At 34.2% G+C, this 461373-nt stretch carries 367 protein-coding genes and 2 tRNA genes (1 of these 369 only partly in view); 162 read left to right on the top strand and 207 right to left on the bottom strand.

The genetic code is table 11. From position 1 onward, the window contains the following. Nucleotides 1–119: 119 nt before the first annotated feature. Both L0669_RS10475 and L0669_RS10480 read right to left on the bottom strand, forming a co-directional pair. The gene (locus tag L0669_RS10475; RefSeq protein WP_263763270.1) at nucleotides 120–1139 is read right to left on the bottom strand and encodes a proline-specific peptidase family protein; all 1020 of its coding nucleotides are present in this window, start codon (nucleotides 1137–1139) and stop codon (nucleotides 120–122) included. A gap of 17 nt (nucleotides 1140–1156) precedes the next feature. Continuing rightward, nucleotides 1157–1684, bottom strand: a complete 528-nt coding sequence (locus L0669_RS10480; RefSeq protein WP_263763272.1) for a GNAT family N-acetyltransferase — start codon at nucleotides 1682–1684, stop codon at nucleotides 1157–1159. A 137-nt stretch (nucleotides 1685–1821) separates the two neighbouring features. On the opposite strand from L0669_RS10480, the gene L0669_RS10485 reads away from it, so the two are divergent. The 16 genes from L0669_RS10485 to fsa all read left to right on the top strand — a co-directional run bounded on the left by L0669_RS10485 (nucleotide 1822) and on the right by fsa (nucleotide 22171). Next, nucleotides 1822–2259: a PepSY-like domain-containing protein gene (locus L0669_RS10485; RefSeq protein ID WP_263763274.1), complete on the top strand. Its 438-nt coding sequence runs from the start codon at nucleotides 1822–1824 to the stop codon at nucleotides 2257–2259. A 152-nt stretch (nucleotides 2260–2411) separates the two neighbouring features. Continuing rightward, nucleotides 2412–3470, top strand: coding sequence for a LacI family DNA-binding transcriptional regulator (locus L0669_RS10490; protein WP_263763276.1), 1059 nt, complete (start codon nucleotides 2412–2414; stop codon nucleotides 3468–3470). A gap of 1 nt (nucleotide 3471) precedes the next feature. Next, a complete protein-coding gene (locus L0669_RS10495) occupies nucleotides 3472–4308 on the top strand; it encodes a helix-turn-helix domain-containing protein (RefSeq protein WP_263763278.1) in 837 nt (278 codons plus the stop codon). An 87-nt stretch (nucleotides 4309–4395) separates the two neighbouring features. Continuing rightward, a complete protein-coding gene (locus L0669_RS10500) occupies nucleotides 4396–4941 on the top strand; it encodes a YbhB/YbcL family Raf kinase inhibitor-like protein (RefSeq protein WP_263763280.1) in 546 nt (181 codons plus the stop codon). 292 nt (nucleotides 4942–5233) lie between these two features. Then, nucleotides 5234–7384, top strand: a complete 2151-nt coding sequence (locus tag L0669_RS10505) for an alpha-glucuronidase family glycosyl hydrolase (protein WP_263763282.1) — start codon at nucleotides 5234–5236, stop codon at nucleotides 7382–7384. A 19-nt stretch (nucleotides 7385–7403) separates the two neighbouring features. Next, complete coding sequence (locus tag L0669_RS10510) at nucleotides 7404–8141, top strand: SDR family NAD(P)-dependent oxidoreductase (RefSeq protein ID WP_263763284.1); 738 nt, start codon at nucleotides 7404–7406, stop codon at nucleotides 8139–8141. 21 nt (nucleotides 8142–8162) lie between these two features. After that, nucleotides 8163–9326 (top strand): mannonate dehydratase, encoded by a 1164-nt coding sequence (uxuA, locus tag L0669_RS10515; RefSeq protein ID WP_263763934.1) that lies wholly within the window; start codon nucleotides 8163–8165, stop codon nucleotides 9324–9326. A 105-nt stretch (nucleotides 9327–9431) separates the two neighbouring features. Next, complete coding sequence (locus L0669_RS10520) at nucleotides 9432–12284, top strand: glycosyl hydrolase 115 family protein (protein WP_263763286.1); 2853 nt, start codon at nucleotides 9432–9434, stop codon at nucleotides 12282–12284. 24 nt (nucleotides 12285–12308) lie between these two features. Then, complete coding sequence (locus L0669_RS10525; protein ID WP_263763288.1) at nucleotides 12309–13424, top strand: endo-1,4-beta-xylanase; 1116 nt, start codon at nucleotides 12309–12311, stop codon at nucleotides 13422–13424. A gap of 267 nt (nucleotides 13425–13691) precedes the next feature. Continuing rightward, nucleotides 13692–15125, top strand: coding sequence for an MFS transporter (locus L0669_RS10530; RefSeq protein ID WP_263763290.1), 1434 nt, complete (start codon nucleotides 13692–13694; stop codon nucleotides 15123–15125). A 29-nt stretch (nucleotides 15126–15154) separates the two neighbouring features. After that, complete coding sequence (locus L0669_RS10535; RefSeq protein WP_263763292.1) at nucleotides 15155–16189, top strand: glycoside hydrolase family 43 protein; 1035 nt, start codon at nucleotides 15155–15157, stop codon at nucleotides 16187–16189. Nucleotides 16190–16235: 46 nt separating this feature from the next. Further along, nucleotides 16236–16949: an NUDIX hydrolase gene (locus L0669_RS10540; RefSeq protein WP_263763294.1), complete on the top strand. Its 714-nt coding sequence runs from the start codon at nucleotides 16236–16238 to the stop codon at nucleotides 16947–16949. Between the two features lie 131 nt (nucleotides 16950–17080). Beyond that, on the top strand, nucleotides 17081–18091 hold the full coding sequence (locus tag L0669_RS10545) for a GntR family transcriptional regulator (protein ID WP_263763296.1): 1011 nt from the start codon (nucleotides 17081–17083) through the stop codon (nucleotides 18089–18091). A 3-nt stretch (nucleotides 18092–18094) separates the two neighbouring features. Then, nucleotides 18095–19579 (top strand): xylulokinase, encoded by a 1485-nt coding sequence (locus L0669_RS10550; protein ID WP_263763298.1) that lies wholly within the window; start codon nucleotides 18095–18097, stop codon nucleotides 19577–19579. Nucleotides 19580–19584: 5 nt separating this feature from the next. Continuing rightward, a complete protein-coding gene (gene xylA / locus L0669_RS10555) occupies nucleotides 19585–20910 on the top strand; it encodes a xylose isomerase (RefSeq protein ID WP_263763300.1) in 1326 nt (441 codons plus the stop codon). Between the two features lie 604 nt (nucleotides 20911–21514). After that, entirely contained in the window at nucleotides 21515–22171 is a 657-nt protein-coding gene (fsa, locus tag L0669_RS10560) for a fructose-6-phosphate aldolase (RefSeq protein ID WP_263763302.1), read from the top strand. 235 nt (nucleotides 22172–22406) lie between these two features. Here the strand turns inward: fsa and L0669_RS10565 are convergent, their stop codons facing one another. The 6 genes from L0669_RS10565 to L0669_RS10590 all read right to left on the bottom strand — a co-directional run bounded on the left by L0669_RS10565 (nucleotide 22407) and on the right by L0669_RS10590 (nucleotide 46236). Continuing rightward, on the bottom strand, nucleotides 22407–23432 hold the full coding sequence (locus tag L0669_RS10565) for a hypothetical protein (RefSeq protein WP_263763304.1): 1026 nt from the start codon (nucleotides 23430–23432) through the stop codon (nucleotides 22407–22409). Beyond that, nucleotides 23433–29249: a fibronectin type III domain-containing protein gene (locus tag L0669_RS10570; RefSeq protein WP_263763306.1), complete on the bottom strand. Its 5817-nt coding sequence runs from the start codon at nucleotides 29247–29249 to the stop codon at nucleotides 23433–23435. A 33-nt stretch (nucleotides 29250–29282) separates the two neighbouring features. Next, nucleotides 29283–31733 carry a TonB-dependent receptor gene (locus tag L0669_RS10575; RefSeq protein WP_263763308.1) on the bottom strand — a complete coding sequence of 817 codons (2451 nt, stop codon included), beginning with the start codon at nucleotides 31731–31733 and terminating at the stop codon, nucleotides 29283–29285. 89 nt (nucleotides 31734–31822) lie between these two features. Continuing rightward, nucleotides 31823–39424 carry a T9SS type A sorting domain-containing protein gene (locus L0669_RS10580; RefSeq protein WP_263763310.1) on the bottom strand — a complete coding sequence of 2534 codons (7602 nt, stop codon included), beginning with the start codon at nucleotides 39422–39424 and terminating at the stop codon, nucleotides 31823–31825. Between the two features lie 28 nt (nucleotides 39425–39452). Then, the gene (locus L0669_RS10585) at nucleotides 39453–41531 is read right to left on the bottom strand and encodes a fibronectin type III domain-containing protein (RefSeq protein ID WP_263763312.1); all 2079 of its coding nucleotides are present in this window, start codon (nucleotides 41529–41531) and stop codon (nucleotides 39453–39455) included. 1 nt (nucleotide 41532) lies between these two features. Beyond that, nucleotides 41533–46236 (bottom strand): hypothetical protein, encoded by a 4704-nt coding sequence (locus L0669_RS10590; RefSeq protein ID WP_263763314.1) that lies wholly within the window; start codon nucleotides 46234–46236, stop codon nucleotides 41533–41535. Nucleotides 46237–47462: 1226 nt separating this feature from the next. Here L0669_RS10590 and L0669_RS10595 point away from each other — a divergent pair. The 11 genes from L0669_RS10595 to L0669_RS10645 all read left to right on the top strand — a co-directional run bounded on the left by L0669_RS10595 (nucleotide 47463) and on the right by L0669_RS10645 (nucleotide 73337). Further along, complete coding sequence (locus L0669_RS10595) at nucleotides 47463–50555, top strand: SusC/RagA family TonB-linked outer membrane protein (protein ID WP_263763315.1); 3093 nt, start codon at nucleotides 47463–47465, stop codon at nucleotides 50553–50555. An 11-nt stretch (nucleotides 50556–50566) separates the two neighbouring features. After that, a complete protein-coding gene (locus tag L0669_RS10600; RefSeq protein WP_263763318.1) occupies nucleotides 50567–52507 on the top strand; it encodes a RagB/SusD family nutrient uptake outer membrane protein in 1941 nt (646 codons plus the stop codon). Nucleotides 52508–52655: 148 nt separating this feature from the next. Further along, on the top strand, nucleotides 52656–54371 hold the full coding sequence (locus L0669_RS10605) for a glycoside hydrolase family 43 protein (RefSeq protein ID WP_263763321.1): 1716 nt from the start codon (nucleotides 52656–52658) through the stop codon (nucleotides 54369–54371). A gap of 344 nt (nucleotides 54372–54715) precedes the next feature. After that, nucleotides 54716–55960 carry an SGNH/GDSL hydrolase family protein gene (locus tag L0669_RS10610; RefSeq protein ID WP_263763323.1) on the top strand — a complete coding sequence of 415 codons (1245 nt, stop codon included), beginning with the start codon at nucleotides 54716–54718 and terminating at the stop codon, nucleotides 55958–55960. Nucleotides 55961–56058: 98 nt separating this feature from the next. Beyond that, complete coding sequence (locus L0669_RS10615) at nucleotides 56059–57681, top strand: sialate O-acetylesterase (protein WP_263763325.1); 1623 nt, start codon at nucleotides 56059–56061, stop codon at nucleotides 57679–57681. A gap of 13 nt (nucleotides 57682–57694) precedes the next feature. Continuing rightward, nucleotides 57695–59251, top strand: coding sequence for a glycoside hydrolase family 43 protein (locus L0669_RS10620; RefSeq protein ID WP_263763327.1), 1557 nt, complete (start codon nucleotides 57695–57697; stop codon nucleotides 59249–59251). 43 nt (nucleotides 59252–59294) lie between these two features. Beyond that, a complete protein-coding gene (gene xyl3A, locus L0669_RS10625) occupies nucleotides 59295–61889 on the top strand; it encodes a xylan 1,4-beta-xylosidase (RefSeq protein ID WP_263763329.1) in 2595 nt (864 codons plus the stop codon). Nucleotides 61890–61949: 60 nt separating this feature from the next. Then, the gene (locus tag L0669_RS10630; RefSeq protein WP_263763331.1) at nucleotides 61950–63893 is read left to right on the top strand and encodes a glycoside hydrolase family 97 protein; all 1944 of its coding nucleotides are present in this window, start codon (nucleotides 61950–61952) and stop codon (nucleotides 63891–63893) included. A gap of 241 nt (nucleotides 63894–64134) precedes the next feature. Further along, nucleotides 64135–68256 carry a two-component regulator propeller domain-containing protein gene (locus L0669_RS10635; protein WP_263763333.1) on the top strand — a complete coding sequence of 1374 codons (4122 nt, stop codon included), beginning with the start codon at nucleotides 64135–64137 and terminating at the stop codon, nucleotides 68254–68256. 565 nt (nucleotides 68257–68821) lie between these two features. Further along, on the top strand, nucleotides 68822–71830 hold the full coding sequence (locus L0669_RS10640) for a SusC/RagA family TonB-linked outer membrane protein (protein ID WP_263763335.1): 3009 nt from the start codon (nucleotides 68822–68824) through the stop codon (nucleotides 71828–71830). 13 nt (nucleotides 71831–71843) lie between these two features. Continuing rightward, nucleotides 71844–73337: a RagB/SusD family nutrient uptake outer membrane protein gene (locus L0669_RS10645; protein WP_263763337.1), complete on the top strand. Its 1494-nt coding sequence runs from the start codon at nucleotides 71844–71846 to the stop codon at nucleotides 73335–73337. A 327-nt stretch (nucleotides 73338–73664) separates the two neighbouring features. On the opposite strand, the gene L0669_RS10650 is transcribed toward L0669_RS10645, so the two are convergent. Then, on the bottom strand, nucleotides 73665–75134 hold the full coding sequence (locus L0669_RS10650) for an MFS transporter (protein ID WP_263763339.1): 1470 nt from the start codon (nucleotides 75132–75134) through the stop codon (nucleotides 73665–73667). 429 nt (nucleotides 75135–75563) lie between these two features. Here L0669_RS10650 and L0669_RS10655 point away from each other — a divergent pair, with 429 nt between their 5' ends. The 11 genes from L0669_RS10655 to L0669_RS10705 all read left to right on the top strand — a co-directional run bounded on the left by L0669_RS10655 (nucleotide 75564) and on the right by L0669_RS10705 (nucleotide 89154). After that, a complete protein-coding gene (locus L0669_RS10655; RefSeq protein ID WP_263763341.1) occupies nucleotides 75564–75782 on the top strand; it encodes a hypothetical protein in 219 nt (72 codons plus the stop codon). 68 nt (nucleotides 75783–75850) lie between these two features. Further along, a complete protein-coding gene (locus L0669_RS10660; protein WP_263763343.1) occupies nucleotides 75851–77146 on the top strand; it encodes a family 8 glycosyl hydrolase in 1296 nt (431 codons plus the stop codon). A gap of 143 nt (nucleotides 77147–77289) precedes the next feature. Further along, nucleotides 77290–78900 carry a sensor histidine kinase gene (locus L0669_RS10665; protein WP_263763345.1) on the top strand — a complete coding sequence of 537 codons (1611 nt, stop codon included), beginning with the start codon at nucleotides 77290–77292 and terminating at the stop codon, nucleotides 78898–78900. A gap of 15 nt (nucleotides 78901–78915) precedes the next feature. Next, nucleotides 78916–80865 (top strand): sigma 54-interacting response regulator, encoded by a 1950-nt coding sequence (locus tag L0669_RS10670; protein ID WP_263763347.1) that lies wholly within the window; start codon nucleotides 78916–78918, stop codon nucleotides 80863–80865. Between the two features lie 233 nt (nucleotides 80866–81098). Then, a complete protein-coding gene (locus L0669_RS10675) occupies nucleotides 81099–81887 on the top strand; it encodes an alpha/beta hydrolase (RefSeq protein ID WP_263763349.1) in 789 nt (262 codons plus the stop codon). 47 nt (nucleotides 81888–81934) lie between these two features. Next, nucleotides 81935–82954, top strand: coding sequence for an alpha/beta fold hydrolase (locus tag L0669_RS10680; protein WP_263763351.1), 1020 nt, complete (start codon nucleotides 81935–81937; stop codon nucleotides 82952–82954). An 8-nt stretch (nucleotides 82955–82962) separates the two neighbouring features. Further along, nucleotides 82963–84726 carry an amidohydrolase gene (locus tag L0669_RS10685; protein WP_263763353.1) on the top strand — a complete coding sequence of 588 codons (1764 nt, stop codon included), beginning with the start codon at nucleotides 82963–82965 and terminating at the stop codon, nucleotides 84724–84726. Between the two features lie 328 nt (nucleotides 84727–85054). Then, nucleotides 85055–86065 (top strand): MBL fold metallo-hydrolase, encoded by a 1011-nt coding sequence (locus tag L0669_RS10690; protein ID WP_263763355.1) that lies wholly within the window; start codon nucleotides 85055–85057, stop codon nucleotides 86063–86065. Between the two features lie 37 nt (nucleotides 86066–86102). Further along, the gene (locus L0669_RS10695; RefSeq protein ID WP_263763357.1) at nucleotides 86103–87476 is read left to right on the top strand and encodes an alginate export family protein; all 1374 of its coding nucleotides are present in this window, start codon (nucleotides 86103–86105) and stop codon (nucleotides 87474–87476) included. Nucleotides 87477–87510: 34 nt separating this feature from the next. Further along, complete coding sequence (locus L0669_RS10700) at nucleotides 87511–88011, top strand: nuclear transport factor 2 family protein (RefSeq protein ID WP_263763359.1); 501 nt, start codon at nucleotides 87511–87513, stop codon at nucleotides 88009–88011. 30 nt (nucleotides 88012–88041) lie between these two features. Further along, complete coding sequence (locus tag L0669_RS10705; protein WP_263763361.1) at nucleotides 88042–89154, top strand: alkene reductase; 1113 nt, start codon at nucleotides 88042–88044, stop codon at nucleotides 89152–89154. Nucleotides 89155–89295: 141 nt separating this feature from the next. Here L0669_RS10705 and L0669_RS10710 read toward each other — a convergent pair. The 17 genes from L0669_RS10710 to L0669_RS10790 form a co-directional block, all read right to left on the bottom strand. After that, nucleotides 89296–89380 (bottom strand) — tRNA-Ser (locus tag L0669_RS10710). A 146-nt stretch (nucleotides 89381–89526) separates the two neighbouring features. Next, nucleotides 89527–89611, bottom strand: a tRNA-Ser gene (locus tag L0669_RS10715). A gap of 138 nt (nucleotides 89612–89749) precedes the next feature. Then, complete coding sequence (locus L0669_RS10720) at nucleotides 89750–90148, bottom strand: acyl-CoA thioesterase (RefSeq protein WP_173970686.1); 399 nt, start codon at nucleotides 90146–90148, stop codon at nucleotides 89750–89752. Nucleotide 90149: 1 nt separating this feature from the next. Further along, nucleotides 90150–91283: a 3,4-dihydroxy-2-butanone-4-phosphate synthase gene (gene ribB, locus L0669_RS10725; protein ID WP_263763363.1), complete on the bottom strand. Its 1134-nt coding sequence runs from the start codon at nucleotides 91281–91283 to the stop codon at nucleotides 90150–90152. A gap of 2 nt (nucleotides 91284–91285) precedes the next feature. Beyond that, on the bottom strand, nucleotides 91286–92740 hold the full coding sequence (locus L0669_RS10730; RefSeq protein WP_263763365.1) for an LptF/LptG family permease: 1455 nt from the start codon (nucleotides 92738–92740) through the stop codon (nucleotides 91286–91288). Nucleotides 92741–92748: 8 nt separating this feature from the next. Next, nucleotides 92749–93375, bottom strand: a complete 627-nt coding sequence (gene lolA1 / locus L0669_RS10735; protein WP_482168794.1) for a LolA family protein — start codon at nucleotides 93373–93375, stop codon at nucleotides 92749–92751. Between the two features lie 71 nt (nucleotides 93376–93446). Further along, complete coding sequence (locus L0669_RS10740) at nucleotides 93447–95894, bottom strand: DNA translocase FtsK (protein WP_263763367.1); 2448 nt, start codon at nucleotides 95892–95894, stop codon at nucleotides 93447–93449. Nucleotides 95895–95911: 17 nt separating this feature from the next. Next, nucleotides 95912–96286, bottom strand: a complete 375-nt coding sequence (locus tag L0669_RS10745) for a diacylglycerol kinase (RefSeq protein ID WP_263763369.1) — start codon at nucleotides 96284–96286, stop codon at nucleotides 95912–95914. 9 nt (nucleotides 96287–96295) lie between these two features. Continuing rightward, nucleotides 96296–96793, bottom strand: a complete 498-nt coding sequence (tpx, locus tag L0669_RS10750) for a thiol peroxidase (RefSeq protein ID WP_263763371.1) — start codon at nucleotides 96791–96793, stop codon at nucleotides 96296–96298. Nucleotides 96794–97632: 839 nt separating this feature from the next. After that, nucleotides 97633–97890 carry a DUF6952 family protein gene (locus tag L0669_RS10755; protein ID WP_017495510.1) on the bottom strand — a complete coding sequence of 86 codons (258 nt, stop codon included), beginning with the start codon at nucleotides 97888–97890 and terminating at the stop codon, nucleotides 97633–97635. A 105-nt stretch (nucleotides 97891–97995) separates the two neighbouring features. Then, nucleotides 97996–98304: a thioredoxin family protein gene (locus L0669_RS10760; RefSeq protein WP_007805605.1), complete on the bottom strand. Its 309-nt coding sequence runs from the start codon at nucleotides 98302–98304 to the stop codon at nucleotides 97996–97998. A gap of 251 nt (nucleotides 98305–98555) precedes the next feature. After that, the gene (locus L0669_RS10765; RefSeq protein ID WP_263763373.1) at nucleotides 98556–99194 is read right to left on the bottom strand and encodes a peroxiredoxin; all 639 of its coding nucleotides are present in this window, start codon (nucleotides 99192–99194) and stop codon (nucleotides 98556–98558) included. Nucleotides 99195–99319: 125 nt separating this feature from the next. After that, complete coding sequence (locus tag L0669_RS10770) at nucleotides 99320–100933, bottom strand: glycoside hydrolase family 3 protein (RefSeq protein ID WP_263763375.1); 1614 nt, start codon at nucleotides 100931–100933, stop codon at nucleotides 99320–99322. A gap of 4 nt (nucleotides 100934–100937) precedes the next feature. After that, nucleotides 100938–101387: a GNAT family N-acetyltransferase gene (locus L0669_RS10775; protein ID WP_263763377.1), complete on the bottom strand. Its 450-nt coding sequence runs from the start codon at nucleotides 101385–101387 to the stop codon at nucleotides 100938–100940. A 192-nt stretch (nucleotides 101388–101579) separates the two neighbouring features. Beyond that, nucleotides 101580–101921: a hypothetical protein gene (locus L0669_RS10780; protein ID WP_263763379.1), complete on the bottom strand. Its 342-nt coding sequence runs from the start codon at nucleotides 101919–101921 to the stop codon at nucleotides 101580–101582. A gap of 21 nt (nucleotides 101922–101942) precedes the next feature. Continuing rightward, complete coding sequence (locus L0669_RS10785; protein WP_263763381.1) at nucleotides 101943–103211, bottom strand: MFS transporter; 1269 nt, start codon at nucleotides 103209–103211, stop codon at nucleotides 101943–101945. Then, nucleotides 103198–104769, bottom strand: coding sequence for a glycoside hydrolase family 10-like protein (locus L0669_RS10790; RefSeq protein WP_263763383.1), 1572 nt, complete (start codon nucleotides 104767–104769; stop codon nucleotides 103198–103200). The genes L0669_RS10785 and L0669_RS10790 overlap by 14 nt, the downstream gene beginning before the upstream one ends. 457 nt (nucleotides 104770–105226) lie before the next feature. Between L0669_RS10790 and L0669_RS10795 the strand changes: the two genes are divergently transcribed. Next, entirely contained in the window at nucleotides 105227–105550 is a 324-nt protein-coding gene (locus L0669_RS10795; protein ID WP_263763385.1) for a hypothetical protein, read from the top strand. Between the two features lie 133 nt (nucleotides 105551–105683). On the opposite strand, the gene L0669_RS10800 is transcribed toward L0669_RS10795, so the two are convergent. The 4 genes from L0669_RS10800 to L0669_RS10815 form a co-directional block, all read right to left on the bottom strand. Next, nucleotides 105684–107462 carry a DUF6119 family protein gene (locus L0669_RS10800; protein ID WP_263763387.1) on the bottom strand — a complete coding sequence of 593 codons (1779 nt, stop codon included), beginning with the start codon at nucleotides 107460–107462 and terminating at the stop codon, nucleotides 105684–105686. A gap of 236 nt (nucleotides 107463–107698) precedes the next feature. Beyond that, nucleotides 107699–108247, bottom strand: coding sequence for an REP-associated tyrosine transposase (locus L0669_RS10805; protein WP_263763389.1), 549 nt, complete (start codon nucleotides 108245–108247; stop codon nucleotides 107699–107701). A 134-nt stretch (nucleotides 108248–108381) separates the two neighbouring features. Beyond that, entirely contained in the window at nucleotides 108382–108615 is a 234-nt protein-coding gene (locus L0669_RS10810) for a hypothetical protein (protein WP_263763391.1), read from the bottom strand. A 681-nt stretch (nucleotides 108616–109296) separates the two neighbouring features. Further along, complete coding sequence (locus L0669_RS10815) at nucleotides 109297–109845, bottom strand: hypothetical protein (RefSeq protein ID WP_263763394.1); 549 nt, start codon at nucleotides 109843–109845, stop codon at nucleotides 109297–109299. Between the two features lie 140 nt (nucleotides 109846–109985). Between L0669_RS10815 and L0669_RS10820 the strand changes: the two genes are divergently transcribed. Further along, on the top strand, nucleotides 109986–112892 hold the full coding sequence (locus L0669_RS10820) for an FAD-binding and (Fe-S)-binding domain-containing protein (protein ID WP_263763396.1): 2907 nt from the start codon (nucleotides 109986–109988) through the stop codon (nucleotides 112890–112892). 458 nt (nucleotides 112893–113350) lie between these two features. Here the strand turns inward: L0669_RS10820 and pgl are convergent, their stop codons facing one another. From pgl to gndA, 3 genes are all read right to left on the bottom strand, one after another. Beyond that, entirely contained in the window at nucleotides 113351–114070 is a 720-nt protein-coding gene (gene pgl, locus L0669_RS10825; RefSeq protein WP_263763398.1) for a 6-phosphogluconolactonase, read from the bottom strand. A 78-nt stretch (nucleotides 114071–114148) separates the two neighbouring features. Then, on the bottom strand, nucleotides 114149–115660 hold the full coding sequence (gene zwf / locus L0669_RS10830) for a glucose-6-phosphate dehydrogenase (RefSeq protein ID WP_173970703.1): 1512 nt from the start codon (nucleotides 115658–115660) through the stop codon (nucleotides 114149–114151). Nucleotides 115661–115699: 39 nt separating this feature from the next. Next, entirely contained in the window at nucleotides 115700–117106 is a 1407-nt protein-coding gene (gene gndA, locus L0669_RS10835) for an NADP-dependent phosphogluconate dehydrogenase (protein WP_263763401.1), read from the bottom strand. Nucleotides 117107–117392: 286 nt separating this feature from the next. On the opposite strand from gndA, the gene L0669_RS10840 reads away from it, so the two are divergent. Next, a complete protein-coding gene (locus L0669_RS10840) occupies nucleotides 117393–119327 on the top strand; it encodes an amino acid permease (RefSeq protein ID WP_263763403.1) in 1935 nt (644 codons plus the stop codon). A 231-nt stretch (nucleotides 119328–119558) separates the two neighbouring features. Here L0669_RS10840 and L0669_RS10845 read toward each other — a convergent pair whose 3' ends face one another. Then, the gene (locus L0669_RS10845) at nucleotides 119559–120761 is read right to left on the bottom strand and encodes an aminotransferase class I/II-fold pyridoxal phosphate-dependent enzyme (protein WP_263763405.1); all 1203 of its coding nucleotides are present in this window, start codon (nucleotides 120759–120761) and stop codon (nucleotides 119559–119561) included. Nucleotides 120762–121102: 341 nt separating this feature from the next. On the opposite strand from L0669_RS10845, the gene L0669_RS10850 reads away from it, so the two are divergent. From L0669_RS10850 to L0669_RS10860, 3 genes are all read left to right on the top strand, one after another. Next, nucleotides 121103–121558 carry an Lrp/AsnC family transcriptional regulator gene (locus L0669_RS10850; RefSeq protein ID WP_042566586.1) on the top strand — a complete coding sequence of 152 codons (456 nt, stop codon included), beginning with the start codon at nucleotides 121103–121105 and terminating at the stop codon, nucleotides 121556–121558. Between the two features lie 568 nt (nucleotides 121559–122126). After that, complete coding sequence (gene lpdA, locus L0669_RS10855) at nucleotides 122127–123530, top strand: dihydrolipoyl dehydrogenase (protein ID WP_173970708.1); 1404 nt, start codon at nucleotides 122127–122129, stop codon at nucleotides 123528–123530. 784 nt (nucleotides 123531–124314) lie between these two features. Further along, nucleotides 124315–124857: a lipocalin family protein gene (locus tag L0669_RS10860; RefSeq protein WP_263763407.1), complete on the top strand. Its 543-nt coding sequence runs from the start codon at nucleotides 124315–124317 to the stop codon at nucleotides 124855–124857. An 87-nt stretch (nucleotides 124858–124944) separates the two neighbouring features. Here L0669_RS10860 and L0669_RS10865 read toward each other — a convergent pair whose 3' ends face one another. Both L0669_RS10865 and L0669_RS10870 read right to left on the bottom strand, forming a co-directional pair. Further along, nucleotides 124945–125319 carry a DoxX family membrane protein gene (locus L0669_RS10865; RefSeq protein ID WP_173970710.1) on the bottom strand — a complete coding sequence of 125 codons (375 nt, stop codon included), beginning with the start codon at nucleotides 125317–125319 and terminating at the stop codon, nucleotides 124945–124947. Nucleotides 125320–125528: 209 nt separating this feature from the next. Beyond that, nucleotides 125529–126428, bottom strand: a complete 900-nt coding sequence (locus L0669_RS10870) for a DUF4349 domain-containing protein (protein ID WP_263763409.1) — start codon at nucleotides 126426–126428, stop codon at nucleotides 125529–125531. A 186-nt stretch (nucleotides 126429–126614) separates the two neighbouring features. Here L0669_RS10870 and L0669_RS10875 point away from each other — a divergent pair, with 186 nt between their 5' ends. From L0669_RS10875 to L0669_RS10885, 3 genes are all read left to right on the top strand, one after another. Continuing rightward, the gene (locus L0669_RS10875; RefSeq protein WP_263763412.1) at nucleotides 126615–127901 is read left to right on the top strand and encodes an anthranilate synthase component I family protein; all 1287 of its coding nucleotides are present in this window, start codon (nucleotides 126615–126617) and stop codon (nucleotides 127899–127901) included. Nucleotides 127902–128238: 337 nt separating this feature from the next. Further along, nucleotides 128239–129558, top strand: coding sequence for a tRNA lysidine(34) synthetase TilS (gene tilS, locus L0669_RS10880; protein WP_263763414.1), 1320 nt, complete (start codon nucleotides 128239–128241; stop codon nucleotides 129556–129558). Next, nucleotides 129548–131641, top strand: a complete 2094-nt coding sequence (locus L0669_RS10885) for a protein-disulfide reductase DsbD family protein (RefSeq protein ID WP_263763416.1) — start codon at nucleotides 129548–129550, stop codon at nucleotides 131639–131641. Before tilS ends, L0669_RS10885 begins: the two co-directional genes overlap by 11 nt. Nucleotides 131642–132082: 441 nt before the next feature. Here the strand turns inward: L0669_RS10885 and L0669_RS10890 are convergent, their stop codons facing one another. The 3 genes from L0669_RS10890 to L0669_RS10900 all read right to left on the bottom strand — a co-directional run bounded on the left by L0669_RS10890 (nucleotide 132083) and on the right by L0669_RS10900 (nucleotide 138076). Continuing rightward, complete coding sequence (locus L0669_RS10890) at nucleotides 132083–133399, bottom strand: ammonium transporter (RefSeq protein WP_173970715.1); 1317 nt, start codon at nucleotides 133397–133399, stop codon at nucleotides 132083–132085. Nucleotides 133400–133738: 339 nt separating this feature from the next. After that, entirely contained in the window at nucleotides 133739–135046 is a 1308-nt protein-coding gene (locus L0669_RS10895; protein WP_263763418.1) for an amidohydrolase family protein, read from the bottom strand. Between the two features lie 39 nt (nucleotides 135047–135085). Further along, on the bottom strand, nucleotides 135086–138076 hold the full coding sequence (locus L0669_RS10900) for an amidohydrolase family protein (protein ID WP_263763420.1): 2991 nt from the start codon (nucleotides 138074–138076) through the stop codon (nucleotides 135086–135088). A gap of 127 nt (nucleotides 138077–138203) precedes the next feature. Here L0669_RS10900 and L0669_RS10905 point away from each other — a divergent pair, with 127 nt between their 5' ends. Next, the gene (locus tag L0669_RS10905; RefSeq protein WP_263763422.1) at nucleotides 138204–139181 is read left to right on the top strand and encodes a Gfo/Idh/MocA family protein; all 978 of its coding nucleotides are present in this window, start codon (nucleotides 138204–138206) and stop codon (nucleotides 139179–139181) included. A gap of 8 nt (nucleotides 139182–139189) precedes the next feature. Here L0669_RS10905 and L0669_RS10910 read toward each other — a convergent pair whose 3' ends face one another. Further along, complete coding sequence (locus tag L0669_RS10910; protein WP_263763424.1) at nucleotides 139190–139888, bottom strand: DUF1963 domain-containing protein; 699 nt, start codon at nucleotides 139886–139888, stop codon at nucleotides 139190–139192. A gap of 89 nt (nucleotides 139889–139977) precedes the next feature. Between L0669_RS10910 and L0669_RS10915 the strand changes: the two genes are divergently transcribed. Beyond that, nucleotides 139978–141513, top strand: coding sequence for a YifB family Mg chelatase-like AAA ATPase (locus L0669_RS10915; protein ID WP_263763426.1), 1536 nt, complete (start codon nucleotides 139978–139980; stop codon nucleotides 141511–141513). Between the two features lie 363 nt (nucleotides 141514–141876). Here the strand turns inward: L0669_RS10915 and L0669_RS10920 are convergent, their stop codons facing one another. Beyond that, complete coding sequence (locus L0669_RS10920; protein WP_263763428.1) at nucleotides 141877–142245, bottom strand: nuclear transport factor 2 family protein; 369 nt, start codon at nucleotides 142243–142245, stop codon at nucleotides 141877–141879. A 25-nt stretch (nucleotides 142246–142270) separates the two neighbouring features. Beyond that, the gene (locus L0669_RS10925) at nucleotides 142271–142636 is read right to left on the bottom strand and encodes a hypothetical protein (RefSeq protein ID WP_263763430.1); all 366 of its coding nucleotides are present in this window, start codon (nucleotides 142634–142636) and stop codon (nucleotides 142271–142273) included. A 237-nt stretch (nucleotides 142637–142873) separates the two neighbouring features. Between L0669_RS10925 and nrfH the strand changes: the two genes are divergently transcribed. The 4 genes from nrfH (at nucleotide 142874) to L0669_RS10945 (ending at nucleotide 147236) form a co-directional block, all read left to right on the top strand. Then, nucleotides 142874–143494, top strand: coding sequence for a cytochrome c nitrite reductase small subunit (gene nrfH, locus L0669_RS10930; protein WP_263763431.1), 621 nt, complete (start codon nucleotides 142874–142876; stop codon nucleotides 143492–143494). A gap of 59 nt (nucleotides 143495–143553) precedes the next feature. Next, nucleotides 143554–145020, top strand: a complete 1467-nt coding sequence (gene nrfA / locus L0669_RS10935; RefSeq protein ID WP_263763937.1) for an ammonia-forming cytochrome c nitrite reductase — start codon at nucleotides 143554–143556, stop codon at nucleotides 145018–145020. A gap of 110 nt (nucleotides 145021–145130) precedes the next feature. Continuing rightward, entirely contained in the window at nucleotides 145131–146378 is a 1248-nt protein-coding gene (locus tag L0669_RS10940) for a cytochrome c biogenesis ResB family protein (protein ID WP_263763433.1), read from the top strand. Between the two features lie 54 nt (nucleotides 146379–146432). After that, nucleotides 146433–147236 (top strand): cytochrome c biogenesis protein, encoded by an 804-nt coding sequence (locus L0669_RS10945; protein ID WP_263763435.1) that lies wholly within the window; start codon nucleotides 146433–146435, stop codon nucleotides 147234–147236. Between the two features lie 61 nt (nucleotides 147237–147297). On the opposite strand, the gene L0669_RS10950 is transcribed toward L0669_RS10945, so the two are convergent. From L0669_RS10950 to L0669_RS11045, 20 genes are all read right to left on the bottom strand, one after another. Next, complete coding sequence (locus tag L0669_RS10950) at nucleotides 147298–147984, bottom strand: GNAT family N-acetyltransferase (protein ID WP_263763437.1); 687 nt, start codon at nucleotides 147982–147984, stop codon at nucleotides 147298–147300. 17 nt (nucleotides 147985–148001) lie between these two features. Continuing rightward, entirely contained in the window at nucleotides 148002–148871 is an 870-nt protein-coding gene (locus tag L0669_RS10955; RefSeq protein WP_263763439.1) for an alpha/beta hydrolase, read from the bottom strand. Between the two features lie 187 nt (nucleotides 148872–149058). After that, the gene (locus L0669_RS10960; protein WP_263763441.1) at nucleotides 149059–150288 is read right to left on the bottom strand and encodes an outer membrane beta-barrel protein; all 1230 of its coding nucleotides are present in this window, start codon (nucleotides 150286–150288) and stop codon (nucleotides 149059–149061) included. Between the two features lie 171 nt (nucleotides 150289–150459). Next, nucleotides 150460–150957: an SRPBCC family protein gene (locus L0669_RS10965; RefSeq protein WP_263763444.1), complete on the bottom strand. Its 498-nt coding sequence runs from the start codon at nucleotides 150955–150957 to the stop codon at nucleotides 150460–150462. Nucleotides 150958–151009: 52 nt separating this feature from the next. Further along, complete coding sequence (locus L0669_RS10970; protein ID WP_263763446.1) at nucleotides 151010–151510, bottom strand: SRPBCC family protein; 501 nt, start codon at nucleotides 151508–151510, stop codon at nucleotides 151010–151012. Beyond that, a complete protein-coding gene (locus L0669_RS10975) occupies nucleotides 151500–151826 on the bottom strand; it encodes an ArsR/SmtB family transcription factor (protein WP_173971480.1) in 327 nt (108 codons plus the stop codon). The genes L0669_RS10970 and L0669_RS10975 overlap by 11 nt, the downstream gene beginning before the upstream one ends. Nucleotides 151827–151994: 168 nt before the next feature. Next, on the bottom strand, nucleotides 151995–152705 hold the full coding sequence (locus L0669_RS10980) for a M949_RS01915 family surface polysaccharide biosynthesis protein (RefSeq protein ID WP_263763448.1): 711 nt from the start codon (nucleotides 152703–152705) through the stop codon (nucleotides 151995–151997). A gap of 167 nt (nucleotides 152706–152872) precedes the next feature. Beyond that, nucleotides 152873–154060 (bottom strand): hypothetical protein, encoded by a 1188-nt coding sequence (locus L0669_RS10985; RefSeq protein ID WP_263763450.1) that lies wholly within the window; start codon nucleotides 154058–154060, stop codon nucleotides 152873–152875. Between the two features lie 256 nt (nucleotides 154061–154316). Further along, on the bottom strand, nucleotides 154317–154706 hold the full coding sequence (locus tag L0669_RS10990) for a VOC family protein (RefSeq protein WP_263763452.1): 390 nt from the start codon (nucleotides 154704–154706) through the stop codon (nucleotides 154317–154319). 90 nt (nucleotides 154707–154796) lie between these two features. Next, on the bottom strand, nucleotides 154797–155243 hold the full coding sequence (locus L0669_RS10995; protein ID WP_263763454.1) for a DUF3592 domain-containing protein: 447 nt from the start codon (nucleotides 155241–155243) through the stop codon (nucleotides 154797–154799). Between the two features lies 1 nt (nucleotide 155244). Next, nucleotides 155245–155640 carry a DUF5071 domain-containing protein gene (locus L0669_RS11000; protein WP_263763456.1) on the bottom strand — a complete coding sequence of 132 codons (396 nt, stop codon included), beginning with the start codon at nucleotides 155638–155640 and terminating at the stop codon, nucleotides 155245–155247. Between the two features lie 15 nt (nucleotides 155641–155655). Continuing rightward, nucleotides 155656–156375 carry a PA3715 family protein gene (locus tag L0669_RS11005; RefSeq protein WP_263763458.1) on the bottom strand — a complete coding sequence of 240 codons (720 nt, stop codon included), beginning with the start codon at nucleotides 156373–156375 and terminating at the stop codon, nucleotides 155656–155658. A gap of 18 nt (nucleotides 156376–156393) precedes the next feature. After that, on the bottom strand, nucleotides 156394–157479 hold the full coding sequence (locus L0669_RS11010) for a DUF6688 domain-containing protein (protein WP_263763460.1): 1086 nt from the start codon (nucleotides 157477–157479) through the stop codon (nucleotides 156394–156396). A gap of 56 nt (nucleotides 157480–157535) precedes the next feature. Continuing rightward, on the bottom strand, nucleotides 157536–158216 hold the full coding sequence (locus tag L0669_RS11015) for a hypothetical protein (protein WP_263763462.1): 681 nt from the start codon (nucleotides 158214–158216) through the stop codon (nucleotides 157536–157538). 313 nt (nucleotides 158217–158529) lie between these two features. Then, a complete protein-coding gene (locus L0669_RS11020; protein ID WP_263763464.1) occupies nucleotides 158530–158997 on the bottom strand; it encodes a DUF1572 domain-containing protein in 468 nt (155 codons plus the stop codon). Nucleotides 158998–159021: 24 nt separating this feature from the next. Then, a complete protein-coding gene (locus tag L0669_RS11025) occupies nucleotides 159022–160092 on the bottom strand; it encodes a hypothetical protein (protein WP_263763466.1) in 1071 nt (356 codons plus the stop codon). Nucleotides 160093–160167: 75 nt separating this feature from the next. Continuing rightward, the gene (locus tag L0669_RS11030) at nucleotides 160168–160530 is read right to left on the bottom strand and encodes a hypothetical protein (RefSeq protein WP_263763468.1); all 363 of its coding nucleotides are present in this window, start codon (nucleotides 160528–160530) and stop codon (nucleotides 160168–160170) included. A gap of 545 nt (nucleotides 160531–161075) precedes the next feature. Beyond that, complete coding sequence (locus L0669_RS11035) at nucleotides 161076–161273, bottom strand: hypothetical protein (RefSeq protein WP_263763470.1); 198 nt, start codon at nucleotides 161271–161273, stop codon at nucleotides 161076–161078. Between the two features lie 50 nt (nucleotides 161274–161323). Continuing rightward, complete coding sequence (locus L0669_RS11040; RefSeq protein ID WP_263763472.1) at nucleotides 161324–161515, bottom strand: hypothetical protein; 192 nt, start codon at nucleotides 161513–161515, stop codon at nucleotides 161324–161326. Nucleotides 161516–162083: 568 nt separating this feature from the next. Then, nucleotides 162084–162770 (bottom strand): S24 family peptidase, encoded by a 687-nt coding sequence (locus tag L0669_RS11045; RefSeq protein WP_263763474.1) that lies wholly within the window; start codon nucleotides 162768–162770, stop codon nucleotides 162084–162086. Nucleotides 162771–162831: 61 nt separating this feature from the next. Between L0669_RS11045 and L0669_RS11050 the strand changes: the two genes are divergently transcribed. The 3 genes from L0669_RS11050 to L0669_RS11060 all read left to right on the top strand — a co-directional run bounded on the left by L0669_RS11050 (nucleotide 162832) and on the right by L0669_RS11060 (nucleotide 168027). Further along, on the top strand, nucleotides 162832–163038 hold the full coding sequence (locus L0669_RS11050; protein WP_263763485.1) for a hypothetical protein: 207 nt from the start codon (nucleotides 162832–162834) through the stop codon (nucleotides 163036–163038). 306 nt (nucleotides 163039–163344) lie between these two features. Beyond that, nucleotides 163345–166509: a hypothetical protein gene (locus L0669_RS11055; RefSeq protein ID WP_263763487.1), complete on the top strand. Its 3165-nt coding sequence runs from the start codon at nucleotides 163345–163347 to the stop codon at nucleotides 166507–166509. A gap of 219 nt (nucleotides 166510–166728) precedes the next feature. Beyond that, nucleotides 166729–168027: a peroxiredoxin family protein gene (locus L0669_RS11060; RefSeq protein ID WP_263763489.1), complete on the top strand. Its 1299-nt coding sequence runs from the start codon at nucleotides 166729–166731 to the stop codon at nucleotides 168025–168027. 705 nt (nucleotides 168028–168732) lie between these two features. On the opposite strand, the gene lysA is transcribed toward L0669_RS11060, so the two are convergent. From lysA to gltB, 3 genes are all read right to left on the bottom strand, one after another. Further along, nucleotides 168733–169956: a diaminopimelate decarboxylase gene (gene lysA, locus L0669_RS11065; RefSeq protein ID WP_194616396.1), complete on the bottom strand. Its 1224-nt coding sequence runs from the start codon at nucleotides 169954–169956 to the stop codon at nucleotides 168733–168735. A gap of 651 nt (nucleotides 169957–170607) precedes the next feature. Then, nucleotides 170608–172062 (bottom strand): glutamate synthase subunit beta, encoded by a 1455-nt coding sequence (locus L0669_RS11070; protein ID WP_263763491.1) that lies wholly within the window; start codon nucleotides 172060–172062, stop codon nucleotides 170608–170610. Between the two features lie 96 nt (nucleotides 172063–172158). After that, nucleotides 172159–176676: a glutamate synthase large subunit gene (gene gltB / locus L0669_RS11075; protein WP_263763493.1), complete on the bottom strand. Its 4518-nt coding sequence runs from the start codon at nucleotides 176674–176676 to the stop codon at nucleotides 172159–172161. A 415-nt stretch (nucleotides 176677–177091) separates the two neighbouring features. On the opposite strand from gltB, the gene sucC reads away from it, so the two are divergent. Beyond that, nucleotides 177092–178285 carry an ADP-forming succinate--CoA ligase subunit beta gene (gene sucC / locus L0669_RS11080; protein WP_031453708.1) on the top strand — a complete coding sequence of 398 codons (1194 nt, stop codon included), beginning with the start codon at nucleotides 177092–177094 and terminating at the stop codon, nucleotides 178283–178285. Nucleotides 178286–178932: 647 nt separating this feature from the next. On the opposite strand, the gene L0669_RS11085 is transcribed toward sucC, so the two are convergent. Beyond that, nucleotides 178933–179736, bottom strand: a complete 804-nt coding sequence (locus L0669_RS11085) for a DUF5694 domain-containing protein (RefSeq protein ID WP_263763495.1) — start codon at nucleotides 179734–179736, stop codon at nucleotides 178933–178935. Between the two features lie 26 nt (nucleotides 179737–179762). Between L0669_RS11085 and L0669_RS23670 the strand changes: the two genes are divergently transcribed. From L0669_RS23670 to L0669_RS11095, 3 genes are all read left to right on the top strand, one after another. Then, nucleotides 179763–179888 (top strand): hypothetical protein, encoded by a 126-nt coding sequence (locus L0669_RS23670; RefSeq protein WP_302774464.1) that lies wholly within the window; start codon nucleotides 179763–179765, stop codon nucleotides 179886–179888. A 68-nt stretch (nucleotides 179889–179956) separates the two neighbouring features. Continuing rightward, nucleotides 179957–180997, top strand: coding sequence for a sensor histidine kinase (locus tag L0669_RS11090; protein ID WP_263763497.1), 1041 nt, complete (start codon nucleotides 179957–179959; stop codon nucleotides 180995–180997). A 4-nt stretch (nucleotides 180998–181001) separates the two neighbouring features. Further along, nucleotides 181002–181706: a LytR/AlgR family response regulator transcription factor gene (locus L0669_RS11095; RefSeq protein ID WP_263763499.1), complete on the top strand. Its 705-nt coding sequence runs from the start codon at nucleotides 181002–181004 to the stop codon at nucleotides 181704–181706. Nucleotides 181707–181929: 223 nt separating this feature from the next. Here L0669_RS11095 and L0669_RS11100 read toward each other — a convergent pair whose 3' ends face one another. The 4 genes from L0669_RS11100 to L0669_RS11115 form a co-directional block, all read right to left on the bottom strand. Beyond that, nucleotides 181930–182394 carry a DUF1456 family protein gene (locus L0669_RS11100; RefSeq protein WP_263763500.1) on the bottom strand — a complete coding sequence of 155 codons (465 nt, stop codon included), beginning with the start codon at nucleotides 182392–182394 and terminating at the stop codon, nucleotides 181930–181932. A 377-nt stretch (nucleotides 182395–182771) separates the two neighbouring features. Continuing rightward, complete coding sequence (locus L0669_RS11105; protein ID WP_263763502.1) at nucleotides 182772–183800, bottom strand: aminotransferase class I/II-fold pyridoxal phosphate-dependent enzyme; 1029 nt, start codon at nucleotides 183798–183800, stop codon at nucleotides 182772–182774. Between the two features lie 5 nt (nucleotides 183801–183805). Beyond that, nucleotides 183806–184816 carry a dipeptide epimerase gene (locus L0669_RS11110; RefSeq protein ID WP_263763504.1) on the bottom strand — a complete coding sequence of 337 codons (1011 nt, stop codon included), beginning with the start codon at nucleotides 184814–184816 and terminating at the stop codon, nucleotides 183806–183808. A gap of 22 nt (nucleotides 184817–184838) precedes the next feature. Continuing rightward, nucleotides 184839–185639 (bottom strand): alpha/beta hydrolase, encoded by an 801-nt coding sequence (locus L0669_RS11115; protein WP_263763505.1) that lies wholly within the window; start codon nucleotides 185637–185639, stop codon nucleotides 184839–184841. 55 nt (nucleotides 185640–185694) lie between these two features. On the opposite strand from L0669_RS11115, the gene L0669_RS11120 reads away from it, so the two are divergent. Further along, nucleotides 185695–186096, top strand: coding sequence for an excinuclease ABC subunit B (locus L0669_RS11120; RefSeq protein ID WP_173971505.1), 402 nt, complete (start codon nucleotides 185695–185697; stop codon nucleotides 186094–186096). Here L0669_RS11120 and uvrB read toward each other — a convergent pair. The 11 genes from uvrB to L0669_RS11175 form a co-directional block, all read right to left on the bottom strand. Continuing rightward, entirely contained in the window at nucleotides 186093–188084 is a 1992-nt protein-coding gene (uvrB, locus tag L0669_RS11125) for an excinuclease ABC subunit UvrB (RefSeq protein WP_173971506.1), read from the bottom strand. The genes L0669_RS11120 and uvrB overlap by 4 nt on opposite strands. A gap of 272 nt (nucleotides 188085–188356) precedes the next feature. Continuing rightward, entirely contained in the window at nucleotides 188357–189298 is a 942-nt protein-coding gene (locus tag L0669_RS11130; RefSeq protein WP_263763507.1) for an alpha/beta fold hydrolase, read from the bottom strand. Nucleotides 189299–189380: 82 nt separating this feature from the next. Next, entirely contained in the window at nucleotides 189381–189617 is a 237-nt protein-coding gene (locus tag L0669_RS11135) for a uroporphyrinogen decarboxylase (RefSeq protein WP_173971508.1), read from the bottom strand. 78 nt (nucleotides 189618–189695) lie between these two features. Next, nucleotides 189696–190643, bottom strand: coding sequence for a 23S rRNA (adenine(1618)-N(6))-methyltransferase RlmF (gene rlmF / locus L0669_RS11140; protein ID WP_263763509.1), 948 nt, complete (start codon nucleotides 190641–190643; stop codon nucleotides 189696–189698). Nucleotides 190644–190788: 145 nt separating this feature from the next. Continuing rightward, on the bottom strand, nucleotides 190789–191451 hold the full coding sequence (locus L0669_RS11145) for a thiamine diphosphokinase (protein ID WP_263763511.1): 663 nt from the start codon (nucleotides 191449–191451) through the stop codon (nucleotides 190789–190791). A 273-nt stretch (nucleotides 191452–191724) separates the two neighbouring features. Beyond that, complete coding sequence (locus tag L0669_RS11150; protein WP_263763513.1) at nucleotides 191725–192183, bottom strand: RidA family protein; 459 nt, start codon at nucleotides 192181–192183, stop codon at nucleotides 191725–191727. Between the two features lie 156 nt (nucleotides 192184–192339). Then, on the bottom strand, nucleotides 192340–192780 hold the full coding sequence (locus L0669_RS11155; protein ID WP_263763515.1) for a DinB family protein: 441 nt from the start codon (nucleotides 192778–192780) through the stop codon (nucleotides 192340–192342). Nucleotides 192781–192784: 4 nt separating this feature from the next. Beyond that, nucleotides 192785–193267, bottom strand: coding sequence for a GyrI-like domain-containing protein (locus L0669_RS11160; protein ID WP_263763517.1), 483 nt, complete (start codon nucleotides 193265–193267; stop codon nucleotides 192785–192787). 8 nt (nucleotides 193268–193275) lie between these two features. Beyond that, a complete protein-coding gene (locus tag L0669_RS11165) occupies nucleotides 193276–194097 on the bottom strand; it encodes a DUF4249 domain-containing protein (RefSeq protein WP_263763519.1) in 822 nt (273 codons plus the stop codon). A 35-nt stretch (nucleotides 194098–194132) separates the two neighbouring features. Beyond that, nucleotides 194133–196514: a TonB-dependent receptor gene (locus tag L0669_RS11170; protein ID WP_263763521.1), complete on the bottom strand. Its 2382-nt coding sequence runs from the start codon at nucleotides 196512–196514 to the stop codon at nucleotides 194133–194135. 109 nt (nucleotides 196515–196623) lie between these two features. Continuing rightward, nucleotides 196624–197844, bottom strand: a complete 1221-nt coding sequence (locus L0669_RS11175; protein ID WP_263763523.1) for a macrolide family glycosyltransferase — start codon at nucleotides 197842–197844, stop codon at nucleotides 196624–196626. A 102-nt stretch (nucleotides 197845–197946) separates the two neighbouring features. On the opposite strand from L0669_RS11175, the gene L0669_RS11180 reads away from it, so the two are divergent. Beyond that, nucleotides 197947–198903 carry a helix-turn-helix domain-containing protein gene (locus L0669_RS11180; RefSeq protein ID WP_263763525.1) on the top strand — a complete coding sequence of 319 codons (957 nt, stop codon included), beginning with the start codon at nucleotides 197947–197949 and terminating at the stop codon, nucleotides 198901–198903. A 136-nt stretch (nucleotides 198904–199039) separates the two neighbouring features. Here L0669_RS11180 and L0669_RS11185 read toward each other — a convergent pair whose 3' ends face one another. Then, nucleotides 199040–201262, bottom strand: coding sequence for an NADP-dependent isocitrate dehydrogenase (locus L0669_RS11185; RefSeq protein ID WP_263763527.1), 2223 nt, complete (start codon nucleotides 201260–201262; stop codon nucleotides 199040–199042). Between the two features lie 402 nt (nucleotides 201263–201664). Between L0669_RS11185 and L0669_RS11190 the strand changes: the two genes are divergently transcribed. Next, a complete protein-coding gene (locus L0669_RS11190; protein ID WP_263763529.1) occupies nucleotides 201665–202078 on the top strand; it encodes a helix-turn-helix domain-containing protein in 414 nt (137 codons plus the stop codon). Nucleotides 202079–202771: 693 nt separating this feature from the next. Here L0669_RS11190 and rplS read toward each other — a convergent pair. From rplS to trmD, 4 genes are all read right to left on the bottom strand, one after another. Continuing rightward, a complete protein-coding gene (gene rplS / locus L0669_RS11195) occupies nucleotides 202772–203122 on the bottom strand; it encodes a 50S ribosomal protein L19 (protein ID WP_173971519.1) in 351 nt (116 codons plus the stop codon). A gap of 241 nt (nucleotides 203123–203363) precedes the next feature. Continuing rightward, nucleotides 203364–204488: an agmatine deiminase family protein gene (locus tag L0669_RS11200; protein ID WP_263763531.1), complete on the bottom strand. Its 1125-nt coding sequence runs from the start codon at nucleotides 204486–204488 to the stop codon at nucleotides 203364–203366. A 105-nt stretch (nucleotides 204489–204593) separates the two neighbouring features. Continuing rightward, nucleotides 204594–205406, bottom strand: coding sequence for an AraC family transcriptional regulator (locus L0669_RS11205; protein WP_263763533.1), 813 nt, complete (start codon nucleotides 205404–205406; stop codon nucleotides 204594–204596). Between the two features lie 89 nt (nucleotides 205407–205495). Continuing rightward, nucleotides 205496–206176 (bottom strand): tRNA (guanosine(37)-N1)-methyltransferase TrmD, encoded by a 681-nt coding sequence (gene trmD, locus L0669_RS11210; protein ID WP_263763535.1) that lies wholly within the window; start codon nucleotides 206174–206176, stop codon nucleotides 205496–205498. A 258-nt stretch (nucleotides 206177–206434) separates the two neighbouring features. Between trmD and L0669_RS11215 the strand changes: the two genes are divergently transcribed. From L0669_RS11215 to L0669_RS11260, 10 genes are all read left to right on the top strand, one after another. Next, nucleotides 206435–206767 carry a hypothetical protein gene (locus tag L0669_RS11215; protein ID WP_263763538.1) on the top strand — a complete coding sequence of 111 codons (333 nt, stop codon included), beginning with the start codon at nucleotides 206435–206437 and terminating at the stop codon, nucleotides 206765–206767. Nucleotides 206768–206880: 113 nt separating this feature from the next. Further along, nucleotides 206881–207336 carry a nuclear transport factor 2 family protein gene (locus L0669_RS11220; RefSeq protein ID WP_263763540.1) on the top strand — a complete coding sequence of 152 codons (456 nt, stop codon included), beginning with the start codon at nucleotides 206881–206883 and terminating at the stop codon, nucleotides 207334–207336. A gap of 524 nt (nucleotides 207337–207860) precedes the next feature. Then, complete coding sequence (gene tnpA, locus L0669_RS11225) at nucleotides 207861–208322, top strand: IS200/IS605 family transposase (protein ID WP_263763542.1); 462 nt, start codon at nucleotides 207861–207863, stop codon at nucleotides 208320–208322. Between the two features lie 33 nt (nucleotides 208323–208355). Then, nucleotides 208356–209264: a Zn-dependent protease gene (locus L0669_RS11230; RefSeq protein WP_263763544.1), complete on the top strand. Its 909-nt coding sequence runs from the start codon at nucleotides 208356–208358 to the stop codon at nucleotides 209262–209264. Nucleotides 209265–209270: 6 nt separating this feature from the next. Then, entirely contained in the window at nucleotides 209271–209807 is a 537-nt protein-coding gene (locus L0669_RS11235) for an NADPH-dependent FMN reductase (protein WP_263763546.1), read from the top strand. Between the two features lie 19 nt (nucleotides 209808–209826). Beyond that, complete coding sequence (locus tag L0669_RS11240) at nucleotides 209827–210699, top strand: sugar phosphate isomerase/epimerase family protein (RefSeq protein WP_263763548.1); 873 nt, start codon at nucleotides 209827–209829, stop codon at nucleotides 210697–210699. A 49-nt stretch (nucleotides 210700–210748) separates the two neighbouring features. Then, nucleotides 210749–211099 (top strand): cupin domain-containing protein, encoded by a 351-nt coding sequence (locus L0669_RS11245; RefSeq protein ID WP_078008370.1) that lies wholly within the window; start codon nucleotides 210749–210751, stop codon nucleotides 211097–211099. A 142-nt stretch (nucleotides 211100–211241) separates the two neighbouring features. After that, complete coding sequence (locus L0669_RS11250) at nucleotides 211242–212378, top strand: MFS transporter (RefSeq protein WP_263763550.1); 1137 nt, start codon at nucleotides 211242–211244, stop codon at nucleotides 212376–212378. 60 nt (nucleotides 212379–212438) lie between these two features. Next, nucleotides 212439–213371 (top strand): peptidylprolyl isomerase, encoded by a 933-nt coding sequence (locus L0669_RS11255; protein WP_263763552.1) that lies wholly within the window; start codon nucleotides 212439–212441, stop codon nucleotides 213369–213371. A gap of 97 nt (nucleotides 213372–213468) precedes the next feature. Then, nucleotides 213469–213783, top strand: coding sequence for a cytochrome c (locus L0669_RS11260; protein ID WP_263763553.1), 315 nt, complete (start codon nucleotides 213469–213471; stop codon nucleotides 213781–213783). Between the two features lie 109 nt (nucleotides 213784–213892). On the opposite strand, the gene L0669_RS11265 is transcribed toward L0669_RS11260, so the two are convergent. From L0669_RS11265 to L0669_RS11275, 3 genes are all read right to left on the bottom strand, one after another. Continuing rightward, nucleotides 213893–214288 carry a GreA/GreB family elongation factor gene (locus tag L0669_RS11265; protein ID WP_263763555.1) on the bottom strand — a complete coding sequence of 132 codons (396 nt, stop codon included), beginning with the start codon at nucleotides 214286–214288 and terminating at the stop codon, nucleotides 213893–213895. 425 nt (nucleotides 214289–214713) lie between these two features. Beyond that, a complete protein-coding gene (locus L0669_RS11270; protein WP_173971530.1) occupies nucleotides 214714–215268 on the bottom strand; it encodes a thioredoxin family protein in 555 nt (184 codons plus the stop codon). A gap of 129 nt (nucleotides 215269–215397) precedes the next feature. Further along, nucleotides 215398–216291, bottom strand: a complete 894-nt coding sequence (locus L0669_RS11275) for an alpha/beta fold hydrolase (RefSeq protein WP_263763557.1) — start codon at nucleotides 216289–216291, stop codon at nucleotides 215398–215400. Between the two features lie 135 nt (nucleotides 216292–216426). Here L0669_RS11275 and L0669_RS11280 point away from each other — a divergent pair, with 135 nt between their 5' ends. Then, nucleotides 216427–216762: a tRNA-binding protein gene (locus tag L0669_RS11280; protein ID WP_263763939.1), complete on the top strand. Its 336-nt coding sequence runs from the start codon at nucleotides 216427–216429 to the stop codon at nucleotides 216760–216762. A 117-nt stretch (nucleotides 216763–216879) separates the two neighbouring features. Here L0669_RS11280 and L0669_RS11285 read toward each other — a convergent pair whose 3' ends face one another. From L0669_RS11285 to L0669_RS11300, 4 genes are all read right to left on the bottom strand, one after another. Further along, a complete protein-coding gene (locus L0669_RS11285; RefSeq protein WP_263763559.1) occupies nucleotides 216880–217425 on the bottom strand; it encodes an RBBP9/YdeN family alpha/beta hydrolase in 546 nt (181 codons plus the stop codon). A gap of 23 nt (nucleotides 217426–217448) precedes the next feature. Continuing rightward, nucleotides 217449–218273, bottom strand: a complete 825-nt coding sequence (locus L0669_RS11290; RefSeq protein WP_263763561.1) for an alpha/beta hydrolase — start codon at nucleotides 218271–218273, stop codon at nucleotides 217449–217451. A 329-nt stretch (nucleotides 218274–218602) separates the two neighbouring features. Next, entirely contained in the window at nucleotides 218603–218971 is a 369-nt protein-coding gene (locus L0669_RS11295; protein ID WP_055098480.1) for a PUR family DNA/RNA-binding protein, read from the bottom strand. Between the two features lie 68 nt (nucleotides 218972–219039). After that, on the bottom strand, nucleotides 219040–220818 hold the full coding sequence (locus L0669_RS11300) for an ABC transporter ATP-binding protein (protein WP_263763563.1): 1779 nt from the start codon (nucleotides 220816–220818) through the stop codon (nucleotides 219040–219042). Between the two features lie 203 nt (nucleotides 220819–221021). On the opposite strand from L0669_RS11300, the gene L0669_RS11305 reads away from it, so the two are divergent. The 3 genes from L0669_RS11305 (at nucleotide 221022) to yajC (ending at nucleotide 223720) form a co-directional block, all read left to right on the top strand. After that, the gene (locus L0669_RS11305; RefSeq protein WP_302774473.1) at nucleotides 221022–222131 is read left to right on the top strand and encodes a Glu/Leu/Phe/Val family dehydrogenase; all 1110 of its coding nucleotides are present in this window, start codon (nucleotides 221022–221024) and stop codon (nucleotides 222129–222131) included. Nucleotides 222132–222415: 284 nt separating this feature from the next. Then, nucleotides 222416–223327: a transcription antitermination factor NusB gene (nusB, locus tag L0669_RS11310; RefSeq protein ID WP_173971536.1), complete on the top strand. Its 912-nt coding sequence runs from the start codon at nucleotides 222416–222418 to the stop codon at nucleotides 223325–223327. Between the two features lie 117 nt (nucleotides 223328–223444). Beyond that, nucleotides 223445–223720: a preprotein translocase subunit YajC gene (gene yajC / locus L0669_RS11315; protein ID WP_173971537.1), complete on the top strand. Its 276-nt coding sequence runs from the start codon at nucleotides 223445–223447 to the stop codon at nucleotides 223718–223720. 616 nt (nucleotides 223721–224336) lie between these two features. Here yajC and pepT read toward each other — a convergent pair. The 4 genes from pepT to L0669_RS11335 form a co-directional block, all read right to left on the bottom strand. Beyond that, nucleotides 224337–225614, bottom strand: coding sequence for a peptidase T (gene pepT / locus L0669_RS11320; protein ID WP_263763565.1), 1278 nt, complete (start codon nucleotides 225612–225614; stop codon nucleotides 224337–224339). A 229-nt stretch (nucleotides 225615–225843) separates the two neighbouring features. Further along, on the bottom strand, nucleotides 225844–226977 hold the full coding sequence (locus L0669_RS11325; RefSeq protein WP_263763567.1) for a formylglycine-generating enzyme family protein: 1134 nt from the start codon (nucleotides 226975–226977) through the stop codon (nucleotides 225844–225846). Nucleotides 226978–227056: 79 nt separating this feature from the next. Beyond that, on the bottom strand, nucleotides 227057–228016 hold the full coding sequence (locus tag L0669_RS11330; protein WP_263763569.1) for a DUF6515 family protein: 960 nt from the start codon (nucleotides 228014–228016) through the stop codon (nucleotides 227057–227059). Between the two features lie 114 nt (nucleotides 228017–228130). After that, nucleotides 228131–228703: a hypothetical protein gene (locus L0669_RS11335; protein ID WP_263763571.1), complete on the bottom strand. Its 573-nt coding sequence runs from the start codon at nucleotides 228701–228703 to the stop codon at nucleotides 228131–228133. A 448-nt stretch (nucleotides 228704–229151) separates the two neighbouring features. On the opposite strand from L0669_RS11335, the gene L0669_RS11340 reads away from it, so the two are divergent. Then, nucleotides 229152–230186 carry a quinone-dependent dihydroorotate dehydrogenase gene (locus L0669_RS11340; protein WP_263763573.1) on the top strand — a complete coding sequence of 345 codons (1035 nt, stop codon included), beginning with the start codon at nucleotides 229152–229154 and terminating at the stop codon, nucleotides 230184–230186. On the opposite strand, the gene L0669_RS11345 is transcribed toward L0669_RS11340, so the two are convergent. Both L0669_RS11345 and L0669_RS11350 read right to left on the bottom strand, forming a co-directional pair. Next, nucleotides 230172–230888 carry a DUF3307 domain-containing protein gene (locus L0669_RS11345; RefSeq protein WP_263763575.1) on the bottom strand — a complete coding sequence of 239 codons (717 nt, stop codon included), beginning with the start codon at nucleotides 230886–230888 and terminating at the stop codon, nucleotides 230172–230174. The two genes, L0669_RS11340 and L0669_RS11345, sit on opposite strands and share 15 nt — an antisense overlap. After that, complete coding sequence (locus L0669_RS11350; RefSeq protein ID WP_263763577.1) at nucleotides 230885–231499, bottom strand: SatD family protein; 615 nt, start codon at nucleotides 231497–231499, stop codon at nucleotides 230885–230887. Before L0669_RS11350 ends, L0669_RS11345 begins: the two co-directional genes overlap by 4 nt. A gap of 296 nt (nucleotides 231500–231795) precedes the next feature. Here L0669_RS11350 and L0669_RS11355 point away from each other — a divergent pair, with 296 nt between their 5' ends. The 5 genes from L0669_RS11355 to L0669_RS11375 all read left to right on the top strand — a co-directional run bounded on the left by L0669_RS11355 (nucleotide 231796) and on the right by L0669_RS11375 (nucleotide 236819). Further along, nucleotides 231796–232662: a hydroxymethylglutaryl-CoA lyase gene (locus tag L0669_RS11355; RefSeq protein ID WP_173968987.1), complete on the top strand. Its 867-nt coding sequence runs from the start codon at nucleotides 231796–231798 to the stop codon at nucleotides 232660–232662. A gap of 81 nt (nucleotides 232663–232743) precedes the next feature. After that, nucleotides 232744–233295 (top strand): hypothetical protein, encoded by a 552-nt coding sequence (locus tag L0669_RS11360; protein ID WP_263763579.1) that lies wholly within the window; start codon nucleotides 232744–232746, stop codon nucleotides 233293–233295. Continuing rightward, on the top strand, nucleotides 233292–234692 hold the full coding sequence (locus L0669_RS11365) for a DUF5723 family protein (RefSeq protein ID WP_263763581.1): 1401 nt from the start codon (nucleotides 233292–233294) through the stop codon (nucleotides 234690–234692). Before L0669_RS11360 ends, L0669_RS11365 begins: the two co-directional genes overlap by 4 nt. 255 nt (nucleotides 234693–234947) lie before the next feature. Further along, nucleotides 234948–236420: an IMP dehydrogenase gene (gene guaB / locus L0669_RS11370; protein ID WP_173968993.1), complete on the top strand. Its 1473-nt coding sequence runs from the start codon at nucleotides 234948–234950 to the stop codon at nucleotides 236418–236420. Nucleotides 236421–236426: 6 nt separating this feature from the next. Continuing rightward, nucleotides 236427–236819, top strand: a complete 393-nt coding sequence (locus tag L0669_RS11375; RefSeq protein WP_191408394.1) for a hypothetical protein — start codon at nucleotides 236427–236429, stop codon at nucleotides 236817–236819. A gap of 405 nt (nucleotides 236820–237224) precedes the next feature. On the opposite strand, the gene L0669_RS11380 is transcribed toward L0669_RS11375, so the two are convergent. The 20 genes from L0669_RS11380 to L0669_RS11475 form a co-directional block, all read right to left on the bottom strand. Further along, nucleotides 237225–238370, bottom strand: coding sequence for an FAD-dependent oxidoreductase (locus tag L0669_RS11380; protein WP_263763583.1), 1146 nt, complete (start codon nucleotides 238368–238370; stop codon nucleotides 237225–237227). 102 nt (nucleotides 238371–238472) lie between these two features. Continuing rightward, nucleotides 238473–239063 (bottom strand): TetR/AcrR family transcriptional regulator, encoded by a 591-nt coding sequence (locus tag L0669_RS11385; RefSeq protein WP_263763585.1) that lies wholly within the window; start codon nucleotides 239061–239063, stop codon nucleotides 238473–238475. Nucleotides 239064–239519: 456 nt separating this feature from the next. Then, complete coding sequence (locus L0669_RS11390) at nucleotides 239520–240401, bottom strand: L,D-transpeptidase (protein WP_263763587.1); 882 nt, start codon at nucleotides 240399–240401, stop codon at nucleotides 239520–239522. An 84-nt stretch (nucleotides 240402–240485) separates the two neighbouring features. Beyond that, the gene (locus tag L0669_RS11395) at nucleotides 240486–241427 is read right to left on the bottom strand and encodes an alpha/beta hydrolase (protein WP_263763588.1); all 942 of its coding nucleotides are present in this window, start codon (nucleotides 241425–241427) and stop codon (nucleotides 240486–240488) included. 1 nt (nucleotide 241428) lies between these two features. Further along, nucleotides 241429–242922: a S41 family peptidase gene (locus L0669_RS11400; RefSeq protein ID WP_263763590.1), complete on the bottom strand. Its 1494-nt coding sequence runs from the start codon at nucleotides 242920–242922 to the stop codon at nucleotides 241429–241431. Between the two features lie 37 nt (nucleotides 242923–242959). Beyond that, nucleotides 242960–243541, bottom strand: a complete 582-nt coding sequence (locus L0669_RS11405; RefSeq protein ID WP_173970283.1) for an NUDIX domain-containing protein — start codon at nucleotides 243539–243541, stop codon at nucleotides 242960–242962. Between the two features lie 55 nt (nucleotides 243542–243596). Continuing rightward, nucleotides 243597–244868, bottom strand: a complete 1272-nt coding sequence (locus tag L0669_RS11410; protein ID WP_173970284.1) for an adenylosuccinate synthase — start codon at nucleotides 244866–244868, stop codon at nucleotides 243597–243599. 94 nt (nucleotides 244869–244962) lie between these two features. Beyond that, complete coding sequence (locus L0669_RS11415) at nucleotides 244963–245421, bottom strand: Fur family transcriptional regulator (protein WP_029268726.1); 459 nt, start codon at nucleotides 245419–245421, stop codon at nucleotides 244963–244965. 90 nt (nucleotides 245422–245511) lie between these two features. Then, a complete protein-coding gene (locus L0669_RS11420) occupies nucleotides 245512–247734 on the bottom strand; it encodes a RelA/SpoT family protein (protein ID WP_173970285.1) in 2223 nt (740 codons plus the stop codon). A gap of 773 nt (nucleotides 247735–248507) precedes the next feature. Continuing rightward, nucleotides 248508–250046, bottom strand: a complete 1539-nt coding sequence (locus L0669_RS11425; RefSeq protein WP_263763592.1) for a serine hydrolase — start codon at nucleotides 250044–250046, stop codon at nucleotides 248508–248510. Nucleotides 250047–250062: 16 nt separating this feature from the next. Continuing rightward, nucleotides 250063–250854, bottom strand: a complete 792-nt coding sequence (locus tag L0669_RS11430; protein WP_121318600.1) for a TrmH family RNA methyltransferase — start codon at nucleotides 250852–250854, stop codon at nucleotides 250063–250065. Between the two features lie 198 nt (nucleotides 250855–251052). Continuing rightward, nucleotides 251053–251553 (bottom strand): hypothetical protein, encoded by a 501-nt coding sequence (locus L0669_RS11435; protein ID WP_263763594.1) that lies wholly within the window; start codon nucleotides 251551–251553, stop codon nucleotides 251053–251055. 132 nt (nucleotides 251554–251685) lie between these two features. Further along, entirely contained in the window at nucleotides 251686–252771 is a 1086-nt protein-coding gene (locus tag L0669_RS11440; protein WP_263763596.1) for an alkaline phosphatase family protein, read from the bottom strand. A gap of 134 nt (nucleotides 252772–252905) precedes the next feature. Next, on the bottom strand, nucleotides 252906–254192 hold the full coding sequence (locus L0669_RS11445) for a DUF58 domain-containing protein (RefSeq protein ID WP_263763941.1): 1287 nt from the start codon (nucleotides 254190–254192) through the stop codon (nucleotides 252906–252908). A gap of 77 nt (nucleotides 254193–254269) precedes the next feature. Beyond that, the gene (locus L0669_RS11450; RefSeq protein WP_263763598.1) at nucleotides 254270–254884 is read right to left on the bottom strand and encodes a hypothetical protein; all 615 of its coding nucleotides are present in this window, start codon (nucleotides 254882–254884) and stop codon (nucleotides 254270–254272) included. 54 nt (nucleotides 254885–254938) lie between these two features. Continuing rightward, complete coding sequence (locus L0669_RS11455; protein ID WP_173972472.1) at nucleotides 254939–255952, bottom strand: AAA family ATPase; 1014 nt, start codon at nucleotides 255950–255952, stop codon at nucleotides 254939–254941. A gap of 95 nt (nucleotides 255953–256047) precedes the next feature. Beyond that, entirely contained in the window at nucleotides 256048–257250 is a 1203-nt protein-coding gene (locus L0669_RS11460) for a DUF4350 domain-containing protein (protein ID WP_263763600.1), read from the bottom strand. After that, nucleotides 257243–258016, bottom strand: coding sequence for a DUF4129 domain-containing protein (locus L0669_RS11465; protein ID WP_263763602.1), 774 nt, complete (start codon nucleotides 258014–258016; stop codon nucleotides 257243–257245). The genes L0669_RS11460 and L0669_RS11465 overlap by 8 nt, the downstream gene beginning before the upstream one ends. Continuing rightward, nucleotides 258009–258956, bottom strand: a complete 948-nt coding sequence (locus tag L0669_RS11470; RefSeq protein WP_263763604.1) for a hypothetical protein — start codon at nucleotides 258954–258956, stop codon at nucleotides 258009–258011. The genes L0669_RS11465 and L0669_RS11470 overlap by 8 nt, the downstream gene beginning before the upstream one ends. Further along, nucleotides 258956–259921 (bottom strand): stage II sporulation protein M, encoded by a 966-nt coding sequence (locus L0669_RS11475; protein ID WP_173972440.1) that lies wholly within the window; start codon nucleotides 259919–259921, stop codon nucleotides 258956–258958. Before L0669_RS11475 ends, L0669_RS11470 begins: the two co-directional genes overlap by 1 nt. A 20-nt stretch (nucleotides 259922–259941) precedes the next feature. On the opposite strand from L0669_RS11475, the gene L0669_RS11480 reads away from it, so the two are divergent. From L0669_RS11480 to L0669_RS11510, 7 genes are all read left to right on the top strand, one after another. Then, entirely contained in the window at nucleotides 259942–260685 is a 744-nt protein-coding gene (locus tag L0669_RS11480) for an RDD family protein (RefSeq protein ID WP_263763606.1), read from the top strand. Between the two features lie 329 nt (nucleotides 260686–261014). Then, nucleotides 261015–261863 carry a hypothetical protein gene (locus L0669_RS11485; protein ID WP_263763608.1) on the top strand — a complete coding sequence of 283 codons (849 nt, stop codon included), beginning with the start codon at nucleotides 261015–261017 and terminating at the stop codon, nucleotides 261861–261863. Between the two features lie 7 nt (nucleotides 261864–261870). Continuing rightward, the gene (locus L0669_RS11490; RefSeq protein ID WP_263763610.1) at nucleotides 261871–262299 is read left to right on the top strand and encodes a PH domain-containing protein; all 429 of its coding nucleotides are present in this window, start codon (nucleotides 261871–261873) and stop codon (nucleotides 262297–262299) included. Nucleotides 262300–262366: 67 nt separating this feature from the next. Further along, the gene (locus L0669_RS11495) at nucleotides 262367–262969 is read left to right on the top strand and encodes a trimeric intracellular cation channel family protein (protein WP_173972444.1); all 603 of its coding nucleotides are present in this window, start codon (nucleotides 262367–262369) and stop codon (nucleotides 262967–262969) included. A 140-nt stretch (nucleotides 262970–263109) separates the two neighbouring features. Beyond that, nucleotides 263110–264060 (top strand): GNAT family N-acetyltransferase, encoded by a 951-nt coding sequence (locus L0669_RS11500; RefSeq protein WP_263763612.1) that lies wholly within the window; start codon nucleotides 263110–263112, stop codon nucleotides 264058–264060. Next, complete coding sequence (locus tag L0669_RS11505) at nucleotides 264057–265211, top strand: DegT/DnrJ/EryC1/StrS family aminotransferase (protein ID WP_263763614.1); 1155 nt, start codon at nucleotides 264057–264059, stop codon at nucleotides 265209–265211. Before L0669_RS11500 ends, L0669_RS11505 begins: the two co-directional genes overlap by 4 nt. Nucleotide 265212: 1 nt before the next feature. After that, nucleotides 265213–266487 carry an O-antigen translocase gene (locus L0669_RS11510; protein ID WP_263763616.1) on the top strand — a complete coding sequence of 425 codons (1275 nt, stop codon included), beginning with the start codon at nucleotides 265213–265215 and terminating at the stop codon, nucleotides 266485–266487. 10 nt (nucleotides 266488–266497) lie between these two features. Here the strand turns inward: L0669_RS11510 and L0669_RS11515 are convergent, their stop codons facing one another. Further along, entirely contained in the window at nucleotides 266498–267382 is an 885-nt protein-coding gene (locus tag L0669_RS11515; RefSeq protein WP_263763617.1) for a glycosyltransferase family 2 protein, read from the bottom strand. A 133-nt stretch (nucleotides 267383–267515) separates the two neighbouring features. Here L0669_RS11515 and L0669_RS11520 point away from each other — a divergent pair, with 133 nt between their 5' ends. Both L0669_RS11520 and L0669_RS11525 read left to right on the top strand, forming a co-directional pair. After that, nucleotides 267516–268364, top strand: coding sequence for a glycosyltransferase family 2 protein (locus tag L0669_RS11520; protein ID WP_263763620.1), 849 nt, complete (start codon nucleotides 267516–267518; stop codon nucleotides 268362–268364). Further along, a complete protein-coding gene (locus L0669_RS11525; RefSeq protein ID WP_263763621.1) occupies nucleotides 268348–268770 on the top strand; it encodes a sugar 3,4-ketoisomerase in 423 nt (140 codons plus the stop codon). The genes L0669_RS11520 and L0669_RS11525 overlap by 17 nt, the downstream gene beginning before the upstream one ends. On the opposite strand, the gene L0669_RS11530 is transcribed toward L0669_RS11525, so the two are convergent. The 3 genes from L0669_RS11530 to L0669_RS11540 are packed head-to-tail and all read right to left on the bottom strand — an operon-like array spanning nucleotide 268748 to nucleotide 271260. Then, a complete protein-coding gene (locus L0669_RS11530; RefSeq protein WP_263763623.1) occupies nucleotides 268748–269683 on the bottom strand; it encodes a glycosyltransferase family 2 protein in 936 nt (311 codons plus the stop codon). The two genes, L0669_RS11525 and L0669_RS11530, sit on opposite strands and share 23 nt — an antisense overlap. A 6-nt stretch (nucleotides 269684–269689) precedes the next feature. Continuing rightward, nucleotides 269690–270577 carry a glycosyltransferase family 2 protein gene (locus L0669_RS11535; protein ID WP_263763625.1) on the bottom strand — a complete coding sequence of 296 codons (888 nt, stop codon included), beginning with the start codon at nucleotides 270575–270577 and terminating at the stop codon, nucleotides 269690–269692. Continuing rightward, nucleotides 270577–271260 (bottom strand): cell division ATP-binding protein FtsE, encoded by a 684-nt coding sequence (locus L0669_RS11540; RefSeq protein ID WP_173972452.1) that lies wholly within the window; start codon nucleotides 271258–271260, stop codon nucleotides 270577–270579. The genes L0669_RS11535 and L0669_RS11540 overlap by 1 nt, the downstream gene beginning before the upstream one ends. 363 nt (nucleotides 271261–271623) lie before the next feature. Here L0669_RS11540 and L0669_RS11545 point away from each other — a divergent pair, with 363 nt between their 5' ends. The 12 genes from L0669_RS11545 to L0669_RS11600 all read left to right on the top strand — a co-directional run bounded on the left by L0669_RS11545 (nucleotide 271624) and on the right by L0669_RS11600 (nucleotide 293628). Next, nucleotides 271624–274638 (top strand): tetratricopeptide repeat protein, encoded by a 3015-nt coding sequence (locus L0669_RS11545; protein WP_263763627.1) that lies wholly within the window; start codon nucleotides 271624–271626, stop codon nucleotides 274636–274638. An 89-nt stretch (nucleotides 274639–274727) separates the two neighbouring features. Beyond that, entirely contained in the window at nucleotides 274728–275591 is an 864-nt protein-coding gene (locus L0669_RS11550; RefSeq protein ID WP_263763630.1) for a PhzF family phenazine biosynthesis protein, read from the top strand. A gap of 140 nt (nucleotides 275592–275731) precedes the next feature. Beyond that, on the top strand, nucleotides 275732–277486 hold the full coding sequence (locus tag L0669_RS11555) for a TonB-dependent receptor (protein ID WP_263763632.1): 1755 nt from the start codon (nucleotides 275732–275734) through the stop codon (nucleotides 277484–277486). 719 nt (nucleotides 277487–278205) lie between these two features. Next, nucleotides 278206–278736, top strand: coding sequence for a GNAT family N-acetyltransferase (locus L0669_RS11560; RefSeq protein ID WP_263763634.1), 531 nt, complete (start codon nucleotides 278206–278208; stop codon nucleotides 278734–278736). A gap of 66 nt (nucleotides 278737–278802) precedes the next feature. Next, complete coding sequence (locus tag L0669_RS11565; RefSeq protein ID WP_263763636.1) at nucleotides 278803–279252, top strand: hypothetical protein; 450 nt, start codon at nucleotides 278803–278805, stop codon at nucleotides 279250–279252. Between the two features lie 531 nt (nucleotides 279253–279783). Then, nucleotides 279784–281460, top strand: a complete 1677-nt coding sequence (gene asnB, locus L0669_RS11570) for an asparagine synthase B (RefSeq protein WP_173972458.1) — start codon at nucleotides 279784–279786, stop codon at nucleotides 281458–281460. A 325-nt stretch (nucleotides 281461–281785) separates the two neighbouring features. Next, complete coding sequence (asnB, locus tag L0669_RS11575) at nucleotides 281786–283402, top strand: asparagine synthase B (protein WP_263763638.1); 1617 nt, start codon at nucleotides 281786–281788, stop codon at nucleotides 283400–283402. Between the two features lie 223 nt (nucleotides 283403–283625). After that, nucleotides 283626–286361, top strand: a complete 2736-nt coding sequence (locus L0669_RS11580; protein ID WP_263763640.1) for a M16 family metallopeptidase — start codon at nucleotides 283626–283628, stop codon at nucleotides 286359–286361. Nucleotides 286362–286727: 366 nt separating this feature from the next. Beyond that, entirely contained in the window at nucleotides 286728–288668 is a 1941-nt protein-coding gene (gyrB, locus tag L0669_RS11585) for a DNA topoisomerase (ATP-hydrolyzing) subunit B (RefSeq protein WP_173972461.1), read from the top strand. Nucleotides 288669–288777: 109 nt separating this feature from the next. Further along, nucleotides 288778–289713, top strand: coding sequence for a malate dehydrogenase (gene mdh / locus L0669_RS11590; RefSeq protein ID WP_173972462.1), 936 nt, complete (start codon nucleotides 288778–288780; stop codon nucleotides 289711–289713). Nucleotides 289714–289940: 227 nt separating this feature from the next. Further along, on the top strand, nucleotides 289941–292931 hold the full coding sequence (gene secDF / locus L0669_RS11595) for a protein translocase subunit SecDF (protein WP_263763641.1): 2991 nt from the start codon (nucleotides 289941–289943) through the stop codon (nucleotides 292929–292931). Between the two features lie 82 nt (nucleotides 292932–293013). Further along, a complete protein-coding gene (locus L0669_RS11600; protein ID WP_263763643.1) occupies nucleotides 293014–293628 on the top strand; it encodes an acyloxyacyl hydrolase in 615 nt (204 codons plus the stop codon). A 58-nt stretch (nucleotides 293629–293686) separates the two neighbouring features. On the opposite strand, the gene lgt is transcribed toward L0669_RS11600, so the two are convergent. The 5 genes from lgt to L0669_RS11625 all read right to left on the bottom strand — a co-directional run bounded on the left by lgt (nucleotide 293687) and on the right by L0669_RS11625 (nucleotide 298627). Then, the gene (gene lgt / locus L0669_RS11605) at nucleotides 293687–294619 is read right to left on the bottom strand and encodes a prolipoprotein diacylglyceryl transferase (protein ID WP_263763645.1); all 933 of its coding nucleotides are present in this window, start codon (nucleotides 294617–294619) and stop codon (nucleotides 293687–293689) included. A 65-nt stretch (nucleotides 294620–294684) separates the two neighbouring features. Continuing rightward, nucleotides 294685–294924: a membrane protein insertion efficiency factor YidD gene (gene yidD / locus L0669_RS11610; RefSeq protein WP_173972466.1), complete on the bottom strand. Its 240-nt coding sequence runs from the start codon at nucleotides 294922–294924 to the stop codon at nucleotides 294685–294687. 22 nt (nucleotides 294925–294946) lie between these two features. Beyond that, entirely contained in the window at nucleotides 294947–296425 is a 1479-nt protein-coding gene (gene cysS, locus L0669_RS11615; protein ID WP_263763647.1) for a cysteine--tRNA ligase, read from the bottom strand. Nucleotides 296426–296557: 132 nt separating this feature from the next. Continuing rightward, a complete protein-coding gene (gene folE / locus L0669_RS11620) occupies nucleotides 296558–297229 on the bottom strand; it encodes a GTP cyclohydrolase I FolE (RefSeq protein ID WP_173972468.1) in 672 nt (223 codons plus the stop codon). 201 nt (nucleotides 297230–297430) lie between these two features. Then, nucleotides 297431–298627 (bottom strand): pyridoxal phosphate-dependent aminotransferase, encoded by a 1197-nt coding sequence (locus L0669_RS11625; protein ID WP_263763649.1) that lies wholly within the window; start codon nucleotides 298625–298627, stop codon nucleotides 297431–297433. A gap of 122 nt (nucleotides 298628–298749) precedes the next feature. Between L0669_RS11625 and L0669_RS11630 the strand changes: the two genes are divergently transcribed. From L0669_RS11630 to L0669_RS11650, 5 genes are all read left to right on the top strand, one after another. Continuing rightward, nucleotides 298750–300075 (top strand): PDZ domain-containing protein, encoded by a 1326-nt coding sequence (locus L0669_RS11630; RefSeq protein ID WP_263763651.1) that lies wholly within the window; start codon nucleotides 298750–298752, stop codon nucleotides 300073–300075. Between the two features lie 159 nt (nucleotides 300076–300234). Further along, nucleotides 300235–302883, top strand: a complete 2649-nt coding sequence (locus tag L0669_RS11635; RefSeq protein WP_263763653.1) for a T9SS type B sorting domain-containing protein — start codon at nucleotides 300235–300237, stop codon at nucleotides 302881–302883. Between the two features lie 33 nt (nucleotides 302884–302916). Next, complete coding sequence (locus L0669_RS11640) at nucleotides 302917–303846, top strand: PorP/SprF family type IX secretion system membrane protein (protein ID WP_263763655.1); 930 nt, start codon at nucleotides 302917–302919, stop codon at nucleotides 303844–303846. A gap of 10 nt (nucleotides 303847–303856) precedes the next feature. Next, nucleotides 303857–306028 (top strand): OmpA family protein, encoded by a 2172-nt coding sequence (locus tag L0669_RS11645; protein ID WP_263763657.1) that lies wholly within the window; start codon nucleotides 303857–303859, stop codon nucleotides 306026–306028. A gap of 140 nt (nucleotides 306029–306168) precedes the next feature. Beyond that, nucleotides 306169–306654, top strand: a complete 486-nt coding sequence (locus L0669_RS11650; RefSeq protein ID WP_263763659.1) for a hypothetical protein — start codon at nucleotides 306169–306171, stop codon at nucleotides 306652–306654. A gap of 756 nt (nucleotides 306655–307410) precedes the next feature. Here the strand turns inward: L0669_RS11650 and L0669_RS11655 are convergent. Next, nucleotides 307411–307791: a DUF1573 domain-containing protein gene (locus L0669_RS11655; RefSeq protein WP_065448298.1), complete on the bottom strand. Its 381-nt coding sequence runs from the start codon at nucleotides 307789–307791 to the stop codon at nucleotides 307411–307413. A 242-nt stretch (nucleotides 307792–308033) separates the two neighbouring features. Between L0669_RS11655 and L0669_RS11660 the strand changes: the two genes are divergently transcribed. Continuing rightward, on the top strand, nucleotides 308034–310670 hold the full coding sequence (locus tag L0669_RS11660; protein ID WP_263763661.1) for a valine--tRNA ligase: 2637 nt from the start codon (nucleotides 308034–308036) through the stop codon (nucleotides 310668–310670). Between the two features lie 289 nt (nucleotides 310671–310959). On the opposite strand, the gene L0669_RS11665 is transcribed toward L0669_RS11660, so the two are convergent. The 5 genes from L0669_RS11665 to L0669_RS11685 all read right to left on the bottom strand — a co-directional run bounded on the left by L0669_RS11665 (nucleotide 310960) and on the right by L0669_RS11685 (nucleotide 321185). Continuing rightward, nucleotides 310960–312273: an APC family permease gene (locus tag L0669_RS11665; RefSeq protein WP_263763663.1), complete on the bottom strand. Its 1314-nt coding sequence runs from the start codon at nucleotides 312271–312273 to the stop codon at nucleotides 310960–310962. A gap of 206 nt (nucleotides 312274–312479) precedes the next feature. After that, the gene (locus tag L0669_RS11670) at nucleotides 312480–314786 is read right to left on the bottom strand and encodes a TonB-dependent siderophore receptor (RefSeq protein ID WP_263763665.1); all 2307 of its coding nucleotides are present in this window, start codon (nucleotides 314784–314786) and stop codon (nucleotides 312480–312482) included. A gap of 281 nt (nucleotides 314787–315067) precedes the next feature. After that, the gene (locus tag L0669_RS11675; protein ID WP_263763667.1) at nucleotides 315068–315793 is read right to left on the bottom strand and encodes a hypothetical protein; all 726 of its coding nucleotides are present in this window, start codon (nucleotides 315791–315793) and stop codon (nucleotides 315068–315070) included. A gap of 516 nt (nucleotides 315794–316309) precedes the next feature. Continuing rightward, complete coding sequence (locus L0669_RS11680) at nucleotides 316310–318766, bottom strand: TonB-dependent receptor (RefSeq protein WP_263763669.1); 2457 nt, start codon at nucleotides 318764–318766, stop codon at nucleotides 316310–316312. Nucleotides 318767–318863: 97 nt separating this feature from the next. Next, nucleotides 318864–321185: a TonB-dependent receptor gene (locus L0669_RS11685; RefSeq protein ID WP_263763671.1), complete on the bottom strand. Its 2322-nt coding sequence runs from the start codon at nucleotides 321183–321185 to the stop codon at nucleotides 318864–318866. A 259-nt stretch (nucleotides 321186–321444) separates the two neighbouring features. Here L0669_RS11685 and L0669_RS11690 point away from each other — a divergent pair, with 259 nt between their 5' ends. Next, nucleotides 321445–322605, top strand: a complete 1161-nt coding sequence (locus L0669_RS11690) for an MFS transporter (protein ID WP_263763673.1) — start codon at nucleotides 321445–321447, stop codon at nucleotides 322603–322605. A gap of 80 nt (nucleotides 322606–322685) precedes the next feature. Here the strand turns inward: L0669_RS11690 and L0669_RS11695 are convergent, their stop codons facing one another. The 7 genes from L0669_RS11695 to L0669_RS11725 all read right to left on the bottom strand — a co-directional run bounded on the left by L0669_RS11695 (nucleotide 322686) and on the right by L0669_RS11725 (nucleotide 329651). Beyond that, nucleotides 322686–323423, bottom strand: coding sequence for a protein phosphatase 2C domain-containing protein (locus L0669_RS11695; protein ID WP_263763675.1), 738 nt, complete (start codon nucleotides 323421–323423; stop codon nucleotides 322686–322688). 57 nt (nucleotides 323424–323480) lie between these two features. Next, a complete protein-coding gene (locus L0669_RS11700; protein ID WP_263763677.1) occupies nucleotides 323481–323957 on the bottom strand; it encodes a DUF6265 family protein in 477 nt (158 codons plus the stop codon). Between the two features lie 261 nt (nucleotides 323958–324218). Next, nucleotides 324219–326528, bottom strand: a complete 2310-nt coding sequence (locus L0669_RS11705) for a DNA topoisomerase 3 (protein ID WP_263763679.1) — start codon at nucleotides 326526–326528, stop codon at nucleotides 324219–324221. Between the two features lie 241 nt (nucleotides 326529–326769). Continuing rightward, entirely contained in the window at nucleotides 326770–327420 is a 651-nt protein-coding gene (locus L0669_RS11710) for a hypothetical protein (protein ID WP_263763681.1), read from the bottom strand. 40 nt (nucleotides 327421–327460) lie between these two features. After that, nucleotides 327461–328540: an acyltransferase family protein gene (locus L0669_RS11715; protein ID WP_263763683.1), complete on the bottom strand. Its 1080-nt coding sequence runs from the start codon at nucleotides 328538–328540 to the stop codon at nucleotides 327461–327463. A 54-nt stretch (nucleotides 328541–328594) separates the two neighbouring features. After that, the gene (locus L0669_RS11720; RefSeq protein WP_263763685.1) at nucleotides 328595–329077 is read right to left on the bottom strand and encodes a hypothetical protein; all 483 of its coding nucleotides are present in this window, start codon (nucleotides 329075–329077) and stop codon (nucleotides 328595–328597) included. Nucleotides 329078–329222: 145 nt separating this feature from the next. Continuing rightward, nucleotides 329223–329651: a copper resistance protein NlpE gene (locus L0669_RS11725; RefSeq protein ID WP_263763688.1), complete on the bottom strand. Its 429-nt coding sequence runs from the start codon at nucleotides 329649–329651 to the stop codon at nucleotides 329223–329225. Between the two features lie 406 nt (nucleotides 329652–330057). Between L0669_RS11725 and L0669_RS11730 the strand changes: the two genes are divergently transcribed. Next, nucleotides 330058–330396 carry a hypothetical protein gene (locus L0669_RS11730; protein WP_263763690.1) on the top strand — a complete coding sequence of 113 codons (339 nt, stop codon included), beginning with the start codon at nucleotides 330058–330060 and terminating at the stop codon, nucleotides 330394–330396. Between the two features lie 376 nt (nucleotides 330397–330772). On the opposite strand, the gene L0669_RS11735 is transcribed toward L0669_RS11730, so the two are convergent. The 6 genes from L0669_RS11735 to L0669_RS11760 all read right to left on the bottom strand — a co-directional run bounded on the left by L0669_RS11735 (nucleotide 330773) and on the right by L0669_RS11760 (nucleotide 335665). Continuing rightward, the gene (locus L0669_RS11735; protein WP_263763692.1) at nucleotides 330773–331177 is read right to left on the bottom strand and encodes a hypothetical protein; all 405 of its coding nucleotides are present in this window, start codon (nucleotides 331175–331177) and stop codon (nucleotides 330773–330775) included. 113 nt (nucleotides 331178–331290) lie between these two features. Then, complete coding sequence (locus tag L0669_RS11740; RefSeq protein ID WP_263763694.1) at nucleotides 331291–332070, bottom strand: hypothetical protein; 780 nt, start codon at nucleotides 332068–332070, stop codon at nucleotides 331291–331293. Between the two features lie 378 nt (nucleotides 332071–332448). Further along, nucleotides 332449–332916: a hypothetical protein gene (locus L0669_RS11745; protein ID WP_263763697.1), complete on the bottom strand. Its 468-nt coding sequence runs from the start codon at nucleotides 332914–332916 to the stop codon at nucleotides 332449–332451. Between the two features lie 94 nt (nucleotides 332917–333010). Then, nucleotides 333011–333904, bottom strand: coding sequence for a ComEC/Rec2 family competence protein (locus L0669_RS11750; protein WP_263763698.1), 894 nt, complete (start codon nucleotides 333902–333904; stop codon nucleotides 333011–333013). Next, entirely contained in the window at nucleotides 333904–334596 is a 693-nt protein-coding gene (locus L0669_RS11755; RefSeq protein ID WP_263763700.1) for a hypothetical protein, read from the bottom strand. Before L0669_RS11755 ends, L0669_RS11750 begins: the two co-directional genes overlap by 1 nt. A gap of 55 nt (nucleotides 334597–334651) precedes the next feature. After that, nucleotides 334652–335665: a ComEC/Rec2 family competence protein gene (locus tag L0669_RS11760; protein WP_263763702.1), complete on the bottom strand. Its 1014-nt coding sequence runs from the start codon at nucleotides 335663–335665 to the stop codon at nucleotides 334652–334654. A gap of 458 nt (nucleotides 335666–336123) precedes the next feature. Here L0669_RS11760 and prfA point away from each other — a divergent pair, with 458 nt between their 5' ends. Continuing rightward, the gene (gene prfA / locus L0669_RS11765; RefSeq protein WP_065449322.1) at nucleotides 336124–337200 is read left to right on the top strand and encodes a peptide chain release factor 1; all 1077 of its coding nucleotides are present in this window, start codon (nucleotides 336124–336126) and stop codon (nucleotides 337198–337200) included. A 788-nt stretch (nucleotides 337201–337988) separates the two neighbouring features. On the opposite strand, the gene L0669_RS11770 is transcribed toward prfA, so the two are convergent. The 11 genes from L0669_RS11770 to L0669_RS11820 form a co-directional block, all read right to left on the bottom strand. Continuing rightward, complete coding sequence (locus L0669_RS11770) at nucleotides 337989–338360, bottom strand: hypothetical protein (protein WP_263763703.1); 372 nt, start codon at nucleotides 338358–338360, stop codon at nucleotides 337989–337991. 22 nt (nucleotides 338361–338382) lie between these two features. Then, a complete protein-coding gene (locus L0669_RS11775) occupies nucleotides 338383–338763 on the bottom strand; it encodes a hypothetical protein (RefSeq protein WP_263763706.1) in 381 nt (126 codons plus the stop codon). A gap of 35 nt (nucleotides 338764–338798) precedes the next feature. Next, entirely contained in the window at nucleotides 338799–339083 is a 285-nt protein-coding gene (locus L0669_RS11780) for a YtxH domain-containing protein (protein ID WP_263763708.1), read from the bottom strand. Nucleotides 339084–339128: 45 nt separating this feature from the next. Continuing rightward, nucleotides 339129–339281 (bottom strand): lmo0937 family membrane protein, encoded by a 153-nt coding sequence (locus L0669_RS11785; protein WP_109746162.1) that lies wholly within the window; start codon nucleotides 339279–339281, stop codon nucleotides 339129–339131. A gap of 35 nt (nucleotides 339282–339316) precedes the next feature. After that, nucleotides 339317–339964 (bottom strand): porin family protein, encoded by a 648-nt coding sequence (locus tag L0669_RS11790; RefSeq protein WP_395364474.1) that lies wholly within the window; start codon nucleotides 339962–339964, stop codon nucleotides 339317–339319. Between the two features lie 39 nt (nucleotides 339965–340003). Further along, nucleotides 340004–340543: a DUF4142 domain-containing protein gene (locus L0669_RS11795; RefSeq protein ID WP_263763712.1), complete on the bottom strand. Its 540-nt coding sequence runs from the start codon at nucleotides 340541–340543 to the stop codon at nucleotides 340004–340006. A 453-nt stretch (nucleotides 340544–340996) separates the two neighbouring features. After that, complete coding sequence (locus tag L0669_RS11800; protein WP_173970930.1) at nucleotides 340997–342781, bottom strand: CHASE3 domain-containing protein; 1785 nt, start codon at nucleotides 342779–342781, stop codon at nucleotides 340997–340999. A gap of 9 nt (nucleotides 342782–342790) precedes the next feature. Further along, nucleotides 342791–343240 carry a response regulator gene (locus L0669_RS11805; RefSeq protein ID WP_055098384.1) on the bottom strand — a complete coding sequence of 150 codons (450 nt, stop codon included), beginning with the start codon at nucleotides 343238–343240 and terminating at the stop codon, nucleotides 342791–342793. A gap of 21 nt (nucleotides 343241–343261) precedes the next feature. Next, entirely contained in the window at nucleotides 343262–343813 is a 552-nt protein-coding gene (locus L0669_RS11810; RefSeq protein WP_173970931.1) for a helix-turn-helix domain-containing protein, read from the bottom strand. A gap of 157 nt (nucleotides 343814–343970) precedes the next feature. Continuing rightward, nucleotides 343971–344156, bottom strand: coding sequence for a CsbD family protein (locus L0669_RS11815; RefSeq protein WP_055098382.1), 186 nt, complete (start codon nucleotides 344154–344156; stop codon nucleotides 343971–343973). Between the two features lie 108 nt (nucleotides 344157–344264). Beyond that, nucleotides 344265–344738: a Dps family protein gene (locus L0669_RS11820; RefSeq protein WP_263763714.1), complete on the bottom strand. Its 474-nt coding sequence runs from the start codon at nucleotides 344736–344738 to the stop codon at nucleotides 344265–344267. Nucleotides 344739–344900: 162 nt separating this feature from the next. On the opposite strand from L0669_RS11820, the gene L0669_RS11825 reads away from it, so the two are divergent. The 4 genes from L0669_RS11825 (at nucleotide 344901) to L0669_RS11840 (ending at nucleotide 351315) form a co-directional block, all read left to right on the top strand. Continuing rightward, a complete protein-coding gene (locus L0669_RS11825; protein WP_263763716.1) occupies nucleotides 344901–347084 on the top strand; it encodes a DUF5723 family protein in 2184 nt (727 codons plus the stop codon). Between the two features lie 115 nt (nucleotides 347085–347199). Further along, nucleotides 347200–348021 carry an orotidine-5'-phosphate decarboxylase gene (pyrF, locus tag L0669_RS11830; protein WP_263763718.1) on the top strand — a complete coding sequence of 274 codons (822 nt, stop codon included), beginning with the start codon at nucleotides 347200–347202 and terminating at the stop codon, nucleotides 348019–348021. A gap of 262 nt (nucleotides 348022–348283) precedes the next feature. Continuing rightward, on the top strand, nucleotides 348284–349087 hold the full coding sequence (locus tag L0669_RS11835; RefSeq protein WP_263763720.1) for an ABC transporter substrate-binding protein: 804 nt from the start codon (nucleotides 348284–348286) through the stop codon (nucleotides 349085–349087). A gap of 734 nt (nucleotides 349088–349821) precedes the next feature. After that, nucleotides 349822–351315: a catalase gene (locus L0669_RS11840; protein WP_263763722.1), complete on the top strand. Its 1494-nt coding sequence runs from the start codon at nucleotides 349822–349824 to the stop codon at nucleotides 351313–351315. Between the two features lie 474 nt (nucleotides 351316–351789). On the opposite strand, the gene purU is transcribed toward L0669_RS11840, so the two are convergent. From purU to L0669_RS11875, 7 genes are all read right to left on the bottom strand, one after another. Further along, nucleotides 351790–352644, bottom strand: a complete 855-nt coding sequence (purU, locus tag L0669_RS11845) for a formyltetrahydrofolate deformylase (RefSeq protein WP_263763723.1) — start codon at nucleotides 352642–352644, stop codon at nucleotides 351790–351792. Between the two features lie 120 nt (nucleotides 352645–352764). Continuing rightward, a complete protein-coding gene (locus L0669_RS11850; protein ID WP_263763725.1) occupies nucleotides 352765–353487 on the bottom strand; it encodes a DUF4197 domain-containing protein in 723 nt (240 codons plus the stop codon). Between the two features lie 243 nt (nucleotides 353488–353730). Further along, entirely contained in the window at nucleotides 353731–354324 is a 594-nt protein-coding gene (locus L0669_RS11855; protein WP_263763727.1) for a hypothetical protein, read from the bottom strand. Then, the gene (locus L0669_RS11860) at nucleotides 354311–354931 is read right to left on the bottom strand and encodes a hypothetical protein (RefSeq protein ID WP_263763729.1); all 621 of its coding nucleotides are present in this window, start codon (nucleotides 354929–354931) and stop codon (nucleotides 354311–354313) included. Before L0669_RS11860 ends, L0669_RS11855 begins: the two co-directional genes overlap by 14 nt. A gap of 112 nt (nucleotides 354932–355043) precedes the next feature. Further along, entirely contained in the window at nucleotides 355044–355463 is a 420-nt protein-coding gene (locus tag L0669_RS11865; RefSeq protein ID WP_263763731.1) for a cytochrome c oxidase assembly factor 1 family protein, read from the bottom strand. Nucleotides 355464–355585: 122 nt separating this feature from the next. Beyond that, the gene (locus L0669_RS11870; protein WP_263763733.1) at nucleotides 355586–356236 is read right to left on the bottom strand and encodes a hypothetical protein; all 651 of its coding nucleotides are present in this window, start codon (nucleotides 356234–356236) and stop codon (nucleotides 355586–355588) included. Between the two features lie 195 nt (nucleotides 356237–356431). After that, a complete protein-coding gene (locus L0669_RS11875; protein ID WP_263763735.1) occupies nucleotides 356432–358000 on the bottom strand; it encodes a L,D-transpeptidase family protein in 1569 nt (522 codons plus the stop codon). A 306-nt stretch (nucleotides 358001–358306) separates the two neighbouring features. Between L0669_RS11875 and L0669_RS11880 the strand changes: the two genes are divergently transcribed. Then, on the top strand, nucleotides 358307–361747 hold the full coding sequence (locus tag L0669_RS11880; RefSeq protein ID WP_263763736.1) for a methylmalonyl-CoA mutase family protein: 3441 nt from the start codon (nucleotides 358307–358309) through the stop codon (nucleotides 361745–361747). 257 nt (nucleotides 361748–362004) lie between these two features. Here L0669_RS11880 and L0669_RS11885 read toward each other — a convergent pair whose 3' ends face one another. The 4 genes from L0669_RS11885 to L0669_RS11900 all read right to left on the bottom strand — a co-directional run bounded on the left by L0669_RS11885 (nucleotide 362005) and on the right by L0669_RS11900 (nucleotide 365839). Continuing rightward, the gene (locus L0669_RS11885; protein WP_263763738.1) at nucleotides 362005–362466 is read right to left on the bottom strand and encodes a hypothetical protein; all 462 of its coding nucleotides are present in this window, start codon (nucleotides 362464–362466) and stop codon (nucleotides 362005–362007) included. A 2-nt stretch (nucleotides 362467–362468) separates the two neighbouring features. Continuing rightward, complete coding sequence (locus L0669_RS11890) at nucleotides 362469–363701, bottom strand: hypothetical protein (RefSeq protein ID WP_263763740.1); 1233 nt, start codon at nucleotides 363699–363701, stop codon at nucleotides 362469–362471. Next, nucleotides 363701–364933, bottom strand: a complete 1233-nt coding sequence (locus tag L0669_RS11895) for a DNA cytosine methyltransferase (RefSeq protein WP_263763742.1) — start codon at nucleotides 364931–364933, stop codon at nucleotides 363701–363703. The genes L0669_RS11890 and L0669_RS11895 overlap by 1 nt, the downstream gene beginning before the upstream one ends. Nucleotides 364934–365521: 588 nt before the next feature. Further along, the gene (locus L0669_RS11900) at nucleotides 365522–365839 is read right to left on the bottom strand and encodes a hypothetical protein (RefSeq protein ID WP_263763744.1); all 318 of its coding nucleotides are present in this window, start codon (nucleotides 365837–365839) and stop codon (nucleotides 365522–365524) included. A gap of 206 nt (nucleotides 365840–366045) precedes the next feature. Between L0669_RS11900 and L0669_RS11905 the strand changes: the two genes are divergently transcribed. Beyond that, on the top strand, nucleotides 366046–366453 hold the full coding sequence (locus L0669_RS11905) for a helix-turn-helix domain-containing protein (RefSeq protein ID WP_263763745.1): 408 nt from the start codon (nucleotides 366046–366048) through the stop codon (nucleotides 366451–366453). 85 nt (nucleotides 366454–366538) lie between these two features. Here L0669_RS11905 and L0669_RS11910 read toward each other — a convergent pair whose 3' ends face one another. The 4 genes from L0669_RS11910 to L0669_RS11925 form a co-directional block, all read right to left on the bottom strand. Beyond that, nucleotides 366539–366925 carry a flagellar motor protein MotB gene (locus L0669_RS11910; RefSeq protein ID WP_263763747.1) on the bottom strand — a complete coding sequence of 129 codons (387 nt, stop codon included), beginning with the start codon at nucleotides 366923–366925 and terminating at the stop codon, nucleotides 366539–366541. A 234-nt stretch (nucleotides 366926–367159) separates the two neighbouring features. Continuing rightward, entirely contained in the window at nucleotides 367160–367546 is a 387-nt protein-coding gene (locus L0669_RS11915) for a secretion protein (protein WP_263763749.1), read from the bottom strand. A 374-nt stretch (nucleotides 367547–367920) separates the two neighbouring features. Continuing rightward, nucleotides 367921–368328 (bottom strand): T9SS type A sorting domain-containing protein, encoded by a 408-nt coding sequence (locus tag L0669_RS11920; RefSeq protein ID WP_263763751.1) that lies wholly within the window; start codon nucleotides 368326–368328, stop codon nucleotides 367921–367923. A gap of 889 nt (nucleotides 368329–369217) precedes the next feature. Beyond that, nucleotides 369218–369637 (bottom strand): secretion protein, encoded by a 420-nt coding sequence (locus L0669_RS11925; protein ID WP_173973203.1) that lies wholly within the window; start codon nucleotides 369635–369637, stop codon nucleotides 369218–369220. A gap of 449 nt (nucleotides 369638–370086) precedes the next feature. Here L0669_RS11925 and L0669_RS11930 point away from each other — a divergent pair, with 449 nt between their 5' ends. From L0669_RS11930 to L0669_RS11950, 5 genes are all read left to right on the top strand, one after another. Continuing rightward, a complete protein-coding gene (locus L0669_RS11930; RefSeq protein ID WP_263763752.1) occupies nucleotides 370087–370959 on the top strand; it encodes an AraC family transcriptional regulator in 873 nt (290 codons plus the stop codon). Nucleotides 370960–371270: 311 nt separating this feature from the next. Further along, nucleotides 371271–373307: a M13 family metallopeptidase gene (locus L0669_RS11935; protein ID WP_263763753.1), complete on the top strand. Its 2037-nt coding sequence runs from the start codon at nucleotides 371271–371273 to the stop codon at nucleotides 373305–373307. A gap of 411 nt (nucleotides 373308–373718) precedes the next feature. After that, nucleotides 373719–374588 (top strand): alpha/beta hydrolase, encoded by an 870-nt coding sequence (locus L0669_RS11940; RefSeq protein ID WP_263763754.1) that lies wholly within the window; start codon nucleotides 373719–373721, stop codon nucleotides 374586–374588. Between the two features lie 88 nt (nucleotides 374589–374676). Then, nucleotides 374677–375195 carry a hypothetical protein gene (locus tag L0669_RS11945; RefSeq protein WP_263763755.1) on the top strand — a complete coding sequence of 173 codons (519 nt, stop codon included), beginning with the start codon at nucleotides 374677–374679 and terminating at the stop codon, nucleotides 375193–375195. Nucleotides 375196–375510: 315 nt separating this feature from the next. Next, on the top strand, nucleotides 375511–376029 hold the full coding sequence (locus L0669_RS11950; RefSeq protein ID WP_263763757.1) for a hypothetical protein: 519 nt from the start codon (nucleotides 375511–375513) through the stop codon (nucleotides 376027–376029). 68 nt (nucleotides 376030–376097) lie between these two features. Here L0669_RS11950 and L0669_RS11955 read toward each other — a convergent pair whose 3' ends face one another. Both L0669_RS11955 and L0669_RS11960 read right to left on the bottom strand, forming a co-directional pair. After that, entirely contained in the window at nucleotides 376098–377072 is a 975-nt protein-coding gene (locus L0669_RS11955; RefSeq protein WP_263763759.1) for a TerC family protein, read from the bottom strand. A gap of 503 nt (nucleotides 377073–377575) precedes the next feature. After that, nucleotides 377576–378592, bottom strand: coding sequence for a glutamine synthetase beta-grasp domain-containing protein (locus tag L0669_RS11960; RefSeq protein ID WP_173970404.1), 1017 nt, complete (start codon nucleotides 378590–378592; stop codon nucleotides 377576–377578). 427 nt (nucleotides 378593–379019) lie between these two features. On the opposite strand from L0669_RS11960, the gene L0669_RS11965 reads away from it, so the two are divergent. From L0669_RS11965 to L0669_RS12015, 11 genes are all read left to right on the top strand, one after another. Next, nucleotides 379020–381209 (top strand): glutamine synthetase III family protein, encoded by a 2190-nt coding sequence (locus L0669_RS11965; RefSeq protein WP_263763762.1) that lies wholly within the window; start codon nucleotides 379020–379022, stop codon nucleotides 381207–381209. Nucleotides 381210–381615: 406 nt separating this feature from the next. Next, nucleotides 381616–382461, top strand: coding sequence for a hypothetical protein (locus L0669_RS11970; protein WP_173970448.1), 846 nt, complete (start codon nucleotides 381616–381618; stop codon nucleotides 382459–382461). A gap of 69 nt (nucleotides 382462–382530) precedes the next feature. After that, on the top strand, nucleotides 382531–383052 hold the full coding sequence (locus L0669_RS11975) for a hypothetical protein (RefSeq protein ID WP_263763764.1): 522 nt from the start codon (nucleotides 382531–382533) through the stop codon (nucleotides 383050–383052). An 8-nt stretch (nucleotides 383053–383060) separates the two neighbouring features. Beyond that, nucleotides 383061–383462 carry a curli-like amyloid fiber formation chaperone CsgH gene (gene csgH / locus L0669_RS11980; RefSeq protein ID WP_173970407.1) on the top strand — a complete coding sequence of 134 codons (402 nt, stop codon included), beginning with the start codon at nucleotides 383061–383063 and terminating at the stop codon, nucleotides 383460–383462. A 23-nt stretch (nucleotides 383463–383485) separates the two neighbouring features. Continuing rightward, a complete protein-coding gene (locus L0669_RS11985; RefSeq protein WP_173970408.1) occupies nucleotides 383486–383788 on the top strand; it encodes a CsgE family curli-type amyloid fiber assembly protein in 303 nt (100 codons plus the stop codon). Nucleotides 383789–383804: 16 nt separating this feature from the next. Continuing rightward, nucleotides 383805–384209, top strand: coding sequence for a curli production assembly/transport component CsgF (locus tag L0669_RS11990; protein WP_173970409.1), 405 nt, complete (start codon nucleotides 383805–383807; stop codon nucleotides 384207–384209). Between the two features lies 1 nt (nucleotide 384210). Next, nucleotides 384211–385572: a CsgG/HfaB family protein gene (locus L0669_RS11995; protein ID WP_263763766.1), complete on the top strand. Its 1362-nt coding sequence runs from the start codon at nucleotides 384211–384213 to the stop codon at nucleotides 385570–385572. Between the two features lie 63 nt (nucleotides 385573–385635). Next, nucleotides 385636–387120, top strand: a complete 1485-nt coding sequence (locus tag L0669_RS12000; RefSeq protein ID WP_263763768.1) for a carboxypeptidase regulatory-like domain-containing protein — start codon at nucleotides 385636–385638, stop codon at nucleotides 387118–387120. Nucleotides 387121–387286: 166 nt separating this feature from the next. Beyond that, on the top strand, nucleotides 387287–388465 hold the full coding sequence (locus L0669_RS12005; RefSeq protein WP_173970412.1) for an AIR synthase related protein: 1179 nt from the start codon (nucleotides 387287–387289) through the stop codon (nucleotides 388463–388465). Between the two features lie 192 nt (nucleotides 388466–388657). Next, entirely contained in the window at nucleotides 388658–389014 is a 357-nt protein-coding gene (locus L0669_RS12010) for a hypothetical protein (protein ID WP_173970413.1), read from the top strand. A gap of 317 nt (nucleotides 389015–389331) precedes the next feature. Continuing rightward, nucleotides 389332–389934 carry a GNAT family N-acetyltransferase gene (locus tag L0669_RS12015; protein ID WP_263763770.1) on the top strand — a complete coding sequence of 201 codons (603 nt, stop codon included), beginning with the start codon at nucleotides 389332–389334 and terminating at the stop codon, nucleotides 389932–389934. 119 nt (nucleotides 389935–390053) lie between these two features. Here L0669_RS12015 and L0669_RS12020 read toward each other — a convergent pair whose 3' ends face one another. Next, on the bottom strand, nucleotides 390054–390677 hold the full coding sequence (locus L0669_RS12020) for a M949_RS01915 family surface polysaccharide biosynthesis protein (protein ID WP_263763772.1): 624 nt from the start codon (nucleotides 390675–390677) through the stop codon (nucleotides 390054–390056). 181 nt (nucleotides 390678–390858) lie between these two features. Here L0669_RS12020 and L0669_RS12025 point away from each other — a divergent pair, with 181 nt between their 5' ends. Continuing rightward, nucleotides 390859–393192 (top strand): GH92 family glycosyl hydrolase, encoded by a 2334-nt coding sequence (locus L0669_RS12025; RefSeq protein ID WP_263763774.1) that lies wholly within the window; start codon nucleotides 390859–390861, stop codon nucleotides 393190–393192. Nucleotides 393193–393465: 273 nt separating this feature from the next. Further along, nucleotides 393466–393909 carry a hypothetical protein gene (locus L0669_RS12030; protein ID WP_263763776.1) on the top strand — a complete coding sequence of 148 codons (444 nt, stop codon included), beginning with the start codon at nucleotides 393466–393468 and terminating at the stop codon, nucleotides 393907–393909. Nucleotides 393910–394374: 465 nt separating this feature from the next. Here the strand turns inward: L0669_RS12030 and L0669_RS12035 are convergent, their stop codons facing one another. The 15 genes from L0669_RS12035 to L0669_RS12105 form a co-directional block, all read right to left on the bottom strand. Further along, the gene (locus L0669_RS12035; protein WP_173970420.1) at nucleotides 394375–396228 is read right to left on the bottom strand and encodes a M61 family metallopeptidase; all 1854 of its coding nucleotides are present in this window, start codon (nucleotides 396226–396228) and stop codon (nucleotides 394375–394377) included. Nucleotides 396229–396328: 100 nt separating this feature from the next. After that, nucleotides 396329–396607 carry a DUF2805 domain-containing protein gene (locus L0669_RS12040; RefSeq protein ID WP_055098339.1) on the bottom strand — a complete coding sequence of 93 codons (279 nt, stop codon included), beginning with the start codon at nucleotides 396605–396607 and terminating at the stop codon, nucleotides 396329–396331. A gap of 120 nt (nucleotides 396608–396727) precedes the next feature. Further along, nucleotides 396728–397555 (bottom strand): sterol desaturase family protein, encoded by an 828-nt coding sequence (locus L0669_RS12045; RefSeq protein WP_263763778.1) that lies wholly within the window; start codon nucleotides 397553–397555, stop codon nucleotides 396728–396730. 141 nt (nucleotides 397556–397696) lie between these two features. Beyond that, nucleotides 397697–397918 carry a GlsB/YeaQ/YmgE family stress response membrane protein gene (locus L0669_RS12050; RefSeq protein ID WP_263763780.1) on the bottom strand — a complete coding sequence of 74 codons (222 nt, stop codon included), beginning with the start codon at nucleotides 397916–397918 and terminating at the stop codon, nucleotides 397697–397699. Between the two features lie 52 nt (nucleotides 397919–397970). Beyond that, nucleotides 397971–398678, bottom strand: coding sequence for an aquaporin Z (gene aqpZ, locus L0669_RS12055; RefSeq protein WP_263763782.1), 708 nt, complete (start codon nucleotides 398676–398678; stop codon nucleotides 397971–397973). A gap of 30 nt (nucleotides 398679–398708) precedes the next feature. Then, nucleotides 398709–399065: a DoxX family protein gene (locus L0669_RS12060; protein WP_173970424.1), complete on the bottom strand. Its 357-nt coding sequence runs from the start codon at nucleotides 399063–399065 to the stop codon at nucleotides 398709–398711. Nucleotides 399066–399152: 87 nt separating this feature from the next. Beyond that, entirely contained in the window at nucleotides 399153–400049 is an 897-nt protein-coding gene (locus L0669_RS12065) for an EamA family transporter (protein WP_263763785.1), read from the bottom strand. A gap of 213 nt (nucleotides 400050–400262) precedes the next feature. Then, complete coding sequence (locus tag L0669_RS12070; protein WP_263763787.1) at nucleotides 400263–401405, bottom strand: peptidylprolyl isomerase; 1143 nt, start codon at nucleotides 401403–401405, stop codon at nucleotides 400263–400265. A 42-nt stretch (nucleotides 401406–401447) separates the two neighbouring features. Beyond that, nucleotides 401448–402527 carry a peptidylprolyl isomerase gene (locus L0669_RS12075; RefSeq protein WP_173970427.1) on the bottom strand — a complete coding sequence of 360 codons (1080 nt, stop codon included), beginning with the start codon at nucleotides 402525–402527 and terminating at the stop codon, nucleotides 401448–401450. A gap of 16 nt (nucleotides 402528–402543) precedes the next feature. Further along, nucleotides 402544–403200: a gliding motility-associated peptidyl-prolyl isomerase GldI gene (gldI, locus tag L0669_RS12080; protein WP_263763789.1), complete on the bottom strand. Its 657-nt coding sequence runs from the start codon at nucleotides 403198–403200 to the stop codon at nucleotides 402544–402546. A 6-nt stretch (nucleotides 403201–403206) separates the two neighbouring features. After that, a complete protein-coding gene (locus L0669_RS12085; RefSeq protein WP_263763791.1) occupies nucleotides 403207–404211 on the bottom strand; it encodes a DHH family phosphoesterase in 1005 nt (334 codons plus the stop codon). A gap of 131 nt (nucleotides 404212–404342) precedes the next feature. Then, nucleotides 404343–405575, bottom strand: a complete 1233-nt coding sequence (locus L0669_RS12090; protein WP_263763943.1) for a voltage-gated chloride channel family protein — start codon at nucleotides 405573–405575, stop codon at nucleotides 404343–404345. A 281-nt stretch (nucleotides 405576–405856) separates the two neighbouring features. Continuing rightward, nucleotides 405857–406240 (bottom strand): RidA family protein, encoded by a 384-nt coding sequence (locus L0669_RS12095; RefSeq protein WP_263763793.1) that lies wholly within the window; start codon nucleotides 406238–406240, stop codon nucleotides 405857–405859. 321 nt (nucleotides 406241–406561) lie between these two features. Beyond that, nucleotides 406562–406867, bottom strand: coding sequence for a chaperone modulator CbpM (locus L0669_RS12100; protein WP_173970432.1), 306 nt, complete (start codon nucleotides 406865–406867; stop codon nucleotides 406562–406564). Next, nucleotides 406860–407783: a J domain-containing protein gene (locus tag L0669_RS12105; protein WP_263763795.1), complete on the bottom strand. Its 924-nt coding sequence runs from the start codon at nucleotides 407781–407783 to the stop codon at nucleotides 406860–406862. The genes L0669_RS12100 and L0669_RS12105 overlap by 8 nt, the downstream gene beginning before the upstream one ends. A gap of 291 nt (nucleotides 407784–408074) precedes the next feature. On the opposite strand from L0669_RS12105, the gene L0669_RS12110 reads away from it, so the two are divergent. Then, a complete protein-coding gene (locus L0669_RS12110; RefSeq protein ID WP_263763797.1) occupies nucleotides 408075–408440 on the top strand; it encodes a hypothetical protein in 366 nt (121 codons plus the stop codon). Nucleotides 408441–408657: 217 nt separating this feature from the next. Continuing rightward, nucleotides 408658–409374 (top strand): hypothetical protein, encoded by a 717-nt coding sequence (locus tag L0669_RS12115; protein WP_263763799.1) that lies wholly within the window; start codon nucleotides 408658–408660, stop codon nucleotides 409372–409374. Nucleotides 409375–409438: 64 nt separating this feature from the next. Here the strand turns inward: L0669_RS12115 and L0669_RS12120 are convergent, their stop codons facing one another. The 3 genes from L0669_RS12120 to L0669_RS12130 all read right to left on the bottom strand — a co-directional run bounded on the left by L0669_RS12120 (nucleotide 409439) and on the right by L0669_RS12130 (nucleotide 413799). Continuing rightward, nucleotides 409439–410698, bottom strand: a complete 1260-nt coding sequence (locus L0669_RS12120; RefSeq protein WP_263763802.1) for an MFS transporter — start codon at nucleotides 410696–410698, stop codon at nucleotides 409439–409441. A gap of 153 nt (nucleotides 410699–410851) precedes the next feature. Beyond that, nucleotides 410852–412588 (bottom strand): thiamine pyrophosphate-dependent enzyme, encoded by a 1737-nt coding sequence (locus tag L0669_RS12125; RefSeq protein WP_263763804.1) that lies wholly within the window; start codon nucleotides 412586–412588, stop codon nucleotides 410852–410854. 683 nt (nucleotides 412589–413271) lie between these two features. Beyond that, complete coding sequence (locus L0669_RS12130) at nucleotides 413272–413799, bottom strand: hypothetical protein (RefSeq protein WP_173970438.1); 528 nt, start codon at nucleotides 413797–413799, stop codon at nucleotides 413272–413274. Between the two features lie 400 nt (nucleotides 413800–414199). Here L0669_RS12130 and guaA point away from each other — a divergent pair, with 400 nt between their 5' ends. From guaA to L0669_RS12150, 4 genes are all read left to right on the top strand, one after another. Further along, nucleotides 414200–415729, top strand: coding sequence for a glutamine-hydrolyzing GMP synthase (guaA, locus tag L0669_RS12135; RefSeq protein ID WP_173970439.1), 1530 nt, complete (start codon nucleotides 414200–414202; stop codon nucleotides 415727–415729). A 61-nt stretch (nucleotides 415730–415790) separates the two neighbouring features. After that, nucleotides 415791–417704 carry a muramidase family protein gene (locus tag L0669_RS12140; RefSeq protein WP_263763806.1) on the top strand — a complete coding sequence of 638 codons (1914 nt, stop codon included), beginning with the start codon at nucleotides 415791–415793 and terminating at the stop codon, nucleotides 417702–417704. Nucleotides 417705–417801: 97 nt separating this feature from the next. Beyond that, complete coding sequence (locus L0669_RS12145) at nucleotides 417802–419874, top strand: PBP1 and LysM peptidoglycan-binding domain-containing protein (protein WP_263763808.1); 2073 nt, start codon at nucleotides 417802–417804, stop codon at nucleotides 419872–419874. After that, nucleotides 419874–420275 carry an OsmC family protein gene (locus L0669_RS12150; protein ID WP_173970442.1) on the top strand — a complete coding sequence of 134 codons (402 nt, stop codon included), beginning with the start codon at nucleotides 419874–419876 and terminating at the stop codon, nucleotides 420273–420275. Before L0669_RS12145 ends, L0669_RS12150 begins: the two co-directional genes overlap by 1 nt. Before the next feature lie 359 nt (nucleotides 420276–420634). On the opposite strand, the gene L0669_RS12155 is transcribed toward L0669_RS12150, so the two are convergent. The 5 genes from L0669_RS12155 to L0669_RS12175 all read right to left on the bottom strand — a co-directional run bounded on the left by L0669_RS12155 (nucleotide 420635) and on the right by L0669_RS12175 (nucleotide 430251). After that, on the bottom strand, nucleotides 420635–422494 hold the full coding sequence (locus L0669_RS12155; RefSeq protein WP_263763810.1) for a glycoside hydrolase family 35 protein: 1860 nt from the start codon (nucleotides 422492–422494) through the stop codon (nucleotides 420635–420637). An 87-nt stretch (nucleotides 422495–422581) separates the two neighbouring features. Then, entirely contained in the window at nucleotides 422582–423937 is a 1356-nt protein-coding gene (locus L0669_RS12160; protein WP_263763945.1) for a Gfo/Idh/MocA family protein, read from the bottom strand. Between the two features lie 121 nt (nucleotides 423938–424058). After that, on the bottom strand, nucleotides 424059–425372 hold the full coding sequence (locus tag L0669_RS12165) for a DUF3472 domain-containing protein (RefSeq protein WP_263763812.1): 1314 nt from the start codon (nucleotides 425370–425372) through the stop codon (nucleotides 424059–424061). 88 nt (nucleotides 425373–425460) lie between these two features. Then, nucleotides 425461–427158 (bottom strand): RagB/SusD family nutrient uptake outer membrane protein, encoded by a 1698-nt coding sequence (locus L0669_RS12170; RefSeq protein WP_263763814.1) that lies wholly within the window; start codon nucleotides 427156–427158, stop codon nucleotides 425461–425463. Nucleotides 427159–427167: 9 nt separating this feature from the next. Further along, nucleotides 427168–430251, bottom strand: a complete 3084-nt coding sequence (locus tag L0669_RS12175; RefSeq protein WP_263763816.1) for a SusC/RagA family TonB-linked outer membrane protein — start codon at nucleotides 430249–430251, stop codon at nucleotides 427168–427170. 634 nt (nucleotides 430252–430885) lie between these two features. Between L0669_RS12175 and L0669_RS12180 the strand changes: the two genes are divergently transcribed. Then, the gene (locus tag L0669_RS12180) at nucleotides 430886–431533 is read left to right on the top strand and encodes a sugar-binding protein (RefSeq protein WP_263763818.1); all 648 of its coding nucleotides are present in this window, start codon (nucleotides 430886–430888) and stop codon (nucleotides 431531–431533) included. Between the two features lie 168 nt (nucleotides 431534–431701). Here the strand turns inward: L0669_RS12180 and L0669_RS12185 are convergent, their stop codons facing one another. Beyond that, nucleotides 431702–432739 (bottom strand): LacI family DNA-binding transcriptional regulator, encoded by a 1038-nt coding sequence (locus L0669_RS12185; protein WP_173970577.1) that lies wholly within the window; start codon nucleotides 432737–432739, stop codon nucleotides 431702–431704. Between the two features lie 233 nt (nucleotides 432740–432972). Between L0669_RS12185 and L0669_RS12190 the strand changes: the two genes are divergently transcribed. The 10 genes from L0669_RS12190 (at nucleotide 432973) to L0669_RS12235 (ending at nucleotide 445413) form a co-directional block, all read left to right on the top strand. Continuing rightward, the gene (locus tag L0669_RS12190; RefSeq protein ID WP_263763820.1) at nucleotides 432973–434064 is read left to right on the top strand and encodes a mevalonate kinase family protein; all 1092 of its coding nucleotides are present in this window, start codon (nucleotides 432973–432975) and stop codon (nucleotides 434062–434064) included. 9 nt (nucleotides 434065–434073) lie between these two features. After that, complete coding sequence (locus tag L0669_RS12195) at nucleotides 434074–434949, top strand: sugar phosphate nucleotidyltransferase (protein WP_263763822.1); 876 nt, start codon at nucleotides 434074–434076, stop codon at nucleotides 434947–434949. A 175-nt stretch (nucleotides 434950–435124) separates the two neighbouring features. After that, on the top strand, nucleotides 435125–436504 hold the full coding sequence (locus L0669_RS12200) for a sugar MFS transporter (RefSeq protein WP_263763824.1): 1380 nt from the start codon (nucleotides 435125–435127) through the stop codon (nucleotides 436502–436504). Between the two features lie 26 nt (nucleotides 436505–436530). Continuing rightward, a complete protein-coding gene (gene nagB / locus L0669_RS12205) occupies nucleotides 436531–438459 on the top strand; it encodes a glucosamine-6-phosphate deaminase (RefSeq protein ID WP_263763826.1) in 1929 nt (642 codons plus the stop codon). A gap of 179 nt (nucleotides 438460–438638) precedes the next feature. Further along, nucleotides 438639–438875: a DUF3820 family protein gene (locus L0669_RS12210; protein ID WP_039117105.1), complete on the top strand. Its 237-nt coding sequence runs from the start codon at nucleotides 438639–438641 to the stop codon at nucleotides 438873–438875. Between the two features lie 390 nt (nucleotides 438876–439265). Then, on the top strand, nucleotides 439266–439673 hold the full coding sequence (locus tag L0669_RS12215) for a hypothetical protein (RefSeq protein WP_173973382.1): 408 nt from the start codon (nucleotides 439266–439268) through the stop codon (nucleotides 439671–439673). A 594-nt stretch (nucleotides 439674–440267) separates the two neighbouring features. Then, a complete protein-coding gene (locus L0669_RS12220) occupies nucleotides 440268–441884 on the top strand; it encodes a CTP synthase (RefSeq protein ID WP_263763828.1) in 1617 nt (538 codons plus the stop codon). 80 nt (nucleotides 441885–441964) lie between these two features. Then, the gene (gene yidC / locus L0669_RS12225; RefSeq protein WP_263763830.1) at nucleotides 441965–443875 is read left to right on the top strand and encodes a membrane protein insertase YidC; all 1911 of its coding nucleotides are present in this window, start codon (nucleotides 441965–441967) and stop codon (nucleotides 443873–443875) included. A gap of 100 nt (nucleotides 443876–443975) precedes the next feature. Next, the gene (locus tag L0669_RS12230) at nucleotides 443976–444692 is read left to right on the top strand and encodes a toxin-antitoxin system YwqK family antitoxin (RefSeq protein ID WP_263763832.1); all 717 of its coding nucleotides are present in this window, start codon (nucleotides 443976–443978) and stop codon (nucleotides 444690–444692) included. A gap of 163 nt (nucleotides 444693–444855) precedes the next feature. Further along, nucleotides 444856–445413 (top strand): DUF4956 domain-containing protein, encoded by a 558-nt coding sequence (locus tag L0669_RS12235; RefSeq protein ID WP_263763834.1) that lies wholly within the window; start codon nucleotides 444856–444858, stop codon nucleotides 445411–445413. Nucleotides 445414–445701: 288 nt separating this feature from the next. On the opposite strand, the gene L0669_RS12240 is transcribed toward L0669_RS12235, so the two are convergent. Next, nucleotides 445702–447579 carry a PEP/pyruvate-binding domain-containing protein gene (locus L0669_RS12240; protein ID WP_263763836.1) on the bottom strand — a complete coding sequence of 626 codons (1878 nt, stop codon included), beginning with the start codon at nucleotides 447577–447579 and terminating at the stop codon, nucleotides 445702–445704. A 142-nt stretch (nucleotides 447580–447721) separates the two neighbouring features. Between L0669_RS12240 and mnmA the strand changes: the two genes are divergently transcribed. Genes mnmA through L0669_RS12265 form a run of 5 tightly spaced genes read left to right on the top strand, consistent with a single transcriptional unit; the run spans nucleotide 447722 to nucleotide 452793 of the window. After that, nucleotides 447722–448909 (top strand): tRNA 2-thiouridine(34) synthase MnmA, encoded by a 1188-nt coding sequence (mnmA, locus tag L0669_RS12245; protein ID WP_173972859.1) that lies wholly within the window; start codon nucleotides 447722–447724, stop codon nucleotides 448907–448909. Between the two features lie 45 nt (nucleotides 448910–448954). Beyond that, on the top strand, nucleotides 448955–450556 hold the full coding sequence (locus L0669_RS12250) for a S8 family serine peptidase (RefSeq protein ID WP_263763838.1): 1602 nt from the start codon (nucleotides 448955–448957) through the stop codon (nucleotides 450554–450556). Between the two features lie 12 nt (nucleotides 450557–450568). Beyond that, nucleotides 450569–451513, top strand: a complete 945-nt coding sequence (locus L0669_RS12255) for an NAD(P)H-dependent flavin oxidoreductase (RefSeq protein ID WP_263763840.1) — start codon at nucleotides 450569–450571, stop codon at nucleotides 451511–451513. A 20-nt stretch (nucleotides 451514–451533) separates the two neighbouring features. After that, on the top strand, nucleotides 451534–451944 hold the full coding sequence (locus L0669_RS12260) for a hypothetical protein (RefSeq protein WP_263763842.1): 411 nt from the start codon (nucleotides 451534–451536) through the stop codon (nucleotides 451942–451944). A gap of 42 nt (nucleotides 451945–451986) precedes the next feature. Beyond that, nucleotides 451987–452793: a hypothetical protein gene (locus tag L0669_RS12265; RefSeq protein ID WP_263763844.1), complete on the top strand. Its 807-nt coding sequence runs from the start codon at nucleotides 451987–451989 to the stop codon at nucleotides 452791–452793. Nucleotides 452794–452894: 101 nt separating this feature from the next. On the opposite strand, the gene L0669_RS12270 is transcribed toward L0669_RS12265, so the two are convergent. Further along, complete coding sequence (locus tag L0669_RS12270) at nucleotides 452895–453332, bottom strand: DUF4268 domain-containing protein (RefSeq protein ID WP_173972402.1); 438 nt, start codon at nucleotides 453330–453332, stop codon at nucleotides 452895–452897. 91 nt (nucleotides 453333–453423) lie between these two features. On the opposite strand from L0669_RS12270, the gene L0669_RS12275 reads away from it, so the two are divergent. Beyond that, nucleotides 453424–454080, top strand: coding sequence for an NUDIX hydrolase (locus L0669_RS12275; RefSeq protein ID WP_263763846.1), 657 nt, complete (start codon nucleotides 453424–453426; stop codon nucleotides 454078–454080). 118 nt (nucleotides 454081–454198) lie between these two features. Next, entirely contained in the window at nucleotides 454199–455029 is an 831-nt protein-coding gene (locus tag L0669_RS12280; RefSeq protein ID WP_263763848.1) for a lysophospholipid acyltransferase family protein, read from the top strand. A gap of 128 nt (nucleotides 455030–455157) precedes the next feature. Here L0669_RS12280 and L0669_RS12285 read toward each other — a convergent pair whose 3' ends face one another. The 3 genes from L0669_RS12285 to L0669_RS12295 form a co-directional block, all read right to left on the bottom strand. Further along, entirely contained in the window at nucleotides 455158–455790 is a 633-nt protein-coding gene (locus L0669_RS12285) for a hypothetical protein (RefSeq protein WP_173972399.1), read from the bottom strand. Between the two features lie 6 nt (nucleotides 455791–455796). Next, complete coding sequence (locus L0669_RS12290) at nucleotides 455797–456291, bottom strand: RNA polymerase sigma factor (RefSeq protein WP_173972398.1); 495 nt, start codon at nucleotides 456289–456291, stop codon at nucleotides 455797–455799. A 97-nt stretch (nucleotides 456292–456388) separates the two neighbouring features. Then, on the bottom strand, nucleotides 456389–457450 hold the full coding sequence (locus L0669_RS12295) for a DUF3810 domain-containing protein (RefSeq protein ID WP_263763850.1): 1062 nt from the start codon (nucleotides 457448–457450) through the stop codon (nucleotides 456389–456391). Between the two features lie 177 nt (nucleotides 457451–457627). Here L0669_RS12295 and L0669_RS12300 point away from each other — a divergent pair, with 177 nt between their 5' ends. Then, the gene (locus L0669_RS12300) at nucleotides 457628–459088 is read left to right on the top strand and encodes an aminoacyl-histidine dipeptidase (RefSeq protein ID WP_173972396.1); all 1461 of its coding nucleotides are present in this window, start codon (nucleotides 457628–457630) and stop codon (nucleotides 459086–459088) included. 314 nt (nucleotides 459089–459402) lie between these two features. Here the strand turns inward: L0669_RS12300 and L0669_RS12305 are convergent, their stop codons facing one another. Together L0669_RS12305 and L0669_RS12310 are read right to left on the bottom strand one after the other, a co-directional pair. Continuing rightward, a complete protein-coding gene (locus tag L0669_RS12305) occupies nucleotides 459403–460176 on the bottom strand; it encodes a carboxypeptidase-like regulatory domain-containing protein (RefSeq protein ID WP_173972395.1) in 774 nt (257 codons plus the stop codon). 248 nt (nucleotides 460177–460424) lie between these two features. Then, on the bottom strand, nucleotides 460425–461373 hold the end of the coding sequence (locus tag L0669_RS12310) for a DEAD/DEAH box helicase (RefSeq protein ID WP_263763853.1). Its footprint extends 959 nt past the window's final position; 949 of the gene's 1908 nt are visible here — the last part of the coding sequence; its start codon lies beyond the right edge, outside the window — the gene reads right to left on this strand; its stop codon occupies nucleotides 460425–460427.

Consider the following 461373-nt stretch of genomic DNA (forward strand, 5'->3'; position numbering starts at 1 on the left):
ACCCTAAAATCTCTCTCGCAAAAGATTTAGCGGACAGCCCGGCCCGTAGGGAAACGCCCAAATAATTTTTATTTGTTATTAATTTAAGTCTCTTATATAGGTTTTTTGTTATGTAAAAATTATATTTTTTCTAAATTAACATTATTTATGAATTGAATTACACCATTCATAAACACTTTTTGATCGTCCCACATAGCGAGGTGACTTCCGTTTGGGCAGTATAAATATCTTCCTTTTTTAACTAATTTACTTTGTTCTTCCATGGCTTTTGGATCCATGGTGTCGTATTTGGCTCCAATCATTAATGTTGGAATCGAAATTTCATGCAAGCGATTTTTAATATCCCATTTGGCTAGGCGGCCGCTGATACCGAATTCACTTGGACCTTGCATTATGGTATAAATTTCATTATTGATGTGTTTGCTGGCGCGATTTAATCCGTCTGGCCATTCTTTTAAGCGACATAAATGTTGTTGGTAATAGTTCGGAATGAGCAACTCCATATAACGCGGATTACTAAAGTCTTTTTTGGCTTCAAGTGCTCTGATTTCTGCTAAAACTTCAGGTTTCATTTGTTTGGCTAGTACTTCATCAGCATATTTTCCATAATCCGGGGCGCTGGCCATCATGTTTGCTACCAATAAACCTTTCATGTTTTGTTGGTATTTTAGTGCATATTCCATAGCGAGAATTCCGCCCCACGAATTTCCTAATACATAAAAATTGTTTTTATCAGCTCCAATGACTTTACGTACTTGTTCAACTTCTTCTACAAAACGTTCGGTTGTCCATAAACTGCTGTCTTGTGGCTGATCGCTATAATAAGATCCTAATTGATCGTATTCATAAAATTCAAATCCTTCGCGTTGAAAGAAGGTTTCAAAACATTCCATATATTCATGCGTCATGGCTGGGCCTCCGTGTAATAATAAGATCTTAATTTTAGGATTGTTGCCAAAACGTTTTGTCCATACTTTAAATTCTCCCAAAGGAGTTTGTATCGGAATCATTTTTACACCTGCTGATTCTACTTCGTTATTTTCCTGATAAGTGAAATAGCTGGAAAGTGTTGTAGATTTTGTTTCATTTTTGCAGGAAATAGCTATAAAAGCGACAATTACAAGGAATAGATAACGCATGTGTTTTTATTTAAGTTTTATAAATTATTATCTTCTTTAGGTTGAGATAAATAGGCATACACATCAAAATCGGCATTATTAAAATGAAAGCTACTTACTTTATGCATTCCCATTTTTTCATGCGCTTTTAGTGAGGCTATATTATCGCTTTTGATAAATAAAATTCCTTCGCGATTAGGTTCTAATTTTAAGAGTTTCTGAAACATAAGTTGTGCTAATCCTTTTCCGCGTTGGGTTTGGCTTACACAAATTGGTCCGTAAATATAGGAATCTGCAGAACCTTTGTAAGAAGCAGACATCGCATCGACAATAGGAACTTTACGATTATTATTTACAGTTTGTGAGGTAGTCAATAAAAAACCGACAATTTCGTTGTTTGCAATAGCGACAATTTGAGGCATATCCGTCATCATTTCCTGAATTTGATTTGCTGTTAAACCTCCTGATAATGTGCCGCCCTGAGAAGCTTGATTGGCCGTCTGGAGTTTTATTATTCCGTCTAAATCATTAATAGTAGCCACTTTTATTGCAATAGAATCTGTCATAACTTTTTTAAATGTAATGAGTTACAATATAAGAAAACTTATTTTTAAAATAATAAAGCTTTCTTAAATTGATTTGAATGTGTTTTTGGTTATTGTAAATTAGTGAAAGAAAATTACCAATTTTAAATATTAAAATCATGAAAAAGATATTTATAATGGCTGTCTTATTACTGGGATTTGTAATTTCGGCCAGTGCACAGAAGAAAATTGAATTAACTGAATTGCCAAAACAGGCACAGGATTTTTTGAAAAAACACTTTAGCAATAGCGCTATAGATGTAGTAAAAAAAGATGCTGAGCACGGTGAAAAAGGATATGAAGTAAAACTGAAAGACGGAACGGAAATAGAGTTTTGGAAAGACGGTTCGTATCGAGAAGTAGATGGCGGTAAAAATCCGATTCCAACGGCATTTATTCCAGCAGCTGTAAAAGATTATGTGGCAAAAAATCATCCAAACGAAAAAATTACTCATATCGATTATGGACACAAGGATCTTGATGTCGACTTAACAAACAATATCGATTTGGAGTTTACCAAAGACGGTAAGATCTTAAAAGATAAAAAGAATAAATAAAAAGTGGTATGTTTATCAAAATGCCTTTGTGTTATATTGCTATTTAGTAGTAAAGTAATGCAAGGGCATTTTTTTGTTTAAAAACTGCTTTTTTTGAGATGGATTATCTTGTCGTAAAATAGTTTATATTTACATTTCATATTATTGATTTCATGGAAGAAAATAAACATGTAACGATTTACGATATTGCTGAGCGATTAAATCTTGCTACATCAACTATTTCACGTGCTTTAAAGGATCATCACACTATAAGTGATAAAACGATAAAGAAAGTAAAAAAAACAGCTGAAGAAATGGGTTTTGTTCCCAATACTCTGGCTGCAGGTTTGCGTGGAAATAAAACAAAAACAATAGGCGTTTTAATTCCCACTGTTACGCAGCCCTTTTTGTCTTCTTTGATTAGCGGTATCGAAATTACCGCTCAAAAATCAGATTATACGGTCATTATTATGCAATCGCATGATTCTTATTATGAAGAAGTTAATATGGCTAAATCATTGTATAGTAATCGTGTAAGTGGTGTTATCTGTTCATTGGCGATGGAAACGAGAGATACTGCGCATTTTCAGCAATTTTCTAATAATAATATTCCTCTCGTATTTGTCGACAGGGTTCCTAAGGATTACAATACTTTTAGAGTTGTGATTGATAATTATACTGCGGGTTACAAGGCGACAAAACATCTTATCGAACAAGGTTGTATTCGTATTGCGCATTTAACTGCGGGATCAGAATTTGGAAATTTATATAACGAAAGAAAAAGAGGTTATATAGAAGCCTTAAAAGATCATAATTTGCCAATTGATGAAGAATTGATTATTAATTTGAAATCAGTTACTTATGAAGAAGGAGTAAAGGCCAGCAATCAGTTGTTTGACCTGGATCCAATTCCGGATGGACTTTTTGCTCCGGGAGATATTATTGCCGTGAGTGCGGTTCAAACCGCTAAAAAACGAGGAATAAAAGTTCCGGATGAAATCGCTATTATTGGTTTTAACAACGATCCGATTTCTCAGATTATCGATCCTAATATTTCGACAATTACCCATCCTGCTGAGAAAATGGGAAAAGCGGCCGCTGAAATTATCATCAAAAATTTGAAATCTCAAAAAAGTGACGATGCCAAAGAAATTACTTTTTTAAATACAGAGGTACTTGCCAGAGAATCTTCGGATAAAAAGAAATCTTTAGAGACGTTATCGAAACAATAATATGCACACCATTACAATTCCTGATGAATTGAATTTAGAAAACTCGCTCGCTGTTCAGGTTTTTGATTACAGCAGTTCGAGAGGAGTTTCTAAACAGCAAATCATTTTAAATCAAAACACATTTAGTTTTCTTATTGAAGGAACTAAAGAGGTTGTTTTTGATAATTCGGCTTTATCAATCGATGATTCTCAATTTCTGGTTATGAAATCCGGAAATTGTCTGATGACCGAAAAATTATCTGAAGTATCGAATTATCGAAGCGTGCTTTTGTTTTTTTCTAATGAAATGGTGTCAAAATTCATTCGAAAAATCGAATTGGAAAAAATCGAATCAAAAGGATATCAATCTGTTTTTGCTTTTAAGTATGATGAATTTCTAAAGCGCTTTGTGGACAGTTTGGTAGATCTTTCGAAACTTTCAAAAAATCTTCAGAATAAAATATTGGAAGTTAAACTGGAGGAAATAATGCTTTATCTGGTCGAAAAGCACGGAACTGATTTTCTTTATTCTTTATCTGTAAATGGTGATAATAATACGCAAAAGTTTATTCAGGTCATCGAAAATAGCCATCTTAATAAATTAACTTTAAAAGAATTGGCTTTTTTGTGCAATATGAGTGTGTCTACATTTAAAAGAGAATTTGAGAAACATTATTCAGAATCTCCTATAAAATGGTTTCAAAATAAAAGATTGGAATTTGCTCATTTCCTGTTGCAGCAAAAGCAAAAAAATCCTTCTGAAGTTTATTTTGAAGTTGGTTACGAAAATTTGTCGAGTTTTACTCAGGCGTATAAATCAAAGTATGGCGTAACGCCAAAACACCACCAGAAAAATTGAGCTTTTAGCAATACTTTTTGATCCTTTCTCTAAAGTTTCTTTTGCCTTACCGCATCTAAATTTGTTTAAAATTTTAAAACAAATACAATGAAAAAGGTAAATTTAATTTTAGTACTATCCTTATTATTCACAAGTGCAATCTTTGCACAAAAGACATTTACATTAACGAGTAAGGATCTTGGAGGTGAGGCTTCTAAAATTCAGGAATTTAACGGATTTGGCTGTTCGGGAGAAAATCAATCTCCTGAATTATCCTGGAAAAACGCGCCCGAAGGAACCAAAAGTTTTGCCATAACCATGTACGATCCTGATGCGCCAACCGGAAGCGGATTCTGGCATTGGATTGTTTTTGATATCCCGGCAAATGTTACTGAATTGGTGACCAATGCGGGAACTAAAAACAATTTAATCCCAAAAGGAGCCATTCAAAGTATTACAGATTACGGAATTAAAGGTTTTGGAGGCCCTTGCCCGCCTGTAGGACATGGATTTCATCAATATATCATAACGGTTTATGCTCTTAAAACAGATAAATTAGGTACCGATGCCAATACAAATCCTGCTGTTGTAGGTTTTAATCTTTGGAATCAAACATTGGCAAAAGCAAGTATTGTGGCTTATTATAAGCGATAAAATTGAAATAGAAAGGTTTGGAATTTCATCATCTGAATTCTGAATTCGACCCCGTTAAAGCAGGATAGTTTTTTTAATTATCCTGCTTTTATTTGTTAGAAAATTAATTTTTAAGAAAAAAAGAGAGCTAAAATTTTTTTCTTAAATAACAATCCTATATTTTTACGCAACCGATTGCAATAATTGTTTTATTTGTAATAATGTATTTTTTAGATTAAAATTTTATCAAATACTTTTATTATGGTGCAAAACATTGATTCTTTCTAATGAGAATTTTAAAAATAAAAAGTAAATGACTTCATTAAAAATTGTTTTCTGTTTTCTTTTAATTTCCTTTTCAGCTTTTGCTCAAAAGGATTATAAATTATGGCTTCAATATGATCAAATTTCAAACTCCCAAATGGCTCAGGAATATCATGCTGAGATAAAAGGAATTGTTTCTTTTGGAAGTTCAGAAACCTCAAAAATTGCATTAAAAGAATTAGAACTTGGTCTGAACAATATGTTGGGCAATAAAATTGAGGTAAAGTCAAAGTTTGAAGGAAGCAATAATGTCATTGTAGGTGCTAAATCCGCTTTAAATTCAGAACTTTTAAAAACGATTCAGGTTGATTTTAATGCAATCAACGAAGAAGGTTTTATTATTAAATCGATCTCATTAAAAAATAAAAAACAGATTGTTATTACAGGAAAAAATGACGTCGCGGTTTTATACGGTGTTTATCATTTTCTGCGATTACTTCAAACTAATAAATCAATCAAAAATTTAAGCATTGCTGATTCTCCAAAAACTAATATTAGAATTTTAAATCATTGGGATAATTTAGACCGAACCGTAGAACGTGGTTATGCCGGTTTTTCTTTATGGAACTGGCAAAAATTACCTGATTTTATTGATCAGCGCTATATTGATTATGCGAGAGCCAATGCTTCAATAGGCATTAACGGAACGGTTTTAACGAATGTCAATGCAAATGCTTTGATATTGACGCCTCAATATTTAGAGAAAGTGGAGGCTTTGGCGAACGTATTCAGACCTTATGGAATAAAAGTATATTTAACGGCTCGTTTTTCGGCGCCAATAGAAATTGGTGGATTAAAAACAGCTGATCCACAAGATATTGCTGTAGCGAATTGGTGGAAAGATAAAGCAAAAGAAATCTATAAAAGAATTCCTGATTTTGGAGGATTTCTGGTAAAAGCAAATTCAGAAGGACAACCGGGGCCACAAAATTATGGCAGGGATCATGTTGATGGAGCTAATATGCTGGCAGATGTCGTAGCGCCTTTTGGAGGTGTAATTATGTGGCGGGCTTTTGTATATTCAGAACATGATGCAAATGATCGCGCCAAGCAGGCTTACGCCGAATTTCAGCCGTACGATGGCAAATTTAAGGACAATGTAATTGTTCAGGTAAAAAATGGGGCAATCGATTTTCAGCCCAGAGAACCTTTTCATCCGCTTTTTGGTGCCATGAAAAAAACGCCAATAATGATGGAGTTTCAGATTACTCAGGAATATTTAGGTTTTAGTACGCATTTGGTTTATTTACCAAAATTATTTCAGGAAGTTTTAGAAGCAGATACTTATCAGGCAGGAAAAGGTTCGACGGTAGCAAAAGTCGTGGATGGATCTTTGTATAAAAACAAACTTAGCGGAATTGCGGGCGTTGCCAATATAGGAAATGATCTTAACTGGACAGGACATCCTTTTGCACAAGCCAATTGGTACGGCTTTGGAAGATTGGCGTGGGATCCGTATTTGGATACCGGAGTTATTGCTGATGAATGGTTGCGATCGACTTTTTCAAACAATGAAAATTTTATTAAACCCGTAAAAAAAATGATGTTGCAATCGCGAGAAACTGTAGTCGATTATATGACGCCGCTTGGTTTGCATCATATTATGGATACAGGACATCATTATGGCCCGGGACCGTGGGTAAGTAATTTATCCAGACCAGAATGGAATCCGACTTATTATCATAAAGCGGATAAAAACGGAATTGGTTTCGACCGTTCTAAAACAGGAACCAATGCTACTGCCCAATATGCACCACAAGTCGAAAAGATTTTTGATAATAGTGAAACTTGTCCCGAGCAAGATTTACTGTGGTTTCATCATGTTTCGTGGGATTATAAATTGAAAAACGGACAAACGCTCTGGAACGGAATGGCTTTAAAATATCAGGAAGGTGTAAATGAGGTTCATGAAATGCAAAATACCTGGAATAATGCTGAGAAATATTTGGATGAAGAACGTTTTAAAGAAGTTCAGATGCTATTGGGAATTCAATATAAAGAAGCAAAATGGTGGCGGGATGCGTGTTTGTTGTATTTTCAGCAATATTCGGGTAAAGAATTGCCAGCAGGAGTAGAAAAACCAACACAAACATTAGAGTATTTTAAATCATTAAAATTTCCCTTTGCACTAGGAAATTAATCATACAAAATAATAAAGCATGAGTACAAAAACGGCAATTGTAACCGGAGGAAATTCAGGTTTAGGTTTTGCAACAGCAAAGAAATTATGTGATAACGGCATTAAAACCTATATCATTGGCAGATCAAAAGAAAAAACGGAAGAGGCTTGTAGAGAAATTGGAGCAAATGCAATTCCGGTTTTATTTGATTTGAATGATATTGCAGGAATTCCGGCCATGATTGAAAGTATTACCCAAAATAATTCGATCGATATTTTGGTAAACAATGCGGGAATCAATCTAAAAAAAGAATTTCTAGAGGTAACTGATGAAGATTTTCTATCGATAATTCATACCAATCTTTTGAGTGTTTTTGCGGTGAGTAAAGCTGTTGTAAAAAACATGAAAGAAAATAACGGCGGAAATATCGTGAACATTAGTTCGATGGCATCACAATATGGAATTCCTAAAGTAATTGCATATTCGGCCAGCAAAGGTGCAATTGAATCTATGACTAGAGCGATGGCGGTAGAGTTGGCTCCGTTTGGCATTCGTGTCAATTGTGTGGCTCCCGGTTTTATCAAAACCAAAATGTCAGCAAAAGCCCTGGACAGTGATCCCGAGAGAAAAAATAAAGTATTGGGCAGGACTCCAATGGGAATTTTGGGAGAGCCATCTGATATTGCTGATGCAGTATTTTACTTTGCATCAAACGAATCTAAATTTACCACAGGAACTATTTTGCCTGTTGATGGCGGGAATAGTATCGGATTTTAAATTACAATTATTATGATCAAAATGCAACAAACGATGCGTTGGTTTGGACCAAACGACAATGTGAGTCTGATGGATATTAAACAAGCAGGAGCAACCGGAATTGTAACTGCTTTGCATCAAATTCCGGTGGGCGATGTTTGGGAAGTAGCTGATATTAAAGAAAGACAACAGCTAATTAATGAGGCAGGTTTAGAATGGACGGTCGTAGAAAGTTTGCCGGTTCATGAAGAGATAAAAAGAGCGAGCGGAAATTACGTTCAATACATTGAAAACTATAAAATCAGTATCAAGAATTTGTCAAATTGTGGTATTAAAATTATCACATATAATTTCATGCCTATTTTAGACTGGGTTCGAACAGATCATAATTTTATCAATCAGGACGGTAGTAAAGCCTTGTTGTACAATCAGGATGCATTTACTTATTTTGATGTTTTTCTTTTAAAAAGACCCAATGCTGAAAGCGATTATACGCCAACAGAGAAAGAAAATGCAGTGAAATTTGGTAACCAGCTTTCAGAAGATGAAAAAGCATTACTTTTTAAAAACGTACTGCTAGGATTGCCGGGAAGTAAAATCAATTTTACGGCAGAACAAATCCTTTCATTGCTTGATCATTACGCTGATATTGATAATAATAAACTTAGAGAAAATCTTATTCATTTTTTATCAGAAATAGCTCCAACAGCTTCAGAATATAGGGCAAAATTAGCGATTCATCCTGATGATCCGCCATTTTCGGTTTTGGGTTTACCCCGAATAGTTTCTACCGAAGAAGATCTGAAAGCAATTTTTGAGGCTATTCCGTTTAATCTAAATGGTTTATGCTATTGCACCGGTTCTTTAGGCGCAAATCCGGATAATAATCTCGAGAGAATTATAGATGATTATGGAGAACGAATTCACTTTTTGCATCTCCGAAATACTTTCCGCGAAAGCGAAACCATTTTTAGAGAATCGGAACATTTGAAAGGGGATACTAAAATGGAAGTTATAGTGGAGAAATTACTTCTGTTAATGAACAAAACAAATGTGAGTTTGCCAATGCGTCCCGATCATGGTTTTCTGCATTCAGTTGATGAAACAAAAGAAACATATCCCGGATATTCTTTGGTAGGAAGATTAAAAGGTCTTGCTGAATTACGAGGATTAGAAATGGGAATTGCCTATAAACTGAATTTGTAAAACTTGGCGAAGTTGTTCTAACATTCGAAAACTATTTCTATTGAAACAAATAAAACGTCTTTAGAGACAAAAAAAATCTACGATTCTATGAGTTTAAAATGTAAAATGTTCCATACAATTTTATTCTTTTTCCTTATCGGATTAAGCGCAAAATCGTACGCAATAAATCCGGAAAAATATGTTGTAAATCAGGCTTCCGCCGAAAATTTCCCTTTGGCTTCAAACGGAAAAGCAGCTTCAGTTTTAGTAAGTAAAAATGATTTTTCAGGAGTTTTGCGCGTTACAGAACATTTAAAAAAAGATATTTTTCAGGTTTCCAATTTGCATCCAAAACAAATTAATACAATTTCAGAAGCAGCAGATTATGTCATTATTATTGGAACTTTAGGCAAAAGTGACATCATCGACAAATTAGTTAAAGAAGGCAAAATCGACGCTAATCAACTTATAGGAAAATGGGAAAAATTCATTACTCAAATTGTGGATAATCCTGTAAAAGGCGTTAAAAAAGCATTGGTAATTGCGGGATCTGATAAACGCGGAACTATTTACGGAATCTATGATTTATCTTATCAAATAGGAGTTTCTCCGTGGTATTTTTGGGCAGATGTACCGATTCAGAAACAATCGGAATTGCATGTTTTGCCTGGCATTCATACTAAAGAGGAACCAAAAGTAAAATACCGTGGCATTTTTATCAACGACGAAGCTCCGGCATTATCGGGCTGGGCTTTTGAAAAATATGGAGGATTTAATGCTAAATTCTATGATAAGGTTTTTGAACTGATTTTAAGAATGAAAGGCAATTATTTGTGGCCATCGATGTGGGGAAGAATGTTTTATGTTAATGATCCTCAGAATGCTGTTTTAGCAGATGACTACGGAATTGTAATGGGAACTTCGCACCACGAACCTTTAACGAGAGCGCATGCAGAATGGTCGGCTTTAGGAAAAGGAAAATGGGATTTTAGTACCAATTCTGAGAATTTGATTTCGTTTTGGAAAGACGGAATGAAGAGAATGGGTAATAAGGAAAGTATTGTAACAGTTGGAATGCGTGGGGATGGCGATGAGCCAATGACGGAGGGAACGGCGATTGATTTATTAGAAAATATCGTAAAAACACAACGAAATATTATTACAGAAGTAACCAAAAAACCTATTGAAGAAACGCCGCAAATGTGGGCGCTTTACAAAGAGGTTCAGGATTATTACGACAAAGGAATGCGTGTTCCGGACGATATTACGCTTTTATTGTGCGATGACAATTGGGGAAATATCAGGAAATTAACAGAGCTTGATGCAAAGCCAAGAAAAGGCGGTTATGGCATTTATTACCATTACGATTATGTTGGAGGCCCAAGAAATTATAAATGGATTAATACGAATCAAATTGAACGTACGTGGGAACAAATGGATCTGGCTTATCAGCATGGCGTTGATAAAATATGGATTGTAAATGTTGGTGACATTAAACCAATGGAATTTCCGATTGAGTTTTTTCTGGATATGGCCTGGAATCCGGAAGCTTTTGATGCAAATAATTTAGATCAGTATTACACAGATTGGGCAAAGGAAAACTTTGGAAATCAAAACGCGGAGGATATTGCGCAAATTTTAAAATTGTACACCAAATACAATTCGCGAAGAAAGCCTGAATTGCTTAACGATAAAACGTATAGCATTGTAAATTATAACGAAGCCGAAAATGTTTTGCAGGATTATAAAAAACTGGTTGACAAAGCCAATCAAATTAATGATCAGTTGCAGCCGGAATATAAAGATGCCTTTTATCAGTTGGTTTTGTTTCCTGTTTTGGCAAGTTCTAATTTGAATGAATTGTATGTGGCGACGGCAAAAAATCAGTTGTATGCGAATCAGGGAAGAGCTTCGGCAAATGAATATGCGAAACAAGTAAAATCATTTTTTGAGAAAGACAGTTTGCTGACCCATTATTATCATACACAATTGGCCAATGGCAAATGGAATCATATGATGGCGCAAACACATATTGGTTATACTTCATGGCAGGAACCTAAAACAAATGTTATTCCGCAAACAAAAGTTATTGAGTTGCCCAATAAGTCTGAGGCAGGTGTTGCAATTGAAGGTTCTGAAAATTATTGGACAAATAACAAACAGGAAATTATTTTACCGACTTTAAATTCTTTTGGTTATACCACAACTTATATCGATTTGTTTAATCGCGGACTGAAACCTTTTGATTTTAAAATCGATTCTAAAAATGAATGGATTAAATTGTCCAAAGTAAGCGGAACAATTACTGAAGAAGAAAGAATTGTAATTACTATCGATTGGCAAAAAGCGCCTAAAGGAAATTTTAAAAGTAAAATTGTGGTTACTGCAAACAAGCAAAAGTTTGATATTATTTTAAATGGTAAGAACGTAGAATTGAATGACGTTAAGGGATTTGTTGAAAGTAATGGAATTATAAGTATTGATGCCCAAAATTATTCAAAGTCAATTCATGAAAATAAAGTACAATGGACGACGATTCCGAATATCGGGAAAACAGCATCCGGAGTTACTTTAAAACCTTCTGATTTTTCTGCTATTACAATTTCAGAACAATCGCCAAGATTAGAATATGAAGTTCATTTTTTTAGTAAAGGAAAGGTAAAAGTTAATGCTTATTTTTCGCCAACAATTAATTTTAGAATGGGTGACGGATTGAAATATGGAGTTTCTTTTGATGCTGAAAAACCTCAAATCATGAACCTGAATGGAGATGATTCTGAGAGAAATTGGAATAAGTTCGTTGCTGATAATATCAAAATAATAACTTCTTCGCATACAATTGAGAATGCCGGAAATCATGTATTGAAAATTTACGGAATAGATCCTGCTTTAGTGCTTCAGAAAATTGTAATTGAAACCGAAACGGGGCAATTATTAGAAAACTATTTAGGTTCGCCGGAAAGCTTTCAAAAAAAATAACTATTAACTATTAAACCAAAATATATGAAATTTATTAACCATTGTTTGCCCTTGATTACGCTGATGATTTTAGGCAGTTGTGATATAAAAAAGAATGAAGTATCTGTTTCTTTAAAAAACAGTTATAAAGATGATTTTTATATTGGAACAGCTTTAAGCGCCAGTCAAATTGAAGAAAAAGATGCTAAAGAAGATTCGCTGATTTGTAAACAATTCAATGCAATTACGGCCGAAAATATTATGAAATCGATGTTTATACATCCTGAAAAAAACAAATACGATTTTACTTTAACCGATAAATTTGTAGCATTTGGAGAAAAAAACAAAATGTTTATTCACGGACATACCTTGATTTGGCACAGTCAGCTTGCGCCATGGATGGAAAAAATTAAGGACAGTACTGAGATGAAAGCTTTTATGAAAGATCACATCACAACCATTGTTTCTAAATACAAAGGAAGAATCAATTCGTGGGATGTGGTTAATGAAGCTTTAAACGAAGATGGAACCTTAAGATTATCAGTTTTCCTGAATACGGCTGGCGAAAATTATTTAATCGATGCATTTAAATTAGCAGCAGCGGCAGATCCAAAAGTCGATTTGTATTATAACGATTATAATCTTGAAGAACCTGCAAAAAGAGAAGGCGTAATTAGACTGGTAAAAAAGATCAAAGCGGCCGGCGGTAAAATTGACGGAGTAGGAAGTCAGGGACATTGGAAATTGAATAGTCCGTCATTAGAAGAAATTGAGAAAAGTATTTTGGCTTACTCGGCACTTGGCGTTAAAGTGGCTTTTACAGAACTGGATATTACTGTTTTGCCGAATCCGTGGGATTTAAAAGGCGCTGATGTGAATCAGAATTTTGAAGGAAATCCAAAAATGAATCCTTATCCGAAAACACTTCCTGATTCCATTCAGACAAAATTAGCGCAGCGTTATGCAGATATTTTTAAGTTGTTCTTAAAACATAAAGACAAAATTAGCAGAGTAACTTTTTGGGGCGTTCACGATGGACAATCGTGGTTGAATGACTGGCCGATAAAAGGGAGAACAAATTATCCTTTATTGTTCGATACAAAGCTGCAGCCTAAAAAAGCATACGATAGCGTAATGGAATTAAAAGAGGTAAAACAATAATTTTTGAAGTGAAAAAGGAGTCCTTTTTGCAGAATATTTTACAATCGGTTGTTTTTAAAAATATTTATGAAATAAAGCAAACTAAATTTGCATAATATGTTTTTTTAGCTAAATTTACACAACCGATTGTTTAAATCTGATAACACTTATTTTTAAAGCATTAGAGAGATAAATTGAATCAAAAAATGATAAAATAAATTCTTATTATTATAAAGTCAAAAAAAACAATTTTGATTTTAAACTAACTAAAATAACCACAAACCAATAATGAATTACATTTCTCAAAAATTATCCATTAAGGAAAAAATCGGATACAGTTTAGGCGACTTGGCAGCCAATTTAGTGTTTCAGACCCTAATGACGTATCTGGCTTATTTTTATACGGATATCTACGGATTATCGCCTACAGATTCTTCGATTATTATGTTAGTTGTAGGGTTAATTGCAGCCTTTATTTTTAATCCGATTATTGGGGTTTTGGCAGACAGAACTAACACAAAATGGGGAAAATTCAGACCTTGGATTTTAATTACCGCAATACCATTAGGAGTTATTGCTTTACTGGCTTTTTCGACACCTAATTTTTCTTATCACGGAAAAGTAATTTATGCCGTTGTTACTTATACATTATTATTGCTTTTTTACGCCAGTAACAATTTGCCTTATTCGGCTTTAAGCGGAGTAATTACAGGCGATATGAGCGAAAGAAACAGTTTGTCATCATACCGTTTTGTAGCGGTAATGTTTGCGCAGTTTTTTGTTCAGGTTTTTATGCTCGGGATCATCAAAAGTGCCGGAAATGGCGATAAAGCAATTGGTATCGAGAAAGTAATGACCGCTTTGGCAATTATTGGTACTATAATGTTGCTTATTACTTTTCTCACAACAAAAGAACGTATTATTCCTAAACCGGAACAAAAATCAAGTATCAAAGAAGACTTAGGAGATTTAATAAAAAATAAGCCGTGGGTAATCATGTTGACACTAACAACATTGGTTTTTATAACGCTTGCCATGAAAGGTGGTGCTTATGTTTATTATTTTGAGAATTATGTCAACAAAGAACAATTGGCCCTTTTTATCCAGCCAATTTTAGATGTATTATCAAAGATAGGATTAAACCATTTTGGCAATGATCCCATCTCTGCAGGATTTGGATTGTTTAATGCAGGCGGAATCATCTTTATGATCGTAGGAATTACATTGTCTAAAAACCTTGCCGACAAATACGGAAAACGAAATATTTTCGGATTGTTTTTATTCATTTCGACCTTATTTATTATGGCATTTTATTTCTTTCCGCCTACATCTATTGGGTTGATCTTTTTCTCCCAAATCTTTCACGGATTCTTTTATGGCATCACAATTCCGCTTCTTTGGGCCATGATTGCTGATGTTGCAGATTATTCAGAATGGCTCAATAACCGTCGCGCCACAGCCATTATCTTTTCGGCGATGATGGTAGGTTTAAAAGCGGGTTTAAGTATTGGAGGATCTTTAACAACGTTGTTTTTAGGATACTTTCATTATGTCCCTAATTCGTTAACACAAACCCATACAGCGATAAACGGAATAAAATTATTGGTGAGTATTTTTCCTGCGATTCCATTTTTGGTTGGGGTTGCCTTATTGTTTTTCTATAAAATCAATAAAAAAATGGAAGTTCAGATAGAAGCCGATTTAAAACAAAGAAGAACTTAATTATTTAAAATAAAACTTAAAAAACGACTATGCCTGAAGATAGTATTGAACAAATTAATTTTGAACAAATTAATAAATTGGCCATTTCCAAGCCTTTAGTTTCGCATATGTACACGGCTGATCCGTCAGCACATGTATTCAACGGGAAAATTTATATTTATCCTTCGCATGATATCGATGCCGGGATTCCGTTTAATGATAATGGCGATCATTTTGGTATGGAAGATTACCATGTTTTTTCGATGGAAGATATTCAGTCAGAAGCTATCGACAATGGTGTTGCACTGCATGTAGATGAAGTGGCCTGGGCCGAAAAACAAATGTGGGCGCCGGATGCAGCCAGCAAAGACGGAAAGTATTATTTGTATTTCCCGGCAAAACGTGCCAACGGAATTTTTCAGATTGGTGTTGCCGTAAGCGATTCTCCGGTAGGGCCTTTTATGCCGGAAGCAGATGCTATTAAAGGAAGTTACAGCATTGATCCGGCCGTTTTTGAAGATGAAGATGGTAAACATTATATCTATTTTGGCGGAATTTGGGGAGGACAACTTCAAAAATACCGAAACAATAAATACGATCAGGATCATGAAGAACCGACAGGTAATGAACCCGCTTTAGGGCCAATTGTTGCCTTATTGAGAGATGATATGCTCGAATTTGCCGAAGAACCAAAAGAAATTAAAATTTTGGATCAAAACGGAGCGCTTTTGTTAGCAAACGACAACGATCGCCGTTTTTTCGAAGCTTCGTGGGTACACAAATACAACGATAAATATTATTTCTCGTATTCTACCGGAGATACACATTTTATTTGTTACGCGATCGGGGATAGTCCATATGGACCTTTTACTTATCAGGGACGAATTCTGAATCCTGTTGTAGGCTGGACTTCGCATCATTCTATTTGTAAAGTCGGCAATGAATGGTATTTGTTTTACCATGATTCGAGTTTGTCAAAAGGCGTAACGCATTTAAGAAGTATGAAAGTAACCAAAATTGATTATACCGAAGATGGTTCTATCGTAACAATCGATCCGTACGGGATAAGAAGATCAATAGATTAAATTTCTGTTTTTGAAAATGGTAGTAATAGTTTAAATTTTATTTTCGATGGAAAGAGGAGATGAAAGCGGAAAAAATAACATCAGTCAATCTACTGCAAACAAAATAGAAATTGATTGTGTGATATTTAATTTTGACGAAGAAAGTCTGAAAGTTTTGTTAGTGAAACAAAAAGACAATCAGGGAAATATAAATTTTGAATTGGCTAATGATTACATAAAAGAAGGCGAAACTATTTCAGGTACAGCTCAGAAGATTTTAAAAAAGTACATTGGAGTTGGTAATTTCTTTCTCGAACAATTGAAAGCTTTTGGATATCCATCTTCATCCTCTGCTCAGGAAGATATTTCGATAGGATATTATGCAATGGTAAAAAGAGATATTGAAGATATAGAAGATGAAATCTTTAATCCAAATGTAGCGTGGGTTAACATTAACGAAGTTTCAGGGTTAAACGATAAACATAAAGTAATTTTAGATTTTAGTTTAAAAGAATTACGAAAGAATATTTGCCAAAGCGCCATTGGATTCAACTTGCTGCCGGATAAATTTACTTTGCTGCAAGTCATGCATCTTTATGAAGAAATCCTGGGAATTGAAATCAACAAATCGAATTTTAGGAGAAAGATATTGCAAATGGATTTGATAAAGGATTTAAACGAAAAAGAAGAATCTGTTTCGCACAGAGCTGCTAAATTTTACAGCGTCAATTTACAACAGCACGAAATGTTAGCGCATAGGGAACTTAATTTTAATTTTTAAAAGAATTATTTTTAAGAGGTTTAAAATTTGTAATGCTTTAAAAATCAAATAAAAAAGTTAACATTTTTTGCCTCAGGAATGTTTTTTTAGTAAACACGAATGCTTATATTAGCATACCAGAACAGAACAGTATGATAAGCGAAAATATAGAGAAATTTGTTTTTACAATAAACCACGAAAGTGACATTCCGAAATACCAGCAACTGGTAAACGGAATAAATAATGCGATTGCAGAAAATATTTTGCAAAAGGGAGATTTGCTTCCCTCAGTAAATAGTATTTGCAAAACAAATCAGTTATCAAGAGATACGGTTTTTAAGGCTTATTCTATTTTAAAAGAACAAAAAAGCATTGATTCTGTGCCTAATAAAGGATATTATGTCTCAGGCGAAACCAGAAAAGTGCTTTTGGTATTAGATACTTTTAAGGCGTATAAGGAGGTTTTATACCATTCGTTTGTGAATAATCTGGCGGATAATGTGATTACAGATGTGCAGTTTCATCATTATAATATTGATGTTTTTAAAACGATCATCAATAATAGCATAGGGAAGTATTATAAATATGTGGTGATGAATTTTGACCATAAAGAAGTTTCGCCCACTTTGGCTGCCATTGCAAATGATAAATTGTTGCTGATAGACTGGAATATTCAGGCCAAAAAGGAACAGAATTATATTTTTCAGGATTTTGGGAAAGCATTTTATAATGCCTTAAAAGAGGGAGTTAACTTGTTTAAAAAGTATAAAAGTATTCAGTTTGTTTTTCCGGATTATACCAATCATCCAAAGGAAACACTGGAGTTTTTTAAAAAGTTCTGTGCTGATTTTCAGTTTGAATATGAAGTTGTTACAGATGCAAAAAAGTTTAGTATCGAAAAAGGAATTGCCTATATCAGTGTGAGTGATCGCATTTTGGGTCACTTTTTAGAACAATGCAAAGAGAAGAATTTAGAGCCCGGAACTGATGTTGGTTTTTTGTCTTATAATGAAACGCCAATGAAGAAATTTATATACAAAGGGATTTCGGTCGTCTCGACTGATTTCAAAGAATTAGGAACAAAAGCGGCAGCTTTTATCACGCACGATGAGGTTGTTCAGTGTTATGTACCCACGAGTTTAATAATAAGAGAATCATTATAAGTTATGTATTATATAGGATATGATATCGGAAGTTCTTCAGTCAAAGTTGCTTTGGTAGAAGCCGAAACAGGAAAAAAAATAATCGTTTTGCATGAACCCCAAAACGAAATGGAAATTGTGTCATTGCACCCCGATTGGGCAGAGCAGGATCCTGAAATTTGGTGGCAGCATATATGTGTAGCAACCAAAAGAGCAATTCGTGAAGCCAATATCGAAGCTTCTAAAATTCAGGGAATAGGGATATCCTATCAAATGCACGGACTCGTTATTGTGGATAAAACACGCAACCCATTGCGTAACGCAATTATCTGGTGTGACAGCCGTGCGGTTGAAATTGGCAATACCGCTTTCGCTGAAATCGGACAGGAAAAATGTATGGAACATTTATTGAATTCTCCCGGAAATTTTACCGCTTCGAAACTTAAATGGGTCAAAGAAAATGAACCTGATATTTATAGCAAGATTGATAAATATATGCTGCCTGGAGATTATATCGCCTATAAACTGACAGGAGCTGTTACCACCACAAAAAATGGTCTTTCTGAAGGAATGCTTTGGGATTATAAAGAAAATAAAGTGGCCAATTGGCTGCTCGATTATTACGGAATCGATCCATCCTTAACGCCGGATATTGTAGAGAATTTTACCAATCAGGACATTTTAAACGAAAAAGCCTCAAAAGAATCAGGACTTCCTGTTGGGATTCCGGTAGTTTACAGAGCAGGAGATCAGCCCAATAATGCGTTATCATTAAATGTATTAAATCCGGGAGAAGTTGCCGCAACAGGCGGAACCTCAGGTGTTTTTTATGCAGTTGGCGAAATGTCTACAGGAAAAAGTACAAGAGTAAACAATTTTGTACACGTAAATTATGAATTAGAAACCCCGCGAATTGGTAAATTATTAAACATCAATGGAGCCGGAATTCAGTACCGTTGGTTGCGAAATAATATGGGTGATGAAACCTATGAATCGATGAATAGAAAAGCATCCAAAATCACAATCGGTTCAGATGGAGTAGTCGTGATTCCGTTTGGGAATGGTGCCGAACGTATGTTTAACAACAAAAACATTGGAACTCACTTTTTGAATCTGAATCTAAATATTCACAATAGTGCCCATTTGTTCAGAGCTTCATTAGAAGGAATTGCCTTTTCATTTGTATACGGAATGGAATGTTTAAAAGATGATAATGCAACGATAAATGTGATCAGGGCAGGAAACGATAATTTATTCCGCTCAGAAATTTTCTCTAATACCGTGGCAACCCTTATCGGTCATGAAATCGAAATCTACAATACAACAGGAGCAGTTGGAGCAGCAAGAGCGGTAGGTTTAAAAGATGGTGATTACAACAAATTTGGTTCGAGTATTACGACAAACGATCACGTCATGACGTTTTTACCACTAAAAAACAAAGAGCCTTACGATAAGGCCTATCAAAAATGGAAACAAGAATTAGAATTTATATTAACACATAAAAAATAAAAGAAATGATAGTTTTAGGCAATAAAGAATACTACAAAGGTATTGGTCAAATTAAATTTGAAGGAGCAGCATCAGATAATCCGTTGGCATTCAAATATTACAATCCGGATCAGGTTGTGGCAGGAAAAACAATGCGTGAACACTTTAGATTTGCCATTGCATATTGGCATACCTTCTGTGGGCAAGGAAGCGATCCGTTTGGTCCCGGAACTCAAAACTTCGCGTGGGATCAGTCATCAGATCCAATTCAGGCAGCAAAAGATAAAGCCGATGCAGCGTTTGAATTCATTAGCAAAATGGGTTTTGATTATTTCTGTTTTCACGATTACGATTTAATTGCTGAAGGGCCAACTTTTGCCGAATCTGAAAGACGTTTGGCAACAATCACAGAATATTTAAAAGAGAAAAAAGCCGAATCTGGAATTAAGTTACTTTGGGGAACTTCAAACTGTTTCTCAAATCCAAGATTCATGAACGGGGCCGCTACAAATCCTGATTTTAATGTTGTGGCAAGAGCCGGAGGACAGGTAAAATTAGCTTTAGACGCAACAATTGCTCTGGACGGAGAAAATTATGTGTTCTGGGGCGGACGTGAAGGCTATATGTCGTTATTGAATACCGATATGGGAAGAGAATTAGACCATATGGCACAATTTCTAACCATGTCCAGAGATTATGCAAGAGCACAAGGTTTTAAAGGAACTTTCTTCATCGAACCAAAACCAATGGAGCCATCAAAACACCAATACGATTTTGACTCTGCAACTGCAATTGGATTCCTGAAAGAATACGGTTTAGACAAAGATTTTAAAATCAATATCGAAGTCAATCACGCAACATTGGCGCAACATACTTTTCAGCATGAACTTGAAGTAGCTGCAAAAGCCGGAATGTTAGGAAGCATTGATGCCAATAGAGGAGATTACCAAAATGGCTGGGATACAGACCAGTTTCCAAACAACATTCAGGAAACTACAGAAGCCATGTTGGTATTTCTGAAAGCAGGAGGATTACAAGGCGGAGGAGTAAACTTTGATGCAAAAATCAGAAGAAATTCAACAGATCTTGAAGATGTTTTCCTGGCGCATATTGGCGGAGCTGATACTTTTGCACGAGCATTATTAACTGCCGACAAGATTATTACTTCTTCTCCGTACGAAAAATTAAGAAAAGAAAGATACAGTTCATTCGATTCAGGAAAAGGAAAAGATTTTGCCAACGGAAAATTAAATCTTAAAGATTTATACGATATAGCGAATCAAAACGGAGAGTTAACGCTTCAAAGCGGAAAACAGGAATTATTCGAAAATATTATCAATCAATATATTTAATTGTTGAGGTTTTAAAAAAATCGGCAGTAACAGGTTTTTAAAACCTGTTACTGCTCAATAAAATTTTGGTGAGACAAACATCTAAAGCAAATAATCTATGTGATAGTTATAGAATGTTATTTTTTTTAAAAGATGAATAAAGAGAATGTGTATTACGATTATGACTGGTTTTTAGCGATTGAATTTAGAAAATAGGTTAAAGGTTTAGTTACTATTTTTTAATTCGAAAACTAAAAAAGAAAGTCCGTTTGATAAATAATTATAAGTGTTATTTTTTATTGAATGTTTTTTGAAGAATAAATCAAAATGCACATTTTCACTCACTAAAAGGCTTAAGAATTTTACTGAAAAACTTTGTCAAAGTTTTAAACTTGACAAAGTTAATTACAACACATTTTTTTAGTTCGATTGCTAATGATTAAAGCTTTTTTTAGGAGCTAATCCCGCTATGCGTTGCAATCTTTTGTGGCGAACACCGCCACAAAAGGATTTCCACTTCTATCGGGGCTAGGAGAATCATTTTCATCAGAATATTTTCGTCATTTTAACGAATGAGAAATGACAAATTATATCAACAATAAACCACTATTTAAACCAAAAAACTATGAAATTTTTTATTGATACCGCTAATTTAGAAGATATTAGAGAAGCACAATCTCTGGGAGTTCTGGATGGCGTTACTACCAATCCGTCTTTGATGGCCAAAGAAGGCATTACAGGAAAAGACAATATTTTGAAACACTACCTCAACATTTGCAATATTGTAGACGGAGATGTTTCGGCAGAAGTTATTTCGATCGATTTTGAAGGAATGGTCAAAGAAGGAGAGGAGCTTGCCGCTTTGCATCCGCAAATTGTGGTCAAGTTACCCATGATTGCAGACGGAGTAAAAGCCTGCAAATATTTTTCGTCTAAAGGAATCAGAACCAATGTTACTTTGGTATTCTCAGCAGGTCAGGCCTTGTTAGCCGCAAAAGCCGGTGCTACGTATGTGTCGCCCTTTCTGGGAAGACTCGACGATATCTCTACCGACGGAATGCATTTAATTGCCGAAATCAGAGAGATTTATGATAATTACGATTATCAGACACAAATACTTTCAGCTTCAATCAGACATACGATGCATATTGTAAATTGTGCAAAAGTAGGATCAGATGTAATGACAGGACCACTTTCTGCAATAAAAGGATTGCTAAAACATCCGCTAACAGACATTGGTTTGAACCAATTTATAGAAGATGCAAAAAAGATGCAGTTATAATAATAGCATAACTATAATGGCAATTTGTGTAGCAAATTATAAAATCCTTTCAATTTATTTTGGGAGGATTTAAAATAATCATTGATCTCAATTTTTTAAGCAGCTGTGATTTGCGATAAATAAAAAAACCGCGAAAATGTCTTTTAGACTTTTTCGCGGTTTTTATTAATAAGGGAAATTTAGTAAAGAGTGGTATCAATTTGTAGGGCTAAAATAATTTTTACAAATTAATACATTAGATCTCTAAAACAATCAATTCATCATTGTCAATTTTAGCATATAATCTATTTTCTTTAACGATAATTTGGTTTACCGAATAGCCTTCGGCTTCTTTTAATTCTTCGAAAAATGATATCTGTCTTGTTGTCAAATCAAAACTACCAATTTTTGGACACTTTCTTTTTTGCTCTTCGTAAGAATAAACATTATCAGCAAAATATAATTTGTTATCATTAATATATTGAACTGCAGTACCTACTGCAAACATTTCTTGATCAAAATCAAAAAAGTTTTTTTCAACAGTACCATTATTTACATCTACAATTTCATATTTCTTTATTATCTCATTATTTTGATTGCTTCCTTGTATGGATATAAAAAGTCCTTTTTGATAATCAAAGCAAGCTCCATAATGCTCTGTTAATATTTTATATATTGTCTTTCCTGTTTTAATGTCTAAAACATTTATCCAAAATTTAGAATCATATAACTCTTTTTCTATTTCTTTTGTGTAAAAAATTAAATTTTCTTTATAATTAATAATATCTCCTATTACCTCCTCACCGGGTTCACATTGATATTCAAAATAGGTATGGGTATTTAATAGATTGGATAATTTAAATAAATTCTTTTGTTTTCGAGTTCTGAATCTATAACTATAATTGGCATTTAAAAATTTTCCGAAAAAAAAATCTGAAGTCCCTTCTTCTTTGTTTTCCTTATACAAATGAAAATATTCATCTCCATCTTCGTTTTCAAACCAAATAGCATAATTGTTCTCATCAAAAACACTTAAACCAGTGGCATCATTTTGTTTTATTGTATTTAAAATATTGAAATCTCCATTTAATATAATTAATACATCTTTTTTTATAAGGTAAATGTAATTATTACTATAAAAACATCTGTTCACATCATTTTCATAGTTCAATACATTTTTGTTATCTAGATTAATTAATGTTTTGTTTTTGAGGATAATGATGTTGTTACCTATATTCCAAATATTATTTTTTACATTATCTATTTTATCTAACGTTTTCATTTATTTTAATTTAAATATTTCATCAAAATCTTCTTTTAAATATTTTTTAAGTTTAGCAGGTGTTGGATTTTCAACATCTTTTAATAATTTTTTTGCCATTTCATCAGTTACATCTAAATTATCTATTGCTTTTTTCAAGTTAGATGCAAAATCTGGCGGATTTTTACCTGCATCAAATAACCATTGTAATTGTTTTAAATCAACGATATCCGGATTGCTTAGATCACCTAAAAATTGCTTGGCAAAATCAGTTGGTGGTACTTTGCTATATGACTTAAATTCAAAATACTTTGCTAATTTATTACCAGTTTCTCCAACTATTGCGTCATATCTACGAGTGTTTGACAATGCAGATACTTCAAAATTAGTTTTCCTTGGTACAAAAACTTCAGTTCCTTCTTTACGTAAAACCGCAATTACCCAATTAGCTCCATCTGCTCCCGCGCCATTGAACCAATGCGCTTTTAAGCCAGATATGATCGATCCAACACCACCTTGATTTGCGTATAAAGCAAAATGGTCTAAATCATTTAGGAAATTTGTTAAATCAGTAGCTCTCTTACCTAAGCCTTTATTTACAGTAAGAATTGTTGTTAAATCGTCTACACTAACATGTCCTTTAGCTAAAATAGAACTAATTTTTTCAATATGTACAGATAGTTTTCTAAAACTAGGATATGCTTCCAAAATTAACCATTCTTTGCTGAAATCTTTACCCTGTCTTACAAAATCTTGTAGATCTGTACTTGCATTGATATCACTTAAAAAAGTTTTTAATTTAGAAATGTCATTTTTGAAAGGAGCTCTTTCTAATAGATCAATTAGTTTATTTCCGTTTGTCGTCGAGTAACCTATTTTATCTAATACATCTTTTAAATCGGCTTCTGCTAAACCTAATTTCTTTAAACGTACCAGGATGGCCTCACTAGCATTTTCAACAACTTCGCTTGTACTTTTCTTTAATTGTTCTTCACTTTCATTTAAAACAACTTTTATTTTTTCTCCATTATCTGAGATCTCGGCAATTATGTTTCCATTGACATCTTCTTTGCTTAATATTGTTAAATTATCTTCAAGTTGTTTTGGTGTTTTTTCTAGAAGTTCTTTTGCTTTACTTACAGCGTTATCTATGTTTTCTGACAAATCTACAGCTATAGGAACTATCATGCAGTACATTTTACCTGCCTTTGATAACTTCAATCCTGGTTTCATAAATGCTTTCGCAATCGCAAAACTAATTCTCGCTGCTTTACCAGTACCTTTTACAGTTATTTTAATTAGGTTTCCTGCAAGTTTCATGGTTTGACTCATTACATCCAGAGATTCTATAACTTGCGAAATTTGAGCAAGTTTACCCGCTTTAGCAAAGGATATAACAATTGTTACAACATTTGCAATGTCATAACCAACAGTTTCTGCAACTTGGCAAGTTTGGCCAGTATGTGATTTTTTGACTAATGTCCAGATGCACATACTATCCTCAGTACTTTCAGTACAGAAAACACTCATTTTTTTAATTCCTTGCCACATTTCAGATAATCTGTCACCACCATCAATAATATCGGTAACTATTGCTGCCATTTCTGCTAGCCCTGCAACTTGATCTATAATACCATTCCAAAATCCACATTTTATGGCGAAATAAATATGTCCTGTACCTACCAGTTTTGGGTTGGTAATATTTATATCGAATTGCGCCATTGTCTGATCACCAAATAATAAAGTCCAAGAAAAAGGATCAGCTAAACTTACATAATACAAAACGGGATTATAATCGTTACTAGTAATTTCAGGATTGTAGAAACGCTCAGGTATTTTTGCCTTTTTTACAACTGTTGCTACACCATCTAAAATTGCTGTTAATGGATTAAAGTAGGTATATTTACCGTCAAATTTTGGTATTATTTCACTCAGGAGAGATAAAAATTTGTTTACACTGCTATTTCCACTGCCAGTAACTCCATTTCCTAAAATCGTTTTTATTTTTGCTTTTCCATTTATGTCAAAATCAATCCATAGTGCTATTTGTGAACCAGATAAATTTGCCAGATAATCTGTCACTTCTTTTCTTTTAGCCGGAAGTGTTTGTGTATCAGTAAAAAATATTTTCGCTATTAAACCTGTTTCACTACTAATATTTTTTAATTGAGAAAGAATTTTTAATTTTTCTTTCTCTGATAAAATAACACCACAATAATCATAAGTGTGACTTTCCTGCGCGTCTACATTTGTTGGATCTTCTTTATAACCTTTGTTTGCAGAACTTCCTAAGGTTACTAAATAATTATTATAGTTTTCACTTGTTCCATTAGTATTGCTTTGTTCTGTATCAGAAGTACATTTTAAAATTCCCCAAACCTGATCTCTGGAATCTTTATCTCCTTCTTTTTTGGCTTTATCATCGAGAATCGCTTTTATATATTTTTGTAAACCAGCTTTATCTCTAGAATTTATATATGATTTTACATATTTATATTTAGTTCTAATATATTTTTTATCGACATTACATTCGCCTTTATTATTAGCAAACAACCAAATCCAAGAATTATCACTTACATCTTTAGTAACTGAATGTATTTCTTTTTTTTCTTTACCATTTACTATATGGGTATAAACGTATTTTTCTAAAGCAGGATCCCAAACATATTTTACAGTCTCTTTATTAAATAAATCGGTAAAACCAGATGTAAAACCATCTTCTGCAATATAACTTTCAGAATAAGTATTTGATAACTGAGTTTGTACAAGTTCCCATTTAGGTGAAAGCCCAAAACCACCTGCCAACGCTCCTGAAGAACTACTTTGGAACCCATAAAACTTCCAGCCTCCGCTATGAATAATATCCCAGTCGTTATGAGATAGTACAGTTCCGGTTCCGTAATCCATTAAAAGATCTGTTTTACCGGATTCTGCCTTAGTAGCGAATGGATGTTTAAGTCCAAAAATACCATGGCCTAATTCGTGGGCCGCTGTTTTTAAGTCACCGTCGCTAAATACAAAAGCATATTGACCTCCTAAAGGCATAAACCCTTTGTATCCATCTTGTCCTGGTTTTCCGGTGTAGATGATGTAGTAGGTTTCGCTATTATAGGTAAAATTAGGATTGGCTTCGATTTGATTTTTAATATCGATTTGGCCATTGCTGTAAAAATTGATAAGACCGCTGTCTCCGCATTGTATTGCAGCAGGTAATGCACCAATGGTTAAATCCTGAGCGGTTACATCAAATTTTATCCCGACTTTGTTATATACTTCATTAAGAAAATCTTTTGCGCTATCGGCACTTGGTGCATTTGCTCCGTTGACACTTAAAATCGTTACGTTAATAACGGGTTTTTGAGCAAGTTGCCATAGATTTACTTTACCGGCAATATCTGATTTGCCTTCAATAGTTTTGGCAGGATCCTGAGGATCTTTTTGCGTCGCACCTTTTACAATAGCAATAATGCTTTCTTTTGAGAAGTTTAATGTTTTCGTGACAGTTATTACTGCTTCAGTATTGCTGTCATTCCATTTAAAGTTCACATCTGCACCGGCATTTGTTTTGAAAACAACGTCTTTTATTGTTTTTCCGTTTTTAAATTCGGCTTCAGCAATAAAGGTTTCAGGTCCATTTAAGTCAGATACGGCCTTATAATTTACATTATAAATACCTCCACCTTCCATCGGAATGGTTTCATAAGTGTCTTTGAGTTTTTGTGAACCTGAATTTGGGAGGACATCAAAAGCATATTGACTTTTTTCTCCATTTTTAAACGTTATTTTCACATCCGGAGAAGTAATTTTCACCACATCGCCGCTGGCAGACATACCGTTTGTATTTGCCGCAGTGGCTTTACCTCCTGCAGCAGCATTGGCAATAACCGGCGCACCCGCACCATTTGCTGGAATTGTTACTACTTTTCCTGTACTGTCTGTGTAAACTCTTTCGTATGGCGATTTCGCAATGGTTGATATTTGTCCATCTTTACCTGTTACGGTCGTACTTCCGTCTGCATTTAATACAACCGAAACTACTTCGTAATCGAACTTACCTTCTATAGGTTTTCCGTTACTGCCAAATACTTCATCAAATGCATTATCTAAATTGACAATGTTTTTCCAGGTAGGATCATAACTGGCTATAATTTCTCCTGAAATTAATTTGAAATCAGTATTAACGCCAATATTATTAAATGTTATTCGAATGCGGGTATATTCGCCAATATTGGTAGAATATTTGCCTATATCTTCGGCAATTTCCCCCGCTTTATTATTTACTTTTTCACCAATACCAGCCACTTTATCTTTTACTTTTCCTGTAGAATCGGCTATTGAATCTCCTGTCGAATTGTCAAGACCATTCGAAACTTTGGTCGCGGTATTAGATGCTAAATTTGCAGTTGCATTTGCTGCGGCACCAACTTTTCCTGTAATCTCGGCTCCTTTGTTGGCAATCTCTTTTAAGTTATCGGCTGCATCAATTAGCTTTCTGAATTTTTCTATAAAAGGAAACGTTACATAACCTTCTCCGGTAAAAGTACCATTGCTTCCGGTTGCTTTAATTACGACAATAGGAAAATCTCCCGCCGTTACTACATCATTTTGGTAAAGATTAGGAAGCGGCGTTGTGTTGCTTAAATCGTTTGGGTCTGGTTTGATACCACAACTGGCAAAGACAATTTCGTCTCTTGCTACGGTAGTGAATTCTTTAATTGTACTGTGGGTATACTTACCCGGATCGCAGGAAGAACCTACGGTATATTCGTAAACTGTATTTGGTTTTAAATTGCTTAGTGTAATATTCTCTCTTGGTGTAACTTGTTTGTACCACTCTGAGTTGGCATTTTTTTCGCGATAATTTACCTGATAGTCATAATTATCGATATTGCCGCTCCATGCTATTTTTGCCTGATTCTCGCTAACGCCAGAAGTAGTTATAGCCAGTGGAGGAGTACAGGATACTTCATAATCAAAAGAAAAAATTTCACTGTAACCGTTATTTTTAAAAACACCTATTTCCTCGGCACCCAAAATAGCTTTTGCTTTAATACGCCAGGCATATTTTTTACCGGGAATAAGCTGAGGTTCGCTCATGCTGTATTGCAGTGTCGTTGCTCTGGTTGTGGTTGTGTATAAAGGAGGTGAGTAAGCAAATGCGTTTTGAATAGGCGTGTATTTATCCCAGATCTCTACCAGTGAAAATTCGTATTCTACATTGCTTACATTAATGCTTCGCGGAGTCCAGCTGAAAATAATATTTTGAATATTCTGCTGCATGATAGAAGCATTATTCAACGGAAGATTTAAAAAAGGAGGTTCGTTCTGAAAAATAATGGTGTTAGTTCTCGTTTTACTCGACAGTTTTTTTCCTGTTGCAAAATCGTATACTTCTACATAAATATTATAAATTCCTTCCGGTAATGCTTGCGCATACTGATTGGGATTAAGTCCTAACAAATTTTGAAATTCAAAATAAGGGGCAAGATCGACATTGGTTAATTGCAAAGGAAAACCACCTTCAAGATATAACGGACGTGCGCCTACAACAAAATCATTTGTAGTAAAAGAAATCCCATTGCCCTGAAAATAAATTTTAAGCTTTACCTGACGATTTGAGATTGTTAAATCGTTTAGTACAATCTGTATTTTTATAGGACTGTTTACTGTAGTAGCATCGGCATAATTACTTAAATAAATAGGCGAGGGCTGTGTAACCTGCGTCGTTATCGAAATAGGATATGTTTGTGCATAGCCTCCAAAACCAATAAGAGAGCTCAATAGCAACAAGTATAAGTGTAATTTTTTCAGCATTTTGGGTGATTGAGATTTATCCATTATTTTGTTCGTTTGGTATCTTTAGGGTATACTTTATTTTTGAATATATTTTAAATCAATTTCATCATTGATACTGTTTTTAACAGCCAGGTCATGATAAAAAGGAATTATTTTTACTTCGATAGCATCTACTATTTCTGTTTCGCTTTTTTTGTTTTTTATCAGTTTAAAAGCTTCTTCAATTTCTTGTGTGCTAAACTGGGCAGCATTTTCATTTTGTTGAATTTCTTTTGCAGAAGTTTTTGCAGCAGCACTTATTTCCTTAAGCATCCACCTGTGATTTCTTAATTGATTACGGCTGTTATCGCTTCTTTCAACCAATTTTAAATACGAATTATAACTAGCCTTATTGGTAATTTCAGCCTGATCAACTCCATGTAGTTTATGACTATTTACCCTGCCAATAGCAACTGAATACGCATTTTCAAGGTTTTCATCTTTATGGTTCATTTCCTTTTCGAGCTTTTGTAAAGCCTTAACAAAATAATCATTGTACTTTTCTATAGTGGCCGTTGCTACGGTATATGCGTCCAGATAATCAAGAATTTTTTCTTTTAATTCTTTGTCATCAGGTGTAAGAGAAGCTAGTGTAAGCAGATGTTCTAAATTATTCTTTTCTTCGACAGGCAAAGGATGTATCGAAAGTTGTAATTCTTGGAGTTGTGCCAAAATTTCATCTCTTGTTCCTTCAAAAATCTTATCGTTGAAATTTATTTTTAAAACCGGATCAGCGATTGGTTTTTCTTCTGTTAAAGGCTCTCTTTTCGGACGCATTTTAATTTTATCAAACGAATAGGCGTAGGTTAAGGTCGCAGTAAGATCATTGTTTTTTCGGCCAGTTGAATTACTAAACAAGGAAATTACGCCTACATTAAAATTATGTTTTTGGAGGTAAATATAAGAGCCATTAAGTCTGATATTGAAAATATCATTTTGTTTTTCGCCATCATTATAACTGGTATTGTAGCTTGTTGAAGCATTAGTAGTCAGTTTTTTATCAAAAAATAGTTTAGATACCCCTATGGTTGGTCCAATAATTAAATTTTTTCCGGAATCTGTTTTTCCGTAAGTATTATTTAAGGATCCGTTAAAGCTTAAATCTCTTTCAGGATAACCAATACTGTAGGCAATCGCAGAATTGTAATAAGTAGAAGCACCGCCTGCAATAGTTTTACCTTGTTGTTGGTTTACGGCATCCTGCACAGAAAAGTTGGCACTTATGGATTTTTTTAAGCGCTTATCATTTCTTAATAAATAATTGACGTTTATTGTTGCATTTTGATTGACCTGTCTAAAGTTTAAGGTATCTAAATAATCGTAATTAGAAACCTGATTAATATAATCAAACTGGTTACGGCTATTGGTATAGGATTGAAAATTAGAATAGTTTACACTCAGGTTTAATTTGTCATTAGGTCTGAAATCGACATTTAGGGACGACACCAAACGTTTCATCTGACTTTGTTTTTGCTTGTCAAGATTGTCTTTCTGAAGTCCTAAATTTAAGGCTAACGAAACTTTGTCTTTGAATATGTTTTGTGTGGCGTTGACGGTAAAGTTTTCTAAATCATTATTAAAATAATAACCTCCTAAAGTCCTGTAATTAGGATCGATTCGTTCGTAGCCTAATCCTAAAGTTCCTTTTCCGGCAGGATAAACAAGCTGTCCTTTAAAAGCATTATAACTTGTTGAGGTACTATTTTGATTTAAAAGAAGAGACGCAATTCCGTTTGCTTTGCCTTTGTCTGTATTTCGGGTATCTTCTGTAATGCTGCTGTTGGCATATTCAGTGAAAAACTGTAGTTTTTTTGCCAGGGTAAAACTCGTTTCAAAACTTACTGCAACATTCTCTTTTGGACTTACGCTCAACTCAAAAGGAACAGGATTGTGTATTGAACTAATTTCGTCTTTTGCTTTAAATAATGTAACACCTACTTTTACTTTTTCAAAATCATAGGATGTTTTAAAACCATAACCATATCTTTTGTACGTTGGTACAATTTCCGGATAATTAGAGTCGAATTCGCTGCTTTTTAATAATCGTCCAAACATGGCACTGACTTTAAAATTTCCTTGTGGAGTCAAATCAACTCCTAATCCTGTAAATTGATGCCCACTTAGCGTATAAGGTGAGAAAGTCATACTTACATCTCCAATATGGGCTGTAATCCATTTATATGATGGATGAATGCTGAGGCGATTCATAAGTACAGGCTTTCCGTAACCAAATTTTTGATTGGTATACGAAAAAGAAAAAGGCAAATTATACAACCCTGCAATGTTGATGTTGATGTTTCCGTTTAAAAAATAACTAAACGGATCTCTTTGTGCATTACCGGAATAGAAAATACTATTGGCCGATGCACCACCACTTACGTTTATCAATTTGGCTTTGCCTAACTCCTGTACATTAAAGTTTTGGGAAAAACCAAAAGCACTTATGAGCAGGAGTGTAGTATTAAAAAGTATTTTTTTTGCAATCATTCTTTATATGCTAGGGAAATCAGTTTGCGAAATTTATTCTTTACTGTTTTTCATTATTAATTGAAATTTTACTGAACTGATTATCTTCTTTATTGAATGATTATTTTTCTTAATTTGTTTCCTTGCTGTGATTCAAACAATACAAAATAGATCCCTGACGGAAGTCCGCTTAAGCTAAAATTGAAGAGATAATTATCTTTTCCATCTTGTGTTTTAGAATCTATCAGCAGGTTGTTATTTAAATTATATACTTTAACATGAGCAGGCATAACATTATCTAATAATACATCTACCGTAAAAAATCCGTTTGAAGGATTAGGATAAATCTTAACATCAAACTTTTTCTGGTTGTTAGTTTCATCAGGATTGTTTTCTTCATATTCTCCCTCAGTTACTAGTATTTGTTTGGTTTGAAAAGCGGTGCAATTGCCTTTTTTCGTATTCAGGGTAATTTCGTACTGCCCCGTTTCGCTAAAGCTTATTTCAGCAAAATCTTTATTTTTAGAAACAACAGTTGCATTAGCTGGCAAAATCCATTCGATCTCATCAGCAATAGGATTACTAATGTCTACAATAACTATTTTTTCATTTTTAAATACCTGACTAGACACCGCAAATTCAGCACTTATTGCCGTATTCTGGCTTGATATTTTAATAGTATCTGTCGCTTGGCATCCTAATTTATTGGTTACAATAACCGTATAATTTGCAGGTTCAGAAACGGTAATCATAGCTTTATTGCTAGTAAAACCTTTATCAGATTTCCAGAAGTAAGTAGCTTTATCGTCGTTTATTGTAGCATTAATAGTCAAGGTTTGATCAAAACATAATGTTACATCCTCTCCAAGATTTATAATGTCTTTTGGCGGGTTTTCGATTTTGTAATCATAATTTACAACACATCCCTTGCTGTCTTTTATTGCTACAGAATAATCTCCGGCAGCAGCTCCGCTTAGGATGTTCGATTTTTCGCCCGTATTCCATAAATAGGTATAAGGTCCTTTTCCGCCAAAAGAAGTAACTTCAATTGTGGCATCAGAACCAGCGTAGCAAGTTGGAATTACAGTTTTTTCGGTCGCAGCTAAATGTATTGGTGCTGTTATAGTAATGCTTTTTGTAATAGTACAACCATGGCTGTCTGTTACCAAAACCGAATAATTTGCTGGTGGAACGTTTGGTAAACTGGCTGTTTTGGCTCCCGTATTCCACATATAATAATAAGGTGCTGTTCCTCCTGATGGTGTTGCATCAATCGTCCAGTCGTTTGCATCACCACATAACGTATAATCAGAAGTTAATATGTTGTCGAGAATTGCAGGTTCTGTCACCAGCAAAGTGGTACTTTTTGCCTCATTACCATTCGAATCGGTAGCAATTACATAATAAGAACCTTTGCCAACATTATTTAAGATATTGGTTGTTGCCAGTATATTATTAGAACCCTCTGCATACCATTTATAAGTATAGTTTTCTCCTGGTTTTAAAAATCCGCCAATAGTGGTTGGTTTTAAACTTCCGTTTTTATCATCATGACATAAAATTACATTTTGAACGGCAATGCTGGTTTCTAAAAGTGGTGGCTCTGTTACTTCTAACAGCTCAGATGTTAGATTACATCCTTTAGCATCGGTAACAATTACATAATATTTTCCGGCAGCTAAGTTTACTGCAGTATTGGTACTTTGGTTAATATTAGTATTATCACTCTTAAACCATTGATAAGTATAATTACCATTTGCTCCTTGTGCAGTAATAGCAATCGAACCATTACTCAATCCTTTTCCGCTGGCAGGAAGAGATATTGTATTACTAATACTTAAAGCAGTTGGCGAGGTAACCTGAATAGTGCCACCCGTACTTAAACACTGTTGAGAATCTTGTACAAAAATGGTATACTCTCCGGCAGCCAAATCTGTAATTATAGTATTTGTTCCATTCGAAAAATTTTGCCAGTCTTTAACTAATGCTCCTTTATAAAAATAGCGATAACTAAAATTGCTATTTCCTCCTGAAGCACTTAAAGTAATTTTTCCGTTACTGTCGCCAATACATTTTACAGGTTCTTGCACCATAGAGAAAGTTACCAGATCCGGTTGGGTAATATTGATGGTATTACTGGTTACCTCAACTTTTTTAGAATCTTTTATAACAGCATAATAACTACCGGGTTTAGCATTATAAAGATTTAGATTTTCTGTAGTTAATATGGCAGTAGAAAGTAATGTATTATTAAAATACCATGAAATTGTTTTGATACCAAAGCCGCCATTTGCATTTACATGTACAGTACCATTATTAGCTTCGTAACAAGTAATTTGCTGTGTCTGACTAATGCTGATCGTTAACGGATTATCTCTAAAATCAAAATCGGCATATTTTATACATCCGGTATCATCCTTAGCAGAAATATAATAATGATCTTTTACCAATCCACTAAAGTCTACAGCTTTTACAGAACTGTTTGCAATAGTATTTATAATAGTTTCATTGCCTGATGCATCTTTAGTGTAAAATTTATATTCGTAGTTCGATTTACCTCCGGTGATTTCAAAATGCAGTTTACCATCATTTCCATTATTTGCAGACGGATTAGTGTAGGTAATCTTATCGATATCAAAACCAAAATCTGCGGGTTGTGTAATTACGATACCTTCTAAAATACCAATACAATAAGCCGCATTTCCGGAATTGTAATTGGCGTCGCGCACCTCAACAGCATAAGTGCCTTCAAATAAAGTATTTAATGATGTTGGAATAAAGTTTTCATAGGTATTAGTAGCAGGATTTTTCTTTTTCCACTGATAAGTATATTCCGGATTTCCGTTTACTAAAAGTGGCGTTCCTCCTGAAACTGATATGGCAATAGTTCCGTCCTGATCGCCAAAACAATTTACGTTCGATTTTGAAACTAGTTTTACTACAATTGGAGTAGGCTGGGTAAATGTTACATCAATAACATTCGAGTCGATTCCGCCTATATCAGTAGCAGTAAGGCTATAATTTCCATCTGCGATATTACTAAAATCGGCCACATTACCAGTTTTTGTAGTAGTAGCTCCGTTTGCCTTGTTTTTTAATTTGTACGTATAAATTCTATCCGGCTGATTTTGATTATAAGTAGCCCCGCCAGTTGCACTTGCATTTAATGAACCCAATAAACCATTACATTTTGATTGCAGATGAGTTTCTGAAAGTACAGGTTTTGTAGGCTGATAAATCTCGTAACTTTTTAAATCATAACAGCCATTTACGTCGGTTACTAAAACGCTGTAAATACCAGCAATAACATTAGAAAGAGTAGGGCTGTTAGTGCCTGCAACTGCTCCTGAGTTATTTTTCCATTCATAGGTGTAGGTGCCTGTTCCGCCGGTGGCAGTAATTGTTATTTTTCCTGTCGCCAATCCAAAGCCTGTGGTTGGTGTAATGTTTTGATTTATAATTTTTAATGCAATTTGAGGGTGGTTAATTGTAACTGTTTGTTCAGCAGTCTGGCAGCTATTGCCATCAATTACTCTTATAGTATAAGTTCCTTCACTCAATCCTGAAACCATACTATTTGTATTATCGATAGTTCCTCCATTACAAATAATAGTATATGCTTTAGTTCCGCCCGAAATATTTAGTTTTACGGTACCGTTATTTCCTCCATTACACGATACATCTCCTTTTGTAAAAGTAAAAGCTAATTTGTCCGGTTGGGCAATTAGTATGTTTTCTAAAATTCCGATACAGCTTGAAGGATTAGCCGGATCATAATTAGCATCGCGAACTTCTACTGAGTATTTTCCTGAAAAGAGACCAGATTGTGTTGGACTATCATTTCCTATTGGTTCGTAAATAAGATTTAATGGATTTAATTTTTTCCATACATAATGATAAGGAGCGCCCACAGTAAATGGAGTTCCTCCTGAAACAGACACTGATAATTTTCCATCCTGATCACCATAGCACGCTAATATTTTTTTTACAGCAGCTGTTTCTGTCACTAAAATTGGATCTGGCTGCTTAAGTTCTACATAACCAGTGGTAACGATGGTACCATTTTTATAACTGGTATTCGCCACGGTTGATACATTTGCTTTTGAATCTGTTGCAGTAATTTTATATTGGCCAATGGCTAATCCGGTAAAATTTGCAGTATTCCCAACCTTTTTTTCCTGAGAAATATTGTTTAGGAATAATTCATACGTGTATTGCCTGTCTGATTGTTGCTGACCTATTTCGGCACCTCCTGTTGCAATGGCAATGATAGAACCTTGCCCTCCATTACATTTTGTATTGGTAGCAGTAACATCAAGAGTTAGTACCGTAGGTTCTTTTATTTCAAATACAACTGATGTTATCGAACAGCCAAGATTATCTTTATTGTTATCGATAGCTACGGCAATATATTTTCCCGCTGGTCTGTCTTTAAGTAAATTAGCATTTTCGTTTGGTATTAATTTACTAACATCAACTGTTTCTCCTGTATACCATTTGTACGAGTAATTGCCCCATCCTCCGGTATTATTTAGTTTTATACTTCCGTTAAGAAGTCCATTTCCGGTAACATTTGTAATTACGGAAGGCCCAAATGCAAAAGCTGCGGCAGGTTCTTTTATTTCAATTTGTTGCGTAGCAATAACACAATTATTATTGTCAGAAACGGTTACATTCCATTTACCGGCACTTAAACCCGTAATTTTTTGATTTGGAATATCAATCACAGTACCTGAAGTACCAGAGTCACATGAAATTTTATAAATAGGTTTGTTGTTTCCATCATTACTAACGGTTCCGCCTGTAATATTCAATTGTATAGTTCCATTCGTAGCACTTTTACAGGTTACATCTGTAGTGGCATAGTTGAATTGTAATTTATCTGGAGAACTAATTACAATATTTTCTAACAAAGCAATACATTGATTGGGATTGTTAGAAACGTAATTATTATCACGAACTTCTACAGAGTAGATTCCGGCGCCAAGTAAAGTAGGATTAAGATTGTCGTTTACCGTGATAACAGCACCGCCTTTTCTCCACACAAAAGTATAAGGAGTTATTCCTCCGGATACAGTTATGGCCAGCGATCCGTTTTGATCACCAAAACATTTTAAATTTTTAAAGCCACCAGCAACTTCTTTTACTATAATAGGAGTAGCCGGTGCAACGCTAACAGTAAAGTATTGCAAACAAAAACCATTTGAAGCACTTACAGTATAATCTCCTTCTGCTAAACCTGATTTTGTTGATTGAGTCTGTGTCGAAGAAATATTATCTGTTAATTCAACAAGTGCTTGCGGATACGTTCCTTTATACCATTTAAATATGTAGGTAATATTTGCAACCGCATTTGTAACTTGTACGTTGGCCTTTCCGTCATTTCCATTAAAGCATTTTACAGGTGTTTGAGATGTTGTTGCCGTAATAATAGGATTGGCAGAATCCGGCACATTTATAGTAACCGAAGTTGTATTGTTATCTGCATCAGTTACCGTAATTTTATAATTGCCCGCTTTTACAGCATTTAAAGCTGAGTTTGTCTCATTTTCTAATTTGTCTTCTACAACAGGAGAATTTCCAGTAAGTTCAAACCATTGAAATTGTATTACACCATTACCTCCGGAAGCCTGAGCTGTAAGATTTGTTGTGCCTCCCTGACAGCTTATTGCAGTTGGAGTTAGTATATTTACATTTAATGCTTTTAGTACATAAGGTCCTTTTGTGATGGAACAATCAACTTCATTTGGGTCGACTATACTCTTATCCGTAACGGTTACATAATAAGTTCCGTCTCCTAAACCTCTTGGATTATTAGGACTTTGTGGAGGAGTAGGGCTAAAAACGGATCCATTTTTAGTCCAGACATAACTGTAATTTCCGTATCCTTTACTCGGATTTATTAATATACTACCATTATTAATTCCTGGTGCCGGTTGATATATCGTAGGCTCTGCTGTTACTGATAAAGCTGCTGAAGGACCTGAAATTGTTTTATTACTATTTTGTACAGTTAATTGAGCACTAATAATATCGGAAGAAGGTATCTCGCTGTCTTTTATAGTAAATTTAAAATTGCCCGGCGAAAGACCAACTGCGGTATACTTAAAAATACCATTACTAGTCGAAGTTGAGACATTTGGAACATACGCATTATTTGAAGGATCTTGCCACGTTATGGTATAATTTCCTGAACCTCCTTTTACATTCAATGTGATACTCCCGTCATTTGCGCCAAAACAGCTTAAATTAGTTGAAGTTACATCATAGGTTATTTCTTGTCTAACCAAAAAAGTTTTAGAAGCATTGGTACAGCTTAAACTATTATTACTACTTACTACGTATGTTCCCGGAGCAAGATTACCCAATTGATCTAGGGGTATGTTTTCGCTGCCCATTGTACAAGTAAGAGTATAAGCTGGACTTCCTGTTAAGGGTAGATCAAGTATTATCTTCCCGTTTTTTGCACCAGGAACAGTGACATTGTTTACTTGCCCGCTTATGGTAATAGGAGGCGGAGCTTGAGGTATCCCTATATCCTGTGGAGAAGACTGGCAATTATTTTCGTCCAGAACTATTACCCTATAGTTACCACTACTAAATCCTTTATTTGTTAAATCTGAGACTGGATATTTTTTGAGAACAGTTTTTCCGTTTACTACTTCTGTTTCACCATTCAGGTTGTAAAAATGCGAACCAGTACCTCCATTAGAAGTAATTTGAATTCCACCATTTCCTCCATAACATTTTGGAGGTATAGCCGTAGCGTTTGATGTTAGTTTTGTTGTTGGGTCTATTGTAAAACCAGGACCAACTACATCTTTTGTAGGGTTAGAAGCATTTGCCCCAATTACGGTTTGATATTTAAAATTATAAGCTCCTACAGCAATACCTTTTATTTTATATTTTAAAGGAGATACCATTTCTACTAGGGCGTTGTCAGAATACAGTGATACCGGAATATTGGCTCCTACAGTCGTGTAAGTAAAAAGAAATCGTTCGCCCAATGCTGTTTCTAATGGCCGGTCAAAAGAATAGATAACCTCTCCGTCCCCCATATTATTACAAGATTCTGCTCTTGAAACAGGCGGGTTAGCGGGATCTAATTTGGGAGGACAGCCGAAAACAACATAAGTAATTGGTTTTGATTGCATTGTTACTCTAGGATTTGTAGCTTTAGAAGTGATATTATATCTAAATCTCACATTTCCTCTAAAGTTTTGCCCAAGTAAGCTTGCCGGTGTAAAACTATATGGGCATGGTTGCCAGTTTGTTACGCCGTCTAAACTGTAATAAGGTTGAGTGCCTGCCTGAAAAGTAATAGTTTCACACACTCCTATTTCTGTTGTCGTACTTTGTAGGTGTGGTGACCTTAAATTAAAATATTCCGGAGCACAACCTCCAATAAAGGATTGCCCAGAAAGATAGTCATTGTAACTGTAAGTTCGAGTTATGGGTTGACATCCGGACCTTCCATAGCCTGGTCGCCACTCTATATTTAAGGGAAAACTGGCCGGGGTTACAGTAAGAATCTCTCCATAATTACTAATTGCGCCAAAGTGTTGATATAAAGTTGCATTTGAACGAGTTGTAATTAGTATGTATGCATTACCGGTATCAGGAAAAATAGTTTCAATATCCAGCATAAGTGGATCTTGCGCAAAAGAAGCCATGCTGGTAAAGAGCAAGAATAATAAGGTAATTTTTTTCATATTATTTGGGGTATAAAAAAAGTTATGATTAGAATTTTACCGTAAAAAATACCATTTTAGACATTCTTCCATCGATAAATAAAGCTCTTATAGCGTATTTGTAATTCGTGTTGATAGTAATAGTGGGATCAGATAATTTTCGGGTTTGCCCGGAAACCATTTGCATTAATTGTAAAGGTTCATTCGCTGTGGCTTTATAAATCTCAAAACTATCTACTTCCGGAACTTTATATTCCCATGATAAATCAATAGTATTGGCCGATACATTCGCTTGTGCGTAAAATCCTTTCACAGCTGGCATTACAGAAGCCTTTGGAACAAAAAAAGCAACTTGTGGACTTGGGTTAGAAACTAAATTGCTTTCATCTTTGGCATATATAGCATAGCGGTATTTACTTCCTTCGGCTATATTCTCATCTTTATAAGTTTCTTTTTTGTCTTTAATGTCGGCAATCAGCTGCCAGTCGCCTTGTTCATTTTCTTTGCGATAGAGCTGATGCGAAACGGCATCTTCACTCTGGCTATTGATCCAGTCAAGATATACAGCGCCATCTTTTATCTCATAATTCGTAAATATTGGCGAAGAAGGAGGAATGACATCCGGTTTTTTAATAATTAATACATCAGATGACACAGACATATTATAATGCGTATCTACTGCAATAATTTTATAATACACTTTACTGTTCAGGCTTTTAATTACTACAGTATCCTGATACTTATTGTCTTCAAGAGGATTTACCGTTATCTGGCTCATTTCCTCGTCTGGGTTGTTTCCTTTATAAATTCTGTATCCTAACAAATCGCTTTCTTTATTAAGATCCCAGGTTAGTTTTACTACTCCAAGAGAATCAATTACCCCTTTTAAATTTATTGGTTTTGCCGGAGGTATAGAATCTACAGGCTGTACTAACATGGGGAAAGATGTTCTGTTACTGCCTTGTTTGCCTATTGCAGTTATTGTAAAATAATTGGTCGAGGCTAATTTGTTGTAAACAACAGTTCTGCTTTTTGGAGCAATATTTTTTACTACAGGCAGGTATTTTCCATCGTCCGTATCAGAACGATTAAGTTCAAATCCCGTAATTTCAGAATTCCCTTCTTCGGCAAATTCCCAGGTTAATGTTACTGTTTTATCGTCTTTAAAATTCTTTACAGTAAGATGAGGTACAAACTGCAATATTGATTTTCCTTTACCCGAAATAATTTCAGAGTACGGACCTAATTCTCCAAAAGCCGAAATTCCCTGAATTCGATAACTATAAAGCTGATTATTGGCAATAGAATCAACATAAAAAATACGACTGTTATTTTCGTTTTGCTGATTCATACTCGTGTAAGGCTCCTTATTAATTCTTTCGAAATGCAGTTTATCCTGAGAACGTTCTATATAATAACTTCCGTAAGCGTGTGCCAATATTTTAAAATTCCAGCTTAACATTGTGCTTTTATCTGTAAAATGAGCTGTAAAGTCCATCGGTTTGGGTAAATCCTGATAATCGCTTAATCCCACAAACACACCTCCATATTTTATTTCAGATTCTTCTTTAGGTACATTCGAAGAAATTCGATAAATATATTTCTCATTTTTTTGAGCTGTTTTATCTTCAAAACCTAAAGCGGCTTTTTTAGCGATTTCAAAATCTTTATCAGCAGCAAACAATGCAAATGTAAAACGCTGTTCATTTTCCTCAGATAAATTAACAATCGATTCTAATTGGTTTACACCGGTTACATTAAAACTTTCACCATAAAGAGCCTGCGCAATAATAGCGGCATTATCATTTTGTTCGATAACTTTTTCCCAATTTTCAATGGGTTCCGGTTTTAAAGTTTGTGCTAATACTTTTTTTTCCGGACTTGCTAATGTCGTATTATTACGCGTTACAGTATAACGTTCTACCAGATATCCATATTTGTTCAGTTTTTTCCAGGCCAGGGCGTCGCCTGGTCCCCAACGCAGTAAAATTTTATCCTTTTGTACACGTACTATGACCTGTATGGCAGATTCTTTTTTTATTACCTCTTTCTCTTTTCCGTTGTTGGTTTGTGAATACGTAATATTTAACCCTAAAAAAAGAAATGCTATTATATAGTGAAGCTTCATGCTAATTTGATTTGTTGAATGTAAAAATTGAACCAGAACTTGCTCCCGGTTGTCCGCCAGGAAGAGTGTAGTTTAATTTAATATTATAGGTTCCGTCCGGAATCATAGGGAACTGCGAATTGATGATATAATTATATCTCTGAGCCATTGACGGATTATGAGAATCTACATACTTGCTGACGATTTTATATTGAATGTCAACAAAATCAGTTTTATAATAGTAAGGCAGATTGTATCGATAAGGTAATCTGTCTTTTAAATACGGACTGCTTGGATTGTTGATTAAAAAGTCCTGATACCAGGTCAGTAATTCAATACCTCGTACCGGAGGAAGACCTATTGTTGAGACATCTCTGCTCAATGTAAAGTCAGCTTCTAACGGATATCCCTGATAAACTAATGGATAGATTTTATTTTTATAATAAGTATCATCCAAAGCAGCTTCAACACTTATTAAAGGCTTGTATTGTGTCATTGCACCACCTACAATTTCAAGTTCATCAAACGGTTCTGATGAATTGTTTTCAGCATGAAGCGCATGAACATCGGTATAGATGATTTCGATATACGTGTTTTTAGGCCTTTTGGCAACCATCTTTTCCTGAAATGATTTGTATTGACTCGTGTTGAAATTGTATTGTAATAATTCAACCGCATCTCCGCCAGTAGCAATCCCTTTTAGTTCATTACTCTTTAATTCAATACTATTATCATTTTCCAAATTTTGCGTCTGATAGTTTTCGGTTAAGTTGCTATTGGCGTCTTTTTTGGTTTCTAAAGTCATTAATGATAAATTATAAGGCTTTGTGGTTTCTAAAACCGGCAAATCAATAATTACCTTTTTCAAATCGGTATTGTATCGAATAGAGCTGTTAACCGTTTTGTTTCCGGTTTTATAAAAAGCTTTCTGAGATTGTTCAGGTTTTAAGTCAAATAAGTACGCTTGTCCTTGTTTTAAGACAACGTATGCTTCTTTAGTTTCATTTTGGTAAACATATTTCTGATCAAAAACAGGATAGCAATAAGCAATATTTTTTACAGGAATATTGTTAGGAGCAGGTCCTGTACTAAAATTTCTTACTTCAGTTTCCATCGCAATTTGTCCCTGATCATAAATTGTTTTCCATGCACCATTTAGAAATTCCTGAAAACTCACCTTTACAGTCAGAGTTAGATCTGAATTTTGAGGCAGTACTTCGGTAGAATTAAAACTCAGTAAGTCAGCAGTTTTATTCCAGCTTGATGTGCCCACTACAGGAACATCGCCCTTTTTAATTGTATATTCTTCAAGTTTAAGTCGGTACGTTTTGGTGCCGTTATCATCTTCAAGAGTAAAGTTTTTATCTACAGGCATATTAAATCCAACCTGTGGAATGGCAAAAACATCTACATCTTTCGTTCCGTTTGAAGGCGTTATGTCTGCAATAGATCTTAATCCTGCCAAAGGATCAGCATTGATAAATTCACACTCTTTTCCAAACTGTAATTTAAATCTAAAGCTCCCTTTTATTGCACCGCCAAGAATGCTAAAATTACCCGCCATATAACCGCGAATCCATACCGGATTTGGTAATTTGGCCTGTAGTAAAACAGCGCCTCCTCCTTTTATAATGGATATTTTTTTGCGTACAAAAAGTAATTTTATATTAATACCAAGTTCACCCTGCATGTAGGCATAAGATTGGCCGTTAGCATACCATCCATTTATACCAATCTGGCCCGAACCTTTACATTGCGCTTCACCGTAATCCTTCACCATTATATCAAATCCAAAACCAGCCTGAAAATTAGCATAGAACATTAAAAAGTTTAAGTTTCCGGTTTTAATGCTAAAATCAGAGCCAAACGCAAATCCTTTTCCTCCAGCAATGGCATTTTCATTACGCATATAATCTAACTTCGAAGCATCTACACCTAATAATTGAGCTACGATCGAAGGCGGAGGGGGGCTTGCAGGAATGTCGTCTCCTAACATAAAATATCCACCCGCTTCTACTTCTATAGATCCTATCGCCATTTTTAGACCTAAACGATCCGTTGGCGTTCCCATACGAATGTACCATTTGTCAGGACCAAAATGCAAGACAGCCCATCCGGCTCTGTTGCCCGATGCACGACCTTTTATAAAACCTCCGGGAGTATCAATGTACAAGTCAAAAGAACCATGTAAAGTTTTAGCTCTAAAATCATATTCTATAGCCGCAAATGCATTAATTCCCATAGAACTTTTTACATCATTTGGATAGAGCTGTTCAGCAGCTTTTGATAAATCAGAAGTTTTTAATGCTTCAAGAGCCACTTTAGAAAGCAGGGATTCATTTTCAGCCACTGCTTTTAAAGCACCAGTTAGTTCTGCTGCGCCGGGAATTTCAAAAGACTGCATAACATGACCTTCACCATAAATACTAATTCTGTTAATTCCCGAGTTATTATTAAATGCTATTTCGAAACCGGCCCCTCCCCAAAAGGCATCAGCAGTAGCAGTTCCGGCAAATTTTATCATCGCTTTAACCCCAAGGGCAGTATCGGCATCCGGAACATAATTAGAACCCGAAGCCACAAACCTGTTGCTATAACCGTCTTTTTTCATTCGGTAATAAGCACCACCGCCAAAACCTTTAAAAGTAATTGCTCCGGCCGGTATATTTAGATTGTCGACCATGGCATCAACATACCAGTACCTAAAAGTCGTTGAGCCAAAAATAGCATTTGCCTCTACAGATATTCCTCCCGTAAAATCCGCCCCAAGCATTCCTTTAAATCCATTACCATAAACAGGATCATTATCCATTAAAGTAATGCTGCCTTTAAATTTTACTCCGCCTAAATCAGCGGCAATCTTAATTTCTTCAAATTTCAGATGATCAAATTTCCATTTCTGAATTCCCTGATCTTTTGCAAATTTTCCAACGATATTAAATTTAGTTCTTCCGTTAAATTGATCCTTCATCAAATTAACCGATATGTCTATTTTTAAAGAAGCCGAAACATCATCTGCAATGATCGCAATCTCATGAATTGTAATAGGGAAGTTAGAAACCTTAGAAGATTCGGGATCAGCTTCGGCGGTATTTTTATAACCAAAATAATCCGCTTTAAAATACGGTACGACCGTTTGCAACTGAAGATTTTGAAACGTTATCCCTTTAAAAGCAACAGCCTCTTTTTTGTCTGTTCCTTCCGGGGCATTTGGTTCAGATGCATCCGGAGTTGGCTTATTGCTTCCGCTTATGGCAAGGCTTCCGTAAAGTACCGCCTTAGGCAGAAAAATGCCATCTTTTACTTTTAGCTCTACGTATGAATTTTTTTCGATTTTGGCATTCGCCTTAAATACCTGAAAACAAATGTCATTCGTTACCTCTGCTTTTAAAAGATATTCATTATCCAGAGGGTTAATTATTGCTTTGTAACCCAGTTCGCTTCTTGTATTAGGCTTACATTGTTTTGATGGATCAGAGACCGGTAAAACAATACCTCCGTCAAATCTGGCGTAGGTAAGCGAATTTGCCCTGAATCCCATTTCGATATGATTTACAGAAAATTGCCAGCCCGAAGCGCTTCCTTTTCCTAAATCCAAAATATTGTCAGCTGCGAAATTACCCGAAACCCCCACACGGTCTATCAGCAAATTAGTCGCCTGAAATTTTATTCGGTTATTCGTTCCTTTTTCCTTAAACTGTTCAGGTAAAACAATTTTTAAAGAGTTTACATATAATCCTCTCCATAAATTTTCATTTCCCGGAACTAAATAATCTTTTTGATAATCCTTTGGCCAGACAATATCAGGAGAATTATGAAGATCACTAAAATCGATAACAGCTTTATTTAATTCAAAGCAGGTTCCTTCATAATCTGCCAGTTGAAAAGCAGGTAATGTTATCTCTGCTAAAATATCATTCCAGTTCGATACTTTTGTTTTAAAAGAAGCTTCAACTCTTTTAGGCGATTTAATTACTTCATATTTCTCATCAACAGGCTCTAACAGATTTCTTGAAAATACAACATCGGCCTGAATTCCAAGTTCTTTAAATCCGCTACAATCGATGGTAACATAGGTCTTGTCTGTAATTATGCCGGTTTGCATATTCAGTCCGCCTTTTAAAACCAGCAATAAATTTTCACCATTTATCTTTATAGGAACATCTCCTAACAATACCAGATTGGTATCTCCAACAAGACCGCCCTTATGAGATAGTTTGATATTTTTGGCGCCAAAAAACAATTCTTTCGCTTTTCCGGTAGAATCAAATTGCGGAAGCGTGATTTTTACAAATGCAGTTAGTTCTGTGTATTGCGGCGTAAATTTGGCACTGCTTATACCAAGGATGTATTGAATTCCTCCAATTGTTTTTGATACTCCCAAAGGCAGCATCGAAAGTTTTTTTGGCTCTAATAAATCAGTAAGATTATTATTTTTTTTGATTTCCTCAAAAGTAGCCATCGCAGTATTTAAGTCATCACTCGTTTCCTGACTTACCGGATAATTTTGGGTAAGAAAGAAGTTTGTGAACTCGCTTCGTGCATTTTTTTTGGCTGAAAAATGAGTTATATTTTCTGATTCTTTTTCAGGAAGAACCTTCAGTAGGGGAGTATTTCTTTTTAAACCAATAATAGTATCATTGTTATGAGCAAAACTAACGCTGCTAACAAAAAATAAAAGAAAAAACGATAAATAAGAAGAAAAATTTGGGGTAGTTTTTTTCAAATTTGGAACTGTTAAATTTAGTATTAGAACATATAATTGGTTTAACCTAAAAGATTAAAAATCGGTCAAATATAAGATAAATTTAACAGGAAAAAATAGTTGCTATAAGAGTTTTCGTTAAAAGTATAAATGTTTGTCTTTTTTGATTGTAATATTTTGGGTTTTAACGATTAAATTATGTTAAAAAATGTATTTTTGATATGAAAACGTTACATATTTTCATTGTCCGATTAAAATTATTAAGAAATCATTAAATATTTTTTTAGCCCTATAATCTATTACTGGGATATGTGTACGCCATTTTGATCTTTTATAAGTGTGAATAAAACGTTTTAAAAATGTAGTCGTGAGAATTGGCCTTAAAACCCTTGTGTTTTAAGGAAAGTGCTTTGTTTAAGTTTTTATTAACACTAAAAAAGACATGCTTTTTTGACTCCTAAATCAGCAAAGTTCACTGTTTAATTCTCATTTTTTTTTCTGATTTAAAAAGTATTCGTAATGGAACGTTTTTATAGCAAAACAGACTTTTTTTAGAAAGATTTAAAAAATTCATCTACTATTTTCTTGCGATTAAACTCATTTTTAATACAAGAACAGAATATCTTTTTTTCTTTTAAAGATTCCACTAAAACAATAAAATCAAAAGAAGCAATAGATAATTATTGATAGCTATAAAACGTTAGCATTATAATAAGGAGTATGGCAGCTAATATCTATATAATATTATATAAAGTTTTTAGATTAGATAAGACATCAAAAAACAAATACCATCTATTTTTCAAAAAGACTGATAATTTCTGTGTAAGTCATTTAAAAAATTAACAACCGATTGTTTAAAATCATTTTTTGCGCTTTTTTCGCTTAAAAATATTTCAATTTTCTGCTATTATTTATCGCTTTTGCATTCAAAAACCTAGTATTTAACATTATTTTTACTTCATTTTTTTTGAATTGTGCTAAATCTTTAATCTTTTATTCTTTTGTTAACTTTTGTAAAAAATCATTTTATAATTAATAACAATCAATCTCTTCTGAAATAGTTTTTTGATAAAAATTCAATTTTTTAATTATAAAACTAACTTTTACATTTTTTTTAAAGCTATTTTTTTTGTAATTATCAATAAAAATCAACACAACCGATTGTGTATTATTTGTTTTTCTATATATTTGTTTGAAATACACTTATTAACTAAACCAAAGTTCTAACTTAATTTAAATCAATTTTTATGACTAACTTTTTTGTTACAAGTAAGCAAAAGCGTTTCAAATGCTTTTGTTTTTTGATGTTAATGTTTGCGTTTTCCTATCATGTGAATGCGCAGACAATAGTTACAGGTATGGTCTCAGATGCAAATGGGCCAATTCCTGGGGCGAATGTAAATTTAAAAGGTACAAAAAATGGAGTAAGCACCAGTTTTGATGGTAATTATTCTATTAGTGTTCCTGCAAACGGTATTCTTGTTTTTAGTTTCATAGGTTTAAAAAGCAAAGAAGTTGCTGTAAACGGACAAAAGACGCTGAATGTTACACTTGAAGAAGATTTGAGTACATTAAAAGAAGTTGTTGTTATTGGTTATGGTACTCAAATGAAAGAGTCTGTAACGGGATCAGTAGCTTCTATAGGAGGTAAAGAATTAAATGAAGTTCCTGCTGCAAACGTAACACAGGCTTTGCAAGGCAGACTTCCTGGGGTAGAATTAACGCAAACATCATCAAAACCGGGTGCTGCTATGCAAATTCGTATAAGAGGAACCAGATCTCTTACAGGAAGTAATGATCCTTTGATTGTACTGGATGGAGTACCGTTTGCCGGTTCGATAGGAGATATTAATCCGGTGGATATAAAATCGGTTGATATCTTAAAAGATGCCTCTGCAACTGCTATTTATGGTTCGCGAGGAGCAAACGGGGTAATCATGATCACCACTAATAAAGGACGAAAAAATCAAACTGCTACTTTTAGCTATAATGGCTTCAGCGGTATCAAACAAGTTTTTGGCAGATACCCAATGATGAACGGGGCTAAGTTTGCAGCACTTCGTGATTATGCAGGATTATATGTAGACGGAGTAGATGAAAAAAGAACGACTAATATAGACTGGCAGGATTCGCTTTACGGAGCGGGTGAAATGATCAGTCATGATGTTAGTGTTGCGGGCGGAACTGAAAAAGCTTCCTACAATGCAGGATTGGGTTATTACAAAGAAGAGTCGGTTCTTCCGGGACAAAAGTATGAGCGTTTTAGTCTTAGAGGAGGTTTAGATCAGCAAATTGGACAAGCGTTTCGCATTGGTTTTACGACCAATAGTAATTATGCTGTTACAAACGGAGACAACATTGGTACAGGAACTATTCTGGGAACTTCACCATTAGCTAATCCGTATAATGCTGACGGATCTTTAAAGAGAATAGTAAGTATGGCGGCTGATGATCAGTGGGTGTACAATAGAAAATCGATTAACAGTTTAGGCGATGCTTACGTAAATCAAAATAGAGCTTTTAGTTCTTATAATAACGTTTTTGCCGAATTAAAAATTCCAGGAGTAAAAGGTTTAAAATACCGTCTTAACACCGGACTTAATTTACGTACCTCAAATAACGGATATTACGAAGGACAAGGAGTTTTTGATGTAAATCCGGCTACTTTATCGAATGCATCAATAAGTAATGCTTTGTCAACACAATGGCTTATCGAAAACCTGTTAACCTACGACAGAACATTTGCAGAAAAACATACCATAAACTTTGTCGGACTTTATTCAAACGAACAATATACAGGAAACAGCTCTCAGGTTTCAAGAAACGGAATTACTTCGGATGCATTTCAGTTTTATAATTTAGGACAAAGTGAAGAAGAAGCTGTTATTAATCCGGCAAATCAGGATTATACACAATGGGGACTTCGTTCTTATATGGCGAGATTGATGTATTCGTATGACAACAAATATTTCATTTCAGGAACCATAAGATCTGACGGATCTTCAAGATTATCCGACGGAAATAAATGGGTAACGTATCCAGCGGTTTCTGCAGGTTGGAACGTTTCAAACGAATCATTTATGAAAGGCATCAAAGAAACGGTTAATCTGGTAAAACTACGTGTAGGTTATGGAGAAACTTCTAATCAGGCAGTTGCACCTTATGCCACTTTGGGAGCTTTAAGCACAAGACCTTACAATTTTGGAAGCACCAATTCTACAGGGGTTTATGTAACAGAATTACCAAACCCGAATTTAGGATGGGAGTTTTCTACGACTTGGAATTATGCCTTAGATTTTGGTTTGTTTAATAACCGTTTAACAGGTACTGTAGAATATTACAATACACAAACAAAAGATCTTTTACAAAGAGTTGGTTTGCCTGCAACATCGGGAGTAAGCGGATATGTGGCCAACGTAGGAGCAACAGAAAACAAAGGATATGAAATATCTTTAAACGGAGTAATTCTTGACAATCCTGACGGATTAAGCTGGACTGTTGGATTTAACCTTTATGCTAATAAAAACAAATTGGTTTCTCTTGCTTCAGGAGCTGAAAGAGACGAATCAAACTCTTGGTTTGTAGGGCGTAATATTAATTCAATTTATGATTATGAAAAAGTTGGAATCTGGCAGGAAGGTGATCCTTATATGTCAATTTTAGAACCTGGACCAACAGGTATTAACCAACAAGGAACCGTTGTAGGATCAATTAAAGTAAAATATACAGGAGATTATAAAGCCGACGGAACACCAACAAGAGCGATAAATGCAAGCGACAGACAAATTATAGAAACAGATCCTGATTTTCAGGGAGGTTTCAACACAAACTTAACGTATAAAGGATTTGATTTTTCATTAGTTGGAGCTTTCAAAAGTGGAGGTGTTTTAATAAGCACACTTTATGGCGGTGCAAGTTATCTTAACTTAATGAACGGCCGAAGAAGTAATGTTGATGTAGATTACTGGACGCCGGATAACAGAGATGCTGAATTCCCAAACCCAAGAGGTATTAGAAGTGGAGACAATCCAAAATACATTTCGACAATGGGTTACTTTGATGCTTCTTACTTAAAAATCAGAGCACTTACACTTGGGTATTCAATAGATAAGCGTTTTGTTAAAGATTTAGGTATAGACAAACTAAGACTTTATGTTACGGCACAAAATCCATTTGTATTTTTCTCGCCTTATCATAAAGCATCTGGGATGGATCCGGAAACAAATTCATTTGGAGATGAAAATCAGGCAGTAGCCTCGTACCAAAGAAGATTTTTGGTTATTGGTACTAACACGCCCAGCACCCGAAACTTTTTATTTGGACTTAACTTAACATTTTAATCAAAGAAGCTATGAAACGATATATTTTTAGAAATTTAATAATAGGTTCAGCAGTTTTATTTTCCTTTTCCAGCTGTACGGATATCTTAGAAGAAAAACCGCATGATTTTTATGAACCGGGTTATTTTAAAACAGAACAAGGAGTAATACAAGGATTAACATCTCATTACGCCCACCTTCGTTATATTTACGGACAAGCCTACTTTTATAATGCCACTCAAACCGGTACAGATGAGGCGACTTACGCTCAAAGTGCAGATGGAAATTTTAAAGATCATGATTTATCAGGAGTTGGGGTAATTAACCCAAACTCAAGTCGTTCGGATGTTTTATGGAACAATTCATACAATGATATCAATACGGCCAGCGGTATAATTGAAAACGGAGCTGAGGTAGGCGTTTCAAGCAGTCTTATTGCCGAGTCTAAATTTTTCAGAGCTTTCGATTATTTCTTATTGGTACAAACATTTGGAGGTGTGCCTTTAGATTTAGGAGCCGGAGAATTAAAATTCAACAGCAAACCTTCAAGATCTTCTAAGCGTAATACCGTTCCTGAAGTGTATACAAAAGCTGTTTTTCCGGACTTAAAAGCAGCGGTGAGCGAATTGCCAACTGCACCACGATTAACAGGAACAGCAACCAAAACATTAGCCCGTTTAATATTAGCAAAAGCGTATTTAACCTATGCATGGTGGCTAGAAAACCCTAATAATATTGCAACTTATCCAGAAGCTCCACGAACAGATCCTGACGGACACAATGCACAATGGTATTTTCAGGAAGCCTATAATTTGGCAGTTGAAGGAATAAATAACCCGGGAGCTTATGGCTTATTAGATTCTTTTTATGATGTAAATGCAGGCGCAAGCGACAGAAACAAAGAAGTAATGCTTTACGCAGATCACACAGAATCAAGCGAATATTATAACGGAGGAAGTCTTACTTACGGAAGCGGTGGTGCACCGGATAATTTTGCCGGATGGATGGTAACCTGGAATTATACTGCTTTAAGAAGTAAAAATGGAGCAGCCGCAGTTTCTTCAGTACAACGTGAAGCCAATCAGTTTTTAGGACGTCCGTGGACAAGAATGGTGCCTCCAATCGAAGTATTCACCAAAACTTTTGCAGACAAAACAAATGATTCAAGATACGACGGAACTTTTGCAGCAGTTTATCGCGGTAACTGGAATTTGCAGGGAACCGGACTTACAACTGTAGCAACGCTTACCAACGCAAACGGACTAACCATTAAACCTGGTGATGCAGTATTAACATTTTTAAACGATGAACCAGCAACACCAATTACTTATCCTTCAGGACAAGGAGACAGCGGTGTAGGAGCAGGAGTGCTTCCGGGAAGAGCAGATTATGTAATTTCTCCTAACGGAATAAGCAGAATTGTATATCCGGGCTTTTGGAAGTTAGGTCCATATCGTACTGATAATGCAGGCGGATTAGGACAGCCAAATGCAGCAAGCACAAGACCATTTCCTGTAGCAAAATTCTCTGAATTGTATCTTGTAGCCGCAGAAGCCGCTGTAAAAGGTGCAACCGGATCTCTAAGCGCAAGAACACTTGTAAATGTAATAAGAGCCAGAGCAGGAAAATGGCGTTGGGATAATAATGGAAACGTAGCAAAAGCAGCAGATAACAGCGCAGCCATGACAACTGCTACTCCTGCAATAATTGATATTAATTACATCCTGGCAGAACGTTCACGTGAATTCTTCGGAGAAGGATATCGTTGGTATGATTTAGTGAGAACACAAAAATGGAATGAAATTGCCGGAAAATATTCAATAGGAGGATCTAATTACGGACAGCATACACCAGAGGTTGTAACCAGAATTATTGATGCGCATCATTACCTGCGACCAATTCCGCAAGGTCAGTTGGATGGTATGGAAATGAGTGCAAGTGAAAAAGCGGCCTATCAAAATCCGGGTTATTAATTTTTAACTTTTTTAGCAAATTAAGAACATACTTATAAGAGTTGATTTTACAGTTACTTTATAATGGTTTGAGTTTGTTAGCTAGAAGCCGGGGGGCATTTCTCTCGGCTTTTTAATATTTTTTTTGAATAAGTAAATAGTATAAAAAATGATGAAAAGAAATATAGTTTTTTTACTGGCAGTATCACTTTTGTGTTGTTACACAAGTACTGCTCAGAAAAAAAAGCAATCTAAAAACACAGCAGTTTTTTCAAATGTCATTTACAACGGAGATGATCAGATTTATAAAAACAATCCTTTAAAACCGGATGAGTTTTACACACCAATTTTACAAGGATGTTATCCTGATCCTGCCATTACAAAAAAAGGCGACGATTATTATATGGTGTGTTCGTCATTTGCAATGTTTCCTGGCGTGCCTATTTTTCACTCTAAAGATCTGGTGAACTGGACAGATTTAGGAGGAGTTTTAAATAATGTATCCGAATTTAATCCGCATGATACAGGCATTAGTGCCGGTGTATATGCACCCGGTATTACTTATAATCCGCATAATGATACCTTTTATATGATTGTTACGGCATTTTCAGGCGGTCTCGGAAACATTATCGTAAAAACAAAAGATCCTATGAAAGGATGGGGAAGTCCAATAAAATTAGATTTTGGCGGCATTGATCCTTCTATCTTTTTTGATGAAAATGGTAAAGGTTATATCGTTCATAATGACGCACCCGATAAAGGAAAAGAATTGTACGAAGGACACCGTGTAATAAAAATTTGGGAATACGATCTCAATACAGACAAAGTAATTCCCGGTACAGATAAAATCATTGTAGACGGAGGCGTAGATCTTTCTAAAAAACCGATTTGGATTGAAGCTCCGCATTTATATAAAAAAAACGGAAAATATTATTTAATGTGTGCCGAAGGTGGAACTGGAGGCAATCACAGCGAAGTTGTTTTTAGCAGTGATAATCCAAAAGGACCATTTAAACCATCATCCAATAATCCTATTCTTACCCAGCGTTATTTTCCAAAAGACAGAGCCAACAAAGTAGATTGGGCAGGTCACGCAGATCTAATTCAGGGACCTGATAATAAATATTATGGAGTCTTTTTAGGCATTCGTCCTAACGAAAAAGACCGAGTAAACATTGGTAGAGAAACTTTTATATTGCCTGTAGACTGGACTGGTGAATTCCCTGTTTTCGAAAACGGATTAGTCCCGATGCAGCCAAAATTAAAAATGCCCGCCGGAGTTACCAATAAAACAGGAAAAGAAGGTTTCTTCCCTAACGGAAATTTCACTTTTACCGAAAATTTCACCTCTAAAAAATTAGATTACAGATGGATTGGTCTGAGAGGACCTCGTGAAAACTTCAGTACATTAAGTAAAAAAGGCTTAGAAATCACACCATTTGAAGTAAACATAAAAGAAGTCAAGCCTACTTCAACACTTTTTTACAGACAGCAGCACAATACATTTTCTTTTACCGCAACAGTAGATTTCAAACCACAGTCAGAAAAAGATTTGGCAGGAATTGTATGTCTTCAGAATGAGCGTTTTAATTATGTATTTGGAATCACAAAAAAAGGAAATGAGACTTTTATTGTATTAGAAAGAACCGAAAAAGGACAGTCAAAAATTATAGCAAGTTCAAATGTTAAAATAACAAATTCATTACGTCTACAGGTAAAAGCCGCAGGAGATAATTATGAATTTAATTATGCTGCCAATGGTGTTGATTTTCAGATCTTAGGAGAAATTGTTTCAGGAGATATACTTTCTACAAATGCTGCCGGAGGTTTTACAGGAGCATTGGTAGGTTTGTATGCTACTGCTGCAAATGATGCTCGTCCTTAAATTAAGAATTAAGTTGGTTTTTAATTTGAATTAAATCTATGTGTTTTAAATCAAAGCCACAGATTTTAAGAAAGTGTTTTAGGACTTTAATGAAGAGTTGTTAGCTTAAAAAGAATCTACTTGAAAAACTTTGTGACTCTGTGTCTTTGCGAGATTAATCATAAAGTTTCGTTCTCTCAACAGCGAGAAATTTGCACGCAAAGACGCGAAGTCGCAAAGTTTTTTTAACTAACAGTTTAAGGATTAAAAAGATTATAAAATAAAATCTGCTTAATCTGCGAGAAAAATAACTGAGATAGATTTAATTAAAAAAAGACAAAAATATATTTATAATCTATAATAAAATGAATGTAAAAATAAAGTCTCTTAAATGGCTGGTACTTTTAAATCTGCTGCTTTTAATGACAGGATGCACTACTAATAAAGCATCCCTTAAAACAGCAGATAAAAAAGAGGTTCAAAATTTTACAGGCACCTGGGCAACCGCTCAAATGCTTGTAGAACCCCATAATATGGCTCCTGCACCCGGATTGGCGCAAAATACACTTCGTCAGATTATTAAAGTATCATTGGGCGGTAAACAAGTTAGACTTCGATTTTCTAATTTGTTTAGCGATCAGCCTACAGTTCTGAAATCAGTAAGTATTGCAAATGTTATTGAGGCTCCAACGGTCGATGCAAAAACGCAGAAAACACTAAGTTTTAAAGGAAACCCACAAATAATTTTGGCACCCAATGAAGAGGTTTTTTCAGATGTTCTTGATTTTGAATTAAAACCCGGACAGCTTTTGGCTATTACCATTCATTACGGAGAAGTTTCCTCAACAGTTTCAGGACATCCCGGTTCCCGTACAACGTCTTATATTTTAGAAGGAGATCAGATGCAAAACGAATCTTTTTCAGGAGCAGTAAAAACAGATCATTGGTATTCTATTATGGGAGTTGATATTATTGCCGGTAAAAAGGAGAGCAATGTAGTTTGTTTAGGGAATTCAATCATTGACGGGCGAGGATCAGGAACGAACAAACAAAATCGATGGACAGATATTTTAGCAGCACGATTAAACGCCAATAAAAATACAGCACATATAGGAGTTTTAAACTTAGGAATTGGAGGAAATTGTGTCGTAAAAGGAGGTTTAGGACCAACCGCTTTAAACCGTTTCGACACAGATGTACTTTCTCAAAAAGGAACCAAATGGCTTATTATTCTCGAAGGAATAAATGACATTGGAGGCATTCGAAAAGAAGAAGATGCCCTAATTACAGCAAAAGAAATTATTGAGGCTTATAAAATAATGATTGATAAAGCCCATGCAAAAGGAATAAAAGTGTTTGGAGCCACCATTTTACCATTCGAAAAATCTTTTTATGATGCTCCTTTTAAGCAACAGGCAAGAGATATTGTCAATCAATGGATTCGTACCAAAGGCAATTTTGATGCTGTAATCGATTTTGATAAAGAAATGGCTTCGGGCATTGGTTCTAAAACAATTTTGTCAGACATGCACGATGGCGATTTTTTACATCCAAATGAAAAAGGCTATCAAAGAATGGGAGAAGTTATTGATTTGGGTTTGTTTAAATAACTGTTTCCAGGATTATAATTTTTAAGTACAAATTTTAATTAAAGTATAAAATGAAATCAATAATCAGGTTTTCAATATTCACAATTCTTTTTTTAACAATGCAGAAAGGATATTCTCAGGATTCCGATTTTCATATTTATTTGAGTTTAGGACAATCCAATATGGAAGGTTATGCTAAAATAGAACCACAGGACAAAACTGATGTTAATCCGCGTTTTCAGGTTTTAGCAGCAATAAATTGCCTTGAATTGGGACGTGAAATGGGAAAATGGTATACCGCAATACCACCTTTGTGCAGATGTACCACCGGGCTCACACCAATGGATTATTTTGGAAGAACCATGATTGCAAATCTTCCCGAAAAAGTAAAAGTAGGGATTCTGAATGTGGCTGTTGGAGGTTGTAAAATCGAGCTTTTTGATAAAAATAAATTCGAAAGTTATGTAGTAGATTCTCCCGATTGGTTAAAAAACATCGTAAAACAATACGATGGAAATCCATATGGGAGATTGGTAGAAATGGCTAAAATTGCCCAGAAAAAAGGAGTGATAAAAGGCATTTTATTGCATCAGGGAGAATCGAATACAGGCGATACGCTTTGGCCTCAAAAAGTAAAAATAGTATATGATAATTTAATAAAAGACCTCGATCTCGATCCTAAAAAAGTACCGTTACTTTCCGGAGAAACCGTAAACGAAGATCAGAACGGTAAATGTGACAGCATGAATAAAATAATTGCAACATTGCCTCAGGTAATTCCCAATTCTTATGTTATTTCTTCAAAAGGATGTAAAGCTGAACCTGATTTTTTGCATTTCAACACTGATGGTTACAGAGAATTAGGCCGACGTTATGCTGAGAAAATGTTATCATTATCAGGTTACGCTTTATCTAATGGCAAAGAACCTTTTATTGTTCAGGCACCTCTTGGATTTGATGTACTTAACCCCGATACAAAAGCAGGAAAAATTGAAACCATAACTTACGAATCAAAGACGGTAGGTTCAGTTAGAAAAGCCACTGTTTATACCCCTCCTGGATTCAATAAAAAGAAAAAATATCCCGTTCTATATCTTTTACACGGAATTGGCGGCGACGAAAAAGAATGGTTAAACGGAGGAAATCCGCAGATTATCTTAGACAATCTTTACGCCGAAGGAAAAATAGAACCCATGATTGTTGTAATGCCGAATGGAAGGGCAATGAAAGATGACAGCGCTTCCAGAAATATAATGGCTCCGGATAAAGTACAGGCTTTCAGTATTTTTGAACAGGATCTTTTAAAAGATTTAATTCCGTTTATTCAAAAAAAATATCCCGTTATAAAAGACAGAGAACATCGCGCAATTGCCGGATTATCTATGGGAGGCGGACAATCCTTGAATTTCGGATTAGGGAATTTAGATCAATTTGCCTGGGTTGGAGCATTTTCGGCAGCGCCAAATACTAAAGCGCCAAATGAATTACTTCCAAATCCGGAAGAAGCAAAAAAGAAACTCAAACTACTTTGGATTTCATGCGGCGATAAAGACTGGCTTATAGAAAACAGCGCCCGAACACACGATTACTTATCCAAAAATAATGTGCCTCATATTTATTATATCGAACCTGGCGTGCATGATTTTAAAGTTTGGAAAAATGGTTTGTACATGTTCTCACAGTTTTTATTTAAACCAGTCGATCAGTCAAAATTTGCAGCGTATACTGTTTTAGGTAATTAAAGAAAATAACCCCATGAAAGCACTTTGTAACCTATTAGCGATTTTTCTAATCCTTACCGGAACTAATGCTCAGGATAAAAAAGCACAAAACCCTGTGATTTTTGCCGACGTTCCCGATTTGTCCATCATTAGAGTGGGGAGTGATTATTATATGAGCAGTACCACAATGCACATGAGTCCGGGAGTTCCAATCATGAAATCAAAAGATTTGATCAATTGGAAAATAATAAGCTATGCCTCTAATACTCTGGGAAATTCAGACGAACTGAACCTGGATAATGGCAAAAATAATTACGGTCGGGGTTCCTGGGCAAGTAATATTAGATATCATAACAATACTTTTTATGTAACCACTTTTGCCCAAACCACCGGAAAAACCTATGTATATACCACAAAAAATATAGAAAAAGGCCCGTGGAAAGAAATCAGTTTTAGTCCTGCCTATCATGATCACAGCATCTTGTTTGATGATGATGGCAAGGTTTATATGGTGTACGGAAACGGTAAACTTTTTATCAAAGAATTACAGCCTGATTTATCAGGAATAAAAGAAAACGGATTAGATCAGGTTTTAATCGAAAATGCCAATAGTCCGGTAGGAAATGCCATTATGCTTGGCGCAGAAGGCTCTCAGTTGTATAAAATAAAAGGCAAATATTACCTCTTTAATATTGTCTGGCCAAAAGACGGAATGCGCACTGTGCTTATTCACAGAGCCGATAAAATTACAGGTCCGTGGGAAGGAAAAATTGCTCTTCAGGATTTAGGAGTGGCACAAGGAGGTTTAATTGATACTCCTGACGGAAAATGGTTTTCGTACCTCTTTCGCGATTATGGTGGCATAGGGCGAATTCCGTATTTTGTTCCGGTAAAATGGGAAGACGGCTGGCCTGTTTTGGGCGAAAATAGCAAAGTACCTCAATATTTGGATTTACCTCAAAGTAAAGGATTAATGCCCGGAATTGTAAACTCTGATGATTTTGACAGAAAAAAAGCAGACTTGGATTTGCCCTTAGTCTGGCAATGGAATCACAATCCGGAGAATTCATTTTGGTCTGTTAAAGAAAGAAAAGGTTATTTAAGATTAAAGACCGCTTCGATCACAAACACTTTTACCCAGGCTAAAAATACACTTACCCAAAGAACCTTTGGTCCTGAAAGTTCAGCAACCACGCTGCTGGAAATTTCTAAAATGAAAGAAGGCGATTTTGCGGGACTTTCTTTACTTCAAAAAGATTTTGGTCTGATAGGCATAAAAGCCGAAAACGGATCTAAAAAAATTGTCATGATTGAAACGATAAATGGCAATTCAAAAGAAATTCAAAGTGTTCCCTTCACCGGAAATAAAATTTATTTTAAAGCAACATGCAATTTTAAAGACAAAGCCGATTTAGGCCAATTTTACTATAGTCTCAACGGAAAAGAATGGATTAGTATCGGAAACGAAATAAAACTGCCCTATACACTTCCTCATTTTATGGGCTATAGATTTGGTCTTTTTAATTATGCCGAAAAAGATTTAGGAGGTTATGTCGATTTTGATTATTTCCATCTTGACGATAAAAATTAAACAATTAACGAAGCGTAAAATCTTTCATTCAAAAGAAAAAAACATGAAAAATAATTATCTGTATCTTTTAAGTTTGCTGTTTTTTTTCAATTTAAACGCACAACAATATCCTTATAAAGATCCGTCGCTTAGTTCTAAAAAGCGCGCCGAAGATTTAATTTCCCGATTGACCCTCGAAGAAAAAGCGGCCTTAATGTGCGATCAAAGTGATGCAATACCCAGATTGGGAATCAAAAAGTTCAATTGGTGGAGCGAAGCTTTGCACGGTTATGCCAATAATGATAATGTTACTGTTTTTCCTGAACCCATAGGTATGGCAGCTTCTTTTGATGATCAGTTGGTTTTTCGTGTCTTTGATGCAGTTTCAGATGAAGGTCGAGCCAAATACAATCAATGGATCCAAAACGGCAATGAAAACAAACGTTTTTTAAGTCTTTCAGTCTGGACACCCAACGTAAATATTTTTAGAGATCCACGCTGGGGACGCGGACAGGAAACCTATGGCGAAGATCCTTATCTAACGTCAAGAATGGGAGTTTCCGTTGTAAAAGGACTTCAGGGACCTGCTGATGCAAAATACCGAAAGCTTTTGGCCTGTGCCAAACATTTTGCTGTGCACTCCGGTCCTGAATGGAGCAGGCACGAACTCAATTTAAATAATGTAAACCCTCGCGAATTATACGAAACCTATCTTCCCGCATTTAAAGCATTGGTGCAGGAAGCCGATGTACGTCAGGTAATGTGTGCCTATCAGCGTTTAGACGACGAGCCTTGTTGTAGCAATACCCGATTATTACAGCGAATTCTTCGTGATGAGTGGGGATTTCAATATCTGGTAGTGTCAGATTGCGGCGCCGTTACCGATTTTTATACCACACATAAAGTTTCATCAGATGAGGTACATGCAGCATCAAAAGCCGTATTGGCAGGAACGGATGTAGAATGTGTCTGGGACAAATATCCGTTTAAAAAATTACCCGAAGCCGTTGAGAAAGATTTAATAAAAGAAGAAGAAATCAATAAAAGTCTGCTTCGCGTTTTAATCGGTCGTTTTGATTTGGGCGAAATGGACGACGACTCTATTGTGCCCTGGGCTCAAATTCCGGCAACTGTGCTTAACAGTAAAGAACATCAGCAATTGGCATTAGAAATGGCACAAAAGTCAATGACGCTTTTGCAAAATAAAAACAATATACTTCCATTAAATAAAACCATAAATAAAGTAGCAGTTATAGGTCCCAACGCAGATAATGAACCAATGTTATGGGGAAATTATAACGGAACACCCAACAAAACCATTACCATTAAAAAAGGAATTGAAGCAAAACTTACTGAAAATAAAGTCCTCTATGATAAATCTTGTGATCTGGTCGAAGACAAAGTAACGGACACTTATTTTGATCAATTTTCATTTGAAGGAAAAAAAGGAATGAAAGCCACTTATTGGAACAATCCCGACAGAGAAGGGAAAAGTATTGTTTCGCAGCAAATTTCAAACCCTATAAAAATGACCACGGCAGGTCAGCATGAATTTGCTTCGGGAGTTAAACTCGAAGGATTTTCAGCCAAATACGAAACAGAATTTACAGCAAAAGAAAATGATACACTTGTATTTAAAACCGGAGCAACCGGCGCTTTCGAATTGTTAGTCGATGGTAAATCGATCGCAAAATATACCAACTGGCGTACCGTTCCGGGTAAAATCCCGTTTGCAGTTCAGGCAGGAAAAAAATATCAAATCGAAATTCTTTTTGCCCAGTCGAACAATTGGCAGGCAAATCTTGAATTTGATTTCGGAAAAGAATTTGATATTGATTTCAAAGCCTTAATTCAAAAATTAAAAGGCATTGACACCGTAATTTTTGCCGGCGGACTTTCGACTTTATTAGAAGGCGAAGAAATGCCTATTTCGTATCCTGGTTTCAAAGGCGGTGACAGAACCAATATTGAACTTCCTGCCGTGCAGAGAAAATGTTTAAAAGAACTTAAAGCAGCAGGAAAAAAAGTAATTTTTGTAAACTGTTCAGGATCTGCAATCGCGCTAACGCCTGAAACTCAAAGCTGCGATGCTATTTTGCAAGCCTGGTATCCGGGAGAATCAGGTGGTCAGGCTGTTGCCGATGTTCTTTTTGGAGATTATAATCCTGCCGGAAAACTGCCTATTTCATTTTATAAGAACTCAGATAAATTAGGCGATTTTGAAGATTATTCCCTTAAAGGACGCACATATCGTTATACCACAGATGTTTTGTTTCCGTTTGGATTTGGTTTAAGTTATTCTAAATTCGATATTTTAGCAGGAAATATCACTAAGAATAAGATCAAATCGAATGAAGATACCGAATTGAAATTTTCAATAAAAAACACCAGCAAACGCGACGGAACAGAAATTGTTCAGGTCTATGTTCGTAAATTAAATGATGCAGACGGACCGTTAAAAACATTAAAAGCGTTTAAACGAATAGCATTAAAAGCAGGCAAAAAGCAAAATGTAACGATCAATTTACCACCTTCTTCATTTGAATTTTATGATGCGAAAATCAGAGCAATGAATATCGCTTCGGGAGAATACGAAGTGTATTATGGCAACAGTTCTGATGCTAAAGATTTAAAAGTGGTTAAAGTGGTTGTTCAGTAAACAAAAGAATGTTTCCTAAATTTATTTACCAATAAAAAAGTAATTAATATACAGTGAATTATGAGTTTTAAATATGTTTTATGTTTATGTCTGTTTAGTCTTTTAAACCTGAACGCACAATCAATTGTAAAAAGCCCTGACGGAAAACTTAAGCTGTCTCTTTTTGTTACCAATGGGCAGCCTTTTTATAGCCTTTCCTATAACGAAAAAACGTTTTTAGAAAAATCTCCATTAGGTTTAAAAACCAATGTGGAGGATTTTACAACAGGATTGGTTTTAAAATCCGATCCCGTTCAAAATAAAATCGACGAAAAATACCAGCTTCCCAATATCAAAAACAGTAATGTACATTATGAAGCAAACGAAGCCATTTTTTCTTTCACTAAAGAAAATAAAGCAGCTATCGACATCATATTCAGGGTAAGCGATAACAATGTAGCTTTCAAATATAAAGTGTATCCGCAAAAAGAAAGCCGTTCCTGCGTGGTACAGGAAGAGGTTTCCGGTTTTCTTTTGCCGGAAGGCACCACTACATTTCTTTGTCCGCAAAGTAAACCAATGACAGGATTTGCCAGAACTGCGCCGAGTTATGAAACATCTTATACATTAGATGCACCTATGGAGAAAAACGGAATTGGCGAAGGCTATACATTTCCTTGTTTGTTTAAAATAAAGAACAATGGCTGGATTTTAATATCAGAAACAGGCGTAGACAGCGGTTATTGTGCCAGCAGATTAATCGGACACGAAAAAGGATTGTACAGTATTGGTTATCCTATGGCGGGAGAAAATAACGGAAACGGAACCACCGCTCCCGGCATACCGCTTATGGGAGAAACGCCCTGGAGAACTATTACGGTTGGCGAAACTTTGGCACCAATTGTAGAAACTACGATTCAGTTTGATTTGGTTAAACCAAAGTATGAAGCATCAAAACAATATCAATATACCAAAGGTTCGTGGAGCTGGATCATGAAAATGGATGACAATACGACCTTTCCGGTACAAAAACAATACATCGATTTTAGTGCTGCAATGGGATATGAAACCATTTTGGTTGATGCGCTTTGGGATACTCAGATCGGGAAAGATAAAATCGCCGAACTCGCTCGTTATGGCGCCGAAAAAGGTGTTGGTTTGTATTTGTGGTACAACTCAAACGGATATTGGAACGATGCACCACAAGGGCCAAGAGGCATGATGGACAATAGTATCATTCGCCGTAACGAAATGGCCTGGCTAAAAAGTATTGATGTAAAAGGGATTAAAGTAGATTTTTTTGGAGGAGACAAACAAATGACCATGAAGTTGTATGAAGACATCCTGAAAGACGCTAATGATTTTGGATTGATGGTTATTTTTCACGGCTGTACATTGCCAAGAGGCTGGGAGCGTATGTATCCAAATTTTGCTTCAAGCGAAGCAGTTCTGGCGAGCGAAAACCTGCATTTCGGACAAGCGAGCTGCGATAATGAAGCCACAAATGCTGCAACCCATACTTTTATTCGAAATACAGTAGGAAGCATGGATTTTGGCGGAAGTGCGCTAAACAAATTTTACAATAGCGAAAACACTACCAACAAAGGTTCAAAACGAATTACTTCGGATGTATTTGCTTTAGCTACGGCCGTACTTTTTCAAAGCGGCGTACAGCATTTTGCATTGGCACCAAACAATTTAACAGATGCTCCGGCCTGGGCTATAAATTTCATGAAAGAAGTTCCAACGACCTGGGATGAGGTTCGATTTTTAGAAGGATATCCGGGTAAATATGCCGTCTTGGCTCGTAGAAAGGGGACAAAATGGTATATCGCAGGCGTAAATGCTCAAAAAGAAACTTTGAGTCTTAAACTCAGACTCCCAATGCTGGTTTCCGGCGCATCATTAACCTGCTATTTTGATGATGAAAAATTAAACGGAAGAGTAAAAACGATCAAACATAAAAGCAATCAGGAAGTCGAAATAAAGATTCCTTCCAATGGAGGAATCTTACTGATCAATTAAACTCAATATGCGAATTGTAAACAGAAAACCTACAGGATAAAATCTGAGTTTTATGATTTGCGAAATTTTAAAAAAGAGCCTTCTGTAAAGAGGTATAATATAATTTGAAACTGGCTTTAATATATTTTTTAGAATGCTAAAAAATGTATTAGGCCTTTTAAGCTTAAAAAGAAACAGCCCCAGGAATGTGTTTTTTTGAGAAACAAAACACATTGAATTTTAATTTAACAATCATTTTATAATGTCCTCAAAGAAATGTTTTGCCATTTTGTTTTTTATCGTAAACAGCCTGTTTTCTCAAAATACATTTGAGAATTATAGATTCCGTTTGGTTGATAGTGAAACTTCAAAAAGTGGAATTTATACCATTGCGCAGGATCAATTTGGCGTAATGTGGATGGGAACAAACGGAGGAGGTTTGTATAAATATGACGGAATCAATTATGTGAGTTATGAGCAGGATTCTAAGCGCAGTAATTCGATCAACAGCAATTTAATTTATACTATTTATGTCGATAGCAAGAACCGTTTGTGGGTAGGAACTGATGAAGGATTGTGTCTTTACAATCGGAATTTAGATACTTTTGAAAACATTGATCTTCGGAAACAAAACCAAAAAGAAACGGTGATTTCCGTAAAAAGTATCATTGAAGACCGGAATGGAAACATTTTTTTAGGAACATTTAATAATGGTTTGCTCAAACTCAACGTAAAGTCCAAAGCAATTACCAGTATAAAACTCGATACGCCAAATACAGTAAATTATTTGATTAATTCCTTAGTAAAAGATAAAAAAGGAACCATTTATTTAGGAACCAATTCCGGTTTAAAAGTAATTGATCCGGTAAAGAATGAGGTTAAAAAAGTAATCATCGAGAAAGACAATGCATTACTTTCAGTCAATATTATATCGATGTTTTTTGACCATAAACAAAACTTATGGATTGGCAACGGATTTAAAGGATTGGTTAAAGCCAATTTGTATGCTAAAGAAAAACAAGCTGTTTCTTATCCTATTACCAAAAAAAGAATCATGTCGATTTTGGCCGCAGATGCCGAAACGATTCTTTGCGCAACAGAAAATGATGGTTTGATCGTTGTCGATAATCAGGGGAATGTTCAAAAAAAATATGTCAACAGCAAATACAATAATCGCAGTTTAGGATCTAACTCAGTCTGGTCTTTATTTTTAGACAAGGAAAACAGAATCTGGCTGGGCTATTATAATAAAGGTTTAGGTGTTTTTGACCGAATCAACAGTAAAGTACGGGGAATTGAAAGTTTGCCCGGAAATCCGCAATCGTTACAAACCAATTGTGTTACCGGGATTGCCAAAGATCATGAAGGACAATTGTGGATTTCTATGGAAGGCGGAGGCGTTGATGTTTACAATCCTGAAACCAAAAATTTCAAACACATTACCAAAACAGATGATCGATTTTATTCAGGCTTAACGAATGATAATATTACAAAAGTTCTGATAGATAAAAACCAAAATATCTGGCTGTCGAGTTGGAATGAGGGCATCTTTTTTTTGAAAAAAGGAAGCCGGAACTTTATTAATTACAACACAAAAAACACTCCTGATTTAGCCTCGGATAATATTATGAGCATTACCGAAGATTCGAGAGGCGTAATATGGATTGGAACTTTTTCAAAAGGGTTGCATTATTACACTCCGTCTGACGGACATTTTCATCATTGCAATCAGAAAATATTTTACACCAACGGACTGGTAAATTTAGACATTAGAAAAGTAATGGTCGATACAGATGATGCTGTTTGGATTGGCTCGACAACTGGTTTATATAAAGTAAGTACCAAGGATTTTGTTTCTTTTTCGGTGACTTCCCTGCGTGATAAAATGTCGAAAAAGCTCAAAAATCATAAAAGCATACATACCATTAATACTTTATATCAGAGTAAAAACAAAGAAATTTGGATTGGTACTGACGGTGCAGGATTATTCAGCTACAACAAAAAAACAGATGATTTAAAATGGTATATCAATTTTAACGGACTTCATGAAAAATCAATATCTTCTATCATAGAATCAAATGATGGGCACATTTGGTTAAGCGGAAAAAAAGGAATCAGCAGTCTGGATTTAAAAAACAAAACCACAGTAAATTATTCTACTTATGATGGTTTGCTGGGCAATGATTTTAATAATAATTCAGTGCTAAAAGATGAAAAGGGAATCTTGTATTTTGGCGGTTACGAAGGTTTAAATTATTTTAATCCTGCCAATTTGGTAAGGAGCAACAAACAGCTTCCCATTTATTTTACAGATCTCAAGCTTTTTAATAAATCAGTAGGGCCGCTTGAAAAAAACTCACCACTAATAAAAGTAATTTCACAAACCCAAAAAATAATACTTAGGCATGACCAGTCTGTATTTACAATTGATTTTATTGGCATAAATTATTCTTTTCCAGCGCGAAACGAATTTGCGTATTACTTAGAAGGTTTTGAAGATTCATGGAATTATGTGGGCAGTAAACGCTCTGCAACCTATACCAATTTAGCGCCGGGCAAATATGTTTTTAAGGTAAAAGCATCTGAAAAAAACGGAGTCTGGAGTCAAAAGCCATTAGAATTGAAAATTGAAATTTTACCGCCCTGGTGGAAAACATCCTTTGCTTATCTTTTCTATTCATTGTTATTACTGGCGGCAATTTATTTTGGAAATCAATATTATCAAAACAGATTCAAACAGCAACAATTAATACAATTTGAAAAGAAAAAAGCAGCTCAGATTGAAAAATTAAACGATAAAAAATTGCAGTTCTTTACTAATATTTCGCATGAGTTTAGAACCCCGCTTACTTTAATTTTAAATCCTTTAGCGGATATTATCAGGAACAATAGCACGGAACTTTCAACCGGTGTTTTGAATAAACTGCAAACCATTCAAAAAAGTTCTGATCGGCTTTCAAGATTAATCAATGAGCTGATGGATTTTAATCAGCTTCAGTTCAATAAAATGCCACTCAAAGTACAACAGCTCGAAGTAGTAGCTTTTACAAAAGAAATTGTAAGTTATTTTGAAGAAGAAGCCCTGAGTCGTGGGATTGAATTGCAATTTGAATCAGATAAAAAAACATTACGAGATTGGGTAGATCCTAAAATGTTCGAGAAAATTATTTTTAATGTTATTTCTAATGCTTTTAAAGTAACTCCGGATAACGGAAAAATAAAGGTAAAATTAGTCTATAACGAAGAGTTCATTAATTTCCCATTAATAAGACCCGATTACAGAAGCGCTTCTTTTTCTATTATTGTTGAAGATACCGGCGCGGGATTGGATAAAAAAGACATTAAGCGAATTTTTGACCGTTTCTATCAGGTAAATAATTTAAATAAAGCGTATTACGGAAGTACGGGAATAGGGCTTGAGGTGGTTCGCGGATTTGTACAATTGCACAAAGGCATTATCGAGGTAGAAAGTGTTTTAGGCGCAGGAACCAAGTTTAAATTGGTATTTCCGGTTGGGAAAGATTTTTTTAATGAAAATGAAATCTTGCAGGAGGAATTTAAGAAAGAGAAGAAGATAAGTTTTACGCCAACTATTGAAAAAGAAGATGTTCAATCACCAGAAGATCAGGAAAAACAAGATCGTGTGTATACCATTTTGATTGTTGAAGACAATGCCGAACTTAGAAATTATCTAAAAAATGAACTTAAAAAAGAATATAAAGTACTCACGGCAGAAAATGGTCAGATTGGTTTAGAAACAGCTTTGCAAAAACTGCCGGATTTGATTTTGACAGATGTAATTATGCCCGTTATGAATGGTTTAGAATTGTGTAAAAACATTAAAACAGATTTAAAAACCAGCCATATTCCGTTGATGATGCTTTCGGCAAAAGCATTAATAAAAGACAAGCTCGAAGGAATAGATTCAGGCGCCGATATGTACCTGAGCAAACCCTTTGATATGGATATTTTAAGATCGAGTTTAGTGCAATTGCTTAAAAGCAGGCAAATTATGTTTAATAAATTCTACAACGGTATTACTCCAAAGGCAAAAGAAAAAACCACCACACTGGATAATGAATTTATAAAAAATGTACTGAATTACATCAATGAAAATATCAACGAATATGACTTGAGTGTTGAGGTTCTGGCATCGAAAGTATTTTTAAGCAGAAGCCAGTTGTACCGAAAAATTAAAACACTAACGGGCGTTTCGGTAAATGAATTTATACGAAATGTTCGTTTAGAAAAAGCCAAAGAATTAATAGAACTGGGTAATGATAATATAACCGAAATTAGTATTAAAGTAGGTTTTAGTTCCCCTTCTTATTTTACAAAATGTTACAAAGAAAAGTACGGACATTTGCCTACATACAATAAATAATTTACTGATTTTTTTTACTATCCATAAGGCGGTTTATACCGTCTTTTTTTTGCTTTAATAAGAAGAACAATTAAAGGTTTTGTTTTACCATATCAAGCGCTTCTTTATTAAACATAAAAGAATTAACACTAAATGTCTTTTTTAAGTAATTATCAAATAATTGTAAATAATACGCTTTTTTATTTCATACTTAAAAAAAATTAAGGGCATTATTATTAAAATCTCATTTCTATTTTTTTAGTTAAATCACTTAAAAACCGTCAATTAAGCCATTTATGTAGTTTTCATGCTACAAAATTGATAGATTTTGCATCATTTTTAATAGATAAATTTTACACTAAGCTTATATTTTTGAATGGTAACAAAACTAAATAACTAAGAAAACAAGTATTAACAATTTTAAAAATTACAGTATGAAATGAAAACCAAATTATTTATTGAAACCTTTTCTTAAACAAAATTACAGGAAGAAAAAACGGCTTTAAAAATGATAAATAAGTCATTCAATAAATAAAAAAACTTTACAACCAAACAACTATTTAAACTAATCAAAAAACCAATTAAAATGATGTTAAAAATAAAATTTGCAATAATCGCATTGCTAATAATTAGCAGTCAGAATGTGATGGCACAATCAAAGACGATACAGGGGGTAATTACTGATCCTTCAGGATTTCCTTTGCCTGGTGCCAGTGTTAACGTAGAAGGTTCAAAAAACAGCGCATCAACAGATTTTGATGGTAAATACTCTTTACAAGGAGTGAACGCCACAGACAAAATAACCTTTTCTTATGTAGGTTTGATTTCGCAAACCATAACTGCCGGTACAAGAACAACAATTGATGTTGTATTAGCATTATCCACACAAAACTTAAACGAAGTTGTAGTAGCTTATGGTACTCAAAAAAGAGCTAAGGTTACCGGAGCAATCTCAACAGTAGGTTCAAAAGATATTGCCGCTGTCCCTATTACTAATGCTGAATCTGCTTTGCAAGGACGTGCAGCAGGTGTTACTGTTGTAAATGGTGCGCCGGGTTCAAGTCCTACTGTTAGTATTCGTGGTTTATCTACGATGGGAAACAGTGCTCCATTGTATGTAATTGATGGGGTTTTAACAGGTAACCTCTCCGGTTTAAGTCCTAATGATATTGAGAGTATGTCAGTTTTAAAGGATGCCTCTACTACTGCTTTATATGGTTCAAAAGCTTTTAATGGGGTAATTGTGGTTACCACTAAAAAAGGTAAAAAAGGTCCTGGACAACTAAGTTTTAGTACTTATGTGGGCGGACAGGCGGTTACAAAAAGATATGATGTATTAAATACACAGCAATATCTGCAATATGCCAAAGATTTAGGAAGTGATTTAACAGCAAGGGCTGCTGAATTCGGAAATATAAATACCAACTGGCAGGATCAAATTTTTCAAACTGGTTTGATGCAGGATTATAATCTAAGTTTTTCAAATGGTACAGAGACTTCAACAAGTCGTTATTCTGCCGAATATATGAAACAAGAAGGTGCTGTTATTAATACTGGTTTTGAACGTTATTCTTTTAGAGCTAATAATACACAGGATATTGGAAAACTTAAAGTAGGAAGCAATATCGGTGTATCTTTCAGTACCATTAACCCGGAGCGTAGTGCAGGAGGTAGAACTTTATTAGAGCACGCTATTAAAATGGCGCCTTATTTTCCTATCTACAATGCAAATAATTTAGGAGGATATCAAGGTCCCAGCGCAATTGATGGTAACGATGCAGAAAATCCTGTGCGTGTAGCTAATTTAGGATCTCAAAAAATCAATAATTTATCGATAATAGGAAACATCTACGCTGAATTAGAAATTTTCAAAGGCTTAAAATTCAGATCACAAGTTTCCTTAGATTATTATACAAGCAAGGATCATACTTTTGTTCCTAGTTTTCAGGATGGTTCTTATCATAAACAGGCATTTTCTACAACAAATGAAACAAATGGACAAGGCCAGACTATTGTTTTTGATAACAGCTTAACTTATAAAACTACAATTGCAGGAAAACATAATCTTGAAGTATTAGGAGTTATTACTAAAATTGATGGAAAATCGCAAACTTTAGCAGCAGGAAGCCGTTACAGTATTTCGGATGAAATTGATCAGTTAAGATATAATGAAGGAAGTTTAACTTCTGCCAATTATGTAGAAAAAAATATTGGTTATATCGCCCGTATCAATTATGATTATAATGATAAATACATACTTGCAATTTCAGGACGTAGAGACGCTTCATCTCGTTTTGGAGCCAATAACCGCTGGGGTAATTTCTACTCAGTTGCCGTAGGATGGAATATTGCTAAAGAAAGTTTTATGGAAAATTCTATTTTCAGCACATTGAAACTTAGAGCCAGTACTGGTACGACAGGAAATGACAGAATAGAGAATTATCAGTACGCCGCTACATTACTTACTACCTATAATTATCCAATTAATGGAGGAAATGCACAAGGCGTTTCTATGGGAGTTGCTTCTAATCCTAACTTGAAATGGGAGTCTAAAACAGATAGAAATATAGGTTTGGATTTTGGTTTGTTTGAAGATAAATTCACGGGATCTTTAGAATATTTCAACAATAAAAGTAGCGATATTCTTTTTGCAGTGCCCCTTCCTGCTTCTGTAGGATCTGCGGGTGGTGGAACTCAAATTCAAAATGTTGCCGATGTGAAAGTAAGCGGATTTGAAGTATCCTTAGGTTATAATGACAGAAAAGGAGATTTTACATGGTCTGCCGTAGCTAATTTAGGAACAAGTAAAAACGAAGTAACCGGCTTAGCGCCAGGAGTAACTAGTGTGTTAGGTGGTCCAACAGCCAGAGCTGGTCTTGAAAACTTTTCCAGACTAGAAGTAGGTCAGCCGTTATTCTATTTTTATGGATACCAAACAAACGGAATTTATCAAAATCAGGCAGAAGTAGATGCTGTTTTCGGACCAGGTCAGACCACGATCAAACCAGGAGATATTAAAATTGTTGACCGCGATGGTAATAAAATAATTAATTCAAATGACAAAACAAATATCGGGAATCCATATCCGGATTTTACTTACGGTTTAAACCTTACTGCAGCTTACAAAAATTTCGATTTTAACTGCTTTATATCCGGAGTTCAGGGGAATGATATTTTCAATGCAAATACTTTTGATCTAAAAGGAATGAATCGTTTGTTTAATGCAAGTACCGATGTATTAGACAGAGCAATTGTTGTAAATGGCGTTGTCACAAATCCATCTGCTACTTTACCAAGAGCTCAGGGTGCAGATATCAACTGGTCTTCTGCAAATCAGCGTTATGTTGAAGATGGATCCTATACAAGACTAAAAAATATAGCCGTAGGATACACATTTTCCGGAGATGCATTTAAGGCTTATTTTTCAAAAATAAGATTCTATGTAAGCGGGCAAAACTTAATTACAGTTACAAAATATAGCGGTTTAGACCCTGAGATCGCACGTGCGGACGCCAATGCAAATTCTGCAGGTATTGATTTAGGAAGATATCCACAGCCAAAATCTGTGATTTTTGGACTTGATGTTACATTTTAATATATAAAAGAAAATGAGAAAAATAAAATATATACTTATAGTTCTGACAGGAGTTTTAACTATAACTTCATGTGATTCTGGCGAATTAGAATTAACTAATCCCAACACTTTAGCACCAGAAACTTTCTTTATAAATGAAGCACAGGTGCAGTCATCTGTAAATGCATCTTATGCAAATTTGCAGACAAGAGGGCTTTATGGCAGAAATTTTTCTTTTGCTATGGATCTTATGGCTCAGGATGCTTTAGGAAATCCGCAGTTAGAAGGAAACAAAAAACCTTTTCAGGATTTTTCTTTTAATGCAGGAAATGATATTATTCAATATTATTGGGAATCCTGTTATAAAGGGATATCCAGAGCTAATTTTGTATTGGATAATGAAGCGAAAATAAATGCTCTTTCAAGTTCGGATTTTTCACAAGAGAAAAAGAACAAATATTTAGGAGAAGCTCACTTTTTAAGAGCCTATTATTATTTTCTGCTAGTGAAACGATTTGGAGATTTGCCAATTTACAAAACAGGTACTATTATTGGCAATGCCAGAAGTCCTAAGGCAGAAGTTTATGCCCTGATAGAAGAAGATCTTGTATTTGCGTCTAAAAATCTTTTACCAAGAGCAACAGAAGTACCGGGAAGAGCTTGTAAAGAAGCAGCTTATGCTTATCTGGGAAAAGTATTGTTGTACCAAAAAAAATACGATGAAGCGTTGGTTGCATTGAATAATGTTACAGGATTCAGTCTTGAGGATAAAGGCAGTTTTTACAACAACTTTATGGTAGAGACAGAACACGGCAAAGAATCAATTTTTGAGATTGAGTTTGACGAGAAAAATGGAACAGGTGATCAATGGGGTGCTGTTGGTGATAGCGAGGGAACTGGTTTTGAAGAGTCGACACTTAGAGGACAGGAATATGGAAACCTAAGCTGGTACAATGTGTATCCGTCAGACGATTTGTTAGATTCGTATGAAGCAGGAGATTTACGTTTTGGAGATACTTTTTATGTACCAGGCTCAACCTATTTGAAAGGAACCAAGGTAATGCTGGCAAGTAATTTTACTACCTCTGCAGGTATTAGAAGAGCGGGCTGGAAAAAATATCAAAACTATTACGAAAGAGAAGATGAAGCAACACGCTCAAGTATTAACTTCAAAGTAATGCGTTACGCAGATGTACTGCTTATGAAAGCCGAGTGCGAAAATCAAAGAGCAGGAGGCTCACAAACAGCGGCCATTGCTTATATTAAAGAAGTGAGAGATCGTGCAGGTTTAACCACCAATATTACCGCTACAAAAGACGCTGTTTTTGCTGCAATAGTTCATGAACGTAAAGTAGAATTTGCCGGAGAACAAAGCCGTTTTGATGATATTATGAGATGGGGTAACGCAAGTGTAGAATTAGCAGGAAGTGGTTTTCAGGCTGGTAAAAGCGAGTTATGGCCAATACCAAACAGAGAAACATCTTCTAATCCTAATATAAAACCAAGTAATAATAATCCTGGTTACTAAACGATTAAATTATGTTAGTTTGAATTAAGTTAAGTTAGTATTTTTGGTAAACAGCGCATTTTTAATGCGCTGTTTATTTTTGTATAAGTCCGAGTCAATTATAATTGAGAAAATTAATCCACGATCTAAAATCTAAAGTCTACAATCTAAGATCTACAATCTAAAATCCACAATCTAAAGTCTATAATCTAAAGTCTATAATATAAAGTTATAATCTAAAGTCTATAATCTAAAGTCTATAATCTAAAGTCTATAATCTAAAGTCTATAATCTAAAGTCTATAATCTATGTTCTATATTCTAAAATCTGCAATCTAAAATCTACAATCTAAAATCGACTTCTTCTCTCCTCCAAATCCGTTTCAATTTGAATTTCCATTTTTTTATCTATTACATAAAAGCATAATAAAACAGCACTGATAATAAAGATAAACCCCGGATAAATGCTTACCGAAAGTTTAATCCCTTCTACCGCCGCCGGCACCTGATTAACCTCTTTAGCCACATAACCATATTTAGATAAAAATGCTGCACCCAAAGCACTGCCAATACTTATTCCTATTTTTAATCCGAAAATCATGGCCGAAAAAACAGTAGCAGTTGCCCGGCGATTGTTTTTCCATTCGCTGTAATCCGCCACATCCGCAATCATAGCCCACAATAGCGGAATTGTTATGCCGTAAATAAATCCGTGTAATAATTGCGTCAGGAAAACCATGGCAACGGCAGACCGGCTATAGAAATTAAATGCCAGAAGACTAAGCGCAGATAAAAATATAAAAGTGATGTAAACATTTCTTTTGCCAAAAGAATCAGCAAGAGGTTTTGAAAACATAATCCCGAAGATCATAAAAAGAATTCCGCCCGCATTAAAAAGACTAAATGCAGAAGTAGGCGCATCCATTGGCCACTGAAAATCTACAAATCCCATTGTCATCAACGAATGATTCAGCCGTTCGATAAAGGATGTAAAACCAGTATCATTCAAAAAAACAATTTGTGCTTCCGGATCTAAATAATATTTAAAATAAAAAACATACATACCACCCTTTAGCGACAAAGTAATAAAAACCAGAATAGTAACCAATAACATCACCAGCCAGGGACCATTTTTAGATAAATCCATAAAATCCTGCTTTACCGAAGATTCCTGATTTTTTGCAGGTATAATTCTTTCTTTGGTGGTCAGAAACGTAATAAGTAAACAAACCACCCCAACAATGGCAAATAAGAGCATTGTATTTTTAAAACCAACAGCTTTATCACCATTTCCTAAAATCAAAACAAAAGGAAGCAAAAGGGACTGAATTATAAATTGAGCAATCATTACAGCAACAAAACGATAGGAGGAAAGGCTGTTTCGTTCTTTCATATCACCCGTCAAAACACCACTTAGGGCAACATACGGTAAATTATTGGCCGAATAAATAAGCACTAAAAAAAAGTAAGTAAGTAATGCATAGATTATCTTTCCCGACATTCCGAAATCAGGAGTTAAAAAAGAAAGCACAGCAGCAATTCCAAAAGGCAGACAAGTCCATAATATCCAAGGTCTGAATTTTCCCCAACGCGTTTTGGTACGGTCAGCGATAACGCCCATAATGATATTAAAAAAAGCACCAATAAAACCTCCGGTAAAAATAATTACACTTGCTGTTCCGGCAGGAATTTTATAAACATCAGTATAAAAGAAAGCCAAAAAAGTAAGTAGCGTCTGAAAAATCAAATTCGCTGCAAAATCACCTAAACCGTAACCTATTTTTTCTAGTACAGAAAGTTTTTTTGATGTATTATTCATAAATATAGTAGCTGCTTTTTTATGGGCTTTTATCGTCTCAGGTCAATTATTTTTAAAGTGTTTTGATCCAAAAAGCAACACTTCTTTTTTTATTCCGGGTATAAAGAATACTAATGTAAAAATAGCCTGAAAGTTGAAATAACTGTATCATTTTTGAAGCCTATAATAACATATTTGAAGCATCACTTGACTTCAGTAAATCTATTCAATATAAATACCCGTTTTAATTTCGAATACTAAAAATATCAATTCAAAAGAGATTTCTTGTTTTTTATTGAGGAGCATTTTTTTAACTCATTTTATTCAATGGTTTCAATCGTCAATTAAAAGATTTTAGGAAGTAATAAAGAAGAATATATTTTAAAATAAAACATCATACAACCGATTGCGTAATAACTGGTTTTGTTTATATTTGTAATAAGTACACTTATGTTTATGTGTATTCAGGATAGTGCTGCTATCGGAAATTTTGAATTAGCTTATTTTAGTTATTTAGTTTTTTATAATGCCGAAAAGTTACCAAAAGGCATCAGTTACAAACATTCAATCTTTGTAGATTATTCACATTATGATGAACGCGAAAGCATTCAGAAAATAATCTGCACAACACAAGGTAAAAGTAAGATCGGGCAAAATCTTCCTGATTAATTTTTCCAGTTAAAGAATTAATACTTCACATTTTTTTGAATTAACAGTAAAATAATAAAAAGACAAATATGATTCTACATAAAAAATTCACAATAGAATACGGGACTAAAATCCGAGTTTTAATACTAGTTTTTGTTTTCATTGTTCCGGTTTTTGCAATAGGTCAGAATAAAAAGAAAACAGATAAATCAGAACTTAAAAAAACTCAATACCGCAATCTTTTTAAAGAAGCAGGTTATAGCCAAACTGAGATCGACAAGAAATTAACCAAAGCCTATTATGATGTTTTTGAAGGACCGGACAAAGTTTATTTTGAAGAAGGCGATTCGCTAGCATACGTTTCGGATGTTAAAAATAAAGATGCCCGTACCGAAGGAATGTCATACGGAATGATGGTGTCCGTTCAGCTCGATAAAAAAGAAGTTTTTGATCGTCTCTGGCGATGGTCTGTAAAATATATGCAGCATCAGGAAGGACCAAGAGAAGGTTATTTTGCCTGGAGCGTAAATCCTCAGACCAAAAAACAAAACTCTCTCGGTTCTGCTTCAGACGGAGAATTGTACTATATAACAAGTCTGCTTTTTGCTTCTAATAAATGGGGCAATAATACCGGAATCGATTATTATAAAGAAGCCAGAAGAATATTAGATGCCATGTGGAAAAAAGATGGTACCGGCAATATCTATAATATTATAAATAGAGAACACAAACAGATTTCTTTTGTTCCGGAAGGAGGAGGTTACAACTGGACAGATCCGTCGTATCATGTTCCTGCCTTTTACGAGATATGGGCATTGTACGCCAAAGATGGTCATGAACAGTTTTATAAAGAATGTGCCGATGTTTCGCGTAATTTTTTGCACAAAGCCTGTCATCCGATAACGGGTCTGACTTCAGATTATACTGAGTTTAATGGCGAACCACATCCCACGCCCTGGCTGCCTCCCGGATTTCGTTATGACTCGTGGCGCGTTCCTATGAATGTGGCAATGGATTATACCTGGTACGGAAAAGATAAAGAATGGCAGGAAGATTATGCTAAGCGATTTCAAAATTTCCTTAGATTTAAAGGATTAAATACTTTTGAAGATCAGTTTAATCTGGATGGTTCTACACCTGAATTTATTCTTCAGGCAGGTCCGGTAAAAAAGCTGAGGCATTCTATCGGTTTAGTAGCAACAGCAGCTACGGCATCGTTAGTAAACAAAGACAAAGCAAGTATAGATTTTGTTCACGCGGTTTGGAATGTCAAATTAGAACCTTATGAAGACGGTTATTTTGATCCTTATTATGATGGCTTAATGTACCTTTTCAGTTTAATGCATCTTAGCGGAAACTACCAGATTATAGCCCCAAAAGGTTAATTAAACAGTACTTAGAAAAACATCTCGCAAATGCACTAAAATTGATTACCGACGATATTTCGTTGGTGATCAATTTTTTATTATTTTAAATTTAAATACATAATTATCAATACCTTCGTATAGCCAGTTTAATTCATATGAAGATGCTTTCTAACAACTACAGAATAGTTCTTTTTCTCCTTATATTATTTAAAAATGGAGATGCAAACGCAGTAGCTCCTGTTCTAAAACAAATTCAGGTTGAAACAGCAGAAACAACGCTGCCCACTTTAGAAAATAAATTGGACCAGAACCCGCCTTATACCGATCAGGAGGTAAAAAAAGCAGAAAAATTATTAAGCGGTTTAGAGGGAAATGTCGATAAAATTAAAATTTTACTCAAAGTAAGCGATTGGTATGAAGCTTCTTTTAATAATCCTGAAACATTAGAAAAAGCATTTGCGTATGCAGAGGAAGCCCTTCGTTTAAGCCGATACCTTCATTCTGATATTTATGCCGGAAAATGTTATCTGCAATTTTCAATGCTGCATCAGTTACGAAATAATAATGCGATGATAGAAGCCAGCGCCAAAAAAGCAATACAATTACTGGCAAATACAAATCAAACAGATGCATTAGGAGAATCCTGGGTCATGATCTGGTCGGCAAAAATGCGTACTCATGCACCAATAGAAGAACGACTGACTCCAATTTTTAAAGCAGCAGCTTTGTTCGAAAAATCCGGAAACAGTAAAAGAAGCGGTGACTGTTACAGAGAGATTAGTGAATTGTATTTTTCGATTTCAGATTTTAATAGCTCTTTAAATTTTCTAAAAAAAGCCATATCTTTTTATAAAGCAGCAAAGCTTAAAGATGATGATATATATCCCACTTCTTCCAGATTAAATATTATTTATGAGGCAGAAAAAAGGAACAGGGATATTATTAGGCTTAAAAACAAAACCCTTTTACAGCAAAGCAAACTTAAAAATGAGGTGTTTTTGCGTAATTCGATGGTGATTTTTGTGGTGCTTTTATTGATCATTCTTGGGCTGCTTTATAAAAGCTACAGATTTAAAAAGAAAACAAATAAAGTACTCGAAACCCAACAGGACGAAATCAATAAAAAAAATAATACGCTGCAAAATTTGGTAGTCGAAAAAGAATGGTTACTGCGGGAAATTCATCACAGGGTAAAAAATAACCTGCACATGGTAGTAGGTTTATTAGCAAGTCAGGTGGAGTTTTTAAAGAATGAAGAAGCCGTTCAGGCCATTAATAATAGTCAGAACAGGATTCAGGCCATGTCTTTAATTCATCAAAAATTATATCAGTCAGAAAGTTTATCGATTATAGATATGCCTTCGTATATTTTCGAATTGACAGAATATTTAAAAGATTCATTCGAAATTCGAAATACCATCAGAATTATTCTGGATATAGACAGTTTTAATCTGCCGTTGTCACATTCAATTCCCATTGGACTTATTTTCAACGAAGCCGTTACGAATGCCATCAAATATGCTTTTCCAAATCACGAAAATGCAATTATTACTATTTCGCTTAAAAAAATTGGCGATCAAAGTTACAGATTAATTATTCATGATAATGGTGTCGGGCTTCCAGCCGATTTTGACCCTTACAACAATCCTTCATTAGGTGTAAAATTAATGCATGGCCTGGCCGCTGATATTGAAGGAAAGTTTTTAATTACCAATCTAAACGGAACAAAAATAACTTTAGAGTTTACTTGTAACGAAAATAATCTCCATTAATATAATGCTATAATAATGTCGAAATCATTAAAAATTCTAATTGTTGAAGATCAGTTTGTCGAAGCAAATCATTTACGATTGATGCTGAAAAAAGCAGGGCATACTGTTACTGGCATGGCACGCTCTGTACCCGATGCCAAATATTATATTGCTCAGGAAAAACCGGAATTGGTTTTATTAGATATTTTTCTTTCGGGAAAAGAAACCGGTATTGACCTTGCCGAAATATTAAAAGAAGACAATATTCCGTTTATTTATCTTTCTGCAAATTCAAATGAACAAGTACTGAGTAAAGCAAAACTAACCCATCCGTACGGATTTTTGGTAAAACCTTTTAGAGAAAAAGATTTATTAGTAACAATCGAAATTGCCCAGTATCATCAGGAACATGGCATAGAATCCAGTATTAGAAAAGAGCTTTTGTTTCAGAAACAACTAAAAACAATAGTTACAAAAAGCGGCACCTGGGACGACAGGGTTCTTAATATCATTACTTCTTTGCAATCTCTTATTTCGTTTGATCTTGTAATGGCTGTTTTTTCGATGGATGATAAATTATCCAACAGAGTTTTAGGTTATGCCAGAACTGGTTTGCATGAATACCAAAAAATAGGCATTGAGGAATTGCAAAATATTACCGCCTTAAAAGAATCTGAAATAAATGAATTGCGCAATAAAAGTAAAGTAGAAACGGAAGCGACTTTCTATAACGATCAGGACTTTGTAAAAATATGCAACAAAACCCCAATCAAAAAAATGATTGCGAATTCGATGAATATGAAATCGAATCTAATGCTGCCGGTTCCTTTATCACTTCATCAAAACGGAGGACTTTATTTGTCTTTTTTTAGCCGACAACCTGATAATTACAACAAAAATCACCTTACATTATGTGACAGACTTAAGGAACCTTTAATTTATGCTATTGAAAATTTAGTAAATGCAGATAAAAAACTAGATCAGAAAATAAGTCCGGTTGAAAAATACAATACTTCAAAAAATGTAAAAATATCAGGTTTTGAATCTATTGTGGGTAAAAGTCCGATATTGCTAAAATTGTTCGATCATATTATGCAGGTCGCGCCAGCAGATACAACCGTTTTAATTACAGGCGAAAGCGGCACAGGAAAAGAAAGTATTGCTAATAGTATTAAGCAATTATCAGATCGAAAAAATCAGCCTTTTATAAAAATTAACTGTTCAGCGCTCCCTTCAAGTCTTATTGAATCGGAATTATTTGGCCATGAAAAAGGATCTTTTACAGGAGCGACAGAAAGACGAATTGGTAAATTTGAACAAGCTAATAACGGAACTTTATTTCTGGATGAAATAGGAGATATGCCTTTAGAAATGCAGGCTAAATTGCTTCGTGCTATTCAGGAAAAAGAAATTGAACGCGTTGGAGGAAATCTTCCTATAAAAGTAAATGTGCGAATCATTGCAGCGACCAATTGCAATCTGGAAAAAGAAGTTGCCGATGGCCGTTTTAGGCTTGATTTATATTACAGACTTAATGTTTTTCCAATTCAATTGCCGCCTTTACGAGAGCGAAAAGAAGATATTGGTCTTCTGGCGCGTCATTTTATTGCAGTCTATAGTGCTAAAACGGGGAAAAATGTAACCGAAATAGGCGAAGACGCTTTAAAAAGTCTGCTTTCTTACCAATGGCCCGGAAATATTCGGGAACTCGAAAATCTCATCGAAAGAAGTATTCTATTAGCAAAAACAGATACTATAGAACATATTCCGCTTCCGGCATTTGATGAAGTCAAAGTAAATAATAATTCTAACGAATGGTTCTTTAAAACGATTCAGGAAAATGAGCGGGAACATATTATTAATGTCTTAGAAAAATGCAACGGCAGAATCAGAGGCACAGGCGGAGCATCAGAAATATTGGGACTTCCACCAACTACATTGGCGTCGAGAATGCAAAAATTAGGCATAAAAAGAAGTCATTTTTAATGGTGAATTTTGAATGATAAATGGTGAATTTTTAGAGCATAATCTAACAATTCATAATTGACAATTGACAATCCACAATTAAAAAAACGATATTAAGTTGCTGTATTTTCGTTGTACGACGAAATATAGTTTGTTTAAAATCAATCAATTAAATATAATTCTTTGATTTTCAATTAGTTAATAGAAAGGTTCGGTTTTAGTTTACAGTTTGGCATAACATTAAAACATGAATTATGCTAACTGAAAACCCTACTACAATACTTTTTATTACCGGCGCCTTTGTCAGTAATAATTGTTGGGACGAATGGAAAGTCTTTTTTGAGAGCAAAGGATTTAAAACTCTGGCTCCGGCATGGCCATATAAAGACGCTCCGGCAACTGTTTTACGCGACCGTCATCCCGATGCGCAAATTGCCAGTTTGCGATTGGCTCATTTAATCGAATATTTTGAGGATATCGCCAAAAAACTTCCTCAAAAACCTATTATAATTGGCCATTCTATTGGCGGACTTACAGCGCAAATACTTTTACAGCGCAATTTGGCAGCAGTTGCCATTGCCATACATTCAGTTCCTCCTCAGGGAATTATGACCTTTAAATTTTCATTTTTAAAAGCCGGTTGGGGACCTCTTGGCTTTTTTACCTCCACAAAAAAAACATTCCTGATGAGTTTTAGTCAGTGGCAGTATGCATTTACAAACGGAATGCCGGAAGAATGGCAGGAAAAAGCCTATTGCGATGCTGTAATTCCGGAATCAAAATTAATTGTTCGCGATACCATAACATCTGTTGCAAAAGTAGATTTTCATGCGCCTCACAAACCATTACTGCTTATTGCCGGATCAACGGATCATACCATTCCGGAATCGCTCAATTATTCTAATTATAAAAAATACACCGATAAAAATTCGATCACAGACTTTAAGGTTTTTCCTGAAAGAAATCACTTTGTTTTAAATCAGCCTGGCTGGCAGGAGATTGCAGTTTATATACAAGAATGGTTGGCAAAATTGCCTGCTTGAAAATTTACATTAACCAAATTATTTAGTAACCAATTAAATTAAAAATTATGAAAACGAATGCATTAAAAACCGCTTTTTTAGACATTAAAAACAAAGCAATTCAGCTTTTAAGTTTTTGTCTTTTAGTACTGACTTTAATTTCCTGTAATAAAAAAACAGAAGAAACTCCTGTAACAGAAACAAAACCTGCGACATCAACTGAAACAGTTCAAACAGAACCTGCAAACCCACCTGAAAATTTTAAACATGCTATTGCAGAAGTAAACGGAATCAAAATTCATTACGTGATTGGCGGAAAAGGAGATCCGCTGGTGTTAGTACACGGATTTGGTCAAAACTGGTACATGTGGAATCGTTTATTGCCTGAATTATCCAAACATTTTACTGTAATCGCTCCTGATTTAAGAGGGGTGGGCGAATCGGATAAACCAGAAGGCGGTTACGACAAAAAGACAATGGCATCAGATATTCACGAACTGGTAAAAAAATTAGGCTATAATAATATCAATCTGGCAGGACACGATATCGGACTTATGGTGGCTTATGCCTATGCGGCACAATACGGAAGCGAAGTTAAAAAAATAGCCTTAATGGATGCCTTGCTTCCGGGCATAGAACCAGTTTGGTCTCAAGTTTCGGCTTCTGCATGGTGGTTTGGATTTTTTGCATGGCCAGCTTCAGGAGATATTGTGAGCGGGAAAGAAAAAGAGTTTTTAACGAGTTTTTGGCCAGTAGTAGGGCACGTGAAAGACCCTTTTACAGCTGAGGAAACGGCTGAATTTATCAGAGCCTATTCTGTTAAAGATGGTGCAAAATCAAGTTTTAAATGGTTTGGAGCTTTTCCACAAGACGGGAAAGACAATCTGGTTTTTGCAAAAACGAAACTTAAAATGCCATTATTGGCGATGGGAGGAGAATATTTTGCAGCAGCTTTCTTAAAAGACCATTCAAAATTAGTGGCAGAAAATGTGACCGAATCTAAAATTGCAGGATCAGGTCACTGGCTTGTTCAGGAAAATACAGCACAGGTACAAAAAGATTTACTTGCCTTTTTTCTGGCTAAATAACTAAAATCATGAAAAAACTACTGTTATCAGTATCACTTTTTGTTGGGCTTCTATCTCAGGCCCAGCAAAAAGCAGATCTGATTATCTACAACGGAAAAATTGCAACGATGCAGAAACAAGGAGAATTTGTTCAGGCAATTGCAATAAAAGACGGAATTATTCTGGATACCGGAACAGAGAAAAATATCGTTGCTGCATACAAATCTTCGGCAACAAAACTAATTGATGCCAAAGGAAAAACAGTAATTCCGGGACTTAATGACAGCCACATGCATGTTATTCGCGAAGGTTTAAATTATAATTCTGAATTGCGCTGGGATGGTGTGAAAACCTTAAAACGTGCCATGGAAATGCTGAAAGAACAAGCCGCAAGAACGCCGGATGGTGTTTGGATTAAAGTTATTGGAGGCTGGAACGAATTTCAGTTCGAAGAAAAAAGACAGCCTACAATTGATGAAATCAATGCAGCGGTTCCGGACAAACCTGTATTTATAACCTATTTGTACGGGAAAGCTTTCCTTAACAAAAAAGGAATTGAAGTTTTGGGTTATACGAAAGATACCAAATACGAAGGAAGTGTTTTAGAACAAGATGCCAGCGGCAATTTAACGGGTTTAATGTATGCCAAAGAAACGCCAAAAGCGATTTACATGACTTTGGGACTTACGACAAAACTAAATCCCGAAGAACGTCTGAACAGTTCTATACAGTTCAATCACGAACTCAATCGCTTCGGACTTACGAGTATCATTGATGCCGCAGGCGGAAGCCAAAACTTTCCGGCAGATTATGTTACGTCGCTCGAATTGGCCAAGCAAAATAAACTAAGCCTTAGAATTTCTTATTATCTATTTGCACAGCAAAAAGGAAGGGAATTACAAGATTACGAGAAATGGGTGGCAGAAACTCAAATCAATAAAAACGATAATCTGATGGTGGCCAATGGTTATATAGAAGAAGGCGCAGGAGAAAATATAGTAGCTTCTGCAGCCGATTTTGAAAATTTTCTGGAACCCAGAATTGTATTGTCTGATGAAATGGAAAAAGATCTGGAACCCATTATTCGATTATTGGCTAAAAACAAATGGCCTTTCAGACTTCATGCCACGTATGGCGAATCTATTGACAGAATGCTGAATGTTTTTGAAAAAGTAAATAAAGAAATTCCGTTCAACGGATTACGATGGTTTTTCGATCATGCGGAAACTATTACAACGCCAGAACTAGAACGCGTTAAAAAACTAGGCGGAGGTATTGCAGTGCAGTTTAGAATGTATTACCAAGGCGAATTGTACAACAAAATGTACGGCGCGCCAAAAACACAATTGCCTCCAATAAAAAAAATGCTTGAACTCGATATTCCGGTTGGAGCAGGAACAGACGCGACCAGAATTTCAACCTATAATCCCTGGATGTCGTTGCATTGGTTGCTAACAGGAAAAACAATTGGTGGCATGCAGTTCTGGCCTAAAGAACAGATTTTAGACAAATTTACTGCTTTGCAATTGTACACTTCCGGAAGTGCCTGGTTTTCTGGTGAAGAAAAAGACAAAGGAAAATTAGTAAAAGGAATGTATGCGGATCTCGCCATTTTATCCGACGATTATTTTTCGCTTAAAGCGGATGATGTTCGAAAAATCGAATCGGTTTTAACGGTTGTTAATGGTAGAATTGTTTACGCTTCCGCGGAATATAAAGCATTGAATCCGGAGATTCCTGCTGTAATTCCGGATTGGTCTCCGGTGAAACATTTTGGAGGTTATCAGAGGTAACAATTGCAAAAAACAATTTCAAAATTCAATGTCAATTTGAATAAATAACCAAATAGCAATTATCATATAAAAATTGAGATTGAGAATTAAAGGACTGTCATTGCTATTGTAATTGATTTTTGACATTGCCATTGTAATTGCCATTGATTTTTGATATTGAAAAAATGACAACTAAAAAAGCAATTTGTTTCTCTCTAGCCCTGATCGCAGTGATATCCTTTGCTTTTTTTCTTTAAAAAAGGAAAGATATAACGGAGAGCAGGAACTATGTTTCTAAAAATGCCCGATGCTTTTGCTTCTAAAAAAAATGACACTAAAAAAAACAACCATGAAAAAGATAAATCTTATTTTAATGATAGTACTTATGCTGCTTTTAGTACAACATACGTATGCACAAATGCCAATGCCGCCCGAAGTTCCTATTTGGGATGCGAATAAAGTAACGCTAAAACTGCATAAAATTTCCGACAATGTTTATGCCGTTTCGCCATCAACAACCGAAACAGAAACTACCAAAGGGATTCCGCAAGCAACTTCTGCGGGGTTTATTGTGGGCGACAAAGGAGTTTTGTTAATAGAAACGATGCTGAGTAAAAGATTATACGACCAACTGTACAAATTGATTCGGTCTGTAACTCCAAAACCTATTGTTTATGCAATAAATACGAGTGATCATGGCGATCATTGTTTTGGAAATTATTTGCTTCCAAAAGAAACGATTCTAATTCAAAACGAGTTCTGCAAAGAAAATCTGGCTAAGAATTACGACGGAATTAAACAATTTATGATCATGCTTTTTGGAAAAGACCGTGGGATTGAGCAAAGTGTATATCGTCCCGCGGATCTTACAATTGCCGTAAACCAAAGTCTTAAAATAGATTTGGGTGGCGGGAAAATTGTAGAAATCATTAATGTGGGTACGGCACAATCTCCGGCAGATTTGTTTGTCTTTCTTAGGGATTCAGGCAAAAATGTGTTGTGGGCAGGAAATCCTTTTATTGCAGAAAGTCCGGCGATTCCGTGGTTGTTTGATGGTTACTTTTTAGAGCCGGTTAATAACCTGAATAAAATTTATAACATGATAGGCGATAAGGATATTGTGGTTCCCGGACATGGCCGAATTACGAATAAAGCAGGTATAAAATATACGATAGATTATGTTGAGGCTTTAAAAACAAATGTCGAAAATGCTGTTAAAAAAGGACTGACTTTAGAGGAAACAAAAGCTTCGGTAACGATGAAAGAATATGATAAAGGATATGAACTTTTTAATTGGCTTCATTTTAATTTTAATGTTCCCAATGCGTATAAAGACATCAAACAAAATAGTGCTAAATAATAGTGCCGGAAGGCTAATAACAATTAAAATTAGCATTATGAAAAATTGGACTTTATTGCTGGTTTTACTGATTTCACTGGGCTGTTTTGGTCAGCGGTATCCTGATTTTAAATCATTGCGATACGATGAGAATTATAGTTTTTTGAAAAATGATACTGTAAAAAATGACTGGTACAAGACGATGAAATTTTTGCCGCTTTCTTCTTCTCAAAAATATTATATCAGTTTTGGAGGAAACATCCGTTACCAATATTTCTATGCTAAAAATGAAAATTGGGGAGACGGACCGCAAGATAATGACGGTTATATTTTATCGCGCTTTTTATTGCATGCCGATTTTCATGCCGGAAAATTTTTCCGTGCGTTTGTACAAACTCAAAGCAGTCTGGCAGATGGAAGAATCGATCCGAGTCCTGTAGATCAGGATCCGCTTGAAGTGCATCAGGCTTTCGCCGATTTTAATTTCGTAAATGAAAAAAGTAAAAAGTTTATTCTAAGAGCCGGAAGGCAAGAACTGACTTATGGATCACAGCGTTTGGTAGCCGTGAGAGATGGCCCAAATAACCGACAATCTTTTGACGGAGTTAAATTGATGACTGCAAAAGATAATATTTCGGGTGATTTTTTCTACAGCTATTTTGTAGTGGCACGCGACGGTATTTTTGATGATCATTCGAGTAAAGACAGGCAATTATGGGGAAGTTATTTTGTAATTAATAAAGTTCCGGTGATTAAAAATATCGACGTTTATTATTTAGGTTATAAAAGGACCAAAGCTTCGTTTAATGATGGCGCAGGAAAAGAAACACGACATTCTGTAGGTACAAGAATTTGGGAGAAATCAGAAAACTGGCGTTATGATGGCGAAGCAGTATATCAGTTTGGGGATTTTGCTTCAAAAAACATTAGTGCCTGGACGGCTTCAATTAATGCCGGATATCGTTTTAATGAAGTGAAATTTCATCCTGAATTAAGTTTTAAAGCCGAAGCAATAAGCGGAGACAAAGAAGTTGGAGATAACGGATTACAGACTTTTAATCCGCTTTTCCCTCGAGGCGCTTATTTTGGTTTGGCTTCAGTAATTGGTCCGGCGAACCTTATTGATTTTCATCCGTCGATAAGTTTACAATTAAGTAAAAGTGTTGATTGGGTTATTGATTATGATATGTTTTGGAGATACAGCAGCAACGATGGAATTTATGCTCCAAATACGATTTTGATTTATCCGGGCGATACCACAACGGCAAAGAAAATTGGAAATCAACTCGAATCAGAAATCACTTGGCAGCCTAATCCATATTTATATTTTCGTCTTGAAGGTACGTGGTTTAATGCGGGAGAATACATAAAAGCATCCGGAACGGGAAAAGATATCTTTTTCGCCGGAATTACAATGCAGCTTAATTTTTAAGTGCATTACATGAAATAATTTAAAACAGTTAATCATGGAAAAATTCCAAATACAATCAAAAAGAAAAACCGTGAGACTAACAGCATTATTGTTATTAATTACTTTTTCGATACAGGCACAAGTCTATTCAGAAGATGAACTTAAAACCAAACAAACGGCAGACAAATTCTTTGAATATATTGGAGCCAAAAATCCGGAAAAAATAGCCTCAATGGTTTCAGAAAATGTTGACTGGTATATTTTTGAATCTAAATATATGCCCTGGACGGGACATCGCTCTAAACGGGAAGAGGTTGCGGCACTTTTTAAAACTTTGTTCAGCTATTTTATTGACGGAAGAGAAAAACTCGAAGTGCAATCTTTTTTATTGCGTGGTAATGAAGTAGCCGTTTTTGGAACCATAGAAAGAACAGTTAAGAAAACAGGGAAACATTTTAAAATGCCGTTAGCGATCCATATAACAGTAGAAAATAATCTTATTAGCAAATTTTCATTGTATGAAGAAACCTTGATTCTTGAAAAGGCTTTTAAGTGATTATCAGTTAATTTTTAAATAGAAATCAAAATGAAGTATCAGCAATTATTTCAGGAATATAAATTAAACGGAACTCAGTTGAAGAACCGTTTTTTAATGGCGCCAATGACACGTTCAAGAGCTTCTCAGCCAGGCGACATCCCCAATACGTTAATGGCAGAATATTACGCTCAGCGAAGTACAGCCGGTATTATAATAACAGAAGCAACTCAGGTTTCCTTGCAGGGAAAAGGTTATGCAAATACTCCGGGAATTTACAGCAAAGAACAAATTGAAGGCTGGAAACTAATAACAGATGCAGTGCATAAAAACGGAAGTAAAATATTTTTGCAGCTGTGGCACGTGGGTAGAGTAAGCAGCTCAAAGGTCAACGGATTACAACCTATTGCGCCTTCTGCATTAATCGCCCAAAATACGAGTGTTTATATTTTTGATGGAGCTCTTAATGGAGACGCGACTTTTGTTCCGGTAGAAGAACCGAGAGAAATGAATGCAGCAGATATAAAAACGGTAATTGAAGAATTTGTACAAGGAGCGAGAAATGCCATTGAAGCCGGTTTTGACGGTGTCGAAATTCACGGTGCAAATGGTTATCTGATTGATCAGTTTTTAAGAAGCAATAGTAATAAAAGAAGTGATGAATATGGAGGAACAAAAGAAAATAGAATTCGTTTACTAATTGAAATTTCAAAAGCAGTAGCCGATGCCATCGGAAAAGGAAAAACAGGAATAAGATTATCGCCTTTTATCAGTTTTAAGGATATGAATGATCCTGAAATTTTAGAAACCATAATGCTCGCAGCAGCTGAATTAAATAAACTGGATGTTGCTTATATTCATCTTTGCGAGGCTGATTGGGATGATGCGCCTCAAATTCCAATTGATTTTAGAATTAAACTCAGAGATACATTTAAAAATGCCATCATCGCTACAGGTAATAAAACGCCCGACGAAGGTGAAAAATTACTACAGGATCATTTAGTTGATTTAATTGGCTTTGGAAGAAAGTTTTTAACTAACCCGGATTATCCGGCGAGAGTACAACAAAATTTGATTTTAAATGAAATTTCAGATAATCACACTTTATTTGGCGGAGGCAAAGCGAGGGGGTATACAGATTATCCTTTTTTTGAAGCAAATTGAAATTTGGGGTGATTTTTTTTAATCAACTTTAGATCTCTATTTGATGTAAAGAATTTACTTTTTTCAGTCTTATTAATTCAATTTGAGAATTGTATATAAAAAAGAAAAACCCTTAACAAAAGTTAAGGGTTTCGAGTTTCGCGGAGAAAGAGGGATTCGAACCCCCGGACCTGTTACAGTCAACAGTTTTCAAGACTGCCGCATTCGACCGCTCTGCCATTTCTCCAGTATGTGTTGCGATCATTTGCTGATTGCGAGTGCAAATATAAGACGCTTTTTCGGTTCTCAAAACTTTTTTTGAAACTATTTTACAAAGAAAATAATAATATAAAAAAAGAAACCCTTAACAAAAGTTAAGGGTTTCAAATTCAGCGGAGAAAGAGGGATTCGAACCCCCGGACCTGTTACAGTCAACAGTTTTCAAGACTGCCGCATTCGACCGCTCTGCCATTTCTCCAGTATGTCGCTATCATTTTGTGATTGCGAGTGCAAATATAGTGCGCTTTTTCGATTATAAAAACTTTTTTAGCGCTTTTTTTAACTTAATTTTTAAGTATCTAATTATCAGTATTCCCGAAAATCATTTTTTTTAAAATTAATCTAAATCGTCTAAAATTGGCGTCGGTTTTTTGTTTTCATCCACTGCAACAAACGAAAAAGTTCCTGAAACTACCGTTTCGCGAAGCTCGGAATACATCTGTTCCATGAAAATATCGACATGAATTTTACAGCTCGTTCTTCCAACGCTATCAACTTTTGCAACTAATTCGATTAAAGTTCCGGCTGGAATTGCTTTTTTAAAGTCAATTTGGCCAGTTGATATGGTAACCACTTTTTTACGGCTAAAACGCGTGGCACAAATAAAAGCCACTTCATCCATAAGATGAAGCGCAGTTCCGCCAAATAAAGTGTCATAATGGTTTGTTGTGCTCGGAAAAACGGCTTTGAATATATGCGTCTCTGATTTTTTAATTCTTTCTTCTAAAGTTCCCATATTAATAACTTACGTATTCTGTAATTTCAAGTCCGTATCCAATCATTCCGACACGCTTAGTTTGCTCTGTGTTTGATACCAGTCTAATTTTAGAAATATCGATATCATGCAAAATTTGAGCCCCAATTCCGTAATCCTTACTATCAATGATTACTTTTGGCGCTTTCATTGTTCCCTGAGCCTGTAGTGCTTTAAGTTCAGAGATACGGCTTAGCAAGTTTACCGCCTGCATGTCCTGATTGATGAAAATTACAGCACCTTTTCCGTTTTCATTGATAACTTTAAACATGCCGTCTAATTGTTGTTCAGCATTGTTGGTTAAAGTTCCCAATAAATCGTTATTTACCTGAGAAGAGTGGATTCTTGTTAAGATAGATTCTCCAAGATTCCAGGTTCCTTTTGTTAAAGCAATATGAATTTGTTTATTCGTAGTTTGTTCGTAAGCTCTTAGTCTAAAAGTTCCAAAACGGGTTTCGATATCAAAATCTTCTTTTTTAACGATAAGGCTATCGTGTTGCATTCTGTAAGCTACTAAATCTTCAATCGAAACTAATTTTAAATTAAATTTCTTAGCCACTTTTACCAATTCAGGCAAGCGTGACATTGTTCCGTCTTCATTTAGAATTTCGCAAATTACACCAGCCGATTTAAATCCGGCTAATCTGGCAAAATCAATTGCAGCTTCTGTATGACCAGTTCTTCTTAATACACCACCTTGTTTTGCTACCAAAGGAAAGATATGTCCCGGTCTTGCTAATTCGTGTGGTTTTACATTAGGATCTGTTAATGCTAATACTGTTTTAGATCTGTCAGCAGCAGAAATTCCGGTTGTTACTCCATGTCCTTTCAAATCTACCGAAACTGTAAAAGCAGTTTCCATATGATCTGTATTATTGGTAACCATTGGTCTTAAATCTAATTCTTTACAACGGCTTTCAGTTAGTGGAGCGCAAATTAATCCACGTCCGTGAGTAGCCATAAAATTGATCATTTCCGGTGTTACTTTTTCGGCTGCAGCCAAAAAATCACCTTCATTTTCACGATCTTCATCATCGACTACAATGATTACTTTACCTTGACGAATATCTTCTATAGCTTCTTCAATGGTATTCAGTTGTATTTTTGTTGTTGACATAATTATTTTTGATTTTGAGCAGGAAAGAACCGCTCGGAAATTTTTTGGAATAGTTGTGAAATTGGAGTAGTAATCGCATCAAAATTGATTAATCCGTTGTCGTTTGTAGCACGATACGTTAATAAAATAGCCAATGGCGATAATACAAAAGAAGACATCCATGAGCCCATAAACGGAGACATTCCGCCTTCTTGCGAAAGCCTTTTACCAAAAGTATTGATAAAGTGAAAAGTAATAAAAATTAAAACCGCGAAAACAATTGGTAAACCAAGTCCTCCTTTTCTAATAATAGCACCTAATGGAGCTCCAATAAAAAACATTAAAAAACACGCAAAAGCGATAACAAACTTTTCGTATAAAGCTGTTAAGTGTTTATTGATGTCGCGTTGTTTATCTTTTAGATCTTTTTGAGTAGTTTCAATCGAGTAGATGTTGCTGGTAACATTACTACTGGCCATCTTTAATATATCTGATTTTTGTTTCGTAGTATATAAAGATAAAGGATTGTTGGGTAATGGCTTTTTCTTTTTATCTGCTTTTACTGCAATTGGTGCTTTTCTAATTCCAACACGCTGATTGATGTTTTCTGAAAAAGAAACAATTTCATTGTCCAGATTTTTATTCAAAGAATCCAGAGTATAACGCAATTCGTTTACATTTAGCATTGCGTTGGTACTACCAACACTTTCTTTGTCTTCGTCGACTTTGTTTAATTCAGATAAATCAATATTAATGACCTGTTTTTTAAAAGCTGCTTTTACAAAAGGCAACTTCGCACGATCTTCATATTTTGTAGGCGTGACATCCTGATAATAATAACCATCGTTTAAAACCAGTTTTAAGATACTTGATTTTTCGCTACTGATTAATTTCCCATCTTTTGCCTTAATAACGGTTTTGTTTTCGCCAACATTATTAGGTTTTTCGTGAATGGTAACACCAGTTAAGATATTCCCGTTTTCTCCTGATTTCTTATTAACTTTTATGTTGTAAAAACCAACATCGCTAAATTGACCTTCGGCAATAGCCATTGCAGGCTTTGCCTGAGCGATGTTTTTTCTGAAATTCATGAATTTATATTCAGCATACGGAATCACGTTATTGGCAAACCAAAACGCGACGATGCTTAAAACAAAAATAAAGACAATTAAACCTCTCATCGCTCTTTGAAGCGATATCCCTGAAGATTTCATAGCCGCAAATTCGTAGTTTTCGGCTAAGTTTCCGAAAGTCATAATCGAAGCCAACAAAACCGATAGTGGTAAAACCAGCGGAATGATGCGGGGCATCGAGAATAAAAGGAATTTTACAACCAGAATTAAATCCAGATCTTTTCCTGCGAGCTCAGATATAAAGAGCCAGACAGTTTGAAGTATGAATATAAAAAAAAGGATTACAAATACCGTAGTAAATGTAATCAGGAATGTTTTTAGTAAGTATTTGTCTAAAATTTTCAACCTTGTAATTAATCTAATTTGTTGATGTAGTATTTTGGATATTTGCTCGCTACAAATGTAAATTGATTTTTTGATAAAGGCTGATTGGTTTTAAAAGAATTAACGGTTAAAGTGGTTTTTGTTCCATTTTTACCAGTTTCAATTAAATTATAGATGTGTTTTGTCTGAACATCAATACCTAAAAGGATTTCTTTTCTTTGATCTTTTGCGCTTGTAGGAGCTAATTTTATGTATTGAATTTTTCTTCCTTTTACGTTTTGTACAATATCCATGTTGTATTTGTATCCGGAATTAAAAAACGTAAGCATTTTTGAAGGCGTAATTGCAGCGTCATCTTTTTCGTTTACTTTAGAAACGGTAACTTCTTCGTCTTCAGGAACAATTGTATATGTTTTTTGACCATCAAAAATTTTAGTAACACCCATAAAATTCAATACATATTGATTGCCTTTCATGGTTACGTTTCCTTTACTGTCCTGATTGATGTTTTCTTTGGCGTTATTCAAAGAATATTTAAAATCAATAACAATATTGTCGTAACTCTTTATTTTAGCAGTTACTTCGTTCAATAAATCTTTGGCTTTTTTATCCTGAGCCTGAATAGAAGTGAAACTCAAAAGCAAAATAGCTGCCATTTGAAAGCACTTTTTCGTCATCTTAGTAATAGAATTGTTTTGGATTTCCTGAATTTTTGTTCTCATGGGGATTAATTTTGTTCATTATTAAAAAATTGATCAAGAGCACTTAAGTCAGATATGTTTACACTTCTTGCTTTACTGCCTTCAAATGGTCCAACAATTCCAGCTGCTTCCAGCTGATCGATCAAACGACCGGCCCTGTTGTAACCTAATTTTAATTTTCTTTGCAATAATGAAGCCGAACCTTGTTGTGCATTGACAATAATCTCAGCAGCTTCTCTAAATAAGGTGTCTCTTTCGGAAATATCCATATCAAGATTAATGCCAGTTTCTTCTCCAACAAACTCCGGAAGCAAATAAGCTGTGGCATATGCTTTTTGAGAACCAATAAAATCCGTAATTTTTTCTACCTCAGGTGTGTCGATAAATGCACATTGTACACGAACCACATCATTTCCGTTAGTATATAATAAATCCCCACGACCAATTAACTGATCGGCTCCCTGAGTGTCAAGAATCGTTCTCGAGTCAATTTTTGATGTTACTCTAAAAGCAATTCTGGCAGGGAAATTCGCCTTAATCAAACCTGTAATAACGTTTACAGACGGTCTTTGAGTGGCAATAATTAAATGAATACCAATAGCACGCGCCAATTGAGCTAGACGGGCAATAGGAATTTCGACTTCTTTTCCGGCAGTCATAATCAAATCGGCAAACTCATCGACAACCAATATGATATAAGGTAAGAATCTGTGTCCGGCCTCAGGATTTAATTTTCTTGCTCTGAATTTCTCGTTGTATTCCTTAATATTACGAACCATTGCATCTTTCAGTAATGAATAACGATTATCCATTTCAACACAAAGTGAGTTTAATGTATTCACCACTTTTGCATTGTCGGTAATAATAGCGTCGTCTGTATCTGGAAGTTTGGCTAGATAATGTCTTTCAATTTTATTGAATAATGTAAGTTCTACTTTTTTAGGATCAACCAAAACGAATTTTACTTCGGCTGGATGTTTTTTGTATAAAAGTGAAGTTAAAACAGCATTCAATCCAACAGATTTTCCTTGTCCTGTAGCTCCGGCCATCAATAAGTGAGGCATTTTGGCTAAGTCGACAACGAATGTTTCGTTCGAAATTGTTTTTCCTAAAGCAATTGGCAACTCCATTTCGGCTTCCTGGAACTTAGCAGAACCAATAACGCTTTTCATCGAAACCATTGTAGGGTTCTTGTTTGGAACCTCGATACCAATGGTTCCTTTTCCTGGAATTGGCGCGATAATACGAATTCCTAATGCCGAAAGAGACAAGGCAATATCATCCTCTAAACTCTTAATTTTAGAGATTCTAATACCTGCTTCCGGAACGATTTCGTATAAAGTTACAGATGGACCAACGGTTGCTTTAATCTGGGCAATTTCTATTTTGTAGTTACGAAGTGTATCTACAATTTTGTTTTTATTTTCTTCTAATTCTTCCTGATTGATCGTAATTCCTCCGGTCGAGTATTCTTTTAATAAATCGATGGTTGGGAATTTATAATTCGATAAATCCAAAGTAGGATCGAATAAACCAAAATCAGCCACAAGGCGAGAGGCCAGATTTTCTTCGATAATATCTTCTTCTTCAGCTTTTTCGATCACAAACTCTTCCGTGTGCACGACAGGGGCAACGGTTGCTGGTTTTATATCCATTTGAACTGGTTTTACAACCGGATTCAAATCAATTTCAGATGAATGATTGATGGTAGGCTTTAATGCTTCTTTGTTGATTTCGAATTGGGTATCATTAGATTTTAAGTGAATATTATCTAATTCAGGATCTTCCTCAATTGCAAATTCTTCAAGATTATAAGCGCTTTCTGCTTGTTGTGGTTTTAGAGAACCCAATTCTGATTTGAATTCTTTTTTAGTAGAATCAAAATAAGATTGAATTTTCTCCGGAGATAATTTAATTTTAAAAATCAGATAAATGATTAATCCAAAAAGCAGGGTTAGTAAAGTACCTGTTTTTCCGATGTAATCCTGAAGGAATAAATTAAGTTCATATCCAATTGTTCCGCCCAATTCAGGTGCTGAAGTGGCGAAAAATCCAAATAGGACCGAAACAATAATAATGGCAAATAAATCCCAGAACCAAATACCTTTTAGCTTTTTGGTCGAAAGTTCTAATGCTAAAAACATTCCTGTTAAGAAAAAAAGGCGCACTAATATAAAAGATGCAATTCCGAAACCTTTATATACGATGAGATCGGCAAGAAAGGCCCCGAATTTTCCGAGCCAGTTTTGTACTACTTCAGAGCGATCGCCAAGCTGGCTTACCGCACTTTGGTCTGTTTGCCATTGCCCATTTACATAAAAAGAAATAAATGCAACTAATAATGCGATAGAAAATAGTACCAAAAGGCAACCCAAAACAAAACGTTGTTGTTTGTTGGGTCTCCAGGACTTTAGAGTCTCAGTTTTTGGTGCGTTTTTTTTGTCTACAGTTTCCTTTTTCGTTGTTTTTGCCATTCTTGCGTTCCTGTTGCCTATGTAAATTTTGGGATATAAATGATCAAGCCTATTGCTATTGCTGTCATTGCGGCAAAAAATACCGCTCCTGCAGCAATATCTTTAATAAATCCGATTCGTTTGCTGTAATCCGGATGAATAAAATCAGCAATTTTTTCAACTGCTGTATTCAAGCCTTCAACACTTAAAACCAAACCAATTGCAAGTGTTTGACACAGCCACTCGGTTTGTGAAATATGAAAATAGAATCCAGCAATGGTCATTGCAATTCCCAATGAGAATTGCACCATTATACTGTGTTCTGTTTTAATCAATTTTACAGCTCCGTTAAATGCATAAGTCATGCTTTTTAAACGGCCAGTAACAAAAGTATTATCTTTTTGAAATTCCATTTATAGGTATTATAGTGCTGCTAAAGCTGCTTCGTAATTTGGCTCGTTTGCGATTTCAGCAACTTGTTCTGTATGAGTAATTTTTCCGTTTTCATCTACAACAATAATTGCTCTTGAATGTAAACCTGCTAAAGGTCCGTCAACGATTTCTAAACCGTTTGCTTTACCGAAAGCTCCAGCTTGAAAATCAGATAAGTTTACTACATTTTCTAATCCTTCGGCTCCACAAAAACGTTTTTGAGCGAATGGTAAATCTCTAGAGATACATAATACAGTTGTGTTTTCTAAACCGCTTGCACTTTCGTTGAATTTTCTAACAGAGGTTGCGCAAGTTCCTGTATCTACACTTGGAAAAATGTTTAAAACTAATTTTTTTCCTGCGAAGTTACTTAACGAAGCAACAGACAAATCGTTTTGTACTAATTTGAAATCAGCTAGTTGAGAACCAACTGTTGGTAATTCACCTGAAGTATGTACCGGATTTCCTCCTAATGTTATTGAAGCCATGATGTTTGTTTAAATTAATGAGGTTCAAAAGTAAGGATTAATATTTGAATCTAAAAGTATTTGTTGTGGGTTGTCGCTACAATTAAGCTAGTAATAAGATAACGAATAATTGGAGTATTTATGTTATCAACGTGATGTTTTGTCTTTGCGAGGAATGAAGCAATCTCGCTATAGTTTGCGTTTTTATTTTGTAAGGTTTGATTATTGTTAGTGTGTTTGCTTCGTTCCTTGCAATAACTTTGCTCGCGTTTACCTTTGTCAAAGTTTTAAACTTTGACAAAGGTTTTAGGTAAATAACCCTAATATGTGTCATCTCGACGAAGGAGAGATCAAACAAGTAGCCCGACAGTGATTATGGAATTACTGTATGGAGTTTCTGGTGCGATCCTTCGACTTCGCTCAGGAGGACAAGATTGGGTTGAAAACTGAGACTGAGACTGAAAACTGTTTTGCTCGCGAGAGGGATAGGAGCAGGCTACCGAAGTAGCGCGGATAGCCCGACAGCATTAGAGAAAGGGGCGAATAAAGATAAAGTATGTTAGCTCCTTTTTCTAATGCTGGCTCGCCCCAATGATTTTTAGATTTTAGATTTTAGATTTTAGATTTTTGGATTGATGCAGATTGTCAGGCTGAGCGTCCCGAAACTTCGGGAGAAGCCTATGTTGCCATTGATACGCCCTTCGACTTCGCTCAGGGTGACAAACGATAATAATGCATGTCTCAGAGTGACAAAGATTGGAGCATCTGAAAACCGCGACTGAAAACTGAAAACAAAAAAAAACGCCCTCTTGGAATGAAAGCGTTTCTTAAGTCATGTTTTTTTAATTTGTAGTGCTCGATTATTTATCGATAGAGCCCAAAACACGTTTCATGAACGCATTTAAAGCTTCTTTTTTGTCTGTGCCCTGAACTACCATTTTGTGTACTTCGAGTGCGCCATACATATTGGATATTAATTCGCCAATTACATCTAATTCTTCGTCTTTTAGAGACGGGATTTCTGTCATTGCTTCAAGAACTTCGATCGTTTCGATGATATAATCCTGATCGTTTTCTTCGATAAATTGGGTCAATTGCTTTATTACGGGTAATTTCATGTTGAGATTTCTTAGATTTTTAGACTTGCTTAGACTTCTTAGACTTTATTTAAATTTTTAATATCTAAGATATCTAAAAATCTAAGCAAGTCTAACGATCTAAAATTAAGCAATTGCGTTTACCAAATCGATTAAAACTTCTTGTTTGTTGGTTTGAGTTTCTCCAACTAATTGCCCGTTTACGAAAGTTGCAAATGTTGGCAAGTTGCTTACATTGGCTAATTTTCTTGATTCCGGAGAATTTTCAGCATCAACCAAAACAAAAGTGATAGCTTCATTTTCTGTGGCTAATTTTTTGAATTTTGGTTTCATAATACGGCAATTTCCACACCATGAAGCTGAATATTGTACTACTACTTTTTCGTTTTTAGCAACTAAATCTGCTAACGTATCTTCGTTTAAGTCGATTAACATAATTTTTAAATTTAAATTCCGGATTTTTTAAATTCCAAATTCCAGGTTTTAGGCATGGAGAGAAATTTTTAAATAGGAAGGTTATTTTTTTAATTAAATTCCAAGATTATAAATTTCAAATTCCAAATCTTACGATTGAACTTAAAAAAATAAATAGTGAAATATGATTGGATTGTTGTGAGAGAAAAACTCCAAATCCTCAAATTGGGATTTGGGATTTGGAATTTTAAAAAAATGTGGTATTCTATTTCTTAGTTTGCGCTTAAGTATTCAGCTGTACTGATTCTGTCTGCGCTCATTGCTTCTTTTCCAGCTTCCCAGTTTGCAGGACAAACTTCTCCTTTTTCCTGAATGTGAGTATAAGCATCAACCATACGTAAGTATTCGTTTACGTTACGACCTAATGGCATATCGTTTACACTTTCGTGGAAGATTTTTCCTGTTTCGTCGATAAGGTAAGTAGCTCTGTAAGTTACGTTTGAACCTTCGATAACTACTGAATCAGTTTCTTCGCTGTAGCTTGTAGATTCGATATCAAGGATACCTAAAATGTTTGCTAAGTTACGGTTTGTATCAGCTAAGATTGGGTAAGTTACACCTTCGATTCCACCATTGTTTTTTGGAGTGTTTAACCAGGCAAAGTGTACTTCGTTTGTGTCGCATGAAGCTCCTATTACGATAGTATTTCTTTTTTCAAATTCTGGTAATGAAGCTTGAAAGGCGTGTAATTCAGTTGGACATACAAAAGTGAAATCTTTTGGGTACCAAAACAATACTACTTTTTTGTTATTGTTTACTGCTTCTTCAAAGATGTTGATTTTTAAATTATCACCCATTTCTGAGATAGCATCTACTGCAATACTTGGGAATTTTTTTCCTACTAAAGACATATTTTTCGTTTTACGTTAAAAATTTATTTCTGATGCAAAAGTAGGGCATAAGTAAGGGTAGTTACAATAAGATGTGATTATTAATATTTATAAGTTGATAGTTTTTAGTTATTTTAATTTGTAAGTTATTGGATGTCAATATTTACCGGAAGAATTCCGTTGCAAGGAATATTTTCTAAAAATTGAATTCCTGCATTTTTTTGAAATTCATTAAAATCCTGATACACCTGAATGAGTCCTGAAGCCTTTGTTAAGTAAGGAATAATAGGCAATACATAAGGATTTCCGAAAACGTAAACGATACATTTTTTGGTTTGCAATAGTTTTGAAAGCAATTCTAAAACTTCGTCGTCGATTTCGAAATTGTTCATTGGTTTTGCTTTTGGAACAAATAATGAAATTATAATTGTTTCGAAATTTTGCAATTCGTTCTTTAGCGATTCAGTATTTGAATTTTCTAAATTTTCGAAAGCAAATTCAGGAGATGCAAATTTTGAATTCAGGGTTTGAAAGAAAGTATTGCTAACGCCTTTATATAAACTTAGTTTTGCTAACTGATTGTCTTTTTGCGCCTGAAAAGCCAATTCGGTATTCGAATTGTCGATGATCTTTGTGGTCGAATTTTGAGCAATTTCAAGATTTAATGCGGCCGTTTTCTCAAAATCTAATTCACCTGAAGTAAAAGTGTCGCCAGAAAGAATCCCAACTTTTTCTTTGGCTTTCATGATTCTGTTAAAGCTTTCTTCGATACGTTCCGGCGAAGCATTTTTCAGGATGGTTTCAATTCCTTCAGGAACATTTTCGGCGAAACATAAAACATCGTTTCCGGCGTTGAAGGCTTCCCATTCCAGTTGTCCTTTGGTTTCATACAATTTAGAAACGCTGTGCATGTTTAAGGCATCCGAAATTACCAATCCGTCGTACCCCAATTGTTTACGCAAAAGAGTTTCGATAATAGGTTTTGATAAGGTTGCCGATGTATTTTTTCCGTCATTTAAACTCGGAACGGCAAGATGTCCGATCATAATAGAATCGACATTATTTTCGATTCCTTTAATAAAAGGATATAATTCGTTTTCTAATAATTCTTCGAGTGTTTCGTTTAAAACGGGTAATCCTAAATGCGAATCGACATTGGTGTTTCCGTGTCCGGGAAAGTGTTTCAGACAGCCTAAAACGCCAACTTCAGACATTCCGTTTAAGTATTCGATGGAAAAATTAGCGACTTTTTCTTTGTTCTCACCAAAAGAACGATACCCAATAACCGGATTATTCGGGTTGTTGTTGATGTCTGCCAAAGGCGATAAGTTATAATGAATTCCGGCTGCTTTAAGGTCTAAACCAATTTGTTTACCGACTTCGTAAACCAAAGTCGATTTGTTTTCAGGCAAAGCGCCAAGTGTAATAGCGTACGGATATTGTGGTGTTTTTTCGATACGCATGGCCAAACCCCATTCGGCATCAATACTAATTAAAAGTGGCGTAGAAGCGGCTTTTTGGTAACGAACAATCAGGTCTTTTATTTTTTGATAACTGTCGTCATTAAAAACAATTTTTTTCTTGCTTTCGTAATTTGTTGCAGCACTGGCACGGCTGTGAAAAAAAGTCAATCCGCCAATGTTGTGTTCTTTTATTAATCGTTCTGTTTCCTGAATGTTTTCTTCGGTATCGTTGATAAAAACGGCAGGAAAAAAGAATTGTCCCACTTTTTGTTTTAATGCTTGAGCTGTCATTTTCATTTTGTTATAAAGTCTTTTTCATACAAACACTATTATCCATCTTTTCGTAAGGCGGATAATTTGGAATTATAGTATAATTTAATTTTTGATATAAGTTGATGGCTTCGGGCTGGTTTTTTCCGGTTTCAAGAATAGTATGCGTATAGCCGCTTTCTTTTGCCCAGATTTCTAATGCCGCTAAAAGAGCAGAAGCAATCCCTTTTTTTCTGTAATCGTGATGAACGAACATTCGTTTAATTTCGGTTATGCCGTTTTCTTTTTCTCTAAAGGCGCCACAACCAACAGGAATGTCATTTTCGTAATACACGAGAACATGTTTTATAGTATCGGTTTTATTAAACTGATTGTAAAATGCATGATCTTCTCCATCTCTGATTGCTAAATCTTTATCTAGTAAAACAACCAGATTTATAAAATCGATGTCGTCAGAGTTGGTGCGTTTTATGGTAATCATGATTTAGAATGCTTAGATTAGTATCGTTTAATTTTCTACCACATAGAAACAAGTATTTAATTCTTGGAAAAGGCATTTCATTCTATTTAAATACATCCCAAAGCTTCGGGGCTATGTGTTGAGAAATGAGTTTCTCTTTTTATTCTTTTCACACAAAAAAAATCAATGTTTCTATGTGTTTAAAAGAATGTGTTATTTCAGTTTTGCTTTTTTTTGCTTCGCCAATTGTTTTTTGGTTTCAATAGCTTTTTCGAGTCGGTTTTTAAAACGGAAAAGTTTTGGTAAACCTTCCAGACGATCTTCGAGTGTGATTTCTTCGTAAACGATAATGGCTTTTTCTAATACCCGAATCTCATTATCGAGATCGATTTGATTTTTGTAGATGGTTGCCAATCGGTCATAAGGATGATTTCCTTTAAAACCTTCGGTAACATTTTCTTCGTATAACGCAATTGCTTTCTCAATTTCTCCTGCTTTTTCAAATTCAATTGCTTTCAGGTTTCGGTCAACCTGGATGTTTTCATTGATTTCCATGGGCGTTCTATTGTATAGCTGTTATGCTGTTTTTTTACCAAAATCTTTTGGGAACTCTAAAAATCGGGAAAGTATTAAACCCGGTATTGTAGCAATAAGAACCCAAATAAAGAAGTTATCATAGCCTAAATATTTCTGAATATAACCACTTAACATTCCCGGAAGCATCATACCTAATGCCATAAAACCAGTTGCAATTGCGTAATGAGATGTTTTTGATTCTCCTTCGGCGACATGAATTAAATACATCATAAAAGCAGTAAAACCAAAACCGTAACCAAATTGTTCTAAAATTACTACGGCATAAATGTAATAAATGGATGTGGGATGAAAAAAGGCCAGTAAAATAAAACCAATAATAGGTAAATGCATTGCCAGAAACATCGGAAGCATCCATTTGGTAAGACCTTGTCTTGAAATCGCGATTCCGCCTAAAATTCCGCCCAGAGTCAAAGCTCCAACGCCAAAAGTTCCGTAGATTATTCCAACGGCTTCAGTGTCTAATCCCATTCCGCCTAATTCTTTTCCGTCCAGTAAAAACGGACTCAACATTTTAAGCAACTGAGATTCTCCTAATCTGAAAACAAGGATAAAAGCTAAAATTAATCCGATTCTTTTTTTCTTGAAGAAACTAATAAATACGGTAGCGAAGTTTTGATTCTGATGCGCTTCTTTATTATTTGCTACAGCATTAATTTCATTTTTTGGTGTAAAGATGAAATTATAAACTGTTATAAAAGTCATTAATAAACCTACCGCAATCATTGTGTAAGACCACGCTTTGGTATTATCGCCATATTTGTGTTCTAGGTAACCTGCAAAAAGTACAATCAATCCGTTTCCGGCAAGTAATGAAAGTCTGTAAAAAGTACTTCTAATGCCCAGGAAGAAAGATTGTTTGTCTTCAGGTAAAACCAATAAATAAAAACCATCGCTGGCAATATCATTAGAGGCCGAAGCAAAAGCTGCAACCCAGAAAATGGCTAAAGTCATGATAAAAAAGCCACTTGCGGGAATTGTAAATCCTACGAGTAAAAAGGCAATTGAAATCAATAATTGCATCGATAAAAACCATTTTCTCTTGGTTCCGTGTAATTCGATAAACGGACTCCATAATGGTTTTATCACCCATGGTAAGTATAATAAACTGGTGTAGACGCCAATATCTTCGTTAGTAATGCCCAGATTTTTGTACATAATGACAGAAACTGAGATGATTACAGCATACGGTAAACCAGATGCAAAATTAAGAAGCGGAATCCAAAACCAGGGTTTATTATCTATTTTCATTAGGCTGAGCAGGTGAATAAAGTTTAAATGTCTTTTTTAAGTCGATCGCAGTTGGGGTACTTTCGTTCGCAAAATAATCAATAAATGTTACAGCGCAAGCTTTATATTGATTCATTTTTTCGGCGGGGATAGAAAACTGAATTGTGCCTTCGTTTTCATAAACCAAAATTTTGTCGATTATTTTGCTAGGATCGTTAATGTCTATTTTCGAAGTACTTTCACCACCATAAATCACCATGTAACGTACTTTTGTATTCAGCGGCGCTTTAATATTAAAAGCATAATGTACACTGTCTTTTTGATATTCGTTTACTACCGGAATATCAATAACAATGTGTTTTAAGTTAGGAACTGCAGCAGGAAGCGCAGGATATTTATATTGATTTTCTTCTAAAATGCGAACAATATCAGCATTTTTGTTCATGAACCATTTAGAGCTGAAATAAGCGCTTCCGCCTACTTTTTTGAAACTTCTAGCAAAATCAATCTGGGTTGGAATTTCGTTTACAAAGTTCCAGCTTTTGTCGCTATCGCCTCTAATTTTATACGAAGCGTGACCAATATAAAGAGCGGTATTATTAGAGTTTTCTGACCACCATTTTACCAATTTTGAGTAAGAAGCTCTTGGGTTATTCATACTCCAATAGAGTTGAGGCAGGATATAATCGATCCATTTTTGATCCATCCATAAAACAGGATCGGCATATAAATCGTCATAATTAGATGTTGATTGCGTTTCAGAACCTTTTGGATCCATAGATTTATTACGCCAAACCCCAAACGGACTAATTCCGAATTGTACCCAAGGTTTGCTGGCTTTTATAGTAGTCGAAATGGTGTGTACAAAACTGCTCACATTCGCACGACGCCAATCTGCAAGTGTTAAGCCTGCGCCATATTTTCTGTACGAAGCGTTGTCGTTAAATACTTTTCCGGGAACGGTATACGGATAAAAATAATCATCAAAATGAATGGCGTCGATATCGTATTTGTCGACAACCTCTTTTACAACCTTGGTTAAATGTTCCTGAACTTCAGGTAATGCTGGGTCGTAATATATTTTTCCAGCATATTCGATCATCCATTCCGGATGTTTAAAAATGTCGTGATTAGGGCTTAAAAGATTTTTATTTAAATCGAAAGTAGCACGATACGGATTCAGCCAGGCATGAAATTCAAAGCCTCTTTTATGCGCTTCCCCAATCATCCACGCCAGTGTATCGTAATATGGGTTTGGCGCTACGCCTTCTTTACCGGTTAAAAAACGCGACCAGGGCGCAAATTCTGATGGATAGAAAGAGTCTCCAACACTTCTAATCTGAACGATTACGGCGTTGTAATTTAGTTTTTTGTACGCATCTAAAATTTCAAGATAATCAGCTTTTTCTTTTTCGACTCCGTCAATGGCTGTTTTGGGCCAGTCGATGTTAACAACCGTTGCGATCCATACACCTCTAAATTCGTTTTTAGGGTAAATTATTTTTTCTTGTGCATTAGAAATTAATCCAAAGAAAAATAAAAATAGGATAGAGAAAAGTACTTGCTGATTTTTATGCATTTCAATCTTTTTTAACAGAAACCAAAAATAGTTTTTTTAGCGGACTATAATAAATAATTAATAAATTATAATTTGAACGGTATTTATTTGGTTTTCATATAATAGCTTATGTTTTTTATCATAGATGCTGTACCGAAAAAATAGAGATTCAGTTTATAAACGAAAATTTAAGCGTGATTTTCTCTATTTGGGTTTCAGTATTTTATATTATATAAAGAAAAAATGCAAGCAAATGTGGTGCCGAAAAGTTTTGATTGTTCAGTTTATGTGGGATATTGTTTGTAAAGTAGATTTAGAATAGGAGGATTTTTTGGGGAAGTAATGAAGTCTTTCTAAAAATAATATTTAAAGCCGTTTGATAAATTTTGATTTGTTCGAGATTATTAGATGTTTTTTCTTTCTAAATTGATATTTTTGAAAAAAAGTATAGTTTCTCTTAACTTTTAAAAATCTAATTATGGCAAGTATTGTTTTTGAAATTCCAGATGCTTTTAAGCATGTCCAATATATTAATGCAACAATTTATTTGGCAAGAGAGTTTGAAAATAGGTTTGAAGAGCTAGCAATATTAAAGGTTGATCTCAAAATTTTTAAGGTTAATAGTGGAGAACAATATAGTTTTGTTTATGAAAGAGAAAGTCATGATATAGGCTACGTTATGATTCCATTTGTTCAGTATATTGTTGAAGATAAAATTACCGAACTTTCCAATGTTAATGATTTTACCATTTTTATTGAAACTATTTTATTAAAATTATCAAATGAATATACACTAGTATAGTTGTTCTTATTCTGTTACGTGCATCTCGCTCGCGAACAAGATAGATAGGTGATGAAGAATATTATTTTTCCTCAATTTGGTTTTGTCGAAGATGCAAAAGGAATTAAATTTAAGTTGTTTTTAGATTATGTTACTAAACAATTGATGCAAGATCAAAGATTTTTAATGGATACATATTTGTATTCATATCTCTAACGCATTGGATTACTGCGTATTTAGCGATGTTTGATCTTAGGGCACTTACATTGGTTCGTATGTCAGTAGTTATAGATAAAGTTGACTTAAATGCCATTACAAAAAATATTTCTTTATTTTGTATTGAATGAATGAAATTGTTTCTTACAATTAAATTTCCAGTATTAATAGTTTGAGAGTTGTAACTATTGATTATACCATCTAAAAATTCATATGTTCCTGAATTTTTATCATTAGAAAATCTTGTAGAAGACAGAACAATTTGATTTGAAAGATCTCTTAATTTTCCGTCGAAGCCATTTTTAACATGTATAAAATACATAGAATCTTGATCTTCATAAAGTAGATCACACAATTCAATATTTTGACTAATTACTTTGTCAAAAACTCTAAAACCATTAATGCCAAAATAATTCATATTGTAGTTGCCTTCAGTAATACCATTTTGCCAAGCAAGAGTCAAAATGTTATCTCTTAAATAATTTTTATTAATCATATCTTGACATCTAGTATTGATGGAGTTTATAAAATCGTTTTTAACTTTATAGTAATTACCATCAATTAAAAATATTGGTTGTGCATTCACACTTAACTCGCAAGTAATATGTTGAGTAAACATGGCATGTGTTTTTTGAGCAGTTCCTTTAAAACCGTATACTCTAATACCGGAAAGGATATAATTAAAAGTTAATGGATTAAAATCATTATAAAGAAATTTTAAACCTTCTATATAGAGTTTAGTTCTATCGTTTCCTGTATAAAATGGTAATTTTGTTCCTCTTGCAAATATCTCAAATCTATCGCACTCATAAAATTCTTGTAGTTTTGATGGATGAACAAAGTCTATGTCAAGTTTTGAAGATCTGGCAGAACTTGATGGAGTAAGACGATCAAACATATCGAGCCTAATACGGTAATATAATTCAAGTCTATAATCATAATCAATAATATTTCTATCTTTAACGAGAACAAATGAAGTTAATGAAGTAGTAATTCCAGTTAATAAGACTTCGGACATAATCTTAAAGATATTGTGTATTTCTTCGAAATTGACCCTAGCTTTGATACAGAAATAGGAGGAAATTTCAAGATAAATTTTATCAGATGTAAAAGGAATAAAATCAAATACAGAATTGATAAGATCTTCACGTAGAATTAAATTGATTTTGCTAGGAATATTTGTGAAATTTAGACTGTCTGCAAGCTTTTGCCCATCTCTAAAGGTTTCGCTTTGCTGGCTTAGTTTTCCTGAGATGCCTCTAGTTGTTATAAAGTTTATTACGTCTTCCTGTAGATCAGCTAGATATTCATAAAATTCTAAACCATATCGATAATTAAGATATCTTGAAATTACTTGAATACCACTTCCGCCAACAAAAGCAAATATTTGATTATCAACTTCTGCAAAAAGAGCTAAAGATAATTGTTGTACTGTGAAAGTCTCATTAGCTGTTATCCCAGTAGGTAAAAATGAAGCCCAGTGAGATTCTTTTTCATCTTCATTATAAACATAAGTATAATAAGTTACCGTATCGATTGATTTTATTGGAACCGGAATTCCTAATGATGCAATATCTCCTATTTTATTTCTGTGTGTATCAACGATGTGTTGAATTATTTCTATGGTTGATATAAAGGTGCGAAATTCATAAAATGTTTTATCAATTTGAAAAATTTTAATTTCATATTTGGCATTTGAATCGAAAAAAATATTCATTTTTTTATATTTTAAATAGGATTATCTTATTTTTTAACTTTTGAAATTGAACTTGTTAAGGTTAAAATAAAAACAAAAGTCAACATTCATAAATAATTATTTTTACGGTAAACCATAATTAATGATAATTTATTTCAAAACAAGTTTAACAATAAATATAAAAAGAGACAATGCGTATATGTACTGGTTTTTTCTCTTGCTAGCGCGAGCGTCCCGCTCGTGCCCGCCCAGATAAATCAATTAAGGTCAATTTCTAAAACAGTTTGATCATTGTTTCCGTAATTTCTGGCAGAACTGTATTTCCAATCTACCGGATTAGTAACAAAGCCTGTTTCAAGAGGGTTATTATGAATGTAATTTAATTTTTGCTCAAAAACTTTTAATGACCAAATCTCTATAGGTTGATTATTTTGCTGCCAAAACTGTCTGAATTTTACATTACTGTTTTTCTTTCCAGCTCTCTCAAACATCCATAACATCCATTCTTTTCTGCTTTCTTGCGGATTTTCTTCAATTGTTTTAAGCATTTTTTTTGACGTAAATCCTTTGAAATCCCTGATTAATCCTGAAGGATCTCCATTTTCAGATCTAAAAATTAAATGAATGTGGCTGGGCATTATGCAATATCCATAAATTTCCATTCCTTTATTTTTTCTGCAGTAATCTAAAGACTCAACAATGTTTCCAAAATAATCTTCTCTCGTAAATACATCTATCCAGTAAACTGTAGCAAAACTTATAAAATAAGCTCCAGTTTTTTCGCCAAATTTATATTTTCTACTCATTTACTTTTTTTGCTAATGCTTGATATACTTTGTGTTCACGAGCGGGACGCTCGCGCTAGCCGTATGCTATCATATGAAAATATAACACAGAAAACCGGGATTTTAGTTTTTCTGTGTTATACTATTTTAAAATTCTACTCCACATCCAAATAAGGATTCAGAATCTCGGCTAATTCGTTGAGCCAATAAAAGCTGTTTTCTAATTTGATGATTTCTTGTTGAAGGGTTTTGTCTTCGCGCATAATTCCTAAAGCGAGGATAAAATTTACCTGCCTTAGTGCTTTTGCCATTTGTTCTGGCTCAATGGTGTGGTTGAAAAAAGTCCTTAGCCGGATTTCGGCTTCTTTTGAAAGGGTGTTTGTACTCATAATATCGTAGTTTAAGAGTAAATAAAACCCTTGTATTTTAGCGGCTCTAACGCCTACGACAGCGCTTACAGGTCGTTTCCGATTCCCATCCACATGATACAAGGGCAAAGCTATTTAGTTCTTAAGGTCGTAGTTTAAGAATCGTAAATGTATCAAAAAAAACGACAAAAAGTAAGAAAATTAATATGTTTTTTTGTTCTTTATAAGCGAACTAGAAAGATACTAAATCATATCTACAAGTAAATATAAAACGTTATTTTGAGAAAAGATAAATTCAGTTAATTTTCAAGATAGTTTCTTCTGGTTAAGAATTACTTTGCGGAGTTTCGAGTGTGATCCTTCCTCTTTCAGGATGACAAGGTTATGGGAGTTTTGTTCTCTAAATTTTTATCAAATCTTCTCATGAAACCGATTACCCTAGCCCTGATAGAAGAGGAAATCCTTTTGTGGTGGGGTTCACCACAAAAGATTGGAACGGATTGCTTCGCCAGTTCGCACTTTCAGGCTCGGGTGCAGGAAATAGCTCCTAATTTAAATTAAATTTCCAAATTTGTGTTTTCGGTAATGTTTTGAGTTTTGTTTTTAAAGCCTTCGACTTCGCTCAGGATGACAATTATTAATTTTAATTTTTTAGTTTTATTCTGCAAAAAGGATAGGAGATTTTTTATGTGCTAACTCATTTTAAGTTTTCTTCAAAATATATTTTTTTGTTTTTGCATCGTTAAAACAAGTATCAATAAATGGACTTTTCCAGATATAAGTACTGTTTTTTAGAGTTAAAACACCAAAATCTTTAGTTTTTTCTAAAGCCCAACTATCAGTATTATTATAGCTTTTCTCAAAAGTTAATTTTAAAGTATTGTTATTTTCAATTGCAGAAAGCTTATAAGAGTGATACAATTGATACCCTTCAGCTGAATATAGTACAGAATCTTTATTAATTACTATAGATAGGTAATGTGCATCTCTCCAATCTTCACTGTCTTCATTTAGTGCGAATGAATAAGTTCCGTACCATTTGTTTGAAATAGTTTTTTTTGTAATACTGCTATCAGCATTTGTGTTAGTTATTTTTTCTCTTTCAGATTCTTTACAACTTATAAATAATAAAAGAAAAAATAGAATACTATTCTTCAAAATCTTTGAAATGGGTTTTAAAGAAATTTGATGCTTTTGAGAGTATCCATTTGGGTACGGATTTGCTAAAAAGTAAATTCTGTCCGGTTTCATAGATTTATGGGTTTATAACTCAAATATATATTTTAAATTCCAAATCTCAACTTTCGAAAAAGAAAAGCTTTGAACCTTTGTCACTATGCACCTTTGAACCTTAAAAAATAACTATTTTTGTAATTCAAAAGAAAGCAATAATGTCAATACTTAAGGATTTAGAGCAATTAGCCGGCACGCTCGAAGGCACACTTTTATATGATGATCTTCATAAAACGCTTTATTCTACAGATGCTTCGGTATATAGAATTAGACCCAAAGCAGTTGCCGTGCCTAAAACGATCGAAGATATTAGTAAGCTGATTAGGTTTGCGGCGCAGCATCATATTTCGATTACGCCAAGAACGGCGGGAACTTCGCTTGCCGGACAAACGGTTGGTGACGGAATTGTGGTGGATGTTTCGAAAAACTTTACTAAAATCCTGAATTTTGATCCGGTTAAAAAAACGGTTACGGTGCAGCCCGGCGTGATTCGCGATGAACTGAATTTGTTTTTAAAACCTCATGGTGTATTTTTTGGACCAAATACTTCGACAACAAATCGCTGTATGATTGGCGGAATGGTGGGGAACAATTCATCCGGAACAACCTCAATTCGGTATGGTGTTACGCGTGATAAAATTGTAGAAATAAAAGGACTTTTGAGCGATGGTTCGCAGGTAGTTTTTAATGAATTGACTTCGGCTGAATTTATCGAAAAAACCAAAGGAGATACTTTAGAAAATAAAATATATAAAAGTCTTTACGACGAACTTTCGGTTAAGGCAACTCAGGACGAGATTATAAAGGAGTTTCCAAAACCGGAAATTCACAGAAGAAATACGGGTTATGCGGTTGATATTTTATTAAAATCGGATTTGTTTGGTGGAACGGAACCTACAATAAATGTGGGGAAATTACTTTGCGGAAGCGAAGGAACTCTGGTTTTTACGACCGAAATTACCTTAAAAGTAGACGATTTACCGCCAGCGCATAATATTATGGTGGTGGCGCATTATCATAGTATTCAGGAATCGCTGGAATCTGTTGTAGTGGCGATGAAACATCATTTGTATACAGCAGAAATGATCGACGATACGATTTTGGATTGTACGAAAACAAGTCGCGAACACATCAAAAACAGATTCTTTTTGGTTGGCGAACCGAAAGCGATTATGATGTTTGAAGTGGCTTCGAATGATCCTGAAGATGCCGAAAATCAAGCAAATGCTTTGGTGGCTGATTTGGAGAAAAACAACTTTGGTTACGCGCTTGTAAAAATTTACGGAGCGGATATCGAGAAAGTAAATGAACTTAGAAAAGCGGGGCTTGGACTTTTGGGAAGTATTGTTGGTGATGATAAAGCAGCGGATTCTATAGAAGATACAGCGGTTGAATTGAGCGATTTACCAGCTTATATCGAAGAATTTTCAGCCATGATGTTACGTCACGGACAAGGCGCGATTTATTACGCACATGCCGGAGCGGGAGAACTGCATTTGCGTCCGGTTTTGAATTTGAAGAAAACATCTGACTTAAAATTATTTAGAACTATCGCGACGGATGTGGCGATTTTGGTAAAGAAATACAGAGGTTCGCTAAGTGGTGAACACGGCGACGGAATTGTGCGCGGAGAGTTTATTCCGTTTATGATTGGCGAAATGAATTATGAATTGCTGAAAAGAATCAAATTGGCGTTTGACCCGAATTCGGTTTTGAATATCGGTAAGATTGTAAACGCCTTGAAAATGGACGAAAACCATCGTGTCGTTTCGGGTAGAGTTGAACCGGATATTAAAACCTTTCAGGATTTCTCAGATAGTTTAGGAATTTTGCGCGCCGCCGAAAAATGCAACGGATCTGGCGATTGTAGAAAATTACCTTCGGCAGGAGGAGCGATGTGTCCGAGTTATCGTGCGACCAAAAATGAAAAAGAAACAACGCGTGCAAGAGCCAATGCGTTGCGTGAATATTTGACGTATTCTGAGAAAGAAAACAAATTTGATCAGAAAGAATTATACGAAGTTTTTGAGTTGTGTGTGAGCTGTAAAGCCTGCGCCAGCGAATGTCCGAGTAATGTGGATGTTGCAACTTTAAAAGCGGAGTTTTTATACCAATACCAAAAAGCAAACGGATTTTCGACCCGAAATAAGATTTTTGCACACAACGCAAAACTGAATAAAATGGGAAGTTTGTTTCCGTCGATTACGAATTTTATTTCGAATCAATCGCTGGTGAAGAAAAGCATGGGAATTGCTCCTGAAAGGCAAGTTCCGCTTTTGGCGAAAAGGACTTTCAAGAAATGGTACGAGAATAATAAATCACAACAAAGTGATTTCCCGAACGGAAAAGTATATTTATTTAATGACGAATTCACGAATTATTATGATGTGAATATCGGAATCGATGCTTTTGAACTATTAACCAAATTAGGTTATGAAGTTGTAATCGTAGATCACGAAGAAAGTGGAAGAACGTATTTGTCTAAAGGTTTTCTGGAAGAAGCCAAAAAGATTGCGAATATCAACGTAAATATTTTCAAGGATTTAATTTCTGCGAATGCGCCATTAATTGGTATCGAGCCATCGGCAATTTTGACGTTTAGAGACGAATATTTGCGTTTGGCAGATGATAAAGAAGCTGCTGAAAAAGTAGCGCAAAGTGCTTTTACGATCGAAGAATTCTTTAAAAAAGAAATCATCGACGGAAAAATAAAACCGGATTCATTTTCAGACGAAAAGAAGGAAATCAAAATTCACGGACATTGTCATCAGAAATCATTGAGTTCTGTTGAAGCGACTTTTGCGATGCTGAATTTACCTACCAATAATACGGTTACGATTTACAATTCGGGTTGTTGCGGAATGGCGGGATCTTTTGGTTACGAAAAAGAACATTATCAGGTAAGCATGCAAATGGGAGAAGATACTCTATTTCCAAAAGTACGTGCCACTGCCGAAAATGCAAAAATTGCCGCAGCAGGAACGAGTTGTCGTCATCAAATTTTTGACGGAACGAGTAGAGAAGCACAGCATCCGGTGAGTATTTTGAGAAGCTGTTTGCGATAAGATTTATTATTGTAGCGAATTGGCACGCGGATGACACGGATTCACTTCGTGAAAGTGCGGATTAGCGCGGATTTTTTTGTTTCACGCAGATTTTGGCAGATTTAATTTAAATTTTTAATCTGTGCTAATCATTTTAATCTGTGGCAAAAAAAAATTAGTGTTAATTTGTGAAATTCGTGGCGAAAAAAATGGCACGCGGATGACACGGATTCACTTCGTGAAAGTGCGGATGGGCACGGATTTTTTTTGTTTCACGCAGATTAGGCAGATTTAATTTTAGATTTTTAATCTGTGTTAATCATTTTAATCTGTGGCAAAAAAAATAATTAGTGCTAATTTGTGAAATTTGTGGCAAAAAACCCTTGTGTCTTAGAGTCTTCGTGGCGAAAAAAAAGAAACCCGCGTAAAACAGTTAAATCTGTAAAATCCGCGGGCAAAAATCTATTTAATATCTTGTCTTACAGCAATCTTGAAGCTCCCTCATCAACAAACCAAGTCAATTTTCCGTCAATAGGATTTATCAATTGAGAAGGGTAGTTATTAACGTCTTTTTGCTCGTCTTTAATTACATGTTTTAATGCTTCGGCTTTGTTTTCTCCAAAAACTAAAAAAGCCACATTTAATGCTTTATTGATTAACGGAGCTGTTAGACTAATACGATGTGTGTTTAATTTTTCTACAAATACTGATGCTACAGTAGCTTCAGTATTACCAACCAAAGTAGTGTGTGGGAAAATAGAAGCGGTGTGTGCGTCATCTCCCATACCTAAAAGAATCAAATCAAAAACAATATCATTATTGTTAAAATGTTTGTCAATTCTGTTTTTATAATCAGCGGCCGCAGCTTCTGGATCTAAAGTAGTGTTGACATAAAAAATATGATCTTCTGGCGTTTCTAAAATATCAAAAAAAGATTTTTTAGCCATCAAACCGTTATAGTTTTCGTCGTTTGCAGGAACATTACGTTCGTCGCCAAAAAAGAAAAACACCTTGTTCCAGTCGATTTTATTTCGGTATTCAGTAGCCAGGAAAGTATAAAGTGCTTTTGGTGAATTTCCTCCGGTAAGCACAAAATTAAAACGATCGTTTTTTTCTATTGCTTTTTGTGCAATTTCAATAATGTAATTAGCTAGATCCAGCGTTAATTCTTCGGTTGTTTTGTATATACGTAAGTTCATGTTTTTTATTCTAAATAAGTAATAACGAAGCACAAATATTTTTTTAATTCATTTGTACTTCGTTCAATTACGTTTGTATTATTCTTTTTCCTTTAATGGCAGATTAAACCAGTGAAAACCATCTCTTGCAATCAATGCTTCTGCTTTTTCAGGTCCCCAGCTGTCAGCATGATAATTAGGGAAGTTAATTGATTTTTTGCTTTCCCAGGAGTTCAGGATTGGCATCACCAATTCCCATGCAGCTTCTACCTGATCGCCACGCATAAATAATGTTTGATCACCCATTATAGCATCTAAGAGCAAGGTTTCGTAAGCTTCCGGACTGTCATTTTTATAAGTGCCTTTATAATCAAAAATCATGTCTACCGGATTTAGAACCATATTAAGACCAGGTCTTTTAGCCAATACTTGCATACGAATACTCATCTCAGGCTGAATGCTGATTATTAAGCGGTTTTGCTGCCAGTTTTCGGTTGCGCTTCCGGAAAAAATCTGATGAGGCACATCTTTAAATTGAATAGTGATTAAAGACGAAGTTTGATTTAATCGCTTTCCTGTTCTTAAATAGAAAGGAACGCCTTGCCATCTCCAGTTATCGATATGAAATTTAGCCGCTGCAAAAGTTTCTGTATTAGATTCCGGGTCAACATTTTTTTCCTGGCGATATCCAAGTACTTCCTGGCCCTCGACCCAGCCTTTGCTATATTGACCACGAACAGTGTTAAAACGTATATCCTCCTGAGAAAACGGACGAACAGCTTTTAAGACTTCTACTTTACGATTTCTAATTTCCGTCGCATCAAAACTTATAGGAGCTTCCATTCCAACTAAACAAAGCAGTTGTAAAAGGTGATTTTGAATCATGTCTCTCAGCGCTCCCGCTCCTTCATAATAGCCACCGCGATCTTGTACGCCCAATTGCTCTGTTACCGAAATTTGGATATGATCAATATATTGCCTGTTCCATAAAGGCTCAAACATAGCATTTGCAAAACGGAAAGCCATCATGTTCTGCACCGTTTCTTTTCCTAAATAGTGATCTATACGATAGATTTGCTTTTCTGTAAAAATGGTACTTAACAAAGAGTTTAAATCTTTTGCCGTTTCTAAATCGTAGCCAAAAGGCTTTTCGATTATAATTCGGCTATTGTCTTCGTTTTCAGTTAATTTGTATTTTTTTAAGCTTTCGGCAATTACAGGAAAAAAGCTAGGCGCTACGGCTAAGTAAAAAATTACCTGTGTACCTTCTCCATATTCCTTTTGGTATTTTTCGATACAGGATTTTAAATTTTCAAAAGTTTGAGGCTGATCAAAATCCGTAGCACAATAATGTAAAGTATTGCCAAAACGATCCCATTTTTCTTTGACTTTTCCGGTGCGTGAAAATGCGCAAACAGCATCTTCCAGCGCGTCTTTATAGCCTTGATCAGTATATTCTGTTCTCCCTGTGCCAATGATGGCAAATTGATCCGGCATATAGCCTTCGATAAACAAATTATAAAGTGCCGGAGCTAATTTTCTTTTATTTAAATCACCTGTTCCTCCAAAAATTACAAAAATAGTGGGGTTTAACTTGGCTTTAGTTTTCATATTTATATTGTCATTGGTGTATTAAAACATTGATGCTGGTTAGTTCCATTTGGCATGAAAAACACCTTCTTTATCAATGCGTTCAAAAGTATGAGCTCCAAAGAAATCTCTCTGTGCCTGAATTAAGTTCGAAGGCATTCGAGCGCTTGTAATAGTGTCAAAATAAGTAAGAGTCGAAGCAAAAGCAGGAATGCCAATGCCAGAACTCACACAAGCAGCAACAGTTTTGCGGGTACCTGCCAGAGTAGATTTGATGATTTCCTGAATGACTGCATCTCCAAACAAATGTTCTAATGAGTTATTTTTATCATAAGCCTGATAAATATCTTCTAAGAATTTGGCTCTAATGATACATCCTCCACGCCAAATTTTGGCAATTTCGTTTAATTTCAATTCGTACTTGTATTCTTTAGAAGCTTGTACAAGCAAATGCAAACCTTGTGCATAAGCAGAAATCATAGAAAAATAGAATGCATTTTCAAGATCATCAATTGAAATGTCAATTTTAGAATCTTTTTTACCAAAAGCCTCTTCCAGCGAAACTCTCAGCGCTTTGTATTTAGATAAATCACGATTGGTAACCGCTTCATTAATAGTAGGGACAGGCAATTGCAGTTCCATTGAAACCTCTGAAGTCCATTTTCCGGTACCTTTTGATCTTGCTTCATCTTTGATCATATCCAGAAGATCGTTTGGTGTTTCGGTATCTTTAACAGGGAAAATATCGGTCGTAATTTCTAATAAAAAAGATTGAAGTCTTCCTTCATTCCATTTCTTAAATACATTATGTATTTCCTGATTCGAATATCCCAAACCATTTTTAAGAATTCCATACGTTTCGGCAAGAAGCTGCATAATAGCATATTCAATTCCATTATGTACCATCTTTACAAAATGTCCGGATGCACCAGGACCAATATAAGTTACACACGGATCGTTGTTTACTTTTGCAGCAATGGCTTCAAAGATATCTTTCATGACATTGTAGGCGTTTTTGTCTCCACCAGGCATCATACTAGGTCCAAATCGTGCACCTTCTTCACCACCGGAAATACCCATCCCAAAGAAATGTAATCCATCATTTTCTAATTCTGCTACTCTTCGGTTGGTATCGCTAAAATGAGAGTTTCCACTATCAATAATGATATCGCCTTTGCTTAAAAGCGGTTTCAATTCAGCAATAACACTATCAACAATTGGTCCGGCAGGCACTAATAAAATTAGCGTGCGCGGTGTTTGCAAACTGTCAATGAAATTTTCGATATTATCAAAACCTTCCAGATTATGATTTTTACCTTCATCTTCAAGTTTCGCAATCATTTTTTGGTCTTTGTCATATCCTGTAACAGAAAAACCTTTGTCTGCCATATTCAATAAAAGGTTTCGGCCCATTGTGCCTAATCCAATCATTCCTAATTTATATTTTTTAGAATCGTTATTTGCCATTTTTTATACATTTAGAATATTCAAAAATAAGGTTTAAAATTTATATTATTGAGGATTAGTCCTGATTTCGAAGTAAGGAAATGATATTTTAACTTTGAGGCTATTGAGGTAAATTATGTTATAAAGAAAAATCTTTAATTATTATATTGTTTAGATTTAATTTTATGAGAATAACTAAAGAGAAAACAAAATGGTTTTATATATTTGAAATCAGGATAATTTTTGCATTATTTGCAAAATAAAACAGCAAACACCGATTTAAATTAATTTAAAAGCAAAACCATATATGGCATTATCAGGTTTATTCCGAAAAAAAACGGTACAAGATATTCTGAAACAAGTTGCAAAAAACGAAGCAGACGGTCATAATGCATTGGGAAAGCATTTAACTACTAAAGATTTAACTGCATTTGGAATTGCTGCAATTGTTGGTGCAGGAATTTTTAGTACTATCGGAAAAGCCAGTGCAGACGGTGGTCCAGCGGTGATTTTTTTGTTTTTGTTTACTGCTTTAGCCTGTAGTTTTGCCGCATTTGCTTACGCCGAATTTGCCTCAATGGTTCCGGTTTCAGGAAGTGCTTACACGTACTCCTATGTTGCTTTTGGAGAAATAATCGCCTGGATAATTGGTTGGGCTTTAATCATGGAATATGCCGTGGGTAATATAACTGTAGCCATATCATGGAGTGATTATTTTACGACGCTGCTCCAGAGTGGCGGAATTCATCTCCCGCAATGGATCCAGATGGATTACCTAACCGCTTCAAACGGATTTAAAGATGCTACAGCATTAATGCAAGGCGGAAAATCATACGATAATTTAGGTAGAGGTTTACAAGAAGCCTATACTGCCTGGACAACAGCGCCAACTATTGGCTCTTTTCACTTTGTAGCCGATTTACCTGCATTGTTTATCATTATTTTAATTACCGCTTTGGTTTACAGAGGTATGAAAGAATCGCGTAATGCGAGTAACTTAATGGTAATTGTAAAACTTTGTATCGTACTTTTAGTAATTGCAGTGGGTGTATTTTACGTAGATACAGCAAATTGGGATCCGTTTGCACCAAATGGAGTTAGCGGAGTCTTAAAAGGAGTTTCGGCCGTTTTCTTTGCTTACATTGGTTTCGACGCCATCTCAACAACTGCCGAAGAATGTAAAAATCCGCAACGTGATTTACCACGAGGTATGATGTGGGCGATTATTATTTGTACTATTTTATACATTGCCATTGCCTTGGTTTTAACCGGAATGGTACGTTATAACGAATTAAATGTTGGAGATCCTTTAGCATTTGTTTTCGATAAATTAAAATTAAAGTGGATGTCAGGTATTATAGCTGTAAGTGCTGTAGTAGCAATGGCAAGTGTTCTTTTGGTATTTCAAATGGGTCAGCCACGTATCTGGATGAGTATGAGCCGTGATGGTTTATTACCAAAGAAATTTTCGAGAGTACATCCAAAATTCAAAACACCATCTTTCGCTACGATTGTAACTGGTTTTGTGGTAGCGGTTCCGGCTTTGTTTCTAAACCTGACAATGGTAACAGATTTATGTAGTATCGGGACATTATTTGCCTTTGTATTGGTTTGTGCTGGAGTTTTAGTTTTACAAAACAAACCTGAAATTCCAAGAGGAAAATTCAAAACGCCTTATATCAATTCAAAATTTATTTTACCGGTTTTAATGATTGCGGGATTGTATTATGCTTTTGCTTTCAATAATAAAGCAACAATGGCTTTCATTAATAATGATGCACAAACGTATGATGCAACAACTATTATTACATCATTAAATAAAGACGAATCAGCAAAAGTTTTTAATTATTTAGAAAGTATCGATGTTCATAATAAAACTGCCGAAACTGCCGATTTAGAGCATTTACTAAGTCAATATCAGGACGACGACGCAAAATATGCCGAGGTTGTAAAAGGATTGCCTATCAGTGATTCATTAAAATACGAAACAGGTTTTAGTTTATTCAAACACAAAATCCCAATGTGGATATTCTTAGTGGTTTTGGTTGGTTTAGCTGTTTGGGCATTCAGAAAAAATCTTTCTTTAATTCCGCTTTTAGGACTTATTTGCTGTCTTTACATGATGGCAGAACTAAGCGTCTGGAACTGGATTTACTTCACCATCTGGTTATTAATCGGATTATTTATTTACTTTACATACAGTAGAAAAAACAGTAAACTAAACTTCGTTGAGAAGTTATAAGTTTTGAGTTATAAATTATAAATGAGAAAGCCGTTCTGATAAATTTCAGAACGGCTTTTTTTATTCTATTAAAGATTAATAAAAGAATTTAGTTTCACGCAGATCTTGCAGATTTCAGCAAATTTACTTTAGATCATAATAAATAAAATCTGTTTATATCGGCCTGCATCTTTCAAAATCTGCGTGAAACAATTTTATAAAATTCTCAGTGAATCTTTTCGAAAGTAATAGTTACAAAACCCCAAGCTCTATCATACAAGCTTTCATTATTTTATAAGTACGTTCGATATCATTATCCAGCCCAATCGAAAAACGAATCAAACCATCCGTCAATCCCATTTCGTGTTGCTCTTCTAACGGAATCTCGCTCGAAGTCGAAGTTCCAGGTGCGCTAAATAATGTTTTATAAAATCCAAGACTTACAGCCAAATAACCTAAGTTTCTGGCTTGCATCAACTCCATCAATTCATTGGCTTTAGCCAAAGTACCAACGTCGATTGTCAGCATTCCTCCAAAACCATATTCCAGATTAATCATCGTTTTGTACAGTTCATGACTCGGGTGACTTTTCAAGCCCGGATAAACCGTTTTAAGTCCGTCTTTTTCAAACTGATCCGCCAGAAAATGTGCATTATGACTGTGTTGCTTGATACGAATATGCAACGTACGCAGGTTTTTCATTACACTCGCAGATCGCAAACTATCCATCGTTGGTCCCAAAAGCATACTCGCTCCTGAGTTTACATTTTTCAGCGAATTAATAAATTCCTTCGATGCACAAGTCACGCCGCCAACCGTATCGCTGCTTCCGTTGATGTATTTTGTCAAACTATGAATCACAATATCAGCGCCTAATTTTGCAGGCGAAACCGACAAAGGCGAAAACGTATTATCAACCACCAATTTCAGATTATGCTTTTTAGCAAGTTGAGCCAAACCCGCAATATCCGCCACTTCCAATAACGGATTACTTACCGTTTCGCAATACAAAACCTTAGTTTTTGGTGTAATTGCCGCTTCTACAACATCAAGTTTTGTAATGTCTACAAAGCTCGTTTCAATCCCAAAACGTGGTGTGAAATTTTTCAAAAAAGCATAAGTTCCGCCATAAATTGTTCGGCTCGAAACAATATGATCGCCCGCACCGCAAAGTTGCAATAGAGTAGGTGTAATTGCTCCCATTCCCGAAGCCGATACATTTGCCGTTTCCGTTCCTTCCATCGCCGCCAAAGCCTGATCCAGATACAAATTACTAGGCGAAGAATGGCGCGAATACAAATAGCAACCCTCCATATTTCCTTCAAAAGTATCAAACATCGTTTTTGCCGATAAAAAAGTATAAGTCGAAGAATCAGAAATTGAAGGATTCACTCCTCCAAATTCACCAAAGTATTGCAAATCCTGAATCTTATCTGCTGGGTTAAAGTCTTTCATTTTTATGTCATTGCGAGGAACGAAGCAATCTCGTCCCTTAGTTAGTATTAGTTTTGCGTTTGTATTGGAATTTATTTTTTGAAGCTATTTCCTGCTATCCGTTTCAATCTTTTGTGCCGAACGCCGGCACAAAAGGATTTCCACTTCTATCAGGGCTATGAAACTCGTTTCCAAAATAAATTCTATTCAAAATAACGTTTATTAAGAAAATTAATCAACCATAAAGCTTATAATTAGATTTTAAAACTATAAATAGATATTTGTAAGGATTTTTAATCTAAATTTGATACAGAAAGTACAATTCAATAGATTTTCTTTCACTTTAACAATAAACCGGAACTATGACTTTAGACGCCACAGATAAAAAACTCCTCGTTTTACTACAAACAGACAGTAAAAAAACAACCAAAGAATTGTCTTTAAAACTCAACCTTTCGGTAACCGCAGTTTACGAACGCATCAAAAAGTTAGAGCGCGAAGGCATAATCAAAAACTATGTAGCATTAGTCGATAAAACCAAAATCGATAAAGGATTTGTCGTTTTCTGCCATTTAAAACTCATTCAGCACACCAAAGAATTTCTAACCAAATTCGAAAGCGAAGTCATCAAACTCAACGAAGTTTTAGAATGCCATCATGTAAGCGGTGATTACGATTATATTCTCAAAGTATTGGTAAAGGATATGGAAGCGTATCGTGAATTTTTGGTAACAAAACTGACCTCATTACAGCATATTGGAAGCACACAAAGTATGTTTATGATTAGTGAAGTAAAAAATTCGACGGTGATTTTTTAGGAAGGTGCAGAGGAACAGAGGGACAAAGCGACAAAGTTTTTTTTTTAAGGTGCTAAGATTCTGAGTTGCTAAGGTTCTAAGGTTTTTAGGCATAACGGTTTTTCTGTAGAGGCGCACAGCAGTGCGTCTAACGCATGATGAGTTTTTGAGATTTTAAAATAATCTCGCAAAGTCGCGAAGTCGCAAAGTTTTTTTCGTCATTTTTTTATTTTGAGGAAGGAAGGATTTCCGTAATAAAATCTATAAAGATTGGCGACATTCTGTGCGGAGCTTCTTGTGGAGATCCTTCGTTCCTCAGGAGGACAAGATTGTGTGTAAACTTTGCGAAAAACTTCTTTCATAATCTTCAAATCAAAAAACTTTGCGACTTCGCGTCTTTGCGAGATTAAAATAAACTTAGCAAACCTTAAAAAAAAATGCGACTTTCCGAGATTAAAAAAGCTTTGCGCCTTTGTGTCTTCGTGGCAAATCCCTTCACTAAACTTTCACACAAAAAACATTGAGATTTAAACTTTAAACAAAACTTTATTCCTTAATTTTGTATCGCTAAAAATAAAATTTACAAACTATGAGTTCATTTGACGTAGTCATTATAGGTTCAGGTCCTGGCGGATATGTATCAGCAATTCGTTGCGCACAATTAGGTTTCAAAACAGCAATTGTAGAAAAGTATAATTCTCTTGGCGGAACCTGCCTTAACGTAGGTTGTATTCCTTCAAAAGCATTATTATCTTCTTCTCATCATTATGCCGAAATTGCTCATTTTGCAGATCACGGAATCGAAGTTTCTGGAGATGTAAAAATCAATTTAGAAAAAATGATTGCTCGTAAGCAAGCAGTTGTAGATCAAACCGTAGGTGGAATCAACTACTTAATGGATAAAAATAAAATTACAGTTTTCAATGGTTTAGGTTCTTTCGTAGATGCAACTCACATTGCAGTTGCAAAAGCTGACGGAACATCAGAAACTATCGAAACTAAATATGCTGTAATTGCTACAGGTTCAAAACCATCTTCTTTGCCGTTCATCAAAATCGATAAAGAAAGAATCATTACTTCTACAGAAGCTTTGGCTTTAAAAGAAGTTCCAAAACACTTAGTAATTATTGGTGGTGGAGTTATCGGAATCGAGCTTGGACAAGTTTACCTACGTTTAGGAGCGCAAGTTTCTGTTGTAGAATTCATGGACAGAATCATTCCTGGAATGGATAGTTCATTGTCTAAAGAATTGACTAAAGTATTGAAAAAACAGGGAATGAAATTCTATGTTTCTCACAAAGTAAAATCAGTAGAAAGAAACGGCGATGCTGTTACAGTTCAGGCTGAAAATGCAAAAGGAGAAACTATTACTCTTGAAGGAGATTATTCATTAGTTTCTGTTGGTCGTCGTCCTTACACAGACGGATTAAACGCTGACAAAGCCGGAGTAAAAATTTCAGACAGAGGACAAGTTGAAGTAAACGATCATTTACAAACTAATGTTCCTAATATTTATGCAATTGGTGATGTTGTTCGTGGAGCAATGTTAGCGCACAAAGCAGAAGAAGAAGGAACTATGGTTGCTGAAATCTTAGCAGGTCAAAAACCACATATCGATTATAACTTAATTCCTGGTGTAGTATACACTTGGCCAGAAGTTGCTGCAGTTGGACAAACTGAAGAGCAGGTAAAAGCTTCAGGAACGGAATATAAAGTGGGAAGCTTCCCATTCAAAGCTTTAGGTCGTGCAAGAGCAAGTGGAGATCTTGACGGATTCGTAAAAATCATTGCTGATGCTAAAACTGATGAGGTTTTAGGAGTTCACATGATTGGAGCTCGTACAGCTGATTTAATTGCAGAAGCTGTTACAGCAATGGAATTTAAAGCGTCTGCTGAGGATATCTCAAGAATGAGTCATGCGCATCCAACTTTCGCGGAAGCGGTAAAAGAAGCAGCATTAGCCGCTACAGATAATAGAGCATTACACGTATAATTTACGTTAAATATATTTTTAAAAACCGCCAATCTTGAGATTTCAGGATTGGCGGTTTTTTTATTATGTAATGATTATTGGTAATAGCATTAAGTGAAGAAAAGCATCTCTAGTATTTGTATCGAATAAGTCTCGTCTCTAGAAATGACAAATTAGGCGAAAATATTCTAATGAAAATGAGTGCCCTAGCCCCGATAGAAGTGGAAATCCTTTTGTGGCGGTGTTCGCCACAAAAGATTGGAACGAATTGCTTCGCCAATTCGCACTTTCAGGCTCGGGTGCGGGATTAGCTCCTGAAAAAAAAAGATTTATTTTATCATTACCAATCGAAAAGACAATATTGGGTTTATCCTCATCGTTTTATATCTCGTAGAGATTATATGTTGGTAGAAAAAATAGCATTCACCATATTGTTTGTCTCGTAGAGACTACATATTTATAGTAGATAAAATATTTTATTCATTAGATAGATTATTAAAATCTAAAAAAGCTCCAGAGGAGCAAAATATTTATAGCAGAGCATTGCCGTAAAGATTCCAAGCTCCAGCGGAGCGACATATTTATAATCGATACATATGTCGCTCCGCTGGAGCTTTAGGTCGACGACATTAAATTATGTTATAGATATTTAGCTTCTCTGAAGCTTTTTATATCTAATACAATTTAGCTTAAAAATAATTCTAACAAAAGATTTCAATAGTTAGAAAATATAAAATCAAATAATAATTCTGTAAAATAGTTCTCCTGATCTCGTGCTATCTTTATAGATCTAAAAGATAATATTATGAAAAGTAGATATATAGCTCCGGTTTTGGTAGGAGCAGGAGTGGCCCTTGCGCTTTATTCCTGTGGAGCAACAATTCCCGAAAAAGCAAAAGCAGTCACTAATTTTGATAAAGCAAAATATTTAGGAAAATGGTATGAGATTGCGAGACTCGATTTTAAATATGAAAAAGGTCTTAACAATGTCACCGCCGAATATTCTCTAAACGATAACGGAACCATAAAAGTGGATAATAAGGGCTACAATGTCAAAAAAGACAAATGGGAAGAAAGCATAGGAAAAGCCAAATTTGTCAAAAAAGATAATATTGGTATGCTTAAAGTCTCATTTTTTGGTCCTTTTTATGCCGGATATAATGTAATTGCGATTGAAGACAATTATAAATATGCGCTTGTAGTTGGAGAAAACTTAAAATACATGTGGATACTTTCGAGAGAAACTACAATCCCGGAAAGTGTAAAAGCAGATTTTCTGATAAAAGCCCGAGAAATTGGATTTGAAATTTCAGATCTGGTTTGGGTAAAACACGATAAAGCAAATTGATAGGGATTTTAAGGTTGAAATTTTTATTAAAGAACAAACCCGATACTTTTTGAGTATCGGGTTTGTTTATTTTTAAGAGAAAATAGATTATCTGGTAAAAACACTTTTGTAATTATCCCAATATCTGTAAATCAAAAATAAGTTAGCTAAGAACAATAAAACCGCAATTGGTAAACCTTCAGGAGCTAAAAAATAATTGATAAACAAAATGTTTACCGTAATAGGTAAGATCAAAATATTAGCCAATGTTACGTAACGCCCGGTTACAAAAGCAATTCCGCAAAGTAATTCGATCGACTTTGCTAAAGGCATTATATACTTAGAAGCCATTAAACCAACATTAAAAGCCTTAAAATTCCCTGTTGTTTCCGGTTCAGGAGCTAAATGAAAAAAGTAACTGATAGAAGCAAAGAGTAATAAAAGACCAATTAAAACGCGGACAATAATAGTAGCAATTTTCATAACACTTAGGGTTTTAAAATAGGTTAAAAAAGTATAATTTATTTTGTGGAAAACGTTGTAATCTGAATCCTCTAATAAAATGAAAATCAATTTTTAAAGCTATTCTACTGAGAATTTTACAATCTTTATAATCCTATTTTGGGATTAATACAATGCTATATCAAATATAATGAATTTTTTGTTATGAAATTGCTATTTTATTAACAGTTTTATTGTTTCTTTCCGTATTTTTTGTAAAGGAAGAATCCACCAAAACCAAGTATGATAAAAGGCCAAAGATTAATTAAAAACACGAAAATTGATTCCAGAATATACCAGCCACTTTTAAGGGAATCCAGAATTTGTAAACCTAAATTTGGTTTGTAAGCATTGCTGTTTTTCTCGCCAGCCATTGTTTCGTGTCTGATGGTTTCGTTTTGATAAAGCTGCAAAGTTATAGTGCTAAAATTTACCTGATCCTGCAATGATAAATTATCAATTGCACGATTGTCAGAAGCTTCTTTTTGGTTGGCCAAAGTATTTTCGGCTTCCATAATATCATTTATTTTCTTGCCTTTGGTGTCTATTGCTTTTTCGACTCTTTTTTCGGTTGATGCGCTTCTTTTTTGCGAAAGCTGATTCGCTAATAATTTCAATGAAACATCATCGGCTTTAATTACTCTAAAATCGAGAAAATCAATTTGTTTGGCAATTGTTTTAATCACGGTATCCAATTGAGTATTAGGAACGCGGATCGTAATATTATTTTCTACCGTGTATTTAGTAGTTTCAAGTGTGCTGTCCTGACTGATTTTGGTTTTGATCTGTTCATGAATGTTGCTCTGCAAATTAGTATAAGTAACAAAACCTCCAAATTTTTGCGTAGCATTTTCAATTGCATAAGTTGACTTGACGACATTTTTTACCTTGAATTTAATATCAGCAGTTCTAATAAATTTCTGCTTACTGTTTTTATCGACTACCGCAGCCGAAGATGAAACAGCAGTACTATCTGCTGAAACTTTCATATCTGCCGATTCTCCATACGAAGAGTTATCAGCTTTTTTACAAGAAAATAGTAATGCGATGATTACTACAGAAGTCAGTCCTAATTTTGCAATTGTTTTCATAAAGGTTTTAAAATTTGATTAATAAATAAAGTTTTTGGTTTTATTAATAATGCTTTTATGTTAAAAAGCTATTTAAATAATAAGTCTTATTTCGGTATACTAAAAAGTGTGCCAATAATTTTTTGAGTATTATTTTATCGAAGGATTTTTTTTGTCGTAATTTTGAAATCTAAAAATTATACCTTTTTGAGAGTTTCTATTCATAAACATATTTCAAATCCAGAGCATTTTAAACAACAACTTTTAAGCTGGTCGCAACAATTTCGCGAGGTTGTTTTTTTGGATAGCAATTCGTATCCTCAAGAATATTCAAGCTTTGATTGTGTGCTGGCTGTGGATGCTTTTACATCTTTAAAAACTGATTTTCATAACGCTTTTGATGATCTTAAACAATATCAGCAAACGACTAAAGACTGGCTTTTTGGCTATCTTTCCTACGACTTAAAAAATGATGTTGAGGAATTAAAATCGTCTAATTTTGATGGTTTAGATTTTCCGGATTTGTTTTTCTTTCAGCCAAAAAAGATTTTTTTATTGAAAGAAAATGAACTTGAAATTCAATATTTATTGCTTTGTGATGATGAGGTTGAAGATGATTTTGAAGAAATTGTTCAGACTGAAAATAATTCTTTTGAAACCTTAAGTAAAATCGAAGTCGAACAGCGAATTTCGAAAGATTTATATGTAGAAAAAGTAACAAAAATGCTCGACCATATTCATAAAGGAGATATGTACGAGGCTAATTTTTGTATGGAATTTTATGCCGAAAATGCGATTATAAATCCATTAGAAAAATTTCAGAAACTAAATAAAATATCACAAGCACCGTTTTCGGTTTTCTTTAAAAATCATAAGCAATTTTTACTTTCGGCGTCACCAGAACGATATATTAAAAGAATAGGAGAAACTTTGATTTCGCAACCTATAAAAGGAACGTCAAAACGATTTTTAGATCCTGTTGAAGACGAAAAATCAAAACAGTTTTTAGAATCAGATACAAAAGAACGCGCTGAAAATATCATGATTACAGATTTGGTTCGGAATGATTTATCGCATACGGCACAAAAAGGTTCTGTAGAAGTGGCAGAGCTTTGTAAAATCTATTCGTTTTTGCAGGTTCACCAGATGATTTCTACGGTAACTTCAAAATTAGATCCGCAATATTCTCCAATCGATGTTTTAAAAACCACTTTCCCAATGGGAAGTATGACCGGGGCTCCAAAGATTTCGGTTATGAATATTATCGAAAATCTGGAAGAAACCAAACGCGGTTTATACAGCGGATCTATCGGTTATTTTACTCCGGAAGGCGATTTTGATTTTAATGTTGTAATTAGAAGTATTTTATACAATCAGGAAAATAAATATGTTTCGTTTTCTGTGGGAAGTGCTATTACGTCATTATCAATTCCTGAAAACGAATACGAAGAATGTTTGTTGAAAGCTAAGGCAATGCACGAAGTTTTGCAGTAAGTTTTTAAAAAGTTAGCCACGAATTTCACGAATTAGCACGAATTATTTTTTGATGTAGATTGCGTAGATTTATTCTTTTTTGCCACAGATTAAAGGATTAAAATGATTTTGTTTCACGCAGATTCTGCAGATCAAAGCAGATTTTGTTAAAATAATTCGCGGTAATTTGTGTAATTCGTGGCAAAAAAAATGATTTAAAAAATCTGTGTAAATCTTTTAATCAGTGGCAGAAAAATAGATCTGCTAAATCTGCGTGAAAAAATAATTCGTAGCAAAAAATATCACGCTTAACAATTCATTTAAAAATAGATCGAATTTAATTTTTTACTTTTATCGAATGTTTTCAAAATTTCAAAATCACATCACTTCAAGATTTCCATTTCTGGGAGATAAAAAACTATTTCTGGCAGTTAGCGGAGGTTTAGATAGCATGGTTTTATTGCATTTATTACAGCAATTGCCTTATCAAATAGCGGTTTTGCATTGCAATTTCCAACTTCGCGGATTAGAAAGTTTTGGAGATCAGAGTTTTATTCAGGACTATTGTGATCGAAATAACATTCCGATTTTTACCACTCAATTTGATACCGAAGCATTTGCTAAAGATTATAAATTATCGACGCAAGTTGCAGCGCGTGAATTGCGTTATAGTTGGTTTTACGAACTTTTAGAAGAAGAAAAATTCGATTATATTCTAACCGCACATCATGCCGATGATAATCTCGAAACCTTTATTATCAACTTAACCCGAGGAACGGGCTTAGAAGGATTAACCGGAATTCCGGAAGAAAACGATCGAATTATACGTCCGCTTTTGCCTTTTTCAAGAGAAGAAATCCTGAAATATGCACAGGAAAACAATATCGACTGGCGAGAAGACAGCAGCAATGCATCGAATAAATATCTTCGAAATAAAATTCGCCATGATTTAGTTCCGATGCTGAAAGAAATCAATCCTAATTTTTTGAATGCGTTCCGAAAAACACAATCGTATTTGCAGGAATCTCAGGAAATGGTCGAAGATGCGTCGATTATGATTTATCAGCAAGTGGCAAAAGAAGAAGGTGAGGATATACATTTCGATTTAAATCAACTTAAAAAGTTACCCAATTATAAATCTTATTTATACCAATGGCTGAATGAATTTGGCTTTTTGGCGTGGAATGATATTTATGATTTGGTTGATGGACAATCTGGAAAACAGGTACTTTCGGTTGAATTTAGATTGCTAAAAAACCGCGATACCTTAATTTTATCGCCAGTTTTAGAAATGTCAGAAAAGGAAGAATTCGAAATTACGGCAAACGATACAGACGTTAATTTTCCCTTAAAATTGAAGCTTTGTCAAGTAGACGACATTACAATAGATTCAAATAAGGCTATATTTGTGGACGCTGAAAAAATCCAGTTTCCCTTGGTTTTACGTAAATGGAATGAGGGGGATATTTTTCAACCTTTTGGGATGAACGGGAAATCAAAAAAAGTGAGTAAACTTTTTAAAGATGAAAAATTATCGCTGATCGAAAAAGAAAAAATCTGGATTTTATGTTCAGATAATCAAATTGTTTGGGTTGTTGGTGTCAGACAAGATGAACGTTTTAAAATTGAAAATACCACAAATAAAATACTTAAAATAGAATTACATAATGAACTTTAATCAATACCATCAAACGATAATGTCGAAAAGTGTTTGGAATAAAATCATCATATTTTTCCTGTTTTTTGCTTTCGCAAAAGGAAATGCACAAATCCTGGAGCCAGTAAAATGGACTTCAAAAATTGAAAAGAAATCAGGAAACAATGCTGTTTTAATTTTTGATGGAACAATTGAAAAAGACTGGCATATGTATTCGCAATTTACACCAGATGGCGGACCTCTTGCGCTTGAAATTACATTTAAAAATCAAAAAGGAAATTATACTTTAGTTGGAAAAGCCAAAGAAGGTAAAACCAGAACAGCGTTTAATGATGTTTTTGGTGTAAATGAAACTTTCTTTGAAGGAAAAGCACATATCGAGCAGGAAATCACAATCATTAATCCGAACTTAAAAACGGTTGATGTTGAATTTGATTTTCAGGTTTGTAAAGAAGTTTGTATCAATTCGAACAAGAAATTCTCTATTGCAATTCCATCAACATTCAAAATGGATGCGGTTGCAAGTGTAGCAGAAGTAAAGAAAGATGAAACTAAAGTAGTTGGTCTGGCAGTCGATACTGTAAAACCAACAATTGAACCTGCTAAGGTTGAAACTACAAAAGATGCTGTTGCTGAAACTCCATCAAAAGAAGATATGCCTGGTCCAGCTCCGGCAAGAAGTTTATGGTCGATCTTTTTTATTGCTTTTATCTCAGGATTTGCAGCGTTGCTAACTCCTTGCGTTTTCCCGATGATCCCAATGACGGTAAGTTTCTTTACCAAGCAAAGTAAAAGCAGGGCAAAAGGTATTCGTAATGCTATTTTTTACGGACTTTCGATTATCGCTATTTATGTTATTTTAGGATTAATTGTTACTAAAATATTTGGTGCAGATGCATTAAATGCCTTGTCTACAGATGTTTGGTTTAACTTAATCTTCTTTATTATATTGATCATTTTTGCTACTTCATTTTTGGGTGCATTCGAAATTATGCTGCCAAATTCATGGGGAAATAAAGTAGATCAGCAAGCAGACAGAGGCGGAATAATAGGAATATTGTTTATGGCTTTAGCCCTTGCAATTGTATCATTTTCTTGTACAGGACCAATTGTAGGAACTTTATTGGTAGAAGCGGCTTCAAACGGAGGAATTGCTCCGGTTGTCGGAATGTTAGGATTTTCTTTAGCATTAGCATTACCATTTATGTTATTTGCAATGTTTCCGGGCTGGTTAAATTCATTACCAAAATCTGGCGGATGGTTAAATACTGTAAAAGTAGTTTTAGGATTTTTAGAATTGGCTTTAGCATTTAAATTTTTATCAAATGCCGATTTAGTTTTACAATTGCATTTTCTTGAAAGAGAAGTTTTTATTGCCATCTGGATCGCCATTTTTGGGGCTCTGACTTTGTATTTGTTTGGTAAGATTTCATTGCCACACGATAGTCCGCTGCAACATATTTCAGTTGGAAGATTGTATTTAGGATTGCTTACATTAATGTTTACCGTATATTTAATTCCAGGACTTTGGGGAGCACCATTAAAATTAATTAGCGCTTTCCCGCCACCACCACAATATAGCGAAAGCCCGTTTGGAGTAGGAGGTTCTGCTAATTCACTAGGAAGTGCCGAATCTATAAAAGGATTGCCTGACGGAGCAGAATTAGGCCCACACGGTATCATGGTTTTTCATGATTACGAAGATGGTGTAGCGTATGCAAAATCAATCAATAAGCCAATTATGCTTGATTTTACGGGTTATGCTTGTGTGAATTGCAGAAAAATGGAAAACAACGTTTGGTCTGAGCCAACGATTTTACCAATCCTGAAAAACGATGTTGTGTTGATTTCTCTTTATGTAGATGATAAACGCGAGTTGCCAAAAGAGGAACAATTTGTAACCAAATCTGGCGATAAGATCATTACAGTTGGCGATAAATGGACCGATTTTATGATCTCAAAATACAAAACCAATACGCAGCCATTATACATTATAACAGATTTAGAAGGCAATAATTTAAACACTTCTAAACCTACTATTAGTTATGTAAACGCAGATGAATATTTGCATTGGCTGAAAGAAGGAATTGGAAATTTTAAATAATCCCTTTTTTAGAATATAGAATATAGACAATAGAATAAAGAAGTTAGGGAATCTAAAATCTGAATTCTAAAATCTAAAATCATATTAAGGTTGAAATTAATTCAAAATAAAAAGCACTCTAAGTCAGAAACTCAGAGTGCTTTTTTGGTTTTAGGAATAATGAAAATAGTTTTTTTCAGGAGCTAATCCCGCTATACGTTCCAATCTTTTGTGCCGAACCCCGGCACAAAAGGATTTCCACTTCTATCGGGGCTAGGGCAATCATTTTCATAATCATGTTTTCGTTTAGTTTGTCATTTTAGAATCTATATTCTATTCTCTATATTCTATCCTCTTTAATCTATCTTCTTTCCTCTAAAATAATTAAAACAAAAAAAGCACTCTAAGTCAGACTCAGAGCGCTTTTTTAATTTTGGCTAGGTTTTGGTTTTGGTTTGTTTTTTATAAAAATTCTCCGTGTTGAGAAATGTCTAATCCTAATTCTTCTTTTTCTTCAGTAACTCTTAGTGGTGTAATTTTATTTACAACAAAGAATAAAATATAAGAACCTACAAAAGCGAAGATTGAAACCACTACTAAAGCAGTTAATTGGTTGATGAATAAAGTTGGAGTTCCGAAAATCAAACCTTGATTATCTCCAACAGCCGGGTTGATAGCTTTAGAAGCAAAAACACCAGTTAACAACATTCCTACCATACCACCAACACCGTGACAGGCAAAAACATCTAAAGCATCATCAATTTTACCTTTAGGGAATTTACTTACTACAAGATTACTAACGATTGCAGAAAAAGCTCCGATGAAAATTGCGTGAGGAATGCTAACGAAGCCTGCGGCAGGTGTAATAGCAACAAGGCCTACCACAGCTCCGATACATGCACCAAGTGCTGATAATTTATGTCCGATTATTTTATCAAGGAAAACCCAAGCCATAGCAGCTGCTGCAGCGGCAACAGTTGTAGTTCCTAAAGCCTGAACAGCTAAACCGTTTGCTCCAAGTGCAGAACCTGCGTTGAAACCAAACCATCCGAACCACAGTAAACCTGTACCTAACAAAACATACGTAATTCTCGCAGGATTTACTTTTTGAACTTTTCTTTTTCCTAAGAAGATCGCTCCGGCCAATGCAGCCCAACCAGCGCTCATATGCACCACAGTTCCTCCGGCAAAATCTAATACTCCCATTTTAAAGAAAACTCCATCAGGATGCCACGTCATGTGTGCTAAAGGAGAATATATAAAGATGATAAATAAAACCATGAATAGTAAATAAGCCCAGAAACGTACACGCTCTGCAAAAGCACCCGTAATTAATGCAGGTGTAATGATGGCAAATTTTGCCTGAAACAATGCGAATAACATAAACGGAATAGTTGGGGCAAGACTCCATGCGGTATTAGTACCAACACCTTCAAAGAATAAATTAGTAGATGGATTTCCGATGATTCCTCCAATAGTAGGCCCAAAAGCCAATCCGAAAGCAACAACAACCCATAAAATAGTAACAATTACCATTGCCATGAAACTTTGAAGCATTGTACTGATAACGTTTTTCTTACCTACCATTCCTCCGTAGAAAAATCCTAGTCCTGGTGTCATAAGCAATACAAATGCAGTTGCTACGATCATCCAAGCTGTATCTCCTGTGTCAAACTTTACAGCTTCTGCCGGAATAGGGTTATCGCTCAGAATAAAGTTTGATATAAAGGTTAGTACCAAAATAGTGATTAGGATCACACTTAAAATAATTTTTCGCATAGTTATTTAGTTTTAAATTTTTTATAAAAGTATAAAATCAATCGACACCCCTATAAAAAATAGAGTGCAATGCTTAATTTTTGTTAATTTTAAAATTTAACCCCCTGTATTTTGCGTGTATTTGTTAAAATGAACTTAAAATTTGTAATTTATTAATGAGAAACACTAAGATTTGCTTGTAAAAAGATTTTGTTAACAGAAAAATGAAAGAATAATTGTAATTTTAAGAGTAGTTGTGCTTTAAAATTTAAAGATTTAATCGAAACTATGATAATTTTAAAATAAAAAGGCACCAAATGATTTTCTCAATTGGTGCCTTTTTTATAGAAAAGTGTTGGTTTATTTCTGGTTGTATTTCGCTTTAAATTTATCGTTTAATTTCGTTTGGAAAGTTTCTAAGTTAATCGATCTTCCCTGAATAAACGCAGTGGTTAATTTATTGGTTTTCATATCAAGAGCATCACCTTCAGAAATAAATAAAGTAGCATCTTTACCTGATTCTAAGGTGCCGCAAGTAGCATCAATACCTAATAATTTTGCTGTGTTTGATGTAATAAGTTGTAATGCTTTTTCTTTGTCTAAGCCAAAAGCTGCACAAGTTCCCGCCAGAAACGGAAGATTTCTAACACTCATACGTTCATGATCTCCGCTGTTTTCAAGCCCCACCACAATACCTTTATCCGTAAGTATTTTAGCCATTTTGTACGGAAGATTTACATCTTCGTCATCACTTGTTGGCATATCATGAACGCGTCTTAGTAAAACACCCACATTATATTTTTGCAAAACATCAGCTGATTTGTATGCTTCGAATCCGCCAACAATTACAATTTTTTTGATCTGGTTGTCAACGGCCAATTGTATTGCGTCTACAATTTGTTTCTCTTCATCAGCATGAATATAAAGTGTTTGAGTTCCGTCAAAAAGACCTTTTGTAGCTTCTAAAACTACGTTTCTTTCTTTTGCAGGAGCCTGATTGTATACTCTTGAGTTGATAAGAAATGCCGATACTTCTTCAACTTGTTTAGGATAATCTTTGTTGGCTTCGATTATTCCCGGTTCGAACCACGATCCGGATCTTTTAAAGTTCGATGGAAAATTAAGATGAATTCCGTCGTTTTCTTTTAAAATAGCATCTTGCCAGCTCCAGGCATCTAACTGTACAACTGAAGATGTTCCTGAAATTCGGCCTCCACGTGGCGTAATTTGTGCAATTAAAATACCGTTTGGACGTACTGTTTCTACTACTTTTGATTCTGAATTGTAAGCAATAATACTTCTCACATTCGGATTAAAACTACCAATTTCTTCCTGATCGTCTGATGATTTTACAGCATCAATTTCTACTAAACCTAATGTTGCGTTAGGAACGATAAATCCCGGGTAAACATGTTTTCCGCTGGCATCAATTGTAGTATCATAAGCATTGGCCGCAAGTCTTATTGTTGTTGCATCGGCTACTAACGTAATTTTTCCGTCTTTAAAACCAATTGCACTATTCTGGATAACAGTCCCATTGCCTAAATGCGCAGTGGCATTTAAGATTAAAACCGATTTAGTTTGTTTTGGTGCCGGTATTTGTTGTGCTTTTATTTGTACCGAAGCACAAACTGCGAGCAGCATTATATAGATGTTTTTATGTATCATATTGTCTTTTTTAATCTTTATGAATTTGTAACGCCCTAATTATTGTTCTAAAGTATCACAGTGATATTCTGTTTTTTCTTTTTTTGTAGGGGGTTGAGTGCTCAATCCTTTGTTTTTTTCTTGTAGCATTTGTCCAATCAACAAACTTCTTTCTTTAGTAATGGCCAATTGTTTTTCGGCATCTTTTTCAATATCAAAATAAACAACACCTTCAATAATTGTTTTTTCGGCTTTAGCATAAATAGATAAAGGATTGTCGCTCCATAAAACAACATCGGCATCTTTACCTACTTTAAGACTTCCTACTTTATCATCAATATGTAATAATTTAGCAGGGTTCAGGGTTACGAATTTCCAGGCATCTTCCTCAGAAATATTGCCATATTTCACCGCTTTAGCAGCTTCCTGATTCAATCTTCTTGACATTTCAGCATCATCAGAGTTATACGCTACCACCAATCCTTCATTGTGCATAATTGGCCCGTTGAAAGGGATTGCATCGTTTACTTCAAATTTATACGCCCACCAGTCAGAGAAAGTCGAAGCTCCAACTCCGTGTTGTTTCATTTTATCAGCTACTTTATAACCTTCAAGAATATGCGTAAAAGTGTTTACTTTAAAATTGAATTTCTCTGTAACATTCATCAACATCAAAATCTCAGATTCTACATAAGAGTGACATGTAATAAAACGCTCTTTATTAATGATTTCAGCAATAGTTTGTAATTCTAAATCAACTCTTGGCGCTTTTCCTTTTTTAGAACCAGCGTTGAATTTTTTCCAGCTTTCGTCATATTCTTTTGCACGCTGAAAATAATCAGTAAAAACCTGTTCAACACCCATTCTTGTTTGCGGAAAACGAGTAGGATTATCAATACCCCAATTCGCTTGTTTTACGTTTTCTCCCAAAGCAAATTTGATAAACTTAGGCTGGTTTTTGTATAACATTTCGTCTGGCGCAGCGCCCCATTTCCATTTTACAATAGCAGAACGTCCACCAATAGGGTTCGCAGATCCGTGTAATAATTGAGAGATCGTTACACCTCCGGCAAGATCTCTATAAATATTAATATCTTCAGAATTCACAACATCCTGAATCGTAACTTCGGCAGTAGAGTTGTGGCCCATTTCGTTTACACCTTTAGAAATAGCGATATGCGAGTGCTCATCGATAATTCCGCTTGTAATATGTTTGCCTTTTGCATCAATAACAGTTGCAGAAGCATCTGAAAGATTTTTACCAACAGCAGCAATTTTTCCGTTTTTAATTAAAATATCCGTTTCTGTCAGAATTCCTTCTTTTTCGTTCGTCCAAACCGTAGCATTTTTAAACAACAAAGTTTGAGCTGTTAGTTTTTTAGCATCGCCAAAAGCAACATTAGGATACGTTGTTGGGATAACAGGATTTGGTTTTTCTGCTTTTACAGTATCTTTTACTGCCACAAACGCACTGGTTCTTAAAGCTGTCCAAACCAGTTCATCTCCGTTTGCAAAGACCGCTTTTCCAGATAAACTTTCCGGTTTTTCTATAAAACCTGTTAAACGCGTAAAGTTAGCTTTGATAGTATCAGAAGGTTTAATTAAAAGGGAAATCCAGTTTTTAGAAACCGCAAAAGTGCTGTTTACTTTTTTATCGTCAGTGGTAGTTATTTCTGATTTTGGAGCATTAGCAGTTCCTTCAATTTTCCATTTATAGGTATCTTTTCCAACCGTTAGATTGTAGTTTCCGCGAATGTCTTTTGAATTAATATCATTTACAACATACTTCGTTCCCTGAACCCAGTTTTCGTATAAGATTGTTTTTTCATCGAAGATTTCTCCGGAAGTAATCACAAAATTGGCATAACTTCCAGTTTTTAAACTTCCTACTTCATTGCTTTTTCCAAGAATTGCAGCCGGAATTGTAGTCAGGGCTTCTAACGCTTTTGTTTTATCAAAACCGTATTTAATAGCCTTTAATAAGTTAGGTTTAAAGTCTTCTGTCTTTTTTAATTTGTCTGTAGTCAGCGCAAAAACAACACCATTATCAGATAATATTTTTAGGTTTGATGGAGCCTGGTTCCAGAAACGCATATCTGTTAATTCGATTTGATTTGATAAATACGGATTCGAAACATCATATGCTTCCGGAAAACTTACCGGAATAATAAATTTAGCATTCGTATTTTTGATTTCGTCGATTCTTTCAAACTCATTTCCATTACCTTTTAGAATATAGGTTAAACCAAATTCCTTAGCAATTTTAGCAGCTCTCAAACTGTTTAGTTTGTCTTCTGTAGTAAAAATCTGAACCAGTTTTTCATTGTTTGCCAAGGCTTCTAACGATAAATCTTTAGTTTCAGAATTTCCTTTTTTATACCAATCAAGATCCAAATACATTTGGCGTAACAAAGCCATCATACCCATTAATGAACTCGGATAAGCCTGATTTGTTAAAGCGCTTCTTGAAAAAGCAAGGTGATTCGTGATTTTATTGGCAATTATTTGTTTGCTGTTTTCAGTATTGTTTAATGCAACCAGGATTCCGGTTCCCTGAGCAATTCCGTCAGGAATGTGAGTTCCTACCACTCCAAAACCAGCTTTTAGTAATTCTTCTGCTTTTGGTTGGTCGTATTTAAAAGTCTCATAAGTATTTACTTCAGGACGAACGCTTTCGTTCCAGTAGTAACCCACTCTTTTTGTATCGTACAAAGGATCGCGGCTACGGCCTAAATTACTTTTTGGTTTTTCAACTCCAAAACTCGTGTAAATATCAATAAAAGAAGGATAAATTGTTTTTCCTTCAAGATCAATTGTGATACTGTTTTTAGGAATTGTAATGTTATTACCAACAGAAACAACTTTACCATCCTGAATGAGTAAAGTACCTTTTTCGATTTTTTGAGTTGGAGTAACATAGATTGTGGCATTTGTAAAAACAGTGTAATTTTTGTTTTTGTTCTGCACACTTTCATTAATAGGGAAATAATCCTGAGCGTATGTTTTTGTTAAAAAAACACTCAAAAAGAGTAGGAGTAGGGCTTTTTTCATAGTTAATTTGCAAATTTGTTGCTAAAAATATGAAATATATGTTATCTAAAATTTATTTTATAAATGTTTTTTCTTTATTTACATCATAATTAATTAAACCATTGATAAGTAGCACTTATAGAATAGTATGAAAAATGACAATACAATAAAGTGGGGAATTATTGGCTTAGGAAATATTGCAAATCAATTCGCAGCTGATTTAGTATTATTGCAAGATGCAACATTATTCGCGGTGGCTTCCCGCGATCATAATAAAGCAATTGAGTTTGCCCAAAAGTACAATTGCATAAAATCATACGATTCTTATGAGGCCCTTTTTAAAGATGATCAGGTAGATATCATTTACATTGCAACACCACACGATTCACATGCCGAATTATCCATAAAAGCATTAGAAAACGGAAAGCATGTTTTATGCGAAAAGCCAATGTCATTATCTTATAAAGATGCAGGGCGTATGATTGAAGCTTCAAGAAAACACAATAAATTTTTCATGGAAGCATTTTGGACACGTTTTATTCCATCGGTTAAAGAAGTTTTAGAGAAAATCAATAACGGAATAATCGGTGATATAAAGTATGTTAAAGCCGATTTCGCTTTTTATGCAGATGAAAAAGAAGGAGGCAGACTTTTTAATAAAAATCAGGGAGGAGGCGCGCTATTTGATATTGGCGTATATCCGTTATTTCTCTCCTATATAATGTTCGGAGTTCCTAAGGAAATAATAGCAAAATCGATCTATCATAAAAACGGAATTGATCTTCAAACTTCGATGATCCTGCAGTATGAAAATGCCCAGTCCGTTTTAAGTGCTTCGATTGTTTCAGAATCTGATATGAAGGCAACGATAGGCGGAACTCAGGGACATATCCAGCTCAATGCTCCGTGGTATATTGCTGATGGATATTCTGTTGCTAAAAATGATAAAGAAGAAACTTTTAGTTTACCCAATTTAGGCAAAGGATATATGCATGAAGCACTTGAATGTCATAATTGCATTAGAAACAATCAAATCGAAAGTAAGCTTTGGTCACATCAAAATAGTTTGGATTTGAGTAAAATTGTAGAGGAAATAAAGAATCAGATTGGTTTGAGTTTTGTTTAATTTATATTTTAATAAAAATCACAATAAAATACCCACTCTTCAGTCTTTGTATTTTTGGCTAAATAAATATTTCCGCTGTCTACAATATTTAAATTTGCTTTCCCGTCAGAAGCAATTTGGAAAACAAATTCGAAATCTTCTCCAAAATAAATTCCTGATTGATAATATGTTGCGTAACCGCCAATTTTGTGGCTATAATTGTTTTCGATAATATCGTAATAAGAATCAATAATTCCCGAGTCTTCAAGTTGATTGATTTTATCTGATATATCATCTGGTATTTCAGGATCTTCCCAAACCGGATAATCTTCTTCAATAAGTCTATTTGATAAAGGAAAAGGTTTTATAAATGAAGTATCATTTTTTAAATCCTTAACTACAATATTATCTACGCTTTTATATTCACGTAAAACCCAATTATTTCCATTAGCAGTCAAGTCCATTGGAAATTTTTTAGAAATGAAAACAGTAATAATCTTAGATTCTTTTAAAATCTCTGGTACAAAAGGTAAATCCTTAAAGCATAACTGAAATAAAGGAAGCATCAATTCTCCATCATTATCTAAAGGAATTTCTTCATTTTCGTGATACAAATAAACTCTCCCAATCCAGCTTTCTGTAATTGAATTTGTTGGTTTAAAACCACCAGATATAAATTCTGTTGCTTTTCTTGCAAGACTATTTTTTATTTTTTGAATTTCGCTCACTGTTAATCTTGAAAATTATTTAAATTATAAATATATTGTAATAAAATAGTTACAAATATATACTTTTACACTTTAATATAAAAGATTCTATGTTAGTAAAAGTTTACGGAAGTGCGGTTTTTGGAGTAGAAGCAACTACAATTACCATAGAGGTACATATGGATAAAGGAATTGGTTATCATCTGGTTGGATTGCCTGATAGTGCCATAAAAGAGAGCAGTTTTAGAATTGCGGCCGCCTTAAAAAACAACGGATTAAGTTTACCCGGAAAAAGAATAACCATAAATATGGCGCCTGCCGACCTTCGAAAAGAAGGTTCTGCCTACGATTTACCACTTGCAATGGGAATTTTAGTAGGTTCAGATCAGATAAAAGCACCCGCAATAGAAGAATATATTATCATGGGCGAACTCTCTCTCGACGGAAGTTTACAGCCCATTCGCGGAGCTTTACCCATTGCCATAAAAGCGAAAGAAGAAGGTTATAAAGGCTTTTTTCTTCCTATTCAGAACGTAAAAGAAGCAGCAATTGTAGCAGGATTAGATGTTTATGGTGTTTCAAATCTACAAGAAGTAATTGATTTCTTTGCTGGAAAAGACACTCTTAAGCCAACAGTAATTGACACGCGAGCTGAGTTTTATAAAACCTTAGATTTTCCTGAACACGATTTCTCAGACGTTCGCGGACAGGAAAGTATAAAACGCTGTATGGAAATCGCTGCAGCAGGAGGTCATAATATTATTTTAATAGGCCCGCCAGGAGCAGGAAAAACGATGCTTGCCAAACGAGTACCAAGTATTTTACCGCCAATGACCTTGCGTGAAGCTCTCGAAACTACTAAAATTCATAGTGTTGCCGGAAAATTAAAAGAAGTAGGTTTAATGAATCAGCGACCATTTCGCAGCCCGCATCACACCATTTCAAATGTGGCGTTGGTAGGCGGAGGAAGTTATCCGCAGCCCGGAGAAATTTCGATGGCGCATAATGGCGTTTTGTTTCTCGATGAATTACCGGAATTCAAACGTGATGTTTTAGAAGTCATGCGCCAGCCGCTCGAAGATCGCGAAGTCACCATTTCGCGTGCTAAATTTACCGTGACCTATCCTTCGTCGTTTATGCTGGTGGCCAGTATGAACCCAAGTCCAAGTGGGTTTTTCAACGATCCGAGTATGCCAAATACCTCATCGCCACACGAAATGCAGCGCTACCTCAGCAAGATTTCCGGGCCTTTGTTAGACAGAATCGACATTCATATCGAAGTTACTCCGGTTCCGTTCGAAAAGTTAGCCGATGATCGAAAAGCCGAGAGCAGCGTCGAAATTCGTAAAAGAGTAACAGCAGCGCGTGAAATTCAAACAAGGCGATTCGAAGCAATAGAAAATATACATTACAATGCACAAATGAGCAGTAAACTAATCCGGGAATATTGTGCACTCGATGAGCAATCCAAAGAGTTGCTAAAAACCGCCATGGAACGATTAAATCTCTCTGCAAGAGCCTACGACAGAATCTTAAAAGTCGCGCGTACCATAGCCGACTTAGATAACGCACCAACAGTTGTTTCGCAACACATCGCCGAAGCCATTCAATACCGAAGCCTCGATCGCGATGGATGGCTTGGATAGATTTCTGATTTTAGATTTCAGATTTTTGGAATTTGGAATTTTAACAATTTTGGAATTTATTTTTCAGGAGCAGAAAAATCATTTTTTATAATAACCTCCAGTCCCGCTGTACACTATATCTTTTTCTGTCTAAAGAAGCCAGAAAAAGGATACCGCTTCCATCGGGGCTAGGTGAGAGGTTTTGTTATTCATAAGAAAAACATAACATAAAATTGAGAAAGAATATAAATGACTAAATAAAAAAATCTGCGATAATCAGTTTAAATCTGTGCCAATCTGCGTGCCATTTTTCTCTCACAGCTTTGCATACGCTGCATTTTATCAATATAATCTAATATAAAAACTTTGTGTATGCGTTTAAGATTACTCAAATTTTAAACTAGCATTTCTGGACATCAAATACGAAGTTAATTTCTTTATTTTTCCTTTTTCCATTTCAAAAACATCACAAAAAACAGCGTCAAGAATATTGCCGTTTTTCATGTTTCCCTGCACAGCACCTTCTGCAATCACAATATTATTTTCCTCTATCAATTTTATAATCTGAATAGAAGGGCTTCCAACAAAATTATCATTCTCAATTTCTTTGTCAAACGCTTTTTTACCAATATGCTGGTAAATACCCGGCATTTCCCAAATCACATCTTCGGTGAGGCAGGCAAGTATTCTTTCATGATCGCTTACTCTAAAAGCAGCCATATATTCGGTTACAGTTTCTTTGTTTAGTGTCATGTCTATTTTTAATAAAAGTTAATAATTACTCAGTCACTTTTTTATATTCAAAAGTTCCCATTTGTGGCGTGGTAATAATGCGTTTGTTGGCATCAAAATAATCAACAGAGAATTTTACGGGCATCATAATCAGAATAATGGTAAGTTCAGCATTATCCTTTGATAGTTTCCACTTTGCTTTATGAGTCTCTTCTCCAACTAAACTTTCAAAATCTCCATTTTCTTTAAAAACCTGATACACCTGATCGGTTTTATAATACTCCTGAATGCTCTTTTCTTTTCCTTTTTTAGTCCATTTTACCAATTGCCATTTTCCTACAAGTTCTTTAGAGGTTTGAGCATTTACAGAGAGTCCTATTAAAAAAATTACGATTAAAAATATTTTTTTCATCATTGAAGAAATTATGTGTTGAAATATAAAATTAATAATTAATCTGTTTTGTATGTGTACATTAAGTAAATTTTATATTTAGAATTTTTATGTTAAATATTCAGATAAGAAAGCATTTTCTCAATAAAAAAAGCTTTGAATATGATTTTTATGGTGGTTTTCGCTTTTTCTGATAATTATCATTTATTTGTAGGAATTCACCATGTAATTTTGATCGTAAAATTAAGGGAAATTATTATGATCAAGATTTTAAATTATTTATTGCCTCCACGTAAATGGGTACCCTTTGTTATAGTGGCAGTTGGAGTAGGAACGGGATTATTTGCATACTTATTATATGTATCAAATGCAGTTTCTTATCTCTCAGATGATCCTAAAACATGTGTGAACTGCCATGTAATGACCCCTTTTTATGCCACCTGGCAACATAGCTCACATGGGCGCGTAACCACTTGTAATGATTGTCACGTACCTCATAATAACGTTTTTAATAAATATTTTTTTAAAGCAAAAGATGGTATTTATCATGCAACCGTATTTACATGGCGTGCAGAACCACAGGTAATTCATATTAAGGAAGCAGGAACAGATGTGGTTCAGAAAAACTGTCAGCGCTGTCACGGAGATCTTAATGCAAATGTTAAGACAACTGGAGTTACACTCGAAAGCAAAAGTCATGGCGAAGGGAAATTATGCTGGGATTGTCATCGCGAAGTTCCGCATGGCAAAGTAAACAGTTTGTCCTCTGTGCCAAATGCAAGAGTTCCGTTGTTAGAATCTCCAATTCCGGAATGGCTGCAAAAACAAACCGACAGTACGGCAATAGAAAAACAGAAAGAATCAAAACAAACTAAATAAAAAACAAACTAAAAAATTAATTAAATACAGATATAATTATGGCACCACTAAAAGAAACTATAAAACGCAAACCATGGATAGGATGGGTAATGTTTGGCGTTACAATGCTGGTTGTGTTTATGCTGGGATTACTGGTAAATAGTGTAATGGAACGTCGTACAGAAGCTTTATTTGTAAACAAAGTATTAGCTCCTGTTGGTCAGTTCGAATCTAAAAATGAAGTTTGGGGAGCCAATTATCCTCGTGAATTTCAAACCTATTACGAAACTGCCGATACTACTTTTGCAAGTAAATACGGTGGTGGAAAAATGAAAGATATGTTGCATGAAGATCCGCGTATGGTAGTACTTTGGGCTGGATATGCTTTCTCTAAAGATTACAATCAGGGTAGAGGACACTTTTATGCATTAGAAGATATTTATAATACATTAAGAACGGGAGCTCCAAAAGGACCTCAGGATGGACCTCAACCTGCTAGTTGCTGGGTATGTAAATCTCCGGATGTGCCACGTATGATGGATAAATTAGGTATCGATGAGTTTTACAAACAAACATGGGCTGCTTTAGGGCCAGAAATTGTAAACCCAATTGGATGTGCAGATTGTCACGATTCGAAAACCATGAACTTGAAAATTACACGTCCTGCTTTAATTGAAGCTTTTAAAGAACAAGGAAAAGATATTACCAAAGCAACTCATAACGAAATGCGTTCATTGGTTTGTGCACAATGTCACGTAGAATATTACTTTGATAAAAAATCTGTAGAAGGTGCTGCTAAAGTAAAATTCCCTTGGAAAAACGGTATGACAGTAGAGGATATGGAAAAATATTATGATGGTATTGAATTCTCAGACTTTACACATGCCTTGAGTAAAGCTCCGATCCTTAAAGCACAACACCCTGATTACGAAATTCACCAAATGGGTATTCACGGACAAAGAGGAGTTTCTTGTGCTGATTGTCATATGCCATACAAAAGTGAAGGCGGACAAAAATTTACAGATCATAAGATACAATCACCTCTTAATAACGTAGCCAATTCTTGTCAGGTTTGTCACCGTGAAGAAGAAAAAACATTGGTAGCAAACGTAACGGAACGTCAGGATAAAATTTATCAAATCCGTATTGAGCTTGAAGATCAATTAGTAAAAGCACATATTGAGGCAAAATTAGCCTGGGATAAGGGAGCAACAGAAGCTCAGATGAAAAATATTCTACAGTTAATTCGTCAATCTCAATGGCGTTGGGACTTTACTGCAGCATCACACGGAGGATCATTCCACGCTCCCTTAGAAACTGCCAGAGTGATTACCAATGGTCTGAACAAAGCAGCCGAGGCAAGAATAGCTTTGGGTAAAGTACTAGTTTCTTTAGGACAAACAGGACCAATACAATATCCTGATATTTCGACCAAAGCAAAAGCACAGCAGTTTATAGGTCTGGATATGGCAAAAGAAAGAGCTAATAAAGCTGAATTCAAAAAAACGCTTTTACCGCAATGGCTGGAACAAGCAAAGAAAAAATAATTGCTGTTTTAAGCAAATAAATATAAAATATATTTGAAGAGGGTTCATACAAGTTTCATTTAACTGTATGAACCCCTTTTCAAGTTAAATGTTTCAAATTCAAAATAAGAATGAGAATAGTTAATTTAGAAAATCAGAAAGTTTTTAAAAAGAAGCTTTGGCAGTTTCCCTGGGATTATAAAGAATCATTTATAATTGCTGCCGGATTACTGATAACCGGATACTTATTACAAATTACGACAAGAACAAGTATAAAAGCTGTAAGTGCGCCCGTAAATTATATTATTGGCGGTTTGTTTATAGCAATGTTGTTATTACTGCATTTTACCAGTAGAACACATCCTTGGGTAAAATGGTTAAGATCTGTTCCTGCATCCGTTAGTGCTATTGTTTTAGTTCTAATTCAGGCCATTATTATGGGAACACTTCCTCAGCAAAATTTTGTAGAAGGGGTAAAACCGGATTTGTTTGGTTTTTCTTTTGTTCTAACTAGCTGGCCATTTATAATCGCGCAATTGTATTTTCTTACTACTCTTGGTCTTGCAACTCTTAACAGAATGACGCCATGGCAATGGAAAAACTGGGGATTTATACTAAATCATTTAGGACTTTTTATTGCAATGACTGCAGGTATTCTTGGAAGCGGGGATCTGCAACGATATACAATGAAGCTTTATGAGAATCAATTAGTTTGGGGAGCCGAAAATGAAGAAGGTGTAATGGTGCCAATGCCTATTGCTTTTGAACTTACAAGTTTTGATATGGAAACCTTTACGCCAAAATTGGCATTAGCAGATATTACCAATAACAGTATCGAGACAAAAGGAGTCAATGCGCTGCGCATGATTACCAAAGGCGACAGTTATGATTATAAAGGGTACAAAATTAAAATTGTTAACTATATCGAAGACAGTAAGTTTACCGGAAATGGCTATTTTCCTGTTAACGAAGAAGGTGCAACTCCTGCAGCTTTAGTCGAAGTAAAATCAGCAACAATAGACACTACTGCCTGGATTAGCTGCGGAAGTTTTGCAACTGAATATTCTTATTTGCAATTGAATGATAAAGAAGCTATTGTAATGTTGCAACCAGAAGCAAAAAAATACAGTTCGCATGTAAATGTCTATGTTAAAGATGGTAAAAATGATAAAACTGTAATCGAAGTTAATAAGCCTTATAAAGTTGGAGGCTGGAAAGTATACCAATTAAGTTACGACGAAAAGTTTGGAAAATGGTCTAAATTAAGTGTTGTAGAACTGGTTCGTGATCCTTGGTTGCCTGTTGTATACTCTGGTATTTTTATGATGATTATTGGAGCGGCCTATTTGATTTTTAAAGGAAGAGGAACTGTGATTTAGCTCATTACGAGTATGAATTAACGTTTGAATTATATATAATTAAAGATTTTTTAAATGAATTACTGGATCTATTTTTCTCATTATGCATTTGTAGCTATTATTTGCTGGCTAATTTGTATGTTGTTTCAGGTTATAAAGTTAAAGCGTAATAAAATGTTACCTATTTTGCTTTTTGCAGCATTAGGAGGTTTGTCTATGATTGTGTTTACGTATAACTTATGGCAAAACTTAGGACGTCCGCCAATGCGTACTCTTGGTGAAACAAGGCTTTGGTATGCTGTGTTTTTGCCTGTTATTGGCATTATAACATATATAAGGTGGCAATATAAATGGCTGCTCAACTATAGTTTGGTAATGGCAACTGTATTTTTAACTATTAATTATTTTAATCCGGATACTTATAATAAGGCTTTAATGCCGGCCTTACAAAGTGTTTGGTTTGTACCACATGTTTTAGTATATATATTTTCGTATGCCTTACTCGCCGCTTCCTCAATTGTGGCGTGTTATGGACTGTTTGAATATTATCGAGGTAAGTATAAAAAAAACATACTTGAATTGGCCAATAATTTGGTTTATGTAGGTTTTGGTTTCCTTTCGTTAGGATTATTGTTTGGAGCCTTATGGGCAAAAGAAGCCTGGGGACATTATTGGACCTGGGATCCTAAAGAAACCTGGGCAATGCTTACCTGGTTAGGATATTTAATTTATATACATATTCATTATCGTTATCCGGAAAGTATTAAACCTGTTTTGATCACTTTGGCTCTGGCATTTGTAGTACTGCTGCTTTGCTGGTTTGGAGTAAATTATATGCCATCTTCAGCACAAAGTGTGCATACTTATACCAATGGATAAATTAAAATGAGCAGAAATTTATTTTATAAATTTCTGCTCATTTTTTTATTAATCAATATTATTACTGATTCTTGGATATATTCCAAAAGCTGATTTTTCTTCTTGTTACAAAACCTAGCTTTTCATATAATGCAATTGCGCCAATATTATTTTCGACGACATGCAAATAAGGAGTTTTATTTTCGTCAAAAATCGCATTCACACATTGAGCAATTAGCTGTTTTGCATAGCCTTTTCCGGTATGATCAGGATGAGTAATAATGGCACTGACTTCTGTAAAATGATCCATTTTCATTCGTTCTCCCGTAATTGCTATTAATTGATTTTCTTTAAAAATTCCGTAGTAATTACCTAATAAAGCGGTTTTATTTTTGAAATATCCTGGCTGAACCAAATTGACTAATTGTACTAATTCGTCATTATGTTCTTCAGTAAGTTTTACGATTTCATCAGTTATAGGTAGCTCTATTTTATCATAAACAATCATTTGAAGACAAACCAATTCTTTTTCAATTTTTAGCGTGTTACGTATTTCCGGTTTTTCACCCACAATGAAAAACTTCTCTGATAATGCCGAATATTGGTTGGCCGCGTTTGAAGTACTTTCAGATAGAGCAAAACCTCCAAAAGGACAATAATCAGGATTATAGAATTTAGTTCCGTTATAATCAATTGCAAATGCTGTGTGGATTTCTGATAATGAATTCCAAACCGGATTGTCTAGCTTATTTTCTTGTATACTTTTCATTATTGTAATTATTGCCGTTATTCTTTCTCTATTGGATAAAAGAATTTAAATGAATTCGCTGTTGCGGGATGCAAAATAGTACCATGATTTTCGAGAGGGAAATAATCAAAATAAACTTTTAAGTTTTTACTTTTTGTTGCTTTAATTTTTTCGGCAAGCAGGTTAGCATCTACTTCCATCACTCTTGGGATTTCTGTTGGGGTTAAACCTTCTTTCCCTACAGCAATATAAATATCCGTTTTTTGATTAAAGTTTTCCTGAAAAATGATGCTGTCCTGATTTAGTATAGAACCATTGTTCCACCAAATACTTGGACTAACAATGACATATTTATTAAAAAGAGTTGGTTTTTTTAATAAAATTTCAGTTTCTAATAATCCGCCTAACGATTGCCCGATAATGGTTTTAGAATCATTTGTTTTGTATTTTTTATCTATAAAAGGTTGCAACTCTTTTTCGATAAAAGCAATAAATTTATCTGAATGTCCAGAAGTTGCAAAACGTTTCTGATCTTTTTCTATGGTTGTCGGAAATGTAAAATCTCTTCTTCTGTCAACCGTTGCAATTCCAACAACAATAGATTTAGGAACCTGATTGATCCATTCAAAACTATTAAATTGTACCAAGCCTGCGATATGTATAAAGTCTTCATCAGCAGAACCGTCTAATAAATAAATTACGGGATATTTTGTAGCATCTTCTGATTTATAGCCTTCAGGAAGATAAATATTCAGGATTCTTTTTTCGCCCAGTTCTTTCGATTGTATCTCATCAATAACGCCTAATACAAAAGGTTTGCTGGAATCTGTTGATTTGGATTTACTGGTTTGACTAAATGATAATGTTGAGGTAAAAAATAATAATGTAAAGGCAATAATTTTATTCATTTTGTGGTGTTTAATTTGTTTCCGTTTTTAAACTTTTATGAAAGTATTTAAAGGCTGGATTACAAATTTAAGACATTCTGAAATTTTTATGAACATGAAAGTAAAATATAAAAACAAGCTATAAAATAAATCCCTGTCATTATTTAATGACAGGGATTTATGATATTTTTTAAAACATTAAAAAATACTAAAAAAAGGAATATCCTAATATTAATGATGCTGTCGCGTATGAAGAATCTATATAGATATTTTCTTTTCGAATATTTCGCCCAATTAAATATCTGAATTCGATGCTATATTTATCGTGAATTTTTCCACCGACACCTAAAGCAATAGTACTGCCAGATTTTATATCGAGAGAACTTAATTGAGAACCATCTTTTCTAACAAATTCAATTTTTGAGTTTAAAGCAAAATCAATTAGATAAGATGCATTTATAAATATTTTAGAATCGTTTTTAAGAAAAAAGTAATGTCTGAAACCTATTGGTAATTCAATCGATTTATAATCAGCTTTAGCTGTTGCTTCTCCGCCTTGTAAAGCAGTAGTTTCTTTTGTTTTTTCTGCTTTATAGTATTGGTAAGTTGGTTCTATGATTAATGACCATTTGTTTTTGTTAAATGGCAAAATAAACTCCGCTTCAAGACCAATGCCAAAGCTTGTTTTAGGATCAAACTTAAAATTATAAAAGTCTATAGTCGAACTGCTTATTGATAATGTACTGTTGTTTAATCGCGGCCTTACATTTAGGTTAAATAAATCCTTTTTTTCTTTTTTTTCAAATTCAGTAAAATTTGTGTCGCTGCATTTATTGTATTTTATAAATAATTTTAAAAGGCTTCGGCGATCATAGTTTAAATTTTCATATTCTCGTTGAAGTATATTTTCGCATTTCAGGTCGATAAAAAGTTGTTCTCTAAAATAATTGTTTTTAGCAATAGAAGAGTTGTCATTTACTAAGTAAGATTTATAGACCAACTGTTTTATTTCGTTATCATTAATTTTATAAAAAAAACGAGTTAAACTCCCTTCATCGTACATATAGAGAGATGCCTTTCCTTCGATAAGTACTTTTAGCAATAAAGTTTCATCTTTGTAGACCGGATCTTTTTCTGCACTCATTTCTGTTATGAATTTTGATGATCGGTCTATTTTTACTGTAGTTCGGATATATTTGCTTTCTCCTGTAATAGCAAATTCCTTTATGGCTTTAAGGTCTGCGGTAATGATTTCTTCACTGCCAGGTAACTTATATCTAAAATTAAGAGGGGTATTTTTCCAGTCTAAATTTTCAATTAGGCAATTCGTCTTTTTATTAGTAGGATCTATGAAATATCCGTCTTCGAAGACTATTTGCGAATAACAATTAAAAGTAAAAAGAAAGGTAAGAACAAGGACTAAAATTGGTTTTTTCATTAAAAATTTGGGGATTTGTTTTATAGTATTGAGGCCCAAATGTAATAGGTAAAAATTAGTTTTCATTACGGGAAACCGTAAAAACTACTTTAAAATTTTATCTCAAAAAAAAGATGCATAGAATATAGAATTTTACACATCTTTTTAGTTTTTGTTGAGAATGAATATACTTTATTTCAAAGCAAAAATTTTGTCTAAACCTTCCATCGCAATCGTGAAACCCTCTTTGAATCCCATTTCGATCATCTTCTCTAAATCGGATAGGTTTTCGTGTTTTATAGCAATGTCTACAAAAGTGGTATTGCCTTGTTCTGAAAAACTTACATCCCAGTTAGAACGCGGAAAAGCATTGTTTAGATTGCCTTCGCTATCGCAAAAAGCATCAAGATATTTAAAATTTGTCTTCGGGTTGATAGACGTAAAATCAGCCAAAGCCCAATGTTCTTCGCCTTGAGGCCCAATCATGGCATAAAGTCTTTGTCCGCCAGTTTTAAAGTCCATACGTTTTGTTTTAGATTTCCACGGAGCAGGAGCCCACCATTGATCTAAAATTTCAGGTTCTGTCCATGCTGACCAGACATTAGCAAGTGAAGCATCGAATTCTCTTTTTACATTTACTGTACTTGTTTCTTTGTCTACAGTAAAATTCATTAATAAATTAGATTTCATTTTTTAAGTTTTTTAAATTTATTACTATTTGACTTTTTTAATACTGTTGTTTTTACTTTTGTGCTTTAAGGATTTTATCCAAACTTTCCATAGTACTTGTAAATCCTTCTTTGAAACCCATTTCGATTATTTTTTCTAACTCAGATAAGCTATCGCGTTTTATTTCAATATCAACAATTACAGAATCTCCTTGTTCAGAGAAATTAATATCCCAATACGAACTTCCAAAAGTGGAATCCGGATTACCTTCAGAATCGCAAAAAGTAGCCGTATATTTAAAATTGGTTTTTGGAGAAATCGAAGTATAATCAATTCGGCCCCATCGTTCCTGATTTTCAGGTCCAACCATGGCGTACAATCTTTTTCCTCCTGCTACAAATTCCATACTTTTTGTTTTAGATGTAAAAGGTGAGGGTGCCCACCATTGGTCTAAAATTTCAGCTTCTGTCCATGCTGACCAAACATTGGCAAGCGGTGCATTGAACTCACGTTTTATATTTACCGTGATGGTTTCTTTGTTCACGGAAAAATTCATTAAAAGATCAGATTTCATTTTCTTTAGATTTTAAATTCATTAATACCTTATCGAGTTGGCTGAAACGGTTTTCCCAAATTTCTTTAAACTGTTCCATCCATTTGTCAACCTCTTTCATTTTATCAATCTTAAGTTGATAATATATTTCTCTGCCTATTTTTTTTTCAGCCAATAACTCACATTCATTAAGAATTTTAATGTGTTTAGAAACGGCTTGTCTTGTCGTATTAAATTGCTCTGCAATAGCATTAGGCGTGAGAGCATTTGTAGCAATTAATACTAAAATAGCCCTACGAGTTGGGTCAGCAATTGCCTGAAAAATATCTCGTTTCATCTTTAATTTTTATTTATATACGCAACCAATCAGTTGCAAATATACATAAAGTATTGATTCATAGGTTTTTTTTTAGTGATTTTTTTTGAACCAGATTTTTTTTAACAAAAAAAGACACACTATTGTGCGTCTTTTAAGAATACCAGTTTCGAATATTTCCGGATTATTTTAGTTATCCCATTTTTCCATTATATTCTCTTTCCATAAATTTTGAGCATATTCTTTGAATACTTTCGGACCATTTTTAAAGTTCGCATCCAGCTTAAATTCGCCGCCAATAAATGATGCTTTATCATTTTCATTGCTTCCAACCTGAACCTTATTTTCTCCGCGCATAGCATATTTATGATTTCCTTCGTACATGATTATTTTCATGTTAGACGGACTCACATCGCCGTGACAAACGGTTTTATACATTAACCATACTTCGGCAATTCCGTTTTTATCTAAGTCTGTAATTTTGAAAGTGTTTTTTACAAAAGAAGCCGTAATATCAACCGGACAATCGGCAATAAAATCCTTAACTCTCCAGGTTTGCCTGGCGTTATTATTTGATATTATAAAATGATAGGCATACAATTCAGCATCGCTGCTATCATCAAATTCGTGTTGTAGTTTGTCATTATGATATATTCCGGTTTCAGTAGTGAGTACAATGTTATCTCCTGATTTATCTTTCCAGCGAACGGCATTTTTTATAAAACCTTCATATTTTATAGAAGCAGGAAATTGAGTAGAGTCAATTTTGTTTACAACCAAAGAATATTCTTGAGACGCTGCTGATTCTGAATCTTCAGATTCTTGTAAAGACTCTTTTTTATCTGATTTACAACTGGAAAAAGCAATAAGTAACAGGCTTACAACGACAATATTCTTCATAAATGGGCTTTTATAATATTTGTTTATAATGGTTTGTTCCTGCTGAATCCACTAGTATTTTCAAGAGATAAAAAAAGAGTGTAAAAATTACCAGAATTCTCGTGGTCATACTATTATTTGTTGAATAGAAGTTAGGTTTCAAATCAGAAATAAATTTTCAAAATAGATTATCCTCTAAATTTATTGCTGACAATAATATTTTTAAGTCTTGCTTTTAAATCTTCTCCCGTATCAAACACCATTTGTTCATTATTAGGAAAAGGCACAGCACGTTTATTAAAATACGACATATAATTGTCCTCACAAGCACTTCTGTCTCCCTTATAGGTAGAGTAGATATTCTCAAAAATAAATTCGCTTGTTACCGGAAACGATTGCAATAACTGATTTGTTTTCACATCAATATAATCTACTTGCGCTGTTACCTGACACGATTTAAATTGTCTAAATTCATAAACATTTGCACGAAGCAATCTATAATTGTCTACTTTTATTTCCTTGCCCAGACTATCTTTTACCGGTCTTCCGCGACTGTCTAAAAGTGTTCTTACACCATCCTTAACCTGTCTTTCTTTAATAAACTCTTTCTCCTTAATTTGTTCCGGCGAAATATTTATTTGTCTAAAATTGATCACCAGACTATAATCGTACGTTACATTTTTTTGTCTCAAATTATGATACACCGTCCATTTGTCGTTTAATCCGTAGGTTTTAAAATCAAGTAAATCATCCTGAAGCTGTTTTGGAATCACCATATTGGTCTCATTTTTGGCATAAACATCCACAAAATCAGTTCCTTTAAACTGTGCATCTTCCATCAGTTTTTTGGTGTTTTTATAATTTGGACTCAGACTTTCTAAATATGCAAAATCATCATACGCTTTTCTGAAATCAAGCTTATTTTTCGATTTTAAAAGAGCCGACGCATTGTCATACAAATACTTCGTAAGTGCAATTTTGCTGCTCACAATCTGGTTGGAGTAATTATCAAAAGCAAACGTAGCATTTTTGCCCTGCTTTAATAAAGGCAATGGCAACAAAGGCCTGATTTTTTCCTGACGATTATTCAGTTGCAAATACGTATTATAAACACGTTCAGCATTGGTTGGCGTAGCCTCTTTGATCATTAAATCAAGATCACGCAAATCCCTGTCCTTTGCTTTTGCAAAAGCCTCTTCGAGCAAAAACACATAATCTTGTTTTCCTTTCGAATCTTTTTTGGTTCTCAATGCCTCTACAGCACGGTCTATTGCAGCATCATAATTTCCGTCGCTTAGCAACGACTGAGTAGTTTTTACGCCACATGACGAAAGTGCTAAAAATAATATAGAAAGCAGTAAAGTAATTTTTTTCATCCTAAAAGACCAATTGATTTTGAAGCTGTAAATATATCAGTTTTTAGAAGAATTCAGATCATGTAAATTTTAAATTTCAGAAGCAGAAATTACTGTTTTCAAAAGAACCAGTCGTCCCGCTTTCGCCTCTATCTCTCCATTCCATTACGAGGATACCGGCTCTATCGGGGCTAGATTACAGGATGTATTTTTTATAAGAAGTTAAGTTTTGCACAAACGCACAGCAAATGCGTAGAATAGTAAGCAACACATTATTTTATTCCGGCCAATACAACACATTAAATTTGTGACCATCAGGATCAGAAAACCCAAAGAAATATCCTTTTTCAAAGCTTTGTGGTTCTGCAAATATTTTTCCACCTGCATTTTTAACAGCGAGTAGCCATTGATGCACTTCATCTACACTTTCTGCCGAGAGAGAAAATATAATTTCATTTCCAAGATTCAAGTCGGACATTTCGCCATTAACAGCCCATTTAAATTGTTTTTTTATAAAAAAGTGAATGATAAAATTGTCTTTTCCAAACGTAAAACTTGTCAGCGTTTCATTGTTACCATTAGGTTTAAAACCTAATTCGCTATAAAATTGGGTCGTTCTCGCCAAATCTTCTACACCAAAATTGGCCCATATTTTTGTAGTTTTCATAATATTTATTTTTAAAAATTAATTTAACCATTAAAATAATGTACCAGTAAATTTATGATTTAAAAAAGCATCTATCACAAAATGAAACCCTTATTTTAAAAAGGGATTATATTCCATATTATGTTTGCGCAAATAATAGACGCCTAAACTCAGGAAAAACAAACCAACAAAAAAGAATAAATGCTTTACCATAAAATCTTTATTAGGCAAATAATACTCCGTTTCAGGTTTCTCAGGATTGTAGTAAACAGGAGTGGTTTCGTACATCGTGCAAATCGAATTACTTTTTCCTTTTATACTAATCTGATTATTTGAGCTGTCATAAAATATAAAAAGTGGTATTTTGAGCGACGCTTCATCTTCTGCCAAAGACTTTTCATTGCTAAAACCTATAACCGTTGCCATTGTTTTTATTCCGTTTTTTTGAATTCTTCGTTGTTTGATAAATACCCGAATCCCCACAACCATTAAGGTTAAACCAATAACAACAAGTAAAAGATCCCAAAGTGATTCCCAGATTAATGATATAATTTCCAAATTAGTTATTGTTTATTTCGTTTGCAATCTCATCAACTTCCTCATCTATTTCATCCTGCGTTGGATTTTTGGCAATTCTATTAATTTCCTGAAGAACCAACTCGTTTTTAATGTTTTTTCCAAAAGTTGTGAGAATCCAATACTTCCAGATTTCATCTTTGCCTTTTAATATTTTCAATATCTCGGGTGCAATTTCTTCAGAAAACGGAATTAAAAATTCGGCAATTGGTTGGCTAATGGGCCAATTTATATCCTGTAGCCATTCTAGTAAATCCGGAACAATGGGTTCGATATCTTTAAAAGAATATTGTGTTAGTTTTTCAACCGTTTCAAAATCAAATTTGTCTTTTGGGATTAAGGTTTTAATATCCATTTTCAAAATAATAGATTTTTTCAAGAGTCACATATTTATTTATTTATATTCTTTTCCATTAAAAATTAATTTTGATGTTGTTTTTTTAGTCGTTTCCTTAGAGACACAATCATCATTTGTTGGTGTGCTTACGCTTTTTACAATTGTACTTCTCACTATAATATTATTATAATGATTAGTTTGCACATTGGCTATATCAAAGGTCGAGTTACGATCTTCAAATTCTCCTGCACAATTGGTATCCCATTCTCCTCCGGATCGGGAAATTGAATAATTCTTAAGTACTTGTTTCAGCGAATTTTTGTCTGCAACGTATAATGATAAGTGGGTTTCGCTAAAAGGATTTGGTCTGCTGCTGCCAGTATAATCAACTCTAACGCCAAACGCCCTTGTGGTGCTATTAAGATGATACAATCCGGTATCAATCGAAATGCCGGTAAGCATTAATGCATCAGATGTCCACGCGTTGGGTTCAATAAATTTGCAGATTATTTTTCCTGTTGCATTATCGATTACCACTATATAGGCATCTAAAACAAAATAGTCATGGCCTTCATTATCTTGTTCGTTAATGTCATATTTAGGAATAACCAAAACATTTTTACTCTTATCGTATGGTAAAATTTTTTGAGTGAAAAGTTTCTCGTGTATATCGCTTTTTTTAATCTTGAGCTGCTTTAAAACAGTATTTAAGTGATCTGTATTTTGAGAAAACGAAATCTGAAAACAGAGTATTAAAGCAAAGAAGTATTTTTTCATTTAGATTGTATTACGTGTTTAGATTTTATATTGTCTGCCAATTCTTTCTTCGGGTTTTTCGCAAAATAAATAAAGACAAAATAAAAACATCCATTCTAAAGGTTTCATTATTAAATAAGTAAAATTAGATCTTAGATTGGTGTTTATTTTTAGAGATAAATTATAGCCGTAATGATCATAATTGCAGCGTATAAAACGGTGTAATTTGGGCGAGAAATCCTGAATCATTTCTTCGAATGCGTTTGCAATCTGCAATTGTCGATTAACAATTATGGTATTTCCATTTCTTTTTCCAAGTCGAAGAGGTTTTACAATTGCAGGATTTCCTGATGCTGCAACCGTACACAAATAATGTCCTTTATGATCCAGAATGGGCGGATGCATTTGCTGCGAAAATCTCCAGGTAGTTGTTTCGGTAAATACTTTTATGAGCGAATTAGAATCCTGACCAAATAAAATAAGGATAATTGTTATCACTAATAATAACGGAATGATCATGATAATACCCCAAAGAGGCAAATTGCTTTTTTGAGCGAAAAACTGATTTAGCTTATTGAGATATTGATTAGAATACGTTTTTTGATTCGCAACGATCATAGTATTTGTCGCGGTTTGTATTATAAGGCTTATTGAAACAAAAAGACTTACTATCGGAGCAATTATAAAAAAAAGGATATGATCTGTCTTGTCATACAGATCTATGCTTTCGGTATTGTGTTCTGATACTTGCAGAAGAACAAATAAAGAAATAATAGTACCAATGATAAGAAAGCTAAAAGATAAAACCTGAGTTAAAGGAGGCAATTTATTGCCTTTTAGCCATATCAATACCACTGATATATTGAAAGCTATAAAATAAAATAGTAAAGAAAGAATGTGTTTATCGCCAAAGGGAATATAACATTCAACATCTACAGGATCAATAGCCGTGTAATATTCATTATCGTGCATTGTTAATCCAAAAAAGAGTAAGAGGAATGAAAAGACATAACCAACAGCCAAAATTAACTCTACAATCGAAATATCTTTTTTTATTTTTTTTAAAACGACCACTACAGTCGTAATGATGGCTATGGCGATCAATGAGGTAAATAAAAAAATCATATCGAGGTTTGGGGTTTGGTTAAGCGAACTCTTAATTTGGATTGTAATTGGATCAATTAGTTCAGTTTGATCTCTTTCTTTTTATAATAAAAGTTTAACTCTTTGCATAAATTTATTATGGCTGTTTTTCCTGATTTTGTAAATCCTGTTAGCGCATATTCGTTTGCAGTTCCTTTGTCTATTTTCCGATGGGTTTCGGCAGGAATATCAAGGTCTGTGATTAAATAATTGCAGTCAAGACAAATGCTAATTTGGTTGATAGGTTTGTTCTCTTTATAAAAAACAAGCGCAAAATGAGGATTGAAACAAGCAGCTGTTCCTTCGCCATATGTTGATTTCTTTGATAAAGCCGAGAGTATTTTGTCTGCCTGAATTTGCGAAAGTGCTTTTTGTGCGGTTATTACGGGAACAAATTTTCCTTGTTTGTCGATTACGTTAGGGTAAGGTTCTTCGCTTCCCTGAAAGTCGTAAGCAATAATTTTATCGTAGTTAAGCTTGTCAAACGGAACACCATTTTTTGAGCTTGGCAATATGTTTGGTGCCGCAGTAACATAGTCGAGTAAAACTTTTTCTTTGAGATTTTTGGAGTTCTCAATTGCAATTTTTTTTTGGGGAAGTATCGTTTTATCGATAATGTTTATTTTTTCTTTGTTGTCCGATTTTTTCTGGCAGGAAACAAAAAGAATTGTGGTCACAAAAATGAGAATAAAACTTATAAATGGTTTGGTTTGTTTCATTTCTATAATTATGATTTATCTTAACAAGGGGCGAATAATAAGTAGTATTGTTTCTTGTAAAAATATCAAAAATAATTCTTACAAAACATAATATAAAATTTAATTTCTTATGAAAAGAGACCGCGTCAGGGATAGAGGCGGCATCTCGCAATTTAGAAAAACAAGGCTTTTTAGCCGTAGTTTTTGTTAATTGGAAATATAGCCGAAAGCCCGGCCCGCCTTTTTCGGCGGCAGACGCCCAACAACTATATCAAGTTAAAGCGCTTCGAAGGCACATTTTATCTTTATCAATTTAGTCAAACAGGATTTTGGTTTAATTCGTTATTATTTTTTTGATCAGTACAATTTGACCTAAATGATAATAACTATGTTCGATCATGGCGTCGATATTTCTTTGGTAGGTTCCGTATTTTGCATCAACAAAAACTTCATCTAACTTTTCGTCTGGCATTTGTGCTACAAAAGAGGCAAATTCTTCGGTGGCATTCCAGAATTTCGATAAAAAATCCTGCCAGTCTTGCTGCGAATTAATAGGAGGGAAGTCAAAACTGAATTTGTCTTTTATATCTAATGTTCCGCCTTTGAAAACATTATTTATTCCGTCGATGTAATAATGAATGTGCTGTGCTAAAAGCGAAATGGTATTAAGATTTTTTACTTGAGTGGTTGCAATTTTCCAGTCTAAATTTTCAAGCTGATCTTTATAATTGGTGTTTGCAATCCAGGTTCCGTTTAAAATAGTTTCTTTAAAACGGTTGGCAATTTCTGAAGTCTTTTTCATCTTTAAAAAATTTAGAAACTAAATTTAATAAAAAATATTTTCATCCTCTGTTTTAATGCTTTGTGGTTTTATGCTTTGTGTAACCTTTAAATTTCGTGTTGATTTTAAATAAATGCAAATTCCGGCAATGGTTAGCGCAATTCCGAAAAAGCCAAAAAATCCAATTCCCCAGTAATCATTTTGGCGATTGACTTTATTATAATCCGATAAGGATAGATATTTAAAGGTTTTATTTTCTACTTCGACAACATCAATTTTTTCGTAATGAAAGTATTCGTCTACAACTGACATAGGTGTCTTTTTACTTATTTTCTTTTGATATTGATCTTTTTCGATCGTAAGATAAATGAGATCGCCTTTTTTAAAATCACTCATTAAATCCTCATAATAAGTTTCTTTTAAGGCCAGACTACCAATTTTAAATTTAAAATCGTTAAGATTTTCAAGCTTAAAAACTAAAGATCTCGATTTATTACTGCGTTCTAATTTAATATCATCGGCTAATTTTTCTTTTATAACACAAACATCGTTTCTGGTAAGACTTGTGTCTTCGTAAAACTGACATGCGATGTAAATGAAGAGAACGCCTATAATTAAAAAAATAATAGAATACTTTATATTTTCTTTTTTATCTAATTGCTTTTCCAGCGCAATGTTTTTAGGCTTATTTCGAATTATGTCGGCCTGTACTTCGTGAAAATTAGCGTAATCATAACTACTTAACTTAATTACTTCTTTGTTGTTTAAAGTAAGATACAACTCTTCGTAATTACCATATTTACTTTCTTTTGGTATGGTAATATAGTTTTCTATTTCGCTAAAAAATACAGTTCGTTTTGATAATCCTAAATGACGATGCAGTTCTATTTTATCAGAATAAGCATAAATAATGGGTAAAGAAATAATGTAGTAAAAAACGAATAACGCAAAAAGAATAAATACAATTCCGGGGATTAAATTCGGGAATGTATTGGCTTGATTAGGATTGTATTTAGAAAATGAAAGAAAACTTAAAAAACAAAAAAAAAGAATTCCAAAAATGTAAAGAATTCTATTAGAAGTTTTAAATTTTGAAACTGTTTTTAGTTGAGACATAAAAAGTTAGTTCGTATTGTTTTTTAGAAATTAAAAAGTAAAAATAAAAAAACAGTCACTACTATTTGAATGTGTTTACGATTTTCTAATTTTTATTTGATAAACAATTTCCCAAAATAATATTGATAAAATAGCATTGCTAAATATCGCTGTTTTAACCAAATAAGGATCGTATTTTGCCAACAAATGCAAATTGGCAAATTGTACAGCCAGGAATAAAGCTGCTGCTGCAATTGCAATAGAACAAATGATATTTAATAAAGGTTTCCACTTTAGGGCGAAGAAAGCATAAAGAATATTTAAAACTGCAAAACCACATCCTAAAGTAATATAGGGATCCGTTTTTAATAATTCTCCCAAAGACAACAAGTATGAAGTGGTAGAAAGATATAGAAAAAACAAGATAGAGTAAATTAGAATTCGGATTTGTGGTTTCATTTTATGATTTTTTGCTTTGGCGAAATTACGAATTAAAAATGAAGCTGTAATTAAGGTATATTTAAAAAACGGTTTTAATAATCTTCAAAAGATTTTTTTTGATCCCAATTTTCCGTACTTAAAAAATTTCCATAAGAATCATATCGTTTTATTATTGCTTTTTCTGGGTCTGTGTTATATCGAAATATCCATATTTCGTTCTTTATAATTTTTATACGACGAAATTTTCTAGTATCGCAAGCGTCGAGAGAACAAATATGAATAGAACGCGTCTTTACTATTAATTTTCGATCTGTAGTAATTACCCGATCAGTAATAATTATCTTTTTATGATGCAATTTCCAAAAAAGAAATTTTCGTTTCTTTTCAACTCTTTCTGTTTTTAGGTGTATGCTTTCATTTGAATATTTCTCTTCATTTTGAATTGTGTCTTTTAATGATTTGGACATATTCATGCTGAAAATTGAAAGCGAAAAGAAAATAAATAGAATTGACAGTATAAATTTTATTTGCATTCAATTTTGAGTATTAGTGTATAAACTTAATTATTGCAAAAGCGCCTCTATTTTAGCTTCTGATTTTTCTTTGATTTTACTGTCAGGATGAAAACTCCAGATGATCAGGAATTTTCCTTTTGCAAGATATTCTTCCGGGCGTTCATCAGTAGGCTGACCGTCTTTTCCCCACAATAATCCTTGTAGAAATCTATCGCCTTTAAAGGTATGTTCGAATTCAAAATACATAATAGATCCGCTATCAGCTTTGTTTTTAAAACTTTGAATTTGTTTGCTTTTTACGATTCCAACAATGTTTCGATATCAGTATAAAAGTTGCAGGCTTGAAGAGTAACGCAGATATTACCGTCGTTAAAAGTATAGCCTTTAGGGATTTCTTTGTTTTTTAGTTTTAAATCAGCAAGTGTCTGGCTGAACAGAGTAGTAGTAAATGACAAGAATAATACCGACAGGGCAATCGTAATTTTCATGGTTTTTTTGGGGTTAGGTTTGTTGAGCTAAAATAGTTTTTTTTATTTGAGTTTGGATTTTTTGTTGAGAAAAAAATATTAGCATGCTAGCTCGAACGTCTCACTATAAGGGTTGGAATCTTGTTGCTCTGAAAGAGCCTTAGCAATAGCATGGTGCGAAGCACTATGAATGAAAAACGATTATAATTTTAAGCCCTGTAAGGGCGGAAGCATAATTTCAAAAATCACGTTTACCATATTTTAAATGCATTCTCTTATAAACCCGCTTTTTCTTTGAATCTTTATTCTCAACTTTCTTTAGCCCTTTCAGGGCAATTCCCACTTTTGATTTAATTCGTTGTGCGTTATGATAAAAAAATCCGTTTAATCCGTGTTTTCGCGAAGTGAATCCGCGTCATCCGTGTTCTAATATTGTCGATTGAGCTCGGGAAGAGAAATCTCCACGAGAAACTAGACAAAGATTGAAGAACTTCTTTACTGAATTTCTAATATGATTTTACTTCTCCAGTTACTATCGTTTGAGACTCATTCTTCGAAATAACAGATAGTGATAATCTTTATTCAACTCTTACTCCAAACGAATTACACCAACCACAATGGCTACATTTATAATAGAAGATTTAGGAATTGTAAAAGGAGGATAATTTATTGAATTATCTGAGTGGCATTCTATAGATTCGCTGTCGTCCTGACAAGGAAATAATCTCTTAACAATCGTTCCTTGTTCTGTCTCGAGAACATAAGTTTTGCCCCATTGAAAAAAAGATATATCAGATAAAGGTTTACAGGCTAATAAATCTCCGTTATTATACAAAGGCTGCATAGACGAACCAGAATTTCTAATAAGATATTTGACACCTTTTCCTTCCAGCTCCGGAATTTTGTATTGATTTATAGCAATGCCCTCTGTTTTTTTATTATCAATTTCATTATAGCTGCTTATCGAATCAATAGAAATTAACGGAATTTCTTTCTGTTTTTCTGTTTCGGTATGTGTTTGTGTTTCAGAAATCATGGTTTTTGTGCCTTCTTTCAACATTTCTCCATTTCCGGTAATAAGCCATTCTGGGTTAACATCTGGTATTTCGAGTAATATATTACTTAAGGCGCTGGAGTTTAAAGGAGTTTCTTTCGCTTTCCCTGTAAAATTTCCGTACGTCATTCCTATGATTCTAAAGAATTCTTCCCGCTTGTATCCCTTTTGTAGAATCAAATACAAGACTCTTTCTTTTATATTAGGAAATATATTACTCATAAATTAGGAAAATAGGAATTTTATTACTTAAATTTGTCCGCACTTTAATACAAACATGGCTATGGACAAAAATATAAAAACAAAACCAAGTTATAATCACGATGTACTAAAGATTATACAGGAAAGACATGGATATTCTCTTGATTATATCCGTAAGTCAATAAGAGGGGATCGTCTGGGTATTATTCCTGATATATTGAAAGCAGAATATTATAAACTTGATAAAGAATCAAAAAGGGCACTGGCTGTTCAGTCAGCCAAATTGTAAAACTGCTGTGTGCCTTAAAAAGACTATAGTAAAAATTGAAGAATAATTTAATAATGGAAACATATGAAAATGAGATAACATAAAAACATTCATCGATTTGCCAAGTGCAGGTTTATGTGAGGAATTGGTTGTATAACAGCCAGAATTAAATGATTACAATTTGGTCTTTTTTACTTTGATAAATGAGGGACTTATTTACAACAGTGCAAGTTTTGCCAGGACTGTAAAAAAAAGTTCCTCTTTATAAAGTGTAAGCTCGCTTACCAGAATTAAAAGTCCAGCATTTTTTAATAAATAGAAAAGATAATGAAGAGAAAATTATTTTATGTATGGCTTTGGTTTACGGTCATATTATTTTCAGGGAGTATAAATGCGCAAATCGTTATAGGAGTTAATAAGCCTGTGGAACCTTTTGCTGTTTTAGAATTGGCGAATAAAGGAGGACTTCGATTGCCTCAAATGACAACTGCAGAGCGTAATGCTTTTGCTGTAAAAAATAATGATAAAGGAGAAGGTCTTACAATCTATAATAAAACGACCGGTTGTGTCGAGTATTGGAACAAAGCCCGTTGGGTAAGTTTGTGTGAGGGAACTTCTCAAACTACCATTAGCCCTCAGCCATGTTTAAACGTGGCAGTTGATGGATCTGGTTGCGATCAGACTTTTAAAATTGAGGATGTTGATTGTCCTGACGGACCGTTTAATATTGCAATTGTTTCAGGTGGAGAATATGCATCATTAGTTGATTTGGATCAGGTTAGCGGAAGTTTTAAAGTAGCTTTTGGACAAAACGAAACAGTAAATACACATACCGTTTTGATACGTGTTACTAGTACTTGCACGAGTTTGTATAAAGAATTTTTATTCTCTCAAGATGGTGTAAGTTGTAATTCTATGTCTTACAGCACACCTAATATAACACCATCAAGTGCAGCTTTATCTTTATGCACAGGCGGAGCGGTTTATTTATCTGTTCCTTCTAATACAGCAAACCTTGATAAATTAATCTGGACCCGTAACGGTGTCGAGGTAGCACGTGGTGTTTCTTATTTTATTGCAACTCAAAAAGGAGAATATAATATCTCTATGGGCGCTGTAGGTTGTAATACCAATGCAGCCAACAAACGTGCTATTACAGAATCCGGAACTGCAACATCAGTTAATCTTTCAATTATTGCATCAAATAATGGAGTGCTTTGTGGTACAAACTCTGTTACACTTTCTGCATCTGGAAGTACCGGAAACATAGTTTGGCTACATAATGGTGTCGAAGAAAAATCTGGTGCAACAGTAACCTTAAGCGGAGACAGTAATTTAGGAGAATGGTTTGCAGCAGTAAAAGACGGAAGCTGTTATTCTAAACCTTCCAACAATATTACGATTACTAAAAGCCAGGCTACAGGTCAGGTACCACTTGCTTCAAGAAATGTACTGGTAAACGGAAAGGAATTAACAACTTTTACATCATTTTGTGCTGGCGGATCTTTAGATTTAAGTGTTGCCAATAAAGATGCAAATGTTACCTATACCTGGTACAATGGTAATGAAGTTATAGCTTCTAACCCATTTATTGTACCAAGTTCCCAGGCAACGCTTACTTTGCGTATGGTTGCTACAGATAATACAGGAGCAAAATGTTCTGCTGAGGCAAATGTAATCGAAAAAAACATCACTAGCGGTACTACTCCGGGACAGCCTAATATTACCGGTAATGCAACACTTTGCGATGGTACATCAGATTTAACCATTGTTCCGGCAGTTTCAGGGATTTATACTTATACTTGGTATAAAGACGGTGTAAAGATGGAAGAAACTGCACCAACAATTACAGTAACAACCCCTGGTGTGGTATATACAGCAAGTGTTACCAATGCATCAGGATGTACAAGTACTCTGGCAACAAAAGTAATTGCAGTAAATGTTTCAAGTTTACCGGTACTTTCCTGGACGTCTAAACCCGCTTCAGCTACTTATGGCGCAACAGTAACAGTACAAACTGGCATTGAATTTGGTCCTGCAGTATCTTACAGCTGGACAGCAGATAACGGAGCAACAATTGTGGGTTCAGGAGCAAGTGTATCAATAAAACTTCCTGCTGCAGGAGCAGATGGTACTTATCTAAATATTAAAGTGAAGGCTGTAAACAATTGTGGTACATCTGTAGAGTTAACAGGTACTATTATCATGAATAGCGCGTGTCCTACACCTGTGCTTACAGCACAAACAGCATTATCGCAAAATATAACACAAGGATCAAGTGCTACTGTAGGAGTAGGGGTAACAAACGGTGTGAGCCCAACGTATCAATGGTTTACAAATACTTCTGCAAGTACTTCAGGAGGTAATCCTACAGGTGGCGCAACAACAGCTTCATTTGCTTACACTCCATCTACAACTGGTACAACTTATTTGTATTGTATCGTAACCAATGGTTGCGAAGGAAACTTAAAAGCAACATCACCTGTATTTACAGTGGTGACAGAAGTAAATCCGGATAATTTGCCGGTAGGAACAGGTACGCTAAGCGGAAGAACTTGTTTTGATATTGCAGAAACGGATGGCGGAAGTAGTTGTGGTATACTGGCTTCTCGTTTATCTGGTAAAGCTGATTTCAATTTAACAGCTATCAATACGCAAACGTATACTTTTGCGCCTAGTGGGAATGTAAGTAATGTTCGTTTTAAATATGTAGAATCGCTTTCGGGTCAGATTGTTCAGTCGATTGCAACTAATGGCAATACGGCTACAATAGTATATAAAAATACGTTAAGCAGCGGTTCAGGAGGACAAGGTACAGCAAGGGGAAAAGATACTCAAAGTGCTCTTTCTTTAGATATTTATGCTGTTTATTTTAATGGTTCGCAAGACGTGCAAGTAAAATTGACTGCCAAAATAAAAGATTGTAGCTGTTGTGGGGCGATGATAAGTCCTGCAGTATGGAAAAATTTTATGTGCCATAATTTAGGAGCTGATCAGTCTCTTGATCCATTTATTCCTGTTCCAGGTTTGGTTGGCTATTATTATGCGTGGGGTGTGAAAAGTCCATTTGCAACAGTATACGGACCAGATAAGTCTATTGTAAATAGTGTTTCCCATGGGTCTATAGGGTCATGGAATGTTACCAAAACGGGTAACGATCCCTGCCCAACAGGATATCGTGTACCTAGTGAGAAGGAGTGGCAAGGGGTAGTACAAAATAATACTTCGAAGGTAGTAAACGGAAATTCTATGAATGGTGTATTAGTTGGACAATCTTTATTTTTACCAAGTTCCGGTTTAGTTGGTGATAGCAATCCTTCTACATGGAATAGCTATGGAACAAAGGCTTACTATTGGAGTAGCGAGTTTATAACCGGCAGTAATCCTTTTCAGTATGCCGCGGCTTTAGTTGTCTTGAGTGATAGAGTCGATACTACTAATGCAATGACAGGTAGGATGGCATTTTCTGTACGCTGTATTGAAGAGAATTAAAACTAGATATTCATAAATTAATAGTTCAGTTTTAAATAAATAGGGAGAGATCACAAAAAAACTCTCCCTAACAATAAAAAAATTAGCCCTGCGCTTTTCATTTCCTGCCCGTATAGTGTTTAAACAAGAATTATAATTTATAATCAATTTCTTGTATTATGTATTTAAAAAAAGATAAATGAAAATTTTAGCTTGAATAATAAGATAAAATATTAAAAGATGAAAAAATTAATAACAACTGTTATAACTGTTCTGGCAATGGTTACGGTACAAGCGCAAACGGTTCAGTTTCATTTTTCTAATTTTGCCCATGCAGCGTATAGCTATACACTGGCAAAAGGAGATAAACAGGATACCATTGCCAAGGGCAAACTCGATGCAGCGGGCAAAGCTGTAATTACATTGCCTAAAACGCAAAAAAACTATAAAGGCATCGCAAAGTTTACCCTTGCGGCTGGCGGAGGCATTGATTTGGTTGTAAACAACGAGAATTTCTCGGTTACCGGCACAGAGACACAAATTAGCAATGAAAATGTAAAATTTACAGGTTCACCGGAAAATGATTTTTTAAATGCTATGCAGCAGCAAAAAATAATACTAAATAAATTAGCTATTACAGCTACTGCAGTACAGGTCTATAAAAAAGAGGACGCTTTATATGCTGTTTTCGAGAAAGAAAAAGAACAATTAGGCGATGCTTATAGAGCTCAGCAAACGGGCATAGCACAAAGCCCGCTATGCGCAGCACGCTTCTGCGAGGCAGTTAATTTTTTAATGGGTGCAGGCAGTACTCCTGAGATGACTCAGGAAGATTTGATAAAACAATACAAACCCTTTATAAAAGACAAACTCGATTTTGAGAATCTATATACCAGTGGTTTATGGAGCCCACTAATCGAGAACTGGAGCCAGATGATGCAATATGGCTTAAAAGATGATACGGTATGGTATGAAGATACCAAAGCTATTCTTGCGCGAATCAGCAACAAAACCGTATATACTGCCTTTGCAGACAAGATGGTAGGTTTATTTGCCAAAGCAGGTAAAGATTATATGGTAAGCGACTTAGGGAAATATATAGCAGCATCGGGCAAAGTCGAAAAACCAGGTAATCGCTTAATAAGTGCCATGAATGATCTTGCTATTGATGCAGCAGCTCCGGCTTTGCAAACACCGGCAGGCAAAAAAACAATCAATAAAAAAACATTGTTATTTTTCTACGAATCAGGATGCAACAACTGCGAGAACGAAATACACCAGTTATTGGGCAATTACCCAATCGTAAAAGATAAAGGCTACGAAGTAATTACTGTTGCGGCAGATATGACCAAAGAAGCCGGAGAAGGCCATGGTCATGAATTTCCGTGGTCAGAAAACCTTTGTGATTATAAAGGCTTTAAGGGAGAAAATTTTCTAAATTACGGTATTATTGGAACCCCAACATTTTTTACCATAGATGCTAATAACAAAATAACAGGTCGTTATGCAAAGTTAATCGATACCGGGATCCTGAATTAATTTAAGATAATAGTAAAAATACAAGCGAAGTAGTTTCTGGTAGTAATAAATAACGCCCCCTGAATACTGCTATGTTACCGTAAATACAACAATTTTTTAAAATTCATTGTTTTCTTTTTATTGTTGTACCAGATGAGGGAGTTACTGGCTCCCTCATTTTTATTGCATCAAAAGATGTATTAAACCCGACAGGTTGTTAAAACCTGTCGGGTTTGTTATATTAAGGAAGTTTTGTAAAGTTTGTCATCGCTGTGCTGACAGAGTGGTGCGCTGCGCTAGAAGTGCAGTTTTTTAATTTTGATTTTTTGTTGAAGAATAAAATATGCTAGCACGAGCGTCTCGCTCGTGCCCGAAAAGTTTTTAATTTCAGTATTTATGAGGCTTGTGTTCACGAGCGGGACGCTGGCGCCAGCGGGAGACAATCATGGGGTTACTTTGTGTGAACTTTGACTTCGAAGATGACAAAATTGGATCTAGAATATTATGATAAAAAATCCGTTTTAATCCGTGTTTTCGCGAAGCGAATCTGTGTTATCCGTGTTCTATTATTGGTAATTCAACTTTGCGGGGCTCCTCCAGGAGCCTCGGGATCGCTCAGCCTGACAAACGTTTACCAATCTAAACTCTAAAATCAAAAATCTACAATAAAAAAATCCCGCCTCAATTAAGAAACGGGATTCAATAGATATTCTCTTTTTTTTTATTTTAAACTGTTGCAGCAACTTCTTGTGGCAACGGAATTTGATTTTTAAGTAAATCTTCGAATGTTTCGTGTTGACGAATTAAGATTCCTTTACCGTCTTTCCATAAAACTTCCGCTGGTTTGTATCTTGAGTTATAGTTCGATGCCATAGAGAAACAGTATGCTCCGGCGTTTCTGAACGCTAAGATATCACCTTCGGTAATTTCTGAAATTCTGCGGTTGTTGGCGAAAGTATCAGTCTCGCAAATGTATCCTACAACGGAGTAAAAACGCTCTTTTCCTTTTGGGTTTGAGATATTCTCAATATAGTGTTGTGAACCATAAAACATAGGACGGATTAAGTGGTTGAAACCACTATCGATTCCGGCAAAAACTGTTGATGTTGTTTGTTTTACTACGTTTACTTTTGCTAAGAAGAAACCTGCTTCGCTCACTAGGAATTTTCCTGGTTCGAAAATCAAGGTTAAATCTCTACCGTATTCTGTACAGAATGCATTGAATCTTTTTGATAATTTTTTACCTAATTCTTCGATGTCGGTTTCGATATCGTCTTTTTTGTAAGGTACTTTAAATCCGCTTCCGAAATCTAAAAACTCAAGATCTTTGAAGTGTTTTGCAGTATCAAACAAGATTTCGGCAGCGTACAAGAATACTTCGATATCAAGGATATCAGATCCTGTGTGCATGTGAATTCCTACGATGCTCATTTTTGTGTTCTCTACAATTCGCAAGATATGCGGAATTTGGTGAACAGAGATTCCGAATTTACTATCGATGTGTCCTACCGAAATATTAGCGTTTCCACCCGCCATTACGTGCGGATTGATACGAATACATACCGGAATTTGTGGATATTTTGTTCCGAATTGCTCCAGAATAGATAAGTTATCAATATTGATTTGTACACCCATTGCGGCAACTTCTTCGATTTCTTCAAGAGAAACTCCGTTTGGTGTAAAGAAAATTTTGTCAGGATCATAGCCAGCATGAAGTCCTAATAAAACTTCTTGAATTGATACAGTATCTAAACCAGACCCCATGTTCTTTAATAACTGAAGAATCGCAACGTTTGACAATGCCTTCATGGCATAATTAACTCTTAAGTTTTCTACCTTAGAGAAAGCTTTAGTTAACCTATTGTACTGAGATTGGATTTTTTCGGCATCATAAACATATAATGGACTTCCAAATTGGTCTGCTAACTGCAGTAAATCTTTTGCTTGCATTTTTAAACTATTTTGAGCAAAGTTATTACACTTTTGACTAACGGCAAATTAATTGTAGAAAAATAACAAATTATAACAAATTGTTTGTTTTTAAACAAAAATCGACTTAAAATGGGTTTTTATAAAATTACAATGCGTGCCTAGTAAAATTGTTCACTAATTTGTTGTTGTAAAAAATAAACCCAATCTAAATTAGTGAAAATTAGCGAAAAAAAGCTGCTAAGTTTCTGAGATTCTAGCTTATTAATTAAAAAAAATCTAAAAGAATTAGCGATTTACTAGCTTGTTCATAAATATAGCCTGTGGTTTCAACCACAGGAAAGCAATGCAGGATCTCAATGTACATAGCTCGTGGTTTCAGCTATGAGGAAAGTTTGGATTGTGTGTAGTCATATATTGCTTTCCTGTGGTTGAAACCACAGGCTATATTTGAATATTGGATTCTTTTATAAAAACCGCGTTAATCTGTTTAATCTGTGGGCTAATTTAAAAAACAAAACCCCTGAATATAAATTCAAGGGTTTGTTAGTAGTTATGTTGTTTATAGGAATAAAGATTTGATGTTTTAATCTTTTTTATGTTCGTGAGATTTAAAATACTAAGAGAAAAACTTAGAACCTTAGTAGCTCAGTATCTCAGAACCTCAAAAAATTACAAACTTGGTAAGTCTCCGTTTCCTTTGGTTGGCAAGTTAGTAGAGCCCATTAAGTACAAATCTACTTCTCTTGCTGCTTCGCGACCTTCTGAAATAGCCCATACAATTAATGATTGTCCGCGACGCATATCACCAGCAGTGAAAATGTGCGGAACGTTTGTTTGATAATTAGTTGCTTTGTAATTACTTCTAAAATCAACTTCAAGACCTAACTGGTCGCTTAAAGTTTTCTCAGGACCTGTAAATCCTAAAGCCAATAAGGCCAAATCGCAAGGCCAGATTTTCTCTGAACCTTCTTTTTCGATTAATTCAGGACGGTGACCCGGAGTCATTTTCCATTGTACTTCAACAGTTTTTAATCCTACTAATTCTCCTTTTTCGTTAGATAAGAATTCTTTAGTATTGATTAACCAGTTTCTGTCGCAACCTTCTTCGTGAGAAGATGAAGTTTTTAATTGCAACGGCCAGAAAGGCCATGGCGTAGACTCGCTTCTTCCAACCGGAGGTTTTGGTAAAATCTCAAAATTTGTTACCGATTTTGCTCCGTGACGGTTTGATGTACCAATACAGTCAGATCCTGTATCTCCACCACCAATTACGATAACATCTTTTCCGGTTGCCATAACCTGATCTGGAACTGATTCTCCAAATAAAACTTTAGTTTGTTGTGTAAGGAAATCCATTGCCTGAACAACGCCTTTGCTTTCGATACCTTTAGTTGGTAAACTTCTTCTTTCTGTTGCTCCACCGCATAATACGATAGAATCAAAAGTGTTTAATTCGTCTACGCTAAAGTTAACACCAACGTTTACATTTGTTTTAAAAGTAATTCCTTCAGCTTCAAGAATAGCTACACGTCTGTCGATGATTCCTTTTTCTAATTTAAAATTAGGAATTCCGTAACGTAACAAACCTCCAATTGCATTGTCTCTTTCGAAAACAGTTACCGTGTGACCGGCTCTGTTTAATTGTTGAGCTGCTGCTAAACCTGCAGGACCTGAACCAATAACGGCTACAGTTTTTCCTGTTCTGGTTTTTGGTGCTTGTGGTTTGATCCATCCTTCGGCAAAACCTCTTTCGATGATGTTTTTCTCGATGTTTTCGATTGCAACTGGTTCTTTGATGATTCCTAATACACATGATTTCTCACATGGAGCAGGGCATAAGCGACCTGTAAATTCCGGAAAGTTATTAGTAGATTGTAAAATCTCTAAAGCACTTTGCCATTCTTCCTGATGCACCATGTCGTTGAAGTCAGGAATTAAATTTCCTAACGGACAAGCGCTGTGGCAAAAAGGAATACCACAATCCATACATCTTGAACCTTGTTCTTTTATTTTATCTTTTGCTAACGGAATGGTAAATTCATTGTAGTTCGAAACACGTTCTGCTACTGCTAAATTACTTTCGTCGGCTCTGTTATATTCTTTAAATCCGCCTATTTTACCCATGACATTTTTATTAAATTTAGTTGTGAGATTGAGATGTGAGAAGTGAGTTGAGAAACTCAACCTTAGTACCTCTGCACCTTTGTAACTCAGAACCTTTTAATCAGCTATTAATTCTTCTATTTTTTTCTCTTCTGCAATTCGTTGTAATGCTTTTTTGTAATCAGTTGGCATTACTTTTACGAAATTGTTTTGTTCATTTTCCCAGTCTGCTAAAATTCTTTTTGCTAATGGACTGCTAGTGTACAATGAATGATTTTTGATCAATCGTCTTAGTTTGATTACATCTTCTTCTTCGATTGGGTCAAATGCAACCATTTCCATGTTACATACTGTAGAATCGAATTTTTGACGCGGATCGTAAACATAAGCAACACCACCGCTCATACCTGCTGCGAAGTTTCTTCCTGTTTTTCCTAAAACAACCACTGTACCACCAGTCATGTACTCGCATCCGTGATCTCCAATTCCTTCAACAACAGCAGTTGCTCCAGAATTTCTCACACAAAAACGCTCACCGGCTATTCCATTAATATAAGCCTCTCCGGTAATAGCTCCGTAAAGGGCAACGTTTCCGATAATGATATTGTCTTCAGGGCTAAAAGTTGCTGTAGGAGGTACTTTTACAATTAGTTTTCCTCCAGAAAGACCTTTTCCTAAATAATCATTACAGTTTCCGTGAATTTTAAACGACAATCCGTTTGTGGCAAAAGCACCAAAACTTTGTCCGGCAGAACCTTCAAAATCAACTAAAATAGTGTCATCAGGTAAACCTTGTGCGCCATATATTTTTGAGATTTCATTACTCAAAATAGCACCTACAGAACGGTCTGTATTTTTAATTTTAAATGTAACTCTTGTTTTTTCTTTTCTATAAATAGAAGGAATTGCTTCTTTGATAATGGCAAAATCCAATACATTGTCTAAATCGTGATCTTGCTCAGTTGTATTGTGAATTGGCTGTGTTTTAGCTTTTTCAGGTTTGTATAGAATTGATGATAAGTCTAAACCATTTGCTTTGTAATGTTTGATCGCTTTGTTCACATTTAATTTTTGTGACTGACCAACCATTTCTTTTAAGGTTCTGAAACCTAATTGCGCCATGATTTCTCTTAATTCTTCAGCAATAAAATACATGAAGTTAATAACGTGCTCCGGAGTTCCTTTGAAATTTTTTCTCAATTCAGGATCCTGAGTAGCAATACCAACCGGGCAAGTATTCAAGTGACAAGCTCTCATCATGATACAACCAGAAGCTACAAGTGGGGCAGTAGCAAAACCAAATTCTTCGGCTCCTAATAATGCAGCGATAGCTACATCACGCCCTGTTTTCAATTGTCCGTCACACTCTAAAACTACACGGCTTCTTAAATCATTTAAGATCAAAGTTTGTTGTGCTTCAGCTAATCCAAGTTCCCACGGAATACCTGTGTGTTGTAACGATGTCAATGGTGCAGCACCAGTTCCTCCATCATAACCTGAAATCAGGATTACGTCAGCTTTTGCTTTAGCAACACCGGCAGCGATAGTTCCAACTCCAACTTCAGAAACTAATTTTACGTTGATACGCGCTTCACGATTCGCATTTTTTAAATCGTAAATCAATTGCGATAAATCCTCAATAGAATAAATATCGTGGTGAGGTGGAGGCGAAATCAAACCTACATATGGCGTAGAGTTTCTGGTTTCAGCAATCCAAGGCACTACTTTTTCTCCAGGTAACTGACCACCTTCTCCAGGTTTTGCACCCTGAGCCATTTTAATCTGGATTTCTTTAGCGTTTGTCAAATAGTTGATCGAAACCCCAAAACGTCCTGATGCAACTTGTTTGATCGCACTGTTTCTGGAATCTCCGTTAATTTCTTTCTGGAAACGTTTAGGATCTTCTCCACCTTCTCCAGAGTTACTTTTTCCGCCAATTCTGTTCATTGCAATCGCTAAATTCTCGTGTGCTTCTCTACTGATAGATCCGTAAGACATTGCACCCGTTTTGAATTTTTTTACAATTTCTGTCCAAGGCTCTACTTCATCAATAGAAATTGGATCTAAATTATTAAATTCGAATAAACCTCTAATTGTCATTAAGTTTGAGCTTTGCTCATTGACCATGTTAGAGTATTCTTTATAACTTTCCGGGCTGTTTAAACGAACTGCCTGTTGTAGTTTAGAAATAGTTGTCGGGTTAAACATGTGTTTTTCTCCGCCACGTCTCCATCTGTAAATACCTCCAATTTCTAAAGAAAGCAAGTTGGCAATTTTAGAATTTGGAAATGCTTTTTGGAAACGTTTCTTCACTTCTTTTTCTACTTCCATCAAACCAATTCCTTCGATTCTTGAAGGAGTGTAAGGGAAATATTTACTAGTGAAAGTTTTATTTAAACCTAAAATCTCGAAAATTTGAGCAGCTCTGTACGAATGTAAAGTCGAGATACCAATTTTGTTCATGATTTTAAGAATACCTTTTGCGATTGCTTTATTGTAATTTACAATAGCATAATCAGCTTTTACTCCTGTAATGAATCCCTGGTTTACCTGATCGTGAATGATTTCGTTTACCATGTAAGGGTTGATGGCGCTTGCACCGTATCCGAACAATAAAGCAAAGTGATGTGGCTCACGAGGTTCTGCAGATTCGATTATGATTCCGAATTTAGAACGTACCTGTAAAATATTCAAAGAGTGGTGAATGTAAGAACAAGCCAATAACATTGGTATTGGAGCCAATTCTTCGCTTACGCCTCTGTCTGATAAAATGATGATGTTACATCCTTCAGAAACAGCTTTAAAAGTTGCCTGAACACATTTTTCAAGCGCGCGCTCTAAACCGTTAACTCCTTTTTCTATTTTGTATAAAGTAGAAATAGTAGCCGATTTGAAATCTGCGTGATCAATGTTTCTGATTTTATCTAAATCCTCATTCGAAATAACCGGATTCTGGATTTTCAGTTTTTTACATTGTTTCGATTCAATTTCGAAAATATTGAAATCTCCACCAATTGCTAAACTAATATCGGTAATGATTTCTTCACGAATACCATCCAAAGGCGGGTTGGTAACCTGAGCAAATAATTGTTTGAAATAGTTGTACAATAATTGCGGCTGATCTGATAAAACAGCCAATGGTGTATCGTTACCCATAGAACTAATGGCTTCAGCGCCCTGAGCTCCCATTGGGTTAATGATTGTTTTTAAATCTTCGATTGTGTAACCAAATAATTTTTGTCTGGTATGAAAATCAAGTTTTTCAACCGGAGTAGGATTATTGGTATACGGAATTTGAGATAATTGCAACAAGTTAGCATCGATCCATTCCTGGTAAGGACGTTTGGTTACAATTGCTTTTTTAATCTCATCATCTTCAATAATACGACCTTCGTTCATGTCAACAAGGAACATTTTTCCTGGCTCTAAACGACCGTGTTGTACTACATCTTCCGGCTCAACATCAAGTACACCAATTTCTGATGACATGATTACAAAACCGCTTTTTGTTAAAGTATAACGAGAAGGACGAAGACCATTTCTGTCTAATAACGCACCAATTACGTTACCATCTGTAAATGGGATAGAAGCAGGACCATCCCAAGGCTCCATGATACAGGAGTTGAATTCGTAGAATGCTCTTTTTTCAGGAGACATTGTCTGGTGTTTTTCCCAAGCTTCAGGGACAACCATCATCATCGCTTCTGGCAATGAACGACCTGTCATTAATAATAGTTCAACCACCATATCCATAGAAGCAGAATCTGATTTTCCTTCTAAGATAATTGGGAATAATTTTTTGATATCATTTCCGAAAACCTTGCTTTCCATCAATTCTTCACGAGCACGCATACGACTTACGTTTCCACGAAGTGTATTGATCTCACCATTATGACACATGTATCTAAACGGTTGCGCTAACTCCCATGAAGGGAAAGTATTGGTAGAGAAACGTTGGTGCACTAACGCCAAACGAGTCACTAAATCCGGATCTTTTAAGTCAACATAATAACGGCTGATGTCTTCCGGCATCAATAGACCTTTATATATTATGGTAGTTGTCGATAAACTAGAGAAATAAAACATATGGCTTTCAGAGGTTTTAGATCCTCTTACGGCATGTTCAGCAATTTTTCTAGCTGCAAAAAGTTTTGCATTAAATTCGTTTTCAGTTAAATCCTGACCGTTTTTGCTAACAAAAACCTGTTTAACTGTTGGTTCTTTTTCTGCGGCAATCTGCCCTAAATTTTCTACTTCAACAGGCACATCTCTCCAACCCAGGATCTTTAAGTTCTGATCCTTAATAGTCGATTCGAAAGTGTTGATACAAAAAGAAACCTGGTTTTTGCTTTTTGGTAAAAAAACCATTCCTACTGCATACTCACGTGTTTCAGGGATTTCAAAGTCACATACCTTTTTAAAAAAATCATGTGGGATATCGAATAAAATTCCAGCCCCGTCTCCAGTTCTTCCATCAGAACTAACGGCACCACGATGTTCCAATTTTATTAAGATATCCAATGCTTTGTGAATAATATCGTTAGATTTAATACCATTCAAATTACAAATAAATCCTGCACCACAATTGTCGTGTTCAAATTCAGGCAAATAAAGCCCTTGTTCTTTAACTTTCATTCTTGATATTTTTTCTACAAAAATAAAGATTTCGTTAAATATAATGTAGTGGAATTGTAATTTGACTTACATTTTTATTGTAATATTAGAAAAGCGCTTCTTAATTGATAATAATATTATATTAACCATTGCGAATTGATAAAATGATAACGGCTGTTAAAATATATTAAGAAAAATCGCCGTAAGGCTAGCAAATACGGTGATGTTTTTGTTAAATATCAAACGTTTTAGTGGATTTCAGTTAATATTAACAAATTGTTTAGTTAACTATTTCTTTGCATTGAAAAATAATAAACGTTTTATAAATATCTCACTCGTTTTTTAATTGAAAAAGATTTTACTATTCAGTTGAATTTTGCTACTTTTGTCGCACTTTTATTCTGAAATAAATTCAGAACCAGACAAATTCTATATTATGAACATACACGAATATCAAGGAAAAGAAATTTTAGCAAGTTACGGAGTACGCATTCAACGCGGAATTGTGGCTAACAATGCAGTCGAAGCTGTGGCTGCTGCAAAACAATTAACTGCCGAGACTGGTACAGGATGGCACGTAATAAAAGCACAAATTCACGCAGGTGGTCGTGGAAAAGGTGGTGGAGTTAAGTTAGCAAAAAACTTGCAACAAGTTGAAGAAATTGCTGGACAAATCATCGGAATGCAATTGATTACACCTCAAACTTCTGCAGAAGGTAAAAAAGTAAACAAAGTATTAGTTGCAGAAGATGTTTACTATCCTGGTGAAAGTGAAACTTCTGAATTTTATGTTTCTGTTTTATTAAATAGAGCTACTGGTCGTAACATGATTATGTATTCTACTGAAGGTGGAATGGATATTGAAGAAGTTGCTGAGCACACCCCTCATTTAATTTTTACTGAAGAAGTTGATCCTTCTGTTGGATTACAAGGTTTTCAAGCAAGAAGAATTGCTTTTAACTTAGGTCTTTCAGGAAATGCTTTCAAAGAAATGGTGAAATTCATCGATGCACTTTACAATGCTTACATTGGTTCTGATGCTTCTATGTTTGAAATCAACCCGGTTTTGAAAACTTCAGATAATAAAATTATGGCTGTAGATGCTAAAGTTAATATCGATGATAATGCTTTATACAGACAACCAAAATATGCTGAGATGAGAGATATCCGTGAGGAGAATCCAATCGAAGTTGAAGCTAAAGAAGTAGGATTGAACTATGTAGATCTTGACGGTACTGTAGGATGTATGGTAAACGGAGCAGGTCTTGCAATGGCAACTATGGATTTAATTAAATACGCTGGTTTTGAGCCTGCTAACTTCTTAGACGTTGGTGGAACTGCTGATGCAAAACGTGTTGAAACTGCTTTTAGAATTATCTTAAAAGATCCTAACGTAAAAGCTATTTTGATTAACATTTTTGGAGGAATCGTTCGTTGTGACCGTGTTGCTCAAGGTGTTGTTGATGCTTACAAAAACATGGGTGATGCTATCAATGTGCCAATTATCGTTCGTTTGCAAGGAACAAATGCTGAAATTGCAAAAGAATTAATTGACAATTCAGGTATGCCAATTTTATCAGCTGTTCAGTTTCAAGAAGCTGCTGATCAAGTTAAAGCTGCGCTTTCTTAATCAAATAAGAAATCAATTATATAGAAAATCCTTCCGATCATTCGGAGGGATTTTTTTTTGAAGTTAATTTAAACCGTTGGGAGTTTTAACCGCAACGCACGCAAAGTTTTTTTTAATTATAAGAATCTATATAAACGCAAAGTTCGCAAAGCTATACTTGATAAAGCTTTTCGATTTTTTTTAGAAACATAGCCCGTGGTTTCAACCACGGGTACGTTTCGGGATATACAAATTGTGATTTACAGATTATGATATGTGATATGTGAATTGTGATATGCATTGTGTTCCCGTGGTTGAAACCACGGGCTATATTTTACACCCGAATTTATTATTATGATCTTTTTTAAGCACAAAGTTCGCAAAGCTATACTTGATAAAGCTTTTCGATTTTTTTAGAAACATAGCCCGTGGTTTCAACCACGGGTACGTTTCGGGATCTATATATTGTGATATAAAGATTATGATGTGTGGATTGTGATATGCATTGTATTCCCGTGGTTGAAACCACGGGCTATATTTTACAATTTAATTTGTTATTATGACCTTTTTTAAAGCACAAAATTCGCAAGGCTATATCTGAAATAGCTTTGCGAACCTTGCGTAAATCCTTGCGTTCTTTGCGGTTAAATCTCTTAGCGGTTAGAGAACTATTTCAAAACCGTAGCCAATTCTACAATTTCGTATTCAGAATTATGTTCTACAAATTCTCTAATCATTGCCGTATGACCTGCGCCTAATAAAACCATTATTTTATCGTCTTTACTCTCAGTTAATTTCTGAATTAAAGCATACATATAAAGATTTCTTCTGTACCATTCAGATATCAAATACGCACCTACAAAATTATCTGTTTTACCGCCTTTTATTGCTGTTTCAAGATACCAGTTAATATTATCTTCATTAGCGGCTTTTGTATTAACATCCAAGAGTAATTCAGTCAAAGAATATTTTGCAATTTTTTTATTTTGATCTGTTTCGTACTTTTTCATTAATTCCTCATTTTTCTTGATTAAATCAAACTGATTGGCTGCTGTCATTCCTTTTACCAGACTGTCATAAGGAAAATCAGTATTGTTATAATCAATTCCGTATAACTTTTTGTGACCTAGTTTTTTAGCAGATCTTAAAGCAAGTTGTACTATTTCGTCTGCTTTTTTATGCAGTAAACTATCCGTGTTTCTATTATAGAATTTATCCAGTTTGTCTTGCTTTTGATAATTCCATTCAACAAAAATTTTATTCGGACCAAACTTTTTAATTTTATCGGTAATGATTTCCAGTTCTTTCTGACTCTTATCTGACATTACATTAAACGTATTTATTTGAGCAACATCTAATCCAGGGTTTTCAAAATGGAACGTTCCCAATAATAAAATTTGTTTCTTTTTTGTCTGAGCAGATGCTGTTGTTAATGCAATTGTAAAAACGAGTAATAAAGCGATTTTTTTCATGATGATTTGTTTTAAATTCATGACAAATGTATAGCAGCATTTCAGGTGAATTTTTAGTTTTTGATGAACTTCAGGTTTTAAATTGCAAACGTTTAGAATTTGCTGCCGAAAAATTTCGTGTATCGTTTTTGATGGTTGGTCACAAGAAATAGAGGTTTTATATAAATATAGTATTCATATAAAGCCATAGTTGTATTTTTGAAATCATAACAACATTATCATGAAGTTAAAAATCCCGTTTTATTACCATGTTCTTCTTTTCTTAGGATTGTTTGTAACCTTTTATCTTTGGGATATTGGAGTGAGTAATCGAAAATTGGAATCTGTTTTCAGCAGTATGTATTTCTTTTTTAATACAGGCTTTATATTGTCTATTTTTATCGTTTATCTTTTAAATTTTTATCTTTTTTGTGATTGGTTTTTAAACAGAAAAAAGATTTTAGTATACTTTCTGAGTATTCCGGTTTCATTGTTCATTTTTGCCGGAGTCCGTTATTTTTTACAGGAAGTTGTTGTGTTCGAAATTACCGGAATTCATAATTATGGCGAGGAAACGCGCAGGATTGGATACTATATTAGGGATAATTTTTTCTTTGGTTTGCCCGCTATAATTTTAAGTGCTTTGAGTTATTTATTTTGGCAATTTCAGAATACACATAAAGAAAATCAGGAATTGTTATTAGAAAATAAAAAAGCGCAACTTCAAATGCTTAAATCGCAGGTGAGTCCGCATTTTTTATTTAATACCTTAAATTCGTTTTATAGTCAATTGATTTTGAAAGAAGATAAAATGGCTTCGGATATTTTGGTTTTGTCTGATTTGTTGCGTTATGTTATCACAGAGACAGAAAAAGATGAAGTATTGCTCTGTAAAGAAATTCAGTTTGTACAAAACTATATTTATTTGCAGCAAAAACGCTTTGAAGACCAGCTTTATTTAGACTTTGAAATTGAAGGAAGTTATGCAAGCGAAAAAATTCTTTCGTCAGCTTTAATTCATTTTATCGAAAATGTTTTTAAACACGCAAAATTGAATAATCCAGATGAAAAAGCGCTCATTTCGATCAAAATAAAGGGAGACTTTTTAGAACTATCAACCTTTAATTATAATGTGGGAGGGGAGAATTATTCATCTACCGGAATTGGTTTTGAGAATCTCACAAAACGATTAGAATATGCTTATAAGGATCAATTTATATTAGAAAAAACAGCAGAAAATAATACCTTTAAAACCTATTTAAAAATACCACTAAAAAAATAATTTCATGAACTTTAAATGTATCATTGTTGATGATGAACCGCCAGCAACCCGCATACTGGAAAATTATATCGATAAAGTATCTTTTCTCGAAAAAGTAGGGGTTTTTAATGATGCATTAAAGGCATTAGAATTTCTGAATGCACAAAGTGTTGATGTTATTTTTTTGGACATTCAAATGCCGCAATTAACAGGTTTGCAGATCTCCAGAATAATTTCAAAAGATATTAAAGTTATTTTTACGACCGCTTATCCGGATTTTGCTTTAGAAGGTTTCGAACTAAATGCCATTGATTATTTATTGAAACCAATTGCATTTGAGCGTTTTTATCAGGCAGTTTCAAAACTGAATGCAGAACCCAAAACAGAAGTAACACCAAGGAATTCATCTGATTTTATTTTTGTAAAAACCGATGGTAAAAATAAATTTCAGAAGTTGTTTTTAGAAGAGATTTTATATGTAGAAAGTCTTCAGAATTATGTTTGTATTCATACCCAAAAACAACAAATTATAACGCATTCGTCTTTAAAAAATGTAATTGAATCATTGCCTGAAAAAGATTTTGTTCAAATTCATAAATCGTATGTAATTGCTTTAAAACAAATAGAATCTACTGATAGTTTTTCGGTCTTTATTAATGCAAAAGAATTGCCAATAGGAGCAACGTTTAAAGATGCTTTTTTTGAAAGAATTGATCAGAATAAAATCTAGGTTTGGTGGTGATTTAACCGCAAAGCGCGCTACGATTTTTTTATAGAGATTTTAAATAAAAACGCAAAGTTCGCAAAGCTATATAGGTAATGCTTTGCGAACTTTTCAGGTTTAAAATAATAGCCACGAATTCACGAATTTTTATTTTCAAGATTATGAAATAATTCGTGAATTCGTGGCTGAAAAAACTTTGATCCCGATAGCTATCGGGATTGCGGTTAGATTATTTTTTATTTTTTCCGTTTTTGTAAACCACTTTTTCTACAACAGATATTTTTCCATTTCCTTTAGGGAATTCTTTCTTTTTAGGTTTTCCAGCTGCCGAACCCGATTTAGAAGGAGCTTTGTCGCCTCTTCTTCTTTCAGCATCTTTTGTGGTAGCTTTAAATTCAGGTCTTTCTTTTGTGTTATCTTTCTTCGGAATTTCAGCTTTATGTTTGGCTAAAACGTCATTTGGGTTTTTCGGGTTTTCTTTCGTTCCTCTTAAATGAATTACCAATCCGTTTAAGAAATTACGCAAAACCTGATCACCACATTCCATGTAATTTTCATGATCTTCGGCTCTAAAAAAAGCGCCCAATTCTGATTTTGAAATTCTAAAATCTACTAATTCTAAAATTTCAACTATTTGGTCGTCACGGAGCATCAAAGCCACGCGCAGTTTTTTCAGGATATCGTTGTTCGTCATCGTTTAATTTTTTACAAAGGTACGTTTTAAAAGTAATTTGATTACAATTTTAGATTTAGAATTGCAGACAAAGTGGAGTGTCTTAATTTTAAATATATATGCTGCCAAAATTTTCGCGCAAAGTCGCAAAGTCGCCAAGTTCAAGATTTTTTTAAATTTAAGCTAAGCAAATTTTTTATTTTGAATTGCCTCCAGCTTCAGCTGGAGATAATAAAATAATACTAAAAAATTGGCTTTAGCCAAAATATCTGTTTGGCTAAATCCAATTACACACTTTTTGTAAACTCCAGCTGAAGCTGGAGGCAAGTCAAAAATCATAATTTATAAAACTTTGCGACTCTGCGACTTTGCGAGAGATAAATCGATATTACTTTTTTTTAATTAGAATAACCATTTAAAATAGCAATCAATTTATCCAAATCCTCAGAAATATGATTTGCCGTAATTACAATCCGATTGAGATTGTTGGCGTTTTCCTGATATTTAAAATTGGCAATAATGATTTTGTTGGCTTTTAAAATATCAATGATGTTTTCGTTTTCTAAATAAATCAAAGGATAGTTTTTGTCAAACTTAATGGTGGCATTTTTAATTAACTTTTGATCGATATAATTTAAATTCTCCAGTAATTTTTGATGTTGAATTTTATAAAGATCTGCAGCATCTGCCAATGTCTGAGCGAAAGCAGGATTCATTCCGGCGGCAGAAATAAAAATGTCGAGATTTTTTATTTGATGAATGAAAGCCGCATCGCTGGCAATAACCCCGCCATTTAAACCAAACGCTTTTCCTAAGGAAGAAATCATGATTTTTCGTTTGATTGGGAGTTTAATTTCAGAATAAATTCCGCAGCCATTTTCGCCTAATACTCCAAAAGAATGCGATTCATCAATGAGTAAAGTAATCTCTTTATGATTGAGAATTGTTGCTAATACAGATAAATCGATAGCCTTGGTTTGAAAGCCGGAAACACCATCGGTTAAAACCGTAATTTTTTCTGTTTTAGAATCCAGTAAACGAGGATTTATACTTCCATTTAAAAATACAGGCGAACTATCTTTAATTTGAATTGCCGGATGCGTGTTGGGAAAATGAAAAAAAGAATCCGTTTGTTTTTTTAGTTCATCAATTACCAATTTTCCTGCGAGCATTCCAGACGAAACCGTAACTGCACTTTCAGCTTTTATGTGTTTGGCTAAAAAATTCTCGCCGTTTTCATACGCCGTTAGTTTTATATTCGCGCTTCTGGAACTTCCGTAAGTGGTTCCCCAATTCTGAATGTTTTTAATGACCAATTCCTGAAAGTCTTTATTCGTTGGTAAACCCAAATAGGCAGTTCCTCCAAAATACAAATATTGTTCATGGTCGATTTCGATAATTCTGTCGGGAAATTGGCTGACGTTCATAGCATTTAGATTAAAGTAACTCCGGTTCCGTTACCTTCAGAATAGTGAATAACCCCATTTTTTATCGTTACGCCAGTAGCGATATCTTCTGCAAGAAGCAAAGCGCCATCCATATCTACATAATCTAATTGAGGCAACAAATGCGCAATTGCCGAAATTCCTACAGTCGATTCGGTCATGCAGCCTACCATTGTTTTTAGTCCTAATTTTTTAGCTTCTTCAATCATGCGTTTTCCAGGAGTCAATCCGCCGCATTTTACCAATTTTACGTTTACACCATGAAAATGATTGAAACATTTAGCCACGTCTTCTTCTATAATACAGCTTTCATCAGCAATAACGGGTAATACCGAATGTTTGAAAACTTCTTTATGTGCTTCCCAATTATCAGCTTTCATTGGTTGCTCTAGAAATTCTACGCCAAGTTTTTTTAATTCAACGGCGTTATTTATAGTTTCCTCAACACCCCAGCCACAATTGGCATCAATTCTAAAAATGGCATTGGTATGTTTTCTGAGTTCTTTTACAATGGCAATATCCTCTTTGGTGCCTAATTTAATTTTATAAATTGGCCAGGGAAGTTCCTGCATTTTCGAAACCATTTTTTCTATCGAAGCAATTCCAATTGTGTAATCTGTAAGCGGATTATTTTTGATGGTATAATTCCATAATTCATATAATTTCTTTCCTTTTTTACGGGCATAAAGATCATTATAAGCCAAATCTAAAGCGCATAAAGCAAACATATCGTCTTTTAAATACGGATATATTTTTGCCCAGAATGCATCAGGAGTTTCATTTTCGGTAGTTTCAATAATCGTTCTGATTTTCTCTAAATCCTGCATCATCATCGCAACGGTGGTTTTATAATACGGATTTGAAGTAGCTTCTCCAAAACCTGAAAAACCGTCGCTTTTAAGCTCAACAATTAAAGAAGGTTGAAAATCAATCGATTCTCTGGATATAGTGAAAGTGTGTTTTAGTTTTAGATTGTATTCTCTTAAAATTAGTTCCATTGTGAGTTTGATTGTTTTTTGTTTAATATCCGAGCCAAAGAAATGCTTTTACAAAACCATCCCGCCAAAGTTTTTCATTATGCTCACCGCCTTTTACAATTTTAGACTTTGTGAGATGCAAGCAATAACAGCGTTTTGTGTCGAGCAAACGTTCCATTTTGGTCATGTCTTTGACCATATCATCGCTTTCTTTGTCTCCACATAAAAAATAAATTTTAGTTTTGATTTTTGGAGTTTGTTCTGTTAAAGTATAAATGTGATTCGAAAACCAGAATGCAGGCGAAAAAACTCCTGCTTTGCCAAATATTTCGGGATATTTTAGAATGGCATAATACGAAACCAATCCGCCAAGTGAACTTCCCATAATAATGGTATTTTTGGCTTTTGGCTTAGTTCTGTAATTTTTATCGATGTAAGGTTTTAGGGTTTTTACAATAAAAGCAAGATAATTATCGGCATTTCCTCCGCCATATTTTTCATTTTTAAATGGCGTTAACTCGTCGATGCGTTTTTCGTTTCCGTGTTCGATTCCTACTACAATTACTGGTGCTTTCAGACTGTCCAGTTTTTCATCGACATTCCATTCTCCGGAAAAAGAGGTTTTGGCATCAAATACATTCTGAGCATCGTGCATATAAATCACGCTGTATTTTTTGGCTGTAGCCGAATAATCTTTAGGAAGGTAAATCCAGATTTTTTTTGTGGTTTTTAGTTGAGGCGCTTCGATCGTAAAGGTCGATACACTTTTTGAAGCCGTACTTTCTTGCGCGCTTGTGACAGAGGTTATCCAAAGCATTATAAAAAAGAAGAATCCTCTAATCATGAGTTCTTTGCATTTTAGATTTAAAAACAATATTTTAGCTAAAAATAATAAATTGATGAATACCGAAACAGAAAAGAGAAGTTTACTTTTAGAAATGATTGCTTTTTCTACTGTTGATGGGCATTTGCACAAAAGAGAGTATGATTTTTTGTGGCTTGTGGCTCAGGAATTGTCTATCGATTTGGATGAATTTCATGATTTATTTCATCAGGAAAACACCACTTCAATTATAAAATCAGAATTTCAGCGTATTCAGCAATTCTACAGACTGGCTTTGATTATGTATTGCGACGGAATTTTGCATGAAAAAGAAGCCAAAGCCATTCAGCAAATTGCTATCGAAATGGGATTGAATCCTAATGCGACCAAACGTGTTTTGGATTTAATGAAAAATGCACCAAATGCTATTATTGACCCTAATTTGTTATTGAGAGTTTTTCAGGAACAACACAATTAAGCCAATTGTTCCTGTAGTTTTTTAATATCATCACGCAATTTGGCCGCTTGCAAAAAGTCAAGTTCTTTCGCCGCTTTTTCCATAGATTTACGTTTCTCGCGGATCATTTTTTCTAAGTCAGCTTTGGATAAATAGGCCGTTTCAGGTTCTGCAGCAACAGCTAATGTGTGACCCAATTCGTATTCTACCAAAGGATTTTTGGTAAAAGCGCTGTCGATCTTTTTATTTAAAGCTTGCGGTACAATTCCATGTTCTGTATTATAATTGATCTGTTTGGTTCTGCGATATTCTGTTTCGTCTATTGTTCGTTGCATACTTGCCGTAATTTTATCGGCATACAAAATTGCTTTTCCGTTTAAGTTTCTTGCCGCACGACCAATAGTTTGCGTTAGCGATCTGTGATTACGAAGAAAACCTTCTTTATCAGCATCAAGAATGGCTACAAGCGAAACCTCGGGTAAATCAAGTCCTTCACGAAGTAAGTTGACTCCAATAAGAACATCAAAAATACCTTTTCGTAAATCCTGCATGATTTCAATACGTTCCAGCGTGTCAACTTCAGAATGTATGTAACGACAACGAATGTTTACTTTGGTTAAATATTTGGCTAATTCTTCGGCCATTCTTTTAGTCAGCGTAGTTACTAAAACTCTTTCGTCTAATTCGCAACGTACCTGAATTTCCTCAATTAAATCATCAATTTGATTCAAGCTTGGTCGTACTTCGATAATTGGATCTAATAATCCTGTTGGACGAATAATTTGTTCGACATAAATACCGTCTGTCTTTTGTAATTCGTAATCTGCCGGAGTTGCCGATACGTAAATTACCTGATTTTGTATGGCTTCAAACTCTTCAAATTTCAAAGGTCTGTTGTCCATTGCAGCAGGTAAACGGAAACCGTATTCAACCAGATTTTCTTTACGGCTTCTGTCGCCTCCATACATGGCGTGAACCTGAGAAACAGTTACGTGACTTTCATCTACAATCATCAAATAATCACTTGGGAAATAATCTAATAAACAGAATGGTCTTGTCCCAGCTTGTCTTCCGTCAAGGTATCTTGAGTAATTCTCGATTCCGGAGCAATAGCCTAATTCTCGTATCATTTCTAAGTCGAAATTGGTGCGTTCTTCCAAACGTTTGGCTTCGAGATGTTTTCCTATTTCTTTAAAATAATCGACTTGTTTGACCAAATCTTGCTGAATTTCCCAAATAGCGCCTTGCAGAACTTCCGGAGAAGTCACAAACATATTGGCGGGATAAATGGTAAGTCGTTTAAATTTTTCAATAACCTGAGAAGTTTTAACATCAAATGATTCTATTTCTTCGATTTCGTCTCCAAAAAAGTGAATTCTATAAGCATCATCGGCATAACTAGGATATACTTCTACAATGTCTCCTTTTATTCTAAAAGTTCCTGGATTAAAATCGGCCTCGGTTCTGGCGTATAAACTTTGAACCAGGCTATGAAGTAGTTTGGTTCTCGAAATAACCTGATCTCTGAAAATTTCGATTACGTTTTTCTTAAACTCAACGGGATTTCCAATACCATATAAACACGAAACAGAAGCGACAACCAAAACATCACGACGTCCGGATAGGAGGGAAGAAGTAGTGCTTAAACGCATCTTTTCGAGCTCTTCGTTGATAGATAAATCTTTTTCGATAAAAACCCCTGTTACAGGCATAAAAGCTTCGGGCTGGTAATAATCGTAGTAGGAAACAAAATATTCGACCGCATTATTGGGGAAAAATTGTTTGAACTCAGAATATAATTGCGCTGCCAAAGTTTTATTGTGAGCCAAAACCAGGGTTGGTCTTTGAACTTCCTGAATAACATTGGCAACGGTAAATGTCTTTCCGGATCCGGTAACTCCTAATAATGTCTGGTACTTTTCGCCATCTATTACACCTTGCGAAAGTTTTTCGATTGCTTGTGGCTGATCACCTTTTGGACTATACTCTGAGGATACTTGGAAATTCATTTTTGAATGATGAAAAGATTAGTTTTGTAAAGATACAAAGTTTGAATTCTATAAAAAAGAGTTGCCGCGAATTACACGAATTACACGAATTTTTGTGGGAATTGATTTAGTTACTTATTATTAAACACAATCTTGTCATTTCGACGAAGGAGAAATCTCCGTGAGAAGCTCAAAGATTAGATTCTCGTTGCGGAGTTACTTGTGGAGATTTCTCCTTCGTCGAAATGACAAAATCCTTGGAATTTTGCGAGAGATTTGCTTATTATGGCTAATTACTCTAAAAAATTAATCATCGCATCATTTACAATCTTAGCCTGATCGATGGATAAAAAATGTCCTGCGTCTTTTATGATTTGAGTTTTGCTTTTAGCTAAATATTTGTTTGCTCTTTCCAGACTTTCGTCTGAATTGATGACATCGTGATCGCCAATTAAAACCAAAACAGGATTGGTAATTGATTTTAATTCGTCATCAGAAAAAGGATGCATTTTAAGCATGCTTGAATTTGATTTCGCATATTTATTGGCCAGATAAAATTGTCGCTTGTACACCGGACTAATTTTTTCAGGATGGGTAGAAAATGTATTTAAGGTCTTGCCGAATTTCTTCTCACTAGGGAAAAGTTTGAGCATTAATGCCGATGTTGTTTTGCCTACTTTATCTATAAATTTGAAGGTTTGCGCCGGACTCAATAAAACTATTTTATCTATCGAATTATTTTTTTGAGTGGCTAATAAAGTGGCAATCCAGCCGCCGCGGGAAGCGCCTACGATGTCAAATTTCTTTAATTTATAATGATCAAAAATTTCGTTGTATAAAATCACGATTTCTTCTGATGAAAGCGATTTTGAAGTCAGGGTAGATTTTCCTGGTTCCATCATGAAATCGATGGCATATATGCGATGGTTTTTGGCTAAAGGTTTGATGTTTGGATACCACATAGTAGAACTGGCGTCCATTCCGTGAAGTAAAACCAGATCTTTTCCGTTTTTGGGACCAGCGATAATCACGTGTGCGCTTCCGTAAGTGGTTTTGATATTCTCTTCAGAATATGGAATGTCCCAAAGTTTTAGGGCTTTATCGTACGAACTTATATAAGCTTGTTTTTCGCTTTTGGTTTTAAAAACGTAATCATCAAATTTCGCTTTTTTGGTCGAAGCACAACTTGTGATTAAAAGCAGCAATACTGCTAACCTGAAGTATAATTTAGGCATAGTAAATTTAATTTTGAGACTTAAAGTTACGATTATAGTACATCAACTATGTATCAAAATTTTCTTTTAAAGTATCATAATTTTAAGATTGTGCCTTTTTTGATGTTAAATAATACACTTGTACCAAAGCTAAAATCGCGTTTGGAATGATTACAGGTAAAAGCCATTGGTTAAGATCCCGATAATCATTTAAAAAAATACCATAGATTACAAAGCAAATACAACCAAACATATTAATGAACCGGATTGCTCTAAGGTTTTTTAACAAAAAACCTCCAACAATAAAAAAGGATGCGAGATAACCAATATATTCTGCCATAGTTTATTAATTTATTTTGTAGTAAATTTACTAAAAACAAATAATAAAACTCAATGTTTTGTATTTAAGGTCAGTATTTTAAAACTTCCAGGCTTTTTGTTGGCTTTCGCTTAAAAAAGTCCAGGCTACAATACGGCTTATTTTTTGGCCTTGAGCCATATCGATTGTTTTTATCGAAGAGGCATTTACTTTGTTTAGTGTTTTATAAATGCTCGAAAGATTTTCTCTTTTTGAAACCAAGGTGGTAAACCACAAAGTTTGCATGGCAAATTTTGCACTTTCGTAAATCATTTGGGTAATAAAACCAATTTCTCCACCATCACACCATAATTCGGCATTGTGGCCTCCGAAGTTTAAAACAGGATTTGTTTTTTTTCTTTCTTTGGTTAAATTCGAAACTTTACGCACATTGCTTTGATTCGCATCTTCGGCAGAAGAGTGAAAAGGCGGATTACACATCGTGAAGGTAAAACGGTCTTCGGGCGTGATGATATTTTTGAAAATAAAACGAGATTCTGTTTGTTGCTGTAAGCTTATCGCATCAATTAATTTTGGATTGGCTTCGATGATTTTACTGCAATTTTCGATTGCTTTTTCCTCGATGTCAGTGCCTACGAAACTCCAGTCGTAAATAGCATTTCCTAAAATAGGATAGATGCAATTGGCGCCTGTTCCTATATCTAGACCTAAAACTGAAGATCCTTGCGGAATGATTCCGTTATTGGTTTCGGCTAATAAATCAGCCAGATAGTGAATATAATCTGTTCTTCCGGGAATGGGAGGACAAAGGTAATTTTTAGGAATATCCCAGTTTTGTATGTCGTAATAGGTTTGTAATAAGGCTTTATTAAGCAATTTTACAGAAACAGGATTACTGAAATCAATAGTTTCGATTCCGTGAACGTTTATGGCCACCTGTGGTTTTAGTTCAGGACAATTTGCAATAAGAAGTTCGAAATCATAACGGGAACGGTGTAGGTTTCGAGGATGTAAATTGTTTTTTTCGGAATTGTCTGTTGCTTTCATTTTCTAAATTTCCGTGCAAAGATAGGCATTCTTTTTCCGGGAAATGATAATTATGAAAACGATTGCCCTAGCCCTGATGGGAGCGGCATCCTTTTTCTGGCTCCTTTAGCCAGGAAAAGATATAGTGGACAGCAGCAAATAGCTCCTAATCCATGCATTCCATTAACAATAAATCGCCATCAGTATGGGTAATGCTGACCAAACCGTCCTGAAGAACAGAATTGCTGCTTCCGGTTCGATAACCAATTGTTAAGGTGTCGTTTTTTAGAGGATAGAGTAAATTGGTGGAATTAATTCCGTTTACCACTCCAATTGGAATCAATGAAATCGGGGTTTTTGCCGTATACCATTTCTCGAATTTTGTTGGTAACAGGAATATTTTAGAATGGTCGTCGAGAATAACAATTTTAAGCAAATTGCGATAACGAACAATATTGGTAAGGTTTGTAATGGTATGATCGGCACGTTTTCCGGTGGCCCAAACAACGTTTACGGCAGGAATTTTTCTGTCGATTAAATAATCAAAAGCTTTCTCAAGATCGGTTTTATCCTGATCCGGGGTATGGACAATTTCGATAGGATATTGTGATGTTTTGTAAATTTCAGGATCAAAACCGCGATCGAAATCGCCTAAAAGTACATCGACTTTTATGCCTAAATCAATCACTCTTTCGATGGCAGAATCGAGCACGATAACAAGTGGCGACCATTCGAGCAATTGTCCTAATAATTCAGGATTGCATGCTGCTCCGTTGGCAATAATTAAAGCGGGTTCCTGGTCGTCGCGTACGATATGGTGTGAAGACATTTAGTTTTTGATTTGAAATGTGCCGTAAATGTACGAAAGGATACGATTTTTGAGGTTAGATTTTAGATTTTAGATTTTTTTTACCAAAAGTTGGGGTTTATGTTTTTGTTTTACCATTAAGATATTAAGAAAATTAAGTTTTTGTGCTTAATGAGACTTAATGTCTTAATGGTTAGATTTTTTTTGCCACAGATTATTAAGATTAAAAGGATTTTTAAATGGTTTGGGTTTGATATCCAAACTTAACTTCCTTAATATCTTAATGGTGAAAAACTATTTTGATGCTTTAAAAGCTGTAGCGTCAACTTCGATTAGCATTCCGTCGATGGCTAGTTTGGAAACGGGAATTAATGTGCTTGCGGGAAAAGGTTTGTTTTTCCAGACTTTTCTAATTTCTTCGTTCCATATTTTTAGTTTTTCTGGCGAATGGTCTACGATTAGAATCGTGATTTTCATAATGTTTTCGGGTTTTAGATTGTAGGTGTCTAAAACGGTTACGATGTTTTGTAATACTACTTTGGTTTGTTCTCTAAAACTGTTGCTTAAAGTATGTTCTTTTCCTAAACCGCCGCTTTGTCCGGAAATGTAAACCAGTTCTCCAGGGCCGGAAACCGATGATGCGTGGCTAAAACCGTATGGTGTGGGATCGAATAACGATTCGGGATTTTTAAAGGTTTGCGCTTTTGTGGTAAAGGCAAAAAGTGAAAATAGGGTAAAAAGTACATGTTTCATGTTTTCGAAATATTGAATTAATGATGCAAAGTTTGCACAATTCTAATTTCTAAACCTTTACATATGTTGAGGGTTTTTTTAGTCTCAGTTTTCATTCACAGTTTAGAATTTCCAAATTGTGAGTGCGAATGAAAACTGAAAACTGCGAATGCAAACTTAAAATAACCTTCTGTGGTAATTGATTTGTCCTAAATGATAGGCGAGATGTATGGACAGATGAACGAGAAAGAAACCGGTTGTCATTTCTTTTTCGAAAACAATTTGCGGGTAAATGGTTTCCAGATCGGCTTCGGTTAGGCTATCAAGGGCTTTGTTTACAACTAGAATTGTTTCTTCAATTTTATTGATTAGTTCTGATTTGGGAATATCTTTTAATGAAAATTCTAACGGACGATTTCTGATGTAGCCTGTTTTGCCAATTTCGGCTCCAATGTAGGTATTGATGTTGCCTATTAAATGCAAACATAGAGTTCCTCCTGAATTGGAGATGTTTTTGTCAATTACCCAAAGCTGACTTTCGTTTTGATATGATTCTATTTCGACTTTTAATTGATTGAGATCTCTGTTGAAAAGCGATTTTAGGGTTTCGATCAGCATGATACTAAGCTTTAAGGGTTATCGGAATCCAGATTTCTTCTTCAGAATCAGGATCTTCTTTTTTGTATTGTTCTCCCATTACAGCAAAATGCGGTCTTTCGTCTACCGTATATTCGGAGTTAGGAAGCCATTCTACGAAAATTGAATGATAGGTTTTATGGCCTTCGCTTTGCGGACCTTTATGCACAAAAACAGCGTATAATCCGGTTGGGATTATTAGAGTTTCGAATTCTGAAGGGATTGTATCAAAATCAGAAACTTCGACTGCGGCCCATTTTTGAAAGCTATTATTAGGATCGAAATTATCAAAATGCCTTTCAGGAAAAACTTCAAGGGAATATAAATTGGAATCGACTACGTTTTTAATTTCTTTCCGTTTTGGCATGAAGGAACTCCATAATTGAAACGTTTTATTTTCGATAAACGACATATCTATGTGTTTACCAATTAGTTTTTTTTCTGATAAAATTTCAATTCTGGCTTCCATACTTGTGATTATTGTATTTTGAATTTTTTTGTGTCGATTTCGCTTAATGAAAAGTAACCTAACGGATAATTGGCTTTGTCGGTAGTATTAATAATGTTTCCTTTTACGGTTGCAGGCGGGGATTGAAAAGGTCCGCCAGCATTACTGCCGGCAATACTTACCATAATGCTCATGTAGTTATAGTATTGTTTTGAAATCCCGTAATGTGTGATCTCGATTTCATTACCAATTTTTAAATCGTCGTCGTCTGATTTACTGAAATATTCATTACCCTGAAAAAACTTGTCTTCGCTAACATAGTAAGTTGAGGTAACTTTATTTGAATATACATATTTGTACAGATAAAAATTATCTGCATCAGCAGGATCGTTATAAAAAGCGCGTACTTCGATTTCATCTCCTGTAATACCTCCTTCATTGTTTTGTTCAATTCGGGTAATGGGCGCGACTGATTTCATTGTTTCGGTTGCCGTATAGGTATTTCCGTTACTAATTACGGTTAAAGTGTAATTCTCGTCGATTACGGGAATAAAGTTAGAACATACATATCGCCCGGTTTTTTGAACTTCTAAAAAAAAGAATTGCTGGTTTTTACTGTTTGTTACATATACGCTTGCTCCGGAAACTGTTGGAATTACGTTTTCGAAATATCCCGTTGTAGTAGATAATTTTACAGTTTGTTGTTTTCCTGAAGTTCCTTTTTGCCAGTTTATAGCGGCTTCGATTACTAATTTTGGTGGTGCAGTATCGAGATCGACATCTACAACTTCTTCACAACTTGCGAAGAAAGCCGAGATAAAAAGGACGATGAATAAGGTTACTTTTTTCATGATATATCTTTTGTTTTCTTTTTAAAGAAAGTTGCTTAAAATTTAAAATTATAACTCACAGCAGGAACAATCCCAAAAATAGAGGTTTGTACGGCTTCATTTGCTCCTGTATCAACATTTTGACGGAAGTTGATTGAAGCAGCGTTATGACGATTGTACAGATTGTAAATACTAAAAACCCATTCGCCTTTCCAGTTTCTGTCTTTGTTTTTTCTTGGTGTTAAGGTTGCCGAAATATCCAGATGATGATAAGCAGGCAAACGATTTTCATTTCTTTGTCCGTAATTAGGAACCGTAATGCCTAAATACTCGTACTGACCGTTTGGATACGTAACGGGCTGACCGGATTGCAACGCAAAGTTAGCACCAAAAGACCATTTTTCGTTTAATGTATATGCTGAAGTAACAGCTAAATTGTGTGTCTTATCGTAAGCAGAACTATACCATTGTCCGTTATTGATTCCTGTTTCTTCAGGAGTTCTTCCAGGGGTTTGTTGTTGGGATTTTGATAGCGTGTAGGAAATCCATCCGTTCAGTTTTCCTTCGTTTTTCTTTACCATAAATTCTACGCCATAAGAGCGCATACGACCGTTTAGGATAACCTGCTCGATAGCGTCATTGGCAATTAAATCGGCGCCATCGATATAATCCAATCTGTTTTTAATTTTCTTGTAATAGGTTTCAACTTCTAAAGAGTAGGCGCCATCATTAATATTTCTAAAATAACCCAATGCTACCTGATCTGCAATTTGTGGTTTGATATAATTATCACTTGGCATCCAGACATCAAGCGGAGTAGGCGATGAGGTATTCGAAATCAATTGTAGGTATTGTGCCATTCTGTTGTAACTCGCTTTTATGGCTTGGTCATCATTTAATTGATAAGAAGCAGAGAATCGCGGTTCTAAATTGTTATAACTTTGAATCTCTTTGTTTTTACCGAAATATTTGGTTGAAGTTGGTGTCGCTTTTTCGTAAATCTGCATATCAGTATTGAAGATAACAGGTTCATTATTATCGTAATAATTGATTGTCGAAGCGCCTAAGCGATAAAATAAACTATAGCGTAATCCGTAAGAAATTGTGATTTTTTTCGAAAGCTGATTTTCGGCTTCAATATAAACAGACGGTTCAAAAGCGTATTTTTTATCTAATTGATCAGGATTAATTCCTGATTTATCATTGCTGGGTTTGATGGTTCCGGGATTGAATTCATAGTAAATTCCGTTTAAACCATAGTTAAGTTTGAATTTATCTGAGATGTAATTCTTGAAATCGTATTTGATATTGTAATTTTTGATTCCCGAATCCCATTTAAAACCTACGAAATCAAGATCTAAACCATAATAGTAATCGCTGTAAATCAAAGATAAATTGGCAAATAATTTATCAGAATACAAATGATTCCAACGCAGGTTTAACGTTGCATTTCCGTAGATATTGGTAAAACTTTTATTCAGGCTAAATACGTCGCGGCCAAAATAACCGGACAAATACAAACTGTTATTGTCGTTTATTTTATAACTTAATTTTGTGTTTAAATCATAAAAATAAGCCGAGTTGTCTTTTTGATCTTCAGATAATTTCAGGAATAAATGGGCATAAGAAGCTCTTCCGCCAATTAAGAACGATCCTTTGTCTTTTACCAAAGGACCTTCGGCAAGAAGTCGGCTTGAAATTAAGCCAATTCCTCCGTTTACATGAAATTCTTTACTGTTTCCGTCTTTTTGATAAATATCCAGAACAGACGAAGCTCTTCCGCCATAACGAGCAGGAATTCCGCCTTTGTATAATTTAAGATCTTTGATCGCATCGGGATTAAAAACAGAGAAAAAACCAAATACGTGAGAGGAGTTAAAAATTGTAGCTTCGTCTAATAAAATCAAGTTTTGATCGGCTCCGCCACCACGCACATTAAATCCTGAAGCTCCTTCGCCGGCATTGGTAACGCCGGGTAGTAATAAAATAGATTTAAGAACATCGACTTCGCCCATAACAACGGGCATTTTTTTTATGGTGGCAATAGAGAGCTTATTGGCACTCATTTCTGGCGATTTGATGTTTATTTTTCCTCGATTGTCTTTAATTACAACTTCCTGAAGTTCTTCGCCGCTTTCGTTTATAGCAAAATTATTTTTGGTATTTTGGTTTAAAACTACTGTTTTCTGAATGGTTTGATAGCCGACATAACTAATTTCGATTTCATGCTGACCCTTAGGAACGGTAAGCGAATAGAAACCGTATTCATTGGTAGTGGTTCCTATTTTTAAAGAAGGAATGTAAACATTTACACCAATTAGGGTTTCATTGTTTTTAAAATCAGTGATCGTTCCGCTTAAAGTAAATTTTTCCTGAGAAAATGAAGATATAGTGGTGATAAGGAGGATAAAAATAAGGCCAATTTTTTTTGTAATCATTGTCTTGTATTTGAAGCACATAGTTAATAATTCTTACTAAATATTATTGCACAACATTTGTTAAACATTAGTTAAGAATATTAGGATTTTGTTACAGGCTTTCAATGGTTTACTTGCTTTTTAGTCTGAAAATTTCCTCAACTGCTTTTTTGTATCCGCCGGCTTCAATAAATGAATTACTTATTTTGGCAATACTTTCTGCGTAGCTTGACTCGGTGGTTACTTTTTTGACGGCGTTTTTAATAGTTTTAGAGGTTAAAGTGTTGATATCAAGAACAATTGTTGCGCCTAATTCTTCGGCTCTGTTTGCCAGGAAAAACTGATCTGCTCCTAACGGAATGGAAACAAAAGGAACTTTGTTGTAGAGTAAATCACCCATACTATTCATTCCGGCGTGAGTTATCGCAACGCTTACATGTTTTAGAATTTCCAGTTGAGGTACATAATCTCTGATAATGAAATTTGCCGGTATTTTATACTGATCCAGATTTACTTTGTGCGCAGCCATAACTACGACATAATCTGTGTTTGCAAAAGCGTCGAAAAATAAATTGTTTAAATCTTTTGAATGGTTGCTAAAAATGGTTCCGAGAGAAATGTAAACGACCTTTTTGCCTTCAATTTTATCAAAAGGAAAATCGACATTGTATTTCTTTTTATAGACAGGAGGGCCGATAAAAAGGAAACTTTCGTCGTAATTATTAATGTTTTTGATGAAGTATTTAGACGTGTAAACAATATTCAAATCGCCTTTGTTGAAGAACAAATCCATCATGTTTTCAGGCATTTTTATTTTATACTTTTCGATTAAATTTTCTCTAACCGTTTGAAATTCCTGCATGATTTCCGGATTTAAACCAAAAGGGCCTTTTTTGGGAGGTTCATTTATGGGACTTGCTTTTTTATTAAAAAGATCGTCTTTGGTGGCAAAAACGGCATAAGAGGAAACAGAAGGAATTTGTAATATTTGAGAAATTAATTTTGCGAAAGGATAAGCCGCTGAGAAAACAATATAATCGAATTGTAAACCTTGAATTTCTTCTAAAATAGCATCGATAAACATTTCAGGATGCAACAGGGCGCTTGCAAGTCCTGTTAAGGATTTCTTTTTTGAAGCATCTTCGACTGGTTTTTCTTCTTTTTTCTGAAAAATATTTAGATCTTCTTTATAACATTTAAATTCAGCGCCGAGTTCTTCGATTGGTTTTTTGAATTCTTCAGAACTGAAAAAGGTAACTTCTTCACCTTGATTTACTAATTCATTGGCTAAACCCATCATCGGGTTCATATGTCCGTGAGACGGAATACTTAGAAATAATACTTTTGACATGATTTTTAAATTTTTAGTTAGGACAAAATTAAAATACAACAAACGTATTAAATAGCTACTTTTGTTTTAAAAATAGTCGTAAACAGTATTTTATAATTGAGTATGAACTTAATTCAAAAACTAGCAGAATTTACAAAAAGCAAGTCAGATGACGGATTGTTTATCTTGCCTGATGCTTATGGCGAAGGATATATCAAGTCTTTTAATTTTGGAGCTCAACTCAACATGATGATCAGTCAATGTGAGTTTAAGGAAGAAATGGTCATAAAAAGGGCAGGAGGAAATTCCAGAAAAGATGAAATTACGTTTAGTTTTAGAAACTTATTTCAGCAGGATAAAATACAAAATCCTGATGGTTTAGCTCTTAAACGAAGTATTGCAATGCCTTCTGTACAAGTGTCTGCGGGCGATATAGATATTGAGGTTATTATTCCGGCGAAAACAAAAATAAATACTATTGTGATTACGATTCATATGGATTTATTAAAAAGCTGGATTAGTGATAAAGCTGAAAATAAGTTTTTGAATACTATTACTTTAAGCGATAAACCTTATTTGTACGATCAGATTATTTCGAATGAAATTGAGCAAGTGGCGAGCAAAATAGCTTTAATAAATGACAAAGAAGAATTGAGTCATTTTTATTTGAAATTGAAAACGGAAGAAATGATTTATCTTTTTTTATCCGAATTATCAAAACGAGAAACGATTACCAATTATCCGCTAAATGTTGCCGACGTAAAAGCGATGTATGCGATAAAAGAGACTTTGTGTTCGAATCTTAGTAATCCGCCTGATTTAACTCATCTTGCTTTTACTTCGAACATGAGCGAAAGCAAAATGAATAAATTATTCAAACAAATTTTCGGAAATAGTATCTACAACTATTACCAGGCGTTACGAATGAACGAAGCTGCTTATTTAATACGCGAAGAAAAATTATCCGTTTCTGAAACAGGTTATCGTTTGGGATTTTCGAATCTGAGTCATTTTTCCAGAATTTTCGAAAAACATATTGGTCTTAAACCTAAAAAATATTCTGCTGTTCCTACTTCTTAAAACAAAAAAAAAGACAACCGTTTAAAGTTGTCTTTTTTATAAAGGTTCTGAGGTTTTAAGTCTCAAAGATTCAAAGGTTTCTCTTTAGACACACACAGGCAGTGCGTATTTATTTGAGTCCTTATCAAATTCTATATTATTTTATTTCAGCAATAATTGCATTGAATGTTGCACTTGGGCGCATTGCTTTGCTTACTAACTCAGGAGTTGGTTGGTAGTAACCACCAAGAGTTTGAGGTTTTCCTTGTGCACCAATTAATTCAGCATCGATTTTAGCTTCGTTAGCTTCAAATTGAGCTGCAATTGGAGTAAAGATTGCTTTTAATTCAGCATCTTTATTTTGAGCTGCAAGAGCTTGTGCCCAATAGAAAGCAAGGTAAAAATGAGAACCACGGTTATCAATTTGTCCTACTTTACGAGCTGGAGATTTATCGTTAGCAAGGAATTTATCGTTAGCCTCGTCAAGAGTTTCAGATAAAACAATTGCTTTAGAGTTGTCTAAAGTTTGTCCTAAATGCTCTAAAGATGCACCAAGCGCTAAAAATTCTCCTAATGAATCCCAACGTAAATATCCTTCTTCAGTAAATTGTTCAACGTGTTTAGGAGCAGAACCTCCGGCACCAGTTTCAAACAATCCACCACCATTCATTAACGGAACGATAGATAACATTTTAGCCGAAGTTCCTAATTCTAAAATTGGGAATAAATCAGTTAAATAATCACGTAAAACGTTTCCTGTTACAGAGATAGTATCTAATCCTTTGATGATTCTGTCTAAAGTAAATTCAGTAGCAGCAATAGGGTTTAAAATACGAATATCAAGATTCGTTGTATTGTGGTCTTTTAAATATTTTTGAACTTTTACGATCAATTCTCTGTCATGCGCTCTGTTTTCGTCTAACCAGAAAACAGCAGGAGTATCAGATAAACGAGCTCTGTTTACGGCCAATTTAACCCAGTCCTGAATAGGAGCGTCTTTTGCCTGACACATTCTGAAAATGTCATTCGTTTCAACGTTTTGCTCCATTAAAACAGTTCCTTTATTATCAACAACACGAACAACTCCGTCAGCTTTCATCTGGAAAGTTTTGTCGTGAGATCCGTATTCTTCTGCTTTTTGAGCCATCAAACCTACGTTAGGAACACTTCCCATTGTTTTAGGATCAAAAGCACCGTGTTTTTTACAGAAATCGATAGTTGCCGTATAAATTCCAGCGTAAGAACGATCCGGAATAACAGCAAGAGTATCTTGTGCCTTACCATCTTTGTTCCACATCTGTCCAGAAGTACGAATCATTGCTGGCATAGAAGCATCAACAATAACATCAGAAGGTACGTGTAAGTTTGTAATTCCTTTATCAGAATTTACCATTGCAAGAGCTGGTCCGTTTTCGATTGCTTTCGTAATGTCAGCTTCAACTTCAGCTTGCTCAGGTCTTCCGGCAATTTTTGCGTAGATATCACCTAAACCGTTTCTTGTATCAATGTTTAATTCAGCAAATAAAGTTGCATATTTTTTGAAAAGATCAGCAAAATATACTTCAACGATAGCGCCAAAGATAATTGGATCTGAAACTTTCATCATTGTAGCTTTTAAGTGCACAGAAAGTAAAACACCTTCTTTTTTAGCATCAGCGATTGCATCAGCAACAAAGCTTTTTAATGCTTTTAAGTGCAATACAGAACTGTCTATTATTTCACCAGCTTTAAGAGGAGTACTTGCTTTAAGAACAGTTGTTGTACCATCTTTTGCTACGAATTCGATTTTTACATCATTAGCTTCTGCAACAGTAAGCGATTTTTCACTTCCGTAGAAATCACCATTTGGCATAGAAGCTACTTTAGTTTTAGAATCAGCAGACCATGCACCCATTGAGTGTGGATTTGCTTTTGCGAAGTTCTTAACTGCTCTTGGCGCTCTACGGTCAGAGTTACCTTCACGTAAAACCGGGTTTACAGCAGAACCTAAAACTTTAGCATATTTAGCTTTAGTTTCTTTTTCAGCATCGTTTTGAGGATCTTCCGGAAAATCAGGGATTTTGTAACCGTGAGATTGTAATTCAGCAATAGCTGCCTTTAATTGAGGTACTGATGCAGAAATGTTTGGTAATTTGATAATGTTAGCTTCTGGTTGTGTAGCTAATTGACCCAGTTCTGCCAAAGCATCTCCTGTTTTTTGAGCATCTGTTAAGACTTCAGGAAAATTTGATAAAATTCTACCTGCCAAAGAGATGTCTCTAGTTTCAATTGCAATACCAGCAGTAGCAGTAAATGCCTGAACAATAGGTAAAAAAGAATAAGTCGCTAATAATGGCGCCTCATCAGTTAAGGTGTAATAGATTTTTGAATTCTGTGTCATTTTTTTTTTTTTTTTATAATCGTATCGCCAGGATGCAGCGATGTAAAAGGTATAGTCGGCTCAGAATGAGCGGAGCAAATATAATAAAAACAGTCCGAAAACGGTATAGTTTTGCTGAGAAATGCCGAAATTATCAGATTGTTATTTCGAGGTCCTTAAATTATCAAATCGATGATTTTGGTATTAAAAAATTACAGTTTTGATGAATCATAAGTAAAAGCATAACATTTCGAAAAAGGAAAAGACTAAAGTTGTAAAAAAACATTTTATCCTTTGATGATTTTGTATGAAAAGTTGTATTTTTGATCCAAAAGCAACAAACGTATCACAAATGTAAGTTACATTGTTTAATATGTTTTTTACTTGTTGTTTAATATTACGCTTAATCGTTATCTTTGAATTATGAGCACACTTACAAAACCAAATCATATAGGGCGAAAAATAAGCCGTATTCGTGAACTTCGTGATATGAAGCAAGAAGCTTTGGCACAGGCTTTAGGAACAAACCAACAAGCTATTTCTGCTATTGAAAACAGTGAAACTATCGACGAAGAAAAATTGGCAGAAGTAGCAAAAGCACTTGGTGTAAGTGTTGAAGCAATTAAAAATTTTTCAGAAGAAAATATGATTAACTATTTTAATACTTTCCACGATAATAGTATCAATAACGGTCATTTGGGAAATAATAATCATTGTACTTTCAATCCATTAGATAAGTTAATTGAAGCTTATCAGGAAAAAGAAAAGCTTTACGAACGTTTGCTACAAGCTGAAAAAGACAAAATCGAATATTTAGAAAAACTATTGAAAAAATAAAATACCAATTTTCATTAAAATACAAACCGATGCTTTATGAGTGTCGGTTTTTTTATTTGGGCGTGTCCCGCCGAAAAAGGCGGGCCGGGCTATCCGCTACAAGTCCTCGCACTTCCTTCGTCAGGCTGTGGGCTTTCCACTTCTATCCCTCACGCAAACCGTGAAATAAGAATTTTTTTGTTATTAAGCCCAATTATCCCCACAATCTTGTCATTTCGAGGAACGAGAAATCACACGCGGGATTCGGCAAAGATTGGCGATTTTGATTGCGTCCCGAAGCTCGATAGTAATTCGTAGAGTTTGTCATTTCGACGGAGGAGAAATCTTCGCAAGAAACTCGACAAAGATTGGTGACTTTAGGAAAGGACTTTCTAGTGTGATTTCTCCTTCGTCGAAATGACATAAATGCTTAAAACATTATTTAACAAATTTTAATCCGTTGAAATAATGTATGTCTACAATCTCAGAAACCCGACAGGTTTTTAAAACCTGTCGGGTTTGGCCAAACTAAAAGCTCTTATGAAAACGATTGCCCTAGCCCCGATAGAAGTGGAAATCCTTTTGTGCCGGTGTTCGGCACAAAAGATTGAAACGTATAGCGGGATTAGCTCCTGAAAATTTTAAAAAACAGGCATAAAAAAAACTCGTTTCAAATAAATGAAACGAGCTTTTTTATAACAAATAGATAAATGATTATCTTCTTTTATCTTTAATCTTAGCTTTTTTACCAGTAAGTTCTCTGAAGTAGAAAATTCTAGCTCTACGTACAGCTCCTTTTTTGTTGATTTCAATTTTCTGTAAAGCTGGTAAGTTTACTGGGAAGATACGCTCAACTCCAATTGCACCTGACATTTTACGGATAGTAAAAGTTTCTGTGTTACCAGAACCTCTTCTTTGAATAACAACTCCTTTGAAAAACTGAGTTCTTGTTTTTTCACCCTCTTTAATTTCGTAGTAAACTGTGATAGTATCTCCAGCTCCGAAAACAGGGAAATCTTTTTTAGCAACTAATTCGGTTTGAACGAATTTTAATAAATCTGCCATGATATCTTGTAATTATGTTTTTTATATAGAGCAACATTCACGGATCTCGCCAGAGGTTAGTCTAATTCGGGTGCAAATGTAGAAAATAATTATGAATTATAAATTGTAAATGATAAAATATTTTAAGTTGTTGACATGTTGTGTGTTAGTGGTCAGTTTACAGTCTCAGTATTCAGTCACAGTTTACAATATTATTACGACCGCGACTGCAAACTGAACACTGCGACTGAATACTGCAAACTCACTTAGGTTGCTGCTGCGTAACGCAATGAATCATTCCTCCATTGGCATATAAATTACGAACATCAATACCAATTACTTTTCTTGAAGGATACAAACTCTGAATCAGATTATTGGCAACAGCATCATTGGGATCATTATAGTTAGGGACCAAAACAACTGTATTACCTATATAAAAATTGACATACGAGCCTTTGTAACCTAGTTTTTTGCCATAAGTGGTTACTACATTGTTTTTAGATAAAGGCAGTTTTAGAAAAGTATAATTTTTTCCGTTTTTGTCTTTTGAATTGTATAAAGTAGTAATATCCTTTTGTGGAACTTCCCAATACAACAAATCATTTTCGTTCATGGTTACAATGGTGTTTGTGTTGCCAAAACGTGCAAAACCATCAATATGCATATCGGTGATTTCTCTTCCTGCTTTGCCCTCTAGCCAAATAAAATTAGTAACACCAAGATATTTTTTAAAATTGGCTTCGGCTTGTTGTTGCGTCATTCCGGGATTACGATTCGAATTTAATATCGAACTTTTGGTCGCCATCAAAGTACCATTTCCGTCTATTTCTACAGCACCGCCTTCATTAATCATGGTAGTATTTAAATCTATAATCTTGATTTTTTGATCTTTTGCAATTTGCGAAGGGATTGTATTGCAATTTAAAAAATCGGCTTTTTTGCCCCAGCCATTAAATCCCCAATCCTGAATCACTAACTGATTGTTTTTGACTTTTACATAAATAGGTCCGTTATCTCGTACCCAGACATCATCGGTTTTGTATGTTTTAAATTCAATAGAAGATAAAGAAACTCCCGATTCTTGTAATAAGGCTTTAATTCTGTTTTTTTCGACGTCATCGTAAGCAATGATAAAAACTTTTTCGCCTTGTATTAAAGACTGAGTCATGGCAATCCATGTAGCATCTAAATCGTTTCTGTAATCAATTCCGTATTGATATTGGTGCGGCCATTGCAGCCACGTTCCTTCATGCGGAGCAGATTCTTCGGGCATTGTATACATAATTTCGGTAGTTTTTAATTCGTCTGTAATCGCATTTATTTCATCTCCCTGGCAAGAAGAAAGAAGAGGGAGGAATAATAATAATGTTAGAAATAGATTTTTCATCTTAGTTGATTTAATTGTAAATGTTTAGCGCCATTTTGTATCGATAACCTGACGGGACAAAAGTATTTCTAAAGTGTAATTGCGTAGTTGTCCAAAATGGACAAATTAAACAAGAGGAATAAAAATTGCCGTAAGATAATGATCTGGCGTATCACAATTTGAATCGTTTTTTATATACTGCTCAATAACGGGCAAATGCGATATTTCGATATCATTATTAAGAAACCATGCGCCAAAGATTTGCTGGTAAGTATCTTCTAAGGTTTCGTAACTTCCGTGATGAAAAAAGCGAGCGTATTTACCGCCAAAAAGCTTTTTTGACGGAAGATTTTTAATTGCAGTTTCGGTAACAATGCAAGCTTCATAAGTACATTTCGATTTTTCGGTAATCACGATATCATCTGTAATAATACCAAAAAAGTCTGAAATAGTGGGTACTTCATTTTCTAACAAAGCATCCCAAAGATCTTCGATTTCAGGATTAATATACGAAGTTTTACAGCTCGAATAATAAGCCCTTATTTCGGGAATAAAAAGAATTTCGGGTTTGAGATTGCTGGAAATAGTTTCCTGCGGATGACTATCATTAAGTAAAGCTTCTTTTTGATTTCGCGCTACAGAAGGCGAACAATTGAAATGTTTCTTGAAAGTTTTCGAGAAAGATTGTACATCTGCAAATCCCACTTCAAGCGCAATATCTGAAATTTGTGCATTAGAATACAAAAGTTTCTTGTATCCGTTTTCTACTTTTAGTCGGGTTTGGTAAGCGCCAATGGTTTCTTTAAATAAAGAATAAAAAACACGCTGTAAATTTCTATAGGAGTAACTGGAAATATCTTCGAGAGAATTTATTGAGATGATTTGATTGTAATTCATCTCAATGAAATTCCGTGTATTATAAATGTGCTTTAGATTCATTTTTTTAGTCGCAGTATTCAGTCGCAGTTTGCAGTCACAGTTTTCAGCACGTTGAAACTGAAAACTGAAAACTGAGACTGGAAACTCTACTAATGTTCCTCAAGCAAATCAGGGCGTCTGTTTTTTGTATGTTCATACGCCATATCTTCACGCCATTTGTCGATTTTTGCAAAATGTCCGCTGGTTAAAACTTCAGGAACTTTCCATCCTTTATAATCTGCGGGTCTTGTATATATAGGTCCTGAAAGCAGGTTGTCCTGAAAACTATCTGTTAGTGCTGAGGTTTCATCACTTAAAACACCAGGGATAAGTCTGATTAAAGCATCAGATAAAACTAAAGCTCCCAATTCTCCTCCGGATAAAACATAATCACCAATCGAAATTTCTTTGGTAATAAAATGATCACGAACACGCTGATCTACACCTTTATAATGTCCGCATAAAATGATGATGTTTTCATACATCGACATGGTATTGGCCATTTTTTGGTTTAGCGTTTCTCCGTCAGGCGACATATAAATGATTTCGTCGTATTCGCGTTCACTTTTCAAATGTGTAATACACGCATCGATAGGCTGAACAGTCATTACCATTCCGGCGCCACCTCCAAAAGGATAATCGTCTACGCTTTTTTGTTTGTTCGTAGTGTAGTCACGTAAATTATGAAAGTGTACTTCGACCAAACCTTTGTCTATGGCACGTTTCATAATCGAAGCTTCAAAAGGGCTTCTTAATAATTCAGGCAAAATCGTTATAATGTCAATTCGCATTTTTTTTCTTCAAATAGTTCTAAGCGGCAAAGATACAAAGTTAATTTTTGGGAAATTTAAAGATTTAGAAAATGAAGAATCCTGACGAATAATTAATATTAAAGACATTTTTTAATAATATAATAAATCTTGGCGTAACAATTTGTTAAACAATTAAATATATGGGAACTATATAATGCGCTGCTATTTTTATGTAATTTTATTCGGCCCTTTATCGTCTAATATTATACTGTAAATTATTTACCTTAAATTATTATTATGATAAAAAAAATACTTTTGTTACTTACAATTTTCGTTTTGCATTCTTGTTCTTCTTCTAAGAGCTCAAGTGACAAATGGATTGGTCAATCTAAAAAAAATCTGATAAAGAGTTGGGGAACGCCAATTCGGAGTATAGATAATGCAGAGCAAGGAGAAGTCCTTATTTATGGCGAGCAAGTCTACGCGAACGTTAACAACGAAGAAGGTTCAAGAATCGCGGGTCCAAATTATTGGGACTATACCTATGTATATGTAAATAAAGAAGGTAAAGTTTATTCTTATAAAAAAGATAAACAACAGCATACGCCTCAGGAAATAGCTGTAAAATAGTTATTTACAAATCGATATTATGAATAGAGATTGCAATTTTGTCATTGCAATCTCTATTTTTTTTATATATTTAAAACATTATAAGTTGATTTATAGTGATTTAAAAATAAGTTATGAAAAAAATAATAATCCTTATTGTAGTTTTTCTAGTTATTTCCTGCAATAATCAAAACCAATCAAAACCTATGGATACCTCAAGAAACGAAAAGTTAGTGAAACAATATTTTGAGTATTTTAATAAACATGACTGGAAAAAAATGTCGGAAATGTATATCGAGACGGCAGATTTTAAAGATCCTTCTTTAGGGCCCGGAATTGTAAAACAATCGCGTCAGGAAATCGAAAAAAAATACGCTGAATTAAACCAAATTTTTCCTGATTTGCATGATAAGGTCGTTCAGATTTATCCTTCGGGAGAAAAGCATATTATTGTAGAATTTATATCAACCGGAACCGCGCCGGACAATTCTAAATTTGAACTGCCTATCTGTACTATTTTTACTTTCGAGAATGGATTGATTATTAAAGACTTTACCTATTTTGACAATTTTGAGGAAGGTGAAGAATAAAGATCTGGTTTGCGCATAAGTGTAGTCCCTATGGGACAAAAGGGTGACGCTGACCATGTTTTGTTACCAATATTTTGTTCCTATCGGAACAATTTAAGATGATGTATTGTTTTGATTATAAAGCAAAATTTAAAAACAATCCTGTAGTTTTATTCTTTCTTTTTTGAATATATTTGCCTTGAAACTTCTATCTAAAAAATATTCCGTTAGGAATTATATGTTGGTAGAAAAAACAGTGATTAAAAATAAGGTTTGGTTTGCGCATAAATGTAGTTCCTACGGGACAAAAGGCTGACGTTGATCATGTTTTGTTACCAATATTTTGTTCCTATCGGAACAATTTAAGATGATGTATTGTTTTGATTATAAAGCAAAATTTAAAAACAATCTTGTAGCTTTATTCTTTCTTTTTTGAATATATTTGCCTTGAAATTTCTATCTAAAAAATATTCCGTTAGGAATTATATGTTGGTAGAAAAAAACAGTGATTACAAATTAAAATGTCCCGTAGGGACTACACATTGATGGCAAATACATACACTCAAATACACATTCATTTTGTTTTTGCAGTAAAATTTAGGCAAGCAGTAATACATAATGAATGGAGGGAAGAGTTATATAAGTATATAGGTGGTATAATTAGAAATAACAATCATAAACTTTTAGCAATAAATGGTGTTTCTGATCATATCCATATTTTAGTGGGAATCCGACCTGCACAATCTATTTCAGATTTAATGAAATACATTAAGCAGGATTCTTCAAAATGGATCAATCAAAATAAATTTTCTCAAACCCATTTCGAATGGCAAGAAGGTTATGGAGCATTTTCATATAGTAAATCACAATTATTGGCAGTTGTGAATTATATTCAGAATCAGGAATTGCATCATAAAAAGAAAACTTTTAGAGAAGAATATCTTGATTTTCTTGAAAAATTTGAAGTAGATTTTGATGAAAAATTTATTTTTAAGGAATTAATTTAGAATGTTTTTTTGAATATATTTAACAAAAAGTATATGAAAAAAATAGCCTTCTTATTTCTTATCCTATTTTGTTCCTGCAACAAAGAAAAACCCAAAGGAACTCTAAAAGAGACTCCAAAAGAAATTCCTGAAGAAGCGTCCTATTTTAAGCAAATAAAAACGAATGATGTTAAGATGCCTGAGGCTGTTTATGGCGATTGGCTGTATTCCCGCAAAGAAAAAGGACAAACTTTCGACCAGTATTTTAGATCTAAACATATCGTTCCAACAGCCGATGCCAATATTATTTACATACGACCTATCGGGAATTTTAATGCTTTGCAAAAGAAACAAATTCAACTCACCAACGAATATTTAGAAATTTATTTTCAATTAAAAACAAAAACTTTAAATCCTATTGCTAATGATGTAGTTCCGAATTCGGCCAGAAGAATGAGTGCGGAAGGTCATGAACAATTATTGGCAGGTTACCTTTTAAATGATGTTTTGAAAGAAGAAAAACCCGTAAACAGAATTGCTTTAATGGGACTTTCAGAACTGGATTTGTATCCTAAACCAGAATGGAATTATGTTTTTGGTTTGGCTTCTTATCGTGATAAAGTGGGCGTGAGCTCAATTTACAGATTACAGGATGGTAAATTAACTTCAGAAAATTTTAATTTATGTTTATCACGATTACTCAAAATAAGTTCTCACGAAATTGGGCATATGTTTGGCCTGCATCATTGTACAAATGCAAATTGTGTGATGAATGGCACCAACAGTATGGATGAAACCGACAGGCATTCGATAAGATTATGTTCTGTTTGCCAACGAAAACTGAATTTCTGCATATCTTACGATAATAAAAAACGATTAACTGATTTAGAAAAATATTTTAAAAGGAATAACTTGACCGATGGATTTGATTTGATGAAAAAGGATCTTGGCGTTATTCAATAAATAAGAATGAAAAAAACAAAGATATTTGCCATAACAGGCAGTACAAGAAGTAATTCAAGTAATTACAGGATTTTAAAATTTATCTCAGAACAAATTTCAGATTCGTTTGAGGTTGAAATATTTGAAGAATTAGATCAATTACCTCATTTTAATCCTGATTTGGATAACGAAAATCCTCCTGAAAAAGTGGCTTGTTTTAGAACTAAAATAGAAAATGCCGATGGAGTTCTAATTTGTACTCCAGAATATGTTTTTAGTTTGCCGGGAAGTTTAAAAAATGCATTAGAATGGTGTGTTTCGACTACTATTTTTTCAGATAAAAAGGTCGGATTAATTACGGCTTCTGCTTCTGGCGAAATGGCGCACGAACAATTAATTTTGATTATGAAAACGTTACAGGCTCAACTTCATGAAAACACACAACTTTTGATGCAGGGCGTTCGCGGGAAAATTAATGAAGAGGGAAAAATTGTTAATGAAGAAACGAATATTGCTCTTCAAGAGTTTATATCTAATTTCGAAAATCTATTTTTAGTTTACTAATTCGCTCGATTTAAAATCTATGATCACAAGAAGAAACTTTATCATCAACACCAGTCTGGCTACAACAGCAGTTTTAGCCTTGCCATCATTAGCTTTTACTATGGATAAAAAAGAGATAGGATTACAGTTGTATACTTTACGGGATGAAATTGCCAAAGATGTAAAATCGACTTTAGAAAAAGTAGCCGCCGCTGGTTTTACGACCGTTGAAACATATGGTTTTTCGATTAAAGATCAGTTTTGGGGGCTTTCGCCGATGGATCTTAAAAAGATATTAGACACCAACAAATTAAAAGCGGTTAGCGGACATTATAATTTAGGAAGCTTTTTATACGATGGAAATACTGCAGAACTGATTGCTGCAATTGAGGCAGCTAAAATTTTAAAAAGCGAATTTTTAACGATTCCGTGGGTTGATGAATCGTTTAGAAAAAACATTCAGGATTATAAAAAGATTGCTGCCCGACTAAATGAAGCTGCAAAGTTGTGTGCAAATGCGGGATTAAAACTGGCGTATCATAATCACGATTTTGAGTTTCAAAAACATGACGGAATTACAGGCTACGAAATTTTATTAAAGGAAACAGATAAAAATTTAGTCTGTTTTGAGCTGGATTTGTATTGGGTGGTTCGTTCAGGAAATGATCCGCTACAATTATTCAGGGATAATCCGGGGCGTTTTAAAATGTGGCATGTTAAGGATATGGATAAGATCGATCAGGCTTTAAATACAGAAATTGGTTCCGGATCTCTTGATTTTAAAACCATTTTTAAGGAAGTAAAACAATCCGGAATGAAACATTTTTTTGTGGAACAGGAAAATAATTTTGCAGGCGATTCATTTCAGTCAATTAAAACAAGCTGTAGTTTTATTTTAGAAGAATTGCTATAGGCTGAAATAATTTAAAAGTTTAATTTTGTAAGAATAAAATCAGAAAGAGATGCAAAGTTTTGGAACAAGCAAAGAATTTATAAAAGGAGATGAAATAGAGTGGGAAGTTGTAGGCGAAGGTATCAAACGCAAAATCCTGGCCTATGATGACAGAGTAATGTTGGTGAACGTTCATTTCGAAAAAGGCGGAGTCGGAACTTTACACGAACATTATCATACACAAGTAACTTATGTTTCGAGCGGGAAATTTGATGTAACGATTAATGGCGTGACACAAACCTTGAAAGAAGGCGACAGTTTTTATATTCCGCCTCACGCAATTCATGGAGTGGTTTGTCTGGAAAGTGGACTTTTGACAGACGTATTTAGTCCAATTCGCGAAGATTTTATGCAACCATAAAGATTTTAAAATCAAGGAAATCTGTCGAATAATCATTTTATTAATAGTCATATTTTAAAAATTTATACATTTTTTAAAGTTTTGATAAAGATTAGATTGGTATTTTTGCAAAATGAATTTATCCAAAACGAATGTCTTATTTATGGCAGCTTGCACTGGACTTATAGTTGCAAATCTGTATTACTGCCAACCCTTAATTGTATTAATTGCCAACGAATTTAAAATTCCTGAAGCCAGCGCGGGAACAATAACGTACTTAACTCAGGCCGGTTACGCTATTGGATTGTTTTTTATGGTTCCGTTGGGTGATAAACTGGAACGAAAAAAGCAAATCCTGATCACTACTTTTGCATCAGTAATTGCCTTGATTCTTGCTGCTACGGCAAAAAGTTTCTTTCTTTTGCAAATTGCTTCTTTATTAATCGGAATCACTTCGATCGTACCACAACTTATTTTGCCTTTGGCCGCTTCATTAAGTGCGCCGGAACAACGAGGAAAAGTCGTAGGAACGATAATGAGCGGTTTACTTGTTGGTATTTTATTATCAAGAACTTTAAGCGGATTTATCGGTCAGGTTCTGGGCTGGAGATCGATGTTTTATATCGCATCCGGAATTTGTCTTTTAATCTTTTTTGTAATTCAGAATAAATTCCCGGTCAATAAACCTCAGTTTCAGGGAACATACGGTCAGCTTATTAAATCTCTTTTTACCCTTATAAAAACGCAGCCAATCCTACGCGAAGCAACTCTTATAAACGTATTTAGTTTTGCGCAGTTTGGAGCATTCTGGACTACAATGGTTTTATTGCTTTCAGGAGAACCATTCAATTACAATAGTGCTACAATTGGTTTATTCGGGATTGTAGGTGCTTCAGGAGCTTTAGCAGCGCCATTAGTTGGGAAAATGGGAGATAAAGGAGGTTCAAGAGTAGCGGTAGGTTACGGTTGTTTATTGATCCTGATTAGCTTTTTAGTATTTTATTTTTCAATAGAAAGTGTCATCGGAATTGCAATTGGAATTGTTTTTATCGACATAGGAATTCAGGGAGTTCACATCTCCAATCAAACCCGAGTATACTCATTGCTTCCGGAAGCCAGAAACAGATTAAATACCGTATTTATGTCGTTTAGCTTTTTAGGAACAGCAGCCGGATCAGCTTACGGTTTATTATTATGGAAACTGGGAGGATGGCATGCTGTAACGATTGGTTGTGTTGGATTGTCGGCTTTAGCATTTACAGTTTATGCGCTTACTTATAAATCAAAATCTAAAAAATAGAAAGCACAAATTGATATAAAATTAATTTGTAAATTTGCATTTAAATTAAAAATAACAACAATGGAAAACGGAATATACGCTAAATTCAAAACCAGTAAAGGTTCGATTTTAGTAAAACTAACTCACGATTTAACGCCAGGAACTGTAGGGAATTTTGTAGCTCTTGCAGAAGGAAATATGGAAAATAAAGTAAAACCTCAAGGACAAAAATTCTATGATGGTTTAACTTTTCACAGAGTAATTCCTGATTTTATGATTCAGGGTGGATGCCCAAAAGGAACTGGAACTGGAGATCCTGGATATAAATTTGATGATGAATTTCACCCAAGTTTGAAACACGATCGTCCGGGAGTTTTAGCAATGGCAAATTCAGGACCTGCAAGTAACGGTTCTCAGTTTTACATTACTCACGTTCCAACTTCTTGGTTAGACGGAAAACATACTGTTTTTGGTCATGTGATCGAAGGACAAGATGTTGTTGATACTGTTGCTCAGGGTGATGGTTTACAAAGTGTTGAAATAATTAGAGTTGGAGAAGAAGCAGAGAAATTTAATGCTATCGAAGCTTTTGTAGGTTTAAAAGGTGCTCGTCTTAAAAGAGATGCAGCTTTAAAAGCAGAATCTGAAGCAAAAATGGAACAATTGGCTGCTGGTTTTGATAAAACAGAAAGTGGTTTACGTTATAAAATGATTAATAAAGGTGATGGTAAAAAAGCTGAAGCAGGAAAAACTGTTGCAGTTCATTACGAAGGATCTTTAGAAAACGGAAAAGTTTTTGATTCATCTTACCCACGTAAAAAACCAATCGAATTTAGATTAGGTCAGGGACAAGTTATCGAAGGATGGGACGAAGGTATCGCGTTATTACAAGTTGGTGACAAAGCTCGTTTCGTAATTCCGTCTGACTTAGCTTATGGTGCTTCAGGTGCAGGTGGAGTTATTCCTCCACACGCAACTTTGATATTCGATGTTGAATTAATGGAAGTTAAATAATAGAATTAGATACTTATTTAATTTTGTTTTAAATAATAATCCCGTACGTTATGCGTATGGGATTTTTTTATATTTACTTTAAAAATATAGAAAAACAATGAAATCAAAAATCTTAACTCTGGCTGCTGTCGTGCTGCTTGTAGTTTCATGCGGAACTCAAAAGACAGCTTCGGTTGCAACAACGGAGCCTGTGCCAGTATACGAAACTACAAAAGCGGTAGCATTAACGCCGGAATTGGCAGAAGGTAAAAACTTGTACGAAAACAGTTGTGCAAGATGTCATAAATTGTATGAGGCCAATAAATTTACTCAGGAAGAGTGGAAACCTATTTTAACAAGGATGCAGAAAAAAGCGAAGTTAGATGATACTCAGATGGTTTCGATCTCAAATTATATAAATTCTCAGTTGTAAGACTTTATTCTTGCAGAAGTATAAAAACTATTCAGTAATTATTGGGTAGTTTTTTTTGTTTAAAATAGAACATAAAAAAACACCTTCACGAGTGAGGTGTTTGATAAAATTAAGCGCTTTCTTCTGCCATATTATTAACCGAAACAATTTTTAATGTTTTTATTCCAGCAGGTAATTCCCAGTCAACTTCGTCATTCTCTTTAAATCCTATAATAGCAACACTTAAAGGTGCGAGTATTGAAATTTTACTTTGTTTTAAATCTGCAAATGAAGGTAGAACGATCTGGATTTTCATCTGTTTTTTTGCCTTTACATCTTCGATTGTTACGTAAGAATTGATTCTTATAACCGAATTGTCCAGTTCGCTTTCTTTGCTAATTACAGCGCGGTCTAATTCTTGCGAAAGCTGATTGGCTTCTTTTGCATTTGTTGAGTTTTTACTTTTTGATATCAATTCTCTCAGGAAATGATAATCTGTTTTACAGAAAGTGGGTGTTGGTTTCATAACTGTGTTTTTATTTTATTATTAATTTATTTGAATGTCTGATAACTTTAATTTCTTTTACAGGCTTATAAATGCATAATTTTTATTCTGAAATGCGAAACGCAAATCGGAATTTTAAAATGATGTATGTTTTTGGAAATTTTTGATTGACAAAACCAAGAAATTATCTGAGAGAGTATTACTCTTTCAAATAACATAAATGATTAAATCGTGGTATAAATCCTCCGCCTGAAAGAAGAAATTTGAAATAGACGGAGGCCTAATTGATAAAGGCCTTACTATGACTAATAAATACAGCGCTAAGCGGCTTTCTCGTAAGAGAAAACTGCAAGGTAAAGTCTGTAAATATATTTATAGTGCTCACAATGAGAATAATTAATTTGATCTGCAAAGATAGGTAAACTTTTTGAAATAGCGATAATTGTTTATTTCCATTTAATATTGCAGCCCAAACTTGGTTTCTGAGGTTCTTTTAAGCTTCTGTTATAAATGAGTGCATCGATAGCGCTTCGAAGATCAGTTCCGCTTAACGGAATTCCGTTTCCGGGTCTTGAATCATCAAGCTGACCGCGATAAAATAATCTGTCCTGATCATCAAATAAATAAAAATCAGGCGTACAAGCCGCATCGTAAGCTTTGGCGACTTCCTGACTTTCATCGTACAAATAAGGAAAGTCTATTTTGTTTTCAAAAGCAAATTCAGTCATTAATTCCGGAGAATCCTGCGGATATTTTTCGACATCATTACTCGAAATGGCTATAACACCAATTCCCTGAACACGATAATCATTGGCAATCATGACAACTTCTTTAATAACATGAAGTACAAAAGGACAGTGATTGCATATAAACATCACTAATGTTCCTTTTGATCCTTTCAAATCTTCAAATGAATAATCATTATTAGAATTGGTATCTTTTAGTTTAAAGCCTGGAGCAATTGTACCAAGAGGTAACATATTTGAAGGAGTTCGTGCCATTTTTATACAAAGATTAGTAATTCAAAAATAGCCTTAATATTCTGTAAAAGAAAGTCTCGGAGAATAAAAAATATCCCGGGAAAGTTTTACAAAAAATTCCCGGGATATTTTTAACTATATAGAGAAGATTTACGAATTTAAAAAGTTCAGTAAATCATTGTTTAATTTTTCTTTATCAGTATAAAATAATCCGTGTGGAGCTCCTTCGTAAACAATATAAGTGTTTTCGCGAATCGCTTTGGCCGCTTTTTTTGATGTAAGTTCGATAGGAACAATTTTATCATCATCGCCGTGGATAATTAAGGTTGGAACTTTTATAAAATCCAGCTCTTCTCTAAAATCCGTGTACGAAAAAGATTCGGCACATTTTAAAGTAGCACGGGGAGAAGCAAAAGAACATAACGTTCTGTAGTATTCCAGTAAAGGAGTGCTTAATGGTTTATTGATGATATTGATTCCGAAGAAGGTTTTTCCAAAATTATCTACGAACCCAATTCTGTCTTCTTTAATTGCGCTTGCTGTAGTTTCGCTTTTTTCTTTTGGATGACCATCAGGATTGTCATTTGTTTGTAATAAAAACGGAACAACCGAAGAAATTAAAGCTGCTTTTGTAACTCCTTTTCCGCCATATCGACTAAAGTAACGAACCACTTCACCACCGCCCATAGAGAAACCTACAAGAGTGGCATTTTCTAATTGAAGCTGTTCGATAATTTCTTTCAAATCATCGGTTAAAGTGTCATAATCATAACCATCATAAGGCTGGGATGATTTACCAAATCCCCTACGATCGTAAGCTATAACCCTGTAATTGTTCTGAACTAAAAAATCGATCTGATATTCCCACATTTCATTAGAAAGAGGCCAACCATGAATTAAAATTACCGGTTTTCCTTTTCCATAATCCTTTACATATAAACGGACATTTTTTGCTGTTTCGATGTATTTGTCTGTATTTAGTTCCTGAATATCAAATTCAAAATCTCTTAGAGATTGGTCGGCGTTAAGGAGTGTTTTTTCCATCTTATATTTCTTTTTAGTGTGAGCTTTTTTACTTGTTGAGTAAAATTAGCTTTAGAACTAAAAAAAACGGTTATAGAATTAGTGGGAATAATTACAAAATTAATAGGTTTGTAATTGAACAATATTCAAAATACTATGGATTTAACCTGGAATGAATTTGAAAGAACCGATATGCGTGTCGGAACCATTATAGAAGTAAATGATTTTCCTGAAGCCAGAAAACCGGCTTATCAGCTCACAATTGACTTTGGTGCAGCAATCGGCATCCGAAAATCATCAGCACAAATTACCAAACGTTACCAAAAAGAAGATTTGGTAAATAGGCAAATTGTAGCGGTTGTAAATTTCCCAAGAAAACAAATCGGAAAGTTTATGAGCGAATGTCTGGTTCTTGGTGCAGTAGGCGAGGAGGGAGATGTTATTTTATTAGCTCCTGATTTTAAAATAGGAAATGGACTTAGGATTGGGTAGTTTTTTAGTTTTCAGTCTCAGTCTCAGTCTCAGTCTCAGTCTCAGTTTTCAGTCTTAGTCTCAGTATTCAGTCTCAGGGTAAAACTGTAAACTGAGACTGCGACTGAAAACTAAAAATTAAGAAATTTTCGATAACAATTGCTGTAATATCAATTGCCCTTCTTCCCAGTATTTTAAGTCCGAATCAGAGTTGATGTGCCCTTGTTGGCCTACGCTTACAAAATCACTTCCCCATTGTTGGGCAAAATATTGTTTTCTTTCAAATGTAGCATAAGGATCATTTTCGCTTGCCACCACTATCGACGGAAATGGCAATGTATAAATGGGCATAGGCGCAAAATTTCTGATAATATCCGGAGTATGCTCAGGTGAATCAACATCAGCGGGAGCGACTAATAATGCGCCTACAATGTTTTTGTTGTTATTTGTTTTAGCCCAATGCAAAACCAAAGAAACGGCCAAACTATGTGCTACCAGAATCGTTGGTTCATTAAGTTTTGCTACTTCTTCATTTAATCTTTCGAGCCATTCTTCTCGAACAGGTTCGTCCCAATTGTCCTGAACGATTCTGATTGAGTTTTCGAATTTTTTATGCCAAAAGGTTTGCCAGTGTTTTTCGCCGGAATTTCCGAGTCCGGGTAATATTAGTAGTTTCGTTTCCATTGCCGTGGATTTTATTTTAAGGATTATTTTTTCTTTTCTTTTACGATGCGGTTAACTTCATTTACAAGCAAAGGAAATGCAGGTTCCGTCATTCCGTGTCCGTAACCGTCTAATTCGTATAATTTCGTTTGTGTATGTCCAACCAGTTTCATCATTCTGGCCAAATAGGCGTTTTCTTCATAACGGCCTAACATCTCCAATTCGCGGTCTCCCGTAATCAATAAAAGTGGCGGAGCATCGGCACGAACGTGGTATAGTGGCGCAAAAGTATCAATTACAGGCTGTTTTTCAGGAATTCCGTTTTCTCTTCTAATTTCGAAATGCGTAATACATTGTCCGCTAAACGGAATTAATCCTGCAATTTTATTCGCATCAATTCCTTCTTTTTGAAGATATTTTTTATCTAAAGCAATCATCATTCCTAAATATCCTCCTGCCGAATGTCCGGAAACAAATACCAAAGAAGGATCGCCTCCATAATTGGTAATATTGTTAAAAACCCAGGCAACGGCCGCAGCGGCATCGTCGATCGCTTTTGCTGCTTTTGCTTTTGGTGACAATCTGTAGTTTACACCAATGATAGCAAAACCTTTATTTTTTAAGGCTTCCGGAATCTCTTTGCTTCCGCCTGTTAGTCCGCCTCCGTGAAACCAGACAATCGTGGCGAAATTTTTAGTGTTTTTAGGATAGTAAATATCTAAAACGCATCTTTCGTTAATATAACTGTCGGATTTGTTTGTTGCAGTATTGTAATATTGAATATTTGTCTTGGTTTCGTAATCCAGTTTTTGGGCAAAAGAAGAAGCTCCAATAAATAAGAAAGTAAGTAAGAGGATTAATTTTTTCATTTTAAAAAGCATTGAATTGTTGATGGCCAATTTGAGAAATATAAACTCGAAATCTAAAATAATAAATTAATATAACCTGTTGGGTGTAATGCAGAAAAAAAACAATTGAACACATAGAAACATAGATTTTATGTTTTTGAAAAGTAAACAAAAAGAAACTAGTTTCTCACACATAGCTATGTTTGTTAATGCAAGTGAAACGCCTTTTTTGAGTTTAGTAATTCTATGTTTCTATGTGTTTAAAATGTTTATAACTAGCAGTTTAATATGTATAAAAAAAGTCCAAAATGCAGAACATTTGGACTTGTGCTTTTTCAAGTTATTTTCGACTAAATATCGTCAAAATCAATATCAGTAAAACTGGTTCTTTGTGTTTCAGGTTTATCAGAACCATATTCTTTTTTAAAGTCTTTTTGGTGTCTCTCAGAAATTACTTCTTCGCCTTTGTGGTTCAAGACATATGAAGTCATTTCTTCTAGTATTTCAGCGAAAGCACTAAAATCTTCTTTGTACAAGTAAATTTTGTGTTTTTTAAAATGAAAAGAACCGTCTTCTTCGGTAAATTTTTTGCTTTCGGTAATAGTGATATAATAATCATCAGCTTTAGTAGCTCTCACATCAAAGAAATAAGTTCTTCTTCCTGCTCGTAATACTTTAGAAAAAATCTCTTCTTTTTCTAACATGTCATTTTCTCTCATAATACGTTCTATCATTTTTGGAATTAATAGTACTCAAAAATCATAAAAAATTATCTATTACGCAACATTTAAAGTAATTCTTTTTCCGAAAGTTGTTTTAAATATAACGACGCATAATATCCTTCCTGATTTATTAATTGATTATGAGAGCCTTGTTGAATGATCCTGCCGTCTTCTAAAATAATTATATTATCAGCGTTCTTTGCAGAGGATACACGGTGGCTTACAATTATAGTAGTCTTATCTTTACATATTTCGAATAAATTATTCAAAATTGTTTCTTCAGTTTCTGTGTCTACAGCCGATAAACAATCGTCGAAAAGCAGTATGGCCGGGTTTTTAATAATCGCACGTGCAATAGATACACGCTGCTTTTGTCCGCCCGAAAGTGTAATACCTCTTTCTCCTAAAATAGTATCGTATTGTTTGTTAAAAGCGGCAATATTATCATGAACAACAGCATTTTTGGCAGCTTCAATTACTTGTTCGTCTGTAGCGTTTTGATTACCAAATTTAATGTTGTTTTTTATTGTGTCTGAGAATAAAAAAGCATCCTGAGGTACAATTCCAATATTATTTCTAAGATCATTTAAGTTTAAAGTGCTGATTTCGTTTCCGTCAATCGTGATTCTTCCTTCGGTCACATCATACAAACGTGAAATCAAAGACAAGATGGTTGATTTTCCGGAACCGGTTTTTCCTAGAATAGCCAGCGTTTCTCCTTTTTTTACCGTAAAAGTTACATTTTTTAAAGCCTCGATATTAGTATCTTCATAAGTGTAGCTTACATTTTCGAAAGCAATTGCTCCCTGAATATCAGATGAATTTTCGTTTTTGTTCTTGATTTCAGGTTCTAATTTCAAAAACTCATTCAAACGTTTCTGAGAAGCTTCTGCCTCCTGAACCATCGACGAAACCCATCCTAACGAAGCTACAGGCCACGTTAGCATATTTACATATAAAATAAACTCAGCAATAGTACCAATATTAGGGATCGTTCCGTTGATATACATAACACCTCCAAAATAAATCACCACCAAATTACTAATCCCGATTAAGGCAATCATTAAAGGACCAAATAGCGATTGTACTTTGGCTAAGTCTAAACTCTTCTTTTTGCTTTCATCGGCAAGCGCCACCATATTATTCTGGTGTTGATTTTCTAGTGAATTTGCTTTGATTACTCTAATTCCGGAAAAAATTTCCTGAGAAAAACTTGATACTTTCGATAAATATTGCTGAAATGTGGTGCTTCGTTTATTGATTTCAGAGCTTAATTTAAAAATACAATACGAAAGAATCGGCAAAGGCAAAATAGTATATAAGGTCAATAATGGCGAAACATTATACATATATATAATAACGATAGCAAAACGTATAAAAGTATTGATCGTATACATTACTGCCGGACCAACATACATACGCACTTTAGAAACGTCTTCGCTAATACGATTCATTAAATCTCCGGTACGGTTTTGTTTGTAGAAATTCTGTGAAAGGTTTTCGTATTGTTTAAAAACCTCATTTTTTAAATCAAACTCGATATGACGCGACATTACGATTAAAGTCTGGCGCATCAAAAACGTTAAAAACCCAGCGACAATCGTAGTAGCTATGATTAACAGTACGTTATGAATTAATCCGTCGCGATAACTATCTATAACTACTTGCGATGTTTGTTCTGCTTTTGGCAGCTTATCGAACTTCTCGATAGCGTTTAGGGACTTACTGATAAGCTTAGGAGTAAATAAAGAGAATATTTGTGCGATTATGGTGATTAAAATTCCTAAAGAGAAACTATATTTATATTTTATGAAATATTTGTTTAAATAGCTTAATTCTTTCATTTTTTTAAGAGATTCAATGTTGAATTGTGTTGATATTGTAAATTTTTATGAATTAAAATTAACGGAAAGTATAATTTAATCAAAACAAAACGATTGTTATATTGTTATTTTAAAGATAAAAAATTAGCACAAGTGTATTTTTTATATAAATTTGAGAAGTCTTTTTGACAAATTCATAATTTTAACTAATAAATACTAGCGCTATGGATGCAACTTTCGCAACTGGAAAGGAACTTCAAAAAATGGATCCTGTTTTTGGTCAACTGTCTTTTGATGATCACGAACAAATTGTTTTTTGCAATGACAAAGATACGGGTTTAAAAGCAATTATTGGTATTCATAATTCAGTTATGGGGCCAGCTTTAGGAGGGACCAGAATGTGGAACTATAATACTGAATGGGAAGCATTAAACGATGTTTTGCGTCTTTCCAGAGGTATGACATATAAATCTGCCATCACAGGATTAAACATTGGTGGAGGTAAAGCAGTAATTATTGGTGATGCTAAAACGCAAAAAACGCCAGAATTAATGCGCAAGTTTGGAGAGTTTGTTCACTCTTTGGGCGGAAGATATATTACAGCAGAAGATGTTGGAATGGAAACTAAAGATATGGACACTGTAAGAGATGTAACTCCTTATGTTACGGGTATCTCTGAAGAAAGAGGTGGTTCAGGAAATCCTTCTCCAATTACTGCTTACGGAGTTTATTTAGGAATGAAAGCTGCTGCTAAAAGTCAATTTGGTACTGATGTTTTAGATGGTAAAAAAGTTTTGGTTCAGGGAATTGGTCACGTTGGTGAAGCTTTAGTAGAATATTTGACTAAAGAAGGAGCAATCGTTACAATTACAGATATCAACGAAGAAAAATTATTTCAGGTAGCTTCAAAATACAACGCAACAGTTTATACTGGTGAAGATTTGTATACTGCAGATGTTGATATTTATGCGCCATGTGCAATGGGAGCAATCATTAATGACGATACAGTAAACAAAATTAAAGCTAAAGTTATCGCTGGTGCGGCAAACAATCAGTTGGCTGATGAAAATGTTCACGGAGCAAGATTACAGGAAAGAGGTATTTTATATGCACCGGATTTCTTAATCAATGCTGGTGGAATCATCAATGTTTATGCTGAATTAGAGCACTACGGTAAAGCTGAAATCATGGCAAAAACCGAAAATATCTATAACACTACATTAGAAATTATCGATTATGCTGTTAAAAACGGTATGACAACACATAAAGCGGCACTTACAATTGCTCAAAATCGTATCGATTTGAGAAAAATTGAAAACGCTGCTAAAAAGTAATTTTTAGTTTACAGTTGACAGTCTCAGTCTCAGTCTCGGTTTTCAGTTGAAAATTGAGACTGAGACTTTTTTTATGCCCCGCTATTGAATACTGAGACTGAAAACTGAGACTAAAAACCGCGACTTTTTCAGCCACTTTCTGCAGTATTGCAAACCGCGACTGATAACTGTGACTAAAAATTGCGAATAAATTTTATTATAAGGATTGAAATTGCTAATTTTGCAGACTAATTTTTAAATGTTCTTACAAGGTGGTAAATAGAAGACACATACGCGTTAAAGTAATGCAATCCATTTATGCAATGCATCAAAGCGGTTCTGATAATCTGGAAAAAGAAGAGAAGTTTCTTTTTTACAGTATCGATAATATTCAGGATTTATATCTTATAATGCTTTCTTCATTGATTGAAATCTGCAAAAAAGAATCAGTTTTCTTGCATTTATCAAGCAAAAAACATCTTGCAACTGCTGCGGAACGTAATCCGAACGAAAAGTTCATCAATAACAAAATTTTTCAACTTCTTGCCGAAAGTAATTCTTTAAGCATTGCTTTAGAAAATCGTAAAATCAACAACTGGTCTTTAAACGATGATTATATCATTTTACTTTTAAATGATATTAAATCAAGTGATGTATATGCAAAATACATGAGCACTACAACAAATACTTTCGAAGAAGACAGACAATTTGTGATCGATTTATTTGCCGATGTAATTGTTCCTAACGAAAAATTATACGAGTATTTAGAAGATGATAAATTAACATGGGTTGATGATATTCCCGTTGTAAATACACATATCGTTAAACAATTAAAAGCAATTAAAACTCAGGATCCTGATGATTTTAGAGTGCCAAAATTGTACAAAGATGTTGAAGATAAAGATTTTGCTAAAGATTTGTTTAGAAGAACAGTTTTGAACGAAACTATTTTTGCAAAAGAATACGACGATAAAACACCAAATTGGGACAGTGAAAGAATTGCTGAAATTGATACTATTATTTTGAAAATGGCAATTTGTGAATTTTTAAAATTCCCTTCAATTCCAGTAAAAGTAACTCTTAACGAATATTTAGAAATTGCAAAAGAGTATTCTACACCAAAAAGTAGTATTTTTATCAACGGAATTTTAGATAACCTTGTTAAAGAACTAACGGCTAATAAAAAGATGGTTAAAGTTGGACGTGGATTAATGTAAAAATTTTGATAAATCTCAATTTTTTTAAAATCCAAATTCCAATTATTGATGTCGCTTTAAGCGAAGTCAAAGAGCCAAAAATATAAATATTAATAACAAAAATAAAAACTGAATACTATGCAAGATTTAATGAAATTTGCTCCTTATTTACTAATGTTTGTAGTGTTGTATTTCTTCATGATCAGACCACAACAAAAAAGAGCGAAAAACGAAAAAGAATTTGAAAATAGCCTAAAAGTAGGTGACAAAATAATTACAAAAAGTGGTTTTCACGGTAAAGTGGTTGAGCTTGCAGAAACAAGTGCAGTTATCGAAACAATGTCAGGAAAATTAAAAATTGAGCGTTCAGCTATTTCTATGGAAATGAGTGCTGCTTTGAATAAAAAGGCTTAATTTTTTAAATTAGAATATTTAAAATCCCAAATTCCAAAACTGGAGTTTGGGATTTTTTTTGTGTTTGATTTAAAAGCATTGTGAGTCTTTGCGAGGAACGAAGCAATCTCATTATGTGAATATAGGCGTGTCAGACTGAGCGAAGTCGAAGTCCCGCAAAGAGTAATCACAATCCAGGCAATAGCATGGCACGCGGATTACACTGATTCGCTTCGCGAAATCGCAGATTTTACACGGATTTTTTTATTCTCATTTTTTGTCTACAATCATTCCAAATTATTCGTATTGTTAATTGTAGAGACGCACAGCAGTGCGTCTACGCAAAGAGATTCAATTCCAAGGTCGACAAAGTTGTAATTAGACAAAAGTCTACATACAACGTAACCATAAAGTATGTCTTCCCGAGGAACGAGGGATCTCCGTAAGAGGTTCGACAAAGATTGTGGTGACAATGTGTGATAATTCTGCATAGTGTTGCTTCGTTCCTTGCAATGACATTACAACAAAAAAAACCTTTGTCAAAGTCTAAAACTTTGACAAAGGTCTATAATAGGTATAATTGGAATTTGGAATTTTTTCCTTTCCCAATCTTCAAAATTGGAATTTATTTTTCCTTTTATCTTTTTCTTTTAGGCTTCTCAGCTACATCAAAAGCACCCGGAATTGCAGTTAATTTAGCAATTTTTACAATAACGTCAGTTGCTTTTTGAATGCTTTCTGCGGGAACATATTCGTATTTTCCGTGAAAGTTATGACCACCAGCAAATATATTCGGACAAGGTAATCCCATAAATGATAATTGCGATCCGTCGGTTCCGCCACGAATAGGTTTAATGACAGGTTTAATGTTTAGTTCTCTCATTGCTTTTTCGGCAATATCAACGATGTATTTTACCGGAAGTACTTTTTCTTTCATATTGTAATACTGATCTTTTACTTCAGCAATTACGATATCTTCACCAAATTGTTTAGCGAATTTTTTATTGATTTTTTTTGCAATTTTACCAATTAAATCTTTTCGTTTTTCGAATTTCAGTTTGTTATGATCACGAATAATCAATTCTAAAACCGTTTCTTCGATATTTCCTGTTATGTGGTGCACGTGAAAAAATCCTTCGTAACCTTTAGTTTCCTGTGGAGTTTCTCCTTTTGGAAGTTCGTTGATAAAATCATTAGCAATCAACATCGAATTGATCATTTTTCCTTTGGCATAACCAGGATGAACGCTTTTTCCTTTAAAAGTAATTTTAGCTCCGGCAGCATTAAAATTCTCATATTCTAATTCACCAATTTGGCTTCCGTCCATCGTGTAAGCCCATTGTGCGCCAAATTTCTCCACATCAAAATGATGCGCTCCACGACCAATTTCTTCATCGGGAGTAAAGCCAATTCTAATTTTTCCATGTTTGATTTCAGGATGCTGAATTAAATATTCCATTGCCGAAACAATTTCAGTAATTCCTGCTTTATCATCTGCACCTAACAATGTTGTTCCGTCAGTTGTGATGATTGTTTGTCCTTTATATTGAAGTAAATCTTTAAAATAATTTGGAGATAAAACGATGTTTTTCTCTGCATTTAAGATGATGTCTTTACCATCGTAATTCTCGATGATCTGAGGTTTTACATTTGCCCCACTAAAATCCGGAGAAGTATCAAAATGCGAAACAAAACCAATTGTTGGTACTTCGTGATCTACATTACTTGGCAAAGTTGCCATGATATAAGCTTTGTCGTCTATTGTAACATCAGACAGACCAATTGTTTTTAGTTCTTCGACTAATTTATTGGCAAGATTCCATTGTTTTTCTGTACTTGGAGTGGTATTTGAATTTGGGTCTGACTCAGTATCAATAGTAACGTAACTGATAAAACGATCTATAATATGTTGCATTTGTTTAATTTTTAGCAAATATAAGCAAATAATTAGGCGTTGTGAAGCTCTAAATTATGAAAAATGAAAAAATGGAATGAAAAAATTTTGCCACGAATTTCACGAATTTTAATTTTTTATTTAAAACTTAAAAATCCAATTTCCCGAATTAAGATTCGACAAATTGGATTTCTGTATTAAATTAATTGGTGCTAATTCGTGAAATTCGTGGCAAACCTTTTTTCCAAAATTATTGCACACATCTAAAACCAATATGGTTTGCCGGTGATTTATAATCTCCTTTTCCTCTTGTTCCTACCATGTATCGCGTACAATATTGATCTGTACATAAAAAGGATCCTCCACGCTGTACTTTTTTAGGTAAATTAGGTTCTCCCGGATCATAAGAAGATTCAGGACCTTGCGGATTTCTGGCAACCTGACCTTTTTCGCTTATTACAGCATAATAATCTGCTGTATACCAGTCATTTGTCCATTCCCATACATTTCCTCCAATATCGTAAAGTCCGTAAGAATTGGGTTCGAATTGTGCTGTTGGCGCAATACCAATATAGCCATCTTCTCCGGTATCTCCTTTTTCTACAGGAAAGTGACCCTGATATATGTTAGCCTGAAATTTTCCTTTTGGTTTTAAGGTGTTTCCCCATGCATATAATTGTCCTGATTTTCCGCCACGTGCAGCAAACTCCCATTCGGCTTCAGTTGGCAATCTTTTGCCCGCCCATTTAGCGTAAGCTGCCGCATCATCGTAAGAAATTTGAACCACAGGATAATTGCCTCTTCCTTTTATAGAACTTCCGGCTCCTTCCGGATGTCTCCAGTCTGCGCCCTGAACATATGTCCACCATTGCATGTAGTTATTTAAATTTACGGTCGCAGGAGTAGGGGTAAAAACAGCCGATCCGGCAACTAAATTTTCTATTGGTGCATCAGGATATTCTTCGTGAGTTGGTTTTATTTCGGCTAATGTTACATAACCTGTCGCTTTTACAAAAGCTTCAAATTGGTCGTTGGTTACTTCGGTTTGATCCATATAAAAGCCATCTACATATACGCGATGTATGGGCGCTGCATCTTTTGTAACGCCTTTTATGCTGCATAAACTTTCATCTTCGACATTGCTTCCCATAGAGAATTCTCCGCCTGGAATCCAGACCATGCCTTTAGGCGCTTTATTTAAGGGAGGTTTGTTTTTGTTTTCAATTGTGGGTTTAAATAACGAAGCTTCAGCAGTATTTGGGGTTTCGGCACAATCCATTGCTGCTAACTTTTGTTTTGGAGCAATAATTTTAGTGTAGCCATAAGCAATCGAAATGATCGAGATAGTTAGGATTGCTAAGATCCAATAGGTTTTGTTTTTCATTATGGTTGGGTTTTGTGGTATTTAAATAGGGTATAAAGTTAAAAAATAACTTTTAATTATAGTTGTCCTATAGAATTAATTACTTGTCTTCTTCAACAAGAACAACTTCGTATTTGCTTTTGCCATCAACCTGAACGGGCTGATAATAAGTTTCGCCAAATTTCACATATTTTACATCGCCAATTGTAACTTCTTCACCACCTTCCGGCAAATTATCAACAACAGTTCCGGCAGTGGGTGGAACGACTTTATAAGAGCTTCCCTCTTTTTCATAATACGTTCCTCCGTAATAATAGTTATTGACGGTGCCGGTATTAACGGTTTCTGCTCCACTCGGAATATTATTGACGGTTCCTCCAACAGGTGCGGGCACTGCTGTATAACCTCCATTAGAAGGTGCGTACCAAACGCCCTGATCATAATGATATTGAGTGCTTTCTACGCTAACTACAATGGCTGTAACGGCCAGAGTTGCTACGAAAAATCCCCATGGATGCCAAACTGGCCCGTAATAAAACGGATGATAAGGATGAAAATAATAAGGATGAAAAGTATTGTAGCGATAACCTCCGTATCTATAAGGCGGACGATTGTAAACCACAACCGTATTTCGTCTTACAACAGTATTTCTATTGTTGTTGATATTAATATTATTGTTGCGACTTCTGTCAATATTTACATTATTTCTGTTTCGGTTTACTGTGTTTCCGCTAATGTTGGTATTTCTGTTTCCGGAATTTCTGGTAGTATTATTATTGATATTCGCTTTTCTGTTATTAATATTTGTGTTTGAAGCGTTCGAAGGTCTGTTAATTTTAGTACCAGAGCCATTAGATCCTGGTCTTGTTGTTGATCTGTTTACTGCTGGTCGGGATTGATTAGCAGGCCTGTTTACTGCGGGTCTTGATTTTGCTCCACCACGAATGCCATTACCGCCATTGTGACCACGCTGCGCAATACTATCAAATGAAATCAAGAAAAATGATCCCATTAAACAGATAAGTGCGATTTTTTTAAGGTTTTTTTTTATGTTTTTCATTTTCAGTATTTTAAGCTTATTAAAATTATAAAAAAAATAAGAATAATAGTAAAAAAGTACCATTATTTTAGTTTGCAATTGTGGTTTAAAAATGCGCTTTCGTTTTCTAAGTATTTATTTTCCTCCAAAGTTTTTTGCGATTCCTAATCCAATTCCCCAACTGTCGTAGGCATTCCATTTAAAATCGTAACTAAACGTTCCAAAAATTTCCCATCCTTTTGGTAATTCGTAACCGTATTCGACTCCAATACGTGTTAAAAGATAATCTTCTTCTTTAGCAAATTCGCCTCCCATTCCTAATAGAAAACTCCAATGTTCATTTGTTTTGTAAATTCCCATAAGGGCAGGAGCAATAGGATAGCTTCTCTCTACAGTTTCTTTGTCGTCGCCACTTGCCAGATTTTTTTCTACTTTAAATTTTTCAATTACAAAATCAGTATGCAGTCCGATCGCCCATTTTTTACTAATATGATACGTATAGTCAACTCCCCAGGCGGGTAAGGTTAAAACTTCTCTGTTTCCTTCATCATCTCTTCCTTCAAAAACATGAACGTGATTTATTGATATTCCAATTTGATGATGAGGTTTAAAAACTTCCTTATCCCGACTTTCCTGAGCCAGTAATGATGCGCTAAAAAATATTATTATTAATAACGAAAAAGATTCAATGCATTTTTTGTAATTCATATCTTTTATTTTAAAAATTAAATTAGGATATCAAAACAGCGAAAGATCGAGCGATTTATGTTTAATGTAAAAAAAATCCAGTTCTTAAGAAAGTCAAATGGCTTGTAGAAGAAGAGTATACAGTTGATAAAAAAAGTCTGTTTTAATTTTTTTTTTTTTTTTGTTCAAATTAAAACGTTTTTATCTAATATGATAATAGTTATAATTTGTGATATAGTTTCAGTTTAAAAGAGAATTTTAATTTGTAACTATTTGTTTAAAAGGATTATATGGCTAAGTTAGTGAAATCGTTTTAATAGTTTTTATTTTTTTATAAATAAAAAATACAACTTATTCACTGAACTTCAAATTGGATAAAATAGAAAGAATGGAAACAGTTGATATAAATCATAGTCACTTTCAAGTATTATAATTAAATTTGCAATCGAAAAAAACACACAACACTCTTATGTATAAATTGATAATTCGCCCGATACTTTTTTGGTTTGATCCGGAAGAAGTGCATTACTTTACTTTTTCATTTGTTAAATTCATTTCGAAAATTCCAGGAGTTTCATCAATAATAAGATCCATTTACGAAGTAAAAGATACTCGTTTAGAGCGTGAAGTTTTTGGGATAAAATTCAAAAATCCGGTTGGTTTGGCAGCAGGATTTGATAAAGATGCCAAGTTATACAAAGAACTTTCTGATTTTGGTTTTGGTTTTATCGAAATAGGAACGGTAACTCCGGTTGGTCAGGATGGAAATCCAAAGAAACGTTTGTTTAGGTTAAAAGCCGATCAGGCGATTATTAACCGAATGGGTTTTAATAACGGTGGTGTTATCGAAGCCGTAGAACGTTTAAAAAAGAATACGGGAGTTTTGATTGGTGGAAACATTGGTAAAAACAAAGTAACGCCAAACGAAAATGCAGTAGACGATTATATCATTTGTTTTGATGCATTGTTTGATCATGTCGATTATTTTGTAGTAAATGTGAGTTCTCCAAACACACCAAATTTGAGAGCTTTGCAGGATAAAGAACCTTTAACGGCTTTGTTGCAAACATTACAAGACAGAAATGTAGAGAAACAAAAAACAAGTACTCAAAAAATAAAACCAATTTTATTAAAAATTGCTCCGGATCTTACAGACGAGCAATTGTTAGATATTATTGATATTGTAAAAACCACTCAAATTGCGGGTGTTATTGCAACCAATACTACAATCTCCAGAGAAGGTTTACAGTCTGAAAGCCAAACCGAAATGGGAGGTTTATCAGGAAAACCATTAACGAAACGTTCTACAGAAGTAATTGGTTTTCTATCTGAAAAAAGCAATAAAGCATTCCCGATTATTGGAGTAGGAGGAATACATTCTGCAGATGATGCAATCGAAAAATTAAATGCCGGGGCAAGTCTGGTACAATTGTACACCGGATTTATTTATGAAGGTCCGGCCTTGATAAAAGCAATTAATAAAAAAGTTCTAGAGCAATTGTAAAAGCAGCGCCTGAACAATTAATCCTGTAACAATAGCAGTGCCAAAACTCATCAAAGTACCAATCATAACGTACTCGGTGAGTTTTCTGTCTTTAGCCTCTTTCAGATCTCCAAATCTAAAAATAGATTTCGCCGCAAGTAAAAAACCAATCGCTTCAAAATGTCCTGTTAAGATAAAACAGAATACAAATAAGCGTTCTAAAATACCAATGTAGTTTCCTGCTTTGGTAAGCGAATTATCATTGTTGCTATTTTCGCTTTCCGGATGCCAGATCGAAATAATCGTTTTAATAAAAATAGAGGTAGGTTTGGTGATGAATAAAACACCTGTAATTAAAATCCAAAACTGATTATTAAACCATTGAAAGTTTATGGGTTCGTGTTGGTAAAGTAATACAACACCCATTAAAATTAAAACATGCGCAATTTGGTCTACAATAAACCAGGTACGTTTTGTTTTCTTTTTCTGAAAATGGAGTTTGATTAAATCGATAAGACCATGTATTACAGCAATTAAAAGCGCATAAGGTATAAACTGAGTTTCGCCAACTAAAATTGCAGCCAAAACTCCATGCAGAAGAATATGAAGATATAAATAAATACTTTTATGCTTTTTGGCTTCTTTATCTTTTACCCAGGAGTTGGGTTGCCATATAAAATCGCCTAATAAATGTGCTAAAAGTAGTTTTATAAATAAAATCATAACGTGGTAAGTTGTTTTATTTCTGTTCTAAAATAACGATCTAATTGCAGGACCAAATCAAACTGAGCACGCTTTTGTCTGCGGCTTACGGCAGCTTGATTAATACCCAGTTTTTGTCCTAATTCTTCTTGAGATAACGTAGGGTTTTCTATGGCAACGGCTATAAATTCGGCTTGTTGTGCGAGCCAGTTGTCCATAAAAGTCAAAGCCAGTTGTATCATCAGGTTTATTTTTTCGTCAAAAGATACATCACCCGTTCTCATCGCCAGCGTTAGTTTTTGTTTTTTTAAAGTTTCGAAAAGCTCTCCTGAATGTATAAAAGCCGAACCGTTACTTTCGGATATTTTCTCTGCTTCATGCGTTTTATCACCAAAACCAATACTCATTCTGGCATCTAATTTTAGCGCCCTTAAATGTGCTTTTATCAAAATAGCTGACCATAACGCCTCTTCAGGATTTTTAATTTCTACCTGAAATTCATCACCTCTGTAAACTTCCCATTCACGAGGAGTTTCTCCAAACGGAGACAGGATTTTTTTTAAATCCTCGACCCAATGTTTAGACGTTTGTTGTCTTGAACCAATGATATCTCCGGTAATTACGCTTGTCATATTCAAATATAATTAAAAATAAATTAATTTTTGTATTACAAATATACGTAATAAAATTAAATATTACATTTATGTGTAATATTGATGACTATTCCTTTTTTAAGTAATGATTGAAAGTGCTACAATATTGAGGAAGTAGAGAGAGAATCAAAAAACTAATACATTTTATATGTATCATTCAAATAGTTAGCTCTAAAATGAACTTATATCACTTATATGGTAAAAAAATAACAGTAAGAGTTTTTTTTTATTTGTTTAAAAAAGAAACTAACTTAGCCTTTACAAAAGAATAAGCTTTGAATAAAGAAATCAAGATTATCGAATGTCCACGTGATGCCATGCAAGGCATCAAAACTTTTATTCCTACCAAAAATAAAGTTTCGTATATACAGGCTTTACTTCGTGTAGGCTTTGATACGATTGATTTCGGGAGTTTTGTTTCTCCCAAAGCAATTCCGCAAATGCAGGATACAGCTGAGGTTTTGGCACAACTTGATTTATCGCAAACCACAAGCAAATTGTTGGCTATAATTGCCAATACGCAAGGTGCAACGTTAGCGGCAGAACACGAACCCATTCAGTATTTAGGATTTCCGTTTTCGATATCTGAGAATTTTCAAATGCGAAATACGCACAAAACCATTGCAGAATCTTTAGTGACACTCGAGGAAATTCTTGAAATTGCCGATAAGAAAAACAAAGAAGTCGTGACCTATCTTTCAATGGGTTTCGGAAATCCGTACGGAGATCCGTGGAATGTAGAAATCGTTGGCGAATGGACAGAAAAATTAGCCGGAATGGGGGTAAAGATTTTATCACTTTCAGATACCGTTGGTAGCTCTACGCCCGAAGTTATCACCTATCTTTTTTCGAATCTTATTCCTAAATATCCTCAAATAGAATTTGGTGCACATTTGCATACAACGCCCAATAGTTGGTTCGAGAAAATCGATGCCGCATCAAAAGCAGGTTGTACCCGTTTTGATGGCGCTATTCAGGGTTTTGGCGGATGCCCAATGGCAACAGATAAATTAACCGGAAACATGCCAACAGAAAAACTAATTTCATATTTTACATCCAATAAAAAAATAACCGGTTTAAATTCTTTAAGTTTTGAAAGCGCTTATAACGAAGCCTCGAAATTATTTGGTAAATTTCATTAAGAAATTTACTATATTTACTTATAGCAGATAATAAGTAATAACAGAATAACGTTGTGTGTTATTTAGATATATAACCTACCCATGAAAGCAACTTTTTTAAAGAGAATTTCTACGATATTATTTATATCCTTCCTGTTTTTTTCATGCTCAAGCGATTTAGATTTTGATCAGACCAAAGACCTAAAATTAGAGCCTGTCTTTGTTGCTAATTTGGCTTATTTTAATGTTCCCGCAACTCAGCTCATGAACGACGGAAGCTTAGCGGTTTATCCTGATGTAACTGAATTTGACGCTTTCAAGGACAAATACTTTAGAGAACATCTGGTAAAAACAGAACTTGATTTTGAAATTGACAACACCATAATCAGAGCATTTAGAATCGATTTAATACTTCTCGATGCCAATAATCAGGTTTTGGAGACAGATTCCTATAATGTTCCCGCCTATTCCGGAACATCAAATGTTATTAAATTTCCAACCGAAGTGTTCGAAGGCGCAAGATTAGATCTCCTAAAAAGAACTACTAAATTAGGTTTTCTGGTAACAATGGCACCCGGACCTCCGTTAGATCAAAATAGTACAGGTAATTTAAAATTCAAGTCAGGCGCAACCGTTTATATGCAAATCGAATGAGAAAAATTTATCTGATTTTAATTATCGCCTTTCAACTTTCCGGTTTTGCTCAGAACAAAGAAGTGTTGTATAATTTTACATCCATCCCTCAATCATCACTTGTAAATCCCGGAGCCGATGTTTCGTATAAATTCTATTTCGGAATTCCCGTTTTGTCCGGAGTTTCGGCCAATTTAGGTTCGAGTAGTTTTTCGGCCTACGATTTATTTGCGAATAACGGAGTCGATTTTAATGACAAAGTTCGAAACGTAATCAATAATTCGTCCAGTAAAGATAAAGCTCAGGTCAATCAGCAACTCGAATTATTTTCTGGTGGTTTTAGAGTAGGAGGAAGAGATAGTCAGTCTTATATTTCGTTTGGAGCCTATCAGGAATTTGATTTCTTAATGTATGTTCCTAAAGACCTCGGCATATTGGCCTTAGACGGAAATCGCAATCATATTGGCAAAGCATTTAATCTTGCCGATTTAAACGTCCGTGCCGAAGTCCTTTCTGTATTTCATGTCGGATTTCATAAAAAACTAAATGAAAAACTGGTTTTAGGAGGCCGCGCAAAACTCTATTCAAGCGGTGCAAATGCTACATCTACTAAAAATTCAGGATTTATTTATACAGGACAAAATGAAGGATCGCCCAATATGTACAATCAGGTAATTGCTTCAAATCTGGAACTTAAAACTTCAGGAATTGCAACTTTTACAAAAGACGAATACGAAGGCAGTATTCCTAAAGATATTGCTCACAATACTTTCTTTAACGGAAGTTTGGGCTTTGGCATCGATGCCGGATTGACCTATTATTTCAAAGATAACCTTCAGTTTACAGCCAGTGTTGTAGACCTTGGTTTTATCAATCACACAAAAGATCTTGAAACGAGAAGTTATAAAGGAACTTATAATTATCAGGGAGCAAATCCTAGTTTTGATCCTGCAAACGAGCCGGGAGATATTTTTGATGATTTCGAGAATGCCATACCGCGTGAAACATCTTATAATAAGTATACCACCTGGCGACCAACTAAGTTTTATTCGTCAATTCAATATTCTTTTGGCGAATCGCGTTCTAACGGAGATTGTAATTGCAAAGGAAAAACAACCACAAGTTATGCCAATGCAATCGGTGGGCAATTGTTTATTATGTCAATGCCTGTTGAGCCTTTCGTGGCGTTAACCGCTTTTTATAAACGAAATATTTTCGAGAAATTAGATTTTAAAGCCACCTATACATTCGATTCTTATTCAAACAAAAATATTGGTTTAGGGCTTTCAGGAACACTCGGAAAACTCAATATGTATCTTCTCGTCGATAATGTCCTCGAATACAAAGATGTTTCAAAAGCCAATAGTGTTGCATTCCAGTTTGGTTTCAATTTTGTTTTCCACGATTCTGAAGACTAAAACAAATCTCAATAAGTAGAAGACAAATTCCAATTTTTTCAAATTCCAAATTCCAATTCCTGGCATTCGGGTTTTATTGGAATTTACCCATTGGAATTTTGATCATCAGTTGGAATTTGGGATTTGAAAAAATTGGAATTTAATTTGATGTTATTTGTAAGACCTTTCGTGTAAAGTTAAATTTATGAATAAGTTAGTAATCAAGTTTCCAATTTATTCACTATATTTGCACGCAATTCAACTAGAAATTGCAACATGATAGCACACAACTCCAAGATTATCGGCGAAGGTTTAACTTACGACGATGTATTATTAGTACCTAACTACTCGAATGTGCTTCCTCGCGAAGTGAGTATCAAATCAAAATTTTCACGAAATATAACACTAAACGTTCCAATAGTATCAGCTGCTATGGATACCGTTACTGAAAGTTCTATGGCAATTGCTATGGCACAAGAAGGCGGAATTGGTGTTTTACATAAAAACATGACAATCGAGCAACAAGCTGCGAAAGTTAGAAGAGTAAAACGTGCTGAGTCAGGAATGATTATCGATCCGGTAACATTGCCAATGAATTCTACAATTGCAGATGCAAAAAATGCCATGAAAGAATTCGGAATTGGCGGAATCCCAATCGTTGACGAAAACAAAATCCTTAAAGGAATTGTTACTAACCGTGATTTACGTTTCGAAAAAAACGGAGCAAGACCAATCGCCGAAGTAATGACAAGTACTAACTTAGTTACGGTTGCCGAAGGAACTTCATTAGAACAAGCCGAAGTAGTTTTACAAGGACATAAAATCGAAAAATTACCAGTTGTAAACGCTAACTACGAATTAGTTGGTTTAATTACTTTCAGAGATATTACAAAATTAACTCAAAAACCAATCGCCAACAAAGACGTTTTCGGACGTTTAAGAGTTGCCGCTGCAATTGGTGTTACAGGTGATGCTGTTCAAAGAGCAGAAGCATTAGTAGCTGCCGGAGTAGATGCTATTATCATCGATACAGCTCACGGACATACTGAAGGTGTGGTAAATACCTTAAAAGAAGTAAAATCAAAATTCCCACAAATAGATGTAATTGTTGGTAACATTGCAACTCCTGAAGCAGCTAAATATTTAGTAGCAAACGGAGCAGACGGTGTAAAAGTAGGAATCGGACCTGGTTCTATCTGTACAACCCGTATCGTTGCAGGTGTTGGTTTCCCACAATTCTCAGCAGTTCTTGAAGTAGCCGCAGCTATCAAAGGAACAGGAGTTCCTGTTATTGCTGATGGTGGAATTCGTTATACAGGAGATATTCCTAAAGCAATCGCTGCCGGTGCTGACTGTGTAATGTTAGGATCTTTATTAGCAGGAACAAAAGAATCTCCAGGTGAAACGATTATCTTCGAGGGAAGAAAATTCAAATCTTACCGCGGAATGGGTTCTGTTGAAGCGATGCAAACAGGTTCTAAAGACCGTTACTTTCAGGATGTTGAAGACGACGTTAAAAAATTAGTTCCGGAAGGAATCGTTGGTCGTGTTCCTTACAAAGGAGAATTAAACGAAAGTATGCTTCAATTCGTTGGAGGTCTTCGTGCCGGAATGGGGTATTGTGGTTCAAAAGACATTCCTACGTTACAAGAAACAGGACGTTTTGTTAGAATCACCTCAAGCGGAATCACAGAAAGTCATCCACACAACGTAACAATTACAAAAGAAGCTCCAAATTATTCAAGATAATCCAATATGAATTTACAGTTCAAGTTAAAAGACATTCTTGAAGTTGATTTGTATTATGGTTTTTATGATATTTTTGTTTTGGGTGGTTTTGATGTTCAGGTAAATGATGATTTTTTTATCGAAATTCTGGATTTAAAAACCAATGAAGCAATACTTTTAAGAGAAAAAAACTTAAAAGTAAGGGATTATAAAAATGGAAAAAGAGCAGTGAAATTTTTTAGTTTTCAGGTCACTGATAAATCAAAATATAGAATTTCAGTTCATAATTATGAAGATCTGACTGTGTTTTATTCCATGATTGGTGCTAATCCATTTAGTATTTTTAATTTATTAAAAAAACTATACGGAGTAAAACGGAAGCAAATTCAATTAGATGAAGTTGAAATACTGATTAGTTGAAAATGATATAAATAATAAAAAAGGCATAAGATTTAGTTTCTTATGCCTTTTTTTGTTTTGTTTTGTTTATTTTTTTTAGGAGCTAATCCCGCACCCGAGCCTGAAAGTGCGAACTGGCGAAGCAATACGTTCCAATCTTTTATTTTTTTAAAGGAAAAAAATAAAAGGATTTCCACTTCTATCGGGGCTAGAATCAGTTTTCATAATAATGTTTATCATTTAGTTGCTATTGCGAACAGTAACCACAATCTTGTCATCCTGAGGCGCGAAGGATCACACTCGGAAATAACTAAAGATTGGCAACATTCACTAAAGTTTATTTTCGAAACGACTAAACAAAGTTTAAAACAATACTCGATTCAGATTAAATGAACTTATATTCCTTATATGGTAAAAGAAAAAAAATTAAACCCCGCCACGGCTATTTAATATCTTTTCAGTTGTAACATCAGAATGCAGCAATATCTCCATTTGATAGGTTGTTCGTTGCGCTTCAAGAGCATAACCACGCATTTTTTCTTCATAATCGTCAATGGCCTCCTGAAGAGTTTCGAATTCTCTGTTCGTTAGATTTTCCGTTAATTGATACGCGTCCATTAAACCCATATTTACTCCTTCGCCAGCAAATGGTGGCATTAAGTGCGCTGCATCGCCTACAAGTGTAATGTTTGAATGTTGTTTCCATGGTTCTTCCAAAGAAAACAAACGCAATGGCAATCCCGAAAAATCTGTAGAAGCAGCAAAGAATTTTTTATAATCATCATTCCAGTTCTCAAACTTTTTGTTCAGGAAAGCAATAACCGAAGCGTTATCGTCAAAATCGATACCGTTGTTTAAAACCCAATCTTCATTTGCTTTAAAAGAAACACCAAAATGTACCGAACCATCACGTAATGTATGCGTGTAAAACATTTTTTGTTCTCCCATTGCCATTACATTTCCGTCGCCATATTTAGGTTTAAAGTCAGGATAATCACGATCCGGATTTTCAATTTCTCCCTGAATAATATAAGTTCCGGAAAGTTGAGGTTCCTGATCTGTGAAAAATTTTCTGGCGTTTGATCTTCCTCCATTTGCAATAATTACAAAATCGGCAATAGTTTTGGTACCATTTTTAAATTCTAAATGATACTGATCATCGATCTTCTCGATTTCAGTCAATTGGCTATCCCAGACTACCGTATTTTCCTGTAGGTTTTCAAGCATGATTTTTCTCAAATCGTTTCTGTCAATCTCAGGTCTCGCATAAGCATTCTCTTCAGTCGGCATTTCTTCCGAAGTGATATTTCCATGCATATCGGCCATTTTTTCTCCGGTTGGTCTTGCGTACTGATAAAATTCATCCATCAAATCAGCCTTTTGCATCGCTTTTTGCCCCGTGTCCGAATGTATGTCCAGAGTTCCGCCAGAAGTTCTGGCTTGTGCATTAAGATCTCTTTCATAAACAGTAACATCTGCACCGTTAATTTGTAAAATTCTTGCTGTTGTTAATCCAACAGGCCCACCGCCAATAATGGCAATTTTTTTATTTTTTATAATTGAAGTATTCATTTGATTTTATATTTAATTGATAATGTATTGATTGAGTTTTTTTTGAATTTAAATTTGATATTGTAATTGACATTGATATTGCCATTGAAATTGATTTTTCACTTAAGGGGTCAAAGCCTTTATTACCAAATTAAAAGCTTCATCCCTAATTTTCTGACTGAATTCAAAAGGTTTCCCCGACATTGATTTGCCTTCTCTGTGAAGTTCTAAAAGAGAATAAAGTGATCCGTAAGCGATGCTCCAAAAAACTTCGAAAGTGATGGGAAGAAGTTCTTTTTTCTCGATAGATTTAGTAATAAACTTTGTCATTTCTTCCTTAAAATCAGTTGTAATTTCAGAAAATATAGATTCCCCGTAAGTAGAATGTTTTAAAAGTTCGATGCAATCAGTTTGAAGGGGAAAATTTATAGTAAACTTAGATCTGTTATCCCATTGTTTACGCAAACCATCCACAAACGACATTTCTGAAGAAAATCCAACCAGCATTTCTTCAAAGAAATTTTTACCCATTTCGACTCCAATTTTCCTGATAAGATCTTCTTTGTCCGAATAATAAATATAAAGTGTCGCCACAGAAATTCCGCATTCTTTTGCCAATCGGTTCATGCCAAAACCTTCTACGCCTTGTGAAACCAGCATTTCGATAGCTTTTTGTTTGACAATTACTTCCTTATTTGCATCTCTCGTTCTCATAACTTTGATTAATTATGATACAAAGATATAAATAATAAATGAACGTTCGCTTATTAAAGGATGAAAAAGTTTCAAAGGTGCAGAGGGACAGAGGTGCAAAGGTGTTTTTGAGAATGTATTTAAATAAGAAATTCATTGTATCTCGTCAATATCCTTTAAAATAAAATTATAATCTAGTAAAGGCGCAAAGATTAAACACAATCTTGTCATTTCGACGAAGGAGAAATCTTCGTAAGTAACTCCGCAACGAAACTCCAATCTTTGGCGAGCTTCTCGCGGAGATTTCTCCTTCGTCGAAATGACAAAATCTTTACGATTTTTGGTCTTAATGAGAGATTTTAGTTATAGCAATAAATTATTTCCTAACTGTAATGATTTTTAGCAAAAACAAAAAAAACTGCTAAATACAATTCGCCAAAATTGTAATAGCAGCTTTTTCCTTGGATAACAATATTTTTAAGGAGTTGCGGTTTGTTCCGCTTCTCTAAGTTTTTGATTTTCTAAGATCTTTTGAATAAACGGTTTTGCTTGGTTTTCTATTTCATCTTCTGAAATATCCAATGCTTTTGGATCTTTTACTAACTCGAACCATGGTTTTGGACCGTCAAAATTATAACTTCCAAAAACAATTACCGGAGTTCCTTTTACTTTTACATTTTCCTTGTCTTTTAAGATCCATTCGTCGGCAAATTTATAAAGGAATTTGGCGTCATTTTGTTGTAATCGTAAGCAAGAATGTGATGCAGGATAGCCTGGTAATGCATATTCGTGAAAACCAACACCGAGTTTATTTTCGATATTAAAGTTCCATTTTAAGTCCCATTCGTCGTTAAAAGTACTCGTTGTTTTTTCAGCTTTCCAATTGGTGAAAAATAATCCGGTTGGAGTAGGATCTTTTTTTCTTCCCATATTAGTTGGGCCGGTATATACTAATTCTCCATTTTCGTAAGCAGCAAATGCCTGGGTAGGATAAGAGAAAATAATTACTTTCGAAACTTCTTCTAAAGCAGCTACATGCAAAGGAAATGGAAGGTAATAAACAATATCGCCTGTAAAATCTGCCGGAACAACCACTGAATCTAATTTTGCAAAATTGGCTTTATCAGTTCTGTTTATCGCATAAGCAATACGAAGTTTAGCGCTGTCAGATTCGTTTGTTTTTAGCCATTCTTTTGTTTTCACAAATTGATATGAAGTAGTTTTTGGCTTTACATGTTCAATTGATTTTTTAGGTTTTGCTTTTTCTTTAGTTTCAGTTGTTTCATTTTTTTTACATGAACCTAATAAAACTAATAGTAATACAAGTACGATATTGGATGTGTAATATAACTTTTTCATAAACTGGTTTTTTTTAGTATTGTAAAGTTATTTTAATCATCGCGAAAATGGCTTACACAATTTTTTGAATTGTTTATTTGATTTTCATTTTGTTAAAAAAGCAGAAATATTTTTAATCCATTCTGTTTTATTTTTTATCAAGTAGTTCTCGTGTCCTGTTTCTTTATAGGTCTTTAGTTTTTTAGGACCTTTTAAGTTGGAATAAATTTCGTCAATTTCTTTACGACTTACGCTTTTATCTTTTTCTCCGTAAAGAAGTAGAGTAGGGCAATCTATATTTTTTGCATATTCCGTTGGATTATGGCTGAATCCCCAAAAACCATTTTGAATACCTCCCCAAAAAACTAAAATTCCTGCCATAGGAATAGTGGGCGCGTTCATTTTTTTAAATCTTGCGCAAACTGTTTCATACATAAAGCCAAATGGACATTCAATAATGATCCCTTTAGGTTTAATTTTATTATCGTTAATACATTTCATAATGGCTACGGCGCCCATCGAAGTACCAAATAAATATATATTATTCTCTCCTGTTTGATGCAAATAATCAAAACAAGTTTTGACTTCTTCGGCTTCTTTATAGCCAATTGTAGTTTGATTTCCTTCTGAATTTCCACTTCCCATAAAATCTACAAGCATAGTATTGAAACCAAGCTTTATAAATTCATTTGATTTATCGATCATTGAAGATTTTTCGGCACCATAACCATGAAATAAAATAATTGTTCCTTTTGAATTTTTAGTTTTAATTAGCCAACATTCAATTTCTTTATTACTTTTTAGTTTTATGGTTTGGTATGTTTGATGTGGATATTTGGTAGTTTTCGGTTTAGGATTATTAACACCAAAAACTAAAGTTTTTACTTTTTCAAATGATGACAATTTTTCTGGGCTTTTAGTTTTAGTCGATCCGTTTTCTGCAAAATGGGTGAATTTATAAGCATGGGTAAAAGCAATGACATTAATCATCAAAAAAAGCATGAATATTATTCTTATAAAACTTGTTCGATTTTTAAATAACTTCATTTTACTTTCTCTCAATTAATTTCAAAGTATACTCCATTTGCGCGTCTCTATTTTGCATAAAATCATCAAAAGTTTGTGAAATTTTATAATCGGGAATTACACCGCGTCCAAAAATCTGACTGGATTTTTTAGGAACATCCTGTTCTAAATTTACGATAGAAAACTGTGTTTTTATTTTTGTATTTGGCAGTTCATATTCAATGGGAGTATGGCCATTGTGTCCGTAATAACCTCCCATTGTTTCTTCGCCAATAACAATTGCATTGGTTTTTCCTGCAACTAACGACGCAAAAAGAGATCCTGCCGAAGCTACTCTTGGACTTATTAATAAATAAACCTGACCTTTGAAGGTATTTTTATCTGGTTGTAATACGCGATTGAATTTTGCATTCTGAGGATATATTTTGCCTTTTAAAATTGGATATTCCTCTTTTAGTTCGGCTTCAAAATCATTTTTTTCTTCCAGCTTTTTTTCAGTCTCAGTCTCTTCGTAAACAAAGTAGGGAAGAAATGGAATTTTCTGAAAATTGATATAGGCGCTTTTATTTTCGCGATATGTTTTTTGAGTCAGGTAAGAGAAAGTTACAAGATCGTTAGGATCTGATCCGCCGCCATTATTTCTAACATCTACAATTAGGTTTTTTATTTCAGGATGTAAAGAAAGCATCTGAAAACAGCTGTCAAGATATTTTTTATACGCTATATGTTCTTTGTCTTCTGCATTATCTCCAATGGCAAAAGTGTGAACGGTAAGCAAAGCAGTATTTTTAGAAAAAATCTTAAACGAATATTTTTCTTTTATCTTGCTGTAGAATAAACTGTCAGAAGGAAAAGAATGACGATTTTTGAAGCGCTCTTTTCTTTCATCATTAGAAATACTATTAATAATTTTAGAACGCTTTTCAGTTTGGTTTGGGAGTGAATATTCAACTAAAAACGTTTCTTTTGGTCCATATTCCATTTCGTAATATCTCGCAAAAACGGCATTAATCCCAATTACTTTTCCTGATATATTGTAGCCATCTGTGGTGTAATATTTGTAAAACGAACGTACGATTTTGTTTATGGCAGTTCCGTTAATGCTATAAATTTGGGAGCCTAACGGAATCTCGTCATTTTTAAAATTGACGATCATTTTGTTTTCGATCAATTTTACCGGAAGAGGAAAAAAAACTTTTTCTGATGCATATCTGTTTTTATATGCATCAGGAAGAGTAGTGGTATTGTGTACACTGCCTTCGAAGTCAGTGATTTTGAGAATAATTTTGTAAAAATCCATTACCTCTCGTGGATTCTTTAATTGCGAAAATGCCCAATTATAAATACTGTCAATTTGTTTTTTAGTGCGGTATTTGTAAACGCCTGAGTTTGCTTTTTCTCTAATTTCTCTAAAAGTAGTAAGGTCTTGTTTTAGTTTTTCTGCCGGAATTTTTTCGTTTTGAGAGAACAGCAGAAATGGAAAAATTAGAAAAAATACAATCTTAAATTGGGTCATATAAAGGTCTTTTTACAAACCTAAAAATAGTGAAAAATTAAATCAAATTTTTAATTTTAGCATGCTGCAACAATAAAATAGTTTTGGCATCTGTAATTTCACCGGATTCAATCATGCTGTATGCTTCTTCAAAAGTATATTCAAGAACTTCAATATTTTCCTGTTCAGCGTCTAATCCGCCGCCATCATTTACTTTCATCGTTTCATCGTATTCTCCAACAAAAAGATACAGAATCTCTGTTACAGAACCTGGCGACATATAAGTTTCTATTACTTTCTCAACCTTTTTTAAGCGGTAACCTGTTTCTTCCTCGGTTTCGCGAATAACAGCCTGTTCAGCATTGTCCTGATCCAGAAGTCCTGCGCAAACTTCGATCATCATTCCGGTTTTGTTTCCGTTAAGATAAGTTGGTAAACGAAACTGACGCGTTAAGATTACTGTTTTCTTAGCTGAATTATACAATAAAATTGCGGCTCCGTTGCCTCGGTCATACACTTCACGGATGTGAGATTCTACTTTACCATCTTTCTTCTGGTAATCAAAAGTTACTTTGTTTAGTATATACCAATTGTCTGATAATAACTTCGTTTCAGTAACTTTAATTTCTGGATTTTTCATAATAAGAAATCTTTTGTATAAAAAAACGCTCTGATTATCAGAGCGTTTAGAGATATTATTTTGTTATTGTTTGCTTTCTGTCTGGTCCAACAGATACAATCTTAATTGGCACGCCAACTTCTGCTTCAATAAACTCAATATATTCTTTTAGCTCAATTGGTAATTGCTCATAAGTAGTCAATCCCGTTAAGTCAGCTTTCCATCCTTTAAATTCTTTATAAACAGGAGTTACATTTTCAGGCTCGATGTTATAAGGAAAGTGAGAAATGTTTTGTCCTTTATAGTTGTATTCTGTACAAACTTTTAGAGTTTCGAATCCTGAAAGAACATCGCCTTTCATCATCATTAACTGAGTAACTCCGTTTACCTGAACAGCGTATTTTAAAGCTACAAGGTCTAACCATCCGCAACGTCTTTGTCTTCCTGTTACAGATCCGAATTCGTTACCCACTTTTGCCATGGTAGCACCAACTTCGTCAAAAAGTTCAGTAGGGAATGGTCCGCTACCAACACGAGTAACATAAGCTTTAAAAATTCCGTAAACTTCTTTGATTTTGTTAGGCGCAATTCCTAAACCAGTACAAGCTCCTGCAGCAGTAGTATTTGATGAAGTTACGAAAGGATAAGTTCCAAAATCAACATCTAATAAAGAACCCTGAGCTCCTTCGCATAAAATAGATTTACCCGCTTTTTGAGCCTGGTACATATATTCTTCACTGTCAATAAAATCTAATTTTTTTAATTCTTCGATAGCTTCAAAAAACTCTTTTTCAAGTTCAGCTAAGTTGTATTGAATCGCTACGTCATAAAAAGCAATCATTGCTTCGTGCTTGTCAGCCAATGCTCTGTAACGTTCTTTAAAATCTTCTAATTCGATATCTCCAACACGTAAACCATTTCTACCAGTTTTGTCCATGTAAGTTGGCCCAATTCCTTTAAGAGTAGAACCAATTTTTGCTTTTCCTTTAGATGCTTCTGATGCTGCATCTAATAAACGGTGAGTTGGTAAAATTAAGTGTGCTTTTCTTGAAATGATCAATTTGCTTTTGATATCAAGGTTAAATTTCTCTAAACCTTCAATTTCTTTTTGAAAAACTACCGGATCTATTACAACACCATTACCAATGATGTTTATTGAATTTTTATGAAAAATTCCAGAAGGAATGGTTCTAAGTACATGTTTGATTCCGTCAAATTCTAATGTATGTCCTGCGTTTGGTCCTCCTTGAAAACGTGCAATAATATCATAATTAGAGGTAAGAACGTCAACAATTTTCCCTTTACCTTCATCTCCCCATTGTAATCCTAGTAATAAATCTACGGTCATTCTGTTTTAATTTGCGTTGAGGCAACCCGAGTTGCCCTACTGATTAATGTAGTTAATTTTCTTTTTTTTATTTTTTGAATAATTCCTTTACGGATTATTGTTTTTGTTTTTTGTTTCCGTAGAAATACAATGAATGATTCGTGATTTCGATATCAAATATTTCTTCGATTGTTTTTTTGATGGTTTGAATTCTTGGATCGCAAAATTCAATCACCTCACCAGAATCAGTCATGATAATATGGTCATGCTGTTTATCAAAATATGATTTTTCGTAGTAAGCCTGATTTTGCCCAAATTGATGTTTTCTAACCAAAGCGCAGTCTAACAATAACTCGATCGTGTTGTATAATGTAGCTCTACTCACACGATAGTTCTTGTTTTTCATTTTGATATATAAGTTTTCTATGTCAAAATGTTCTTCGCTATCGTAAATTTCCTGAAGTATAGCATAACGCTCAGGAGTTTTGCGATGCCCTTTTTGCTCAAGATACATTGTAAAAACATTTTTTACAATTTCTTGATTTCTAGTGTTGTCAGTTGAAATGAGTGTCATATCCGGCAAAGATAATTTTTTATTTTTAATGAATAAAAGTTTCGGGTTTAAAGTTTAGTTATAAATCCCCTATAGATAGGTTAAAAAAGTTTAAGTTCTGTACTCTCTCGTTACTTTATCAACCCCATCAATTTTTTTAATCGCATTAATCATTTTCTTTAAAATGGTATTATTCTGAACAATAACGGCAATCTGACCATGAAAAATTCCGGCATCTGTGCTCAACGAAATACTCTGAATGTTCACGCTCATATTGTTCGAAATTACCCTTGTTAACTGATTGGTAAGTCCTAAGACATCCATTCCTGTAATATTGATAATGGCTTTGAATTCTTCCTGAGATGAATCGATCCATTTGGCGCTCATAATGCGATACGCATAATTAGATTGCATACCAATCGCATTAGGACAATCTTTTTTATGAACTTTGATTCCCTCATTTATTGTTACAAATCCAAAAACATCATCTCCCGGAATTGGGTTACAACAAGGCGAAAGTTTGTAATCTAGTTTATCATGCTCAGTTCCAAAAACCAGCATGTCATAATTACTGCTCATAACAGGTTTATGAATGTCTTCTGCGGCAGTTGTTTCTTTATTTCTTTTGATTTTATTTTTAAAGAAATTGATAAACGTATTGCTTTTTTGAGCTGCGTAATCTTTTAATTGTTGATTTTCGATCGCCCCAATTCCAACTCTGTAAAATAAATCTAAACTTGTTTTTAGTTTAAAAAAGTTTACTAATTCGTTGATAACTTGTTCGTTGATCGTTATTTTTAAATGTCTCAGTTTTCGGGTAAGTAATTCTTTTCCTTCTTCTGCAATTTTTTTAGTGTTCTCGTTAAGAACGTTTTTGATTTTAGTTTTAGCTCTTGAAGTCGTTACATATTCTAACCAGTTTACCGTAGGTTTTTGGTTTGCCGAAGTAATAACTTCCACCTGATCACCACTTTTTAGTTCGTGATTCAAAGGTACCAAACGACCGTTTACACGAGTTCCTCTGGTTTTAATTCCAATTTCGGAGTGAATACTAAACGCAAAATCAAGCGAAGTAGCTCCTTTTGGCAACGATTTGATTTCTCCTTTTGGCGTAAAGACAAAGATTTCTTTAGAATATAAATTCATTTTAAAATCTTCTACAAAATCTACCGCATTGGTTTCCTGATTTTCCAGCGCTTCGCGTAGTAAATTCAACCAGACATCCAAACCGCTTTCTTCTGTAGCGCCGTTTTTGTATTTGTAATGCGCCGCGTATCCTTTCTCTGCAATTTCATCCATACGCTCACTTCGAACCTGAACTTCTACCCAGCGGCCTTTTGGCCCCATAACGGTAATGTGCAAAGCTTCGTATCCGGTTGATTTAGGAGAAGAAATCCAGTCGCGCAAACGGCTCGGGCTTGGTCTGTAATGATCGGTTACGATCGAATAGATTTTCCAGGCAACGAATTTCTCGTCATGCTGATCTGATTTGTAGACAATTCTTAAAGCAAATTTGTCATACACTTCATCAAAACTCACATTTTGAGCGCGCATTTTACGACGAATCGAATAAATAGATTTCGGACGTCCTTTTATCACATAATCGATGCCTTCATTGTCCAGCGATTTTTTTAAAACGTCTGAAATATCTTTGATGTAAGCATCTTGTTCTTCTTTCGTCTCCCTGATTTTGCTTACAATATCATTGTAAACAGCAGGTTCTGTATATTTTAAACCTAAATCTTCCAGTTTAGTTTTAATATTATAAAGACCTAAACGATGGGCAAGAGGCGCGTAAATATAAAGTGTTTCTGAAGCGATTTTGGTTTGTTTGTATTCCGCCATCGAATCCATGGTTTGCATATTATGCAAACGATCTGCGAGTTTTATCAGGATTACACGAACATCATCGTTCAGAGTCAGGATCATTTTCCTGAAATTCTCCGCCTGCATCGAAGCATTCAGATCTTTTTGAACTAATGAAATCTTGGTTAAACCTTCAACTAACTGAGCTACTTTTGGATTAAACAAACGTTCAATATCCTCAACTGTCATAGGAGTATCTTCGACAACATCGTGCAATAAGGCCGCAGCAATAGAGGTCGCTCCTAAACCAATTTCAGAAGCCACAATTTTTGCAACTGCAATAGGATGAAAGATATACGCTTCGCCAGATTTACGTCTCTGTTCTTTATGTGCATCTACTGCGACATCAAATGCTTTTCGGATTAATTTTTTGTCGGTTGGACTTAAAGTCTGATAACTGATTCGAAGTAATTCTTTATACTCTTGGGCAATTGCTTTATTTTCTTTCTCAATATCTATTTCTATCATAACGGCATAGTTCAAGTACTAAAAATAAGAATAAGTTTGAATATACACAAGGGAATGAAGGGTTGATTTTAGATTTCTGATTTTAGATTTTTCAGAAGATAGTTCAGTTTTTTTTCGTTTCGTTTTTCAGTTCTGTAAATTGGTGTCTGTCATGCTTTGGGCGAGCCACCATACCGATAAGAGGGCAAAGTTTCTGTACGCTTATACGCCCTCTTATCGGCATGCTGTCGGGCTATCCGCGCTACTTCGGTAGCCTTCTTCTATCCCTCTCGCGAGCGAACGGAGTCGATATTCTTTATTTTTAGTTTTTCGATAATGTAACCACAATCTTGTCATCCTGACGAAGGAAGGATCACACGCGAAACTCGACAAAGATTGACGATTTTGATTGCGAGGACGGATTAATCCCGAAGCTTCGGGACATCCCTACAATATAATTTGTTCCTTCGAAACTTTTGAAAAAAAAGGAGGGATATTTTATTTTTTAGTTTTCCCATTATGTAACCACAATCTTGTCATCATGACGAAGGAAGGATCACACGCGAAACTCGACAAAGTTTCACGATTTTGATTGTAGAATTTCTAGTGTGATCGTTCGTTTCTTAAGATGACAATTAGACGAAAACATTCTTATGAAAATGATTGCCCTAGCCCCGATAGAAGAGGAAATCCTTTTGTGGCGGTGTTCGCCACAAAAGATTGGAACGAATAGCGGGATTAGCTCCTTAAAAAAAGAACAGATTTTATCATAGACTGCGACTGAGACCTAAAAACTACTCTTTCGAAAAATCTAAATCCTGAAAATCGTAACTAAAATCAGTTAATTCAGAGATTGGAAGCATTTTTAAGTTATTGGCTTTTCCGTTTTGATCGTATTTGAAAAGTAAATGCGCATCGGCATGAAAAAAGGCGTTATTCCATTTTACAACATAATTTCCATCTTTGTAGAAAAAGACTTCACCAACGAGTTGTGGCGAACGTTTTGAGGCAAAATATAGCTTTCCTTTTTTCTCTGTTATTGTAACTTCTCCAAACCAATTGTCTTTGTAAGTTCCGGTTATTTTAGAGAAATCAATTTTTAGTTTGTCTTTTTTGTTTTTGGCAACCGTCGCCCAAACTTCATCCGTCACTTTATCTGCCGATGCTTCGCTGGCTTTTACGCGGTTGCTGTAAGTTGTTACGTAATCTTCGGGTTTAATGCCTAAATAACTGTCTTTTATCGTATTGGTAATCGCGCTAAAAGCCGCTCCGGATTGCTGATTCGTTAAAATAATAATTCCTAAACCTATTTCAGGAATTAACGTCGTTTGCGTTACATTTCCTTCTAAACCACCGGTGTGCGAAACTTGTTTGTACCCTTTTACATCACTTAAAAACCATCCTAAACCATAACCTGAAAAATGGGTATTGTACGGAGGTTTTGTTTTTGCCGGAATAATGGTTTGCAATTGCCACATTTCGTCGTGTTCTTTCTCTGAAAACAATTGTTTATTATCACCGTATTTACCGTTATTGATTTGCAGAATTGCCCACTTACTCAAGTCATTTACACTTGAATAAATTCCGGCTGCTCCGTCAAAAAGCTGGTTTTCGTAACGTTTTATCGTTTTTAGTTTTCCGTCAATTGGTACGTGCGGCGTGATTACGTTTGTAGTATCTTTTAAACGTTTTACAGAAGCTACACTATTGTTCATTTCAAGCGGTTTCATAATGCGTTCTTCGACAAAATCTGCCCAGGTTTTTCCGCTTACAACATGCACAATTTCACCTGCAATAATGTACATCAAATTGTCGTAATCGTATTTGGTTCTAAAACTCGAAACGGGTTTTAAATATCTTAAATTATGAACAATATCCTGTGCTTTAAAATCGCTTCCGTCAGGCCAGATCATCAAATCTCCCGCTCCAAGTCCGAGGCCGCTTCTGTGTGTTAATAAATCACGAATCGTGAATTCACGGGTTACAAAATCATCATACATTTTAAAATCCGGAAGATATTGTACGACTTTATCATCCCATTTTACTTTGCCTTCATCTACCAGCATTGCAAGCGCAGCAGTTGTAAAAGCTTTACTATTTGAGGCAATTCCGAAAAGGGTATTGGCATCTACTTTTTGTTGCGTAACGACCGATTGTACTCCGTAACCTTTTGCCAGAACTACTTTTCCGTCTTTTACAATGGCAACGGCGATTCCCGGAACATCAAAAGCTTTTATCGTACGATTGACCAATTCATCTACTTCCTGATTACTGATTTGAGCCGAAACTGAAAAAGAAAATAATAAGGCTAAAACGGATAATTTATAACTCATAATTTTTAATTTAAAATTAATTAAATCCTCTTTGACGTTTGGCTTCAAAAATTAAAATAGCGGCAGCAACTGATACATTCATGCTGTCGATTTCGCCCTGCATTGGGATAATGATATTTTGGGTTGCGGCATCACGCCAATCCTGCGTTAGTCCTGTAGCTTCTGTACCTACAACCAAAGCCGTTGGAGTAGTGAAATCCTGTGTATGATATGAGGTTGAATTTTGTAAAGTAGCACAATAAAAATCGATCTTTTTTTCTTTCAGAAAAGCAATGATTTCAGCCGTTGTTCCTGTGGCGATTTGGTTGGTAAACAAACAACCAACGCTGGAGCGAACAATATTGGGGTTGTATAAATCGCTTTTTGGGTTTGCGATCAAAACTGCATCAAGATTTGCGGCATCGGCAGTACGTAAAAGTGCACCTATGTTTCCTGGTTTTTCTGGCGCTTCGGCAACAATGATCAACGGATTATCAGATAATTTTAAATCAGCTAATGACATCGATTTGGTTTTGGCTATAGCTAAAATACCTTCGGTGGTGTCGCGATACGCTAGTTTTTGATATACTTCTTTGTTTATTTCGATTAATGAAACTGGCGTATTGACCAATTTATTAATCTGACTTTCAGTAACCAATTCTGGTAAAAATAAAACGGTTTCTATTTCGTAACCGCCTTTGATAGCTAGTGAAATTTCGCGTAAGCCTTCAATTAAAAATGTTCCGGTTTGTTTTCGGGCTTTTGCCTTTTCTTGTAGTAAAACGAGTGATTTTATAAACGGATTTTGTATTGAAGTAATTTGTTTCATTTTTTAAGCTACTTAGGTTCTGAGGCGCTAAGGTACTGAGATTTTTTTTAAAATAGGTTCAAAGTAGCAAAGGTTCAGAGGTTCAGAGGCTTAAGCCGGGGTAAAAAAAGTTTGCCACGAATTTCACGAATTTGCACTAATTTTTTCTTGCGCTAATTCAAAGTATTTATTCCTGTAAATTTGTACAATTTAGGTTAATTACTTCCATAATTGCTCAGCTTCTTTTTTTGTTAATGTTTTTATTGTTTTTTTTGAAAAATCTACATTTATTAAGGGAAACTTCCTTTGATTTTCACCCGTCAAGATCAAAGGTTTATTTAAAATTTTACTCACTTTATTCATAAAATCCAGAATCTTTTTATAATTATCAAAAGAATATATTTCCTTCGGATCAATATCAAATTCAATTTCATCAATTGAGAAAAAATGAAGATTTATGATAATATCGTCAATTATAATAGATACGATTTTTACTTCTAATTCTCCAGTTTCATCATTCAAATAGTAGATTAAATATTCTAAGTCAATTTTATTAATCTCTTTGTTTTCTCCTACTAGACCATATTTTACAATATGATTTGTATTGAGATAATTAATTAGAATTTTCCAATCTTCAATTTCAACGTCTTGAACGTAAATATCTCTCAGCGCACCATCTGGTTCAAAAATCCAATTTATTTCATCCCAATTATTTGTCATTTTATTAGTGTATGATTTTACAAAAAAAAAGTTTGCCACGAATTTCACGAATTTGCACTAATTTTTTATTCGCATTGAATTAAATATTAATTCGTGAAAATTCGTGTAATTCGTGGCAAAAAAAAAGTCTTATTATTTCTTTACTATTTCTGCAATTTCCTGGGCAACAGGATGTGAAGCTGTAAAAGTGTATCCCATAATTTTGGCGATTGTTTGTGCAATTTGGTTTTGATACAACTGCCCTTGAGTTTTAAGTTCGCCTTTTGGTGTAATTTCCGGTCCCATTGCGGCAACCCAGATTTCAGATGCTCCGGCAACATCAGAACCGTGATCTGTCCATTGTTTCTTTTTCTTGTCGCCACGACCGTGATCAACCGTGATCAATAAAGTGGTTTTGTCTTTGTATTGCGGATCGCTTTGTACAAATTCCCAAATTTCCTTAATCCATTTGTCAACCTGATGGGCAGCGTCAAGATACGATCTGTATTGTCCTGAATGTGCCCATTCATCAGTTTCTCCGTAAGCGATATAAAGTACTTTTGGTTTGTTTGTTTTAAGTTCATTTAGCGCTTGATAATGTGTAAAAACATCCAGACATTCATCTTCATGAAAAGGTTTGTATGAGTTATCGCGCATGGCATTGAGCAATTTTTGAGTTTCGGTTGGGTTATTTCCTCCAATACTGTCAAAGGCCGAAATTACCGGAAAACCGCTTCTTTTTTCGTTCAAAATTCTGTCAAATGCATTCCATGCACCAAAAGCGTTTACTTTACCATTTAAGCTTGGTTGTTGGTTCAAAAACTCCAGAACATTTACATTCGGATTGTCTTTATAACCATTAGAATTTATGGCATTATCTGCGTTTCCGGTCATCATTTCACTATATCCGGGATAACTAAACCAGTATCTGTTAGTAACATCCACTTTATTTCCTAAATCGCGATTACCATAAATTTGGCCTTTCGAAACAATTTCAGACCATAAAAAAGGCATTATTTTCTGGCGTGCTTCTGCAATATCGGCACTTCCGTATTTTTTGTAAATGTAAGTTCGGTCTCCCTGATTGAATCTTTTGTTGTCGGCGATTTCTTTGTCCATTCCCTTAAAAACTTCCTGCCATCTAAAACCGTCTGTGGTGATAATAATGATGTTTTCTGTTTTTTGTGCGTGTGACAAAAGGCTTGTAAAGGCGAATATAAATGCGGTTATTTTTTTCATATTTAGTGAATTGATATTAAAAAGGATTAATGATATTTTACAAATCGATATTTCAAAACTAACTATTATTGCTGTAGCGATAAATTTATTGTCAGTTCATATCCTAAATATAACCATAAATTAACAAACATCTTTTACAAAATTCCCCTCGCTTTTATTTCTAAATATTTATTGATAGCATCCAAAGTCAGATTTTCAGGTTGAGTTAAAACCGAATGTATTCCGTATTTTTTGAGTTCGTTGGCGATCAATCGTTTTTCGAACATGAATTTTTCGGCAATTACTTTGTCATAAACTTCCTGAATCGTGTCGGTTTTTTTGTTAATGATCGTATTTAATTCTGTATTACTAAAAAAGACCACAACTAATAAATGACTTTTTGCAATTCCTTTTAAATAAGGTAATTGTCGGTTTAAACCGTCCATGGTTTCGAAGTTTGTATATAAAATAATCAAACTTCTCTGATTGATGTTTTTCTTGATGTCAACGTATAAACGGCTATAATCGCTTTCGAAAAAATCGGTTTTGATGTTGTATAAAGTTTCGAGAATTTTCTGCATTTGCGAAGCTCTTTTCTCGGCGAAAACTCTGTTTTCTACTTTTTTAGAAAATGCAAAAATTCCGGCTTTGTCCTGTTTTTTCAGAATGACGTTGGATAATACCAAAGTCGAATTAATGGCATAATCCAGTAAACTCAATCCATCAAAAGGCATTTGCATCACACGGCCTTTGTCAATCGCCATATAAACTGATTGTGATTTTTCGTCCTGAAACTGGTTGACCATCAACGAATTTTTCTTTGCCGTAGCTTTCCAGTTTAGTGTTCTAAGATCATCGCCCTGAACGTATTCCTTGATTTGTTCAAATTCCATGGTGTGACCAATACGACGGATTTTTTTGATTCCGTATTGGTATAAATTATTCGAAAAAGCCAATAAATCGTATTTTCTAAGCTGAATATAAGAAGGATAGGTGGGAACCATTTTATCCTTATCGAAAGAAAATCTTCTTGAAGCCAATTTTAAAGGCGAAGAAACGTAAATATTCAGATATCCAAAATAATATTCTCCGCGTTCGGTTGGACGCAAATCGTAACCAAATTCTTTTTGTTCAGAAGCTTTTATCGTTTTTATAATTTTGAAATCACGTACCTGAAACTGAAACGGAATTTCGTCTATAACCTTAATTGAAATCTTAAAAGTATAACGGTTTTTTATACTGATGGTTATAGGATTTAAATCGCCATTCGAAAGTTTTTCCGGTGTTATTCTTTCGGCTTCGATTCCTGTTTTGGTTAGGTATAAAATTAAAATGTCAAGCCCTAAAAAAGTCACTAAAACCAAGACTACAAACCAAACCGCATTGTATAAGTTTGGAAAAATAAAAGCACAAACAAATAATCCAATAATGCCCAAAAGCATATAAAAGAAGAAGTTATTGAGGTAAAGGCTTTTTATAAATTTCAATTTTAATAAAATTAAGGTTAAAGGTCTTTTTACTATATTTTAGTAAAGCTGTTATAATCAAAACCGTCTAAAGCAGCTATTTTCCAGATTCCATTTTCTTTCACTGCTGTTACTTTGTACTTAGGACTATCTTTCCATTCAGTCCATGTCCAGTAAAATGTAGCTTTGTTATTTTGGATTTTTAAATCGTTTACTTTTAATGTTTTCCAATACGATTCCGGGTTATCCTGACAATCACACCATGGGTTGCTATCGTTACCGTATGGAGGTAATTCGCCAACAAAATATTTGATTTTATTGGTCTTAAGATTCTCGCCAATTTTCAGCCCGATTTTGTTATAATTGTCTATAAATTGTTGTGCAAAAAAATTCGAGTTTTTAAGTTCTGATACTATTTTATTGTGTGTTTTTGTATTTAGCGCCACATATTGATCTCCTTTTTTATTTTCGATAACATCAAAATCGCTTTGAGTTTTTTTAGTTTCGATCCATTCATAGGTTTTCCTAATCAATGTTTCGATTTGTTGCTTGTCGTTCGCAAAATAGATTGATATGTTGGTCGTATTCGCCTGTTTGATATTCATCGGCTTAAAACTCACCAAAGTAATACCAAAAAGAAACAGAAAAAATAGTTTGGAATATTTCATTAAAAAAGGTTTGTTATTAATCATAGCACTGAAAACTGTCACTGCGACTGAAAACTATCTAGGAATCTCGACTGTTTCTATAATTTGTTTAATAATTTCAGAACTTGTAATGCCTTCCATTTCGCGTTCTGGCGCTACAATTACACGATGTTGCAAAACCGGAATCGTAGCTTCTTTAATATCTTCAGGAGTTACAAAATCGCGTCCGCGAATGGCGGCGAAACCTTTGGCAGCGTTTAGAATCGCAATCGAAGCACGAGGCGAAGCTCCTAAATATAAAAAGGCATTTTCGCGCGTGTTTACTACAATTCTGGCGATATATTCCAATAGATTTTGTTCTACTCTTATTTGTTTTACCAAGGCCTGATATTCTTTTATTTCAGCCGCAGAAAGTATTGTTTTTATCGCTTCTAATTTTCCGTGATCCTGCAATAAATGTTCTCTTTGAATGATCAGGATTTCTTCGTCTAATTTTGGGTAATCAATTGTGATTTTGAATAGAAAACGGTCTAATTGCGCTTCCGGCAAACGGTATGTTCCTTCCTGCTCAATTGGGTTTTGTGTTGCAATAACCAAAAAAGGCGTTTCAAGCTGATAAGCAGATCCGTCAATGGTAATTTGACGTTCTTCCATCACTTCAAAAAGTGCTGCCTGAGTTTTGGCTGGCGCACGGTTGATCTCATCAATTAAAATCAAATTCGAGAAAATAGGTCCTTTTTTAAATTCAAATTCCGAAGTTTTTAAATTAAATATGGAAGTTCCTAAAATATCAGATGGCATTAAATCCGGCGTAAACTGAATTCGGCTAAAGCCAATATTCAACGTTTTTGATAATAGTTTCGCTGTAATGGTTTTAGCAACTCCCGGAACACCTTCGAGCAAAACGTGACCGTTTGATAAAATGGCAACCAAAAGCTGATCGATCATTTTGTGTTGTCCTACAATTACGGTTTCAAGTTCTTTTTTGATACTGTTTACGTGATCTAAAAGCGGTGATAGATTTATTCTGGTTTCAAAATTCACGTTTTCGTTGGTGATTTCGTTTTCTGTTGTGTTGATATCGTCCATGTTTGGTCTGTTTTCTGGGTTGTTTTTTTGCCACAGATTAGAATGATTCTCACTGATTTAAATATCATTTTAATCTGTGGCAAATATTTTTTTATCTAATGTATAATCTTTTCTATTGCATTATTAATTCGGATTAAATCTTCTTCAAGACTTCCGTGATAACTATTTCGATGTTCGTTAATCAAAAATACAAGTTCCTGAATATCTGTTTCACTTTTTCCTGTTTTATGATGCAATTTTTGAATAAAAGTATCATCCAGTTTTGTGGTATCAATCAAATATTCAGTTCGTATTTTTTCTAAAAAGTAAATAATTTTTTTATCAATAATATTGCGATGATCGCCTTCCTGAAAATATAAATTTCCTATTGTTTTCGTGAAATCTACTGTCGAATTGGGCAAAGGTTTCAGTATAGGAACAACACGTTGTTTGCGTTTCGCATTAAAAATAATAAAAATCAACATTCCGAATATAAAGAAATACCACGCCCATTTTAATCCGGGCTGAGCCAGGATGTAACGCAATGGCGACTGAGAAATGGTTTCATTATTCTGACCTTTGGTATACCAAAAAATATCCCCTTTTGGTAAATAAGATAAAACGCTTTCGGCATATTGATAATGATCTGCTTTTAACAAATTAAGGTTGGTAAAAGCAACAGGCTGCGTATGCAAATAAAAATATCCTTGTCTATAAGGAACTTTGATAAAATTAATGTCTTTTGTATTACTTGGTTTTGCGCCCTGATATCCTAAAACAGTAGTATTTAAGGTATCAATTTTAGAAAAATAATAGTCTAATTGATGCGCAAAGGTGTATTTTTTATTCTTTTTGTTCGCCAGCCATAGCTGCGTTTTATTTGCATTGAGATAATCTGAATTAACTTCTATTTTCAGGGAATCTAATAAATATTGCGGGAAAGTTTTCATGCTTAGAAAAGCATTGTTTCCGTGCGATACAAAATAAAAAATTTCTTTAATCGATTGTTCGTCAATTGTATTGTTTTCGGATATATTTATAAAGGTTCCCTTTATTTTATAATTTTCTACAAGCGTATCTTCATTATACTTTGAATCTAAAAATTCGTATGGCGTTACATCCGGGATTCTTTCTACTTTATGATTTTTAAAAAAGTCATTGATTTCCTTGTCAAAAACATACAATCCGTAAGGAATTTTGTCATTGACAGCATACGTTGGTCGCCAGTCGATAGGCTTTGGCTGATCTCGATCTATTACTAAAATCAGGGTTAAAATAAAAACCAGAACAGCAATGTAAATTTTTATGCTTTTATCCATTACTAAAGGTTTTTATGGCATTTTTAAATCGGTTTTCGGCTTTTATAAATGAGGTTTCATCAATTGCAAATTCGCCGTACCAGATATAATTATACAAATAAGACAAATAGGTAAAATCCTCTTTATGTTCGGGTTTTTTTAGTTCGTATAAATAATCTGAATTGGTTTTTTCGATATCCCATTCGATATAATGATTTTGCGCCATTACTTTTAGTAACCATAAATAATAGTAACGAATTGCGATTCTTTTTTCTCCCGTCTGAAGACTTTCGCTTATTAATTTTTCGAAATCCAAAAGATGAATGTTCTTTTCGATATCAGAATAATAAACATTTCTTTTATTCGAATTTTTACCAAAAATCCATTGTCCTTCTTTATTGATTAATGCTTTTGCGATTAAGTAGATTACAAAAACAATAATTAAAACGGCTATCGTTCTTAAAAAGATAGTGACAAAATTTACAGATGCTTGAGCATTTTGTTCCTTAAAAATACTGCGGTAAATGCCGGCAAGCCATTCGATAAAACGCTGCCATAAACCTTTTTCGGGCACTTTTTCTTCGTATACAAAATCAGGATCAGTATATTTTTTCTTAAAGTTTTTAGAGAAGGTTTTGGCTTCGACAGTACTTGAATCAACTTGAATATCTTTCTCGGTATATTTTAAAGAATTTATTTTTGGTGGTTCGGCTGTAGCCAAAGAATCCTGGGCATGCGAAACACCGGAAAAAAAGAGAAAAGATAAAATGAGGAGGATTTTATTCATTATTATTTCCAATTGAATCAATTTCAGTCGCCAGAATTTTATCTTCAGCTCCTAAACTATAATAGATAATTCCCTGATTGATTACCAAAATGTTATTAAAAATATTGCTCAATGTCAGAATCAGCACAAATGCAATACTGATCAGAATTAACAATATTGGCGAAGGAGTAAAAGGTGTTTTATCAATGTCAGGATTTGCGATTGCAAAGAAGATAAGGGCAAATATACCTACAAAGTAAAAGAACATTGTAATAGAGGCCTGCACCATCTGAAGCATGATCATGACAATAAAACTGGCGCCTATAGTAGACCAGAAATCTTCTTTAGTCAAAAGATAGGCGTGGTTTAACGATTCGAAAAAACTTTTGTCTTCTGATAAATAAGTATAAAAACTCAAATTGATCCAGGTAAATAAAGTTGGTATTGCTACAATCAATAAAGGAATACCAATTAAGACAAAGCAAAGAAGAAACAATGCAATTATAACGATGCATAAAACAGGAAAAATGATGAATACGACTCCGATGCCGAACTTAAATATTTTCCAAAGGCTTTTTCTAAAAGCGGTTAAAATTTCTTGTGTGGTAAAATTATTCGTGCCTTTCTCAGCTATTAATTTTAAATATAAAATAGGATAGGAGGAATTAAAAAGGGACAGAAGTACGATTACAATTAAAAATAGTATTGCAAAACCACTAATAAGAGGATAGCTGTCAAAATAATTTAAAAAATCATCGGGTGTCGTTTTTTCGAAACTATCACTGGTTAGCGATGTAAAATTTAATTGTAAAAATAAATACATTAATGCACCGGCAATTACTAGCATACCAGCATTTATGGCGAAGAAAATCTTGAAAAAGTGTTTTCCGAAATGTTTGAAAAAAGTAAAGGAATCTACTATATAGTCTCCTAGTTGACGTTTTTTGTAAAGTTCGAACATTATAATGAAGTTATTTTTTTGTGAACAATGAATGGATAAACCAAATAATAAAATGAAATAATGCCTAACGTAAATAAGATGATAAAACTACTTAACCAATTGGGCATATCGATAGAATATCGTGTTATAAAACCTTCTAGAAATCCTGCGCTTATGGTAAAAGGAAAGGTACTCAGGAATATTTTGAAACTGTTTTTGAAACCTATTTTAAGAGAATTTAATCTCGAATAAGTTTTAGGAAACAGGATGGAAGCTCCTAAAATAAATCCGGCCGCACTTTCGATTACAATGGCAAAAATCTCCATAGAACCGTGAATCCAGATACCGCGAACACTTTTCCAGAAAACGCCCTGATCATAAAAAAAGTACTGAAAAGCCCCTAACATCAAGGAGTTTTGAAGGAAGATATAAAAAGTTCCCAATCCGCCAAATATGCCGTAAATATAACATCTTGCGCCTACGTAAAGGTTGTTCATGGTGATACCAATAAAACTTCCCCAGTTGCTTCCGGTGCCGTAAACCGCCATAGGATTTCCTTTTTTGATGTTGTCTAAAGTCATATTGACATAATGATCGCCTAAAATTAAGCGAACAAAATTCTGATCGTATCTTGCTGAAACAACACCCATAGCCAGCGTGGCAAAAAATAAGATAAACGCATACAAAAGATAGCGTCTGTATTCGTAAAGCAGCAAAGGAACTTCGGTTTTGAAGAATTCCAGGAATCTGTTTTTTTCGGTTCTTTTGGTTTTATAAATTTTTTGATAAATCTGCGAAGCAAGGTGATTGAGATACACAACGGTCTTACTTTTTGGGTAATACGTTTGCGCGTAGGACAAATCATTCATCATTTGAATGTACAAATTAGCTAACTCATCAGGATTTTTTTTAGCTTTACCAAAAATAGCGAGTTCAAACTCCAGCCATTTTTCTTTATTTTGTTTTATGAAGGCGACTTCTCTCATTGTAGGCTAAAATATAAAATATGTCAGAATTATCTATTAATACTACGCAAAATGTTAAAATAAATTTTATTGCCGCTTCACCAGGCGAGCGAATAGGATCTTATTTCATCGATTTGGCTATTAAACTGGCCTATATAACCGTGATTTCGCTTGTGTTTTTTTATTGGTTAAATTTCGGTAAATTATTTGACAGATTAGATAACTGGTCTAAAATTTCGATTGTTTTAATTCTTTATTTTCCGTTTTTCATTTATTCGTTAACCTTAGAAAGTATTTTTGAAGGTCAGACTATTGGAAAAAAACTGGTAAAAATAAAAGTGGTAAAAATAGATGGTTATCAGGCCGGATTTGGAGATTATTTAATGCGCTGGTTTTTTAGATTGATTGATATTACGCTTTTGTATGGTATAGTGGCTATAGTAAGTGTGGTGTCGAGTAAAAAAGCGCAACGATTAGGCGATATGGTGGCGGGAACTGCTGTTATTACGCTAAAAAATAAAATCGATATTAGCCATACGATTCTCGAAGAAATAGGCGAGGCTTATGTTCCTACTTATCCTTTGGTTATTAAATTGTCTGATAATGATATGCGTATTATTAAAGAAACTTTTAAGAACGCTGAATCCCGAAATGATCATGAAGTGATTTACAAATTGGTCGCGAAGATTGAAAGCGTAACGGGAATTAAAAATCAATCCGGTAATAGCAGCGATTTTTTGAGGGTGATTTTAAAAGACTACAATTTCTATACTCAAAATATGTAATGGTGTTTTGAGGTAAAATTATTTTGCTGATGATTTATTGCTAATGAAAGCGAATCCCTAGCCCCGATTGTACTGGAAATCCTTTTGTTTTTTTCTTTAAAAAACAAAAGATTACTTCACTTAGTTTTTATTTTATTTTGGAGTTCAGTGAACTTCGTTTGAAAGGGAAAGCGGGAAATTGCTCCTAAAAAAAATGGTAGTATTAAGGAGATTAAACAAGACGATTTCGTAACTTTAGATATACTTAAAATTTGTGAATCGAAGTAGCATATTTTTTGTAAAAGGCGAACCCGAAAAGCCGAAGAGTAGGGAAATTTAATCTAAATACCATGAACTTTAAAAAAGTTGTTAGCTTAATAATAATGTTGTTTGTTTCTGTTTTTGCATTTGCTCAGGGCGGAAAAAAACTGGATAAAATAATAAAAAGAGATTATCAGATTATTGAATGTACGATTGCAAAAATGTCTGATAAAACGGTTGAATATTCTTTGCCGGGAGAAACACTTCAGATCTCGCTTGATGTTTCTCAAATTGCGAGAATTGATTTTGCCAGCGGCCGTTCTCAAACCTTTAATGTCTCTGAAAATAATGCCCCTTCCAATACTAATTCTGTTCAGGTTACTTCCTCAGAAATGAAGCCCAATACGATTGCTGTACTGCCGGTTCCTTATGTGAATTCAGGTACTATGGAAGAGTCTGAAGAAATGGCTAAGTTTGCTCAAAATGATCTTTATAATAAATTGTTAGACAAATCGGCGAATCTTTTTCCGTTAACGGTTCAGGATTTAAGGGTTACGAATAGTTTGCTGCATAAAGCGGGAATTGACTATAAAAATATTGATGCAACCCCAATCGAAGATCTTCAGAAAATTCTGGGAGTCGATAATATTATTGCTGCAAAAGTTTCGTTTACCATTACCGAAGGTTCAACGTCTTCGACTTATAACAGCGGAAATGCCAAAGTGAGCGACAATAACAAAAAGGTAAAAACGAACGATGTGTCGACTACAAATTCAAGTAATCTAACGTATTACAATTACATGGTTTATTTTGATATGTACAAAAACGGCACAAAAATTTACTCACAAAGCCGTAAACCGTTCCTGAATATAAAAGACAGCTGGATGGATTCGATTACTTATTTGCTGAAAAGAAGCCCAATTTACGTAAAGAAATAAGTGGTAAATGGAAAAATTTAAATCTAAAATCGACGTCTGGTTTATTGTACTTTTAGTTTTGCTTTTTGGATTAATCCTCATAAGGCTTTTCTATGATGAAAACTGGATTGGTTTTGCCTTTATATTATTTGTAGTGGCTTTTATTGTTTATATGTTTTCGACGACTTTTTATATTATCGAGAATAAAAAGGTATTTATAAAATGCGGGATATTCTATAATTTATCAATTGATATTGCGAGTATTAAACGAATTTCTGACAGTTATAATATTATAAGTTCTCCTGCGCTTTCTTTTAGCAGAATTGAAATTTTGTATAATAAATTTGATACGGTTTTGATTTCGCCAAAAGAGAAATTGAGGTTTATTGAAGCTATCGAAAAGATTAATCCTCAGACAGAAATAAAAATTAAAGAAAAAAGTTACAAAATAAATTAAAATAATTGGCTTTTTTGAGTCTTTGTGCGTTCGCACCTTTGTACCTTTGCACCTTAAAAAAAATAAAATGTTTCATTTATTAGACCTTATTGGTACAATGGCTTTTGCAATGTCCGGCGCTTTAACGGCAATGCATAAAAAACTAGATCCGTTTGGTGTTTTTATCATTGCGTTTGTAACGGCAGTGGGAGGCGGAACGCTTCGTGATGTTTTAATAGGCAGAACGCCAGTAGGATGGATGCAGGATTTAAAATATGTTTATGTTATTATTTTAGGTTTTGGATTGGCAATTCTTTTTAGAAAAAAGTTTGATAAACTAAGAACTTCCTTGTTTTTGTTTGATACCATCGGGTTGGGTGTTTTTACTTTAATTGGTCTCGAAAGAGGGATCATGACAGGTTTGCATCCCGTAATTTGTATTGCATTGGGCACTATGACAGCTTGTTTTGGCGGTGTAACCCGTGATATTTTGTGTACAGAAATTCCAACGATCTTTAGAAGAGAGATTTATGCAACGATTTGTATTTTTGGCGGAATTGTATTTTTTGCACTAAAAAAACTCAACCTCGAAGATGATATTTTGTATCTCGTAACTTCTGTTGTTATTATTACTGCGCGATTATTGGCGGTAAAATTCAAATGGTATTTACCGGCATTTGATCACAAATAAGATTTATTTGCGACCAATTTCACTAATTTTCACGGATCATGTCGACTGCAAAAAATGTGCGCATATTTGTTTTGTATTTTATGCAGAGAAAAATTAGTGTAAATTCGTGCGATTCGTGGCCAAAGAAGCAACAATAAAAAATGACAAAATACACCGTAAAAAAATACAATCAGAACGATTATACTGTTTGGAATGAGTTTCTGGCTCAGGCCAAAAATGCTACATTTTTATTTCATCGTGATTTTATGGAATATCATAAAAATCGTTTTGAGGATTTTTCGCTTTTAATTTTTCAAGACGAAAAACTAGTGAGTATTTTGCCAGCCAATAAAGTTGGAAATTCTGTTTATTCGCATCAGGGACTTACTTATGGCGGATTGGTATATTCAAATAAAATAAAGGGCAAAAAAGTAGAAGCGATCTTAGATGCCGTTTTGTTTTTTTTGAAAGAGAATTTGCTTAAAACCTTTTATTACAAACCAATTCCTAATTTTTATTTTCCTGAAGGAAACAACGAAACCGACTTTTTTTTGTTTAAAAGAGGGGCTGTTTTAGAGCGAAAAGAAATGAATCTGGCGGTTAATCTAGAATTGCCTTTGCAGATTTCTAAAAGTAAATTAAAACATTTTAGACGCATTGAAGATTTGGATTTGGATATTTTCGAAGAGGAAGATTTTGCACCTTTTTGGGATGAAATTTTAGCACCAAGATTATTGGAGAAATTCAATGTAAAACCCGTTCATACAAAAGAAGAAATTGCACTTTTAAAGCAAAAATTCCCCGAAAATATCAGGCAATATTCTGTTTATCAAAATGATGGAATTATTGCTGGAATTACCATTTTTGAAACCGAAAATGTAGTCAAATCTCAATATGGAGCTACATCAAAAAAAGGAGAGGAGTTTCGAGCGCTTGATTTTTTGTTCATTAATTTGATCGAAAAGTACAAACGAAAAGGCAAACGCTTTTTTGACATGGGAATTGTAAATGAAGAAAACGACAGCGGTTACCATGCCGGACTTTTAAAACAAAAAGAAGAATTAGGCTGTACGGTTTATAATCAGGATTTTTATAAAATTGATATAAAATGATACCATTTCTGGACCTAAAAAAAATAAACGAACCTTATGAAACTGTATTTCAGGAAAAACTGAAATTGGTTTTAGACAACGGTTGGTATATTTTAGGGAAAGAAGTAGAAACATTCGAAAAAGCTTTCGCCGAATATTGCCAAACTCAATATTGTGTTGGAGTAGGCAATGGTTTTGATGCTTTGGTTTTGATTTTTAAAGGATATATTCAGCTTGGGAAGCTACAAAAAGGAGATGAAGTTATCGTTCCTGCAAATACTTATATTGCTAGCATTCTGGCAATTTTACAGGCAGAGTTAGTTCCGGTTTTGGTTGAACCAAAGTTGGAAACCTACAATATAAACCCGGATTTGATTCGGGAGAAAATCACTTCGAAAACAAAAGCGATTTTAGTCGTTCATTTGTATGGTCAATTGGCTGAAATGGACAAGATTACCGAAATAGCAATCGAAAATGATTTAATAATTGTTGAAGATGCTGCGCAGTCGCATGGAGCTAAGACAAATTTCAATAATCTTAAATTCCAAATTCCAGGTTTTAATGATAGAAAAAATGACAATCTAAAATCTAAAATCAATAATCTAAAATCTGCCACAGCCTGCAGTTTTTATCCCGGTAAAAATTTAGGTTGTCTGGGCGATGGCGGGGCAATAACAACAAACGATTCTGAATTGGCAAAAGTGCTTTTCTCGCTTCGAAATTACGGTTCTGAGAAAAAGTATTTCAACGAATATATTGGTGTAAATTCAAGATTAGATGAACTTCAGGCGGCGTTTCTAAATGCGAAATTGCCAAATTTAGATGCAGATAATGATAAAAGAAGGATTGTTGCAAAACGATATTTATCAGAGATTAAAAATGATAAAATAATGCTGCCGTTTTGGGATTTTTCTACTAATCATGTTTTTCATTTGTTTGTGATTAGAACCTCAAAAAGAGACCATTTGCAAGCATATTTAGCTCAAAATAATATTCAGACCGTTATTCATTATCCTGTTCCTCCACACAAACAAAAAGCATTTTCAGAGTGGAATTCTTTGTCTTATCCTATAACAGAGAAAATTCATGATGAGGTTTTGAGTTTGCCTATGAGTCCTGTTCTAACAGAGGACGAGATTAGTTTTATTGTTGATGTTTTAAATCAATATTAGTTTGAACGCGCTGAGAAAAATAACTCAAACGACTTTGTTTAAAATTACTTCTTTAAACAGTTTTAGCATTGCCATTAAAATAGGAATTGGGTTAATAACGTCAAAAGTATTAGCGATTTTTGTTGGTCCTGCCGGAATGGCTTTGGTGGGGAATTTGCGTAATTTTTTAACTTCTTTAGAAAGTATTTCAACTCTTGGTTTTCAGAGCGGCATTATAAAATATGTAGCAGAAAATCATAAAAATAAAGCTGTGCTTCAAAAAATAATGGCTACGGTTTTTATTAGCTTGGTTCTTGTTGCGCTTGTTTTAAGTGGTGTTTTGTATTTTTGTGCCTCCTTCTGGAACAATACAATTTTAAGTTCAGCTTTTGATTATACTCTTGTTTTCAAAATCCTTGCTTTGGCTTTGCCCTGGTATGCCGTATCTGTTTTTTTATTGGCAGTTCTTAATGGTTTAAGTCAGTTCAAAAGAGTGATTTGGGTTAATATTATCGGAAATACTTTAGGATTATTGGTTTCTCTTTTAATGATTTTACAGTTTCAAACGTTGGGAGCTTTATTGGCAATTGTTATTACGCCGGCTTTATTGTTTTTTGTTACTTTTTATTTTGTACAAAAAGAAATCAATTTTTTGCTGACTGTTCGTTTGCGTTTATATGATTTTAAAATTATAAAAGATTTATTGCCATTTTCGTTGATGGCATTGGTTTCATCCGTTTTAGGACCAATAGTTTATTTGGCCATTAGAAATAGTGTTATTGCAACTTTAGGTATCGAACAAGCTGGTTTTTGGGAAAGTATGACGCGTATTTCAACATATTATATGCTTTTTGTGAGTACGATTCTAAGCGTTTATTTTTTGCCCAAACTTTCGATGGCGCAAGGAAATCAGGAAACAAAAAGTATCTTTTGGCAGTATTATAAATCTATTTTACCTGTTTTTATAATGGGTTTAGTAGTCGTTTATTTTGCCCGTTTTTTTATTGTTCAGGTATTGTTTACCAAAGAATTTTTGCCTGTTGCTTCGCTTTTCTTTTGGCAACTTGTAGGTGATGTTTTCAAAGTGGCTTTTCTTATTTTAGGCTATCAGTTTTTTGCTAAGAAACTGACTAAAGCTTTTATTATTGCCGAAGTAGCTTCTCTTGCGCTTTTGTATTTTTCGAATTTGGTTTTCATGCATTACTTTGGGATACAAGGTGTCGTAATGGCGCAGGCTTTTGATAATTTTATTTATCTGATGGTTTTATGTGTATATTTTAGAAAAAGTTTGTTCTAAAGTATTTACATTAAAATCGCAACTTCAATTCTAACGGAATGTATTTGATAAACAAACCAATATCATACGTTTTTTGCGCTTTTACCATTTCCTGATGAACGCGTTTTAATACCGCTTTGTTTTCTACTTTTGTTTTATTTAAGGCAATTGCTTTTTTTATAATAAGGTAAGTCGAATGGTTTATTTTTCGGGTTCTGGAATTCAATTTTCTGTAAAACTGATTTCCTAATGAGTTCTCCAATTCTCTTTTCTGAATTAAAACCGCATCGATAAATTCAAAATTATAGTTTCTGGCAACTCTTATCCAAAGGTCTAAATCTTCGTAAGCCAGATTTTCGTCATAGCCATTTAATTCGTCTAAAACTTCTCTTTTTACCATCGAAGAAACAGAACAAATCATACTGCTTTGGCCTAATATAGACAAATAAATATCTCCCGTTGCAGGTTTTTTCAGTACTTTATTTTCGGTACTAACATCATAGTAATAACGAAGATGCGCATTATTCTCTGAGATTATTTCAGCATTGCCGTAAACAATGGCCAGGTTTTTTATTTCAGAATTTAAAAAAGTGGCGATTTGTTTTTCGACACAATTTGATAATAAAACATCATCGGCAGCCAAATCAATTACATAATCTCCTTTTGCAAATTTTAGTGCTTTATTAAATGTTTTAGTGTTTCCTAAGTTGATTTCGTTGGAAATGAATTTTATTTCAGGATAATTTTCCAGCCATTTTGTAATTGTTTTTTTCGAAGCATCGTTACTACAATCATCGGCTATAATAAGTTCAATATTTTTATAACTCTGGTTTAAAACGGAATGTAGAGATTCGACCACGAACTGCTCATGATTGTAGCACAAACAAATAATAGTAACTAATGGAAGGTTTTGCATAAATAAAACAGCGTTTGAAACGATCAAAAATAAGAAATATTATAGCGGTTTTTGGGAACTAATTTGCAATTAAATTAAAAAGCAGATTTTTGCAGTATTCTTTTCGTTTACTATTTTTTACATTTGTTTTTATATGGAAGACAAAACAGAACGTTTTTTTCAGGAAACTGATATTGAAATTTTGATCGCTACAATGCATCAGGATTCATTAGACTTTCTGTTGCCCATGTTTCCGTTTTTGCATTTTTCTAATTTCCGAATCTTAATCGTTAATCAAACGCAAAGCGGAACAATTTTAAAATCAGAATATTCGAATGTAAGGGTGATAAATTCTTTCGAAAAAGGTTTGTCTAAAAGCCGAAATCTGGCATTAGAAAATGCCCTCGGAAAAATTCTTATCCTTGCAGATGATGATGTAGTATATCAGAAAGGATTTGACTCGACAATTATCAAAGCTTACAATCAATTTCTGAATGCTGCGGCAATTCGATTTTGTGCCGTAAAAACAAATGGCGATTTAATAAAAAAATATCCTGAACGTTCTAAAACGAATTTGAACGTTTTTGATATTTTGAATACCAGTTCTATAGAAATGACTTTCAATGCTGCTATTCTTGATCAATCTAAAATTCGCTTTGATGAAAATTTTGGCTTAGGTGGAATATTCGAAATGGGAGAAGAAGCCATTTTTCTATTTGATTTAAAGAATAAAAATCAGTCATTAATTTTTGAGCCACAAGTAATTGTAAAACACCAGGAACTCACTTCATCAGACAAAAAAAGCATCAGAGAAAAGTACTTTATTCAAGGCGCATTGTTTACCAGAATTTTTAAAAGCAATTATATTTATTGGATATTTGTGAAGCTTTTTTTCGATTTAAAACAAAATAAATTACAATTTAGAGAACTCAAAAAAGCTCTGAAAAGTGCCAAAGAAGGTCACGAAAAATTTGAAACAATATCGTATGAAATTAAAAAATAACGGAATACAGATTTTACCGATTCCTAAAATAGAAGATCCCAGAGGAAATCTTTCGGTCATAGAAAATGATATTGTTCCGTTTGATATAAAGCGCGTTTATTATTTGTACGATGTTCCAAGCGGTTCTGAACGCGGCGGACATGCGCATAAAGAACTTCAGGAGTTTTTGGTAGCTTTAAGCGGTAGTTTTGATGTTGTTCTGAAAGATGGAGAAGACGAACGAATTGTGACTTTAAACAAGCCTTATGAAGGTTTATTAATTAATCCCGGAATCTGGCGCGAACTTCAAAACTTTTCTTCGGGTTCTGTTTGTTTGGTCGTTGCTTCAGACGTTTATATCGAAGAAGATTATATCAGAAACTTTGATGAATTTTTAAAATATTCTAATTATAAACAGAAAAGTTAATTCCGCATTTTTTTAAAAAGCTATTCGCTTTAAAAAGAAAATGCAAACAAAAAGGCGTAAGTTTTAATAAAAACTGAATCTTTGAACTTATATTTTCCTTGTCGGCATTTTTTAGATAGAAGTCGCTTTTTTCTTTATATCCAGCTACATAATATTTAAAACCATATTCGATTCGGTACAAATCCAGAAATTTTTTAAGAGAAGGATTTTCTTGTTCCGAGGTTTTAAATTGTTCAAAATTCATTAACTGCATCGAACCCATATTCTTTTTGGCGAGACTATCATGAATGGCATTATTATAAATAGCGGTAATGGTATTGTTTACAGCCACCGGATATTGAATTCCAATTTTTGTCCACAATTCCAAGTCCTGACCATTTGTTATGCCGGGCGTAAAACTTCCAGATTTTTCAAGAATTTCTTTGGATATTGCCAGAGATGAAGTCCAGGTAATTCTAAAAGGCATATTTGATGCAAAATAATCTTTTATGATTCCCTTAAAAGATTGATCTATTCCTTTGTAATATGGTGTTTGAAAGTGGTTTTTGGCTGTTTTAATTTTATAACGCGAACAATAAATTCCACAATCTGGAAAGTCAGAATATAAATGAGCCAATTCCTGCAAATGATTCGGAAACCAATAATCATCAGCGTCCAGAAAAGCAATCAGTTTTCCTGTTGATTTTTCTATTCCAAGATTTCGTGCAACAGAAACACCTTGATTTTTTTGATGGAAGATTCGAATTCTTTTGTCATTAAATTGGCGTACAACAGCTTCACTTTCATCAGTAGATCCGTCATTAACAACAATGATTTCATAATCTGTAAAAGTTTGATCAAGAGCACTTTTTAAAGTGTTTTCGATATAATTGGCCTTATTGTATAGCGGAATAACAACAGAAAAAAACACCATAACCGATTATCTTTTTAAATTACAGTAATAGCCTAATTTATAAAAATCCAGTAAATATAAGTTCGGATTTTCTGAAGTTAAATTCGTTAGGATTTGTTTCTTTTTCTTTAAGTAAATTGCCTTTACAATTATGGTAAGATGCAGCTTTTTCAAAGTAAGGTAAAATTTGCTCAGTCTAATTTTTTTCGGATCAATTTTATGGAGGGCAATTAAATGGTGTAAGTTTTCTACCGCTCTTTCAGATTTTTTTATAAAAGCAAAACTGTCTTCGTTGTTATGATGAATTAAGAAGTTTTCGATATGCATTACAGGAACTGAATTCAATCGCAAATTTTCGATAAAAACTGCGTCTTCATAACCATATTCCTTTATAAATTCAGGGAAAGGAAATTGCAAGAGGATTTCTTTTTTTAAAAGTAAATTCCAGCTAAAAACCAAATTATAATTGTTCTTAATTCTTTGATTTATTGATTTGGTTTCCCGGTTTATTCCGTATTTCCATCGAAGTAATTTTTCTTTTGCGGGAATAGTTTCCGGATATTTAACACCTCCAAAAATCACGTTAGGATTTGATTTTGAAAGTATTTCGATATAGTTTTTAAGATATGATTTGTGCTCCGGCAAAGCATCAGCTTCCAGAATCAAAATAGTATCATACTTCGATTTAGAGCACATTAAATTGATGTTCTTTCCTCTGCCTAAATTTTCGGTATTAATAGCGAAAGAACAATTTGGTAATAAATTGATCTGGGTATTTTCAGTAATAAAATTTTGGCTTACATCGTCTTGTACAATGATTTCATATACAATTCCTAATTCATCAGCTTGTTGCTTAAGCTCTAAAACAAGCGGAACAACATTATAATTATAAGTAGGAATAAGTATTGAAAGCATTACACGCTTCGTTGCACGACTTCAAAAATTCTTTCGTCTTCACATTTTAATGTTTTAGACGGGAATTTTAGTAATAAAGCATAATCGTGAGTGGCCATGATAACGGTTTTACCATTAGCATTAATTTTTTTCAATACCTCTAAAACTTCAGAACTTGTTTGCGGATCTAAGTTTCCGGTTGGTTCATCGGCAAGGATAAATTCAGGATCGTTAAGCAAAGCTCTTGCAATCGCAACACGCTGCTGCTCACCACCAGAAAGTTGGTGCGGCATTTTGTTAAGGTATTCTTTCATACCTACTTTGTCCAGAACTTCATCAATTTTGCGTTCCATTCCGTCTTTGTCAACCCAGCCTGTCGCTCTTAAAACAAAAAGCATATTGTCTTTTACAGAACGGTCCGGAAGTAATTTGAAATCCTGAAATACGATTCCAATTTTACGTCTCAAATACGGAATATCTTTTTCTTTTAAAGTTGCCAAATCAAACTCAACTATGTGACCTTCACCTTCAGATAATGGTAAATCTGCATATAAAGTTTTTAAGAAACTACTTTTTCCAGATCCGGTTTTTCCAATGATGTAGATAAATTCACCGTGGTTAACATCTAAATTAATATGAGATAAAATTTTTCTTCCTTCCTGATATATAGTGACTTCTTTAAGAGATAGTACGGTTTGTGACATAATAAATTGATTTGATTGGTAAAAGTAATAAGATAACGCTTCGATTCAAAATAAATTTGAATCATTTCGGCAAGAAATTTTTAAAAGTGTCCACAGATTAAAAGGATTAGAATGATTTTGCTGTTTTTTCTAAAGAAAAATTGAATTTAATCTGTGAGAATCTTTGTAATCTGTGGCAATAAAAATAGACAGAATTTTTATCTTAAGAAAAGAATTATGTCTCAGAAAGTTTGAGAACCAATATTTTGGAGTGTAATAAGCTGTTTTATAACAAGCATTAAAAAATTTGTTCATAATAAAAGCCTGAAACGTTTCGTTATAAACGGTATAAAATGATACATTTGAATACTAAATATAATTAAAATGCGTAAACTTTCCTGGTTCTTTTTATTACCAATTATCCTTTTTTCGACCATAGTTTCGGCACAAAAATCAGCTATTTATACTTACGATTTAAAGGAATTTGACAAAGCACTGGCTTTATATAATGACAAACAATATGCCTCGGCACAACTTATTTTCGAACATGTAAAAAACAATGCTACCACCGAAGAAGTTCAGTCAGATTGTGCTTATTATATCGCCAATTGTGCCATTAGAACCAACAAAGCGAATGCTGATGCTTTGATGGAAAAATTCGTTACCGATTATCCAACAAGTACCAAACAAAATCAGGCTTATATCGAGGTTGCTCAGTATTTCTTCGAACAAGGGAATTATCCAAAAGCATTGTTATGGTTTGATAAAGTGGATGAAAGTTACATGAGCAAATCAGACTCGGATAAGTTTAATTTCCAGAAAGGTTATGCTTATTTTAATGCTAAAAAGAAAAAAGAAGCAACTACTTATTTTAATAAAGTGGTGAATTCTCCTGAATTTGGTTCTCAGGCCAAATATTATTTGGGTTTCATGGCGTATGAAGGTGATGATTATAAAGAAGCTACCAAGTATTTTGATGAAGTTTCAGGCGAAGAAAAGTACAAAGAGAAACTTTCGTACTATCAGGCTGATATGAACTTTAAATTAGGAAATTTTCAAAAAGCGATCGATTTAGGACAAAAAGCGATGTCTAAATCAAATGAGCTTGAAAAATCAGAACTAAATAAAATCATCGGCGAAAGCTATTTCAATCTAAAACAATACGACAAAGCGATTCCGTTTTTAGAGCAATATGCAGGTAAAAAAGGAAAGTGGAATAATACAGATTTCTACCAATTAGGTTATGCATATTATGAGAGAAAAGATTATGAAAAAGCGATTTCTCAATTCAATAAAATCATTGAAGGAAAAGATTTCGTAGCACAAAATGCGTATTACCATTTAGGTTTAAGTTATTTGAATACGGGCAAAAAACAAGAAGCTTTAAACGCTTTTAAAAATGCATCTGAAATGGATTTTAATGCACAAATTCAGGAAGATGCCGCTTTAAATTATGCTAAAGTGAGTTATGATATCGGAAACGCTTATCAGACTGTTCCGGCAATTTTGCTTGATTTCCTTAAAAAATATCCAAACAATTCAAGCAGATCTGAAGTAGAAAAATTATTGGTTGATTCTTATATTTCGACTAAAAACTACAAAGAAGCGTTGACTTTACTAGAGAAAAACAGATCGGCAGAAAACAAAGCAGCGTACCAAAAAGTACTTTTTTACAGAGGTTTAGAATTGTATAATGAGTCAAATTATCAGGAAGCAGGAAAAATGTTTAAAAGTGCCATCAGCGAACAAAAAACACCTGAATTTACAGCACGTGCTACTTTCTGGAAAGCAGAAACTGAATATGTTACGGCAGATTTTCAGAACGCATTGTTGAGCTACAAACAATTTGCGGGATTGGCTGCGGCAAAAACAACCGACGAATATAAAAACATCAATTATAATATTGGATACACGTATTTTAAACTGAAAGAATACGATCAGGCAGGAAATTCATTTCAGGCACAAATCGATAATTCAAAAGAAGATAAAGTTCGATTGAACGATTCTTATTTGCGTTTAGGAGATTGTCGTTTTGTAAATTCAAAATACACTGCTGCCAATGAAGCTTACGCAAAAGCAATCGAAGCAAGAGGTGTTGATGCTGATTATGCTCAGTTTCAAAAAGCGATTTCTTACGGATTCATGTCTAAAAATGATAAGAAAATCGATGAGTTGAATAATTTTCTTCAGATGTACAAAAAATCAGAGTATCGTGACGATGCTTTGTATGAATTAGGAAATACTTATGCAGCGGAGAAAAAGAACGATCAGGCGCTTAAAACGTACGATCAGTTAATTTCTGAATATAAAAACGGAGCCTTTACTTCAAAATCAATTTTAAAACAAGGTTTGATTTATTACAACTCAGATCGTGATGCTTTGGCATTGACTAAATTCAAAAAAGTAGCGGCAGAATTCCCTAAAACTCCTGAGGCTTTAGAAGCAGTTTCGACCGCAAGATTGATTTATGTAGATTCAGGAAAAGTAGACGAATATGCTACCTGGGTTCGTACTTTAGATTTCGTTGCCGTTACAGATGCGGAACTGGATAATGATACTTATGATGCTGCATTTAAACAATACAGCCAAAATAACAGCAAACTGGCTATTACCGGTTTTACAGGCTATATCAATAAATTTCAAACAGGATTACATTCATTAGAAGCTAATTTTTATCTGGCACAATTGTATTATGCAGAAGGTTCAGAAACAAAATCAGTGGCGAATTATCAATATGTAATCGATCAGCCAAGAAGTGAGTTTACAGAACAGTCGTTAATGAAATTAGCGCAGATTTACTTAAAAGCAAAAGATTGCGATAAGTCGATTCCGGTCTTGAAACGTTTAGACGATGAAGCTGATTCTTCTCAGAATAAAAGTTTTGCTCAGGCGAATCTGATGAAATGTTACTACGACAAAAAAGATTACGATAACTCGGTTGTATACGCAGACAAAGTATTGCAAAATGCAAAAGCCGATGCTAACGTAAAAGCCGATGCACAAATTATCGTAGCACGTGCAGCAATGCAAACGGGTAATGAAGATAAAGCAAAAGCAGCTTACGCGAAATTATCAGCAACATCAAAAGGAGAGTTAGCGGCAGAAGCGTTGTATTATGATGCCTATTTTAAAACGAAAGAAGGCAAGTTTGATGCATCAAATGTTTCGGTTCAGAAATTGGCTAAAAACTATTCGGCTTACAAATATTACGGAGCGAAGAGTTTGGTTTTAATGGCGAAAAACTTCTACGGATTAAAAGACAGTTATCAGGCGACTTATATTTTAGATAACGTAATCAACAATTTTACCGATTATCCGGATGTTGTTGAAGAAGCTAAAAAAGAATTAAGCGCTATAAAATTAGAAGAGTCTAAGACAAATTCTTCGATTAATAAATAGTTTTTATTGGTGAAAAGTAAAATGTTTTCTGTAAAAAGAAGCATAGTGAAAAACACATTTTACATCTCACAAAACACATTTTACAAGTTATGAGTTTACCCTTTTATATAGTTGACGTTTTTGCTGATAAAAAATATGCCGGAAATCAATTGGCGGTTTTTTTGGATGCGGGAAATTTAAGTTCGGCAGAAATGCAGCAAATTGCGCGTGAAATTAATTTTGCCGAAAGCACTTTTATCACCAAACTTGATACAGAAAATAATAAAGCCGAGATCAAGATATTTACACCCTCTCAGGAAATGCAATTTGCGGGACATCCGATAATTGGAACTTCATGGGTTTTGATGAATAAAGTATTTGATAATGCTCCGGAGAGTATAAAATTAAATGTTCCGATTGGGCCAATTTCAGTTCATCAGTCTGAAAGTTTGATTTGGTTAAAAGCCGCTCAGCCTAAGTTTTGGGATATTTTTGCGAAAGAAGATTTTACAGTATTTAGTAATCTGAAAAGTCATGATTTTGAAAACCAATTTCCAATTCAGGAAGTAACAACCGGAAGTGCTTTTGTAATGGTGGGATTAAGCAGTAAAAGAGCTTTAGAGAATTTAGTTTTAGACAAAGACAAAACAGAAAACTGGCTTAAAAAGAATTGCAAAACAGCGCATCAGGCTTTGTATTTTTATTATTTAGAAGGTTCAAAATTGTTTAGCCGAATGTTGTGTATCGAACACAATCAATTGGTAGAAGATGCAGCAACAGGAAGCGCAAGTACTTGTTTGCAAGCTTTTCTATTAAAATATCATAAACCTGAAATTGACTTGATTAATTATCAGGGAGATTACATCAACCGTCCGTCGCAAATTTATTTTAAAGGAAGTTTAAAAGATAATGACTTTGATATTCAAATAGGAGGAAAAGCTCAGTTTGTAGCCAAAGGTGATTGGGAAGCTTAGTTTAGAGATAATAGAAAATAGAATAAAGAGAATAGAATATAGATTTTAGAATAAAGAACAAAGAGTTTGAGCAGGATAAAGAGGATTTAGGATAGTCTATTTTCTATATTCTTTACTCTATACTCTTAAAAAGAAGAAATATGAGAATTAATTGCCAGAATAAAATCATCATTTTACTAGTATTGTTTGTTGTCCAGGTTTCGTTTGCTCAAAAGAAAAAAGAGGAAACAATTGGTACTGAAACAGTAAATGTGGTAAAACCCTATTCGCCAACAATTTCAGATGCCTTTAAAGTAAAGGAAACGCCTTCGCTTGACGATACCGGAAATCAGCCAAAAGAAACTATTAAATACAGTATTTTGTCGGTTCCTGTGGCTTCGACTTTTACGCCATCTAAAGGAAAAGCCGAAGGTGTTGAAAAATCAAAAAGAGAAAAATTATTTAATAATTACGCGACTTTAGGAGTTGGAAATTATGGAACTCTAAATGCTGAATTGTTCGTAAATCAGGATTTAGGAAACAACGATTATGTAGCGGGAATGTTTCGTCATCACTCTTCGCAGGGCGGAATTAAGGATGTAGATTTAAATGATGAGTTTTATGATACTGCATTAAATGTTGGTTACGGCGTAAACAATCGTGATATGTCATGGAACGTTGATTTAGGATATCAAAATCAGATTTATAACTGGTACGGTTTACCGGCTGATTTTGGATCGACTTTAGCAGGACAGACGCGCGATGATTTAATTAGAGGAATCAATCCAAATCACTCTTATAATACCATTTCGTTAGGCGGAAATATCGAATTTAATGAAGGGATTTTTAGTAAAATATCTACTAAATTCACCCATTTCTCAGACAGTTTCTCTTCTTCAGAAAATCGTTTTTATGTAAAGCCTTCTTTCAAGGTAGAGGTAATGGATCAATCGATAAACACAAATATTATTGTGGATCACGTAAGCGGATCTTTCGAACATAATTATGCACGTGATAATACAAGTCCGTTAAAATACAGTTTGACAAATTTTGGGATCGAACCAAGTTTTGTAATTCTTGAAAACGACTGGACACTTGAGTTAGGAGCTGGATTGTTCTATGGTTTAGATTCTGAAAACAGCGGAAACAAGTTTTTTATCTATCCAAAAGTAAATGCTTCTTATAAATTAGTAGGTGATTTAATGATTTTTTACACGGGAGTAAATGGTAGTTTAGAGCAAAACTCATACGCTGATTTTGTGAATGATAATCCGTTTTTATCTCCAACATTAAATATGCGTCCAACAAGTAATCAGTATACTGTTTTTGCAGGTTTAAAAGGTAAATTGGCAAACAATATCAATTATAACTTAACAGGTTCTTATTTAAACGAAAAAGATAAAGCATTGTACAAAGGCAATGATTATACAGAAGATTTCTCCAACCAGAATTATGCTTTTGGAAACTCGTTTGGAGTAGTTTATGATGATGTGAGAACCTTCCGTTTCTACGGAGAATTAAAAGCTGATTTTTCAAGAAATGTTTCTTTTGGAATCAACGGAACTTTCAATAGCTACAAATACGATGGCGTAGAAGCATGGAATTTACCTTCTATGAAAATAAGTTCGAATCTTGATGTAAACATTACGAAACAATGGTATGCAGGTTTAAATGTTTTCTTTGTAGGAGAACGTAAAGACATGCAGTCGAACTTAGATTTAGGAACTGATCCTGTTATTACAACACTAAAAAGCTATTTTGATGCCAACGCGCATTTAGGATACAAATACAACGAACGTTTAACTTGTTTCTTAAAACTGAATAATATTGGAAATCAGGCTTACGAAAAATGGCTTAATTATCCTGTACAAGGATTTCAGGTGTTAGTTGGAGCAAATTATAAATTCGATTTTTAAGGTTTTTTAACCGCAAAGCGCTCAAAGTTTTTTTCTTTACGCGTTACACATAAAACACAAAGTTCGCAAAGCTAGTTCAATATAAAGCTTTGCGAACTTTGTGTTTTTAAGAAATCTTCTACATATAAAATCTTTGTGTTCTTTGTGGGAAAATTTTAGGTTCCGGATAGAAAAATAACCGCAATCCCGATAGCTATCGGGAGCAAGGATTTTTTTCTTGTGTTATATAGATAAACGATAAAGTTCGCAAAGTTAGTTCAACACAAAGCTTTGCGAACTTTGTGTTTTTTTTAAACCTTTTAAGTATGAAATCTTTGCGCCCTTTGCGGTTAAATTATAGGTTCCAAATAAAAAAAAATAACCGCAAAGTTTTTTTCTCTTGTGTTTTTTGAAAATATTCTAAGCAGAAAATCTTTACCTGCTCTTAAGTAAAATTAAATTGTTATGGAATTCGTTAAATTGGTAGAATTACTTCGCAATAACTATCAGAAACAAAGTTTTTCGAATGACTTTTAAGCTATACATTCCTGAATTAATTTAAATATTTCTGAACTTGTAACTCATGCTTTTTTGGTCGATCTTTGTGTTATTCCCGAACTTAGGGATTGAATAATCGAGTACATAACCTCACGCGCTTAACATTTTTATTTAGACTTTAATATAAAAAAAACTTAGCGCCCTTTGCGGTTAGATAAGTTGAATAAATTAAAATGTTTAGAATGGAAATTAAATTAAGACAAGAAACGGAACAAGATCACAAAAGTGTTTTTCAGGTAATACAAAAAGCTTTTGAAAATGAAGAATACAGTGATCATAAAGAACAATTTTTGGTAGAGAGATTAAGAAAGTCAAATACTTTTATTCCGGAATTATCGATTGTTGCCGAAGTGGATAATAAAATTGTGGGACATATTTTATTAACGAAACTTGAAATCGAAAATGATATAAATACCTATGAATCTTTAGCATTGGCTCCGGTTTCAGTTTTGCCTGAATTTCAAGGAAAAGGAGTGGGGTCAAAATTAATTTTGCACAGTCACGAAGTGGCCAAAGAATTAGGTTATAAGTCAATTATATTATTGGGGCATGAAAAATATTATCCAAGATTTGGATATGAGTTAACCAATAAATACGGAATCGAAATGCCTTTTGATGTTCCTGCAGAAAATTGCATGGTGGCCGTTTTAGTAAAAAATGGATTATCAGGAGTGAGAGGAAAAGTGATTTATCCCGATGCTTTTTTCGAATAATAAATTACACAAAGAAGAAAAACCTTTGCACCTTTGTAACTTAGAACCTCAGTACCTTAAAAAAAAATGGAATTCAAACAAAAAATACATTCACATTACCTTCAAATGGTTCAGGACCGAATCGACGTTTTTAGAGACATGATTTCGGCTTTGACCGAAGATTCTAAAAACGACGCAAAAGGTTCTGCCGGAGATAAGCACGAAACTGCTTTGTCGATGATGCATATCGAGCAGGAAAAACTCACCAATAAACTAAAAGAAGCGATAACCCAAAAAGCGGTTTTAGATAAAATAGATCCCACAAAAACAACTGAAAACATCATTTCAGGAAGTTTGGTAAAAGCCAACGGAATTTATTTGTATGTAAGTGTGGCGCTTCCTAAAATTACTATTGATGGTATAAATGTTATTGCACTTTCTCCTCAATCTCCGCTTGGTTCGCATTTGATGGGAAATAAAGTTGGATTTCAATTTGAAATAAATAAGACGCATTATATGATTGAAAGTGTTTTGTAGATAGATTATTGTTTATAAGACCTTTGTCAAAGTTTCAAAATTTGACAAAGGTTTGCGGGCTAAACACACAATCTTGTCAGACTGACCAAAGTCAAAGTCATGTAGAAATTCCGTATCGTAAACCCGACAGGTTTTTAAAACCTGTCGGGTTTATTGCGTTTAGAAAAATCGCCAGTCTTAGTCGAGTTTCTAGTGTGATTTCTCCTTACGTTGAAATGACAAGATTGACAAAAACAATAATTCTTCGACTATTTTCTTTCTTCTCTTTGTGAATATTTCAATGATTCTGAAATATCATAAAATTTAATTCAAAGATCTCTTTAAAACCTTGTGATTTGTGCTTTGTTTGAGCCTGAAATTGAAATTTTCAAGTTTGAACCTTTTTTTAGTGTTAAAATTTTACATTTTACATGTAAAATTAAAATTATGGTTTAAAATTATAACTGAAATGCGTATTTGTGTTTTTCAATCGTAACCGTTAACGCATCTTTGCCTTATCAAAATAAAAATTACAATTAAAAATATAGAATTATGTGTGGAATCGTATGTGCCTTTGATCTAAAACAAAAAGCCGAAACCTTAAGACCTCAAGTATTAGAAATGTCTAAAATCATTCGTCACCGTGGACCAGACTGGAGCGGAATTTACAGCAATGATAAAGCAATTCTTTCTCACGAGCGTTTGGCGATTGTAGATCCAGCTTCAGGAAAACAACCTTTATTTACAGAAGATAAAAAATTGGTTTTGGCTGCAAATGGTGAGATTTACAACCACAGAGAATTGCGTAAACAATTTGAAGGAAAATATAACTTTCAGACAGAAAGTGATTGCGAAGTTATTCTGGCACTTTACAAAGAAAAAGGACCTCATTTTGTAGATGAAATGAACGGAATCTTCGGATTTGCAATCTATGATGTAGAGAAAGATGAGTATTTTATTGCTCGTGACCATATGGGGATTATTCCATTATACATTGGTTGGGATCAACACGGAACTTTCTACGTTGCTTCTGAATTGAAAGCTTTAGAAGGATATTGTACAAAAATCGAATTGTTTCCTCCAGGACATTATATGACAAGCAAAGACGGCGAATTTGTACAATGGTACAAAAGAGACTGGACAGATTATGATGCAGTAAAAGACAACGAAACTAGTATTCCAGCGATTAAAGAAGCACTAGAAGCTGCGGTTCACAGACAATTGATGAGTGATGTTCCTTACGGAGTTTTACTTTCAGGAGGTTTAGATTCTTCTATTACTTCGGCTGTAGCCAAAAAATTTGCTCAAAAACGTATTGAGTCAGATGATACAACAGATGCTTGGTACCCGCAATTGCACTCTTTCTCAGTAGGATTAGATGGTTCTCCTGATTTAGCAGCAGCTCAGGTGGTAGCAAAACATATCGGAACAATTCACCATGAAATCAAATTTACGATTCAGGAAGGTTTAGATGCAGTTCGTGATGTAATTTACAACTTAGAAACGTACGATGTAACTACGGTTAGAGCATCAACTCCAATGTGGCTAATGGCGAGAGTTATTAAATCAATGGGAATTAAAATGGTATTGTCAGGTGAAGGTGCAGATGAGTTGTTTGGAGGATATTTATATTTCCATAAAGCACCAAACGCTAGAGAATTTCACGAAGAAAACGTTCGTAAGTTAGGTAAATTACATATGTACGATTGTTTACGTGCCAACAAAAGTTTGGCAGCATGGGGAATCGAAGGTCGTGTACCGTTCTTAGACAAAGAATTTATGGATGTTGCGATGCGCATCAACCCACAAGATAAAATGATCAACAAAGAACACCCGATGGAAAAATGGGTTGTTCGTAAAGCTTTTGAAGACATGTTGCCGGAAAGTGTAGCATGGAGACAAAAAGAACAATTTTCTGATGGAGTAGGATACAGCTGGATCGATACTTTGAAAGAAGTGGTAGCCAAAGAAGTTTCAGACGAGCAATTGGCAAATGCGAAATACAAATTTCCGTTACAAACGCCAACTTCTAAAGAAGAGTATTACTACCGTTCAATTTTCGCAGAACATTTCCCAAGTGATGCAGCAGCATTATGTGTGCCTCAGGAAGCAAGTGTAGCTTGTAGTACAAAAATTGCATTAGAGTGGGATGAAGCTTTCAAAAACATGAACGATCCTTCAGGAAGAGCGGTTGCAAGTGTGCATGATGATGCTTACGCGAAAGCATAAAAAAGGAATTTTTAGAATTAGTATATATTATATTTCCGAAAGACGTTCTCAATCCTGAGAGCGTTTTTCTTGTCTTATAATGTTAAATTCTGTTATTTCAGTGACTTAAAATTATTTTTCAATAATTATTTAAGTTTCTTTTCTATATTTGGCATTAGCCAAAACAATGTTAAAATCGCTTATATTGTAGCGATATAAATACAAAAAAAGCTAAAACTGTAATTTTGTTTTAGCTGAAAATTAGAGGATTATAAAAAGGTTTTATATTGGGCTTACCTCTTTTAGTTGTGAGTAAAACTTAAAAGAAATAAAAAAATAGAATAGTATGTCTGGATTATTGGCTGTTATAGGTAAAGGAAAAGACCCGCAACTCGTAAAAGAGCTTTCTACAAGAATGTCGCATCGTGGTCCTGATGAAAGTGATTTGCATATTATGGAAAATGGAAGTATCATTTGCCATGAAAGTTTATCGATTATTGATCTTAAATCGGGTAAACAACCCATTCAGGGAACTAACAAGGCCTGGATGGTGCATGATGGAGAAATTTATAACTATCAGGAATTAAAAGATACTGTTTTAAAAAACCATACTTTTAGAACAAAATCAGACTCTGAAGTCATCGTGCATTTGTACGAAGAATTTGGATATAAGTTTTGTAATATGCTTGATGGCGATTTTGCTTTTGTAATTATCGATGGTGATAATTATATTGCAGCAAGAGATGCTGTTGGTGTTAAACCTTTATATTACGGACTTGACGAAAGAGGAAGAATTTATTTTTCTTCAGAAATGAAATCAATCGCAGATCAGTGTAAATCATTTTCTACATTTCCTCCGGGACATTATTATACCGGAAAAACAGGTTTCGTAAAATATTATAACCCGGAATACGAAGATCATTCTAATGCAAATAAAGCGTTAGATTTTGCTTTGGTACGTGAATCCTTAATCGAAGCAACCCGTAAACGTTTGTTAAGCGAAGTTCCTGTTGGTGTGATATTATCAGGAGGTTTAGATACTTCGTTGATTTCGTCAATTGCTTCGGGATTATTAAAAGATAGTGGCAAAAAGTTACCTTCTTTTTCTATTGGTTTAGATGCCGATTCGCCGGATAATATTATGGCTAGAAAAGCAGCTGAATTTTTAGGTACAGATCATCACGAAATACATTTTACGGTAGAAGAAGGTGTTGCTGTTTTAGAAAAAGTAATTTACCATATTGAGACCTATGATATTATTTCGGTAAGATCTAGTGTGCCAATGTATCTATTATCTAAGGCAATAGCAGATCAGGGAGTAAAAGTAATTCTTTCCGCTGAAGGCGCTGATGAGATTTTTGGAGGGCATTTGTATTTTAGAAATGCACCTTCTGCAGAAGAATTTCAGGATGAAACCATCGAAAGAGTTCAAAAGCTATTTACAGCTGATTTATTGCGTGCCGATAAAACAACAATGGCACACGGACTAGAAGCCAGAATTCCGTTTTTAGACAAAGATTTTTTAGATGTTGCTATTCGTGTTAAAACCGAAGAAAAACAGCCTAAAACATACGATGGTGTCGAAAAATACATTTTAAGAAAAGCATTCGATACTCCAGAACATCCGTATTTGCCAGCTGAGATTTTATGGAGACAAAAAGAACAGTTTTCTGATGGAGTAGGATACAGTTGGATTGATGAATTGATTGAATATTGTGCAACTCAGGTTTCAGATGAACAATTGGCCGGAGCAAGTGCTGAATTTCCGTATAATTCACCAACAACAAAAGAAGCGTATCTTTACAGATCAATTTTTCATAAATTTTATCCGCAAGTTAGTGCTGCGCAAACAGTACGAAAATGGATTCCGAAATGGCAGGAAAATCAGGATCCGAGTGGAAGAGCTAATGCTGCACACTTAAAAGGAAATTTCGAAAGCGTAAAATCTGGAGTAGAGGTTTAGCTTTTTAAATGTCAATTAATAAATTCCAAATTCCAATTTGGATTAAAATAATATAAAATCCGAAACAGCATTATAAGTGTTGGTTTCGGATTTTTTTTGTGCGTAAATTTAGCTATTACGGTTTGCCGTAAATTACTAAAAGTAAGTTAATATTGATGTATTGTGTTTAGGAAAAAAACTATATTTGGTTACCAAAAATTAACTAATCCTTTAACTGTAATCTATGAGAAACTTATTATTAAGCAGCGTCTTATGCTGCTCTCTTGTTTCATTTTCTTCAGTTTATGCACAAAAAAAGACTGAAACCCCAAAGTACATCAAAAATGTCGAAGGCGTAAAAGAATATTCGCTGAATAACGGCTTGAAAGTACTGTTTATTCCCGATGCTTCTCAAAGCAACATGGTCGTGAATATTGTTTATAATGTAGGTTCAAGAAATGAAGGTTATGGTGAAAAAGGGATGGCGCACTTGCTGGAACACATGCTTTTTAAAAGTACCAAAAATTTAGGAGATATTAAAAAAATGCTTTCTGATAAAGGCGGAAATGCAAACGGAACAACCTGGTTAGACCGAACAAATTATTATGAAGTTTTTCCTTCGAATGATGAAAATCTAAAATGGAGTATTGAAATGGAAGCTGATCGAATGATCAACGCGACTATTTTACAAACCGATCTCGATAAAGAATTCTCTGTAGTTAGAAACGAATTCGAAATTGGCGAAAATAATCCGGATGGAGTTTTGCAGGAAAGAATTTTGTCTTCGGCTTATGTATGGCACAATTACGGAAGAAGTACCATTGGTAGTAAAGAAGATATTGAGCGTGTAAAAGCTAAGACACTAAGGGTTTTTTATGAGAAATATTACCAGCCTGATAATTCAACTTTAATAATTGCCGGAAAGTTTGATGAGAAAAAAGCGCTGCAATATGTGGGGCAATATTTTGGAGCAATTCCAAAACCTAAAAGAACGCTGGATAAAACCTATACGATCGAACCGGCTCAGGACGGAGAAAAATATGTTGAATTAAACAGAGCAGGAGATAGTAAAAACATTGGTGCCTTGTATCATACCGCTGCTTATGTAGATAAAGATTATGCTGCGCTTGATGCTTTAGGAGAGATTTTAACAGCTGATCCTTCAGGTTATTTATATAAAACATTGGTAGAGACCCAAAAAGTATCGAGTATTTATTTTTGGCAGCCAACAACCAGAGATGCTAGTTTCATGTATTTTGGAGTTGCGGTTCCAAACGATAAAGATGTTAAGGCTACAAAAGATATTGTAAGATCTGAACTGGATAAAATAGGATCGACTAAATACACCGATGAAGATGTTAGCAGAGCCAAAGCAAAAATTATCAAACAAATTGAAGGTATAAAAAACAATACAATTTCATTTGCTATAAATCTTACTGAGATTATTGGCGCGGGAGATTACAGATTAGGATTTTTATACAGAGATGCTGTCGAAAACCTAACAAAAGAAGATATACAAAGAGTTGCTGAAAAGTATTTTAGAAGCAATAACAGAACAGTTGGAGTTTTTATTCCGTCTAAAGACGAGCAAAGAGTAAAACCGGCAGAATATACAGATGAGCAATTACTGGCTTTAACCAAAGATTACAAAGGAAAAGCTTTAGAGAAAGAAGCAGCTGCTTTTGAAGCTTCTATCAAAAACTTAAAGCAAAATTTTGTAGAAGGTAAATTGAGCAATGGTACAAAATATGGCCTGATCAAAAAAGAAATAAAAGGCGGAAAGGTTCAGGCTAGTTTTCAGTTTCCTGTAAGTAACGAAAAGGATTTAACCGGAAAATCAGATACTGGAGGAATTTTGGCTCAGTTGTTAAAAACAGGAACGAAAACAAGAACTAAAGAACAAATCAGCGATCGCTTAGATCAATTAAAATCAAGTATTTATTTTAATTTTACAAGACAAACTTTATCAGTAAATATTAGTACTTACAAAGAGAATTTTAAAGAAGTAATGGAGATTTTAAACGATTTACTGACAAATTCTACTTTTCCGGAAAATGAATTGACAAAGACAATCAGTGAATACAACACTTATTTAGAGGCAAATCTTAATGATCCGCAATCAGTTGCTTTTACGGAACTTTCAAGACAAACGACAAATTACCCTAAAGGAAGTATTTTTTATACACCAACGCTTCAGGAACAAATAGATGCATTTAAAAAAATCAAGCAAACTGAAATTGTAGATTTTTATAAAAATATTCTGGGAGGAAATAATGGAGTTGGAAGTGTAGTAGGAGATTTAGACGAAAAATCTACAGCTGAGATTTTAGAAAATACCTTTGGGAAATGGAATTCAAAATCAAACTATGAATTAGCTAAACCTACTTATTTTGAAACAAAAGTATCAGATAAGGATTTTATAACTCCGGATAAAGAAAATGCAGTAGCGCTTGGTAGAATTGGTTTTAAAATGACAAGAAGCAGTACAGATTACCCTGCATTTGTAATGGCTAATGAAATATTAGGAAGCGGAGGATTTTTGAGTGCAAGAATTCCGATGAGATTGAGAGAAAAAGAAGGGATAAGTTACGGAGCAGGTTCTTTTATTGATGTGCCTGTTACAAGTGATGTTGCTTCATGGTCGTATTATGCTTTCTTAAATCCGACTAAAAAGAATGCTGTTGAAACCGCTACAAAAGAGGAAATTGCAAAAGCATTAAAAGATGGTTTTACAGCTGATGAGCTAAAAGCAAACCTGGTGAGTTGGCAAAATGAAAGAAAAACAAGATTGGGTAGTGATGATACTTTAATGAATCTTGTAAACACTTATTTGCAATACGGAATTCCATTAGAAGATTATGATACATTAGAAACTAAAGTAAAAGCGTTAAAAGTCGAAGAAGTAAATACAGTTTTAAGAAAGTATTTAAGTCTGGATAAAATGACTTCAGTTTACGCAGGAGATTTTAATAAGAAATAATAAATTATAAAATTCCAATTTTTTAAATTCCAAATTCCAATCTAATTTGGAGTGAATCATAGAATCCGAAATAACATTAAAATTGTTATTTCGGATTTTTTTTGCCTGATCTGAAGTTTTTGGAATTTGGAATTTATTTATTGAGATTTTACTTTTATAAAGTTTTAAAATTGGGATTTGGAATTTGAAAAATTGGGAATTATTTAATTAAGTGACTAATTTTTGGAATTTGGAATTTATTTTTTGCTTTTTCAGACAATTGTGTTAATAACTTAAGCGCTTTAAATGGTATTTTAACGGATATATAATTTGCGTTTTTATATATTTGCGTGTTAGACAATAATTACATTTTTTAGAATAAATTATATGAGCGAAGAAATCAAGAAGAACAATTATTCAGCAGATAGTATTCAGGCATTAGAAGGAATGGAGCACGTAAGAATGCGTCCATCGATGTATATTGGAGATGTGGGAGTTCGAGGGCTACATCATTTGGTTTATGAGGTTGTTGATAACTCTATTGATGAGGCGATGGGAGGACATTGTGATACTATTGGTGTTGCAATTAACGAAGACGGTTCAGTAACAGTTGAAGATAACGGTCGTGGTATTCCAGTTGATTTACATAAAAAAGAAGGTGTTTCGGCACTTGAAGTAGTAATGACCAAGATTGGTGCCGGAGGTAAATTCGATAAAGATTCTTATAAAGTTTCCGGAGGTTTACACGGTGTTGGGGTTTCGGTTGTAAATGCACTTTCGGTTCATATGAAATCTACTGTTTTTAGAGAAGGTAAAATCTACGAGCAGGAGTACGAAAGAGGTAAAGCAATATACCCGGTTAAACAAATTGGAGAAACAGAAAAAAGAGGTACACGTCAGACTTTTTATCCTGATGATACTATTTTTACTCAAACTATAGAATTCTCTTATGATACTTTATCAGCTCGTATGCGTGAACTTTCTTTCCTGAACAAAGGAATTACAATCACGTTTACAGACAAGAGAGAAGTAGATGAAAAAGGCGAATTTAAAAGCGAAGTTTTTCATTCAGACGAAGGTCTTAAAGAATACATTCGTTATTTAGATGGTAACCGTGAGCCAATTATTTCTCACGTAATCAGCATGGATCACGAAAAAGGTGAAATTCCGGTTGAGGTTGCCTTAATTTACAATACAAGTTATACAGAGAATATTTTCTCATACGTAAATAATATCAATACGCACGAAGGAGGAACGCATTTACAAGGTTTTAGAAGTGGTTTAACAAGAACCCTTAAAAAATACGCTGATGCATCCGGAATGCTGGATAAACTAAAATTCGAAATTGCCGGAGATGACTTCCGTGAAGGATTAACAGCTATTATTTCGGTAAAAGTTGCAGAGCCACAATTCGAAGGACAAACCAAAACTAAGCTTGGAAACAGAGAAGTAGTTTCTCCGGTTTCTCAGGCAGTTGGAGAAATGTTAGAAAATTATCTGGAAGAAAATCCAAATGATGCCCGAATCATTATCCAAAAAGTAATTTTGGCTGCTCAAGCTCGTCACGCTGCTAAAAAAGCGCGTGAAATGGTACAACGTAAAACCGTTATGGGTGGCGGTGGATTACCAGGGAAACTTTCAGATTGTTCTGAGCAGGATCCTGCAAGATGTGAGGTTTACCTTGTCGAGGGAGATTCGGCTGGTGGAACAGCAAAACAAGGTCGTGATCGTAACTTTCAGGCGATTTTACCATTACGTGGTAAGATTTTGAATGTTGAAAAAGCGATGCATCATAAAGTATTCGAAAACGAAGAGATTCGTAACATCTTTACCGCTTTAGGAGTTACCGTTGGTACTGCAGAAGATAGTAAAGCCTTAAATCTTGAAAAACTAAGATATCATAAAGTAATCATCATGTGTGATGCCGATGTCGATGGTAGTCACATCTCTACCTTAATATTAACGTTCTTCTTCCGTTTCATGAAAGAATTAATCGAAGAAGGTCACGTTTATATCGCAGCACCACCTTTATATTTAGTTAAAAAAGGAAACAAAAAAGAATATGCATGGAACGATGTTCAGCGTGACCAGGCCAACGAAAGAATGGGAGGAAGTGCTGCTATTCAACGTTATAAAGGTCTTGGAGAGATGAACGCGGAGCAATTATGGGAAACTACAATGGATCCGAGTTTCAGAACTTTACGTCAGGTAACTATTGATAGTTTAGCCGAAGCTGATAGAGTTTTCTCAATGTTAATGGGAGACGAAGTTCCGCCACGTAGAGAATTTATCGAGAAAAATGCAGTTTACGCAAATATCGATGCATAATAAATTTTAATTCTCAATTCGTTTAATTGTTTAAATTTACTTAAACGATTAAACGAATTGTCGATTTATCAAATAAACAAATTAATTAATAACCGATAAAGTATAAAATATGAAAGTTACCATTGTAGGAGCAGGAAATGTTGGAGCTACATGTGCAGATGTTATTTCTTATAGAGGAATTGCAAGCGAAGTAGTGTTGTTGGATATTAAAGAAGGCTTTGCCGAAGGAAAAGCGTTGGATATTATGCAATGTGCAACAAATACAGGTTTTAATACCAAAGTATCTGGAGTAACCAATGACTATTCTAAAACTGCCGGAAGTGATGTAGTAGTAATTACATCAGGAATTCCAAGAAAACCAGGAATGACTCGTGAAGAATTGATTGGTATAAACGCGGGAATTGTAAAAACAGTTGCTGAAAATGTATTAAAATATTCTCCAAATACTATAATTGTTGTAGTTTCTAATCCAATGGATACTATGACTTATTTAGCTCTTAAAGCTACAGGATTGCCAAAAAACAGAATTATTGGTATGGGAGGAGCATTAGACAGTTCTCGTTTCAGAACGTATCTTTCTTTAGCTCTTGATAAACCTGCAAACGATATCTCAGCAATGGTTATTGGAGGTCATGGTGATACTACAATGATTCCTTTAACGCGTTTGGCTTCTTATAACGGAATTCCGGTAACAGAATTTCTTTCAGAAGAAGTATTGCAAAAAGTGGCTGCTGATACTATGGTGGGCGGAGCTACACTTACAGGTCTTTTAGGAACATCAGCCTGGTATGCGCCGGGAGCTTCTGTTGCTTTCTTAGTTGACAGTATTTTAAACGATCAGAAAAAAATGATTGCATGTTCTGTTTTTGTTGAAGGAGAATATGGGCAAAACGATATATGTATAGGAGTACCATGTATAATTGGTAAGAACGGAGTAGAAGAAATTTTAGACATCAAATTAAACGATCAGGAAAAAGCGTTGTTTGCTAAAAGTGCAGATGCGGTTAGAGGGATGAATGATGCTCTAAAATCGATTTTAGTATAACGAATTTCGTAAAAAAAGGAAAAGACTGCACTTTTGCAGTCTTTTTTTTAAGATTAATTAATAAATAAATTGGTTAATCTTTTCGTTAATTATATATTTGCTCGGTTTAAAAAAAATGTTGTAATTCGTGATCTCGATTTTTTAGTTTTAAAAACTCATGTCAGGGCTTATTTTATGGGACTTTAAAACAAAAATAAACAATAAAACATAATTAATTTTTAGTAATAATGCAGAATAAAGGACTTATTAAATTTTTCGCAATTCTATTTGCATTGGTAAGTATTTACCAACTTTCTTTCACTTTTGTGGCAAATAATGTCAAAAGTGAGGCTAAAGCCTTTGCAGGAGATAATCCTGATAAGGAATTAAAATATTTAGATTCTATTGGTAAAGAAAAAGTGTTCAACCTTGGTTTTTCGGATTTTACTTATAATGAAGTAAAAAACAAACAACTTAATAAAGGTCTTGATTTAGAAGGAGGAATCAACGTGATTCTTCAAATTTCTATTAAAGATGTTTTGAAAGGTTTAGCTAACAATTCTAAAAATCCAGTATTTAATAAATCATTAGCTGATGCATCTGCAAATTTAGAAGGAAACAAAACGTATTTAAATAAGTTTTTTGAAGCTTTTGAAGCGAATTCAAACGGAACAGTAAGATTAGCTTCACCTGATATTTTTGCAAACAGAAGTTTACAAGGAGAAGGTGGAATCGATTTTCAAATGTCTGATTCGCAAGTTCAAAAAGTAATTAAAAGAAAAGTTGATGAGTCTGTTGAAAGTGCTTACAAAGTATTAAGAGAGCGTATCGACAAATTTGGTGTTACACAACCAAACATCCAAAAATTAGGAGAAACAGGAAGAATCTTAGTTGAGCTTCCAGGTGCTAAGGATGTGGATAGAATTAAAAAATTATTAGGTGGAAAAGCTCAGTTAGAGTTTTGGGAAACTTATAAAATTGAAGAAATCGGTAACTTCTTAGTTGCTGCAAATGAGGCTTTAAAAAAGACTGAAGTTAAAAAAACAGAAACTAAAACTGTTGCTAAAGATTCATTAAATGCTTTATTAACTGATGCTAAAGATTCAGTTGCTACTAAAAAAGGAAACAATCCATTATTTGACAAAATTGTAGGTCAGGGTGGTGGACCAGTTTTAGGTTATTTTGCACCAAAAGATACAGCTGCTGTAAACAGCTATTTCAAAAGAGCTGACATCAGAGTTTTATTAGGAGCTGATCAGCACAATGCAAAATTTGTATGGAGTAAACCAACTACTATAAAAGATCCTCAGGCAAAAGACATCAAAACTGCTAAAGATATTGAAGTAGTTGAATTATATGCTTTAAAAGGAAACAGAGATAACATTCCTGCAATGAGCGGTGGTGTTGTTACTGATGCAAAAGATACTTTTGACCAATTAGGAAAACCAGCTGTTTCTATGCAAATGAACAGCCAGGGTGCTAAAGTTTGGGAAGAATTAACAGGTAGAGCTTTCTCTCAAAAAGGTTATATCGCAATTGTTTTAGATAACATCGTATATTCTGCACCTGGTGTTACTAGCGGACCAATTGCTGGTGGAAGATCTGAAATTACAGGTTCTTTTGATGTTGCTGAAACAAAAGATTTAGCTAACGTATTAAACGCAGGTAAATTACCAGCTTCTGCTGATATCGTTCAGTCAACTGTTGTAGGGCCATCTTTAGGTCAGGCTGCAATTGATGCAGGTACTATTTCATCTGTATTAGGATTTTTATTAGTTTGTTTATGGATGGTATTCTATTATGGTAAAGCTGGTTGGTATGCTAACCTTGCACTATTATTGAACTTACTATTCTTATTCGGAATTATGGCAAGTTTTGGTTTTGTATTAACATTACCAGGTATTGCAGGTATCGTACTTACATTAGGTACAGCGGTAGATGCGAATATTATTATATACGAAAGAGCAAAAGAAGAATTGCGTGAAGGTAAATCATTGTCTGAGGCAGTTGCTGCTTCTTACGGATGGCACGGAGCAATGCGTTCTATTATTGATGCGAACGTAACACACGTTTTAACTGGAGCTATCTTGTTTATTTTTGGAACAGGACCAATTAAAGGTTTTGCTTTAACTTTACTTATTGGTATCGTAACTTCTATGTTTACGTCAATTTTTATCGCTAGAATTTTCATCGACAGAAATATTGCTGGAAAAGGTGATTTAACTTTCTCTACAAACATTACTAAAAACTGGTTTACTAATTTCCACTTTGACTTTATTAAAATCAAAAAATTCACATATATCTTCTCTTCTATTGTAGTTGTAGTAAGTTTAACTTCTATCTTCTTTGTGAACGGATTAGATGAAGGTGTTGATTTTGTTGGAGGAAGAACATTCCAGGTTAAATTTGAAAAACCTATTGATGCTACAACTGTTTCAGATGAGTTATCTGCAGCTTTCGGAACTCCTGTTGAAGCTAAAATTTTAGGTGATGATGATCAGTTAAAAATTACGACAAAATATAAGATTAAAGAAGATGGTGTTGCTATCGACGAAGAAGTGAATCAAAAATTATACAATGCATTGCAAAAGTATTACCCAAACACTTCTTACGATAAATTCATCAACTCATTTGATGGTAAAAAAATCGGTGTATTGCAAGCTTCTAAAGTTGGGGCTTCTATCTCTGAAGATATCAAAACTAACTCATACTGGGCAGTTCTTGGAGCAATGGCAGCAATTTTCTTATACTTAATGGTCTCTTTCCGTAAATGGCAATATTCATTAGGAGCGATTGCAGCGGTAGCGCATGACGTTATCTTTGTATTAGGAATCTACTCTTTATGTTATAAATTCATGCCTTTCCACATGGAAATGGATCAGCACTTTATCGCTGCGATTCTTACTGTTATTGGTTATTCTATGAATGATACCGTAATTGTATTCGACAGGGTAAGAGAGTTTATCATCGGAAACCGTAAAGGTAGCTTCGAAGATATCGTAAATGCTTCTATTAATACTACATTATCAAGAACGTTAAATACGTCATTAATGATGATCATTGTATTATTGACGATGTTTATCTTTGGTGGAGAATCTATCAGAGGATTTATCTTCGCGATGTTAGTAGGTATTGTGGTAGGAACTTACTCTTCATTATTTATCGCTACACCAGTATTGGTAGACACGATTTCAACTGATGAGAAACACACAATTGAAGAAAAACACAAGCAAGCATAATTGCAAGTTGATATAAATTAAAAAGATCCAACGAAAGTTGGATCTTTTTTTTGTGCTATATTTAAACTTATAAAGAGTGCTTATGAGTAAAAAAATACTTTTGGTTATATTGTTCCTTTGTGGTGTGTTTGTCGCTGCTGCGCAAGATAAAAATGATAAAATTGCAATAGGTTTTAATTACGGATTTGGGAGTGAGTTCAATAATAGAAACTACACTTTTACCAATCACTTTTATAAAGCTCAATTGTATTATCGAATAAAAGAAACGAAACACTTTCAGTATGAAATTCTAATTCAGCCCGAAATTAATTTTGCCACACATCAATTGCTTAATTTTTATTTTGTAAAGCCTGAAACGCCAGATTATATCCAAAAAAGAGAAGAATATACAAAGTTGAAGAATATACATGAATATGTTTTAAATCTGGGATTTCTGGTAAGAAAACCTATTGGTAAAACATTTTCGATTTATGCTTTGGCGAGTATCGGGCCTATGATTACAGATACTGAAACCGAAAGAATGTCTGATGGATTCGCTTTTTCGGATGTTTTAGCTTTAGGAATTTCGGCTAAAGTACATCAGTTTAGGTTTGATATCCGGCCTAGTGTCCGGCATGTTTCGAATGCAGGATTAAATAGCGAAAATGCGGGCTATAATACAAAGAATATTGAAATAGGTATTTCGGTATGTTTGTAAAAAGAAAGTGCCCAATATTTAAAATATTTGGGCACTTTTATATAATGAAATGTATTTTTTAAGATGCTGCTAACGGATTTCTTTGTGCTCTTATGATAAAGAATAATCCAATAATGATAAAAGGAATACTTAACCATTGTCCTGTTGAGAAAATGCCTAATTGATCTTCGATACCTCCCTGGCTTTCTTTTACAAATTCTACGATAAAACGAACTACGAATAAAAGAACTAAGAACAATCCGAATAATAATCCTGATTTAAGTCTTGCGTTGGTTTTCCAGTATAAGAAATATAAGGTAGCGAAAACAAATATATAGGCAATACCTTCGTACAATTGAGTAGGATGTTTAGCAGGAACTTCGGCTAATAAACTAGCAAATTTAGGATCGCTTATAATGGCATTGTATGCTTCTTTAGGATTTGCAATTCCGGTTTTTTGTACCACTTCGTTTTTGCTGAAAGCATCATGTAAAAATCGAATTCCGAATGCTGAGTCAGTTTCTTTTCCGATAATTTCAGAGTTGAAAAAATTTCCTAAACGAACAAAAATAGCCCCGCTCGCTACCGGAATTACTACACGATCTAAAATCCATAATAACGGACGTTTTAAAATCTTTTTGCTGTAATAGTACATTGCGATTATAATCGCGATTGCAGCTCCGTGACTTGCTAATCCCTGAAAACCGGTAAATTCGAACTTAGGCTCAAATCTAAATGGTAAGAAGATCTCAAGTAAATGATTTCTAAAATATTCCCAATCATAAAATAAAACATGTCCAAGACGCGCTCCTATTAAAGTAGCTAAAACAGTCCAAACAAACAAAGAATCTAATTTCTCAAGTGATTCATTTTCGCGTTCGAAAATCTTCTTCATGATGAACCAGCCTAAACCAAAAGCGATTACGAACATTAAACTGTAGTAACGAATCATAAAAAATCCTAAGTCGATTCCTTCTGAAGGATTCCAAATGATATTTGAGGAAAGTGTCATATATTAAATTGTTTTTTTATGTTGTAAAAATAAATATTTAAAGAGTCGTTGGTCTTTATAAAAAGTTAATGTTTATGTGAACATTTCTTTTCCGGAACAGGATCGTAGCCCGTTCTTCCCCAAGGATGGCAACTCAAAATTCTTTTCATTCCCAGATATCCTCCATAAAATAATCCATGAGTCTGCAAGGCCTGAATCATATAGGTCGAGCAAGTCGGTTCGAATCTGCAGCTTGCCGGTGTAAAAGGCGAAATGGCAGTTTGATAAAAACGAACTAATAAAACAAATGGAGTCGTTACTTTCATGATTTATTAGAAAATGAATTGATTATATAGAGAAGCTGGTTCCTTCTTTTCCGTCTTTCAACTGAATACCTAAAGCGATCAACTGATCACGAATCTGGTCAGAAAGTGCAAAGTTTTTATCAGCTCTTGCCTGATTTCTCATTCCGATAAGCATATTTACAACGCCTTCTAATTTATCATTATTGGCATCAGCTCCTTTGTCATCACTTAAGCCTAAAACATCAAATACAAAAGCATTAATTGCAGCTGTAAATGAAGTTAAATCTTCGGCTGAAATGGTTTCTTTGCCTTCCTTCAATAAATTGATATAACGAACAGCTTCAAACAATTGTGCGATTAAAATAGGAGTATTAAAATCATCGTTCATCGCGTCGTAAGACAATTGTTTCCAGGAAGCAATATCTATAGAACTTGTTGCGCTTGCCGAAATATTAGGTAAAGCATCAACCGCTTCCATTAATCTCTTATATCCTTTTTCTGCAGCTACAATAGCATCGTCGGAAAAATCAAGAATGCTTCTATAGTGCGCCTGTAACATGAAAAAACGAGTTACAGATGCAGAGAAAGGTTTGCTTAAAATTGTATTGTCTCCGCTTAAAATCTCTCCAGGCAAAATATTATTTCCGGTCGATTTTGCCATTTTTTTACCATTTAAGGTAAGCATATTAGCGTGCATCCAGTAATTTACCGGAGACTGACCTGTACAAGCTTCGTTTTGAGCGATTTCACATTCATGGTGCGGGAATTTCAAGTCCATTCCGCCACCGTGAATATCAAAATGATTACCAAGATATTTGGTACTCATCGCAGTACATTCTAAGTGCCATCCCGGGAAACCGTCACTCCACGGCGAAGGCCATCTCATAATGTGCTCCGGTTCTGCTTTTTTCCAAAGTGCAAAATCCTGAGGATTTCTTTTGTCAGACTGACCATCAAGATCACGGGTATTAGCCAGCATATCTTCGATATTTCGGCCGCTTAAAATTCCGTAATTATGATTTTCGTTATATTTTACAACATCAAAATAAACAGATCCGTTGGCTTCATAGCCAATTCCCGTATCAATGATTTTTTTGATGATTTCGATTTGTTCAATAATATGTCCCGTTGCTGTAGGCTCGATACTTGGCGGTAAAAAGTTGAAAGATTTCAAAATATCATGAAAATCTACCGTATAGCGCTGCACAACCTCCATAGGTTCTAGTTGCTCTAAACGTGCTTTTTTTGCAATTTTATCTTCACCTTCATCAACATCATCTACAATATGCCCAACATCTGTAATATTACGTACATAACGAACTTTGTAATCCAGGTGTAAAAAATACCTGAATATCACGTCAAACGACATAAAAGTTCTAACATTTCCTAAGTGTACATTGCTATAAACCGTAGGTCCGCAAACATACATTCCAACATTTCCTTCATGGATTGGTTTGAAATTTTCTTTTTCACCCGAAAGCGAATTGTATATTTTTAGTGGCTGCGTTGTATATAATGGCATTGTATAAATGTTTGTTGATGTTTTAGGAGCTAATCCTGCTATCCGCTATATCTTTTATGGTGAACCCCACCATAAAAGGATGCCGCTACTATCAGGGCTAGACCATAAATATAATAGAAATATCGTATAAAACTAGAACTGAGTGTCTAATTTAATATAGTCTAAAAATTCTCTCTTAGTTTGAGGATCTTTGAATTTTCCACCAAATTCAGACGTTACAGTGCTGCTTTCGATATCTTTAATTCCTCTTGAGTTTACACAAAGGTGTTTTGCGTCGATAACGCAGGCAACATCCTCAGTACCTAAAGCTTTTTGTAATTCCTGAACAATTTGCATTGTTAAACGCTCCTGAACCTGAGGTCTTTTAGCATAATACTCTACAATTCGGTTCATTTTTGATAAACCAATCACTCTTCCGCTCGAAATGTAAGCAACATGTGCGCGTCCGATAATGGGTAATAAATGGTGTTCGCAGGTAGAATAAACGGTAATGTTTTTCTCTACTAACATTTCACCGTATTTGTAATTATTATCAAAAGTAGAAGCTTTTGGTTGTTTTGAAGGATTAAGACCACCAAAAATCTCCTTTACAAACATTTTTGCTACTCGGTTTGGAGTACCTTTTATGCTGTCATCCGTTAAATCCATTCCTAAAGTCTGTAGGATGTTTTCAACGTCTTTTTTTATTTTTTCTATTTTTTCGTCATCACTTAGATCAAAAGCATCCTGTCTTACAGGGTTTTGTGCGTTGCTGCTAAAATGATTGTCTCCTATTTCGTCTAAAAAATCTTCGTTATTTATCATTAAAAACTACTATTATAATGGGTATATCTTTTTAAGGCGGTAAAGATAATTAATAAAAAGGAAACCTTTTCTATCGTTTTTACTATTTAATTGTTCCATTTTGGATATAATTTAAATTAAAACCAAAAGGTGATTTTTTTAAAAGACAAAAGACAATAACATAAGGTGTTATTGTCTTTTGAGAGTTTTTGTTTTTTGTTGTTATTTTTTGTTGTAAACCAGCAACGCTTCTTTTAAAATGTTTACAGCAGTCACTAAATCTTTTTTGTTTAAAACATAAGCGATTCTTACCTGATTCAATCCCATTCCCGGAGTCGAATAAAATCCTGCAGCAGGAGCCACCATAACCGTTTCTCCGTTAAGATCGTAGGTTTCAAGAAGCCATTGTGCAAAATCATCAGCATTGTCTATTGGCAATTGTGCGATGCAATAAAAAGCACCTTTTGGTTTGGTAACAATTACGCCTTCAATTTTATTCAATTCTGTAATTAAAGTATCGCGACGGCCTTTATATTCGGCAATTACATCATCAAAATAACTTTGTGGCGTGTCTATTGCAGCTTCGCAGGCAATTTGCTCAATTGTAGGCGGACTCAAACGCGCCTGAGCAAATTTCATAACCGTTGCCAGAACATCTTTATTTTTAGTAACCAGACAACCAATTCTTGCGCCACACATACTGTAGCGTTTTGAAACTGAATCGACCATGATTACATTTTGCTGTACATCTTCAAGATTCATTACAGAATAATGAACATCATCACCATCGTATAAAAACTCACGATAAACCTCGTCAGCAATTAAATACAAATCGTGTTTTTTGATCAGACCTGCCAATTGTTTTATTTCGGCTTCTGAATATAAATAACCTGTTGGATTTCCAGGATTACAAATTAATATCGCTTTAGTTCTTGGTGTGATCAATTTTTCGACAGTTTCGATGCTTGGCAAAGCAAAGGCACTTTCGATAGTCGAAATTACCGGAATTACAGTTGCACTCGTAGACGATGCAAAGGCATGGTAATTAGCATAAAAAGGTTCCGGAATAATAATTTCATCTCCCGGATCTGTAATTGTGGCCAATGCAAACAATAAGGCTTCAGAGCCACCAGTAGTAATAATGATGTCTTCTGAGTTAACATTTACGTTTTGACGTTGGTAAAATTGAGCTAATTTTTTTCTATAACTTTCATATCCGGCAGACGGACTGTATTCGATAATAGTTTTGTCAATATTTTTTACCGCCTCGATGGCCACTTCGGGTGTCTTGATATCCGGTTGACCAATGTTTAAGTGATACACTTTTTTTCCTTTTTGTTTTGCAGCATCTGCAAAAGGAGCAAGTTTACGTATCGGAGATTCGGGCATGTTTCTGCCTTTGTGTGAAATTGTTGGCATGAGTTTTATTATTGAAGTGCAAATTTGCATTTTTTTTTCGAATTTAACGTAAACATTACGGGTACTTATTAAAATGTAACAATTATCAATATTTTTAGTAATTTTATCATAAAATATTATCAATGAAAAAATATTTCATGTTGTTTTTTGGGCTTTTAGCATCTTTATCACTTATGGCACAGGGTGATTTTGAGATCGAAAAGCACAGTAAGAAGGTGACTATTCCCTTCAAACTGATAAATAACCTTATTTTTATTCCAATAAAAGTAAATGGTATCGAACTAAATTTTCTCCTTGATTCCGGTGTCGAAGAAACTATTTTGTTTAGTATGGAAGAAAAACAAGAAGTGAGTTTTCATAACATTCAGAAAATAAAATTGCGAGGCTTAGGAAGCGAAGATGAAATAGAAGGCTTAAAATCGACGAATAATGTTTTAGAATCACACGGTTTAAAATCCAGCAATCATTTAGTATATATTATTTTAGATCAAAGTTTTAATTTGTCCTCGCATATTGGTATTCCTGTAAATGGAATAATAGGCTATAAGTTTTTTAAAAATAATATAGTCGAAATCAATTATCAAAAAAAGAGAGTCGTTGTACATGCAAACGATAAGTCAACACATGAAAGGCTCAGTAAGAAATTTAATGAAGTTCCTATAACTATCGAGAGATCGAAGCCTTATATTTATGCTACAGCAGTAGTAAATGATGATAAAATACCCGCAAAATTACTGATTGATATAGGCAATAGTGATGCCTTTTGGATTTTTGAAAATAATAAAATAAAATTGCCTAAAAAGAATTTTCCTGATTTTTTAGGAAAAGGATTTAGTGGTGATATTGAAGGACATCGGGCTAAAATTGATAATTTTTTAATTGATGACTTTAACTTTAAAAAGCCAATTGTTTCATTTCCTGATTCTACATCTATCCGGAATGTGAAAATGGTTCCCGATCGGATAGGATCTGTTGGTGGTGAAGTTTTAAAGCGCTTTACTGTAGTTTTAGATTATGAAGATAAAAAAATGTATCTTAAAAAAAACAGTAAATTTTCTGAACCCTTTACTTACAATAAAAGCGGAATCACCGTTCAACACAATGGTTTGCAATGGGTTCAGGAAACGGTGCATTTAGAGATGGTAAAAGTAGCTTCAACATTAGACGAAGTTACTAAGAATGAAGTAAAAGATGGTAATTTCAGATACAAGTTTTCATTAAAACCGGTTTATGAAATTGTTAATATTCGGAAAAACTCAGCTGCTGAAAAATGCGGATTACAAAAGGGTGATATCATTGTAAGTATAAACAAAAATGCACCTTACAAATACAGTCTTCAGCAAATAAATAACCTTTTAAAATCTGAAGAAGATATCTGGATAAATCTCGAAGTAGAAAGAAACAGTCTTATTCTAAAATTTAGATTTAAATTGGAAGATGAATTATAAAAAGCTAAAAAACAATTCGTTAAAAATCTAAACAGAATTGAACTTTATTGCTGTATATTTTTTGATTTGTTTGAATTTTGTGAAAATTTAACTATTAAATCAGGTTTTTTGTTTAAGGAAAGTTATTATTTTATTATGTTTATAAAAAAATAACGGTATATGGTTAAAAACTACTCTAATTTCTTACAATTTTTATTGTTTTTTATTTTCTTATCGGTTTTACCCTCAAAAATTCATGCACAATGTGCTGGTGATGATGCACAAAAAATAATTTGTGATATTCAGAATTCTGCGAATCAAAATATTTCTTTATTTTCATTATTGGGAGGCTCTCCAACTCCGGGCGGAAAGTGGACAGACGATAATAATTTTAGAGGTCTGGATTCTATTAGCGGAAATTTAAATGCTCAACTTATTAAAGAAGGTGGGGTTTATCATTATACTTATACCGCTCCTGATGTTGCAGGATGTACAGACAATACAGCGACAATCACACTTACTATTGGTGCCTACGTAGGAGTTGGTTCTAAAGCTACTGCCTGTAGCAGAGAAGGAAACTTTAATCTTTTTACAGCATTTGACAGTACCGTTATGGGACCGCATGAAAACGGAATATGGAGAGATAGTTCAGGAAAAATTTTAGATTCACCTGTAATTGGGATTAGATATATAACAACCCAAACAGAAACGCGTCAATTTACGTATGAGGTGCCGCTTATACCGGAATGCCCATCTACGCCATTAATTACCACTGTATATGTCACTATTGTAAGAACTCCCGAAGAAGGAAATCCACAAGAATTAACATTATGCGGAACTACAGATTTAGCCGGTTATACTAATTATGACATGTTTGAATCTCTTTTGGGTGAAGACAAAGACGGTGTTTGGAAAGGGCCGGATATCACATCACGATCAGATCACAATGTTAACCTTCAGGATTTGTTTAACAAATACGGAGCGGTAGAATTAAAGTATACTTATACCGTTTTTGCGGTTCCTAACCAGAATGTTTGTAAAGACAGAACTGCAGATGTAGTTATTACACTCGAGAAACGAATTGACTTTACAGGGGCAGAAATTGTTGTACTTAATGATATTTGCGAAAGTGAAATGGCTACCGCGACCTACTCAGCAAGAGTTACGGCAGGTCCTCAGGGTATTCCTGACGGAGCATATAGGATTACTTATAATGTTAGCGGTCCAATAGCAGGATCAGAAACTGTTGCAGTAAATTTTAGAGACGGCGTTGTGGTTTTTCCCGTTAAATCGGCTTATTTTCAAAGTGTTGGTAAATTTACTATTACCGTTACAAGCATTGTTCCAACTCCTGGTCCAAAAAAATGTATTAGTTTATTTAGTCCTTTTTCTTATGATTTAAATGTATTTCCGTTGCCGCGTTTAGATAATGCGGTAATAACCACCAGTCCAATTTGTCAGAACGATATTGCAACTATTCAAATTTCGAATGCCACGCTATTGGCCGATGGTAAGTATCGTATCGTTTACAATATTAATGGTGATAATTCAGCTACAGGGCAAACGGCAACTATAACAGCTGTAGGCGGAAAAGCTAGTTTTGAAATTCCCGGGAACTTAAACGCAAAAAGCGGATTATCTGTAATCAGAATTACTAATATCACCAATATTACGAAACCCACTCCGCAATGTACTAATACGGCAAATGTTACCGGAAATCTGACCATAAATCCTTTGCCTGTTGTGGCAAATGTAAAAATCCAGGTCAATGATAATTGTTTCAACGGAGTTTTTACCGCCAGTGTTTCAGGATTGGGAACTTTAACAAAAGCGAAACTTTCTTATGTCCTTTTAGATAATAATACTTCGGTAGAACAAATTGTAGATTTAACGGTTTTAAATGGAAATGCCAATTTTGTCATTCCGTCTGCTTTACTTCCAAATACAGGTTCTACGGTAATTTCGGCTACCTATCTAACGAATGATATTACAGGTTGTGGCAGTGCTTTGGTAAACGTATTAGATGGTTTTTTAGTAAATGCAATTCCGTTAGCGCCAATTGCAGTAAATCCTCCCGATTTTTGCAAAATAGACAGAGCAACAATTGCTAATTTAACTCCACACGGTCCTCAATACAAATGGTATAATTCGGCAACTTTAACCACGCCGCTTTCTGATACTTATCTTTTAAAATCTGAAGACCTGTATGTAACCGAAACTTCAGCAGCAAATTGTACATCACCGGCCAGTATGATTTCGATTGTTGTAAAAGATACGCCCGCACCAACTTTAAATCCGGACGGACAGAATTTTTGCGGTTTAAAAAATCCAACAATTGCAGATCTTTCAAAAGCAACAAATGTACCTTCGACAGTTTCGTGGTATGATGCTCAAAATAATGGTAATTTATTAGCTTCAACCACTTTGCTTATCGATAAAGCCACGTATTACGGTTATGATCTTTCGAGTGTAACGGATTGTATTTCGGATAGTACTCTTGAAGTGACAGTTTCCTTAACCGAATGTGATCCTGCAGAATATGCATTTTTTGTTCCTGACGGATTTTCACCTAATGGAGACAATGTAAATGATACTTTCAGAATTCCTGATATTGAATTTTTATACCCGGATTATACGCTGGAAATTTTTAATAGATACGGAAATGTAATGTTTAAAGGAAATGCTAATAAACCCAATTGGGACGGAAGAAATTCTGAAGGAGGCGGTATTGGCGATGCAATAGCACCAAACGGGGTCTATTTTTATATTGTCAATTTTAATAAAGGCAATAGAAAAGCGCAACAAGGCCGACTTTACCTTAATCGATAATTCCTTTTTTATATTATTTAATATAATTTTCAAATGAAAAAAACACTACTTTTTATACTTTTCCTCTTTTATATCACATCAGCCTCAGCCCAGCAAGATCCGGAATATACGCACTATATGTACAATATGAGTGTGGTAAATCCCGCGTATGCTACCGGAGTTCCTGCGATGCTAAATCTCGGAGGATTATACAGAACACAATGGGTTGGAGCCGTAGGAGCGCCAAAAACTTTTACCTTTTTTGGTCATACCGCCGTGACTGATAAAGTCGAAGTGGGGATATCTTTGGTTTCTGATGATATTGGTGACGGCGCAAAAAAGGAAAATAATTTCTATGCCGATTTTGCCTATGTTTTGAATCTTGGCGGAAAAAATAAACTTTCGTTAGGATTAAAAGCAGGTTTTACTTCGTTACAAACCAATTTTAACGGATTCAAGTTTAGCGATGTACAAACAGATTTGGCTTTCGCCGAAAATATAAATGTAACCAGACCTAATATTGGAGTAGGAGCATATTATTTTAGAGATAATTTCTATGTTGGTTTGTCTGCGCCCAATTTATTGAGTTCCAAACATATCGAAGAAAAATCAGGAATCAATGCCTACGGATCAGAAGCGATTCATACGTTTTTAACCGCTGGATATGTTTTTCAGATCACTGATATGTTCAAATTAAAACCGGCCTTTATGTCGAAATTTGTACCTGGAGCACCAGTTTCTGTAGACCTTACGGCCAATGTTTTGTACAATAATAAATTTGAGCTGGGAGCAGCTTATAGAGTAAACGATGCCGTAAGTGCTTTAATGAATATAAATGTTACGCCATCGCTTAGAGTAGGTTATGCCTATGATCATACACTTTCGAACATGGGACAGTTTAATTCCGGAACACATGAAATTATGCTGTTGTTTAATTTAGATTTATTAGGAAAAGGATATGATAAATCACCAAGATTCTTCTAAAATGAAAAATATGAAAAAACTACTCGTTATTATATTCGTATTTTCTATACAGTTTATAAATGCTCAGGATCTCGAACTCGCAAGAGCCAAACGATTTTTTGATAAGACCTATTATAGCGAAGCCATTGTACTTTATGAAAAATTAGCTCAGGAAAAACCGTCGCAGGAAATTATTAAAAACCTGGCAGACTCTTATTTTTATACCAATAATTTAATAAAAGCACAACGCTATTACAGGCTTCTAATTCAGAATTACAGTAATAATTTAGATCGAAATTATTATTTCAGATATGCTCAAACCTTAAAAGCAACCAATGCTTATGATGATGCCAATGCAGCGTTAAAAGAATATTATGCAAAATCAGGGAATGCTGATGATATTGTCAATTTTGAAAAAGAACTTAAGACATTAGAAAACGTGTCGGCAATTGGCAAAAGATTCGAGATAAAAAACTTAGTCATAAACACACCCAATTCTGAGTTTGGAGCTGTACGATACAATGATAATTTGGTTTTTGCAGCAGTAAAACTAAAACCCGGATTATTCGATAAAAAGTTCAAATGGGATGATGAAACGTATTTGAATTTAGTGGAGATTCCGATTAAAAATATCAATTCAGCCGATTCTACTACTCATTATTTTGCTAAGGAATTAAAAACCGGAATGCACGAATCGAATGCTGTTTTTACAAAAGACGGCAAGACAATTTACTTTACAAGAAACAATTCTAAAAAAGGAAGCAAAAAAACAGACGATAAAAAAATCTCAAACCTTCAGATTTTTAAAGCGGAACTGATAGACGGAAAATGGAAAAATATCACCTCACTTCCGTTTAATAGTGCGAATTATTCAGTAGAACATCCAGCATTGAGTGCTGATGAAAAAGTATTGTATTTTGCTTCGGATATGCCGGGAAGTTTAGGTTCTTTTGATATTTATTCGGTAAACATTAATAAAGGAGCGTTTGATACGCCTAAAAATTTGGGACCTATTATTAATACAGATAAAAGAGAACAATTTCCTTTTGTTTCAGCTGATAATAAACTTTACTTCTCTTCAGACGGACATTTAGGATATGGCTCTCTGGACGTTTTTGTTTCAGAAATTAACGGAAACGAATATTCAAAACCGGTAAATGTTGGGTTACCGTTAAATTCTAATTCAGACGATTTCTCTTTTAATGTAGATTCAAATACCAAAGAAGGTTTTTTTGCATCGAATAGAGAGGGCGGAAAAGGAAAGGACGATATTTATTGGTTTAAAGAAACCAAAGAGTTAATTGTAGAAGATTGCAAACAGTTTATTGCAGGAACAATTACAGATGTTGATACCAAATTGGCTTTAGAAAATGCCATTGTAATACTGCAGGATTCAGATAAAAAGATTTTGAATACGATTATTACAAGTGCCGACGGAAAGTTCAGTTTTACCGTTTCCTGTGAAAGTTCGTTTACTGTTTTAGCTTCTAAAGAAAAATATACAAGCGAATCGAAATCATTGTCTTCAGGAAAAACAAGAGACGCGAGTAATGATGCTTCGATGGCATTAAAATCTCTTGAAGTGATCAAACAAGAAGAACAGCAAATTGCCGAAAACAAAAGAAAACAACAAATTATAATAGAAGAAGAGAATAAGAAAAAAGAAGCTTTGGCGGTTATAGCATTAAAAGAAGCGCAGAAAAAAGCAAAAGCAGATCAGATTGTAGCGGCAGAAATTAAGAAGAAAGAAAAAGCAGAGGAAATTGCGGCGACAGAAGTTAAGAAAAAGGAAAAAATAAAGCAGATTTTAATTGATGAAAAAGATGTTGTAAGAGACAAAGACAGATTGATCATCAAAACAGATCCTATTTATTTTGACTACAATTTGTGGTACATACGTAAGGAATCTAAAGTTATCTTAAGTCGTGTTGTAGCTTTAATGAAGAAATATCCGGATATGGTAATTGAGATAGGATCTCATACAGACTCAAGAGGAAATGAAAAGTTTAATGAAAATTTATCTCAAAAACGAGCCAATTCGACCAGGGATTTTATCATAGAGTCAGGCATTAATGCCAAAAGAGTTCAGGCGAAAGGTTACGGAGAATCGGTGCCAATTATAAAATGTAAAACAGATGACGCCTGCTCTGAAGAAGAACATGAGTTGAACAGAAGATCTGAATTTGTGATTAAGAATTTATAGACTTCGTTTGCATACAGTAAGTTAACCTAACAGGCTTTAAAAACCTGTTAGGTTTTTTTAATTTTAATTGGGAAGTCTTTTTTTTGGCTTCTTTTTTATTTAACTTTATAAAATAACAACGAACCTAAAAATAATAATCTATGAAAAACTTAGTCATATCTTGTTTGCTTTTGTCTTGTGTTGGACTTCAAAGCTGTAAAAATGATGAAAAACAAAAAGAAGCTGAAGCTGCAAAAGCCGAAGGCGAAAAAGTTGTAAGTGTTCAGTGCTATAAAGCAGTATATGAAAAAGATACTATCGATCTAAAATTGAATACTTTAAAAAACGGAAAACTTTCAGGAGATATGCTGATGAAAGTGGCAGGTTCTCCAGAGAAATTTGGTGAAATTGCCGGAGAATTTCACGGAGATACTTTGTTTGCAGATTATACTTTTAAGGAAAAAACAAATAAAGACAGAACGTTCAAAAATCCGATGGCATTTTTAAAACGAGACAATCAGCTTATTTTAGGTAACGGAACCATGCAAACCACAATGGGCGTAACTTATTTGGTAAAAGATAAACCAATCGATTTTGATCGCGTAAAATATAAATTTTCGACTACTGAATGTGTTGAGAAAAAATAGCGAGAATCTTTGTCAAAGATTTATCATTATAATAGACCCGACAGGTTTTTAAAACCTGTCGGGTTTTATTATTATAGATCCCATCATTGTTACTGTGTATTTTTTCAGGAATGTCACCCTGAGCGGAGTCGAAGGACCACAATCTTGTCATCCTGACGAAGGAAGGATCACACTAGAAACTCCACAATCAAAATTGCCAATCTTTGCCGAATCCCGCGTGTGATCCTTCCTTCGTCAGGATGACAAACTTTAAGCTGAAAACTGCGATTGAAAACTCCACAATCAAAATTGCCAATCTTTGTAGAATCCCGTGTGTGATCCTTCCTTTGTCAGGATGACAAACTTTACGTTAAAAACTGTGACTAGAAACTCCACAATCAAAATCGTCAATCTTTGCAGAGTTCCGCGTGTGATCCTTCCTTCGTCAGGATGACAAACTTTATGCTGAAAACTTTATGCTGAAAACTTTGACTGAAAACTGAATACTGAGACTAATTAAAACGTCCGTTCGCTCGCGAGAGGGATAGGAGCAAGTTACCTTGTAACGTGGATAGCCCGACAGCATCGCGCTAAGAGGGCGTATAAGCGCAAAGAATTTTTGCCCTCTTTGCGGGATGGTGTCTCGCCCAAAGTATGGTTATAATATATGTTGTAAAGAAGTTTTTTGCGATTAGGATTGTTTAGGGGAAAAAGGGCATAAAAAAAACCGTTCCTTATTAAGAAACGGCTTTTACTATTTTTGGATTTTTATTTTTTTTATAAAACTTCTCCTTTAATTTTAAGGGCAACTCGGCCATCAGGATAGTTTACAGCATTAGTTTCAACAGTAATTGTTTTACGAATTGGACCTGAAACCATGTTGTATTTTACATCAATTTTACCTTTTTTACCAGGCATAACTGCTGCTGCGGGTTTTGTAACAACGATAGAACTTACAGTAGATTCTGCACCTGTAATTAATAGTGGTGCATCGCCTGTATTTGTAAATTCAAAAGAGCGAAGTCCGTTGTCGCTTTTTGAAATTTTTCCATAATCGATGGTATTGTCTTGGGCTGCAAATTCAATTTTTGGGCCGTTTTGTGCATAACCTATTGCGCTAAACAATACGACAGCAATAAAAGAGGCTACATTTTTCATTTTAAATTTGTTTTTAAGTTGTAAGTAAATATACATTCTTTTAATTAACACACAAATTATTAATTCGCTTTTTATAGTGTACTTAATTATTTACTTTTGCTGTCAATATAATTACAAAAATTGAACCAAAGTTTATTTGGTTATTTGTTTAAGTGTTTAATAGTTGAATGAAAACATTCAATACGATTAAACAAATGAGCGAATTAACGATTAAACGAATTAACGATTAAACAGCCTAATAAATGACAATTCCAGCACAATTTGACGCTAAGACGATTGAGAACAAATGGTATGATTACTGGATGAAAAACAATTATTTTCATTCAGAACCAGATCATAGAACGCCGTATACTATTGTAATTCCTCCTCCCAACGTCACTGGTGTCTTGCATATGGGACATATGTTGAATAATACTATTCAGGATGTTTTAATTCGTAGAGCACGTCTTAAAGGATTCAACGCTTGTTGGGTTCCGGGAACGGATCACGCCTCTATTGCAACTGAAGCAAAAGTGGTAGCAAAATTAAAAGCAGAAGGAATCAATAAAAACGATTTGTCCCGCGAAGAGTTTTTGGCACATGCTTGGGAATGGACGCATAAATATGGTGGAACAATTTTAGAGCAACTTAAAAAACTAGGTGCTTCATGCGATTGGGAACGTACCAAATTTACGATGGATCCTGACATGTCGGCAGCGGTAATTAAATCATTTGTTGACCTATATAATAAAGGATTAATTTACAGAGGTTACCGAATGGTAAACTGGGATCCGGAAGCTAAAACGACTTTGTCTGACGAAGAAGTTATTTACGAAGAACAACAAGGGAAATTATTTTTCTTAAAATATAAAATTGAAGGATCTGAAGATTTTCTGACTATTGCAACTACGCGTCCGGAAACTATTTTTGGAGATACTGCAATTTGTATTAACCCGAATGATGAGCGTTTCACACATTTGAAAGGTAAAAAAGCTATCGTTCCTATTTGTGGTCGTGTAATTCCTATTATCGAAGATGAATATGTAGATGTAGAATTCGGAACAGGATGTTTGAAAGTAACTCCTGCTCACGATATGAACGATAAAACGCTTGGAGAGAAACATGATCTTGAAATCGTTGATATTTTTAATGAAGATGCTACACTAAATAGTTTCGGATTACATTATAAGGGAAAAGACCGTTTTGTAGTTCGTACTGAAATTGCAAAAGAGTTGGAAGAAATTGGAGCTTTGGCAAAAACCGAAATCCATTTGAATAAAGTAGGAACGTCTGAAAGAACCAAAGCGGTAATCGAACCAAGATTATCAGATCAATGGTTCCTAAAAATGGAAGAATTAGTAAAACCAGCAATTAAGTCGGTTTTAGAAACAGGAGATATTAAATTACACCCGAAACGTTTCGAAAACACTTACGCGCATTGGTTAAACAATATTCGCGATTGGAATATTTCTCGTCAGTTATGGTGGGGACACAGAATTCCTGCTTTTTATTACGGAGACGGAAAAGAAGATTTTGTAGTTGCTGAAAACATTGAAGATGCTTTAGCTTTAGCAAAAGAAAGAACCAACAACCAACAACTAACAACCGACAACTTAAGACAAGATGTTGATGCTTTAGATACCTGGTTTTCTGCTTGGTTATGGCCAATGTCAGTTTTTGATGGTGTTGTGAATCCTGAAAACGAAGATTTTAAATATTATTATCCAACAAATGACTTGGTTACAGGTCCGGATATTTTATTTTTCTGGGTTGCCAGAATGATCATTGCCGGTTACGAATATACAGGCGAAAAACCGTTTAAAAATGTATACTTAACAGGTTTAGTACGTGATAAACAACGTCGTAAAATGTCTAAATCATTGGGGAATTCTCCTGATCCTTTAGACTTGATCGAAAAATTTGGTGCCGATGGTGTTCGTGTAGGATTGCTTTTAAGTGCTTCTGCAGGAAACGATATTATGTTTGATGAAGAATTATGCCTACAAGGAAAATCATTTACAAACAAAATATGGAATGCGTTTAAATTGATTAAAGGTTGGGAAGTTTCTGAAACAATCCCGCAGCCGGAATCATCAAAAGTAGCAATCGAATGGTACGAAGCGAAGTTGCAACAAACTTTGGTTGATATTGAGGATAATTTTGAGAAATACAGAATTTCAGATTCATTAATGGCGATCTACAAATTGGTTTGGGATGATTTCTGTTCTTGGTTCCTTGAAATGATCAAACCGGCTTACCAACAACCAATTGATAAAGCAACGTTTGACAAAGCAATCGAAATGTTAGAAAGTAACTTAAAATTACTTCACCCATTTATGCCTTTCTTAACTGAGGAAATTTGGCACTTAATTACAGACAGAACTCCGGAAGAAGCTTTAATTGTATCAACCTGGCCAGAATTAAAACCTTTCAATGCAGGTTTAATTGCTGATTTTGAAAGCACAATCGAAGTAATTTCAGGAATCAGAACGATTAGAAAAGATAAAAATATTCCGTTTAAAGATGCTATCGAATTAAAAGCCATCAACAGCGAAAGTCTTTCGACTTATTTTGATACCATCGTAACGAAATTAGGAAACATTACTGCTTTCGAATATGTTTCGGCTAAAGTAGATGGAGCGTTATCTTTCCGTGTAAAATCAAATGAATATTTCATCCCGATTTCAGGAGGAAATATTGATGTTGAGGCTGAAATTGCAAAGCTTACTGCAGAATTAGTTTACACGCAAGGTTTCTTAAAATCAGTTCAGGCAAAATTATCAAACGAGAAATTCGTTGCCGGAGCACCAGAGAAAGTCCTGGCAAACGAAAAACAAAAAGAAGCTGATGCTTTAGCAAAAATTGCTACAATCGAGCAAAGTATTGCTGGTTTGAAATAAGAATTAGATTTTTTTTTAAATATAAAAGCTGTCCATTTGGACAGCTTTTTTTGTATTTTGTCATTTCGACTGAAAGGAGAAATCACACGCGGAAAGCGACAAAGATTGATTACCACACAGTTTGTCATTTCGAAGAATGAGAAATCCTCGTTAGCAGCTCTACAAAGATTTTCAATTTTGATTGTGTTAGTTTCTTGCGGAGATTTCTCATTCTTCGAAATGACAAGATTAGGTTATAATCTGATTGTAAATAATTCGTGAATTCGTGGCTATAAAAAAACATCAATTATTATTTCTTCCTCCTCAAAACCAAAAATAAAGGATAGGAAATCAACGTGATGGCAACAATAATAGCAAAACTTTTAGGATCGCTGTAAATAAAACCTATTAATAAGGCTAGCGAAGCTATAATAGCGATAATTGTTGTAAAAGGATACCAGATCGAACGATAAGGTCTTGGTAAATCAGGTTCTGAAATTCGTAGTTTTATAAGAGAAAAATAAGCCAGTCCCCAAACGATAATAGAAGTAAAGGCAGCAAACGAAAATAAGACTTCGAATGAACCAATACAAATTAAAAACAAACTAAAAAGTGATGAAACCAAAAGTGCTACAATTGGGGTTCCGCCTTTATTAACTGCTGTTCCTTTTTCTATAAAAAAACCATCGCGGCTTAGTCCGTACAGGATTCTGGGCGGAATCATCATGAAGGCATTTAGAATACTGATTAGAGAGAATATAGAAATCACCGTAACGATAATGGCTCCGTTTTTTCCGAAAATGACGTTGGCAACATCGGCTGCAGCCAGATTTGATTTTGCTATGGTTTCTATGGGTAAAACGTGAAAGAAAGCCACATTCAATAAAACATAAATAGCGATTACAAGTAAGACTCCACTAAATAATGATTTCGGGATATTTTTGCTTGGATCGTCGTTTTCTTCGGCAAAAAAGCAAACACTATTCCAGCCATTATATGTGCCTATAATCAATTGAAGCGATTTGAAAAATCCAAATAATAAACCAATCTGAACAAGGGAATTGTCTTTTGGAATTGGCGCTAATTTCACGCCTGTATACATAAAACAAGCTACAAGCAAGGCAAAGAAACAAATGACTTTTAATAAACTAGTAATTTGCTGAATAAAGCTTCCGTTTTTTACGCCGCTTAAATGCAGTAATACAAAAGCGACCAAAAGCGAAATCGCCATTTCGGTAGAGTAGTTTCGAAGATCAGGAAATAAAATGATAATATATTCACTGATAACAATACAGTAAAAGGCAGGCGGAATAACATTGGTAATATAATCGAACCAGCCTGATAAAAATCCGGCATATTCGCCCAAAGCTCTTTTAATATAATTATAAGATCCTCCGGCTTTAGGTAACATTGTGGCCAACTCGGCATACGAATTAGCACCTATTAAAACAAATAATCCGCCAAAGAGCCAGGAAGCAATAACTAACCAATAATTGTCTAATAACCCCGCAATGGCGCCTGGTGTACGTAAGATTCCAACTCCTATTGTTCCTCCAATTAATACGGCAATATTAAAACTTAAACCGAGACTTTTCTTTAATTGGTTTTTCTTGGAATCTGACATATCTAGAGTTTGTTTTTTGATGAGATATAAAGTATCTGCACGGTAAAAGTAATACAATTCGAAGACTTTCGTTTGTGTCAACAAAAAACCTCATTTATTACTAAATGAGGTTTTGCATTTTAGTTAAAAAACCAAAAGCTTCTTCTGTTTTTCAAAAAATGAAAATGCAGAAAAAGCTTTGGAAAATTAACATCTAATTCAATTTTTTAGAACTTGTATCTAAGACTTGTCATGATCTGACGAGGCGCGATAGGGTTCACACTATAATTTTCGTGAACTGTATAATTCAATTCGTTTGTAATGTTTGATAATCTACATAAGATTGAAAATTTTCTCCACTCATAACCTAAAGAAGCATCAACTGTTGTGTATCCTTTTAACGGAATATCACGATCTCTGATTGTTATAATGTATGCTGGATCCGGTTTTGGATTTGCAGGAGTTGGTGTAACAGCTGTCCATAAATAATCATCGTTCCAACCTCCTGTACGGTCACCTACATAATTGGCAATTGCTCCAAAAGTTAATCCTTTTAATAAGCCCTCTGGCAATTTGTAGAAGAAACTTAAATTGGCTGTATGTTTAGGAGTTCTTGCTAATATATCGCCTACTACAAGACTTCCGTTTGTTCCTGATGATTTAGAAACTTTAGTTTCATTAAAGCTGTAACCTGCCAAAATATTCAAGCCTTCAACAGGAGTTGCAGTGATATCTATTTCGACACCTTTTCCTTTTGTAGCACCTACTAATTCTTTGAAATTGGTGTTAGCATTTTGTGTTACACCATCGGCTAAAAATTGCGCAGTTTGTGCCAGATTGTTATTTGTTATTTGATAAACAGTAACGTTTGTACTTAAAAGACCTTTCCAGAAATCTTTTTTGATACCCACTTCATACTGGTCAATAATCGAAGGATCTAACGGTTTTGAATCTACTGTTGTTCCGGTATTTGGTGTAAACGAGTTCGAATAACTTGCAAAAAGTGATAAATCTGTCGTTGGCTGAATTACTAATCCTGCTTTAGGCGAAAAAGCTTTGTTTAAGGTTTTAGCCCCTGTAACCGGAATTGCATTTTCGTAAGTAGTTGTAATAACATTTACATTGTTCTTTTTCTCGATTACTTCTTTTGTAGTAGTAGCTTCGGCTTGTTGCCAAGACCAACGTAATCCTGCCAGAACTTTTACATATTTATTGATCGAAACCAAATCTTGAAAATAAGCTCCAAAACGTTGTGTTTCTGTACTTGTTAATTGAGTAGTTCTTGAAGGGTAAGGAATATCACGACTTTGTGTGCTGTAATCGTAAGTATATAAGTTTATAGCTGTAGCTTCTGTTGTTATAAGGTCTGCAGGTTTTGCCGGATTATAGAATCCAAAAGTATAACTTGGAGCAAGAGAATTTTCGTAATCAACTCCTGTAAAAATCTGGTGTTTAACGCTACCGGTATTAAAAGTTCCCTGTAAACTCAATTGGTCGCCAAATATTTGTTCTGCACCATCAGCTTTTGTTAAACCACGTTTCCAGTTTCCGTTGGCATCAATTGTACTTAATTGTGCTGTTGAAGTCTGAGTTCTGCGGTAAGATTGATAAGAAGAATTAAAATTTAATTTCCAGTTTTTATTAAAATCATGATTAAACAACATCGAAGCACTTGCCGATTTTGTATTTGCTGTTGACCAAAGTGAACCGAAAAATTCGTTACGAGGTAAATCTAAAATTGTTTTACCATAAATTCCTGTACCAAAATCAGGAGTCCAGTCTGCGCTTAAATAATCCCCTTGAACTGTAATTTGTGTTTTATCTGAAAGATGAAATAAGAACGAAGGGTTAACGTAGATACGTTCGTTTTTTACGTAATCTCTAAAGCTTTCTGAGTTTTCGTAAGAAGCGATAAATCGGTAAGCTATAGATTTGTTTAACGGTCCGTAAATATCTAAAGATGGTTTGTAGAAAGAGTAACTTCCCATTTGCATGGATAATTCACCACCTTGTGTAAACTTTGGAGTTTTAGTTACTAAATTCATGATTCCACCAGGAGCAACGTTTCCGTATAACAAAGCAGAACCTCCTTTTAAGAATTCTACTTTTTCTAGAGATGAAACTTCCGGTATTGAACCTGCGTTGTAACGAAAGCCATTTTTAAACATATTGTTGGCAGACATATCGTAACCTCTTGAGAAAAAAGATTCCTGAGCGCCACCACGAGCAGATCCTACATAAACTCCGTTAAGGTTTTTTACTACTTCACTTAATCTAATTGCTTGTTGCTCTTCGATTATTTCGCTGCCAATGATTTGAACACTTTGCGGTAAATCCATTACTTTGATTCCTGAACGTGCCGCTTCGATTGGTTTTTTAGGCTTATTTGCTGTAATTAAAACTTCATTCAGAATTTCTCCCTTTTTGTTTTTTACAGTATCATTTGCTGTTGAGGTGTTGTCTGCCTTTGCATAATCCTGACTATAAGTAGCAATACTTATAAAAGATAAAGCGAATAGTAATTTATATCTCATGGTATTTATTTAGATTGAATAAAAATAACTTTTTGCAAATATAAGGTCACTTATATGTTTTAACAAAATATATTGATAGATTTTCTTACTTAAAACTTGATTAGTTTTGTCTTAAGATTTGCTTAAGATTTTGCTTTTTTAATTTATTGTTTTTTGAGATCTGAAGGTGAATTGGTCTAATACTCTCTTTTTATTTCATTTAAAGATTTAATGGTTGAGCATAAAAAAAACCTTGCCCAAAAGAACAAGGTTAATTGTATTAATACTTAAAAAAGCATTACTTATTTAACCGTGATTTGGTAAGTAGCCATTTTCCAGATTTCATCATATTTTTTGCCATTATGATCGCCAGAGGCTTTTTCAGTATGAGCGTATTCTACCATATAGTTTCCAGACCAGATTGGTGTAAAAGAAAATTGACCTTTATCGTTTGTCCATAATTCTTTTTCCCAACCATTTGGAGCAATTACTTTAATTTTTGTTTCTTTTGCAGCAGCACCTTCGTATAAAGCAAATCCATCAATTTTTACATTCTTTTTTGCGATGTCTGCGTTTTCGCTAAATACCCCAATTACATTATTGTTGGCAGTTGCATAGTTTCCTGCAGTTTTATTTCCAACTACTACTGTAGCGCTTGAATTGTAATCTAAAACCATAGTTCCGTAAACGTCTTTTACTTTGTGGTGCATTACAATAGTGTAAACTCCATCTTCATCCGGAGTAAAAAATGCCTGATATTTATTATCTAATGCTTTAGAAGTTAGTTTTGTTTCTTTTTTTGAAGGAGAAACTAATACTAAAGTAAAATCTTTTAAATCAGAGAACCATTTGTCTGCTTTTGTAATGTCGTTATCTGAAAATTCTCCAAAATAAACAGATATTTCCTGAGCTTTTCCTTTTGTACCAGTAGCTTTAGTTTCGATCCAAAGGGCGTGAGCAAATAATTGTGGAGCTGCAACTAACATTAAAAGTAAAAATGTTATCGTTTTTAAAGTTTTAGATTTCATAAGATGAAGTTTAAATTTTATTAAAAAATTATTTTTCACAAACTTAACTCTTATTTAGAATAATTAAAAATAAAACTTTAAAAAAAGACTTTTAAAGTAAAATAATTTAATGGGTTGGGTAATTTCGTAAAGTATATTGCCAATCTTTGTAGAATTCTGAGTGGTATTTGCTTGGCATATTGTAGTTCCAAAATGAAATATAGCAGACGAAAATATTGTTATGAAAACGAATTTCCTAGCCCCGATAGCAGTGGAAATCCTTTTGTGGCGTTGTTCGCCACAAAAGATTGGAACGAATTGCTTCGCCAGTTCGCACTTTCAGGCTCGGGTGCGGGATTAGCTCCTAAAAAAAAAGATCATCCTAATAAAGGACAATCTTTCTTTTGTTTTTCTGTGAGCGAAGTCAAAGGGTTTTATAGTAGGAGCGAGGGGCTTCGACTTCGCTCAGCCTGACAATATGGTTCTTTCAGTCTGGCGATGCAGTTCACTCAGCTTGACAATGCAATTCGTTAGAGTTTAGAATTTATAAGTAAAACTCGCCACAACATTTCTTGGTTTTTGCGGGTTTATAGTAGACCATCCTCCATTAAAATATTCTTTATTGGTAATATTATTAATGTTTAATGCGACTCTAAATTTGCTTACGTTATAAAAAACAGAAGCATTAATTACGGTATAAGATGGGATTACAAATTTTCCGGTTACTTTACTGTCTAAGGTAACATTGTCGCTGGCATAATTTCCTCCAAAACCAAGACCAAAACCGTTTAGACTTCCGTAATCAAATTTATAGGTTGCCCAAAGGTTGATTAAAGTTTCAGGACCTGACCAGATTGGTCTTTTTCCGGTTTCTAACCAAACATTCGATTCATCTCCTTTGATTACTTTACTGTCGTTATAGCTATAACCTGCAATAATATTGAATCCTTTAAAAGGGTTTGCATTCAAATCGAATTCAAAACCTTTGCTTTGTGCTTCACCACCTTGTAAACTATTGTTGATATCGGCAGGATCTGCAGTAACTAAATTGGCTACTTTAATGTCATAGTAACTTACAGTTGCATTTAGTTTATCGCCCAAAAGATTGGCTTTTATTCCAAATTCTAATTGATTGGCATGTTCTGGTTCGAATGTTTTTGAAACTCCTGTGCTGCCATTGATCATGGGTCCGATGTTTCTGAAGCCATTCATGTAGTTGGCAAACAACGAAAGTTTATCTTCTATGGGTTGGTACAATAAACCAAATTTTGGAGATAAAGCGGTTTGGTTGTAATCGTCAGCATCTGTTTTGATATTGCCTTCGGTATCGAAATAATCCAGACGTAAACTGGCCATTGCAATCAGTTTTGATGTAATATTGATGACATCTGAGGCATAAACGCTATAGGTGGCATCTTTGATATTGTTATCTTTTACGCCGGTGGTAGAAAGTATATTGTCGACTGAGCTTTGTGTTAGCACACGATCTCTCGCAGGATTTCCTGGTACAATAAGTCCGGTAGCGGGATCGATATAATTTTTTTCTCCCTGAGCGTTTACATTATAAACCCAAGCCCAGCCTGTACCGTTGTAAATAGTATTTTTTGAGAAATAATCTAAACCAACTACAAGTCGATTGCGCATATTTCCTATTTTGAAATCGCCAATAAAATTCTGTTGAATATCAGTTGTTATGGTTTGAGATTGCTCTCTGGTAATCAGGATTCCAAAATCACGCTGACCATTTTCGTTGTCGTAGATGTAAGAGTAATATCCGTTTGATCTTGTAGAACCTCTTGAAAGTGCCGTTTGCGAAGTCCATTGGTCTGAGATTTTGTAATTCATCTGACCTTGCAAATTGTATTTTGGGTTTTTGATAGACAAATCGTTACTATAGAAAGAAAGTTTTGTGTTGTAATTTAAATCGTTCATATTGGCATATTGCACGGGAGAATTTCTTCCTAAGAAAAGCATCGAAGGAGTTGTTTTTTCTTCCTGCATAAACTCTGTGCTAATCAGGAAAGATAGTCTTTCGTTTACTTTATACGATAAAACCGGAGCTACAAAAAATGAAGTTCTAAAACCGGCATCCTGAAAGCTGTTTTCGGTTTGGTAAGCGGCATTAATTCTAATACCTACATTATCTGCATCGTCTACAGAAGTATTTACATCGGCAGTAACTCTGTTTAAACCAAAGCTTCCGGCAAGATAAGATACCTCGGCACCAAAACCGGAGTAAGGTTTTTTGGTAACGGTATTAATAAGTCCGCCGTAACTTACTAAACTGCTCCCAAACAAAGTTCCTGATGGTCCTTTAATTACTTCGATTCTCTCGATATTCGCAGGATCTAAACTTCCGTTGGATAAACCTGGTAATCCGTTTACGATATTGGCCTGAGTTTCAAAACCACGCAAAGAGTAATACGATCCTCCATCGCCGCCACGACCTGTAGATTCCCATATTTTTTGAATTCCGGGTACGTTTTTCATGGCGTCTTCATAATTTGTAATGGCTTGTTCTTTTAATAAATCAGCCGAAACAACATTATAAACTTGTGGATTTTCGATGTTTTTCAGAGGCATTTTCGAAACATAATTACTTTGCTTCGGGAAAAGTTTTGCCCTGTTATTGGTAATGATAACTTCTTTTAATTGTTTGTTAGAAACTTTTAATTGCAAGTCAAGCGAGGTCGTTTCATTGGTAACAACATTTACTTCCTGCTCAAGTGTTTCGTAACCGGTTAAGGAAACCTGCAAAGTGTAGGTATTGGCTTTTACACGGCTAAATTCGAAAGCTCCATCTTCGTTGGTAATTGTACCGTATTTGGAGTTTTTAAGGATAATATTTACTCCAACTGCCAATTCGCCGTCTGAGGTTGTGATGGTTCCTTTTATTTTTCCTGTGTTTTGTTGGGCAAACATCGCGCTGGTGGCGATTAGAAAAAAACATAATGCAAAAGCAAAGTGCTGAATGCGTAGATTAAGATGCTTCATTTTTTTGGTTTGATTAATTATTCTAAAAGAGTTTTTTTTGAATTGATAAGAATTAAAAAGCACCTCCGGATTTAGAGGTGCTTTGTATATATAGTATTTAAAACTTCAACGTTAAGTTTACTAAGACATTTGCCGGAGTTTGTGCCATTCCATATGAATCCCAGTATTCTTTGTTTGTTATATTGTTGAATTTAACACCAAGTCTCCAGGTTGGCTGCTCATAAAAAACAGTAGCATTATAAACAGAATAAGAAGGAGCATAGAAACTTTCGTCTTCGAATTTGTATTGTTTGTCTACATAATTACCTCCAAAACCAAGTCCGAAATCTTTCAGTATATTTTGAAATTTATAAGACAACCAAAAATTAACTACGTTTTCAGGTGCTCCGCTGGCTTTATTTCCTTCGATACTAGCATCTGACGATTTTACGATTCGATTATCATTATAAGCATAACCAAGCACGGCGTTGAAACCTTCGATAGGATTCGCAATAAATTCGAAATCCAGACCTTTGCTTATTTGTTTACCATCCTGAACACTATATCCGTCGGGAGTTGTTCTTGTCGCATTATCAATAGTAATGTTGTAGTAACTTAAAGTTGTGCTTAATTTTTTATTGAAAGCTTCTACTTTTACACCACCTTCGTATTGGTTGGCATAAACAGGTTTTAGTACTAACAAACTTCCGTCTGGCTGATTTACGGGACCTGAATTTTGAAAACCGTTCATGTAATTTCCGAATAATGAAACCTGATTTTTAACTACTTCATACACCAAACCTAATTTAGGAGACAAAGCCGTTTGGTTATATCCCGGAACATCTACAAGATCTTTCTGAACGAAATTGTCTAAACGAAGACTTAACATGGCAGATAAACGATCTGTAAAACTGATTACATCTGAGGCATACACACTAAATATTTGTTCGTCAGGAACTGGCCATGTAAGTTGAGACAGCGCTGCATCGACTTGTTTTTTTCGAATAGGCTCAAAAGGTTTTGTTACATTGATCGTGTCCAGAACCGGCGTTGCACCATAATTAAAAGTACCTTTTGAGAATCTGTAATTTACACCTACTAATAGTTTGTGTTTGATGGTTCCGGTAGCAAACTCACCATTGATATTTTCTTGTATGTTCGTAAACTGATTTGATATTGGTCCAAAACGAGATACACTTCTTAGAACTTCAGTTGGTGAAGTCCATTTTGTGTAATATTGGTAACTGCGATCTACATTTTCGTCTATAAAAGAGTAAAGCGTTGTAGATTTCCAGTTTTCTGCCAATTGATATTCTGCCTGCACAAACACTTTTGTCGACGAAGTTTTGGCATCTAAGTCATCATGAAATAAACTTTTTCTGTAATCTATTTGCAGATCAGTTGGGTTTGTAATTCCCGGAGCATACGAACGTCCGTAAGTAGGGCGGGTGTTGTTTACATTGTAGATTTCAGTATCAACACTTAAGGTTAGTTTATCTGTTGCTTTGTAAACAAGACTTGGCGCAATCAGGAACGTTTTATTAAAACCATAATCTAAGAAACTCTTTTCGGTATTTACAGAAGTGTTTAATCTGAACAATACTTTATTATCAGGCGTTAATGGGGTATTAATATCAAGTGCAAGGCGGTTTAATCCAAAACTTCCTCCGGTATAAGAAACCTCCGTTTTTTTACCTTCAAAAGGTTTTTTGGTAACAAGATTTACAACACCACCAAAAGACGAAACAGACGATCCGAATAAAGTTCCTGATGGTCCTTTTAGCACTTCAATGCGTTCTGCATTATCTATAGAAATAGAACTACGACCCGTCATATTTTCCATTCCGTTTCGGGCGTTAACTCCCGTGCTAAATCCTCTAAAAGAAATTTCAAGTCCTCCTGACGGATAAATTTTTGTGGTTACTCCAGGTGCATTTATAACTGCGCTCCTAATATCTACAGCAACTTGCTCCTGTAAAAGTTCTTTTTGAATCACGCTGTAAACCTGCGGATTCTCCAGATTTTTAAGCGGCATTCTGGCCACATAATCTGTTTTTTTAGATAAGATGCTTTTCTTGCCATTTACGACAACTTCATGCAATTCTTTGTTCGAAACTTTTAGTTGCAGCGTTATGGCAGAGGTTTCACTTTCTGCTACTACAACTTCCTGTTCAGTAGTTTCGTAACCCGTTAAGGATATTTGCAGCATATACATATTGGCTCTTACTCTGTTCAGTTCAAAAGTTCCGTCATCGTTGGTAGTAGTACCGTATTTAGAGCTTTTAAGAATAACATTTACACCGGCAGCAGCGTCGCCATCAGAGGTTGTTATTGTACCTTTTATTTTTCCGAAATTTTGTTGGGCGAATGAACAAAAAACCGAGAATAGAAAACTGATTGTGAATAGAAAACGATAGGTTTTCACAGTAGAATATTTCATTTTTATATTGAATTTGGTTAAGTTCTTTGTTTTTATTTAGAATGAATAAAAACAGTGCAAATGTAGAAATTAATATTTTCTTAACAAATTTTATAAAGAATGATTTAATGCGCTTTTTGTTATATTTAAGTAAATAATCAATTTTTTTATTGAAGGAAGAATAGCAGCTGACTTAAATTTCTGACTTTTATTAAAAATTCAAAAAAGGGTAGATGTTACACTTCAAAAGGCTTAATTTTGCAATCTGAAAAATTGCTTCATGATTTTACCTTTCTTTAAAAAAATTCAAAATACACCCAGAGGATTTAGAATAGCTAATACTGTATTTTTTTTCCTTTCCGGATTTGGATATTCTTCCTGGGTTTCGAGAATACCGCATATAAAAGCGCAGTTGCATTTATCCGAAGCTGAATTTGGAACTGTTTTATTCGCTTTTCCTATTGGTTTAATGCTTACAATGCCTTTTACAGGAAGATTATTAAACAAATACAGCAGCCGATATATCATGTTGCTTGGAGCCGTAATGTTTAATGTTGTTCTGGCTTTACCCGGACTTGCAGGTTTTGTATGGCAGTTGGTCATTATCCTTTTAATTTTTGGGGCTTCACGTAATATTTTTAATTTATCGATTAATGCACAATCGCTTGAGGTTCAAAAATTATATAAACAATCGATCATAACGCGTTTTCATGCAGTTTGGAGTATTGCTGTTTTTTCAGGAGCAGGCTTAGGTTATGTAATGGTGTCAAGGCATATTGCGCCGGCGCATCATTTATTGGGTGTAAGTGTTTTTATGATGGCGCTTACGGCTTGTTTTTATCCGCTAAGTATTCATAATGAACCTGTACCGGTAAAGAAGAAGTTCTTTTCGATGCCGGAAAAAAATCTGATTAAGTTTGCCATAATTTGTTTTGTTTCTATGGCTTGCGAAAATACAATGTACGATTGGAGCGGTATTTATTTTGAAAATATCTTACACGCTTCGCCAAAATTAACGAGTGCTGCATTTGTATTTTTTGCGACAGCAGTAACTTTAGGACGTTTGTTTGGGGATTATGGCGTAATGAAATTTGGTACAAAACGAATCCTGCTTTATAGTGGTATTTTTATCACTTTAGGATTCTTAATTTGTTTTCTGCTACCGTTTATTTATACAACAATTTTCGGTTATGTCTTAATCGGAATTGGGGTTTCCTGCGTTGTTCCGTTAGTATTTAGCATTGCCGGAAGATCGTCAAAATTAAGCAGTGGTTCTGCATTAACTTCGATATCAACAATTGGTTACCTGGGATTTTTATTGGTTCCGCCAATGGTTGGGTTTATCTCTGAGTATTTAAGTATGAAATTTGCGTTTTTGGTAATGGCATTTCTTGGGATATTGATGATTTTTATGGTGAACAAAATCGGGGAGAACGAGTAGATTTTTTTTTTTGAAGGTGCTGAGGTTCTGAGTTGCTGAGGTTCTAAGGTTTTTCTTTTTGGATGGTTATTGAGTAATTTTTAAACTATAATTCTAATCATAGAAAAATCATCTGTTGGTTTTAAACCAAACTCATTTTCTATCCTTTTTAATTTAAAATCAAGCATATCATTCTTTTCAGAATTTGTTTGATCCATTGTTAAAAACTGAATAACGTCAATTTTTTCTTTTGACTTAGAAGGCAATAGCTTTTCGAAGGTAAAAATTCCATCCGTTGCAATACTGATGTCTTCAAGTGAATTGAATTCAATTTTTTGTTTTTGTGAACTATAGAAAGTTTGAAAATCTTCTGAAAGATGAAAACCTAAATAATCAGGTTTGTTGTCTTGCTCAAATTCGGTTATTTTTCCATTTATATTGACAAAACCATCTCCAATGGCTAATACAATACCTTTCTGTTGCACTTTATCAAATAAAATAATAATTAGAGTTGTTAATAATTCTTTCTCATCAATCATCAATTGATTCTTTATAATTTTAAGCTCATTTAACAAAGCTTGTAGAATTACTTTTAGATTTTCTTCAGGAGAGAGGGAATGATTGTTTTTCTCAATAAATTCTTTGTAGCCTTTTTCTAAACAGATTTTTTTTAGAATTTTTCCAACTAATAGAGAAGCAAACTGACTTTCTAATGCTGTTGTACAACCATCCATTAGAGCGCAAATAGTGTGATTTTTTCCATATTCACCGATGAATAAATGATCTTCGCAATTATTTTGATGATAATCGCCAATTTGCAATGATGAATATATTCTCATCTAATTATTTGTACTTGTTGTTGGTATTGATTCTGGATTTTTTTTCAATTAAAATTATTACTTCTTAGTCATAACAAACTTCTCAGAACTAGCTTTTCCTTGTAAATTCCCTGAAATCTCAGCAGTCAAAGTATTATTAGCGCCTTTTGTATAGGTGATTTTTTGAGGATAATCATGTTTTACATTTTCGAAAACCAATTGTTTATCAGATTCAGCAGTTGATGGAAAAGCAACCGATTTATCATCATTCTGTCCTTTTACAGTAGCAAAATAAGTTAAGGTTTCTCCTTTTTGAGTTAATACAATGTTTTCGAAATGCAGAGTATCTTTTCCTTTAATGAAATAGGATGTCGCGCTAAAAGTACTGTCGTTTAGTTTTGTCCAGTCTTCGGTTAAAGTACCATCTGGTGATGTGTTTTCCCAATTGCCAATAAGCCAGTCTGCAATTTTGATTTTATCTTTTTCTACAGATTCTTTTTTCTGGCAAGAAGCAACAATTAATACAAGAGCTAAAAGAGTAATTTTCTGAAACATATTTATGGTTTTTGATTGTACTAAAGTATGAAAAAAATGTTTGCCACGACCCGACCGAAGGGAATAGGCGAAGCAATTACCCTAATTTTCACGAATTGATTTATATGAATTGAATAGTAAATTAATGCCACAGATTAAAAGATTAAAATGATTACAATATCTATTCGCAAGCAAAATAGAAAAATAATTCGTGAAAATTAGTAAAATTTGTAGCGAAGAAAAAAATCATTCTAATTCAGTAATCTGTGGCTAAAAAAACTTTTAAACGCTTTCGCTTAAAATCGAATAAACCAGTTCTTTAGTTGGTTTTTGATCTTTTAGTTTGGCTCTTACATCATCAAAAGTAACTTTAAAATTGCAACCTGATTTGTACTCGCTGCAACCGTAAGCGGTATTTCCTTTTAAGATGGTTCCTTTTTTACATTTCGGACAGGTTAAAGCATCAGAATCTGTTTTTGCAGCTGGTTTGTCTTTCGCGGCTGTTTTTTTAATTTCTAATTTTAACTTGTAATTTTCTTCAAAACGAATCAAACCTTCAACAGTTCCTTCATCGGTTTTAAAACCTTTTATATTTACTGTTGATCCTTTTTGAACCAATCTTAAATATTGATTTTCGGATATTTTTTTATCTGAGAAAGTATACGGCAATAAAAAATCACAACCTGCTTTATAGTTACCACATCCAAAAGCCGATTTTCCTTTTATTAAAGTGGCTTTCTGGCATTTCGGACAAGTTTCGGCTAAGATTCCTGCGGCTTTCTTTTTCTCAACTTTAACCACTTCTTTTTGAGTTGCAGTTGCGTGCGAGATATTGGCGTGTCTGGTTTCGCTTCGTACTTCGGTAACCAAAGCTTCGACCATTCGCTTCATGTTTTTAATAAACGCTCCGGCAGTATAAGTACCTTTTTCGATATCTTTCAGTTGTTTCTCCCAAGAACCTGTAAGTTCTGCTGATTTGATCAATTCGTTCTGAATCGTATCAATAAGCTGAATCCCTGTAGGTGTTGGTAAAACCTGTTTTTTATTTCGAACAATATATTGACGCTTAAAAAGAGTTTCGATAATATTCGCTCGTGTAGACGGACGACCAATACCGTTTTCTTTCATCAATTCTCGTAAATCTTCGTCGTCGACTTGTTTACCGGCGGTTTCCATCGCACGCAGTAAAGTTGCCTCTGTGAACTGATTGGGTGGTTTAGTTTCTTTTTCTAAAAACGAGGGTTCATGCGGACCTTTTTCTCCCACGACAAAATTGGGTAATAAATCGGCTTCTTTTTCTTTGGCATTCGGGTCTTCAAAAACAACACGGAAACCTTTTTTTAAGATCACTTTTCCAGTGGTTTTGAACATTACCTCGGCTGCTTTTCCTATTACTGTGGTATTGGCAACCAAACAATCATCATAGAATACGGCAATAAAACGTCTTGTAATAATGTCATATACTTGTTGCTGATTGAATTGCAAATTACTCTCAATTCCGGTTGGAATAATCGCGTGGTGATCTGTAACTTTTTTATCGTTGAAAACCTTAGGAGATTTTTTTATTTTTTTGCCTAGAAGTGGTTGCGTTAACTCGGCATATTTAGATAATTTTTGCAGAATTCCCGGTACTTTTGGGTAAATATCATTGGGTAAGAAAGTCGTATCAACTCTGGGATACGTAACTACTTTTTGCTCGTACAAAGTTTGTACAATTTTAAGCGTTTCATCTGCCGAAAATCCAAATTTGGTATTACAATACACCTGTAAGCCCGTTAAATCGAATAGTTTAGGTGCGTATTCGTTTCCGTTTTTTTTATCAACCGAAACAATTTCGAATTCGCTTTCTTTGACTTTATTGGCGAGAAGTTCTCCGTCTTCTTTTTTCAGGAAACGGCCTTCTTCATAACTAAAAAGAGTTTCTCTGTATAACGTTTGTAATTCCCAATAGGGTTGAGGTTTGAAGTTTTCGATTTCTTTCCAGCGATCTACAACCATTGCCAATGTTGGTGTTTGCACGCGGCCAATAGACAAAACTTGTTTGTAACCGCCATGTTTTACGGTATACAAACGCGTGGCATTCATACCCAATAACCAGTCGCCAATGGCTCTTGAAAATCCGGCGTAGAATAAATTATCGTAGTTTTCAGAAGGTTTTAAATTTTCGAATCCTTCTTTTATCGCTTCGGTTGTTAGAGACGAAATCCATAAACGCTGTACTTCGCCTTTATAATTCGCTTCGTTCATTACCCAACGCTGAATCAGTTCTCCTTCTTGCCCGGCATCCCCGCAGTTTATAACCACTTCGGCTTTGTCGAACAGACTTTTTACAATTCTAAATTGCTTTTCGATACCTGAATTCTGAACGACTTTGGTTTCGAATTTCTCCGGAAGCATGGGTAAATTATTCAAATCCCAGCTTTTCCAGTGTGGTTTGTAATCGTTGGGTTCTTTTAAAGTACATAAATGCCCAAATGTGTAGGTCACGGCATAACCGTTTCCTTCAAAATATCCATCGTGCTTGGTATTGGCTCCCAAAACGGATGCGATTTCGCGTGCTACACTTGGTTTCTCAGCAATACATACCTTCATTTTTCTCCTTCCTTGTTTAAAAGGCGAAATTAAGGATTTTTTATAAGAAAGGAGCAAAGGTTCTTAGGAACAAGGGTTTTTTCTAATCTCGCAAAGACGCAGAGTCGCAAAGTTTTTTTGTTTCACACAGATTTTTAAAAGATTAGAGCAGATATAGGCAGGACCGAACATGAAATCTGCTCAATTTGCCGAATCTGCGAGAAAAAAACTTTACATCTGTGTTTTTAATCTTGCAAAATTTTTATGGCTTAGTTGATTTCCAAATGCTAAATGCATTTCTAATTTCATTCCAATATATTTTATCAGTTATTTTTGGATATGAAGGATGATAAGCATTAATACATAACTTATCTGAAGAAATCATGTAAAATGCTGTGTTGGTAGTTTTTTCATTGGCGTATTTTTTTTCTGCTTCAGAAATTTTCCAACCAATTCTAGCTAAATCATCATATTCAAAATATTTAAGAGTGTTTCCAAATATTATAATGTTTGGCTCTAAATTTTCAATTTGATCTAAAAGTCGTTCTCGATTTTGATTGTATGCTTCTTTTATTTTCCAGTCATTTGATGAAGAGTCAGCAGGATATTTATTAATGTTAATATATGCAATTTTTTTAACTACTTCATAAGCTTCTTCGTTTGCATAAGGTACATTTTTCCATTCGACTTCTGGATAGAAAATACCATAAGTAGCGTATATCATTTTGCGAAATGTAGGTATCGATAAAGCATTCTTAATATGCCAATTTTCACGAAAAGCTGCACATAAATCAATCTCTTCTTTTTCTTTGTCTTCCGGAGAAACATTTGCTTCTTTCAAAATCCATAGAACCTTTAATGTGGAATTATTATATTGAGTTTCATCAATCTTTCCGTCAATTATTTTATTCACTGGCTAAAACTTTAAAAATTAATTATATGCGAATTTCTAATTAAACCTTCTTTCTTCTGTCCGTAAGATATTTTCTAATTGGGATATCATAAAAAATCATGGTCAAATAGGCGATACCCACAAGAAGAATAGTGCCTGCAATGATAATAAAAGTAAGTTGTGTGGTTTCAGGTTTGTACGTGGTGTAATAGTTGGCGAATATCCACATTGCGGCATAATGCGTCATGTATAAAGGATATGATATCTGTCCGAAGAAAACGCATAGTTTTTTGAATCCCGGTGCCAAAGTTGCTCCGGCTCCCAATACGATCAATAAAGGGAAATAAAATAAAACGACCAAAGGTTCTGTAAGCCAATTGAAATCTGAAAAAGGCAATACAAAAGCCAAAAGCAATAATACAGATAAACCGATGAAACCTAATTTTGATTTAATAATCCAATTTGAGCGGTAAATGAGCATTCCTGCTAAAAACGAAAACGAAATACGACCAAGGCCATCCCAAAAAGTTTCGCCGCTCCATCCGCCCATTAAAGAACCTCCCGCGCGTTGGCTCACAAAACAAATTCCTACTGCAGCCAAAGCCGTTAATACAAAAAGTGAACGACGGCTTAGTTTATAAAGGAAAAGTGCGTAAAAAATATTGGCAACATATTCCCAAAACAAAGACCAGCCCGGCGCATTTAATCCGAATATATTGAAATATCGATCTGCCATGACCGGAAACGGAATCAGAAAAACGGATGCCAGAAATATCAAAATGATTTTACTGGTTTGGTAAGCTTCAGGATGACCGCCAAACGGATCAAAAAGAAAAGCCAATAAACCTAATACAGAGCCAAAAACAACCAAAGGATGTAATCTGATTAATCTTAATTGAAAAAAGTCGGTAAGTTTCATTTTTCCAATGCGGTCATGATAGGCGTAGGCAATAACAAATCCCGAAAGGCAAAAGAAAAAGTCAACCGCTAAAAAACCATGCGCAATAAAATTTTCGCTGGGCGGATGAACGATTTCCATAAAATGAAAAATCACAATGGCCACAGCGGCTATTCCTCTTAATCCGTCGAGGATTTCAAAATGTTGTTTTGGTTTTAGGGTTTCGGTTTGGGGTTGTGTCATGGTTTTATTTAATACTGAGGAACAATTATAAGAAACTCAATTTAATTGAATATTTTATTCCTGATCTATTTTAAAAATTCTTGAATAATTCCCAAATTCAGTTCCTTTAAGGCGCTCTTCGATTACTTTTTTGGCTATATCAAAGTCAACAACCATACATCCAACTTCCATAGTTCCGCTGCCAATACTTCCGCCATCGGTATGTCCAAGTCCTGTCCAGCCTAAAACTTCATCCATTTTTTGTTCAAGTCTATGTCGTTTTTCAAGATCTTGTTCGGTTCCAAAACCATCAATGCTATATTCGATTTCTAAAAAGCAGACTTTATCCTGGTCAAACTCTGTATAGCCTTCTTTTAGTTTCTGGTCAATTTCTTTTTGAACATTTTTTGTGAAACTCGAAAATAATCCGCCTTTGACTTCTTTATTTTGTCCCTGTTCTCCAACGATTCCCCAATGTACAATGGCTGTTTTTTCGTCTTTATCCCAAGTTTCCCAGTACCAAAGCTGATTGTCTTTTTGTTTATAGAGTTTAAGCATATTTGAGTTTTTAAATTGTTTTTGGTTCTATGATACAGATTTACAATCTGTTTTTACAAAGATTGATTTTTTCTGATTATAAAAAAAGCCACAAAATTATTTTCTTGTGGCTTTATTTTATTGTGATGATAACAAATTGAAACGTTTACTCTTTAAAAACATCAATTCTTTTCATCCAGAAAATTCCTGATTCTAAAAATTGAAGTTTTGTCTTCACGATTTTGTCACTTTTATCTCTTGGATTTTTGGTTATGAATCTTGCTGTTGAATTATTAAAATCTAAAGTGTACTTCTCGTCAAAATCTTCTTTTTTATTAGAAGAAAAAGTAATCATATTGTCTTTTGCGCTCCATTTTCCTTTTCCGTATGTATTGACTTCCGGTGGAGTTCCGCCCTGCATTTTCGAATACGAATGAAATTCGAATGTTCCGTCCTGATTTAAGGTCAGTTTATATTCTATGATATGTTTTCCTTTTTCACCAAGTGAACGCGTATAATCGCCAGCGAAATTGTTTGATTGTGCGAGTAGGGTTAGGTTGAAAATTAAAAACAGGGTGGTTAGTATTAGTTTCATTGATTTGAAAATGGATTAGAAGTTTTAGTAGAAGATCTTAAATTTTTCTTTGAATTAATAAAACACCCCAAATTAGGATTCCGAAGATTATTGAGAATATAAAATTAGCTTTATCAAAATTGCGAATGTTAAACAAGTAACTAATGAGTAAAGAACTGGTACAACTTACTAAGAGCTTTAAAAATTTATTTTTTAAATTTTTGTCTTCGTAATTCCAATTCAGTTTACTTATTCTATTTTTCATTTACTCGATTGATAATTTAATTATGACGAATATAAAGTTAAAAATTCTAATTTGATACTCTTTTTTATTCAATCGGTTGAATACAACTGATTGTATACAATCACCTAAAAATAATCTATTACTTGTAATTTCGTTTCGGTGAAAAACTATTAAAAATTAATCATGGAAATGCAACATACAAAACAACTCACAGAATTTCTGGAATCAATGAAAAGAATCAATAAATTCGACAAGCTAAAATCAGAAAATAGAAGTGATAATTCGTTTAGTGTAACGCTAAAGGTTTCCGGTTATAACGAACTTAATCTAATGATTTCAGATCTTCTTAAAGCAAGTATCGTTTTAATGAATAAGGAAGCCCGAAGTTTGGCTGTTTTTGAATCAGACACAGATATTAATGTGGTGACTTTGCTTGAAATTGCATTGCAGCTTTTACCTGATCAGGAAATGGAGTTATTGGATGATTTGCATAAGATTTGTTTGGAGGCTGATGCGGTATAAGTTTTTCAATTATTTCCACATTAAAATAAAATCAAGTAAATTTTCAATAATTATTTTGAGCCAATTTTTCTCTGTTGGTTTATACTTGTTCATAGTTGGTAAGATTTTAACTTTGCATAGGGGTTTTTGAGAATAGGAAAACCTGCAACGCAAATGTCTCTGACTTTGCGCTATTTAAATATAGTTTCTTGAAACTAAAATTACTCAAAGTCTGACTTTTGTTCTAATTTATATTTGTAAAAATAGCTATTTAAAACAATTTGTAAAAAGTCAGAGACTTTTATCAGATTTAGAGTTTCTAAGAGAAAAAAAAAACACAAAGTCGGAGACATTTGCGTAGCTTTTCATAATGAACACTTCGTAGAGCGGGGAATTATTATTCGTATAATTCCCAATACTGATCATCGATAAATCGCACAAAAGGCTCACTTATAAATATTTCGCTGTAATCTCCGTCTTCGTCTAAAAGGTAAAAACTTTCTCCTTTTTTTGTTAAAGCGCTATAACTCATAGCTGCTTGATATGGTGTATCAAAATAGTAAAGTTTGTCTTCTTCTTTACAAACGATATTAAAAACTGAATAGAGAAACAAAAGTCTAGTTTCACGAAGTACTTCAGTAATTTCGTCAATAGTTTCTAAGTATTGCTTAGGTGATTTTATTTCATTAATATCGAAATTTTCTTTCAATAATTTTACTTTGCCCGAAAAAGGTTTAAGTTCGAAATTATTCGAAATATCTTCAATTTTTTGTGACAGTTTGTTTAGTTCTTCTTTTGTCATTGTTGGTTTTTAAGGATTTTTTGGTCATAAGTTGAATGATAACGATTGTTTTTATCGTTTGCATGAGTTGCGCTCACGAGTGTGACACTCGTGCTAGCTTGGGTACAGCGCTTTTAATAAACATCATTTTCATATTTTTCGCTTTCTTTTATTGTTTCTTCGATCTCTTCTAATGATCGATAATCGATCGGAAATGGAAGATGTGTAGGATGATTATAAAGCTCAAGATTAACTTCATCACGATAATCTTCATCCAGATTTTTAAAATGAGTTATTTCGGTTAAAGGAAAAATGGCATCTGATTTTATACTTAATACAAAACCTAGTGGGGGAAATGTTAATTCATTTACTAATCCATAAATATTTGTATACATTGTATTCAATTGTCTTATTTGACCAAAATGATTGAGATACATAAATACGCGAAATTTATCAGGTAAATTTTTCTCTTTTGGATTTTTTAAAAAAGATAGTAATTCAGAATTTTCATCAGTAAACTCTGCTTTTTGCATGCATACAAACATTGCTATCACTTGCTTTAGTAATCTAAGGGGAGATATTCCATTTGTTGTAAACTTAGCTGTTTTAAAGTTTTTATTTTGAAAAATAGTTTTGGCCACTTGAGCCATTTTAAAATAATCAGGAACATAATTGTTTCCAAGAAAGCTATTACATTTTCTGCATAAGCAATATTCGCCTATCCCTCCTTGCTGAAGTTTTGCTGTAGGTTTATAATCTTCTTTATGCGCGTTTTGAACATATTCTAAATATGGAATAGTTCTGAATTTTGTATATTTATTAAAAGCAGCTTTAGGTGGAATGTGTTCAAAACTTAATTCAGTTTTCTTTTTACAGATTCGACATATTCCAGTTTGCATTTTTCTACGTGACATATAATTTAACTATTTAGTTTTAGTTATGTTATGACGAATATTGTCAAAAGATTTTGTTGCTTTAGAATAAATAAATATTTATGGTTTTTAAAAATAATGAAATTCTTATAAATTTTCCACTAATATTACTTTTTTTATTATTTCTAAACTAGGTTTGTATATTGCAACCAGAATGATGTCAAGTTTAAGAAAATTAAAAATTTTAAGTCGATGTCTTCCATCGGAAATGTTGATTTTTTTTCTCCGCTAGCGCGAGCATCCCGCTCGTGCCCGCACAGTACTTCATTGTTTTGTTATTGACATGGCTGTGTTGTCCTGCAAAAAGTTCATATATTCCATTGTGTTTTTGACAGGCTTGTACGAATGAGCGAACAGTTGTTATAAAAGTGTATCAAAATCTTTTAATATAGCTCTCATTAATTTTTCGCCGTTTTCTCCTAAATCAGAATTACTTAATCCTAAATCTTTTCTCATTTGTTTTAAAACTTCAGTAAGTTTTCTAATATGCTCAGCAGTTTGATTAGGGTCACTATTATCAAATACATATATATATTGCATATAATCACTGAAAGCATTAACTACATTGGGAGGTGCAAATAATATATTTTTTTTGTAAAACTCAAAAAGCCTATTTACATCAGATGATTTTTGTTTTGTTTCATTTTTCCCAGCAAATATATCTATTATAATGTCCACAAAGTCTTGATAGGCTTGTCTTCTTTCTTTTGCATTTTCATTAAACAATTCCCTTTTTTTATCTAAATATCGTTTTAAAAGAAAGCCTATTCCACCACCTGTCAAAGGAAGAAGAATTGTCATTAAGACTTCGATTGCTTTATCTGTCATAATTTTTAGTTTTTTATTTTACGGAATTAATAACCTACGTTTTACAAAGTCTTTCACCAATTAGGATAAATAAGAATAAGAGAATAATAAACTACTAATTTTTGGTCCTTACTGATAGAAAAAGTTTATCATTATAATTTTTACCAAATTCAACAAATATCTCACCGTCTGTTCTAGTTGTGAGACAATTTCTTTTTTCACTTGAACCATTTTTATAATAAACTACCCATCCTTGGGATTTTTGAGAATATCTGGATGTTGCACTTGTATCACAAAATCTACCATCTGAAATGATGGTTAATTTTGGATTTACGAGGTTTATAAAATCGGTGTTATATCCAGATTCTCTACCGTGATGTGGAGCTAATAAGATATCAGCATTTTTAATGGATGTTTTAAATGATTCTTTTTGTAGTAGTTCTTCAAAAGAAGATTTTTCATTATCCCCAGGGATAACTACCTTAATACCTTCAAATTCTAAAACTGTAATTATACTGTGATTGTTGAAATTGCTTTTATTACAATTTATTGGATGAAATGTTTTTATAGATAAACCACCATAATTAGAAATTAATTTTGGATTACTTGTATTCGTATCTCTAACAGGCGAATTATACCGGTTATTAATTTCGCAATATTTTTCAAAAATGGGTTTATCTCTATTTCTAATAGGTTGTGTTTCTTTTTCTTCTTGCATTATCTCTTCATTTGTTATATGGTTTGGTCTTAGCAATATTTTCGGTGAAAGAGTGTCGAAATTAACAATATCTTCAATATGATCAAGATGTGGATGAGTGATAATAACATAATCTAATTGACTAACATTAAGATGTTCTTTAATATACATTAATGGACTAAAACCTCTATTGTTATCATCAAAAGATCCAATTCCAAGATCAATAACGATATGTTTTCCATTTGGGGATTTGATGTACGTTGCATGTCCAGCTTGTACATCCCAAAAAATCATTTTTACTGTTTGACTCATTATTTTTCTGTTAAAAATTGTTCGTAAAGTGTTTTTGCGTAGTAATTTCCAAACTTATTTATTATAAATTTCGAAAAAATTATTGGTAGAATGTATATAGTTAATAATATTATTGAAGTGATTTCAAGCGTGTTATCTTTTGTTAATATTGCATAAATTAAAATTATTGCACTTATTAGTGAGGCCATTGAAGAACCTCCTATCAAATTTCTAATAAATCCATATTCAAGATTATGTTGAAATAGAAAAGCGTTACCTCGTAATAAATTTCGAATCTGCGAGACTGCAAAAACAATTTGTTTTTTTGATTCTTCTAAATCTGAAACTTCCTCAATTTCATTCTTTAATTTTATTTGAAAATCTTTGTTTATTTTTTGTCTTATTTTGGATTTAGTGTTTTTATCCAATTTGGAATCTTTCCAAAGTAACATTTTTGTGGTCGGCATTTCTATTTCTTCTTTGAAATAAATTTTTTGAAATAATTCTTTTGAAACAATTCTATTTATTTGAATACTTAAAAATATTATTGCTGCAGAAATTCCAAACCCAGTTAAGGTTGGAAGTATTGTATAAATTTGATCTAAAGATGGATATATTTCTTTGTTTAAAACATAATTTATAAAAATTATTATTGGAATTGATGTTAATATAGTTGGAAATAATCTTGCTCTAATAAAGTATTGATTCATCATTGAGTTTTTGCTATGTTAGTTGCTTATTAAGATTGTGGTAAGTTTATAATTGATTTTAACTTATATCGAAAATATGATATGCATCTAAAATTTTATCGAAAGTTGGATCACTCCATTTGCGATTATTTCTGAAATCTCTAGCAAATTCATAATTTTTAACATAAAACGAAATTTTGTCTTTTTGAATATCTAAAATTATATATCCAGCTTGATTATTCGTTATTCTTATTTCAGGATAGCTATTATATGCTAGATGTTTAGAACTTGCATTTCCAAACAATGTTATTGTTGGATTTAGAGTTGCTAAGAAATCATAATTCCTTCCCGAATCACGCCCATGATGTGGGGCAAATAAGATGTCAATGTTTTTTACTTCTTCTTCAAAATTATTTAAAATATATTCCCATGTTTTATCTTCACTATCTCCTGCAAGTAATATTTTCCAATTTCCACCATCTGCTTTTGGTGGGGTGTATAATAGTACATATGATGAATCATTCCAATTCTCTTTATCATTACAATGTTTAATTAATTCCGGAGTTGGAGAAAGGATTTGTATATAATCTTGATTATAGTAATCATTAACATTAGTTGCATAATACGTTAATCTTTTTGGTTCCTTATATTCTGTATCTCGAATTTTTTTATAAAATTTCCAATCATCCATATTGTAACCGCCAGAATTTGCTTTATCTGATATCCCCTTACTATTGCAAGTATCCCAAATATTTTGTATCGAAAATTCATCAAATAAATCTTTAATTCCATCTAAATGATCCATGTCTGGATGTGTAATTATAAACCTAAAAATTGAATTAATTTTGAGTTTTTTTAGATATTGAATGGGATTATCAGGTGTTTTTTTTTGTTTATAATCTTTCTTGTTAGTTGGGACCTGAGTTCTCAAATACATGTTTTTACGAATTTCTGAATTTCGAACTTTTATTTCTTCAGCAGTATCGTAATCGTTATAAGCATTACTTACATCAATTACAGAAATTCTTCCACTATCATGTTGTATAATGTTACAATCTCCCTCGAGAACATTTAAAAAATGAATTTTTGACATATTTGTATTGTTTTAGGTTAGATATAATTGATTTTAATTTAAAAATTAGAAGATTTTTTTTAATTTATTTGTTATTCTGATGAAAAATCATAATAAAGGAGTGTGAGAAATATTCCTTATGTTCAATGTAAAGTATTATAAACAAACATCGACTTTATTTCAAATTAACCACCAAGTAAAAACACCTGATTTTTTTTTGCTAAAGTAAATTTTGCTAATTCAATAATTTTACGGAAATCCATAAACACCTAAATAAATCCGAAAACCCCTAGCCCTGATAGAAGTGAAAATCCTTTTGTGCCGGCGTTCGGCACAAAAGATTGTAACGGATAGCAGGAAACAGCTCAAAAAAAGATCCTGATTCCTCCAAATTTCCCCTTCAAAAAACACAAAAAATCAATACTAGAATTTTAAACAAAAATTTCGTAATTTTGCACTCCAATAAAAGGAATTAGAAAATGTTAGATAGACTTCAAATAGTAAAACAGCGTTTCGACGAGATTTCGGACTTAATTATCCAGCCGGATGTTATTTCTGATCAGAAACGTTATGTGCAATTGAATCAGGAGTACAAAAACCTGAAAGCATTGGCTGAAAAGCGCGATGAATATGTACTTGTGATGGCTAATATAGATGAGGCAAACGAAATTATTGCTGATGGAAGTGATGCAGATATGGTTGAAATGGCCAAAATGCAACTAGATGAAGCAAAAGAAAGATTGCCTGAACTTGAGGAAGAAATCAAGTTTATGTTGATCCCTAAAGATCCTGAAGATGCTAAAAACGTGATGGTCGAGATTCGTGCAGGTACGGGTGGAGATGAAGCGAGTATTTTTGCAGGTGATTTATTTAGAATGTATACTAAATATTGTGAGAACCAGGGTTGGAGAACTTCGGTAGTAGATATGAACGAAGGAACTTCGGGTGGTTTCAAAGAGGTTATTTTTGAGGTATCCGGAGAGGATGTTTACGGAACTTTGAAGTTTGAAGCCGGAGTGCACCGTGTACAACGTGTTCCTCAGACTGAAACTCAGGGTCGTGTGCATACATCTGCAGCTACGGTGATGGTTTTACCAGAAGCGGAAGAGTTTGATGTACAGATTGATATGAACGATGTTCGTGTGGATTTCTTCTGTTCATCTGGACCTGGAGGACAATCTGTAAATACGACGAAATCTGCGGTACGTTTAACGCACATTCCTACGGGATTGGTGGCGCAATGTCAGGATCAGAAATCGCAACATAAAAACAAAGATAAGGCGTTGAACGTTTTACGTTCTCGTTTGTACGAACAGGAATTGGCTAAGAAAGAGGCTGAAGATGCTACAAAACGTACATCGCAGGTGAGTTCTGGTGACCGTTCGGCTAAGATTCGTACTTACAATTACGCTCAGGGTCGTGTAACAGATCACAGAGTTGGTTTGACTTTATACGATTTAGGAAACATCATGAATGGTGACATTCAGAAAATTGTTGCCGAGCTTCAGTTGGTTAATAATATGGAGAAATTAAAAGAGGCTTCGGAGGTTTTTTAATTTAAGGTACTAAGGTTCTTAGTTGCTGAGGTTCTGAGTTTTTAGGGACAAAGGTTCAGAGGAGCAAAGGGACAAAGGCTTTTGCCAATCTATATAAATATAAAAATCCTGTTTCACTAATCGTGAAACAGGATTTTTTTTGATTATAAGATAAACATAGCCAGTGGTTTCAACCACTGGAACTGAGTTTTTAGGGACAAAGGTTCAGAGGAGCAAAGGGACAAAGGCTTTTGCCAATCTATAAAAATATAAAATCCTGTTTCACTAATCGTGAAACAGGATTTTTTTTAATCATAAGATAAACATAGCCAGTGGTTTCAACCACTGGAACGCAATATATATAATCGCAATATATCCAAATCGTAATTTGTAATCGCATTGCATATCATCACAATATATCGTAACAATAAATTCTCATGATTTACATTCTGCATTCCGTTTCCCAAGATTAAAACCTCGGAATATATTTGAAATATCGTAAATACAAAAAGCCCCTGTTTTACTAATGTGAAACAGGGGCTTTTTTTGGTTCAGACGAAGTCTGGTTTTAGACTTTCAAAAGAAATCTTAGAACCTTAGCAACTCAGTATCTCAGAACCTTTATAAAATATATAGTGAAGGATATTAACTGTTTAACCGTTTGTTTATAAAACGTATAAAGCAAGTTAGATACCTAGAAATACTCTCGAAAATTCGAAACATTTATATAGATTCGAGTAAACGTATACACCATTTTTTAATACTATTTCGCTTAACTTTTCCATAATACATAAATTTGAGTTAGACAATTACTCTCTTGATGATTCTTGTTGTGATGATTCTTCTTTTTGTGAATCATGATGTGGTTTTGAAACTAAATTAGTTACGACAAGCTGTAATAAGGATCCGAAAATACCTTTGAATGCTGAGGTGCTTTTTCCTACTACAAATCGCTTTGCGAGGTAGCCAATCCCAATGCTTATTGCTGATTGTGCCAGATTGCTTTTAAAACCTACAGTTTCGTTGATTTCTTCTACTGTATTCCTGATTAGATTAAGCGGTTTTAAATTGTGCTTAATTTCCTCGATTTCGTCTTTTATAGCGCACCATTCTGCGTCCTGTCGAATTTCTAATTGTTGAATCGTCTGATTTAATCCATCAATAGTGTAAATAGTTTCCATAACAGTCTTTTTTAGTTATTAATTAATTTAAATCAGTTTTATTATCTTTTTTAGTTTCTTTTAAAATACTGGAAATAATCATGTTTCCAATAGGTGTTTTAATGATCTTATGTTGCAAAGTATGCATTAAGATTGCAACGATAAGGTAAAAAAGTGCTACGATAAAAAAACCGTAATAATACTCCCCAAGTACTTTACCAAGCCATAAACTAATCCCTATATTCAGGAATAAGGTAAAAAATGCAACAACAGCGCCAACTGCTATTCTTGATGTTAATGTTGATAAAACATCTGCTACTGCTGATACCGTTTTAAGCTTTAGTAATTCTAAGCTTGTTTTGGTATAGTTTTCAGCTTTTTCATAAAGATTTAAGTTCTCGTTTGTTGTTGCATCTGATTCCATGATATAGGGTATTTATGGTTTAAAAATTTCACTTTTTAGTAGTTCGTTTTTACACTTTTTGCTTCATCTTTAATTGCGTTGAAGTCTTCTTTTGCCTGGTTGAATTTTGCTTTTCCTTCTTCGATAATATCTTTACCATTTGAAGAAATTGTGCTCACAATACCATCGAATTTTGCTTTTGCTTTATCTCCGTAATCTTTTGATTTATCTGAGATTTTTTTTCTAGTGTTTGACCCTTTGTCCGGTGCGAATAATACACCTAAAAATGCTCCTGCAGCTGCAGCTCCTAAAATTCCTAAAATTGTGTTACTTGCTTTCATAATATTTGATTTAGTGATTAATATAATTTTTTATAATGTTGATTTTTAAACTTCTCGACCTTTGATCAGTCTGAATAGTATTGCAATAATTGCAATTACCAATAATATGTGGATGATACTTCCTAAGCTATAAACAAAGAACCCAAGAGCCCAAAGAATAACCAGAATTACCGCGATTGTATATAATAAATTTGACATGGTTTTTATATTAAGGGGTTAATAATTCGTTTTTTTTAGTTCAGTTTATACGATAAGTATAAAGTTAAGTTGCTGTTTTTTGCATCCGGAAATGTGTAGGTTGTTCCTGCAACAGTTCTTTCTTTTCCAACAGTTGTTAATCCGTAGTTGTAACGTAAACCAATGCTTAGAGGGCTAAAATCTACTCCAACACCTGCAGCGATACCAGCATCAAACTTGTTTAAATCGTCAGTATCTACATCTTCGTCAAAACTAATGTCTCCGTCACCTTTTACTTTAGAACTTACTAAGTATGAAGCATAACCACCGGCGTGAACGTTAAAATTTTTGGTGATGTTTACTCTTACTAATAAAGGAACTTCGATGTAGTTTAATTTAAATTTTGCATCTCCTGAAACAAGAGCATTGTTATATTCTAATTTTGCTCCTTTTGTAGTAAACAAAATCTCTGGCTGAATAGCGATGAAATCTGAGATAGGTAATGTGGCATAAACTCCGGCATTAAATCCGTATAATACATTGTTATCATCTACGTCATCTCCGCTACCATATAGGTTAGACATATTGAATCCTCCTTTTATACCAAACTCGGTATTTACATTATTGTCCTGAGCGTGTAGCATTCCAAATGAAGCTGTTAAAAAAAGTGTTAAGGCGCATAAAAAATTTGATTGCATTTTCATAGTTTAAAATAATTTAGTTAATAATAGATATATAGGCATTTAATTAATCTCATTGTTAAGCCTTTGCATTTCGCGCAGGTTTTGATATTGTTCAGGTAAATATTGTAACACTAGTTTTAATATCGTCTTGTCATTGGTTTGTTTCGAAATCGTTTCAAACAATCCAATTTGCTCTTTTAATGATTCTGTCATAGAACTCAAATAAGCCTTATTAAAATCAGTATTATTGGCATCAATCAGTTCGTATAAATCTAGTTTATTGTGTGTAGCATTGATTTCTGTAATAATAATGAGCTTTTTATTGGCCATTTTAGAAACATCCTGCAACAATTGATTCTGATTGATTTCTATTTTTCTACTCCATTCCTGTAAAATAGAATCTGAACTTTTTTGTTGTGCAATTTGACTTTTAGAAATAATTGATTTTGTCACATTTGCTGTCGCAATAAAAAAAAAGGCTTCAATTTCTTCTTTTTCTGTTTTATTAAAAGTTTCATTTTTAAGTGAAGTTTCTATCGGATTACTTTTGTTGCACGACGTGATGCAAAGTATAATTATCAATAAAAAAAATAGTCTCAAAATGGTCGCTTTTAATTGGTGCGCTGCTTTCATTATTACTTCATAAAGTATTACATTACAAAGATGCTAACGAAACAAACATTTTGCTTTACAGCATAAAAAAGAATCTTTATATAATTCCCATAATCGGTTTATATGGGCGTTTTATCCTTTAATTTTCAAGGGGTTATTCATTAAAGTTTAAAGCAAAAAAAAAAGAAACCACAGTTTTTCTATGGTTTCTTTTTTTATGTTGAGTATAATTTAGAGGTATTTTGTTTTCCTACAGATTTCGGTCTTAGTTTTCAGTCTCAGTCTCGGTTTTCAGTCTCAGTTTTCAGTCCCAGTCTCAGTCTCAGTTCTCAGTCTCAGTTTTACTGTAAACTGTGACTGCGACTGTAAACTTTTTCCAGCTGTAAACTGCGACTGTAAACTTTTTCCAACTGTAAATTGCGACTGTGACTGCAAACTAATCTACTCTGGAAGAAAAACTGTAAAAACAGATCCTTTATTAGGAGTACTGTCGGCTATAATATGACCTTTATGATTGTCTACGATTTTTTTGCAAATGGCAAGACCAATTCCGGTTCCTGGATAATCTGTTTTAGAATGCAAACGCTGAAACAAAACAAAAATCGTTTCTTTAAACTGAGGATCAAATCCCATTCCGTTATCTGTAAAGGTAATTTTATGGAATTTCTTTACATTAGGTTCTAATAAATCCGGGTAATCGCTTGAGTTTACTTTTTCGCTTTCGATTTTAATTTCAGGAGCGATATCAGGCTGACTGTATTTTAATGAATTACCGATAAGGTTAATAAAAAGCTGCTCGATCTGATACGGAATAACAGCTAGTTTCGGCAATTTCGAAACTGTAATTACAGCATGTTTCTCCTCGATGATTTCCGCCAATTCAGATTCGGCATTTTCAAGCAGTTCGTTTAAACTTAGTTTTATAAATTCCTTTTTAGTTGTATTGGTTCTCGAGAATAAAAGTAAATCGTCGATTAACACGCGCATTCTTTTTGCCGAAACTTCGATTTTAGAAATATACGCTTTCGCACTTTCAGATAAAACTGCTTTATCGGCCTCTGAAATTCGGGAAACAAAAGTTTGAATTTTTCGTAAAGGTTCCTGTAAATCGTGACTTGCAACGTGGTTGAAAGAAGCTAATTCTTTATTGCTTTTCTCCAGTTCTCTATTGCGTTCCTCCAATTCGATGTTCAATAAATGCTCATCGGTAATATCAAAGTTAATTCCGAGTAAAATTTTACTTCCTTGCTGATCCGTCAATAATTTTCCGGTAGATTTAAAGTATCTTATTTCGTAATCCGGACGAGTGATTTTATAGTAAACAAAAGGTAATTGTTTTTTTACAACAATGTTTTCCATTGATTTTGCTACTTTTTCTTTGTCATCAGGATGTACAAATTCCAGGAAAGTTTCTTTTTCAGGAACAAAAGCATTAGGTTCAAAACCTAGTAAACGATATTGATTGTCTGAATAGTCTATTTTATCAGAATCAAGATCCCATTGCCAGGTACTGAATTTTCCGATGCTTTCAGATTCAGCCATTAGTCCACTTGAAATTAAGAGTTTTTTATTGTAAATCTTCAAACGTTCAAAGTCACGGCTAATTTGTCTGTAAGCTAATAAGATAAAACTTAGCGCCACAAGAAATAATGAAATAGAAAATAGGGGACTTAAAGAAATTTCGGCAGCATAAATTTTGAGTCTTTTTGCCAGATAATTTTTCTCGATGTCGTTCATTTCGTCAACCTGAAAACGAATGTTCTCCATCAGGATTCGACCGCCAAACATATGATTGTCGAGTTTTCTCTTATCATATGTTTTGGGATCGCTGTATTTTAAACAATTTTCGAACGAAACAAAACGCTGAATAATTAGTTTAAATAATTTTTCAAGGTTTTTTTGTTGCTTCGGATTATCGGCAGTAAGCTTTTTTAAGGTAATAAACGAAGTATTTACCTTATCGCGCGAATAAATATAAGGCGTTAAAAATCGTGCATTTCGTGTTATGATATAGCCACGCTGCCCCGTTTCGGCATCCTTAATTGCCGACATTAATCGCTCTAATTGAATGTTTATTTCATACGTATGCATTACCACTTTACTGGATTCATCTAAATCCCGATTGTGTTTGTAAGCAATAGAAGAAAGAAATAACAGAATGAAAACCGCGATTACAAAAATAACTCTCAATGAGTTTGAAGAATTAAAATTTGGTATCCATTTCATTGTATGCTATTATTTTAGTCGAAGCAGGAAATTATCACGATTTAAACCTGATGTATGATAGTGCCAGTTTACTGTAACCACTTCATTAATTATTTTTTTAAGCGTATTAAAATCGCTCGGTTTTTTAATATAAATATTGGCTCCCTGAATAAAGGTGTCTTCTATATCTTCTTCAGATGATGAAGTAGAATAAATGGCAATAATAATATTTTTAAGATGTTCTGTTTTTTTTATTTCGATCAAACACTCTTTACCTGTTTTTTTAGGCATGTTCAAATCCAGAAATAAAATATCCGGTAATTTAGTTTCAGGATCCATCAAATGATCCATCAATTGCATTCCGTCATGAACAAAATCAACCTTTGTCTGAATTTTTATTTCTTCAAAAGCATCCTTAAAAAAAAGACGATCATCTTCATCATCATCAGCTAATAGAATGTATAATGCGTTTTTTTGCATTTTAGTATGGTATTATGGGTTTTATTTTAAATTTTCTCTACGTTTCTTAATTATTCTCTGAAAAGCCGATGGCGTAATTCCAGTGGTGTTTTTAAACTGCGTACTCAAATGCGCTACACTCGAATAGTTGAGTAAAAAAGCAATCTCGGTCAAACTCATTTCATTAATAATAATTAATTGTTTGGCTCTTTCAATTTTTTGTAAAATGATAAAATTTTCAATAGAAGAATATGTTACTTCTGAGAAAACATTAGACAAGTAGCCGTAACTGTGATTTAATTTCTCTGCTAAAAACACAGAACTTTTATAATTATTGCTGTCTTCCATGAAAACAAGCTCAATTATGGCGTCTTTTATTTTTTGCACCAGAACACTTTTCTGATTTTCGACAACTTCAAAACCACACGGCAGTAAATTATTCTTTAAAGATTCGAGTGCATCAGCATCAAGATTGTCCGCAATTTCAATTTCGCCAAATCCCAGAGTCGTAAAATTTACATTTTGTTGTTCCAGGTTTTGTTTCAAAAAAAGTGAGCAAATGGTGTTAATATCGAACTTTATAAATAGTTTCATTTTATAGAAATTTGGTTAAAGATAATTAATTTATTTTTGGTTATAGAGTTTAATGCTTGTTAGCGATTTAGAACAGCGAAAAATTTAAATAAAATTCTCATAAAAATACCGCCTAATATGTTGTACTAGACGGTATTTATGGTTGATTCAGAGGTTCTTACAAATCAGCAATGATTTTGCGAACTTCATCTTTTGTTTTACCTAATTTTTGTTGAAGTTTTCCGTACATTTCGTCTTCTTTTCCTTCATCATACAATAAATCGTCATCTGTAAGATCAGCATATTGTTGTTTTAGTTTTCCCTTCAACTCGTTCCAGTTTCCTTTTATCTCTGTAGTATTCATGATATTTTTATTTAAGTATTTATAATAATGTAAATTTCCTTATTCTGTTTTGCTTTCTTGTTATATGAATTTTGCAAAGCGTTTCATAATTCACATTTTGTTATTTTTTTAAACCTGATAACGACGTAAAACCCAGGCCATTTTTTCGTGTTGTTGGAGTAAACCCGTTACAAAATCAGCAGAACCAACATCATTGCTGTTTTCTTCAAAAGCCGGAATATAATCTCTGAATTCTGTAACTAATTGTTCGTGATTTTCTAAAAGTTCCTCCAGCATGTGTTTTTGCGAAGCATATTCTTTAGGAGATTCTTTTAGAGTAGAGTTGTCTATAAACTCTTTCATGGTTCCGATGGTTTTTTCGCCAAGCTGACTAATGCGTTCTGCCACTTCGTCGATATTGGCTTCTAAAATTCGGTATTGCTCTTCAAACAATTTATGCAGCTCCATAAAGCTGTTTCCTGAAATATTCCAGTGAAATTTTCTGGTTTTTACATAAAGGGTCATTTCGTTAGATAAAATTGTAGCTAATATAGTGGTACTTTTTTTTAAGTTTTTTGGCGTTATTCCGATATGTGGGGTCATAATTGTTTGATTTAATGTTCTTTATCAAAAATAGAAAAGAAGCATTTTGTTTTTCTTACATAATTTATTACAGATGTTACATGAATTCAATGTTAGCGTAACCTGTTTGTAATTCTAAAACAGTAGTTTTGCCCCCGAATTTATCTAAAAAACCAAATTTTAATGAAAAAAACACTACTCAGTTTATTATTTATTACCATAATTTTTTCGGCGAAAGCCCAATCTTATTTAGGCTACACGCATGATAATTATGCAGGTATACAAAGTGTACTTTTTAATCCGGCGTCTATTGCCGATTCTCGTTTTAAGACCGATATTAATATATTTTCTGTCAGCGGATCAGTAGCCAATGATTTGTACGGAGTAAATATTTTTGATACTTACAAAAAGGGATATGATTTTGATACACAGTCTAAAATGACTCCAAAAGGAGCCAACAATGGTCTTGCTAATTTTGATATCATGGGACCTTCATTTATGTTTAATATTGCTCCAAAACATACCATTGCAGTTTTTACACGCGCAAGATCTGTTAGCAACGTAAGAAACATAAACGGAAATCTGGTAGATCAGGTAAAAGATGGTCTGGATAAAGCAAGCGATTTTAATTTTAATGCAGGAAATGCCAACGGAGCTTCGAACACCTGGGCTGAACTTGGACTTTCGTATGCTGCAGTTTTATACCAAAAAGATCAGCACTTTTTAAAAGGAGGTCTTACAGCCAAGTACTTGCAAGGTGGTGTAAACGGATATGTAAAAGGAAACAATGTTAATGTTAAATACAACGAAAATACAGTAAATCCTGAAAAAGGAACTCTTGTTTCAAGCGGAGAAATTTCTGTGGGAACAAGTCAGGATTTTGAAGCAAACGAGGATTATAAATTTGACTCTGGTGCCAACGGATTTGGTTTTGATTTTGGATTAGTATACGAATGGAGACCAGATTACGATCAGTATGATTTGAGCAGAGCAAAACCTGCTGATAATAATTTTAGAGATTTAAATAAATACAAAGTGCGTTTTGGTTTATCTGTTACGGATATCGGATCTATCAATTACAAAAAAGCAAGACAGGATACTTATAATGTAAATGGTACCATTACTCAGGAAATGATCGATGATGCAGATAATTTCTACGATTTTCTTAACGAACATTACACGAAAACATCTTCAAGAAACGGAATGAAAACCAATTTACCAACGGCGCTTCATGCTGATGTAGACTGGAATATGTACAAGAAATTCTATTTGAATCTTAACGGAGATATCAATATGGTTGCGGCAAATAAAATCAATGGTTACGGAATAGCTGATCGTGTTACGCTGACACCACGTTACGAAAGCAGATGGTTTAGTTTTTACGTACCAATGACGTATATGGAATATAGCGGAATGCAGGTGGGGTCTGGATTAAGAGTAGGAGCTTTCTTTATTGGATCAGGTTCTATACTTACTAATTTAGTTTCGAAAGAATCAAAGGCAGCTGATTTTCATTTGGGGATGAAAATTCCGGTTTATGAAAAGAAATTTAAAGATACAGACGGAGACGGAGTTATCGACAAAGAAGATGCTTGCAGAAAAGTAGCGGGTCCGGCAGAAAATAACGGATGTCCCTGGCCAGATGCAGATAAAGATGGTGTTTTTGATAAAGATGATGCTTGCCCGAATGTTGCGGGTCCTGTAGAAAATAAAGGTTGTCCTTGGAAAGATTCTGACGGAGATACACTTTTGGATAATGTAGATGCTTGTCCTGCAATTGCCGGACCGGTAGAAAATAAAGGTTGTCCTTGGCCAGATACAGACGGAGACGGCGTTTTAGACAAAGACGATGCTTGCCCAACGGTGGCCGGTTTAGCAGAAAATAAAGGTTGTCCGGTTCTGGATGCTGACAAAGACGGAGTTCCGGATAATGTAGACGAATGTCCGCTAATTGCTGGTCCGGCTGAAAATAAAGGTTGTCCTAAAGTGACCAAAGCTACTTTAGAAAAATTAAAAGTAGAGGCTAAATCGATCTTTTTCGTTACCGGAAAAGCAACATTAAGCGATGCTAAAAAAGGCGAAACTTCAGGAAGATTAGATGCGATTAAAGAAATCTTGAAAAATTATCCAAATGCTAAATTTGCCATCAACGGACATACTGATAATGTTGGAAATGCAAAAGCAAATCAGAAATTATCTGAAGAGCGAGCAAAAGTAGTTATGGATGCCTTAATTGCAAAAGGAGTAAATCCTGATAATCTATCTTCGCAGGGATTTGGAGCTAGTAAACCAGTTGCAACTAATAAAACTGCTTCAGGAAGAGCACAAAACAGAAGAACAGAAATTGTTTACTTAGGCAATTTATAAGCCTAAACTGAATATAAAACCAAAAAGCCATTCGTAATTGAATGGCTTTTTTTATTTTTGCATACTTCTAAAAAAGAATCACTTTTGATGGATTAGAAGAACTAAAAAAACAAGAATGACAACACAACAACTACACGAACAGATTCTTTTAAAAAAATCATTTTTATGCGTTGGATTAGATCCTGATCTGACTAAAATCCCAGCTCATTTATTAGAAACCGAAGATCCTATTTTCGAATTTAATAAAGCCATAATCGATGCGACACACGATCTTGCAGTAGGATATAAGCCTAATACCGCTTTTTTTGAAGCATACGGAATAAAAGGATGGATGTCTTTGCAAAAAACGATCAACTATATCAACGAGAATTTCCCTGAGATTTTTACCATTGCAGATGCAAAACGTGGTGATATAGGCAATACGTCAAGCATGTATGCAAAAGCATTTTTTGAAGATTTAAATTTTGATAGTGTAACCGTTGCGCCTTATATGGGGAAAGATTCGGTTGAGCCATTCTTGGCTTTCGAAAATAAACATACCATTATGTTGGCTTTAACGTCTAATGAAGGAGCTTTCGATTTTCAGACATTAACGACAAACGGACAAGAATTATACAAACAAGTTTTAGAAACCTCTAAAACATGGAAAAATAGCCACAACCTAATGTATGTTGTAGGCGCTACAAAAGCAGAATATTTTGCCGATATCAGAAAAATTGTTCCGGATAGTTTTTTACTAGTTCCGGGAATTGGCGCTCAGGGCGGAAGTTTATCTGAAGTTTGCAAATACGGAATGAACGATAAAGTAGGTTTATTAGTCAACTCAGCAAGAGCAATTATCTACGCATCAAAAGGAACAGATTTCGCAGAAAAGGCGAGAGAAGAAGCTTTGAAAGTTCAGCAGGAAATGGAAAGTATTTTAAGTTTCAGGTCTTAGGTTTAAAGTTTGCTTTACTTTGAACATATTTTAACCGCAAAGTGCGCTAAGTTTTTTATCTAACTGAATGCTTAGAAAACACAAAGTTCGCAAAGCTATATCAACATAAAGCTTTGCGAACTTTTTTCGATAGAAGATAACTTTTCGTAAAGAGCATAATCTTTGCGAGACTTTGCGAAAAAACTTAGCGTCCTTTGCGGTTAAATCAACACAATCCAACAACTTGAAACAAAGAAAACTTCAAACCTGAAACAAAAACAAAATGAAACAATTCTCAGATCAACTAGGTACTTTACATTCTTTTGAGACAACTCCTAAGCGCATCATTTCGTTAGTGCCTTCTCAAACCGAATTACTGTATGATTTAGGTTTAGAAGATAAAATCATCGGAATAACCAAGTTTTGTGTACATCCGTATCATTTAAAATCGACTAAGAAGATTGTTGGCGGTACTAAGAAAATTCATTTTGAGAAGATAAAATTACTTCAGCCTGATATTATTATTTGTAATAAAGAAGAAAACACGCAAGAAATCGTAGATCAATTAAGTGTTATTTGTCCGGTTTGGGTAACGAATATTGTTACCATTGAAGATAATTTTCAGATGATTTCAGACTTTGGTCAACTCTTTAATTGCAGAACCGAAGCTCAAAAATGGAATAACAAATTGTTTTTTGCTTTAAGCGATTTCAAAAAATATATGGCAGATATTCCGGTACAAAAAGCTGCCTATTTCATCTGGAAGAATCCATTTATGGTTGCCGGAAAAGATACCTATATCAATGAGTTATTAAAACTCAATCATTTCTCAAATATTTACGAAGACAAAGGACGTTATCCTGAAATCGAAATAAAAAAAATACGCATCGAAGGTGATCCTGATATTGTCTTTCTTTCGTCAGAACCGTATCCTTTTAAAGAAGAAGACGCTTTCGAGATCGGACGTTTTACACATCACGCCAAAACTATTTTTGTAGATGGCGAAATGTTCTCCTGGCACGGGAGTAGATTGCTAAAGGCTTTTGCTTATTTTAAAGTATTGCATGAAAGAAATAGTATAGCGTAATTTAACCGCAAAGCACGCTAAGGTTTACGCAAGGTTCGCAAAGCTAAATAAACATAAAGCCTTGCGAACCTTGCGTTTTTTAAAAAACTTCTATAAAAAACTTAGCGTGCTTTGCGGTTAAATCAACAATCCAACAACTTGAAACCTGAAACCAGATTGATATAAAAAAAGAATGCCGGCATCTCGAAGACGCCGGCACTATTTAACTAACCAAAACCAAAATAATAAATAACCAGTTTATTACATTACAAAGATCCGACATATATCGATCTTATGGTGTTAAGGTCTTGTTATTACTTTGTTGAATATAAGTTAATGTCTAAATTTCATCATTTGTAGATAGTTTTGTAAGAATGAAACTTATGTTTTTTTAGGTAAAGCTAATGCGAAAGTGAAGCAAAGTGAAACTTTAAACCTGAACCAAAAAAAACAAGAATTGATATAAAAAAAGAATGCCGGCATCTCGAAGACGCCGGCATCATTTAACTAACCAAAACCAAAATAATAAATAACCAGTTTATTACACTACAAAGATCTAACATAAATGGATGTTTAGCTGTTAAGGTTTTGTTATTACTTTGTTGGACATAAGTTAAGATTTTTTAATACTTGTTTCTGAGCTTTCTACAGCGTTAAATAACTTTTGATTATTAAAATATAATAACAATCAATTTTGTTTATGAATATCCTAAAGATATCTTCGTATATTTGATAAAACATTAAATATCAGCATTATGGATTCAAACAAAAAATTAACAACTGCAACAGGAACTCCCGTTCCAGACAATCAAAACATACAAACTGCAGGACCTCGTGGCCCCGTTTTATTACAAGATTTTTGGTTTTTAGAAAAAATGGCACATTTTGACCGCGAGGTTATTCCGGAAAGAAGAATGCACGCCAAAGGTTCTGGAGCTTATGGGACTTTTACTGTAACTCATGATATTACAAAATATACAAGAGCCGACATATTTTCGGAAATTGGTAAAAAAACAGAAATGTTCGCACGTTTCTCAACCGTTGCAGGTGAAAGAGGTGCTGCTGATGCCGAAAGAGATATTCGTGGTTTTGCCTTGAAATTTTATACTAATGAAGGAAATTGGGATTTGGTAGGTAATAATACACCGGTTTTCTTTTTCCGTGATCCAATGAAATTTCCGGATCTAAATCACGCTGTAAAACGTGATCCAAAAACCAATTTAAGGAGTGCTGATAACAATTGGGATTTTTGGACTTTATTACCTGAAGCTTTACACCAGATTACAATCGTAATGAGTGATCGCGGAATTCCGAGATCGTATAGAGAAATGCACGGATTTGGTAGTCATACTTTTAGTTTCCTAAACGCTCAAAACGAAAGACATTATGTGAAATTCCATTTTGTTTCTCAACAAGGAATCGAGAATTTATCTGATGAACAAGCGGCTCATTTAGTAGGTAATGATAGAGAAAGTCATCAAAGAGATTTATTTGATGCTATTGAAGAAGGAAACTTCCCAAAATGGAAAATGTTCGTTCAGATCATGACCGAAGAACAAGCAGCTACATATCGTTTTCATCCTTTCGATTTAACTAAAGTTTGGTTAAAAGGCGATTTCCCGCTAATTCCGGTTGGAGAATTCGAATTAAATAAAAACCCTGAAAACTATTTTGCCGAAGTAGAACAAGCTGCCTTTAATCCGGCGCATGTACCTCCAGGAATTAGTTTTTCACCAGATAAAATGTTGCAAGCCCGTTTATTTTCTTACGGAGATGCACACCGTTACCGTTTAGGAGTAAACAACTATCAAATTCCCGTAAACTCATCAAGATGTCCTTATAACACATTCCACAGAGATGGTGCAATGCGTGTAGACGGAAACAACGGCGGACGTAAACACTACGAGCCAAATAGTTTTGGAGAATGGCAAGAGCAACCAGAATTTAAAGAACCACCATTGAAATTACATGGAGATGCTTATGCGCATAATTTCAGAGAAGATGATAACGACTACTTTACCCAGCCAGGTTTATTATTCCGTTTATTAACCGATGAGAAAAAACAATTGTTATTCAAAAATACTGCAGCACAAGTAGGAGGAGCGCAGGCTTTTATCCAGATTCGTCATATCAGAAACTGTTTTAAAGCAGATCCTGAATACGGAGAAGGTGTTGCACACGCTTTAGGATTAACAATGGAACAAGTAAATAACTTTTCTGATCCAAGATTATTAATTGAAGTGAGATAGGTTTTTTCTTTTGAAGGTTCAAAGGGACAGAGCTACAAAGGCTCAAAGGTTTTTTTGAAGCTTCTAAGTTACTAAGCTTCTAAGCTTTTTAAAAAATTAAACCCGACAGGTTTCAAAATCTGTCGGGTTTGTTATTTGATATAAATAAATATTTTTATGTAAACTGGACTGAAGTCCAGCTCTACAATATAATTCGTTCCTTCGGAACTAAAAAAGAGCCTTTGGGTTGGACCATATTGTAGGACCGGACTTCAGTCCGGTTTAATATGTGAGGTTCAAAGAAATATAATTCAGTGAAAATCCGTTTAAATCTGCACAATCCGTGGCCAAAAATTATAGACAAAGCTTTGTGACCTTCAAAAAATATCAAACACCAAGCATAAAAAACTTCGCGCCCTTTGCGTAATCCTTCGCGCCCTTTGCGGTTAAAAAAACTTTGCGGTTTTTAAAAAAAAATTAGCGGTTAAAAAACGCCTAAGAAAAAACCACAGTCTTATTACTATAAACCATAGTCTTACGCTCCGCATGTAATTTTATAGCCCTCGCCAAAACAATACGCTCCAGATCACGACCTTTCATAATAAAATCATCAACCGAATGTATGTGAGAAACCCTCGCAATATCCTGTTCGATAATTGGCCCTTCGTCTAATTCTGCCGTAACATAATGACTCGTTGCACCAATAATTTTCACCCCACGTTTAAAAGCCGAATGATACGGTTTTGCGCCCGGAAAAGCAGGCAAAAACGAATGATGAATATTAATGATTTTGTTCTCGTAAAGCGCAATTAAATTAGGCGTAATTATTTGCATATAACGCGCCAGAACAATAAAGTTAATCTGGTATCGCTGTAATAACTCAATTTGTTTCGCTTCGCCTTCTTCCTTATTATCTTTTGTAAAAGGCACACAATGAAACGGAATATCAAATCTTTCTGCAATCGATCTTAAATCGTTGTGATTACTTATAATTACCGGAATTTCAACATTCAGTTCGCCAGCACTGTAACGTCCTAAAATATCAAACAAACAGTGATCGTATTTCGAGACAAACAAAGCCATTTTTGGTTTTTGTTCCTGATTGTATAAATCCCACGACATATCAAAATCAGTGGCAATAGTTTTGTCAAAATCAGCTTTCAGGTTATCGATTGTAATGTGATGATTTGTCAGTTCACATTCCAATCGCATAAAAAACACATTTTGTTCTACATCAACATGTTGGTCGATGTAAGTAATATTTCCTTCTACTTTAGCAATAAAAGTAGTCACTGCGGCGATAATTCCTTTTTGGTCTTTACAGTGAATCAGAATGGTTATTTTTTGCATTTCAAGTTTAGTTTTTTGGTTTAGTTTTAACCGCAAAGAACGCAAAGGTTTACGCTATGTTCGCAAAGAAAAATAATTAGCGGTCTTTGCGTAAAGCTTTGCGTTCTTTGCGGTTAAGTTTTACTTTTTATCCTGCATTGCAAACACCTTTTGTAGCAAAGGCGTCGTTCTTGCATTAATATTAGTACGAATATCTTTTTCTTCAACAGCAATCATTTTAAAAACTCCTGCCAAAGCCTGATTCGTGGTATAGTCGGTCAAATCCGGGTTTACTTTTCTCACCAACGGAATCGTGTTGTATTTATTAATGATGTTTTTCCAAACTACATCGGCACCCACTTTTTCGAAAGAACTTTTAATCACCGGATTAAATTTTGCGTACAAAGCAGTATTTGTGCCTTTTTGTAAATACGTAGTTGCAGCACTTTCATTGCCCAACAAAATATTTTTAGCATCAGTAAACGACATGTTTTTTACCGCCGAAACAAATATCGGAGTAGCCTCTTTTACAGCATCTTCCGCCGCACGATTCATTACTTTTATCCCTTCATCAGCAAGAGAACCTAAACCTACTTTACGCAACGTAGCGTCAACTTTTTGTAATTCTTCAGGCATTAAAATTTTTACAGCCTCATTTTTATAAAAACCATCTTCGGCGGTTAATTTACTCACTTGTTCCGTAATTCCTTTATTTAGAGCCTCTTTTAATCCGGAAGCAATATCAACGCCACTAGTTCCTGTAATTTTGGTTGATAATTTTGCAAGTTTTTGAGCTAGAGTTTCTTTTACCTGAGCATGAGAGCTAAGAGAAAATATAAGCGATAAAATTAAAATCTTTTTCATTAGGTAGGTTTTATTAAGTTTCAAAAATACTACTTATTCAAAAACAAAGCCACAATTTTCTTTGGGGAGCAGAAACAATTTGTTTTATAATTAACATTCGTCCCGCTGTACGTTTCAATCTTTTGCTTTTTGGCAGCTAAAAGCAAAAGGATTTCCACTTCCATCGGGGCTAGATTAGAAATTAAGATGAAATTATAGTGGTATAATTTGGTTTTTAGTACCTCAGTAACTTATCGGCTTTCCCTACGGCCAATACATTCTGACATTATAATTCCAATAGGTTTTGCTGGAGATATAAGTAGGTTGAAATTCCGGGATGAGCATATTATTTTCGTCGTACAATTGAACTCTGATAATTCTTTCGTTGCTGTCATCTTTAAGGTCAATGTTTCCTTCGGCATCGTCAATGAGTTTCTTTTTCTTCAGGTACAAATTAGGTTTTTCGATAACAAACAGTACTCCGGATTCATTTTTAGATTCTCTTTCTCCGGCTAATTTTCCATTAACATCCAGGGTTTGAATTTTTTCTAAATAATCATTTTTGTAATAGAAAAGCTGATAAGCGATTCCGCCATGCTGTATTTGTAATTTATGATGATCTAAGCGAAAACGAAGCACTTGCTTTTCTGCATTTGTAAATTCTGCCGAACCATTTCCGGATGCGTCAATGTGTTGGTTTAAAATCCTCGCAGGTTTCGAAAACTCTTTTACCCGATTTATAAGGACATGGTAATTATCAGATTGTGCTGTTACCGAAATGCATTGCAGACCACAAAAAAATAAAAAGAATAATTGTATTAGTTTTCTATTGGAGCTTATTGGCTTAATTATATTCACCGTTGATGTTTTTGCGGTTCACTTGTTTAATGCCGGTTTTAGTAAAAGAATAAGTAGATTCTTCCTGCCAGCTCCATGTTTTTTGTTTGTCGAGATCTTCGCCAACTGCGCTGTAAAGAATTTTAATAGTATCCTTTACAGTCATCATTTTGACTTCAATAAAATGATCCTGAATTTTTGCCGAAGATGCCGTTTTGTTACAATATTGCAATCGCTCTAAAACCTTGGTATCTTCTTTAAACCATTTTTTCAAAAAAGATAAATGCGTTTCAGAACACTGATATCCTAAATTAAGTGCCCAAAGAAATCTACATTTCAAATTACTTTCATCAGCTTTTTTGGCGCTGTCCCAGTTACATTCGCTGCTTACATCAGTGGCAATATAGCCTAATGCAGCGCGTTGCTGATCTGTTAATGTTTTAATGTAAGTCGTATTGAGTTGTACCGCACCGTTTTTGTCCAGCCACAATATTTTGATATATTCATCCTGAACGATACTTCCTGTAGCGGATGAATTTATTGTGGTATGATTTGTTGTATTGGTTTGAGAAAATACTGAAATAGAAAAACTAAAAAGAAATAATAAAGTAAACAGGCGGATATTCATAATCTGGAAAATGTGAAAATTTGTTATGGCTAAAGATACTATATCTAATACCATCTTTTCAATAAAAAAAGGCAGAAATCTAATTATAGAAATCTGCCTCAATTTATAGCCGTTATTTTTTCAGTAAATCAATTTCTTCGTTTGTGTTTTTAATCAAAACTGTCATTTCGCTATATTTCCAGATACCTTTTTTCTCGGCCACAATAAATAAAGTTGCTTTGCCTTTAGGACCTTTAATAGGGATTTGTAAATCACAATTTCCGCTATCGTTGCTTGTGTTTATACTTCCGGAAGTCATTCCGTCATCTTCAATCGGGCTTCCTAGTTTTTCAATCACCAGTTTATTCTTTTGTGCTTCGGTCATTGCGCCTTTATATGCATCAGAATTGGTCATCATCGAGGTAACTCCAAAAAAAATACTCACTATAAACAACACAAAAATCAGCAAAATGCTTACACATCCTGTTGGTACAAACCATTTCCAGTTTCTTTGCCACCAACTTTTTCTAACTTCAACGTAATCGTCTTCCATAAAATAGATTTTTATTTAGATTTGAGTTTAAAGTTAGAAAGATACCGATAATTAAAATTGAAATACAAATGAATTTTTAGATCTCATTTGAGATTTAATTATTGGTACGTAAGAATTTTTATTTATTTCACGCCAGCATAACTATTCGTGAAAAATCTCCCCATTCCAATTTCCATTAGATCTTTATGAGGATCACCATAATCATCAGACATAATCGATGCCATTTGCAAATTTTTGATACCTTTTATTTTATTATTCTGAACATCTATTTCACCAGATAAAATAATCAGGTTTTGAAATTTCGAAACATGATCAGTTCCTGCTAGTTCTCCATCGCTATGCAATAAAATAGAGAATTTATTACCTTCGCCAGATATAAAAGAACCTTTTCCTTGCCAGGTTTCATTTTGAAACATGAAGGAATAGATCAGGAAATTTTTGAAATCGACGCTTAGTTTTGCAGTATTCTGATTCGAAAGAGTAAGGGTTGATGCACCTATCTCCAGATCATCAAAAAGATCTCCGGGTTTAGTAGATTTAGCACAGTAAAAAGGGTTTATGGTATAAATACCCTCTACATTAGGAGGAGTCAAACCTTTGTGAATCGTTATGCCAAGATCATCAATTGCTTGCTGCATTGTAGCATTCACGTAGTATTCGTATGAGTTTTTTTCCGGCACAATGTTCTCTTCTTCATTAGAATCGTTAGAAGAACATGCTGTTAGACTTAAAATAAGGAAAAATAGAACTGATTTAATGGTAGTAATTTTCATAGTTTTGATTTTGCAGAATAGTGCTTTTAAATTATTTGCAAAGGTCTATTTAAAAAGAAACATGAAGTACCATTAAAAGTTTAGGGTATAACATTATAAGTTTAAAAAAAATATAGTTTAGAATTGTTCCTACTCTTCAAAAAAAAATCGGGAACCCAACTTAATGGATTCCCGATTTTTTTTATTTTAAAGCTATTAATTTAAAGTAACAGATTTTTCAGTAGTTAACTCAGCATCTTTTTCGTAAACATCCTGATAGAAACCAATCTCACCATTTTCGTTTACTAATGAAGTAAAGTAAGTAATATAGATAGGCACTTTTTTGGCTAATTTAAAGCTGTTTTCGGTTTTACCCTCCATTGCTTTATCAATTTTAGCCTGAGTCCATTCAGGATAATCTTTAAGCATTGCAACTGCTAATTCTTTGGCCATTTTTACATTGATACAACCATGGCTGAACGTTCTTTTTTCAAAATCGAATAAAGTTTTAGATGGCGTATCGTGCATATAAATATCATCCGGGTTTGGGAACATAAATTTTACCAATCCTAGAGAGTTGTCCGGACCTGGTTTTTGTCTTACCTGACCATTTACCATCTCCATATTTTTTTCGGCAAGATAATTTTTATTTTCAGCTATTTTACCTTTCAACTCATTGTTTACAATACTTTGTGGTACAGTCCAATAAGGGCTAAAAACGATTCTGTCAATCTCACCATTAAAAATTGTGGTTTTAGTTAATGGTGCTCCAACAAATACGCTTGATGTCATTTGTACTTTTCCGTTTTTAACATACACTAATTCGTATGAAGGAACGTTTACCAAAACATACTCATCGCTACTGGCAATCAGAGCCGAAATCGCACGACATCTTTCCATATTAAGTTTTAGCGTTTCCATTTTGTCAGAAAGCGGTACGTTCATTTCTTTAATATGTTCTTCGGCTAAAATATAGTTCGGTTTAAAACCATTACGAACTTTATATTTCATTACAGCATCCATCAATTCACGATCGTAAACGTTGCTTTTAGAATCGGTTTTTAAATCTCCTAATAAATATAAACGAGTTCTAACCTGAGTAATAGTAGAGGAAACGGCATCCGGACGTAATTCTTTATAAGGTGTTTCTTCCGGAACAATTGGTTTCCATTTATTTGAGCGTTCTATTTTTTTGTATTTTTTAAGAACATCCTGCAATTTATAATATTGATCGTATTCTACTTTTACATTGGCTGCATCTGTGCTGGTTGTAGCAGTGGCTTCTTCGATAGTGCTATAGTTTAAGAAATCTTTCAACATAGCATCATAAGATACTTTTTTCTTAGTGTCAGCAATGCTTTTTTTAGCGTAAGCAATATATAATGAGCTTAAAAGCATATCAGCATCTGTTTTAGAAAGTTTAGTTTCAGATGTAGAAAAAAGCTCGTCGATTTCTTTTTGATAAGGAATAATCAGATCATTTGTTTTTTTTGCTTTTTCGTATAATACAGTACCAAATTCGTTGATATCATCTTCATCAAACCAAATAGTTCCTAAAGTTCTATTTTTATATAAAGACATGACATCAGATTTATATTTTTTCAAATCAGAATATCTTTTAAAGAAATCATTTGAAATTGCGTCTACATCAGCATCAGAATGATTGTAAACGGTGGCAACAGTTGAAGTTTTTTTATGAGAATTAATATTGTTTTCTGCTTTATTAAAAGAAGATAAAACAAAACTTAAACTTAAAATTACGGCGAATGGATATAATGTTTTCATTTTTTAAATTTTTACGTTTATTACTTGACGGTAAAAGTTTTTGGGTAAAAATTTGGGGCTTTTCTACCATGCTAAATTACTTTAGGTATCTGGAAAACAAGTTGTTGTATTTAATCTAAATTTTTCAAGATTACCATGTTATTAACATTTCTATAAGACTTATATAGGATATATACGATAACGATTTCGATTATTACCCCTCGATATCAAAAAAAGATTATTTTTTTTGTTAACAAAAAGATATAAGGGTAATCAAATATTATAATATTTTGTAAATTGCTCCCTTAAAATTATCATATTCATAAAATGGAACAACAAATACCATATATTCCTAAAAATAAAGTAAGAATTGTTACGGCAGCATCTCTTTTTGACGGACATGATGCAGCGATCAATATCATGCGACGTATTATTCAGTCCACCGGGGTCGAAGTGATTCACCTGGGTCATGATCGTAGTGTCGAAGAAGTGGTGAATACCGCTATTCAGGAAGATGCAAATGCTATTGCTATGACCTCTTATCAAGGCGGACACAATGAATACTTTAAATATATGTATGACTTGCTTCATGAAAAAGGGGCGGGGCATATTAAGATTTTTGGAGGCGGAGGCGGAGTAATCCTGCCAAGCGAAATTGCAGAATTGCATGAATATGGTATTACGAGAATTTATTCGCCAGATGATGGCCGTTCTTTGGGTTTACAAGGAATGATCAACGATTTGGTAGAACGTTCTGATTATCCTATTGGAGACAAATTAAACGGAGAAATCGATCATATCGAAAATAAAGTTCCCACTGCCATTGCACGATTAATATCTGCGGCAGAGAATTTTCCTGAAATTGCAAAACCGGTTTTTGACCAGATACATATTAATAATACCAATTCTATAATTCCTGTTTTAGGAATTACCGGAACGGGTGGAGCAGGAAAATCGTCTTTGGTAGATGAATTGGTTCGTCGATTTTTAATTGATTTTCCTGAAAAAACAATCGGATTGATTTCTGTCGATCCTTCGAAACGTAAAACAGGAGGAGCACTTTTAGGAGACAGAATCCGTATGAATGCCATAAATAATCCTCGTGTTTATATGCGTTCGCTGGCAACACGTCAGTCCAATCTGGCTTTGTCTAAATATGTAGCCGAAGCTATTCAGGTTTTGAAAGCAGCAAAATATGATTTGATTATTCTGGAAACTTCAGGAATCGGACAATCAGATACTGAGATTATGGACCATTCTGATGTATCCTTATATGTAATGACGCCTGAGTTTGGAGCTGCAACACAATTGGAGAAAATCGACATGCTTGATTTTGCTGATTTGGTAGCTTTGAACAAGTTTGATAAAAGAGGAGCATTAGACGCCATTCGCGACGTTAAAAAACAATACCAGCGCAATCATAACCTTTGGGATAAAAATCCTGATGATATGCCGGTTTTCGGAACTATTGCATCACAATTTAATGATCCGGGAATGAACACTCTTTATAAAGCGATCATGGATAAAATTGTCGAAAAAACAGCCTCAGAACTGAAATCGACTTTTGAAATCACCAAAGAAATGAGCGAGAAAATCTTCGTGATTCCGCCACACAGAACCCGTTATTTATCTGAAATTGCAGAGAATAACAGATCGTACGACGAAAGTGCCGTTTCGCAACAAAAAGTAGCGCAAAAACTATACGGAATTTTTAAAACCATTGAATCAGTTTCAGGAAAAGTTCCTCAAATTAATAAAGCAGGAATCGACGACTCGACTGTTTTACCAAGTGCAGCTCAGCCACACGACGAAAATAGAATATTTCTTAATCTTTTATTGAATCAGTTTGATAAGGTAAAAATGGATTTAGATCCGTACAATTGGGAAATTATCCTGAATTGGGACGAAAAAGTAGCTAAATACAAAAATCCGGTTTACTCATTTAAAGTTCGTGATAAGGAAATTAAGATTGCGACACATTCTGAAAGTTTATCGCATTTACAAATCCCTAAAATTGCTTTGCCTAAATACGAAGCCTGGGGCGATATTTTACGTTGGAATTTACAGGAAAATGTTCCTGGAGAATTTCCGTTTGCTTCAGGATTATATCCGTTTAAACGTGAAGGCGAAGATCCGTCAAGAATGTTTGCCGGAGAAGGCGGACCGGAAAGAACCAATAAACGTTTTCATTATGTAAGTGCAGGATTGCCGGCAAAACGACTTTCGACGGCTTTTGATAGTGTGACTTTATACGGAAACGATCCGGATATTCGTCCTGATATTTACGGAAAAATCGGGAATGCAGGAGTTTCGATTTGTTGTTTGGATGATGCTAAAAAACTGTATTCAGGTTTTGATTTGGTGCACGCTTTAACATCTGTAAGTATGACGATAAACGGGCCAGCACCAATGTTGTTAGGCTTTTTTATGAATGCGGCAATCGATCAGCAATGCGAGTATTACATCAAAGCAAACGATCTTGAAAAAGAAGTTGAAGCTAAAATTAATAAAATATATAAAGAAAAAGGAACAGAACGCCCGAAATACCAAGGCGATTTACCGGAAGGAAACAACGGTTTAGGATTAATGCTTTTGGGCGTTACCGGAGATCAGGTTTTGCCTTTGGATGTTTATAATGAGATAAAAGTAAAAACTTTATCGCAAGTTCGTGGAACGGTTCAGGCTGATATTTTAAAAGAAGATCAGGCGCAAAACACTTGTATTTTCTCCACCGAATTTGCTTTACGTTTAATGGGTGATGTTCAGGAGTATTTTATTACCAAAAACGTTCGTAATTTCTATTCGGTTTCGATTTCAGGATATCATATTGCCGAGGCAGGGGCGAACCCAATTACGCAATTGGCTTTTACGCTTTCTAATGGTTTCACTTACGTGGAGTATTACTTAAGCCGCGGAATGAACATCAATGATTTCGGACCTAATTTATCATTCTTCTTCTCAAACGGAGTTGATCCAGAATATTCGGTAATTGGTCGTGTGGCGCGTAAAATTTGGGCAAAAGCCATGAAAAACAAATACGGCGCCAACGAAAGAGCACAAATGCTAAAATACCATATTCAGACTTCCGGACGTTCATTGCACGCACAGGAAATTGATTTTAATGATATCAGAACGACTTTGCAAGCTTTGTATGCGATTTACGACAACTGTAATTCATTGCATACCAATGCTTACGATGAAGCGATTACAACGCCAACAGAAGAATCTGTTCGTAGAGCAATGGCGATTCAGTTGATTATTAATAAAGAATTAGGTTTGGCGAAAAACGAAAACCCAATACAAGGTTCGTTTATCATCGAAGAATTAACCGATTTAGTTGAAGCTGCAGTTCTACAGGAATTCGACCGAATCACAGAACGTGGCGGAGTTCTTGGTGCAATGGAAACGATGTATCAAAGATCTAAAATTCAGGAAGAAAGTTTGTATTACGAAACCCTGAAACATAACGGAGATTTCCCAATTGTGGGTGTAAACACTTTCCTGAGTTCAAAAGGTTCTCCTACGGTAATTCCGGCAGAAGTAATTCGCGCCACCGAAGAAGAAAAACAATATCAAATTACAATGCTGGATAACTTACACCAGTTTCACGAAGCAAAAGTAAACGAACATTTAAACAAACTACAAGAAGCCGCCATTAAAAACGAAAACTTATTCGATCATTTAATGGAAGCTACAAAGGTTTGTTCGCTTGGTCAGATTACTTCGGCATTGTTTGAAGTTGGCGGGCAGTATAGAAGGAATATGTAGAATTTACTGTTTTATATTTATGAAAAAACCTCTCAGAAATGGGAGGTTTTTTTATGGATTTAAATGTCCGATAAAAATAGACGTTTAAATTTCATCTATAGTTAAATTATTTAAAGAGATTTAAGTTGATTGTAATTTGTAATTAACTCATATCAAGATATTTAATAAAAAAAAATAGATATGATAAAAGTAATAATTAATTAAAAGTTTTTGGATTACGTTAAATTACTAATTGCTGTGTGAAGTTTCATGACTTCTTAAGTTTCGGTAAATATTCCTTCAGCATCATAATGAATTGTGATATTTTTTTTCTCGTCTGTACTAATTAAAAATTGAATTTTTTCAAGATGAAGTTTAGATTTCTTTATTTCTTTTTCTACATCAGATATTGCTATTCCATAATATATAACTTTAACATTATGTCCCTTCAGTAATTGAATAAGTGAATTAGAATAATTTTGTTCAGTTCTTAGTAAAAAAATCTTATTAAAGTCAGGCTCATAAAACCTATTTTTATTTTCGAAGAATAGTGCGCAATTGTTTTTTACTGCAATTATATCCGGAATAATGCCCCCTTTATTTTTTGCAGTTCTGTTTTCTTCTGAATTAGGGTGTAATAATACACCTGTGCCACTTTGAGGAAAATCATAACAAATAATTTTCCAACCATTGCTTTCTAGCCAGTTCAATAGATTTATTGTTACTTTTTCTTCTTTCATAGTTAAGCGTCTCTCCATAAAGCTCCGTCTGGAAATAATATTGCATCAGCAAAATATGAGAACACACGAATATGTTTTACTTTAGAATATGTTGAACCGTATCGAACTTGCATATAATATCTCGGAATTTCATGATTAGCAATATTTGCATAATCTTTCGAAAGAATGTTTTTGTTCTCACTTGCTTGAACGGCATTCACAAAATCATCAACTTTTCCTTTGACTCCAGGAAGAATGATTGTATTATTTACATGATCAATATCTACATCAGACCAAGCAAGAACAAGATTAAATCTTCTTTCTTCAAATGATTTTCCTTCTCTACATAGCAAATAGTCAATTGCAGCTAATGCTCCTGGGTATGGATCACCTCTAAATGCAGCATTTACCTTGTAAATTATTGTTTCGTCTCGACTTTTTAATAATTCTCCAATAGAGTAATTGGAATTTTCAAATTGCGAAAGGTAGTTTAATAGATATCTAGTTGGAATTTTTATTGTTGCAGATAAGGGAGACATATTTAAGTGACCACCTTTATTCTGAAACTCCTGATTCATAAGTGTTCTTCTTGCAATAACAGTTCTATTGCCAAGTAATTTTCCTCTACCTGTCACTATTCCATATCTTTCAAATACAGTAATTATTTCATTCATAGCAATAAACATATTAGTCATTTCTGCATCCGTACCTAAAGGACTACCTGAATAATTTCTGTTTGGATCGTGTAAGATTCCTTTGCTTAATTGATTTGTTGAAGTTGAAGCATTAGGATGAGTTCTATAGTCACTTGGATAATAATACAGAAGAGCAGGAATGTTGTAAATTGACATTACATCATCCAATGCTTTAAATACCAAAGGGTTTATTTTATCCCATTTTGGAGGTGTATTTTGTCTTGTAATGATTGCCGCTTCAGGATAAATGTAAAAGGCTGGAACATTATTTTCAACCGAAGCAGCTAATCTAGCGAATCTTTGAAAAGCATTGTGACCAGTTCCTGCTTCAGTTGAAACTTCAACTGAGAAAATAGGTTCATGATCAATCTCCACTATTAAATCAGGTGCATCTAAATATAGTATTTTCTTTATATGGTCAGGCATAGTATGAAAATTCTTTGCATTATTTGCATCACTCTCAAACATCTTTTTCTTAACATAAGTTTTATTACGTAGTTCGGTATTTGCAATAATAAAATCAGCAAAACTTTCGGTACTATACCAGATTCGATAATTCATTATAAGTATTTTTTGATTGCTAATGCTACAGCCTTTGCTAATAAAGGAGGAACTGCATTACCTGTTTGAACTCTTGCTTGTACTATTCCGCCTTTGACAACAAAATCATCAGGAAAACTTTGGATTCTACATCTTTCGCGTATTGACAGTCCTCTATTATCTTCTGGATGTCCAAATTGGAATTGTGGACGAATACCTCCGGAAACTTGTGTTGGACTTAAAATATCCCAAGCTAAACGAATACGTTGCTTGAACTTTTCATACATAGGTTGTCCCGGCTTTGTGTTTTTAATTTTTTCAATTGTATCCAATGGGTGATTTGGAGCAGTATGATTAGTAAAAGTTTCATTTGTATTAATTCTCATTAATTCTTGGTATTCACTAAATGGAGCCTTTTTATATTTATTTTTAGTTTCTTTTATTTTCAAGGAAGGCAAATCTCCCATTGCTTCTTTTATGGTAACATAACTCTTGTCAGTTTCAGGACCGTGAGTTTTAATGATATCATTAAAATCAAATTCATTATCTCTGATGCCAACGAAAACAAGTCTAGTTCTTTTTTGAGGGACACCATAATCTGGGGCATATAGAAGTTTGCTTTTTACTGTCATATTTCCGATATGACTTAAGTGAGTTTCTATATCATTTACAAAATTACCCGTACTTTTCATTCCAGAAACATTTTCTAAAACGACAACTTTTGGTTGTAATACTTCTACAAATCGAGCAAACTCTTTATACATATAATTTCTGTCGTCGTTCTCGTGTCTTTTTCTGTTATTTAATGAAAAACCTTGGCAGGGAATTCCACCTATTAAAATATCAAGTTGTCTACCATTTAGTAATTCTTTAATTGTTTCGGGTTTTACTTTCTTTATGTCTCCATTTATTGTTGAACAATTTGGATGATTTGCTTGAAAGGTTTGAATTGAAGGAGTATGAATATCACAACCTAGTACAGTTTCAAAACCAGCCATTTCAAAACCTAATGAAGTTCCTCCACATCCACAGAATAATTCTGCTACTATTGGTTTTTCAGTACCAAGATTATTACCTTTTTTAATTATAGGTTCTCCATTCCAATAATATCCATTTTCTTCTACTTTTATTGAAGTATCCCAAATATTTTTTTTATCTATATCTGATTCTACTTCTCCGTAAATATTGATTTGCCCATCTTCTACAATAGGATTAATTTCATCAATTTGGATATATTCTTTTATTTCTGGCATTTGATATTTTTTAGGCTTATTTAAGTACGTCAAAATTAATGAAAAAACACTAACTATATTAGGTGATGTAAGAAAACATTTTTTACTTTTTAATGTTTACTTGATGTTTGAAATTCTTCCTGCTTGTGCGAGTGCGGTGCTCCCCGCTCTACAAAGTGTTCACGTTTGCTGTGCGAAGTCTCCCGACTTCGTACCCGCTCCAATGATCTAAAAAGAGAATAAAAATATAATTGTCAAGGAATATAGCAACGTGTGCGAAGTCAGGAGACTTCGCATAGCAACTGTCATCAATCTTTGCGAAGTTAGGAGTGTGATTTCTCCCTTCGGTCGAAATGACAAGATTGCGGTTATTACTATAAAGTTCCGAAGGAACAAAACATATTGTAGGGACGGATTTTAATCCGTCCAGAGCAAAGAAATTCCGTAATCATAATTCATCAGCGCCAGCAAAACCATAAAAAATCCTATTATCAAATATAGCCCGTGGTTTCAGCCACGGGGACACAATACGAGAAAGACAATATTACGTTCCCGTGGTTGAAACCACCGGCTATGTTTATACCGCTTTGAAATAGTAAAAAAAGAAAATCATTCCCAAACCATTTCCCCAACACAACTCAAAAACTCCATTTCATTCAAAGGAAACATTTGCAGGACGGTTTCTAAAATAAGACCCACATTTATAGATTGGTTTTTCTTTTCGTTCACATTGTGCATATCGTGATCAAGTGCCAAAATACATAATTTTATCATATCGGTAATAACGCAACCCAATTCAAAATAATTTAAAAATTTAATTTGAGCGATATAAGTTTCTTGCTGATCGTTGGCAGGTTGTAATGTGCGAAAATATAATGCAATTAATTTTTTAAGTCTCGCTAAAGTATCTGTTTCATTAGTTTCCATAAGGCGTATATTTATTATTTGTATCTTGTTGATCGTTTTACAATTTGGCTGGTATAATTTTATAGAAAGAAAAATCGTACTTTTGTTTATCTGGCGAAGAAAGAAATAGATTGTTCTGTATCAAATCATTTTTAGCTGTATGGTACGGCGATAAATATGTTTTTTACATTTTGCGAGTTTTTATACTTAATTATTATCTTTGAATTATGAGCACACTAACAAAACCAAATCATATAGGGCGAAAAATAAGCCGTATTCGTGAACTTCGAGATATGAAACAGGAAGCTTTGGCGCAAGCTTTAGGAACAAACCAGCAAGCGGTTTCGGCTATAGAAAATAGCGAAACGATTGATGAAGCAAAACTTATTGAAGTGGCGAAAGCACTTGGTGTAACGGTTGAAGCAATTAAAAATTTTTCGGAAGAAGGAGTTATTAATTACTTCAATACCTTTAATGATTCGGGTAATAATTTTAATAATTATAACACTTGTACTTTCAATCCGTTAGATAAATTAATGGAAACTGTAGAAGAAAATAAAAATCTTTACGAACGTTTGCTTCAGGCAGAAAAGGATAAAATAGAATATTTAGAACAATTACTTAAAGGAAAATAATATTTTCAAGAGAGATTTATTCATATAAAAGCATCAGCCACAACTGGTGCTTTTTCATTTTAAGTTTCTAAAGAAACAAAATCCACTATATTTTACGTTTTACCGCTGCAATAGATTTACTTTTTAGTTTTTCGATCAATGCATCAGCTTTTTCGTTTTGAGAAAGAGATCGCAACGATTCTGCGTAGCGATAATAATATATAGGATCTAAATCTGATGTCATAGCAAATAGCTCGCCGTACCATACGGCTGCTTTATCAAAATAGCAATTTATATAAGAAGAGTTTCCTAGCTTTTGAAATAAGTCTACAGATTTGTATCCTTTTGCAGCAACATTTTCGTAGGTTTTTATTACATCGACATAAGCATATTTGTCGCTTATTTTATCGGTTGTATAAAATTTTTCAGTCTGGGCACCAACCCGAAATGAAAAAACAGTCAATGATAATAGAAGAGCTAGTTTTTGTTGCATAGACATTTTTTTAAGTGAATTTGAGAAACAGTTTTTTCTTAATTCTTAAACAGTAAAAAATAGATCTGTATTTATTTTTATTTACAAAAGTATGTAAATCAATTGTATAACACGTAATTCATTGTTTTATTGTGTCTTACTGTTAAAAATTTCATTACTGAAATCATTATTTATAATGCAAAAAAAAAAGCATCAGCCGCGGCCGATGCTTTTCGTTTTTCAAGTAAAAAACAATTAACGACGGAAACCAGGACTTTCGTTTACTGATTCGTCAAGCTTAATAGTTTTTGATTTTTTAGCAGAAACAGCAATTTCGTGTTTCGCAACTTTACCGTTTTCATTTACTTCTAAGATATAAGTTCCGGCAGGAAATGCCTCTAAACTTAAAGTTTTCGAAATCTCTAATTTATTTGTAGCAGATTCTCCTGTGTACACTAAATTATGGTTTTCGTCATAAATAGAAAAAACTGATTTCTCAACGTTGTTCAAAGTAAAGCTAATTACTTTTCCGTTTCCGGTTTTTATATGTAAAATATAATCCCCTTTTCCATCAATTGCGTAAGTAAAGATTGTTGTTAAAAATACGGCAACAACTAAGCCCATTTTGGTAAAATTTGTCATGTTTTTTTTAAATTGTTAATTACTGTTTGTGGAACGCTCAAAACTACAAATTGAAATTTAATTTTATGCAAAAAAATCACTTTTTTATATGTGTAAATTGCTGAATTAAAGATGTTTCTGTGTTTTAACTGAACTATGTACGTAATTACTGGGCTCTTGGATGTTTTTTAATTCAGATATTTTAATAGTGTAGAAATCACAGTATTATATTTATTAAGAATAGTTTTCTAAAAATCAGGGCACAAAAAAAATGAGGTAAAAATTAAGCATAAAAAAACAGCTCAATAACCACAAAGAGCTGTTTTAAAAACGATTACCGTTTTAAATTTTACTAACTATCTAACCTCACTTTTATACTTTTAAGTATAACTTTTTTAGCGTACTGCTACGCTTGTATTTTTAGCAGAAGAACCTGCTTTGTAAACTGATGAAATTGCTTTTTTTGATAATACAGTTGTGTCATCAGTTATTGTAATTTCATGTCTCACTTTTTTTACACTATCTTCAACTTCTAAGAAGTAAGTTCCGGCAGGAAATTCTTCTAAGCTAAAAGTTCTCAAAATTCCATCTTTACCTGAAGCACTTTCAGAATAAATTAAAGTACCCTCATTATCATAGATTGATAGATGAGCTTTTTTTACCTGATTAAGAGCAAACGTAATTAGTTTTCCATTATTTTTTAATACGTGAAGATTAAAATCTTCATTCCCGTCAATTGCATAAGTACTCATTCCTGTAAAAAGCACCGCACATACTAAACTTAATTTTAAAATCTTTTTCATGGTATTTGTTTTTAAATTAATAGTTCTAATTCTCTGATGCTAAATTAGTTCGGATATCTATTTTTTTTCACAACTCTATTTTCCAATTTCGATGCTGTATTCTCATTTACGAAACCGTTATAGGTTAATTTTTGAATTATTTTAATCATTTTTGTTAATTCGTCTACTATTTTTTAATGTTTTCTTTAAATTGAGATAATATTAGTTAATCTGTCTTTCTTACAAAAGCTTTGTGGAGTAGTGGTGAGATGGTACGCAGATAACACGGATTCGCTAAAGCGAAAACGCAGATAAAAACGGATATTTTTAAACTCATTTTTTTTAGGAGCTAATCCCGCTATACGTTTCAATCTTTTGTGGCGAACGCCGCCACAAAAGGATTTCCACTTCTATCGGGGCTAGGGCATTCGGTTTCATAATAAAGTTATGAGTATTCAACTCTCGACTGTCATCCTGAGCGGAGTCGAAGGCGTACCAATTAGAATGTGGGGCTTCGACTCCGCTCAGCCTGACAACAAGAAAAAGAAAAAAAGAAAAATCCGTGTGAACTTTGTTTTTTTGAGCGCAATTCTAGATAAAACTGTTAGTGTCCTCTCTGTTTAAATCTCATTGTGAAGTAGATTATTTTACCGCAAAGATTTAATTTTTCAAAAAACACAAAGTTCGCAAAGCTTTGTATTGAATCAGCTTTGCGAACTTTGTGTTTTTGTTCCGTTTAGAGTTAAATTAATAAAAAAATAAACTTTGTGTCTTTGTGGCAAATCTTAAAAAAGTAAGGCACAAAAAAAACAGCTCAATAACCACAAAGAGCTGTTTCAAAACAATCATGTTTTTAACTTTACTAACTATCTAACCTCATTTTTATACTTTATGAGAAGTATAAACTTTTTTAGCGTACTGCTACGCTTGAATTTTGAGCAATTGTATTTGCTTTATATGATGACGAAACTGCTTTTGAAGACAATACAGATGTATCATCAGTAATTGTAATTTCGTGTCTTACTTTTTTAACGCTATCTTCAACTTCTAAGAAGTAAGTTCCTGTTGGAAGTTCTTCTAAACTAAAAGTTCTTAAAATTCCTTCTTTACCAAAAGCACTTTCAGTATATATTAAAGTATTGCTTTTATCATAAATACTAATGTTTGCTTTTTTAACCTGGTTTAAAGCAAACGTAATTAGCTTTCCATTAGCCTTTAATACGTGAAGGTTAAAATCAGCTGCACCATTATCATTTCCATCAATTGCATAAGTACTCATTCCTGTAAAAAGTACTGCACATACTATACTTAATTTTAAAATCTTTTTCATATCTCTTAAGTTTAAATTATTGCTTCTAATTTTCTGATGCTAAATTACTCCGGTGATTGCTTTTTTATCACAACTGTATTTTCCAATTTATGTGCTGTATTCTCATTTACGAAACCGTTATAGGTTAAATTTTGAATTATATTAGGTGTTTTTGTTAATTCGGCTATTATTTTTCAATTATTCAATAAAATTAACATTTCTGTAAAAGTTCTAATATTCTTACAAATATTAGGTTTGTGTATTTAATGCGGTAACTAAATACGATTAATTAAAAAAATGTACCAAAAAAATACGGATCATGAAAAAAATAGCTCAAATCCGGTAATTTGAGGTTTTAACTTTTAATGATTATTATGCAAAATTCTCATTTACGAAACCGTTATAGGTTAATTTTTAAATTATATTAGGCGTTTTTGTTAAATTTGCTATTATTTTTTAAAGAAATTATCATGAAGACAATTGCCCCAGCTCTTGAAGTGATATCAAACTCATACGGAAGTTCTTTTACCTACACAAAGCACGCCGAAAAAACCAACAGTAAAGCTCATTTATGGCATTATCATCCAGAAATTGAGTTGGTTTATATAAATGGTGGGGCGGGGAAAAGACAAATAGGAAGTCACGTTTCTTATTATACGAATGGTAGTTTGATACTGATAGGTGCTAATTTGCCACACTGTGGTTTTACGAATGAACAAACGGGAAACATAAATGAAACCGTTATTCATATTAAACCTGAGTTTTTAGGGAATGATTTTTTTGTTGCTCCTGAAATGAAAAAGGTTCAGAATCTTTTTAGTCAGGCAAAAGCCGGGATCGCTTTTGGCGGTGAAACTAAAAAAAGAATCGGTAAGAAAATCGAAATGATGGAAAAACAACTTCCGTTTGAACGTTTACTGACGCTTTTGAGTGTATTAGACGAATTAGATTCTTCTGAAGAATATACGGTGCTTAATGCCGACGGATTTTCGTTAGAACTGCAAACCCAGGACAATGATCGTATCAATGTTATTTTTAACTATGTAAAAGATCATTTTCAGGAATCTATCGCGATAGATGAAGTTTCTAGCTTGGTGAGTATGACAACGCCTTCATTTTGCCGCTATTTTAAAAAGATTTCCAATAAAACATTTACAGAATTTGTAAACGAATATCGTTTGGTACATGCATCAAAATTATTGGCCGAAAAACCGATAAGTATAAATGAAGTATGTTACGAAAGCGGGTTTAACAACTTCAGTCATTTTAGTAAATCATTCAAACAATATACCGGTAAAAGCGCTTCGCAATACCGCCACGAACACAAAATTATTATTAGCTAATTCTACAAGAGGAAGCTTTTTATTTTTTGCCACCAATTTCACAAATTAACACGAATTAATATTTTCATTTACTTAGAAAAAATTAGTGCTAATTTGTGGAATTTGTGGCAAATTTTTTTATTCTGTTAAGCTGAGCGTAGTCGAAGCTTTTATTGGAATTTGGAATTTATAATTTGGAATTTTTCCCAATAAATTAAACTTTGGAATTTTTTTAAATTTGTTGTTATAAAAATTATATTTACATGCTTGTTATTTTTAAATTATAACAATCCGAAATAATAGATTTAATCCATCACCAAACTTATAACTGAATGAATTTATTTAGAAAACCTCTAACATTCCTTCTTATCGGAATGACTTTTTTTAGCTGCAATAAAAAAGAAGTAGCATTTTCAGATCCTTTAATTACCAATCGCGATACCACTATTAATCCGGCCGATGATTTTTTTAATTATGCCAATAATGGCTGGTTCAAAAAAAATCCTATTGCAAAAACAGATAGCAGTAACGGGATAATGAGAACCGTTGTGGATACTATCAACGGACAAATTAAAAGTATTTGTGAGAACTCAGCCAAAGATGAATCTGCTGCTAAAGGAAGCAACAAACAAAAAATTGGCGATTTCTATGCTTCAGGTATGGATACGATTGCCATTGAAAAAGCAGGTTTGTCTCCGTTGAATCTTGAAATCAAAAAAATAAATGAGATTAAGGATATTACGGGATTAGTCAATACAATTGCACATTTGCAAACCGTAGGAGCAGATCCGGCATTTACATTTTATGTTTCGCAAGATGATAAAATTAGTACAAAATATGCGCTGTTTTTCGGACAAGGCGGTTTGGGAATGAAACAGAGAGATTATTATCTGGATTCAGACAAGCGAAATGTCGAAATTCGTGCGGCTTATTTGTCTCATCTTAAAAACATGATGCGATTTACAGGAGACGAAGAATTAGCTGCTTCAAAAAATGCAGCAACGATTATGAAACTCGAAACAGAATTGGCAAAATCATCGCGAAAATTAGAAGAGCTACGCGATCCTATCAAAAATTACAATAAGATAACAGTAGAAAAGTTCAATACGCTTACCCCTGATATCGACTGGAAAAAAATATTACCAATTTTAGGCATTGTAAAAGCGGATACTGTTATAGTAGGACAGCCGGAATTTTTTAAGGCATTAAATACGACGATAAAAAAATATACCATCGAAGATTGGAAAACGTATCTTAAGTTTAATCTTGTAAGTGCCTATGCTCCTTATCTAAATTCTGCGATCGAAAAAGAAAATTTCAAATTTTATTCGACTACATTAAATGGTGTTGGAACTCAAAAACCACGCTGGAAAAGAGTAGTAGAACAAACTGATTCTTCTTTAGGAGAATTAATAGGTCAGGTTTATGTGAGCGATTACATGCCAAAAGGCGTTAAAGAGAAATTGTTGGAGGTAGGTAACAATATTCGTGACGTATTTGCTTCGCACATTAAAAAACTAGACTGGATGAGCGAGCCTACCAAACAAAAAGCTTTATTTAAGCTGAGTAAAATGGTAATGAAATTGGGTTATCCTGACAAATGGAAGGATATGAGCTCACTTTCTATAGACAGAAAATCATATTGCGGCAATGTAATGAAAGCTTACATTTGGGATTACCAATACATGATCAACAAATTTGGAAAACCTGTAGACAGAAATGAATGGGTTATGCAGCCGCAAACGTATAATGCTTATTATAATCCTAGTAATAACGAGATCGTAATTCCGGCTTGTAATATTATTGTACCGGGTTACGAAGGGCGTATGCCGGATGATGCTGTTTTATACGGTATTATTGGAGGTTCTTTCTTCGGACACGAGATTACACACGGTTTTGATGATCAGGGAAGTCAATATGATGAAAAAGGAAATCTTAACAATTGGTGGACAGCAGAAGATTTGAAAAAATTCAAAGCTAAAACAAAGTTGATAGTAGATCAGTACAATAAATATTCAATATTGGGTAAAAATGTAAATGGTGATGCCACTCAAGGTGAAAATATCGCCGATTTGGGCGGAGTAATTATGGGTTATGAAGCATTCCAGAAAACAGCACAATTTAAAAACAAGGAAAAAATTAGCGGATTAACTCCGGAGCAACGTTATTTCCTTGCATATGCGTATTCCTGGATGATTAACAGAAGAGATGAATCGAAAATCAACCAAATTATGACGGATGTACATTCACCGGAACAATTCAGAGTCAACGGACCTTTGAGTAATATTCCTGAATTTCATAAAGCATTTAATGTCAAAAAAGGAGATAAAATGTATCAGCCAGATAGTTTACGAGTAGTAATCTGGTAAAACATAAAATAATAAGTGATATATAAAACCATTCGTTAAGGCGAATGGTTTTTTTGTTTTGCGATACAATTGCCCGCGGATTGAGCAGGTTAAACTAGTTATCGCGGATTTTTTTTGTTTTGTTTTTGCCACAGATTGTACGGATTAAAATGATTTTATTTTGTCCTGAAATTGGGTGAATTTTTGTTTCACGCGGATTTTGCAGATTATATTTAAAATTAAAAAATCAGTCTACATCTGCTTAAATCTTTTTGAATCTGCGTGAAATAAAATCATTTTATCCATATTCCAATTCGTGAAAACTCGTGCAATTCGCGGCAACTTTTCATTACCAAAAAACCGGTCGGATTTTTCATATAATTTACACGGAAAAAGGTATATTTACAATCCCAAAATTGAAAAAATATAAATATGAAAAACTTTAGAATTTTAGTATTTGCCGTTCTTTTATGCGCTTCTTCAATGAGTTATGCTGCAAAAGTAGATACATTACAAGTTGCGAGTACAGCCATGAGTAAAACCTACAAAGCTGCCGTTGTATTGCCTAATTCGTATGCAAAAAGCAAATCAGCATTTCCGGTGATGTATTTATTGCACGGCGCTTACGGTCATTTTAGCGATTGGTTAAAAAATACGCCAAATAAAAAACTAGTTCAAAACCTATCCGATCAATATAATATTATTATTGTAATGCCAGAAGGAGAAACATTTAGTTTTTATCTGGACAGTCCTGTAAATAAAGAAAGTCAGTTTGAGACTTTTGTAACGCAGGAAGTGGTTCAAAAAGTAGATAAAACTTATAGAACGATAAGTAATAAAAACGGAAGAGTAATTACAGGACTTTCTATGGGAGGTCACGGTGCGTTATATCTATCGGCCAAGCATCCTGAATTGTTTTGTGCGGCAGGAAGTATGAGTGGGGCAGTAGATATGAGTACGATGCTGAATCGTGAATCTTCGGCTCAGGTGGTAAAATTGATGCAGCCTGTTTTTGGAGATAAAAGCGATAGTTCAGAAATGTATGCGCAATATGCCGTAATGGGAATGCTGGATAAAATTAAAGCCAATAAATTGCCCCTGATCATTGATTGCGGAGTAGATGATTTTTTGATAGAACCTAACAGAGAATTACACCGAAGATTGGTATATAACAAAGTAGATCACGACTATACCGAGCGTCCGGGAGCACATACCTGGGATTATTGGGAAAATTCATTACCTTATCATGTGTTATTTTTTAATAAAATCTTGCTTAAAAACCAGCAGGTTGCAAAAAAATAATAGAACTTTTAGTAAGGAATCACTCAAAAAGCTTTTTTTGGTTTGATTTTTGGAATACCTTTATATATAAACTTAAAAAATAAATATTATGAAAAAGATACTTACCTTATTTGCAGTTGTTGGATTAATAGTGTTTTCGAGCTGTGAAGGGCCAGAAGGGCCTCCGGGACAGGATGGGTTAATTTCTGAAGTTATTGAGGTAAATGGATATTCATTTCAACAAAGTAATAATTTTAGGATTCGTTATGATTTGAAACCTGAAATTTATCCAGGTGATATGGTTTTAGTGTATAGATTAGTAGCAGTTGAAGATGGAGTGAAAGTTTGGAATGCTTTACCAGAATCGGCTTTTGATAGTGCTGGTGCATTCGATTTTAGTTATAATTTTGAATTTTCAAGATATGATGTCGATATTTTTATGTTAGGTTCTGACTTAGGAACTGTAGTACCTGCTTTAAGATTAAATCAAACATTTAGAATAGTTATTATTCCAGGTGCTGGTAAAAACTTAACGGGTAAAAAAACCTCAGTTAATTTAAATGATTACAATGAAGTTATTAAAAAATATAATATTGATGATAGTAACGTTAAAACTGTGAAATTATAATCAATTTTTATAAAACATATAAGTAAAAAAGGAAATCGTAAGATTTCCTTTTTTTATGCCTTCATATTTTTATGTGAAATTTTATTGAATCAGAAAGTTGGCAATTTGTGTTTTAAAAATAGGATGCAACTCTTAATTCTCTAAAATTCTATTTTAGGAGATTTAGCAAGTGTTCACTCAAGAACTATTTTATGATGGCGTCAAATTATTGTTTATAAGAAAAAATATTTATAATTTTTTATTTCAAAAAATACATAATGTAAGAATTTTGGTCTACTTTTTGAAGTCTTTCCAGAAACTTATAAATAAAATATTATGAAAAAGATGCTTACGCTATTGGCAGTTGTTGGGTTATTTGTGTTTTCAGGATGTTCTGATGATGATAAGGACGAAATTTTTGATACGACCAATTATGTTTTTGAAGTAAATAAAGTTGATTTTGGAAACAATGGAGAAGGAATTACAGGAAGATTTGATTATGCATTACTTCCCAAAGATGTGCTTTTGGTTTATCGATTAGGAGGAGTTGCGCCAAATGGCCGTGATATTTGGGTTCAGCTTCCGGAAGCTCATTATTACGATAATGGAACTATCTTTAATTATAAATTTGATTTTACTCAAGACGATTTTAAGATATATCTTGATGGTTTAGGGTTAAACAATATTCCGAATGATATGAGGTACAATCAAACATTTCGTATTGTAATTGTACCGGAAGTTGAAAGTACTGGAGTATATGCAAAAAAGGCAAATACGAAAAATGAGTATTCAGATTATTATGAAGTTATCAGAAAATATAATCTTGATGATAGCAATGTTAAAACACTAAACTAATTAAGTGATTGTATAAAAAAAAGGAAATCGTGAGATTTCCTTTTTTTTATAATATGTGATTCAGAATATTATTCCTGCTCTAAATCAGTATCGGTAAGTTCTTTTTCTTTTCCAAATTTAAGGGAAACCAAGATTCCTACTAAAAGCGAAAGTGCAATAAATCCTAATGAAGCCCATTCTGGTACGTGAATAAAATCGTGAAGAATCATTTTTAATCCTACAAAGGCTAAAATTGCTACTAAACTGTATTCTAAGAAACTGAATTTCGCCAGCATATTCGCTAAGAAGAAATACATAGAACGTAACCCCAGAATAGCAAAAATATTAGAACTGAATACCAAAAACGGATCTGATGTTATGGCTAAGATAGCAGGAACGCTGTCTACAGCAAAAAGTACATCCATTACTTCGATTACGATCAAGGCTACAAATAATGGTGTTGCTGCTCTTTTGGCTGTTTTTGTAGAAATGAAAAACTTCTCTCCGTCCATTTCAGATGTGATAGGGATAATTTTTCCTAATGTTTTGTATACGAAAGAATCTTTTGGCTGAAAGTCGTCGTCTTCTCCTGAGAATAACATTTTTACTGCTGTAAAAATCAGGAATCCACCAAACAAGTAAGTTGTCCAGGTAAATTTATTGATAAGCATTACGCCAAAGAAAATCATTAATCCGCGGAAGATTACAGCGCCCAGGATTCCCCAGAATAAAACGCGGTGCTGGTATTTTTGCGGAATTTTAAACGAGGCAAAAATAATGGCAATGACAAATATATTATCTACGCTTAAAGACAGCTCGATTAAATAACCTGTAATGAACTTCATAGAAGCTACTGCTGGTTTTAGATTATCAGGATTTGCAATATAATCTGTAGTGTAAAGCCAGTAAATTACTCCCGAAAAGAGGAATGATAAAGTAACCCAAATAAGTGTCCATTTGCTTGCTTCTTTGGTACTAATAATATGAGGGTTTTTATTAAAAACACCTAAGTCTAAAGCAAGGATAAAAACAACGGCTAATAAAAACAAAATCCAGACGATCATGATACTTTTTTTAAATGATTTACAAAGATAGTTTTTGAAGTTTAACTTAAAAATTAATTATCGAAAAGTTGTGTTTAAATTCTGAATAAAGCTTAAAGATTTTTTAAGTTGGTGATGTTGGTTTTGAGTATGATGAGAGGATTGTGGTAGATGGCACGCGGATGACACGGATTCGATATCGCGAAAACACGGATTTATGCGGAGTTTTTCTTTTTTTGTCAGGCTGAGCGGAGTCGAAGCCCACGTTCTCATTGGCGCGCCTTCGACTCCGCTCAGGATGACAGGCGAGAGTTGGATACTCATAACTTTATTATGAAAATGATTGCCCTAGCCCCGATAGAAGAGGAAATCCTTTTGTTCCGGGGTTTGGAACAAAAGATTGGAACGTATAGCGGGATTAGCTCCTGAAAAAAAATATTGATATCGAAATCACTGACTATGGGGCAAAAAAAAAGTGCCAGCAATTAAGATGGCACTTTTTAGAATATATTCTAAGCTTTAAATTATAGCGCTGAGTTAACAGTTTTGATAATTCTTGCAGCAATTTTGTATGGATCTCCGTTTGAAGCTGGTCTTCTGTCTTCTAACCAACCTTTCCATCCTTTTTGAACAGTCATTAAAGGAATTCTGATAGAACATCCTCTGTCTGAAACTCCATAAGAGAAATCGTGAATAGAAGCTGTTTCATGTTTACCAGTTAAACGTTGGTCGTTGTAAGCTCCGTAAACCGCGATGTGCTCAGCAGTAACAGGACGGAAAGCTTCACAGATTTTTTCGTAAGTAGCCTGGTCTCCACATGTTCTTAACACCTCGTTAGAGAAGTTAGCATGCATACCTGAACCATTCCAATCTGTGTCTCCAAGTGGTTTTGGGTGATATTCTATATAATAACCATATTTTTCAGTCAAACGATCTAATAAGTAACGAGCAACCCAAATTTCGTCTCCGGCTTTTTTAGCACCTTTAGCGAATAATTGGAATTCCCATTGTCCGCAAGCAACCTCTTGGTTAATACCTTCGAAGTTAATACCTGCAGCGATACATAAATCAGCATGTTCTTCTACTAATTTTCTTCCGTGAGTGTTTTTTCCACCTACAGAGCAGTAGTACATACCTTGTGGAGCAGGGTATCCTCCTACTGGAAATCCTAGTGGAAGTTGAGTTTTAGTATCCATGATGAAATACTCTTGTTCGAAACCAAACCAAAAATCATCATTATCATCATCAATTGTAGCTCTACCGTTAGAAGGGTGTGGAGTTCCGTCAGCATACATAACTTCTGACATAACAAGGTATCCGTTAATACGAGTTGGATCTGGATAAATTGCAACAGGAACTAATAAACAGTCTGAAGATCCACCTTCGGCTTGTTTTGTTGATGAACCATCAAATGACCAGTTTCCAAGCTCCTCTAATGTTCCTTTGAAATTTTCATGCTCTTCAACTTTAGTTTTACTTCTAAGATTTTGAGTTGGTTCATATCCATCTAACCAAATGTACTCTAACTTAATTTTAGCCATAATAATATAAATTAATTTTTTTGTTTTTTTCGTTGGGTCAAATATAGATTTATTTTTTTAGCCGTAAAAATTAGGGGGCTATTTTGTTTATGTCTCTACTATTTTTTGGATAAGCGCAATTTTGAGAGGGGTATATTTTTAAAAAAGCAATTTTTAACACTATTAAAAAATAAATTCGTAAAAATTAAGGAGGTTTTTTGAGTTTCGAGGTTAAGGAATTATGAAAAAATGTTTATTTAATGAAGAATACTGATGTATTTTGTTACATTTCTTTAAATCAAATTCATTATTCTTTGAAAAAAGCTTCTTATGTTGAAAAATCGTCGAATAAAAATCTCAAATTTATCTTATAAACAGGCTTTTTATTTGTTTATATTTGTCGATCATTTTTTAGTAGAAATTATTACAAATTTTAAACTTATTATACATGTCAACATTACGTTTCCAGGCTTTAAGAGATGCTTCTACAAGAAAGCCAGTGCATTTTGAAGAAATCGATAGAAAATCTAATATTTTTGGTTCAAATGTGTTTAATGAAAAAGCAATGAAGCAGTTTTTGACTTCTGATGCTTTAAAAGGAGTTAGAGACGCTATTCAGCACGGAACTAAAATAGAGAGAAAACTGGCAGATTATATTGCCATGGGAATGAAGGAATGGGCATTATCTAAAGGAGTTACTCATTATACACACTGGTTTCAGCCTCTTACAGGAACAACGGCAGAAAAACATGATGCTTTTTTTGAAGTTTCGTATGACGGAAGCGATCCTGTAGAGAAATTTGGAGGAGCACAATTGGTACAACAAGAACCGGATGCATCGAGTTTCCCGAATGGCGGAATCAGAAATACCTTCGAAGCCAGAGGTTATACTGCGTGGGACCCAACTTCGCCGGCATTTATTTACGGAACTACTTTATGTATTCCAACAGTATTTATTGCTTATACAGGAGAAGCATTAGACAATAAAATTCCGTTATTAAGAGCTTTATCTGCCATAGATGAAGCCGCTACAGAAGTTTGCAGGTATTTTGACAAAAATGTAAAAAAAGTAACTGCTACTTTAGGCTGGGAGCAAGAGTATTTCTTAATTGATAAAGCATTAGCAAATTCTCGTCCTGACTTAATGATGACAGGAAGAACTTTATTAGGACATACTTCTGCAAAAGGACAACAATTAGACGATCATTATTTTGGTTCTATCCCAACGCGTGCGCTGACTTATATGAGAGATTTAGAGCAGGAATGTATGCTGTTAGGAATTCCGGTAAAAACGCGTCATAACGAAGTGGCACCAAATCAGTTTGAGTTGGCTCCAATTTTTGAAGAAACCAATCTTGCTGTAGATCATAACTCATTATTGATGGATGTAATGCAAAGAGTGGCAGAGCGTCATGACTTTAAAGTATTATTTCACGAAAAACCATTTAAAGGAGTAAACGGATCAGGAAAACACAATAACTGGTCGTTGGCAACAGATACAGGAGTTAATTTATTGAGTCCGAGTAAAACGCCAATGAGCAATTTGCAGTTTCTTACTTTCTTTATTAATACGATAAAAGCAGTTAATGATTACGAAACTTTATTAAGAGCTTCGATCGCAACAGCAAGTAACGATCATAGGTTAGGGGCAAATGAAGCACCGCCGGCAATTATTTCTGTATTTATTGGAGCACAATTAACAAAAGTATTATCAGAATTAGAGAGTGTTACAACAGGAAAATTATCTCCTGAAGAAAAAACGGATTTAAAACTGAATGTAGTAGGTAAAATTCCGGATGTACTTTTAGATAATACAGACAGAAACAGAACATCACCTTTTGCTTTTACAGGAAATAAATGGGAGTTTAGAGCAGTGGGTTCAAACTCAAACTGTTCTAATGCGATGACAACTTTGAATGCGATTGTAGCCAAACAATTAAAAGACTTTAAAATAGAAGTTGATACTTTGATCGAGTCTAAAGACATGAAAAAAGATGATGCTATTTTTAATGTTTTAAGAGAATACATCAAACAATCTAAAAAGATTCTTTTTGAAGGAGACGGATACAGCGAAAGCTGGGAGAAAGAAGCAGCAAAAAGAGGTTTAAGTAATTTTAAAACGACTCCGGAAGCGATTAAAGCCAAAGTTTCGAAACAGGCTTTAGATTTATTTAGCGAATTAGGGATTCTAAATCATATTGAAGCTGAAGCGCGTTACGAAATAGAATTAGAAGAATACACTAAGAAAATCCAGATCGAAGGAAGAGTTTTAGGTGATATTGCCCGAAATCATGTTATCCCAACGGCAATACGTTACCAAAATACTTTAATCGAAAATGTAAAAGGATTAAAAGAAATCTTTGGTGCAGCGTTTGAAACGATTGCAAAAGAGCAAATTGTTTTAATAAAAGAGATTTCTGGTCATATTGAAGGAATTAATTCTAAAGTATTGGCAATGACAGATGAAAGAAGAACAGCAAATCATTTAACAGATGCGCAAAAAATGGCCGAAGCATATTGCAATAAAGTGAAGCCTTATTTTGAAGATATTCGTAATCATTGTGATAAATTAGAGCTACTTGTAGACGACGAAAGCTGGACATTAACCAAGTATAGAGAGCTGTTATTTACCAAATAAATAGTAATTTAACAATTCTACCAAGCCCATCGAATTAAGGTGGGCTTTTTTTTGCTGTAATGTTAAAATAAAGTAAAATTAATATTGATTTTTGCATTTCAAGGCATTAAATGTTAAGGAATTATGATAATGAAGTAATTTCCTACTTATATTTTTAAGAGATTCAGTAGTTCATCGAGATAGTTTTACAGTTCATCGAAAAATGATTAAGTTCTTGTAAAATAGGTAATTATACTTGATTTGATTTTCGAGAAGTTTTCTAATTTTGGTCATGAAGAAAGAAGATAAGACCTAAAAATTTATTTTCGAATGATGATTGAATGATGATTTTTTAAAGCCATGATTTCCCCAAATCACACTGACCTACATAATAAGTTGTATTAATAACCAATTAAATATATCTATTATGAAAAAAGTAATTTTAAGCATCTCAGCGATGCTGTTTGTAGGGGCAATCGGATTTGCACAGGGAAACACTTCATCAGTGAATCAAGTAGGAAACTCAGATCAGGGTCTTGTTACTCAAAACGGTTCAAATAACGGATCGCTTGTTGATCAAAAAGGTGATAACAACAAGTCTGAAGTTTTTCAGGGAATTCAACCAGGATTGTATGCAGCAAAAGACAACAAAGCTGATGTGAAACAAGACGGTAATGGTAACGGGGCTTTTATTTCTCAAAGTAACCATGATAACGAAGCTTATCAAACACAAAAAGGAAATAGCAATAGAGCTACAATCTGGCAAGATCAAATTGTAAATGCACCAAGCTCAACAGGTGGATTTGACAAAGCCTGGCAAACTCAAACAGGAGACAGCAATACTGCTACTGTAGATCAAGGTACAACAGGTAATGAGAAACCAACAGGAGCTCCTTTTACTGCTGCTCAAATTGGGCATGTTAATGGTGTAGCTGTTCCAGTTGGACCTCATAACAACAATAAAGCTTGGCAAACACAAAAAGGAGATAACAACGTAGCGTATGCTAGTCAAGGAGGTCAAAGAAATGAGTCTACACAAACTCAAACTTCTCCAAGCGGTACTTCTGCAGCTAACAAAAACACTTCAAACCATTATCAATATGGAGATGATAACAAAGCTACATCTGTACAAAACGGTACTAAGTTAACTGAAGATACTTTGCAAATTGGTAACTTAAATAAAGCTACTGTAACTCAAACCGGAGCATCTCACTCTAGTATTGCATTTTCAAAAGGAAATTCAAATACAATCGTAGTTACTCAAACTAACTAATAGCATAAAATAAATAATGAGATAGTCATAGAACGTGACTATCTCATTTTTTAATCTAAATCAATCAGGATGAAAACTTTCATTTTAAATATTGTATTGCTTTTGCTTTTTTCTCCTGTATTTTATGCACAGGAAAAAGAAGATAATTCAGATTTTAAACCTTACAGCTCCTCCGTCTTTAATTCAAAAGAAAAAGCTTTTAGTGTGGTTTCGGGTATGGATAAAAAAGCACAGAATGATTTAAATCAAAAAATTCAGTCTGGCATTCAAATCCAGCAAATTGGAGATTTAAATCAAGTAAAAGCATTTTTAAAATCAAACGAAACAAAAGTTGCTGTCAATCAAAATGGAGACCGTAATGAATTGTTTTTGGATAAAAGTGCTAAAACATTGACACAAAACATTGTTCAACAAGGGAACAACAATAAGATTAACGATTTTACATTAAACACAAATTATAATGTAAATATGGAAATGATCCAAAAAGGCGATAATCAAAACATTCAAAATATTGGAACCAATTCATTGTCAAAAAACATGAAAATTACTCAGACAGGAAATGGCGCTTCAATAATTCTTATTAATAAATAAATTTAAACATGCGTTTTTTATACCGACATATAATTTTTGTTTTTCTGGTTTTTACTGCCATAGTATATGGTCAGGTCCCCCAAGACAAAATAAAAGCAAAGCTGGAAATTGAAAAAGTTGAGGGTAATGTAAAAATTACTGGTACTGCCGAAAATCTTACTGATGTCATCCGGAGTGCCGCCTACAGAATGTCTGTTATAAAAAATAATAATAAAAGTAATAATCAGTCTAATAATGACCAGGTTGGTGTTTTTACCTTACAGCCAAACGAAAAACAAAAGTTATCTACTTCTCAGATTAATTTATCAGAAGATGATGAGGTAGTCGTACTATTATTGTTCTACGATGAAGACAAGCAAATAATAGCGAAAGATCGTGTGGTTATAGGTGAAGAAAAAAAAAAGATGTAATTGTATTACCAGTTGACGGATTTGTGTTACGAGGAATCATTACAGACGATACAAAAACCAAAATAGGAAAAGATTTTTACGACAGATATTATTACAAGTACAATGATATTGGAATAAACGCTGAAAAAATAGTCACAATAGGTGAAGAATATAGTTTTGCAAGAAATACATCCATAACCATAAGTATCGACAACGAAGTTATTTATGAGTTTCTGGCCAGGCCAGATGATGAATTTTTAGATGCAGTTGCAGAAGAATCTGTAAATGCAACCTTCACTTACCTGAAAGAAAAAGAAAAAGAGCGCAAATATTTCACTCAGTATTAATTTTATTATTAGCGACATGAAATTTATAATCACCCTCGCAGTATTACTGCTTGCTTCTCCGTTTATAAATGCTCAGGCATTAGTTTATAAACCCGTAAATCCAGCTTTTGGCGGAGATACCTTTAATTATCAATGGCTTTTGAGCAGTGCAGAAGCTCAGAATAAGCAAAAGGATAAAACAGCTGAAACAAAAACGCAAACTGACTTAGAACGATTTAAAGCCAATTTAAACTCGCAATTATTAAGTCAGATTTCAAGCACACTCTACAAACAGCAATTTGGTACTGATGGCATAAAAGAAGGTTCCTATACTTTTGGGAGCTATTCAGTCGATGTTTATCCCTCTTCAGACGGCCTTACTCTGAATATTTTAGATACTAATACAGGCGAACAAACTCAAGTAATTATCCCAAATAAATAACATGAGATTACATCACTACCTATTTATAGTATTCGGATTTCTTTTATCGGGTTGCGGTGCTTATTACAATCAGCCAACCGGAGTTCAAAAAGCAGTTTTAGGAGAAGGAACTCCTGCAACTTCATTATTAAAAGATCTGCCAAAACCAAAAGAGCAAGTTGTCGTAGGTGTCTATAAATTCAGAGACCAGACCGGACAATATAAACCGCAGGAAAACGGAAGTAGTTTTAGTACTGCCGTAACCCAGGGCGCCACTTCTATATTGATAAAAGCCTTAGAAGATTCTAAGTGGTTTATACCTATAGAACGTGAAAATATTGGAAATTTACTTCAGGAGCGAAACCTTATTCGGGCAACACGCCAGGAATATGTAAAAAATGCCAATCCAAATGAACCTCAGTTAACTCCTTTATTATATGCAGGAGTTTTATTAGAAGGCGGAATAGTTTCATACGATTCTAATATTATTACCGGCGGTTTTGGAGCACGATATTTTGGAGCAGGAGCCTCTGTAAAATACCGTCAGGACCGTGTTACCATCTATTTAAGGATGATTTCAACCTCAAACGGAAAAATTTTAAAATCAGTTTACATATCAAAAACAATTCTATCGCAGGCAATTGACGAAAGCTTGTTTAGATATGTCAATTTTAAAAGACTTTTAGAAGTTGAAACCGGCTACACTACAAATGAACCCGTGCATATGGCAGTAACCGAAGCCATCGAAAAAGCGGTAGAATCTCTGGTTTTAGAAGGTATAAAAGATAATATCTGGGAAGCAGATGCACCCAAATGGCAAGTCGATAATTTGATCAAAGCCTATAATGAAGAAACTAAAACTGCCGATGTAACAGCGCTTTATGACAGAGTGCTGGAAAACAGAAGAAGTAAGTTTGCCATAGAAATTTCAGGAGGAGCTACGTTGATGGATGGTGATTATCAAGATCCATTATTAAGACCTTTTGGCCGGGGAGCATTAAAGTATTTTATAACACCCAGCATTAATTTTAGTGCTTCTACCAATGTCGTCAATCTCGCCAATAAAAATTTACTCGATGTAGGTTACATTACGTATGATCTTAATCTCGAATGGGTTTTACTCCCTAAAGATCGTTTTACGCCTTATCTCTACGGAGGCGGAGGATATGCAACGAACCGGAAATTCGAGAATGCTTATGGTAAAGTTCAATACGGTTTGGGGCTCGAGTATCTCGTTTCTGATAAAATAGGAATCAAATTATTTGCAGAGCAAAATATCAATTTTAGTGATAATGTCGATTATATAAAGGCAGGAACCCGTGATGATTACTATTATAAATTCGGGTTAGGACTAACTTATTATTTTACCAAAAAGAAAAAGTAATAATTAGAAAATCAGAATTTTGAAAACATAACGATGAAGTTTAAATTTAAAAACAAAGTAATAATGAAGTATTTATACAAAATAGCAAGCGTACTTTTTTTATTGTTTTTGGTTTCATGCAGTGAAGAGAAAATAGGAGAAACGTCATATGGTACCGTTAGCGGAAGAGTAGTTAATGCAGACACATTTGAACCTATGGAGAATGTAAAAATCCTCTCGAGCCCAACCACCAGTACTGTTTTTACAGATGAGAACGGTAAGTTTACGGTTTCGAATGTAAAAGTAGGCGAATACTCGTTTCAGGCACAAAAAGACGGTTTCGTAGCAAAATTTGAAGCCACAACGGTTACAGCAAACAATACATCAGAAATTGTTTTTGAACTTAAAAAAGCAACAGCCAACAATAAGCCGCCAACAGTTCCCGTATTAGTAAGCCCCGTTGATAATAGTACCGCTCAGGCCGTGTCATTAGACTTAACCTGGACAGCTACAGATCCTGATAATGATGCCCTCACTTTTAAGATAACACTTAGAAACGACAGTAATAGCGAGGTAAAAGTTTACGATGCAATAAAAGAAAAAAAGTTAACCCTTACCAATTTAATATACGGAACAAAATACTATTGGCAGATTGAGGTTACTGACGGAACAAATACCCCCGTTTTAAGTGCTGTAAGCGCTTTTTCGACGATACCATTTCCGCTAACCCGATATTTGTTCGTAAAAAATATAAGCGGCAATAATGTGATTTTTACTGCCGATGATGCAGGAAAACAATACCAGCTAACAAGTTCAGACAAAAATTACTGGCGTCCGAGACGAAATAATCAGGCTAATAAAATTGCTTTTATAGGTACAAATGGTTCTCAGAACGATATATATACGATGAATTTTGACGGAACCGAAGTTAAAAAAGTAACAAGCTCAATTCCTGTCGCTGGTTTTAATTCAGATTATCTTAATTATTCCTGGAATGCTTCCGGAAGCGAATTGATTTACCCTAATTTCGACAAATTATACAAAATTAATAGCGACGGAAGTGGCTTAACCAAAATTTTCCAGACACCAAACGGTAAATTTATATCAGAGTGCGATTGGAGCGCCGATGGAAATAAAATTGCTTTAAAAGTAAACGATGCCAACGGTTACAATGTAGAAATCTATGTTATCAATCCTTCCGGAACCGTAACAGCAACCATTCTTTCAGGCCAAACAGGAGCTGCAGGTGGACTGCACTTTTCAATAACAGGGCAAAAATTAGTATATACCAGAGATGTTTCCGGTTTCGAAAATTTAAATTACCGCCAATTAGATTCCAGAATTTTCGAATATAATTTTGCAACAGGAAATTCAACCCAAATCATAACAGAGAAAACCTTAGGTACAAACGATCTCGATGTTCGCTATTCACCAAACGAAGCAGAACTCATATTTACCAATACTTCTAATGATGGTATTTCAGTAAAAAATATAGTAAAAACAACCATCGGAGTTCTCAATTCAAGAACATTATTATTCTCAGGAACTTCAATGCCCGATTGGGAGTAACTTTTAGGAGCCAAAATTTTATAACCAATTTTACTCAGGAAATTCGGCAGCGCTTAAAAACCTGCCGAATTTTTTTTGCGAGTCAAATATTCAATTTTAAATAGTATAACCCCAAGAATTAAAAAAAGGGATTATCTTTGCACCACATCAACACAAACTAAGTTACATGAGTTCAGATTCTAGCAAAAGGTACGCACAAAGAGGTGTTTCGGCATCAAAAGAAGACGTACACAACGCCATAAAAAATATTGATAAAGGTTTATTTCCTCAGGCATTTTGTAAAATTGTTCCAGATTATCTTACCCAAGACGAGGAATATTGCTTAATAATGCATGCAGACGGAGCAGGTACAAAATCCTCTCTGGCGTATATGTATTGGAAAGAAACCGGAGATATTTCAGTTTGGAAAGGAATCGCTCAGGATGCTCTAATCATGAACATCGACGATTTATTATGTGTTGGCGCAACAGATAATATCTTACTTTCATCAACAATAGGAAGAAACAAAAACTTAATTCCTGCTGAGGTTATTTCGGCCATCATCAACGGAACCGAAGAACTAATCAACGAATTAAAATCCTTTGGCGTAACCATTCATTCAACAGGTGGAGAAACCGCAGATGTTGGCGATGTAGTGCGTACCATAATCGTAGATTCTACCGTAACGGCACGTATGAAACGCAGCAATGTTGTAGATAATGCCAACATAAAAGCAGGCGACGTAATCGTAGGTTTAACCTCTTTTGGTCAGGCAACTTACGAAAAAAGTTATAATGGCGGAATGGGAAGTAACGGATTAACATCTGCACGTCACGATGTTTTCGGGAAATACTTAGCCAAAAAATACCCGGAAAGTTACGACGCACTTGTTCCTGAAGAACTAATTTATTCAGGTCAGGTAAATCTAACTGATGAGGTAGAAAACAGCCCAATAAACGCAGGTCAGTTGGTACTTTCTCCAACCAGAACTTACGCTCCAATTATCAAGAAAATTTTAGACACCTACACACCAAACGAAATTCACGGAATGGTACATTGTAGTGGAGGAGCGCAAACTAAAATTTTACATTTCGTTCAAAATTTACACATTATAAAAGACAATTTATTCCCGGTTCCACCATTGTTCAAGTTAATTCAGGAACAATCAAAAACCGATTGGAAAGAAATGTATCAGGTTTTCAATTGCGGTCACCGTATGGAAATCTATGTTCCTGAAAATATCGCACAAGACATCATCGCGATTTCAAAATCGTTCAATGTCGATGCGCAAATCGTAGGTAGAGTAGAAGCAGCCGATGCTAAGAAACTAACCATCACGAGCGAATACGGAACATTCGAATATTAATTTTTTTTGAGTTACAAAGTTACAAAGGTTCTGAGTTGCAAAGGTTTTATATACTGGAGTTTACAACAGAACCTTTTTTATTAATAATCAGCTTTTTTAGGAGCTAATCCCGCTATCCGTTACAATCTTTTGTTTTTTAAAGAAAAAAACAAAAGGATTTTCACTACTATCGGGGCTAAAAAACACCAGGCTATGTACGAATTACTTTTTTGGAGATATTTAGAAGAAGTTTACCTAAACCACCACGAAGTTTACGAAGCTCTTGTAGAAAGAGAAGATGTCGAAGGACTTGAAACACTTCCGGTTCAGGTAATCATGAACAGAATTGCTTCTGTGTTTTCTCAATGGGAAAAAGTAGACGAAAACAGCTGGCAAAATACTGCAGGAAAAGGTGCCTTTCAGGTAATCTCAACACCGCAAAGCATCAAAATCGATTGTTACGGAACTGAGGGTAAAACCATGAATAAACTCGTTGAGATAATGGAAGAATTTAAATGTCCGTTGTACGATCCTCAAGTTCCCGAGCGATATGATGAAATGAGTGAATAATAATCATTTTGAATTTTCTTGATATCTGTAATAATCGCATAAATCCCCAATGTTTAAACACAGGCTTGTCATTTCGACGAAGGAGAAATCTCCGCAAGTAACTCCGCAACGGGATTTCAATCTTTGTCGAGCTTCTCGTGGAGATTTCTCCTTCGTCGAAATGACAATAGTACAGGAATTTTGAGATTTTTGCTTAGTATATGTTCACCAAAATAATATCTCGTAGAGATTACATGTTGGTAGAAAAATATATTCATAAACGCCAAATATTTTGTCCCGTAGGGACTACACATTCAATAAGATCAAAAATCAAAAAGATGAATAAAAATTTCAGTTTTTCAGATAATATTATTTTAGAAGACGATTTAGTTGTATTGCGTTCTTTGCAACAATCAGACGTCGATAATTTATTAGAAATATCCATAAACGAACCAGAAACCTGGAAATATTCGTTAATTGGTGCCGACGGGAAAGAAAATCTGATTAAGTATATCGATTTGGCCATAAAAGCAAGAGAGAACCAAAAAGAATTCCCATTTATTGTTTTCGATAAAAAAACTCAAAAATATGCCGGTTCAACCCGTTTTTACGATATGAACCTTGAATTTAAAACCTTGCAATTAGGTTACACCTGGTACGGTTCTGCCTTTAGAGGAACCGGACTTAATAAACATTGCAAATTCTTATTATTACAATTTGCCTTCGAAACCCTCGGGATAGAACGCGTAGAATTTCGTGCCGATAATAATAACGAACGAAGTATTGCCGCTATGAAAAGTATCGGTTGCAAAGTTGAAGGCGTTTTACGAAACCATATGCCAACAATAAATCCCGAGATTCGTCGTGATTCAATCGTTTTGAGTATCCTTAGAAACGAATGGTTCGATGAGGTAAAAGAAAACCTAAAGCAAAAGCTTTAAAAAAGAACCGTAGGTTCGATCAATATTGTAGGGCTGTCCCGAGGCTTCGGGATTAATCCAGTCTACAAACGATTAGTTATTGGAATTTGGAATTTTAAAAATTAAAAATTTTAATCTCCCTATCCATCATGCAAAATAAGATCCTGTTCCTTTCTTAGTTTTGCAACAAGACTATCAACGTAGGTTTTTATCTTCTGTGGTAATAAATTCCAGTCTTTATCCTTTTTAAAACTTCTGCAATAATCTAAATCACATTCTATAGCACGAATTGCGTATTTTTTGTTTTTGTAAACCGTAATAATTTTAACCCGTCTTATTTCATTATTTTCATTTCTGGTTCCGTAAACAATTACAGGATCGATATAGCCATCGCCGTCAAGATCTTTCGTGCTGCAATATTTGGTCCAGAACCAAATATTAGTTTCTTTAGGCTCTGTGTTTTGAAGCAAATCATTAATTCTCCATTTTTCAAGAAAACCACCGTGATCACTCATTGTATAAATCGCCTGAATCTTAGTGTTTAAAGTATCTTTTTTAGAAATAGACTTTTGATTTTCGCACAAAAGCAAATCATAAACGCCCGCTTTATCAGAACATTCAAATGCTTTGTAAATAGGAAAATCGGAAACCTGATTGAGTTCTCTTTCGTTAATCTCACTTTTTGTTAATCTGTAACTTTCTGTTTTTTGGGAAAAGCTCAATATCGAGAAGAAAAACAACAGTAATAAAAAATATTTTTTCATGACTAGAATGGCATTTTTTTAATCAATCAAAGATATTTAAAAGCTTTTTAGTTCCCTAAATTTTATATTTTTTAAAGCGCATATTTTGTTGTATTTTTCTAACCTGAAATTATTAGAAAAACGTTTTAGTAAGTGCCTGATACTGTTTTATAGAAAATATAATGTTTAAAAAAAATACCTGATGAATAGAATAAATTGCAAAAGTTTTCTCTTTGGATTTTCATTTTTAGTGCTTGGCTTTGGAGTGAAAGCCCAAAAGAAAACAATCGAAAAACGTAATCTAATTCAGTACGTTGATCCCATGATTGGTACGGCAAAAATGGGACATACTTATCCCGGAGCGACAGTACCGTTTGGAAGCGTACAATTAAGTCCTGAAACCGATACCATTGCGTACAGTTTAAACGGAAAATACAACGGAGATGTCTATAAATATTGCGCAGGATATCAATATGAAGACAAAACAATTGTAGGTTTTAGCCATACCCATTTTAGCGGAACAGGACATTCAGATTTAGGCGATTTTTTAATTATGCCCACAACAGGCAAATTGCAATTGAATCCAGGAGTAGCTTCAAAACCATTATCAGGTTACAGATCGGCATTTTCTCATTCGACAGAAAAAGCAGAACCGGCTTATTACAGCGTATTTCTTGAAGATCATAAGATCAAGGCCGAACTCACGGCAACAACAAGAGTAGGAATGCATCAATATACATTTCCGAAATCTGATCAGGCACATATTATTTTGGATCTGACTTCCGGAATTTACAATTACGATAAAAAGAATGTATGGACATTTGTTCGCGTTGAAAATGATACGTTGATTACAGGATATCGCCAGACTAACGGATGGGCGAGAACCAGAACCGTTTATTTTGCCATGTCTTTTAGCAAACCAATTAAAAGCTACGGTCAGGCAGCACTTGAAAAAAGTGTCTACAGAGGTTTTTGGGGAAGATTTGATCAAACCAAGAATTTTCCGGAAATGGCGGGACAAAATTTAAAACTGTTTTTTGATTTCGATACTCAGGAAGGCGAGAAAATCAAAATAAAAATGGCTTTATCTCCTGTAAGTTCTGCCGGTGCGCTCGAAAATATGAAAAAAGAAGTTCCGGGTTGGGATTTCGAAAAAGTAAAAAAACAAAGTCAGGAAGTCTGGAACAACGAACTGAATAAAATTCAGGTAGAAACCGTTCAGAAAGAAGATTTAGTCAATTTTTATACGGCAATGTATCACGCCTTTTTAGGCCCGACAGAATACATGGATTTAGACGGAAATTATAAAGGTTTGGATATGAATGTTCATAAAGCCGAAAACTTTAAAAACTATACCAGCTATTCGTTATGGGATACCTACAGGGCTTTACATCCTTTATTTAATTTGGTACAGCCAAGAAGAAATTCGGATATGATCAGTTCAATGTTGGCACATTCAGATCAGAGTGTACATAAAATGCTGCCAATCTGGTCACATTATGCCAATGAAAACTGGTGTATGATTGGGTATCATTCTGTTGCTGTAGTTGCTGATGCGATTGTAAAAGGCAATACTAATTTTGATCCTGAAAAAGCGCTTCAGGCGTGTGTAAACACAGCAAAAGTACCTTATTATGACGGATTGGAATATTATATGACAAAGGGTTATGTTCCTGAAGATAAAAACGGAGCTTCGGTTTCTAAGACTTTAGAATATGCTTATGATGACTGGGCAATTGCACAGGCAGCGAAAAAATTAGGTAAAACAGAAATCTATAATGAATTTATCGAAAGGTCTAAAAATTATAAAAACGCTTATGATGCAAAAACGGGTTTTATGCGACCTAAATTAAACGACGGAACTTTCAAAAAAGAATTCGATCCTCTTGATACGCACGGACAAGGATTTATAGAAGGAAATTCATGGAATTACAGTTTATACGTTCCGCAGGATCCTGCTGATATGATTAAAATGATGGGAGGAAATGATAAATTTAATGTAAGATTAGATTCGTTGTTTAGCATGCATTTGCCGGATAAATACTTTGAAAACACAGAAGATATTACCAGAGACGGAATCATTGGGAATTATGTGCACGGAAACGAGCCTTCGCATCATGTTGTGTATTTGTACAACTGGACCAATTCGCCTTGGAAAGCGCAGGATAAAATTAGAATGATCCTGAAAAAAATGTATCGTAATGGAGCTGACGGTTTAGGAGGAAATGATGATTTTGGGCAAATGAGTGCCTGGTATATTTTTAGCAGTTTAGGTTTTTATCCAGTTGCTCCGGGTTCTGACGAATACGCATTGGGAAGTCCGTTAGTGAAAAAAGGGATTTTTAATTTAGACAACGGTAAAACTTTTGAAGTAGAAACGGTAAATCAATCGGATAAAAATGTGTTTGTGAGTAAAGTACTTTTAAATGGAAAACAATTAGAGAAGCCTTTCCTGAAACATGAAGATGTAATAAACGGTGGGAAAATTACTTTTTATATGAGTTCTAAACCGAACAAGAAGAATTACAAGAACTAATGAATTTGCCCACGGATTTGACAGATTAAGCGGGTTTACGCGGATTTTTTATTGTTACTGTGAGTGAAATCGGGTTGAAAAAGTTTCGCGCAGATTTTGCAGATCTCAGCAGATTTAAAAAAAATCTTTTTTAATCCTTTTAATCTGTGGCAAAAAAAGACAATTATAATTCGTGAAAATTAGTGCAATTCGTGGCGAAAAAATTAATAATAGTCAAACATGAAGAGACTTTGCAAAAACTTCCCGAAATTTGCGCTTTAAATAAAAGTAAATATGAAAATAAATCTAAAATCAGGAATTGATAAATTGCTTTTCGGAATGAAGCAAAATGATGTTACGGCTGCTTTAGGAAAACCGGACAAAAATTATGTAGATGAAGATGAAAATGTAATTTTTGTTTACAATGCACACAAAATAAGATTGACATTTTATCAGGAAGAAGACTTGAAATTAGGTTATTTGGTAGCGTCAAGCAATGATTTAGAGGTTTTTGGATTCAAGTTAATTGGAAGAAAAATTGCCGATGTAAAGAAAGATTTTGCTACAAAAGCAATTACAAAATATACTCAGGAGACTTTTGATACTTTTGAGAATTATTTTAACGAAGACAACTGGTTCATTCTTCAAACTGAATTTGATGAAGTGGTGAAGTTTGAAATTGGTGCAATCATCAACGATAAAGACGAATTTGACTGGAAGTTTCCGGTGAAGAAATAAGCACAATCTTGTCATCCTGACGAAGGAAGGATCACACTAGTTTATCGATAAAGAATGTCGACAATCTTTGCAGAGTTTCTCGTGTGATCCTTCCTTCGTCAGGATGACAAAAAAACAAAAGCCGACAATTATTGTCGGCTTTTTTTGTGTTGATGATTCAGAGGTTAATGGCTGCAATATTACACGATAGTTCTTGACTCCTCTAAAGCCCTAGCCCTGATGGGAACGGCATCCTTTTGTGGTGGGGTTCACCACAAAAGATACAGAGGACAGCAGGAAATAGCTCCTTATTTTTATTATTTATAATTTTCAGAAAAAACATAAATATAATTTTGTCAGACTGAGCGAAGTCGAAGCCCTGTAAGCCGAATCACTTTGCGGGACTTCGACTTCGCTCAGTCTGACAGGCTAAAACAAAAAAACCGACAATCACTTGTCGGTTTTTTTTATGTTTCTAAAAGAAGATTATCCTTTTAACCATGCATTTTTAAGTTTCTCTTTTGAAGCATCTATGGCTTTAAAAGTGTCTTTTTCTTCAAATGGTATTTTTACAGTTCCTTTGATGGTTTGTTCTTTTCCATCGCGTTTGATTTTAATAGTGATAGGATCGTTTTCTTTCCAGTTTTCACTTTCGGTAATCAAATCGTAAATATTGTCTAAGTTGTATGTTTTACCGTTTACAGCAAGGATTTGATCGTTTGCTTTAAGATTTAAGTTGCTAAAAAATACATTAAGATCGATTTTAGGACGAACGCTTATTATTTTAGTTGCCTGATCAACACCAATATACGGAGCTTGTCCTTTGATGAAAATTGATCCCGGAACTTTTTCTGATGCATTGCCTACACCAACTTTTGCTAAATAAAAATCGTAAGGAATTGGAGTGGTTCCCTGAACATATTTAGTTAAAAATTCTCCAACTTCAGGATACGTAAGCTGAGTGATTTTAGCAAAAAGCTCATCATCATTAAATGGTTTTTCTACGCCGTATTCGTCAGATAATTTATGCATTAGATCAAGAATTCCTCTTTCGCCGTTGCTTTTTTCTCTAATGATAATATCGATACACATACCAATTAAAGCTCCTTTTTGGTACACGTTTAAATATTGATCTTTATAAGGCTGCTCTAATACATTTTTGCTCATTACAGTAAACGACATTGTATCATTAAGGCCTTTTGCCTGCTCGATTTTATCAGCAATACGAGTATAGAATTCAGGTTCGGTAATTAGCCCCTGATTGATCTGGAACAGGTTTGCGAAATATTCTGTAACTCCTTCGTACATCCATAAATGCTCAGACATTTTTGGTGCATTATAGTCAAAATACTGGATTTCTTTTGAGTGAATAGTTAATGGCGTTACGATATGAAAAAACTCATGCGAAACGACATCTTTCATTGATTCTACCAGTTTTTCTTTTGGCATAGATTCCGGCAGAACAACGGTAGTTGCAGTAGGATGTTCTAAAGCTCCAAAACCGTGAGCATCGTCTTTTGCCATGCTTGATAAATACAATAAAACAGTGTATTTTTTAGTTGCATTTACTTTTCCTAAAAAGTTCTTTTGTGCGGTCATGATGGTTTTCATTTCCGGAGTGATGCTTTCGGCAGTAAATTTTCCTGTAGGAGAGTAGACAGCGATTAAAATTTCCATTCCGTTTACGTTAAAAGTCGTATAATCCGGCTTAGAATACATGATTGGGTTTTCGACTAAAACTGCGTAACGTGGCGTTGTAAATACGTCGCTTGTATTACTTGCGTCCTGATCTGTCATTGAAGTAGCTCCCCAAAGTGTTTCAGGATGTGTGATAGTTACTTTATAAGGAATGTCTAATTTATCCTGAAAATAACCTACAAAACCATGCGTGTTGACCATGAAGTTAACTCCTGCATTTATGTTGGTTCCGGCTGGCGAAAAAACGTCATCGTTACCAAATCCGGTTCCTTTTTCAGTATCAAAAGTATCTCCTACTAAATAGGTTACTTTTTTTAATTTTTTTGCATCAGAAATCGACCATGAGTTATCATCGATTCTTTTTACTGCTAAAGGATTACCTTTTGCATCAAAAGCTTTAAAATCGTCTGAAAATTTACCGTAATTATCTGTAGAATACGTTCCCGGAACTGTTTTTGGGATACTGTAAATTACCTGGTCGGTTTTTATTTGTGGCGGTGTAACGGTTACAAGTACTTTGTCATCTTTTACATCAATAAGATCAATGTTAACACCTACGACATTTGCGGCACCAGATGAGCTTCCTGTTTTACAGCTCCAAAGAGTTGCTGCAAGAGCTAAGGTGTAAATTATTTTTTTCATTTATTCGAGTTTAGTTATTCGTATATGACTTATAAATTACAGAAAAGTTACATTATCAATAAAAATAATAAAAAAACTCCTGAATTTCAGGAGTTCTGTCTTAGTCTAGTTTGTTTTTTATGTAATATTTACCATCCAGATCTTCGTCAAAATCATCTATTTTAACGGGCTTTGGTTTTGGTTTATTTGCAATTGCCTTTTTTTTCCACATCTCAAATTTTTCAAGTGGCATCTTCTTTTTCATGATTTCCAGAACTTCTTTTTCTGCCAATCCAAATTCCTTTTTAATGATCTCAAATGGATTTTTTTCTTCTAAGGCTAACGAAACAAGTTTTTCGGTTTGCTCCCAATTCAATTCTTTGCGGTTACTCTTTTTCATCACGTGAAAATTAATTCAATATAGGGGTTAATGATTAATAGATTGATTTTCAATTTAAGTATCAATATTAATAAAAAAAATAATTAGTTGGTTCGATCTATGTTATTTTTTTTAATGATTTTAACTGTTTTTTGCAGATCTCGATTTTTGAAACGGAATTTGCAATAAATTTTTCAATTGATTGTTTTCTTCAGGCTCCATATGTGTATCTACTCCGTAAACTAATTTTTCTTTTGAAAGTGTTGTAAAAGTGCCAAAAAGCCGATCCCAAACTGAAAAAATATTGCCGTAATTACTATCTGTATATGGCAAAACATAATGATGATGTACTTTATGCATATTGGGCGAAATGATGATATAACTTAAAAAAGTATCTAGTTTTTCTGGCAAAGAAATGTTGGCATGATTAAATTGTGAAAAAATAACAGAGAGACTCTGATACAGGAAAACCATCCACATAGGACTTCCTACGATAAGAACCCCCAGTGTTGTAAATATAAACCGAATTACGCTTTCTCCCGGATGATGTCTATTGGCGGTTGTAGTATCGATCCAGGTATCTGTATGGTGAACGATATGAAAACGCCATAGAAACTTTATTTTGTGCTGAACAAAATGGGCAAGGTAAGCGCCAATTAAGTCTAAGAGAAGTAACCCAATCAGGGTATAAAGCCAAATAGGAATTTTGGGTATCCACTGCAGTATTCCGAAGTGATTTTCTGTTGTCCAGCTTGCAGTTTTAATCAGGATAAAAGCCAATACAAAGTTGACAATAATAGTAGTAAATGTGAGGAAGAAATTAATTCCTGCGTGTGGCCATTTTTTATATTTCATCTGAAACAGCGGAAAGGTATTTTCGATAAGCCAGAAAATGGTAATTCCTCCCACCAGAATCAAACTTCTGTGCAGGGACGGAATTGTACTGAAATATGCTATAATATCGTTCATAAGTAAAAATTAGATTGGTGGAAATTTGTAATCTGTTTTCTATGAAGAGATTAATTTGAAATAGTGGCATATAAAAAAAGAGAAAACCGAATATAAATATATCTGATTTTCTCTTTAAAAGTGAGTTATAAGGTGTTTTTTTTATGCTTTTTTAATCAGGCTGATTAAAAATAATAATACCCATGCTCCTCCAACAGCAATTAGAATTTGCCAAAGAAGTCCGCCGCCGCCTATGCCAAGATTACCGGCGATCCAGCCGCCAATAATTCCGCCAACAATTCCAACGACGATATTACCTAATAATCCAAAACCTGCGCCTTTCCAGATTTGACCCGCAAGCCATCCTGAAATTGCTCCTATCAATAAGAAATATTAAAATGACATATGATAAATTTTTAATGGTTAATTGATTTGATTAAGCAGCGTCGTGATTTTGTAATAAGGTTTTGTATAAAAATCCAGCCACAATTGCGCCTAAAATTGGTGCAACCCAAAATAACCAAACTTGCGATAATGGTTCTCCTCCTGTAAAAATTGCCTGAGATAAAGATCTTGCAGGGTTAACAGATGTATTTGTAATTGGAATACTGATTAAGTGAATTAAAGTTAATGCTAAACCAATAGCGATACCGGCAAATCTACCGTTTGCAAATTTATCTGTAGCACCAAGGATTACCAATAAGAAGAATAATGTTAGAACAAATTCAGCAATAAAGGCTGATGCCAATGAATATCCGTCTGGTGAGAACGCTCCGTAACCGTTTGATGCAAAAGCTCCGGCTTGCGTATTGTTAATTGCATTTCCTGCTTTTCCTGACCAGATAATAAATAATGTTCCGGCAGCTGCAAGAGCACCAATACATTGAGCAACGATGTAAGGAACAAGGTCTTTTGCCGGAAATCTTCCGCCAGCCCATAAACCAAATGATACTGCAGGATTAAAATGCCCGCCAGAAATATGCCCTACAGCGTATGCCATCGTTAATACTGTTAAACCGAAAGCTAATGCAACTCCTGCAAATCCAATTCCTAAATTAGGAATTCCAGCAGCAAAAAGTGCGCTTCCACAACCTCCAAAAACTAGCCAATAAGTTCCAAAAAACTCTGCAAATAATTTTTTCATAATAAAATAATTTTAATTAATAGTTGATTGTTAAAGGGTATATTGGTATGCCCAAAAAATCAAAACAAATTGTAAGGGCAAACGTACAAATAAAATCCAATTTGGTAAACCAAAACTTGCTTTTTTATTTTGATACATAAAAAGATTTGCAGGAAATACAGCAATTAGCAATGCAATAATTCCCCACGCAGCAAAATTTGTTGTGTAACTAACCATTAGGAGTATGCCAAGAGCAATCTCGGCACCTCCGCTTAAAATATTTATTAATTTGGGGTTTGAAAAAAAAGGAGGAATGATCCTGACATACATTCCGGGATTTCTAAAATGATTTAATCCGGCAATAATATAGAGCGCAGCCATTAAGTATAAATGCCAAGGTAAATTCATGATATGTGATTGTTTATCACGAATTTATAAAAAAATTAACAATTATTACATTACAAGTCTCTTTTTTTTAGATCCCGATAAATTAAGTTAATTTTTACGCTTAAAATTTACGTTCATAATAATTATGGCAAGAATAATGAGGACGATTCCAATCCATTGAGAAAGAATAACTTTTTCATCTAATAATACATACGCCATCATTACAGAAACAGGAAGTTCAAGTGCAGAAACGATACTTCCTAAACCAATTCCGGTAAGAGGGAAACCTGCAGTCATAAGCATTGGCGGAATAATAGTACCAAAAAGAGCTAAGATAATTCCCCATTTTAAGAAGATCTCAAAATTAAAAGGTGTAACCTGAGTAGCAATTGCGAATGAAAACACGATTATTGATCCACCTAAAAGCATATATAAACTACGTTGTGCCGATGAGATCTCTGTAGCAACGCTATTCGCTGTAAACATAGTTGTAGTAAATGATGCAGCAGCCAAAACTCCCCATGCAAGACCACGCCAGTCAAGAGCAACATCGTTATGAATAATATTGGTCGCCAAAACAGTACCAATAAGTACAATGATTACGGCAATTACTTTTTGTTTTGATGGTAATTTCTTTTCTAAAATCATTTCTAATAAAACTCCCATCCAAACGGTTTGCATCAATAAAACGATACCAATAGATACGGGAATGTATTTTACCGCCAGATAATAGAATAAACTTGTCATACCTAATGAAGTACCCGCAAGCATTAAACTGAAGATATTTTTTTTGGTCGCTTTTACAACCTTTTCTTTATGTTTTGCTTTTTGAAAAGCGTTTATCAATAAAATACCAATGATTCCTAATATAAATTGAGATGTGGTTACTTCGGCAGTTGTATATCCTTCTGAATAAGCCATTTTTACAAAAGTGGCTAACATTCCGTAAGTTGTAGCACCTATTGCTACTAAAAAAACTCCCTTTAATACATTGTTTTGTGACATCTTAACTTATTTAGATTAAAAAAATAAAGCCGGCAAAGCTAAGCTATTTTGTTTAGGATTTAATAGAAAACAGCCAGAAACATTATTATGAGTTTGGTTTGTAGTCTAATTTGGATTGTAATATTGTGAATTTGATATAATTGGAGGAAATAAAAAAACCGTCAAAAATATAGATTTTGACGGGTTTGAAATATATTGGGATATAAATAAGTCTTATTTTGCTGCAGGCTGGTTTTGGTAGGTTTCGATTTCGAAAACTAAAGTTGAGTTTGGCGGAATAACTCCTCCTGCACCTTTTTCTCCGTAAGCTAAATTAGAAGGAAGAAAGAATATTGCTTTTTCTCCGTCAGTCATCATGTCTAATGCTTCAATAAAACCAGGAATCATTCCGTCTTTTTTACCTACTGCAAAAGGAAAAGCCTGATATCCTTTTTGAGCGTCACGGTTTGCATCATATTTACCGTAAGCTTTTGCTACGCTTGCTATACTGCTGTCAAAAAGATTTCCGTTTTCAAAATATCCTGCGTAATGAAAATAAATGTTAGAACCTTCAGCTCCTTTTACACCAGTTCCTTTTTTTGTAATTACATATTTTAAACCAGATGCAGTTGTAGTCGCTTTTGCTTTAGTAGCGGCAAAATATGCTGCTTTTTCAGTTACTACTTTTTGAGATTCTGCTTTTTTAGCTTCTTGCTTTTTTTCGTCATCAGCTAACACTTTTACAGCATTAAACTTTTTAGCGGCTTCACCTTTGCGGGTAATGGTAATTTTTGTCATGATATCATCCTGAACAATTTTATTTACATTATCCATTCCTGAAACTACATGACCAAAAATAGTATGTTTTCCGTTTAACCAAGGAGTTTCTTTGTGTGTGATAAAAAACTGACTTCCATTTGTAGCAGGACCTGAATTTGCCATAGCCAAAACACCGCCTTTTTCAAATTTTAGTTCTTCAACAAATTCATCTTTAAAAGAATATCCAGGACCTCCTGTGCCGTTTCCGTCCGGATCTCCACCCTGAATCATAAAGTCATTAATAACCCTGTGAAACTTTAATCCGTCGTAAAATGGTTTTCCTTTTAGTCTTTCCACTTTTACATTTGGATTATTCCCTTCGGCCAAAGAAATAAAGTTGGCTACTGTAACCGGTGTTTTTACATATTCTAATGCAACTACGATATCTCCTTTTGTAGTTGATATTGTAGCAAAAATTCCATCGTTTGGATTTGTTGGCGGAGCTACTTTTGTTGCCGTTTTAGCTGCAGGAGCTTTTGGTTTTGCTACGGGTTTCTTTGTCTGAGCCTGAATATTTACTACTGCCAGGCAAAATAAAAATAGAAATTTAAACTTCATGATGTTCAGAATTTAAGTCTATGTTAATCTTTTAAATTGTAATTATTGTGGCTTTTCTAATAATTGAATTTCGAAAATAATGTTAGCATTTGGCGGAATTACTCCTCCGGCTCCAGTTGCTCCGTAAGCTAAATGAGACGGAATAAAAAGAATGGCTTTATCTCCAAATGAAAGCTGCTCGATTCCTTCAATGAATCCCGGAATCATACCGTCTTTACGACCTGCCTGAAACGGAATTGGCTGATAACCGTGTTGTTCTGCTCTCGCTGCATCAAATTTTCCAAATGCTTTATTAACTTCTGGAACGCTTGAATCAAATAAAGTTCCGTCTTCTAAGAAACCTGAATAATTAATGTATAATTGAGCTCCGTTAGCTGGTTTTTTACCAGTTCCTTTTTCTGTAATAATATATTCTAAACCACTGCTTGTTTTAGTAGCTTTTGGTTTTTGAGCAGCATAATAAGCAGCTTTTTCTGCCTGAACACCTGCGTATTTGCTTTTTTCTTTAGCGATTTCTGAGAAGTAATCAGTAAAAACTTTAACAGCGTCAAACTTTTTAGCAGCTTCACCGTTTCTGATAATGGTTACAGCAACAATAGTATCACCTTGTTTTACCTGATTTACAACTTCCTGACCTTTTTCTACCACATGTCCAAAAACAGTATGTTTTCCGTCTAACCATGGAGTTTCAACATGTGTGATAAAAAATTGACTGCTGTTTGTTCCAGGTCCGTTATTGGCCATTGCCAAAACTCCTGCTTTGTCAAATTTTAAATCATTAATTTCATCTTTAAATTTATATCCTGTATCTCCAGAACCAGTTCCTTCAGGATCTCCGGTCTGAATCATAAAGTTTTCAATAACCCTGTGAAATTTTAACCCATTAAAAAAAGGTTTCTTTTTTAGGTAATCTTTTGTTACAAACTCATTTTTACCTTCGGCAAGAGTTACAAAGTTAGCTACAGTAACAGGTGCTTTTGTATAATCTAATTCAACAATAATGTGCCCTTTATTGGTTTCAATATCTGCATATAAACCATCAGGTAGGTTGCTGTGCTCATCTTTACAAGAATATAATGAGCTAACGGTAACAGCAAGTAATAATAGAATACTCTTTTTCATTTTTAAAATGTTGTTTTTATGGGTTTATTGTATCTTTTTTAGTTGGGGCTGCAGGTTTTGGTGTTGCAGGTTTTGGAGCAGCAGTACTTTGTGTCTGACCCGCTACAGGTGCTGGTTTAGCTGCTGGATCCGGTACAAAATTACGAAGGGTAACCGTACAAATTAAGGATTGATTTGGGCCAATTTTTTTGTTATCGCCATGATATCCGTACGCCATATGCGAAGGAAATAAGAACGTTACAGTTTCGTTTTTATGCATCATTTTAATACCATCACGCAATCCCATCATGATATCTTGTTTGTCTACATAATACGTTTGCGGACCAAGATCAGCTTCAGAATAAATAATCTTACCGTCGATATCTTTTACTTCCAGATTAAAATAAGCGATATCTCCTTTTTTAGGAGCGCTAAGATCTGTGGTATTTCGTTCGTCGTAATACAGCCAATATCCTTTTCTGGTAGCGTAATATTTTGTTTTTGGATTGTTTTTGATGATCTTTTTAATCACATCTTCTTCATTGGCCACAAGTTTTTTGTTTCTGTCGACCGATTTTTTCATGAAGGTACCCGAAGCCTGAGAAATAGGTCTTCTGGCTTCTTCGTGTTGCTTACAGCTCACCAATAAAACAGCAAAAAGTAGGGCGTAAATGCTTCGTTTTAAATAGTTCATATAGGATTATATTTTTAGTTTGTTTACTAAATCTTCAAATTTCTTCACGGTTTCTTCCATCGAAACGTCTGATCTTCCGCCGGCTGCATTGCTGTGTCCGCCACCATTAAAGTGATCTCTGGCAAATTGGTTCACATCAAATCCGCCTTGCGAACGGAAAGAAATCTTGATGATTTTCTCGTCTTTATTTTCGATAAAAATAGCAGTAAAAACAATACCTTTTATACTTAATCCGTAATTTACGATTCCTTCTGTATCACCTTTTACATAATCAAAAGAATCCAGTTCAGCCTGAGTAAGCGTAGTATATGATGTTTTATGTTCCTCAAGCACTTTCATATTCTGTAAAGCGCGACCTAATAATTGCAAACGGCTGTATGAGCTGTTATCAAATAATAAAACAGGAATTTGAGTATTCTCAACTCCCAGATCAATTAATTCAGCAATAATTCGGTGCGTGTTTCCTGTTGTTCCCGGAAAACGAAATGAACCCGAGTCAGTTAATATTCCGGTGTAGATGCAAGTCGCAATGGTTTTGTCTAAATCTTCTTTTTTTCCTAAGAAAGAAATGAAGTTATACACCATTTCACAAGTTGATCCAAAAGAAGTATCAGAATACATATAAGCAGCATAATCGTCTGGCTTTTGATGATGATCGATCATAATAAACGGAGCTGTTAGCTTTGCTAAAGTATGTTCCATTTCGCCCGTACGATGAAAAGCATTAAAGTCTAATGTAAAAATCAGCTCGGCTTCTTCTAATATTTTGGTGCAGTTTTCAGTATCTTTTTCAAAGATTTTTACCGTTTCAGAACCTGGTAACCAAGCTAAAAAATCCGGAAAATCGTTTGGAGCAATCACAGTTGGCTGGTGATTGTTTTTTAATAAAAAATGGTATAACCCTAATGTTGAACCCATAGCATCGCCGTCAGGACCTCTATGCGGAATTATGGCGATTTTCTTTGGGGTAGCGAGTAACAATTGTATCGCTTGAATATCTTGTATTTTCATAGTGTGCGAATTTACATTTTTTTAATGTAATGTTGAAATCATTTTACAGATTAACACACTTTTATTAGTTGTCAGTTTTCGGTCGCGGTTTTCAGTGCAAACTGTAACTGAAAACTGTCACTGCGACTAAATTAAAGCCACTTTTGATATAACTTATATTTCGCTCCTTTTACAATTTGCGATTTATAAATTCCTACAGAGCCTGAAGAAAAATAGGCGATGGTACATGCAATTGCAATGAAAATTCCAGGTTGAATTCCGAAAAGTTCCATGCCCATGATGGTGCAGGCGATAGGCGTGTGGGTCGCGCCAGAGAATACTGCAACAAAGCCTAAGCCGGCCAATAGCGCTATTGGTAATGGAATAATTAGGGATAAAGCACTTCCTAAAGTAGCGCCAACAAAAAACAATGGCGTTACTTCTCCTCCTTTAAAACCAGCTCCGAGAGTAAATCCGGTAAATAGAATTTTAAGCAGAAAATCGTACCATGCATTGGCATTCGAAAATGAATCTACAATTACAGGAACGCCTAATCCTGAGAATTTTGTAAATCCAAGACCTGCAATGGCAATGGCGAGAATAATTCCGCCAATAAAAGGACGTAGCGGCGGATATTTAATTTTAGAAAAAAGTGATCCCCAGAAATGTGTACTTCTGGAAAATAATAAAGCAGCAAAACCGGATAGAATTCCGATAATGATAACGTAAATTAAATTTATAAAAGTAAAATCAGGAACTACAGGAATGCTATAATGTGTGTGTTTGACCTGCCAAAACTCGACAGTAAAGTATGCTGCATAAGCTACAAGAAATGATAAAATAGTACTTTTTAAGTTAATTTTACTAAAGTATAAAACTTCCAAAGCAAAAATAGCACCCGCCAGTGGAGTTCCAAAAACCGATGCAAAACCGGCACTAATTCCCAAAATAATCAGAATTTTTCTTTCGGAATTATCTAATTTAAAAAGCTTTGTAAATTGATCTGCAATTGCACCGCCCATTTGTACAGCAGTTCCTTCACGACCTGCAGAACCTCCAAATAAATGTGTAAGTAAAGTTCCTAAAAGTACTAAAGGAGCCATTTTAAACGGAATGACTTTCTGAGGATTTTCGTATTCTTCGAGTAGTAAATTATTTCCTTTTACAACAGATTCTCCCCAATAGTAATAACTTAAACCTACTAATAAACCACCAAAAGGCAAAAGCCAGATAATCCAGTCGTGGTGAATTCTATATTGTGTAACCCATTCGAGGGCAACTAAGAAAAATGCAGATGCAGATCCAGACAAAATACCAATTAAAACACAAATGAGAATCCATTTGAAAATCGTAAAAAGTATTTGTTTTGGGTTTTGAAAGCTCATTAATAGTTTAAAGTTTTTCTTGCCACGAATTTCACTAATTTTCACTAATTTCTTGATGTTTTTGCGATTTTTTTTGCCACAGATTAAAAGATTAAAAAGGATTTCTTTTTTATATTTAACCATCTTTGATGGTTTTAATTTTAGCTGTGAATTTTCAGTAATAAAAAAAAGCTAACAAAACTTTAAAGACCTGATTAAAAATAATCTTTTAATCTGTGGCAAAAAAAATAATTCGCGAAAATTAGTGCAATTTGTGGCAAAAAAACATTTGTATTAAAAAATTACTGCACAACAGCTGTAAATTCAATTTCAACTAAATATTCGGGAGCAACGAGTTTGTTAATTTCATAAAAACCAGTTGTAGGTTTTACATCTTTAAAAAATGAAGCGTGAGCTCTTGCCACTTCTTCAAAAGAAGTAATATCTGTAGTGAAAATTCTGGTTCTGATTACATCTTTCATTCCAACATTCAAATCTTCTAAAACTTTTTCAACACGTTCCAGGATGTTGTAGGTTTGAGCATAAGCATCATCAGCTTTTACTTTTTCGCCATCAACAATTGCCACAGTTCCTGAAACTTCAATGATATTACCAATTCTTACCGCGCGGCAATATCCCATTTTGTCCTCCCAAGGCGATCCTGTTAAGATGTTTTCTCTTTTCATTTTTTTATAGTTTTTTGAATTTGTTTCTTCAATTTAAAATCAAATTCAGGTTCGTTAATTTCGTTGCAATTTATAAAATATGCAAATGAAAAAGAGTATTAGAGACTTGAAATCATTTCGTAAATCTTTCTTTTTTGTGATATTTTGAGGTATAGATTTTTTTGCCACAGATTAATATGATTTTACAGATTATCTATATTGTGCAAAATTGTTGCCACGAATTTACACCAATTTTAATTCGCTTAATTTGTGAAATTTGTGGCAAAAAAACATCACAGCATAAATCATTTTAATCCTGTAATCTGTGGCAAAAAAACTTAATTATTCTATTTGATACTGCTCGTAAAGACGAAGTTTATTTTGAGTAACAGTAAGGTTTTGTTGCAACACTTCGATTTTGTCTAATAGATTCGCGATTACATCCAGGCCTTCTAAATTAATTTTTAGATCATAATGCAGGCGTATCATTTTTTCGACAGCAGGTAATTGTTCGGGTTGTAAATATTCATCTTCTTCAAAGAAAATAATTTTTATCAAACCATAATTATGAAGTTCTGTTATAAAGGTATTTTCAATTTCGTGATACACACAAAACTGTTTTATTTGAATTAAGTTTTTACTATTCATGATTTCTTAATTTAGCTAATTCTTCGAATAATTCTTTTTCTTTTGCAGAAAGCTTTGTCGGAATTTTTAAAGTATAAGTAATGTATAAATCCCCAAACTGATTGTCTTTTTTATAGACAGGAAAACCTTTTCCTTTTAGTTTTACTTTCGTTCCGGGTTGCGTTTCAGGGGCGACTTTTATTTTTACTTTTCCGTCAAAAGTATTCACATAAATTTCTCCTCCTAAAATTGCGGTGTACAAATCAAGATCTACATCGGCATACAAATTATTGCCTTCTCTCTTAAATTCTGAATTATTATCAATTAAAAAAGTAATGTATAAATCGCCATTAGGACCTCCGTTTGCTCCGGGTGCGCCATGATTCGGGATTTTTATTATCTGACCGTTTTCGACTCCGGCCGGAATTGTAATTCGGATGTTTTTTCCGTTTACCGTTAAGTTTTGTTTGTGGGTTGTGTAAGCTGATGCCAGATCAAGCTGTAATTCGGCATTAAAATCCTGTCCTCGATATTTGGCCTGACCTCTTGAGCTTCTTCCGGCAGAACCGTACATAGAATTGAAAAAATCAGAAAAATCACTTCCTGAAAAATCACCTCCGCCAAAATCAGAATAACTTTGACTTCCGCCTTGCTGCTGTCTGGAGTATTGTTGCTGATTAGGATCGTAGCCCGCCTTTTCGAATTCATCAGCATGTTTCCAGTCTTTCCCGTATTTATCGTATTTTTTACGATTTTCAGGATTGCTTAAAACTTCGTTTGCTTCATTTATTTCTTTGAATTTTTTTTCGGCCTCTTTATCATTTGGATTCAAATCCGGATGATATTTTCGGGCTAACTTTCGATATGCCTTTTTAATTTCGGCTTCAGTGGCCGATTTCGTGATATCTAATACTTTATAATAGTCAATGTAGTCCATTTGCTTGTATTTTTAATAAAGATAAATTAAAATATTGAAGTTAATCATAACTTATTAAATGTCAAAACAAAAAGGTCAATTTCGTCTTAATATTGGTATTTTAAGAAATACCAGAGAAGATTATATTTGTTTAAGTTAAATCTTACTTTTTTATAAGAATTTGTAATTATTTATTTTATAATTGCAAAAATAAACTTACAAATAAATGTAAGAATCTAACCTCTTAATCTTTGAATTATGAAAAAACTATCTTTTTTAAAATCAACCTTTAGTCTTGTTCTTGTACTGACGATGTCAATCTTATTAGTAAATTGTAGCTCAAGTAGTGATGATGATAATACGTCATCAGGTACTGCATTTAATCCAGCAAATTTTTCACTAACGATTACAAAGAAAGAAGTGACATCAACTGTTGGTTTAATGATTACATACGATTTAAAAAATATTTCAAAGGAGGCATACAATAATTATACGCAAGGATCTTTTTCTGTAAAGTTTACTGTTAAAAGTACTGATGGAGAGACATTCCAGGATATTGTTACTGTCGATTATATTGATGCAGGAATTACTTTCAGTGGGTTAACTTTTCTAGATTATAGTGAAGTAAAAACTTTAGATCTTTCGACATTAACTGCTGTAATTATTAAGAATAAATAGCATAAAATAAAAGTAATTAAATTGAACCGATTTGTTTTTTTAACAAATCGGTTTTTTTTATAGCTTTTTTGGCAGGTTTTTTGCTTTCCAAAAATTAGCCTAATATATTGTTATAATAGTCTTAAAGTTGTAGTGCCTAATTAAATTATGCTATTTTTGTGATGCTATGCTTTGATCTTATAAAATTTTTAAAAGCCGATTCGATAATACTTTTTCAATGAAGCACATCTTATTTTTCATATTATTTTTTACCGCTGTCACTGTTTCAGCACAGACTGAATTTGGTACAAAATACAGACCTATTGCAGCGCCAAAATTTAGCGCAAAGCCCAAAAAGACTCCTGTCCCAGAGGTTAAAGATCCTCAGGCTCCTAATATGGATATCCCAAGTATTAAAACTCCAAATGTTTTTGATAATACCAGTATTACGCCAAAATCACAATTGCAGGTAGGGGCAGAAAAAAGTAAATTTACGATGTCGACCGAAACTGATTTTGCTAATCCTGGCGATCGTTATATACCTAAAATGGAAAAAGATCTGGATAAAGCTTTAAAAGATGCCGGGCTCAGAGAGGGACGCGGTACTTTGGTAAAAAGAAACATTTCTTTGGGAGATTTTAGGACAAAATCGAAATATTTTATTGTAAAGTTCCGAGATTTTGGAGCTATAGATGGCGATATGGTAAAGGTTTTGTCTAATGATCAGGTTATTAGAGATCAAATCATTTTACAGGCTAATTTTATAGATGTACAAATTAATCTTGTAAATGGTTTTAATAAATTAGATTTTGAAGCTTTGAATATTGGAGCTTTAGGTGGAAATACAGCTGAAATTCGAGTTTATGATGATAAAGGTCAATTGGTAACCAATGATTATTGGGATAATCTTGCAGCAGGATTTAAAGCTTCAATAGTAGTTACAAAAGAAGAATAAGATACAATCAGAATTATTGCATCTTATTCTATACTATTTGTTTTCACTTTTTACATTTCACATTTTACTCTTTTACAAGTTCAGCTTTAGTAGTTGGTTCTCCAGTTTCTTTTAATAAAAAACTAACCAGAATCGCTATCGAAATTCCGATAATCCAAAATAAACCTGCTTGCTGAAAATGTGCCATTTTATCTGTTGTGTCGTTTAGCGTTTGCCCAAATAAACGACTGAATAACGGACTCAAAAGAGTTGTTACTCCAAAAGTTATAAAATTAATGGCTCCTGTAGCACTTCCTTTTACATTATCAGGATTCGCTTCTTTAATGATAGAATACGGAATCATAGCAGCACCTGAACCTACTCCCAATAAAAACATACTGATTTTGGTAGGAAGTAAATCCGGGAAATACAATAACTGAATCAGGCTCAGAATCATAAATAACGCTCCAAATACTAAAACTGGTTTGCGTCGATTTATTTTATCCGTAATATATCCCAGCAACGGACATCCAAATACCCATCCAAAAGCAACCATTGCGCTCGAAATCGTTGCGGTATGAAAATCGAAAGCACGATCTTTCTGAAAAAAATCGACTGCCCATGTCATGGCAAATATGGTAGTGGGAGCAAATAATAATCCAGAGATAATGCCGCATAACCACGATTGGGGATTGCTAAAAACAATTTTGTAAGGTTCAAGCAAGCCTTGTTTTTTTGCAGGCGTTTCTGTTTTTTTCTCGACGACATTTGCCGGAGTTATAAACCAAAGTCCGAAGGCAACGATTATAGTGAAAATTCCGATCGAAAGCCAAAAGGTATTAATATCCATTCCTTTTTCAATCAAAGGACCTACAACAAATTGTCCTGCCGAACCGCCAAGCATTCCAAGACATTGGGTAAAACCAATAGCTGTTGCCAATGATTTTGCCGAAAATCCTTTCGTGGCTAAATATACACAACCCGGAAAAGCAAAAGCACATCCCGCGCCCTGAAACAATCGACCAACGACTCCGCTAAACTGACTTGAAATGATAAATAACAAACAGCCAATTCCTAAAATAAGTGCTCCGGCGAAAAGCGAATATTTAGCTCCAAATCGGTCCAGCGCAATTCCAGCGATCAAACTGCAAGTCGAATAAGTGTAATAATAAGTTCCTATAATAGTAACCAATCGAATCTCATTTACAGAAAAACTCTGTGCAAGTTCCGGAAGCATTACAGCCGGAGAAGACCGTATTACATAATCTAAAAAATAGAAAAGCAAACCAAATACCCATGCAATGATGTAATATTTGGTATATGATTTACTGGTATTGATATCCATAAAATGTATTTATTTTATTTTGAAGGAACACGAATTGCACGAATTTGCACAAATTTTTGATGAGTACTTTAAGTTTGCGAAATTAATTTCACAAATAGAATTGGTGCAAATTCGTGTAATTAGTGTTTGTATTTTGAGTATGAAAAATCAGTTTTAGATGCCTTCTTTTAAATGCTTATAATTAGATTTAATAGTTTCTAAAACTTCTTCCATTTTACCGCCGAGCATTAATCGGGTCATCGATTTTGCCATTCCTACCACTTGTTCCCATTCGACTTTTGGCGGCATTGCCAATGCATTTGGATTCGTGAATATATTTAGTAAAACAGGACCATTATGTCTGAACGCATTTTCGATTGCAGTTTCAACTTCTTCGGGTTTGTGAACATTTACGCCCTGAAATCCCATGGCTTGGGCAATTAATCCAAAGTCAGGATTTACCATATCGGTTTCGTTATCGGGTAAACCATTTACTTCCATTTCGAGTTTTACCATTCCCAAAGCGCGATTATTAAAAACAATAATTTTTACAGGAATATTATATTGATGAATGGTTGCCAAATCGCCCAAAAGCATCGACAAACCACCATCGCCACACATGGCAATAACTTGTCTTTCAGGATGTGCGAGAGCCACTCCAATTGCCATTGGCATTGCGTTTGCCATAGATCCGTGATTAAAAGAACCCAGCATTTTTCGTTCGCCGGTTCCTTTTATAAAACGGGCTCCCCAAACGCAGGTCATTCCGGTGTCGACCGTAAAAATAGCATCTTTACTGGCTAATTTATCAATAATATGTGCTACATATTCAGGCTGAATGGTGTCTTCTCCGCCATTATCATTAATATAAGTGTTCATGTTTTCTTTTACGCTGGCATATAATTTAAGCTGCGCTTGCAAAAAACTATCATCTGTTTTGGTTTCCAGCAATGGCAATAAAGCTTCGATAGTATCAGCTACATCGCCACATAATCCCATATAAAGATTGGCTCTTCGGCCTAAACGTTCCGTGCTTGTATCGATTTGAATGATTTTATTGTCTGAAGGCATGAATTTATCATACGGAAAATCGGTTCCTAATAATAAAACTAAATGCGATTCGTGCATACTATGATAAGCAGAAGGCTGTCCGAGTAAACCTGTCATTCCTATTTCATTTGGATTATTAGGCTGAATGCTCATTTTTCCTCTAAAAGAATATCCTACAGGAGCTTTAATATGTTGCGATAATTGTACGACCTGATCGTGTGCTTTTTCGGCACCAATCCCGCAGAATAAAGTGATTTTGGTACTCTCATTTATTGCTTTGGCCAAATGTTGTAATTCAGAATCAGAAGGTCTGATGACAGGATTGCAATGAAAATACTGGGTCGAGATATTACTTTCAACCGCTTTTAGCTCAGAGACATCTCCGGGTAAACCAATCACAGCAACACCTTTTTTGCCCAAAGCGTGTTGAATGGCAGTTTGTATAATTCGGGGAGCTTGTTCGGCGGTCATAATCATTTGATTGTAATAACTACAATCGTCGAAAAGTTTAATGGTATTGGTTTCCTGAAAATAATCCATTCCCATTTCGCTTGTATTTATTGTCGAGGCGATCGCTAATAAAGGTACATGCGAGCGATGTGCATCGTATAATCCGTTGATTAAATGTACGTGACCCGGGCCACAACTTCCGGCACAAACCGCAAAGCCGTCTAATTCTGCTTCAGCTGCTGCGGCGTAAGCTCCAACTTCTTCATGACGAACATGAATCCATTTTATTTTTCCGTTTCTGCGTATCGCGTCATTAAAATGATTTAAACTATCACCGGTAACTGCGTAAACGCGTTTTACTCCGGCCTCTACCAACATGTCAACTAATTGTTCTGCAACTATTTTACTCATGGATTATATTTTTAAAATTAATATTTCGATCGTATAACATTGGTTATGGTTTACTTTCTTAATAATTATATTTTAAGATACACTTGGTGATGATGTAAAAGCGGTTTTTGGTATGGGTTTATAAATTTAGGGATTTTTTTTGAGTTACTAAGGTTCTAAGCTGCTAAGGTTCTAAGTTTTTTTTTGAAGGTTTTGAGGTTCTAAGCTGCTATTCCAAGGCTTCGGGCAATGCCATTAAGTTAATATATTTTAGATTGTGTTCCATCGGAACACCTCATTGGTAGAAAAAAGAGTGCATGGTGAGAAACATCGTCCCATTGGGATGTTTGATAAATTGTATAGGTAATCTGTATATGTTTAACAATTATTATTTATAAAATCAAACGTTCTTACGGAACGTGAAAAAACGCCGTATTTATTGAACAACCAATGAAATGTTCCGATGGAACAAAAAAAGTGATGAGATATTATCCTTAACAAATTGTTCCATTGGATTTTTCTTTAACTTGATGAGATTGGACTTCGGGACTAAGTTTTTCTTTTTAGGAAATACAAAAAAGGTTCAAAGGAACAAGTTTTTGATCTTGTTTACCTTTGAACCTTCGTTTTTAAGAATCGAAGATTCTAGTTTTTTTAAACTTAGTCCCGAAGCCTCGGGATAGCAACTCAGAACCTAAGAACCTTTAGAAAGGATCTGCTGTTACTCTAAACTTCATATCTGCTTTTACGGTTACATCTTTCGTAAGGGTTTCTTTTAAGGTAACTTGTGTTCTGATTTTGTATTTATCGGCTTTGATGTATCGATCTAGTCTTGCATCGGTACAAATTAAATCGATGGTATTGCTCGTAGAGTTAATGTTGTCCTGATATGCCAATTCGATTTCATCAGAATCTGTTGTAGAAATATACAAATGAATGGATTTCAAAAATGTGAAATTTTTATCAGACGGATCGGAAATCGATAATTTAAGTGATCTGATTTTTACATCTTTGACTAACTCAGCTTTGGTTTTGTTGTTTTTAAATTCGGCTGAAGAATTTGTAGTAACATCAGGCGTGATTATTTCTGATGGTAAATTAATTGGTGAAGTACTTTTTATTTTTATTGAGGTTTCATTAGAAATAGTAAAACTCAATAAGTCGTCGATGGCATCGCATGAACTTAAAAATACAAATAATAATAGGGAAAGGGCAACTAGTTTTGATTTCATAAATATGGTTTTTCTCTAAATACGATGTTTTTTGAAAGTTGGATTTTTCTTTTTTAGGTACAAAGTAACAAAGGTTCAAAGTAACAAAGAAACGACTCAATGAAATCATCGGTTTTAAATATTTAAACCTTTGTGAATCTGAATTTTTGTGCTTAAAAAATGGGAACAATGAAAAAAATAATAATTTTTCATTATTGCGATTTTAAATGTGATGTTTTTGGAAGTTGTTTTTTTTAAGGTTCAAATGAATAAAGAAAAGACTTAATAAAATCATCAATTTTAAACCTTTGAACCTTTGTGGCTCTGAACCTTTGTGCCTAAAAATGGGAACAATGAAAAAAAATAATAATTTTTCATTGTTCCGATTTTTAAGATTGAAATATAAAAAGTATTTTTGCGCATGCAACACAACGTACTTATTTTAGATTTCGGATCGCAATATACACAGCTTATTGCGCGTAGAGTTCGCGAATTAAATATATTCTGCGAAATTTTCCCTTACAATCACTTTCCTAGTGATTTATCACCTTATAAAGCCGTAATTTTAGGAGGAAGCCCATTTTCTGTTCGTGCAGAAGATGCTCCACATCCTGATTTATCTCAAATTCGAGGCAAGCTACCTATGTTGGCAGTTTGTTACGGAGCACAATATTTAGCTCACTTTAGTGGAGGTGAAGTTGCTGCTTCGAACACCAGAGAATACGGTAGAGCAAATTTATCTTATATTAAAGAAGGTGAAACTTTCTTTAACGGAGTTTCAGAAAACAGCCAGGTTTGGATGAGCCATAGCGATAGTATCAAAGCGCTTCCAACCAATGCAGTAAAATTAGCAAGTACACATGATGTAGAATTTGCTGCTTATAAAATTGAAGGCGAAACTACTTATGCTATTCAGTATCACCCTGAAGTTTTCCATTCTACGGATGGATCAAAAATGCTAAAAAACTTTTTAGTAGATATTGCTGATGTTCCTCAAAACTTTACACCAAATGCTTTCGTAGAAGAAATGGTGGGAGAATTAAAAGAGAAATTAGGAGATGATAAAGTTGTTTTAGGATTGTCAGGCGGAGTAGATTCTACTGTAGCGGCAGTTTTATTGCACCAGGCAATTGGTAAAAACTTATATTGTATTTTCGTAAATAACGGTTTACTTCGTAAAAACGAATTCCAAAATGTATTAGATCAATACAAAGGAATGGGATTGAACGTAAAAGGAGTAGATGCCGGAGATCGTTTCTTAAGCGAATTGGCCGGAATCAGTGATCCTGAAACTAAACGTAAAACTATTGGTCGTGTATTTATCGAAGTTTTTGATGATGAATCACACTTAATCGAAGATGTAAAATGGTTGGCTCAGGGAACTATTTATCCTGACGTAATCGAATCAGTTTCGGTAAAAGGACCATCGGCAACAATTAAATCTCACCATAATGTAGGTGGATTGCCGGATTATATGAAATTAAAAATTGTAGAACCACTTAGAATGTTGTTTAAAGACGAGGTTCGAAGAGTTGGTGCTACTTTAGGAATAGATCCTGAATTATTAGGAAGACACCCTTTCCCGGGACCAGGATTATCAATCAGAATTTTAGGAGATATTACTCCGGAGAAAGTTCAAATCTTACAAGATGTTGATTCGGTATTTATAGAAGGATTAAAATCTTGGGGATTATACGATAAAGTTTGGCAGGCTGGAGCAATTTTGCTTCCGGTAAACAGTGTTGGTGTTATGGGTGATGAGCGTACTTACGAAAAAGTAGTAGCGCTTAGAGCTGTAGAATCAACAGATGGTATGACTGCTGACTGGGTTCATTTACCTTACGATTTCTTGATGAAAGTGTCTAACGACATTATAAATAAAGTAAAAGGCGTGAACCGCGTGGTTTACGATATTAGCTCAAAACCACCAGCAACAATTGAGTGGGAATAGTATTGTTTTTCAAATTAAGGCGTTACATTTGTAATGCCTTAATTTTTTAAACCTACTATTTATGAGAGAATTTTTAACGATTTCTCTTGTCTTTATTTTGTCTTTTAACAAAATAACTGCGCAAGATTCAATTATTGAACACAAAATTCAAAAAGGAGAAACTGCCTATTTTATTGCCCAAAAATACAAGGTTTCGATTGATGAAATTTACAAGCTCAACCCCGAGTCTCAAAACGGAATCAAAGACAATCAAATAATTAAGATTCCGCTTCACCCCGCAGAAAAACAAAATTCAAACCAGCAAATTACTCATGTTGTTGGTGCCAAAGAAACTCTTTTTGGCTTATCGAAACAATATAACGTTTCGGTAGAAGCCATTCAAAATGCAAATCCTATTCTTGCCAACGGACTTCAGATTGGTCAGGAATTAATTATCCCGCAGAATCCTGCCAATCTTTCTAAAACTGAAATTACAACTTCATCAAAAGTAACCCATCAGGTTGTTGCCAAGGAATCCTTGTTTAGCATTGCGAGACAATATAATGTTTCGGTTAGTGATTTAGAAAATTTAAATAAAGACCTTCTTTTAAACGGATTACAAATTGGTCAGACGATTTCAATTCCAAACAAAAGAAAAACTTTAGACGGAAGAGTTCGTGTAATCAATCAGGAAACTGTTTTTCATGTGGTCGAGCCTAAGGAAACTAAATTTTCGATCGCTAAGAAATATGGTATTACTATCGAACAATTAGAATCTCAAAATCCGGAAATTGTAAACGGATTAATTGTTGGGAATAAATTAGCCATTAATACAAAAGAAGTTAAACCGACAAACGAGAGTGAAGAATTGATGTTGGCTCTTGCCGAAAAACAAGTGGTAGTCGAAAAAGGAAAAGCCAAAACGGTTGAATTAGAAGATTTAAAAGACAGATTGGTGGTTCAGAAAGAAATGAATCAGAAGATTATTAAGATTAATGATCTGAAAGTAAATCTGAACGATATGAATGGTTCCAGGGAGAATTCGGTTGAAAAATTACGTTTGGTTTTAGAAGCCAATAAAAATGTACAGGATATTTTAATGGCAAAATTAGATTCGCTGGTAAACACGATGAACAATGATTTGGTCGATTTAAAAAGAATGGACATTTTGAATGTGGATGAATCAAAAAGATTAGAAAAGCGATCGTATGAAAGCATCGGCAAAACCAGTGAATTATCTTCGCAACTTAAAAAAGAGTTAGCCGAAAACAGAAAGGCGTATGCCGGTTTAATGAATAAAGTTGAAAAGATTGCTGTTGAAGAAAATCAGGAATACAAGAAGAAAATCCGCGAAAGCGAAAAAAATACGAATGCTACCTCTTTACAACAACGCCTTTCTCTAGAAGAAATAAAGCGTTATAAAATAGAGCAGGAGCAGGGTGATGCACAGAATCAACTTTTAATTGCTAAAATTGATTCGCTGGATACTCAGAAAAAGATTGAAGTAAAACGACATATCAGTAAAGCGACTTATTATAGTATGGAAGCGCGAAAGTTTGATGATAAATTGGCTTTGATCAAACTGAAAAAGTATCAGGATGAAGCGATTAAGAAACAGGATAAATCGGCTTCAACATTATCTTCAAAAACAATTTCTTTGGAAGAAATGAAGCAGGAATTAAAGGAGAATCCGCTTAGAACTGACAAAACAGTAAAAGTTGAAGTTTATGATAATCTTAAAGAAGTTTCAAACGGCTATTACTTAGTTTTAGGTATATTTACAGACGCAACGCTAAGAGATAAGCTCATTATGAAACTCATTGATTCTGGCGATTTTAACGCTAGTTTCTTCTTTAATATCAACAGTCTTTCGTACTATGTTTACTCAGATAAGTACCAAAATATGGAAGAAGTGCTCTATAAATGCAAGAAAATGGAAGAAGATGAGTTATATAAAGAGGTTGTTATTGCTAAGATCGAAATTGATCTTAGATAATAATTAGCGGCGAAATAACAAGTGGCAAGAATCTTGCTTTAATGAGAACTTAGTTACTTGTTTTGAATTAGAAAATTAAATTGTTTTAAGCTTTATTATGAAATATTATTCAACTCTATTGTTTCTTGTTTTTTTTGTAACGTTTTCTGCTTTTTCACAAGAAAAGGTCATTAAATATACGGTTGCGAATGGGGAAACTATTAACCAGATTGCTGTAAAATTTAAGGTTACGCCTTATGATATTTATGCATTAAACCCGGATGCCAGAAGTGGTATAAAACCTAATACTGTTTTGTTGATTCCTGCAAATGGTACAAAATCTGCGGCGGCTAAGACAGAAACAGCTGTGGCAAAAACGGGCGGTAATACAAAAGAAATAATTCATGAGGTACAGCCAAAAGAAACTTTTTATAGTATCGAAAAAAAGTATGGTATCTCTGATGAAGCTTTGAAAGCTGCAAATCCTACTTTAGAAAAAACCGGAGTTCAGATTGGGCAGAAACTGGTGATTCCTGCAAAAGGATCAGCGGCAAAATCGCTTGTGGCTGCAGAAAAACCAGCGAAAGAAAAAGCTCAGGAAAAATATGTATATCACGATGTTGTGGCAAAAGAAACGAAGTTTTCGATCGCCAAACAATATGGTATTACAATTGAAGAATTAGAAAAACGCAATCCTGAAATTGTATCGAATTTACCAATTGGTTACCGATTAACGATAAAAGGAAAAGCGCCTAAAACAGAAACTTCAAGTGCTGCAGCTACTACTGCTGCAAAACCGGTTGAAACGGCTAAAAAAGCGACAACCTATATGGAGTATCAGGTAAAACCAAAAGAAACTTTTTATAGTTTAGGGAGAACTTTTCATATTTCTCAGGAAGAATTAACGGCATTGAATCCGTCGCTTTCTGAAGGAGTAAAAGAAGGAATGGTTTTAAAAGTTCCGGCAGGATATTTAGCGCCGGCTCCAATAATTCCGCAACAACAACCTATTGAAAAACCAATTGAAAGTTCTAATACCGGAGGTTCTATACAAATTGTAGATAAAGTGAAATCTGAAACGGTTTCTGTTAATCCTGAAGTGGTAGAACTAACGAAAAAAAGAGGTCAAAACGAGCGTAAAAAACTGGTTTTATTGTTGCCATTTAACTTAGCTAAAATGCAAAATGATACCGCAAGCACTGCTAACCGTATTAAAAATGACAAGTTTTTAAACATGACTCTTGATTTTTATTCAGGAGCAATGATGGCGATTGACTCGGCTAAAACGTTGAAATTGCCAATAGATGTTGCTATTTATGATTCGCAGGAAACGAAAACGACGTCGAATGTTTCGACTTTGATTGCTCAGAATAAATTACAGGATGCTCATGCAGTGATAGGGCCATTTTACCAAAGCAATGCCGAAGCTACGGCAAATACATTGCGTATGTATAATGTTCCGGTGATTTCTCCATTATCAAAAGATAAAGCAAACCCAATTGATAATTTGTATCAGACCATACCTTCTAATGATGTGGTGAGAAATGCTATGTTTGATTATATGCGTGCAAAAAATGGTAATATTGTAGCGGTTGTCGATAAAAAGAAAGAATCAGTTATTAGTTATATCAAACAAAACCAAAAAGGGGTTGTGTTTGCTGCTTTGACAGAAACTGGTGGTCTGGATGTAGCGAATTTAAAAAGCTTGTTATTGCCAAACAGAATGAATTATGTGGTGATGGAAACCGGAAATACTGCTATGGTAAAAAGCACTATAAAAGCTTTGCTGGATGCACAAAAAACATGTCAGGTACAATTGGTAATTTTAGAGCCAAACAGTACGTTAGATACTGACGAAATTAGTTTTGATAATCTTGTAAAACTAAAATTAATGTATCCGTCTGTAACGCGCGAAAGTGATGAGCCTGGAGTTTTAATCTTCGATAAAGAATACAGATTAAAAAATAAAATAAATCCAAATACTTATGCAACTCGTGGTTTTGATGTAACTTTTGATACGATGATGCGTTTGGTACAAGGTAAAACATATCAGGAAACAGCTGATTTAATGACAACAGAACAAGTAGATAATAAATTTCAGTTTTATAAAAAAGAGGATGGAGGACACGCTAATAAAGGAGTCTACATTTTATATTATGATACTGACTTAACTTTAAAAGTAGCGAATTAATGACATCAAAAGTAACCTATTTAGGAGATTTAAGAACACAATCAATACATGTGCAATCAGGAAGCGAGATTATCTCTGATGCACCTTTGGACAATAACGGAAAAGGAGAAGCTTTTTCTCCAACAGATACTGTTGCCAATGCTTTAGCAAGTTGTATGATGACTATTATGGGCATCAAAGCGCGTGATTTAGGCGTAGATTTTATTGGTTCAACTGCCGAAGTAACGAAGATAATGAATGCTGAACCAAGAAGAATTGGGGCAATTGAAATTGTTTTTGATATGCAGGGTGTTGAAGAGGAAAAAAGCAGAACAATTCTGGAACGCGCCGGAATGACTTGTCCGGTATTCTTGAGTTTAAGTAGTGAAATCGAAAAGAAAATTACTTTTAACTGGAAGTAATTTTTTGAACTAATAATATTAAAAAACCATTCGCTATGACGAATGATTTTTTGTTTTCAGGCGCAAAGCTTAAACGTAATATTGTCATTTCGACGAAGGAGAAATCACACTCGAGATTTACAAAGATTTGCGATTTTCTTTGCGGAGATTCTGGTGTGATTTCTCCTTCGTCGAAATGACAAAACCTTTGCGCTTTTGTGTTTTTGCGAGATTAATTTTGTTTTGTAAAAGTTTAAGTAAGTCTAAAATAAAATCAGCGTCTATCAGCTTAAATCAGTAAAATCTGCGTGAAAAATCTTTTTTAATTCTTTTAATCTGTGGCTAAAGAATTCTCTCGCAGATTCTGCAGATTTTATTTTTTATAAACCTTTTTCTGGTTTTAAAGCTTCCAGAATTGGAGTTAGAATAGTCTTTACTTCTTTTTGAATAGTTTCATTTTTTTGTTCGAAAATGACAATGCTGTTTTTGCCTTTTTTGAGCCAACATCCCGGTAAATATAGAGTTTGCTGTGGGCCAACGCTCCAGTAACGTCCAATGTTAATTCCGTTTACAAATACAATTCCTTTGCCCCAATCGCGCATGTCCAGAAAGGTATCTCCTGTTTTGTTTAGCGTAAAAGTTCCCTGATATAAAGCAGGACGATTTATTTTGCCTGAATTTTTATAAATTGTCAAATCAGGTTCCTGAGCCATTGGTAATTTGTACATTTCCCAATCTCCTGTGATAGTTTCCCCATTTATGATAACGGGACTTATAATGCCTTTGTTATTAGCATTAATTTGAGAACCATAATTTATGCGTCCCATGTTTTCTACCACAATATCTAAAGTAGCATTAAAAGGAACTTCGATTTCGCAATCGTATTTTTTATAATATCGGTTCAGTTCTGCTACTTTTTTTCCGTTTACATACACAATAGCATAATCGCGTAATCCTTTCAATTCTAATTTCCCGCTAATAGGCTGAGTAAATTTTTTACTGTACCAAACATAACCATCACCTTGATTTAATTGCTCAAAAGTCAACGGATTATCCTCTATAACTGGAGTTATCTTCGATTTTAAATCGGCAAGATCAACCACTTTATTTAAGGTAATATTTGGTATTGCAATAACAGGCATTTTTTCCGGAACAGCCGGGGTTTCGCTTGTTTTTAATAACTCCCTTAAAGCATTGTATTTGGGAGTCGCCCAACCTGCTTCGCTAATAGGAGCATCATAATCGTACGAAGTCATATCAGGCTGTATATCATGTTCTTTGTCGTAATTGGCTCCGGAAGTAAATCCGAAATTAGTTCCGCCATGCACCATATAATAATTAAAAGAAACCTGATTGTCCAGATATTTTTTGGTTTGACGAACGGTTTGTTCCGGTGTTTGGGTTGGGAAGGGTTCTGCCCAATGATCCAGCCAGCCCGGATAAAACTCGGCAACCATATAAGGTCCCTGATTATTATTAAACTGATTCACAACTGTTTTTAGCTTAGTGATATCGCTTTCACCATTGGCAGTTGGTAAAGCCCCCGGCAAAGCTCCGCCTTCAAACAGCCAACTTCCGTCTGATGTAAAAAAAGGCACTTCAAAACCAATATCTTTTAATTGCTGAAAAACGGCAGCGCTGTATTTTTTATGTTCTTCTAAAGAAATGTCTTTACGTTGTGCTACATAAGAACCAAATTCATTTTCGCCCTGAACCATTATAATTGGACCGCCTTTGGTAATTTGCAAATTTTTCACCTGACCGTATAATTCGGTAAAATAGGCTTTGGTTGCGGCCAGATATGCAGCATTATGTCCGCGAATGATCATGTTTGGAACATTTTGCAGAAACCATGGATATCCGCCAAATTCCCACTCAGCGCACACATAAGGACCCGGACGAAGAATAACGAATAAACCTTCTTCTTGTGCTGTTTTGATATATTCGGCTAAGTTTTTATTTCCGGTTTTAAAATCCCAAATTCCCGGAGAAACTTCATGATAGTTCCAGAAAACATATGTGGCTACGGCATTTAAGCCCATTGCTTTCATCATTTTTAAACGATGACGCCAGTAGGGTTGCGGAATTCTGGAATAATGCATTTCACCTGAATGAATCTGAATTGGTTTTCCGTTTAATAAAAAATTACCATCGTTTATGGCAAAAGTTTGTTTTTCTTGTGCAGTTAATGATGGAAGTAGAAAGAAATTAAATAGGAGGATGAAATAAACTTTTTTCATTTTATCTGAATTAATGATGTTTATAAAAAAGCAAGAGAGCAACATCAATTGCGCTCTCTTGCTTAACCTAACTAACCAATAAATTTATTACTCTGAAAATTCTAATTTTTGTAATTTTTTCCATCCGCCACGTGTGAAATCCGGAATTTCTACAGGAGCAGAACCGTTATCAAGAGAAATTTCTGTTAACGGACCTAAGCAAGACCATTCTGCTAAATCGTATACATCCATATCTAACGGAAGTCCTTTTTGTAAACAGTGAATTAATCTGTAATCCATTACGAAATCCATTCCTCCGTGACCACCTACTTTTTTAGCTTGCTCCTCAATATTTTTTACAATTGGGTGTTTGTATTTTTCCATCAAAGCTTTTTTAACATCTTCAGGAACGAATGAATGTGCGCTTAATTTTTCGTGATTTGGTTTTACATCATCTCCTAATGCTGCACCATCTAAAGCATACCCTTCTAACGGATATTTGTTAGCAAAACCTTTAGTTCCGCTCAATTGATACATTCTGCTGTATGGGCGAGGCGAAGTAACGTCGTGCTGAATATGGATTGTTTTTCCGTTTTCTGTACGAATCATAGTCATAGTATGATCTCCGTTTCTAAAGTCTTTAATTTCCTGACCTGATTTTTCTTTGATGTAAGCAGGATTTCCTACTGCTTTTGTATCCATAGAAACTAAAAAGTTCATTTTATCTCCACGGTGAATATTCAAAGCCTGACAAGCTGGTCCCATACCGTGAGTAGCGTAAATATCGCCACGGTGTTTGATGTTGTAATCCATTCTCCAGTTGTTCCAGTATTCTCCCCAAAAAGGCTGAAGACCGTGAATGTAAGAACCTTCGGCATGAAGAATTTCTCCAAATACACCTTGTTGTGCCATGTTTAATGTCGTTAATTCGAAGAAATCGTAAACGCAATTTTCAAGTTGCATACAATGTTTACGTGTTTTTTCAGAAGTATCGATAAGATCCCAAATTTCTTTCATAGTCATAGCTCCCGGAACTTCGATTGCTACGTGTTTACCATCTTTCATTGCCTGAACACCAATAATAGCGTGATGTTTCCAGTCGGTTGCGATGTAAACTAAATCAACATTTGGCAAAGCGGTAACTTTTCTCCATGCATTTTCATCTCCAAAAAATTCTTGTGCTTTAGGAAGTCCGGCTTTAGTTAAAATTTCATTAGCAGATTGTGTGTTTTTTTGTGTCATATCGCAAAGTGCTACGATTTCTACTCCAGGAATATGCGTCATACGCTCAACTGCTCCAGGACCACGCATTCCTAAACCAATAAAAGCAACACGAACCGTTGGAATTGGATCAGTAGCCAAACGCAAAACATCTTGCTGACCTTTTGGACGGGTTGGTGTTTTGGTCTTGATCATTTGTGCCGATGCAATTGCTCCTCCAAACAAAAGACAGGCCACTAACATGAATTTTAAAATACTAGTTTTCATAATTGAATTAATTTGATTTGAAAATGATGATAATCAAAATGAAGATTATCGGGAATTATTGTTTTTGTGTAAATTGTTTATTTTTTAAAACGTCTTTTTAAGGCAATGTGTCAAAATTTATTTCCGGTTTTTTATTGTTTAAAGGTCTTGTAAAGATCGTTTTTGGTGTTGTATAGTTGTTGAAAAAGCCTCCGTTTTTTAGATAAAATGAATTATTGTCCAATCCGCCGGCAAAATCCATTCGATATTCTTTCGCTCCTGTATTGTCTGTTGTAAAACGAACCGAATTTATTTCTGACCAAATTCCTTTATCGTCGCAAATCCATTGATTGTTGAATAATACTTTACGGGATAAATCGCCTTGCTCCGGAATAAAATTTTCTAAAAACGAATGAAATCTTTTTAAATAAGTATTTGTTTCAGGGCGATTAAAACTAGCGATTAATAGCCATTTTTGCAATTCAGGCGCATAAAAATATGCAGTATATGTTGTTGTATTGTTGTTTTGAGGGAAACCTTGTAATAAAAATTTATAGGTTGTTCCTGCTTTCCAGTTGTATTTCAGATAGCTTTGACCGCCGGAACCTTCATTACCAAATTCGCCTGTATGTACATTCTCGCCTTTTTTTAGCATTTTAATTTTGTGAGATTCAGGAATACTAGCCGGATCATCGGTGTTAAACGGACTCCACACAGAAAATAAAACTCTTCTTTCTGTAGCCGAATTAACCTGAATACCAAAATAGCCTTCTCCAAAACCATTCGCCATAAAATAAGAACCAATTTTATCTTCGTTTTCAGGAACCGTAAGTTCGTTATAATACCATTTTGCATTGACACTTTCAGGAACCTGATAATTTAAATGTACTGATGGTCCGCGTCGTCCCCAATGATAAAAGTTACCTTCGTTATTGGGTACATAAGATATTTTTCCGTCATAATCTGCGCTCGAAATAGTCAGGCGATTTATAGCAGGAAAAAGATTTTTTGTTTTGTTTATTCCTTTGATTTTAACAGCAACATAACCTTCCTGATTTATTTTCCAGGTACCAATGGTTACTGCTTTTTTTGAAGTATCAAATTTTACTTTTTTAGCTTCATTATTAATCGAAAATTCTAATTCTGATTTTCCAAATACTTCTACAGATTCTTCTACTGTTAATTGAAAACTCCCTGCTTTAGAAATTCTGAAATAAACCGTAAAAAATTCCTCAGCATTGGTCCAGTTTTCGATTCCGTTATCTGTAATCGTATTGCTTTCTAAATGTTTAGAACTATAAGCATTTCCGGCCAAAGGAAGTGAAATACTGGTCTTCGGATTCTTTAAAGGATCTTCGGTACTTTCGCTATTTGCCGTGCAGGAAAACGATACGAGTAACGAAGCAAAAAATAAGTAGAATAAGTTTTTCATGTATCGATAGTAATTTATTTTTTAAAATTACCTCTCTAATCAATCCAATTAGAGAGGCTTCAAAAACAAAATAATTCTAAATAAAAAATTATGGATTTTGAGTTAAAGTTCCCGGATAGGCATTAATTTCTGACTGCGGAATGTATTGCACTACTCTTAAACTTGTAGCAGGCCAGTCTGTCATTGGTAAATGAGGACCAGGATAATGACGCGTCATGGTTTGCCCATTTCTGTAAACATCATAACCTCTGTGCGCTTCAAATGCTAATTCTAACTGACGTTCTTCATCTACTAATTGTACGGCATTTGTACTGTTTAATGATGTATAACCACCACCAACAATCGATCTTTCGCGAATAATGTTTAGGTTGGTTAATGCATTATTATAATCACCCTTTTTAACATAAGCTTCTGCCATGTTCAGATACATCTCGGCCAATCTTGAAATTGAAGGAGAGTAGAGGTGAGAATCATTATTTTGCAAAGAACATTTTGTAATGTAAAACATTGGATATACACGATTTAACAACATCATATAATCTTTCTCTCCTGTATAAGTTTTGCCTTCGTATACAATCGAATATTGATTTTCGGCTGCGTTTACCGGAGTTAAATTATAGTCAGTAGTTCCTATTGTGATAAAAAATGAACCATTAGGATTTGTTTTTAATGGTTGTTGCATATAGTTGTAACCGGTTTGAGTACCACCTGCATTTTTTACATCATAAATAAAACGGAATGCCTGAGTTTTGTTTCCTGCGTCGTCTGTCGTGTATTGCGGATCAATAAATGCCCAACGTGCATCTTTCTTTAAACCTGATTTTCTTAATAAATCCAGATATTTGGCACTAGCGTACATTTCACCCCAACCCTGACCTTGAATATTAGCATACATACCGCCAATTCCGTAGTAATGATCAAAACCTGAAAATTCTGAAGCTACTCTTTTTACAGCAAAAATCGTTTCAGTCTGCTCATCAGAATCTGGTGCGTACGTATTGAATTTCATAAAACTTTCACGGCTCAACAATTTATATTTTCCGCTTGTAATTACTTTATTAGCATATTCTATAGCTTGTGTTGCGTATTCCTGATTCGGATTTTCATACGTTCCACTCATATATAAGTATACTCTCGAAAGCATTGCCTGAGCCGCTTCTTTAGTGGCATAGGCTGCAGATCTGTCAACCGTCATTAAAGATTCAGCTTTTTTCAAATCGCTAATTGCTTGTTCGTAAGTATCTTTTACTGTTGATCTGTCTGGTAATCTAAGATTATTTAAATCCGGTGGTAAACCATTTACAATTGGCACACCTAAATTAGTTTCAGGCGATTGTGCATAAGGTCTTCCGTAAGCGCGGCATAGGTAGAAATAAATCATACCTCTTAAATAATAAGCTTCACCAAGCTGTTGGTTTACAGCAGGACTTTCTCCTTCTGAAATCATTTTGATCAAATCACTTGATTGTGATACTATTTTATAACTGTTATTCCAGAAAACAGATAATCTGTCATTGTTAGGAATGTGCTGATACGAAATAAAAGAGTAAAATGAATCTGTAGAAGTTCCTCTAATCATGATGTTATCACCAGGATATTCTCCAACTCTGTGCATAACATCAGACCAGCCTTTTAATTGTGCGTAACAGCCATTTAATAAAACCTCTACGGCAGCTACTTTATCTTGTTCTATTTTGTCTTTTGTGTATGCATTAAATGGTTCTCTGTCTAAATCACAAGAGGACAAGAAACTAATCGCAATACCTAATATAAATATCTTTTTCATGATTTTGTTTTAAAGAGTTAAGTTAAGTCCTAATACAATTTTGCGTGTTGAAGGATAGACCTGCGTTGCAACACCAGAAATGATGTATTGTTGCGTTGCATCATTGTAAGTAGGAGGAAGCTCAGGATCTACACCAGAATAATGACTAATGGTGAAAAGATTTTCTCCGGCGATGTACAATCTTAGATTCGAAATATTAAGACGCGGAATAGGTACATTATATCCAAGGGTAATGCTTCGCATTTTTAAGTATGTTCCGGTTTCTAAGAAACGAGAAGACGCTTTGTTCGACTGGCTATTGTTATCATAAAGTGCCTGAGGATGTGTTGCAATATCTCCCGGTTTTTCCCAACGGCTCCATCCGTTATGAAGTACCATCTGATTTCTGTCGTTGTAAGCACCATCTGAATCAAACTCGGCTCTGGCATAGTTATAAATTTGTCCTCCAACAGAATAACTAAAAATAGCCGAAAAGTCAAAGTTCCTGTAATTTAAAGTAGTAGAGAATCCTCCAAAAAAGTCCGGAGTATAAGTTCCTATTACCTTTTGATTTTTAGAAGCATCAGCGTAACTGCTTGTTTTTACACGCTCTCCGGCAGCATTTGTAGTGAACCATTGTGGTTTTCCATTAGTTGGGTCAACACCTGCCCATTCTGTTAAATACCAGCTGTCAACATCTTTACCCGGAGTTAATAATTTGCTTGCTGAACCCGCAACACCACTACCATCTCCTACAATAATTTGTTTTCTGTCTCCATAAAGGCTTGTTACTTTATTTTTATTCGTACCAATGTTAGCATCTACAGACCAATTAAAATTATCTCCTTTAATAATGTCTACATTAATAGAAGCTTCAAAACCTCTATTGTTTACCGCACCAACGTTTCTCCATATACCAGTAACTCCAATAACTCCCGGAAGCGGTACATAATACAATAAATCAGAAGTGTTTTTATTATAATAATCTAAAGTTATGTTTACTCTTTTAAAGAAACTTACATCCAGACCCACACCAGCTGTAAACGTTTTTTCCCAACTTAAATCAGGATTTGCCAATTGCGAGATTAGCGCTCCAGGACTTTCATTATAACTACTTTTCGAGAAAGAATATAAAGGAAGGTGAGGATATAAACTGTTTGGACGGTTTCCTACCGAACCATAACTCGCTCTAAGTTTTAAGTTATTGATATAATCTGCGTGAAAGAATGCTTCATTATGAATGTTCCATCCACCACTTATAGAATAAAAGTTACCATATTGTGCATTTTTACCAAAGTTAGACGCTCCGTCACGACGAAAAGAAACTTGTGCCAAATAACGGTTATCATACGAATAATTTATATTCGATAACAAAGATTGTACAGCCCATTGTTGTCTTCCACCGCCTACTTTTTCAGGAACAGCAGCAGCATCCGGCGCTACAATTCCAGGAGGAATTCCGGTTGCAATTCCCTGACTGAATTTTCTATTGTATTCATTCCACTCATAACCTGCAATAGCATTAAAGTTATGTTTGCCAAATGATTTATTAAATTTTAATAATTGATTCGTGTAAATTCTGTTATAAGTATCAAAGTTATCTTCAATTCTTCCTTTTACCGCTAATCCGCCAGAAGATCTTGGATCTGTGTAATAGCTTGAATTTGAATTACCAAAAATGTAATTGTTTACAGAAGAAAAAGTCAGCCAGCTTGTAAATTTAATGTCAAAATCAAGATTAGCTCTCACCGTATAATTTTCAGATTCCCCGTAATTCCATTGTAAATCATACAAATAATTTGATCCCGTTGTGTTTACCCAGGTTGGGTTAGGAGCATTTCCTACCAAAGATCCGTCTTCCATATAAGGGCTATCCCATGGCATATTTCCGTACAAAGCACCAACGGAATGTTGTTGATCATAAGTTGTTTCTCTGGTTAAATTGACCTGAGGTCTTAACGTAAACCAAGTGTTTGGTTTGTACTCAAATTTCATTAAACCATTGTATTTTTTGTAATCATAACCTTTAACCGCTCCGGTTTCTTTATAAACACCTACAGAAACGTAACTTTTAAAGTTTTCACCACCGCCGCTTATCGATAAGTTATAATCTTCTGCAATACCCGTTTGAGTAGCATTATCCCACCAGTCAAAGTTTTTATTTCTTAATTCAGGATTCCACCACCAAACATTCTCGAATGCTTGTTTGTTTTCGAATGAATCATATAAATCATATAATTGAGATCCATTCATGATTTTAAAATTCCCGTTATTTAAAGTGGTCATGGCAGTTTTGGCAGAAAAATTAATAACAGCCTTTCCTGTTTTTCCGCTTTTAGTTGTAACGACAATTACACCGTTTGCACCTTGTGAACCATAAACCGCTGTAGAAGCAGCATCTTTAAGAACCGTCAACGTTTCAATATCAGATGGATTCATGTTGGCAGAACTATTCCCCACAATAACTCCGTCAATTACCCATAAAGGATCTGTACTTCCGTTGACGGTGGTTTTTCCTCGAATCACTATTTTTGCTACCGCTCCCGGCTGACCTCCACCTGTATTTACATAAACTCCGGAAGCTTTTCCTGCAAGCATGTTTTCTACGGTAGGAGTCGTTACATCAACAATTTTTTTGCTGTCTAAAGTTTGTAGTGATCCTGTTAAGCTCTCTTTTTTGATCTTGCTGTAACCTACAATCACAACCTCGTTCATTTGCTCGCCAACCTCTTTCATTACTACTTTAAGAGTACTGTTTCCTGCTGGTATTTCCTGATCTTCCATTCCTAAAAAAGTAAAAACCAGTATCGTACCGTCATTTGGAACTTCAATAGCAAAACTTCCGTCGATATCAGTTTGCACTCCTTTCGTTGTGCCTTTTATAACAACATTTACTCCGGGAACCGGAATTCCTTTTTGATCGACAACCTTTCCTTTTACTATTTTCTGAAAAACAGGCAAATTGGTTTCGTTTACCGGAATCTCTTTAGAAGGTGCAGCTGTTGTAATTTGAAAACTTAAAGACAACAAGGAAAGTAATGTTGTTTTTAAACTTTTTTCAAGTACAGTATGCATCCTAAAATTTCTAGGTTTTTTTGAGAATACTTTGTTCATACTCTTGTTTGGTTTTGGTTAATGATTGTGTTTTTGTTAGTCGTTTTTTTTAAGTTTTGATGCTCATTAATGATCACTTTTTGGTTGGTTAAAAAAGAGATTAAAAGCGATAAAAAAGAGCTAATAATTGCGTTGTATTTTATTATTATTCGACGAAACTATCGATTATATTTTTATTAACCAAGAAAAAACACAAAAAATGTGCTCGAACACACAAAATTAATGTTCTCGAGCACATAAAATTGTGGTAAACGTTTTTTTAGACTAAAAATCATGAGATTATTCTAAAATAAAGCACAAAAAGCACATCGCTTTATTTTAAGCGTATTCGCAACCATAATATTTTATTTTTAAAGAATAAAAATTAGTTGTTTGTATTTATAAGAATATCGCAATCATCAATTAAATTGTTTAATAATAAATCAAACTTTTAAAGGTTTTAAATTGATCCGTTTTTTCTTATTTTTTATTTTTTAAATAAAATGCATTAAAAAATAGCGATTAGGTTTTAAATAAAAGTTTGACTTATATTAGCATTTTTATAAGAAGATTTTTCGAGGCATTTTTTTGCCGTTTGAAATGATTAAAATGCTTCAGGATTTTATTTTTATTAAATTAAATTTTTTCAAAAAAGATGACCGAAATTTTAAAAGAATATCAAGTAATTTTAATCGATAAAATTCAAAAAAATAACGATCCTGTTTTGATTCCTTTTTTTTGGGAAAAAGCAAATTGTCTAACTGATTTTTGTTCTCCATGGAAAACCGATTCATTTTCAAAAATTGAATTTAAGGCACTTCATGATTCCGAAAATTTCTATTTTAATTTCAGGGTTTTCGATACTGATATTTATATCGATCAAAAAGACGATAGTTTCCTGAGTATAGGAAATTCAGACAGGGTAGAATTGTTTTTTAGGACGAATGAATCCCTAAATCCTTATTACTGCCTTGAAATAGATACATCAGGCCGAATAATGGATTTTATAGCACTTCCGGAAAAGGATTTTGATTTCAGCTGGAAATGGCCTAAAAATGATATAGAAGTAAAAACTTCAAAAGATGAAATTTCATTTATCGTCGAAGGTAGAATTAGCATTCAGTCTTTAAAAGATTTACATCTAATTCAGAACAATACAATCGAAGCCGGAGTTTTCAGAGCAAAATTCTCTCTGGTCGAAAATCTGCAACACGACCCCACCTGGATTTCATGGGTAAATCCAAATACCGAAACGCCAAATTTTCATATCGCTTCTTCGTTTGGGAAGTTTATTTTGTTATAAAAGTGAATAAATTAATCTCGCAAAGACGCAAAGGCGCTAAGCTTTTTAAATTATTCTCTTTGTGACTTTCTTTTAAGATTTAAAAAAGCTATAAAACTTAGCGTCTTTGCGACTTGGCGAGAGAAAAAAGAAAAAAAATTGTGTCTTTGTGTCTTCGTGGCTAAATCATTACGATACGTAAAACGAAGCATTCTCGACATTAATAATATCAATAGGTAACAATATAGTTTCCGGAATATCTTTTCGGAATATAAAATGTTCGACCAAAGTGCTAACGCCTAAATAAGCCTGTCTTTTTTGATTTTGATGAATTAAAAAATGCACCAGCCCCTGATTCAGGAAGTTGACATTTTTCTCTACCAAATCGTAACCAATAATGGCGATTTTTTTCTGTAAAGGAGCTAAAATAGAAGCAATTTGATATGCTTTTGAAGTGGTGATGAAAATTCCTTTAAGGTTAGGATTTTCTTCTAAAAAGGCCGAAAATTTACTTTCAACATTAGGATGTTTTAGTTTTAAAGTAGTTAGCGAAAAGTCAGCAATTTTCTTTTCATCAAAATAATTTCTAAAACCTTTTTCTTTTTCCTGCATGTGAACAGCATTTTTTACGCTTTCATCAATATGTATAATCGCAATTTGACCATCGGTTAAAATCAAATTCATTAAACTCGCAGCCACGCGACCACTTTTATACAAATCCTGGCCCACAAAACTTTTGATAGATTCACCTTCAATCTGGTTATTAAAAGTGTTTACGATTATTTCGAGCTCATCATATTGTTTTACGATTTCAATAGTTTCTTTATGAAATAAAGGTGCGATTAAAACCGCATCAGGAGATTGTTTAATGATCGTTTCATGTGCGCTTAAAAAAGATTTTTTACTTTCGGGATTAAAGTAATGCGTTTCTATAATTACACCATACGCTTTAAACTCTGTTTTGGCTTCCTGAATTCCGTTTACACACGGCAACCAATACGGATCTATTTCCGGATCCGGAAGCAAAACACAAATTCTGTAAACCTTAGTGTTTTTTAAATTACGGGCAATAAGGTTGGGTTCATAATTAATGACATTCAAAACTTCATTAATTTTATCCAAAGCCGTTGGAGAAACTTTTCCTCTGTTATGCAAAACCCTGTCGACAGTTCCTTTAGAAACTCCGGCCATTTTTGCTATATCCTTAATAGTGTACTTTTTATCCATATAAGCAAATATAGAAACTTTGGTTTAATTATTTAAAAAAAATCTTGCCGTAATTATTAAGTGTGCTCGAGAACATTAATTTAGTGTGTTCGAGCACATTTTTAGTTTTTTTCTTGTTTTATAAAAATATAATCTATAGTTTCGTAGAATCAAAACCAAAAAAACAGCGTAAATTTCTAACCTATTAATATTGTAATTATTTGTATTGCAATGTTTTATTATAAAAATTATAAGTGAAAAAAATTACTTCATTAGCTCCCGGCCGAACGTGCCTCTTTGGAGATCATCAGGATTATTTAGGATTGCCGGTTATAGCCTGTGCAATTGACAGAAATATAAAACTAACCGCAGAACAAAATGACACCAATACGTTTGTGCTAAACATGATCGATATTGGCGAAATTAGAGTCATTGATATCGATGCTACTTTCGATACATTACAACCACGTGATTATTTTGCTTCTTCCTTACGCGTTTTGCGACGATACGGTTGTGTGCCCAATATAGGTTACACGATTACCATTACAGGAGATATTCCAATTAATTCGGGAACATCAAGTTCATCAGCCTTATTAATGGCCTGGATTCGGTTTTTGATTGATGCCTTTGGAGTTGATCACGAAGTTACTCCTGAATTTATAGCCAAAGTAGGATATGAATCTGAGGTTTTAGAACACGGTGAGCCAGGCGGAATGATGGATCATTTTAGCATTGGGGTAGGGAATGTGGTGTACATTAATACAAAAGAACCTTTCTCGTTTAAAGTAATCAGATCAGATCTTAAAGGCTTAATCACAGGAGTTTCGGGTGTTCCCAAAGAAACGATTGGATTAATTGGCGAAATAAAAGGAAATGCCTTAATGTCTATTGGCATTGTAAAACAAAACTTCCCTGATTTTGATTTGAATACTTCTGAAATAGAAGATATAGATCGCTACAGAAATTGTTTACCGGATCGATTGATTCCGTTTTTCGAAGCTGCACTGAAAAATTACCATTATACCAAAGAAGCCCTAAAAGAATTCGAAAAGCCTGTTTTAGACCTTAAAAAAATTGGAGCATTAATGAATCAGCATCACGAAGTTTTGCGCGATTTATTGAAAATTACAGTACCAAGAATCGATGATATGATCAATGCGGCTTTGCGTGCAGGAGCATATGGAGCTAAAATTGTAGGTTCTGGCGGTGGCGGAAGTATTGTGGTAATTGCTGATCCTGAAAAAGAAGCTGCCGTAATCGAAGCTATTTTAAAAGCCGGGGCAGAAGAAGCTTATGCAGTTGCTGTAGATCCGGGCGTAAGAATTATAGAAAATATTGAAATTTAAAAAATAAATATGCACAACAATTTAGTTATTCTGGCTGGTGGAGCATCATCCCGAATGAAAAAAGAAGCCGTTCTTGATAATTTATCAGCAGAAGAAATCGCTCAGGCAAACGAAAGAAGCAAAGGTTTAATTGGCGTTGGCGCAAGTGGAAGACCTTTACTGGATTATCTTTTATTGAATGCCAAAAAAGCAGGATATAAAAATATCTATATCATTATAGGTGAACAAGGTGAGTTGTTTAAGGAATTTTACGGAAGTCAAAATCTTAATAATGATTTTCACGGACTCAACATTTCCTTTGCTGTACAATATATTCCCGAAGGAAGGCTAAAACCTTTTGGCACGGCCGATGCCTTGTTTCAGGCTGTTGAACAGTTCCCGGAATTAAACTCGCAGCAATACTCCGTGTGCAATAGCGACAATTTATATTCGGCGAAAGCCTTATTGTCACTTAGAGAAACGACTAGTCCTAATGCTTTTATTGCTTACGATCGTGATGCATTAGAATTTCCGTCTGAAAGGATTTCGCGTTTTGCCATTGCGAAATTAGATCAGAACAATCAATTATTAGACATTCTCGAAAAACCGTCTGCCGATGTCTTAGCTGATTATAAAGATGTTGAAGGGAAAATCAGAGTGAGTATGAACGCTTTTAAATTTAACGGAAGTACATTATACACCCATCTTAAAAATTGTCCCGTTCATCCGGAAAGAGACGAAAAAGAACTGCCAACCGTACTTTTAAATTCGGTAAAAGAACATCCAAATACCACTTTGGGAATTCCTTTTTCTGAGCATGTTCCGGACTTAACCGCAAAAGAAGATATTGCCGATGTCAAAGCATATTTAAAGCAATATTATCCGGTTTTAGACTGGGAAGCCTAAAAAAAATTAACAAAAAATTGATATCTAATTTACGAATAAGTACAACTTATTAGACTACTTTTGTTTTAAAATTGCAAAAAAAATGCATTAAAATGTGTTTAAATTGCAATATATTTGCAAAAGCGGTGGTGTTATTTTAGATGGATAAATCAACTAACAATCAACCGATAAAATTATGTCAAACATTGAGACTGCAATACATATAGAAAAGAGGAGTTCGATCATTCCGATGATTATTCTGACCGCGTTATTTTTTATATTGGGATTTGTAACCTGGTTAAACGGACCTTTAATTCCATTTTTTGAATTAGCGTGTGAGTTGTCTTCTTCTCAAGCCTATTTTGTAACTTTTGCTTTTTATATTGCATATTTTGTAATGGCAATTCCGTCATCCTGGGTCATCGAAAAAGTAGGTTATAAAAACGGAATCTCATTAGGATTACTGATCATTGCTGCGGGGGCATTTATGTTTTATCCCGCTGCCGAAAGCCGAACTTTTTTATTGTTTTTAATTGCATTGTTTGTAATGGGAACTGGTTTGGCAATTTTACAAACGGCATCAAATCCGTATGTAGTCGTAATTGGTCCGAGAGAAAGTGCTGCAGCCAGAATTAGCGTTTTAGGAATCGCGAATAAACTAGCCGGATTTGTGGCGCCATTGATATTGACAGCTTTGGTTTTGTCTAATATGCAGGAGTTTACAGCAGATAAAATCGCAATGTTAGATTCGGTTTCAAAATCAAATGCTTTAAATTCTCTTGCATTGCAATTGCAAAGGCCTTACCTTTATATGGGATTGATTATAATGGTTTTGGCGCTTTTGGTAAAGCTATCGCCGCTTCCTGAAATTGATTTGGATGAAGAAGGAAATGTGACGCATTTGAGTATTTTTAAACAAATGAGAAACGCATTCAAACGTCCTCAATTGGTTTTAGGAGTCATTACTTTAATGCTGTATTTATCTGCCGAAGTTTTAGCCGGAGATTCTATTGGAGCTTTCGGAAAAGAATTAGGAGTATACGGAACCGAAGGTAATTTTTATTTAAAGTTAACTTCTTTCACCATGTCAGCAATGGTTGTAGGTTATGTATTAGGAATCACATTAATACCTAAATATCTTTCGCAGGTAACCGCTTTAAAAGCATCGGGAGTTTTAGGAATAATTTTGGTTTTGGCAATCGTTTTAATTTCGCCAAAAATAATGTTTCAGTTGCCTGGAATTCCAAACTTACCCGTTGTGATACTTTTAGTAGCCTTATTAGGTTTGGCAAATGCACTTTGCTGGCCGGCAATCTGGCCAATGGCGTTAGAAGATTTAGGAGGATATACTAAAATTGGAAGTGCAATTTTGATCATGGGTATTATAGGAGGAGCAATTTTTCCTTTGTTTTACGGATTGATCACAGAAAATATAAACGCATCAAATATAGCAAACGGAACGGTCGAAGTTTCGAAAAGCGGCAATCAGATTGCTTATTTAATGTTGTTGCCATCTTATGTAATGATTCTTTTTTATGCAATAAAAGGTCATAAATATCGAAGTTGGAAAATGTAACGAGAGGAATTAAAAAAAACTATATCATGTTAAAAAGTAAAATAGACAAAGCGACAGGATTCGAGAAACGATTTGAAAACATCAATACGATTGTTTTCGAAAACTCTGGCGATGCATCAAAAGCAGTAGCTCAGGAGATTGCAGCTTTAATTCAATCCAAACAAAAAGAAGGTAAACCTTGTATTTTAGGACTTGCAACAGGTTCTTCTCCAAAAGGATTATATGCTGAGTTGGTTCGTTTGCACAAAGAAGAAGGCTTGAGTTTTAAAAACGTAATCAGTTTTAATTTGGATGAATATTATCCAATGGAGCCAAACTCAATCAATAGTTATGTTCGTTTTATGAAAGAATTGTTGTTTGATCACGTTGATATTTTACCTGAAAATGCTCATGTTCCAGACGGACTTTTAACAAAGGAACAAATCGCAGATTATTGCCACGAATACGAAGCTAAAATTGAAGCTTTAGGCGGAATCGATCTTCAGATTCTTGGAATTGGAGGAAACGGACATATAGGTTTTAATGAATCGGGTTCGCTACAAAATTCTAAAACACGTTTAGTGGCTTTAGATCATATTACAAGAGTTGCGGCAAGTAAAGATTTCTTCGGATTAAGTAATACGCCAAGAACAGCAATCACACTTGGAGTAAAAAAAATCATGGAAGCTAAAAGAGTAATCTTATTGGCTTGGGGAGAAGGAAAAGCAAATGTGGTAAAAAGATCTGTAGAAGATGAAGTTACGAATAGAGTACCAGCTTCATTTTTGCAGGAGCACAACAATGCTGTTTTTATTTTAGATAAAGAAGCTTCTTCAAAACTAACAAGAATCAACAAACCTTGGTTGGTAGAAAAAGTAGAGTGGACGGATAAACTGACTCGTAAAGCGGTTTTAGGATTAGCGCTTCAGCTTAAAAAACCAATTTTAATGTTGACAGATGCAGATTATATCGAAAACGGAATGAGCGATTTATTAGCTGATTCAGGTCCTGCGTACGATATCAATATTAAGATTTTCAATAAATTACAAAATACAATTACAGGTTGGCCAGGCGGAAAACCAAATGCAGATGATTCAAACCGTCCGGAAAGGGCAGAACCGGCCAGAAAACGTGTATTGATTTTTAGCCCGCACCCAGATGATGATATCATTAGTATGGGAGGAACGTTCATGCGTTTGCAAGAGCAGGGACATGAAGTACACGTTGCGTACCAAACTTCTGGAAATATCGCTGTAGCGGATGATGAAGCGTTACGTTTTGCAAGATTCGTAATTGATTACAATGAAAAATTCGGAATCAAAAGTGCTGAGGCAGACAATATTTACCAAAAAGCACAAACCTTTTTAGAGAATAAAAAGAACAGTGAAATTGATATTCCTGAAGTTCGTTACATTAAAGGTTTAATCAGAAAAGGTGAGGCGAGAGCAACCAGTCATTTTGTTGGTTTAACGGACGATCAGATTCATTTTATGGAATTGCCTTTCTACGAAACGGGAACTATCGAGAAAAAACCAATCGGGCAAGAAGACATTCAATTGACAATGGATTTAATCGAAAAAATTAAACCACATCAAATATACGCAGCAGGAGATTTAGCAGATCCGCACGGAACGCACAAAGTTTGTCTTGACGCTATTTTTGAAGCTGTAAAAGCGCTTAAACCAAAATCGTTTATGGATGATTGCTGGTTATGGTTGTACCGTGGAGCTTGGCAAGAGTGGGGAATTGATGAGGTTGAAATGGCTGTGCCAATGAGCCCTGATCAGGTTTTAGCAAAACGTCACGGAATCTTCAAGCACCAATCGCAAAAAGATGGTGTTGTTTTTCAGGGAACTGATGCCAGAGAATTTTGGCAAAGAGCCGAAGACAGAAATGCAGAAACTGCTGCTTTGTACCAGGAATTAGGTTTGGCAACTTACGCAGCGATGGAAGCTTTCGTGAGATGGCATTACTAAGTCTCAGTTTTCAGTGCCAGTAAACAGTCAGTTGTAAACTGAAAACTGTGACTGAGACTGAAAGCTTTGTTTTAATCTGTGGCAAAAGAATAAAAATAATAATAGCTTTGCATTCAATAGAAGCAAGAAGAAAGAATGAGTCTATATTCTTTTCTCTTGCTTCTTTTTTCTTTAAAAAAATGGAACCAGACAAAAAACTTCTCATAAAATTAGCCCATACCAAAATGCCTTTCGGAAAATACGAAGGACGATTTTTAATCGATCTTCCGGAATATTATGTCGTTTGGTATCATAACAAAGGATTCCCAAATGGTGAGTTAGGACAACAACTGGCACTTGTCTATGAGTTAAAGTTAAATGGGCTGGAAGAGTTGATTCGAAACATTAAAAAGCAGTATCCTAAGCCTTTAAAATAAAATAGTAAGAAAAATCTTTTGCTATTTCATTTTTTTTATTTAAGTTTGATATGTAAAAATATTACAATTTTTAAAAACTAATTGATACCACAGAATTCAAGACTGAATTTTTTAATGTGTACAAGTCAATATTTTGAAATTATAATATTTACTAAATAAAAAATATTATAATTTTTAAAAACAAATTGGCACCACTGAATTCAAGACTGAATTTTTAAAAGTGTACAAGTCGATGTTTTGAAATTATAATATTTTTTTTATGCCAAAAATATACTTCAGCCCTTTAAAATAATAAGAAATCCCTTTTTAATTTATTTGTTAATAACTTTGATGTATTCGCTACTTTATGCATTACTGTTTTTCTATTTTTGTTAAAATTTAAATAAAAGAATGGAAAATAGTTCAGGACAATCTAAAGATGATAGTTTAGGTATTGTAGCTTTAATAATCGGTATACCCGCTATAATAACTTCTTTTATACCGTGCTTTGGTATATTTGCAATAATTCTTGGAGGTATTGCAATAATTTTAGGAGCGATTGGTTTGTCTAAGGCTAAAAAGGCAGCTGCTTCAACTACGTTATCAAAAGTGGGTATGATTTTAGGTATCGTTTCAATAGTAGTTGTAATTATAAGAACAGTACTTTTTGTAGGTGCTATAGGATCTGTATTGGTATCTCATAAAGACGAAATAACAAAAGCAATTGATTCTGTAGCTATAGAGTCGGCAAAAGTACAGGATTCTTTAGATGCTATCGAAATAACAACCGACACTATAAAGGTGGAAGAAACAAAATAATAAATCTCTTTTGTGGAAATAAAAACTTCTTACGAAATAGATTCCTATAAAAAGATAAACATGATTTTTATTATAATGATCATGTTTATCTTTTTTTATTGCTTTATAATGCCTTTTTTAGATTTTGGTTTTCATTCTTCTTGCGAAGGAATGCCATTGAGTTATTGCAAAAGCCGTGGTCTAACCAGAGCGTTTTCTCAAATATTGAGATTTAATTTTGAAGAAGCAATTACTTATAATATATATAGTATAAAGATTTTTGCTTTTTTTCTGATTCAATTGATGGCCCGATTTTTTATTAATGTAATAATTCGCGTATCTAATTTAAGAATAGTAGTGATTTTTGATGTCTTGTTTAGCATTATACTCTTCATATTCTCATTTTATAATTTAGTATTAATATAAAGAGTTGCCATAAATAAAGGTTATATTCAAAAAAACATCTAATTAAAAGTTAAAATTATCGATTACGAAATCATCTAATCGTTCTATTTAAAAATTTGCAAATTATCTCAATCTCTATTTGATAAATTGTCTAATTAAATTTGTACTTTTGCCAAGTTTTTTACACAACTACATACAAACAACAACAGAATGAATCAAACAAAATATATTTTTGTTACAGGCGGTGTGACTTCTTCACTAGGAAAAGGGATTATCGCAGCATCTTTAGCAAAATTGTTACAAGGAAGAGGATATCGTACAACTATTCAAAAATTTGATCCGTATATCAATGTGGATCCGGGTACGTTGAATCCGTACGAGCACGGAGAATGTTATGTAACAGATGATGGTGCAGAAACAGATTTAGATTTAGGTCACTATGAGCGTTTTCTTAATGTTCCTACTTCTCAGGCGAATAACGTTACTACAGGAAGAGTTTATCTTTCGGTAATTGAAAAAGAAAGAAGAGGAGAATTTTTAGGAAAAACAGTTCAGGTTGTTCCTCATATTACAAACGAAATCAAAGACAGAATGCAATTGTTGGGTAAATCCGGCGATTATGATATTGTAATTACTGAAATTGGTGGAACCGTTGGTGATATTGAATCTCTACCTTATATAGAGTCTGTTCGTCAGTTGGTTTGGGAGTTGGGAGAAAATAACGGAATTGTTATTCATTTAACATTGGTTCCTTATTTGGCTGCTGCAGGTGAGTTAAAAACAAAACCTACGCAACACTCTGTAAAAACATTAATGGAAAGCGGAATCAAAGCTGATATCTTGGTTTGTAGAACTGAGCATGAGCTTTCTGATGAATTGCGTAATAAATTAGCGTTGTTTTGCAACGTAAAAAGAGAAGCAGTGATTCAGTCTATTGATGCTTCAACAATATATGAAGTTCCAAATTTAATGCTTGAAGAAGGATTAGATGTTGTGGCTTTAAAGAAATTAGATTTACCTAAAAAAGCAGCTCCGGATTTGAAAAACTGGAATACTTTTTTACGCAGATTAAAAAATCCAAAACATACCGTAAATATTGGTTTGATTGGGAAATATGTAGAAATGCAGGATTGTTACAAATCTATTTTAGAGGCGTTTATTCATGCAGGAGCTTCAAACGAAACCAAAGTAAACGTAATTTCTATACATTCAGAGCACATTAACAGTGATAATGTTGAAGAGAAATTAGGACCTCTTGATGGAGTTTTAGTAGCACCTGGTTTTGGAGAAAGAGGTATCGAAGGAAAAATCGAAGCCGTTCGTTATGCACGTGAAAACAATATTCCGTTCTTCGGAATTTGTTTAGGAATGCAAATGTCTGTTATCGAGTATTCAAGAAATATTTTAGGTTATGCTGATGCCAATTCTACAGAGATGAATGAGAAAACTCCTCATCCGGTAGTAAATTTAATGGAAGAGCAAAAAACAGTTACAGATAAAGGTGGAACAATGCGTCTTGGAGCTTGGAAATGTGATATTAAACCAAACACTTTAGCGCACGAAATATACGGACAAACGACTATTTCAGAACGTCACCGTCACCGTTATGAGTACAATAATAAATATGCTGATGAATTGCAAAAAGCTGGTTTAAAAGCTTCTGGGGTTAATCCTGATACAGGTTTGGTAGAAATCGTAGAGCTTGAGAATCACCCGTTTTTCATTGGTGTACAATACCACCCTGAATACAAAAGTACAGTGGCAAACCCACATCCAATTTTTGTAAACTTTGTGGCTGCTGCAGTAAATGCGCATAAAAAACAATAATTAATATTCTGAAAGAATGTAACTTTTGAGTCAAACTCATTACTAATAGTCTTTAACGAATAACCCTTTTTTAAATTATAATGGAAGAAAAAAAATTTGATCTTAATTCAATCATTGGTTTTGTATTGATATTTGGAATTTTGGTTTGGATTATGTACCAAAATCAACCTTCTGATAAAGAGATTGCTGCTGAAAAAGCCAAGAAAGAATTAGTTGCTAAACAAGAAGCACAAGCAAAAGCGGATAAAACTAAAACAGCTGTTTTACCAGTTGCTGCTACAACTCCTGGAGATACAGTTCAATTAGCGCAATTACAAAAAACATTAGGTGGTTTTGCTTATTCAGCTACACTTCCTTCTGCGAAAGAAGGTTTTACAACTATCGAAAATGATAAGATAAAACTAAAAATCGCTAATAAAGGTGGTTATATAGTTGAAGCTACTTTGAAAGAATTTAAAAGATTTGAGAAAAATTCCGGACAATTAGTAGAATTAATCAAAGACAATAATTCTAATTTAAACATTCAGTTACAAACCACAGATAACAGAACTTTAAACTCTAAAGATCTTTATTTTGAGCCAACACTAACTAAAAACGGTCAAGATCAAATCCTGACTATGCGTTTGAAAGCGGGTGCTAACGAATTTTTAGAATATAAATATGTATTAAAACCAAACGATTACTTAGTTGGTTTTGATGTTCGTTCTCAAGGATTAAATAAAGTTTTAAATTCTGCTAAACCATTAGATTTACAATGGGATTTAAAGACATATAGAAACGAAAAAAGTGTTTCATACGAAAATCGTTATGCTCAAATTGAATATGAGTATGGCGATGAGAAATACAGTTCTGTAAGTGCGACTGGTTCAGGAAAAGAAGAAACTCCTGAGAAAGTAAGTTATGTAGCATTCAAACAACACTTTTTTACCACTATTTTAGCAACTGACAAGCCATTTGAAAAATCAAAATTACAGTCAGATAATTTAGTTAATGACGAAAAAGTTGATACTATTTTTACAAAACAATTTAGAGCAACTGTTCCTTTAGCATTTACTAACGGAGAAGTTGATTATAAAATGAGTTGGTATTTTGGACCAGCTGATTATAAAGTTTTAAAATCTTACGATAAAAATTTCGAAAAAATTATTCCATTAGGTTGGGGGATTTTCGGATGGATCAACAAATGGATTTTTATTCCTTTGTTCGGATTTTTAAGTTCAACAATTGGATTGTCATTAGGAATTGCGATTATCATCTTTACGATTATCATCAAAATTGCAATGTCGCCAATTACCTATAAGTCATTCTTGTCTCAGGCTAAAATGAAAGTTTTACGTCCGGAGATTACAGAGTTGGGAGAAAAATTCAAAAAAGACCCAATGAAGAAACAACAGGAAACGATGAAGTTGTACAACAAAGCAGGTGTAAACCCAATGGCAGGATGTATTCCGGCATTGATTCAGCTTCCGTTTATGTATGCGTCATTCCAGTTCTTCCCATCAGCTTTTGAGTTAAGACAAAAAGGTTTCCTTTGGGCAGACGATTTATCTTCATTTGATGCTGTTGTAAAATTACCATTCCACATTCCGTTATACGGAGATCATATCAGTTTGTTCCCAATTTTGGCAGCAATTGCGATTTTCTTCTATATGAAAATGACTTCTGGAGATCAGCAAATGGCAGCGCCTCAACAAGAAGGTATGCCGGATATGGCTAAAATGATGAAAATCATGATCTATGTTTCGCCATTAATGATGTTAATTTTCTTTAATAGTTATGGTGCAGGTTTGAGTTTGTATAACTTTATTTCGAACTTAATTACCATCGGAATTATGTTTGTGATCAAAAACTACATTGTAGATACAGATAAAATTCACGCTCAGATTCAGGAGAATAAATTAAAGGAGCCTAAAAAACAAAGTAAGTTTCAGCAACGTCTTCAGGAAGTGATGGAGCAACAGGAAGCTGCTAAAAAACAGAATAAAAAATAATAACTTAGTTATAAAAAAAATCTCGATTCGTCGGGATTTTTTTATATTTAAAATATACTTTATAAGAGTCATTTTCGTTAAAGATTAAAATTGAATTACAATGATTTATAAAAAAATAATAATAGGATTACTTTTTTTAAATGCAGTTCTGGTATCTGCACAGGATTTTAATAAAACAGATTCAAACGGAAAAAAAGATGGTATCTGGAAAGGAACTTACGAAGTTTCTAAGCGTCCTCGTTACGAAGGAACTTTCGATCACGGAAAAGAAACAGGTGTATTTAAATTTTTTGATGATACGAAAAAAGGCGATGTAATTGCCACTCGTGATTTTACTGCTAATGACGGAAGTTCGTATACTATTTTTTATGATCAGAATAAAAACAAGGTAAGTGAAGGAAAAGAAATTGGTAAAGCCCGTGAAGGCGAATGGAAATATTATCATAAAGCTTCGAAAGTGGTAATGACGCTTGAAAATTATAAAAACGGAAAATTAGAAGGCGTAAAAACGGTTTATTATCCGAATGCTAAAATAGCTGAAGAAATGAATTATGTTAATGGTTCTAAAGAAGGAATCTATACAAAATACGGACAAAACGGAACATTGTTAGAGCAAACTACCTATAAAAATAATGAATACAACGGAGAAGCTGTTTTTTATGACGCAGATGGAGTGGTAGCATCAAAAGGAAAATTTGTGAACGGAAAGAAAGCCAACATGTGGCAATTTTACTTAAAAGGTAAATTAACAAAAGAAGTAAATATGAGTGATCCTAAAAGCAGTTATCAGGTAGATTCGAAACCTAAAATGAATTAATACAATATAATGTCCGCAATTTGCGGACATTTTTTTTGCCACGAATTTCACGAATTTTCACGAATTTTTATTCTAATAATTTAAGGCAAACAATAATTCGTGAAAATTCGTGAAATTCGTGGCAAACTATTTTCTAAATTTGATTTACTAATATTTTGATTCAATGGATTTAAACGAACTTATAGGAAGGTTTTTATTATTGTTTTTCTCAATTCTGGTTTTGTATTTTTTCTCTAACAGAAAAGATAATGAAACCATAAATCCGCTGATGGTTATTGTTGGACTTTGTACTTTTTCACTTTGTTATTTGTTTACCAAAATCGAAATAGGAGTTGGGATTGGATTCGGATTATTTGCGATCTTCTCGATCTTAAGATTTAGAACACAATCTTTTACCGTAAACGCCATTATTTTTCTTTTTGCTACGATTACACTTTCGATTTTAGATATCATGTATCCCTATGAAAAAATCGAGGTATTGTTGTTTTTTCAATTAATTATTATCGGGTTTTATATTGCGGCTTCTATTTTAGTCAGTAAAAAAATCTCAAAATATTTGAATGTAGTCGATGTGAAAATTCCACTGGAAGGTGACTTTTCTTTAAACCATCAAAACATTCGAAAATCGATTCAGCAAAAAATAAACGTAGATGATTTTGATTTTAAAATCGTTTTAATCAATACCGTTTCTAATGAAATCGATCTTTTAGTCTATTATTAAACCATTTTAATTTATACTAATCGACGTTAAAATTCAGGAATTTGTGCTGTTAGGCACTAAATATTGGTAGAAAACAGGATTGGGAAGGAGTTTAGCGTGCCGTAGGTACGCAATGGTTACTATTTTGTTGCGTACCTATGGCACGCCAATATTTTTACCAATCTAATTTTTACCAACATTTAGTGCCTAAAGGCACATCCCAACTTTTGATTCTTGCAAGGTTTCTATAATCTTACAGGAATTTGTCTTTTGTAAAAAATTATTTAGCGATTGAATCCCTATCATTTTTTATTCATTAAAAGGCCGTACCTGTTTAATATATAAATCTCTGTTTTCTCCCACGATTTTAAATTCAATATCAACCGGATGATATCTGTTTTTTCGCCAATAGCGGTACATTTTTTCTTCAATAGTTTTACTTACGCGAAAAAGCCTGCTCATTTCTTTTCGGCTCAATAACGGCTCATTATTGTTTAAGTTAGAGTTCGAAGTATAATCGACATCAAAATCAGTTTCGTCTAATCCGGTATTAAAGTGATAAGCGACAAATTGCTCGCAGATTTCTCCTTTTTCAGGTTTTACAACTGAATTTTCTCCTTTTTGAACATTCACGGTAATACCGGAGAAGTTTTTCCTAAATATATTTTTTGTAATGACAACACCATTTGCCAGTTCATCAGGAAAGGAGCGATGAACTAAAACGCCCATAGCAATATTCTGCTGATCAATACCAAAAAGTTCCCGTTCGTTGTACGATGCTTCGTTCCAGACGCTTGCCCAAACTTGTTTAATGGCTTTTTCGAAAGTTTTAATACTGTCTCCCATAATTCCGGTTTTAGAATCGTATAATCCGGCGCCATTAAAATTATCTAAATCCTCGGCATTGGTAGAGGATCGAAACCTGAAGTTTTTAAACGTTGCGTTTTTAAAAGCAGTGTTTAGTTTGGCAATTAATTCGGGATCTATGGTTTCTTTTTTAATAGCGTCGCGTATCTTTTTTAATTGATGATTGACCCAGACAGTCGAGTCTTTATGCGGATAATTTAAAAGTTCTGTAATTAAAGGAGAAATTGAAGTTTTTTGAATGTGTTTTGTGTAATAGTAAAACGGAATAGCATGAGCATTTTCAGGAGTTTTAAACGAAATTTGTTTTGAAATTGCGATCAGATAAGACATATTTTGCGCCTTAGCACCAATATAATTGATTCCGTTTTTAGGTATTTTATTTAAGTCTACAAGTTCAGTGACAGAATTATCAATGATTAGTTTTTTCTTTTTGGAAATTACTTTCGGAATTATTTTCTTACCACTTTCTTTCAGGTAAAAAGTATCGACTTTAATCTTTAATTCTACTTTTTTAGATAGTAATTTTTGAATGTTATTATCCTTTAAAACATTCGTGTATGCCATTATAGGAATCTTTCTATTCTTGCCTAAAAGCACTAAATGGCTCAAAGGAGTTTGGAGTTCGTTTACAATAATTCCTCTTACATTGGGCAAAATATCGGGCGTTCCGTCTACAATGATAATTTCATCAGCATTTGGTTTTACCTTTTCCAGATCCTTTAGTTTATATTGTTTTAGAATACCAATAGCGCTTCCGGAAACTACTTCCTGATATTTAATTTCATCAAAAATGTAATTTGATTTTACGCACGGAATTTTAAATAGATTTTGCTGAAACCATTCCATTTGTTGGGGATTGTTCAAGTAAAATTTTAAATTAGAACCAATAAAAGTCGATTTTACAATTAAATAATAAAAACGTTCAATTAACGGAATAGGCATATGATCAGAAGCGGCCAATTCAAAAATCCATTTGTCAGTTCCTTTAATGTGGTTGAGATTTCCCAATAAATAATTTCTGTCTTTTTCGGTATCGCTATAATTATTATTGTTAAAAATATCCAGATCCTGACTATAACCTAAGTACCCTGAAACAAAATCATAATGTAATAAAATCAGGCTACTGTTGAAGTAGTACATTTTTTGCTGTTTGAGATCATAAATGATTTTTACAGATTCGATATTCGAAAATTTATCAGATAAAGGCTTGCCTCTAAAAGCTTTATAGGCTTCAGAATTAGGCAAAGAAGAGCTGTATCTTTGTGCGCTCAAAGAAGTTATGACAAAAAGAAAAATAAAACTGCAGATGTATTTTTGCATGGATTTTTTTTGGTTCTTAAAAGTAATTAAAAAAAGCAATAAGTTTTATCTACTGCGGCATTATATAAACTAATCAAAACTACCACAATTATCAAAAATAGGACTTATCTTTGCACCCTTGTAAAAATATAAACGATTTAGAATGAAACGTGTAGTTGTTGGACTTTCTGGTGGAGTAGATTCGAGTGTTGCTGCTTATTTATTGCAACAACAAGGATACGAAGTTATTGGGCTTTTTATGAAAAACTGGCACGATGATTCGGTTACTATATCTAATGAATGTCCTTGGTTAGAGGATAGTAATGATGCTTTATTAGTAGCTGAAAAACTCGGAATACCGTTTCAAACTGTCGATTTAAGCGAAGAATACAAAGAAAAAATCGTTGATTATATGTTCAACGAATACGAAAAAGGGAGAACTCCAAATCCTGACGTACTTTGTAACCGTGAGATCAAATTTGATGTTTTCATGAAAATTGCTTTAAGTCTTGGTGCTGATTATGTAGCAACGGGACATTATTGTCAAAAAAGTGAAATCGAAGTAGACGGAAAACCCGTTTATCAATTGATTGCCGGTGAAGATAATAATAAAGATCAATCGTATTTTTTATGTCAGTTGTCGCAAGATCAATTGGCAAAATCATTGTTTCCAATTGGTGCTTTAACCAAACCGGAAGTACGCGAAATCGCTGCTGAAATGGATTTGGTAACTGCTGAAAAGAAAGATTCTCAAGGATTATGCTTTATTGGTAAAGTTCGTTTACCGGAATTTTTGCAACAAAAATTGCAGCCTAAAGACGGTAAAATTGTTCAAATTGATAAAAACGATCCTATTTATGCTATCGAAAAACCTGCTGGATTATCGTTGCAGGAAGAATTAAAATTAGAAGCTAAAAAGCGTGACTATCTTCCAACGATGGGTAAGGTTGTTGGTAAACACCAAGGGGCGCATTATTTTACGGTAGGACAGCGAAAAGGATTGAACGTAGGCGGAACAACAGATCCGTTGTTTATTATTGCTACAGACGTTGAAACCAATACTATTTATACCGGTTTAACAAGTCAGCATCCTGGTTTGTTTAAAAAAGCGTTGTTTATAGAAAAATCTGAAGTACACTGGATTCGTACTGATATGACTTTAAAAGTGGGTGAAACAATGGAAGTAATGGCGAGAATTCGTTACCGTCAGCCTTTACAAAAAGCAACTTTACACCAATTCGAAGACGGAATGTACGTTCAGTTTGATGAACCGCAATCTGCAATTACTGAGGGTCAGTTCGCGGCCTGGTATTTCGATAATGAATTAGTTGGTTCGGGAGTAATTTCTTAGCTTTATACTTTTTTACAAAGGTTTTGCCTTTTAAAAAAGTAAACTATGAAGTGTTATTTTACGTTTCTTTTATTGGTGATTTCTTCTGTGATGTTTTCGCAGGAAGATGCATGGGTTTATTTTAAGGATAAACCAAATGCACAGCACTTTTTTAACGCTCCGTTAGAAATGCTTTCGCAGCGTGCATTAGATCGAAGAACCAATCAAAATATTGCTTTAAATCTTACGGATATTCCTGTAGAAACCTCTTATCTAAATCAGGTAAAATCTAGTGCAGGTATTACAGTAATGGCGCAATCTAAATGGTTGAATGCACTTCATATTCGGGGAACTCAAACTAATATTTTGTCTCTAAAAACGTTAGCATTTGTAGATAAAGTCGTTTTTGCAAATAAAAGTTTGAATACAACTTCTAAAAAAGTTTCAGAAAATCAGGTTGCTCAATCAAAGGATAAACTAAAAACTACAATCGATTATAATTACGGATCTTCGGCAAATCAAATCCAAATGCTGAACGGTCAGGTTTTGCATCAACAAAACTACACAGGTTCAGGAAAAATAATCGCGGTTCTTGATGCTGGTTTTCCGGGTGTAAATACTGCTCAGCCTTTCAAAAAATTGATTGACAATAATCAAATATTAGGCGGTTATGATTTTGTGAATAGAAATGATAATTTCTACACAGGCGATGATCACGGCACAATGGTACTGTCAACAATGGGTGGTTATAAAGAAAATGCCTTAATTGGTACCGCTCCCGATGCATCTTATTATTTGTTTATTACGGAATATGATCCTACAGAGAATCCTGTAGAAGAGGCGTATTGGGTTGAAGCAGCCGAAAAAGCAGATGCTTTGGGAGTTGATATTATTACGACTTCTTTAGGGTATTTTGAGTTTGATAATCCAAATTATACGCATACTTACAGCGATATGAATGGCTCGACGAATTTTATTTCGCGTGGTGCAGAAATTGCTTTTAGCAAAGGGATTGTTGTAGTGGCTTCGGCAGGAAATGAAGGAACTAAGGCAGAACCTCATATTGGCGGACCGGCAGATGCAGTTTCGGTAATTGCGGTTGGCGGCGTAACAGTTTCGAAAACAAAATCCAGTTTTAGTTCTATAGGACCAAGTTACGATGGCAGAATAAAACCTGATGTTATGGCATTAGGAACTTCTGCTGTAGTTTCAGATACTTCGGGAAATATTGGTACTACAAATGGTACTTCATTTTCATGCCCGATTATGGCCGGAATGATTGCTTGTTTATGGCAGGCTTTTCCGTCTAAAACTAATAAGGAAATTAGAGAAATGGTAATTCGATCTTCTGATCGATATTCAAATCCAGATAATAATTATGGTTATGGAATTCCAAATTTCGGATCTACTTTAGGTGTTGAAGATCACAAAACATCAATTTCTGCTTTTTCTGTATATCCTAATCCGGCGCAAACTACAGTTTCGTTTTTGTTTGAAAGTAGTACAGCTTCCATTTCAGTTTATTCTGTTTTAGGTCAAAAAATAATTGAAAAACAAATTACAAATCAAAACCCGATTCTTTCTGTAGAAGCGCTAAAAAGTGGACTCTATTTTTATACTTTTGATGCGGATGGCGTACACAAAACAGGAAAGATTATCAAACAATAATTACATTTTTGAATGAATAAAATTACACAACTTTTTAATATAAAATATCCAATTATTCAAGGCGGAATGATCTGGAATAGTGGTTATAAATTAGCTTCGGCAGTAAGTAATGCCGGAGGTTTGGGCTTGATTGGAGCCGGATCTATGTATCCGGAAGTTTTAAGAGAGCACATTCAAAAATGCAAAAAAGCGACTGATAAACCTTTTGGTGTTAATATTCCGATGTTATATCCGAATATCGAAGAAATCATGAATATCGTGATCGAAGAAGGCGTGAAAATCGTTTTTACTTCGGCAGGAAATCCAAAAACATGGACTTCTTTTTTAAAGGAAAAAGGAATTACAGTTGTACACGTCGTGAGTAGTAGTGTTTTTGCTTTAAAAGCACAAGAAGCCGGAGTTGATGCTATTGTTGCAGAAGGTTTTGAAGCAGGCGGACACAACGGACGTGATGAAACGACAACATTAACACTGATCCCTATGGTGAAAGAAAAAATTCAGATCCCGATTATTGCCGCTGGAGGAATTGCAACCGGACGCGGAATGCTTGCTACAATGATTCTGGGTGCAGATGGTGTTCAGGTTGGGAGTCGTTTTGCGGCATCGATAGAATCTTCATCGCACAATAATTTTAAAGAAACGATAGTTAGTATAAAAGAAGGTGATACACAATTGACATTGAAAGAATTGGCTCCGGTTCGCTTGATTAAAAATAAGTTTTATAATGATGTTCAGGATTTATATGAAAAATGCCCATCCAAAGAAGATTTAGTACAACTTCTAGGCAAAGCAAGAGCGAAAAAAGGAATGTTTGAGGGTGATCTTGAAGAAGGAGAACTTGAAATTGGACAAATTGCAGGATTAATTCATGAAATATTACCCGCAAAGCAAATTATTGAAGAAATGATCACCGAATTCGAAATTGCTCGTCAGGAAAAGGCTAAATTTGAGTTTTAATTATCTGCATCAAATACAATATGAATTCTATCCGCACCTATATATTACTACTATTTTTAGGACTTTGTTTGCAACAAGCTTACAGCCAGACTTATCAATTTAAAACTTCAGGATTTAGTGTCTTAGAAAAAAATGAAAGAGGAAAATGGGGTGAGTGGTCGAATCTTGATTTGGTCAATCTATCAGTTGTTCTCGATACTAACAAACATAGAATTGTAGTCTATTCTCAGGAAATACAGCTTTTTAAGATTCTGGATTATATCGAACGCGAAGAAAATGATACTGATATTGTTTATTCTTTTATGTGTAAAGATAATGACGGTCGAGAATGTAAACTTTCTATTATTACCCGCAAAAAACAAGATTACCGTAAACAGCTTTATATAAACTATGATAATCATATTATTGTTTATAATATTTTTAGCGTTTAATAGTTGCTGTTATTTACTTAAATCATTTTATATTTTACAATTATGAAAAAAAACTACCTTTTTTATTTTTTCTTTTTAACTGGTTTATACAGTTGTTCGAATGATGATAGTTCAAACCCTATTACATCAGATAGTATTGAAAAATACCACTTTGATTATATGTTTCATAATACAAATGCTTTGGCAACAACTTCCAATGAATTAGTAAAACTTACATACGATAAAAATCAAAGAGTGGTAAAAAAAACAGGAAAGGTTTTATGGTACGGTTCTGATTCAAATATTATTGGCAAATTCAGTGATGAAATATTTGAGGATATAGATTATACAAAAAATGAGGCCAAAATTACCCTGAAAACTACTTCAAAAGAATTTCAATTATATGCTTATAACAGAACAATTGTTTTTGATAATCAGGAACGAATGGCTAAACGATATATTTATAGTGCCGGTGATGTTATAAAAAATGATACAATTGTATATTTTTATAATGATGCAAATCAAATCATTGCTACTAAAAAAGGAAATGATAAAATGCAAAATGAATCTGCTCAATATTATTATAACCCAGCAGGAAATTTAGATAGTATTGTAACTAAAATGTATGATAGAAAAAATTATAATTATAGAAATGTCGAAATTTTTAGTGGTTATGATAATGCGGTAAATCCATTAAAAAAGCTTGTTATTTTTGAAGATACTTATTTAAGGTCCTTGTCAAAAAATAATTTTGCTAAGTATCAAAAAATTGGAAAAAATATAGATAATAGTATTATTTCTAAAAGTGAAAGAACTTGGAAATTAAATTATGATGAAAAGGGGAATGTAAGGTTTGATATCTATAATTAATCTTTAAATTAGAACTAAAAACAAACCCGACAAATTCTAAAATCTGTCAGGTTTGTTGTAAAACTTAGAGCCTTAACATCTCAGCACCTTAGTACCTTTCTCTAAGAATCAATATCCTTAATAAAATCATCATACTCGAGATAAAACATTTCAAGAGCATTCATTTTTTCGAAAAAGAAATCAAAAATAATGTCCCAATTATTGCGGTTACTGAAACCTACACCTTGTATTTCGGTCCAGATTCGGCTAATGGTTTTGCCGCTTTCAAGCGTGTAATTTTTTTCGAAAACCAGATCTTTAATAAATTCCTCTTCCAGAATGTTTTTTAAAGCTTCTAATTTTTCAAAATAAGCAGTACGTTTTTCATCGCTTCTTTGTTCGATATCAATTAAAACCTGTGCTTTTTTATTGTCTACAAAAAATTTAAAAGAGAAATCTTTAATCTTGGTGTCATATAATACCCATTTGCGTGGATATTTTTCGGCGAAAGCCACCCAAAACTCTCTTTTCATTCGTTGTGATTCTTCTTTACTGTACATTTTTATGGCTTTGATTTTAGAAAGCTTGTAGAAACGCGTTTTCTAAACTATATTTATATTTTATTTGAAAATACAAAAATAAACTTTGAATATGGATTTTCAAGATTTTTTGCAATATGTTCCTAATTTAATTCCAGTAACGCTACCGGCAGTCGCCTCACATATAAAAATGGCTCCAAAAGAGCGCATAGAAGCCTTAAAGAATTTAGATTTAAAAATAGAAAATCCAAGAATTGCTGCTGTAATGATGTTGTTTTATCCAAAAAATGGAAAAACTCATCTGGTACTAATCGTTCGGAATGCTTATAACGGAGTTCATTCTTCGCAAATTGCTTTTCCCGGAGGAAAATACGAAACCACCGATTTAAACTACGAGGAAACAGCTCTTAGAGAAACTCATGAAGAGGTAGGTGTTTCTCCGGAGAAAATAGAGGTGGTGAAGCATTTTACACCAATGTATATTCCGCCAAGTAATTTTTTGGTACATCCGTTTTTGGGAATTGCGAAAGAAGAACTTTTATTTTATCCGGATATCAGAGAAGTGGCTGATATTATAGAATTGCCTTTGTCTGTATTTTTAAATGACGAAATTATTGTCGAAGCCACGTTGTCAACTTCTTATGCTAATAACGCTTCAGTTCCTGCATTTAATATTCAAAATCATATTGTTTGGGGGGCAACCGCTATGATTTTAAGTGAATTGAGGGATGTTTTGAAAATTGCTTTTGAATTAAATTCGGAAAAGTAGAAATTTAACAATTTGATATTCATTATAATAACAATTTATTTCCGAAATTGCTTTATAGTTCTGCTAAAAGAATAATTTTTGTATGTTTGCGTTCTACATAAAAATACAATAAACAGCTATGGGATTGTTTAAACGAAATCCTTTCGGACATATATTATTCATCAAGAAATGGTTAATCCGTATTTTGGGGGCCATGACTCATCGAAGATATAGAGGTTTTAATGATTTACAGATTGAAGGATCTGAAATTATTAAAACGCTTCCTGATACAAATGTTTTGTTTATATCGAACCATCAAACTTATTTTGCCGATGTTGTGGCGATGTTTCATGTGTTTAACGCAAGTTTAAGCGGACGTCAGGATACTATTAAGAACATTGGTTATCTATGGCAGCCCAAGATGAATATTTATTATGTAGCGGCAAAAGAAACGATGCAAGCCGGTTTGTTACCAAGAATTTTAGCGTATGTTGGTGCTATTACGGTCGAGAGAACATGGCGATCAAAAGGTGTTGATGTTACAGAAAAACGCGATGTAAACCCAAATGATACTGAAAATATTAGAATTGCGCTTGAAGATGGCTGGGTAATTACGTTTCCGCAAGGAACCACAAAATCGTTTAAACCAGTTCGTAAAGGAACAGCACATATTATAAAACAACACAGACCAATTGTAATTCCTATTGTTATTGATGGCTTCCGTCGTTCATTTGACAAAAAAGGATTACGAATGAAGAAAAAAGGAATTCTGCAATCTTTCATCATCAAAGAACCTCTTGATATTGATTATGAAAACGATACTATCGAAGAAATCGTAGAAAAAGTTGAATATGCTATTGAGCAGCATCCGTCATTTTTAAAAGTAATTCCAGCCGAAGAAATTAAAGCCGAGGAAGAACTTAACGAAATGAGAAGATGGAGTTATAAAGCATCAGAAAGTGAACATTAGTTTTTAAGTTTTTGTTTGTTTTTATGTTTCAGGTTTCAAGTTTAGAAAAAAAACTCAGAATCTTAGTACCTTAGCATCTTAGCAACTCAAAAAAAGAAACCTCTGCACCTTTGCAACTTTGTACCTTATTAAAAATCAATTTTCTTCAATTCCTTATAATTAGCATATAATCTTCGTAATAACGTTCCGTAGATCAATCTGTAAATACACCAGAATATACCCAATAAGCCTAGTATTGTGAGGATTAAAATTCCCACAGTAAAGAACATTGCTTTTCCGTCTGCGGCTAATTTATCTCTTAAAAAGCTCATATCAGGATTATAAACAAAGGTGATGAAATAGCTGAATATAGAGATAACAACCAGCATTCCTAAATTATACCATACGTAATACTGAACTATTTTTCGGGTTCTTAAAATGGTACTCATTAATGTTTTTGTAGCGACAGTTGTTGAAATTGTTTTATAATTTCTATAAAAATTAATCACAAAAAAGAGAACGACTACATAATTGAAATAGGTTAAAATATCCAGAGCCAATACAATTTCAGGATGATTCATTTTTCGCAACAAATCATCCGTATTGATAAATAAGTTAGATAACGACCATAATGTAAACTCCAAAATGCTGATCACTAAAATCCACTTCACGGTTGAAGAAGATTGTTTGTGAATCATTTTGTAGATCTCTGTTTCAGAAATTTGTTGAAAAGAATCCGAGTTCTTTTTCCAGTCTTTTTTTAATAAATCCAGTTCTTTCATAATAATTTAAGGATTTAATATTTTTTTAAGTTTCCCTTTAATTCTGTTCATTTTCACACGTGCATTCACTTCGCTAATTCCGAGAGTTTCGGCTATTTCCTGATAATCTTTGTCTTCTAAATACATAAAAACTAATGCTTTTTCGATGTCATTAAGCTGATAAACGGCTTTGTACATCAATTTTATCTGTTCTTCCTCTTCATAATTGTAATCTACATCTTTTATAAAATGCTGATGACTTTCGTACTCAACAGTTGATACGGTTCGTTTGGTTTTTCGATATAAGGTAATGGCGGTATTTAAGGCAACGCGATACGTCCAGGTCGAAAATTTACTATCGCCCCTAAATTTTGGATAAGCTTTCCATAACTGAATGGTAATTTCCTGAAACAAGTCTTTGTGAGCGTCTTCGCCGGCAGTATATAATCTACAAATCTTGTGGATTATATTCTGATTTGCCTGCAATTGCGCAACAAATAACTGTTCTAGATTTTCGCTCATAAAAGTATTAGTAGTGTTGAAATCACTTTTGTTACAATAATTTTATTTTTTTTGCCACAAATTAAGCAGATTTTAATCTTTAAATTGGTTGTTGGAACTATAAATCTCTTGTTCTGTAATAATTAATCGTCAAATCGATGAATTTACTATAGCCTTCGATGCCGTCTTTTTGATTGTTTGTTTTTAAGAAGTTATCATAAAAAATATGAAAACCTTCATCTATAAAAGTATCGTATTGTTTCCAGAAATCCTGACTTTCCTTGTAATTTTTTAAAATTCCGACATTCACCGTTTTCTTTAATTGCAGAAATACTTTCTCGTTTTTTGCCTGTAATATTCCAAGGCAATATCTAAGCATAAAACTGTATCCTGAATACTTATAATATAAATTATCATTATTTAATGTGGCTAAAATGCCAATAAAATTACATTCGCTTTCGCTGGCAAATCCCATTTGATGTGCCATTTCATGACAACTTGTAAGTGGGAAATTGTACATTGGCAATAAATAATTTACCTGAGCTTCGTTAGTAAAAGGATTTAAATATCCTCCAAAACCCATATAAGTTAAAGGCACACTGAAAAGGGACTTTTTGATGCTTGAGATTTGATAATTAAAATACGAATATTCTTTAGCCAGATTTTCATAACCGTTTAAATTCATTTTAAAAGCTTCTGTCTGCGTATAAGGAAAAACGACTTTAGCGCTGTCGTTTTTAGTGATCTGAAGCTGAATTTCATTCGTTTTCAGAATTAATTTCTTTGTAAAAGCCAATAAATCGGCATCAGTATATTCTCTTTTGATTTCCATTTTTTCAAAAAGAGGCTCTCTGTAATAATTAAAAGCCCACAGAAAATGGAAGAAAAAGTAAAAGACAGAAAATTTTCCTAAAATTTTTAGGAGATGATCTTTCCAGTCAGTTCTCCATGTTTTTCGTATTTTCCAAAACCATCCTATTATAGATAAAATTAAAATCGCATAAATGCAGTCGCCCACAGAAAATGGAATTTTGCCTAAAATACTTCTTGAGAAGTGCGAAATTCTAACATATAAATTGTTGCTGTAAAAGCCTTCGACATAATCTGGAAAATATCTAAGGATTCTTAAAAAGATGATTTGAACTAATAGAAATAGGGGAAGAATGTATTTTGATTTCACAGTACAATTTTTGGATACGTAAATATAAATACAATTATTATAACTAAAAAAGAATTGCATTTGTGGAATTTGATTTTAAAGATGATAATTAGTGCTAATTCGAGAAATTTGTGGCGAAAAAAAAGATAAACTTTGTAACTTTGACATTCTTAATTGTTAAACTTCAAACAAAATATAATGAGTCAGGAAATAAGAAATCTGGAACCTAAAGCGCTATGGAATAAATTCGCTGATTTAAATGCAGTTCCGCGTCCGTCAAAGAAAGAAGAACGTGTGATCGAGTTTATGAAAGACTTTGGAAACAGCTTAGGTTTAGAAACTTTTGAAGACGAAATTCGAAATGTAATCATCAGAAAACCGGCAACTCCGGGAATGGAAAATCGTAAAGCAATCGTTATGCAAGGGCATCTTGATATGGTGCACCAGAAAAATGCAGATACTGTTTTTGATTTTGACAAACAAGGAATCGACATGTATGTTGATGGTGACTGGGTTCGTGCGCGTGGTACTACACTTGGGGCTGACAACGGGCTGGGAGTAGCAACAATTATGGCCATTTTAGAAAGTAAAGACATTCCTCATCCTGCGATCGAAGCTTTGTTTACTATTGATGAAGAAACCGGAATGACAGGAGCTTTAAATTTAAAAGGAGGAATTCTTCAAGGTCAGATTCTTTTGAATTTAGACACAGAAGAAGATGATGAAATTGATATAGGTTGTGCCGGTGGAATCGATGTAACAGCTACAAGAACTTATAATGAAGAAGAAGTTCCGGAAGGATCAGTTGGACATATTATTACCGTAAAAGGGCTTAATGGTGGTCATTCAGGAATGGATATTCATAAAGGTTTAGGAAACGCTAATAAAATTATGAACCGTTTGTTATTTGATGCTTTTGAAAACTTTGGTTTGCAAGTAGTTGAAATTAATGGTGGAAGTTTAAGAAATGCAATTCCGAGAGAAAGTGTTGCAAAAGTTATTATTTCTGAAATGTTTGATGAAGCGTATATTTTTGATATGCAGGAAATCATCAATGATATTAAAGCCGAGTATAAAACGACAGAACCAAACCTTACTATAGAAATCGTAAAATGCGATTTGCCAGAGAAAGTAATGGATTTAGGAGTTCAGGAAGGAATTATTCGCGCGATTTATGCAGCTCATAACGGAGTGTACAGAATGAGTGCTGATATGGAAGATTTAGTTGAAACTTCAAATAATATTGCTCGTGTTATTGTAAAAGACGGAGAGATATCTATTGGATGTTTGACGCGTTCATCTGTAGAAACTTCAAAATTTGATTTAGCAAATGCATTACGTTCTGCTTTTGAATTGGTAGGTTGCGAAGTAGAATTATCAGGTTCTTATCCAGGTTGGACTCCAAATGTAAATTCTGAAATATTAGATACTTTGGTTGGAATCTATGAAAAACAAAATAACGAAAAGCCAAAAGTAGTAGCTTGTCATGCAGGTTTAGAATGTGGAATTTTAGGAACAAATTATCCTGACATGGATATGATTTCTTTTGGACCAACAATTCACGGTGCACATTCACCAGATGAAAGAGCGAGTATTTCTTCGGCTCAAAAATATTGGAAATTTGTGTTAGAAATCCTTTCTAATATTCCGGTTAAATAATAAGTCACAGTATTCAGTCGCAGTCTCGGTATTCAGTTTTTAAGGAACTGCAAACTGAGACTGCAAACTGAGACTGAAAACTTAATCTCTTTTGGGAGAATTTTTCTTCTCTCTTTTTTCTTCCTTCTTTTCTTTAGCCGTTTTTAACGGTTCTTTTTTTGCTGTTTTTTTAGCGTCTTGACTTTTTGCCATAATATCTTGATTTTGTTTGTGTTATTGATAATGGTAAATGTAAGGTTTTTAAAATCCTAAAGGAATAAAAAAATCCCCAATTTATAAAATTGAGGATTTAAATATAGGTTTAAATGTAAAATTTAATTTCGTTTCAGGACCTTATATTGTTCGTAACAACCATTAATAGCGTCCATGATCTGTAAATCGTTTGCTGATTGTATAAAGGCTTCTGAGTAGTTGCATCGCTGTAAAATTTCAGGAATTTCATCTTTGCTAATTCCTAGTAATACTGATACAGTTTCGCGATCGTATTTTGATTCCAGCAGATTTCGAACAGTATCATCTTTTCTCATTTCCTTTAGCTTCCTCAGTTCTTTTCCATTTTTTCCAAAGAAACCATAAAGTACATCGGCGGGATTAAAGATGGATCCTAAAACTTTTCCAAAAGCATTTGGAGAATATTCACCTGCTTCATAACCTTGTGTAAGACCTGAAATGCTGTAACGATAGTTTTCTTTTGTAGGAATTAATTTTGAATCGACCTCAAGATAACCTGTTAAGTTAAAAGGAGCGATAATAACTTCCTCAAGAGCAATTGCTTTTTCAGTAAGCTGAATTCTTGTTACTTTATTTTTTATCCAGTCATTCGTTACCCTGATTCTTAAAGATTGAAATCCTAAAATCGAAAAGTGAATGGTATCGTTTAACTGAACATCTATCTCAAAATATCCTTTAGCATCAGATTTTGCACCTCGAACCTTGTTTGTGTTGATGATATTAACATTGGCAAGTGGTTGTTTGCTATTGTCGTTAATAATGTAACCAGACACTCTTTGGGGTACTGTAGACTCACTGTCTTGCGCAAAACCAATTGTAGATAGTAATGTAAAAAAGAAAACTGCGAAATATTTCATATCCTGATTTAAAGCTCTAAAAGTACTAAATAGGGATTAAATATTTCGCAGACTTCGAATATAATTATCAGAAAATTAACAAAGCTACTAATGCTGCTTTTTATATTTAAATAAAATAGGATAAAGAAGTTTAGATTGCATTGTTCTGGATCTAATTTTTATCGAGGTTAAAATTCTTATAACAAAAAAAATCCCAAATTCCGGTTATGTTTGGAATTTGGGATTTTGTATTTCAAGATATAAAAATATTAATCTCTTCTTGGTCTTCTTGGTCTTGGTGAATCACCAAAGCTTTCAGAACGTCTAGGAGCTCTGTCTGAACCACCTTCGCTTCTTGGAGCTGAACTTCTAAAACCACCTTCTCTTTTTGGAGCAGATGAGTTTCTGTCGCTTCTGAAACCACCTTCTCTAGGAGCAGAGTTTCTGTCGCTTCTGAATCCACTACCAGAACCTTCACGTCTTGGAGCAAAACTTCCTTCACGTCTCGGTCCAGAACTACGTCCTCCACCGCTACGTCCATTATGGTCACGTCTTCCGCCACCATCATTTTTAGAAATTTCAACATTAATACGACGTCCTTCTAATTGTACGTTGTTTAATACTTCCATTACTTTTTCAGTGTGCTCAGGATCAGTGTTAAAGAAAGAGAAACCTTCTTTAACATCTACTTTGAAAACGTCATCACGACCTAAGTCTAATGTTTCTTTCAAGTAATCTTTAAGAGACATCCAGTCGAAATTATCTCTTGAACCAATGTTTACAAAGTAACGAACTGCTCCGTTATTATTGAATTCTCTTGGCTCAGAATCATTTCTTTCGCGTCTTTCTCCAGATTGAGTAGAAATATCTCTGTTCTTTTTGTAGTAAGCAATAAAACGGTTGAATTCTACAGATACCATTTTCTTAATCAATTCCTCTTTAGATAAACCTTCAAGAACATTGTTAATAGCTGGTAAATAGTTGTCAATTTCGTGATCAACTTCAGTATCTTTAATTTTGTTTGCTAAGTGCAACAATTGAATTTCGCAAATCTCAATTCCAGATGGAATTGGTTTTTCTTCAAATTTTTGTTTGATGATTCTTTCGATAGAAGAAATTTTACGTAACTCACTTTTTGTAACAATTACAATAGAAGTTCCTAATTTTCCAGCTCTACCTGTACGGCCTGAACGGTGATTGTAAGTTTCAATTTCGTCA

The sequence above is a fragment of the Flavobacterium bizetiae genome (genome assembly GCF_024271895.1).
In the GTDB taxonomy this organism is placed as follows: domain Bacteria; phylum Bacteroidota; class Bacteroidia; order Flavobacteriales; family Flavobacteriaceae; genus Flavobacterium; species Flavobacterium bizetiae.

Coding starts and splice junctions, on each gene's coding strand:
- L0669_RS10475 (WP_263763270.1), bottom strand. CDS start 1,139: ATGCGTTATCTATTCCTTGTAATTGTCGCTTTTATAGCTATTTCCTGC.
- L0669_RS10480 (WP_263763272.1), bottom strand. CDS start 1,684: ATGACAGATTCTATTGCAATAAAAGTGGCTACTATTAATGATTTAGAC.
- L0669_RS10485 (WP_263763274.1), top strand. CDS start 1,822: ATGAAAAAGATATTTATAATGGCTGTCTTATTACTGGGATTTGTAATT.
- L0669_RS10490 (WP_263763276.1), top strand. CDS start 2,412: ATGGAAGAAAATAAACATGTAACGATTTACGATATTGCTGAGCGATTA.
- L0669_RS10495 (WP_263763278.1), top strand. CDS start 3,472: ATGCACACCATTACAATTCCTGATGAATTGAATTTAGAAAACTCGCTC.
- L0669_RS10500 (WP_263763280.1), top strand. CDS start 4,396: ATGAAAAAGGTAAATTTAATTTTAGTACTATCCTTATTATTCACAAGT.
- L0669_RS10505 (WP_263763282.1), top strand. CDS start 5,234: ATGACTTCATTAAAAATTGTTTTCTGTTTTCTTTTAATTTCCTTTTCA.
- L0669_RS10510 (WP_263763284.1), top strand. CDS start 7,404: ATGAGTACAAAAACGGCAATTGTAACCGGAGGAAATTCAGGTTTAGGT.
- uxuA (WP_263763934.1), top strand. CDS start 8,163: ATGCAACAAACGATGCGTTGGTTTGGACCAAACGACAATGTGAGTCTG.
- L0669_RS10520 (WP_263763286.1), top strand. CDS start 9,432: ATGTTCCATACAATTTTATTCTTTTTCCTTATCGGATTAAGCGCAAAA.
- L0669_RS10525 (WP_263763288.1), top strand. CDS start 12,309: ATGAAATTTATTAACCATTGTTTGCCCTTGATTACGCTGATGATTTTA.
- L0669_RS10530 (WP_263763290.1), top strand. CDS start 13,692: ATGAATTACATTTCTCAAAAATTATCCATTAAGGAAAAAATCGGATAC.
- L0669_RS10535 (WP_263763292.1), top strand. CDS start 15,155: ATGCCTGAAGATAGTATTGAACAAATTAATTTTGAACAAATTAATAAA.
- L0669_RS10540 (WP_263763294.1), top strand. CDS start 16,236: ATGGAAAGAGGAGATGAAAGCGGAAAAAATAACATCAGTCAATCTACT.
- L0669_RS10545 (WP_263763296.1), top strand. CDS start 17,081: ATGATAAGCGAAAATATAGAGAAATTTGTTTTTACAATAAACCACGAA.
- L0669_RS10550 (WP_263763298.1), top strand. CDS start 18,095: ATGTATTATATAGGATATGATATCGGAAGTTCTTCAGTCAAAGTTGCT.
- xylA (WP_263763300.1), top strand. CDS start 19,585: ATGATAGTTTTAGGCAATAAAGAATACTACAAAGGTATTGGTCAAATT.
- fsa (WP_263763302.1), top strand. CDS start 21,515: ATGAAATTTTTTATTGATACCGCTAATTTAGAAGATATTAGAGAAGCA.
- L0669_RS10565 (WP_263763304.1), bottom strand. CDS start 23,432: ATGAAAACGTTAGATAAAATAGATAATGTAAAAAATAATATTTGGAAT.
- L0669_RS10570 (WP_263763306.1), bottom strand. CDS start 29,249: ATGGATAAATCTCAATCACCCAAAATGCTGAAAAAATTACACTTATAC.
- L0669_RS10575 (WP_263763308.1), bottom strand. CDS start 31,733: ATGATTGCAAAAAAAATACTTTTTAATACTACACTCCTGCTCATAAGT.
- L0669_RS10580 (WP_263763310.1), bottom strand. CDS start 39,424: ATGAAAAAAATTACCTTATTATTCTTGCTCTTTACCAGCATGGCTTCT.
- L0669_RS10585 (WP_263763312.1), bottom strand. CDS start 41,531: ATGAAGCTTCACTATATAATAGCATTTCTTTTTTTAGGGTTAAATATT.
- L0669_RS10595 (WP_263763315.1), top strand. CDS start 47,463: ATGACTAACTTTTTTGTTACAAGTAAGCAAAAGCGTTTCAAATGCTTT.
- L0669_RS10600 (WP_263763318.1), top strand. CDS start 50,567: ATGAAACGATATATTTTTAGAAATTTAATAATAGGTTCAGCAGTTTTA.
- L0669_RS10605 (WP_263763321.1), top strand. CDS start 52,656: ATGATGAAAAGAAATATAGTTTTTTTACTGGCAGTATCACTTTTGTGT.
- L0669_RS10610 (WP_263763323.1), top strand. CDS start 54,716: ATGAATGTAAAAATAAAGTCTCTTAAATGGCTGGTACTTTTAAATCTG.
- L0669_RS10615 (WP_263763325.1), top strand. CDS start 56,059: ATGCAGAAAGGATATTCTCAGGATTCCGATTTTCATATTTATTTGAGT.
- L0669_RS10620 (WP_263763327.1), top strand. CDS start 57,695: ATGAAAGCACTTTGTAACCTATTAGCGATTTTTCTAATCCTTACCGGA.
- xyl3A (WP_263763329.1), top strand. CDS start 59,295: ATGAAAAATAATTATCTGTATCTTTTAAGTTTGCTGTTTTTTTTCAAT.
- L0669_RS10630 (WP_263763331.1), top strand. CDS start 61,950: ATGAGTTTTAAATATGTTTTATGTTTATGTCTGTTTAGTCTTTTAAAC.
- L0669_RS10635 (WP_263763333.1), top strand. CDS start 64,135: ATGTCCTCAAAGAAATGTTTTGCCATTTTGTTTTTTATCGTAAACAGC.
- L0669_RS10640 (WP_263763335.1), top strand. CDS start 68,822: ATGATGTTAAAAATAAAATTTGCAATAATCGCATTGCTAATAATTAGC.
- L0669_RS10645 (WP_263763337.1), top strand. CDS start 71,844: ATGAGAAAAATAAAATATATACTTATAGTTCTGACAGGAGTTTTAACT.
- L0669_RS10650 (WP_263763339.1), bottom strand. CDS start 75,134: ATGAATAATACATCAAAAAAACTTTCTGTACTAGAAAAAATAGGTTAC.
- L0669_RS10655 (WP_263763341.1), top strand. CDS start 75,564: ATGTTTATGTGTATTCAGGATAGTGCTGCTATCGGAAATTTTGAATTA.
- L0669_RS10660 (WP_263763343.1), top strand. CDS start 75,851: ATGATTCTACATAAAAAATTCACAATAGAATACGGGACTAAAATCCGA.
- L0669_RS10665 (WP_263763345.1), top strand. CDS start 77,290: ATGCTTTCTAACAACTACAGAATAGTTCTTTTTCTCCTTATATTATTT.
- L0669_RS10670 (WP_263763347.1), top strand. CDS start 78,916: ATGTCGAAATCATTAAAAATTCTAATTGTTGAAGATCAGTTTGTCGAA.
- L0669_RS10675 (WP_263763349.1), top strand. CDS start 81,099: ATGCTAACTGAAAACCCTACTACAATACTTTTTATTACCGGCGCCTTT.
- L0669_RS10680 (WP_263763351.1), top strand. CDS start 81,935: ATGAAAACGAATGCATTAAAAACCGCTTTTTTAGACATTAAAAACAAA.
- L0669_RS10685 (WP_263763353.1), top strand. CDS start 82,963: ATGAAAAAACTACTGTTATCAGTATCACTTTTTGTTGGGCTTCTATCT.
- L0669_RS10690 (WP_263763355.1), top strand. CDS start 85,055: ATGAAAAAGATAAATCTTATTTTAATGATAGTACTTATGCTGCTTTTA.
- L0669_RS10695 (WP_263763357.1), top strand. CDS start 86,103: ATGAAAAATTGGACTTTATTGCTGGTTTTACTGATTTCACTGGGCTGT.
- L0669_RS10700 (WP_263763359.1), top strand. CDS start 87,511: ATGGAAAAATTCCAAATACAATCAAAAAGAAAAACCGTGAGACTAACA.
- L0669_RS10705 (WP_263763361.1), top strand. CDS start 88,042: ATGAAGTATCAGCAATTATTTCAGGAATATAAATTAAACGGAACTCAG.
- L0669_RS10720 (WP_173970686.1), bottom strand. CDS start 90,148: ATGGGAACTTTAGAAGAAAGAATTAAAAAATCAGAGACGCATATATTC.
- ribB (WP_263763363.1), bottom strand. CDS start 91,283: ATGTCAACAACAAAAATACAACTGAATACCATTGAAGAAGCTATAGAA.
- lolA1 (WP_482168794.1), bottom strand. CDS start 93,375: ATGGCAGCTATTTTGCTTTTGAGTTTCACTTCTATTCAGGCTCAGGAT.
- L0669_RS10740 (WP_263763367.1), bottom strand. CDS start 95,894: ATGGCAAAAACAACGAAAAAGGAAACTGTAGACAAAAAAAACGCACCA.
- L0669_RS10745 (WP_263763369.1), bottom strand. CDS start 96,286: ATGGAATTTCAAAAAGATAATACTTTTGTTACTGGCCGTTTAAAAAGC.
- tpx (WP_263763371.1), bottom strand. CDS start 96,793: ATGGCTTCAATAACATTAGGAGGAAATCCGGTACATACTTCAGGTGAA.
- L0669_RS10755 (WP_017495510.1), bottom strand. CDS start 97,890: ATGAAATTACCCGTAATAAAGCAATTGACCCAATTTATCGAAGAAAAC.
- L0669_RS10760 (WP_007805605.1), bottom strand. CDS start 98,304: ATGTTAATCGACTTAAACGAAGATACGTTAGCAGATTTAGTTGCTAAA.
- L0669_RS10765 (WP_263763373.1), bottom strand. CDS start 99,194: ATGTCTTTAGTAGGAAAAAAATTCCCAAGTATTGCAGTAGATGCTATC.
- L0669_RS10770 (WP_263763375.1), bottom strand. CDS start 100,933: ATGAAAATGACAGCTCAAGCATTAAAACAAAAAGTGGGACAATTCTTT.
- L0669_RS10775 (WP_263763377.1), bottom strand. CDS start 101,387: ATGATTACCATAAAACGCACCAACTCTGACGACATCGATTTTATAAAT.
- L0669_RS10780 (WP_263763379.1), bottom strand. CDS start 101,921: ATGGAAATCAATGAAAACATCCAGGTTGACCGAAACCTGAAAGCAATT.
- L0669_RS10785 (WP_263763381.1), bottom strand. CDS start 103,211: ATGAAAATAGATAATAAACCCTGGTTTTGGATTCCGCTTCTTAATTTT.
- L0669_RS10790 (WP_263763383.1), bottom strand. CDS start 104,769: ATGCATAAAAATCAGCAAGTACTTTTCTCTATCCTATTTTTATTTTTC.
- L0669_RS10795 (WP_263763385.1), top strand. CDS start 105,227: ATGGCAAGTATTGTTTTTGAAATTCCAGATGCTTTTAAGCATGTCCAA.
- L0669_RS10800 (WP_263763387.1), bottom strand. CDS start 107,462: ATGAATATTTTTTTCGATTCAAATGCCAAATATGAAATTAAAATTTTT.
- L0669_RS10805 (WP_263763389.1), bottom strand. CDS start 108,247: ATGAGTAGAAAATATAAATTTGGCGAAAAAACTGGAGCTTATTTTATA.
- L0669_RS10810 (WP_263763391.1), bottom strand. CDS start 108,615: ATGAGTACAAACACCCTTTCAAAAGAAGCCGAAATCCGGCTAAGGACT.
- L0669_RS10815 (WP_263763394.1), bottom strand. CDS start 109,845: ATGAAACCGGACAGAATTTACTTTTTAGCAAATCCGTACCCAAATGGA.
- L0669_RS10820 (WP_263763396.1), top strand. CDS start 109,986: ATGTCAATACTTAAGGATTTAGAGCAATTAGCCGGCACGCTCGAAGGC.
- pgl (WP_263763398.1), bottom strand. CDS start 114,070: ATGAACTTACGTATATACAAAACAACCGAAGAATTAACGCTGGATCTA.
- zwf (WP_173970703.1), bottom strand. CDS start 115,660: ATGAAAACTAAAGCCAAGTTAAACCCCACTATTTTTGTAATTTTTGGA.
- gndA (WP_263763401.1), bottom strand. CDS start 117,106: ATGGCAAATAACGATTCTAAAAAATATAAATTAGGAATGATTGGATTA.
- L0669_RS10840 (WP_263763403.1), top strand. CDS start 117,393: ATGGCATTATCAGGTTTATTCCGAAAAAAAACGGTACAAGATATTCTG.
- L0669_RS10845 (WP_263763405.1), bottom strand. CDS start 120,761: ATGAAAGACTTTAACCCAGCAGATAAGATTCAGGATTTGCAATACTTT.
- L0669_RS10850 (WP_042566586.1), top strand. CDS start 121,103: ATGACTTTAGACGCCACAGATAAAAAACTCCTCGTTTTACTACAAACA.
- lpdA (WP_173970708.1), top strand. CDS start 122,127: ATGAGTTCATTTGACGTAGTCATTATAGGTTCAGGTCCTGGCGGATAT.
- L0669_RS10860 (WP_263763407.1), top strand. CDS start 124,315: ATGAAAAGTAGATATATAGCTCCGGTTTTGGTAGGAGCAGGAGTGGCC.
- L0669_RS10865 (WP_173970710.1), bottom strand. CDS start 125,319: ATGAAAATTGCTACTATTATTGTCCGCGTTTTAATTGGTCTTTTATTA.
- L0669_RS10870 (WP_263763409.1), bottom strand. CDS start 126,428: ATGAAAACAATTGCAAAATTAGGACTGACTTCTGTAGTAATCATCGCA.
- tilS (WP_263763414.1), top strand. CDS start 128,239: ATGTTTTCAAAATTTCAAAATCACATCACTTCAAGATTTCCATTTCTG.
- L0669_RS10885 (WP_263763416.1), top strand. CDS start 129,548: ATGAACTTTAATCAATACCATCAAACGATAATGTCGAAAAGTGTTTGG.
- L0669_RS10890 (WP_173970715.1), bottom strand. CDS start 133,399: ATGCGAAAAATTATTTTAAGTGTGATCCTAATCACTATTTTGGTACTA.
- L0669_RS10895 (WP_263763418.1), bottom strand. CDS start 135,046: ATGATACATAAAAACATCTATATAATGCTGCTCGCAGTTTGTGCTTCG.
- L0669_RS10900 (WP_263763420.1), bottom strand. CDS start 138,076: ATGAAAAAAGCCCTACTCCTACTCTTTTTGAGTGTTTTTTTAACAAAA.
- L0669_RS10905 (WP_263763422.1), top strand. CDS start 138,204: ATGAAAAATGACAATACAATAAAGTGGGGAATTATTGGCTTAGGAAAT.
- L0669_RS10915 (WP_263763426.1), top strand. CDS start 139,978: ATGTTAGTAAAAGTTTACGGAAGTGCGGTTTTTGGAGTAGAAGCAACT.
- L0669_RS10920 (WP_263763428.1), bottom strand. CDS start 142,245: ATGACACTAAACAAAGAAACTGTAACCGAATATATGGCTGCTTTTAGA.
- L0669_RS10925 (WP_263763430.1), bottom strand. CDS start 142,636: ATGAAAAAAATATTTTTAATCGTAATTTTTTTAATAGGACTCTCTGTA.
- nrfH (WP_263763431.1), top strand. CDS start 142,874: ATGATCAAGATTTTAAATTATTTATTGCCTCCACGTAAATGGGTACCC.
- L0669_RS10940 (WP_263763433.1), top strand. CDS start 145,131: ATGAGAATAGTTAATTTAGAAAATCAGAAAGTTTTTAAAAAGAAGCTT.
- L0669_RS10945 (WP_263763435.1), top strand. CDS start 146,433: ATGAATTACTGGATCTATTTTTCTCATTATGCATTTGTAGCTATTATT.
- L0669_RS10950 (WP_263763437.1), bottom strand. CDS start 147,984: ATGAAAAGTATACAAGAAAATAAGCTAGACAATCCGGTTTGGAATTCA.
- L0669_RS10955 (WP_263763439.1), bottom strand. CDS start 148,871: ATGAATAAAATTATTGCCTTTACATTATTATTTTTTACCTCAACATTA.
- L0669_RS10960 (WP_263763441.1), bottom strand. CDS start 150,288: ATGAAAAAACCAATTTTAGTCCTTGTTCTTACCTTTCTTTTTACTTTT.
- L0669_RS10965 (WP_263763444.1), bottom strand. CDS start 150,957: ATGAAATCTAATTTATTAATGAATTTTACTGTAGACAAAGAAACAAGT.
- L0669_RS10970 (WP_263763446.1), bottom strand. CDS start 151,510: ATGAAATCTGATCTTTTAATGAATTTTTCCGTGAACAAAGAAACCATC.
- L0669_RS10975 (WP_173971480.1), bottom strand. CDS start 151,826: ATGAAACGAGATATTTTTCAGGCAATTGCTGACCCAACTCGTAGGGCT.
- L0669_RS10980 (WP_263763448.1), bottom strand. CDS start 152,705: ATGAAGAATATTGTCGTTGTAAGCCTGTTACTTATTGCTTTTTCCAGT.
- L0669_RS10985 (WP_263763450.1), bottom strand. CDS start 154,060: ATGAAAAAAATTACTTTACTGCTTTCTATATTATTTTTAGCACTTTCG.
- L0669_RS10990 (WP_263763452.1), bottom strand. CDS start 154,706: ATGAAAACTACAAAAATATGGGCCAATTTTGGTGTAGAAGATTTGGCG.
- L0669_RS11005 (WP_263763458.1), bottom strand. CDS start 156,375: ATGAAAAAATACTTCTTTGCTTTAATACTCTGTTTTCAGATTTCGTTT.
- L0669_RS11010 (WP_263763460.1), bottom strand. CDS start 157,479: ATGATTTTTTTATTTACCTCATTGATCGCCATAGCCATCATTACGACT.
- L0669_RS11015 (WP_263763462.1), bottom strand. CDS start 158,216: ATGAAACAAACCAAACCATTTATAAGTTTTATTCTCATTTTTGTGACC.
- L0669_RS11020 (WP_263763464.1), bottom strand. CDS start 158,997: ATGAAAAAGACTTCAGAAATTGCCAACCGTTTTAAAGAAACTATTTTA.
- L0669_RS11025 (WP_263763466.1), bottom strand. CDS start 160,092: ATGTCTCAACTAAAAACAGTTTCAAAATTTAAAACTTCTAATAGAATT.
- L0669_RS11030 (WP_263763468.1), bottom strand. CDS start 160,530: ATGAAACCACAAATCCGAATTCTAATTTACTCTATCTTGTTTTTTCTA.
- L0669_RS11035 (WP_263763470.1), bottom strand. CDS start 161,273: ATGTATTTTGAATTCGAACATACCTTTAAAGGCGATAGATTTCTACAA.
- L0669_RS11040 (WP_263763472.1), bottom strand. CDS start 161,515: ATGAAAATTACGATTGCCCTGTCGGTATTATTCTTGTCATTTACTACT.
- L0669_RS11045 (WP_263763474.1), bottom strand. CDS start 162,770: ATGAGTAATATATTTCCTAATATAAAAGAAAGAGTCTTGTATTTGATT.
- L0669_RS11050 (WP_263763485.1), top strand. CDS start 162,832: ATGGACAAAAATATAAAAACAAAACCAAGTTATAATCACGATGTACTA.
- L0669_RS11055 (WP_263763487.1), top strand. CDS start 163,345: ATGAAGAGAAAATTATTTTATGTATGGCTTTGGTTTACGGTCATATTA.
- L0669_RS11060 (WP_263763489.1), top strand. CDS start 166,729: ATGAAAAAATTAATAACAACTGTTATAACTGTTCTGGCAATGGTTACG.
- lysA (WP_194616396.1), bottom strand. CDS start 169,956: ATGCAAGCAAAAGATTTACTGCAGTTAGCAGACCAATTTGGAAGTCCA.
- L0669_RS11070 (WP_263763491.1), bottom strand. CDS start 172,062: ATGGGTAAAATAGGCGGATTTAAAGAATATAACAGAGCCGACGAAAGT.
- gltB (WP_263763493.1), bottom strand. CDS start 176,676: ATGAAAGTTAAAGAACAAGGGCTTTATTTGCCTGAATTTGAACACGAC.
- sucC (WP_031453708.1), top strand. CDS start 177,092: ATGAACATACACGAATATCAAGGAAAAGAAATTTTAGCAAGTTACGGA.
- L0669_RS11085 (WP_263763495.1), bottom strand. CDS start 179,736: ATGAAAAAAATCGCTTTATTACTCGTTTTTACAATTGCATTAACAACA.
- L0669_RS23670 (WP_302774464.1), top strand. CDS start 179,763: ATGTATAGCAGCATTTCAGGTGAATTTTTAGTTTTTGATGAACTTCAG.
- L0669_RS11090 (WP_263763497.1), top strand. CDS start 179,957: ATGAAGTTAAAAATCCCGTTTTATTACCATGTTCTTCTTTTCTTAGGA.
- L0669_RS11095 (WP_263763499.1), top strand. CDS start 181,002: ATGAACTTTAAATGTATCATTGTTGATGATGAACCGCCAGCAACCCGC.
- L0669_RS11100 (WP_263763500.1), bottom strand. CDS start 182,394: ATGACGAACAACGATATCCTGAAAAAACTGCGCGTGGCTTTGATGCTC.
- L0669_RS11105 (WP_263763502.1), bottom strand. CDS start 183,800: ATGAACGTCAGCCAATTTCCCGACAGAATTATCGAAATCGACCATGAA.
- L0669_RS11110 (WP_263763504.1), bottom strand. CDS start 184,816: ATGGAACTAATTTTAAGAGAATACAATCTAAAACTAAAACACACTTTC.
- L0669_RS11115 (WP_263763505.1), bottom strand. CDS start 185,639: ATGATTAGAGGATTCTTCTTTTTTATAATGCTTTGGATAACCTCTGTC.
- L0669_RS11120 (WP_173971505.1), top strand. CDS start 185,695: ATGAATACCGAAACAGAAAAGAGAAGTTTACTTTTAGAAATGATTGCT.
- uvrB (WP_173971506.1), bottom strand. CDS start 188,084: ATGAATTTCCAAGTATCCTCAGAGTATAGTCCAAAAGGTGATCAGCCA.
- L0669_RS11130 (WP_263763507.1), bottom strand. CDS start 189,298: ATGCCTAAATTATACTTCAGGTTAGCAGTATTGCTGCTTTTAATCACA.
- L0669_RS11135 (WP_173971508.1), bottom strand. CDS start 189,617: ATGGCAGAATATATTGGTTATCTCGCATCCTTTTTTATTGTTGGAGGT.
- rlmF (WP_263763509.1), bottom strand. CDS start 190,643: ATGAAAGCAACAGACAATTCCGAAAAAAACAATTTACATCCTCGAAAC.
- L0669_RS11145 (WP_263763511.1), bottom strand. CDS start 191,451: ATGTCTTCACACCATATCGTACGCGACGACCAGGAACCCGCTTTAATT.
- L0669_RS11150 (WP_263763513.1), bottom strand. CDS start 192,183: ATGAAACATGTACTTTTTACCCTATTTTCACTTTTTGCCTTTACCACA.
- L0669_RS11155 (WP_263763515.1), bottom strand. CDS start 192,780: ATGCTGATCGAAACCCTAAAATCGCTTTTCAACAGAGATCTCAATCAA.
- L0669_RS11160 (WP_263763517.1), bottom strand. CDS start 193,267: ATGGAAGCCAGAATTGAAATTTTATCAGAAAAAAAACTAATTGGTAAA.
- L0669_RS11165 (WP_263763519.1), bottom strand. CDS start 194,097: ATGAAAAAAGTAACCTTATTCATCGTCCTTTTTATCTCGGCTTTCTTC.
- L0669_RS11170 (WP_263763521.1), bottom strand. CDS start 196,514: ATGATTACAAAAAAAATTGGCCTTATTTTTATCCTCCTTATCACCACT.
- L0669_RS11175 (WP_263763523.1), bottom strand. CDS start 197,844: ATGTCAAAAGTATTATTTCTAAGTATTCCGTCTCACGGACATATGAAC.
- L0669_RS11180 (WP_263763525.1), top strand. CDS start 197,947: ATGAACTTAATTCAAAAACTAGCAGAATTTACAAAAAGCAAGTCAGAT.
- L0669_RS11185 (WP_263763527.1), bottom strand. CDS start 201,262: ATGACACAGAATTCAAAAATCTATTACACCTTAACTGATGAGGCGCCA.
- L0669_RS11190 (WP_263763529.1), top strand. CDS start 201,665: ATGAGCACACTTACAAAACCAAATCATATAGGGCGAAAAATAAGCCGT.
- rplS (WP_173971519.1), bottom strand. CDS start 203,122: ATGGCAGATTTATTAAAATTCGTTCAAACCGAATTAGTTGCTAAAAAA.
- L0669_RS11200 (WP_263763531.1), bottom strand. CDS start 204,488: ATGAAAAATCTATTTCTAACATTATTATTATTCCTCCCTCTTCTTTCT.
- L0669_RS11205 (WP_263763533.1), bottom strand. CDS start 205,406: ATGAATCTAAAGCACATTTATAATACACGGAATTTCATTGAGATGAAT.
- trmD (WP_263763535.1), bottom strand. CDS start 206,176: ATGCGAATTGACATTATAACGATTTTGCCTGAATTATTAAGAAGCCCT.
- L0669_RS11215 (WP_263763538.1), top strand. CDS start 206,435: ATGATAAAAAAAATACTTTTGTTACTTACAATTTTCGTTTTGCATTCT.
- L0669_RS11220 (WP_263763540.1), top strand. CDS start 206,881: ATGAAAAAAATAATAATCCTTATTGTAGTTTTTCTAGTTATTTCCTGC.
- tnpA (WP_263763542.1), top strand. CDS start 207,861: ATGGCAAATACATACACTCAAATACACATTCATTTTGTTTTTGCAGTA.
- L0669_RS11230 (WP_263763544.1), top strand. CDS start 208,356: ATGAAAAAAATAGCCTTCTTATTTCTTATCCTATTTTGTTCCTGCAAC.
- L0669_RS11235 (WP_263763546.1), top strand. CDS start 209,271: ATGAAAAAAACAAAGATATTTGCCATAACAGGCAGTACAAGAAGTAAT.
- L0669_RS11240 (WP_263763548.1), top strand. CDS start 209,827: ATGATCACAAGAAGAAACTTTATCATCAACACCAGTCTGGCTACAACA.
- L0669_RS11245 (WP_078008370.1), top strand. CDS start 210,749: ATGCAAAGTTTTGGAACAAGCAAAGAATTTATAAAAGGAGATGAAATA.
- L0669_RS11250 (WP_263763550.1), top strand. CDS start 211,242: ATGGCAGCTTGCACTGGACTTATAGTTGCAAATCTGTATTACTGCCAA.
- L0669_RS11255 (WP_263763552.1), top strand. CDS start 212,439: ATGGAAAACGGAATATACGCTAAATTCAAAACCAGTAAAGGTTCGATT.
- L0669_RS11260 (WP_263763553.1), top strand. CDS start 213,469: ATGAAATCAAAAATCTTAACTCTGGCTGCTGTCGTGCTGCTTGTAGTT.
- L0669_RS11265 (WP_263763555.1), bottom strand. CDS start 214,288: ATGAAACCAACACCCACTTTCTGTAAAACAGATTATCATTTCCTGAGA.
- L0669_RS11270 (WP_173971530.1), bottom strand. CDS start 215,268: ATGGCACGAACTCCTTCAAATATGTTACCTCTTGGTACAATTGCTCCA.
- L0669_RS11275 (WP_263763557.1), bottom strand. CDS start 216,291: ATGGAAAAAACACTCCTTAACGCCGACCAATCTCTAAGAGATTTTGAA.
- L0669_RS11280 (WP_263763939.1), top strand. CDS start 216,427: ATGGATTTAACCTGGAATGAATTTGAAAGAACCGATATGCGTGTCGGA.
- L0669_RS11285 (WP_263763559.1), bottom strand. CDS start 217,425: ATGGAAACGAAACTACTAATATTACCCGGACTCGGAAATTCCGGCGAA.
- L0669_RS11290 (WP_263763561.1), bottom strand. CDS start 218,273: ATGAAAAAATTAATCCTCTTACTTACTTTCTTATTTATTGGAGCTTCT.
- L0669_RS11295 (WP_055098480.1), bottom strand. CDS start 218,971: ATGAGAGAAAATGACATGTTAGAAAAAGAAGAGATTTTTTCTAAAGTA.
- L0669_RS11300 (WP_263763563.1), bottom strand. CDS start 220,818: ATGAAAGAATTAAGCTATTTAAACAAATATTTCATAAAATATAAATAT.
- L0669_RS11305 (WP_302774473.1), top strand. CDS start 221,022: ATGGATGCAACTTTCGCAACTGGAAAGGAACTTCAAAAAATGGATCCT.
- nusB (WP_173971536.1), top strand. CDS start 222,416: ATGCAATCCATTTATGCAATGCATCAAAGCGGTTCTGATAATCTGGAA.
- yajC (WP_173971537.1), top strand. CDS start 223,445: ATGCAAGATTTAATGAAATTTGCTCCTTATTTACTAATGTTTGTAGTG.
- pepT (WP_263763565.1), bottom strand. CDS start 225,614: ATGCAACATATTATAGATCGTTTTATCAGTTACGTTACTATTGATACT.
- L0669_RS11325 (WP_263763567.1), bottom strand. CDS start 226,977: ATGAAAAACAAAACCTATTGGATCTTAGCAATCCTAACTATCTCGATC.
- L0669_RS11330 (WP_263763569.1), bottom strand. CDS start 228,016: ATGAAAAACATAAAAAAAAACCTTAAAAAAATCGCACTTATCTGTTTA.
- L0669_RS11335 (WP_263763571.1), bottom strand. CDS start 228,703: ATGAATTACAAAAAATGCATTGAATCTTTTTCGTTATTAATAATAATA.
- L0669_RS11340 (WP_263763573.1), top strand. CDS start 229,152: ATGTATAAATTGATAATTCGCCCGATACTTTTTTGGTTTGATCCGGAA.
- L0669_RS11345 (WP_263763575.1), bottom strand. CDS start 230,888: ATGATTTTATTTATAAAACTACTTTTAGCACATTTATTAGGCGATTTT.
- L0669_RS11350 (WP_263763577.1), bottom strand. CDS start 231,499: ATGACAAGCGTAATTACCGGAGATATCATTGGTTCAAGACAACAAACG.
- L0669_RS11360 (WP_263763579.1), top strand. CDS start 232,744: ATGAAAGCAACTTTTTTAAAGAGAATTTCTACGATATTATTTATATCC.
- L0669_RS11365 (WP_263763581.1), top strand. CDS start 233,292: ATGAGAAAAATTTATCTGATTTTAATTATCGCCTTTCAACTTTCCGGT.
- guaB (WP_173968993.1), top strand. CDS start 234,948: ATGATAGCACACAACTCCAAGATTATCGGCGAAGGTTTAACTTACGAC.
- L0669_RS11375 (WP_191408394.1), top strand. CDS start 236,427: ATGAATTTACAGTTCAAGTTAAAAGACATTCTTGAAGTTGATTTGTAT.
- L0669_RS11380 (WP_263763583.1), bottom strand. CDS start 238,370: ATGAATACTTCAATTATAAAAAATAAAAAAATTGCCATTATTGGCGGT.
- L0669_RS11385 (WP_263763585.1), bottom strand. CDS start 239,063: ATGAGAACGAGAGATGCAAATAAGGAAGTAATTGTCAAACAAAAAGCT.
- L0669_RS11390 (WP_263763587.1), bottom strand. CDS start 240,401: ATGAAAAAGTTATATTACACATCCAATATCGTACTTGTATTACTATTA.
- L0669_RS11395 (WP_263763588.1), bottom strand. CDS start 241,427: ATGAAGTTATTTAAAAATCGAACAAGTTTTATAAGAATAATATTCATG.
- L0669_RS11400 (WP_263763590.1), bottom strand. CDS start 242,922: ATGACCCAATTTAAGATTGTATTTTTTCTAATTTTTCCATTTCTGCTG.
- L0669_RS11405 (WP_173970283.1), bottom strand. CDS start 243,541: ATGAAAAATCCAGAAATTAAAGTTACTGAAACGAAGTTATTATCAGAC.
- L0669_RS11410 (WP_173970284.1), bottom strand. CDS start 244,868: ATGACCGTAGATTTATTACTAGGATTACAATGGGGAGATGAAGGTAAA.
- L0669_RS11415 (WP_029268726.1), bottom strand. CDS start 245,421: ATGACACTCATTTCAACTGACAACACTAGAAATCAAGAAATTGTAAAA.
- L0669_RS11420 (WP_173970285.1), bottom strand. CDS start 247,734: ATGATAGAAATAGATATTGAGAAAGAAAATAAAGCAATTGCCCAAGAG.
- L0669_RS11425 (WP_263763592.1), bottom strand. CDS start 250,046: ATGAGTTATAAATTATCCGTTTTAGCCTTATTATTTTCTTTTTCAGTT.
- L0669_RS11430 (WP_121318600.1), bottom strand. CDS start 250,854: ATGAAACAAATTACTTCAATACAAAATCCGTTTATAAAATCACTCGTT.
- L0669_RS11435 (WP_263763594.1), bottom strand. CDS start 251,553: ATGACAAATAATTGGGATGAAATAAATTGGATTTTTGAACCAGATGGT.
- L0669_RS11440 (WP_263763596.1), bottom strand. CDS start 252,771: ATGAAAAAAATAACCGCATTTATATTCGCCTTTACAAGCCTTTTGTCA.
- L0669_RS11445 (WP_263763941.1), bottom strand. CDS start 254,192: ATGCTTTTGGGCATTATTGGATTATTTGTTTGTGCTTTTATTTTTCCA.
- L0669_RS11450 (WP_263763598.1), bottom strand. CDS start 254,884: ATGAAATATTCCAAACTATTTTTTCTGTTTCTTTTTGGTATTACTTTG.
- L0669_RS11455 (WP_173972472.1), bottom strand. CDS start 255,952: ATGGACGATATCAACACAACAGAAAACGAAATCACCAACGAAAACGTG.
- L0669_RS11460 (WP_263763600.1), bottom strand. CDS start 257,250: ATGGATAAAAGCATAAAAATTTACATTGCTGTTCTGGTTTTTATTTTA.
- L0669_RS11465 (WP_263763602.1), bottom strand. CDS start 258,016: ATGAATAAAATCCTCCTCATTTTATCTTTTCTCTTTTTTTCCGGTGTT.
- L0669_RS11470 (WP_263763604.1), bottom strand. CDS start 258,956: ATGTTCGAACTTTACAAAAAACGTCAACTAGGAGACTATATAGTAGAT.
- L0669_RS11475 (WP_173972440.1), bottom strand. CDS start 259,921: ATGAGAGAAGTCGCCTTCATAAAACAAAATAAAGAAAAATGGCTGGAG.
- L0669_RS11480 (WP_263763606.1), top strand. CDS start 259,942: ATGTCAGAATTATCTATTAATACTACGCAAAATGTTAAAATAAATTTT.
- L0669_RS11485 (WP_263763608.1), top strand. CDS start 261,015: ATGAACTTTAAAAAAGTTGTTAGCTTAATAATAATGTTGTTTGTTTCT.
- L0669_RS11490 (WP_263763610.1), top strand. CDS start 261,871: ATGGAAAAATTTAAATCTAAAATCGACGTCTGGTTTATTGTACTTTTA.
- L0669_RS11495 (WP_173972444.1), top strand. CDS start 262,367: ATGTTTCATTTATTAGACCTTATTGGTACAATGGCTTTTGCAATGTCC.
- L0669_RS11500 (WP_263763612.1), top strand. CDS start 263,110: ATGACAAAATACACCGTAAAAAAATACAATCAGAACGATTATACTGTT.
- L0669_RS11505 (WP_263763614.1), top strand. CDS start 264,057: ATGATACCATTTCTGGACCTAAAAAAAATAAACGAACCTTATGAAACT.
- L0669_RS11515 (WP_263763617.1), bottom strand. CDS start 267,382: ATGCAAAACCTTCCATTAGTTACTATTATTTGTTTGTGCTACAATCAT.
- L0669_RS11520 (WP_263763620.1), top strand. CDS start 267,516: ATGGAAGACAAAACAGAACGTTTTTTTCAGGAAACTGATATTGAAATT.
- L0669_RS11525 (WP_263763621.1), top strand. CDS start 268,348: ATGAAATTAAAAAATAACGGAATACAGATTTTACCGATTCCTAAAATA.
- L0669_RS11530 (WP_263763623.1), bottom strand. CDS start 269,683: ATGGTGTTTTTTTCTGTTGTTATTCCGCTATACAATAAGGCCAATTAT.
- L0669_RS11535 (WP_263763625.1), bottom strand. CDS start 270,577: ATGCTTTCAATACTTATTCCTACTTATAATTATAATGTTGTTCCGCTT.
- L0669_RS11540 (WP_173972452.1), bottom strand. CDS start 271,260: ATGTCACAAACCGTACTATCTCTTAAAGAAGTCACTATATATCAGGAA.
- L0669_RS11545 (WP_263763627.1), top strand. CDS start 271,624: ATGCGTAAACTTTCCTGGTTCTTTTTATTACCAATTATCCTTTTTTCG.
- L0669_RS11550 (WP_263763630.1), top strand. CDS start 274,728: ATGAGTTTACCCTTTTATATAGTTGACGTTTTTGCTGATAAAAAATAT.
- L0669_RS11555 (WP_263763632.1), top strand. CDS start 275,732: ATGAGAATTAATTGCCAGAATAAAATCATCATTTTACTAGTATTGTTT.
- L0669_RS11560 (WP_263763634.1), top strand. CDS start 278,206: ATGGAAATTAAATTAAGACAAGAAACGGAACAAGATCACAAAAGTGTT.
- L0669_RS11565 (WP_263763636.1), top strand. CDS start 278,803: ATGGAATTCAAACAAAAAATACATTCACATTACCTTCAAATGGTTCAG.
- asnB (WP_173972458.1), top strand. CDS start 279,784: ATGTGTGGAATCGTATGTGCCTTTGATCTAAAACAAAAAGCCGAAACC.
- asnB (WP_263763638.1), top strand. CDS start 281,786: ATGTCTGGATTATTGGCTGTTATAGGTAAAGGAAAAGACCCGCAACTC.
- L0669_RS11580 (WP_263763640.1), top strand. CDS start 283,626: ATGAGAAACTTATTATTAAGCAGCGTCTTATGCTGCTCTCTTGTTTCA.
- gyrB (WP_173972461.1), top strand. CDS start 286,728: ATGAGCGAAGAAATCAAGAAGAACAATTATTCAGCAGATAGTATTCAG.
- mdh (WP_173972462.1), top strand. CDS start 288,778: ATGAAAGTTACCATTGTAGGAGCAGGAAATGTTGGAGCTACATGTGCA.
- secDF (WP_263763641.1), top strand. CDS start 289,941: ATGCAGAATAAAGGACTTATTAAATTTTTCGCAATTCTATTTGCATTG.
- L0669_RS11600 (WP_263763643.1), top strand. CDS start 293,014: ATGAGTAAAAAAATACTTTTGGTTATATTGTTCCTTTGTGGTGTGTTT.
- lgt (WP_263763645.1), bottom strand. CDS start 294,619: ATGACACTTTCCTCAAATATCATTTGGAATCCTTCAGAAGGAATCGAC.
- yidD (WP_173972466.1), bottom strand. CDS start 294,924: ATGAAAGTAACGACTCCATTTGTTTTATTAGTTCGTTTTTATCAAACT.
- cysS (WP_263763647.1), bottom strand. CDS start 296,425: ATGCCATTATATACAACGCAGCCACTAAAAATATACAATTCGCTTTCG.
- folE (WP_173972468.1), bottom strand. CDS start 297,229: ATGATAAATAACGAAGATTTTTTAGACGAAATAGGAGACAATCATTTT.
- L0669_RS11625 (WP_263763649.1), bottom strand. CDS start 298,627: ATGCCAACAATTTCACACAAAGGCAGAAACATGCCCGAATCTCCGATA.
- L0669_RS11630 (WP_263763651.1), top strand. CDS start 298,750: ATGAAAAAATATTTCATGTTGTTTTTTGGGCTTTTAGCATCTTTATCA.
- L0669_RS11635 (WP_263763653.1), top strand. CDS start 300,235: ATGGTTAAAAACTACTCTAATTTCTTACAATTTTTATTGTTTTTTATT.
- L0669_RS11640 (WP_263763655.1), top strand. CDS start 302,917: ATGAAAAAAACACTACTTTTTATACTTTTCCTCTTTTATATCACATCA.
- L0669_RS11645 (WP_263763657.1), top strand. CDS start 303,857: ATGAAAAAACTACTCGTTATTATATTCGTATTTTCTATACAGTTTATA.
- L0669_RS11650 (WP_263763659.1), top strand. CDS start 306,169: ATGAAAAACTTAGTCATATCTTGTTTGCTTTTGTCTTGTGTTGGACTT.
- L0669_RS11655 (WP_065448298.1), bottom strand. CDS start 307,791: ATGAAAAATGTAGCCTCTTTTATTGCTGTCGTATTGTTTAGCGCAATA.
- L0669_RS11660 (WP_263763661.1), top strand. CDS start 308,034: ATGACAATTCCAGCACAATTTGACGCTAAGACGATTGAGAACAAATGG.
- L0669_RS11665 (WP_263763663.1), bottom strand. CDS start 312,273: ATGTCAGATTCCAAGAAAAACCAATTAAAGAAAAGTCTCGGTTTAAGT.
- L0669_RS11670 (WP_263763665.1), bottom strand. CDS start 314,786: ATGAGATATAAATTACTATTCGCTTTATCTTTTATAAGTATTGCTACT.
- L0669_RS11675 (WP_263763667.1), bottom strand. CDS start 315,793: ATGAAATCTAAAACTTTAAAAACGATAACATTTTTACTTTTAATGTTA.
- L0669_RS11680 (WP_263763669.1), bottom strand. CDS start 318,766: ATGAAGCATCTTAATCTACGCATTCAGCACTTTGCTTTTGCATTATGT.
- L0669_RS11685 (WP_263763671.1), bottom strand. CDS start 321,185: ATGAAATATTCTACTGTGAAAACCTATCGTTTTCTATTCACAATCAGT.
- L0669_RS11690 (WP_263763673.1), top strand. CDS start 321,445: ATGATTTTACCTTTCTTTAAAAAAATTCAAAATACACCCAGAGGATTT.
- L0669_RS11695 (WP_263763675.1), bottom strand. CDS start 323,423: ATGAGAATATATTCATCATTGCAAATTGGCGATTATCATCAAAATAAT.
- L0669_RS11700 (WP_263763677.1), bottom strand. CDS start 323,957: ATGTTTCAGAAAATTACTCTTTTAGCTCTTGTATTAATTGTTGCTTCT.
- L0669_RS11705 (WP_263763679.1), bottom strand. CDS start 326,528: ATGAAGGTATGTATTGCTGAGAAACCAAGTGTAGCACGCGAAATCGCA.
- L0669_RS11715 (WP_263763683.1), bottom strand. CDS start 328,540: ATGACACAACCCCAAACCGAAACCCTAAAACCAAAACAACATTTTGAA.
- L0669_RS11720 (WP_263763685.1), bottom strand. CDS start 329,077: ATGCTTAAACTCTATAAACAAAAAGACAATCAGCTTTGGTACTGGGAA.
- L0669_RS11725 (WP_263763688.1), bottom strand. CDS start 329,651: ATGAAACTAATACTAACCACCCTGTTTTTAATTTTCAACCTAACCCTA.
- L0669_RS11730 (WP_263763690.1), top strand. CDS start 330,058: ATGGAAATGCAACATACAAAACAACTCACAGAATTTCTGGAATCAATG.
- L0669_RS11735 (WP_263763692.1), bottom strand. CDS start 331,177: ATGACAAAAGAAGAACTAAACAAACTGTCACAAAAAATTGAAGATATT.
- L0669_RS11740 (WP_263763694.1), bottom strand. CDS start 332,070: ATGTCACGTAGAAAAATGCAAACTGGAATATGTCGAATCTGTAAAAAG.
- L0669_RS11745 (WP_263763697.1), bottom strand. CDS start 332,916: ATGACAGATAAAGCAATCGAAGTCTTAATGACAATTCTTCTTCCTTTG.
- L0669_RS11750 (WP_263763698.1), bottom strand. CDS start 333,904: ATGAGTCAAACAGTAAAAATGATTTTTTGGGATGTACAAGCTGGACAT.
- L0669_RS11755 (WP_263763700.1), bottom strand. CDS start 334,596: ATGATGAATCAATACTTTATTAGAGCAAGATTATTTCCAACTATATTA.
- L0669_RS11760 (WP_263763702.1), bottom strand. CDS start 335,665: ATGTCAAAAATTCATTTTTTAAATGTTCTCGAGGGAGATTGTAACATT.
- prfA (WP_065449322.1), top strand. CDS start 336,124: ATGTTAGATAGACTTCAAATAGTAAAACAGCGTTTCGACGAGATTTCG.
- L0669_RS11770 (WP_263763703.1), bottom strand. CDS start 338,360: ATGGAAACTATTTACACTATTGATGGATTAAATCAGACGATTCAACAA.
- L0669_RS11775 (WP_263763706.1), bottom strand. CDS start 338,763: ATGGAATCAGATGCAACAACAAACGAGAACTTAAATCTTTATGAAAAA.
- L0669_RS11780 (WP_263763708.1), bottom strand. CDS start 339,083: ATGAAAGCAAGTAACACAATTTTAGGAATTTTAGGAGCTGCAGCTGCA.
- L0669_RS11785 (WP_109746162.1), bottom strand. CDS start 339,281: ATGTCAAATTTATTATATACAATCGCGGTAATTCTGGTTATTCTTTGG.
- L0669_RS11790 (WP_395364474.1), bottom strand. CDS start 339,964: ATGAAAATGCAATCAAATTTTTTATGCGCCTTAACACTTTTTTTAACA.
- L0669_RS11800 (WP_173970930.1), bottom strand. CDS start 342,781: ATGAAATGGATACCAAATTTTAATTCTTCAAACTCATTGAGAGTTATT.
- L0669_RS11805 (WP_055098384.1), bottom strand. CDS start 343,240: ATGCAAAAAAACGCATTATACATTCTATTAGCTGATGATGATGAAGAT.
- L0669_RS11810 (WP_173970931.1), bottom strand. CDS start 343,813: ATGAAACTATTTATAAAGTTCGATATTAACACCATTTGCTCACTTTTT.
- L0669_RS11815 (WP_055098382.1), bottom strand. CDS start 344,156: ATGAATACTACAGAGATAAAAGGAAACTGGAACGAGTTGAAGGGAAAA.
- L0669_RS11820 (WP_263763714.1), bottom strand. CDS start 344,738: ATGACCCCACATATCGGAATAACGCCAAAAAACTTAAAAAAAAGTACC.
- L0669_RS11825 (WP_263763716.1), top strand. CDS start 344,901: ATGAAAAAAACACTACTCAGTTTATTATTTATTACCATAATTTTTTCG.
- pyrF (WP_263763718.1), top strand. CDS start 347,200: ATGACAACACAACAACTACACGAACAGATTCTTTTAAAAAAATCATTT.
- L0669_RS11835 (WP_263763720.1), top strand. CDS start 348,284: ATGAAACAATTCTCAGATCAACTAGGTACTTTACATTCTTTTGAGACA.
- L0669_RS11840 (WP_263763722.1), top strand. CDS start 349,822: ATGGATTCAAACAAAAAATTAACAACTGCAACAGGAACTCCCGTTCCA.
- purU (WP_263763723.1), bottom strand. CDS start 352,644: ATGCAAAAAATAACCATTCTGATTCACTGTAAAGACCAAAAAGGAATT.
- L0669_RS11850 (WP_263763725.1), bottom strand. CDS start 353,487: ATGAAAAAGATTTTAATTTTATCGCTTATATTTTCTCTTAGCTCTCAT.
- L0669_RS11860 (WP_263763729.1), bottom strand. CDS start 354,931: ATGAATATCCGCCTGTTTACTTTATTATTTCTTTTTAGTTTTTCTATT.
- L0669_RS11865 (WP_263763731.1), bottom strand. CDS start 355,463: ATGGAAGACGATTACGTTGAAGTTAGAAAAAGTTGGTGGCAAAGAAAC.
- L0669_RS11870 (WP_263763733.1), bottom strand. CDS start 356,236: ATGAAAATTACTACCATTAAATCAGTTCTATTTTTCCTTATTTTAAGT.
- L0669_RS11875 (WP_263763735.1), bottom strand. CDS start 358,000: ATGAAAACATTATATCCATTCGCCGTAATTTTAAGTTTAAGTTTTGTT.
- L0669_RS11880 (WP_263763736.1), top strand. CDS start 358,307: ATGGAACAACAAATACCATATATTCCTAAAAATAAAGTAAGAATTGTT.
- L0669_RS11885 (WP_263763738.1), bottom strand. CDS start 362,466: ATGAAAGAAGAAAAAGTAACAATAAATCTATTGAACTGGCTAGAAAGC.
- L0669_RS11890 (WP_263763740.1), bottom strand. CDS start 363,701: ATGAATTATCGAATCTGGTATAGTACCGAAAGTTTTGCTGATTTTATT.
- L0669_RS11895 (WP_263763742.1), bottom strand. CDS start 364,933: ATGCCAGAAATAAAAGAATATATCCAAATTGATGAAATTAATCCTATT.
- L0669_RS11900 (WP_263763744.1), bottom strand. CDS start 365,839: ATGGAAACTAATGAAACAGATACTTTAGCGAGACTTAAAAAATTAATT.
- L0669_RS11905 (WP_263763745.1), top strand. CDS start 366,046: ATGAGCACACTAACAAAACCAAATCATATAGGGCGAAAAATAAGCCGT.
- L0669_RS11910 (WP_263763747.1), bottom strand. CDS start 366,925: ATGCAACAAAAACTAGCTCTTCTATTATCATTGACTGTTTTTTCATTT.
- L0669_RS11915 (WP_263763749.1), bottom strand. CDS start 367,546: ATGACAAATTTTACCAAAATGGGCTTAGTTGTTGCCGTATTTTTAACA.
- L0669_RS11920 (WP_263763751.1), bottom strand. CDS start 368,328: ATGAAAAAGATTTTAAAATTAAGTTTAGTATGTGCGGTGCTTTTTACA.
- L0669_RS11925 (WP_173973203.1), bottom strand. CDS start 369,637: ATGAAAAAGATTTTAAAATTAAGTATAGTATGTGCAGTACTTTTTACA.
- L0669_RS11930 (WP_263763752.1), top strand. CDS start 370,087: ATGAAGACAATTGCCCCAGCTCTTGAAGTGATATCAAACTCATACGGA.
- L0669_RS11935 (WP_263763753.1), top strand. CDS start 371,271: ATGAATTTATTTAGAAAACCTCTAACATTCCTTCTTATCGGAATGACT.
- L0669_RS11940 (WP_263763754.1), top strand. CDS start 373,719: ATGAAAAACTTTAGAATTTTAGTATTTGCCGTTCTTTTATGCGCTTCT.
- L0669_RS11945 (WP_263763755.1), top strand. CDS start 374,677: ATGAAAAAGATACTTACCTTATTTGCAGTTGTTGGATTAATAGTGTTT.
- L0669_RS11950 (WP_263763757.1), top strand. CDS start 375,511: ATGAAAAAGATGCTTACGCTATTGGCAGTTGTTGGGTTATTTGTGTTT.
- L0669_RS11955 (WP_263763759.1), bottom strand. CDS start 377,072: ATGATCGTCTGGATTTTGTTTTTATTAGCCGTTGTTTTTATCCTTGCT.
- L0669_RS11960 (WP_173970404.1), bottom strand. CDS start 378,592: ATGGCTAAAATTAAGTTAGAGTACATTTGGTTAGATGGATATGAACCA.
- L0669_RS11965 (WP_263763762.1), top strand. CDS start 379,020: ATGTCAACATTACGTTTCCAGGCTTTAAGAGATGCTTCTACAAGAAAG.
- L0669_RS11970 (WP_173970448.1), top strand. CDS start 381,616: ATGAAAAAAGTAATTTTAAGCATCTCAGCGATGCTGTTTGTAGGGGCA.
- L0669_RS11975 (WP_263763764.1), top strand. CDS start 382,531: ATGAAAACTTTCATTTTAAATATTGTATTGCTTTTGCTTTTTTCTCCT.
- csgH (WP_173970407.1), top strand. CDS start 383,061: ATGCGTTTTTTATACCGACATATAATTTTTGTTTTTCTGGTTTTTACT.
- L0669_RS11990 (WP_173970409.1), top strand. CDS start 383,805: ATGAAATTTATAATCACCCTCGCAGTATTACTGCTTGCTTCTCCGTTT.
- L0669_RS11995 (WP_263763766.1), top strand. CDS start 384,211: ATGAGATTACATCACTACCTATTTATAGTATTCGGATTTCTTTTATCG.
- L0669_RS12000 (WP_263763768.1), top strand. CDS start 385,636: ATGAAGTATTTATACAAAATAGCAAGCGTACTTTTTTTATTGTTTTTG.
- L0669_RS12005 (WP_173970412.1), top strand. CDS start 387,287: ATGAGTTCAGATTCTAGCAAAAGGTACGCACAAAGAGGTGTTTCGGCA.
- L0669_RS12010 (WP_173970413.1), top strand. CDS start 388,658: ATGTACGAATTACTTTTTTGGAGATATTTAGAAGAAGTTTACCTAAAC.
- L0669_RS12015 (WP_263763770.1), top strand. CDS start 389,332: ATGAATAAAAATTTCAGTTTTTCAGATAATATTATTTTAGAAGACGAT.
- L0669_RS12020 (WP_263763772.1), bottom strand. CDS start 390,677: ATGAAAAAATATTTTTTATTACTGTTGTTTTTCTTCTCGATATTGAGC.
- L0669_RS12025 (WP_263763774.1), top strand. CDS start 390,859: ATGAATAGAATAAATTGCAAAAGTTTTCTCTTTGGATTTTCATTTTTA.
- L0669_RS12030 (WP_263763776.1), top strand. CDS start 393,466: ATGAAAATAAATCTAAAATCAGGAATTGATAAATTGCTTTTCGGAATG.
- L0669_RS12035 (WP_173970420.1), bottom strand. CDS start 396,228: ATGAAAAAAATAATTTACACCTTAGCTCTTGCAGCAACTCTTTGGAGC.
- L0669_RS12040 (WP_055098339.1), bottom strand. CDS start 396,607: ATGAAAAAGAGTAACCGCAAAGAATTGAATTGGGAGCAAACCGAAAAA.
- L0669_RS12045 (WP_263763778.1), bottom strand. CDS start 397,555: ATGAACGATATTATAGCATATTTCAGTACAATTCCGTCCCTGCACAGA.
- aqpZ (WP_263763782.1), bottom strand. CDS start 398,678: ATGAAAAAATTATTTGCAGAGTTTTTTGGAACTTATTGGCTAGTTTTT.
- L0669_RS12060 (WP_173970424.1), bottom strand. CDS start 399,065: ATGAATTTACCTTGGCATTTATACTTAATGGCTGCGCTCTATATTATT.
- L0669_RS12065 (WP_263763785.1), bottom strand. CDS start 400,049: ATGTCACAAAACAATGTATTAAAGGGAGTTTTTTTAGTAGCAATAGGT.
- L0669_RS12070 (WP_263763787.1), bottom strand. CDS start 401,405: ATGAAGTTTAAATTTCTATTTTTATTTTGCCTGGCAGTAGTAAATATT.
- L0669_RS12075 (WP_173970427.1), bottom strand. CDS start 402,527: ATGAAAAAGAGTATTCTATTATTACTTGCTGTTACCGTTAGCTCATTA.
- gldI (WP_263763789.1), bottom strand. CDS start 403,200: ATGAACTATTTAAAACGAAGCATTTACGCCCTACTTTTTGCTGTTTTA.
- L0669_RS12085 (WP_263763791.1), bottom strand. CDS start 404,211: ATGAAAATACAAGATATTCAAGCGATACAATTGTTACTCGCTACCCCA.
- L0669_RS12090 (WP_263763943.1), bottom strand. CDS start 405,575: ATGAGCTTTCAAAACCCAAAACAAATACTTTTTACGATTTTCAAATGG.
- L0669_RS12095 (WP_263763793.1), bottom strand. CDS start 406,240: ATGAAAAGAGAAAACATCTTAACAGGATCGCCTTGGGAGGACAAAATG.
- L0669_RS12100 (WP_173970432.1), bottom strand. CDS start 406,867: ATGAATAGTAAAAACTTAATTCAAATAAAACAGTTTTGTGTGTATCAC.
- L0669_RS12105 (WP_263763795.1), bottom strand. CDS start 407,783: ATGGACTACATTGACTATTATAAAGTATTAGATATCACGAAATCGGCC.
- L0669_RS12110 (WP_263763797.1), top strand. CDS start 408,075: ATGTCAATCTTATTAGTAAATTGTAGCTCAAGTAGTGATGATGATAAT.
- L0669_RS12115 (WP_263763799.1), top strand. CDS start 408,658: ATGAAGCACATCTTATTTTTCATATTATTTTTTACCGCTGTCACTGTT.
- L0669_RS12120 (WP_263763802.1), bottom strand. CDS start 410,698: ATGGATATCAATACCAGTAAATCATATACCAAATATTACATCATTGCA.
- L0669_RS12125 (WP_263763804.1), bottom strand. CDS start 412,588: ATGAGTAAAATAGTTGCAGAACAATTAGTTGACATGTTGGTAGAGGCC.
- L0669_RS12130 (WP_173970438.1), bottom strand. CDS start 413,799: ATGAAATCAAAACTAGTTGCCCTTTCCCTATTATTATTTGTATTTTTA.
- guaA (WP_173970439.1), top strand. CDS start 414,200: ATGCAACACAACGTACTTATTTTAGATTTCGGATCGCAATATACACAG.
- L0669_RS12140 (WP_263763806.1), top strand. CDS start 415,791: ATGAGAGAATTTTTAACGATTTCTCTTGTCTTTATTTTGTCTTTTAAC.
- L0669_RS12145 (WP_263763808.1), top strand. CDS start 417,802: ATGAAATATTATTCAACTCTATTGTTTCTTGTTTTTTTTGTAACGTTT.
- L0669_RS12150 (WP_173970442.1), top strand. CDS start 419,874: ATGACATCAAAAGTAACCTATTTAGGAGATTTAAGAACACAATCAATA.
- L0669_RS12155 (WP_263763810.1), bottom strand. CDS start 422,494: ATGAAAAAAGTTTATTTCATCCTCCTATTTAATTTCTTTCTACTTCCA.
- L0669_RS12160 (WP_263763945.1), bottom strand. CDS start 423,937: ATGTTAGTGGCCTGTCTTTTGTTTGGAGGAGCAATTGCATCGGCACAA.
- L0669_RS12165 (WP_263763812.1), bottom strand. CDS start 425,372: ATGAAAAACTTATTCTACTTATTTTTTGCTTCGTTACTCGTATCGTTT.
- L0669_RS12170 (WP_263763814.1), bottom strand. CDS start 427,158: ATGAAAAAGATATTTATATTAGGTATTGCGATTAGTTTCTTGTCCTCT.
- L0669_RS12175 (WP_263763816.1), bottom strand. CDS start 430,251: ATGAACAAAGTATTCTCAAAAAAACCTAGAAATTTTAGGATGCATACT.
- L0669_RS12180 (WP_263763818.1), top strand. CDS start 430,886: ATGACCGAAATTTTAAAAGAATATCAAGTAATTTTAATCGATAAAATT.
- L0669_RS12185 (WP_173970577.1), bottom strand. CDS start 432,739: ATGGATAAAAAGTACACTATTAAGGATATAGCAAAAATGGCCGGAGTT.
- L0669_RS12195 (WP_263763822.1), top strand. CDS start 434,074: ATGCACAACAATTTAGTTATTCTGGCTGGTGGAGCATCATCCCGAATG.
- L0669_RS12200 (WP_263763824.1), top strand. CDS start 435,125: ATGTCAAACATTGAGACTGCAATACATATAGAAAAGAGGAGTTCGATC.
- nagB (WP_263763826.1), top strand. CDS start 436,531: ATGTTAAAAAGTAAAATAGACAAAGCGACAGGATTCGAGAAACGATTT.
- L0669_RS12210 (WP_039117105.1), top strand. CDS start 438,639: ATGGAACCAGACAAAAAACTTCTCATAAAATTAGCCCATACCAAAATG.
- L0669_RS12215 (WP_173973382.1), top strand. CDS start 439,266: ATGGAAAATAGTTCAGGACAATCTAAAGATGATAGTTTAGGTATTGTA.
- L0669_RS12220 (WP_263763828.1), top strand. CDS start 440,268: ATGAATCAAACAAAATATATTTTTGTTACAGGCGGTGTGACTTCTTCA.
- yidC (WP_263763830.1), top strand. CDS start 441,965: ATGGAAGAAAAAAAATTTGATCTTAATTCAATCATTGGTTTTGTATTG.
- L0669_RS12230 (WP_263763832.1), top strand. CDS start 443,976: ATGATTTATAAAAAAATAATAATAGGATTACTTTTTTTAAATGCAGTT.
- L0669_RS12235 (WP_263763834.1), top strand. CDS start 444,856: ATGGATTTAAACGAACTTATAGGAAGGTTTTTATTATTGTTTTTCTCA.
- L0669_RS12240 (WP_263763836.1), bottom strand. CDS start 447,579: ATGCAAAAATACATCTGCAGTTTTATTTTTCTTTTTGTCATAACTTCT.
- mnmA (WP_173972859.1), top strand. CDS start 447,722: ATGAAACGTGTAGTTGTTGGACTTTCTGGTGGAGTAGATTCGAGTGTT.
- L0669_RS12250 (WP_263763838.1), top strand. CDS start 448,955: ATGAAGTGTTATTTTACGTTTCTTTTATTGGTGATTTCTTCTGTGATG.
- L0669_RS12255 (WP_263763840.1), top strand. CDS start 450,569: ATGAATAAAATTACACAACTTTTTAATATAAAATATCCAATTATTCAA.
- L0669_RS12260 (WP_263763842.1), top strand. CDS start 451,534: ATGAATTCTATCCGCACCTATATATTACTACTATTTTTAGGACTTTGT.
- L0669_RS12265 (WP_263763844.1), top strand. CDS start 451,987: ATGAAAAAAAACTACCTTTTTTATTTTTTCTTTTTAACTGGTTTATAC.
- L0669_RS12270 (WP_173972402.1), bottom strand. CDS start 453,332: ATGTACAGTAAAGAAGAATCACAACGAATGAAAAGAGAGTTTTGGGTG.
- L0669_RS12275 (WP_263763846.1), top strand. CDS start 453,424: ATGGATTTTCAAGATTTTTTGCAATATGTTCCTAATTTAATTCCAGTA.
- L0669_RS12280 (WP_263763848.1), top strand. CDS start 454,199: ATGGGATTGTTTAAACGAAATCCTTTCGGACATATATTATTCATCAAG.
- L0669_RS12285 (WP_173972399.1), bottom strand. CDS start 455,790: ATGAAAGAACTGGATTTATTAAAAAAAGACTGGAAAAAGAACTCGGAT.
- L0669_RS12290 (WP_173972398.1), bottom strand. CDS start 456,291: ATGAGCGAAAATCTAGAACAGTTATTTGTTGCGCAATTGCAGGCAAAT.
- L0669_RS12300 (WP_173972396.1), top strand. CDS start 457,628: ATGAGTCAGGAAATAAGAAATCTGGAACCTAAAGCGCTATGGAATAAA.
- L0669_RS12305 (WP_173972395.1), bottom strand. CDS start 460,176: ATGAAATATTTCGCAGTTTTCTTTTTTACATTACTATCTACAATTGGT.